The sequence below is a fragment of the Roseibium sp. genome (assembly GCF_965232425.1).
Taxonomy (GTDB): domain Bacteria; phylum Pseudomonadota; class Alphaproteobacteria; order Rhizobiales; family Stappiaceae; genus Roseibium.
Window position 1 is genome coordinate 1,433,451 of the sequence record NZ_OZ246971.1, and the last position, 461,373, is coordinate 1,894,823.

At 60.1% G+C, this 461,373-nt stretch carries 393 protein-coding genes, 4 tRNA genes and 1 other RNA gene (1 of these 398 cut by a window edge); 159 read left to right on the forward strand and 239 right to left on the reverse strand.

Annotation, left to right across the window (positions count from 1 at the left end):
- The 8 genes from ACO08A_RS06550 to ACO08A_RS06585 all read right to left on the reverse strand — a co-directional run.
- Positions 1 to 2,592 carry the 5' portion of a M10 family metallopeptidase C-terminal domain-containing protein gene (locus ACO08A_RS06550; RefSeq protein WP_422040367.1) on the reverse strand. It extends 1,959 nt beyond the left edge of the window, so only the first 2,592 of its 4,551 coding nucleotides appear in the window; it begins with the start codon at positions 2,590 to 2,592; its stop codon lies beyond the left edge, outside the window.
- A gap of 444 nt (positions 2,593 to 3,036) precedes the next feature.
- Positions 3,037 to 8,802 carry a M10 family metallopeptidase C-terminal domain-containing protein gene (locus tag ACO08A_RS06555; RefSeq protein WP_422040368.1) on the reverse strand — a complete coding sequence of 1,922 codons (5,766 nt, stop codon included), beginning with the start codon at positions 8,800 to 8,802 and terminating at the stop codon, positions 3,037 to 3,039.
- A 2,085-nt stretch (positions 8,803 to 10,887) separates the two neighbouring features.
- Positions 10,888 to 15,417 carry a M10 family metallopeptidase C-terminal domain-containing protein gene (locus tag ACO08A_RS06560; protein ID WP_422040369.1) on the reverse strand — a complete coding sequence of 1,510 codons (4,530 nt, stop codon included), beginning with the start codon at positions 15,415 to 15,417 and terminating at the stop codon, positions 10,888 to 10,890.
- Positions 15,418 to 15,905: 488 nt separating this feature from the next.
- A complete protein-coding gene (locus tag ACO08A_RS06565; protein ID WP_422040370.1) occupies positions 15,906 to 16,739 on the reverse strand; it encodes a hypothetical protein in 834 nt (277 codons plus the stop codon).
- A gap of 2 nt (positions 16,740 to 16,741) precedes the next feature.
- Complete coding sequence (locus ACO08A_RS06570) at positions 16,742 to 18,109, reverse strand: DNA methyltransferase (protein ID WP_422040371.1); 1,368 nt, start codon at positions 18,107 to 18,109, stop codon at positions 16,742 to 16,744.
- Between the two features lie 34 nt (positions 18,110 to 18,143).
- Positions 18,144 to 21,926, reverse strand: a complete 3,783-nt coding sequence (locus ACO08A_RS06575; RefSeq protein WP_422040372.1) for a DUF6079 family protein — start codon at positions 21,924 to 21,926, stop codon at positions 18,144 to 18,146.
- On the reverse strand, positions 21,859 to 22,344 hold the full coding sequence (brxF, locus tag ACO08A_RS06580) for a BREX-3 system P-loop-containing protein BrxF (RefSeq protein ID WP_422040373.1): 486 nt from the start codon (positions 22,342 to 22,344) through the stop codon (positions 21,859 to 21,861). The genes ACO08A_RS06575 and brxF overlap by 68 nt, the downstream gene beginning before the upstream one ends.
- A 406-nt stretch (positions 22,345 to 22,750) precedes the next feature.
- A tRNA-Leu gene (locus tag ACO08A_RS06585) sits at positions 22,751 to 22,837 on the reverse strand.
- 177 nt (positions 22,838 to 23,014) lie between these two features.
- On the opposite strand from ACO08A_RS06585, the gene ACO08A_RS06590 reads away from it, so the two are divergent.
- Together ACO08A_RS06590 and ACO08A_RS06595 are read left to right on the forward strand one after the other, a co-directional pair.
- On the forward strand, positions 23,015 to 23,989 hold the full coding sequence (locus ACO08A_RS06590; RefSeq protein WP_422040374.1) for a complex I NDUFA9 subunit family protein: 975 nt from the start codon (positions 23,015 to 23,017) through the stop codon (positions 23,987 to 23,989).
- A gap of 708 nt (positions 23,990 to 24,697) precedes the next feature.
- On the forward strand, positions 24,698 to 25,951 hold the full coding sequence (locus tag ACO08A_RS06595) for an MFS transporter (protein WP_422040375.1): 1,254 nt from the start codon (positions 24,698 to 24,700) through the stop codon (positions 25,949 to 25,951).
- A gap of 27 nt (positions 25,952 to 25,978) precedes the next feature.
- Here ACO08A_RS06595 and ACO08A_RS06600 read toward each other — a convergent pair whose 3' ends face one another.
- Positions 25,979 to 26,212: a DUF1127 domain-containing protein gene (locus tag ACO08A_RS06600; protein ID WP_422040376.1), complete on the reverse strand. Its 234-nt coding sequence runs from the start codon at positions 26,210 to 26,212 to the stop codon at positions 25,979 to 25,981.
- 147 nt (positions 26,213 to 26,359) lie between these two features.
- On the opposite strand from ACO08A_RS06600, the gene ACO08A_RS06605 reads away from it, so the two are divergent.
- Positions 26,360 to 27,379 (forward strand): helix-turn-helix transcriptional regulator, encoded by a 1,020-nt coding sequence (locus tag ACO08A_RS06605; RefSeq protein ID WP_422040377.1) that lies wholly within the window; start codon positions 26,360 to 26,362, stop codon positions 27,377 to 27,379.
- On the opposite strand, the gene ACO08A_RS06610 is transcribed toward ACO08A_RS06605, so the two are convergent.
- Positions 27,380 to 28,186: an undecaprenyl-diphosphate phosphatase gene (locus tag ACO08A_RS06610; RefSeq protein WP_422040378.1), complete on the reverse strand. Its 807-nt coding sequence runs from the start codon at positions 28,184 to 28,186 to the stop codon at positions 27,380 to 27,382.
- A gap of 189 nt (positions 28,187 to 28,375) precedes the next feature.
- Here ACO08A_RS06610 and ACO08A_RS06615 point away from each other — a divergent pair, with 189 nt between their 5' ends.
- From ACO08A_RS06615 to ACO08A_RS06625, 3 genes are all read left to right on the forward strand, one after another.
- Positions 28,376 to 29,068 (forward strand): glutathione S-transferase family protein, encoded by a 693-nt coding sequence (locus ACO08A_RS06615; protein ID WP_319385635.1) that lies wholly within the window; start codon positions 28,376 to 28,378, stop codon positions 29,066 to 29,068.
- Positions 29,069 to 29,151: 83 nt separating this feature from the next.
- The gene (gene queG / locus ACO08A_RS06620) at positions 29,152 to 30,285 is read left to right on the forward strand and encodes a tRNA epoxyqueuosine(34) reductase QueG (RefSeq protein ID WP_422040379.1); all 1,134 of its coding nucleotides are present in this window, start codon (positions 29,152 to 29,154) and stop codon (positions 30,283 to 30,285) included.
- Positions 30,286 to 30,424: 139 nt separating this feature from the next.
- Complete coding sequence (locus ACO08A_RS06625) at positions 30,425 to 32,590, forward strand: hypothetical protein (RefSeq protein ID WP_422040380.1); 2,166 nt, start codon at positions 30,425 to 30,427, stop codon at positions 32,588 to 32,590.
- A gap of 67 nt (positions 32,591 to 32,657) precedes the next feature.
- Here ACO08A_RS06625 and fdhF read toward each other — a convergent pair whose 3' ends face one another.
- The 18 genes from fdhF to ACO08A_RS06715 all read right to left on the reverse strand — a co-directional run bounded on the left by fdhF (position 32,658) and on the right by ACO08A_RS06715 (position 51,127).
- Entirely contained in the window at positions 32,658 to 35,426 is a 2,769-nt protein-coding gene (fdhF, locus tag ACO08A_RS06630; RefSeq protein ID WP_422040381.1) for a formate dehydrogenase subunit alpha, read from the reverse strand.
- Positions 35,423 to 37,099, reverse strand: coding sequence for an NAD(P)H-dependent oxidoreductase subunit E (locus ACO08A_RS06635; protein ID WP_422040382.1), 1,677 nt, complete (start codon positions 37,097 to 37,099; stop codon positions 35,423 to 35,425). Before ACO08A_RS06635 ends, fdhF begins: the two co-directional genes overlap by 4 nt.
- A 210-nt stretch (positions 37,100 to 37,309) precedes the next feature.
- On the reverse strand, positions 37,310 to 37,765 hold the full coding sequence (locus tag ACO08A_RS06640; RefSeq protein WP_422041721.1) for an RNA pyrophosphohydrolase: 456 nt from the start codon (positions 37,763 to 37,765) through the stop codon (positions 37,310 to 37,312).
- 116 nt (positions 37,766 to 37,881) lie between these two features.
- On the reverse strand, positions 37,882 to 39,027 hold the full coding sequence (locus tag ACO08A_RS06645) for a divergent polysaccharide deacetylase family protein (RefSeq protein WP_422040383.1): 1,146 nt from the start codon (positions 39,025 to 39,027) through the stop codon (positions 37,882 to 37,884).
- Positions 39,028 to 39,149: 122 nt separating this feature from the next.
- Entirely contained in the window at positions 39,150 to 40,478 is a 1,329-nt protein-coding gene (locus tag ACO08A_RS06650) for a S41 family peptidase (RefSeq protein ID WP_422040384.1), read from the reverse strand.
- Positions 40,475 to 41,866: a murein hydrolase activator EnvC family protein gene (locus ACO08A_RS06655; protein ID WP_422040385.1), complete on the reverse strand. Its 1,392-nt coding sequence runs from the start codon at positions 41,864 to 41,866 to the stop codon at positions 40,475 to 40,477. Before ACO08A_RS06655 ends, ACO08A_RS06650 begins: the two co-directional genes overlap by 4 nt.
- A 280-nt stretch (positions 41,867 to 42,146) precedes the next feature.
- Positions 42,147 to 42,644 carry a GNAT family N-acetyltransferase gene (locus tag ACO08A_RS06660; RefSeq protein WP_422040386.1) on the reverse strand — a complete coding sequence of 166 codons (498 nt, stop codon included), beginning with the start codon at positions 42,642 to 42,644 and terminating at the stop codon, positions 42,147 to 42,149.
- A gap of 187 nt (positions 42,645 to 42,831) precedes the next feature.
- Entirely contained in the window at positions 42,832 to 43,314 is a 483-nt protein-coding gene (gene rlmH, locus ACO08A_RS06665; protein WP_422040387.1) for a 23S rRNA (pseudouridine(1915)-N(3))-methyltransferase RlmH, read from the reverse strand.
- A gap of 123 nt (positions 43,315 to 43,437) precedes the next feature.
- Positions 43,438 to 43,848, reverse strand: a complete 411-nt coding sequence (gene rsfS / locus ACO08A_RS06670) for a ribosome silencing factor (protein WP_422040388.1) — start codon at positions 43,846 to 43,848, stop codon at positions 43,438 to 43,440.
- Between the two features lie 206 nt (positions 43,849 to 44,054).
- Positions 44,055 to 44,687, reverse strand: a complete 633-nt coding sequence (locus ACO08A_RS06675) for a nicotinate-nucleotide adenylyltransferase (protein ID WP_422040389.1) — start codon at positions 44,685 to 44,687, stop codon at positions 44,055 to 44,057.
- Positions 44,684 to 45,964 (reverse strand): glutamate-5-semialdehyde dehydrogenase, encoded by a 1,281-nt coding sequence (locus tag ACO08A_RS06680; protein ID WP_422040390.1) that lies wholly within the window; start codon positions 45,962 to 45,964, stop codon positions 44,684 to 44,686. Before ACO08A_RS06680 ends, ACO08A_RS06675 begins: the two co-directional genes overlap by 4 nt.
- Before the next feature lie 51 nt (positions 45,965 to 46,015).
- A complete protein-coding gene (gene proB, locus ACO08A_RS06685; RefSeq protein ID WP_422040391.1) occupies positions 46,016 to 47,161 on the reverse strand; it encodes a glutamate 5-kinase in 1,146 nt (381 codons plus the stop codon).
- Positions 47,161 to 48,207, reverse strand: coding sequence for a GTPase ObgE (obgE, locus tag ACO08A_RS06690; RefSeq protein ID WP_422040392.1), 1,047 nt, complete (start codon positions 48,205 to 48,207; stop codon positions 47,161 to 47,163). Before obgE ends, proB begins: the two co-directional genes overlap by 1 nt.
- 48 nt (positions 48,208 to 48,255) lie before the next feature.
- Positions 48,256 to 48,801, reverse strand: a complete 546-nt coding sequence (locus ACO08A_RS06695; protein ID WP_422040393.1) for a GNAT family N-acetyltransferase — start codon at positions 48,799 to 48,801, stop codon at positions 48,256 to 48,258.
- Positions 48,798 to 49,367, reverse strand: a complete 570-nt coding sequence (locus ACO08A_RS06700) for a GNAT family N-acetyltransferase (RefSeq protein ID WP_421981219.1) — start codon at positions 49,365 to 49,367, stop codon at positions 48,798 to 48,800. The genes ACO08A_RS06695 and ACO08A_RS06700 overlap by 4 nt, the downstream gene beginning before the upstream one ends.
- Positions 49,364 to 49,969, reverse strand: a complete 606-nt coding sequence (locus tag ACO08A_RS06705; RefSeq protein WP_422040394.1) for a GNAT family N-acetyltransferase — start codon at positions 49,967 to 49,969, stop codon at positions 49,364 to 49,366. The genes ACO08A_RS06700 and ACO08A_RS06705 overlap by 4 nt, the downstream gene beginning before the upstream one ends.
- Positions 49,970 to 50,110: 141 nt before the next feature.
- Positions 50,111 to 50,380 carry a 50S ribosomal protein L27 gene (gene rpmA, locus ACO08A_RS06710; protein WP_305984616.1) on the reverse strand — a complete coding sequence of 90 codons (270 nt, stop codon included), beginning with the start codon at positions 50,378 to 50,380 and terminating at the stop codon, positions 50,111 to 50,113.
- A 54-nt stretch (positions 50,381 to 50,434) separates the two neighbouring features.
- Entirely contained in the window at positions 50,435 to 51,127 is a 693-nt protein-coding gene (locus ACO08A_RS06715) for a 50S ribosomal protein L21 (protein WP_422040395.1), read from the reverse strand.
- A 479-nt stretch (positions 51,128 to 51,606) separates the two neighbouring features.
- Between ACO08A_RS06715 and ACO08A_RS06720 the strand changes: the two genes are divergently transcribed.
- A tRNA-Ser gene (locus ACO08A_RS06720) sits at positions 51,607 to 51,696 on the forward strand.
- 181 nt (positions 51,697 to 51,877) lie between these two features.
- Here ACO08A_RS06720 and ACO08A_RS06725 read toward each other — a convergent pair.
- From ACO08A_RS06725 to ACO08A_RS06760, 8 genes are all read right to left on the reverse strand, one after another.
- Positions 51,878 to 52,822 (reverse strand): aldo/keto reductase, encoded by a 945-nt coding sequence (locus ACO08A_RS06725; protein WP_422040396.1) that lies wholly within the window; start codon positions 52,820 to 52,822, stop codon positions 51,878 to 51,880.
- 94 nt (positions 52,823 to 52,916) lie between these two features.
- Entirely contained in the window at positions 52,917 to 53,546 is a 630-nt protein-coding gene (locus ACO08A_RS06730) for a glutathione S-transferase family protein (RefSeq protein WP_422040397.1), read from the reverse strand.
- A gap of 15 nt (positions 53,547 to 53,561) precedes the next feature.
- On the reverse strand, positions 53,562 to 53,912 hold the full coding sequence (locus tag ACO08A_RS06735; RefSeq protein ID WP_422040398.1) for an NIPSNAP family protein: 351 nt from the start codon (positions 53,910 to 53,912) through the stop codon (positions 53,562 to 53,564).
- A gap of 6 nt (positions 53,913 to 53,918) precedes the next feature.
- Positions 53,919 to 55,631, reverse strand: a complete 1,713-nt coding sequence (locus ACO08A_RS06740) for a thiamine pyrophosphate-binding protein (protein WP_422040399.1) — start codon at positions 55,629 to 55,631, stop codon at positions 53,919 to 53,921.
- 3 nt (positions 55,632 to 55,634) lie between these two features.
- A complete protein-coding gene (locus ACO08A_RS06745; RefSeq protein ID WP_422040400.1) occupies positions 55,635 to 56,420 on the reverse strand; it encodes an SDR family oxidoreductase in 786 nt (261 codons plus the stop codon).
- 7 nt (positions 56,421 to 56,427) lie between these two features.
- A complete protein-coding gene (locus ACO08A_RS06750; protein WP_422040401.1) occupies positions 56,428 to 58,080 on the reverse strand; it encodes a tripartite tricarboxylate transporter permease in 1,653 nt (550 codons plus the stop codon).
- A gap of 2 nt (positions 58,081 to 58,082) precedes the next feature.
- Positions 58,083 to 58,562, reverse strand: a complete 480-nt coding sequence (locus ACO08A_RS06755) for a tripartite tricarboxylate transporter TctB family protein (protein WP_422040402.1) — start codon at positions 58,560 to 58,562, stop codon at positions 58,083 to 58,085.
- A gap of 59 nt (positions 58,563 to 58,621) precedes the next feature.
- Entirely contained in the window at positions 58,622 to 59,602 is a 981-nt protein-coding gene (locus tag ACO08A_RS06760) for a Bug family tripartite tricarboxylate transporter substrate binding protein (protein ID WP_422040403.1), read from the reverse strand.
- A gap of 608 nt (positions 59,603 to 60,210) precedes the next feature.
- Between ACO08A_RS06760 and ACO08A_RS06765 the strand changes: the two genes are divergently transcribed.
- Complete coding sequence (locus tag ACO08A_RS06765) at positions 60,211 to 61,131, forward strand: OmpA family protein (RefSeq protein ID WP_422040404.1); 921 nt, start codon at positions 60,211 to 60,213, stop codon at positions 61,129 to 61,131.
- 40 nt (positions 61,132 to 61,171) lie between these two features.
- Here ACO08A_RS06765 and ACO08A_RS06770 read toward each other — a convergent pair whose 3' ends face one another.
- The 3 genes from ACO08A_RS06770 to ACO08A_RS06780 all read right to left on the reverse strand — a co-directional run bounded on the left by ACO08A_RS06770 (position 61,172) and on the right by ACO08A_RS06780 (position 63,441).
- Entirely contained in the window at positions 61,172 to 62,323 is a 1,152-nt protein-coding gene (locus ACO08A_RS06770; protein WP_422040405.1) for a pyridoxal phosphate-dependent decarboxylase family protein, read from the reverse strand.
- Positions 62,324 to 62,536: 213 nt separating this feature from the next.
- Positions 62,537 to 63,190, reverse strand: a complete 654-nt coding sequence (locus tag ACO08A_RS06775) for a hypothetical protein (protein WP_422040406.1) — start codon at positions 63,188 to 63,190, stop codon at positions 62,537 to 62,539.
- 2 nt (positions 63,191 to 63,192) lie between these two features.
- Complete coding sequence (locus tag ACO08A_RS06780) at positions 63,193 to 63,441, reverse strand: hypothetical protein (protein ID WP_422040407.1); 249 nt, start codon at positions 63,439 to 63,441, stop codon at positions 63,193 to 63,195.
- Between the two features lie 127 nt (positions 63,442 to 63,568).
- Between ACO08A_RS06780 and ACO08A_RS06785 the strand changes: the two genes are divergently transcribed.
- Complete coding sequence (locus ACO08A_RS06785; RefSeq protein ID WP_422040408.1) at positions 63,569 to 64,318, forward strand: response regulator transcription factor; 750 nt, start codon at positions 63,569 to 63,571, stop codon at positions 64,316 to 64,318.
- Between the two features lie 125 nt (positions 64,319 to 64,443).
- Here ACO08A_RS06785 and ACO08A_RS06790 read toward each other — a convergent pair whose 3' ends face one another.
- Positions 64,444 to 65,361: a LysR substrate-binding domain-containing protein gene (locus ACO08A_RS06790; RefSeq protein WP_422040409.1), complete on the reverse strand. Its 918-nt coding sequence runs from the start codon at positions 65,359 to 65,361 to the stop codon at positions 64,444 to 64,446.
- A gap of 95 nt (positions 65,362 to 65,456) precedes the next feature.
- Here ACO08A_RS06790 and ACO08A_RS06795 point away from each other — a divergent pair, with 95 nt between their 5' ends.
- Together ACO08A_RS06795 and ACO08A_RS06800 are read left to right on the forward strand one after the other, a co-directional pair.
- The gene (locus tag ACO08A_RS06795) at positions 65,457 to 66,971 is read left to right on the forward strand and encodes a trimethylamine methyltransferase family protein (RefSeq protein ID WP_422040410.1); all 1,515 of its coding nucleotides are present in this window, start codon (positions 65,457 to 65,459) and stop codon (positions 66,969 to 66,971) included.
- A complete protein-coding gene (locus tag ACO08A_RS06800) occupies positions 66,958 to 68,133 on the forward strand; it encodes a mandelate racemase/muconate lactonizing enzyme family protein (RefSeq protein WP_422040411.1) in 1,176 nt (391 codons plus the stop codon). The genes ACO08A_RS06795 and ACO08A_RS06800 overlap by 14 nt, the downstream gene beginning before the upstream one ends.
- Positions 68,134 to 68,169: 36 nt before the next feature.
- Here the strand turns inward: ACO08A_RS06800 and ACO08A_RS06805 are convergent, their stop codons facing one another.
- A complete protein-coding gene (locus ACO08A_RS06805; RefSeq protein WP_422040412.1) occupies positions 68,170 to 69,147 on the reverse strand; it encodes a GlxA family transcriptional regulator in 978 nt (325 codons plus the stop codon).
- Between the two features lie 137 nt (positions 69,148 to 69,284).
- On the opposite strand from ACO08A_RS06805, the gene ACO08A_RS06810 reads away from it, so the two are divergent.
- Genes ACO08A_RS06810 through ACO08A_RS06825 form a run of 4 tightly spaced genes read left to right on the forward strand, consistent with a single transcriptional unit; the run spans position 69,285 to position 73,753 of the window.
- The gene (locus ACO08A_RS06810) at positions 69,285 to 69,986 is read left to right on the forward strand and encodes a GntR family transcriptional regulator (RefSeq protein WP_422041722.1); all 702 of its coding nucleotides are present in this window, start codon (positions 69,285 to 69,287) and stop codon (positions 69,984 to 69,986) included.
- Between the two features lie 19 nt (positions 69,987 to 70,005).
- Positions 70,006 to 70,911, forward strand: a complete 906-nt coding sequence (locus ACO08A_RS06815) for a dihydrodipicolinate synthase family protein (protein WP_422041723.1) — start codon at positions 70,006 to 70,008, stop codon at positions 70,909 to 70,911.
- 2 nt (positions 70,912 to 70,913) lie between these two features.
- The gene (locus ACO08A_RS06820; protein ID WP_422040413.1) at positions 70,914 to 72,413 is read left to right on the forward strand and encodes an aldehyde dehydrogenase; all 1,500 of its coding nucleotides are present in this window, start codon (positions 70,914 to 70,916) and stop codon (positions 72,411 to 72,413) included.
- Positions 72,410 to 73,753 (forward strand): NAD(P)/FAD-dependent oxidoreductase, encoded by a 1,344-nt coding sequence (locus ACO08A_RS06825; RefSeq protein WP_422040414.1) that lies wholly within the window; start codon positions 72,410 to 72,412, stop codon positions 73,751 to 73,753. Before ACO08A_RS06820 ends, ACO08A_RS06825 begins: the two co-directional genes overlap by 4 nt.
- A gap of 649 nt (positions 73,754 to 74,402) precedes the next feature.
- Here ACO08A_RS06825 and ACO08A_RS06830 read toward each other — a convergent pair.
- On the reverse strand, positions 74,403 to 75,425 hold the full coding sequence (locus tag ACO08A_RS06830) for a permease (RefSeq protein ID WP_422040415.1): 1,023 nt from the start codon (positions 75,423 to 75,425) through the stop codon (positions 74,403 to 74,405).
- Positions 75,426 to 75,515: 90 nt separating this feature from the next.
- On the opposite strand from ACO08A_RS06830, the gene ACO08A_RS06835 reads away from it, so the two are divergent.
- Entirely contained in the window at positions 75,516 to 76,385 is an 870-nt protein-coding gene (locus tag ACO08A_RS06835) for a LysR family transcriptional regulator (RefSeq protein WP_422040416.1), read from the forward strand.
- A gap of 11 nt (positions 76,386 to 76,396) precedes the next feature.
- Here the strand turns inward: ACO08A_RS06835 and ACO08A_RS06840 are convergent, their stop codons facing one another.
- From ACO08A_RS06840 to ACO08A_RS06855, 4 genes are read right to left on the reverse strand one after another with little or no spacing between them, the layout of a single operon-like run.
- Complete coding sequence (locus ACO08A_RS06840) at positions 76,397 to 77,131, reverse strand: SDR family NAD(P)-dependent oxidoreductase (RefSeq protein ID WP_422040417.1); 735 nt, start codon at positions 77,129 to 77,131, stop codon at positions 76,397 to 76,399.
- Positions 77,128 to 77,859 carry an SDR family NAD(P)-dependent oxidoreductase gene (locus tag ACO08A_RS06845; RefSeq protein WP_422040418.1) on the reverse strand — a complete coding sequence of 244 codons (732 nt, stop codon included), beginning with the start codon at positions 77,857 to 77,859 and terminating at the stop codon, positions 77,128 to 77,130. The genes ACO08A_RS06840 and ACO08A_RS06845 overlap by 4 nt, the downstream gene beginning before the upstream one ends.
- 14 nt (positions 77,860 to 77,873) lie before the next feature.
- Positions 77,874 to 78,977, reverse strand: coding sequence for a mandelate racemase/muconate lactonizing enzyme family protein (locus tag ACO08A_RS06850; RefSeq protein ID WP_422040419.1), 1,104 nt, complete (start codon positions 78,975 to 78,977; stop codon positions 77,874 to 77,876).
- 59 nt (positions 78,978 to 79,036) lie between these two features.
- Positions 79,037 to 80,584: a trimethylamine methyltransferase family protein gene (locus tag ACO08A_RS06855; protein WP_422040420.1), complete on the reverse strand. Its 1,548-nt coding sequence runs from the start codon at positions 80,582 to 80,584 to the stop codon at positions 79,037 to 79,039.
- Between the two features lie 310 nt (positions 80,585 to 80,894).
- On the opposite strand from ACO08A_RS06855, the gene ACO08A_RS06860 reads away from it, so the two are divergent.
- The 5 genes from ACO08A_RS06860 (at position 80,895) to ACO08A_RS06880 (ending at position 89,341) form a co-directional block, all read left to right on the forward strand.
- A complete protein-coding gene (locus ACO08A_RS06860) occupies positions 80,895 to 83,372 on the forward strand; it encodes a CoA transferase (RefSeq protein ID WP_422040421.1) in 2,478 nt (825 codons plus the stop codon).
- A 492-nt stretch (positions 83,373 to 83,864) separates the two neighbouring features.
- Positions 83,865 to 85,475 carry an ABC transporter substrate-binding protein gene (locus tag ACO08A_RS06865; RefSeq protein WP_421981188.1) on the forward strand — a complete coding sequence of 537 codons (1,611 nt, stop codon included), beginning with the start codon at positions 83,865 to 83,867 and terminating at the stop codon, positions 85,473 to 85,475.
- A 179-nt stretch (positions 85,476 to 85,654) separates the two neighbouring features.
- On the forward strand, positions 85,655 to 86,611 hold the full coding sequence (locus ACO08A_RS06870) for an ABC transporter permease (protein WP_422040422.1): 957 nt from the start codon (positions 85,655 to 85,657) through the stop codon (positions 86,609 to 86,611).
- 10 nt (positions 86,612 to 86,621) lie between these two features.
- The gene (locus ACO08A_RS06875; RefSeq protein ID WP_421981186.1) at positions 86,622 to 87,686 is read left to right on the forward strand and encodes an ABC transporter permease; all 1,065 of its coding nucleotides are present in this window, start codon (positions 86,622 to 86,624) and stop codon (positions 87,684 to 87,686) included.
- A 2-nt stretch (positions 87,687 to 87,688) separates the two neighbouring features.
- Positions 87,689 to 89,341, forward strand: coding sequence for an ABC transporter ATP-binding protein (locus tag ACO08A_RS06880; protein ID WP_422040423.1), 1,653 nt, complete (start codon positions 87,689 to 87,691; stop codon positions 89,339 to 89,341).
- An 84-nt stretch (positions 89,342 to 89,425) separates the two neighbouring features.
- On the opposite strand, the gene ACO08A_RS06885 is transcribed toward ACO08A_RS06880, so the two are convergent.
- Positions 89,426 to 89,548, reverse strand: a complete 123-nt coding sequence (locus tag ACO08A_RS06885; protein ID WP_319385547.1) for a hypothetical protein — start codon at positions 89,546 to 89,548, stop codon at positions 89,426 to 89,428.
- 471 nt (positions 89,549 to 90,019) lie between these two features.
- Between ACO08A_RS06885 and ACO08A_RS06890 the strand changes: the two genes are divergently transcribed.
- On the forward strand, positions 90,020 to 91,213 hold the full coding sequence (locus ACO08A_RS06890) for a DegT/DnrJ/EryC1/StrS family aminotransferase (protein ID WP_422040424.1): 1,194 nt from the start codon (positions 90,020 to 90,022) through the stop codon (positions 91,211 to 91,213).
- Between the two features lie 45 nt (positions 91,214 to 91,258).
- On the opposite strand, the gene ACO08A_RS06895 is transcribed toward ACO08A_RS06890, so the two are convergent.
- The 4 genes from ACO08A_RS06895 to ACO08A_RS06910 form a co-directional block, all read right to left on the reverse strand.
- Positions 91,259 to 92,344, reverse strand: a complete 1,086-nt coding sequence (locus ACO08A_RS06895) for a bifunctional transcriptional activator/DNA repair enzyme AdaA (protein ID WP_422040425.1) — start codon at positions 92,342 to 92,344, stop codon at positions 91,259 to 91,261.
- 68 nt (positions 92,345 to 92,412) lie between these two features.
- Entirely contained in the window at positions 92,413 to 93,222 is an 810-nt protein-coding gene (gene panB / locus ACO08A_RS06900; protein WP_422040426.1) for a 3-methyl-2-oxobutanoate hydroxymethyltransferase, read from the reverse strand.
- Positions 93,223 to 93,238: 16 nt separating this feature from the next.
- Entirely contained in the window at positions 93,239 to 94,090 is an 852-nt protein-coding gene (panC, locus tag ACO08A_RS06905; RefSeq protein WP_422040427.1) for a pantoate--beta-alanine ligase, read from the reverse strand.
- A gap of 152 nt (positions 94,091 to 94,242) precedes the next feature.
- A complete protein-coding gene (locus ACO08A_RS06910; RefSeq protein WP_422040428.1) occupies positions 94,243 to 94,461 on the reverse strand; it encodes a hypothetical protein in 219 nt (72 codons plus the stop codon).
- Between the two features lie 422 nt (positions 94,462 to 94,883).
- Here ACO08A_RS06910 and ACO08A_RS06915 point away from each other — a divergent pair, with 422 nt between their 5' ends.
- Both ACO08A_RS06915 and ACO08A_RS06920 read left to right on the forward strand, forming a co-directional pair.
- A complete protein-coding gene (locus ACO08A_RS06915; RefSeq protein ID WP_422040429.1) occupies positions 94,884 to 95,834 on the forward strand; it encodes a TAXI family TRAP transporter solute-binding subunit in 951 nt (316 codons plus the stop codon).
- A gap of 87 nt (positions 95,835 to 95,921) precedes the next feature.
- Entirely contained in the window at positions 95,922 to 98,048 is a 2,127-nt protein-coding gene (locus ACO08A_RS06920; RefSeq protein WP_422040430.1) for a TRAP transporter permease, read from the forward strand.
- A gap of 92 nt (positions 98,049 to 98,140) precedes the next feature.
- On the opposite strand, the gene ACO08A_RS06925 is transcribed toward ACO08A_RS06920, so the two are convergent.
- Positions 98,141 to 98,875, reverse strand: a complete 735-nt coding sequence (locus ACO08A_RS06925) for a winged helix-turn-helix transcriptional regulator (protein WP_422040431.1) — start codon at positions 98,873 to 98,875, stop codon at positions 98,141 to 98,143.
- Between the two features lie 165 nt (positions 98,876 to 99,040).
- Here ACO08A_RS06925 and ACO08A_RS06930 point away from each other — a divergent pair, with 165 nt between their 5' ends.
- From ACO08A_RS06930 to ACO08A_RS06945, 4 genes are all read left to right on the forward strand, one after another.
- Positions 99,041 to 100,450 (forward strand): FAD-binding oxidoreductase, encoded by a 1,410-nt coding sequence (locus ACO08A_RS06930; RefSeq protein ID WP_422040432.1) that lies wholly within the window; start codon positions 99,041 to 99,043, stop codon positions 100,448 to 100,450.
- A 26-nt stretch (positions 100,451 to 100,476) separates the two neighbouring features.
- The gene (locus ACO08A_RS06935; protein WP_422040433.1) at positions 100,477 to 101,142 is read left to right on the forward strand and encodes a hypothetical protein; all 666 of its coding nucleotides are present in this window, start codon (positions 100,477 to 100,479) and stop codon (positions 101,140 to 101,142) included.
- Between the two features lie 29 nt (positions 101,143 to 101,171).
- Entirely contained in the window at positions 101,172 to 101,768 is a 597-nt protein-coding gene (locus ACO08A_RS06940; RefSeq protein WP_422040434.1) for a hypothetical protein, read from the forward strand.
- Between the two features lie 137 nt (positions 101,769 to 101,905).
- Positions 101,906 to 102,307 (forward strand): RidA family protein, encoded by a 402-nt coding sequence (locus tag ACO08A_RS06945; RefSeq protein WP_306144486.1) that lies wholly within the window; start codon positions 101,906 to 101,908, stop codon positions 102,305 to 102,307.
- Positions 102,308 to 102,367: 60 nt separating this feature from the next.
- Here ACO08A_RS06945 and ACO08A_RS06950 read toward each other — a convergent pair whose 3' ends face one another.
- The 4 genes from ACO08A_RS06950 to ACO08A_RS06965 form a co-directional block, all read right to left on the reverse strand.
- Positions 102,368 to 103,984 (reverse strand): thiamine pyrophosphate-binding protein, encoded by a 1,617-nt coding sequence (locus ACO08A_RS06950; RefSeq protein ID WP_422040435.1) that lies wholly within the window; start codon positions 103,982 to 103,984, stop codon positions 102,368 to 102,370.
- Positions 103,981 to 105,261, reverse strand: a complete 1,281-nt coding sequence (locus ACO08A_RS06955; protein WP_422040436.1) for a CaiB/BaiF CoA transferase family protein — start codon at positions 105,259 to 105,261, stop codon at positions 103,981 to 103,983. The genes ACO08A_RS06950 and ACO08A_RS06955 overlap by 4 nt, the downstream gene beginning before the upstream one ends.
- A 385-nt stretch (positions 105,262 to 105,646) precedes the next feature.
- Positions 105,647 to 106,498: an alpha/beta hydrolase family esterase gene (locus tag ACO08A_RS06960; protein WP_422040437.1), complete on the reverse strand. Its 852-nt coding sequence runs from the start codon at positions 106,496 to 106,498 to the stop codon at positions 105,647 to 105,649.
- A gap of 111 nt (positions 106,499 to 106,609) precedes the next feature.
- On the reverse strand, positions 106,610 to 107,395 hold the full coding sequence (locus ACO08A_RS06965) for an ion transporter (protein WP_422040438.1): 786 nt from the start codon (positions 107,393 to 107,395) through the stop codon (positions 106,610 to 106,612).
- 201 nt (positions 107,396 to 107,596) lie between these two features.
- Here ACO08A_RS06965 and ACO08A_RS06970 point away from each other — a divergent pair, with 201 nt between their 5' ends.
- Positions 107,597 to 108,358 carry an SDR family oxidoreductase gene (locus tag ACO08A_RS06970; RefSeq protein WP_422040439.1) on the forward strand — a complete coding sequence of 254 codons (762 nt, stop codon included), beginning with the start codon at positions 107,597 to 107,599 and terminating at the stop codon, positions 108,356 to 108,358.
- 304 nt (positions 108,359 to 108,662) lie between these two features.
- Here ACO08A_RS06970 and ACO08A_RS06975 read toward each other — a convergent pair whose 3' ends face one another.
- Both ACO08A_RS06975 and ACO08A_RS06980 read right to left on the reverse strand, forming a co-directional pair.
- Positions 108,663 to 109,142 (reverse strand): DUF302 domain-containing protein, encoded by a 480-nt coding sequence (locus tag ACO08A_RS06975; protein WP_422040440.1) that lies wholly within the window; start codon positions 109,140 to 109,142, stop codon positions 108,663 to 108,665.
- 82 nt (positions 109,143 to 109,224) lie between these two features.
- Positions 109,225 to 110,376 carry a YeeE/YedE family protein gene (locus tag ACO08A_RS06980; protein WP_422040441.1) on the reverse strand — a complete coding sequence of 384 codons (1,152 nt, stop codon included), beginning with the start codon at positions 110,374 to 110,376 and terminating at the stop codon, positions 109,225 to 109,227.
- Positions 110,377 to 110,648: 272 nt separating this feature from the next.
- Here ACO08A_RS06980 and ACO08A_RS06985 point away from each other — a divergent pair, with 272 nt between their 5' ends.
- Both ACO08A_RS06985 and ACO08A_RS06990 read left to right on the forward strand, forming a co-directional pair.
- Positions 110,649 to 112,034 carry a tetratricopeptide repeat protein gene (locus ACO08A_RS06985; RefSeq protein ID WP_422040442.1) on the forward strand — a complete coding sequence of 462 codons (1,386 nt, stop codon included), beginning with the start codon at positions 110,649 to 110,651 and terminating at the stop codon, positions 112,032 to 112,034.
- Between the two features lie 107 nt (positions 112,035 to 112,141).
- Positions 112,142 to 113,359, forward strand: coding sequence for an OpgC family protein (locus tag ACO08A_RS06990; RefSeq protein WP_422040443.1), 1,218 nt, complete (start codon positions 112,142 to 112,144; stop codon positions 113,357 to 113,359).
- A 226-nt stretch (positions 113,360 to 113,585) separates the two neighbouring features.
- Here the strand turns inward: ACO08A_RS06990 and nqrF are convergent, their stop codons facing one another.
- The 6 genes from nqrF to ACO08A_RS07020 are packed head-to-tail and all read right to left on the reverse strand — an operon-like array spanning position 113,586 to position 119,443.
- Positions 113,586 to 114,806, reverse strand: a complete 1,221-nt coding sequence (gene nqrF, locus ACO08A_RS06995; protein ID WP_422040444.1) for an NADH:ubiquinone reductase (Na(+)-transporting) subunit F — start codon at positions 114,804 to 114,806, stop codon at positions 113,586 to 113,588.
- 12 nt (positions 114,807 to 114,818) lie between these two features.
- Positions 114,819 to 115,427: an NADH:ubiquinone reductase (Na(+)-transporting) subunit E gene (gene nqrE / locus ACO08A_RS07000; RefSeq protein ID WP_319385527.1), complete on the reverse strand. Its 609-nt coding sequence runs from the start codon at positions 115,425 to 115,427 to the stop codon at positions 114,819 to 114,821.
- A complete protein-coding gene (locus ACO08A_RS07005) occupies positions 115,427 to 116,080 on the reverse strand; it encodes an NADH:ubiquinone reductase (Na(+)-transporting) subunit D (protein WP_421981167.1) in 654 nt (217 codons plus the stop codon). Before ACO08A_RS07005 ends, nqrE begins: the two co-directional genes overlap by 1 nt.
- On the reverse strand, positions 116,080 to 116,904 hold the full coding sequence (locus tag ACO08A_RS07010) for a Na(+)-translocating NADH-quinone reductase subunit C (RefSeq protein ID WP_422040445.1): 825 nt from the start codon (positions 116,902 to 116,904) through the stop codon (positions 116,080 to 116,082). The genes ACO08A_RS07005 and ACO08A_RS07010 overlap by 1 nt, the downstream gene beginning before the upstream one ends.
- The gene (locus ACO08A_RS07015) at positions 116,897 to 118,096 is read right to left on the reverse strand and encodes an NADH:ubiquinone reductase (Na(+)-transporting) subunit B (RefSeq protein WP_319385524.1); all 1,200 of its coding nucleotides are present in this window, start codon (positions 118,094 to 118,096) and stop codon (positions 116,897 to 116,899) included. The genes ACO08A_RS07010 and ACO08A_RS07015 overlap by 8 nt, the downstream gene beginning before the upstream one ends.
- 3 nt (positions 118,097 to 118,099) lie before the next feature.
- Positions 118,100 to 119,443, reverse strand: coding sequence for a Na(+)-translocating NADH-quinone reductase subunit A (locus tag ACO08A_RS07020; protein ID WP_422040446.1), 1,344 nt, complete (start codon positions 119,441 to 119,443; stop codon positions 118,100 to 118,102).
- Between the two features lie 172 nt (positions 119,444 to 119,615).
- Between ACO08A_RS07020 and ACO08A_RS07025 the strand changes: the two genes are divergently transcribed.
- The gene (locus ACO08A_RS07025; protein WP_422040447.1) at positions 119,616 to 120,650 is read left to right on the forward strand and encodes an FAD:protein FMN transferase; all 1,035 of its coding nucleotides are present in this window, start codon (positions 119,616 to 119,618) and stop codon (positions 120,648 to 120,650) included.
- A 24-nt stretch (positions 120,651 to 120,674) separates the two neighbouring features.
- Positions 120,675 to 120,905: a (Na+)-NQR maturation NqrM gene (nqrM, locus tag ACO08A_RS07030; protein ID WP_422040448.1), complete on the forward strand. Its 231-nt coding sequence runs from the start codon at positions 120,675 to 120,677 to the stop codon at positions 120,903 to 120,905.
- Positions 120,906 to 120,921: 16 nt separating this feature from the next.
- Here the strand turns inward: nqrM and ACO08A_RS07035 are convergent, their stop codons facing one another.
- Positions 120,922 to 121,107 (reverse strand): hypothetical protein, encoded by a 186-nt coding sequence (locus tag ACO08A_RS07035; protein WP_422040449.1) that lies wholly within the window; start codon positions 121,105 to 121,107, stop codon positions 120,922 to 120,924.
- 83 nt (positions 121,108 to 121,190) lie between these two features.
- On the opposite strand from ACO08A_RS07035, the gene ACO08A_RS07040 reads away from it, so the two are divergent.
- A complete protein-coding gene (locus ACO08A_RS07040; RefSeq protein ID WP_422040450.1) occupies positions 121,191 to 121,712 on the forward strand; it encodes a CBS domain-containing protein in 522 nt (173 codons plus the stop codon).
- Between the two features lie 91 nt (positions 121,713 to 121,803).
- Here the strand turns inward: ACO08A_RS07040 and ACO08A_RS07045 are convergent, their stop codons facing one another.
- The 5 genes from ACO08A_RS07045 to ACO08A_RS07065 form a co-directional block, all read right to left on the reverse strand.
- On the reverse strand, positions 121,804 to 122,088 hold the full coding sequence (locus tag ACO08A_RS07045; RefSeq protein ID WP_319385518.1) for a DUF1150 domain-containing protein: 285 nt from the start codon (positions 122,086 to 122,088) through the stop codon (positions 121,804 to 121,806).
- Positions 122,089 to 122,121: 33 nt separating this feature from the next.
- Complete coding sequence (locus ACO08A_RS07050) at positions 122,122 to 122,550, reverse strand: Hsp20 family protein (RefSeq protein WP_306144507.1); 429 nt, start codon at positions 122,548 to 122,550, stop codon at positions 122,122 to 122,124.
- A gap of 159 nt (positions 122,551 to 122,709) precedes the next feature.
- A complete protein-coding gene (locus ACO08A_RS07055) occupies positions 122,710 to 123,558 on the reverse strand; it encodes a LysR family transcriptional regulator (RefSeq protein ID WP_422040451.1) in 849 nt (282 codons plus the stop codon).
- Between the two features lie 496 nt (positions 123,559 to 124,054).
- Positions 124,055 to 124,540 (reverse strand): YybH family protein, encoded by a 486-nt coding sequence (locus tag ACO08A_RS07060; RefSeq protein WP_422040452.1) that lies wholly within the window; start codon positions 124,538 to 124,540, stop codon positions 124,055 to 124,057.
- A 114-nt stretch (positions 124,541 to 124,654) separates the two neighbouring features.
- Positions 124,655 to 125,473: an RNA polymerase sigma factor gene (locus tag ACO08A_RS07065; protein ID WP_422040453.1), complete on the reverse strand. Its 819-nt coding sequence runs from the start codon at positions 125,471 to 125,473 to the stop codon at positions 124,655 to 124,657.
- Positions 125,474 to 125,628: 155 nt separating this feature from the next.
- Here ACO08A_RS07065 and ACO08A_RS07070 point away from each other — a divergent pair, with 155 nt between their 5' ends.
- The 4 genes from ACO08A_RS07070 to ACO08A_RS07085 all read left to right on the forward strand — a co-directional run bounded on the left by ACO08A_RS07070 (position 125,629) and on the right by ACO08A_RS07085 (position 128,115).
- On the forward strand, positions 125,629 to 125,988 hold the full coding sequence (locus ACO08A_RS07070) for an MmcQ/YjbR family DNA-binding protein (RefSeq protein WP_422040454.1): 360 nt from the start codon (positions 125,629 to 125,631) through the stop codon (positions 125,986 to 125,988).
- The gene (locus ACO08A_RS07075) at positions 125,978 to 127,165 is read left to right on the forward strand and encodes an MFS transporter (protein WP_422040455.1); all 1,188 of its coding nucleotides are present in this window, start codon (positions 125,978 to 125,980) and stop codon (positions 127,163 to 127,165) included. The genes ACO08A_RS07070 and ACO08A_RS07075 overlap by 11 nt, the downstream gene beginning before the upstream one ends.
- A 1-nt stretch (position 127,166) precedes the next feature.
- Positions 127,167 to 127,538: a hypothetical protein gene (locus tag ACO08A_RS07080; protein WP_422040456.1), complete on the forward strand. Its 372-nt coding sequence runs from the start codon at positions 127,167 to 127,169 to the stop codon at positions 127,536 to 127,538.
- Between the two features lie 133 nt (positions 127,539 to 127,671).
- Positions 127,672 to 128,115 (forward strand): hypothetical protein, encoded by a 444-nt coding sequence (locus ACO08A_RS07085; RefSeq protein WP_422040457.1) that lies wholly within the window; start codon positions 127,672 to 127,674, stop codon positions 128,113 to 128,115.
- An 815-nt stretch (positions 128,116 to 128,930) separates the two neighbouring features.
- On the opposite strand, the gene ACO08A_RS07090 is transcribed toward ACO08A_RS07085, so the two are convergent.
- The 5 genes from ACO08A_RS07090 to ACO08A_RS07110 form a co-directional block, all read right to left on the reverse strand.
- A complete protein-coding gene (locus ACO08A_RS07090) occupies positions 128,931 to 130,061 on the reverse strand; it encodes a DNA alkylation repair protein (protein ID WP_422040458.1) in 1,131 nt (376 codons plus the stop codon).
- A 192-nt stretch (positions 130,062 to 130,253) separates the two neighbouring features.
- Complete coding sequence (locus ACO08A_RS07095; protein ID WP_422040459.1) at positions 130,254 to 131,330, reverse strand: sn-glycerol-3-phosphate import ATP-binding protein UgpC; 1,077 nt, start codon at positions 131,328 to 131,330, stop codon at positions 130,254 to 130,256.
- A gap of 17 nt (positions 131,331 to 131,347) precedes the next feature.
- Positions 131,348 to 132,190: a sn-glycerol-3-phosphate ABC transporter permease UgpE gene (gene ugpE, locus ACO08A_RS07100; protein ID WP_306142395.1), complete on the reverse strand. Its 843-nt coding sequence runs from the start codon at positions 132,188 to 132,190 to the stop codon at positions 131,348 to 131,350.
- A 10-nt stretch (positions 132,191 to 132,200) separates the two neighbouring features.
- Entirely contained in the window at positions 132,201 to 133,082 is an 882-nt protein-coding gene (locus tag ACO08A_RS07105; protein ID WP_421981151.1) for an ABC transporter permease subunit, read from the reverse strand.
- Between the two features lie 129 nt (positions 133,083 to 133,211).
- Positions 133,212 to 134,522, reverse strand: coding sequence for an extracellular solute-binding protein (locus ACO08A_RS07110; protein ID WP_422040460.1), 1,311 nt, complete (start codon positions 134,520 to 134,522; stop codon positions 133,212 to 133,214).
- A gap of 533 nt (positions 134,523 to 135,055) precedes the next feature.
- Between ACO08A_RS07110 and ACO08A_RS07115 the strand changes: the two genes are divergently transcribed.
- From ACO08A_RS07115 to ACO08A_RS07145, 7 genes are all read left to right on the forward strand, one after another.
- Positions 135,056 to 135,658: an ImuA family protein gene (locus ACO08A_RS07115; protein WP_422040461.1), complete on the forward strand. Its 603-nt coding sequence runs from the start codon at positions 135,056 to 135,058 to the stop codon at positions 135,656 to 135,658.
- A gap of 117 nt (positions 135,659 to 135,775) precedes the next feature.
- Positions 135,776 to 137,077 carry a Y-family DNA polymerase gene (locus tag ACO08A_RS07120; protein WP_422041724.1) on the forward strand — a complete coding sequence of 434 codons (1,302 nt, stop codon included), beginning with the start codon at positions 135,776 to 135,778 and terminating at the stop codon, positions 137,075 to 137,077.
- Positions 137,078 to 137,764: 687 nt separating this feature from the next.
- Positions 137,765 to 141,154 (forward strand): error-prone DNA polymerase, encoded by a 3,390-nt coding sequence (locus ACO08A_RS07125; protein ID WP_422040462.1) that lies wholly within the window; start codon positions 137,765 to 137,767, stop codon positions 141,152 to 141,154.
- A gap of 122 nt (positions 141,155 to 141,276) precedes the next feature.
- Positions 141,277 to 142,596: an ABC transporter substrate-binding protein gene (locus tag ACO08A_RS07130; protein ID WP_422040463.1), complete on the forward strand. Its 1,320-nt coding sequence runs from the start codon at positions 141,277 to 141,279 to the stop codon at positions 142,594 to 142,596.
- Between the two features lie 44 nt (positions 142,597 to 142,640).
- The gene (locus tag ACO08A_RS07135) at positions 142,641 to 143,513 is read left to right on the forward strand and encodes a carbohydrate ABC transporter permease (protein ID WP_421981144.1); all 873 of its coding nucleotides are present in this window, start codon (positions 142,641 to 142,643) and stop codon (positions 143,511 to 143,513) included.
- 1 nt (position 143,514) lies between these two features.
- Positions 143,515 to 144,342 (forward strand): carbohydrate ABC transporter permease, encoded by an 828-nt coding sequence (locus ACO08A_RS07140; protein ID WP_422040464.1) that lies wholly within the window; start codon positions 143,515 to 143,517, stop codon positions 144,340 to 144,342.
- Positions 144,343 to 145,401 (forward strand): ABC transporter ATP-binding protein, encoded by a 1,059-nt coding sequence (locus tag ACO08A_RS07145; protein ID WP_422040465.1) that lies wholly within the window; start codon positions 144,343 to 144,345, stop codon positions 145,399 to 145,401.
- Positions 145,402 to 145,448: 47 nt separating this feature from the next.
- Here ACO08A_RS07145 and ACO08A_RS07150 read toward each other — a convergent pair whose 3' ends face one another.
- Positions 145,449 to 146,207, reverse strand: coding sequence for a hypothetical protein (locus tag ACO08A_RS07150; protein WP_422040466.1), 759 nt, complete (start codon positions 146,205 to 146,207; stop codon positions 145,449 to 145,451).
- Between the two features lie 328 nt (positions 146,208 to 146,535).
- Here ACO08A_RS07150 and ACO08A_RS07155 point away from each other — a divergent pair, with 328 nt between their 5' ends.
- From ACO08A_RS07155 to ACO08A_RS07165, 3 genes are all read left to right on the forward strand, one after another.
- Positions 146,536 to 147,474 (forward strand): AraC family transcriptional regulator ligand-binding domain-containing protein, encoded by a 939-nt coding sequence (locus ACO08A_RS07155; protein WP_422040467.1) that lies wholly within the window; start codon positions 146,536 to 146,538, stop codon positions 147,472 to 147,474.
- Between the two features lie 143 nt (positions 147,475 to 147,617).
- The gene (locus ACO08A_RS07160) at positions 147,618 to 148,445 is read left to right on the forward strand and encodes an NAD(P)H-binding protein (RefSeq protein ID WP_422040468.1); all 828 of its coding nucleotides are present in this window, start codon (positions 147,618 to 147,620) and stop codon (positions 148,443 to 148,445) included.
- A 25-nt stretch (positions 148,446 to 148,470) separates the two neighbouring features.
- Positions 148,471 to 148,893: a DUF4345 domain-containing protein gene (locus tag ACO08A_RS07165; RefSeq protein ID WP_422040469.1), complete on the forward strand. Its 423-nt coding sequence runs from the start codon at positions 148,471 to 148,473 to the stop codon at positions 148,891 to 148,893.
- 93 nt (positions 148,894 to 148,986) lie between these two features.
- Here the strand turns inward: ACO08A_RS07165 and ACO08A_RS07170 are convergent, their stop codons facing one another.
- Positions 148,987 to 149,793 carry an alpha/beta hydrolase family esterase gene (locus ACO08A_RS07170; protein ID WP_422040470.1) on the reverse strand — a complete coding sequence of 269 codons (807 nt, stop codon included), beginning with the start codon at positions 149,791 to 149,793 and terminating at the stop codon, positions 148,987 to 148,989.
- 233 nt (positions 149,794 to 150,026) lie between these two features.
- Here ACO08A_RS07170 and ACO08A_RS07175 point away from each other — a divergent pair, with 233 nt between their 5' ends.
- Positions 150,027 to 150,287, forward strand: a complete 261-nt coding sequence (locus ACO08A_RS07175; protein ID WP_422040471.1) for a hypothetical protein — start codon at positions 150,027 to 150,029, stop codon at positions 150,285 to 150,287.
- A 157-nt stretch (positions 150,288 to 150,444) separates the two neighbouring features.
- On the opposite strand, the gene ACO08A_RS07180 is transcribed toward ACO08A_RS07175, so the two are convergent.
- Complete coding sequence (locus tag ACO08A_RS07180; protein WP_422040472.1) at positions 150,445 to 151,515, reverse strand: fatty acid desaturase family protein; 1,071 nt, start codon at positions 151,513 to 151,515, stop codon at positions 150,445 to 150,447.
- Positions 151,516 to 151,756: 241 nt separating this feature from the next.
- Between ACO08A_RS07180 and ACO08A_RS07185 the strand changes: the two genes are divergently transcribed.
- Both ACO08A_RS07185 and ACO08A_RS07190 read left to right on the forward strand, forming a co-directional pair.
- On the forward strand, positions 151,757 to 153,151 hold the full coding sequence (locus tag ACO08A_RS07185) for an adenylate/guanylate cyclase domain-containing protein (RefSeq protein ID WP_422040473.1): 1,395 nt from the start codon (positions 151,757 to 151,759) through the stop codon (positions 153,149 to 153,151).
- Positions 153,152 to 153,269: 118 nt separating this feature from the next.
- Positions 153,270 to 153,815 (forward strand): hypothetical protein, encoded by a 546-nt coding sequence (locus ACO08A_RS07190; RefSeq protein WP_422040474.1) that lies wholly within the window; start codon positions 153,270 to 153,272, stop codon positions 153,813 to 153,815.
- A gap of 27 nt (positions 153,816 to 153,842) precedes the next feature.
- Here the strand turns inward: ACO08A_RS07190 and ACO08A_RS07195 are convergent, their stop codons facing one another.
- From ACO08A_RS07195 to ACO08A_RS07205, 3 genes are all read right to left on the reverse strand, one after another.
- Positions 153,843 to 154,679 (reverse strand): c-type cytochrome, encoded by an 837-nt coding sequence (locus ACO08A_RS07195; RefSeq protein ID WP_422040475.1) that lies wholly within the window; start codon positions 154,677 to 154,679, stop codon positions 153,843 to 153,845.
- A gap of 299 nt (positions 154,680 to 154,978) precedes the next feature.
- Entirely contained in the window at positions 154,979 to 155,830 is an 852-nt protein-coding gene (locus tag ACO08A_RS07200; protein WP_422040476.1) for a hypothetical protein, read from the reverse strand.
- Between the two features lie 76 nt (positions 155,831 to 155,906).
- On the reverse strand, positions 155,907 to 156,929 hold the full coding sequence (locus ACO08A_RS07205) for a GlxA family transcriptional regulator (protein WP_422040477.1): 1,023 nt from the start codon (positions 156,927 to 156,929) through the stop codon (positions 155,907 to 155,909).
- Positions 156,930 to 157,008: 79 nt separating this feature from the next.
- On the opposite strand from ACO08A_RS07205, the gene ACO08A_RS07210 reads away from it, so the two are divergent.
- The 3 genes from ACO08A_RS07210 (at position 157,009) to ACO08A_RS07220 (ending at position 161,253) form a co-directional block, all read left to right on the forward strand.
- Positions 157,009 to 157,263, forward strand: a complete 255-nt coding sequence (locus ACO08A_RS07210) for a DUF1272 domain-containing protein (RefSeq protein ID WP_319385488.1) — start codon at positions 157,009 to 157,011, stop codon at positions 157,261 to 157,263.
- 14 nt (positions 157,264 to 157,277) lie between these two features.
- A complete protein-coding gene (locus ACO08A_RS07215) occupies positions 157,278 to 157,757 on the forward strand; it encodes a protein tyrosine phosphatase family protein (RefSeq protein ID WP_422040478.1) in 480 nt (159 codons plus the stop codon).
- 238 nt (positions 157,758 to 157,995) lie between these two features.
- Complete coding sequence (locus ACO08A_RS07220; protein WP_422040479.1) at positions 157,996 to 161,253, forward strand: EAL domain-containing protein; 3,258 nt, start codon at positions 157,996 to 157,998, stop codon at positions 161,251 to 161,253.
- Between the two features lie 49 nt (positions 161,254 to 161,302).
- Here ACO08A_RS07220 and ACO08A_RS07225 read toward each other — a convergent pair whose 3' ends face one another.
- From ACO08A_RS07225 to ACO08A_RS07235, 3 genes are all read right to left on the reverse strand, one after another.
- Positions 161,303 to 163,666 (reverse strand): GAF domain-containing protein, encoded by a 2,364-nt coding sequence (locus ACO08A_RS07225; protein ID WP_422040480.1) that lies wholly within the window; start codon positions 163,664 to 163,666, stop codon positions 161,303 to 161,305.
- A 128-nt stretch (positions 163,667 to 163,794) separates the two neighbouring features.
- Positions 163,795 to 164,730: a DMT family transporter gene (locus ACO08A_RS07230; protein ID WP_422040481.1), complete on the reverse strand. Its 936-nt coding sequence runs from the start codon at positions 164,728 to 164,730 to the stop codon at positions 163,795 to 163,797.
- An 80-nt stretch (positions 164,731 to 164,810) separates the two neighbouring features.
- Positions 164,811 to 165,269: a GFA family protein gene (locus tag ACO08A_RS07235; RefSeq protein ID WP_422040482.1), complete on the reverse strand. Its 459-nt coding sequence runs from the start codon at positions 165,267 to 165,269 to the stop codon at positions 164,811 to 164,813.
- A 50-nt stretch (positions 165,270 to 165,319) separates the two neighbouring features.
- Here ACO08A_RS07235 and ACO08A_RS07240 point away from each other — a divergent pair, with 50 nt between their 5' ends.
- Positions 165,320 to 166,060, forward strand: a complete 741-nt coding sequence (locus tag ACO08A_RS07240; RefSeq protein ID WP_422040483.1) for a helix-turn-helix transcriptional regulator — start codon at positions 165,320 to 165,322, stop codon at positions 166,058 to 166,060.
- A 63-nt stretch (positions 166,061 to 166,123) separates the two neighbouring features.
- Here ACO08A_RS07240 and ACO08A_RS07245 read toward each other — a convergent pair whose 3' ends face one another.
- Together ACO08A_RS07245 and ACO08A_RS07250 are read right to left on the reverse strand one after the other, a co-directional pair.
- A complete protein-coding gene (locus ACO08A_RS07245; RefSeq protein WP_422040484.1) occupies positions 166,124 to 166,690 on the reverse strand; it encodes a hemerythrin domain-containing protein in 567 nt (188 codons plus the stop codon).
- A gap of 116 nt (positions 166,691 to 166,806) precedes the next feature.
- Entirely contained in the window at positions 166,807 to 167,733 is a 927-nt protein-coding gene (locus tag ACO08A_RS07250) for a DMT family transporter (RefSeq protein ID WP_422040485.1), read from the reverse strand.
- A gap of 74 nt (positions 167,734 to 167,807) precedes the next feature.
- On the opposite strand from ACO08A_RS07250, the gene ACO08A_RS07255 reads away from it, so the two are divergent.
- On the forward strand, positions 167,808 to 168,155 hold the full coding sequence (locus ACO08A_RS07255) for a winged helix-turn-helix transcriptional regulator (RefSeq protein WP_422040486.1): 348 nt from the start codon (positions 167,808 to 167,810) through the stop codon (positions 168,153 to 168,155).
- 304 nt (positions 168,156 to 168,459) lie between these two features.
- Here ACO08A_RS07255 and ACO08A_RS07260 read toward each other — a convergent pair whose 3' ends face one another.
- On the reverse strand, positions 168,460 to 169,179 hold the full coding sequence (locus ACO08A_RS07260) for a carbonic anhydrase (protein WP_422040487.1): 720 nt from the start codon (positions 169,177 to 169,179) through the stop codon (positions 168,460 to 168,462).
- A gap of 150 nt (positions 169,180 to 169,329) precedes the next feature.
- Positions 169,330 to 170,229, reverse strand: a complete 900-nt coding sequence (locus tag ACO08A_RS07265) for a LysR family transcriptional regulator (protein ID WP_422040488.1) — start codon at positions 170,227 to 170,229, stop codon at positions 169,330 to 169,332.
- Between the two features lie 88 nt (positions 170,230 to 170,317).
- Here ACO08A_RS07265 and ACO08A_RS07270 point away from each other — a divergent pair, with 88 nt between their 5' ends.
- Positions 170,318 to 170,962: an NADPH-dependent F420 reductase gene (locus ACO08A_RS07270; RefSeq protein ID WP_422040489.1), complete on the forward strand. Its 645-nt coding sequence runs from the start codon at positions 170,318 to 170,320 to the stop codon at positions 170,960 to 170,962.
- A gap of 35 nt (positions 170,963 to 170,997) precedes the next feature.
- On the opposite strand, the gene ACO08A_RS07275 is transcribed toward ACO08A_RS07270, so the two are convergent.
- The 6 genes from ACO08A_RS07275 to ACO08A_RS07300 form a co-directional block, all read right to left on the reverse strand.
- Positions 170,998 to 172,029 (reverse strand): DUF4105 domain-containing protein, encoded by a 1,032-nt coding sequence (locus tag ACO08A_RS07275; RefSeq protein ID WP_422040490.1) that lies wholly within the window; start codon positions 172,027 to 172,029, stop codon positions 170,998 to 171,000.
- Between the two features lie 58 nt (positions 172,030 to 172,087).
- Positions 172,088 to 173,314 (reverse strand): sodium/glutamate symporter, encoded by a 1,227-nt coding sequence (gene gltS, locus ACO08A_RS07280; RefSeq protein WP_422040491.1) that lies wholly within the window; start codon positions 173,312 to 173,314, stop codon positions 172,088 to 172,090.
- Between the two features lie 140 nt (positions 173,315 to 173,454).
- Positions 173,455 to 174,516: a flavin monoamine oxidase family protein gene (locus ACO08A_RS07285; RefSeq protein WP_422040492.1), complete on the reverse strand. Its 1,062-nt coding sequence runs from the start codon at positions 174,514 to 174,516 to the stop codon at positions 173,455 to 173,457.
- 26 nt (positions 174,517 to 174,542) lie between these two features.
- A complete protein-coding gene (locus tag ACO08A_RS07290; RefSeq protein WP_422040493.1) occupies positions 174,543 to 175,232 on the reverse strand; it encodes a cupin domain-containing protein in 690 nt (229 codons plus the stop codon).
- 254 nt (positions 175,233 to 175,486) lie between these two features.
- On the reverse strand, positions 175,487 to 175,960 hold the full coding sequence (locus ACO08A_RS07295) for a DUF3429 domain-containing protein (protein ID WP_422040494.1): 474 nt from the start codon (positions 175,958 to 175,960) through the stop codon (positions 175,487 to 175,489).
- Positions 175,961 to 175,984: 24 nt separating this feature from the next.
- Complete coding sequence (locus ACO08A_RS07300) at positions 175,985 to 176,452, reverse strand: DUF4174 domain-containing protein (RefSeq protein WP_422040495.1); 468 nt, start codon at positions 176,450 to 176,452, stop codon at positions 175,985 to 175,987.
- A 209-nt stretch (positions 176,453 to 176,661) separates the two neighbouring features.
- Between ACO08A_RS07300 and ACO08A_RS07305 the strand changes: the two genes are divergently transcribed.
- On the forward strand, positions 176,662 to 177,123 hold the full coding sequence (locus tag ACO08A_RS07305) for a DUF302 domain-containing protein (protein ID WP_422040496.1): 462 nt from the start codon (positions 176,662 to 176,664) through the stop codon (positions 177,121 to 177,123).
- A 66-nt stretch (positions 177,124 to 177,189) separates the two neighbouring features.
- Here ACO08A_RS07305 and ACO08A_RS07310 read toward each other — a convergent pair whose 3' ends face one another.
- Positions 177,190 to 177,504 (reverse strand): antibiotic biosynthesis monooxygenase family protein, encoded by a 315-nt coding sequence (locus tag ACO08A_RS07310; RefSeq protein WP_422040497.1) that lies wholly within the window; start codon positions 177,502 to 177,504, stop codon positions 177,190 to 177,192.
- Between the two features lie 221 nt (positions 177,505 to 177,725).
- Here ACO08A_RS07310 and ACO08A_RS07315 point away from each other — a divergent pair, with 221 nt between their 5' ends.
- Positions 177,726 to 178,991 (forward strand): fasciclin domain-containing protein, encoded by a 1,266-nt coding sequence (locus ACO08A_RS07315; RefSeq protein WP_422040498.1) that lies wholly within the window; start codon positions 177,726 to 177,728, stop codon positions 178,989 to 178,991.
- A 65-nt stretch (positions 178,992 to 179,056) separates the two neighbouring features.
- On the opposite strand, the gene ACO08A_RS07320 is transcribed toward ACO08A_RS07315, so the two are convergent.
- Both ACO08A_RS07320 and ACO08A_RS07325 read right to left on the reverse strand, forming a co-directional pair.
- On the reverse strand, positions 179,057 to 179,596 hold the full coding sequence (locus ACO08A_RS07320) for an amino acid synthesis family protein (protein WP_422040499.1): 540 nt from the start codon (positions 179,594 to 179,596) through the stop codon (positions 179,057 to 179,059).
- Complete coding sequence (locus ACO08A_RS07325; protein WP_422040500.1) at positions 179,593 to 180,771, reverse strand: CynX/NimT family MFS transporter; 1,179 nt, start codon at positions 180,769 to 180,771, stop codon at positions 179,593 to 179,595. Before ACO08A_RS07325 ends, ACO08A_RS07320 begins: the two co-directional genes overlap by 4 nt.
- A gap of 265 nt (positions 180,772 to 181,036) precedes the next feature.
- Between ACO08A_RS07325 and ACO08A_RS07330 the strand changes: the two genes are divergently transcribed.
- A complete protein-coding gene (locus ACO08A_RS07330) occupies positions 181,037 to 181,852 on the forward strand; it encodes a LuxR C-terminal-related transcriptional regulator (RefSeq protein WP_422040501.1) in 816 nt (271 codons plus the stop codon).
- A 25-nt stretch (positions 181,853 to 181,877) separates the two neighbouring features.
- Here the strand turns inward: ACO08A_RS07330 and uxuA are convergent, their stop codons facing one another.
- Together uxuA and ACO08A_RS07340 are read right to left on the reverse strand one after the other, a co-directional pair.
- Positions 181,878 to 183,098, reverse strand: coding sequence for a mannonate dehydratase (gene uxuA, locus ACO08A_RS07335; protein WP_422040502.1), 1,221 nt, complete (start codon positions 183,096 to 183,098; stop codon positions 181,878 to 181,880).
- Between the two features lie 60 nt (positions 183,099 to 183,158).
- Positions 183,159 to 184,052, reverse strand: a complete 894-nt coding sequence (locus ACO08A_RS07340; RefSeq protein WP_422040503.1) for a helix-turn-helix domain-containing protein — start codon at positions 184,050 to 184,052, stop codon at positions 183,159 to 183,161.
- Positions 184,053 to 184,213: 161 nt separating this feature from the next.
- Between ACO08A_RS07340 and ACO08A_RS07345 the strand changes: the two genes are divergently transcribed.
- From ACO08A_RS07345 to ACO08A_RS07400, 12 genes are all read left to right on the forward strand, one after another.
- Positions 184,214 to 184,912 carry a hydrolase gene (locus tag ACO08A_RS07345; protein WP_422040504.1) on the forward strand — a complete coding sequence of 233 codons (699 nt, stop codon included), beginning with the start codon at positions 184,214 to 184,216 and terminating at the stop codon, positions 184,910 to 184,912.
- A gap of 108 nt (positions 184,913 to 185,020) precedes the next feature.
- Positions 185,021 to 186,817, forward strand: coding sequence for an amidohydrolase (locus ACO08A_RS07350; RefSeq protein ID WP_422040505.1), 1,797 nt, complete (start codon positions 185,021 to 185,023; stop codon positions 186,815 to 186,817).
- 71 nt (positions 186,818 to 186,888) lie between these two features.
- Positions 186,889 to 188,613, forward strand: coding sequence for an amidohydrolase (locus ACO08A_RS07355; protein ID WP_422040506.1), 1,725 nt, complete (start codon positions 186,889 to 186,891; stop codon positions 188,611 to 188,613).
- Positions 188,614 to 188,630: 17 nt separating this feature from the next.
- On the forward strand, positions 188,631 to 188,903 hold the full coding sequence (locus ACO08A_RS07360) for a DUF1427 family protein (RefSeq protein ID WP_422040507.1): 273 nt from the start codon (positions 188,631 to 188,633) through the stop codon (positions 188,901 to 188,903).
- 14 nt (positions 188,904 to 188,917) lie between these two features.
- The gene (locus ACO08A_RS07365) at positions 188,918 to 189,763 is read left to right on the forward strand and encodes an efflux RND transporter periplasmic adaptor subunit (protein WP_422040508.1); all 846 of its coding nucleotides are present in this window, start codon (positions 188,918 to 188,920) and stop codon (positions 189,761 to 189,763) included.
- Between the two features lie 68 nt (positions 189,764 to 189,831).
- Positions 189,832 to 191,445, forward strand: a complete 1,614-nt coding sequence (locus ACO08A_RS07370; RefSeq protein ID WP_422040509.1) for an MFS transporter — start codon at positions 189,832 to 189,834, stop codon at positions 191,443 to 191,445.
- A 105-nt stretch (positions 191,446 to 191,550) separates the two neighbouring features.
- A complete protein-coding gene (locus ACO08A_RS07375; RefSeq protein WP_422040510.1) occupies positions 191,551 to 191,847 on the forward strand; it encodes a hypothetical protein in 297 nt (98 codons plus the stop codon).
- Positions 191,848 to 192,127: 280 nt separating this feature from the next.
- Positions 192,128 to 192,520, forward strand: a complete 393-nt coding sequence (locus ACO08A_RS07380) for a hypothetical protein (protein WP_422040511.1) — start codon at positions 192,128 to 192,130, stop codon at positions 192,518 to 192,520.
- A gap of 52 nt (positions 192,521 to 192,572) precedes the next feature.
- Entirely contained in the window at positions 192,573 to 193,196 is a 624-nt protein-coding gene (locus tag ACO08A_RS07385) for a Spy/CpxP family protein refolding chaperone (protein ID WP_422040512.1), read from the forward strand.
- 22 nt (positions 193,197 to 193,218) lie between these two features.
- Positions 193,219 to 193,905 carry a response regulator gene (locus ACO08A_RS07390; protein ID WP_422040513.1) on the forward strand — a complete coding sequence of 229 codons (687 nt, stop codon included), beginning with the start codon at positions 193,219 to 193,221 and terminating at the stop codon, positions 193,903 to 193,905.
- A 4-nt stretch (positions 193,906 to 193,909) separates the two neighbouring features.
- The gene (locus ACO08A_RS07395) at positions 193,910 to 195,220 is read left to right on the forward strand and encodes a sensor histidine kinase (RefSeq protein WP_422040514.1); all 1,311 of its coding nucleotides are present in this window, start codon (positions 193,910 to 193,912) and stop codon (positions 195,218 to 195,220) included.
- Positions 195,221 to 195,295: 75 nt separating this feature from the next.
- A complete protein-coding gene (locus tag ACO08A_RS07400) occupies positions 195,296 to 196,687 on the forward strand; it encodes an amidase (protein WP_422040515.1) in 1,392 nt (463 codons plus the stop codon).
- Between the two features lie 194 nt (positions 196,688 to 196,881).
- On the opposite strand, the gene ACO08A_RS07405 is transcribed toward ACO08A_RS07400, so the two are convergent.
- Complete coding sequence (locus ACO08A_RS07405; RefSeq protein ID WP_422040516.1) at positions 196,882 to 198,306, reverse strand: hypothetical protein; 1,425 nt, start codon at positions 198,304 to 198,306, stop codon at positions 196,882 to 196,884.
- 264 nt (positions 198,307 to 198,570) lie between these two features.
- Between ACO08A_RS07405 and ACO08A_RS07410 the strand changes: the two genes are divergently transcribed.
- On the forward strand, positions 198,571 to 199,236 hold the full coding sequence (locus tag ACO08A_RS07410; protein WP_422040517.1) for a phytanoyl-CoA dioxygenase family protein: 666 nt from the start codon (positions 198,571 to 198,573) through the stop codon (positions 199,234 to 199,236).
- Between the two features lie 7 nt (positions 199,237 to 199,243).
- Entirely contained in the window at positions 199,244 to 200,035 is a 792-nt protein-coding gene (locus ACO08A_RS07415; protein ID WP_422040518.1) for a class I SAM-dependent methyltransferase, read from the forward strand.
- Here the strand turns inward: ACO08A_RS07415 and ACO08A_RS07420 are convergent.
- The 4 genes from ACO08A_RS07420 to ACO08A_RS07435 all read right to left on the reverse strand — a co-directional run bounded on the left by ACO08A_RS07420 (position 200,025) and on the right by ACO08A_RS07435 (position 203,388).
- The gene (locus ACO08A_RS07420; protein ID WP_422040519.1) at positions 200,025 to 201,104 is read right to left on the reverse strand and encodes a hypothetical protein; all 1,080 of its coding nucleotides are present in this window, start codon (positions 201,102 to 201,104) and stop codon (positions 200,025 to 200,027) included. The genes ACO08A_RS07415 and ACO08A_RS07420 overlap by 11 nt on opposite strands.
- Positions 201,105 to 201,129: 25 nt before the next feature.
- The gene (locus ACO08A_RS07425; RefSeq protein WP_422040520.1) at positions 201,130 to 202,446 is read right to left on the reverse strand and encodes a B12-binding domain-containing radical SAM protein; all 1,317 of its coding nucleotides are present in this window, start codon (positions 202,444 to 202,446) and stop codon (positions 201,130 to 201,132) included.
- Positions 202,447 to 202,770: 324 nt separating this feature from the next.
- Positions 202,771 to 202,846, reverse strand: a tRNA-Ala gene (locus tag ACO08A_RS07430).
- A 152-nt stretch (positions 202,847 to 202,998) separates the two neighbouring features.
- Complete coding sequence (locus tag ACO08A_RS07435) at positions 202,999 to 203,388, reverse strand: TIGR02300 family protein (RefSeq protein WP_421981082.1); 390 nt, start codon at positions 203,386 to 203,388, stop codon at positions 202,999 to 203,001.
- Between the two features lie 347 nt (positions 203,389 to 203,735).
- Between ACO08A_RS07435 and aroA the strand changes: the two genes are divergently transcribed.
- The 5 genes from aroA (at position 203,736) to ACO08A_RS07460 (ending at position 209,874) form a co-directional block, all read left to right on the forward strand.
- Complete coding sequence (gene aroA / locus ACO08A_RS07440; RefSeq protein WP_422040521.1) at positions 203,736 to 205,091, forward strand: 3-phosphoshikimate 1-carboxyvinyltransferase; 1,356 nt, start codon at positions 203,736 to 203,738, stop codon at positions 205,089 to 205,091.
- The gene (cmk, locus tag ACO08A_RS07445; protein ID WP_422040522.1) at positions 205,088 to 205,723 is read left to right on the forward strand and encodes a (d)CMP kinase; all 636 of its coding nucleotides are present in this window, start codon (positions 205,088 to 205,090) and stop codon (positions 205,721 to 205,723) included. Before aroA ends, cmk begins: the two co-directional genes overlap by 4 nt.
- A gap of 265 nt (positions 205,724 to 205,988) precedes the next feature.
- Positions 205,989 to 207,686 (forward strand): 30S ribosomal protein S1, encoded by a 1,698-nt coding sequence (gene rpsA / locus ACO08A_RS07450; protein ID WP_422040523.1) that lies wholly within the window; start codon positions 205,989 to 205,991, stop codon positions 207,684 to 207,686.
- A 169-nt stretch (positions 207,687 to 207,855) separates the two neighbouring features.
- Positions 207,856 to 208,908, forward strand: a complete 1,053-nt coding sequence (locus ACO08A_RS07455; protein ID WP_422040524.1) for a DUF3616 domain-containing protein — start codon at positions 207,856 to 207,858, stop codon at positions 208,906 to 208,908.
- Positions 208,909 to 209,019: 111 nt separating this feature from the next.
- Positions 209,020 to 209,874 carry a DMT family transporter gene (locus tag ACO08A_RS07460; RefSeq protein WP_422040525.1) on the forward strand — a complete coding sequence of 285 codons (855 nt, stop codon included), beginning with the start codon at positions 209,020 to 209,022 and terminating at the stop codon, positions 209,872 to 209,874.
- Positions 209,875 to 209,898: 24 nt separating this feature from the next.
- On the opposite strand, the gene ACO08A_RS07465 is transcribed toward ACO08A_RS07460, so the two are convergent.
- The 4 genes from ACO08A_RS07465 to mtnK are packed head-to-tail and all read right to left on the reverse strand — an operon-like array spanning position 209,899 to position 213,926.
- Positions 209,899 to 210,564 carry a class II aldolase/adducin family protein gene (locus tag ACO08A_RS07465; protein ID WP_422040526.1) on the reverse strand — a complete coding sequence of 222 codons (666 nt, stop codon included), beginning with the start codon at positions 210,562 to 210,564 and terminating at the stop codon, positions 209,899 to 209,901.
- Positions 210,557 to 211,561, reverse strand: a complete 1,005-nt coding sequence (locus ACO08A_RS07470; RefSeq protein WP_422040527.1) for a sugar-binding transcriptional regulator — start codon at positions 211,559 to 211,561, stop codon at positions 210,557 to 210,559. Before ACO08A_RS07470 ends, ACO08A_RS07465 begins: the two co-directional genes overlap by 8 nt.
- Positions 211,558 to 212,667 carry an S-methyl-5-thioribose-1-phosphate isomerase gene (gene mtnA / locus ACO08A_RS07475; protein ID WP_422040528.1) on the reverse strand — a complete coding sequence of 370 codons (1,110 nt, stop codon included), beginning with the start codon at positions 212,665 to 212,667 and terminating at the stop codon, positions 211,558 to 211,560. Before mtnA ends, ACO08A_RS07470 begins: the two co-directional genes overlap by 4 nt.
- A complete protein-coding gene (mtnK, locus tag ACO08A_RS07480; protein ID WP_422040529.1) occupies positions 212,664 to 213,926 on the reverse strand; it encodes an S-methyl-5-thioribose kinase in 1,263 nt (420 codons plus the stop codon). The genes mtnA and mtnK overlap by 4 nt, the downstream gene beginning before the upstream one ends.
- Before the next feature lie 134 nt (positions 213,927 to 214,060).
- Here mtnK and ACO08A_RS07485 point away from each other — a divergent pair, with 134 nt between their 5' ends.
- From ACO08A_RS07485 to ACO08A_RS07505, 5 genes are all read left to right on the forward strand, one after another.
- On the forward strand, positions 214,061 to 215,578 hold the full coding sequence (locus tag ACO08A_RS07485) for a sugar ABC transporter ATP-binding protein (protein WP_422040530.1): 1,518 nt from the start codon (positions 214,061 to 214,063) through the stop codon (positions 215,576 to 215,578).
- A 10-nt stretch (positions 215,579 to 215,588) separates the two neighbouring features.
- On the forward strand, positions 215,589 to 216,605 hold the full coding sequence (locus ACO08A_RS07490) for an ABC transporter permease (protein WP_319385436.1): 1,017 nt from the start codon (positions 215,589 to 215,591) through the stop codon (positions 216,603 to 216,605).
- Between the two features lie 55 nt (positions 216,606 to 216,660).
- The gene (locus tag ACO08A_RS07495; protein WP_422041725.1) at positions 216,661 to 217,683 is read left to right on the forward strand and encodes a substrate-binding domain-containing protein; all 1,023 of its coding nucleotides are present in this window, start codon (positions 216,661 to 216,663) and stop codon (positions 217,681 to 217,683) included.
- A 221-nt stretch (positions 217,684 to 217,904) separates the two neighbouring features.
- On the forward strand, positions 217,905 to 219,071 hold the full coding sequence (locus ACO08A_RS07500; protein WP_422040531.1) for a matrixin family metalloprotease: 1,167 nt from the start codon (positions 217,905 to 217,907) through the stop codon (positions 219,069 to 219,071).
- 175 nt (positions 219,072 to 219,246) lie between these two features.
- Positions 219,247 to 219,675, forward strand: a complete 429-nt coding sequence (locus tag ACO08A_RS07505; protein WP_422040532.1) for an FKBP-type peptidyl-prolyl cis-trans isomerase — start codon at positions 219,247 to 219,249, stop codon at positions 219,673 to 219,675.
- A 343-nt stretch (positions 219,676 to 220,018) separates the two neighbouring features.
- On the opposite strand, the gene ACO08A_RS07510 is transcribed toward ACO08A_RS07505, so the two are convergent.
- On the reverse strand, positions 220,019 to 221,245 hold the full coding sequence (locus tag ACO08A_RS07510) for an MFS transporter (protein ID WP_422040533.1): 1,227 nt from the start codon (positions 221,243 to 221,245) through the stop codon (positions 220,019 to 220,021).
- Positions 221,246 to 221,460: 215 nt separating this feature from the next.
- Between ACO08A_RS07510 and ACO08A_RS07515 the strand changes: the two genes are divergently transcribed.
- The 5 genes from ACO08A_RS07515 to ACO08A_RS07535 all read left to right on the forward strand — a co-directional run bounded on the left by ACO08A_RS07515 (position 221,461) and on the right by ACO08A_RS07535 (position 225,424).
- A complete protein-coding gene (locus tag ACO08A_RS07515; protein ID WP_422040534.1) occupies positions 221,461 to 222,624 on the forward strand; it encodes an SLC13 family permease in 1,164 nt (387 codons plus the stop codon).
- Between the two features lie 146 nt (positions 222,625 to 222,770).
- A complete protein-coding gene (gene sppA, locus ACO08A_RS07520) occupies positions 222,771 to 223,757 on the forward strand; it encodes a signal peptide peptidase SppA (RefSeq protein ID WP_422040535.1) in 987 nt (328 codons plus the stop codon).
- A 15-nt stretch (positions 223,758 to 223,772) separates the two neighbouring features.
- Complete coding sequence (gene ihfB, locus ACO08A_RS07525; protein WP_299476276.1) at positions 223,773 to 224,072, forward strand: integration host factor subunit beta; 300 nt, start codon at positions 223,773 to 223,775, stop codon at positions 224,070 to 224,072.
- 63 nt (positions 224,073 to 224,135) lie between these two features.
- Positions 224,136 to 224,501 carry a lipopolysaccharide assembly protein LapA domain-containing protein gene (locus ACO08A_RS07530; RefSeq protein WP_421981067.1) on the forward strand — a complete coding sequence of 122 codons (366 nt, stop codon included), beginning with the start codon at positions 224,136 to 224,138 and terminating at the stop codon, positions 224,499 to 224,501.
- Positions 224,502 to 224,515: 14 nt separating this feature from the next.
- Positions 224,516 to 225,424 carry an ornithine cyclodeaminase gene (locus tag ACO08A_RS07535; RefSeq protein WP_422040536.1) on the forward strand — a complete coding sequence of 303 codons (909 nt, stop codon included), beginning with the start codon at positions 224,516 to 224,518 and terminating at the stop codon, positions 225,422 to 225,424.
- Between the two features lie 672 nt (positions 225,425 to 226,096).
- Here ACO08A_RS07535 and ACO08A_RS07540 read toward each other — a convergent pair.
- From ACO08A_RS07540 to ACO08A_RS07620, 17 genes are all read right to left on the reverse strand, one after another.
- Positions 226,097 to 226,483 (reverse strand): VOC family protein, encoded by a 387-nt coding sequence (locus tag ACO08A_RS07540; protein WP_422040537.1) that lies wholly within the window; start codon positions 226,481 to 226,483, stop codon positions 226,097 to 226,099.
- A gap of 122 nt (positions 226,484 to 226,605) precedes the next feature.
- Positions 226,606 to 227,214: a trimeric intracellular cation channel family protein gene (locus tag ACO08A_RS07545; RefSeq protein ID WP_421981063.1), complete on the reverse strand. Its 609-nt coding sequence runs from the start codon at positions 227,212 to 227,214 to the stop codon at positions 226,606 to 226,608.
- A gap of 75 nt (positions 227,215 to 227,289) precedes the next feature.
- Positions 227,290 to 227,928 carry a nucleotide exchange factor GrpE gene (gene grpE, locus ACO08A_RS07550; protein ID WP_422040538.1) on the reverse strand — a complete coding sequence of 213 codons (639 nt, stop codon included), beginning with the start codon at positions 227,926 to 227,928 and terminating at the stop codon, positions 227,290 to 227,292.
- Positions 227,929 to 228,071: 143 nt separating this feature from the next.
- Positions 228,072 to 228,392 (reverse strand): thioredoxin, encoded by a 321-nt coding sequence (trxA, locus tag ACO08A_RS07555; RefSeq protein WP_306142470.1) that lies wholly within the window; start codon positions 228,390 to 228,392, stop codon positions 228,072 to 228,074.
- 85 nt (positions 228,393 to 228,477) lie between these two features.
- On the reverse strand, positions 228,478 to 231,987 hold the full coding sequence (gene addA / locus ACO08A_RS07560) for a double-strand break repair helicase AddA (protein ID WP_422040539.1): 3,510 nt from the start codon (positions 231,985 to 231,987) through the stop codon (positions 228,478 to 228,480).
- On the reverse strand, positions 231,984 to 235,130 hold the full coding sequence (addB, locus tag ACO08A_RS07565) for a double-strand break repair protein AddB (RefSeq protein ID WP_422040540.1): 3,147 nt from the start codon (positions 235,128 to 235,130) through the stop codon (positions 231,984 to 231,986). Before addB ends, addA begins: the two co-directional genes overlap by 4 nt.
- A gap of 7 nt (positions 235,131 to 235,137) precedes the next feature.
- A complete protein-coding gene (locus ACO08A_RS07570) occupies positions 235,138 to 235,872 on the reverse strand; it encodes a nucleotidyltransferase family protein (RefSeq protein ID WP_422040541.1) in 735 nt (244 codons plus the stop codon).
- A 40-nt stretch (positions 235,873 to 235,912) separates the two neighbouring features.
- On the reverse strand, positions 235,913 to 237,439 hold the full coding sequence (gene tsaE / locus ACO08A_RS07575) for a tRNA (adenosine(37)-N6)-threonylcarbamoyltransferase complex ATPase subunit type 1 TsaE (protein WP_422040542.1): 1,527 nt from the start codon (positions 237,437 to 237,439) through the stop codon (positions 235,913 to 235,915).
- A gap of 14 nt (positions 237,440 to 237,453) precedes the next feature.
- On the reverse strand, positions 237,454 to 239,964 hold the full coding sequence (locus tag ACO08A_RS07580) for an ATP-binding protein (protein ID WP_422040543.1): 2,511 nt from the start codon (positions 239,962 to 239,964) through the stop codon (positions 237,454 to 237,456).
- A gap of 243 nt (positions 239,965 to 240,207) precedes the next feature.
- Positions 240,208 to 241,596, reverse strand: coding sequence for an adenosylhomocysteinase (ahcY, locus tag ACO08A_RS07585; protein WP_422040544.1), 1,389 nt, complete (start codon positions 241,594 to 241,596; stop codon positions 240,208 to 240,210).
- Between the two features lie 212 nt (positions 241,597 to 241,808).
- Positions 241,809 to 243,119, reverse strand: coding sequence for a class I SAM-dependent methyltransferase (locus ACO08A_RS07590; RefSeq protein ID WP_422040545.1), 1,311 nt, complete (start codon positions 243,117 to 243,119; stop codon positions 241,809 to 241,811).
- A gap of 99 nt (positions 243,120 to 243,218) precedes the next feature.
- On the reverse strand, positions 243,219 to 243,488 hold the full coding sequence (locus ACO08A_RS07595; RefSeq protein WP_421981054.1) for an HPr family phosphocarrier protein: 270 nt from the start codon (positions 243,486 to 243,488) through the stop codon (positions 243,219 to 243,221).
- A 22-nt stretch (positions 243,489 to 243,510) separates the two neighbouring features.
- Positions 243,511 to 243,915, reverse strand: coding sequence for a PTS sugar transporter subunit IIA (locus ACO08A_RS07600; RefSeq protein WP_319385417.1), 405 nt, complete (start codon positions 243,913 to 243,915; stop codon positions 243,511 to 243,513).
- A 162-nt stretch (positions 243,916 to 244,077) separates the two neighbouring features.
- Positions 244,078 to 244,275, reverse strand: coding sequence for a hypothetical protein (locus ACO08A_RS07605; protein WP_422040546.1), 198 nt, complete (start codon positions 244,273 to 244,275; stop codon positions 244,078 to 244,080).
- 21 nt (positions 244,276 to 244,296) lie between these two features.
- Positions 244,297 to 244,764 carry an HPr kinase/phosphorylase gene (locus tag ACO08A_RS07610; protein WP_422040547.1) on the reverse strand — a complete coding sequence of 156 codons (468 nt, stop codon included), beginning with the start codon at positions 244,762 to 244,764 and terminating at the stop codon, positions 244,297 to 244,299.
- Positions 244,761 to 246,578, reverse strand: coding sequence for a stimulus-sensing domain-containing protein (locus ACO08A_RS07615; protein WP_422040548.1), 1,818 nt, complete (start codon positions 246,576 to 246,578; stop codon positions 244,761 to 244,763). Before ACO08A_RS07615 ends, ACO08A_RS07610 begins: the two co-directional genes overlap by 4 nt.
- 24 nt (positions 246,579 to 246,602) lie before the next feature.
- Positions 246,603 to 247,301 (reverse strand): response regulator transcription factor, encoded by a 699-nt coding sequence (locus tag ACO08A_RS07620; RefSeq protein WP_029064229.1) that lies wholly within the window; start codon positions 247,299 to 247,301, stop codon positions 246,603 to 246,605.
- 486 nt (positions 247,302 to 247,787) lie between these two features.
- Between ACO08A_RS07620 and ACO08A_RS07625 the strand changes: the two genes are divergently transcribed.
- From ACO08A_RS07625 to ACO08A_RS07660, 8 genes are all read left to right on the forward strand, one after another.
- On the forward strand, positions 247,788 to 249,398 hold the full coding sequence (locus ACO08A_RS07625; protein WP_422040549.1) for a phosphoenolpyruvate carboxykinase: 1,611 nt from the start codon (positions 247,788 to 247,790) through the stop codon (positions 249,396 to 249,398).
- Positions 249,399 to 249,534: 136 nt separating this feature from the next.
- Positions 249,535 to 249,867 carry an XdhC family protein gene (locus ACO08A_RS07630; protein WP_422040550.1) on the forward strand — a complete coding sequence of 111 codons (333 nt, stop codon included), beginning with the start codon at positions 249,535 to 249,537 and terminating at the stop codon, positions 249,865 to 249,867.
- 13 nt (positions 249,868 to 249,880) lie between these two features.
- Positions 249,881 to 250,510, forward strand: coding sequence for a LysE family translocator (locus tag ACO08A_RS07635; RefSeq protein WP_422040551.1), 630 nt, complete (start codon positions 249,881 to 249,883; stop codon positions 250,508 to 250,510).
- Between the two features lie 4 nt (positions 250,511 to 250,514).
- The gene (locus tag ACO08A_RS07640; protein WP_422040552.1) at positions 250,515 to 251,210 is read left to right on the forward strand and encodes an XdhC family protein; all 696 of its coding nucleotides are present in this window, start codon (positions 250,515 to 250,517) and stop codon (positions 251,208 to 251,210) included.
- Positions 251,207 to 252,817, forward strand: coding sequence for an NTP transferase domain-containing protein (locus tag ACO08A_RS07645; protein WP_422040553.1), 1,611 nt, complete (start codon positions 251,207 to 251,209; stop codon positions 252,815 to 252,817). Before ACO08A_RS07640 ends, ACO08A_RS07645 begins: the two co-directional genes overlap by 4 nt.
- A 266-nt stretch (positions 252,818 to 253,083) precedes the next feature.
- Entirely contained in the window at positions 253,084 to 253,293 is a 210-nt protein-coding gene (locus ACO08A_RS07650) for a hypothetical protein (RefSeq protein WP_306142487.1), read from the forward strand.
- Between the two features lie 393 nt (positions 253,294 to 253,686).
- Entirely contained in the window at positions 253,687 to 255,924 is a 2,238-nt protein-coding gene (locus tag ACO08A_RS07655) for a PAS-domain containing protein (RefSeq protein WP_422040554.1), read from the forward strand.
- A 196-nt stretch (positions 255,925 to 256,120) separates the two neighbouring features.
- The gene (locus tag ACO08A_RS07660) at positions 256,121 to 259,486 is read left to right on the forward strand and encodes a PAS-domain containing protein (RefSeq protein WP_422040555.1); all 3,366 of its coding nucleotides are present in this window, start codon (positions 256,121 to 256,123) and stop codon (positions 259,484 to 259,486) included.
- A 670-nt stretch (positions 259,487 to 260,156) separates the two neighbouring features.
- On the opposite strand, the gene ACO08A_RS07665 is transcribed toward ACO08A_RS07660, so the two are convergent.
- The 7 genes from ACO08A_RS07665 to ACO08A_RS07695 form a co-directional block, all read right to left on the reverse strand.
- On the reverse strand, positions 260,157 to 262,151 hold the full coding sequence (locus ACO08A_RS07665; protein WP_422040556.1) for a methyl-accepting chemotaxis protein: 1,995 nt from the start codon (positions 262,149 to 262,151) through the stop codon (positions 260,157 to 260,159).
- 299 nt (positions 262,152 to 262,450) lie between these two features.
- Positions 262,451 to 262,858 carry a F0F1 ATP synthase subunit epsilon gene (locus tag ACO08A_RS07670; RefSeq protein ID WP_422040557.1) on the reverse strand — a complete coding sequence of 136 codons (408 nt, stop codon included), beginning with the start codon at positions 262,856 to 262,858 and terminating at the stop codon, positions 262,451 to 262,453.
- Positions 262,859 to 262,955: 97 nt separating this feature from the next.
- On the reverse strand, positions 262,956 to 264,380 hold the full coding sequence (atpD, locus tag ACO08A_RS07675) for a F0F1 ATP synthase subunit beta (protein WP_421981040.1): 1,425 nt from the start codon (positions 264,378 to 264,380) through the stop codon (positions 262,956 to 262,958).
- Between the two features lie 123 nt (positions 264,381 to 264,503).
- Entirely contained in the window at positions 264,504 to 265,388 is an 885-nt protein-coding gene (locus ACO08A_RS07680; RefSeq protein WP_421981039.1) for a F0F1 ATP synthase subunit gamma, read from the reverse strand.
- Positions 265,389 to 265,421: 33 nt separating this feature from the next.
- A complete protein-coding gene (gene atpA / locus ACO08A_RS07685; protein WP_421981038.1) occupies positions 265,422 to 266,951 on the reverse strand; it encodes a F0F1 ATP synthase subunit alpha in 1,530 nt (509 codons plus the stop codon).
- Positions 266,951 to 267,511 (reverse strand): F0F1 ATP synthase subunit delta, encoded by a 561-nt coding sequence (locus ACO08A_RS07690; protein WP_421981037.1) that lies wholly within the window; start codon positions 267,509 to 267,511, stop codon positions 266,951 to 266,953. The genes atpA and ACO08A_RS07690 overlap by 1 nt, the downstream gene beginning before the upstream one ends.
- A 350-nt stretch (positions 267,512 to 267,861) precedes the next feature.
- The gene (locus ACO08A_RS07695; protein WP_422040558.1) at positions 267,862 to 270,057 is read right to left on the reverse strand and encodes a primosomal protein N'; all 2,196 of its coding nucleotides are present in this window, start codon (positions 270,055 to 270,057) and stop codon (positions 267,862 to 267,864) included.
- A gap of 277 nt (positions 270,058 to 270,334) precedes the next feature.
- Between ACO08A_RS07695 and fsa the strand changes: the two genes are divergently transcribed.
- Positions 270,335 to 270,988: a fructose-6-phosphate aldolase gene (gene fsa / locus ACO08A_RS07700; protein ID WP_422040559.1), complete on the forward strand. Its 654-nt coding sequence runs from the start codon at positions 270,335 to 270,337 to the stop codon at positions 270,986 to 270,988.
- Between the two features lie 169 nt (positions 270,989 to 271,157).
- Entirely contained in the window at positions 271,158 to 271,802 is a 645-nt protein-coding gene (locus ACO08A_RS07705; RefSeq protein WP_422040560.1) for a class I SAM-dependent DNA methyltransferase, read from the forward strand.
- 36 nt (positions 271,803 to 271,838) lie between these two features.
- On the opposite strand, the gene ACO08A_RS07710 is transcribed toward ACO08A_RS07705, so the two are convergent.
- Positions 271,839 to 272,744: a sterol desaturase family protein gene (locus ACO08A_RS07710; protein ID WP_422040561.1), complete on the reverse strand. Its 906-nt coding sequence runs from the start codon at positions 272,742 to 272,744 to the stop codon at positions 271,839 to 271,841.
- Between the two features lie 122 nt (positions 272,745 to 272,866).
- Here ACO08A_RS07710 and ACO08A_RS07715 point away from each other — a divergent pair, with 122 nt between their 5' ends.
- From ACO08A_RS07715 to ACO08A_RS07730, 4 genes are all read left to right on the forward strand, one after another.
- Positions 272,867 to 273,835 carry a tyrosine recombinase XerC gene (locus ACO08A_RS07715; protein WP_422040562.1) on the forward strand — a complete coding sequence of 323 codons (969 nt, stop codon included), beginning with the start codon at positions 272,867 to 272,869 and terminating at the stop codon, positions 273,833 to 273,835.
- A 93-nt stretch (positions 273,836 to 273,928) separates the two neighbouring features.
- On the forward strand, positions 273,929 to 274,336 hold the full coding sequence (locus ACO08A_RS07720; protein ID WP_422040563.1) for a serine/threonine protein kinase: 408 nt from the start codon (positions 273,929 to 273,931) through the stop codon (positions 274,334 to 274,336).
- A gap of 119 nt (positions 274,337 to 274,455) precedes the next feature.
- A complete protein-coding gene (locus ACO08A_RS07725; protein WP_422040564.1) occupies positions 274,456 to 274,692 on the forward strand; it encodes a hypothetical protein in 237 nt (78 codons plus the stop codon).
- A 169-nt stretch (positions 274,693 to 274,861) separates the two neighbouring features.
- Positions 274,862 to 275,827 (forward strand): metallophosphoesterase, encoded by a 966-nt coding sequence (locus ACO08A_RS07730; protein WP_422040565.1) that lies wholly within the window; start codon positions 274,862 to 274,864, stop codon positions 275,825 to 275,827.
- 18 nt (positions 275,828 to 275,845) lie between these two features.
- Here ACO08A_RS07730 and ACO08A_RS07735 read toward each other — a convergent pair whose 3' ends face one another.
- Positions 275,846 to 276,484, reverse strand: coding sequence for a cation transporter (locus tag ACO08A_RS07735; RefSeq protein ID WP_422040566.1), 639 nt, complete (start codon positions 276,482 to 276,484; stop codon positions 275,846 to 275,848).
- A gap of 83 nt (positions 276,485 to 276,567) precedes the next feature.
- Here ACO08A_RS07735 and ACO08A_RS07740 point away from each other — a divergent pair, with 83 nt between their 5' ends.
- Together ACO08A_RS07740 and ACO08A_RS07745 are read left to right on the forward strand one after the other, a co-directional pair.
- Entirely contained in the window at positions 276,568 to 276,987 is a 420-nt protein-coding gene (locus ACO08A_RS07740) for a MerR family transcriptional regulator (RefSeq protein WP_422040567.1), read from the forward strand.
- Positions 276,988 to 277,004: 17 nt separating this feature from the next.
- Positions 277,005 to 277,784 (forward strand): methyltransferase domain-containing protein, encoded by a 780-nt coding sequence (locus ACO08A_RS07745; protein WP_422040568.1) that lies wholly within the window; start codon positions 277,005 to 277,007, stop codon positions 277,782 to 277,784.
- A 6-nt stretch (positions 277,785 to 277,790) separates the two neighbouring features.
- Here ACO08A_RS07745 and ACO08A_RS07750 read toward each other — a convergent pair whose 3' ends face one another.
- The 13 genes from ACO08A_RS07750 to ACO08A_RS07810 form a co-directional block, all read right to left on the reverse strand.
- Complete coding sequence (locus ACO08A_RS07750) at positions 277,791 to 279,263, reverse strand: hypothetical protein (RefSeq protein WP_422040569.1); 1,473 nt, start codon at positions 279,261 to 279,263, stop codon at positions 277,791 to 277,793.
- Positions 279,264 to 279,431: 168 nt separating this feature from the next.
- Positions 279,432 to 280,835 (reverse strand): dihydrolipoyl dehydrogenase, encoded by a 1,404-nt coding sequence (gene lpdA / locus ACO08A_RS07755; protein ID WP_422040570.1) that lies wholly within the window; start codon positions 280,833 to 280,835, stop codon positions 279,432 to 279,434.
- Positions 280,836 to 280,877: 42 nt separating this feature from the next.
- The gene (locus ACO08A_RS07760) at positions 280,878 to 281,636 is read right to left on the reverse strand and encodes an SDR family oxidoreductase (protein ID WP_422040571.1); all 759 of its coding nucleotides are present in this window, start codon (positions 281,634 to 281,636) and stop codon (positions 280,878 to 280,880) included.
- A 48-nt stretch (positions 281,637 to 281,684) separates the two neighbouring features.
- Positions 281,685 to 282,299: a LysE family translocator gene (locus ACO08A_RS07765; protein WP_422040572.1), complete on the reverse strand. Its 615-nt coding sequence runs from the start codon at positions 282,297 to 282,299 to the stop codon at positions 281,685 to 281,687.
- 40 nt (positions 282,300 to 282,339) lie between these two features.
- Positions 282,340 to 283,854, reverse strand: a complete 1,515-nt coding sequence (gene odhB, locus ACO08A_RS07770) for a 2-oxoglutarate dehydrogenase complex dihydrolipoyllysine-residue succinyltransferase (RefSeq protein WP_422040573.1) — start codon at positions 283,852 to 283,854, stop codon at positions 282,340 to 282,342.
- A gap of 64 nt (positions 283,855 to 283,918) precedes the next feature.
- Complete coding sequence (locus tag ACO08A_RS07775; RefSeq protein WP_422040574.1) at positions 283,919 to 286,906, reverse strand: 2-oxoglutarate dehydrogenase E1 component; 2,988 nt, start codon at positions 286,904 to 286,906, stop codon at positions 283,919 to 283,921.
- Between the two features lie 199 nt (positions 286,907 to 287,105).
- The gene (sucD, locus tag ACO08A_RS07780; RefSeq protein WP_422040575.1) at positions 287,106 to 288,011 is read right to left on the reverse strand and encodes a succinate--CoA ligase subunit alpha; all 906 of its coding nucleotides are present in this window, start codon (positions 288,009 to 288,011) and stop codon (positions 287,106 to 287,108) included.
- A gap of 49 nt (positions 288,012 to 288,060) precedes the next feature.
- The gene (locus tag ACO08A_RS07785) at positions 288,061 to 288,537 is read right to left on the reverse strand and encodes a hypothetical protein (protein WP_422040576.1); all 477 of its coding nucleotides are present in this window, start codon (positions 288,535 to 288,537) and stop codon (positions 288,061 to 288,063) included.
- A 2-nt stretch (positions 288,538 to 288,539) separates the two neighbouring features.
- Positions 288,540 to 289,733, reverse strand: coding sequence for an ADP-forming succinate--CoA ligase subunit beta (gene sucC, locus ACO08A_RS07790; protein WP_422040577.1), 1,194 nt, complete (start codon positions 289,731 to 289,733; stop codon positions 288,540 to 288,542).
- A 77-nt stretch (positions 289,734 to 289,810) separates the two neighbouring features.
- Positions 289,811 to 290,773 (reverse strand): malate dehydrogenase, encoded by a 963-nt coding sequence (gene mdh / locus ACO08A_RS07795; protein ID WP_421981017.1) that lies wholly within the window; start codon positions 290,771 to 290,773, stop codon positions 289,811 to 289,813.
- 173 nt (positions 290,774 to 290,946) lie between these two features.
- Positions 290,947 to 292,128, reverse strand: coding sequence for a cell division protein ZapE (zapE, locus tag ACO08A_RS07800; RefSeq protein WP_422040578.1), 1,182 nt, complete (start codon positions 292,126 to 292,128; stop codon positions 290,947 to 290,949).
- 910 nt (positions 292,129 to 293,038) lie between these two features.
- Positions 293,039 to 293,824: a DUF7662 domain-containing protein gene (locus ACO08A_RS07805; protein ID WP_422040579.1), complete on the reverse strand. Its 786-nt coding sequence runs from the start codon at positions 293,822 to 293,824 to the stop codon at positions 293,039 to 293,041.
- A 73-nt stretch (positions 293,825 to 293,897) separates the two neighbouring features.
- Complete coding sequence (locus ACO08A_RS07810; RefSeq protein WP_422040580.1) at positions 293,898 to 294,425, reverse strand: protease inhibitor Inh/omp19 family protein; 528 nt, start codon at positions 294,423 to 294,425, stop codon at positions 293,898 to 293,900.
- A 239-nt stretch (positions 294,426 to 294,664) separates the two neighbouring features.
- Here ACO08A_RS07810 and ACO08A_RS07815 point away from each other — a divergent pair, with 239 nt between their 5' ends.
- The 3 genes from ACO08A_RS07815 (at position 294,665) to recQ (ending at position 298,203) form a co-directional block, all read left to right on the forward strand.
- Positions 294,665 to 295,213, forward strand: a complete 549-nt coding sequence (locus ACO08A_RS07815; protein ID WP_422040581.1) for an MAPEG family protein — start codon at positions 294,665 to 294,667, stop codon at positions 295,211 to 295,213.
- A 107-nt stretch (positions 295,214 to 295,320) separates the two neighbouring features.
- Positions 295,321 to 296,214 (forward strand): GNAT family N-acetyltransferase, encoded by an 894-nt coding sequence (locus tag ACO08A_RS07820; protein ID WP_422040582.1) that lies wholly within the window; start codon positions 295,321 to 295,323, stop codon positions 296,212 to 296,214.
- Between the two features lie 99 nt (positions 296,215 to 296,313).
- A complete protein-coding gene (gene recQ / locus ACO08A_RS07825; RefSeq protein ID WP_422040583.1) occupies positions 296,314 to 298,203 on the forward strand; it encodes a DNA helicase RecQ in 1,890 nt (629 codons plus the stop codon).
- A gap of 42 nt (positions 298,204 to 298,245) precedes the next feature.
- On the opposite strand, the gene msrA is transcribed toward recQ, so the two are convergent.
- From msrA to sdhC, 8 genes are all read right to left on the reverse strand, one after another.
- Positions 298,246 to 298,890 carry a peptide-methionine (S)-S-oxide reductase MsrA gene (msrA, locus tag ACO08A_RS07830; RefSeq protein WP_422040584.1) on the reverse strand — a complete coding sequence of 215 codons (645 nt, stop codon included), beginning with the start codon at positions 298,888 to 298,890 and terminating at the stop codon, positions 298,246 to 298,248.
- A gap of 114 nt (positions 298,891 to 299,004) precedes the next feature.
- Positions 299,005 to 299,382: a VOC family protein gene (locus ACO08A_RS07835; RefSeq protein ID WP_422040585.1), complete on the reverse strand. Its 378-nt coding sequence runs from the start codon at positions 299,380 to 299,382 to the stop codon at positions 299,005 to 299,007.
- 513 nt (positions 299,383 to 299,895) lie between these two features.
- A complete protein-coding gene (gene creD, locus ACO08A_RS07840) occupies positions 299,896 to 301,335 on the reverse strand; it encodes a cell envelope integrity protein CreD (protein WP_422040586.1) in 1,440 nt (479 codons plus the stop codon).
- Positions 301,336 to 301,563: 228 nt separating this feature from the next.
- Positions 301,564 to 302,346, reverse strand: a complete 783-nt coding sequence (locus ACO08A_RS07845) for a succinate dehydrogenase iron-sulfur subunit (protein ID WP_421981008.1) — start codon at positions 302,344 to 302,346, stop codon at positions 301,564 to 301,566.
- 69 nt (positions 302,347 to 302,415) lie between these two features.
- Positions 302,416 to 303,261, reverse strand: a complete 846-nt coding sequence (locus ACO08A_RS07850) for an FkbM family methyltransferase (protein WP_422040587.1) — start codon at positions 303,259 to 303,261, stop codon at positions 302,416 to 302,418.
- 12 nt (positions 303,262 to 303,273) lie between these two features.
- Positions 303,274 to 305,100: a succinate dehydrogenase flavoprotein subunit gene (gene sdhA / locus ACO08A_RS07855; RefSeq protein ID WP_422040588.1), complete on the reverse strand. Its 1,827-nt coding sequence runs from the start codon at positions 305,098 to 305,100 to the stop codon at positions 303,274 to 303,276.
- Between the two features lie 5 nt (positions 305,101 to 305,105).
- Positions 305,106 to 305,489, reverse strand: coding sequence for a succinate dehydrogenase, hydrophobic membrane anchor protein (sdhD, locus tag ACO08A_RS07860; RefSeq protein WP_421981005.1), 384 nt, complete (start codon positions 305,487 to 305,489; stop codon positions 305,106 to 305,108).
- 10 nt (positions 305,490 to 305,499) lie between these two features.
- Complete coding sequence (sdhC, locus tag ACO08A_RS07865; RefSeq protein ID WP_319385369.1) at positions 305,500 to 305,898, reverse strand: succinate dehydrogenase, cytochrome b556 subunit; 399 nt, start codon at positions 305,896 to 305,898, stop codon at positions 305,500 to 305,502.
- A 294-nt stretch (positions 305,899 to 306,192) separates the two neighbouring features.
- Here sdhC and ACO08A_RS07870 point away from each other — a divergent pair, with 294 nt between their 5' ends.
- On the forward strand, positions 306,193 to 306,900 hold the full coding sequence (locus ACO08A_RS07870; protein ID WP_422040589.1) for an MIP family channel protein: 708 nt from the start codon (positions 306,193 to 306,195) through the stop codon (positions 306,898 to 306,900).
- 52 nt (positions 306,901 to 306,952) lie between these two features.
- On the opposite strand, the gene ACO08A_RS07875 is transcribed toward ACO08A_RS07870, so the two are convergent.
- The 7 genes from ACO08A_RS07875 to ACO08A_RS07905 all read right to left on the reverse strand — a co-directional run bounded on the left by ACO08A_RS07875 (position 306,953) and on the right by ACO08A_RS07905 (position 312,850).
- A complete protein-coding gene (locus tag ACO08A_RS07875) occupies positions 306,953 to 307,858 on the reverse strand; it encodes a glutaminase (protein WP_422040590.1) in 906 nt (301 codons plus the stop codon).
- Between the two features lie 55 nt (positions 307,859 to 307,913).
- Positions 307,914 to 308,612, reverse strand: a complete 699-nt coding sequence (locus tag ACO08A_RS07880; RefSeq protein WP_422040591.1) for a sulfate transporter family protein — start codon at positions 308,610 to 308,612, stop codon at positions 307,914 to 307,916.
- 93 nt (positions 308,613 to 308,705) lie between these two features.
- Positions 308,706 to 309,314, reverse strand: coding sequence for a recombination mediator RecR (recR, locus tag ACO08A_RS07885; RefSeq protein ID WP_422040592.1), 609 nt, complete (start codon positions 309,312 to 309,314; stop codon positions 308,706 to 308,708).
- 213 nt (positions 309,315 to 309,527) lie between these two features.
- Positions 309,528 to 309,848, reverse strand: a complete 321-nt coding sequence (locus ACO08A_RS07890) for a YbaB/EbfC family nucleoid-associated protein (protein WP_306142536.1) — start codon at positions 309,846 to 309,848, stop codon at positions 309,528 to 309,530.
- Positions 309,849 to 309,933: 85 nt separating this feature from the next.
- Complete coding sequence (locus tag ACO08A_RS07895) at positions 309,934 to 311,871, reverse strand: DNA polymerase III subunit gamma/tau (protein ID WP_422040593.1); 1,938 nt, start codon at positions 311,869 to 311,871, stop codon at positions 309,934 to 309,936.
- Positions 311,872 to 312,036: 165 nt separating this feature from the next.
- Positions 312,037 to 312,134: signal recognition particle sRNA small type (gene ffs, locus ACO08A_RS07900), an RNA gene on the reverse strand.
- Between the two features lie 80 nt (positions 312,135 to 312,214).
- Positions 312,215 to 312,850 carry a LysE family translocator gene (locus ACO08A_RS07905; protein ID WP_422040594.1) on the reverse strand — a complete coding sequence of 212 codons (636 nt, stop codon included), beginning with the start codon at positions 312,848 to 312,850 and terminating at the stop codon, positions 312,215 to 312,217.
- 31 nt (positions 312,851 to 312,881) lie between these two features.
- On the opposite strand from ACO08A_RS07905, the gene ACO08A_RS07910 reads away from it, so the two are divergent.
- The 5 genes from ACO08A_RS07910 (at position 312,882) to ACO08A_RS07930 (ending at position 318,447) form a co-directional block, all read left to right on the forward strand.
- Complete coding sequence (locus ACO08A_RS07910) at positions 312,882 to 313,415, forward strand: HIT domain-containing protein (RefSeq protein ID WP_422040595.1); 534 nt, start codon at positions 312,882 to 312,884, stop codon at positions 313,413 to 313,415.
- A gap of 81 nt (positions 313,416 to 313,496) precedes the next feature.
- Positions 313,497 to 314,441: an NAD(+) diphosphatase gene (gene nudC, locus ACO08A_RS07915; RefSeq protein WP_422040596.1), complete on the forward strand. Its 945-nt coding sequence runs from the start codon at positions 313,497 to 313,499 to the stop codon at positions 314,439 to 314,441.
- On the forward strand, positions 314,441 to 315,019 hold the full coding sequence (locus ACO08A_RS07920; RefSeq protein ID WP_422040597.1) for a histidine phosphatase family protein: 579 nt from the start codon (positions 314,441 to 314,443) through the stop codon (positions 315,017 to 315,019). The genes nudC and ACO08A_RS07920 overlap by 1 nt, the downstream gene beginning before the upstream one ends.
- A gap of 66 nt (positions 315,020 to 315,085) precedes the next feature.
- Positions 315,086 to 316,300: a lytic murein transglycosylase gene (locus tag ACO08A_RS07925; protein ID WP_422040598.1), complete on the forward strand. Its 1,215-nt coding sequence runs from the start codon at positions 315,086 to 315,088 to the stop codon at positions 316,298 to 316,300.
- A 119-nt stretch (positions 316,301 to 316,419) separates the two neighbouring features.
- Positions 316,420 to 318,447, forward strand: a complete 2,028-nt coding sequence (locus tag ACO08A_RS07930) for a putative bifunctional diguanylate cyclase/phosphodiesterase (RefSeq protein ID WP_422040599.1) — start codon at positions 316,420 to 316,422, stop codon at positions 318,445 to 318,447.
- A gap of 39 nt (positions 318,448 to 318,486) precedes the next feature.
- Here the strand turns inward: ACO08A_RS07930 and ACO08A_RS07935 are convergent, their stop codons facing one another.
- The 8 genes from ACO08A_RS07935 to ACO08A_RS07970 form a co-directional block, all read right to left on the reverse strand.
- Positions 318,487 to 320,118, reverse strand: coding sequence for an ABC transporter ATP-binding protein (locus tag ACO08A_RS07935; protein WP_422040600.1), 1,632 nt, complete (start codon positions 320,116 to 320,118; stop codon positions 318,487 to 318,489).
- Positions 320,111 to 321,313 carry an ABC transporter permease gene (locus tag ACO08A_RS07940; protein WP_422040601.1) on the reverse strand — a complete coding sequence of 401 codons (1,203 nt, stop codon included), beginning with the start codon at positions 321,311 to 321,313 and terminating at the stop codon, positions 320,111 to 320,113. The genes ACO08A_RS07935 and ACO08A_RS07940 overlap by 8 nt, the downstream gene beginning before the upstream one ends.
- 3 nt (positions 321,314 to 321,316) lie before the next feature.
- Positions 321,317 to 322,438: a microcin C ABC transporter permease YejB gene (locus ACO08A_RS07945; protein ID WP_421980991.1), complete on the reverse strand. Its 1,122-nt coding sequence runs from the start codon at positions 322,436 to 322,438 to the stop codon at positions 321,317 to 321,319.
- A 64-nt stretch (positions 322,439 to 322,502) separates the two neighbouring features.
- Positions 322,503 to 324,392 carry an extracellular solute-binding protein gene (locus ACO08A_RS07950; RefSeq protein ID WP_422040602.1) on the reverse strand — a complete coding sequence of 630 codons (1,890 nt, stop codon included), beginning with the start codon at positions 324,390 to 324,392 and terminating at the stop codon, positions 322,503 to 322,505.
- Positions 324,389 to 326,269 carry an extracellular solute-binding protein gene (locus ACO08A_RS07955; RefSeq protein WP_422041726.1) on the reverse strand — a complete coding sequence of 627 codons (1,881 nt, stop codon included), beginning with the start codon at positions 326,267 to 326,269 and terminating at the stop codon, positions 324,389 to 324,391. Before ACO08A_RS07955 ends, ACO08A_RS07950 begins: the two co-directional genes overlap by 4 nt.
- Positions 326,270 to 326,383: 114 nt before the next feature.
- Positions 326,384 to 327,769, reverse strand: a complete 1,386-nt coding sequence (locus ACO08A_RS07960; RefSeq protein ID WP_422040603.1) for a diguanylate cyclase domain-containing protein — start codon at positions 327,767 to 327,769, stop codon at positions 326,384 to 326,386.
- A gap of 187 nt (positions 327,770 to 327,956) precedes the next feature.
- A complete protein-coding gene (locus tag ACO08A_RS07965) occupies positions 327,957 to 328,508 on the reverse strand; it encodes a c-type cytochrome (protein WP_422040604.1) in 552 nt (183 codons plus the stop codon).
- A gap of 60 nt (positions 328,509 to 328,568) precedes the next feature.
- On the reverse strand, positions 328,569 to 328,808 hold the full coding sequence (locus ACO08A_RS07970; protein WP_422041854.1) for a hypothetical protein: 240 nt from the start codon (positions 328,806 to 328,808) through the stop codon (positions 328,569 to 328,571).
- On the opposite strand from ACO08A_RS07970, the gene ACO08A_RS07975 reads away from it, so the two are divergent.
- Genes ACO08A_RS07975 through ACO08A_RS07985 form a run of 3 tightly spaced genes read left to right on the forward strand, consistent with a single transcriptional unit; the run spans position 328,693 to position 331,391 of the window.
- Complete coding sequence (locus ACO08A_RS07975; RefSeq protein ID WP_422040605.1) at positions 328,693 to 329,439, forward strand: 3-deoxy-manno-octulosonate cytidylyltransferase; 747 nt, start codon at positions 328,693 to 328,695, stop codon at positions 329,437 to 329,439. The genes ACO08A_RS07970 and ACO08A_RS07975 overlap by 116 nt on opposite strands.
- A 27-nt stretch (positions 329,440 to 329,466) precedes the next feature.
- Positions 329,467 to 330,357, forward strand: a complete 891-nt coding sequence (locus ACO08A_RS07980; RefSeq protein WP_319385350.1) for a prephenate dehydratase — start codon at positions 329,467 to 329,469, stop codon at positions 330,355 to 330,357.
- Between the two features lie 32 nt (positions 330,358 to 330,389).
- The gene (locus ACO08A_RS07985; protein WP_422040606.1) at positions 330,390 to 331,391 is read left to right on the forward strand and encodes an adenosine kinase; all 1,002 of its coding nucleotides are present in this window, start codon (positions 330,390 to 330,392) and stop codon (positions 331,389 to 331,391) included.
- A 57-nt stretch (positions 331,392 to 331,448) separates the two neighbouring features.
- Here ACO08A_RS07985 and ACO08A_RS07990 read toward each other — a convergent pair whose 3' ends face one another.
- The 8 genes from ACO08A_RS07990 to ACO08A_RS08025 form a co-directional block, all read right to left on the reverse strand.
- On the reverse strand, positions 331,449 to 332,069 hold the full coding sequence (locus ACO08A_RS07990) for a 2,3-bisphosphoglycerate-dependent phosphoglycerate mutase (RefSeq protein ID WP_421980985.1): 621 nt from the start codon (positions 332,067 to 332,069) through the stop codon (positions 331,449 to 331,451).
- A gap of 289 nt (positions 332,070 to 332,358) precedes the next feature.
- Positions 332,359 to 333,171 (reverse strand): 4-hydroxy-tetrahydrodipicolinate reductase, encoded by an 813-nt coding sequence (gene dapB / locus ACO08A_RS07995; protein WP_422040607.1) that lies wholly within the window; start codon positions 333,169 to 333,171, stop codon positions 332,359 to 332,361.
- 183 nt (positions 333,172 to 333,354) lie between these two features.
- On the reverse strand, positions 333,355 to 335,481 hold the full coding sequence (gene pnp, locus ACO08A_RS08000; protein WP_422040608.1) for a polyribonucleotide nucleotidyltransferase: 2,127 nt from the start codon (positions 335,479 to 335,481) through the stop codon (positions 333,355 to 333,357).
- 338 nt (positions 335,482 to 335,819) lie between these two features.
- On the reverse strand, positions 335,820 to 336,089 hold the full coding sequence (gene rpsO / locus ACO08A_RS08005; RefSeq protein WP_306142555.1) for a 30S ribosomal protein S15: 270 nt from the start codon (positions 336,087 to 336,089) through the stop codon (positions 335,820 to 335,822).
- A gap of 219 nt (positions 336,090 to 336,308) precedes the next feature.
- On the reverse strand, positions 336,309 to 337,103 hold the full coding sequence (locus ACO08A_RS08010; protein ID WP_422040609.1) for a hypothetical protein: 795 nt from the start codon (positions 337,101 to 337,103) through the stop codon (positions 336,309 to 336,311).
- Positions 337,104 to 337,342: 239 nt separating this feature from the next.
- A complete protein-coding gene (locus tag ACO08A_RS08015; protein WP_422040610.1) occupies positions 337,343 to 337,894 on the reverse strand; it encodes a hypothetical protein in 552 nt (183 codons plus the stop codon).
- Between the two features lie 137 nt (positions 337,895 to 338,031).
- Complete coding sequence (locus ACO08A_RS08020; protein ID WP_422040611.1) at positions 338,032 to 338,442, reverse strand: hypothetical protein; 411 nt, start codon at positions 338,440 to 338,442, stop codon at positions 338,032 to 338,034.
- A 450-nt stretch (positions 338,443 to 338,892) separates the two neighbouring features.
- Positions 338,893 to 339,246, reverse strand: coding sequence for a winged helix-turn-helix transcriptional regulator (locus ACO08A_RS08025; RefSeq protein ID WP_422040612.1), 354 nt, complete (start codon positions 339,244 to 339,246; stop codon positions 338,893 to 338,895).
- Positions 339,247 to 339,332: 86 nt separating this feature from the next.
- On the opposite strand from ACO08A_RS08025, the gene ACO08A_RS08030 reads away from it, so the two are divergent.
- The gene (locus ACO08A_RS08030) at positions 339,333 to 340,040 is read left to right on the forward strand and encodes a phosphatase PAP2 family protein (RefSeq protein ID WP_422040613.1); all 708 of its coding nucleotides are present in this window, start codon (positions 339,333 to 339,335) and stop codon (positions 340,038 to 340,040) included.
- Positions 340,041 to 340,077: 37 nt separating this feature from the next.
- Here ACO08A_RS08030 and ACO08A_RS08035 read toward each other — a convergent pair whose 3' ends face one another.
- The gene (locus ACO08A_RS08035) at positions 340,078 to 340,845 is read right to left on the reverse strand and encodes a sulfite exporter TauE/SafE family protein (RefSeq protein WP_422040614.1); all 768 of its coding nucleotides are present in this window, start codon (positions 340,843 to 340,845) and stop codon (positions 340,078 to 340,080) included.
- A gap of 97 nt (positions 340,846 to 340,942) precedes the next feature.
- On the opposite strand from ACO08A_RS08035, the gene ACO08A_RS08040 reads away from it, so the two are divergent.
- The gene (locus tag ACO08A_RS08040) at positions 340,943 to 341,791 is read left to right on the forward strand and encodes a LysR family transcriptional regulator (protein ID WP_422040615.1); all 849 of its coding nucleotides are present in this window, start codon (positions 340,943 to 340,945) and stop codon (positions 341,789 to 341,791) included.
- Between the two features lie 40 nt (positions 341,792 to 341,831).
- On the opposite strand, the gene truB is transcribed toward ACO08A_RS08040, so the two are convergent.
- From truB to dnaK, 28 genes are all read right to left on the reverse strand, one after another.
- Complete coding sequence (truB, locus tag ACO08A_RS08045) at positions 341,832 to 342,776, reverse strand: tRNA pseudouridine(55) synthase TruB (protein ID WP_422040616.1); 945 nt, start codon at positions 342,774 to 342,776, stop codon at positions 341,832 to 341,834.
- Positions 342,777 to 342,971: 195 nt separating this feature from the next.
- Complete coding sequence (gene rbfA / locus ACO08A_RS08050) at positions 342,972 to 343,385, reverse strand: 30S ribosome-binding factor RbfA (protein WP_422040617.1); 414 nt, start codon at positions 343,383 to 343,385, stop codon at positions 342,972 to 342,974.
- Positions 343,386 to 343,487: 102 nt separating this feature from the next.
- Positions 343,488 to 346,229 carry a translation initiation factor IF-2 gene (gene infB / locus ACO08A_RS08055; protein ID WP_422040618.1) on the reverse strand — a complete coding sequence of 914 codons (2,742 nt, stop codon included), beginning with the start codon at positions 346,227 to 346,229 and terminating at the stop codon, positions 343,488 to 343,490.
- 29 nt (positions 346,230 to 346,258) lie between these two features.
- Positions 346,259 to 346,894 carry an RNA-binding protein gene (locus tag ACO08A_RS08060; protein ID WP_422040619.1) on the reverse strand — a complete coding sequence of 212 codons (636 nt, stop codon included), beginning with the start codon at positions 346,892 to 346,894 and terminating at the stop codon, positions 346,259 to 346,261.
- Positions 346,895 to 346,985: 91 nt separating this feature from the next.
- Positions 346,986 to 348,641 carry a transcription termination factor NusA gene (nusA, locus tag ACO08A_RS08065; protein ID WP_422040620.1) on the reverse strand — a complete coding sequence of 552 codons (1,656 nt, stop codon included), beginning with the start codon at positions 348,639 to 348,641 and terminating at the stop codon, positions 346,986 to 346,988.
- A gap of 71 nt (positions 348,642 to 348,712) precedes the next feature.
- Positions 348,713 to 349,306, reverse strand: coding sequence for a ribosome maturation factor RimP (gene rimP, locus ACO08A_RS08070; protein ID WP_422040621.1), 594 nt, complete (start codon positions 349,304 to 349,306; stop codon positions 348,713 to 348,715).
- Between the two features lie 290 nt (positions 349,307 to 349,596).
- Positions 349,597 to 350,283, reverse strand: coding sequence for a tRNA (guanine(46)-N(7))-methyltransferase TrmB (trmB, locus tag ACO08A_RS08075; protein ID WP_422040622.1), 687 nt, complete (start codon positions 350,281 to 350,283; stop codon positions 349,597 to 349,599).
- Positions 350,284 to 350,370: 87 nt separating this feature from the next.
- Positions 350,371 to 351,543, reverse strand: a complete 1,173-nt coding sequence (gene metK / locus ACO08A_RS08080) for a methionine adenosyltransferase (protein WP_422040623.1) — start codon at positions 351,541 to 351,543, stop codon at positions 350,371 to 350,373.
- 112 nt (positions 351,544 to 351,655) lie between these two features.
- Positions 351,656 to 352,060 (reverse strand): helix-turn-helix domain-containing protein, encoded by a 405-nt coding sequence (locus ACO08A_RS08085; protein ID WP_306142566.1) that lies wholly within the window; start codon positions 352,058 to 352,060, stop codon positions 351,656 to 351,658.
- 190 nt (positions 352,061 to 352,250) lie between these two features.
- Complete coding sequence (gene lnt / locus ACO08A_RS08090) at positions 352,251 to 353,867, reverse strand: apolipoprotein N-acyltransferase (RefSeq protein WP_422040624.1); 1,617 nt, start codon at positions 353,865 to 353,867, stop codon at positions 352,251 to 352,253.
- Between the two features lie 79 nt (positions 353,868 to 353,946).
- Positions 353,947 to 355,146, reverse strand: a complete 1,200-nt coding sequence (locus ACO08A_RS08095) for a hemolysin family protein (protein WP_422040625.1) — start codon at positions 355,144 to 355,146, stop codon at positions 353,947 to 353,949.
- A gap of 36 nt (positions 355,147 to 355,182) precedes the next feature.
- Positions 355,183 to 355,698 carry an rRNA maturation RNase YbeY gene (gene ybeY / locus ACO08A_RS08100; RefSeq protein WP_422040626.1) on the reverse strand — a complete coding sequence of 172 codons (516 nt, stop codon included), beginning with the start codon at positions 355,696 to 355,698 and terminating at the stop codon, positions 355,183 to 355,185.
- An 11-nt stretch (positions 355,699 to 355,709) separates the two neighbouring features.
- The gene (locus tag ACO08A_RS08105; RefSeq protein WP_421980969.1) at positions 355,710 to 356,825 is read right to left on the reverse strand and encodes a PhoH family protein; all 1,116 of its coding nucleotides are present in this window, start codon (positions 356,823 to 356,825) and stop codon (positions 355,710 to 355,712) included.
- A gap of 12 nt (positions 356,826 to 356,837) precedes the next feature.
- Positions 356,838 to 358,310: a tRNA (N6-isopentenyl adenosine(37)-C2)-methylthiotransferase MiaB gene (gene miaB / locus ACO08A_RS08110; RefSeq protein WP_422040627.1), complete on the reverse strand. Its 1,473-nt coding sequence runs from the start codon at positions 358,308 to 358,310 to the stop codon at positions 356,838 to 356,840.
- A gap of 127 nt (positions 358,311 to 358,437) precedes the next feature.
- Positions 358,438 to 359,310, reverse strand: coding sequence for a lysophospholipid acyltransferase family protein (locus ACO08A_RS08115; RefSeq protein WP_422040628.1), 873 nt, complete (start codon positions 359,308 to 359,310; stop codon positions 358,438 to 358,440).
- Positions 359,303 to 359,752, reverse strand: a complete 450-nt coding sequence (locus ACO08A_RS08120) for a Fur family transcriptional regulator (protein WP_421980966.1) — start codon at positions 359,750 to 359,752, stop codon at positions 359,303 to 359,305. Before ACO08A_RS08120 ends, ACO08A_RS08115 begins: the two co-directional genes overlap by 8 nt.
- Before the next feature lie 45 nt (positions 359,753 to 359,797).
- A complete protein-coding gene (gene rimI, locus ACO08A_RS08125; RefSeq protein ID WP_421980965.1) occupies positions 359,798 to 360,286 on the reverse strand; it encodes a ribosomal protein S18-alanine N-acetyltransferase in 489 nt (162 codons plus the stop codon).
- Positions 360,283 to 360,960 (reverse strand): tRNA (adenosine(37)-N6)-threonylcarbamoyltransferase complex dimerization subunit type 1 TsaB, encoded by a 678-nt coding sequence (gene tsaB / locus ACO08A_RS08130; protein ID WP_422040629.1) that lies wholly within the window; start codon positions 360,958 to 360,960, stop codon positions 360,283 to 360,285. Before tsaB ends, rimI begins: the two co-directional genes overlap by 4 nt.
- 150 nt (positions 360,961 to 361,110) lie before the next feature.
- Positions 361,111 to 361,668, reverse strand: coding sequence for a NifU family protein (locus ACO08A_RS08135; RefSeq protein WP_306142577.1), 558 nt, complete (start codon positions 361,666 to 361,668; stop codon positions 361,111 to 361,113).
- A gap of 186 nt (positions 361,669 to 361,854) precedes the next feature.
- Complete coding sequence (locus ACO08A_RS08140; RefSeq protein WP_306142578.1) at positions 361,855 to 362,349, reverse strand: universal stress protein; 495 nt, start codon at positions 362,347 to 362,349, stop codon at positions 361,855 to 361,857.
- 68 nt (positions 362,350 to 362,417) lie between these two features.
- Positions 362,418 to 363,722: an ATP-dependent protease ATPase subunit HslU gene (gene hslU, locus ACO08A_RS08145; protein WP_421980963.1), complete on the reverse strand. Its 1,305-nt coding sequence runs from the start codon at positions 363,720 to 363,722 to the stop codon at positions 362,418 to 362,420.
- A 3-nt stretch (positions 363,723 to 363,725) separates the two neighbouring features.
- A complete protein-coding gene (locus ACO08A_RS08150; RefSeq protein WP_422040630.1) occupies positions 363,726 to 364,244 on the reverse strand; it encodes a GNAT family N-acetyltransferase in 519 nt (172 codons plus the stop codon).
- A gap of 6 nt (positions 364,245 to 364,250) precedes the next feature.
- Positions 364,251 to 364,811, reverse strand: a complete 561-nt coding sequence (gene hslV, locus ACO08A_RS08155) for an ATP-dependent protease subunit HslV (protein ID WP_422040631.1) — start codon at positions 364,809 to 364,811, stop codon at positions 364,251 to 364,253.
- 124 nt (positions 364,812 to 364,935) lie between these two features.
- Positions 364,936 to 365,517: an NADPH-dependent FMN reductase gene (locus ACO08A_RS08160; protein ID WP_421980960.1), complete on the reverse strand. Its 582-nt coding sequence runs from the start codon at positions 365,515 to 365,517 to the stop codon at positions 364,936 to 364,938.
- A 127-nt stretch (positions 365,518 to 365,644) separates the two neighbouring features.
- A complete protein-coding gene (locus tag ACO08A_RS08165) occupies positions 365,645 to 366,781 on the reverse strand; it encodes a peptidoglycan-binding domain-containing protein (RefSeq protein WP_422040632.1) in 1,137 nt (378 codons plus the stop codon).
- A gap of 311 nt (positions 366,782 to 367,092) precedes the next feature.
- Positions 367,093 to 367,755, reverse strand: a complete 663-nt coding sequence (locus tag ACO08A_RS08170; protein WP_422040633.1) for a class I SAM-dependent methyltransferase — start codon at positions 367,753 to 367,755, stop codon at positions 367,093 to 367,095.
- Positions 367,756 to 367,835: 80 nt separating this feature from the next.
- Complete coding sequence (gene dnaJ / locus ACO08A_RS08175) at positions 367,836 to 368,963, reverse strand: molecular chaperone DnaJ (protein ID WP_421980957.1); 1,128 nt, start codon at positions 368,961 to 368,963, stop codon at positions 367,836 to 367,838.
- A 164-nt stretch (positions 368,964 to 369,127) separates the two neighbouring features.
- Positions 369,128 to 371,050 carry a molecular chaperone DnaK gene (dnaK, locus tag ACO08A_RS08180; protein WP_422040634.1) on the reverse strand — a complete coding sequence of 641 codons (1,923 nt, stop codon included), beginning with the start codon at positions 371,048 to 371,050 and terminating at the stop codon, positions 369,128 to 369,130.
- Between the two features lie 338 nt (positions 371,051 to 371,388).
- Between dnaK and ACO08A_RS08185 the strand changes: the two genes are divergently transcribed.
- Both ACO08A_RS08185 and ACO08A_RS08190 read left to right on the forward strand, forming a co-directional pair.
- Positions 371,389 to 372,204, forward strand: coding sequence for a glycine-rich domain-containing protein (locus ACO08A_RS08185; RefSeq protein ID WP_422040635.1), 816 nt, complete (start codon positions 371,389 to 371,391; stop codon positions 372,202 to 372,204).
- Between the two features lie 22 nt (positions 372,205 to 372,226).
- Positions 372,227 to 372,853 carry an alpha-ketoglutarate-dependent dioxygenase AlkB family protein gene (locus ACO08A_RS08190; RefSeq protein ID WP_422040636.1) on the forward strand — a complete coding sequence of 209 codons (627 nt, stop codon included), beginning with the start codon at positions 372,227 to 372,229 and terminating at the stop codon, positions 372,851 to 372,853.
- A 32-nt stretch (positions 372,854 to 372,885) separates the two neighbouring features.
- Here ACO08A_RS08190 and ubiB read toward each other — a convergent pair whose 3' ends face one another.
- Both ubiB and ubiE read right to left on the reverse strand, forming a co-directional pair.
- Positions 372,886 to 374,460 (reverse strand): 2-polyprenylphenol 6-hydroxylase, encoded by a 1,575-nt coding sequence (gene ubiB / locus ACO08A_RS08195; protein ID WP_422040637.1) that lies wholly within the window; start codon positions 374,458 to 374,460, stop codon positions 372,886 to 372,888.
- Positions 374,461 to 374,465: 5 nt separating this feature from the next.
- On the reverse strand, positions 374,466 to 375,215 hold the full coding sequence (ubiE, locus tag ACO08A_RS08200; protein ID WP_422041727.1) for a bifunctional demethylmenaquinone methyltransferase/2-methoxy-6-polyprenyl-1,4-benzoquinol methylase UbiE: 750 nt from the start codon (positions 375,213 to 375,215) through the stop codon (positions 374,466 to 374,468).
- A 215-nt stretch (positions 375,216 to 375,430) separates the two neighbouring features.
- Here ubiE and mutM point away from each other — a divergent pair, with 215 nt between their 5' ends.
- From mutM to ACO08A_RS08250, 10 genes are all read left to right on the forward strand, one after another.
- On the forward strand, positions 375,431 to 376,324 hold the full coding sequence (gene mutM, locus ACO08A_RS08205) for a bifunctional DNA-formamidopyrimidine glycosylase/DNA-(apurinic or apyrimidinic site) lyase (protein ID WP_422040638.1): 894 nt from the start codon (positions 375,431 to 375,433) through the stop codon (positions 376,322 to 376,324).
- A gap of 114 nt (positions 376,325 to 376,438) precedes the next feature.
- Positions 376,439 to 377,212, forward strand: a complete 774-nt coding sequence (locus ACO08A_RS08210) for an enoyl-CoA hydratase (RefSeq protein WP_422040639.1) — start codon at positions 376,439 to 376,441, stop codon at positions 377,210 to 377,212.
- A gap of 176 nt (positions 377,213 to 377,388) precedes the next feature.
- Positions 377,389 to 377,655, forward strand: a complete 267-nt coding sequence (rpsT, locus tag ACO08A_RS08215; RefSeq protein ID WP_421980951.1) for a 30S ribosomal protein S20 — start codon at positions 377,389 to 377,391, stop codon at positions 377,653 to 377,655.
- 646 nt (positions 377,656 to 378,301) lie between these two features.
- Positions 378,302 to 378,742, forward strand: a complete 441-nt coding sequence (locus tag ACO08A_RS08220; protein WP_421980950.1) for a rhodanese-like domain-containing protein — start codon at positions 378,302 to 378,304, stop codon at positions 378,740 to 378,742.
- Positions 378,743 to 378,894: 152 nt separating this feature from the next.
- A complete protein-coding gene (gene dnaA, locus ACO08A_RS08225) occupies positions 378,895 to 380,370 on the forward strand; it encodes a chromosomal replication initiator protein DnaA (protein ID WP_422041728.1) in 1,476 nt (491 codons plus the stop codon).
- 170 nt (positions 380,371 to 380,540) lie between these two features.
- Complete coding sequence (gene dnaN / locus ACO08A_RS08230; RefSeq protein ID WP_422040640.1) at positions 380,541 to 381,659, forward strand: DNA polymerase III subunit beta; 1,119 nt, start codon at positions 380,541 to 380,543, stop codon at positions 381,657 to 381,659.
- A gap of 37 nt (positions 381,660 to 381,696) precedes the next feature.
- On the forward strand, positions 381,697 to 382,845 hold the full coding sequence (recF, locus tag ACO08A_RS08235) for a DNA replication/repair protein RecF (protein WP_422040641.1): 1,149 nt from the start codon (positions 381,697 to 381,699) through the stop codon (positions 382,843 to 382,845).
- A gap of 132 nt (positions 382,846 to 382,977) precedes the next feature.
- The gene (gyrB, locus tag ACO08A_RS08240) at positions 382,978 to 385,431 is read left to right on the forward strand and encodes a DNA topoisomerase (ATP-hydrolyzing) subunit B (RefSeq protein WP_422040642.1); all 2,454 of its coding nucleotides are present in this window, start codon (positions 382,978 to 382,980) and stop codon (positions 385,429 to 385,431) included.
- Between the two features lie 355 nt (positions 385,432 to 385,786).
- A complete protein-coding gene (locus tag ACO08A_RS08245; RefSeq protein WP_422040643.1) occupies positions 385,787 to 386,782 on the forward strand; it encodes a hypothetical protein in 996 nt (331 codons plus the stop codon).
- A gap of 1 nt (position 386,783) precedes the next feature.
- Positions 386,784 to 387,440 (forward strand): hypothetical protein, encoded by a 657-nt coding sequence (locus ACO08A_RS08250; RefSeq protein ID WP_422040644.1) that lies wholly within the window; start codon positions 386,784 to 386,786, stop codon positions 387,438 to 387,440.
- 32 nt (positions 387,441 to 387,472) lie between these two features.
- Here ACO08A_RS08250 and ACO08A_RS08255 read toward each other — a convergent pair whose 3' ends face one another.
- The gene (locus ACO08A_RS08255; protein WP_422040645.1) at positions 387,473 to 388,897 is read right to left on the reverse strand and encodes a DUF2779 domain-containing protein; all 1,425 of its coding nucleotides are present in this window, start codon (positions 388,895 to 388,897) and stop codon (positions 387,473 to 387,475) included.
- 691 nt (positions 388,898 to 389,588) lie between these two features.
- Between ACO08A_RS08255 and ACO08A_RS08260 the strand changes: the two genes are divergently transcribed.
- The 8 genes from ACO08A_RS08260 to ACO08A_RS08295 all read left to right on the forward strand — a co-directional run bounded on the left by ACO08A_RS08260 (position 389,589) and on the right by ACO08A_RS08295 (position 409,052).
- The gene (locus ACO08A_RS08260) at positions 389,589 to 390,716 is read left to right on the forward strand and encodes a hypothetical protein (protein ID WP_422040646.1); all 1,128 of its coding nucleotides are present in this window, start codon (positions 389,589 to 389,591) and stop codon (positions 390,714 to 390,716) included.
- 77 nt (positions 390,717 to 390,793) lie between these two features.
- Entirely contained in the window at positions 390,794 to 394,108 is a 3,315-nt protein-coding gene (locus ACO08A_RS08265) for a hypothetical protein (protein WP_422040647.1), read from the forward strand.
- A gap of 13 nt (positions 394,109 to 394,121) precedes the next feature.
- Complete coding sequence (locus ACO08A_RS08270; RefSeq protein WP_422040648.1) at positions 394,122 to 402,761, forward strand: RNaseH domain-containing protein; 8,640 nt, start codon at positions 394,122 to 394,124, stop codon at positions 402,759 to 402,761.
- Positions 402,758 to 404,410 carry an AAA family ATPase gene (locus tag ACO08A_RS08275; protein WP_422040649.1) on the forward strand — a complete coding sequence of 551 codons (1,653 nt, stop codon included), beginning with the start codon at positions 402,758 to 402,760 and terminating at the stop codon, positions 404,408 to 404,410. Before ACO08A_RS08270 ends, ACO08A_RS08275 begins: the two co-directional genes overlap by 4 nt.
- Before the next feature lie 480 nt (positions 404,411 to 404,890).
- Positions 404,891 to 406,513, forward strand: a complete 1,623-nt coding sequence (locus tag ACO08A_RS08280; protein WP_422040650.1) for a recombinase family protein — start codon at positions 404,891 to 404,893, stop codon at positions 406,511 to 406,513.
- Entirely contained in the window at positions 406,510 to 407,400 is an 891-nt protein-coding gene (locus tag ACO08A_RS08285) for a ParB/RepB/Spo0J family partition protein (protein WP_422040651.1), read from the forward strand. The genes ACO08A_RS08280 and ACO08A_RS08285 overlap by 4 nt, the downstream gene beginning before the upstream one ends.
- On the forward strand, positions 407,397 to 408,308 hold the full coding sequence (locus ACO08A_RS08290) for a plasmid partitioning protein RepB C-terminal domain-containing protein (protein WP_422040652.1): 912 nt from the start codon (positions 407,397 to 407,399) through the stop codon (positions 408,306 to 408,308). The genes ACO08A_RS08285 and ACO08A_RS08290 overlap by 4 nt, the downstream gene beginning before the upstream one ends.
- 117 nt (positions 408,309 to 408,425) lie before the next feature.
- Positions 408,426 to 409,052 carry a LysE family translocator gene (locus ACO08A_RS08295; protein WP_422040653.1) on the forward strand — a complete coding sequence of 209 codons (627 nt, stop codon included), beginning with the start codon at positions 408,426 to 408,428 and terminating at the stop codon, positions 409,050 to 409,052.
- Positions 409,053 to 409,109: 57 nt separating this feature from the next.
- On the opposite strand, the gene ACO08A_RS08300 is transcribed toward ACO08A_RS08295, so the two are convergent.
- Positions 409,110 to 409,676: a hypothetical protein gene (locus ACO08A_RS08300; protein WP_422040654.1), complete on the reverse strand. Its 567-nt coding sequence runs from the start codon at positions 409,674 to 409,676 to the stop codon at positions 409,110 to 409,112.
- A 547-nt stretch (positions 409,677 to 410,223) separates the two neighbouring features.
- Here ACO08A_RS08300 and ACO08A_RS08305 point away from each other — a divergent pair.
- Positions 410,224 to 412,017 (forward strand): AAA family ATPase, encoded by a 1,794-nt coding sequence (locus ACO08A_RS08305; RefSeq protein ID WP_422040655.1) that lies wholly within the window; start codon positions 410,224 to 410,226, stop codon positions 412,015 to 412,017.
- Positions 412,018 to 412,339: 322 nt separating this feature from the next.
- Here ACO08A_RS08305 and ACO08A_RS08310 read toward each other — a convergent pair whose 3' ends face one another.
- Positions 412,340 to 413,167 (reverse strand): hypothetical protein, encoded by an 828-nt coding sequence (locus ACO08A_RS08310; RefSeq protein WP_422040656.1) that lies wholly within the window; start codon positions 413,165 to 413,167, stop codon positions 412,340 to 412,342.
- A gap of 119 nt (positions 413,168 to 413,286) precedes the next feature.
- On the opposite strand from ACO08A_RS08310, the gene ACO08A_RS08315 reads away from it, so the two are divergent.
- The 7 genes from ACO08A_RS08315 to ACO08A_RS08345 all read left to right on the forward strand — a co-directional run bounded on the left by ACO08A_RS08315 (position 413,287) and on the right by ACO08A_RS08345 (position 422,376).
- Positions 413,287 to 413,991: a hypothetical protein gene (locus ACO08A_RS08315; protein WP_422040657.1), complete on the forward strand. Its 705-nt coding sequence runs from the start codon at positions 413,287 to 413,289 to the stop codon at positions 413,989 to 413,991.
- Positions 413,984 to 415,930, forward strand: coding sequence for a Mu transposase C-terminal domain-containing protein (locus tag ACO08A_RS08320; RefSeq protein WP_422040658.1), 1,947 nt, complete (start codon positions 413,984 to 413,986; stop codon positions 415,928 to 415,930). The genes ACO08A_RS08315 and ACO08A_RS08320 overlap by 8 nt, the downstream gene beginning before the upstream one ends.
- Before the next feature lies 1 nt (position 415,931).
- Positions 415,932 to 416,906, forward strand: coding sequence for a TniB family NTP-binding protein (locus tag ACO08A_RS08325; protein ID WP_422040659.1), 975 nt, complete (start codon positions 415,932 to 415,934; stop codon positions 416,904 to 416,906).
- Complete coding sequence (locus ACO08A_RS08330) at positions 416,903 to 418,693, forward strand: TniQ family protein (RefSeq protein ID WP_422040660.1); 1,791 nt, start codon at positions 416,903 to 416,905, stop codon at positions 418,691 to 418,693. The genes ACO08A_RS08325 and ACO08A_RS08330 overlap by 4 nt, the downstream gene beginning before the upstream one ends.
- Before the next feature lie 834 nt (positions 418,694 to 419,527).
- Positions 419,528 to 420,103 (forward strand): TetR/AcrR family transcriptional regulator, encoded by a 576-nt coding sequence (locus tag ACO08A_RS08335; protein ID WP_422040661.1) that lies wholly within the window; start codon positions 419,528 to 419,530, stop codon positions 420,101 to 420,103.
- 103 nt (positions 420,104 to 420,206) lie between these two features.
- On the forward strand, positions 420,207 to 421,433 hold the full coding sequence (gene gntH / locus ACO08A_RS08340; RefSeq protein WP_422040662.1) for a guanitoxin biosynthesis MBL fold metallo-hydrolase GntH: 1,227 nt from the start codon (positions 420,207 to 420,209) through the stop codon (positions 421,431 to 421,433).
- A 79-nt stretch (positions 421,434 to 421,512) separates the two neighbouring features.
- Positions 421,513 to 422,376, forward strand: a complete 864-nt coding sequence (locus ACO08A_RS08345; RefSeq protein ID WP_422040663.1) for an outer membrane protein — start codon at positions 421,513 to 421,515, stop codon at positions 422,374 to 422,376.
- Positions 422,377 to 422,756: 380 nt separating this feature from the next.
- Here ACO08A_RS08345 and ACO08A_RS08350 read toward each other — a convergent pair whose 3' ends face one another.
- Both ACO08A_RS08350 and ACO08A_RS08355 read right to left on the reverse strand, forming a co-directional pair.
- On the reverse strand, positions 422,757 to 423,011 hold the full coding sequence (locus ACO08A_RS08350; protein WP_422040664.1) for a hypothetical protein: 255 nt from the start codon (positions 423,009 to 423,011) through the stop codon (positions 422,757 to 422,759).
- 371 nt (positions 423,012 to 423,382) lie between these two features.
- Positions 423,383 to 423,649, reverse strand: a complete 267-nt coding sequence (locus ACO08A_RS08355; RefSeq protein WP_422040665.1) for a hypothetical protein — start codon at positions 423,647 to 423,649, stop codon at positions 423,383 to 423,385.
- A 311-nt stretch (positions 423,650 to 423,960) separates the two neighbouring features.
- On the opposite strand from ACO08A_RS08355, the gene ACO08A_RS08360 reads away from it, so the two are divergent.
- Positions 423,961 to 424,254 carry an ArsR/SmtB family transcription factor gene (locus ACO08A_RS08360; RefSeq protein ID WP_422040666.1) on the forward strand — a complete coding sequence of 98 codons (294 nt, stop codon included), beginning with the start codon at positions 423,961 to 423,963 and terminating at the stop codon, positions 424,252 to 424,254.
- Between the two features lie 4 nt (positions 424,255 to 424,258).
- Complete coding sequence (locus ACO08A_RS08365) at positions 424,259 to 424,723, forward strand: SRPBCC domain-containing protein (RefSeq protein ID WP_422040667.1); 465 nt, start codon at positions 424,259 to 424,261, stop codon at positions 424,721 to 424,723.
- Between the two features lie 130 nt (positions 424,724 to 424,853).
- Here the strand turns inward: ACO08A_RS08365 and ACO08A_RS08370 are convergent, their stop codons facing one another.
- From ACO08A_RS08370 to ACO08A_RS08405, 8 genes are all read right to left on the reverse strand, one after another.
- Positions 424,854 to 425,915, reverse strand: a complete 1,062-nt coding sequence (locus ACO08A_RS08370; protein WP_422040668.1) for an ABC transporter ATP-binding protein — start codon at positions 425,913 to 425,915, stop codon at positions 424,854 to 424,856.
- Between the two features lie 18 nt (positions 425,916 to 425,933).
- On the reverse strand, positions 425,934 to 426,776 hold the full coding sequence (locus tag ACO08A_RS08375; RefSeq protein ID WP_319385305.1) for a carbohydrate ABC transporter permease: 843 nt from the start codon (positions 426,774 to 426,776) through the stop codon (positions 425,934 to 425,936).
- Positions 426,777 to 426,784: 8 nt separating this feature from the next.
- Complete coding sequence (locus ACO08A_RS08380; protein WP_422040669.1) at positions 426,785 to 427,714, reverse strand: carbohydrate ABC transporter permease; 930 nt, start codon at positions 427,712 to 427,714, stop codon at positions 426,785 to 426,787.
- Positions 427,711 to 428,967: an ABC transporter substrate-binding protein gene (locus ACO08A_RS08385; RefSeq protein ID WP_422040670.1), complete on the reverse strand. Its 1,257-nt coding sequence runs from the start codon at positions 428,965 to 428,967 to the stop codon at positions 427,711 to 427,713. Before ACO08A_RS08385 ends, ACO08A_RS08380 begins: the two co-directional genes overlap by 4 nt.
- Before the next feature lie 37 nt (positions 428,968 to 429,004).
- Positions 429,005 to 430,174, reverse strand: a complete 1,170-nt coding sequence (locus ACO08A_RS08390; RefSeq protein ID WP_422040671.1) for an aminotransferase class I/II-fold pyridoxal phosphate-dependent enzyme — start codon at positions 430,172 to 430,174, stop codon at positions 429,005 to 429,007.
- A complete protein-coding gene (locus ACO08A_RS08395; RefSeq protein ID WP_422040672.1) occupies positions 430,167 to 430,895 on the reverse strand; it encodes a FadR/GntR family transcriptional regulator in 729 nt (242 codons plus the stop codon). The genes ACO08A_RS08390 and ACO08A_RS08395 overlap by 8 nt, the downstream gene beginning before the upstream one ends.
- A gap of 334 nt (positions 430,896 to 431,229) precedes the next feature.
- The gene (locus tag ACO08A_RS08400) at positions 431,230 to 432,024 is read right to left on the reverse strand and encodes an autoinducer binding domain-containing protein (protein ID WP_422040673.1); all 795 of its coding nucleotides are present in this window, start codon (positions 432,022 to 432,024) and stop codon (positions 431,230 to 431,232) included.
- Between the two features lie 241 nt (positions 432,025 to 432,265).
- Positions 432,266 to 434,314, reverse strand: a complete 2,049-nt coding sequence (locus ACO08A_RS08405; RefSeq protein WP_422040674.1) for an EAL domain-containing protein — start codon at positions 434,312 to 434,314, stop codon at positions 432,266 to 432,268.
- 453 nt (positions 434,315 to 434,767) lie between these two features.
- Between ACO08A_RS08405 and ACO08A_RS08410 the strand changes: the two genes are divergently transcribed.
- On the forward strand, positions 434,768 to 435,124 hold the full coding sequence (locus ACO08A_RS08410) for a septal ring lytic transglycosylase RlpA family protein (RefSeq protein WP_422041729.1): 357 nt from the start codon (positions 434,768 to 434,770) through the stop codon (positions 435,122 to 435,124).
- Between the two features lie 359 nt (positions 435,125 to 435,483).
- Here the strand turns inward: ACO08A_RS08410 and ACO08A_RS08415 are convergent, their stop codons facing one another.
- Positions 435,484 to 437,040 carry a cryptochrome/photolyase family protein gene (locus tag ACO08A_RS08415; protein WP_422040675.1) on the reverse strand — a complete coding sequence of 519 codons (1,557 nt, stop codon included), beginning with the start codon at positions 437,038 to 437,040 and terminating at the stop codon, positions 435,484 to 435,486.
- 401 nt (positions 437,041 to 437,441) lie between these two features.
- Here ACO08A_RS08415 and ACO08A_RS08420 point away from each other — a divergent pair.
- A tRNA-Arg gene (locus ACO08A_RS08420) sits at positions 437,442 to 437,518 on the forward strand.
- 73 nt (positions 437,519 to 437,591) lie between these two features.
- Here the strand turns inward: ACO08A_RS08420 and ACO08A_RS08425 are convergent.
- From ACO08A_RS08425 to ACO08A_RS08465, 9 genes are read right to left on the reverse strand one after another with little or no spacing between them, the layout of a single operon-like run.
- Positions 437,592 to 438,119, reverse strand: a complete 528-nt coding sequence (locus ACO08A_RS08425) for a 2,4'-dihydroxyacetophenone dioxygenase family protein (protein WP_422040676.1) — start codon at positions 438,117 to 438,119, stop codon at positions 437,592 to 437,594.
- A gap of 30 nt (positions 438,120 to 438,149) precedes the next feature.
- Positions 438,150 to 438,851 carry an SDR family NAD(P)-dependent oxidoreductase gene (locus ACO08A_RS08430; protein WP_422040677.1) on the reverse strand — a complete coding sequence of 234 codons (702 nt, stop codon included), beginning with the start codon at positions 438,849 to 438,851 and terminating at the stop codon, positions 438,150 to 438,152.
- Positions 438,848 to 439,771 carry a sugar kinase gene (locus ACO08A_RS08435; RefSeq protein ID WP_422040678.1) on the reverse strand — a complete coding sequence of 308 codons (924 nt, stop codon included), beginning with the start codon at positions 439,769 to 439,771 and terminating at the stop codon, positions 438,848 to 438,850. The genes ACO08A_RS08430 and ACO08A_RS08435 overlap by 4 nt, the downstream gene beginning before the upstream one ends.
- A gap of 58 nt (positions 439,772 to 439,829) precedes the next feature.
- Complete coding sequence (locus ACO08A_RS08440; protein ID WP_422040679.1) at positions 439,830 to 441,038, reverse strand: L-dopachrome tautomerase-related protein; 1,209 nt, start codon at positions 441,036 to 441,038, stop codon at positions 439,830 to 439,832.
- Between the two features lie 25 nt (positions 441,039 to 441,063).
- Positions 441,064 to 441,714, reverse strand: a complete 651-nt coding sequence (locus ACO08A_RS08445) for an RraA family protein (RefSeq protein WP_422040680.1) — start codon at positions 441,712 to 441,714, stop codon at positions 441,064 to 441,066.
- A gap of 59 nt (positions 441,715 to 441,773) precedes the next feature.
- Positions 441,774 to 442,766 carry a C-terminal binding protein gene (locus tag ACO08A_RS08450; RefSeq protein WP_422040681.1) on the reverse strand — a complete coding sequence of 331 codons (993 nt, stop codon included), beginning with the start codon at positions 442,764 to 442,766 and terminating at the stop codon, positions 441,774 to 441,776.
- 1 nt (position 442,767) lies between these two features.
- Entirely contained in the window at positions 442,768 to 443,781 is a 1,014-nt protein-coding gene (locus tag ACO08A_RS08455) for a DctP family TRAP transporter solute-binding subunit (RefSeq protein ID WP_422040682.1), read from the reverse strand.
- Between the two features lie 17 nt (positions 443,782 to 443,798).
- Positions 443,799 to 445,085 (reverse strand): TRAP transporter large permease, encoded by a 1,287-nt coding sequence (locus ACO08A_RS08460; RefSeq protein ID WP_422040683.1) that lies wholly within the window; start codon positions 445,083 to 445,085, stop codon positions 443,799 to 443,801.
- Complete coding sequence (locus tag ACO08A_RS08465) at positions 445,085 to 445,591, reverse strand: TRAP transporter small permease (protein ID WP_422040684.1); 507 nt, start codon at positions 445,589 to 445,591, stop codon at positions 445,085 to 445,087. Before ACO08A_RS08465 ends, ACO08A_RS08460 begins: the two co-directional genes overlap by 1 nt.
- 162 nt (positions 445,592 to 445,753) lie before the next feature.
- On the opposite strand from ACO08A_RS08465, the gene ACO08A_RS08470 reads away from it, so the two are divergent.
- From ACO08A_RS08470 to ACO08A_RS08480, 3 genes are all read left to right on the forward strand, one after another.
- Positions 445,754 to 446,398 (forward strand): GntR family transcriptional regulator, encoded by a 645-nt coding sequence (locus tag ACO08A_RS08470; protein ID WP_422040685.1) that lies wholly within the window; start codon positions 445,754 to 445,756, stop codon positions 446,396 to 446,398.
- Between the two features lie 8 nt (positions 446,399 to 446,406).
- A complete protein-coding gene (locus ACO08A_RS08475; RefSeq protein ID WP_422040686.1) occupies positions 446,407 to 446,553 on the forward strand; it encodes a hypothetical protein in 147 nt (48 codons plus the stop codon).
- Positions 446,554 to 446,652: 99 nt separating this feature from the next.
- A complete protein-coding gene (locus ACO08A_RS08480; protein WP_422040687.1) occupies positions 446,653 to 448,581 on the forward strand; it encodes an acyltransferase family protein in 1,929 nt (642 codons plus the stop codon).
- A gap of 50 nt (positions 448,582 to 448,631) precedes the next feature.
- Here the strand turns inward: ACO08A_RS08480 and ACO08A_RS08485 are convergent, their stop codons facing one another.
- From ACO08A_RS08485 to ACO08A_RS08510, 6 genes are all read right to left on the reverse strand, one after another.
- The gene (locus ACO08A_RS08485) at positions 448,632 to 449,120 is read right to left on the reverse strand and encodes a universal stress protein (RefSeq protein ID WP_422040688.1); all 489 of its coding nucleotides are present in this window, start codon (positions 449,118 to 449,120) and stop codon (positions 448,632 to 448,634) included.
- A gap of 425 nt (positions 449,121 to 449,545) precedes the next feature.
- The gene (locus tag ACO08A_RS08490) at positions 449,546 to 450,775 is read right to left on the reverse strand and encodes an aminopeptidase P family protein (protein ID WP_422040689.1); all 1,230 of its coding nucleotides are present in this window, start codon (positions 450,773 to 450,775) and stop codon (positions 449,546 to 449,548) included.
- A gap of 199 nt (positions 450,776 to 450,974) precedes the next feature.
- On the reverse strand, positions 450,975 to 451,829 hold the full coding sequence (locus ACO08A_RS08495) for an ABC transporter permease (protein WP_421980902.1): 855 nt from the start codon (positions 451,827 to 451,829) through the stop codon (positions 450,975 to 450,977).
- 9 nt (positions 451,830 to 451,838) lie between these two features.
- Positions 451,839 to 453,104: an ABC transporter permease gene (locus ACO08A_RS08500; RefSeq protein ID WP_422040690.1), complete on the reverse strand. Its 1,266-nt coding sequence runs from the start codon at positions 453,102 to 453,104 to the stop codon at positions 451,839 to 451,841.
- Between the two features lie 69 nt (positions 453,105 to 453,173).
- Positions 453,174 to 454,274, reverse strand: a complete 1,101-nt coding sequence (locus ACO08A_RS08505) for an extracellular solute-binding protein (protein ID WP_422040691.1) — start codon at positions 454,272 to 454,274, stop codon at positions 453,174 to 453,176.
- A gap of 80 nt (positions 454,275 to 454,354) precedes the next feature.
- On the reverse strand, positions 454,355 to 455,449 hold the full coding sequence (locus tag ACO08A_RS08510; RefSeq protein ID WP_422040692.1) for an ABC transporter ATP-binding protein: 1,095 nt from the start codon (positions 455,447 to 455,449) through the stop codon (positions 454,355 to 454,357).
- A 122-nt stretch (positions 455,450 to 455,571) separates the two neighbouring features.
- On the opposite strand from ACO08A_RS08510, the gene ACO08A_RS08515 reads away from it, so the two are divergent.
- From ACO08A_RS08515 to ACO08A_RS08535, 5 genes are all read left to right on the forward strand, one after another.
- On the forward strand, positions 455,572 to 455,892 hold the full coding sequence (locus tag ACO08A_RS08515; protein WP_422040693.1) for a hypothetical protein: 321 nt from the start codon (positions 455,572 to 455,574) through the stop codon (positions 455,890 to 455,892).
- A gap of 48 nt (positions 455,893 to 455,940) precedes the next feature.
- A complete protein-coding gene (locus ACO08A_RS08520) occupies positions 455,941 to 456,819 on the forward strand; it encodes a substrate-binding domain-containing protein (protein WP_422040694.1) in 879 nt (292 codons plus the stop codon).
- A gap of 22 nt (positions 456,820 to 456,841) precedes the next feature.
- On the forward strand, positions 456,842 to 457,306 hold the full coding sequence (tsaA, locus tag ACO08A_RS08525; protein WP_422040695.1) for a tRNA (N6-threonylcarbamoyladenosine(37)-N6)-methyltransferase TrmO: 465 nt from the start codon (positions 456,842 to 456,844) through the stop codon (positions 457,304 to 457,306).
- Positions 457,307 to 457,431: 125 nt separating this feature from the next.
- On the forward strand, positions 457,432 to 459,543 hold the full coding sequence (locus ACO08A_RS08530) for a 3-hydroxyacyl-CoA dehydrogenase NAD-binding domain-containing protein (protein WP_422040696.1): 2,112 nt from the start codon (positions 457,432 to 457,434) through the stop codon (positions 459,541 to 459,543).
- Between the two features lie 94 nt (positions 459,544 to 459,637).
- The gene (locus ACO08A_RS08535; protein ID WP_422040697.1) at positions 459,638 to 461,200 is read left to right on the forward strand and encodes a hypothetical protein; all 1,563 of its coding nucleotides are present in this window, start codon (positions 459,638 to 459,640) and stop codon (positions 461,198 to 461,200) included.
- Positions 461,201 to 461,373: the final 173 nt, after the last annotated feature.

Below are 461,373 nucleotides of genomic sequence, written 5' to 3' on the forward strand. Positions count from 1 at the left end.
GCCGCGCAGGATGTCGTTGCCGCCAAGGCCCGACAGCGTGTCGTTGACAAGACCGCCCTCCAGCGTGTTCGCAGTATCGTCCCCCGTCAGGGTGAGCGGCACCACCAGGGAACCGTCGGCAAAGTCGGTCTCGGAGAGGGTGATGTTGCCGGTGAGGTCAATGGCAAAGTCGGCGACGCCATCGCCATCGGTATCGCCTTCGATCGTGGTGACGTTGCGCCCGGCATCGTAACTGTAGCGCAGTGCTCCGGTAGCACCGTCGAAGTCTGCGGTGCCGAGGAAACGGAACGCCTGGGTACCGGCAGTGCCTTCATCGGCATCGATCGCGGACAGGTCCAGAAGATCGGTTCCGGCCACGAAGTCGGTGATCAGGTCCCGGTCATCGGCAGCAGGCCCGCTGTCACCGCCGGTGAAGACAAACGTGTCGCTGCCAAGGCCACCGGTGAGCGTGTCCGCACCCAGCCCTCCGGTCAGGACGTTGGCTCCGGAATTGCCGGTGAGAATGTTGTCCAACTCGTTGCCGGTGCCGTCGATGTCGTCCGTGCCGGTCAGCGTCAGGTTCTCGACACCCGAGGTCAGCGCGTAGCTGATTGAGGACCGGACAAGGTCGGTACCGGCATCGCCGGACGGAAGATCCGCAGAGACGACATCCGTCCGGGTCGTGTAGCCGCCGCCGATACGGGTCGTGCCGTCGAAGTGGTGCGCGTAGTAGGTGGACGTGCCCTCCTTGTTGTAGAGAACGTCCATCCGGCCGTCCCCGTTTGCATCCACCAGACCCACCACAGGCCAGGCCGCGTTGAAGGGAAGGTCCACCGTGGAGGCAACCTGCCAGTTCTCGTCCAGCAGCCAGAACTGAACCTGGCTCCCGTCGGTCATCAGCAGATCCGGCTGGCCGTCGCCGTCGATGTCGTGCACGCCTTTCACTTCCCAGCCGGCCGGAACGGTAAAGGCCGCCCCGCCTTCCTCCACGACAACATCGCCCACGTTGTCGACCACATAGGTGTCGTCACCCTCGCCGCCCTCCATCGTGTCCGCGCCGGTGCCGCCGTCGAGATAATCATTGCCACCGTAGCCGCGCAGGATGTCGTTGCCGCCAAGGCCCGACAGCGTGTCGTTGACAAGACCGCCCTCCAGCGTGTTCGCAGTATCGTCCCCCGTCAGGGTGAGCGGATCGGGCGACAAGATGCTGTCTTCCGTAAAATCGGTGTAGCTCAGATCGATGTCGCCAATGAGCGCGATGCCGAAGTCGGCCGAGCCGTCACCGTCGGTATCGCCCTCGACAACGGTGAGGTTTCTGATCGAGTCGTAGGAATAGCGAAGCGTCGCCAGGCCGTAAAAGTCGTCTTGTCCGATGAATGTGAACTTGTCGATGATGCCGAAAAGCCCATCTGCATCAATGCCGGAAAGATCGATGAGATCGAGCCCGGCGACGAAGTCGGTGATGATGTCCCAGGTGCTGAACGAATTGCCCGTATCGCCGTCTTCGAAGACGAAGGTGTCGCGGCCTTCGCCACCCTCCATGGTGTCGACTCCGGTACCGCCGATGAGGATGTCGTCACCTTCCCGGCCGACAAGGCTGTCGTTCCCGCCGAGCCCGCGCAGCTCGTTCGCAAGCTCGTTCCCGTAAATGATATCGTTGCCAGATCCGCCGATGGCATTTTCAATCCAGGTATCGAACGCAATCCCGATATTGAAGGTCATCGTGCTGCTTGTGCCGCCGGCTGACGAATAGGTTCCCGGTTCAAGGTCAATGATCGCCCGCAGCGAAAAGCCCGAGAGGTCAAGCGTATCGATGCCGCCAGCGTCATAAATCGTCAGAACCGGATATTGGTTCAAGGTGAAATCGAACAGGTCATTTCCGGCGTTGGAGTTGAAGCCGTAGACCGTATCACCAGTCCGGGTCGTGGTATCGGCTCCGTAGATGGACTGGATGGTCAGGACATCATGGACCATCGGTGTTTGCGCATACTGCCAGCCACCGCCACCGTCCCAGTCCGCACCCGTATACGTGGCGTCGAAATAAGACATGACCGACCACTGGTGGGTGTCCTGCGCATACTCGGCATGGGTCTCATAGGTGATATCTTCATCATCGCCCGCGTTGTAGGCACCGGGATGACTGAGGCCGAGCGCGTGACCGATCTCATGCGCGATGGTCAGCCAATAGTAGTCACCCGGATCGGGGTAATAGAGCCCATTGTAAGTCTCCGCGTTCAGCCAGACTTCTCCGCCATAAGGGATCGTGTCGTGCGGATAATAGGCATGGGCGTAGTCAATTTCCGTGGTGGTGTTGCCGAACTTGATTTGGGAGTATTGCTGGTTGACCGTTTCCTCGACCAGGGCCGGGGCAATCAGGTCATCCCAAAGGTCAACGATCAAACGCGTGGCGGCTTGCTGGTAAGCCGTGAACTGCGAAAAACCCTCCGCTTCAAAGCCGATATCCCAGACGGGTGCAAATTGCAGGAACCCGTATGTGATGACATTCGTGTTCCACCGATAGCCGGAGTCGATCTGGTCAATGACCTGATCCTCGTCAAAGACCGGGTGGTTGGCCTGCGCAGCGGTGTTGTCGGGATCCACCGCCTCAGCCACGAATTCCCCGGTGCAAACAGGGCAGGCGCAAAATCCGAAGTCGCTGTGTCGAATGTCCATCTACTCGCCAGTGTCCATGCATGCGCCGTTGCTTGAACGGCAAATCGAACCTGGCTTTGTCTGACACAACCCATAGGGCTGTGTTATGCCGGTAGCGCAATAACTGATTGCATCGGCACGGCGCACTTGGCGCTTGTAGGTTGCAGGCAGGTGACGGAGAGAGAAGGCTTTGCACTTGACAGCAACTGCTCAGGCTCCGGAGCGCACGCACCAGATGCCGGGGCAGATTACTACCGTCGGTCTTCCGCCGAACGCGGCATCATTTCAGTGGTCTGGGTATCGCAACAATCCTGGCAATGCCGTTATCGGGAAGCTCTTACAAACGCCTCCGCTTCCACTCTGGCGGCTCCGGAACGCGGTCACACACGCCCCGCAAACAGACAGCTAAACGAACTGGAAATCATCACTATGGAGGTCTGCGACAAGAATTCCCTGAAGCAGTATCGAGGTGTCTGCATCAATCGTAATCGTGGTGTCCGCGCCGTCATCGGCCGCGGCAGCCAGCACGCTCGCAAAGTCTGCGAACACCGAGCTGCCGAACTCGATCACATCTTCGGACAGGGCTCCTGCCGCAAAGTCCGCAACGGTGTCGTGCCCGCCGTCGCTGGTGGTGAAGACAAACGTATCGCTGCCGTCGCCGCCGGTCAGGACATTGTAACCGGAATTGCCGGTGACAATGTTGTCCAACTCGTTGCCGGTGCCGTCGATGTCGTCCGTGCCAGTCAGCGTCAGATTTTCAACGCCCGAGGTCAGCGTGTAGCTGATCGAGGCCTGCACGAGATCCGTTCCGGCGTTGCCCGAGGGCAGATCGGAAGAAAAAACCGTGGTGTCGTTGGTGTAGCCGCCGCCGATCCGCGCCGTGCCGTTGAAGTAATGCGCGTAGTAGGTCGAGGTGCCGGCCTTGTTGTAGAGCACGTCCATGTGGCCGTCGCCATTGGTGTCCACCAGTCCGACAACCGGCCATGCAGCGTTGTAAGGAAGGTTGACGGTGGACGAGACCGACCAATTCTCATCGAGCAGCCAGAACTGGACCTGCGTGCCGCTGGACATCAAGACATCCAGATTGCCGTCACCATTGACGTCGTGAACGCCCTTCAGCTCCCAGCCGGCGGGAACCGTGAACGAGACAGCTCCCTCTTCGGTGACAACATCACCGGCGTTGTCGACAACATAGGTGTCGTCGCCTTCGCCGCCTTCCAGCGTGTCCGCACCGGTGCCGCCGTCAAGCAGATCATTACCGGCAAAGCCGCGCAGGATGTCGTTGCCGCCGAGACCGGACAGCGTGTCGCCGAGTTGCCCGCCTTCCAGCGTATTGGCGGATCCGTCGCCCGTCAGGGTGATGGCCGCCAACAGCGAACCCGACGTGAAGTCCCCATCGGACAAGGTGACGTTGCCGCTGAGGTCGATGGCAAAGTCGGCCGTGCCATCCCCGTCCGTGTCGCCCTCAAGCGTGGTGACTCCGCGACCGGCATCATAGCTGTAGCGCAGCGCGCCCGCGTCCCCGTCGAGGGCAGCTGTGCCCAGGAAACGGAAGGCCTGATTGCCGGACGTGCCTTCGTCGGCATCGATTGCCGACAAATCCAGTTGGTCGGTCCCGGAGGCAAAATCCGTGATCAGGTCGCGGTCATCTATCGCAGGGCCGCTGTCACCTGCCGCAAACGCAAACGTATCGGCTGAACCGCCGCCGGTCAGGGTGTCGGCACCTGCCTCGCCGGAAAGCACGTTGCTCCCCGAATTGCCGATGACGATGTTGTCGAGGTCATTGCCTGTGCCGTCTATGTTGCCGGACCCGGTCAGGGTCAGGTTTTCAACGCCCGAGGTCAGGGTGTAGCTGATCCAGGCCTGCACAAGATCCGTGCCGGCATTGCCGGACGGCAGGTCGGAGGACGCAACGGCGGTGTTGTTGGTGAAGCCGCCACCGATCCGCGCCGTGCCATTGAAGTAATGCGCGTAGTAGGTCGAGGTGCCCGACTGGTTATAGAGCACGTCCATCTGGCCGTCGCCATTGGCGTCCACCAGTCCGACAACCGGCCAGGCGGCATTGAACGGCAGGTTGACCGTGGACGAGACCGTCCAGCTCTCATCCAGAAGCCAGAACTGCACCTGCGTTCCGCTGGACACCAGCACATCCAGATTGCCGTCGCCATTGACGTCATGAACGCCCTTCAGCTGCCAGCCGGCGGGAACCGTGAAGGAGACGGCGCCTTCCTCGGTGACGACGTCGCCCACGTTGTCGACCACATAAGTGTCGTCGCCCTCGCCGCCTTCCATCGTGTCCGCACCGGTGCCGCCGTCAAGCAGATCATTGCCGGCAAAGCCGCGCAGAGTGTCATTGCCGCCGAGACCGGACAGCGTGTCGTTGAGCTGATCTCCTTCGAGCGTGTTGGCGGTTCCGCCACCTGTCAGGGTGAGCGGAAGAAGAAGCGATTTGGTGACGAAGTCCGATTCTGAAAGGGTGATGTTGCCACTCAGATCGATGGCAAAGTCGGCCGTGCCGTCGCCATCGGTATCGCCTTCCAAAGTCGTGATATTGCGCACGGCATCATAGGCAAAGCGCAGGGCCCCGGCGTCCCCGTCCAGGGCAGCGGTTCCCAAAAAACGGAACGCCTGGTTGCCGGACGTCCCGTCTTCCGCGTCCATTGCCGTGAGGTCCAGAAGGTCGGTCCCGGAAACGAAATCGGTGATCAGGTCGCGATCATCGACGGCGGTGCCGCTGTCGCCGTCAGCGAAGGCGAACGTATCGGTAGAACCGCCGCCCGTCATTGTGTCGGCGCCTGCTTTACCGGAAAGTACGTTGGCACCGGAATTGCCGAGGAGGATATTGTCCAGCTCGTTGCCTGTGCCGTCGATGGCACTTGACCCGGTCAGGGTCAGGTTCTCCACGCCCGAGGTCAGCGTGTAACTGATCGACGCCTGCACGAGATCCGTACCCGCATTGCCCGGCGGCAGCGCGGCAGCGAGAACCGATGTGTTGGTCGTGAAGCCGCCGCCGATCCGCGCCGTGCCGTTGAAGTAGTGCGCGTAGTAGCTGGAGGTGCCCGCCTTGTTATAAAGGACGTCCATCTGACCGTCGCCGTTCGCGTCGATCAGCCCGACAACCGGCCAGGCGGCGGCGTAAGGTGCATCGACAGTCGAGGAGACCGACCAGGTCTCATCGAGCAGCCAGAACTGGACCTTAGTGCCGCTGGACATCAAGACATCCAGATTGCCGTCACCGTTGACGTCATGAACGCCTTTCAGCTGCCAGCCGGCAGGAACCGTGAAGGCGACGGCGCCTTCCTCGGTGACGACGTCGCCAGCATTGTCGACCACATAGGTGTCGTCGCCCTCGCCGCCTTCCATCGTGTCCGCGCCGGTGCCACCGTCAAGCAGATCATTGCCGGCGAAGCCCCGCAGGATGTCATTGCCGCCAAGACCGGACAGCGTGTCGTTCAGCCGCTCGCCCTCAAGCGTGTTGGCGAAGCCATCGCCCGTCAGGGTGAGTGGCTTCAGCAGCGATCCTGACGTGAAGTCCGTATCTGAAAGCGTGACGTTGCCGCTGAAGTCTATGGCGAAGTCGGCACTGCCATCGCCATCCGTGTCGCCTTCGAGCGTGGTGACATTGCGCCCTGCATCATAGCTATAGCGCAGAGCCCCTTCGCCTCCATCGAACGCTCCGGTTCCAAGGAAGCTGAAGGCCTGGTTGCCGGACGTCCCGTCTTCCGCGTCCATTGCCGTGAGGTCCAGAAGGTCGGTTCCGGAAACGAAATCGGTGATCAGGTCGCGGTCATCGATGGCCGTGCCGCTGTCGCCGTCTGCGAACGCGAACGTGTCAGCAGAACCGCCGCCCGTCAGCGAGTCGGCGCCCGCTTTACCGGAAAGTACGTTGGCACCGGAATTGCCGAGGAGGATATTGTCCAGCTCGTTGCCTGTGCCGTCGATGGCACTTGACCCGGTCAGGGTCAGGTTCTCCACGCCCGAGGTCAGCGTGTAACTGATCGACGACTGCACGAGATCCGTACCCGCATTGCCCGGCGGCAGCGCGGCAGCGAGAACCGATGTGTTGGTCGTGAAGCCGCCGCCGATCCGGGTCGTGCCGTTGAAGTAATGCGCGTAGAAGCTGGACGTGCCGGCCTTGTTATAGAGGACGTCCATCTGGCCGTCGCCATTGGCGTCGATCAGCCCGACAACCGGCCATGCGGCATCGAAAGGAGCATCAACCATCGAGGAGACCGACCAACTCTCATCCAGCAGCCAGAACTGCACCTTCGTGCCGCTGGACATCAGCACATCCAGATTGCCGTCACCGTTGAAATCGTGAACACCCAACTGGGTCCAGCCGGACGGAGCCGTGAAGGACGCGCCACCTTCCTCGGTGACAACGTCGCCAACGTTGTCGACAACATAGGTGTCGTCGCCCTCGCCGCCTTCCATCGTGTCCGCGCCGGTGCCGCCGTCAAGCAGGTCATCACCGGCAAAGCCGCGCAGTGTGTCGTTGCCGCCGAGGCCGGATAGGGTGTCGCCGGCGAAGCCGCCTTCCAGCGTGTTCGCAAGCCCGTCCCCCGACAATGAAACCGGAAGCCCGCTCCTGGCACTGTCCGGCGCAAAGTCGCCGAGGCCAAGGGCAATGTTGCCGGTCAGGTCAATGGCAAAATCGGCAGCACCGTCGCCGTCGGTATCGCCTTCAAGCGTCGTGACATCGCGGCCCGCATCATAGCCATGGCGCAGAGCACCAGCCGCCCCGTCAAAGGCATCGGTCCCCAGGAAGCGGAATTCCTGATTGCCGCCGGTCTGCGTGTCGGCGTCCATTTCCGACAGGTCCAACAGGTCGGTTCCCGCCACGAAATCGGTGACGAGGTCCCGGTCGGCAACGGGTGCTCCGCTGTCACCGTCCGCAAATGCAAACGTGTCGCCGGCTGCACCGCCTGTCAGCGTATCCGCGCCTGCTCCGCCCGTGAGCACGTTCGCCGCCGCGTTGCCGATGATCGTATCGTCTCCACTGCCGCCAATCGCGTTCTCGATGACGGTGCCGCGCGCAATGATAAAGTTGCCGGTGAGGCCACCTAAATCCGAGGGTGTCTCCTCACGAAGATCCAAGGTCTGATCGGAGAAGAAGCCACTGAAGTCCAGCGTGTCGATGCCCGAGTTGTCGACGATGGTCCCCGCTATCGGGTTGGACGAATTCACGAAACTGTCGAGATAACCGCCGGCCGTCGAATTGAAGCCGTAGGTCGTGTTTCCCAGATGGATATCTGTCGCCGTGCCATACAGCTGTTGTATGGCAAGAATATCGGCAACCATCGGGGTCAGCAGGAAAGCGAAACTGGCGTCGATGAACGTGTTTTCGACTTGGTCGAAATACGACATGATCGATGCCTGCCACGAGTCGCTGGCAAAAATATTGTCAACGCCATACGTGGCGACAATATCGTACGGCCCCGGATGCCCGAGACCGAGTGCATGGCCGATTTCGTGTATGTAGGTCTGGAAGGAATAGCTGTCGAGCGACGTTCCGTAGGTGGCCAGCCAGTTTGTCGAGATGTTGATGTTCGCGAAGTCGATCGTCGATCCCGTGTAGTAGAACTCGGCATGCGCGCCGCTTTCGTTGTCGTCGAACGTGATCTGGGCGTTGTTCGAGACGAAGCTGAAATCGATTCCACTGACAATGGTCCAGGCTTCGAGCGCAGTAGTGGCCAGATATTTGCCAGCTGCGGTCAAGCCGGTGATGTCGACCGTCAGAAACCCACCGGGGGTCACATTGAACGCGTATTGCGCTCCCCAGTATCCCGAAACCAGATAGTCCGCAATCAGGTCGTAAGTGCTTGCGAACGGCGACGCCTCCGTTACCTTTAACTGGTAGTCAAAAGAACCATCGACCTGCGACCCACCGACATCGACATAGACTTCAACGGCTTCTGATGATTTGTTTTGATAAATCATACCGTTCTTGTCGTTCGAATAAGCGTATGCAGGTTTGATTACATCATGGTTCGCGTCGCGGAGAACTGTCTCCACTCTCTCTGTCGCCCCCACGACATCGGCATCCACCGTGATTTCGACAGCCTGGCCGGCTTCCACGATGACACGTATCCAGTCGCGGTCGCTGTCATCGGCGATCGTTCCCGCAAACGTCTCACCTTCGACAATTTGATAAGGCGTTTCGCTACTCACCTGTGCGTCCACCACTTCATCGAAAAGGTGATGAGAGGCTTCCTTGACAGCGACAGTGTATTTTGAAGGAAAGTAATTGTTTGGGTCTAGTCCTTCGAACGCTCTTGCCGACACATAATAATCGACAACTTCGTCTGAGTAGTTTCGAAAAACTGCTGTTTTACTATTCTCTCCTATTAAAAAATCTTCTGGAAGGGCATTCCCATCCTTGTCGTAAAGCCTGACACTTACGCTGTTAAGCTCGGATGCCACCTCCACTTCGACCGCAGTATTTGGATCAACGGAGATACGAATCCGATCAAAATCTGAGTAACCTAAAGACGTTCCAGTAAACATTTCCCCGGCAACGAGCGCATAAGGCGTCGACGAATCGTCGGGTGAATCCAGTCCCTCGACATAAATATTACGTGACACTTCCTCCACGACAATTGTGTAGTCTGCGGGATAAGACTGACCGGAACTTGGATAAAGGCGAGCCGAAACATATACATCAACAGCTTCATCCAAATAATTCCAAATAATAGTTTTTGCGCTGTCTGGCCCCAATACGTCCGGTCGTTTGAGTAAAGTCCCAGCTTCATCATAAAGCCTACTCCCAACCCCATAGGCATCGGATGAGACATCAATCTCGATCGTGGTATCGGGATCTATCGTGACGCGGATCCAATCGTCATCGAAGGTGCCGGAAGTTGTGCCTGTGAATGTGTCGCCGGCGACCAGCGTATAGGGCGTCGACACGTCTGCAGGCGCGTTCGGTCCCTCCTCGAACACGTAGTGCGGAACGTTTTGAACAGCTAACGTGTAATCGTATTTTTGAAGCGGATCAGAATCATCAAGTGGATTCACTCTTGCTGCCAAGAATAAATCAACCGGTTCATCCAAAAAATTCCGATATATTGTTGTTGTTACTCCGTTCTCAGGATCTCTCCTATCCGCTTCCTTCAGATATCTACCGTCCTGATCGTAAAGAATACTCCTAACGTAGTATAATTCTGTCGATAGTGCGATTTCTATTGTCGTGTCAGGATCAACCGTGACACGAACCCAGTCATAATCGGAGGAAATTGGAGACGTGCCTGCGAATGTGTCCCCTGCAACGAGCGCGTAGGGCGTTGAAACATTTGCCGGCGCGTCGACTGTTTCCACGTAGGCAGCGCCAATCGGCCCGCTTGACGAGGAGGCCTGGGCCGCAGTGGCTCTTCCCGAAATGCCATCAAACTGGATGGGCGCAAGCGGCTGCGAACCATCCGCTGCCGCCCGCATGTAGCCAAGATCCAGGGGAACCCCGGAAATGTTTCTGCTCGTCTTGTCCAACACACTCATGCTTCATTTTTTCGCGCAAGAATGCTTTGACCGAGCGCAACCCGCTTGAGAAATCCAGCGTTCCTCAATCCAGTTCTGTTACGGTTCGTCGGCAAAATTCTTGAACGGTTGCACTTTAAGGTAGTGATATCATTTAGCTCTTAGGTTGCAAAATCTGCCAAGGCAATGTCAAGAACAAATCGTTAAAATTGATTAACTTTCAAGAGGGCGACGCCTCTGGGTTGCGCCGCTCGCACACCTGGTAGCGAGCCGGGAACGATGGCGTTCACCAACCAGAGATCGTATCGGAATTGCGCGCTCCGAAGTCGCGGATACGGACCCATAAATGAAGCCGATTTGGCGGCAGAAATGGCAAAATCTCGCGAGGAAGCGTGCGCAGAGCGGGCTTTTTGCCCGGTCAAGCGCGGTGACGCTGCGAGGTGAAGCCATTTCTGCCGTCCTTCAGATTTGGCCGTTTTGGCCATCTGCTGCGTCGCGAAAGGCTGAAAATGAAACACATTTCCTGCGCTTTCGCTCCTCGCAGCTGGTCAAAACGATCCAAACCAAATTGACTTCATTTATGGGTCCGTACCCTAGGTGCGCAGAGGCAAATTGGCGGAAATCGGCGGCATTTCGGGGCAGCCGCGAGGCCTGAACCGGATTGCTGCCCACAGGCCGCTTAGCCGCGCCCGGGACCCGCGCATGTGACCGGAAATCGGCGGCAACCGCGTTTCCGGTCACGTGCGACACACAACAGCAATCGTGCTTTGGTGAAACGCGTTCTCACACGAACGCGAAATCATCCTGGTGGAGGTCGGCGACACCAACGCCCTGCAGCAGCACCGAGGTGTTTGCATCGATCGTGATCCGGGCGTCTGCACCCTCGTCGGCTGCCGCGGCGAGCACGGCTGCAAAATCCGAAAACACGGACGTTTCGAACTCGATGATGTCGTCAGTGAGCGCCCCGGCGGCAAAGTCCGTGATCGTGTCATGCCCCCTGTCGCCATTCGCGAACGCAAACGTGTCGCTGGCCCCGCCGCCCGTCAGCGTATCGTCGCCCGTGCCACCGGCGAGGACATTGGCGCCGGAATTACCGACGAGGATATTGTCCAGCTCGTTGCCGGTACCGTCGATGGCACCTGACCCGGTCAGGGTCAGGTTTTCAACGCCCGAGGTCAGCGTGTAGCTGATTGACGACTGCACAAGGTCCGTGCCGGCATTGCCGGACGGCAGGTCGGAGGACGCAACGGAGGTGTTGTTGGTGAAGCCGCCGCCGATCCGGGTCGTGCCGTTAAAATAATGCGCGTAATAGGTGGACGTGCCGACCTTGTTGTAGAGGACGTCCATCTGGCCGTCGCCATTGGCGTCCACCAGTCCGACAACCGGCCAGGCCGAATTGTAAGGCAGGTTGACCGTGGACGAGACCGACCAGCTCTCATCCAGAAGCCAGAACTGCACCTGCGTGCCGCTGGACATCAGAACATCCTGGTTGCCGTCGCCATTGACGTCGTGAACGCCCTTCAGCTCCCAGCCGGCGGGAACCGTGAAGGAAACGGCGCCTTCTTCTGTGACGACGTCGCCGATGTTGTCGACCACATAGGTATCGTCGCCTTCGCCGCCTTCCATCGTGTCGGCGCCGGTGCCGCCGTCCAGGACATCGTTGCCGGCAAAGCCGCGCAGAATGTCGTTGCCGCCAAGGCCGGACAATGTGTCACCGAGTTGCCCGCCTTCCAGCGTGTTGGCGGATCCGTCACCTGTCAGGGTGAGCGGGGTCAGCAGCGATCCAGACGTGAAGTCCCCATCGGAGAGCGTGACGTTGCCGCTGAGGTCGATGGCAAAGTCGGCACTGCCATCCCCGTCAGTGTCGCCTTCGAGCGTGGTGACATTGCGCCCGGCATCATAGCTGTAGCGCAGCGCCCCGGAGTCTCCGTCCAAAGCAGCCGTGCCCAAAAACCGGAACGCCTGACTGCCGGACGTGCCTTCGTCGGCATCGATTGCCGACAGATCCAGTTGGTCGGTCCCGGACGCGAAATCGGTGACCAGGTCGCGGTCGTCGATGGCCGTGCCGCTGTCGCCTGCCGCAAACGCAAACGTATCGGCAGAACCGCCGCCCGTCATTGTGTCGGCGCCCGCTTCACCGGAAAGCACGTTGGCACCGGAATTTCCGATGAGGATATTGTCCAGCTCGTTGCCTGTGCCGTCGATATTGCCGGACCCGGTCAGGGTCAGGTTCTCCACGCCCGAGGTCAGCGTGTAACTTATCGACGACTGCACGAGATCCGTACCGGCATTGCCCGACGGCAGGGCGGAAGAGAGAACCGTGGTGTCGTTGGTGTAGCCGCCACCGATCCGGGTCGTACCGTTGAAATAGTGCGCGTAATAGGTGGACGTGCCCGCCTTGTTGTAAAGGACATCCATCTGGCCGTCGCCGTTCGCGTCCACCAGCCCGACAACCGGCCAGGCGGCGTCGTAAGGTGCATCGACAGTCGAGGAGACCGACCAGCTCTCATCCAGCAGCCAGAACTGCACCTTCGTGCCACTAGACATCAAGACATCCAGATTGCCGTCGCCATTGACGTCGTGAATGCCCAACTGCGTCCAGCCGGACGGAGCCGTAAAGGAAATGGAGCCCTCTTCGGTGACAACATCGCCAATGTTGTCGACCACATAGGTGTCGTCGCCCTCGCCGCCTTCCATCGTGTCGGCGCCGGTGCCGCCGTCAAGCAGATCATTACCGGCAAAGCCGCGCAGAGTGTCATTGCCGCCGAGACCGGACAGCGTGTCGCCGAGTTGACCGCCTTCCAGCGTATTGGCGGATCCGTCGCCCGTCAGGGTGATGGCCGCCAACAGCGAACCCGACGTGAAGTCCCCATCGGACAAGGTGACGTTGCCGCTGAGGTCGATGGCAAAGTCGGCACTGCCGTCCCCGTCGGTGTCGCCTTCCAGCGTCGTGACTCCTCGACCGGCATCATAGCTATAGCGCAGCGCGCCCGCGTCCCCGTCGAGGGCAGCTGTGCCCAGGAAACGGAAGGCCTGATTGCCGGACGTGCCTTCGTCGGCATCGATTGCCGAAAGGTCCAGTTGGTCGGTCCCGGAGACAAAATCCGTGATCAGGTCCCGGTCATCTATCGCAGGGCCGCTGTCACCTGCCGCAAACGCAAACGTATCGGCTGAACCGCCGCCGGTCAGGGTGTCGGCACCTGCCTCGCCGGAAAGCACGTTGCTCCCCGAATTGCCGATGACGATGTTGTCGAGGTCATTGCCTGTGCCGTCTATGTTGCCGGACCCGGTCAGGGTCAGGTTTTCAACGCCCGAGGTCAGGGTGTAGCTGATCGAGGCCTGCACAAGGTCCGTGCCGGCATTGCCGGACGGCAGGTCGGAGGACGCAACGGAGGTGTTGTTGGTGAAGCCGCCGCCGATCCGGGTCGTGCCGTTGAAGTAATGCGCGTAATAGGTGGACGTGCCGGCCTTGTTGTAGAGGACGTCCATCTGGCCGTCGCCATTGGCGTCCACCAGTCCGACAACCGGCCAGGCGGCATTGTAAGGCAGGTTGACCGTGGACGAGACCGACCAGGTCTCATCCAGAAGCCAGAGCTGCACCTGCGTGCCGCTGGACATCAGAACATCCTGGTTGCCGTCGCCATTGACGTCGTGAACGCCCTTCAGTTCCCAGCCGGCGGGAACCGTGAAGGAAACGGCGCCTTCTTCTGTGACGACGTCGCCGATGTTGTCGACCACATAAGTGTCGTCGCCTTCGCCGCCTTCCATCGTGTCCGCACCGGTGCCGCCGTCCAGGACATCGTCGCCGGCAAAACCGCGCAGGATGTCGTTGCCGCCGAGACCGGACAGCGTGTCACCGACAAGGCCGCCTTCCAGCGTATTGGCGGATCCGTCGCCCGTAAGCGAGAGCGGAACGCCGAGCGTGGCGCTGCCTGCCGTGAAATCGTCGATGGTCAGGGAAATATTGCCCCAGAGGGCAATGCCGAAGTCGGCGATGCCATCGCCGTCGGTATCGCCTTCGACCCGCGTGTGATTGTGGCTTGAATCATAGGCGTAACGCAGCGCGCCCACGCCGTAGAACGCGCTTTGCCCGATGAAGGTGAACTGGTCGACCGATCCTGAAATTCCGTCCGCGTCGATGGCGGACAGGTCGAGCAGATCGAGCCCGGCGACAAAGTCGGTGATCTGGTCCCAGGTGCTGAAGGAATTGCCCGTGTCGCCCTCTTCGAAGACGAACGTGTCACTGCCGGCGCCGCCGGTCAGCGTGTCCCTGCCGGCGCCGCCGTGAAGGACATCGTTGCCGTCCTTGCCGTCAAGGCTGTCATTGCCGCCAAGCCCCTGGAGATCGTTGGCAAGAACGTTGCCGGAAATGGTGTCGTTGCCGGACCCGCCAATGGCGTTTTCGATCCAGGTGCCGTTGGCGATGCCGATGTTGTAGGTCATCGTGCTGGACGTACCGCCGGCCGAAGAATAGGTCCCCGGTTCGAGATCGATGATTGCCCGCAGCGAGAAACCGGACAGATCGAGCGTGTCGGTTCCGCCGGCGTCGTAGATCGTCAGGACGGGCGCGCTGTTCTGGCTGAAATCGAAGAGATCATTGCCGGCGTTGGAATTGAAGCCGTAGACCGTGTCCCCGGACCGGGTCGTGGTATCCGCGCCGTATTTTGACTGAATGGTGAGGACATCGTGCACCATCGGCGTTTGCGCGTATTGCCAGCCGAACCCGCCGTTCCAGTCCGCGCCCGTGTTCGAGGCACTGAAATAGGACATGACCGACCACTGGTGGGTGTCCTGCGCATATTCGGCGTTGTTGGCGTAGGTCGGCGAGCCGCCATTATAGGAACCCGGATGACTGAGACCGACGGCATGGCCGATCTCGTGCATGATGGTCATCCAGTAATAATCCCCCGGGTCGGGGTAATAGAGCGCCGTGTAGGTCGCCGAATTCAGCCAGACTTCACCGGCCCATTGATAGTTGCCCGGGTAATAGGCGTGGGCGTAGGCGATGTTTGTCGTGGTGTTGCCGAAATTGATGGCGGCGTTCTGCTGATTGCTCGTCTGTTCGACAAAGGAGGGCGCGATCAGGTCATCCCAGAGGTCGACGATCAGCCGCGTGGAAGCTTGCTGGTAGGCGGTGAACTTCGAAAATCCGTTGCCCTCGTATCCGATACCCCAGGACGGGGAGGATTGCAGGAAACCATAGGTAATGGTGTTCGAATTCCACTCGCGGCCGGAATCGATCTGACCGACGACCTGGTTGTTGTCGTAGGTCGGGGCCTGCTGCGGCTGACGGACGGCGTTGTCGGCCTCCACCGCTTCTGCAACGAAATCACCGGTGCAGTTGGGGCAGCCACAAAGTCCAAAATCGCTGTGTCTAAGATCGATATATGTCAAACCGCTTCAACCAACTTTTCAATTCACCCGGACGGTCGAAAACGGACCGCCCACCCAAGCACGTCTTGCGGGAACCGTTTCCTCGCCGGTGCCGGCGAATCCGGGTGCCCGGGGCTTGCGTTACGGTAATTCAGCGGCAAAAAGTTAAGAAACCATAGGATCAATCGGCGAGTTTTTGGGGTTTCCGGGCATGATGCACCGTTTTTTGTTCACTTTTTCCGTGTTCCCCATTGCGCGCGGCGAACACCCGGACAACCTGTCCTGCAACCGCGACAGGCACTTACGGCAGCCGCTTGCCACCAAAGCTTAAGATCTGCGCACACACGCGATTTTGGTAAAGCCCGGATTTACCATTTTCAAACGATCCTCCCCGCTCCAGCCGAATGCGGATGACGCACCGGGCCGGCTCAAAGCCGTCCGCACACCGGTCGTGCACACGATGGTGCTCGTGGCGGACGTTTGGGGCGCCAGGCAAGCGTTTCGAAATTATCAACCGTCTGTAGGACGATCGGACCGCCTGGCGATTTGTCTGCATCTTCACCGTCTGGTTCTGTTGGCCCCTCCCTGTTGGTGTCCTCGTAGCTTTCAATGCCCTTTTTAATCGCCCCAAGGGTGTCAACAAGCGTCTGGGTTACCGGTACGGTCTCATCCCCGATCTGAATCGTCGGCTCGCCTTGTTCGAGCGCTTGAGCGGTTCGGTCCTGAAGTTCGTCCAGTTCTGGTTTTGAAAGCTTCTCAATCGTTTCTTTGACAGCGCTGGAGTACATCTCGGGAAGCCATGTCGTGCCAGACCCTTCCACGAGTTGCAGGTCTGGTTTTTCATAGCGCGCCAAACCGATCACGCGCTCGGAGAACTCCCGGGTTTCAATGAACAAAGGCTCAGCGACAAGGTCGATCGTTTCCTGCGCACTGGCATCACTAATGTCTTCAAGCTGGCCGCGCGCTTCCAGGTTCTCGGCAACGACCCTGGATATTTCTTCACGCGGGTTGTTGAGAAATTCTCTCTTCTCGTCTGCCGATGCCCGCTGTTTCTCTGCTACCAGTTCCAGAATGGGTTGCACACCGGCATCGACAACGAGGTATTTATTTCCAGAGAGCTTATAAGCTGGCAGAGCACCTCGCTTTGTCAGCCGTTGATTGAAGCCACTCAGCTCATGAAGATTGAGCAAGCTATCCCGCTCTGAGATATTGCCATCTCGAAGTGCGATGGGATCGAGATCCTTGCCCGTAAACGGAAACACCTCTAAACATGAAATCCGTGCTGCATGAGCATTGACATCAAATGGTCCACGAATCCGGTATCGCACCACTCGGATACCTGATGCGCGACGCCGCGTTTTCCCGAAAGAAGGAAAAGGGCAGTTCTTCCTGCCCGTGTGGCTGAATTGGTAGATGCTACTCTCCAAGCATCAGAGATAAACTGCAGAGCTCGGCGAGTGAACATCTGGTGGACTTTTTCGATACCAGACCCGGTCTTCACTTTCCTAGTTTGGCGGCCGTGGGGAAAGGTTGCATCCGGCACGCCATCTAACGGGTTGTTATCGAACGATGATGCAAGCTCTAAGTCATATTCTGTTGGCTCAAACCTTGTGTTTCGACCAGCGATTTTAGCCACGATTTCAACTGGTACTGCTTTAGCCTCCTTAAGGAAAGATCTTCCGTCAATATCGAGGGTCGATATCCAAACGCGCTCTAAATCCCCTTTCTTCAGAGCCTTTCCACAAGAAGGGCACAAGAACTCGTCAAGCATTTGTCCTGTCGCTCTATCGACGGATAAATCAAATAGGGGGTCTTCATGCTGACAGCTGGGGCAAGAAAACACCTCCGACCAAATTATGTAATCGATTGGTCGTTCTGTGTCGTTTTTTGGCCCGTTTGTGGTGTAAAAATCTCGGTGCGTAGTATCTGATCCCAGAAGTGAATCTAACAATGGGTTCGATTGATAGTCGATTGTCTTGAAATCGTTATAACGTGATGAAATAAAGGAGGCGAATGGAGAGAGGTCGTTAAGTATCGCGCGCCTTTCGCCCCACTTCGATACTGCTTTCCAAGCGTTTCGCCCGTTCTCTTGAATTTGTTCGAGTACGTTACCCTCGCTATCAACGCGAAATCCGAGTGACTCAATTGCTTTCTTGTTGCCGCAGAGCTGGGCGGCCACCCCTGTCATTCCGGTTCCGCAGAACCCGTCAAATACAACATCGCCAGGCTGAGTATAATGCAGAATGTAACGCATAATCGCCTTGTGCGGCACTTTGGTATGGTAGCTATGCGCATTATAGACGGGATCATTTTTGCCCTCGCTCACATCCGCAGCGAAGGGTTCCTTGCTGTACAGAACCTCTGGTACGTAAGGCTTTCCGTAGTATTGGACGAAATCTTCGATGAAAGGATTGGGGCAAGCAGTGTAGTAGGGCGGATCGGATAGCGCCAGGATGTCTTCATCAGAACCAACTGGAAAGCCCTCAATGTTTCGGAAGTCAGGATCCTTGAGCTTTTCTGCAAGCAGCTTCAGAAAGTGCTCTCGCCTCGCCCTTTCATTGGGGAACATCATGCCGAAGCATTCCACTGGAGAGACGCTCTTGCCGGCCTCGAAGTTCAGTTGATCGTTCATCAGTTCGTCTCACTTCAACACAGGATTCAGGCAGTTACTCCACCACGAAGCGCAGCTTGGTGGTGTCCTTGCCCTTGCAGCGGTCGTTCAGGAATCCCTCGAACCGCTTGCGCAAATCCTCCGGCGTTGCCGGAGACCCGCCCTGGAGCAGCGCCTGCTTGATGTCTTCGCCGGTCACGGTGATCTTCTCGAGCTCCGAGAGCGCTTCCTGAACCGCGGCGATGAACTCGGGTGTGACCATGTCCGGCAGCGTCCGTGTATTGGCGAAGCCGCTCACGATCGCGCGGGACGAGCGTTTCAACAGGTCGAAATTGGACTGGATGATCGGGTCCCCCAGGTTCTCGACCAGCGTCTGGACCCAATTTTCAAGCAACTGGTCCAGCTCGCCGTCGAGCTGCTTCAGAACGCTGACGGCGGGGAGCATGTCACCCTGCGCGTCCACCGGCCGGTAGTTGCAATGCGGGCAGATAGGGCTGGCCGCGAGATCGGAGTCGACAAGCGATGCGCAACTCCTCAGCCTGTCGAGGCTGTCTTCGAAATTCGTGAGCTGGCTGGTCGGCAACAAAGAAATGCCGGCAAGAGCACGCATCGAAACGAGCCGGTGGTCCTTTTTGAGATTGGACTTCGTTTTGTCTTCCGCCACGCCCAACCGGGCCTTGCTGTGCTGCGCTGCGTAGGCGGCGATATAGTCCGTCTTCAGCTGGCCGAGCGTCTGCCGGTACTCGGCGGCGTGCTGGGCCATCCGATCGGCTGCCAGCTTGTCGAGCACCTGCTTTCGCGTCTCCTGCGCCTTCTTCACCCAGTCGTGGTCGGACGACAGGACCATTTCGGCCTGGGACAGGTAGCTCGCCGTACTTCCGAGTTCGCCGACCAGCTCCAGCATCCGCTCGACGACGCCCAGAACCTCCAAATTTTTCTTGTGCGCCGCGATATCGTCGGATCCAATGCGCAGATTCTTCAGCTTGCCGACGGTGTTGTAGGGTGCGAGGCGCTCGGAGAAGTCCTTCAGCGCGTCAAGCTTGGTGCGACAGTCGGCGATTTCCTCCTCGCGCAGAAACGGCTGGCCCCAGAAGCTTAGGCGACCTTGCATATCCGTCGTGGCGTTCAACACACGCCGCGTGAGCTTGCTCGCTTCCTCCTGGATCCGTTTGACCGGCTCGTCGAAGCCTTGGGTCGCCTGTTGAGCGAGACCGGGTGGCAGATCGAGCATCTCAAACAGCGATCGAAGGACCGCGACGTTGATTTCCTTCGGCGCCTCGACGTGCTTGAAGTGCTTCAGGTCATCCAGCGACCGATCAGCAAGAAGGATGAGCTTGCTGGAGTCAATCTTGTCACCTGTAATGGCCAACACGATGTCACCCGCATAGACCAGCCCACCCAGGACGGTGATGAGCAGATCCGGCTCCAGGCGGAATTTGACTGGCGCGAAGTGCTCGACGTCCGTATCTCCGCTGAGCAGTTCCCCACGGTTCAACACCTGACCGTGCCCCTTGGCCTTCAGCCGCGACAGCACCTCCTGCGAATAGCGCGAGCGGGTTGGGTCGATGCGATCGCCGTCAAGCATCTCTAGGCCGTCGAGGATGACCACAGCATCCTTGGTCCGGTTTCCGCCGGCTAGCGCACGAAGCGCGTTCCCGACGAGCTGCTTCCGGTTAGATTCCGTCACCAGCGCCGAGAATGTGGGATACTCGGGCGCCGCGTCGGCGAAATGGGTGTTCAGCGCGAGGCCCGAAATTACGTTCACTGCGTCCCGGAAGTTGATGCGTTCTTCGGGACCGAGACGAGCCTTGTCACGAAGCGAGATCCCCTTGGTCCACTCCTGCAGGGTCTTCGCTTTACCCTGGAAGGTGACCTCGTAGGCCTTCATCTGCTTTTCCTGCAGCCACCTGCTCATGTCGCGTAGGGCGTCTCGCGCCTTGTCGTTGTAGACCGCCTTCGCGCCGCCGCTGGCAGTAGACGACAAGTCCTGCGCGGCGGCATAGAAGGACAGGTGACGGCGGATCGCGTCGTCGAGCCCCTTCAGCCGGAAGAAGACCTCGTCCGGCTTGTGGTCGTCACGGAAGCGCGGCGGCTCGAACGGCTGGATGAAGTAGATGTAGAAGTCCCGTTCGGGCTGGGCGGTCGGCCGGTCGTTCGGGGCGCCGAAGAAGAGATAACCGTCTCGCTCGACTCGGCGGTCCTGCCATTCGACCTGGTACTGCCAAATCTGGTGGCCGGTGACGTAGCTCGCCTCGTCGGTGCGCTCCATGAGTTGGCGGATCGCGCTGTAGTAGGCGCGGTCGAGCGCGTCGTCTGAGAGGGTTTCGGCGCGCTTCTCGATCTGTGTGTCGTAGTCGACGTCCTTCTTGAGATCGAGATAGTACTGTTCGGTGTCCGGTGCTTTGGAAATGAATTGGCCGTTTACAGTCTTCAGCGTCTCGCGCAGGACGGTCTGGACTTGAGAGAGCAGATCGGCTTCAGGATCGCCGCCCATGTCCTCGATACCCGGTTGATAGAGGCACAGCGTATCGCGCAGTTCTTCGGCGGTCGGGCCGACTGGCACATAGATGTCGCCGCCAGTCGTTAGACGGTGCACCGATAGACCATCAATGATCCGCAACGCCATCGGCCTGTAAGCCGGGCGCGTGAACGCCTTGGTGACGCGCTCCGTCAGCACTTCCGAAACCTTGAGCACCGGGCCGATGTTCGGGTCGGCGCGCAATACCTGGTTCGACTTCACCGTGTCCCAGAACTTGTCGTAGCCGATCAGGCCCGGCCGATCCTCCGGCACATCATCGTTCAGAATCGCCTGGATCTGATCGCGGAGCGTGACAAGGGCACCGCGTTTTTCCGTGAACACCAGCCGGTCGAACGTGCCGATGTAGTCGGGGTGGACAGGGAACAGCCGGACGTACTCGTCCATGCGCTCATTCATGGAGCCGTAGAATTTGGCGAAAGGCGTAAGGTGGGCCCGGATCTTGTACTGCTGATCGGACGACTTATTCAGCAGTCGCTCTGCAACCACGAAGCTTACGTCCTGGCGCGCGAGCAAAACCTGCGTGAAGCGGTCCTTAACGCGGCGAAGACTATCAGCAACATGCTGGAAACGGCTGCTGTCGAAGATTGCCTCCTGCACGCCAGCTACGAAGCGGAAGCGCAGATGTTTCGTAACTTCACCGAGTTCGCGCAAGAAGGACAGGTCGAAGACGAGATCGTGATCGCGACGGGAACGGAGATAGTCGAGGAATTCGTCGACCACGAGCAGAACGCCGTGGTTCGGATGAACCTCGGCGAACGCCGCCATCATTTCCTCGAAGGCCGCCTTGTTGTTGGTGACCTTGTCGGCGGGCGGGAAGGTGTAGCTGACGCCGTGCTTTTCGAGGAAGAGTTCGAGCTGCTGCGTGATAATATCCCGGAGGGACATTTGGCTGGAGATCTCGATGCGGTGGACTTTGAATTTTCCGGCAATCGACGCGGCTGCTTTGGCCACTTCGGGGTTCTGGATTAGCGGAACGTAACTGACGTCTTCGGCGACCAGCGAAAGCATCGACATCAGGTGCGACTTACCAGTCCCGTAGTTGCCGACAACGAGGACGCCCATGTGGTCGACCGCATTGTCGAATGATAGCTGAGGGATTAATTTCTGCGCGATACGCGCGGCCATGTCTTCGGAAATGACATAGGTTGACACCAGCTTCTTTGCTTCATCCGGGCGGTCGGCGTCCCGAAGCTGGATAACAGACTCAATGTTCTCGAATTGAATGAGATCCCTATAGCGCATCGCCACTGCACTTTCTGGATCGATGAACCACGAAATAGATAAACCCATCAGCGGCATATTCTTGATGTTCTGGATGCCCTTTCACCGCATATGAAAGCCTGTTTCCGCGTAGCTCCCCAGGCCACACGGCAACGACTTGACGGGCGTAGGCTTGCTGCTTCAACAAGCTAAGCGGATCGAGCTGCAGGGTGCGGTCGAACAGAAGCTCGATATTGTCAAGCAGCAGACATGGGTTCTCTTTCTCTTCAGTGAGGTCGTTTAGAAAGTTTGCGGCTAGAAGCTGACGACGTTTGCTCGGTTCTGCCAGAAGCTTTCGCCCAAGGTCGGCTCCTACATTCAAGACAAGGGAAGCGCGGCGCTTGGAAAGCTCGGTAAGAAGGGTCGTTCTTCCAGAATGAAGCTGACCGATTAGAAGGACCAGCTTGCTGTGCCGATTGGCACTGTCGTCGACCAGCTGCTCAAGCTTGCCGATCATTCTTCAACCGTCCAGTAGTGTCGCTTTGGTAACTGGCGGTGATACCGAAACTGTAAGGGTCCGCTGCTGACCTTTGCGATTTCAGAGTGTCCGCGAACTATTTGAGTACCGGTCTTAGCGGCGTCCTCCGCAATCTCACTGGCAAACGATAGAGACGCTAAGGCTACAATGCGCTGTTCGGCGGAAATGAATGTCAGCAAAGGCTGACAAGACCAGGATTTCATATCGGACGTCTTTCAAACCGAGACGTCCCCCACACACGCAATGGTTTACAATGTCATTTCCCACAAGGAAACAGAAAATTTGACGTCCAACGACAAATTGCGCCCCAAAACAAAAAAAGCCCCGGAAAACCGGAGCTTTTTGGAGGATATCAGACCGTATCGGACTGTCTGAAATCTGAATTTGGTGCCCAGGAGAGGACTCGAACCTCCACGCCCGTAAGGGCACTAGCACCTGAAGCTAGCGCGTCTACCAGTTCCGCCACCTGGGCTGTGAGGGGGGCTTGTAAGCGGCGGGCTGGCCCTTGTCAATCGCAAGGTGCGACTTTTTTTGATCAAACGCAGGCAGCCCTTCACACCCGGCTCACAAAGGTCTAAGAAACAAGCTGACGGGCGCGGCGCTGGCGCTTCGGCCCCTTCTGTTCGGACGCGAAAAAAGGCATTTCCAGATGTCCACACCTCTCAACGGCAAACTCGTCACAATCTTCGGCGGGTCGGGCTTCCTCGGCCGGCACATCGTGCAGTCGCTGGCGCGGCGCGGCTACCGGATCCGGGCCGCCGTCCGGCGGCCGGACTTGGCGACGCACCTGCAGCCGCTCGGCGCTCCCGGACAGATCATGGCGGTGCAGGCGAACCTGCGCTACCGCTGGTCGATCGACCGCGCCGTGATCGGCTCGGACGCCGTCATCAACGCGGTCGGCATTCTCGCCCCGACCGGCAACCAGACCTTCGATGCCGTGCAGGCCTTCGGACCCCGCGCGATCGCCGAGGCGGCCCGCGGCGCCGGGCTTTCCGCGATCACGCATATCTCGGCCATCGGTGCCGACGCGGACAGCACGTCCCAGTACGCGCGCACAAAGGCCGCCGGTGAAGCCGGTGTCCTGGAGACCCTGCCGGACAGCGTCATCCTGCGCCCGTCGATCGTGTTCGGGCCCGAAGACGATTTCTTCAACCAGTTCGCCGAGATGGCACGCTTTGCGCCGGCCCTGCCGCTGATCGGCGGCGGTGAGACCAAGTTCCAGCCGGTCTATGTCTGCGATGTCGCCGAGGCCGTCGCAAGGTCCGTGGATGGTGACCTGACACCCGGTGCGACCTACGAGCTCGGCGGGCCGGAGCACAAGAGCTTCCGCGACTGCCTGGAAGAGATGCTGGAGATCACACGCCGGTCGCGTTTCCTGCTGCCGATCCCGTTCCCTGTCGCCTCCGCAATGGGCAAGGTCATGCAGCTCCTTCCCGGCGCGCCGCTCACGGCCGATCAGGTGGAACTCCTGAAAACGGACAACGTGGTCTCCGACGCCGCGATCAAGGACGGGCGGACGTTGGAAGGGATCGGCATCAAGCCGGCCACGCTGGCCAGCATCCTGCCGACCTACCTGGAACGCTTCCGGCAACACGGGCAATACGACGCGCACAAGCCCGTCTGAACGGTGACGAAGACCGGGTAGCAGTCTGAGCTGAGACGCAGCTCGGGCGCTCGCCGGAGACGATCAAGGCAAGGCCGAAAGCCTGAAAACAGTAAGCTCGTGCCTCCTTTATATTGCTGGCGGCACGGAACACTGGTTCCCGGTCTTGCCGCTTCCGCGGCAAACCGGGATAACACCCCCTGGATGGCCAATCAAACGCCACACCGCCACCACGGCCCGGATAGAGCTCTTATACCCTCATCCTGAGGACGCGCATCGGCGCTGTCTCGAAGCAACCGTGTTCAAGACGCGACACCTTGCGGCGTTTTCCCCTCTCCCAATGGGAGCGGGGGGGTATGTTTCGGAATGATCCGTCAACACCTGTCCCCTCACCCGGCCTTTCAGGCCGACCTCTCCCCGCGGGAGAGGTGACAGCCGCGGCAGGAACGTTTTCCCGCCACCACCCGCCTTTCCGAGCTCAAACATCTCCTGGCGTCGCGGCATCGATTGCCAGATCAACTGCGCTGCTATCCTGTTCAGGCCGACTTGGATCTCGTGTGGCGGTCCGCAGACAATGAACTTGTCATTCAGAGGGTCCGGCCGCCTCCGGAAGTGGTGTCGCGGGCGAAAGCAGCGCTGGCTTCCGCGGGAACGCGCCAGGCCCGGTTCTCCTGAACGCTTCAGTTTTGTTGAAAATGGTTCTAGGCTTTCTCCCGACAGGAGGGGCCCATGTCACCCATTGCCAAGATAACCATGGTTTTTGTCGTTTTTGTCGACCTTCTGGGTCAGGGGCTGGTCTTCCCGATCATCAACGGCCTGATCATGGAACCGAGCACGTCGATCCTGGCCAAGGACACGTCGACCGCGGCCCGCCACTTCAACTACGGGCTCATCATCGGCATCTTTTTCATCTGCTGGTTCTTCGGCGCGCCCTATATCTCGAAACTGTCGGATCAGATCGGGCGCAAGAACGCCATCCTGATCTGCCTGTTCGGCGCGTTCGCCGGCTATGCGCTGACCATCATCGCGCTTTACGCCAACAGCTTCCTTCTGCTCATTCTCGGGCGCGCGATTACAGGGCTGACCGCCGGCAACCAGCCGATTGCCCAGGCCGCCATGGTGGACGGCAGCACCGATGACGAAGACCTGTCTAGAAACATGGGGTACATCATGCTCGGCATCAGTTTCGGTCTCGTCGGCGGACCGCTGATCGGCGGGTTCCTGTCCGACCCGATCCTGATCGGCAGCATCGCCAGCATAAAGCTGCCCTTCTTTGCCAGCCTCGTCCTCGTGGCGATCGCCGTCTTTCTGGTTGTCTTCTTCTACAAGGAGGATCCGGCAGAGCGGGAGGACTTCGCGCTGCGCCCGGCGGAAATCATCGAAACGCTTTGGCGGATCAAGGACTTTCCGCTCGTCATCCGGCTGACGATCGTGCTGTTCTTCTTTCACCTGGCAAACGTGACGTTCTACGTCTTCGTCGACAATTACCTGACCAGCCGGTTCGGCTACGGCGTTCTCGGCAGCAGCTTCGCCATGATGACCATCGGCGCGGCCATCGCGATTTCGAGCACGTTCTTCGTCGTGCCCGTGCAGAAGAGGTTCACCAAGGAGCGCATCCTCGCGGTGAATTTCATCGTCTGGATCCTGGCGACGTGCCTGTTCATCCTGTCACCGGACGGCCCGCTGACCTATGTGCCGATCTTCTGCTTCTTCTTCATTTTCGGCATTGCCTACCCGACGCTCCTGTCAATCTTCTCGGCCTCTGTCGGACCGGAAGAACAGGGATGGGTGATGGGCATGACGATCGCGGTTTTCACCTTCAATGCCGGCGCCATGTCGCTGATCGGCGGCGAGCTGATCGGGATCAATCTCGACCTGCCGTTCTACATCGTGATCGCATGCGCCCTGACCGCGCTGGTGGTGATGTTCCTGTTGTGGAACAAGCCGGAGGTGAAGGCCCTCCTGCGGAAGACCGGCGGCTGACTGTCTCAAGCCAGCCGCCGGCCGGTCTTATCTCCAGAAATCCGCGCCGTAACGGTCCTGGTGCAGTTCGCTGTATCCGCGTTCGGTGCGCCTGAGGCCAATGTCCTTCAACTCCTGCTCATTCAGATGAGAAAGGGCACGGGCAGTTGTCCGGCGGCGAAAATACCGGCGGAGCTCGTCGGCACATACACGAAGAACGGTGAACACAATGCTGCGACTGTGCGCACGGCTGCGGAAAACGGTGTCAATTTCATAGCTCATCTCTCAACTCCTCGGGGATCATCACCGCCGTTTTGCGGCGACAACACCAAGATGGCAGGTCAATCCTGACAGCAGTGAGTCAGGTTTGATCTCGTTCTGTTCCCGAGATATGATTTTTTTCGAAACAACCGTCCAAGGTCGCTTTTCATGAACCCGATTGAACGCGCGCTCGGCATCCTGCTGCTGCTGACCGGCGGCAAACTCGTCCCGGCGACCGTGCTCGCCGAACGCTTCCAGGTGTCCCTCCGGACCATCTACAGGGACATCGACAGGCTGATCGCACTCGGCGTTCCCGTCGATGCGGAACGCGGAGCGGAAGGCGGATACCGGCTCGCCAGCGGCTATCTTCAGCCGCCCGTCGCCCTGTCGCGCGATGAGACGGCCGCGCTCCTTGCCGCCATGGCGCTGGTGCGCAGCAGCCGTACAGTGCCGCTGGCAAACGATCTGGCGTCTGCGGAAAAGAAACTGCTGGCAACGCTTCCGAAAACGGTCCACGGCCTGCTCAAGGAGGCGGACAAGATCGTCGGCATCGAACCGATCCCGCCGGACATCTTTCATGCCGGCACGAAGGCCGAACCGACAGAAGACTGGCAGCGGGCGCTGGACGGTTTCATGGCCGGGATCCTGGACGGAAAGCGCGTGCGGTTCGACCACGTCAACCCGTCGCGCAACAGCGCCAAGGCGCATGATGTCGAGCCCTACGGCGTCATGTTCGACCGTGACCTCTGGTATCTTGCAGGACGCTGCGTCGACACGCAGACGGTGAAGGTCTACCGCGCCGACCGTGTGCGCGACCTCGAGATCAGCGGCATGTTCTTCCGGCCCGACAAGACGTTTTCCATCAAGACGCTGCTGGGCGGCGCCTGGCTTTCACAGGCCATGCGCAGGTGGGAGCAGGAAGAGGAAATCGCCAAGATCCTGATCACCGCGCAACAGGCGAAGAAACTGAGTGCGGACTGGTACTACCGGCACGCGGTGTTTACCCCCGCCGGGGACGGCAGGATCCTGCTGAGCATCCCCAGCACCGACCGGGCCCGCATTCTTCCGCTTGTCAGGTGGCTTGGGCCCGGAGCCGAACTGCTGTCGCCGGAAAGCCTGCGCGCGGAATTCGCCGCCGAGCTTGCCGCGCTGACGGCGCTTTACGGCCGTGACACGGCCGCCGGATAGTCAACCGAGGAAATAAAGACCGGCGAACCCGGCAAGGCCGACGAAGATGCGCCACCAGGCAAATGGCGCGAAGCCGTGCCGGGAGACGAAATCCAGAAGGCCCTTCACGACGAAGACGCCGGAAATGAACGACGCCACGAAGCCGATGGTGATGAGCATGGCATCGTCGGCGGACAGGACATTGCGATTCTTGTAGAGATCATAGGCAAACGCGCCGGCCATGGTCGGCATGGCCAGGAAAAACGAAAACTCGGCGGCGGAGCGCTTGTCCGTCCCCATGAGCAAAGCCCCGGCGATCGTCGCCCCGGATCTCGAAACGCCGGGAACCATGGCAAGGCACTGGCAGAAACCGATCTTCAGGCACAGCGACAGGGGATAGTCCATCACGCTGGTGTAGCGCGGCTTCAGCGGCAACCGGTCGATCCAGAGCAGGATGACGCCGCCCACCAGCAAGGTGGTGCAGATGAGCGCCGGTGTCTCGAACAGCACCTCCTTGATGAAACTGTGCAGCATGACACCGATCACGGCGGCCGGAAGGAAGGCGATCAGAATACCGGCCACAAACCGGCGGCTCGCCGGATCACTCGGCAGCGAGATCGCCAGGGTCCACAACCTGGCGAAATAGACAGAGAGAATCGCCAGGATCGCGCCCAGCTGGATCAGCACCTCGAATGTCTTGCCGGTGCTTTCAAATCCGAGAAAATGACCAAGCAGGAGCAGGTGTCCTGTTGAAGATACGGGTATGAATTCCGTCAGTCCTTCGACAATTCCCAAAATAAGCGCATTTACAATCGTTTGGCCGTCCATTGGATGTTTTTCTCCAGCAGGCGTGATGATTTTTGAACCGGACCGGCAATCATTCGCGTCTTCTCGTTTGCGCGGCGGCTGCCTATTTGCAGGACCAATTTCCCCACGTCAAACCCTTGATAACCATATGTGAGGCAAACTGGTTCAAGAATTCTTAGTCTTGCCACAGTTCGGGCTCTAAACCCTTTCATGCTCACGCTTTACCATCACCCTTTCTCGCCGTCGTCCCGATTCATTCGCCTTGTCCTGAGCGAATACGGCGCCGCCTTCGAGGAACGTCACGTCGAGCCGTGGGACCGGCCGCAGGAGCTCCTGGTGCTCAATGCCGCCGGAACCGTTCCGGTGCTCGTGGAAAATGACGGTCCGGCCATCTGCGGCCCGGGGCCCATCATGGAATATCTCGACGAGACACGCGGCTATGCGCTTACCGACCGGCGGCTGATGCCCGACCATCCCGAAGCGCGGGCCGAAACGCGGCGTCTCGTCGAGTGGAGCCTGGTGAAATTCGACCAGGAAGTGGTCGGACACCTGGTGCGCGAGCGTATCTACAAGCAGATCATGCCCAAATCGGCCGGGGGCGGCGAACCGGATTCCGCGGCGCTGCGCGTTGCCCGGGCCAACATCCATCATCATCTGAAGTATTTCGGTTACCTGGTCGCCTCGCGCCGTTGGCTGGCAGGCGACCGGCTGTCCTTTGCCGATTTCGCGCTCGCGGCAGGCCTGTCCTGTGCCGACTATCTGGGCGAAGTCCCCTGGAGCAATGAAACGGACGTCAAAAGCTGGTACGCCCGGGTGAAGTCGCGTCCGTGCATGCGCCCCCTCCTCGGCGAGAAGGTGCTGGGCATGCCCCCGGCCGCGTCTTACGCGGACCTTGATTTCTAGAACTTGCCTGCAACAATGGGCACGCGCTCCGGGCCAGGCGTTTCGTGACTTCAAACCGGTCCCAACCCGTGCTGCCGACACCATTGGACAAAAAAACCCGCAAACTGCTGACCGCACTTGAACAAAAAGCCGAAAGCCTCGGCTTTTCGGGATTGCGGGTGACGGACGCCGACAGCATCCCTGCGGCAGGCGGGCAACTGCGCGCGTTCCTGGAGCGCGGATATCACGGCACAATGGACTGGATGCAGGAGACGGAGAGCCGCCGCGCAACTCCCCGCGCGCTTTGGCCGGAGGTGCGGTCGGTTGTCATGCTTGCCATGAACTACGGCCCCGATGATGCCCCGGAAAACCACCCGCTGGCGCATCTGAAAGATCCCGGATCAGCCGGGATCTCCGTCTATGCGCGGCACCGCGACTACCACGATGTGATCAAGGGACGGTTGAAGGAGCTGGCTTCCTTCCTGGTTTCGAGAGCCGGTGGCGACGTCAAGGTTTTTGTCGACACCGCACCCGTCATGGAAAAGCCGCTCGCCCAGGCTGCCGGGCTCGGCTGGCAGGGAAAGCACACCAACCTGGTTTCGCGCGAACTGGGGTCTTGGTTCTTTCTGGGGTCGATCTTCACAACGCTGCAACTGCCGCCAAGCGCTCCCGAACAGGATCATTGCGGCAGTTGCAGGGCCTGCCTCGACAGTTGTCCGACGGACGCCTTTCCGGCGCCCTATCAGCTCGATGCAAGGCGCTGCATCTCGTATCTGACGATCGAACATCACGGTCCCATCCCGCATGCGTTCCGCAAGCCGATCGGAAACCGGATCTATGGCTGCGACGATTGCCTTGCCGCCTGCCCGTGGAACAAGTTCGCGCAAGCGGCAAGCGAGGCCAAGCTCATCGCGCGTGACGACCTGACCAATCCGGACCTCGCCGAGTTGCTCGATCTGGATGATGCCGCCTTCCGCAAGCTCTTTGCCGGATCTCCGATCAAGCGGATCGGCCGCAACCGTTTTCTGCGCAATGTGCTGATTGCCGCCGGCAATTCCGGCCTGTCTCACCTTCTGGCCAAGGTCGAGGCGCTTCTCGGCGATCCGGATCCGACGGTCCGGGGCGCAGCCGTGTGGGCCTACCGACAGCTTGCTCCTGAAGACGCGTGGACGGCGCGAAGAGATCTTGCACAGGGTCTTGAAACCGACAGCCGGGTCAGCGACGAATGGGCGTCCTAGATCCGCACTATTACGCAGCACGATTCGACGTCACCAAAAGAATGGGTCATAGTCATGGTATGGCCAATGACAGCCCCCTATATCGTAATCGACCGTCGTCCGACGGTTCAGTCCGATGATCCGATTTGGAGCCAAAACATTGATTTTAAAAGCCGCCTCCGCCGAGATTTCAAGATCCCACAAAACAGGTGCACGGGTCCTGTCCTTCAGTACCGCCCTTGTGCTGATGTCCGGAACCGCCCTTGCACAGGATACCGGACAGGCCGCGTTCGAGGCTTATTCCGAAGGTTTGAAGAAGCTGGGGCTGGAGTTTGAAAACGGATCTGTCGATTACGACGCGGGCAGCGATACGCTGACGCTGACGGACAGCAAACTCACCTTCAGCGGCGTGCTCAAGGATTTTCCCGTCGAGGAGACCAACGTCACGGGCAACGACGGGGCGACCGCGATCGATCCATCCAAGCTGGAGGACATAACCTATTCGCTGTCGTTCAGCTCACCGTCGGTCACGATCACCGGGTTGACGCATGACAACAACAGTTTCACGTCGGAGAGCTGGATCTACGCCGACGATTCCCAGCTCCTGATCGAGGGCGCGAGAGAGAGCAAGGGCCGCCTCAAGGTCGATGGCCGCATGTCCGGCATTTCGGCGACCAACTATGACTTCGTCCTCCCCGAGATCCCGGCCGATGATCCGGCCAAACGGGCCAGCAGCTGGCTCCCGTTCGTCAAGGCCACGCTTCTAACGTCCTACGACGAGGTGAAGGTGGACAGCACCGGCGTTACCATCGAGGCCTATGCGACGGAGGACGGCAAAGAGGTCGCGGTGCTTACAGGCACTATCCAGATGGATGGCTATCTGATGTCCGGTGCCCGGGACGGGCGCATCGCGGAATACTCGATCGACCGGATGACGCAGAACCTCAGTACGCTCGAACCGGCTTCGGGGCAGATGCTTGCACAGACAACGAGCCAGGGCAAAACCATCTACAGCGACATCGACATCAAGAGCATGATCGATCTCTTCGATCCCGCCGTTGCCGAAACCGGCGAGGAAAAGACCTTGATCGGGTCGGGATCGGCTGTCGACTACAAGTCCAGCCAGGAAATCGCGGAGGGCGTCGCCCTGACGATCGAGGCCGAAAAGGCAACGCTCGACAAGGCAACCATCGTCAAGCGCGACAACAATGTCCTGCAGCTCATGGACCAGGTCTTCAACAAGCAGGCACCGGGGCCGGAAGAGCTGATCACCAATGTGTTCCAGTTCTACCGGTCCTTCGGCTTTGCCGATGCGCGTATCAGCGGCGTGTCCGTGATCTTTCCGCTTGGCCCGGGTCTTGATTCGGCGATCAAGATCAAGGAAATGGCAATGACCGACATCAGTTCCAACGGCATCGGTGAAATGATGCTGGTCGGTCTGGATGCCCCCAACTTGCCGGAAGGCGTCTCGGCCAAACTGGACTGGGCCGCCATCGGCGACATCGAATTTGCCGACTATGCCCCCATGGAAGAGGTCATCGGCAAGCTGATGTCCGATCCGACCTACGGCGAAAACAACCCGCTGGAAGTCGCCCGGGCCTTCATGCCGAGGTCGCTGGGGTATGAGCTCGAAGGCCTTGAGGTCAACATTCCGCAAATCGGCCAGACCGCACTCGGCAAGCTCGAAACAACCGTGTCGACCACGGTCCCGCCAATTCCGACCAGTCTTTTTTCCAAGACCGACGGCCTGCGCATTCCGGTCAAGGCGGTGCAGGATCCACAGGCACAGGCCCTGTTCCAGGGTCTTGGCCTGGAAACGATCGTCTGGTCCGACGAAGCGCGTCTTTACTGGGATGAGGCGACACAGGACCTGCGCCTGGAACGCCTGATGATCGACATTGAAGGTGTCGGCCGGGCCGAGGCCTCCCTCCGCTTTGCCAACGTTCCCAAGGCGCTGTTCGAAGATCCGGAGGGGCAAGGCCAGCTCGCGGCGATCTCGGCCCAGTTCGTCGATGCCTCCATCACATTCAACGATGCCGGGTTGACCGGGAACGGCCTCAAGTTCATCTCCGAAGCCCAGGGCATTCCGCAGGAAGCGCTGAAACAAGCGCTGATCGCCCAGGCAGCGGGAGCCACCGCACCGATCCAGAACGAAGCCTTCACGAAGATGGTAAGCGACGCTGCATCAAAATTCCTCAATGACCCGAAGGACCTGAAGATCACGCTGACACCGCCGAACCCGGTGCCATTGGCTCAGATCCTCGGCAGCATGGCAGCACCGCAAACCCTGCCCGACCTTCTCAACGTGCAGATCGAGGCGAACTGAGACGGACGCGATTCCGTTCGATCGATGAAAATGAAAAAGGCGGCCAATGGCCGCCTTTTCCGGTTTGTCACTCCGCCGCCTGACGGTGCTCGGCCGGTCCTATCTTCGCGGCGCAGAACTTGAACTCCGGTATCTTGCCGAACGGATCAAGCTGCGGGTTGGTGAGGAAGTTGGCGGGCGCTTCGAAGAAGCAGAACGGAATGAACAGCATGCCACTGGACACGTCGCGGTCGGCACGCAGGGTCAGCGTGATCGCCCCGCGCCGGGTTTCCACGGTCACCTGCTGGCCGATTTCGAGGCCTGCAAGCTTGATGTCGCGCGGGTTCATGGACACCACCGGCTCCGGCTCGATAGCGTCGAGCACAGCGGCACGGCGCGTCATCGCACCGGTGTGCCAGTGCTCCAACATCCGGCCCGTGGTGAGCACGAGCGGGAAGTCTTCGTCCGGCAACTCGTCCGGCGGCACCAGGTCCGTCGGCACGATCTTGCCGCGACCGTCCGCTGTCGGGAAAGACTGGCCGAACAGGATCTCGTTTCCGGGCTTGTCCGGCGCGTCGGCCGGATAGGTCACCGTTCCCTCGTTCTCGAGCCGGTCCCAGGAAATGTTGTTCAGCGACGCCATGTGCGAACGCATTTCCTCATAGATTGCAGGAACGCCGTCATAGGTCCAGTCGAGGCCCAGGCGGTTGGCGATCTCGATCAGGATCTGCCAGTCGGCGCGCGCCTCTCCGGGCATGGGAACGCAGGGACGGCCGATCTGCACCTGGCGGTTTGTGTTGGTGTAGGTGCCGAGTTTTTCCGCATGTGCGGATGCGGGCAGAATGACATCGGCATGCCACGCGGTTTCGGTCAGGAAAATGTCCTGAACGACGAGATGCTTCAGCGAAGACAGCGCCTTGCGGGCATGGGTCTGGTCCGGATCCGACATGGCCGGGTTTTCACCCTGTACGAACATCGCCTCGATGCCGCCGGCCAGGATGTCATTCATGATCTCGACGACGGTAAGCCCGCGCACCGGATCGAGCGTCCGGCCCCAGGCATCTTCGTATTCGCCCCGGATGTCCGCATTTTCGACGGACCGGTAGTCGGGGAAGACCATCGGGATGAGACCCGCGTCGGAAGCGCCCTGAACGTTGTTCTGACCGCGCAAGGGATGCAGCCCGGTGCCGGGCCGACCTATCTGGCCGGTCGTCAGGGCCATCGCGATCAGGCAGCGGACGTTGTCGGTGCCGTGAACATGCTGCGAAACACCCATGCCCCAGAAAATGATGGACCTTGCGCTGGTCGCGTAAAGGCGGGCGACCTCCCGCAGGGTCTGCGCGTCGATGCCGCAGACCGGTTCCATCGCCTCGGGGGTGAATTCGCGGATCTTCTCGGCGAGCGCTTCGAAGCCGTCGACATGCGCCGCGATGTACTGGCTGTCATAGAGACCCTCGGTGATGATCACATTGAGGATCGCATTCAGCATGGCGACATCGGTGCCGGGCTTGAACTTCAGCCCGTAATCCGCATGCCGCATCAGGTCCTGGCCGCGCGGATCCATCACGATCAGCTTGGTGCCCTTTTTTGCGGCCTGCTTGATATAGGTCGCCGCGACGGGGTGGTTCTGTGCCGGGCGGGCGCCGATGACAATCATGCAGTCGGCATCTTCGGCCGCGTTGAACGGTGCCGTGACCGCACCGGAACCGATCCCTTCCATCAGCGCCGCCACGGAAGATGCATGGCAAAGCCGTGTGCAATGGTCGACATTGTTGGTCTGGAAACCCTGACGGATCAGTTTCTGGAAGAGATAGGCTTCCTCGTTGGAGCCCTTTGCCGAGCCGAAGCCTGCCACGCCTGCACCGCCCTTGGCATCGAAGGCGGCCTTCAGACCGCCGGCGGCGCGGTCCAGTGCCTCTTCCCAGGAAGCTTCCCGGAAATAGTCGAGATGGTTCTCCAGCGTCATGGAGATGTCGCCGCGCTTGGGTGCGTCGTCGCGGCGGATCAGGGGCCTGGTCAACCGCTCCGGGCTCGCAACATAATCGAACCCGAAACGGCCCTTGACGCACAGCCGGTTTTCATTGGCAGGACCGTCGCGGCCCTCGACCTTGACGATTTCGCCGTCCTTGACCGAAACGGACGTGAGACAGCCGACGCCGCAGAACGGGCAGACGCTGTCGACGGTTTCCTCGGCGAAGACTTCGCGCACCTTGCCGGCGTCATCCAGAAGGCTCTTTTCCATCAGGGCACCGGTGGGGCAGGCCGAAACGCATTCGCCACAGGCCACGCAGGTGGAAATGCCCATCGGGTCGGCAAGGTCGAAGACCGGGACCGTGTGGGATCCGCGATCCGCCATGCCGATCACGTCATTCACCTGCACTTCCCGGCAGGCGCGTTCACACAGATTGCAGGCGATGCAGGCATCGAGATTGACGGCGATCGCCGGGTGGGAAATGTCCTGCGCCGGTTTTTCGCCCGGTGCAAACCGGCTGTCCGTGACGCCAATCGCGTCGGACCATTTCCAGAAATCGCTCTCCGGATCAGGGTGGGAGTCCCGGTCCGGCTGATCGGCTGCCAACAGCTCGAACACCATCTCGCGGGCCTTGGACGCGCGTTCCGTTTCCGTCTTGACGACCATGCCTTCCGACGGGGTGCGAATACACGACGCGGCGAGCACCCGCTCACCTTCGATATCGACCATGCAGGCGCGGCAATTGCCGTCGGACCGGTATCCGGCGGAATCCTTGTGGCACAGGTGCGGGATCGCAACGCCTTCGCGCTTGGCCACCTGCCAGATGGTTTCCCCTTCCTGGGCGGTGACGTCCTTGCCGTCGAGGGAGAAAGTGATTTGGCTCATCTTTCGAATTCCTCCGGGAAAAACTTGAGCACGGAAGCGACGGGGTTGGGAGCTGCCTGGCCTAGGCCGCAGATGGAGGCAGAGCGCATGACCGCATCGAGGTCCGCGATCTTCGCTTCGTTCCACTCACCGGCTGCAAGCAGGTGTTCCATCTTCTCCGTTCCCGACCGGCACGGCGTGCATTGGCCGCAGCTTTCGTGCTTGAAGAACCGCATCAGGTTCAGCGCAACATCGCGCATGTCATCCTGATCGGAAAAGACGACAATGGCGTGGCTGCCGATGAAGCAGCCATGCTTGTCGAGCGTGCCGAAATCCAGCGGCTCGTCGGCAAGCGAGGCCGGCAGGATGCCGCCCGACGCACCACCGGGAAGGTAGCCCTTGAAGGTGTGGCCGTCTTCCATGCCACCGCAGAACTCTTCCAGAAGCTCATTCATGGTGATCCCGGCCGGCGCCAGCTTGACACCGGGTTCCTTGACCCGGCCCGATATCGAGAAGGACCGGAAGCCCTTGTGGTCCCGCCGTCCCTGGGATGCGAACCACTCCGGTCCCTTTTCGACAATGTCACGGATCCAGTAGAGCGTTTCGACATTGTGGTTGAGGGTCGGGCGGCCGAACAGGCCAACCTGGGCGATGAAAGGCGGGCGATGCCGGGGCAGACCGCGCTTGCCCTCGATCGATTCGATCATGGCGCTCTCTTCACCGCAGATATAGGCACCGGCGCCGCGGCGCAGCTCGATATCGATACCCGTGATGATGCCGGCAGCGCGCAGGGCGTCGATCTCGGTGGCCAAAATCTCAAGGACCGCCGGATATTCGTCGCGCATGTAGAGATAGACCCGGTCCGCCGAGATCGCATGCGCGGCAATCAGCGCTCCCTCCAGCAGCCGGTGGGGATCGCGTTCCAGATGGAACCGGTCCTTGAAGGTACCCGGCTCGCCCTCGTCGCCATTGATCGTCAGGTATTTCGGTCCCGGAAGATCGTTGACGATCTTCCATTTGGTCCCAGTCGGAAACCCGGCGCCGCCAAGCCCGCGAAGACCGGCCTCCAGAGCCATGTCGGCAAGGGCAGCCGCATCGAATTCACCTGCGCGCACGCGCTCCAGCAGGGTGTAGCCGCCATCCGACTGATACTGTTCCAGATTTATGTAGTCCGGCACGTCCGCCGCCGTCTTCCCCTCGAACAGGGTCGCGCGGACGGAAAGTTCGGTGGCATTGTCGACGGCGCGTTTGCCAACCTGCACGGCCGGCGCACCCGCACAACGGCCGATACAGGGGACCTTCTGTATCCGGACCCTGGACGGGTCGACGCCGCTTTCAAGTGCCGCCGCCAACGCGTCAGCGCCCTTGATGGAACAGGTCACGCTGTCACAGACGCGGATCGTGAGCGGAGCGGGCTTCTGATCTCCCTCGCGTACGATGTCGAAGTGGTGGTAGAAACTGGCGACTTCGTAGACTTCCGCCTGCGCCATCTTCATCTCGACCGACAGCGCTTTCAGGTGCCGTGCCTCGAGGCAACCATAGGCATCCTGTATCTTGTGCAGATGTTCGATCAACAGATCGGCGCGGCGCGGTTCGTCGCCCAAGAGCGCCTGAACTTCACTCAGGGCCGCATCTTCCAACTGACGCCCTTTTGGCTGGGACGGCTTTCGTGAAAGCCCCTTGCCGAAAGACATTGGCGTTCCTCCTAAACGTGCAAGGCACGCGGCCTGTTACGCGTGCCCCTGCTCTTGCCCAAGTCCTGGAAAGACACGGAAACCGCATGCGACTGCCGTGCTGAAAATCCATTTGAGCCGGATGCTAGCGGTGGAACTTTGCCTTGTCTGTTTGAAAAGCGACAACGAAACTTCAAAACTTGACGCTTTGACGATGACCGTCGCGGCCGATCAGGATGTCAGGTGGGAAAATGCTGAAACAACCCGCAGATAGACCGGCCGCTTGAACGGCACGATCAGGTCCGGAAGGCGTTCCGCGTTCTCCCAGCGCCACTCGGCGAACTCTGCCGAATGGCCGTCCGGCGGGGCCAGGATATTGATCTCGTCATCCTGTCCGTCAAAGCGGTAGGCAATCCATTTCTGCGCCTGGCCGCGATACTTGCCCTTGCGCGTCGATCTCACCACTTCCGGCGGATAGTCATAGGCAAACCAGTCCGGGGCCTCTTCCAGAAGCGTCACGGACCGGATCGAGGTTTCCTCGTAAAGTTCCCGCCGCGCGGCCTCGAGCGGCGTCTCGCCCTTGTCGATGCCGCCCTGCGGCATCTGCCAGGCGAATTCGTAGTTGGCCGTGCTGCCGCCGTCGTCGCGGCTGCCGATCCAGACCTTGCCTCGCCCGTTGATCAGCATGATCCCGACACAGGGACGGTAGGGCAGGCCTTCGGACGGCTTCGGAAACCCCGGACCAAGCGCACGCTTATTCACTACACCACCTATCAGAAATTCTGTCTGCCCTAGCTCCGGGCCTATCCGTCGATTGTCGCACTTACGGGCACGAGCTGGAGACCCCGTTGTTCCAGATCCCGCACCCATTTTTCAAGCTGGCGAACCGTCACGGGCAAAGCGGAGCCTGCTGCAACGGCGACGCCCCGGGATCGTGCGATGCTCTCCAGCTGGAGCAGCTTCGCGTCGATATTGTCCTCGCGCGGAACCTCGTCCAGAACCACGTCGACACCGGAATAAGGTATCCGCAACTCGCTCGCCGTTTCCGCGGACAGACTGCGCGACGACGTGCCGTTGTCCACGAACATCAGTCCCCGGGATTTCAGCTTTTCAAGCAGATACTGGATCGACGGCTTCGTCGATGTGAAGCGCGCGCCCATGTCGGGGATCGTACCGACATAGTTTGTCGCCCGCGTCAGCAGGTATGCGAGCCTGTCGAGCATTTCCGCCGGCTGCAGGCTGACCAGGAGCGTATGCGGGCCCGGGTCATTGTCGGGAAAATCGAAGGGTTCCAGCGGCAGCTGCAAGAGCAGCTCGTGGCCCTTGGTGCGTGCCTGCTGCATCCACAGGTCAAGGTCGTCGCCATAAGGCGCAAGGGCGAGCGTGACATCCGCCGGTAACCGGTCGATCGCGTTCTGCGTCCCCGTCTCGCTGAGGCCCATCCCGTTCAGGATCACGGCAATCTTCGGAATGGACGTGAATTCGCGGACGACCGGGCGGGAATAGGCATCCAGCGGGCGGACGCCTGCGTCGCTGACTTTCGGAAGGAAGCCGTAATCGGAGCGCTCGCTGACCCGCGTGTCAGGATTGGCCGACAGGCTTTCAACAGGTGCTTCCGGTCCCTTGCCGTCCGGACGCTGCACCATGTTGTAGCGCGGTCCGAGCAGATCCTGGCCGGCGTCGGGTCTCAGGTTCGGACCGAGGTCCTCGTTCAGCCCCGGCCGGATTTCGACGACCTCGATGTCCTGGGAGGTCACGCCTTCAACTGTGGCCTCAAGCGGGATCAGCGCCACCGGTTCACCGCCCAGGGGATCGTCCACGACCGCGACCCAGATGAGTGTCGTTGTCACGAAGACGCTCAAGAGGCCGACGCCAATAAGGCCGAACGGCAGCCTGACCAGCCGCCGCTTGCCCATCCCTAGGGGAGCTGTGAGATCTTCGCTCGACATGTCGTTCTGAGCCTTTGTCCCGGCATGGTGCCGGCGAGGTTTCTTGTTTTCGGGATACGCAGAACGAGAATGGAAGGGCTGCGCGCCGACGAGCGGCGCGCAGCGGATCGTTTAAGACGCGGTCAGTTCTTGACCGCAGCGCTGTCGGACACCGGCGGGAAGGCGCTGTTCACCTGTTCGCCGCGCAGAAGATCAAGCGCGAGGTTGAGCTGGGTGTCGTCCTCCGGATCCGGCGGGACATAGGCCTGGCTGCCGGACTGCTCTTCGCCTTCCGCTTCCAGGTGTCCGCGCAAGCCGGCTTCACCACGGGTCTCCACGCGGCCGACAAGTTCTTCCGGAAGCTCCTGCAGGGCTTCGATATCGGGCACGATGCCTTTGGCCTGGATGGAGTTACCGGACGGTGTGTAGTAGCGCGCCGTTGTCAGACGGATCGCTCCGTTGGCACCGAGCGGGATGATTGTCTGTACCGAACCCTTGCCGAAGGACCGCGTGCCGAGGATCGTGGCGCGGCGGTGGTCCTGAAGGGCACCGGCAACGATTTCGGACGCGGAGGCCGAGCCGCCGTTGACGAGCACGATGACCGGCTTGCCATCGGTCAGATCGCCGGCGCGGGCGTTGTAGCGCTGGGTCTCATCGGCTTCCCTGCCGCGTGTCGAGACAATCTCACCACGGTCGAGGAACGCATCGGACACGGCAATGGCCTGGTCAAGAAGACCACCCGGATTGTTGCGCAGATCGATGACGTAGCCCTTGACCTTGTCTTCACCGATTGCGGCCGTGGTTTCCTCGATGCCCTTCTTCAGGCCATCGAACGTCTGTTCGTTGAACTGGGTCACGCGGACGTAGCCAACATCTTCCTCTTCACGCCAGCGGACCGAACGGATGCGGATGATGTCGCGCGTTATCGTGATATCCAGGGGTTCGGCGCGGCCTTCACGACGGATCGTCACGATGATGTCGGTGTTGACCGGTCCGCGCATCTTTTCCACGGCCTCGTTCAGGGTCAGGCCCTGAACCTGCTCACCGTCGATATAGGTGATCAGATCACCGGCGAGCACGCCGGCTTTCGCGGCGGGCGTTTCGTCGATCGGGGAAACGACCTTGACCAGGCCTTCCTCCATCGTGACCTCAATTCCAAGGCCGCCGAACTCGCCGCGGGTCTGCACCTGCATGTCGCGGAAGCTCTTGGGTGACATGTAGCTGGAATGCGGGTCGAGCGACGTCAGCATGCCGTTGATGGCGCTCTCGATGAGCTGTGCATCATCGGGGACTTCCACATAATCCGAACGCACACGCTCGAAAACGTCGCCGAACAGGTTCAGTTGCCGATACGTATCGGTTGCGGCAGCGTTTGCAGCCGCCGATACCTTGAACGGCATCTGGGACATTGTCGTAACTGCCGCAGCCCCCATCAGGGCACCCACCAGCAGCAAGGAAGCTTTCCGTATCATCCGCGAGCCTTTTCTTCTTCTGTGCGTGCCCACCAGGGAGTGGGATCGACCGCACGGCCGTCCTTCCGAAATTCAACATATAGGATCGGCTGGGTGGAACCCAAGCCGAACGTCGACGCGCTTGCCCACTGGGTAGCGCCCATAACACCAACCGGTTCCCCGGTAAGAACAAACTGCCCCAATTCCGCGTCTATCCGATTCAGGCCGGCGAGGAGCACATGGTATCCGTCACCGGTGTTCAGGATCAAGAGCTGACCGAAAGAACGGAAGGGACCTGAATAAACCACCCATCCGTCCGCCGGCGAGGTCACATTAGACCCCGGCCTTGTGGCAATAGATTGACCTTCCGTCACACCACCGAAATCATCTTCCTGTCCGAAATCCTTCAGCAAGGTGCCCGCCACCGGCTGCGGCAATCGGCCCTTAGCCTCTTCGAACGATATCTGCGGCGCAAGCCGTCCAGGATCGGCAAAGGGATCAAAATTGCGCGAGGCGTTCCGCTTGGCGTCCAGCGCTGCCTGCCGCGATTTCTCGGCCGCCTCGCGGGCGCTTTCGATTTCGACCTCCAGGTTGGCGATCAGCTCTTCCAGCGATCCAGCCTGTTCGGCAAGCTGCGCTGCGCGCTTCTTCTCCTCCTCGAGAACCTTGACCGACTTCAGATGTTCCTGCCTTTTCGCGCTCAAGAGAAGTTCAAGGCGGGACTTTTCCTCAGCCAATCGCATCGCATCGCCGCCCAGCCGGTTCTTCTCCTCCGCGATGACCGATTTCAGACGCTGCAATTCGGCAAGGTCAGCGGCAAGCGCTTCGGTTTCCACTTTCAGCTCCGGCATGACCGCGTTCAGAAGAATCGCGCTCCGGACTGCCGACAGGGCGTCGCTCGGACGTACGGCGAGCGCCGGGGGCGGCCGTTTGCCGATGCGCTGCAGGGCGGCCAGGACTTCGGCCAGAACGTCGCGGCGCGCAATCAGCGACAGGCGCACCGCGTCTTCATTCTCGCCAAGGCTCATCAACCTGCGTTCGGTGTCCGTCAACTCCGTCTCGAGCACCTTGATCGTGTCGGAGGTGCTAATGATCTTCGCGTTCAAGGTTTCCCGGTCACGGTCCAGTGCGCGGATCTCGCGGGCGATCGCAGCCTGCCGATCGGAAGACACCTCGATATCGCGCGACAGCGCGGCGAGTTCCTCCTCGCGCTCTTTCTTGCGCTCCAGGAACGCATCGATTTCAGAGACCTCGGCACTTTCGGCCTGCCCCTCTTCATCGAGACTTTCACTTGCTTGCAACGGTGCGGGGGCGAGCATGAGGCAAAGCAGGAGCCCGCTCAAAAACGAGCCCGATGTCCGCCAGTTCCGAAATCCAGGACGCACAGCCTTGATGCGATCCGGTCTCAATTCTCGTCAGCTCCCAAAGGTTACCCTTCCCGCGATACACTGACTGCGTTAACGAACCGTTTACTCAGGTAACCAGCGTCTTAATCCGGTGACCGTCACGGTTCTTCGACTGCCTGTGTCTGTTCCACCTTTTTCTTCTCTTATCCGTTACGTTCGGAATACGGCGAGATACGGGCAAAAACGTGTTTTCAGATCACTTCGGGCATTAACAAAAGTTAACGATCCTGTTTCTCGCAACAGGCGAATGGGCCGGCAAGCGCCCCGATCGGCGACCACGCGCCTAGAAATGCCTGTAAACCAGGTCTTCGGGATCGGGCCGTTCAGCTTCGGCATCCAGAACACCCCCCAGTCGCTCCGCAAGCTGCCGGGACCGTAAATTGTCCGCATCAACATAGCTGACGAGGCCCGGCAGCCTGCGCTCGCTCCCTGCCCAGGCCAGCAACGCCCGTGCCGCTTCGAATGCAATGCCCTTGCCTTCCGCGCCGGGATAGACAAACCAGCCCAGTTCGTGTTCCGGAAACAGGGGACCGTGATTGATACCGACCTGACCGAGGCACGTTCCCGATGCGCCGTCGTCGATCATCAGGCCTCCATTGCCCATCAGCGGCCATTGGGCCATATCGTGACAAAACAGGGCCCAGGACATCTTCTTGTCGAACGGGCCGCCCATGCCGGCGGACCTGCCGCTCTGCATGAAGGCGAAATACGCAGGCCAGTCGTCCATCGTCATCGGCCTCAGGATCAGGCGTTCGGTGCGAAGGGTGGGAATGTCTGCCATGTCGGTGTCCAGGTAAGCAGCGCGGTTTTGCAGGGAGATTAGGTGATGGACCCATAAATCAGACTGAAATGGCTTCACCCCGTGGCGTCAGCGTGCTTGACCGGGCAGGAAGCCCGCTCTGCACACCCTTTCTAACGGGGTCTCGCCATTTCGCATGCTATTTCAGTCTCAATTATGGGTCCATCACCTAGACCCGGTGGTAGGGATGGCCGGACTGAATGGTCATGGCGCGATAGATCTGTTCGGCCAGAAGGATGCGCGCGATCTGGTGCGGCCAGGTCATGGCTCCGAGCGCGAGCTTCAGGTCTGCCCGGGCGATGAGTTCCTGCCCGTGACCGTCGGCGCCGCCGATCGCAAACATGACGTCGGAAATGCCCTGATCCTTCCAGCTTTCCAGTTTACGGCTGAAATCCGTGCTGGTCAGGTTCTTGCCATTCTCGTCAAGCGCCACGATCCTTGCTGCTCCCGTGACAGTCCCCAGAAGGGCCTGCGCTTCTTCCGCCTTGCGGTCTTCCGGCCGCTGCGCCCTGCTTTCGGCCAGTTCGACAACGCGGACATCCGAGATCCCGAGCCCGCGGCCGGTCTTGCGCGCGCGATCGAGATAGCGCTCGAGCAAGTCCTTTTCCGCACCCGCTTTCATCTTGCCGACGCAGGTGACTATGAAGCGCATGAGATCCCTGCCGGAGGAAATCCGGTCTTCAAATTCGCGGCAACCCGGCCTGCTCCCGCGGGAGCACACCGGCTCATCCAGCTTTCGGACCCACAGGCCTGAAAGCTGGAAACATCAGCCCGTTCAGCCGATATATTGCGGTGCTTCGTCCGTGTCCGGTGCCCACATCTTTTCGAGATTGTAGAAGCCGCGAACTTCGGGACGGAAAATATGTACAATCACATCGCCCGCATCGATCAGCACCCAGTCACAGGTGCTCAGACCTTCCACCGTTGCCGATTTGACCCCGGCGGATTTCAGGTTCTTGAGCAGATGATCGGCGATCGCGCCGACATGACGATGCGACCGGCCGGACACAATCACCATGTGATCTGCCAGAGAACTCTTACCAGCGATGTCGAGAGTTATCAGGTCCTCAGCTTTGGAATCGTCAAGACTGCTAAGAACCGTATCGAGGAGACTTGCCGCAAGATCAGCGCTTACGGAAGCCTGCAGAGGAGAGGACAATTCTGTCCGCCCACTTTCAAAGGTCATGGTCAGGTGTAGTGCCTTTCGCCGTTTGTGCCGTCCTGAAACCAACGTCGTCACGAACCAGATCGTTCGGTTTCACGTCACCCGTTTTGGATGCAGGACCGGTTGACCGTACCTCGGCCGCGCTCGCCGCGACCGTCCCTATAATACCGCTTCCCGTTTGGCATTTTCAAGACAGGGGTTTTTTCTCGGTAAAAATGACAATTCTTCTACTCAGGGAGATTTCTCAGTCCGGTTGATGATGTCCGGTCAAGCGGTGCGTGCAGGAAGGTCCAGACCGGGGGGTCCAGATCAGGAAGCCGTGTCGCTTCTTCTTCCGGAAGTCTATATTTTTCAAACGCTTTCGCCATTGGTGACGACAGTACCGAAAGGGACGCACCCGGCCTGTCGACAATCGCGATGGGCACGGAGCCGACGATGTGCCGCCAGTCCTGCCAGCGATGGAAACTGCCAAGATTGTCAGCACCCATGACCCAAACGAATCGGACAGAAGGACGCATGGCGCGCAGCGCGACGATCGTTCTGGCGGTGTAGGGCGTGCCGAGCACGGTCTCGTATGCCGTCACTTTCATGCGCGGGTGGTCGGCAAGCGCAGCCGTGAGGTCAAGCCGCGTCTCAAGCGGCGCAAGGTTCGCATGATCCTTGAGCGGATTGCCGGGTGTCACGAACCACCAGATCTGATCCAGGCCAAGCCGCTTGAGAACGGTGCTCGCGACAAGGCGGTGGCCGGAATGCGGGGGATTGAAAGACCCGCCGAACAGTCCGATCCGGTTTCCCGGTTCAACATGCGGAAGCCTGAGCCAGTCCTGGTGCAGACCGGCCCGGATGTTCGATGGGTTCATGGACGCGTCTGACCCGACCCGTGAACCTTGTACTTGAAGCTGGTGAGCTGCTCGACGCCGACCGGTCCGCGTGCATGCATGCGGCCGGTCGCAATGCCGATCTCCGCTCCCATGCCGAATTCGCCGCCATCGGCGAACTGGGTGGATGCATTGTGCAGGACAATGGCCGAGTCCACTTCCGCCTGGAAGCGGTCAGCGGCTGACTGGTTCTCGGTCAGGATGCAATCGGTATGGTTGGAGCCGTAGGTCGCAATGTGCTCCATCGCGGCTTCAAGGCCGGGCACGATCCTGACGGCCAGTACCTTGTCGAGATACTCGGTCGACCAGTCTTCCTCGCTTGCGGCCAGCACGTCGACGCAGATCTCCCGCACCCGGTCGCATCCCCTGATTTCGCAGCCCTTTTCCTGCAAGGCCGCAACGACGGCCGGCAGGTGCGCGCGTGCAATATCCTCGTGAACCAGGAGGGTTTCGAGCGCACCGCAAATTCCCGTGCGGCGCAGCTTGGAATTCACGATGATATCGACGGATTTCGCGATATCCGCGTCCTTGTCGAGGAAGATGTGCACGAGGCCTTCCAGATGGGCGAAGACCGGCACACGGGCTTCGGTCTGGACCCGCCCGACGAGGCTTCGGCCGCCGCGCGGGACAATCACGTCCAGGTTTCCTGCAAGACCCTTGAGCATTTCGCCGACCGCGGCCCTGTCGGTGACGGGCACGATCTGAATGGCGTCTTCGGGCAATCCGGCGGCCGTGAGGCCAACCTGCAGCGCTGCGTGGATTGCCTTGTTGGAGTGGATCGTGTCGGAGCCGCCGCGCAGCACGACGGCATTCGCGGCCTTCAGGCACAATGCGCCGGCATCCGCCGTCACGTTGGGGCGGCTTTCATAGATCACGCCGATCACGCCGAGAGGTGTCCGGACGCGCTCGATCCTGAGACCGTTCGGCCGGTCCCACGCGGCGATCACGCCACCGACCGGATCGTCAAGCGCCACGATATCCTCAAGCGCCCGGGCAATTGCCTCGATGCGCTCCCCGGTCAGGGTGCCGCGATCCAGGAACGCAGCCGTCTGGCCGTTCACCTTCATTGCCTCGACGTCCAGCTTGTTGCCGGCGAGGATGTCCGGCGTCGCGGCGCGAACGGCTTTCGCCATTTCGCTCAAGGCCCTGTTCTTCACCTCTGCTGGTGCAGTTGCAAGAACCCGTCCGGCAGCACGGGCCCTTTGCCCAATCTCTGCCATGAGATCTTCGGTCGTCCTTGCCTCAACCACGTCCAGCATTTCCTTCACTCCTCACAAGCAGGTCCGAGCACCCGCACATTCGTCCGCTTTTTAACGCGTTCCGTTCAAAAACGCATCCTCAAGCACGAGATCGTCCCGGTGCACCATCTCTGCACGGCCCGGATATCCGACGATCGCTTCGATTTCCCGGCTGTTGCGGCCGGCGATCAGGCGCGCTTCAACAATGTCATAGGCGATGAGGCCGCGCCCGATCGTGCGCCCATCCGGGCTCAGGAGCGTCACGGCATCGCCGCGCGAAAAACTTCCCGAGACCGAGACGACGCCTGCCGGAAGCAGGCTCTTGCCAGCCTTCATGGCCCTCAATGCGCCTTCGTCGAGCGTAATCTGGCCGCGCGGTTCCAGGTGGCCGCCGATCCAGGCCTTGCGCGCGCTGGCCGGTGTTGCGGCTGCCGGAAACCACGTCGCCCGTCCGCGGTCACCGAGCCGCGCCAGCGGGTTCAGTTCCTTGCCCGAGGTGATGACCATCGATGTTCCGGCCGCGGTCGCAATCTTGCCCGCATCTATCTTCGTCTTCATGCCACCACGCGAAAGCTCTGATCCGGCGCTGCCGGCCATTGCCTCGATCTCGGCGGTAATGCGCGGCACCTCGGGGAGGAACACCGCATCGGGGTCTTCTAAAGGCGGCGCGGTGTAGAGACCGTCAATGTCGGACAGCAGGACAAGGCAGTCCGCGCTCGCCATCGTCGCCACGCGCGCCGCCAGGCGGTCATTGTCGCCATAGCGGATTTCGGACGTGGCAACGGAATCGTTCTCGTTGATGATCGGCACCGCCCCCATCTTCAACAGCGTGCCGATCGTCGCCCGTGCGTTGAGATAACGGCGCCGTTCTTCCGTGTCGCCCAGCGTCAGCAGAATCTGGCCCGCCTTCTTTCCATGCGTTTCAAGTGCGCCTGCATAGGCCTGTGCCAGCGCAATCTGGCCCGCAGCGGCCGCCGCCTGGCTTTCTTCCAGCTTGAGAGGCCCCTTCGGCAATCCGAGTTCGCCGCGTCCCAGCGCAATCGACCCGGAGGACACGATCAGGACTTCGGCGCCCGAATTCATCAGGCGCACGATGTCGGAGACCAGCGCTTCCAGCCAGTCGCGCTTCAATTCGCCGTTTTCAACCAGCAGGGCGGAGCCGATCTTGACGACGATCCGTTTGAAGGCCGCAAGACTGTGATGTGCTTTCGCCGACATCAGGGGTGCCACCCCTCCTGTTCAGGCGCCGGCACCTGGTTGGCTGCGTCTTCCTTGTCCCTGTCGATACCGCGCACGATCATGCGCAGCGCGCGGTCGACATTGAGCCTGCTCGCCGAGGACAGGATCAGCGGCTTCTGGCCGCAGGCCGCCTCGAGGCTTGCCGACTGTTCGGCAATCAGATCATCGGTGAGCGCATCGCATTTCGACAAAGCAACGATTTCCGGCTTGTCGGTGAGGCCGCCTCCGTAGGCTTCCAGTTCGCCGCGAACGACCCTGTAGGCCTCGCCCGGATCTTCCTCGCCGGACCCGTCAACCAGATGCAGCAGAACCCGTGTGCGCTCGACATGGCCGAGGAAACGGTCACCGAGACCGGTGCCCTCGTGTGCGCCTTCGATCAGCCCGGGGATATCCGCCATCGCGAAGCTGTTGCCGTCGATCTGGACGATGCCGAGATTGGGGTGGAGTGTCGTGAAGGGATAGTCGGCGATTTTCGGCTTGGCGGCCGACACTGTTGCCAGGAAAGTCGACTTGCCGGCGTTCGGCAGACCGACGAGGCCGGCATCGGCGATAAGCTTCAGGCGGAGCCAGATCCATTTCTCCTCGCCCTCGAGGCCCGGATTGGCCCGGCGCGGCGCCTGGTTGACCGAAGACTTGAAATGGGCGTTGCCGAAGCCGCCGTTGCCACCTTTCATCAATACAACGCGCTGCCCGAGTTCCGTTAGGTCGGCAATGAGCGTTTCGTTGTCTTCTTCCAGGATCTGGGTGCCGACCGGCACCTTGAGGACGACATCCTTGCCGTGCGCGCCGGTCCGGTTCCGGCCCATGCCGTGAATGCCGGTCTCGGCCTTGAAGTGCTGCTTATAGCGATAGTCGATCAACGTATTGAGGCCGTCGACGCATTCAACGATGACATCGCCGCCCTTGCCGCCGTCACCGCCGTCTGGACCGCCATATTCGATGTATTTTTCGCGCCGGAACGACACGCAACCCGCTCCGCCATTGCCCGAACGGACATACACCTTGGCCTGATCTAGGAATTTCATTTTTCTTCTCTTTTTTTCGTCCAGCTGTCAGGCCATGACCGGGAAGGGTCAAAAGCCGCGCATGAAATCCGTTCGTGTCAATTCGCTTCTGATGGCGGGCAAGGTCTCGCCGCGCGACACGCTTGCGCAACCGACTTTGCCGACCGGCCGGAATCCGGCCTTTTCCATCACCTTGATCGAGGCCGGGTTCTCCGTCATCGCTTCGCAAGCCAGAAGGTCATGCGCCGTGTTGTCGAACATCCAGGCAACCGCGGCCGTCAAGGCCTCGCTCATGAATCCCTTGCCCCAAAAGGGCCGCCCCAGCCAATAGCCGATCTCCGGGGTCTCCTGCAACTTTTTGAAGCCGAGGCCGCCGATCATTTCGCCTTCATGGTCAACGTGAAAGCCGAGTTCGTCCGCCGTTTCGACAGTCTCCCAGCGCGCCGCCGATCTTTCCAGGTACTGCCGCCCCTGTTCGAGGTCATACGGATAGGGCACGCGCGACAGCATCTTGGCGACCTCATAGTCGCCAAGCAGTTCGGCACACCGGTCGAGATCGTCCGGGCAGGGAGCCCGGAGGATCAGCCGGCCGGTCCGGATAATCGGCGTGGTCATGCCGCAGCCTTCCGGGCCTCGAAGTCGGAGCGCGCGAGCCGGACAACAACATTGGAGACCTTGCGGTCAAGCGCCCGGGAGAAGCGCTCGGTCATGCTGTATGGCTTGAAACCGAATTTGCGCAGCAGTCCCCGGGAGCGGAAGTTCTCCTCGTAGGCACGCGCTGCGATCGCGTCGGTCCCATAGGCCGCGAACGCCCATTCGATGACCGCTTCAACCGCCTCGCTGGCATAGCCGTGGCCCTGGAACGGCCGGCCGATCCAGTAGCCGAGCGTCGGATGATCGGCGAGATTGTCAAGATCGCCGGGCGCTTCGACGGCGGCGATCCCGATGAAGACGCCGCCCAGCGTGATCGCGAACACCGCTTCGGTTTCCAGCGGGTCCTTGCCGACGACCGTCTTCAGAAACGCTTCGGCCGAGCCTTCTTCATAGGGCCAGGCGAAGGATGTCATCCAGCGGGCGACCTCGAAATCCTTGCCGCCCAGTTCGATCATCGCCTCGGCGTCCGCCATGGCGATCGGCCGCAAGATCAATCGTCGCGTTCTCAGGTCCTGCAATCCGGTCATTGTCCCTGCCCCCATCCTTTCAAAGACTTCCAAACGGTTCTGTCCAAAACATATCTTTCAATCGGCACGGACCCGCCCGCGCCGATGGACCGGATCATCGCCTGATCCCGGTACTGGAACCCGGATTTCACCAGCACCCGGCGCGAGGCGGGATTGGTAACCCGGCAGGAGCCCTGAAGCTCGTCCATGTCATGGTGAGTAAAGGCGTGGTCGACCAGCGCATGCACCGCTTCGGTCGCATAGCCACGTCCCCAGAAAGGCTCGCCCAGCCAGTAGCCGACATGCACGGTTCCGTCCTCTTCCAGCGCCGCGTATTTCGCAACGCCGATCAGGCGGCCGGTGCTTTTCAACCTTATGGCAAAAAGGCCGGTGTTCTTCCTCACCTGTGCCGCCCGCGCAATCAGCGCGCGGCCGTTTTCCAGGGTGAAGGGATGTGGCATCATGGCGAGGTTCGCCGCCACGGTCTTGTTGTTGGCCAGAAACACAAGATCGGCCAGATCGTCCTTGCGCGGCATGTCGAGCCGCACATGAACCGCTTCCTGCGGCAACGGGGCCGCGACCAGACTGCTCTCGTCTAACAATCCATCACTTTCAACAACCATCATTTCCTCCAGCACAAACAAATCAAGGGAGAGATGGCGTCCCATCTCCCCCTTGGATCTTCGACTGGTCTCTGGTTGCTGACCTGTCTCGAATTGCCGGGGTCTTAAGGGACGCCGGCGTTTCGAAACTTCACGTCGGCTTTACTCCGCAGCTTCCGCCACCGGGACCACATTGATAAGTGTTCGTTTGTTGGCTGCCGCCTTAAACTGAACCTTGCCTTCCACGGTCGCGAAAATGGTGTGATCCTTGCCCATGCCCACGCCGGTGCCCGGGTGCCACGTCGTGCCACGCTGACGAGCAATGATGTTGCCGGGAATCACGGATTCCCCGCCGTATTTCTTGATGCCGAGACGGCGGCCAGCTGAGTCGCGGCCGTTGCGGGATGAACCGCCTGCCTTCTTGTGTGCCATCGTTAGAACTCCTCGTTCTTCGAATTCTTAAATCAACAGTCCTGAAACGGCGGCTTACTTGCCTGCCAGTTCCTTGGCCTGTTCAACCCAGTTGTCGCGCTCGATACGGCCCTTGAAGTTCAGGACCTCATCAACGCGGGCGATATCGTCCGCAGAGAAGTTGACGATCTGCTCATAGGTGGTGATGCCCAGAGCGTTCAGTTTCTTCTCAAGGACCGGGCCGACGCCTGAGATCTTCTTCAGATCGTCCTTGCCGTCCGGTGCGGTGAAGAGCGGCTCGACAGCTGCGTCTTCCTTCTTGGTTTCCTTTGCCGCGGCAGCCTTCGGAGCTTCCTCGGTTTTCGGAGCCGCTTCAGCAGCAGGCGCTGCTTCGGCTTCCGGTTCGGCCTTCGGCGCAGCCTTTTTCGGCGCGGCCTTCTTGGCCGGTTTTGCGCCACCGGTCAGGATGTCGGTCACCTTGACGAGGGTGAAGGACTGACGGTGGCCGTTGCGGCGGCGTGAATTCTGGCGCCGGCGCTTCTTGAATACGATGATCTTGCGGCCACGGCCCTGATCGACCACTTCCGCAACAACGCTGGCACCTTCCACGGTCGGAGCGCCAACAGTCGTGTCCGTGCCGTTGCCAACCATGAGCACTTCGTCAAACGTGACGGTGCTGCCGGCTTCGGCGTCGAGTTTTTCGACCTTCACGAGGTCGTCTGCGGCAACAGTATACTGTTTGCCACCGGTTTTGATTACAGCGAACATGTCGCGCACGTCCTTCTTTTCGTTTTTGACACCGGCGCGGCCTTGTGGCTCATGAAGCACCGGTTGCGTTCAGGTCGAACTCAGGCGCCTGCCCCAGCGGATTGCCATCCGTCGGGCAGATCTTTGTGTCGGGTTGCGTGAAGCGAAAAGCCCGCCAGGCCTTGATCGACAAAGAAAACCCGAAAAAGCTGAACCTTTTCGAGCCCGCGCAATATAACTCTCCGGCGCGCGGAGTCAAACGGAAATATGCATCGGGCCTAAGGCCGCCCTTGCCTGCCGCGGCCCCACCGAAGCAATTGCCCCGCCTGCGTCACCGAGCCGGTCCGGCTTTGCCGGGCACCCGCCCCGGCAGGGCCGATTTCGCCCGCGGCACCGCACACCCGACAAGCCTGTTCAAAGAATGCAAATCGGGTCTTGCGGATAAAAAGGAGCTTGTCTATGTTCCGCGCCACTTGAGACCCGTTTGTCGCAAGTACCGCGGAGAGGTGCCGGAGTGGTTGAACGGGGCGGTCTCGAAAACCGTTGAGCGCGCAAGCGTTCCGAGGGTTCGAATCCCTCTCTCTCCGCCATATTTATTTTTAGTTCGCTGATTTTGTTGAATATTTAAGGACTGGCAGTTTGCCGGTCGCTTTTGCGCCCACTCTGCGCAGGAACTCCCTCGAATACAGGACCAGACTCTAGTGCAAGCACGTCCCCCGCGAAGCTGATCGCAGGTGCTGTGAGCGGGACGCTTTAATCCCATGCCGCCGCCTAGTTTCCCGAAATGCTGTCGACGTTTCCGAAAATGCCCTCAAGTCGCTCGAGCACATCGGGGGGCAGAGCGGGCAGCGCTAGTGCCTCAAGATTTTCACGGAGATGGTCCCGGGAGCCCGTTCCGGTCAGGACCACGTCCAAGCCGGGCTCGTGGCGGCAGAACCGGTAAGCGGCCTCGATGATGGTTGAAGCAACGGCAGGGTCCAGCAGAAACCCCAGCGGGTTTTCGGGATCCACGGTGTCCGGATCAAGTTCACCGGCCGAAATCAGATCGCGCATGATCTCCTCCGCAGCGTCCCGGCTGCCGAGCGCGCGACGGACCGCGAACATGACCAGGGTACCGACCCCTTTTTCGCAGGTCAGCGGCAGAACCGATTTCCGGGCGGAGGGATTGAGGAAGTTGAAGCCCGTCATCACGACGTCCCAGTGATCGTCCCGAAGGGCGGCCTGCAGCATCTCGTGGCGCGTGTCGTGAATGAAGCGTTCCGTCAGGCCCAGATACCGTATCTTGCCCTGTTCCCGGAGCTTGAGAAGAGCGGGCACCAATTCCGACCTGCAATAATCGTATTGCCCAGGCATGACGCCGTGCAGGTGCAGGATATCGATGTGGTCTGTCCTCAGACGCTTCAAACTGTCTTCCGCCAGCCGGACAAGGTCTTCGCCCGCGATATAGTTCGTTCCCAAAGGAGACGTGCCCGCTGTCACGATGCCGAGCTTGGTCGACAGGACGACTTCATCGCGGCAGTTCCGAACGGCCTCGCCGACGATCTCCTCCGTGCCATAGGCCGCCGCCGTGTCGATCAGGGTCACACCGGCTTCGATCGCGGCCCTGACAAGGGCGACCGACTGATCTGAACTGCGGCCGTAGGACTGGCCCAGGCGGGAGTGCCCGCCGCAGCCAAGCCCCGCCACGCCGACTTCAAGCCCGGTTCGGCCCAACACCACCTTTTCCAGTTTGCTTTCCTCCGATCAAGATGACGGCAATGCGCGAGAGGTGCCCGGTCAACGATCCGGAAGCGGGCACCGCCATGAAGGCTCACCCTGCCGGAATCTCGCCCATGACCTTGGGCACATGATAGCCCTTTTGCACGGCGTCGCGCGCAAGCAGGCGCTGGTACCAGGCTCTGACGTTCGGATATTTCGTCAGGTCGACCTGCTGCCATTCATAGCGGGAAACCCAGGGCCAGCACGCCATGTCCGCGATCGAATAGTCGCCGACAATGTAGTCCTGACCGGCCAGCTGATTGTCGAGCACGCCGTAGAGCCGCTGAACTTCGGCCTCGTAGCGCTCTTCGGCATATTCCGCCTTGCCCCGATTGAAATGAAGGAAGTGGTGGGCCTGACCGGCCATCGGTCCGAGGCCGCCCATCTGCCACATCAGCCATTCCATGACCTTGATCTTGTCCAGAGGGTCATTCGGCAAAAATTTTCCATATTTCTCGGCGAGATACCACATGATTGCGCCCGACTCCATGAGGGTCAGGCCGTTGTCGCGATCCACGATCGCGGGGATCTTGTTGTTCGGGCTGATCTTCAGGAACTCGGGTGATTTCTGGTCACCCTGTCCGATGTTGATCGGGTGAACTTCATAGTCGACACCCAGTTCTTCCAGGAGAATGGAAACCTTGCGCCCGTTGGGCGTTGTCCATGTGTAAAGGTCTATCATGATTTCAAGGGTCCGTTATGTTTGTGCGGCAAGGTCAAGCGACGGGTCGTCCGTCGCCCAGGGGCTGAAGGGAGCAGGGATCAGGATCTTGTTTTCCTGGCTGATCTGAAGCGGCCGCGTCTTCTTGACGTATTCCTTCCAGCGCGGATCGGCCGTCAGGCGTGCGCGGCGCTCCGTGCGCTCGTTCATGTCCTTGTAGGCCCACATGTGGACGATCTGGTGAAGGGCGCCGATCTCGGTCGAGAAATAGCCGACCATGCGCCCGAGTATCGGACGCTGGATCGCGAGCCCTTCTTCTTCATAGAGCCTCAGATACTCGGGCACGGCACCGATCTGCAGTGAATAGGTGCGTTGTTCAATGATCATGGCATGTCACCCTTTGTGGGTTGCTTCGCCCTGTTTGCGGGCTGCAGACAGGGACTGGGTGGGAGTCAGGGCTTCCGGGTCGACCCTGAGCTCGATCAGATAGCCGGTTTCGGACTGACGGGCGCGGTCGAGCGCGTCGGCAAACTGATCCGTTCGGCTGATCGCCTCGCCGGGAACACCGAAGGCCTTGGCATAGGTCACGAAATCGGGGTTGGTCAGATCGGTCGACATCACCCGCCCTGGATGGTGCCGTTCCTGGTGCATGCGGATCGTGCCATACATGCCGTTGTTGACCACCAGATAGATGATCGGCAGGCCGTAACGGGCCGCCGTTGCCATTTCCTGTGCGGTCATCAGGAAACAGCCGTCGCCGGCGAGACAAACGACAGTCCGGTCCCGGTGCTGCAGCTTGGCGGCGATCGCCGCGGGCACCGCGTAGCCCATGGAACCGCTCGTCGGTGCCAGCTGGGTGCGGTACTTCAGATGATTGTGGAACCGGTGAAGCCAGACCGTGTAGTTGCCCGCCCCGTTGGTGTAGATCGTATCCGACGGCAAGGACGTCGAGGCGTGGCGGATGACGTCCGCCATGTTGAGCTCGCCCGGTACATCCGTCGGAACAAGAAAGGCGTCGTAGTCGGCCCGGAATCCGGCTGTCCAGTCCGACCAACCGCCCGTCCCGGCAGGCAGGTCAAGCATGGCCTGCAAAAACGTGTCCGGTGCCGATACGATCGGCAGATCCGGCGCATAGACGTGGCCCAGATCGTCCGGACCGGGATGGACATGAACAAAACGCATTTGCGGAACGGGGGTGTCGATCAGCGAATAGCCCTGTGTTGTCATCTCCCCGAACCGGCTGCCGATCGTGATCAGGAGATCGACTTCCTCGCGGATTTTCTTGCGCAAGGCGGGGTTGGGCGCAATGCCGATGACGCCGCCATAATTCGGATGTGCGTTGTCGATGTAGTCCTGGCAGCGGAAGGACGTGATCACCGGCAGGTCCAGGTGCCGCGACACCCTCCCGGCCAGGTCGGCCGCCTCCGCACTCCAGCCCGGGCCGCCCAGTACCAGAAGCGGACGCTTCGCTTCGCTGAGCAGCTCGCCGAAACGCTTCATTTCCGCAGCATCGGGAGCGCTGCGAACCGGTTGCGCCGGCCGCGCATCCCGAACGCCGGCACGATCGGAAAGCACATCTTCGGGAAGGGCGAGCACCACGGGACCGGGCCGTCCTGACGTCGCCAGGTGCCAGGCGCGGGAGAGGTATTCCGGTATCCGGGAAACATCGTCGATCTGGGCAACCCATTTTGCCATTTCCCCGAACATGCGCCGGTAGTCCATTTCCTGAAAGGCTTCCCGGTCCATCATCGTCCGGGCAACCTGTCCGATCAGCACAATCATCGGAGAGCTGTCCTGAAATGCCGTGTGCACCCCGTTGCAGGCATTGGTCGCGCCCGGGCCGCGCGTGACCGCGCAGATGCCGGGTTTGCCGGTCAGTTTCGCGTAGGCATCGGCCATGTTGGACGCGCCGCTTTCGTGCCGGCACGTAATCACCTCGATCTGGTCCCGATGGTCATACAATCCATCCAGCAGTTCCAGAAAGCTTTCGCCCGGAACGCAAAAGAGCTTTTCCGCCCCCAGGACGGCAAGCTGGTCCGCCAGGATGCGGCCGCCATGCCGCTCCCGGGTCGACGCGGCACCTGATTTCGGATCGTGGTTCGGCATGTTTCAGAGGCTCCGGATCATTCCGCCGTCAACGCGGGTCATCTGGCCGGTCACGTATCCGGCCGGCTCGGAAAGAAGAAAAGCGGCGACCGAAGCGAATTCTTCCGGTTTTCCGTAGCGCTTGATCGGCAGCGATGCCGCGATCTCCGTGCGAACCTGTTCCAGCGTCTTGCCTTCGCGCCCGGCGCGCGCCGTGTCCAGTTGGCCAACGCGCGCGGTGTCGATTTTGCCCGGCAGGATCATGTTGACCGTGATGCCGCTGCCCGCGACCTCGGCCGACAGAGTCTTGCAGAAACCTGCGACCGCTCCACGGATGGTGTTCGACACCGCCAGATTCGGGATCGGCTGGATCACGCCGCTCGACCCGATTGCAAGGATCCTGCCCCATTCCTTCGCCTTCATGGGCTCCACGGCCGCCTCGATCACCTGAATGATCGAAAAGAGGAGCATCTGCGCCGAGCCTTGCCACACTTCAGGTGCGACGCCGGTCGACACGGATGGGGGCGGCCCGCCGGCGTTGGCGACCAGCATGTCCGGCTGGAATTCCTCGCGTATGCGCGCGGCAAACGCCGCGACCGCGGCAGGATCGGACAGATCGACGGGAACGGCAGTGGCTCTTGTTCCGAACTCGCGCGTCAGCTGCTGGGCGTTGGCGTGGAGCGCCTCGCCGTTTCTGGCTGCCAGAATGAGATCTGCGCCCTCTTCAGCCAGTTTGCGCGCAATCGCTTCCCCCAGTCCCTGGGAAGCGCCCAGCACAAGGGCTGTCCTGCCTTTGATACCAAGATCCATTGAAGTCCTATTTGGTTGTTTGCGGCGCACGGCTGCGACGCAGTTGAAGAACGGCCAGTCCAATTCCGGCCACGACCATCCCGGCGGCAAGCACCGGCCTGATCGTGCCCGGCATCAGAAAGACCGGGTAGGCCATCACCACGAGCAGCACGGACGGGTAAAACCGGGTCCATGCCGCCTTGCCGCGATGCTTCTGATAGAGCGGAAAGAAAATCGAGAAACAGGCGAGCAACAGGAAAAACAGCGACCACGGCCGGCTCAGGAACACCATGACATCGTCGGAGCGCGCAAAGACCTGTGACAGCCTGGCCTCTGCAATGCCTCCGAGCACGACCCCAAGCACCAGCGGAACGATCGGAAATCCGAGCGCGCGCATCAGGAAGCCGACAATGCCGAAGAAGAACAGCGTCCACATGTCCCAGGTGACGTTGTTCAGGGCGAACATGCCGAGGGCGCAGTAGAACAGGATCACCGCCGCCAGCATGTAAAGCTTGACCTTGGTGATCAGGACGAAGCCGCGCACGGTGACCGATTGCAGCGCGAGCATCATGAAATTGGCAACGAAAAAGGCCAGGAAAATCGCATATGCGATCGTCGGTTCGTCGGAGATGAAGGACGGGCTGGGGATGACATCATGGATCAGCAGGGCGCCCAGCATGATCGCCGTCATGATATCGCCCGGCAGGCCGAGCGCCATCATCACGATCAGAGCGCCGCCCGCGGTCGAGTTGTTCGCCGCTTCCGGTGCGATGATCCCGTCGATTGCCCCCTTGCCGAACTGGTCGTGTTCCCTGGAGGTCTTCTTGGCCTGGTCGTAGGCAAGGACGTTCGAGATCGTGCTCCCGGCGGCGGGAAGGACGCCGACGAAGACACCAATTGCAGACGAGCGGAGCACGTTGCCCCATCGGCGCAGGACCTCGCGCGCCGCGCCCAGGTAATCGATATGAACCGCATGGGCTTCACCGCCAAGCGGCTGGTGCGCCTTTTCGCGGCTCTTCACGTCCCCCAGAAGGCGTCCGAACGCAAAGATCCCGACCAGCACCGGCAGGAAGGCAAATCCCTGTTCGGCGACGTCAATGCCGAAGGTGAACCGGGGCTGACCGAAAACCACATCCGAGCCGACGGTGGCGACAAGCAGACCCAGGAGACCGGACATCAGTCCCTTGACCATCTGGTCGCCGGCCAGGCTTGCCGTCACGGTCAGGGCGAAAATGATCAGCGAAAAGTAGTCGACCGGTTGAAACTCAAGTCCGATGAGCGCCAGCTGCGGGGCTACCAGCATCAGAACGATGGCCGCGAACACGCCACCGAAAAAGCTGGACCAGATGCCGATGCCGAGAGCCAGTCCCGGTTTTCCGGACCGCGCGAGCGGGTAGCCGTCAAAGGTCGTGGCAACGGAAGACGGCGTGCCGGGTATGCCCGTCAGGATCCCGGACATCAGACCGCCCGACAGACCGCCGACATAGACGGCTATCATGGTCGCCAGGCCCTGCACGGGCGTCATGGAAAACGTGAAGGGCAGCACCAGGACGACCGCCATTGCAATCGTGAAACCGGGAACAGCACCGGCAAGGAGACCGGCGAAGGTGCCCGCCAGCATCAGCATCATCGTTGTCAGCGTGAACAGCTCGGGAGCCGCGAGTGCAATATTCTCGAACATGATCAGTAGACCCTGAGAATGGTGCCCTCGGGCAGAACAACGCCCAGCGCAAGTGAGAATATCGACCACATGCCAATGACGAATACGGCCGAGATCGCGATGTGCACCACCATCTGGCGCGGCTGCCAGCCTCCAAGGACACACAGCGTCAGGAACACATAAAGCAACCCGCCCAAAAGCATGCCGAGAAGAGGCATCAGGTAGAGGAAACCGAAGAAAAGCGCGAAGCACAGAAAGGGGTTGGTATTGTCCTTGAACCAGCCCTTGAGGTCCGAAACCGTCGCGGCTTCAAGACCGGAGGTCTGGGACTGAACCAGCAGCACGATGGACAGGGCTCCGAGCGGTATCAGGATGATCCTCGGCCAGGTCCACGAGGCCAGCTGATTGAACATCGGCTCGGGCAGCGAGTAGGTCGCCGCGTACATCACCGCGACAAGCACGAGGAAGAAAACCGCAACGAAGAAATCGCGATTCAAGGTCATGAAAACCCCCAACGGCGTGAAGAATGCCCGCGCCGTGACGGCGCGGGCGTCGACCGGTTCTACTGAAAGCGTCCGACTTTCAGCTCTTTTGCCGCGTCAAGAAACTCGCCTTCCGTGTCTTTCCACCAGGCGGCGTATTCTTCCGGGCCGAGATAAAGAACCTCTGTTCCTTTCGCGGCCTGCTCCGCAACGAAATCCGCGTCTTCCGTCGGACCCTTGAACACGCCGGCCCAGTAATCGACGAACTCCTGCGGCGTGCCTTTCGGAAGCATGATACCGCGCGTCAGGGAGTAGGTCATGTCAACGCCCAGTTCCTTGAGCGTCGGCACGTCCGGGATCAGGTCGCTGCGTTCGTCGGCGGCAATGGCGAAGGCTTTCAGCGCGCCGTCGTCGCGCTGGGTCCGCGCAGCCGCCATGTTGATGCCGCCCAGATCGATCGACCCGTTCAAGAGACCGGTGATGCGGCCGGCCGTGCCGCCCTGGAACGGAACGTACTGATAGTCCGTGCCGGTTTTCGAACCGAGCATGATCCAGAGGAAGTGGCTTGTCGCGCCCATGGAGACACCTGTCGGAATGCCGCCCGGGTTTGCCTTGGCCGCAGCCAGCATGTCTTCAAGGCTGTCATACTCAACGTGCCCGCCGGCGCCGATGATTTCCGGCGTATCGGTCAGCATGGCGACCGGTTCGAACCCGTCCCAGCTGAAATCGGTCACGCCGTTGATGTAGTTGACCACCAGGTGCTGGTGGATCGCGAACAGGGTGCAGCCGTCCGGCTTGGCCGCGTGCGCTTCCTTGGCGCCGGCACCGCCACCCTGGCCCGGAATGGTGACAACCTTGATCTTGACGGGTGCATCGGAGGCCTCGATCGCCTTCTCGAAAATGCCGAAAATCACGGCCGTGCCGCCACCCGGGCCCCAGGGCACGATCAGCTTGGCTGTCGAACAAGGCAGATCTGCCGCCTGCACAGGCGAGGCCGCAACCGCAAATGTCGCAGCAAATGCAACAGCGGTCGCCCTCAGATAAGTCAGATTTAACTTCATGGTGAACCTCCCATTTTGCCCTATCATAAATAACGGACATTTGAGCAAATGGAAGCTTTTATCGATTTTTTTTGATTGTCGTCCGTTTTATCGCTTTCACGCCCGCGCGGTTCGCGGCTGAAAACAGTGGCAACGGCATCAGGATATTCGAGAGAATTCCGGCTGCCCTATGCTCGATAAGCCGGGTCCGGCAAAGCGATCATCAGCCAAGGAGCTTGTCATTCCGGCTGAAGCGCATCGGAAGGCCGGGAACCAGTAAACACCTGATCATCCTTCTTTTTTGATCTCCTACTGCAAGGGGTACTGGTTCCCGCCTTGCCGCTTTCACGGCAAACCGGGACGACAAATCCGGGAAACGATCCCTTTTCCGGACTTGGCACCGAACGGAATTATGCCGCCTTCTCAGTGGCACATGTTCGAAAATGTTCTCCGAACCGGACAGCGATGCGCGCGCACACCATCCCGACAAGCTGCCACATCATTTCACCAAGATACAAGCAACTGATTTTACACCGTCTTTCCGGGCACGCCCCTCCCCAACTCTTGAAATGACGCACACGTAACCCCATCTGCGCGGCATTACGTTTGTTTATTTTTGGATTGTTTAAATGGATTGGAAAACAGAGCCATCTTCGCGCTGGGCGATTGCGCCCGTGCGTTCGTTTTCGGGCGGTGAGATCATCACTGCCGGATTTTATCACTACAAGCTGCGGAACAGGGACACCAACGATGTCTGCACGATCGCGTTTTACGGGATCGGCGGGGGCCTGTCCGTCGTTCCGGCGGCCTACAGCGAGAACCTCAGATACTATTACAAGAACCTGCGGTCGAAGCGTCCGACCAGTTTCCAGGACTTGAACCTGCGCCGGGCACAGCTGGTCATCGGATCCATCCAGGCCCTCAGCGGGCAGAATGCATCCGGTTTCGTCCTGAACATCCTCGACGGGTATTCCAGCTATTCCAAACCGCTCATGGTCTACAAGTCGATCAGCGGTTCGGGTGATTTCGGCTACGAAGACAGCATCGGCACGCCGACCGCCGGCATCGATATTCATGACGGGCTGATCCACGTGAAGTGGGACGAGGTCGAACGCGGCCTGCCCGATCACGATGACCCGATCGCACCCGAATGGAATCACCCGGTCATCCCATACGAAGACCCGCCGGCACCGCCGCCCCGCGGCAAGAAGAAGGTGCGTCTGGAGGCGGACGTTCTGTTCGGCTTCGACCGCCACGATCTGCGTCCCGAAGCGATTTCGCGGCTTGGTGCGGTCGCCTACGAGATCAACAAGCGCACGGCTCCCAGCGTCACCATCGAAGGGCATGCGGATTCCACCGGGCGTGACGGCTACAACCAGTCACTGTCGCTTCGGCGCGCCGAAGCGGTGAAGAACTGGTTTGTCAGCAAGGGCGTCTACCGTGCGCCGGACTTCTCGGTCGTCGGCAAGGGTGAAAGCGAACCGATCGCCGACAACGGGACTCCGGCCGGACGGGCGCAGAACCGGCGGGTCGAGATCACGATCGAATAGCGGCACCGGTCGATGCAAGACGTTTGTTCTCCCGGTCCGGTCATCCGCCGTGACCGGAGAGAACGTCGTCGATGCGCGACCATACGGCGTCCAGGTCCACATGCATGTTCGCGGCCACCTGGCGGACCCAGGGCTCTCCGGCAATATCCGTGCGCGAGGCAACGGGGCCGAGAGCGGCGATGATTTCCTCGGCGGTGCCATTTACCGGGCGCCAGTTGACCACACCGGTTTCCGGCATCTGTTTCAGTTCCGTGCGCGGGTCTGCGGCCAGCCTCTCCGCCAGGTCTTCCGACAGGGTCATCAGGTGTTCGATGCGCTCGGCAAGACCTTCCAGCCCCCAGGCGAGCAGCGTGCCGAGAAGCGCGACGCCGGCTGCCCCGCGTGACCCCTGAACGCCCACATTGGGTGTTGCCAGATAGGAGCTGCCGAAACTGATCGCCTGCTGCGCCTGCGGGTTCTTGAACAGAACGAGGCCTGAATCCTTTGGCTGGAACAGCCATTTATGCGCCGATACCGAAACACTGTCGGCGTGTCTGGTTCCTGCCAGGCGGCCCGCATATTTCGTCAGGAGCAACGGACCGGCCCAGGCGGCATCAACATGCACCCAGGCCGGACCACCATCCTGCCGCCGTTGCCTGCCCGCAAGCCCCAGGTCGTCAATCACACCCCGGCCCGTTGTGCCTGCGGTCAAAACAAGGACCGCGTCCTTCAGGTCCGGCAGGAGACCGGTATCCATGCGGCCTGTGCCTGTGACCGCGATACTTTCGAACGGAAGACCGAGAATGCGTGCGCTCTTGGGCACGGACACATGTGCGTCAGCCGAGGCGACCACCCGCGTTGCCCCGTGCTCGCGCGCGCACCATAGCGCGGCAAGATTGGCGATGGTGGAACCGGCGCACATGTGTCCCGCGTTCATTCCGAAAAACGGCGCAAGCCACTTGACCACCAGACGCTCCGCCTCGCCCGCGAACGGGCTCAGATCCGGATGAAGCAGGTTCTGGTTGAACTCGGCGTTCAGTCCGGCAAGGCGCGCGGCGACGATGGATGGTGCCGGATCCATGTGAGCAAAGGCTTCCGGCCGGCCCAGTTGAGCCGAGCGCTCATGCACCCAGCCGCCGACCAGGTCGAATGCGGCCGCGTCGCCCATGCCGTGCACGGGGATCTTGTCGGCGAGGTCGGACAGGTCTGTCATCTGGCGTGTGCTGTTTTCACTAAGGGAGCTTTCATCGAACACGCGCCTTCATAGCATGAACGGTGCAACCTCGCCGCATGTGCTCGCAGCAGCCGATGCGTGATGATCAGCCGTTCGGATGGCGGCCGGTCGGGGCGCGGGCCCAACGGGGCATTCACGAGATAGGCAGCGGCACCCGAGTTGCCCGAAACGTGTGGAAATGGTCCCGTCTCCTCAGGCCGGGCCGTGGATCGATTCCAGAAACTTCAAGGTTGCCTCTGCCTTGGCGCGGATCTGGGCATTGGAACTCTGCTCAACGACAACATTGACCTTCGACATCCTGTGCGCCTTGTAGTGACGGTTGCCGATCTGGACCGGTTTTCCCTGGGGCACGTTGACGGTGAAATTGAGGGGACTGCCCCGCCCACCCGGTGCCCTCGTGGCAGCGGCCGGGCCCGACGGGCGTTGCGGCGCAGGCCCGTTCGGTCGGTTGACCCGCGTCATCCGGCTCGCGTTCATGGGCGAAGGCATAACCGGCTGCGGTGTGAAGGATGCCCCCCTTGCCGCCGCCACGCCCTGGAACAGGGCGAATGCGGCCTGGGCGGCCTTGGCGTCACGCAGGATCTCGGCACCGCTCTTGCCCTGGCTGATGGCAATGCAGGCCGCGGTCGCCCCGGCAATATCAACGGTCGCGATCTGCAAAGCTTCCAGCTTCGCCTTGAAGTCCAGATCCTTCACCTGCTTCTGCGTCCGGACCGCACCGTCTTTTTGAATGTATTCGATTTTCTTGTCGTAGCGCGGCCGGACTTCCAGGTCGTGACGCACCATGAGCGGCTGCAGCAGATCCCAGCTGCCGTTGGGAAAATGCAGATGGATGTCCGTGTTCACATTCAGATCCTGCCGGCCGCGCCGGTGACGCGCAGACAGTCACCCGCCGTCGTGTTGGCGAAGTCGCCGTGGATGAGACCGAAATGCCCGTCCTCACCCAGGAAGAACGACAGGTATTCCTTGCTTGGCGGGCAATAGAGAAACCGGCCGCCCGTAAACACGACCGCAATTGTGTCGGTCCCCACAATCAGATCGGTGACGACCGGGCTTATCTTTTTGTAGTCGGAAATAAAGGCACTCTGGACGCTCATATTGATCCGCTTTTCCCATGAACAAAAGTAAGGACAGACATAGTCTTTGCATTCAAAACGTGGTCCGCATTACGCTGCAAACCGGGGGGCGGTCTCAAGCCGTCAGAATCGATATATCGAAAGTGATATGGACCGCGTTTTTCTGGAAGCTGCTCGAGAGATCGAAACCACGGCCCGTGTCGACCAGGTCTGGCACCTCTTCTGCGAAGCGATCGGTTCGGTTGGCCTCACGCATGCGATTTACCTGACGGATACCGACAGCCGGCCTGCCGACCTGCGGATCCTATCGACGCTTCCCGGCAACTGGCCGCAGAGACGCCTGCAGCAGGGCCAGTTCAACGAACCGTTCCTGTATCATTGCTGCGCGACCTTCGAGATCACGAAAGTCGGCGTGGAGTTTCTGGGCGATCACGAAGATTATCTCGATGACGAACACCGCAGTTACGTTACGCAAATGACCAGTTACGGCTGGCGTGCGGGTCTTGGAATTCCCTGTCGGCTCCTGGGAACCGGGCGGCATGGCGGCTTCATCATCGGCAACGCGCTGACTGCGTTTGCGTTCGAGCGCAAGATCCTGCCGCTTGCCAGTCAGTTGCAGTCTTTCTGCCTGATCGCGCACCGCCGCCTGGAGCTGCTGCAGAGCCTTGAAACGGACGCGCAAAACAGAAAACCTCTCAGCCCACGCGAGTATCAGACGCTTGAGCTGATCTCGACCGGGATCCGCCCGAAGCAGATTGCCCACGAATTGCAGGTCAGCGAAGCCAGTGTCCGGCTGTATCTGAAAAACGCGCGACAGAAGCTGGGCGCGGAAACGCGGGACGAAGCCGTCGCCCTGTTTCTGCAAACCGAAAAACGCGCGCCTGACCGGAGCGCGTAGTCTCACCGGTGCCCGAGGAGCCGGTGTCATGATCGAGCCTCACGTGCCGATTCCGATTTTCCATTTCATCGAGCCATTGGGATAACTGGTTCCGCCCTGTCGGAACAGGCCGTCCGGCATGGTGCTCAACCGGCGGTCTGCCCGCTGCCGGCGGCCGAGATGAGCCAGTCCCTGACCCGCTCTGCATTTTCGCTGAGCGTGCGGGCCTTCGACCACACAAGGTAGAACCCCATCCCGGTGTGCCAGCTCCACTCCCGGCGGGCGGCGAGCAGGTTGTTGGCGACAAGATCCGCGGCAAGATGGTTCCAGCCGAAGGCAAAACCCTCGCCCGAGATCGCGGCGTTCAGAACAAGCGCATAGTCATTCAGCCTGAGACCCGATGGCGGTATCGTCACGGTGCAGTTCTGCGCCGCGAACCAGTCTTTCCAGCCCGGCCGCTCACGCACCGGCTCCTCGAGATGGATCAGCGTCGCGGCGAGAATGTCCTCCCTGCGGCGGACAGCCGTTTGCGCCATCAATCCCGGGCTGGCAATCGGATAGATGACTTCGGGTGCAATCAGGAAAGCATGGCACCCCGGCCAGTCTCCGTTTCCCCGCCGAACGGCGAGAGAAATACCCTCATCATCGATATCCGGTTCCCGGTCGCTCGACTGCAGGCGCAGGTCGATCTCCGGATGCAGGTCGCGCAGGGTCCGGAGGCGCGGCATCATCCAATAGGTGTTGAATGCTGTCGAGGCACACAGGGTGACAATGGCACTTCTGGCTTCCGACTGGACGGTGCGGGTTGCCTCCAGAATCTGGTGCAGGGCCTTCGATACTTCGGCATAATATGCCGCCCCCACGGGTGTCAGTTCCACCTTCTTGTGCGACCGGAGGAAGAGGGGTGCGCCGAGGGCCTGTTCGAGCTGCTTGATTGCCGCGCTGACGGCCGGCTGCTGAACATTGAGTTCCGATGCCGCCCGGGTGAAGGATCCATGCCGTGCCGCCGCCTCAAAAATAAGGATGTAGCGCGGAGATCCAACAATTTTCCAGAGGCCTTGCATAATTTGAGTTTATGCAAAGTGCGATATTTTTCAATCGTCACAAGATCCCCAGCACGTACTAGATTTGCCTTGTCGGTTCCGTGAAAGGCAAACCCATGGCGAGACGTGCACGCGCAGCGCGCGGACGCAGCGCAGCAAGCAAACCGGACGCCCCGTTCATCAGGCGCGTCCTGCCTGACATCAACATCCTCGATGAAGAGCAGATCGTGGCGCTCGAGGCCCAGGTTGACTGGATTTTCGAAGAGGTCGGGATCGCCTTCCGTGATGACCCGGAGGCGCTGCGTATCTGGCGCGAGGCCGGCGCGCGCCTGGAAGGCGATCTGGTACGCGCGGATGCCGCCTTAGTCCGCGCGCTTTGCAGCAAGGCACCGCGGGAATTCAAACAGCTCGCGCGCAATCCGCAAAAAACCGTGACGATCGGAGGCGCCAACCAGGTGTTTGCGCCGGTTTACGGATCCCCTTTCGTGCGCGACCTGGAGGGCGGACGCCGCTACGGCGACATGACGAGTTTCGAGAAACTTGTCCGGCTCACCTACATGCACCCCTACCTGCATCACGGCGGCTTCGTGACCTGCGAACCCTGTGACGTTCCGGTTTCGAAGCGCCATCTCGACATGCTGTTCGCGCACATGACACTGAGCGACAAGCCGCACTTGGGTGCGATCACCGAAATGAGCCGGGCGGAAGACAGCGTCGCCATGGCCGAAATCGTCTTCGGGCGCGAGGTGATGGAACGCGATTGCGTGATCATGGGCAATGTCAACACCAACTCGCCGCTCCTGGTGGACAAGGTGGTGAGCGAGGCCGTGCGCGTCTATTGCAGTCGCGGACAGGGGATCGTCGTCGCGCCGTTTATTCTCTCCGGCGCCATGGGCCCCGTCTCGACGGCCGCCTCGATCTGTCAGGCCATGGCCGAGGCGATGATGGTCTGCGCGTTCTCTCAGCTTGTCCGGCCGGGCGCGCCTTTCGTGCTCGGGAATTTTCTCAGTTCCATGAGCCTGAAAAGCGGTGCCCCGACCTTCGGCATGCCCGAACCGGTGGTGTCCAACTATGCCATCGGACAGCTGGCGCGCCGTGCGGGCTTGCCGCTTCGATGCGGCGGCTCGCTGACCGCCTCCAAAATCGAGGACGCCCAGGCCGCCTATGAAAGCGCGGACAGCATGCATTCGACCATGCTGGCCGGTGCGAACTTCGTCCTGCATGCGGCAGGCTGGCTGGAGGGCGGCCTGTGCACCGGCTTCGAAAAACTGATCATGGATGCCGACCGGCTCGGTTCCTACCAGAAGGTGCTCGGCGGCGGCCTCGACACCACGGACGAGTCTTTCGCGCGGGACGCCTATGGCGAAGTCGGGCCCGGAGGGCACTTTCTGGGGTCGGCGCACACGATGCGGAACTACCAGACGGCCTTCTACGAACCCAGGCTGTCGGACAGCGAGAATGTGGAAAGCTGGGAGGAAGGCGGATCGAAGGACATGCGCCGGCGCGCGTTCGACCGCTGGCAGACGATGCTTGCAGACTACCAGCCGCCGTCAATGGACGAAGCAACGCGCGAGGAGCTTGAAGCCTTCGTTGCACGCCGCAAGGAAGAGCTGCCCGATGCCTGGTATTAAGATCACCGGCCTCAAGGCAACGCCGGTCAACATTCCCCTTGAAAAACCGATGTGGTGGACCGGCGGTCACTACCCCGGCACATCAAAGACCATCATCGAGGTGGAGACCGATCAGGGGCTGACCGGCCTCGGCGAAGCCCCGTCGGTCGACGTACTGGGTACGATCAGGGATATGGGCGAGCGGCTGATCGGCGCGGACCCGCTGGACATTGCCGTATGCGAAAGCCTTTGTGTTCCTCCCTGGCAGATCGTGCAGAACACCGATGACAGTTCCGTTGTGAAGGCCTTCGGGGCGATCGAGATTGCCTTGTGGGATCTGCGCGGAAAGGTGTCGGGAGAGCCGCTCTACCGGCTGCTCGGCGGGGCTGTGCGCAAGGACATCCCCTTTACCGAATATTTCGCCTTCCGCACGGGCGGTGAAACGAGCCCCGGCGAGGTTGCCGACTATTGCCTGCGCATGCGCGAGGAGCACGGCGCAACCCTGTTCGAAGGCAAGCTGATCCTGGGAGATCCGAAGCTTGAGATCGATACGGTCAAGGCCCTGCGTGCGGCGCTCGGGCCGGACGCCATGCTGCGGCTGGACAGCAACATGCAATGGTCACTGCCGAGCGCGATCCGGATCTTCCGGGAGATCGAGCCCTTTGACATCCGCAACTATGAAGACCCGGTCGCGACCTTCGAGGAGATGGCGGAGCTGCGCAGGCATTCCTCGATCCGCCTGTCGACCCATGTTCCGGATATCCGCCGTGCCGTCAGCCTGGGTGCGCCGGACTACATCGTGACCAATTTCGCCGTTCTGGGCGGCATTGCCCGGACCGTGCGCTTCATCGGCGCCTGCGAGGCCATGGGTGTCGGCTTCTGGTGCTATTCCGGAGACGCGGGAATTGCGACCGCCGGATACCTGCATATGTCGGCGGCGATGCCGTGGATAACCGAACCGAGCCAGTCCCTGTTCCGCTGGCAGGTCGGCGATGTCATCGAGGGCGGCCCCTTTCGCCAGACCGACAACGTGATTGCCGTACCCGAAGGCCCGGGCCTCGGTGTCACCCTCGACCGCAGCGCCCTCGCCCACTGGCACCGGCACTTCGCCGACAACGGGCCGCTGGATCACTTCCATGACCCGGCCATGCCGGGCCGCTTCCGGCGGCTGCCGCTGAACTGAAGTTTCCTTGCAGGCTGCGCCTGCCACCGTTTCCGATCACGCGATCTGGTGCACAGACAGGGTATCCTGAGCAAAGACGCGCTGATTGTGCGGCGTCACGCCAAACCGGTTCTGATAGGTCCGGATGAAATGGGACGGCGATTCGTATCCGCAGGCGAGCGCGATTTCCGAAATCGATTGCTCGGTCTGCAGCAGAAGGTTCCGCGCCTTGGTCAGCTTCTGATTGATGGCATATTTCTTCGGCGACATTTTCAGGTGTTTCTGGAACAACCTTTCCAGCTGACGGGTGGAAATGCCGATGCGCCGCGCGATCTCCGAAGTCGGCATGTAGAACGGGGCGCTCTCGTTCAGGAGACGGATGGCCTCGGCGATGTGCGGATTGCGGATACCGTAGCGCGCCTGGACCGAAATCTGCTGCATTGCATGCGCCGGACGCACGCCCGAATAAACCATCTGGTCAGCGATCGCCATGGCAAGGTCGAGGCCGTGCGTTTCCCCGATCAGGTGCAGCATCAGGTCCGTCGCCGCGGTTCCGCCCGATGCGGTCACGAAGGCCTCGTCGGCCACGAAGACATTGCGCACCAGTTCCACCTCGGGAAAATTCTCCTGGAAACTGTCGTGAAAGGCCCAGTGCATGGCCGCGCGCCGGTTGTCCAGAAGGCCGGCCTTGGCCAGCACAAAGGCGCCTGAGCAGAGCGCACCGATCCGGGTGCCCCGCGCCCTCTCGCGGCGAATGAAGGAGAGCACGTCGGGCGACGCGCGTTCGCCGACATTCAGGCCGGAAATCAGGAACAGGCTTCCTCTGGGAGGGAGCGGATCAAGACCCTGATCCACGAGCGTGACGGTGCGGTTCGAACAAACCGCGCTTTCCCCCGACGGCGAGACCAGACGCCATCGATAGAGTTCCTTGCCCGAAAGCAGATTGGCAATGCGCAACGGTTCGACAGCGCAAGAAAACGCAATGTGGGAAAAATCGTCCAGCAAAAGAAAGCTGACGTCGGTTGTGCGGGACATGTCGCTTTTCTCCGGCCTCTGTCGCCTCCGGTTCATGAGCCTCGACGACGCCTTTGTATAATTCTTGTGTTGCTATTGTATTCATTATGTATACAAACAGGTCAACAAAAATCGGTTGGGGAATTGTCATGCCCAATATGCGCGGCAGCGCGAAATCGCTCGCCTATGAAGATCTGAAACGCGCCATCCTGACGCTCGACCGGGTGCCGGGAAGTTCTCTCGAAGAGGGTGAGCTGTGCGACCGCTACGGTCTGTCACGCACGCCCTTGCGCGAGGTGCTTCAGCAGCTGGCCGGTGAGGGCTTCGTGGTCCTGCAGCAGAACCGCGGCGCGCGGGTATCCGACATGACGCATTACACGCTCCGCGACTTCTTCCTGGCCGCACCGCTCATCTACAGCTCGATCCTCCGTCTTGCCGTCCAGAATGCCAGACCGTCCCAGATCGAGGACCTGAAGCAGGCGCAGGAAGCCTTCCGCGAAGCGCTGCGATCAGGCGACACCACCGAGCGCGCGCTCACCAATGACCAGTTTCACCGCATCACCGGGCAGATGGCCGGAAACAGCTACCTGCTCGCCAGCCTCGACAGGCTGCTGATCGATCACACGCGGATTGCGATGACGTTTTTCAAGCCGAAGTCCGGCGCAAAGGAAGACCGGCTGGCACTGGCGTGTGCACAGCACGATGAAATGATCGCCTGCATCGAAAACGGCGATGAGGAGCGCGCCGCCGAGCTGGCGCTGGAGCATTGGGCGCTGTCGCGTGACCAGATTGAATTGTTCGTGATGCCGGACGGGCTGGAAGCGCCGCTTGGTGTCCCGCCGAAACAGAAATCCGCATGAGGACCCTATGACACCCATCATGGCTTTCGAGGGCATCTATACGCCCGTGGTCACTCCCTATGACGATGACGGTAGCGTCGTCTGGGACGCGCTTGAAAAGGTGATCGACCACCTGGTGGACAGCGGCGTCCACGGGCTGATTTCCGGCGGATCGACCGGTGAGAACTACACCCAGACCGTCGAGGAGCGGCTTGAACTCGCCCGTTTCACGCAGGAGAAACTGGCCGGGCGGCTGCCCCTGATCGTCGGTACGGGAACCATGCGAACGCCGGACTCCGTTGCGCTTGCCGAAGGCGGCGCAAAGCTGGGTGCGGCTGCGCTGCTGGTGGCGACACCGCCCTACGCTGTGCCGACGGAACGCGAAAATGCGCTCAATGTGCTGACCATCGACCGGGCCGCAGATCTGCCGATCATGCTCTACAACTACCCGGGTCGCATGGGCGTGAACATGGGCGAGGAATTTCTCGACCGGGTCGGACGCTCACGCAACGTGTGTGCAATCAAGGAAAGCTCCGGGGACATCAACCGCGTTCACCTTCTCGCACGCGACTATCCCCATATCCAGATGTCCTGCGGCATGGACGACCAGGCGCTGGAGTTCTTCGCCTGGGGCGCGCGCAGCTGGGTCTGTGCCGGATCCAATTTCCTTCCGCACGAGCATGTCGCGCTCTACCGGGCCTGCGCCGTGGAGGGCGATTTCACCAAGGGCCGCCGGATCATGTCCGCGATGATGCCGCTGATGCGCGTTCTGGAACAGGGCGGCAAGTTCATCCAGTGCGTCAAGCACGGGGTTGAAATGACCGGCCTTCGCGCCGGTCCGCCACGGCCGCCGCTGAAAGCACTGAACAAGGACGACAAGCGGCAGCTGGAACAGGTCATCCGCGTGCTGAAATCCACCATCCAAGACATCTCGGCGGGAGCGTGAGCATGACTGATCTTCTGACACACGAAGAATACCGGGCTCTTGCCGCAAAACTCACCCTGCCGACGAATGCCTTCATCGACGGGGGCTACCGTCCCGCATCATCGGGAAAGACATTTACAAGCGTCAACCCGGCGACGGGTGAGACCCTCGCTGAGATCGCGGCCTGCGGCGCAGAGGATATCGACTTTGCGGTTCTGAAGGCGCGCGAAGCGTTCGAGGACGGACGCTGGTCCAGACTGCACCCGTCGGAGCGCAAGGATATCCTGATCCGTTTCGCCAAGCTGCTGACACGCAACCGGCGCGAGCTTGCGGTCATGGAGAGCGTCGACAGCGGCAAGACGATCCTCGATTGCGAGACCGTGGACATTCCCGAGACGATCCATTGCCTGAAGTGGCACGCCGAAGCGATCGACAAGATCTATGACCAGGTGTCCCCGGCATCCGATGATCATATCGCGATGATCGTGCGCGAGCCCATCGGGGTGGTCGGGCTCGTCCTGCCCTGGAACTTTCCGCTGCTGATGCTGGCGTGGAAAATCGGCCCGGCGCTTGCCGCCGGGTGTTCGGTGATCGTGAAACCGGCGGAAGAAACCTCCCTCACCGCCTTGCGGGTCGCGGAACTTGCCATGGAGGCCGGCATCCCGCGCGGTGTCTTCAACGTCGTTCCGGGCACCGGACCCGATGTCGGCGAACCGCTCGGCCGGCACATGGATGTCGACATGGTCTCCTTCACCGGATCGACGGAGACCGGACGCCGGTTCCTGCGCTATGCCGCCGACAGCAATCTGAAGGAAGTCGTTCTGGAAATGGGCGGCAAGAACCCCAGCGTCGTTCTGAAGGATGCGGAAAACCTCGACCGCGTCGCGGCGCATGTCGTCAACGGCGCCTTCTGGAACATGGGCGAAAACTGCTCGGCCAGTTCGCGGCTGATCGTCGAGGAGGAGATCAAGGACGCCCTGCTGGAACGGATTTTTGCCCATGCGCGCGAGTGGACCATGGGCGACCCGCTCAATCCGGAGCATCGTGTCGGTGCGCTTGTGTCTTCGGCGCATTTCGGCAAGGTGAGTTCCTACCTGGATACGGGTGCGACCGTGCTGATGGGCGGCAAGACGCAGGACAATGCGTTCGTCGAACCGACAATCCTGGAGGCACCGGCTGGGTCAGACGTGGCACGCGAAGAGATTTTCGGTCCGGTCCTGAATGTCATGACGATATCCGGGTTCGACGAGGCGATCGAGCTGGCCAATTCAACCGAATACGGGCTGGCGGCCTCGATCTTCACGGCCAACACGAAAAAGGCCCTGCGCGGCGCGCGGGCCATCCGCGCCGGGACGGTGACGGTCAACTGTTTCGGCGAAGGCGATATCGCAACGCCTTTCGGCGGCTACAAGCAGTCCGGTTTCGGTGGCCGCGACAACAGCCTTGCCGCTCATGACCAGTACACGCAGCTCAAGACGATCTGGCTCGACCTGTCCGACGACGAGGACGAGGCCGTGGGATGACAGCGCCTAGGTCCGCGATGAGACTTCCGGATCTGGCCGGCCCGGCCGCCTGGAACCGGATACTGGCGGACCAGCCGGAGGCGGACACATTGTCCGGTTCCACGACAGCCGATATCGTCATCGTCGGCGCCGGTTTCGCCGGTCTGTCTGCGGCCCGGCGTCTCACCCAGATCGATCCGGGCCTGCGCATCGTGGTTCTGGACGCGTGCCGGATCGCGGAGAGCTCCGCCGGACGCAATTCCGGGTTCATGATCGACCTGCCGCACGAACTCAATTCCGAGGATTACGCCGGCGCAGGTGACGACCGGGCGATCACCCGCCTCAACCGCGAGGCCATCGACTTCGCCGGCAAGGCAGTGGAAGCGTTCGGGATCGATCCGAATTTCTTCGACCGGGCGGGCAAGATCAACGGTGCGGCGAGCGCCAAGGCGGTCCGGCACAACGAAAGCTATGCACAGCACCTTGGCGGTCTCGGCGAAGCCTTCGAGATGCTGGACGAAAGGCAGATGTCGGAAATCACCGGCAGCCGCCATTACCTGTCCGGCCTCCATACGCCCGGGACGGTCATGCTGCAGCCTGCCGGTTATATCCGCGGTCTGGCGCGCGGATTGCGGCAGGCGGGTGTCCGGATCTTCGAAAACAGCCCCGTCACGCAGTTTCAGCGGGACGGAACAGGCTGGAAAGTCGTTACGCCCAAGGGACACGTCAGGGCGGACAAGATCATTCTCACCGTCAACGGGCATCTGGAAAGTTTCGGCTACGAGCAGGACCGCCTGATGCAATTGTTCCTGTTCGCGGTCATGACGCCTGAACTGGATGCCGATCAGCTCGCTCAACTCGGCGGCGCGCCGCGCTGGGGCGTGACACCGTCGGACCCGATGGGGACCACCATGCGCCGGATCGACACCGCGCAGGGCGGCAACCGGATCATCACGCGCACCTGCGCACTTTTAAAACCCGACATGCGGCCGCCCGCAAGGAGCCTCGAGCGGGCGGCCTGTGTCATGCAGCGCAAGTTCGATCAGCGGTTTCCGCAATTGGCCGGACTGACCATGGAATACCGGTGGGCCGGGCATCTTTGCCTCAGCCTGAACTCGGTCGCGGTGATGCGGGAGCTGGAGGACGGTGTCTATTCGGGCTGCGTGCAGAATGGTCTCGGGACCGCGCGCGGCACGCTCACTGGCATGGGCGCCGCCGATCTTGCCTGCGGCATCTCAAGCGAGATCACCCGCCACTTCGGTGCGGAAGCGCGCCCGAAGAAACTGCCGCCCCAGCCCTTCCGCGAACTCGGCGCCAACCTGGTTCTGCGCTGGAAAGAATGGCGTGCGGCGGAAGAATAGCCAGATCAGTTTTGATCCAGCGATGCTGAATTCGCCGATCTCCTGCAGGGTCATCCCCGATCAAGTCGGGGATGACAATCGAGAATGAAAATCCTCATCCTGAGGAAGCGCGCAGCGCTGTCTCGAAGGATGGGTGGCGGGGACCGTGTGGCCATCCTTCGAGACGGACCTCTAGGTCCTCCTCAGGATGAGGGGTCGGGGACGAAGGTGGCAGCATCTGGGACAGGTTTCCCCGCTGCCGTCCTGGCCAAACACAGCGCGCGCCGAGGCCGGGGAGGCACGGGTCCAGCGGCTTTTCCTGTTGCCTTACCAGCGTTCCCGGGTTCCCCGATCCCGGATCTCCGCTTCGCTGCGTCCGGGATGACGATGGAGAAATAGGGGTGGTCCGGATGATGTCTGCCCGGACAATTTGCCCGTCCCGAAACCCGAGCCACAAAATCCTCCTCATTCTGAGGAAGCGCGAGTGCGCTGTCTCGAAGCAGCGATGCTCAAGCAGTTACAACTTGCGGAGTTTTACCCTCTCCCAATGGGAGTGGGCCAGGGTGAGGGCATATGTCTGAAAGATACGTCAGCACCTGTCCCCTCACCCGGCCTTTCAGACCGACCTCTCCCCGCGGGAGAGATAACTGCGGCTCCGGCCATCCGACGTTCAAACCACCCAGCCAAACAGGTAGCCGGCCATCATCGACCCTGTCACCGCGAGGACGAGATAGAGCAGAAAGGGACGCAGTTTCAGAACCGGGAAGATCGCCAGGGCACCCCAGATGCTGACCACGCCGCCGGATACCAGAAAGGCCATGGCCGCACCCGGCGACATGCCGTTGTCGACAAGGGCACGGGTCAGCGGCAGGGCCGCGTAGCCGTCGATATAGGCGGGGGCTCCGACGAAGACAGCGGCCGGAATGGCCCACCACTTGTCTTCACCGACATACTGCGCGAGTGATCCGGGAGTCAGCACGGCATTGAGGGCGTATTCGGCGAAGAAGGCCGGGATCAAACAAATCAGGATCAGGCGTGTCGTCGCCACCCCCTGCCGGTAAAAGGCGGCGCGTCTTCCCGCTTCGCGCCAGACGCGCGGCTCGAACGAATTGGCACTGCAACATGTTCCGGCCGCAAGGCCGGAGGCAAGTCCGCCCTTGCGCAGGATTTCTCCGACTTCGTTCTGCCCGCTGAGAGCTGCCGTGACGGCTCCGCCGAACAGACCCAGGCCGAAGGCTGCAACCGTCTTGCCGACAGCGAAAGCAATGCCGAGCGTTGCTGCCGTGGTCGCCAGCATGGCCGGGTCGGTCACCGGAGAGGACAGCCAGAACGCCATGACGGGCGCGAGCGGCACGCCGGCCGCCAGAAGCCCGACCATCAGCGGCAGGATCGTGACGCCGCAGACGGGCGTGATCGCACCGATCAGGGAGGCGGCAATAATCGCACGCAGCATCCGGCCCTCGAATGCGCGGCTGATGATCCTGTCGGCGCCGCTCGCCATGATCCAAGCCGTCAGCAGAATACCCGGCACGACAAGCGGAGAAACGGACACAAGACCCATAGCCGAGAATGTCAGACCGTCGACGACGAAATCCGGCCAGACCATCACAGGAATGATGAGCAAGGCGGCGAGAGCCGCATGACGCCAGACGCGGGCCCTGCCGCTGGCCGAGGTCGTTTGCTGAACATTCATGGGCGGCTCTCCTGATTGACGTCGGCAGGATAACCGTGTCTTCTTCATATAAAAAATGAATATCTTAAAACTCAGATATTGAGAAAACAGATGGCCAACCTTGATAGCGATCTTCTGCGCACCTTTCTAGCTGTTGCCGAAACCGGCAGCATCACCGAGGGCGGAACACGGATCGGACGCTCCCAGTCCGCGATCAGCCTGCAGATCGCGCGGCTGGAACAGACCATCGGCCAGAGCGTCTTTCATAGGAACGGACGCGGCGTGGTCCTGACCGATGCCGGCAAGCAGTTGTTCCCTGTCGCCAGAGACGTCACGGCGAGACTGGACGCGACCCTGCGCGACCTGACGACGGCGCCTTTGAGCGGATCGCTGCGGCTTGGCATTCCCGATGACCACGGCCGGGCGAAACTGACACGGATCGTCGGCAATTTCGCCCAGTGCCACCCTCAGGTTCAGCTGGACGTGACCTGTTCCCTCAGCCCCGACTTCCCCGGCATGCTGTCAAAGGGTCAGCTGGACCTTGCCGTTTACGAGGTGCAGAATCCTGCCTCAGACGAAGAGGTCATCTACGAAGACACCACGCACTGGGTCATGAACAGACACAGAAATCTCCTGGACCAGGACCCCTTGCCGGTCGCGCTGTTCGACCGTGCCTGCTGGTGGCGCGAAGCTGCGATCGCCTCCCTCACCGCGGCGGGCAAACCGTTCCGTCTGGTCTATTCCAGCCAGAGTGTTGCGGGCGTTAAAGCGGCCGTCGAAGCGGGGGTTGCCATCGGCGTTCTCGCACAGTCCTCCATTGACCGCTCCATGACGATCCTCGGCGAGGATCAGGGTTTCGTGCCGACGCCGTCCTCCAAGCTGGTGATCGGGATGGGGGCACATCAGGATGCGGACCTGATCAACTCCATGGCAAACGAGATCCGCGCCGCGTTCCAGCATCGCCCGGCCGTTCTCGCCTGAGCCCGTCCGGGTCACGGAAGACTCAGCCGCGTCATCCGCCCCCCGTCAACCACATAGGTTTGGCCCGTGATGAAACCGCTTTCCTCCGCGGCGAGGAACGCGACAAGCGCGGCCACTTCCTGCGGGTCTCCCGTGCGTCCGACGGGATGGAGGGAGCCGACATCGCGCCTGAACGCCTCCGGGTCGGGCATGGCATTGACAAAATCGAGATTGAGATCGGTGTCGATCCAGCCAGGGGCAACCGCATTGCAGCGGACACCGTCCTGGCCATGGTCGACAGCGACCGCACGCGTCAGGCCGTGGAGCCCGGCCTTGGAGGCCGAATAGGCGGCGTGATGGCCATTGCAGCCGATACCTTCGATGGATCCGACATTGACGATTGCACCACGGCTGCGTTTCAGATGCGGCAAAGCGTGTTTGATGAGCAGGAACGGTGCCGTCAGGTTTACGGCGAGCGCGCGCTGCCAGTCCGCAAGGGCCATATCCTCGACCGACGCTTCCTGCATGACCCCGGCATTGTTGATCAGAACATCGAGCCCGCCGGTGCGGGAGGCAACATCCTCGACAATGCGCGCTGGCACCTGCGGATCGGAAAGATCTGCGGAGATGCTTTCAAAGCCGGGATCGTCGCCGCGCTGGACGGTGAAGACGCGCGCGCCTTCGCTGCGCAGGCGGATCGCAATCGCCCGTCCGATGCCGCTGCGCCCGCCGGTAACGAGTGCCACTTTTCCTTCAAAACGTGTCATGACACGGATTTTCCGCCATTGACCTCGACCAGCGATCCGCACATGTAACGGGCGGCATCGGAGGCAAGAAAGAGGACGACCTCGGCAATGTCATCGGGTTTCGCGACCCTGCCGAGCGGCACGGTCTTCCCGAGCTCTTCGATCGCCGATTGCGGATCGAAACCGCGCCTCTCAAACCCGGTCCTGAGCATAGGCGTGTCAACTTCGTTCGGGCAGACCGCGTTGATCCTGATGCCCTGATGGGCATGATCGCGGCCCATGCACTGGGTCAGCGAGGCGACCGCCGCCTTGGTCATGCAATAGACGGCGTGGTTCGGACCCGGATGCACGCCCCAGCACGACGCCGTGTTGACGATGGCACCGCCTCCATTTGCGGTGAGGATCGGGATGGCCGCCCGGCAGATCCGGAAAGGCGCTTCGACATTCACGCCGACCGAGAGCGCATAGTCCGCATCCGTCGTTTCCGTTACCGGTCCGCGGCTGATGACGCCAGCGTTGTTGACGATGATATCGAGCCCGCCGAGCGCCTCGGCAGCGGCTGACGGCAGGCCATCGCAGTAGGCCGCGTCCAGAAGATCTCCCTCCAGCAAGGCCTCGGCGTCAACAGGTGAGCAATTCCGGTCCGCGGCGGCAACAGCGGCGCCCTCGGCGCGCAGCATTTCCGAGATGACCCGGCCGATGCCGCCTGCCGCCCCCGTCACCAGCGCCTTCCTGCCTGAAAATCGCATGATCAGTCTCCCGCTCAGTAGGCCGCAATCGGGGGTCCGAACAACGGCTCGTTCACATCGATACCCAGACCCGGGCCGGAGGGAAGATCGATATGGCCCTGGCGAATCTCAACGCCGCCGTTTTCAGAATACGGCGTTTCGATCATTGGCTGCGCCAGCCAGACACCCTCGAGCAACGTGGGCTTGACCGTCGCTGCAACATGCGTGCACGCAGCCGCGATGATGTCGCCGCCCCAGGCATCGTCGCATGTGTGCGGCAGGTTCAGCGCCTCGCACATATCCCGGAAGGCCGCCATCTGCTGCAGGCCACCGATTCGGGTGACCTTCATGCCGAAGCCGTCGACGATGCCGAGCGCGGCCGCGCGAATGGCCGCCGCAAGATCCACGCCGCTCTCGTCCATGTAGATCGCATGGCTCACCTGCGGCCGGATCTTTTCAAGATCCTCAATCCGGTTGCAGGGCTGTTCCAATATGAAGGGGATGTCCGGGCATTCCCGGCTGACACGCAAGGCATCACGCGTCGTCCACCCCCTGTTGCCGTCGACGGCGAGGCGCATGCCGGAAGCCGACACCGTTTCCCAGACCTTGCGGATGGTTTCGATATCGATCTCAACGGGACGCCCGCCAACCTTGATCTGAAGGCGCGGATAGCCCTCGTCCCGCTTGTCGGCTGCGATCCGGGCAATCTCGTCGGGAGCCCCGACACCGGTCGCATAGTAGGACGGAACCCTGTCACGTGCGGCACCGCCGATCAGATCGGCAACACGCACACCATGGTGCTTCCCGAGGAGATCATGCGCGGCGATGTCGATGGCCGCCTTGGCATAATTATGCCCGTTGAGCGCACCGTGCATGGCCCGGTTCAGGAGAAGCGGCCGGATCTCCTTGCCGATCAGGGTCGGCGCTATCTGCTTCAGTGCGGCCTGGGCGCCCAGCGCATGGGCTTCGGCATAGGTCGGGCCAACGGGACAGGTCTCGCCCCAGCCGACAAGACCATTGTCGGCGACAAGCTTGAGCAGTGTCGTCTCAAGGGCCCAGACCTCGGCATTGGCCATCGTGTAGGGCCCGTTCTTCACGGGGAGATCGTGGCGGAAAATCTCGACCGACTTGATTTTCATGCTTCAATCCGGAATTCGCAATCGCAAGGGCACAGACGACGAACGTCGCCTGTCCGTTTTCAATAATCCTGGTTCAGGGCATCTTCCGCTGGGATTTCCCGCTCGCGGCGGGCGATGTAATCCAGCAGGGCCTCATTGCGCGCTTCATCCAGCTTCGGTTCCTGGTACTCGGACAGGAGTTTCCTGGCCTGTTTCAGGGCGCGTTCGGTGATCTCCACCTCGCCTTCGGCTTTCCACTGCTCGATCGAGTTGTTGTCGAACATCTCCGGCATGAAGAACGCACGCTGGAAATTCTCCTGCGTGTGCGGATGGCCCAGATAATGGCCTCCCGGACCGACGTCGCGCACGGCGGCAAGCGCCTCGTCAAAGTCGTCCCAGCGCGGGCCCTCGGCCATGCGGTAGACCATTGCCGACTGCTCTGCATCGACAATGAACTTGGCAACGGAACAATGCATACCTGCCTCGTTCCAGCCGGCCGTGTGCCAGACATAGTTGGCACCTGCGTGGATGACCGCGTTCAGCGTGGTCGCGCTTTCGTAGCCTGCCTGGGCATCGAACGTCTTGGCACCGCCAAGCGACCCGGATGTCCGCCACGGCACGTCGTAGTACCTGGCAAGCTGGCCGATCAGGAAATTCATCAGGCTGATCTCCGGCGTGCCAGCCATCGGCGCGCCGGACTTCATGGAGACCGTGGAAAGATAGTGGCCGTAGATTGCGGGCGCACCCTTGCGGATCACCTGCGTGTAGGCGAGCGCGCTGAGCGCTTCCGCGTTCAGCTGGGCGACGGCGGGAACGACAGATGCGGGCGTGTTCGCGCCGCCGAGCACGAAGGGCGAGCACAGCACCGGCTGGTTTCTTCTCGAAAAGGCCCGCATCGCTCCGAGCATGGTCTCGTCCCAGACCAGCGGCGAGTTGCCATTGCAGTTTCCGGTCGTGACCGGATGGTCTTCCAGGTAGTCTTCGCCGAAGAGGATCGCGCACATCTCGATGACATCCTCGGCATTCTTCGGGCTGGTGGTCATGCCCATGAACGTCTTGTCGGAATGTTTCATCGACGAATAGGTGATGCGCAGATGGCGGTGGCTGATGGGGTGATCGTAGGGTTCGACGATGTGGTGCGCGCTGGAGTGGATCGCCGGCAGCATGTGGCTCAGCTTGTGGAACATGGCAAGATCGTCGAGCGTCGGATTGCGCCGGACATCATCCAGGTCGCGCAGGAACGGCGCACCGGTCATAGGCACGAACATGGTGCGGTTGCCGCCGAGCGGGATGTTCTTTTTCGGATTGCGCGCGTGATAGGTGAAGCTCGACGGAATGGTCCTGATCAGTTCGCGCACATGGCCGCGATCAAGATAAACCCGTTCGCCGTCAACCTTTGCACCCGCCTTCTTCCAGTCCTCCAGCGCGATCGGATCGCGGAAAATGATGCCGACTTCCTCGAGGATCGACATGGAAGCATCGTCGAGCTTGCGGATCTGGTCGTCATCGAGCGGTTCGCAAAGCGGCAGGTTCCGGGTCAGGCCGGGAAGCATTTCGTGGTCGGGCGCGGTACGTAGGGCTCGGCGGCCTGCACGGCCGCCACTGCGGCTGCGAACTGCGACACTCATGAACATCTCCGAAGTCTGTGTGTTGTGACTTCAGACTGCGCGCTGTGTCCGTGCTTTTCCTGCCCGAAACCGAACGGGGCATGCGTTTTCCGACATTCCGCTGCTATTTGGTCTGCCGGACGACGGGTGCCGGCACCGCGGTGGTTGCGAACACATCTGAGCGCGCGAGAGACTTGTGCTCGTGGCAGCAGGTCGCGCGGGCCTGGCAGGGTTGACCGTTTGGAAATGATTTTTGGCTGAATGAGACCAATTTTTTCTGACGGCTCACTTAGTCTGATCCGTCAGGGAACCAAGCTCGGAGTGTGCATCCGTGAACGAACGGCCGCTTTCGCACATCAGGGTGCTCGATTTCGGGCACTATCTGGCCGGCCCGCTTGTCGGGATGATGCTTGCCGATCTTGGCGCCGAGGTCATCCGCATCGATCCGCCCGGCGGCCCGCGCTGGCAGGATCCGGCCTTCGACATGCTGTCACGCGGCAAGCGCGCCCTCTCACTCGATCTCAAGACCGACGGCGGCAGACAAACCGCGCTGAACCTTGCGGCCCGGTCCGATGTCGTCATCGACAATTTCCGGCCCGGCGTCATGACACGGCTGGGCCTTGGACCGCAGACCCTGCAGGACATCAACCCGGCGCTTGTCAGCCTGTCCCTGCCCGGCTTTGCGTCGACGGATCCCGAACTGCGCGACATTCCCGCGTGGGAAGCGGTGATCGCCGCTCGGACGGGGCAGTTCACGGATATGGGCCTCAATCGCCGCCTGATGGGGATCAATCCGTCTTTCACACCCCTTGGCCTTGCCTCGGCCTATGGTGCGGCCTTTGGCGCCATGTCGGTTCTGTTCGCTCTGCAGGCGCGGACGCGCATGGGCGGTGATCACATCGAGGTGCCACTTGCGTCCGCGCTGTTCGAGGGCCTTGCCTATAACAGCGAACAGATCGAAGACTATCCGGACCGCTACAAGTCGCCGCGCGAACATGAGCTTGAGCGCCGCGCCCGGCTCGGGCTGCCGAACAATCTGAGCTTCGCTGCGCTTTCGGAATTCCTGGATCCGTTTTACCGCACCTATACATGCGCCGACGGCAGGGGTTTTTACGTGGTCGCCTGTTCGATCGTCAGCCATCCGCGCCGGGTGCTGGAAGTTCTCGGTCTCAAGGATCTTCTTGACGATCTGCCGGATTTCGACGTCTACCGCGATCAATGCGACTGGCCCTCCGACTGGGCCCTGAGAAGCTATCCCGTCGGGCGGCAAGACCGCGTGCGGATTTCCGAAGCCATGAAGGCCGCGTTCCTGACCCGGCCCGCACATGAGTGGGAAGCACTGTTCGGGGCGGCAAAAGCGCCCGCAACCGCGCAGCGCAGCACCCGGGAGTGGTTGTCCGATCCGCATGCGCTGCAGTCCGGCCTGGTGCTTGACGTCGATGATCCGCGTCATGGACACATGCGGCAGATGGGAAATGTCGCCTGGCTGTCAGATGACGATCTTGCCGCTTCAAAGAACCCCGGCCCCTTGCCCGACGACCTGGCACCGTCCCTTGCCGATATCCTTCAGGAAGCCCCCCGGCAACGGCATGACCGGCAGGACGGCACATGGCTCGATGGCCTGAAAGTGCTGGACCTGACCAATGTGATCGCCGGCCCGACGGTCGGAGCAACAATCGCCCGGTTCGGCGCGGATGTCACGCTGGTTCAACCGGTGTCTCCATCGGTCGACCCCTGGAACGCGGTGGTGTTCGGTCTGCAGGCCCAGCGCGGCAAGAAAAGCATTCTTCTGGACCTGAAGTCCGACGGCGGGCAGCAGGCGCTCCGCCAGCTCCTGTCGCAGGCCGATGTCGTCACCCTAAACGGAACGGACGAACAATGCCGGGCGCTCGGCCTGACCGGAGAGCGTCTCGCGGACCTCAATCCGAGGCTCATTCTCGTTCAGCTCGACGCGTTCGGAGCGCCGCGGCGCGGACCCAAGTCGGATCATCTGGGATATGACGATCTGGCCCAGGCGGCGACGGGCGTCATGACGCGGTTCGGAGGCGGGGCTGGAACACCGGAAGAGCACGCGCATTTCGGCACCATTGACGTCCTTGCCGGGTTTTGCGCCTGTGTCGCGCTTGGCGCCGCGCTCGAGCGGTTGAGGAAGACCGGCAAGGGAGGTGTCGCCCGGGCTTCGCTTGCCTCGGCCGGTGAACTCATCCAGGCGCAGTTCATGTATGACTTCGAAGGTCGCGGGCCGTTCGACGAACCAAGCGGCCGCGAAGCCCGGGGCTGGGGGCCTTTCTATCGGTGCTATGAAGCTGCGGACGGCTGGATGTTCTTCGCGGCCCCGACGCTGGGACAGACCGTGCTGCGGCATGTTCCAGAACTCGCCGATCTCGCCGGTTCGGATGAAGCCGGCCTGGAAACGGCGCTTGCGGAGAGGTTTGCCGTTCAGCCGTCAAGCCATTGGGCTCAGCGGATTTCCGGGACGTCGGCGGCAGTCGTGCCGCTCGGTTCGCTGCATGCGACGCGGGATGTAAATCTCTACCTGGAAAGCAAGGGAGCCCCGGACATTCGCGTGAACACGTTCAGCGCCGTCCGGCATGATCTTCATCCCATGGGCCGTTGGGTCGATCTGGTTGCACCGAATGCCGTGCGCCCCGAACGTGCCGGGATCACGATACCGGGGCCTGCTCCCAAGTATGGCGCCCACACGCGCGAAATCCTCGCCGGACTCGGTTTCGATGACCAAGAGATCGATGCCCTGATCGCCACCGGACATGCCGGAGAATTCTGGTCGGAAAGGTATCTGCCGGAATGACGGGAGCACGGAGCATCAACCCTTTCACGACAACTTTACGAAAGAGGTCCAACCGACCAGTCAACACGATTTCGGGAAAGACCCCGGGGAAGCGAAAGCCTTGTAAACGCTCCGGATTTATTTGGTTTTGCACCCAAGAACTTGGCGCACCTGCGACTCAAACGTTAAAAAAAGTTAATTTCTATCGCGTTGCCAGATGTTGCCCAAGTATTCAATAATATATCCAGCTCAAGACCCGATCATCCGCCGTCTCGCGGCCCGAAAATGAAGCAACTGGTCAAATTCTGTGCGCCCATGCAAAAAAATGGTGTTCAACAAATTCCAAAATGTGGAAGCAAGAATTTTATCAAAAGGGTAGCGGAATCGGCGGTGTTCGTGTTTTGCTGATTAAATGTCGCATATGAGCTTTGCAAATACCGGAAAAACGAAGAAGCTATATGTGGGAATTTCGCCGGACCCCGGGTCCGGCACCGGTCCTGAAGGGGAGTAAGTATGACACAATCAAAAAATCCAGAGCTGATGAACAATCTCGAGAAAGCGGCCCGCTCGGGCGGCATCTCGAAACGTGAATTCCTGCAATATTCGATGCTTGCCGGTGTGACGGCATCAACGGCCACCGGTCTGTGGACGTCCCAGGCAAAAGCGCAGCCGAAGCGCGGCGGAACGTTCCGTTACGGCGTCCATGACGGCAACACCAGCGACAACCACGATCCCGGCACCTATCAGAGTGTCTATTCCATTCAGCTGGCGCATACACACCGTAGCTATCTGACCGAGATCACGGAAGAAAACGGACTTGGTCCGGACATGGCCGTCGGTTGGGAAGCCAGCCCGGACGCCAAGACCTGGACGTTCGAACTCAACACCGACGCCACGTTCCACGACGGACGCAAGTTCACGGCCAATGACGCGGTCGCGTCGCTCAATCACCACCGTGGTGAAAAGTCGACTTCTGCGGCCAAGGCCCTCCTCGACAGTGTCGTCGACATCAAGGTTGATGGCGACAAGCACATCGTGATCGAACTCAGCCAGGGCTTCGCTGATCTGCCGTGGATCATGACCGACTATCACCTGGTCATGCTGCCGGCGAATGACGACGGCACGGTCGACTGGGAGAGCGGCGTCGGCGCCGGTCCCTACAAGATCGAGAAGAACGAATTCGGCATCGGCACGTCGCTTGTCCGCCATGACGGCTGGCACCGCGAAGGCGCCTGGTTCGACCGCATCGACATGACCGTTCTGAACGACCCGAACGCACGTCAGACCGCTCTTGTCACCGGCGATGTCGACGCAATTTCGTCCGTCGACCTGAAAACCATGGCCCTGTTGCAGCGTCATCCGGACGTTGAGGTCGACAACATTCCGTCCGGCTCGGCAATCACCCTGCCGATGTTCTGCGACGTCGCACCGTTCGACAATGTCGATGTGCGCATGGCCCTCAAGCTTGCGATCGACCGCGAAGAGATCGTCGAGAAGATCGTGTTCGGCACCGGTATCCCGGGCAACGACTTCCACGTGTCACCGAACATGCCGTATTTCCCGGCCGACATTCCGCAGCGGACATACGATCCGGAAAAGGCGAAGTGGCATCTGAAACAAGCCGGCATGGAAAACCTCTCGGTGAGCCTGTCCGCCGCGGACAGCGTGCTGCCGGGTGCGGTCGACATGATCGTGCTCTATTCCGAGCAGGCCAAGAAAGCCGGCATCGACATCAAGCCGGTGCGCGAGGCCAATGACGGCTACTGGTCGGATGTCTGGCTCAAGAAGCCATGGGTGTTCGTGAAGTGGGGAGCACGCCCGACCCCGGACAACATGTTCACGCTCGCCTACAAGGACGATGCGGCCTGGAACGAAGCGCACTGGAAAAATCCGCGTTTCAACGAGCTGCTGCTCCAGGCGAAAGCGGAGCTGGACGAAACCCGGCGTGCCGAAATGTACCACGAGATGTGCATGCTGGCCCGCGACGACGGCGGCACGGTCATTCCGATGTTCGTCAACTTCGTTTACGCGCGCCGGAAAAACGTCAAGCACGGCCCGAGCGTTTCCGCCTCCTGGGAAACCGACGGCGGAAGGGGAACCCACCGCTGGTGGTTCGAAGGCTGATTTCAGCTGTTGCGGCGGACACTGTCCGCCGCAATTCACTTGGAACTGCCTTCAACCGGGCGGCTCCATCCTAGACTGTCGGGCATCTTACAAAGATAAATTCAGGGCCCATTCGGGATCCGCGCCTGACACAAATCCGGTCAATTGGGGTACCGGGCGTCTTTATTCTGGAGGGACAAATGGGGGACATCCTACAGCTGGTCCTTAAGAGACTTGGCTTAGGTGTGGTCACGCTTCTCGTGATCTCAATCCTGATTTTCTTCGCGGTCGAGCTGCTGCCGGGCGACATTGCCCAGGCCGTTCTCGGGCAGGCCGCGACACCTGAAACCGTTGCCGCCTTGCGCGAAAAGATGGGCCTCGATCAGCCCGCGATCCTTCGCTATTTCCAATGGCTCGGCGGTGCCGTTACCGGCGACTTCGGCGTTTCGCTCATATCCGGCGAACGCGTGAGCACAGCGATCAGCGACCGCTTCGTCAACACGCTGTTCCTGGCGTGCTACGCGGCTGTCATCGCGGTTCCGATCTCGATCATTCTCGGCGTGATCGTCGCGCTCCTGCGCAACACGCTGTTCGACCGGGTCGCCAACGTCGTCACGCTGACCTCGATCAGTTCCCCGGAATTCTTTCTCGGCTACATCCTGATCCTGTATCTGGCCGTGAAAACCAACTACTTCCCGGCAATCGCGAGCTTGAGCAGCGACATGAGCTTCGGCGAACTGCTGCACAGGACCTTCCTGCCGGCGCTGACGCTGGTGCTGGTCGTGACCGCACACATGATGCGCATGACGCGGGCCGCGATCATCAACCTGCTGGCATCGCCATACATTGAAATGGCCCGCCTGAAAGGCGTGCCGGCGTGGAAAGTCATCGTCAAGCACGCCCTGCCCAACGCCTGGGCGCCGATCATCAACGTTGTCGCCCTAAACCTGGCCTACCTGATCACCGGTGTTGTCCTGGTCGAGGTGGTGTTCGTCTATCCGGGCATCGGACAGTTGCTGGTCGACGCGGTGTCGAAACGCGATTTCCCGATCGTTCAGGCGTGCTGTCTCATCTTCGCTGCGACCTTCATTCTGCTCAACCTTGCAGCAGATGTCGGATCGATCTTGACCAACCCGCGTTTGCGGCATCCGAAGTGAGGGCAGCGACATGAATTCATTCGTTATCGGATATTATGCGCTGCTGATCGGGGCCTCGTGCCTGGCAGCGTATTTCAAGCAACGGCAGATCTTCCTGCTGGTCTTCTCGCTGACGCTGATCTCCTTCGTCACCGGGATCATCGGCGGCGTCCCTGCGCTGCGCTTCATCACGATCGCGGCGGGCCTGCTCGCGCTCGCGGCAGGTGTCTCCTACGCGTTTCGCGAGTTCCTGATCATCATCGCTCCAGATGGTGTCGCCAAGGAACTCAGGACCGCGCCGCTGACAGCCGCCTTCGGCATGTTCGTGATCTTCACCTACGCAATTGCAGGGATCTTCGCACCCGTGATCGCCCCCTTCGGCGAAGCGGAAGTGATTTCCTCGGCCTTTGCGCCTGCGGACGAGAACATGCTGCTCGGTGCCGACCAGCTCGGGCGTGACATGTTCAGCCGGATCATCTACGGCGCGCGCAACACGGTCGGCCTTGCCCTCCTGGCCACGGCACTTGCGTTCATCGCCGGCGCACTGGCCGGGTTGCTCGCCGCCACGAAAGGCGGCTGGTTCGACCAGTTCATGGGCCGCGCGGCGGACGTGATCATGTCGATTCCGTCCCTGATCTTCGCACTGCTGATGCTGAGTATCTTCGGAACCAGCCTCGTCGTGATCGTCGTGGTGATCGCGCTGATCTATTCGCCGCGGGTTTTCCGCCTGACCCGTGCCGTCGCCGGCAACGTGGTGGTGATGGACTATATCGAGGCTGCCAAGCTTCGCGGGGAAGGAACCTGGTACCTGATCCGCAAGGAGATCCTGCCGAACTCGACCGCACCACTGATCGCGGAATTCGGTCTCGAGTTCTGCTTCGTGTTCCTGCTCATCGCCGGTCTTTCATTCCTGGGTCTCGGCATCCAGCCGCCGACCGCAGACTGGGGATCGATGGTGCGCGAGAACGCAACGCTGATTTCGTTTGGTGAACTCACACCGCTGATCCCGGCAGCAGCCATCGCGCTTCTGACGGTTGCGGTCAACTTCGTCGTCGACTGGATGCTGTTCCGGTCCTCCGGCCTGAAGGAGGTTTGATCATGGTCCCAAAGAAAGATGTCCTTCTTGAAGTCAAGGACCTTCGGATCGAGGGCTATTCCGACGAGCAATGGGTCGAAATCGTTCATGGAGTCGACCTGACCCTGCACAAGGGGGAAGTCCTCGGCCTGATCGGGGAATCGGGTGCCGGCAAGTCCACCATCGGGCTTGCGTCCATGGGGTTCGCGAGAGACGGCTGCCGGATTTCCGGCGGCTCGATCGAGTTCGACGGCATGGAGCTGACCACGACACCGGAAAGCGATCTCAGGGCCTTGCGCGGATCGCGCATCGCCTATGTTGCGCAATCCGCGGCGGCCTCGTTCAACCCGGCGCACCGGATCATCGACCAGCATACGGAAGCTCCGATCCAGTACCGCATCCAGAAGCGTGTCGAAGCGCAGGAAGATGCAATGGAGCTCTATCACCGCCTGCGTCTGCCCAATCCGAATGAAATCGGCTTCCGTTACCCGCACCAGGTTTCGGGCGGGCAGCTGCAACGTGCGATGACCGCCATGGCGATGGCCTGCCGTCCCGACCTCATCATCTTCGATGAGCCGACGACCGCGCTGGACGTCACCACCCAGATCGAGGTTCTGGCCGCGATCCGGGACATTGTCGACCAGTTCAACACCGCCGCGATCTATATCACGCACGACCTCGCCGTGGTTGCCCAGATGGCAGACACGATCAAGGTTCTGCTGAAGGGCGAGGAAGTCGAGGAAGCGCCCACGGAGCAGATGCTGGACAGCCCAAGCGAGGACTACACGAAGAGCCTCTGGGCGGTGCGCAGCTTCAAGAGGCCGCAGAAGGACCGGCCGGCGGAAGCCGATGCCGTGCCGATCGTCTCGGTCAAGAACGTGGATGCTGCCTATGGCAAGATCCAGGTTCTCGATGATGTCTCGTTCGACATCTACGCAGGCATGACGGTGGCCGTTGTCGGCGAATCGGGCTCGGGCAAATCCACAACCGCGCGCTGTATTACAGGACTACTGCCGCCGACCAAGGGCGAGATCCTGTTCAACGGGGAATCTTTGCCGCCAAGGTATCAGGACAGAACCAAGGATCAGCTGCGCCAGGCGCAGATGATCTACCAGATGGCGGATACCGCGCTGAACCCCAAGATCCGGATCAGCGAGATCATCGGCCGTCCGGCGCAGTTCTACGGCAACCTTCACGGGGCCGAACTGAAAAACCGCGTCGATGAACTGCTCGACCTGATCGAACTGGATCCGGCGAAGTTCTACAACCGGTTCCCGCCGGAGCTGTCAGGCGGACAGAAGCAGCGCATCGGCATTGCCCGCGCGCTTGCGGCCGAGCCTTCCTTCATCATCTGCGACGAGGTGACGAGTGCGCTCGATCAGCTTGTCGCCGAGGGCATCCTGAAGCTGCTGGACAAGCTGCAGGAAGACCTGAACCTCGCCTACATGTTCATCACCCACGATCTGGCGACAGTTCGCTCGATTGCCGACGAGGTGGTGGTGATGCAGAAGGGCAAGGTTGTCGAGCAGGGGCCGAAGGACAAGATGTTCACCCCGCCGCATCATCCGTATACGGACCTCCTGCTGTCGTCGGTTCCGGAAATGGATCCGAACTGGCTGACGACGCTGCTAGAGGAACGCGGCACGGATTCGATCGGCGAAGCGGCCAACGTCTGATTGAGACCGCAGAAAGAACCATGCAAGAGAAAACCCCGGGATTTGCATCCCGGGGTTTTTCTTTGCGCACACTTTCAGGTGCGGTCAGCCGACCATCAGATAGCCGGACAGAGCCATAACGCCAACAATCACGGCGTAGACACCGACGAGACCCTGCCAGGATCCGCTGTGCTCTCTGTACTCGCGAATTAGATCATCACGGGTCATGGCGACCTCCTTCTGCCTGGGCAGCGCCCAGAATGATGGCGTTTCAACTTAACCGGACACTTAATCGACAGAAGTTAAGAATTCAATGCATCGATACTGAGAATCGCACGTCTATTTCTGCATATCTGACCTGCGACTTATTCAAAAAACGCTTAGCTCGTACCTCTGATGTGACCGACGCGCCCAAATCCGCGGTTTCCCGAAGATCTTCAGGGGTTTACCGATCGATAACACTGCCGCAAAAAGGAGACAAAGACGCCTTCCTCCGGTCACGGTTCATCCGGCGAAAGCCGTGCGCAGGAGGATCCGGCATGCGGTTCCTTACCGGACATTCCGAGCGTGACCGCAATGCCGCCGAACAGTGCGAATCCTTTGCAAGACAATCTGTCAAAAGCCTGCCAAAGTGCGGGCTTAAGAACACATGCGGTTGCCGTCCCCAGCGGGACGCAGCGCCTCCGGAGACCCGTTGCCATGTCCGTACTGGTTTTCAACAAGCCGTTCACGCAGCAAGAACCGATATCGCCCGAGGCGATCGCGGAAGCGGCGCGCGTTCTGGAGAGCGGGCGGCTGCACCGCTACAACACCGTTGACGGTGAAGACGGGGACACGGCGCTCTGGGAAAGCGAATATGCCGCCTATCAGGGCGCGAAATACTGCCTGGCGACCACGTCCGGCGGAACCGCGATGCAGATCGCGCTGCGCGCCGCAGGCGTGCAGTCCGGCGATGCCGTCCTGACGAACGCGTTCACGCTCGCGCCCGTGCCCGGAGCGATCGCCGCCGTCGGTGCGGTCCCCGTCTTCGTCGAGACGACGGCCGACCTCACCATCGACCTTGCCGATCTCGAAGCCAAGATCAAGTCCAGCACCGCCAGGGTTCTGCTGCTGTCGCATATGCGCGGCCACCTCGCCGACATGGATGCGCTTTGCGCGCTTCTGGAGGAGCGCAGCGTGGTGCTGATAGAAGATTGCGCCCACACGATGGGCGCGGAGTGGAACGGCATCAAGAGCGGCAACTACGGCAAAGTCGCCTGTTTCAGCACGCAGACCTACAAGCATCTCAACAGCGGGGAAGGTGGCCTGCTGACGACGGATGATCCTGATATCATGGCGAATGCGGTCATCCTGTCCGGGTCCTACATGCTGTTCGAGAAACATCTCGCGCGCCCCGATATGGCTGCCTTCGAAGCCCCGAGATTCGAAAACCCCAACTGTTCCTCGCGCATGGACAACCTGCGCGCTGCGATCCTGAGGCCACAGTTGCCCCATCTTGACCGGAACATCGGCCGCTGGAACCGGCGTTACCAGATCCTTGAAGCGAAGCTTCGGAGTGCTGCGAACGCGGCGGTCCCGCACCGGCCCCAGCAGGAGCTTTATGTCGGCTCGTCGTTCCAGTTTCTTGTCCCGGACTGGACGGACGAGATCTGCAGGTCTTTCGTGGAGGCCTGCAAGAAGCGCGGCGTGGAACTTAAATGGTTCGGCGACGCCAATCCGGTCGGCTTCACCAGCCGGTTCGACAGCTGGAAATACGCGCCTGAACAGTCACTGCCCGGAACCATCGCGATCCTCAGACGGATCATGGACCTGCGCGTCCCGCTGAGCTTCACCGAAGAGGATTGCGACACAATCGGAACCATCATCGTTGAAGAACTCGGCCGCATTGCGTGACGCTGATGCAACCCGTTGCGGGAACGCAAGAAAGGCGCTGCCCCGTTACGCACGCAGCCTGTCCGCCGACACCTGACCGGCTTCAGCGTAGCTCCGTTCCAGCTCGATCAGGCGCTGCTTGCGCCAGAGCCCGCCGCCGTATCCGGTCAGCGATCCGTCAGCCCCGAGGACTCGGTGACAGGGAACGACAATCGCGATCTGGTTTGCGCCGTTGGCGCGCGCCACAGCCCGGACAGCCGTCGGCCGCCCCAGTTCACTGGCAAGATCGGAGTAACTTCTGGTGCGGCCCGCCGGGATCTTCAGCAATTCCCGCCAGACGTCCCGGGTGAAGGCAGAGCCGTGCAGCGCAAGCGGTGTTTCGAAGACACCTGATTTGCCGGCAAAGAAACGATCCAGTTCCTCCTGGATCTGGTCGGTGACCCCGGTCCGCCCGAAGCCGATCCTGCCTTTCGCAAATGTCTGCAGCTTCCTGAATTCGGCCGGCAGGGCCTTGCGGTCCAGAAACTCGAGCAGATGCAGTTGAGTCCTGTCGGCAACGGCGATCAGCGGGCCAAGCGGCGATGACACCCAGTCGGCCATGAGCAGAGGGTCATCTGAAAAGGTTCCAGGAGCCTGCCCCAGGATTTTCGCAAAGGCTTCGCGGAACGCACTCGGGGATTCAAAGCCTGCCGTGATCTGGGCGTCGATCACCTTGCCCCCTTCGGCGAGCGTCGAGAACCCCTCCTGCAGCCGGCGCTGGCGCGCCATTTCCAGAAAGGTCATGCCGAAATGCCGCTTGAAGGCCCGCCGCACCGTCGACGGGTCGAGCCCCATACTGACGATGTCCGGCTCGCCCCATCGATAGCCTGGCCGTTTTTCAAGCGCCTCGATCAGTGGTTTGACGACAGAGTCCGCGCTCGCTTCCGGTGTCGTCGGCTTGCAGCGCTTGCACGGGCGGAAACCGGCATCGATACATTCACCGACAGTTTCAAGGAAGGTGCAGTTCTCCCGCTTCGGCTTGCGCGCCGGACAGGTCAGCCGGCAGAAGATGCCGGTGGAGGCCACACAGACGAAGACGCGTCCGTCATAGGACGGATCGCGGTTGAGCAGCGCTTCATAGAGCGTATCGAAATCAGGTCGGGTCATCAGCATGGCCTGACCATAAGCCGTTCGGAAATGCGATGCAGCCGGAAATCGGGCGTTTATTAAATTCTGCCCGCTCAGCGGTAAACCTGGTCCTCAGCCGGAAAACTCCGCTCCTTGACCTCGTCCGCGTAGGCCTTGACCGCGGCCTCGATCTGCCCGCCGAGATTGCCGTAGACCTTGACGAATTTCGGCGGCGCCGGGTTGAGCCCGAGCATGTCTTCCAGCACCAGGATCTGGCCGTCGCACTCGGCGGATGCCCCGATGCCGATGGTGGGTATCGGGATCTCCCGGGTGATCTGCGCGGCGAGCGGTTCCACCATGCCTTCCAGGACAACAGCGAAGGCGCCAGCTTCCGTTACCGCGCGTGCATCCTCGAAATGCTGATCCCAGTCGTCCTGTTGCCGTCCCTGGGTCTTGAAGCCGCCCATGACGTGGACGGACTGGGGCGTCAGGCCGATATGGGCCATCACCGGGACGCCGCGCTCGGTCAGGAAGCGGATGGTTTCGGCCATGCGGACGCCGCCTTCCAACTTGACTGCCCCGCACTGGGTCTCCTTCATCACACGTGCCGCGTTGCGAAAGGCCTCGGCCGGGCTTTCCTCATAACTGCCGAAGGGCATGTCGACGACAACGAGGGCTTTCCTTGTGCCCCTGACGACCGCCTTGCCATGCATGATCATCAGGTCGAGCGAGACACCGACCGTCGATTCCATGCCGTGCATGACCATGCCGAGACTGTCACCGACGAGGATGAAGTCGGCGTATTGGTCGACGATGGACGCGGTGTGCGCGTGGTAGGAGGTCAGCGAGACGATCGGCTCGCCGCCCTTGCGCTTCGCAATCTGGGGGGCCGTCAGGCGGCGGACGGGTTTCTGGGCGCTCATCTGGTGTCCTTGTTGTTCAAAAATCCGGCGCGACGACACGCTGGTCGATCAGCAGAATGGTGGCATAGCGAACCGCGAGCAGGACGACGGCACGGCTGTCCAGCGTGCCTGTCAGCTCTTCGAGCGTGTCGGCATCGCGGATGTCGATGCTTTCCACGGTTGCCGACGGCGAGCCCTCCAGACGTGACTTGACCACCGTTTCCAGGTCCTCAATCGTGGGACGCGCCTTCGCCGCAAGCACCGCCTTGTCCAGCGCTTCGTTCAACGCAACCGCTTCCTGCCGGTGAGCGGGCTGCAGGCGGACATTTCTGGATGACATGGCCAGACCATCGGCCTCGCGAACCGTCGGATGGCCGAGGATTTCCAGTGGCATGTCCAGGTCGCGCACCATTTGCCGGATCAGCGTGAGCTGCTGATAGTCTTTCTCGCCGAACACGGCGAGATCGGGCGTGACGATGTTGAACAGTTTCGTCACGACCGTGGATACGCCGCGGAAATGACCCGGCCGCAGTGCCCCCTGCAGAATTCCGGAAAGCTCGGGAACATCGACATAGGCGGGCTTACCCGGCCGGTACATTTCCTCGACCCCTGGAAGGAAGACGGCATCAACACCTTCCTGTTCCAGAAGCTTCAGGTCTCGTGCTTCGTCGCGCGGATAGGTGTCGAGGTCTTCATTCGCGCCGAACTGGGTTGGATTGACGAAAATGCTGGCAACGGTCCTGTCCGCATTCTCGCGTGCCATCCGAACGAGACCGAGGTGCCCTTCGTGCAGATAGCCCATGGTCGGCACCAGTCCGACGGTCTCCCGCTGCGCCCGCCAGTCCCGCACGGTGTCGCGCATCTCCGCCTTTGTCCGGCAGATTTTCATCGTCATCCTCCCACCCCCGGTTCCGGCCGGAGTGCGTCTTCTTCGCAGGTGCAACATAATCGCACGAAAGTCAGAGGTCCAGTAACCACGGAAGGGAACGCAAACCACCCGCAGGCAACCTGCAAAAACGAACGACCTGCCGGCGGTTCGAATCAAGTCTGTTCTTCATGAAAACCGAACGGATGCTTGATTTGCACCCGCAGTTTCAAACGCCCTTTGAAAAGCACACTAGGTGATGGACTCATAAATGAGGCGAAAATGGTTTGAGGCGACTTGCTTCTCGTCAAGGCGCGGAAGCGCAGGAAATGCGGCGCATTTTCAAGCCTTTCGCAACGCGGAGGAGGAGCAAGCCGGTCAAATCCGAAGGACATGGAAATGGCTTCACCCCGTGGCGTCAGCGTGCTTGACCGGGCAACAAGCCCGCTCCGCACACCCTTCCTATCGGAATTTCGCCATTTCGCATGCCATTTTGGTCTCATTTTTGAGTCCATCACCTAGGCGGCTCAAGATCTCCTTTCCGCGCGCTCTTAATCCAGGCTCGTTGTTGCACGCGGTTGCTTTGATGTACAAAAAAGCAAGTCCTGTCTAAAATGTTATCGCACTGGATATTGATTAATCGAACTTCTGCTCAATCTGATTTTCCAAAGACTCCAAGCATCGCTGGACATGCAACCGGGACTCTTTGAACGAACAAGATTTAGGTCGTCTTGATCTGAGGAGGAATTCGATGGTTTCAAATGGCGTGACAGGTTTATTGAGCCTTTTTTCAAAACGAGTGCCAGCGACACTGGCCGTGGCACTCACCGCGAGTTTTCTCGCCCCGGCAGCACTGGCGCAAGACCGCAGTGACTGGCCGACCAGCTTTTCCGTAGGCACTGCAAGCCAGGGCGGAACCTATTTCGTCTACGGGTCGGGCTGGACCAACATGGTTGCCGACGCACTCGGCATTCCTGGCGGCGCTGAAGTAACGGCAGGACCGGTACAGAACGCGGCGCTGGTGCAAACCGGCGATCTCGATTTCGGTATGGTCACAATGGGACCCGCCTTTGATGCGATCAATGGTGAAAGTGCGCTCGCCCCCGGTCTGAAGCACGATAACATCAGAGCGATTTTCCCGATGTACAAGACCGCGTTCCATGTCATGACGCTGAAAAGCTCCGGCATCGATAGTCTTGAGGCGATACCTGACGGAGCGACAGTGGGTTTCGGCCCGGTTGGCGGCACGCCAGGCACATACTGGCCGCGTTTCTTTGAAACGCTCGGCAAGAATGTCGACGCCCAACATGGTGGTGCTGCCGATCTGGCCGGTCAGCTTCAGGACGGCTTGATTGACGTTTATACCTGGGCAGCAGGCATTCCCTTCCCGGCTTTCTCGCAGGTGGAAGCCCAGGCGGATGTGATCTTTTTCGGCATGACCGAAGAGCAGGCGAAAAAGATCGCCGAGGACCATCCGGTTTCACTCTTCACCATCCCGGCAGACACCTATCCGTCGCAAGGGGAAGACCATGCAAGCGTTTCCATGTGGAACTTTGCAATTGCCCGCGCCGACCTGCCGGATGATTTCGTTTACGCAGTTGTCGACACCGTGATGAGCAACAATCCGAAGATGCTCGACATTCACAAGGCTGCCATCGAAACGCTTCCTGAAAACTACGACAAGAACGCGTTCATTCCCTGGCATCCAGGCGCTGTACGCTGGTTCAAGGAAAACGGTTTCGAGATCGATCCAGCCCTGGGCGGCTGATTTCCGCTTTCCTTTCGCTGATTGGAAAATGCCCGAGCCGCAATCGCGGCTCGGGTCCCATGCGCGAAGCTTTGAGACCCTGCCGCCATGTCAGAACCATCCGAGCCCATTTCCGCCAGCGTCGATCGCGACGCTCATACCGGCCTTGAAGGCTGGCAAGGAAAAGTGTTCGGCCTTCTGTGCGTGCTCTACGCCGCCTGGCACCTCTACAGCCTGAACATTGCACCGCTCGAAACCTGGCTCTTCCGCATTCTCCACATCTTAGGTGCGCTCGTCCTGGGATTCGCTCTGACAGGTGTGCTGCTTGTGGGCAACGACAAGCGCTTGCGCAACGACAAGCTTGAGTGGATCATCGCGGTTCTCGCCGGACTACCCGTTCTCTATGCGCTCGCCCTCACTGCTCATGGCGTAAGCCAGTACTGGAGCAGCGGCACGGTTCAAACTCCCGACACGACTTTCGCTTTTTTCGGGATCGCGCTCGGCTCCGGAACACTGCTTGCCATTTTTGCCGGCTGGTTTTTGCGCGGCAGGGATGGATCCGTTTCACCGATCGACTGGGTGCTCATATTGGCCAGCATTGCGTCGACCGGCTTCATCGCGCTCAGTCTTGATGCGCTTAATCTGAGACTTCGGGCAGGCACTCCCTTCGCCGACCCGCAAAATGCCTGGGCGGCCTTTGCTGCCATGGCACTCATGCTGGAACTCACACGGCGTGTCGCCGGCATGGCGCTCGTCGTCATCGCCACTGTGTTTGTCACCTACTCCTTTGTCGGCCCCTGGCTTCCCGGCTTCCTGGAACATCGTGGCTACGATGCAAAACGTTTCTTCAGTTACGTCTTCACGGATAACGGCATTCTCGGCCCGACGACGGCGGTGTCGTCGACCTACATTATCCTCTTCATCATTTTCGCGGCCTTCCTGCAAAGCTCCAAGGTCGGCGACTATTTCGTGAACCTCGCCTTTGCCACGGCAGGCCGTGCGCGCGGTGGTCCCGCCAAGGTCGCGGTGTTCGCGTCAGGTCTGATGGGCATGATCAACGGCACCTCTGCGGGCAACGTTGTGTCGACCGGCTCGCTGACGATCCCGCTGATGAAACGTGTCGGCTACCGGTCGCAATCGGCCGGCGCGATTGAAGCCGCCGCCTCGACCGGCGGCCAGATCATGCCGCCTATCATGGGTGCCGGTGCGTTCATCATGGCCGAGATCACAGGCATTCCCTACACCGAGCTCGTGATCGCCGCGCTCATTCCAGCCGTGCTGTATTTCGTGTCGATTTACTTCATGGTCGATTTCGAGGCGCGCAGGCTTGGCATGCGCGGCATGACAAATGAAGAGGTGCCGAAGTTCCGGAACCTGGCGAAGCAGGCCTTCCTGTTCCTGCCGATCATCATTCTCGTGGGCTCCCTGTTCCTCGGTTATTCGGTGATCCGCGCCGGGACGCTCGCGATTGCCTCCGCCGCTGTCGTGAGCTGGCTGACACCTTTCAAGATGGGGCCCCGTGAGATCATCGAGGCGCTGCGCAATGCCTCGCAAATGTCAATCCAGATCATTTCGGTGTGCGCGACCGCAGGCATCATCGTCGGCGTGATCTCCCTGACCGGCGTTGGTGCGCGGTTTTCATCACTTCTTTTCGAACTGGCCGAAACAAGCAAGCTGCTTGCGCTGATTTTCGCGATGATCATCTCGATCATTCTAGGCATGGGAATGCCAACCACAGCGGCCTATGCAGTCGCCGCTTCCGTCGTGGCCCCCGGCTTGATCGAACTCGGGATCGAACCGTTGATCGCGCATTTCTTCGTCTTCTATTTCGCGGTCGTCTCGGCGATCACACCGCCGGTGGCCCTCGCCGCCTACGCGGGCGCGGCGATTGCCGGGGCCGAACCGATGCGCACCTCGGTGACCGCATTCCGTGTCGGTCTTGCCGCTTTCATCGTGCCTTACATGTTCTTCTATAGCCCCGGTCTTCTGATGGAGGCGGGCTGGCTCGAGATCATCCGCAACGCCGCAACCGCGATCATTGGCGTTTACTTCCTGTCGGGCGCTGTGCAGGGTTACCTGATGGGTCCGCTTGGACCTGTCTGGCGCGTTCTGTTGCTTGGCGCAGCACTGTGCATGATTTCGGGGGACTGGCGGACCGATGTGATCGGCGTTCTGCTGGGAGCGGGTCTCTGGCTGAAGTCGCGGCGCGAGACACCGCTTTCGTCTGCAGCATGACTGAATTGGGGAACGGGTTGCAGCGCCGGCGTCATAGGTCCGGTGCCGTCACAAAGCGCATTTGCGCGAGCAGGACTTTGGCGGCAGCCCCGCTAGCCCGTCTGTGCGACCGGGGCGTCTCCAGCCAGGTCCGCCTCGGTTCCGGTTTGCCGGGGGAAGCGGGCAAGCGCGCTAAGCATCAGCCAGTCCGGCAGGGCGCGCCGGTATTTCTCCTGTCCGACGACGGTGATGTGTCCGTTGGCGATTTCACTGCGCAGATCGCGCATGCCGCGCCAGGCTTCGATGAACCGCCTGATGTCTGACGAGATCGACAGGTCCTCTTCAAAGCCCGGATATTTCAGGCACATGTCGACCTCGCCGTCCTCCACCACCAGCCAGAAGCGGCTGAAGCCCTTGTGGGTGCCGGAAAACGCGAACTCCATCACGATCCGATTCTCGGGCATCGCGTCCACGTTCAGCCTGGTGTGCATGCTCCACGCGAGGAAGGCGGGATCGAGATCTTCCGTTTCCATGTCGCGCGACCACTTCTGGCCCCAGACCGCCAGGCTCATGATGATCGGGTCGAGATCCCGGCCGGCGTCGGTGAGTTCGTAGGAAAAGCCGCGGCCATTGTCGAGCGCGCGGCGCGTGATCAGGCCGGCATGTTCCAGGCTCGACAGGCGCTGGCTCAGCAACGTCGCGGAGATCTTGGGCACGCCGCGGTGAATTTCGTTGAACCGCGTGCAGCCATCAATCACCCGGCTGATGACGAGCAAGGTCCAGCGCTCACAGAGAACTTCCGCGGCCAAGGCAAGCGGGCAGTACTGTCCATAACCCTTATACGGCATCCGGCACTCCTCACATCTGGCGTCTTGTTTCAAAAAGACTACGGCGGTGCCTGTAGCCGGACAACTCCAGAATCTGGAGTTACTGCACATTCATGAGTTTTTCGCGGCCGCAGTTCCCGGCACGCTGTCCTGACGGTCAACAGACAACGGACAGTGGACGACGATATGGAAGACCTTCTCACTTCGCAGCTGGCGGAACGTCTCGGTCCTGTTGCCGTCTTTCCTGACGACGCGGGCTACGACGAGCGAAGACAGGTCTGGAACGCGCTGATCGACCGGTTCCCGGCCGCCATCGTGATTGCCAGGGATCCCGGCGACGTCCGCCGCGCGGTCACCGCCGCGGCCGCCTGCGGACTTCATGTCTGCATCAAGGGCGGCGGCCACAACATCGCCGGTTCGGCGGTTGCCGACGGTGCGCTTATGATCGACATGTCGGATCTGAAGCATATCGAGATCGATGCCGATCATCGCGTGGCGCGGGTCGGCGGCGGGGCGACCTGGGCCGATCTCGATGCAGCCGCGCAAGCCTTTGGCCTGGCAGTGCCCGGCGGTGTGGTCTCCTCGACCGGGGTCGCGGGCCTGACGCTCGGGGGCGGCTTCGGATGGCTGGCGCGCCTTCACGGCCTTGCGGTCGACAACCTGCTCTCGGCGGAAATCGTGCTGGCGGACGGCACGATCGCGGTCTGTTCGCAGAGCGAACACCCCGATCTCTTCTGGGCGATACGCGGCGGCAGCGGCAATTTCGGTGTCGTGACCGAATTCACTTTCAGGCTGCATCCGATCGGTCCGCAGGTTCTTTTCGGCCCGACCTTCTTTGCCCTGGAGGACGCGCGGAACGTCCTTTCCGCTTACGCTACGCAGGCCCCTTCCCTGCCACGCAAAGCCTGCGTGTGGGCAAACCTCATGACTGCGCCGCCCGTGCCGGTTCTGCCCGAGAGCGTTCACAGAACCAAGGTTCTGACGCTGATGCAGTTCCACGCAGGCCCGGCCGAAGAAGCACAGGCCGACCTTAAATGCCTTTACGCCGGTGTCGAACCGCTCGGCAGCGCGTTTGCGGCCAGGCCTTTTACGGAAGCGCAGAGCTTTCTCGATGGCGCCTATGATTTCGGCGCTCGCAACTACTGGCGGGCACACAATCATCACGCCGTGACGCCTCAGCTGATCGATCTGCTGGTGGACCTGGCGCCGGGCATGCCGAGTGCGGATTCGGAACTTCTGATCTGTCTTCTCGGCGGTGCCGTCGCGGATGTCGGCGAGGCTGCCACGGCCTTCCCGCACCGGCAGGTCCCGTTCATGACGACGCCGGGTGCGCGCTGGCGCGACGAAAGCGACGACGCTGACATGATCGGCTGGCTGAAGCGCGTCTCGGAAAAGATCGCCGCGCACGCCGTGCCCGGATCCTACGTCAATTTCATCGCCGAGTCCGACGGCAAGGCACCGAACGCCTATCGCGGCAACCTCGACCGGTTGACCGAGGTCAAGCAGAGGTATGACCCGGCCAACCTCTTCAGATTCAACCAGAACATCGCGCCCGAGACGCATTCCGCAGGTCAGCGTACGCCTCTTACCCGTTGAAGCCCCAAGCTTGAAAGGACAAAACCATGTTGAATGCTTCCAGAATTCTCCGGCAGGTCTTCCTCGCCGCAACCGGCCTGGCCGTCCTCGCTGCTGGGGCGCATGCGGGTGACGGCCCGATGGTCTCCCGGACCGTCGAACACATGGCAACGGCGAAAAAACCGGCAATGCCGATCAGCGGGTCGCAGGCCAGGCTGTCGAGAACGCCCGACGGCGCAACGATGACGCTGCGCACGTCCGAACTCGTTCCCGGCAACGTCACGACGGCCTGGTGGGTGATCATGACCCGGCCTGAAAACTGCTCGGCGACACCATGCACCGCCGAGGACGTCATTGGCAGGGCCGCGGAGGTCGGTACGCAGATCGTTTATGCCGATGGAGTGGTCAACACACCCGACGGGCGCGCGGAGTTCACCGCGTATCTTCCCGCGGGCGGCGTCGCCGGCGGATGGTACGAGCAGCGCTTCGATACACCTCACCAGAGCGAGATCCACCTGGTGCTGAACGACCATGGTCCGCTGATCCCCAACATCGCCGCCTCAATGCTCACGAGCTACCGCGGGGGCTGCCGGGACGACAGCCTGCCGCCCCCATTTCCCGATACGGCGAAGGCCGACGGAACGGCCGGGCCCAACGCCTGCCGTCTGATCCAGGACGCCATTTTCACGGTGCTGGCGTCCGAGGGGAATTAGAGCCGGTTTTCACAAAAGGAGTATTTCAGATGTTAAGGACTTTTTTCACGACCACCGCAATTTGGGCGTTCCTGTCGAGCGCCGCTGTCGCCGTCCCTGTTGCCGCAGGTGACACGATCCGGGGCAGCTACGCTTTTTCGACATTCGGCGCCCAGGAACTTGAACCGAACTCGCTCCTTTTGAGATTGTCATCGGCCGATCTGTTCGGTGGCAGCGATGCCGTCGGTGTCCGTATTCTGGATTCCAGCCTGACCTCGCTGCTGTTCAGCCGGGTTGACGCCATTACTTCGGCGCTGGATGCAACGGTCGGAATTCCAACGGAGCGTTCGGATTTCCTGCCGGGTGTTCTCGGTCCCTCCGATCCGCCCCGGATCCCGCGCACGGGATTTGTCGAAATCACCGGTCTTGCCGGATCCTTCGACGTCGCTTCGCTCACGGTCTTCGGGATCGAGGTTACGGGGGCGATCGGCATCACGCGGCAGGCGCAGGTGAGCGCATTCGAAACTGTCGAGACGCCGGCAACACCGGTTCCCCTGCCCGCACCCGGCCTGCTGCTTGCCGGGGTCCTCGGCGGGTTTCTCGGCCTCTGGAAACGCAGCCGCGAAGGCCGACCCGGCACCGCCTGATAGACCGGGCGCGGCCTGGCTCCCTTCTGCCGCGCCCGTCAACATAGCCGGGTAACGGAAACGTATCGCACAAGGGGTGGCCAATATCGGGCACTCGGCTAAAGTGAAGGCCTACCGTGTCTTGCGAAGAGGGTCTCATGTCCGATCGTATCAACCCCGAAACACTCTACAACAGCGTCCAGTGGGGCTTCTCACACGCAGCCGTGTCCGAGCCGGGCAGGCTGCTGCATCTTGCCGGGCAGGTTGCATGGGACAAGGATTGCCAACTGGTCGGCGGAGATGATCTGAACGCACAGGCGCGGCAGTGCCTTGCCAATCTCAAGGCCGTGCTTGCGGACCAGGGTCTCGGCCCGCAGCATCTCATCCGGCTCAGAACCTATGTCGTCAACCACACGCCGGAAAAACTCGAGCCGGTCGGCATGGCGCTCGGTGAATTCTGGGGCGACGTCACGCCGGCACCCAACACCTGGCTCGGTGTGCAGTCGCTCGCCCTGCCGGAGTTTCTGGTCGAGATCGAGGGAACGGCCGTGCTGCCCTGAGACAGGACTGCACGTTCTGTTCAACGCCCGCGACTTTGACGGCGCGTGGAAAAAGTGCTCTCAGAACGCCCCGTCATAGGCACGCCGCTCTATGCGGCAGGCGAGAATGGTGAAGCCGTCGCGCTGCAGTGCGTCAGTTGCCTCCTGCCTGAGATCACCCGCGTTGTCGATCCAGACGCCGTGCCCGCCGTAAGCGCGCGCGACGGCCGGGAAATCCGTCTCGCCGAAGTCGACACCGACATTCGGTCTCTGGCTGCCGCGCTGCTTCAATTCGATCAGCGCCAGGCTGGTGTCGACGAGGACGCAGATGATCACCGGAATGTTCAGATCCCTGAGGGTCGACAACTCCCCGAGGCACATCTCAAGACCCGCATCGCCCACGAATGCGATCACCGGTGACGTGCCTTCAACCAATCTGTGGCCCATGGCCAGCGGCACGGCGCAGCCCATGGTGCAGAGCGCAGAGGATTGCAGCATCTGCCGCGGTTGCGGGCATTTCCAGATCTGGCTGACGAGGATCCGGTGAGCACCGCTGTCAGCGGTCGCAACGGTTTCGGCAGGCATTACCTCCCGCAAGGTGTGGAACGCCGTTGCCGGGCCCCAGCCGTCCTTCTCCGGCCCGAAGCCCTCGGCGAGTTCCGCCGCGACTTTTTCCGGTTCCCCGCCGGGCCAGGAAGGCCGGTCCGGTTTGCGTGCCGCGCCCAGCAGTTCCAGCGCGGGCACAACAGCGCTGCGCAAGGTGGCCGAAACGTTGTGCATGCCGTGGGTTCTGAGCACCGGGGTCACGTCAATGACCGATGCATTCGTGTCCCAGGGATTGCGCCAGTTGATCCGCATTTCAATCGGGTCATAGCCGAGCAGGAGGATGCAGTCGCTCTGATTGATCAGCGGCAGAAGATGTCCGTCCGCCTTGGGCGACAGGCCCGCGCCGCCGAGGGCCAGCGGATCGTTCTCGTCAAGAAGCCCCTTGCCTTTGTAGCTCGTAACCAGCGGGATCCCGAACTCCCTGCAGAAATCGCTGATCGCCGCCGAGGCGCCCTCATTCACCGCATCGACACCGGCGATGGCGATCGGACGCTCCGCTTCTGCAAAAAGCGCCATCGCGGTGTCCAGATCGGTGCCGGTCGCGGCCCTGGTTGCGACCGGAGCAGACAGGAAGGAGCGCGACCACGGTTCTTCCGTCTCCGTTTCCGCGACCTTGATCGGCACATCGATATGAACCGGGCCGGGCTGGCCGTCGAGCGCGATCGCCAGCGCCTTTTCCATCATCACGTCGAGCGCGCCGAGACGGGCGGAAAAGCTTGCCTTGACGATCGGGCGCAGCAGTTGCTGATGATCGAAGACCTGGTGCGTGTAGCTCTCCGCTTCACCCTGGTCGACGCATCCCGTCAGGAAGATCAGCGGGACCCGGTCCTGCCACGCGTTCGCGACCACATTGACCGCGTTCGCCACCCCGGGACCGATCGTTGCCAGAAGCACACCTGGGGCGCCGTCCGCATGCCAGCCGCCTTCCGCCATGAAGCCGCCGGCGTTCTCGTGCTTGACCAGAATGAAATTCATGCCGGCCTGATCGAGCGATTGCATCAGGGCAAGAACCTCTCCCCCGGGGATTCCGAAAGCGTGTCGGCAACCGGCAGCGTGAAGCTTGCCGGCAATGATGTCTGCGCCGGTAGTCATTTGGCGGATTTTTCCTTGTCTTCTGGTGCGGTTCGGAGGCCGACAATGCCCTTCTCGGACAGGCCATGCAATGTTTCGTCGGACAAGCCGAGGTGTCGCTGCAAGATGTCGCCCGTGTCGGCTCCGAGCATCGGCGGAGCCTTGGCGTAGGTGACGGGCGTCTTTTCCAGGTTGATCGGAGACCCGATCAGGTCCACCGTCCCGCTGACCGGGTGCGGCAGGGTGATGCGCATTGCCCGTTCAAGGATCTGCGGATCGGAAAACACCTGCTGCAGATCGTTGACCGGACCGCAGGGAACACCCGCGTTCTCAAGCTCCGAGATCCACTCGGCAGCGGTTTTTTCAATGGTCAGGCGGCGGATCAGGGGGATCAGCTGTTTGCGGTTGCGGACCCGGTCGGCATTTTTCGCATAGAGCGGATCGGCTGCCAGTTCGGGTGCGCCCGCCACCTCGCAGAACTTCTGAAACTGCGTGTCGTTGCCGACAGCGATGACGAACGACCGGTCCGCGGCCGGGAAGGTTTCATAGGGCACGATGGTCGGGTGACCGTTGCCCAGCCGGCCGGGCACATCGCCCGAGACGAGATAGGCGACGCCCTGGTTGATCAGCCACGACACCTGGGCATCGAGCAGGGAGATGTCGACGTGCTGGCCCTCACCGGTTGCATGCCGGTGGTTGAGTGCCGCCAGGATCGAAACGCTGGCGTACATGCCGCACATGACATCGGCAATGCCGACACCGCACTTGGTCTCCGTGCCGCCTTCGTCATCCGGGAACCCGGTGAGCGACATGATCCCGCCCATACCCTGGATCAGGAAGTCGTATCCGGCGCGATGCGCATAGGGACCCGTCTGCCCGAAACCGGAGATCGAACAATAGATCAGACCCGGGTTGCGCGCTTTCAGCGTCTCGTAGTCGAGGCCCCGCCGCTTGAGATCGCCCACCTTGAAATTTTCAACCAGAATGTCGGCCTTGACCGCAAGGTCGGCAATCAGCTTCTGGCCCTCCGGCGTTGCCAGATCGATGGCGACGGAGGCCTTGTTCCGGTTCGAAGATAGGTAATAGGCACTTTCGGCGGTCTCGTTGCCGGCAGCATCCTTCAGGAAGGGAGGTCCCCACCCGCGCGTGTCGTCGCCGCGGCCCGGACGTTCGATCTTGATGACTTCCGCTCCCAGGTCACCAAGCACCTGGGTACAGGTCGGCCCGGCCAGGATACGCGAGAGATCAAGAACAACAAGACCGGACAAGGCGCCGGGATTGGAGGCGGACTGGGACACGCAACACCTTTCGACTGACATTCAGACGGGACATGGACACATCCCCCCTGTCCCGTCAACTCTAGGGTACGGACTCATAATTGAAGTCAATTTGGTTTGGATCGTTTTGACCGGCTGCAATGAGCGAAAGCGCAGGAAATGTGGTTCATTTTCAAGCCTTTCGCGACGATGCAGATGGCCGAAACCGCCAAATCCGAAGGACGGCAAAATGGCTTTACCTCGCAGTATCACCGCGCTTGACCGGGCAAAGGCCCGCTCTGCGCACGCTTCCTCGCGAGATTTTGCCATTTCTGCCGCCAAATCGGCTTCATTTATGGGTCCGTACCCTAGTCGGATTGCGCGTGCAACACCTTGCCTCACATTCCCGCTAATCCCGTGTGAGCCTTCAGCTTTTCCGGTCCCAGCCCCTGATCTCACCCAGTTCGTTCCAGGCCCGTTCGATCCATTTGGCTTCGACGCTGTGACCACCATCGTGAAGGCAAAGTTCGAACAGGCCGCCTTCGGGCGCCCAGCGCTCGCATTGCAAATTGCCGTCGGTCAGTTTTTCGGAATTTGCCTCGGAAAGGCCATTCTGCCGCCGCCAAACATCGAAGCTTTCAAAGACGTCGCCCTGCTTCCACTGGCCGCCGCCCAGCCAGCGCCCGGCCAGCGGAACAACGGTGTCGCTGGTCCCGTGGACATGAAACAGGTACGGATTGTCGGTCGGGCAGGTCTCGGGCAGAGGTTCCCAGAACGCCCCTGCAATCGGTGCATATCCGGAAAAGCGGCCGGCATTCTCGCAGGCCAGATACCAGGTCATGAAACCGCCGGATGAAAACCCGGACAGCATCGTCCTGTCCCGTTCGACACCGAAGCGGCCCTGAAGATCGTCCAGGACGTTGTCGAAAAAGACCGACTCGTCGCGCAGGTTTCTTGGCGCGGTCGGAAACGACCACGTGCCGTTGACGCCTTGCACGGCCACGAAGGCAACGCCAAGCTTGTCCGCCATGCGCTGGAAACCCTGATTGCGGATGGCATTGACCGCCTTGCCGCGATGTCCGTGGAGATACAGGATCGCTCCGATTGGCTCGTCCGAGACGCTCGTTTGCGGCAGGTGGATGTAGTATTCGCCACCATCAAGCGCGCACGCGGTCTCTCCACCGCAGCCCGCGGTGTCGTCAGCATGGGCAAGAGCGGCCAGAAAGGTAGATGCCAGCAAGATGGCGCAGGCGGCAGAGGACAACGTGTCTGAATTCAAGATCGGCTCCTGTAGCGCTCGTCCCGCTCCAAACGACGAGCGGCCGACCCGAAGAGAAGGGCGTCGAGGCCTGTTTGTCCAGCGCCGCATCATCACAAGTCGGCGAGATCTTCAGTCCCACGCGCCCTCGGTCGGGATATTGAGCATACGTCCGCAATGCTTGCAGTGGATCGCATCAGTGTCATGGCGGTTCAGACCGCAATCGGGACAACTGACCCGCGCCTTTGACGGCCGGAAGATGGTCTGCACCAGACGCAGGAACAGCGCGACGCCGAATATCATGATGAGCACCGTCATCAGCCGGCCGATGCTGTCGGTCATCGTGATGTCGCCAAATCCGGTGGTCGTCAGGGTCGTCACGGTGAAATAAAGCGCGTCGAGATAGTTGTTGATGTTCGGATTGCGGTCATCCTCGATGACGAAGACGATCGCGGTCACGACAAAAATGAAGACGACAAGGTTGACGGCTGACTGGAGAATGTCCTCGTTTCTGCGGAACCAGCTCGAAGCTTCGCGCAGTTCCTTCAGCAAGTGATAGGAGCGCAACAGCCGCAGCATCCTGACGACCCGCAGAAACGCGAAGTTCTCGAGGAAAACCGGGGCCAGCAGCGACGCGATCACAACGACGTCGGTGAGCGAGGTGAAACTGAACAGGTACCGGGCCGGTGCCGCCGAGGCGATCAGGCGCGCGATGTAATCCAGTGACAGGACGCCCGCGAGAATGAAGTCGAGCGTGTGAAAGTGGCGTTCCGGATCCATGACGGACGAAACGATGAAATATCCGATCGTGACGACATCGAACGCAAGAAGCGTGAACCTGAAGACCCGCGCCCGCGTTGAGTGACCGAAATAGAGCTGACGGAGCCCCGTCTGCAGCACGGACTTTTCTGCAGCCATCCAAAAAGCCTTGTCATTGTCCGGCCCCGAGGCAGGTTCATCGGGCAGGATCAGGAACCCTCAAAATACATTGTTCAGGCATTCGTGTAATTCCTGCACGATGTTACTGCAAACGAACTGTTTATTCTGCGGCTTTCTCACACTAAGTTTGCGCCAAGTTCAACGCGGGCCGCACGGGGCCGCAAAGTTCAGGGACGTTTTATGTTTGATTTGTCTGGAAAAGTTGCCCTGGTGACGGGCGCAAGCCGCGGTATCGGCGAAGCCGCTGCGCGCAGTCTCGCGAAATACGGCGCGAAGGTCGTGCTCGCGGCACGCTCCGCCGGTGACATTGACCGGATCGCGGCCGAGATCAACGCCGGCGGAGGCGTGGCAGCCGCTGTCACGTGTGATGTCGCAGACTATGCCGACGTCGAAAAGGCGGTCCGGTTCTGCACCGATACATTCGGAACACTCGACATCCTGGTAAACAATGCCGGGGTCATCGAACCCATCAGCAGGATCGAAGCGTCCGATCCCGAAGCCTGGGCGAACGTCATCGATGTGAATGTCAAAGGCGTCTACCACGGGATCCGCGCAGCCGTCCCGCAGATGCTGGAAAACGGGTCTGGGACGATCATCAACATCAGTTCGGGGGCGGCCTCCGGAGCGCTGGAGGGCTGGAGCCACTACTGCTCCTCCAAGGCCGCAGCCCTGTCGCTGACGCGATGCGGCGAAAAGGAATTCGGCGACAAGGGCATCCGTGTCATCGGCCTGAGCCCGGGAACGGTCGCGACCCAGATGCAGGTCGACATCAAGGCGTCCGGCATCAATCCGGTCAGTCAGCTGGACCCGTCCGTGCACATCCCGGCCGAATGGGTCGGCGAGGCCATCTGCTGGCTGAGTACCGATGCGGGTGATCCCTATCGCGGCATCGACTGCTCACTGCGGGACGAGGACGTGCGCAAGGCCGTCGGCCTCATCTGACCCCGAAAGCTGGATTCCCCTAAGGGAACCGCAAAAACAAAAGAGGGCCGCGGTGCGGCCCTCCCATGAGATCGACGTAGACCCAAGGTCCGGATCAGATCCCGGTGAAACTTTTCAATACCAGAGGCTGCTCCAGCACCGATCCACTCCACCCAGACTTCCGGGCCACGTTCCGATACTCACTAGACATGGGCACACCTCCTTTCAATAGTTGACGACGCCTTGAGTGTGACCTTGCAAGTGAGTCACGACAAGCCCAAATTTTCCTCATCCCCAATCGACAAAGCACAATGAAAGCCGCGTGTTACCGGGATGCAACAGCCTTGGTGGCAATGGTCTGAAACACATCGTCCAGTTCGGCTGCCAGCTCGGCAAGCGCATCGCCGCCCTCTTCCATGTAGGGTGCGAACACGAAACTCGGCGTTTTCCAGGACAGGGTCGCGGTGCCGCCGGGGTCTTCGGTGACATAAAACCGGATCGGTGCCTCGATGCCGGCGGCAACCGATGCCTCCAGCATCCTGATCGCGTAATCATTGCGGTAGACCCCCATGACGCGGTTGCCCGGGATCTTCAGCCCGCGCCCCTTGGCGCCGGCGGAGGCGCTCGCCTGTGTCACCAGCAACATCTTTTCCGCCTTGATGGCGGCCTTGAGATCATCGACGAGCGCCTGGTATGGCTTGTCCGTTGCGATGACCTGCCACCCTTCGCGTTCCGCGACACTGTCTGCCATTGCGGGAGAAAAGGAGACGAAAACCAGCAAAAACAAGCTGAGCAGGGTGCGCATAGGCCCGTCCTTCAGAAAAAAATGTTGTTTGTCGAGAGCCTAGCGTGCGCGCGTTCACGCACGCTTCACAATCGGGTGTGACCTAACCCATCCCCAGCTTCAGCCGGAGACGCGTGCCCAGCAGGCTTCCCAGAAAGCCGAACAGCAGCCACAGCCAGCCGTGCAGCGATCCGGACACCAGGCCGCCGAGATAGGCGCCGATGTTGCAGCCATAGGCAAGCCGTGCTCCATAGCCCATCAGCAGACCACCCGCGATCGCCGTCAGCAGATCCCTGCGGCTGAGCTGCCAGACCGGCGCGAACCTGCCGGCAAGGGCCGCCGCCGCCATCGCTCCCAGGATAACACCGAAATCCATCACCGACGTCGTGTCCCTCAGAACGGAGTTTTCCAAGGCGCCGCGCTGCCACGTCCAGTACGGCCAGGTGTCGACCGGAATGCCGACAGCATGAAAGATCTTGCCGCCCCAAAGTGCAAAGGCGGACGTGATGCCCCAGGGCCGGCCGACAACGACAAAGGTCGCGATGCCGACGATGGCCAGCATGATGGCACCCGTCATGGGCGACCACGGCCCGGTCAGGAACGACTCTGTCTTGCGGGAGGTGGCCAGTTCGCCGTGCGCGCCACGTTCAATGCGAACAGTCGCGAAGGCCAGCGCGCCCAAGACGGCAGCCGTGATCAGGAAGGCCCCGTGAGGTCCGAACTCGCGGATAAGCGATGTTGCCGGCAGTTTCGGCAACTGTCCCCAGAGGTGAAGATGGGCGGTTGCCAGCACCGAGCCCAGGATGAAGGCAGCAAGCGTGATCATCATGCGCGTCGATCCGCCGCCGGCCGTGAACAGCGTTCCGGAGCCGCAGCCACCGCCAAGCTGCATCCCGACACCGAACATGAAGGCACCAATGGCCGCGGCAACGCCGAACGGGAAGACGAAGCCTCCGGTCGGCCATCCAAGCTGGGCGCCCCAGGCGATCAGGGGAAAGGAGACGGCGCTTGTGAGCAGGATCAGCACGAACTGTGCGCGCAGACCCGCACCGCGCCGTTCCGTCACGATCCGCCGCCAGGCGGCGGTGAAACCGAAACTGGCATGATAGAGGGAAAGTCCGGCAACGCCGCCTATCAGGACTGCGACAGCCTGACGCAGACCGGCCTCGGCATAGGCACCGAGCGAAATCAGCGCGAGCAGGCCGGCCGCGACGGCGACGACGGTGCCCTGTGACTTCCCAATCGTGACAGCCATAGAATCACTACCCTTTTCCTGCTGCCGATCCTTGCAGCCCGTCCCAAGCAGAGTGCCGAAAAATTGGGCTTTACCCTTGCATCACCCGCCATATCTTCACAATCCAAAGCTCAACGTCTGCACTACACATTGCCAACACCTTTTTGTGTTTTGCAGTTCATGAGAAGGCTGCGGATTTTTAGCGGTGAGAATTCATTCGGCTGCCTGCTGCCGTTCGCGGTGTCCCTGAGACCGCACGGTAGCCGCCAGCATGGGAAACGAGAAGGCCACACATGCGTCTCAGCGATCAATTTGGATATGATCTCACTCTCGCGGACAAGGACGCCGTAGCGGCCTGGGATGCGACCGTGCTGGCCTTTCTGGCGCATGGAAAGACCACACCGGTCCATCTGGAAACCTGTCTCGGCCTGAGCCCGGATTTCGCACTCGGCCACGCTGCGCGGGGAATGTTCTGCCTTCTGCTCGGACGCAAGGAGCTCATTGCGACTGCCGGTGAGTGTCTGAAGATTGCAAAAGCATCCGCCCAGAACACGCCGATCACCGATCGTGAGGCGGCCTTTGTCCAGGCGCTCGATGTCTGGCTGGGCGGTTTCCCCTCCAGATCGGCGGACATTCTGGATGCCATGCTGGTGCGTGTGCCCGAAGATGCCTTCATGATGAAGCTCATCCATGCGATCCGTTTCGTCCTCGGCGATGCCGTCGGCATGCGCCAGTCCATCGACCGGGTCTATTCCGCCTACGACGAAAAGCATCCCGCCTATGGCTACCTGCTCGGCTGCCGGGCGTTCTCACTCGAGGAAACCGGCGACTACCGGCTTGCCGAGGCGTCGGGGCGCCGGGGTCTGGAGTTTGCCCGGGATGACGCCTGGGGCCTGCATGCGGTCGCGCATGTGCATGACATGACGGGCCGGTCCGAAGAAGGTGTCGGCTGGCTGGAAAACCATCCAGACGGATGGGCCCACTGCAACAATTTCGGCTATCATGTGTGGTGGCACCTCGCGCTGATGTATCTCGACCAGGGACAGGCCGACAAGGCGCTCGCGCTCTACGATGCCGATATCCGCAAGGACAAGACGGACGATTACCGCGACATTTCCAACGCGGCCTCGCTTCTCGTCCGGCTCGAGCTGGAAGGCGTCGACGTCGGGTCCCGATGGGAGGAGATCGCGCAGCTGTCCGACAAGCGCGCCGAGGACGGGTGCAACGTCTTCGCCGATCTTCATTACCTGCTGGCACTTTTGAACGGCGGCCGGCGCATGGGCGCGGACCGGCTGCTCACCGGCCTGAAGGAACGCTCGAAGACCGAAACCGATCTCGGACGCATCTCGGCGGAAGCCGGTCTGCCGACAGGGCTCGGACTGGAGCAATACCGGAAGGGCAACTACGCCTCCGCGTTTTCGCTGCTGACCTCTGCCCGCGACAATCTGTACACGATCGGCGGGTCCCATGCGCAGCGCGATGTTTTTGAACGCATCACAATCGACGCGGCCCTGCGCGCGGGCTTTTCGAGCGAGGCCGAAACCATTATCAAGAGCCGCAGCGACAAGCGCGGTGCGCTCGATCGCTTTGCCGAGCAGCGGCTGGAGATCTGCGGCAAGATGCAGAAGGCCGAGCAGGTCATGGAAGACGAGAACCTCAGGGCTGCCAATTCCTACTGAAGGACCTGGCGCCCGAGTGACTGCAATTTTCTGGATTTGACGTGAACGCACACACACAAACGAAACGTCCTCGCGACCCGCGGCTCGATTTCTTTCGCGGGATCGGGATGTTCATCATCTTCATTGCCCATGTGCCGTGGAACTGGTGGACCTTGTGGATCCCTGCGCGTTTCGGCTTTTCGGATGCGACTGAAATTTTCGTTTTCTGCTCCGGCATGGCGTCCGCCCTCGCATTCGGCAAGACGTTCGACGTCTATGGATGGGGCATTGGCGCCGCGCGTGTCGTGCAGCGCATGTGGCAGGTGTACTGGGCCTTTATCGGCCAGTTCCTGGTGATCGCGGTCGGCCTGGTGATGGTGCACGAAAGCGGCTTCCTGAACGATTGCTGCGGACTGACCCAGGACTACGTCAATTCGCTGAACCTCTGGCATCTCTACAACAAGACGGAGATTGCCCTGCCCGGCCTCATGACGATGACCTGGGTGCCCAACTATTTCGACATCCTGCCGATGTATGTGGTGATCCTGGCCCTGATGCCGGCCATCATGCTGATTGCCCGCTATTCCGTGCCCGGTGCCTTCGCATTCTCATTCGGCCTGTGGCTTGCCTCGCAGTTCGGCCTGCTCGACCTGCCGGCGGAGCCCTGGTCGGAGCGCAAGTGGTTCTTCAACCCGTTCGCCTGGCAAATGCTGTTCTTCACCGGGTTCGCCTTCATGCGCGGCTGGATCCCGGCGCCGCCGGTGAACCGGAACCTGATCCTGACCGCCCTCGCGGTCATCCTGATCACGGTTCCCTTCGCCTATTTCCGCATCCATAGCGAGAACCACCTGGACGTCGTCTGGGCGCGCGAGGTGCGCGAGGCGATCAGGCCGCTCTGGGTCAAGACCGAGTTCGGCATCCTGCGCTACGTGCACTTCCTGGCGCTGGCCTATGTTGCCTGGGTGGCCGCCGGCGAACACGGCAAGTACCTTCTCGGCCACGGAGCTCTCTGGGGCGGTTTCGTGCGCGTGGTCCAGAAAGTGGGCCAGCAGTCCCTGGCCGTCTTCATGGCCAGCCTTGTCATCGCCCAGACGGTCGCCATCCTTCGGGACATGGCCTGGGCACGCGGCGAGTGGACAGCGCAGATCTACACCAATTTCGGCGGCTTCCTGGCGCTGATCGCGGTTGCCTACGTGGTTGCCTGGTTCAAGGGCACGCCCTGGCGCAAACCGCCTGCGGTCTCGGGTACTTCGTCCGGAAAGGCGCAGGGTTCTTCCCCGCAGGCGAGCGGCTCGGCGAGCGCCGAAGACGCGTCTCAGAAGACGAAAGACCCGGCGCTCGTTTAGCTCCGGGTTTCTTCCCGAAAACCTGAGTGAGCTTGAAATGTCTGCGTCCGCCGGATCGCTTGCCAGCAAAGCAAGCAAGTAGGCAAATCCCGAACCAGTGCTCAAAAGGCAGCCAGCCGTTTGAGGCAGACAAATCAGGTCATCGAGCCGAAAAAGAAACTGCCCTGACCGTTTGGCGATCAGGGCAGCACGTCGCAGTTCCTGCTGAAAATCCGGTTTTCTGACCTCAGCCGCCGAAGTCGTCGAGCATGATGTCTTCCCGGTCGACACCAAGCTCAAGCAGCATGTTGATGACCGAAGAGTTCATGATGGGCGGTCCGCACATGTAGAACTCGCAGTCCTCCGGTGCCGGGTGGTTCTTCAAATACTCGTCAAAGAGCACGTTGTGGATGAACCCGGTGTAGCCGGACCAGTCGTCCTCCGGCAACGCATCGGACAGCGCGACGTGCCATTCGAAATTCTCGTTTTCGGCAGCGAGCTGATCGAAGTCCTCGACAAAGAACATTTCGCGCTTGGAGCGCGCGCCATACCAGAAGCTGATCTTGCGCTTGGATTTCAGACGCTTGAGCTGATCGAAGATGTGGCTGCGCATCGGCGCCATGCCGGCACCGCCGCCGATGAACACCATTTCCTTTTCGGTCTCGCGTGCGAAGAACTCGCCGAAGGGACCGGAAATGGTAACCTTGTCGCCCGGTTTCAGGTTGAAGATGTAGCTCGACATCTTGCCCGGAGGAATGCCGGACGAGCCGGGAGGCGGAGACGCCACGCGCACGTTCAGCATGATCATCCCCTTTTCCTCGGGGTAGTTTGCCATGGAATAGGCGCGTTCCAGCGGTTCGGAAACGACGGATTCGTATTGCCAGAGATTGAAGCGGTCCCAATCTTCGCGATATTCCTCCTCGACATCGAAGTCGGTGTATTTGAGAGCGTGCTGCGGTGCCTCGATCTGGATATAGCCGCCGGCACGGAAGTTGACGTCTTCGCCTTCCGGCAGCTCCAGAACCAGCGCCTTGATGAAGGTCGCGACGTTCTCGTTGGAGCGGACGGTGCATTCCCATTTCTTGACGCCGAAGACTTCCTCGGGAACCTCGATCTCCATGTCCTGCTTGACGGCAACCTGGCAAGACAGGCGATCGCCACAGGCCGCCTCACGCTTGGTGATGTGGCTTTCCTCCGTCGGCAGGATCGAGCCGCCGCCGGAAAAGATCTTGACCCGGCACTGGGCGCAGGTTCCACCGCCGCCGCAGGCGGACGGCACAAACAGCTTCTGTTCGGCGAGGGTCTGCAGCAGCTTTCCGCCAGCCGGGACGGAGATCGTCTTCTCACCGTTGATGCTGATATTGACATTGCCTGTCGACACGAGCTTGGAGCGCGCGCCGAGAATGATCATGACGAGCGCCAGCACGATCAGGGTAAAGAGCAGAATGCCGAGTCCGAATGTGGCCACAAGGCTCTCCCGTTACAGTTTGACGCCGCTGAAGGACATGAAGGCGAGTGCCATCAGTCCGGCAGTGATAAAGGTGATGCCCAGACCCTGAAGGCCTTCAGGAATGTCGGAGTATTTCAGTTTTTCCCGAACGCCGGCCATGGCCGTGATTGCCAGAGCCCAGCCGAAACCGGAGGAAAGCCCGTACGTGACCGACTCGGTGAAATCGTAGTCGCGTTCCACCATGAACAGCGACCCGCCGAGAATGGCGCAGTTCACCGTGATCAGGGGCAGGAACACGCCGAGCGCGTTGTAGAGCGGCGGGAAGTACTTATCGAGAACCATCTCGAGGATCTGCACCAGCGCCGCAATCACGCCGATATAAGAGATCAGGCCGAGGAAGGTCAGGTCGACATCGCTGAATCCGGCCCAGGCGAGCGCGCCGGGTGCAAGCAGATAGTTGAGGATGATGTTGTTGGCCGGAACCGTGATCGCCTGGACGATCATGACCGAAATGCCGAGACCGATCGCGGTCGAGATCTTCTTCGACACGGCGATGAAGGTGCACATGCCCAGGAAGAAGGACAGCGCGAGGTTCTCGACGAAGATCGCCTTGACGGCTAGGGAGACCAGATGTTCCATCAGTGCGCGTCCACCACCTGGATCTTGTATTCGGGTTCCTCGACCTGTTCAGGCTTCCAGGTCCGGAACGCCCAGATCAGCAGCCCGATGATGAAGAAGGCCGACGGCGGCAGCAGCAGCATGCCGTTGGGAACATACCAGCCGCCGTTGTTCACGGTCTGCAGGATGTTGAAGCCGAAAAGGCTGCCCGCCCCGAAGAGCTCACGGATGAAGCCGACCAGCATAAGGATCAGGCCGTATCCCAGACCGTTGCCGACACCATCAATGAAGGAGGCGACCGGCGGGTTCTTCATGGCGAAGGCTTCCGCCCGGCCCATGACGATGCAGTTGGTGATGATCAGGCCGACAAAGACCGACAAGGTCTTCGAAATCTCGTAGGCATAGGCTTTCAGGACCTGGTCCACGATGATCACGAGAGACGCGATGATCACCATTTGCACGATGATCCGGATCGAGCCCGGGATGTGGTTGCGCAACATCGAGATGAACATCGATGCGAAGCCCGTCACCAGGGTCACGGCGATCGCCATCACCAGCGAGACCTGCAGCGACGAGGTCACGGCCAGGGCAGAACAGATCCCGAGAACCTGCAGCGTTATGGGATTGTTGTCGACCAGTGGATCGATCAGCATCTGTCTTCTGGTCTGCGCCATCAGATCTCTCCTGCTTGCAGTTTGGCCAGGAAGGGCGCATAGCCCGCCTCGCCCATCCAGAAACGCACGAGGTTATCAACGCCGACCGAGGTTAGCGTTGCACCCGCCAGCGCGTCCACATGATATTCTTCCCCCTGCGGCGGGGCGGTCTTGGCAACGGTGATCAGCAGATTGCCGCCATCGTCGGCAAGTTTCTTGCCATTCCACAGCGCCTTCCAGCGCGGATTGTCGACTTCCGCACCCAGCCCCGGTGTTTCCGCGTGCTGGTAGAACTGCAATCCGTAGATGTCGTTGCCGTTCGCCTCGAGCGAAATGAACCCGTAAAGCGTCGACCAGAGGCCATAGCCGTGCAGCGGCAGGATCACCTTGTCCAGGCTGCCGTCGTCCTTGCGCAGGAGATAAACCGTGACGTACCTGGATTGGCGGCCGATCGACGCCGGATCGTTCTCCAGGGCGATGGAGGTTTCCGGATTGCTGGCAGCGGCAAGGTCGTCGAAGGTCGCCGGGTCGAATTTGTCCGTGAACTCGCCGGTCGCCAGTTCAAGGACATGCGGTTCGAAGACCTTGAACGCTTCTGCAACATCGGTGCCGGGTTCATAGCGGCCGGCGACCTGCAGAATGTTGATCTGCTTGTCCTTCAGCGCATTCACGGCCTGGAGCGGGCGCAGGGAAACGGCGGCCGCCGACACGATCATGGACGCGACCAGGCACAACGACACGGCCACGAACACCGTCTTGGGAACGGAGTCGGCCGGCATGTCGAGAAACCGCCGCACGAAGCCCTTGTTCTGGCTGTTTTCGTTCTGTCCGGTGTCTTCAGGCATTTCGCTTCGCCCTGCGTTTGATGTTGGCCTGCACGACGAAATAGTCGATCAGCGGTGCGAACACGTTGCCGAACAGGATCGCCAGCATCATGCCCTCCGGGAAGGCCGGGTTGATCACCCGGATCATGACGACCATGAAACCGATCAAGGCGCCGTAAATGTACCGCCCCATGTTGGTGTGGGACGCGGAGACCGGTTCGGTGACCATGAACGCGAGGCCGAAGGCATATCCGCCGACAACCAGATGCCAGTACCAGGGCATGGCGAACATCGGGTTCGTATCCGAGCCGATCAGGTTGAGCAGGGTGGAAAATGCGATCATGCCCGCAAGACAACCGACGACGAGGCGCCAGTTGGCGATCTTGGTCACAAGCAGGAAGGCGAGACCAATCAGGCAGGCAAGGGTCGAGGTTTCGCCGATGCTTCCCTGGATGATGCCGAGGAAGGAATCCATCCATGTCATGCCATGGGCTGCGAGTTGGGCGTAGCCGTCCGATGCGGAGACGGACAGCGCCGTTGCGCCGGAAAAGCCGTCAACCGGTGTCCAGATGGTGTCGCCCGACATCTGCGCGGGATAGGCGAAATAGAGGAACGCACGGCCGGTGAGCGCCGGGTTGAGGAAGTTCTTGCCGGTTCCGCCGAAGACTTCCTTGCCGATGACGACGCCGAACACGATGCCGAGGGCAACCTGCCAGAGCGGCGCAGTCGGCGGCAGGATCAGTGCATACAGCATCGAGGTCACGAGGAAACCTTCGTTGACCTCATGGCCGCGCACGGTCGCGAAAACCACTTCGCAAATGCCGCCTGCGACCAGCGTGGTGATGTAAATGGGCAGGAAATAGAGCAGACCGTGCACGAAATTCGCAAACGGATTGGCCGGATTGAACCCGATCCCCAGAGCCTCAATGATCCAGGCACGCCATCCGGACGCGCCATAGGTCGCAATCGCGTGGTTCGCCTGGAAGCCGATATTGTAGAGCCCCACCAGAATGCACGGGATCGTCGCGATAACCACGTAGGTCATGATGCGTTTCATGTCGATGTAGGATCGCGCGTGCGGCGCTGCGGTCGTGACGGTCCGCGGGGTATAAAGGAAGCTCTCCACCATCTCGTAGACAGGGAAGAGTTTCTCGTATTTTCCGCCCTTTACGAAAAGCGGCTCAATGCGGTCAAAGAAGCTGCGCAGACCCAAAACCTAGCCCTCTTTTTCGATCTTCGACAGGCAATCACGGAGCGCAATGCCATATTCATATTTCGCGGGGCAGGCAAAGCCTACCAGTCCGAGATCTTCCTCGTCCAGTTCCAGTGCGCCAAGCGCCTGCGCCTGGTCGGTGTCCATGACCAGGAGCGCGCGCAGGAGCTGGGTCGGCAGGTAATCCTGCGGCATCAGTTCCTCGAACGTGCCGAGCGGAACCATCGCCCGGCGGCCGCCGTTCAGGTTCGACGTCAGCGCGTAGAGTTTCTTTGAAAACGCGGAGCCCAACACGGGCTGAAAGGCGTATTTGGACGGCATCGGCAAGATCCAGCCCATCGGGATCTGCTTGCGATCTTCCTCGATCACGGTCATTTGCCGCGCATAACGTCCAAGATAGGCGCTCGGTCCCTCGCCCAGACGTCCGCTCAGCACCGATCCGGAGATGAGCCGCACGGGTTCGTCGCCGGTGATCTCGCCGTCTGCCAATTCTTCCATCGATGCACCGGCAATCGTCCGCACCAGTCTCGGCTTGGCGCAGCGCGGGCCGGACAGGGCAATCACGCGGTTCGGATCGAAATGCCCCGTCTCGAGCAGCTTCCCGATCGCGATGACGTCCTGATAGCCGATGCTCCAGATCGTTTTTTCCGCGCTCGGCGCATCCAGGAAATGGATGTGCGTTCCGGCGAGCCCCGCCGGATGCGGTCCGGAAAATCCGGCGACTTCGACACCGGACATGGTCAAACCGGGGATCTCGGCCCCCGTTTCGCAGCAAAGATAGGTCTTTCCGTCACTCAGGGACCTGATTGCCTCGAGCCCCTTTTCGAACGCGGCCCCGTTTTCGCCGATGATGATCGCCGGGTCGGCGGCAAGCGGTTCGGTGTCGGTCGCGGTTACGAACAACGCCGCCGGCCGTGTTGCCGGATCCGGAACCTTCGAATAGGGACGGGTGCGGAAAGAGGTCCAGAGGCCGGAGGCACAGAGCCGTTCCACGAGACCGGAAGCTTCGCCCAGATCGCCGACACCGGAGAAATCGACCGGTTCGGCCGCATTGTCGTCGATGTCGATCACCACGCTGATCAAGACACGCCGCGCGCCGCGATTGATCGCTCTGACGCGGCCGGCCACGGGTGACACGATCATCACCTCGGGCGTATCCTTATGGAAGAACAAAGGCGTGCCGACACCGACGGTGTCGCCTTCGCCGACAAGCAGACGCGGCTTCAGGCCGATATAGTCTGCCGCCAGAACCGCAGCGGAGTTTGTCTTGAGCTCGTCGCTGATCTCTTGAACGGGCGCGCCCGTTATCGGCAGATCCAGACCTTTTTTGAGCTTGAAGCTTTGCACGCACCCGGCCTCCAGAAAATTCTAGCCCCGCATATGCTATGTTTTTGGCTCGGTCAAAAGCACTAATTTGCCTGTGGACAAAATTTTTTGGTTGAATTGGCCGGCAAAACCAATGAAAAGCGCGAGTGGACATGCGACACATGTCGCTCATGATCTACCGGAGACTGGTACCGTGCCCACTGATATCTTATTTTCCCGGCGCAGCTTCATCCTGATGTCGCTGTCCTTGGCCGCCTGCAAGGGCGGAGCGGATATTCTGGAACTTTCCGGCTCCACGATGGGTACAGGATATTCGGTAACGGCCGTCGACCATGACGGGCAGGTTGACAAGGCCGCGCTGCAAAAGGCGATTGGTAAGAGCCTTGCAAGCGTCAATGCGCAGCTGTCCAACTGGGACCCGGCTTCGGAGGTTTCCCGTTTCAACGCGTCGAATTCGACCGGCCCGGTGCAGGTATCCGAAGGCCTCGCCAAGGTGGTTCTGGCGTCCAAGGACGTCAATCATGCCAGCGACGGGCAATTCGACATTACGCTTGGTCCGGTGATCGAGGCCTGGGGCTTCGGCGCCAGCAAGCCGGGCGTCCACGCCGAACCCGACACGCTTGTTCTTGCAGCCGCCAAGGGCTCGGCAGGCCAGACGGATGGCTTGGACGTCCAGGGCACGAGCCTGCGCAAGACACGTCCGGACACGCAGATCTACGTGCCCTCGGTCGGCAAGGGCTACGGCGTTGACCAGATCGCAGAGGTGGTGAGATCTTTCGGTCTTGAGGATTTCATGGTCGAGATCGGCGGCGACATCTACGTCTCCGGGCGCAATGCGGACGGCATGGAGTGGCAGATCGGCATTGAATCGCCAAATGCGCTGTCGCGCCAGACCTTCCAGGTTGCCAGCGTGTCCAATCTCGGCATGGCCACGTCCGGCGACTACCGGAACTATTTCGAACAGGACGGTAAACGCTATTCGCATATCATCGATGCCCATACCGGCCGGCCGATCACGCACAGGACGGCGTCCGTGACCGTTCTGGCGGAAAACACGATGATGGCGGATGCCTGGTCGACCGCTCTCCTTGCCGCAGGTACCGACCGCGGGCTTGAGATTGCCAACCAGCGCGATCTGGCGGTAATGTTCATCGATCGGAAATCAGACGCGCCGAACAGCGGCTTCGTGACGGCGACAAGCAATCGCTTCAAGGCGCTGCAGGCCTGACAAAACAACCGGATTGAGATCCTGATGACCTTCGTTCTGGCATTTGCGCTTCTGCTTGTCGTCGTTGTCGGCATGGCGATCGGCGTGATCTTTTCCGGACGGACCATCAAGGGAAGCTGCGGTGGCCTGAACGCGATCGCGGATGCGGACCATTGCCTGGTCTGCAAAAAGGAAATCGATCCGGACAGCCCGTTGCGCGACCGCCTTGCGTCCTGCCCGCGGAAGCGGAAAATGAACGCACAGTTGGAAGGCTGAGACCCGGCCTCCCGGATCAGCTGTTCGCCGCAACCGGTATGAACGCCACGATGGCCAGGCAAACGCCCGCCAGAATCCCGAAAAGCCAGAGTTTCCATCTCGGTCCCTCGTTGACCCAGACACGCCGGTACTGAAAGCCGGCGAAACAGGCCAGAACGAACAGGCTTGTGGCAACAAACGGGGAGAGTATCAAATCTTGCAATTTGAAGAGTTCCTTAAACAGGCATGTTTCGGCTAAGCTGATCGTCAAGTCCGCAGAGGGACAGACAGAAGGGAGCCAAAATCATGCCAAGCTCTTATCAGGCCCCGAGCCGTAAAGACAAGATGCAAGCAACCACCCACAGCCAGTCCTCGCAAACCAACACGACGAACGAGGCGGCTTCCGTGCGCAAGATCCTCGCCTCGAAGGGGCAGGAGGTTTTCGCCCTCCGTCCCCAGAACACGCTTCTGGAAGCCGCTGAAATGCTGCGGGACAAGAGGATCGGTGCGCTGATCGTCAAGGATGCCGCCGGTGAGCTTCAGGGTATCCTGTCGGAGAGGGACATCGTGCGCAGGCTCGCGGAGACCCCGGGGGAAACGCTCAAGCAGACGGTCGGGGACATCATGACACGCAACGTGGAGGTCTGCGGACCGGATGATCCGCTGATATCGCTGTTGCGCAAGATGACAGAAGGACGGTTCCGGCACATGCCCGTCGTCGAAAACGGCGCTGTCGTCGGCATGGTTACCATCGGCGACGTCGTGAACTACCGTCTGACCGAACTGGAATACGAGTCGCTGCAGCTGAAACAGCTGATCGTCGGCTGAAAATGAAAACGCGGCCTCAAGAAGGCCGCGTCCAAATCCTCGGTCCCGCTGCGCGCTGCGTGCCGGATTCTCCGGCGCTCGAGGGCACCGATCAGTGCAGTGAAGCCATTTCAAGTTCCGCCTCGAAGGCATTTGCCACGGCGGCCTCGCGGCTGTCCGCAAGCAGGATCGGCGTGCCGTCCGCATTTTGCAGCGCGTAGAGCGTCACGTTGTCGTGCAATGGCGGGACGTCCGGAAACATCTCCTTCAGGTCTCCGGCCTTGATCGGCTTGATGTAGGCAACATCGCCGGTACCAAGTTCGGTCAGCTCGTCCGCAGACATGAATTCGGACAAAATGGTCTGGTCAGCCCAGTCCGGGCTATTGGGATCGTGCATCAGTCTTTCTCCGTTCTTCTTGCCGACGAGGGTCTATTCGCCGCTGGAGATTTCTATTTTTCTTATAACGCGTTCCGGTTCGGGACGCGCGAGGTCGATGGACAAAAGGCCATCTTTCAGGTCAGCGCCGAGGATCTCGATGCCTTCGGCCAAAACGAACGCCCGCTGAAACTGCCGAGCGGCAATGCCCCGATGCAGATATTCGCGCGACTTGTCGTCGACCTGCCTGCCGCGAATGACCAACTGGCTTTCTTCCACCGAAACATCAAGCTGTTCCCGGGTAAAGCCGGCGACCGCAAGCGTGATGCGAATGACGTCGCCCCTGCCCTCGACCTTGGGAAGCCGTTCAATGTTATAGGGCGGATAGCCGTCATTGGCGGCTTTTGAAACGCGATCGAGCACACGTTCGATATCGTCGAACCCGAGCATAAACGGGCTGGAAAACGCTGACATGCGTGACATCCTCAAAGTCCTTGTCGAAGCGACCTTGCACCCGGACCCAATCAGGCATCCGGGCAGGAACCAACCGGCTCCATTCATCAGTAAATATGGAGCCTAGTTAAAATTGATTCAAGGCGAGCGGTCATTTCCGCCGATTTCGCGGGCTTGCCGGGCAGGTTTTCACAATTCGGATCGCAGAACCGGGTCTGTTTTCAACAGCTTTCCCAAGGCGGACAAGGCCTGACGGACCGCAGGTTCATGCCGTTCGTCCTGGTGCATGACCAGCCATCTTTCCGTTTGAAGGGACGCGATCGGATCGCCCAGGCGCACAAGGTCGGAAAAAGCCTCGCCGACGAACATCGGCAACAGCATGCGCCCCGCACCCTGCCGGACCAGCGGCAGGGCATGCATGGCCCGGTTCACCGTTATCGTGACCTCCTCGCCGTGATTGTCGCGTATCCAGCTGCCGGTCGGAAAATGGGCCTCATCCTCGACAACACCGATCCAGCCGATCGTGGACGCTTCCCCGACCGACGCCGCCTGGTAGACGGCATATCGGACGGTTCCGATCTTCCTGCCGGCAAGCCATTCCTGTTTCGGCCGCCGGCTCCTGACGCCAATGTCGATCTGCCGCCGGGCAACGTCGCGGCTGCGCGGATCGGCCAGGAACTCGGGAACCCAGGGATCGTCCTGCGACCAGAAGGCGCCGATATTGTCCATGAGCAGCCGCGCGGTCCAGTCGCCCGCGGAGATGCGAACGCGCCTCCTGGTGTTGCCGCTTTCCCGCCATGCCGAAATCGCGCGGGCGGCGTCATCCATATCCTCCAGACGAACCAGAAGGTCGCCGCCGGCGGATGTCAGCTGATAGCCGCGCGCCTCGCGTTCCACCAGCCTCACGTTCAGGCTTCTTTCAAGAGACGCGACACGCCTGCCAAGTGTCGCCGCGCTCACTCCCGTCTGTTCGGCGGCACCGGCAAGCCCGCCGGCCCGGGCGACCGCGAGAAAGAGCCTTAGATCTTCCCAATCCATGTTTTGTTTCATTTTTGAAATCTCGATTTCAATTCAAAAACATGCAGATAGGTGTGTTTCGTGGGAGATTATGCATCACACACCCCTTCAAAATCAAATATGAGAGGAATTTCAGATGACAATTCCAAGTACGGTCTTGCCCACCGGGACGGCCGGTTGCAAAGGGTGCCACGCCTGGAACGACCCGCGCAGAAGCCTCTATCCGCATCATGCGGAACTCTGGCCGGAAGACCTTCCGGAGCATGTTTCTTTCGAAAGGCAGGCCATAAAACTCAGACAGGAGAAACAGCGCGCCTGGGTGCGTGCCTTTTTCCGGTTTCAATGGCTCGGTGCGGTCGCTGCCTTTGTGCGGGCGCTGCGCCTGCCGGGGCTCGTGCCGGAAGACCCGATGGAGGGTCGGACAATTTGCAAAGCGCCGGGACGTAATCGGACCGGGGACCACCGCGACAGTCGATAAGGAGGCTGCACCCATAAAGGCGCAGCCCGTCGCCGAAGGTCAGTCGGCCGAACCGGTCAGCAGGTGGCTGCCATGCGGGTTGTCGATGACCATTTTCCAGGACCCGTCCGGCTGCCTGCGCAAAACGGCTATCGAGAGCCCCGCCGCCTCGACCGGTTTGCCGTCCGGACCGGTTCCGGTCATCTGCCAGGGCGCGATATGAACCGCAATGTCGCCCTCCACGATGACTTCGTGACCGGAATAGGAAAACTTCGGCGAGACGGCCAGGAACTGTTCAAAGGCCAGTCTCGCGCCATTCGGATCCGAAACGGGCTTGCCCGGCTCGAACATGATGGTCTGATCGGCCTCGTAGGTCTGCATGACCGTGTCGAGGTCCCCTGCCTCGAACGAACCGGTCATTTTTCCGATAAGGGCCAGAACGTCCTCCTGATCCTGTGTCATCTTTTCAGTTCCTTGTGCATTTGCCGGGAAGGCAAGGGTTGAAAGTGCGATCACGGCCACGGCCGCGAGAATGCGATGTGTCATGGGGGGCTTCCCTTCATGGATAAGGCAAAGCGGTGCCAGTCCCGCCTGTTGCCAAGCCGGTTGGGTGTTCTGTTCAGGGTTTCAGTTTCTGGCGGTTCTGTGCCGGGAGCGGCGCTAGCGCCCCGGCGACAGAATTCTGGTGAGCTCGCTACGGATAACTTCAGGGCAGTCCCGATGCGGCACTGCCTGCTGGAGCTTGAAGGTCTTCAGGTCTTCGACCACGGCGCCGATCTCGTCCCTAGCATCGAAATAAGAGAGACGTGAACCGGCCGAATTCGGGTAGGAACCGGGCTGCACCCGACCGGCCTCAAGGGCGGCCGGCAACCGTTTGCGGCAACTGCATTTCGTGTTCTCTCCGACCAGCCCGCAATGGCGGGAGGTGAAGGCGATCACCTCGGCACGGGCACGCGAAAGCCGCTTGCGGTAGGTCGCCGGCGCCAGCTCCAGGATCTGCGAAGCCTCGGACTGGTCCAGTTCGAAGACATCGCCGAGCACGTAGGCAAGCCGGAGATCCATCGACAGGCACAGGAGCATCGCCATGGTGCAGGAAACCCGCAACTCGTTCAGAAGCAGCACCTGATCGGGGGCGTCCGGCGGGTCTGCAACAAGGCCTGTTTCCAGATCGGCGGCAAACATCTCGAATGTCAGGCCGGGGTCGCGGTCACGCAGTTTTTTCGCGCCGAGGATATGACGGATGGCGATCCGGTGGGCCCAGGTGGAAAACGCGCTCTCTCCCCGGAACGTGGACAGTTTCGTCAGGATCCGGATCAGGATTTCCTGTGTCGCCTCACCGGCATCTTCCGGATTGACCAGCACCCTGCGCGCAAGGTTGTAGATCCGGTCCTGAACGCTCAGCAGAACCGCTTCCACGGCTTGCCTGTCGCCATCCTGTGCGGCCCTGATCACTGCCGGTGATACATCTGCAATTGTCATCTCGCGATCCTGTTTTGCGGTCGTTCACAGAGTTAGAGGGCAGGGCACCGGAATGTGTGACATATTTTTTTGATCAGCGCGCGGCTTGCACGAACGGACGTGAAACGTCACTCTGCGCTCCCGTTCCCAGCGTGCTGTTCAGACACGAGTTTCCGATGACCCGCGACGAATTCGATGCCTTCTGCAAAAGCCTGCCCGCAACGACCCATGTGATCCAGTGGGGCAATGCCTCCGTCTGGAAGGTCGGCGGCAAGATCTTCGCGATCTGCTCGCGCTGGGGCGACGGTGATCACCAGCGGATCGGCTTCAAGTGTTCCGACATGTCCTACGCGCTGCTCATCCAGCAGGAAGGCCTGATCCCCGCCCCCTATCTTGCCCGGGCAAAGTGGGTGCAGATGGAAAAGAAAGGCGCGCTTTCCGAAGAGGATCTGAAGGCCTATATCACCGCCGCCCACAAGATCATTGCAGGCAAGCTCACCAAAAAGGTCCGGAAAGAGCTCGGCCTTGGAGACTGACTTCACCGGAAAATGGCGCTCGCTGTCGCTTCTGATGGTGGCGGAAGTCGCCGGGATGGGCCTGTGGTTCATGTCCGCCGCGATCCTGCCGGATCTCACCCGCGAGTATCCGATTTCCGAGATGCGGCAGGCGGCGCTTTCCAGCGCCGTTCAGATCGGGTTCGTCGTCGGTGCACTTGCCTCCGCGCTCCTTGGGCTGGCCGACCGGATCGATCCACGCCGGCTGTTTGCCTTTTGCGCGATCACGGCCGCGCTGTTCAATGCCAGTCTTCTGGTCGCGGAACCCGGGGGCACCATCTCGATCCTGGCAAGGTTTGCAACGGGCGCGCTGCTTGCCGGGGTCTATCCTGTAGGCATGAAGATCGCCGTCGGCTGGGGCCAGAAGGACCGGGGGTTTCTGGTCGGCGCGCTTGTCGGTGCGCTGACGCTCGGGTCGGCTGCGCCGCACCTCCTGGCGCTTCTGGGCGGCGCCGACTGGCGCTGGAGCCTGACCGTCGCCTCGCTCGCTTCCGCCATCGGTGGTGTGCTCTGCCTGTTCGCAGGTCTCGGACCGTTTCATGCCAGAGCTCCGCGCATGAAGATCGACGCGATTTTCACCGCCTGGACCAACGCCCGAATACGCTTTGCCTATGCCGGCTATCTCGGTCATATGTGGGAGCTTTATGCCATGTGGGCCTGGATCGGTGTCGCGCTCACGCTCTCCTTCTCTACGCACATGGCGGAAGGCGAAGCCGTTTCCCTGTCCCGCCTGATCGCCTTTCTGACGATCGCCGCAGGCGGCGTAGCCAGCGTCCTTGCCGGCATTGTCGCCGACCGTGTCGGCAAGGCCAATATCGCGATCCTGGCCATGGCCGTCAGCGGCACCGCCGCGGTCGCCTCCGCCCTCACCTTCGGCGGCCCCGTCTGGCTGACGATCCTGTGCGTGCTTGTCTGGGGCGCGGCGATCCTGCCGGATTCCGCGCAGTTCTCCGCCCTCGTCGCCGACTACGCCCCGCCCGAACAGGCCGGCAGCCTGATGAGCTTCCAGACCGCCCTCGGCTTTGCGCTGACCTTCTTCACCGTCCAGCTGACGCCGCTCGGTGCGGACCTGATCGGCTGGCCGGGCATGTTCGCCCTGATGGCCATCGGCCCGGCGCTCGGGATCCTGGGCATGTTGCGGCTGAAGCGGATCGGGTGAAATGAAAACGCTGAATGCCAAGCTGGAAGTCGCGCTGACCGTCTTATTTGGTGTTTTGTATTTTCTGCTTTCGGAAACCGAGCTCAATCCAAGGAGCTTAGGCAAACTGGGAGGCTGTTTTATCTTTCTGTGCCTCTACCTGTTTTTTTCCTATTTTCGCAGAAAGCGGGAAGCTGGCGACCTTTCCTACGTGCTGGAAGTGGCTTCCTGTGCATTTGGATGGTTCGTTTACTACCTGCTCTTGCATCTGTTTCCGGGACAATATTTCGTTAGTTTCGCTTACGGGTTTATGATTTTCTTTTCCGTTTATCTGGGACTGGTTTATCTCGCCAAGTTCATGCTGAAGATTACGGGTGAAGAAGACAGATACTAGGTCAGCCTCTTCAGGAATGCCTGTCTGGCAACGCTTCCCCAGCATGGTTCTACCAACAAAGATGTCAGGGTTGACACCGCCGAAGCGAATTTAGAATTCTGCCTGTCATAGAAACTCCGATCGGAGATCCATCGTGCTGAGACTCATTGCAACCTACATAACCTTCTCTGTTTTCGCATCGCTCGTTTTTGTTACTAGCGTTCAGGCAGAAAAACGCTGTGCGAAGACAAATCAGCCCGTCGATCGAATTACAACGCAGCTCGTGAATGATCTTTTGTCCGGCGACTATGACAGTTTTATTCGTGAAATAGGCAAAAGTATTCCGATGAATGATTCGAATTCGGGCTTTATCAATCCGTTGCGGGAACATTTTCCGAACGGGTTCTCGCAGTGCCGATATGTCGGAAAAAAGAAACTGTCCGAAAACCTATCAACATACTTTGTAGAACTGTCCACACATGAAGGGAGCGTATTCGTTTATATGCTTTCACTGAAAGAAAATTCCGGCTTCGCGGGTGGGATAATGCAAATTCAAATCTCCACCGATTTTGTGGAGATATTCGAGTACTGGTCCTGAACACAGGGATTGCCTGCTCGCGCAGTGTCATCCCAGCCTATGAATTCGCTTTCTCTGTTTTTGAGTTGGGTGTCAGAGGTCGCGAGCGGAGTCTGCGACCGTCATCCCGGACGCAGCGGAGCGAAGATCCGGGACCCAATCGTTTTCAGAGTGCTCTGTAGGGACGCAGAAAAGCGGACACAATCGCCCGAAATGGCAAGCCAACAGGCGAGTAGGCCCCGGATCTCACTTGCGTTCGTCCGGGGTGACGGTTGAAGGCATGGAGATACCGCATAATGTCTGCACCGACACCGTGCCGGGACGGGAGACGGCCTGCAGAATCCCCCTCATCCTGAGGAAGCGCGTGAGCGCTGTCTCGAAGGATGGGCGGCAAATTCTGTGCCCTGCGGCCCATCCTTCGAGACAGGCCTATTGCCTTCCTCAGGATGAGGTCTTGCCGATGTGAGGCGGAAACGTCTGTGGCACCGTCTTCCGTTGTCATCCCTGCGAAGGCAGGGATCCAGTAAACTCTTGTCTGACCGTTCTTACCAATTGCGAACCTTACGGACTACTGGGTCCCGGTCTTGCCGCTTGCGCGGCAAACCGGGACGACAACGTGTGAGTGACCCGGCCTGCGGGACAGGTTGCCGGGCCTCTTCAAGACTCGATTTTCCTTTGCTCACTTGATCCTGCCTCACCATCGTCATCCCGGCCAAGCGGAGCGCGAGCAGGGACCGGGGAGGCAGAAGCTTCTCGGAAAACGGATGCAGTCGTCCCGGCTTTCCGGTCCCGGATCTGCGCTGGCGCTTGTCCGGGACGGCGATTGGGTTCGCAGTTCAGTCCCTATCCATCACCAGCTCAAACTCCGCATGGCCGAAATCCCTGCCGTTGATCCGGAGGCTGACGGCCTGGGTTCCGCCGTAGTAGACCCGTGTGGTGATCGGACGGATGGCATGATTGCGGGACAGGGACACCGTCTCTCCCGGTTCCAGTTTCACCTTCGTCCATTTGAAGACTTTCGGCGCGCGCGTTCCGTTGGCTTTCTTGAAATGAACCAGATAGTCGATCACGAGGTCCTGCGGCTTCCGGGCCGTGGAGGTCAGCCCGACTTCGAAGGACAGCGCGTTGCCGTAAGTTACGGCCGGTGTCCTGACCAGCGGGCCGTCAACACGGATCTCCGGCGGATTCAATCCGAAGGCCGTCAGCGTTCCGGCATGGCCCTGCTTGATGAGGGAACGGCAGGCGTGGCGCACCAGCTGCTGCCGGTTTTTGCCGGCACCTTTCAGCCAACGCTTGGCAATCTCGGCGACAAGGTCCGGATGGTCCTTGGCAATGTCATTGAGGTGATTGGCGACGGAGCGGCGGACATAGTCTTCCGGATCGTCCCTGAGCGCTTCCAGAAGCGGCAGGGTCGGTGTCGGGTCGTCGACGAGCTTCTTCAGCCGCATGCCCCAGGGCAGGCGCGGGCGGGTGCCTTCGGAGACGAGCCGGCGGACATGGACGCTGTCGTCCTTCACCCAGGGCGTCATGATGGCGAGCGCCCGCTCCTGATCCCTGTCGAGAAACGGACGCACTTCGAACTCGGCCGTCGCGCGCTTGGTCATTTCCTTCAGGAGCGCAAAGGACTTGTCGAAGTCCTCCAGGCCAAAATCGGTGACGACCATGCCGAGCGGCATCATGCCCCAGCCCCTGATGCCCTTGTCATCGCTTGCCCGGTCGACGCCTTCGTTTTCCAGCGGGTGCAGGATCGATCTCAGAATGTGGAACTTTGCGTCCAGGGTTTCGGGGAGGATCTTGCCGGTCTGGTCGGCGATCAGCCGCGCGCGCTGTTTCAGTTCGAGCTTTTCCAGTTTGCCCAGGATCGCGGCTTCGTAGGACGCGCGGTCGAACCCTTCCAGATGCCGTTCGATATGCAGCCCGAGGCACGTTACGAGATCCGGCGAGATCTTGTTCTTGAATGGTTCCATCGTCGGTCCTTGCGTGTGACGGTTTGTTTCCCCAGTCTTTGCCAGAAGCTGACGTTCTGTCCCAGCCTCTTCCTGCCACTCTCCTGACAAGGACCGTCAGGATGAAACCAAAAGGCCACCCCGGTTTCCCGGAGTGGCCTTTTCGAAACGGACAGCACCCTCGTTCGCTACCCGTCCGAAGTCTGACGACCTTCAGTCGATCCGGCGTCCTGTGTCCACGTCGAAGAAATGCACGTTTTCGGCGGCGGCATGAAGGAACAGTTTTTCGCCCGGCTCATGTTTGGCGTGGCTGGAGACGCGCACGACGATTTCCGGTCCGTCATCCACGAGGCTGCAATAAAGGAAGCTCTCCGCACCGATCGGCTCCAGAACATTCACGGTCACTTCCAGCGAAACGCCGTCGCCGGTGCCCGGCGCATCTGTGACTTCCAGATGTTCCGGCCGGATGCCGATCGTGTAGCGGTCCCGTCCCTTGGTGTTCTGACCGGACAGACCGCCGCCTTCTTCCCCGGCAAGACCGTTTTCCCCTGCCTTGACCTTCAGGAGGTTCATGGCCGGCGAACCGATGAAACTGGCAACGAAAGTCGAGGCCGGCTTGTCGTAGACTTCGATCGGGGCACCGATCTGTTCGATGTTGCCGCCATTCAGGACGATCAGGCGGTCGGCCAGGGTCATGGCTTCCAGCTGGTCGTGGGTGACATAGACGCTGGTGGTGCCGAGCGAGCGCTGCAGGCGCTTGATCTCGACACGCATCTGGACGCGCAGCTTGGCGTCCAGGTTGGACAGCGGTTCGTCGAACAGGAACGCGGCGGGTTCGCGCACGATGGCGCGGCCCATGGCAACGCGCTGGCGCTGACCACCGGACAGCTGCCGCGGCCTGCGGTCGAGAAAGTCGCCGATTTCGAGAATGCGGGCAGCTTCCTTCACGCGGCGGTCGATCTCGTCCTTGGCCATGCCGCGGTTCTTCAGACCATAGGCCAGGTTGTTGTAGACCGACATGTGCGGATAGAGCGCGTAGTTCTGGAACACCATGGCAATGTCGCGATCGGCCGGGTCGACATCATTGACGAGCCGGTCGCCGATCTTGCATTCGCCCGTCGTGATGTCTTCCAGGCCGGCGATCATGCGCAGCAGGGTCGACTTGCCGCAGCCGGACGGCCCGACAAGCACGATGAACTCGCCGTCGGCAATATCGATGGAGACGCCTTTGACGGCTTCCACATTGCCCGCATACACCTTCCGGACGGCGTCGAGAGTAATCGTTGACATAAGTTACCTCTAGTTTCTCACTTGTCGCTCTCGACGAGCCCCTTGACGAACCAGCTCTGGAAAATGACCACGATGAGCACGGGCGGAACGATCGCGAGGATCGCCAGCGCCATTGCCTCGTTGAAGGCCGGAATCTGGGCACCAACCCAGACCTGCAGGATCTGCTTGATGCCGCGCACCAGCGTGAACAGGCTCTCATCCGTCGTCATCAGGGTCGGCCACAGATACTGGTTCCAGCCAAAGACGAACATGATGATGAAGATTGCGGCGATCATGGTCTGTGACAGCGGCACCAGGATATCCTTGAAGAACTTCCACGGACCGGCACCGTCGATACGCGCCGCTTCCAGGAGTTCATCGGGAACCGACAGGAAGAACTGACGGAAGAAGAAGGTCCCTGTCGCCGACGCGATCAGCGGGACGATCAGTCCCGAATAGGTGTTCACCATGCCGAGCTGCTGGACGATCTCGTAGGACGGCAGGATGCGGACTTCCAGGGGAAGCAGCAGGGTCGCGAAGATGATCCAGAAGCAGAGCGAGGCCATCGGGAAACGGAAATAGACGATCGCGTAGGCCGCGAGCATCGAAATGATGATCTTGCCGATGGCAAAGCCGAGGCCGAGGATCATCGAGTTTTTGAGCATCACGAAGCCGTCGACTTCCTTGGTGAAGCCGCCGGCCTGGAACAGGACCGTTTCGTAGTTTTCGAGGAACTTGCCGCCGGGAAGGAACTGAACGCCTTCCTTGTAGACCGTGATGGCATCGTGCGTGCTCGTCATGAGGGTCAGAACGACCGGCGAGACCATGAAGAAGACGCCGACAAGCAGAATGACGTGGTCCCAGATCTGGTTCTTTTTCATTTCCGGCTCCTCACGTGTAATGCACACGCCGCTCGATCAGGCGGAACTGTATGATTGTCAGGATGAACACCAGGGCCATCAGGATGACGGACTGTGCCGACGAGCCGCCCAGGTCATTGCCCCGGAACCCGTCGAGATAGACCTTGTAGACAAGGGTCACCGGGTTGTTGCCCGGCTCGCCCTTCACCATCACGTCGATGATGCCGAACGTGTCGAAGAAGGCATAGGTGATGTTGATGATCAGAAGGAAGAACCCGGTCGGTGCCAGAAGCGGGAAGGTGACGGTCCAGAACCTGCGCATGCCGGAGCGGCAGTCGATGCTGGCCGCTTCCTGAACGGATTTGGAAATGCCCTGCAAGCCGGACAGGAAGAAGATGAAATTGACCGGGATCTGCTTCCAGACCGAGGTGACGATCATGGCGAAACTGGTGTCGAAATAGTTGACGCCGATCTGCATCTTCCAGCCGAACATGGCGAAGAAATCGACGATCGGCCCGACGTGCTGGTCGAACAGGAGCACACCGATCAGGCCGGCCACCGGAGGCGCAACCGCGTAGACCCACATCAGCAGCGTCTTGTAGCTGGACGCGCCGCGGATGACCTTGTCCGCCTTGACCGCCAAGAGAAGGGCAATGCCAAGTGACAGGAAGGTCACGAAAAACGTGAAGACGGCGGTGAAGCGCGCGACCCGGCCATAGTCGGACGACGTCAGCGTGTCCGTGAAGTTGTCGATGCCGACAAAGGTCGACCCGAAGCCGAAGGGATCTTCAAGATAGAAGGACGAGCGCACCGCCTCGGCCGCCGGCCACAGGAAGAAGATCGTCACGATGGCCAGCTGCGGCAGAAGCAGCAGATAAGGCAGCAACGGGGACTTGAACTGGACTTTTTTCATATGGCCGCGACCTGATTGTTGCTCGACCGCCGGGGGCGGGAAAACGGGCTGTCACCAGGCCGGCCCGCTTCATGAGCATGGAAATGGGGGCGCAGGTGATGCGCCCCCAGGACAAGTGGTCCGTCCGGCTCAGTTGCCGGTGGTCTTGGAGAAACGCTCAAGAAGCTTGTTGCCTTCGTCTTCGATGGCAGCAAATGCGTCTTCAACAGAGGTTTCACCGGACAGGATCTTGCCGTACTCGCGGTTCATGACGTCGCGGATCTGGACGTAGAAACCCATGCGGTAGCCCTTGGTCCAGTCGCCGCCCGGCAGGGTCAGCTGCTTGATGCCGATTTCAGCGGCCGGGGTGCTCTCGTAGTAGCCGTCCTTCTTGGCAAGTTCGTAAGCGGCATTCGTGATCGGCACATAGCCGGTTTCCTTGTGCCACATGTACTGGACTTCCGGGGAGGTCAGGTACTCGAAGAAGGATGCAACGCACTTGTTTTCATCGTCCGGCTTGCCGGCCATGGAAAACAGGGCCGCGCCACCGATGAATGTGCCGGTGCCGGCGCCGTCAACTGCATCCCAGTAAGGCAGGTAGGTTGCGGAGAACGGGAACTCGACGGTTTTCTGGATGCCGCCGAAGGAACCCGAAGAACCGAGCCACATGGCAACCTTGCCTTCGTTGAACGGGGTCTGGTTGTCGCCCCAGCCGGTACCGTAGTAACCGAACATGCCGTCGTCCAGCCAGCCTTTGACGGCGGTGAAGTGGTTCTTGATCGGCTCACCGAATACCAGCTTGGTGTCCTTGGAACCGTCGTAACCGTTGTTGTTGGTCGCGAACTGAAGGTTATGACGGGACTTGAAGTTCTCGGTGAAGATCCACGGCAGGTGGGACTGGGCAAGCGGCACATAGCCGGCTTCTTTCAGCTTGGGAGCAATCTCCTGGAATTCTTCCCAAGTTTTCGGAGCTTCAACGCCTGCTTTTTCCAGAGCTTCCTCGTTGTAGTAGAGGATAGGCGTAGACGAGTTGAACGGCATGCCGATCATCTTGCCGTCGCTGTCGGCGTAGAAGTTGCGGACACCTTCGATGTAGTCTTCGATGTTGAAGCCAACGCCGGCGTTTTCAAGAATGTCCTGAGCCGGGATGACCGCACCCTTGGCGCCGATGATGGTCGCTGCGCCCGCATCGAAGACCTGCAGGATGTTCGGCTGTTCGCCTGCACGGAACGCGGCGATACCGGACGTCAGGGTCTCTTCGTAGGTGCCCTTGTAGACCGGGGTGATCTTGCAGGCACTCTGGTCGGCGTTGAAGCCGTTTGCGATGTCGACAACGACTTCACCGAGACGGCCGCCCATTGCGTGCCACCAGGCAATGTCTGTTGCCGCATAAGAAGCGGAGGATGTTCCCAGAAGGGCAGCCGCAGCAACGAGGCTGGCGACGGTCTTACGATAAGCCATGTTTATTTGCTCCCACATTGGAGGGCGATATGCCCCGGTCAGCAGTTTGTTCTCTCGGTGCCGCAACGGCTTTTCCGGCACCTGAAACGATAACGCCTGCGTTTCGTATTGTTTTCATATGAACGTTGTATGACGCTCATATGAACATTTAAACACGCCTTAACCGCGTCCGCAATCGAGAACGGGCTTTACTTTGCACCTATCTTGCCGCGGTCCGGAAATCGAAGGTTTTCTCAATCGCATTTTCAGGAAAACTGACCAAGCGGCCGCCTTGGCATGCGCCCTTTGCAACACTCTTTTGCCGCTGCCTGCCACGGCCCGATTGAAAGCTTAGTCGGCTTACTGGAAGCTTCGGCGCCACCCGTCCGAAGAAACAATGACAGTGTATTTTGCCGTGAAACGACGGATTTCCGGTGAGACGCGCCCGCTGTGACCGGGTGCGATTCGCGCGGCACAAAATCCGGCTTTGACGGGAACGCGGTTGGCCTTATGTTCAACAGGGACTGTCAACCCGATGCCATTGCCACCAGATCATGTCCCTGCCGTTTTCCTCCGCCTATCCGCTGAAACGCGCCCGCGCCCATGAAGTGTGCGGAGAAGGCGGACTGGTCTTTGCGGCGATCACGGCCGGCCAGGCAAGCGGTCCGGTGGTCTGGGTGTCGGAACGCTGGCGCCCTGTGGTCAACCCGGAAGGGCTTGCGCCCTATTGCGATCCGGGCAAGCTTTTGATCACCCGCGCCGATACGCCGCTGAATGTCCTTGCCAGTGCGGAAACCGCGCTCCGGTCCGGTGCGGTGGGGCTTGTGGTCGCCGAGATCACCGATCCGATCGGGCTGACGGAGGGCCGCAGGCTGCAGCTGGCCGCCGAAACCGGCGGTACGACGGCGCTTCTTCTGGTGCCGGAAGGCGGTGGCAGCAACGCGGCGGAGACAAGATGGCGCTGCAGCGGCCTGCCCGCGCCCGGTGCGCATGGCAGGGACACGCCCCCATCAACCGGCCCTTGGCAAAATGACCACGACTCGACTCCCTGGCTGTGGTCGATTATAAAGAACAAAACAGGAACATTGTCAGAGTGGGTAGTGCGTTGGGATGCAGCGGCGCATCGTGTCATTGTGGTTTCCGAGGCTGGCAGCTGAGCGTTCGCTCCGCGCCAATCCCGTTGACGCGCCTTTGCCCTGACCCTTTACGACCGCAATTCCGAACGCGTCTACGACCTGTGCCCGCGCGCGGAAGGTGCCGGTCTCAACAGGGGCATCACGCTTGTCCATGCCAGAAGCTTCTGCCCCGGGCTGCTGACCCGGCCCGCCGACCCGAAGGCCGACCAGCGTTTTCTACGCCTGCTGGCCCGGTGGGCGACCCGCTACTGTCCCTGGGTCGGTCTCGACGGGCTGAACGGCCTGTTCCTGGACATCACCGGGTCGGCGCATCTGATGGGGGGCGAAGCTCCCCTTCTTGACGATATCCGCGCCCGCCTCGCGCGGGCCGGTCTCACCGCAAGGCTTGGCCTTGCCTCCACGCCGGGCACGGCCTGGGCACTGGCCCGCTTTGCCGAAGGCATCGCCGGACCGGGTGAAACGCTTGCCCGTATCGGCCCGCTGCCGCTGGCGGCCCTGCGCCTTGCCGACCAGACCTGCACCAGCCTGGAGCGGCTCGGCATTGCCACCGTCTCCGATCTTTACAACCTGCCGCGGGCGAGCGTGGCGCGGCGCTACGATCCGGAGGTGCTGCGCCGCCTCGACCAGGCGCTCGGCACTCTCCCCGAACAGATCTCTCCCTTGAAGGAAGATATCAGCTTCGCCGTGCGCATGACCCTGCCCGAGCCGATCGGCCTTGTGGACGACGTCATGGCCGGGGCGGAACGGCTGATCGGCCATTTGTGCGAACAGCTGGACACGGCCCAAAAAGGCGCCCGCAGCCTGAAACTGACCTTCCGCAGGGTGGACCAGGAAAACCAGTCGGTCGAACTGCGCCTGGCCCGGCCGATGCGCGACGGCGACCGGATGCTGGCCCTGTTCGAACGCGGGGTCAGCGCGGTCGATGCCGGCTACGGCATCGACATGATCCGCCTGGAAGCCACCCGGGTGGAAGAGCTCGGTCCCCGTCAGCTGACCCCGTCGCAGACCCTGGAAAAGGACAGCCTCGCCGATCTGATCACCCAGCTCGGCAACCGCATCGGGCTGGAAAATATCCAGCGCTTCACCCCGGTCGACAGCCATATTCCGGAACGCAGCTTCAAGCTGGTGCCTGCGGCCTACAGCACGCCGGTCCGCTCATGGCCCTACCGGCGTCCGCGTCCGTTGCGTCTTTTCCCTCCCGAACCGATCACCGGGGCCGGCACCACACCGCCGCCCCGCTTCCGCTGGCGCGGCCGCGCCCTGACGACGCTTCAGGCCGAAGGCCCGGAACGGATCACGCCGGCCTGGTGGGAAGGCGACGACGACTGGACACGGGGCCTGCGCGACTACTGGCGCATCGCCACGGGCCAGGGCCAGCGCCTGTGGCTGTTCCACACGCCGCAGAACCCCGGCTGGTATGTGCAGGGGGAGTTCGGCTGATGTTTCTTTCTGCCCTCTCCTTTTCTTCCCGCCGTCCCGGCCCTGAGCCGGGACCTCTGTGCGAGACACCCTGGAGATGTCCCCGGCTCAAGGCCGGGGCGGCGCATCGGGTGTACTCCCGTTCCATGAAACTCATCCCGGCCAAACACAGCGCGGGCCGGGACCGGGGAGACCCAGGTCCAGCGGCTTTTCCCGTTGCCTTACCGGCGTTCCCGGGTTCCCCGATCCCGGATCTCCGCTTCACTGCGTCCGGGATGACGATGGAAAGGTGGGAGTGCTCCGGATGATGTCTGCCCGGACAATTCGGCCGCCCCAAAAGCCGTGCCGCAAAATCCTCCTCATCCTGCGGAAGCGCGCAGCGCTGTCTCGAAGGATGGGCGGCAGGGTCAGGGCCGTGTGGCCCATCCTTCGAGACGAACCTCCAGGTCCTCCTCAGGATGAGGGTTTTCTGTTCGGTGACGCGAAAAAAGACTTTCGACCGATACATTCTGCCCGGTCTCAACCTTCGACGATCCTCACCGGCCTGATCGGGGATGACATCAAAAAATCCTGCCGTCCCGGCCTTGAGCCGGGACCAACACACCACCTGTGTTCTAAAGGCCCCGGCTCAGGGCCGGGGCAGCACGGAGACAACAGGGCTGTCCGGCTCCTGGGGCAAGCCCCGGCAAGAAAGCAGGAGGTCCGCCGATGACCTCTCACGTCTCACCGGAGAGCCTGCACTGGGATGTTCCCCGGCATGCGGAGTTGACGGTTACGTCCAATTTCACCTTCCTGCGCGGAGCCTCCCACCCGGAAGAGCTTGTCACGCGGGCGGCGGAACTCGGGCTTGAGGCGATTGCGATCACCGACTGGAATTCCCTGGCCGGTGTTGTCCGGGCCTATTCGGCGCTCAAGGAAATCAGGCGCGCGGCAAGCGAAGGCGGCGTGCCCGTACGCTCCCATTCGCAGATCGACGCCTCCTCCCGGCAGCAGACAAACGAGATCCCGCCCCTGCCCGTGCCGGAGGTGCTGAAACTGCCGCGGCTGATCGTCGGCGCCCGGCTGGTGCTCACCGACAGCCCGGTCGATTTCGTCGCCCTGCCGACCGGCCGGGCCGCCTATGAACGGCTCAGCCAGTTGCTGACCCTCGGCAAGCGGCGGGCGGAAAAGGGGGACTGCCACCTGGACTTCGAGGATGTGGTCAAGTTCTCCGAGGGTCTCATCTTCATCGCCCTGCCCCAGGGCGGCCACACGCAGGAGGCCTTTTCGAAAACCGCCCGGGATCATATCCGCACGCTGCGCCAGGAAGTTCCGGGCCACGTGTTCCTGGGGGCAGCGCCCCGGTATGACGGCACCGACCAGGCCTGGTTCCGCGCCTGCGCGAAAGTGGCCCATTCTCTCGCAACCCCCATGGTCGCGGTCGGCGATGTCATGATGCATCATGCCGGACGGCGGCGGCTTGCCGACGTGCTGACCTGCCTGCGCGAAGGCTGCACCATCGACGAGATCGGCACGCGGGCGCTGCCCAATGGCGAGCGGCGGCTGAAGTCGGCCGCCGACATGACCCGCCTCTACCGCCACCACCCGGCAGCCCTCCGGCGCACGGTCGAAATCGCCACGCGCTGCAGCTTCGACCTGTCGGAACTCTCCTATGAATATCCGGACGAGATCACCGACGGGCAAGAACCGCAGGAGCGGCTGGAGCGGCTGACCTTCGAAGGCCTGGAGATGCGCTATCCCGCCGGTGTACCGGAGCATGCGCAAAACCTGGCGCACAAGGAATTGCGGCTGATCCGCAAACTCAAGTTCGCCGCCTATTTCCTGACGGTGCATGACATCATCCGCTTCGCCCGCAGCCGGCATATCCTGTGCCAGGGGCGCGGCTCGGCGGCCAATTCGATCATCTGCTACGCGCTCGGCATCACCGATGTCGGGCCGGAAACCATCACCATGGTCTCGGAACGCTTCATTTCCGAGCACAGGGGCGAACCGCCGGATATCGACGTCGATTTCGAACACGAGCGGCGCGAGGAGGTGATTCAGTATGTCTACGAGAAATACGGCCGCCACCGGGCCGGGCTCTGCGCCACGGTGATCCATTTCCGCACCCGTGCGGCCATCCGCGAGGTCGGCAAGGTGATGGGGCTGAACGCGGATGTGACCGCGGCGCTCTCCGGCCAGATCTGGGGCAGTTCCAACAGCGGGCCGGACGATGCGCGGATGAAGGAGCTCGGACTGGATCTGGAGAACCGGCGCATTGCCCAGACGATCGAGCTCATCCGGGAAATCATCGGCTTTCCGCGCCATCTCAGCCAGCATGTCGGCGGCTTCGTGATCACGCAAGGCAGGCTCGACGCGCTCTGCCCGATCGAGAACGCGGCGATGGAAAACCGCACGGTGATCGAATGGGACAAGGACGATATCGACGCGCTCGGCATCCTCAAGGTCGACATGCTCAGCCTCGGCATGCTGACCTGCATCCGCAAGTGTTTCGACCTGATCGACAGCCATCATGACCGGGCGTTTACCCTGGGCACCGTGCCCCAGGCCGACACGGCCACCTATGACATGCTGTGCAAGGCCGATGCGATCGGCGTGTTCCAGGTGGAAAGCCGGGCGCAGATGAATTTCCTGCCGCGTATGCGCCCGCGCGAATTCTACGATCTCGTCATCGAGGTGGCGATCGTGCGCCCCGGCCCGATCCAGGGCGGCATGGTGCATCCCTACATCAACCGCCGCCAGGGCAAGGAGCCGGTCCGGTTTCCGTCGAAGGAACTGGAGGAGGTGCTCGGCAAGACACTCGGCGTGCCGCTGTTCCAGGAACAGGCCATGCAGATCGCCGTCGTCGCCGCCGGTTTCACTCCCTCGGAAGCCGACAAGCTGCGCCGCTCCATGGCGACCTTCCGGCGCATGGGCACGATCGGCCAGCTGCGCGAGAAGTTCATCGCCGGCATGATCCGGCGCTGTTATGACCGGGAGTTCGCCGAAAGCTGCTTCGGCCAGATCGAGGGGTTCGGCGAATACGGCTTTCCCGAAAGCCATGCGGCCGCCTTTGCCATGCTCGCCTATGTCTCGGCCTATCTCAAATGCCATTACCCGGCCGAGTTCGCCTGCGCGCTCCTGAACTCGCAGCCGATGGGCTTCTATGCCCCGGCGCAGATCGTGCGCGATGCCCGCGAACACCAGGTCGAGGTGCGGCCGATCTGCGTCAACACGAGCCTTTGGGACAACACGCTGGAGCGGCGCAGCGACGGCGCGCTGGCGCTCAGGCTCGGCTTCCGCCAGATCAAGGGCATGCGCGAGGAGGATGCCGACTGGATCGTGGCGGCGCGCGGCAACGGCTATCCGGATACCGAGACGCTCTGGCTCAGGACCGGCGTGCCACCGGCAACGCTGGAACGCCTCGCGGAGGCCGACGCCTTTGCCGGCATGGGCCTCAGCCGCAGGGATGCGCTGTGGCAGGTGAAAACCATCCGCAGCCCGAAGCCGCTGCCGCTGTTCAACGACCCGATCGACGGCGAGGCGATCTTCGAGCCGGATGTGCTCCTGCCCGCCATGCATCTCGGCCAGGAGGTGGTGGAGGATTATCTTTCCACCCGCCTGACCCTGCGCGCCCACCCGATGGAATTGCTGCGCCCGCATATCCCGCAGCTGACGCCCCATGACCGGCTTGCGCGGCTCACGCCTTACGAGGCCCGGCGCGTTTCCGTCGCCGGTCTTGTCATCACCCGCCAGCGCCCCGGCACGGCCTCGGGCGTCATCTTCATCACGCTGGAGGACGAGACCGGGGTTTCCAACGTGGTCGTCTGGCCGAAGATGTACGAGAAGTTCCGCGCCGCCGTCATCGGCGGACGGCTCCTGAAAGTGACCGGACGGCTGGAGCGCGAAGGCATCGTCGTCCACCTGATCGCCGATCACATCGAGGACTGCTCGCACAAGCTCGCCCTGCTCGGCCATCCCAATGACGAGGTCCTAGGCCAGATGACCGGCAAGACAGACGAGGTGCCGGTGCATCTCAAGTCAGCCGCTCCCAAGCCCCGCGCCATGCACCCGCGCGACCAGGCGAAGAAACTGTTCCCGAGCCGGGATTTTCATTGAGCGCCACCACGCAATGCACAATGGATTACCTAGAGTAAATCTTTTTTGCATTCGTATGCAAACGTGCTACCCTGCCTTTGGAAATTGCGGTCAACCGCACGATCCTGGGAGGAAACTGAACAATGAACAGACGGACACTTCTTGCGGCAGTGACGGCCGCGGGACTGGCATGGAGTGTGCCTCAGGCCACTGCCGAAGACCTGCCCCACGGCCTGACGGCCGGCAAACCATTCGATGGTACCAAGCTGAACATCCTGAGCGTCGTCACGCCCCAATTCGACGGGCTGATGCTGCGCGACGGCGAGTTCACCGAACTGACCGGTATCGAAACCGAGTGGACCTTCATTCCCTTCGGCAGCCTTCAGGAGAAAATCAACGCCGAGGGCATCGCCGCGAACGGCACCTTCGACGTGGTCAACTATCTCGACAGCTGGGGACCGCCCAACGCGCACTGGCTGATGCCGATCGATGAGCTGATGGCGCGCGACGGCATCTCGATGGACCGCTACCCGGCCGCGTTTGCGAGGTCGGCCCAATTCGAGGGCAAGACCCTCGGGTTTCCGCTGCGCGCCCATCCCCAGCTCATGTTCTACCGCGCGGACCTCATTTCCGAACCGCCCAAGACCTGGGAGGACGTGGTTCGCATCGGCAAGGAGCTGAAGGAAAGCAATCCGGACATCGCGCCGCTCGCGCTCTATTTCAACAATGACGGCAACAGGCAGAACCTGTTCATCTGGCTGAACTTCCTATGGGCCGCCGGCGGCGATGTCTTCAATGACAATTGCACACCGGCCTGGACCACGGAGGAAGCCCTGAAGGCAACGGAAGACTACATCGCCCTGCACACGGTGCATGAAGTCACCAATCCGAATTCCGTGGCCTTTGTCGAACAGGACGCACGCCAGTCGTTCATGCAGGGCAAATCGGCAATGATCCCCGTCTGGTGGTGGGCATATTCCGGTTTCCACAATCCGGATTCCAGCACGCTGACCAAGGACCAGGTCGCGTTCAGCGGCATGCCTGCCTATCAGGGTGCCACGAAAACCTACGCCATCTCCATGCCGTTCTCGATCTCCGAGTATTCCAAGAACAAGGATGCGGCCTGGGAGTTCATGAAGTGGCTCTCCAACCCGGAGATGGACAAGGCCAACGCGGTTGAGCGAGAAGTTGCCGGCAAGCCGATCGTCAACAACGTGGTCACGCACATCTCCTCGCTGCAGGATCCGGACGTGAACGCCGCCAATGACGGCATCCAGGCGGCTGCCTGGGATTCCCTGAAGGAATCCGACATCATGCCGCAAATCGCCGAATGGCCCGAGGTCGGCGATCTGTTGTCCGCAGCCATCGCGGAAGCTGCGGCAGGCGGAGACGTCCGCGAACTCATGACCGGCGCCGCCGAGCAGGCGACCCGCGTTCTTCGCCGCTCCGGCTGCATCCAGTAAGGTCCGAAAGCCCCTCTCCGCCCAGGAGGGGGGCACGCAATCCCATGCGCGACAACACACTCAAATACGTGCTGGTGCTTCCGGCAGTGATGGTGGTTTTTGCGACCGCGATCTGGCCGCTGATGGAGAGCGCACGCCTGTCGGCAACCGTCGGGCGGCTGAACCGGCCCGGCTCGCTCGACCAGTATATCGGCCTGGAAAACTACACCTGGGCCTTCTTCGAAGAGCCCGCCTTCTGGAATTCGGTCTGGGTCACCGGCATCTACACCCTCCTCACGGTGGGTCTGACGACACTGCTGGCGCTGGGGCTGGCCCTTCTGCTGGCGCCAGGCGGGCGGCTGCGCTCGGGCGTTCAGACGCTTCTGATCCTGCCTTTCGCCATGTCGCCGGCGCTGATCGGGGTCTCGTTCCGCTTCATGTTCAATCCCGAATTCGGGCTGTTCGACGCCTTTTTCGGCGCGGTGATGCCGCCGCTCGCCGATGTCAGCTGGCTCGCCGACCCGACGCTTGCCTTCGCGGTGTGCGTCATGGCCGATGTCTGGGGCTGGATCCCGTTCCTGACACTGGTCCTGATCGGCGGGCTGGCTTCCGTCCCGCAGGACACGATCGAGGCTGCCCAGGTCGACGGCGCATCCGGGTGGCGGGTCTTCAGGGACATCACGCTGCCGCAGCTCGCCCCGGTGCTCGCGGTCGTGATCATCCTGAAATCGATCTTCTCGCTCAAGACCTTCGACCAGATCTTCATGCTGACCAATGGCGGACCGGGAACGGCCACCCAGACGCTCAGCCACTACATCTATTTCAACGGGATGAAATACGGCCAGATCGGATACGCGGCCTCCGTCGCCTGGCTGATGGTCATTCCGATGATCCTCCTGACATATCTCTACGCGAGATACGTTTTCCGGAAGGACTGACATGACCGGCAGGCAACGCAAACAGTTCTGGAACGCGGTTCAGCTGACCCTGATCCTGATCGCCACCTTCATCATGCTGGTTCCGATCGTCTGGATCTTCCTGGCGGCGTTCAAGACGCACGTGGATGTCTACCAGCTCAAACTGTTCTTCCGGCCGACGCTGGAGAATTTCGGCACCGTTTTCGACGACCCCTACCGGCTCGGCGAAAAGCTCTACAACTCCACCGTGGTCGCCTTCGTCACGGTGGTCTTCGCCATCCCGATCGCCACCTGCGCCGCCTATTCCTTCAGCCGGTTCCGCCTGCGCGGCGAGACGACGATGCTGGTGATGATCCTGGCGACCCAGTTCGTCCCGGCAGTCGTGATCATCCTGCCGTTCTTCGTCATGTTCCGCGATGTCGGGCTCCTGGACACCCGCCTCGGCCTGATCCTGGTGAATCTCGCCATCGTGATGCCCTTCGCGATCTGGATGATCAAGGGGTTCATCGACGGGATCCCGATGGATACCGAAGAGGCCGCCATGGTGGACGGCTCCTCGCGGCTCCAGGTGATCCGCAACATCGTTCTGCCCATGGCGGCGCCGGGGCTGCTCACGGCTGCGATCTTCTGCTTCATCATCGCGTGGAACGAGTTCCTGTTCGCGCTCATTCTCACCAACAAGGACGCGGTGACGCTGCCGATCGGGCTGGCCCTGTTCAAGGGGGAAGAAGGCGACCTCTGGAACCTCCTGTCCGCGGCCGGGATCATCATCATGGCGCCGATGTTCGTTCTGGCGCTTATCATCCGGAAATATTTCGTACAGGGCATGACCATGGGAGCGGTGCGGTAAATGGCCGAGGTGATCCTCAAGAACCTGACCAAGCGCTGGGGCGATTTTGTCGGCGTCGACAACCAGTCCCTCGACATCCACGACAAGGAATTCCTGGTGCTGCTCGGGCCGTCGGGCTGCGGCAAGACGACGACCATGCGGATGATCGCCGGGCTGGAGGAGCCGACCTCGGGCGAGATCCGGATCGGGGACCGGGTCGTCAATGACGACCTGCCGAAGGACCGGGACGTTGCCATGGTCTTTCAAAACTACGGCCTTTATCCGCACATGACGATCTTCGACAACATCGCCTACCCGCTGAAGGTGCGCGGCACGCCGAAGGCCGAAATCCGCCCCCGGGTGGAGCGCGCGGCGGAGCAAGTGGAACTGACCCAGTTTCTCGACCGCAAGCCCAAGGCGTTATCGGGCGGGCAGCGTCAGCGCGTCGCGCTTGCCCGCGCGATCGTGCGCACGCCGAAAGTGTTCCTGATGGACGAGCCACTGTCGAATCTCGACGCCAAGCTGCGGGTGACCATGCGCGCCGAACTGAAACATCTCAGCCGGGAACTGAAAGTGACGACCGTCTATGTCACGCATGACCAGATCGAGGCGATGACGCTGGCCGACCGGGTTGCCGTGATGAAGCACGGGGTCATCCAGCAGCTCGGAACGCCGGACGAGATCTACAACGACCCGGCCAATCTCTTCGTTGCCGGGTTCATCGGATCTCCGGCTATGAACCTCGTACGTGGCAGTGTCAGGGACGGTCACTTCCTCACCGAAAACGGCCTGCGCCTCGCACCGATCGCCACCGGAGACAGGGACGATGTCGTCCTGGGCGTGCGCGCGGACGACATCAACGTGCACGAGGCGGGCGCCGGGGATATCGACGCACCGATCTATGCCTTCGAAAACACCGGAGAGGCTTCTTTCCTGACCGTCGAGTGGGGCCAACAGCGGGTGATCGCCCGTGGCGACCGGCACCTGCGCAAGGACCAGGACGACGTCGTCGGCCTCAGCCTCAACCCGGATCATCTCTATCTCTTCGATCCTGAGAGTGAGAAGCGGATACGGCTTTGACACAAGGCGGGCGTGCTGAACGTGAACAGCCTTCTTGAGCTCCACACCTAGGGTGTTTGCTCAAGCCCCAGCGGATTGCCGAACCCGATCCTTGAACTCACGTACCAACGCTCCGGGCTGAATTGGTAAAGGGTCGAGATCCGGCACCATGCGCCGCCACAGGGAGCCATCACCGTGATCGCATCGCCGGGACCGGGCGGGTGGACACCGGCCATGACCGGCTCGGTGATGATCCCGAAAAAAATCTGAGGCATGCCCACATAGAGAAAGCGGACAGCGGCATCGTAGTCCGGGTCTTGCCCGGCAGCGTCCGCTTCTTGCGTCACCGAGACAAGCTTCACGCCACAGGATTCGAGACGGCCCGCATCATCGTAACGTACGCTCCAGAACGGATGACCGCCGGCGGCGTCCCGTTCGCTGTCTCCGGTTCTGGTGACGGCAAAGGATTCTCCCTTCCATCCCGGTCTTTCAAAACCCAGGCCGTGAATGTCGTCTCGGGCGATGACGAACCCCTTCGGCGCCGCTTCAACAAGGTTCTTCTCGCCCCGGTAAAGCGCGCGGCACATGACCTGGGTCACGCGAAAAACCGTCCAGAGACCGGACAGGTCCCTTTCCGGGGTCACCAGCGAAAACGAACTCAGATACAGCGAATAATCGCCCTGACCTTCTGCGCCGAGAACGTCCGGACCCGGCTGCCTCGCATTGGACAGGGCGCCAAATCCATGCGGCTCGAAGGGGAGCCCGCCGTTGTCGGCCTTGAAAATGAACTTGTCCTGGCCCGCGGCGTCCGAATACGCGGCGAACATAAGCAGCGCAAATACTCCCACAAGGCACACCAAATGCCGATTCAAGCGGAAAACCCGCTGCGCTGCACCGCCTGGTTTCGCAACTGACACTTCAGATCCCCCTTTTCAACGAAGCATACCTGAAGGACTCGACATGCGACATGTGTCGAGGCCGCGGGTGATTTTTCTCATTTTGCCGTGTCACCCAAACCAACAACTTGACGCCCATCTCGAACTTTCCTTCCCCTCCGCTATACTTTCCGCCATGGGACAGATATCGGCGTTGTTCGCGCAAAAGGTGATTGATGCGGTGACCGCGGCGGACCCTAGCGGGGGCGCGCGCAGGCGCGTGCTTTTTCAGTCCGTCGGCGTTGATCCGGATGCCCCCGTCGATCCGAAGCAGATGGTGCCGGACACGGACTACTACGCGCTGTGCGAGCGGGTTGCCCGGGAGGATCCGCACGGCGCGTCCGTGCCGATCCGCGTCGGCTCTACCATGCGCTGCGACGACTACGGCGCGTTCGGGCTGGCGTGGAAATCGGCGATCGATCTGCACGGTTCCTACCAGCGGTCGGAACGCTATGCGCGGGTGCTGACCAGCGTTTCCACCTATGAATGCGTCGAGGAAGGCGGCCGGTTCTTCATGACCCTCAACCGCGCCGGCGCGCGCCATCTCGGCATGCGCCTGTCGAACGAACAGACCATCGTCGCGGTCACGCAGATCAGCCGGGAAGTGGCGCAGGGGCCGTTTTCGCCGGACGCCGTCTACTTCAAGCATTCCGCCCCGGACGATCTCTCCGCGCATGAGAGCTATTTCGGCTGCCCGGTCCACTACGGGGCCGATCGCGATGCCATCGAGGTGTCGAGGGATCATCTTTTCGCGCCGAACAAGCTGGGCGACCCGAGCATCTCCGCGTTCTTCGATTCCCACATGGAAAAGGAAATCGCGGAGCTGCCGGAAACACAGGAACTCGATGGCCGTGTGCGCAGCCTCGTGTCCCGGGCCTTGAGCGAAGGCGTGCCGAATGTTGCCGATGTCGCCGGCCGCCTGGGCCTGAGCGCCCGGACGCTGCAGCGTCGGTTGGCGGCACAGGGCCACGCCTTCCAGGATCTCGTCGACGAGGCCCGCCAGGACCTGGCCGTCCGGCTGCTCCGGCGCACGGACTATGCTCTTGCCGAAATCGCGTTTCTGACCGGCTTTGCCGAACAGAGCGCCTTCACGCGCGCCTTCAAGCGCTGGCGCGGCGAAACGCCGGCCAACTTCCGGCGCGCCGTCCAGCACGGCTGACGCCAGCCGCGACAGGGAGCCATGCGTTTGACCTGGCACGCGGGATTGGCGCGGCGGATCAAAACTGTGGCACACGCGGTCAATTCCCCGGGCATCCGGTTTTCTATCTCTAGGGTCGTCGTTTCAACCAAGAGAGAGACCCAATGCAGACCAGACCCACCCTCGTTATCGGCGCGACCGGCAAGACCGGTTCGCGCGTCGCCAGCACCCTCGATCAGAAGGGTATCCCCGTCCGGCGCGGTTCACGCAGTGCCGCCATTCCGTTCGACTGGGACAGGCCGGAAACCTGGAACGCCGCCCTCGATGGCGCCGCCAGTGCCTATGTCACCTATTTTCCGGACATCGCCATTCCGGGCGCCGTGGAAAAAGTCGAGGCCCTTGCCGCAGCCGCCAAGGCAGCCGGTGTCGAACACCTTGTGATGCTGACCGGGCGCGGCGAACACCACGCTCGGCTCGGCGAGGACGTGATCCGCGCCTCCGGTGTCGACTACACGATCGTTCGTGCCGCCTGGTTCGCGCAGAATTTTTCGGAAGGCTATCTGCGTGATCCGGTGCTGGACGGCGTCCTGCCGATGCCGGGCGGCGACATTCTGGAGCCGATCATCGATATCGACGACATCGCCGATGTTGCGGTGGCGGCGCTGACGGAAGACGGGCACCGGGGAGAGCTCTATGAAGTGACCGGCCCGAGGCTCCTGTCCTTCGCGCAAATGGCTGCTGAACTCGGCGCAGCGACCGGGCATCCGGTCAGGCACATCCCGATCAGCTTCGAAGAGTTCCGGGCCGGGGTCGCAGAGGCCGCCGGGCCGTTCATCGCGGATGTTTTCGAAGCGATTGCGCGCGAAACGCTCGACGGACGCAACGCCCACGTGACGGACGGCGTCGAACGCGCCCTCGGCCGCAAGCCTCGCGATTTCGCCGAATTCGCCGCAAAGGCCGCGCGGGCCGGTGCCTGGTCCACTGCAGCCTGAGCCCGAGGCCTGAAGGGAGATCGACATGAACGCATACGTCACGCGATTGACGCTTGCTGTTGCAGGCGTGCTCGCCCTCGGGATCGGCGCGGCCATCACGTTCGCACCCGGTGCCTTTTATGCCTCCTACGGGATCGTGCTTCCGGCCGGCGCTGACTTTTACAGCGAAGTCAGGGCACCCGGCACCAACCTCGCCATCCTTGGAGCCTTGATATTCGTCGGGGCTTTCAAGGCGGACTGGGCACGATTTTCGGCAACGCTCGGAACCGCTGTTTTTCTTGCCTACGCGGCAGGCCGGATCGTGAGCATCATGCTTGATGGCATACCATCGGACGCCATCCTGCTTGCCCTCATGATCGAGCTCGTCGTCGGCGGTCTGTGCGCACTCTCGCTGAAACGCGCAAGGCGCCCCTCGATTTTGGAGGAAAAAAACCGGCCGGCGGTGTGACCCGCCCACCAAACATGCACAGCCTCGAAGCGGATCGCGCGCCACGCGAGCCGCTTCGGCTCTTCTGGTCCGATTTGCCGTCGCGCCGCGTTGCTACCCGCCCGGCAGGGCATCCAGCCAGTCCAGGCCATGGGCGACCCATTCAGCCGGAATGGAATGCCCGCCCTGGTGCAGGCAGAGTTCGATAACACGCCGGCTCCGGCTCTTGTCCCAGCGCTCGCAGTCAAGACGCCGGTCGCCGCTTTCGACCGGCCGGCTCTCGCCCGACACCCCGTTCAACCCGGCAAGAATGTCAATTCCGTCCGTGATCGCCATGGAATTGTAGATACCGACCTCGTCAAACGCGACGACACCGTCGGCAAGACCGTGAATGTGCCGCAGATTGACCGGCCCGCCCGGGCAGGTCTCCGGGTTCGACCGCCAGAACCCGCCTGCGATGGGTGCATAACCGCGGAACGCGCCACTCATGTAGCAGGCGACGTTCCACACCGTGGAAGCCCCGCGCGAGAAACCCGACGCCAGCGTCCTTTTCTCATCGACCGGCCAGTTGTTGTGCACGTCTTTCAGGACAGCGCGAATGAAGGCTGCCTCGTCGCGGCCGGGTTCCGCCCGGCCTTCCCCGATCTGACGCCAATAGCCCCGCTCGGCAAAGGGCGCAACGAAGAGGGCATTCCGGCTGGTCACGCCGTTGACCATCGCCCTGTTGCGGAAGGTTGCCTCCGGCGAGCTGTTCCAGCCATGGAAGTAGACGACAAGCGCCAGCGGCGTCTTGCCGTCCCAGTCATCGGGTGCGGCGGCAAGGTAATACCCGCCCGGAACCGCGCAACGGCTTTTCGGATCGCAGGCAAGTGCGGACAGCGGAAAAACAAGCAGGAAGACCGACACAAGAAACGCACGCATCCAGAATTGCCCTGATTGAAACCGGGACGATCCTTTGCCGAGGAGCGGACACCTTCAAGGCAAAACTCCGTGAAGGGTCCTTTGTCTTCCCGAGAGCGGTTCCGAGCGGTGCGCAACGTCGACCCGTCAAAACCCCGCTGCTGATCCGCGAAACGTCACTCTGTAATTTGGGTCACAGATCAAGACGGCACTCCAACATACCGTAACGTCATCAACACGCGAAGGAGAACACCATGCCTGAAGTCTCTCTCAACTACCAAAAGATCGAATGGACCTACGAAGAACTGGATCGCAACCAAAGCAACGACACGTTCAACTTCAATTTCAAGAGCGCGGACAACAGCGACACGGAAGAAGAGTTCGATCCGGAGTTTTCCGCCGGCGACGCATCCAAGGAGACGGATATCGCGGTCGAAGAACTGACCATTGCTCATGAGCATATCGAACGCCCCCATGATACCGACGTTCCAGTTTTCGATGACTTTTTTGCGTAAGCAGAGTCTTCCGGCCTCCAGGAGAGATTGATGCCTGGAGTTGAATTCGTTTCTTAAGACATTTGCCCGCAGTCCCTGAAGACTTCGCCCCGATCAGACATCTTTCGGGACTGCAATCGGAACAACTGCAGATCATCGCGATTGGCCGGAAAAAACGCTAGGCAGCGTGCGGCCGAAGCCGGTCCACCTCGGGTCCATAGGGCGTCGCGCCATCCGGCAGTACCGGAATGATCACCGCGTCGGCGTATCGAAGCTGTTTGACAAGAACCGGCATCAGCCTGCGGAAGGCAGCCAGGATCGACGGATCGGGCGCCGGAACGTCATGCCTGATCAGCTCATGCAGTTTCGGAAGGTGATAGTAGGGCACCATCGTGAACATGTGGTGTTCCAGATGGTAATTCATGTTGAGGTAGATGAACCGGCTGACCGGATTCATGAGGACCGTGCGCGTGTTCAGGCGATGATCGGCAACATTTTCCGCCAGCCCCAGGTGCTGCAGAATGCCGGTCATCACGTGATGCCAGGCGCCATAAAGTCTCGGCAAGCCGATCACCATCAATGGCAGGATTGATCCGAGCCAGATGCTCAGGCCGATCGTCGCGACATAGATCGCAAGCCAGATCCGCGCGATCAGGAACACCTTGCCCCGGTCGCTTTCGCGCACGTATGTACTCTCCTCCGGGTGAAGTCGCCCGCCGGCATGCAGGAACATGCGTCTTACCAGGTGAATGGTGTCGACGATCCCGAACAGATTGAGCAGCAGCCTGATGAGATCGGGCGGCCGCATTGCCACGATTTCGGGGTCTCTGCCGACGATGATCGTATCCGTGTGGTGCCGGACATGGCTTGCACGCCAGACAACGGGGTTGCGGATGAGCATGAAGCTGGCGATCTGATAGACGACGGCATTCATCCAGGCCGTCTTGAAGGCCGTCCTGTGTCCGCATTCATGCCAGCGCGAATCCGACGCCGAGCCATACAAGACGCCATAGACAAACCAGAACGGTGCAGACCACCAGGACGGCCAGAGCCAGAGCGCCAGACCGCAGGACAGAACCATGAGGCCAAGCCAGAGCGCCGTGTCCCGCAGCGCGATCGCATCCGACTTTTCGCGCAGAGCCCGGATGCTGTCCGGATCGACCCTGGGGCGGTACCAGGCCGGTCCGGCCCTGCCCTCACTGACGGCCAGGCGCGCCGCCTCTCCATCAAGTGCATAATCCCTGTTCATTCAGGAACGCTAGATTAAGTCACCCGGCGCGTCCACTCCATGACACGGCGGATGCAAGAGCCGACAGCCCGGTGTGGGGCGTTTCCCGACGGTCTTCGATGTCTGCGCGCGCCGGTTGCCATCCACACACCGGCGGAACGGACGAAAATCCAGTGCGATTTCGACCGCTGAAATCGTTTCAATCCGGCTTCGATTGAGTGATAACCTTCGCCCACCGAACCGACCGTGAAACGGAGCGAGCATGCCGGCTCTCAGACTACCACCGCCACTCAGGTTCCTCGAACGCCTGCGCCGGATGCAGGAAGAAGAAAAGCAGCAGGCCCTTTCAAATCCATTCCTCGCGCAAGCGCTGGAAAAGGAAAAAATGGAGGGACACCGGCTGGCGATCATCGCCCGGACGGTCGCGCTCATCCTGATCGGAATATTGCTGCCGTTTCTGAATTTCAGCCCGAGCGTACTCTTCTATGAAGCGACGCTTCTGATGTTCATTGCGCTCGGCTGGCTGCAGCTGCGCCTTGCAAGTGTCGGCTATTCAAAGTCCGAGCTTCTCCTGATCTTTGCCGATGTGAGCCTGCTGACGCTGCTGTTCGTGACGCCGAACCCATTCCTGAGCGAGGATGTGCCGACCGCCTTCATGTACCGGTTCGACAATTTTATCTACTTCTTCATATTCCTCGCCCTGGGCACCCTGGCCTATTCCTACCGGACGGTCTGGGCCATGGGCACCTGGATCGCCCTGTTATGGCTGATCGGTTCGGTCGGCGTGGCGTGGTTCGGACACATGGTGCCGGAGTTGAGCGCCGCCGCCGCGAGTGCCTTTGCAGGGTATCCGCTGGTCGAAAGCGAACTGGATCCGAACAGCGTTCAACCCGGTGTGCGCGTGCAGGAACTGGTCGTCATGCTGATCGTCGCCGCGATCCTGGCCATCAAGGGATGGCGCTCGAACCAGCTTCTGATGCGCCAGGCGAACATCGCCGCCGAGCGCGCAAACCTGTCGCGATACTTCCCGTCGAGCCTCGTCGATGTCCTGGCGTCCACGGACCGGGACATCGGTGCAGTGCGCACGCAGGACGTCGCCGTTCTTTTCACCGATATCGTCGGCTTTACCAAATATGCGGAAGAACACTCGCCGGAAGACGTGATGGAGCTGCTCCGTCACTACCACGCATTCGTCGAACGTTCGATTTTCCAGAACGGCGGCACCCTGGACAAGTATCTGGGTGACGGTGTCATGGCGACGTTCGGCACGCCGGAGACCGGCCCGGGTGACGCGGCCAACGCGCTGAAGGCGGCCCTGCAGCTGATCGAGGAAACCGAGAGATTCAACACGGAACGGGAGGCACAGGGACAGATCCCGATCAACGTCTCGATCGGCGTTCATTTCGGACCGGTCATCCTGGGCGACATCGGCCCATCGCGCAGGCTGGAATTTGCCGTTGTCGGCGACACGGTCAACGTCGCCAGCAGACTGGAAGCCTCCACCCGCGAACTCGGATGCAAATGCGTTGTCAGCGAGGAGCTGATGCGCCGGGCGGGCTTGTCCGACGACGCGGTCGAACCGGCGACAAGGTTCTCGCACCGCAAACCCATCAAACTGCGCGGACGGCAGAACGAAATCGACGTCTGGACGGTTTGACGCAAACCATATGTGTGCCCCTACTCCTCAATGCTCACCTGCGCTCTAGGTAACAAGACATGACTGAGCGTTGCTGTTCCTGCACCCGTTGGAACACGCTTCGGAACGGATGTGCGCGTTGAACATTTTCGATCAGACCGAGCCATTGAAGCTGGGGCCGTATCTCCACATCGCCGATACGGATCTCAAGCTTCTGTCGGTCTTCGACGACCTGAAATACGACCGTTCGGACGCGGACATGCTGTCGCCGGCGATGCGCCGCCACGTGGTGCAGCGGCTCGAAAAGCTCGGCTACAGACAGACCTCGGGCACGGTTGTCAAACACGGGCAATCGGGCATTTGCGGGCTGATGCCCAAGTTTCACGCCCTCGGCGCATCGCCGTTCGACATCACGCGCTACGCGCCGAAGCAGGCGCAGGATTTCTATATCCTGACGCCGACACAAACGGCCTGTCAGTTCATAGACAATTATCCGCTGGACGAGGCCGTCGAGCGCGTGAAGGCGCTGATCAAGAAGCAACCGATCAACCTGCTGCGACTGCAGGACTTCCTGGAACACAAACCCGCGCACCAGGATTTCCTGCCTGCCGTCGGCCACCTGAAATATGTTCAGCGGGTGGCGGTTCAATCCGATCCGCTACGCAGCATGCGCGCGCTCAAGTGATCAGGGTGCCGCTTCGCCGCGGCCGGATCAACCCGGGCTCGGCAGCGGCGGTATCTGGCGCAGGTAAAGCAGGATTGCTGCCAGATCGTCCGGCGTCATCGTGTTGTAGTAGCCGTAGCCCATCGGCGGCAGCATCGGCTTGCCGCCGGGCCGTTGGCCTTGCGTGATCATCTGTGCGAGCTCTTCGTCCGAATAGCCGGGTATTCCGTCTTCGTGCGGCGTTATGTTCGGAGCGACCGAAACACCCCAGGGCCCGTGAAACTCAAAGCCGCCCGCGCCGAGATGGGTCTCGAACATCGGCCCCTTTTCGCCGAAGGTGGTGTGACATTCCATGCAGTGCGCGACCGGACCGGCCAGGTATTCTCCGTATTCGACCGTCACCCCCTGAGGGATCGACGCCACCGTGTCGATCGGAGGCCCGTAGGCCGGTGGAAGCGGGAAGTTGTAGGTCGACTGGGGCGTCTGGTTGTCGCTGGCCGGAACCGTCCTCAAGAACTTCACGATCGACATCAGGTCGTCATCGCTGAGCCCCCTGTAGAGACCGATCGGCATCGGCGGGCCGATGACACTGCCATCGGGCCTGATGCCCTCACGGATTGCGCGGGCAAGCTCTTCATCGCTCCACCCGGCCACCCGGCTTCCCGGTGTGATGTTGACAGCCCAGGCCTCCATCGCGTCGTTCTTTTCGACCAGAAACCCGCCAAGCTCGTTGGCCATGTCAGGCCCGTTCGGCCCCTGGGGCGTGTGGCAATTGCCGCAGGCGGCGGGGCCTCGCACAAGGTATTCGCCGCGTTCCAGGCTCGGTTCGGCATAAGCAGTCGCCGGCAGCAGAATGGCCGCCGTCAAAAGTATTCGTTTAAACATTTTTCCCCCTCGATTATTTCTTCGCTTCTTTCCGGCGACTTCCGCTTTTGAAATCTCTTTCAGATCTGACCACGAACCATGTTGTCACACTTGATTTCAAATGTATCTATAGGCAAATCTGTCGATGTGCTTTGATGTCGTATGTTTGCAGCGAAAAATCCTGATTGAACACTCGGAAGAACCCAGATCTGCGCACCAATGCATCGCAAATCAACGCCGCCGAAGAGCAAGGATGGATCCCGGGCGCGGCGTGGAGCAGATACCCTGTCCGCTTCGAAGAGATGCAGAAGTTTGCCGCGTCAATCCGCTTTCGAGGGAAGATTGAACCGGGTGGTTGATTGCACATACCAGTTCCCCTCGCTGAAGTCGAAGCTCGTCGTGGTGCTGCACCAGGATGCACCGCAGGGGGTCAGCATGATGAGAAGGTCGTGCTGCTGAAGCCCATATGCTCCGGCATTTTGCGGTTCGACCAGGATTGCAGAGTAGAAATGCGGCACGGTGACATACATGAACGGCACGGCCGATTTGCGTGCATCCTCAGTTGCCGTACTCTTGTTCCTGTTTGACCCAACGGCGGATCCGAAAGTGACCCCGCATTCGCGCAGACGGCCGTCCTCAGAAAAATCCACTTCCCAGGCCGGATGACCTTCGGCTACATCACGTTCGCTATCTCCCGTTTTTGTAACGGCAAACCTGGTTCCGTCCCAGTTCTCGCTCTTCCAGCCAAGCGCGAAGACATCTCCGCGTTCAATGAAGAATCCTTCCGGTGCGGCCTCGACGAGGCTCTTTTCTCCCCGGTACAAGGCCCCGCACATTTCGCGCGTCACTTTGAAGATCCCCCAAAGTCCGGAGATGTCCTGTTCCGGATACACAATTGAGAACAATCCGAGATAACGGGCGTAATCTCCCGTCGCCTGCGCACCGAGTTCGACGCGGTTATCTGCCGGCAACTGTCCTGGCTCTCCAAATCCAGGCACATCCACAGGCGCGCCCTCAATATCAGCACCCAACACGAAACCGGACTGTGCCTGCGCCGCGAACGGTGATGCCGTGAGGACCGCGGCGAGCAGAACTGTCGCCGCGAAACGTCCGATTGGCCCGCTGGCCCGGCTAGACCCCGCAGTTTGCAACGCTTTGGAGCTGATCGGCATTTCCGTCTCCTTTCGTTACGGAAACCATAGCGCAACCGTCGGCCTCGCATCAATTCGCGCAGCGGACCGACCGCTTTCAATGAGGCTTTGGGATCCCCTGAGCGCGAAAGCCGCGCCGGTAATCCGTTGGAGAGACGCTTAGCGTGCGCATGAAGGCCCGGCGCATGCGCTCTTCGTCGTTGAAACCGCACTGCGCGGCGATCTGCTTGACGGTCTTCCCGCTTGTTTCCAGAAGGTCCTGGGCCACCTCTATTCGAATGGCCTCGACCGCTTTCGCCGGCGTCAAACCCATTTGCCCGGTATACAGCCTGGCGAAATTCCGGGCGCTCATGTTCATCTTGGCGGCAAGTTCCTCAACCCTCAGATCCTGGCAGAGATTGTCTGCAACCCAATGATGAAGCTCCTCGAAACGACCGGTCGAGTCCAACAGCTGCCGGCGCAACACGGGACTGAATTGCGACTGTCCCCCGGCGCGCGCCATGTGCGTGACCATGGACCTTGCGACGCGCAGCGCCGAGCGGCGGCCGAGATCTTCCGCGACAACGGCGAGCGCCATATCGATGCCGGCCGTTATGCCGGCAGAGGTCCAGACGTTGCCGTCCTTGATGTAGATGGGGTCAATTTCGACTTTCACTTCGGGAAACCCGGTTTCCAGCGTCGCACAGTCGTCCCAATGCGTCACTGCTCTTCGCCCGTTCAAGAGACCTGCTGCCGCAAGAACCAGCGCGCCGGAACAGACCGAACAGACCCGCTGCGCCCGTTCCGCCAGGGCGTTGACCATGTCGAGGACGTGTGTGTCGTGCATGGCCGTGTTGGCGCCGTCCCCACCCACGACGACCAGCGTATGGATCTCGGCGTCCAGGTACCGGGAAACAGGTTCGCTCGGGATCGGGACCACCGTGTTCGTCGTCACCATGCCGCCATTCAGCGAGACAACGGCACACGCGTAGCCGTTGGTTTTCGTTTGCGGGTCCGGCGCATGGCTGAAGACCTGCAACGGTCCGACCAGGTCGAGCAGGACGATGTCCGGGTAGACGACGAACACCACTGGTCTGGCCCCTGCGCGGGTCTCGGCGATTTTGGCAGAAAACGAGGTCATCTTGTCATTCATGCCACGGAACAAATCACTAGTCTAGGGCTGCACGAACCGGTTACCGGTCGACAAAAGGAGACGTCCCATGCTTTTGCTCAAACCGAACTGCGAGTGTTGCGACAAGGATCTTCCCCCCTCGGCAACCGACGCCCGCATCTGCACTTTCGAATGCACCTTCTGCGCCGACTGCGCCGAAAACCGCTTCGGTGACACCTGCCCCAACTGCGGCGGCAACTTTGTCGAACGGCCGGTGCGGCCCGAGAAACACCTTGTCAAAAATCCGGCCTCCACAAAACGGTTCACCAAGGCGCATCCGCAATGCGCGGACCTTCAGGTCTGACGGGAGCCCGTGCCATGCGCGACCTCCCCCACATCCTGAACTGGCGGCGGATATCCGGCAGGATCACGACGTCCGGACAGCCGAGCGAGGCGGAACTGGCCGAGATCAAATCTCTGGGCGTCACTCATGTCGTCAATCTCGGTCCTCATCACAACAAGGGCGCGCTGGAAGACGAGCCGGGAACCGTCTCCGGCCTCGGAATGACCTATGTCTACATTCCGGTCGAATTCGACCATCCCACCGACGCCGACTTTGACGCGTTCCGCCGCGCGCTCGAAGATCTGAAGGACACATTGATCCACGTGCATTGCATCTACAATGCACGGGTCAGCGCATTCTTCTATCGCTATGCCAGAACGGGTCATCTCCTCGCAGAGGCCAAGGCCTTTGAAAACATGGACAGCATCTGGAAACCCGGTGCCGACTGGGCGGATTTCATCGGTGATCCGAAGGCATTGGATCAACCGAACCGATATGCAGGCGAAGACTACTGAGTTGAAGATTACGCCGCTGCAATTCAAGATTTATAATAAATCCATGAATTTTTCGCCGCGACCAGGCAATACATCTAGCTTAAATCGACAATATTGACAGAAATTACAATATATTGAATTTGAATTCCCTTTAAGCACCTGCAACATCACAAATTTATGTTTATCTAACTTCGTTCCTTTACACTCAAATACTGAGTTGTGAGGCGGAATGGAATTTGCGGCGTTAAAAACCAATTTTATGGATTTGATGAGTGACGCGGTCGCCGTCGGGCATCTTCTGCCCAGCGCGCCGTCGGCACCCCTGATTCATGTCAATACTGCCTTTTCGGACCTCTTCGGGTACCGGCCGGAGGAGATTGTCGGCCGCGACATAGCCTGTCTTTTCAGCCCGTCCGGCCCGCGTAGTTTCAGCGCCGCCTTTCTGGAAGACCTCGCAAAGCGCGGCAAGGCGCAGATCACGAAAGACACCTGCCATCGTTCCGACGGTTCGGACTTACAGGTGAGTGTGTCTTTCGTTGCCGTCGAGAACACGGAAGACGGCGGCCATTTCATCTGCGCAACCTTCCGCGCCGCCAGCGAACACCCTGCCAATGACGGGCCCGCGCAAGCCGGAGAGACGCACCTCGAAGACGACCGTCTCAAGGCGGCGCTGCAGGCCTTTCCCGATCCGGTGGCCTTGTACGACAAGGACAAAAGGCTTCGTTTTTGGAACAGGGCCTTCAGCGCGTCCCTGACGGAGACCCCCAGCGACATCAAAGCAGGCCTGAGCCTTGAGACGCTGTTGCGGATCGGGCTTGAAAACGGCCGATTTGCGGAGGCGCACGGCCAGGAAGAGGCCTGGCTGAAAAAACAGATCCAACTGGCCGAAACATCCGAACCCACGTCCGACCTGGAGCTTGCAGGCGATGTCTACCAGCGCGTCCTGCGCAGCCGGGCCGCGAATGGCGACCTCCTTGCCATCCGGTTCGACACGACCGAGATCACGCGCGAGCGCCAGGCGTCGGACCGCACCCATGCGCGGCTCGTCGCGGCCCTGAATGCCTATCCGGACCCGATCGTCATATACGACAAGAACCTCAATCTCGTCTGCTGGAACGACGGCTATGCCGCGTCCGTCACCGACACCCCGGAAGATCTGACCGAAGGCATGCATCTGCGCGACGTCCTGGGCCTTGCGATCGAACACGGGCGGTATCCCGATGCCGTCGGGCAGGAAGACGCCTGGGTGGAGAGCGTGATGACGCCTGAGAACCTGGGCAGCGGCTGGGAAGACGTCGAACTGGACGGCGACATTCATCACCGGCTGTTGCGCTCCAGGTCCTCGAATGGCGACTACGTGGTCATCCGGCTGAATTCCACCGAACTTGTCAGGCAGAAGCGTACCGCCGAAGCGGCGCAGGCTCGCCTGCTGGCAGCGCTGAACGCCTATCCGGCGCCCTTCGTGATCTATGATTCCGACGATTGTCTCGTCGTGTGCAACGACGCCTATCGGGCTTCGATGACGAACGACCCGGATGAGCTGAAAGCCGGCATGCACCGGACACTGGTCGCACGTATCGCCATAAGCGCGGGCAAGATCGCCAACGCGATCGGCCGGGAAGAAGAGTGGATGTCCGACGACCACCAGGAGGTCGATGTCGCCAAGCCCGTTCAGGACCTGGAACTTCCCGGGGATGTGCATCACCGGCTGCTTCGGACACGCGTCGAAAACGGCGACCTGGTCATGCTCCGCATCGACACGACCGAACTGGTGCGCCAGCGCCGGGCCCTGGAGGCCACGCAGGACCGCCTGTTCTCGGCAATCAATGCCTATCCCGATCCGTTCGCGATCTACGATGAAAACCACAACCTGGTGATCTGGAACCCGGCCTACGCGATATCCATGACGGACAATCCGGACGAGATCAAAGCAGGCATCAGTTTAAAAGACCTTCTCGGCACAGCGGCGAAATGCGGACGTATCCCGGCGGCCATCGGGCGCGAAGAGGAATGGGTCGAGGCGTATTGCACACCCGATGTCCTGGAGCCGGGTGTCGAGGATTTCGAGTTTTCAAACGATCAGCATCACCGCATGGTTCGCTCGCGCACGGAAAAGGGCGAATATGTCGTCCTCCGTCTGAACATCACGGAGGTCGTTCGCCAGCAACGTGCGTTGGAGCAGTATTCCGCAAGGCTGGAGAAGGCGAACCAGGAAATCACCTACAAGGCGCTTCACGACGACCTGACAGGTCTCGGCAACCGGCGCTATCTCACCCAGAAATTCGAGGACTTTGTCCGGCGGCGCTCCGGCCACGGCGGCGAGATCGCGGCCCTGCATATCGACCTGGACCGTTTCAAACAGATCAATGACACGATGGGTCATGCCGCCGGCGACGAGGTACTGCTGGACATCTCCAGGCGCATTCTCGCCAGAGTGAACGCGGAAGACGTCGTCGCCCGCATTGGCGGGGATGAATTCGTGGTGTTGCTCTATGTGCCCGACGACGACGTCGACCGGCCCGAGGACCTTGCCAATGTGCTGCTTGAGGACCTGTCGCGCCCGATGCGCTACGAGGGAAAGATCTGCCGCTTCGGCGCCTCGATCGGCCTGGCACGCACGCCGCTTGCCGATATCGATCAGCTTCTGACCAATTCCGACGTCGCGCTCTACAAGGCCAAGCGGCGTGGACGCGGGCAACTCGGCGTCTTCGACCGGTCCGACCTTGAAGAGGTGCAGCGCACGAAGGATGTCGCCGACGACCTGCTGCGTGCGATCGAAACCGATGAATTCGTCCCTTTCTACCAGCCGCAGGTGGATGCCGTGACCCGGCAGGTTGTCGGGATCGAGGCGCTGGCGCGCTGGCATCACCCTGAAAAAGGGATCCTGACGCCGGCTGCCTTTCTGTCGGTTGCAACAGATCTGCATGTGGCCGCAGATATTGACCGCATGATCTTCGAACGGGCGGTCCGGGAGTGCCAGCGGGCCTTCGGCGCCTATCGCGAACCGTTGTCCCTGTCGTTCAATGTCAGTGAAAACCGGATCAACGACAGCGAAATCAAGACGATCCGCGACTGCGTGGACACATATGCCGGCCAGATCAGTTTCGAGCTCCTGGAAACCATCTTCCTGGAAGAGCAGGACGATGATTTCCTGGCCCGTCTTCGCCAACTGCGGGAGCTGGGGATCGGCATCGAAGTCGATGATTTCGGCAGCGGGCGCGCGTCGGTCGTAGCGCTGCAGCGGATCAACCCGGACCGGCTCAAAATCGACCGGCGGCTTGTTTCGCTGGTTGCCGAAGGCAGCGGCGGGCTGCGCCTGCTGCGTTCGATCATCGAAATCGGCCAGGCCCTCGAACTGGGCGTCACCGCGGAAGGCGTGGAAACGCGTGAGCAGGCCGAGATCCTGACCCGGCTCGGCTGCGACCGGCTGCAAGGGTTCTACTTCGCCAGACCCATGGCGTTTTCAGATCTGCTGAGTTACCTGGAAACGCCCGACAGCCTGGTTCGCGGCGCTTAAGCGCGGGGCCGGATGCCCGGCGCGGAGCGCGCTGCCGCAATCAACCGGCTCAGTTCTCCTTCTTGCCGATTACCCGGAAAACCTCCACCGGTGCCTTGATCCCCTTGAACGCGATCTCGCCTCGCGCTTCGGCGGCGAAGTCGTCTTCAACCGCGGTATGGGCGCGCGGTGACAACAGGATCTCACCGTCGTCAGCCTCATCACACAGCCGGGCCGCGAGATTCACGGCCGTGCCGCTGGCCGTGTATTCGTACCGGCCCGCGGACCCCACCATGCCGACGGTCGCATAACCGAGCGAAATGCCGACGCCAAACCCCAGTCTGTGACCAAGACGTTTCCACTTCTTGCTGAGCTCGGCCATCTTTTCGCGCATGGCCAGTGCCATGCGAAGCGCATCGCCTGCCGGATCGTCGCAGGGCAGCGGATCATTGAAGACCACCATGACGCCGTCGCCCATGCGTTTGTCGACACCGCCATTATGGACCGAAATCAGGTGCCCCATCTCTTCGTGGTAGGTCTGCAGCACCTCGATGGTTTCCTCCGGTTCCGCCGTTTCGCAAAAGGCGGTAAAGCCGCGTATGTCGCAGAACAAGGTCGCGATCAACGCACGATGGGAGGACAGCATCTCCTCGCCTAGCGTCACCACCGCTTCGGCAACAGCTGGAGAAAGGAACCGTTTCAGCCGACCCATCCGCTCGATTTCACCGACCTGTTCGTCGACCCTGATCTCCAGCGATTCATTCAGGGCCTGCACTTCTTCCGTGCGCTCCTGCAGCGCCTTGAACTGGCGCACGTTCTCGATGGCAATCACGGCCTGGTCGGCGAAAGTCTGGACGAGGTCAATCTCGTCGGACGTGAACCGGCGCTTCTCGCGTCTGAAAAGGCCTATCGAACCGATCCCGACGCCGTTCGAAACGAGCGGAACGGTGAGCACTGAACGCACACCCGCATTCACCACCGTCACACGATCCGTGTCACCCTTCGCGTAAAGCGGGTCGGTCGCCGCATCCTCCAGCTGGAGCACGGCGCCTTCCCGTACGGAGCGCGCAACCAGCAGACCGCTCTCGACCGGCCAGCTCCAACCCGGACGAAACGGCTCGAAGACCTCGATCCCGTCGGCCACGATTTCCAGGCGGGTTCCATCATCAGACACCATGTTGAGATTGCCGAAGGGAGCGCCGCACAGGCGCTGTGCATTTTCAAGTATCGACTTGAACACCGGCGCTTCATCGTCGCGGGACCGGCTGATGACCTGCAGGATTTCGCGCGTCGCCGCTTCCCGTTCCAGCCGCTGCTGCACCTTACCGAAGAGGTTTGCATTGTTGATCGCGATGACAGCCTGGTCCGCGAAGATCTCCACCAGTTCAATCTGCCGCCGGCTGAACGGGCCGACCTCGGGCCGCGACAGGGCAAGCACCGCGATCACTTCACCATCGCGAAACAGCGGAACTGCAATGATCGAGCGCCATCCCCCGAGCTCGAAGGATTTTGTCAGCTTGTAGTCCGGATCCTGCGTGACATCCGCCAGATGGATGGTCTGTTTGTCCAGGACCGCCCGCCCGGCAACGTTCGTGCGATTGATCGGATTTGGATTGCCGGTGTGAAACGCGACCATTTCCGGCGAGCAGCCGACATTTGCATCCATGTGCATTCCGTCTTCCTTGCGGTTGAACAGAATGCAGATGGATGCGCCGCAAAGCCGCGCGGCCGTTTCAATCACTTCCTGAAGAACGGTCGGCAGATCGAAAGCCGACTTGCTGATGGCCTTCAGGAGGTCTGCCGTCGCCGTCTGCTGTTCAAGCGCCTCCGCGATTTCCGCGTTGCGCGCCTGGAGATCCCTGAACTGCCGCACGTTGTCGAGGGCGATTACCGCCTGGGCGGCGAAGGTTTCAAGCAACGAGATTTCTTCTTCGGTGAACGCCACCGCTTCGCCCCGCCCGATACTGATCATTCCGATGCAGCGTCCCTCACGGGCAAGCGGCACCTGGAGCATGGCCCGAAGCCCCATCTCGTCCACGGCCTTGCGGCGATACGTGCTTCCCTGCCTGTAACGCTCCGTGGCGCGCAGATCGGGAATCTGGACCGGCGCCAGCGTGTCGACCATCTGTCTGAGGGAGCTTTCAGGATCTGACAAGGACACCGGATTGTCGCGCATCCAGTCCAGGAAGCTCTTGGTTTTCCCCTGACCTGCCACAAACCTCAATACACTGCCGTCATCGGACATGACACCGAGGACCGCGTCGGTCGCCCCGCAGAGCCGAAGCGTGTTTTCAAGGATGACCTCGAAGACGGGCTGTTCGTCATCGCGGTGCCGGCTTATGACGAGCAGAATCTCGCGCATGGCTGTTTCACGGTCGGCGGCCCTGACGTCCTTCGACGGTTTCTGCTTTTGAAAGTCATCCGCGGTGCTCAAACGCCCGCCCCCCGGTTGCGCGTTTCGATGACCCTACGGGAGTATATGCCGCATTTCCAGTCTGCTCAGCCCATCAAGGGGTTGAGGTCCGAGGACAGTTCCGTCTTTCCCGGCGCGGTTATCCGGTTTCAGCGCTTCCTGCGCAGCGCCAGGCGCTCCCGGTTGAGCGTATAGATGCCGGTGGCAACGATGATGAGGGCACCGAACCAGGTCCAGCCGTCGGGAAACTGCCCGAAAACGACGAAGCCGTAGAACGTGCCCCAGATCAACAGCGTGTACTGCAGCGGTGCAACCACCACAGCCTGTGCGGCGTCCAGCGCCAGGATCACGAGCGTTTCCCCGGCTGCCGCAAGAACGGCCATGGTGACAAGCAGCAGGATTTCGGTTGCCGATCCCGGCGTCTCCCAGACAAAGAGCATCGGTCCGGTCAACAGGATGCAAGAGACGATCGCGGTGTAGGCCACCGTCGTTCCAGCGCTGTCACCGCCGGCGAGAATACGTGACAGGATCTGGCGGAGCGCGAAGGCCCCGGCGGCAATCACCAGCAGACCCGCCGCCGGGTGCAGAGCACCCAGTCCCGGGCGGATCACGATCAGCGTGCCGATGAAGCCGATGATGACGGCGGTCCAGCGGCGGATGCCAACCGGCTCGCGCAGGATGAGCGCGCCCATCACGGTGACCATGAAGGGCGCGACAAAGGTTATCGCGACCGCGTCCGCCAGCGGAACGAACTTGACACCAATTATGAAAAGCGTTGCGGAGACCGCAGCAAGCGCACCCCGCCCGATCTGCAAAACGGGATTGGCCGAGACGAGCACGGAGCGGCCCTTGAGGCCGATGAGAACAAATACACCGAGCAGCAGGCCCAGCTGGCGGCACCAGACGATCTGAAACGGATGGATCGTGTCGGTCAGGAATTTCGCCATGGTGTCGACGGCGGAAAACATGAACATGCCGAGCGCCATCAGCGCGATCCCGCGCATGGTGTTGAAGTGCCCGGAGCCGGACGGATCTGTGTTGGGTGGGCGGGCGATCTTTGCATCTCCATTGACCGGTCCGATCAATGGGGCCGTGCAGAAGTGTTATCCGGCGACGCGTCCCGCGTCCACGACAACTTCACAAAATCGCCGCATATCCATCGACCTCAGGTCTCCGGATGACCCGGAAATTGCCGTGCACTGTCGCAGACTTCATACCAGGCCGGCTTTTCGGCAACGAATTCGTGAAAGGTGTTGCGGACACCCGGATCATCGTCGAAACAATGCGCGTTGAGGGGAAAGGAGGTTTCCTCCGACAGTGGCTCTCCGAGCGCCGTCCCGCAGCGACGGCAAAAGGAGCGCACATAGGTATAGGGCGCTTCGGGCTGGTAGCAGGCAATTTCCGCTTCCCCGCTTACGAGTTCAAACTGCTCCCGCTTGACGAACACGAACGGCGTTGCGCCCAGTTTCCGGCAGCGCGAGCAGTGACAGGTTCCCATCATGCCCGGCGTGCCCTTGACGGTGAACCGCACGACGCCGCAACAGCAGCTTCCCGAAATTTTCCTGTCCGAGTTTTCCAGCGTGTCTCCTTTCCCGTTCCACTGAGCTTGATTTAGCAGCGCCATGCTGACAGCGTATTGTCAGCATGGTGTCAGCATTCAAAAAGGGAGATGGCATGCGGCGCGGCGACCGGCTGTTCGAACTGATCGAGATCCTGAGACGTGCGCGCGGCCCTGTTGCCGCCACGGCGATTGCGGCGGAACTGGAAGTGTGCAAACGCACGGTCTACCGGGACATCGCAGCGCTGATGGCGCAACGGGTTCCGATCCGCGGCGAAGCCGGGGTCGGGTATGTGCTGGAGGCGGGATTTCACATGCCGCCGCTGATGCTCACGCCGGATGAAATCGAAGCGGCGGTTCTCGGGGCACAGTGGGTGCAGACACGCGGCGAACCGGACATGCGGCGTGCCGCGGCCAGCCTCGTTGCCAAGATCGAGGCCATCGCCCCGAACGATCTGCACAGTTTCTTCGCGGAGCCGGTGACCGGCGTCGCACCTGTGGAGACGCCGCCTGAGGTGCTCGCCTCCTCCGATATCCGGGCCGCGATCCGGCGGCAGAAAAAAATCAGGCTGGAATACCGGGACGACAGGGGAACGCTGACGGACAGGATTGTCTGGCCTGTTCTGCTGGGATACAGGGACGAGGGCCGGATCCTGGCCGCGTGGTGCGAATTACGGAGCGGCTTCCGGTATTTCCGGACCGAGCGGATCACGAAGGCAGATATTCTGGAAGACCGCGTTCCCAAACGCCTGGCTCAGCTCCGTGCCGACTGGGAGCGCGCAATGGCGGCGGAGCGTGAGCGGTATTACGGACCCGGCGCGGGTAACGCGCGCGAGCCGGCTTCAGACAAGACCTGATGGAAAACGGACGCTGTGCCGCACACGGTATCCTTCGTGTGCGGCCAGGTTTGTGTCAGGCGGTTATCCGCGCAAGCGGTGATGCAGGATGATCGGAACGGCAAGTTCCTCCTCGTCGGCGAGGTGCCGGTCGAGAAAGGCCTCGATCGTTCCGGCCAGACCGTGCAGCCGGCCTGCTTCCTCCCGCGCCTGGGGCTCGTCGAGATGGATCAGCTTGATCGACCGGTTCGCGGTTTCCGTGAACTCGTCAAGAACACGGTCCAGTTCCTGGTGATCCTTTTCGAGGATCTCCAGACCTCTTTCAAATCGCGGGTCGGCTGCAGACAGTTCCGGGAAGTAACTCTTGTCTTCCCAGTTGTGATGTCCGTGCAGATTTGCCACCAGCGCGTTGCCGTAATAGGACAGCCGTCCGGCAAAATCGTCCGGCTCCCTGGACCTGTCCAGGTAGAGTTCGGTTTCGGACCGCACGAGTTCTCCGAGCTTTCGGAACATCTGATGTGCGCCGAGCCAGTGTTTCGTCTTCTCCTTGAAGCCGGGATGCGCGTCCCAACTGTCGCGGGGGTATTCGTCCAGCAGGACGCGCATGGCTGCGGGCATGTCTTCGGTGCGGATGTCGAATGCGTGTGTCATCGCCATCTCCTTTCGTGCCCTATATCGGGACGACGTCAGGAGAGTTCCATGTCTGCATCTGCATTGCCGTTATGCATCAACCGGTTAGCGCCGATCTACTTACCAGAAACCGGTTCCTATTCGGCTGCACCTGGCTTGATCGATACAGTGTCCTGGCCTATCGGGCGGCGCTTTTTCGTCACGAGGAAAATCGCGACCATGATGACCCCGAGCGCCGCGACCTGGTGAAGCGCGAGGGTTTCTGAGAGCACGGTCGCGCCGATGAGCGCGCCTCCGACCGGCACGGCGAAATTGACCTGCGACATCCTCGTGGCGCCAAGCCTCGGCACGAGCTGGAAATAGATCAATGTTGCCAGAGCCGTCGAAAACAGACCCAGATAAACAACAATTCCGAGCGATGCGGCACTCGTGTCGACAGCACCGATCGCGCCTGACAGGACTGCCATAACCCCCATTGCAAGGGCAGCAAAGATCGTCGACCCGGCCGCCATTTCAAGCGGCGACCGCTTGACGAAACGCCTGACGTAAATCGTCGTGACGCCATAACACAGGGCGGCGGCAAGGATCGACAATTGCGCCGTCAGATCGCCGCCAAGATCCTTCAGTGCTTCCGGGCCGACGAGAAGCGTCACTCCCGCGATGCCGAAGACGAGACCGAGCACGATCCGGGGCGTCAGATACTCGTCGGAAAAAACAAAGGACGCCATGAAGACCGTGGTCACGGGCGCAATGCCCATCAGGATGGATGCCAGGGCGCTGTCGACCGTCCGCTCTCCGTAGGAGATCAGCAAAAACGGGATCGCGCTGCCGAGCAGTCCACTGACTGCATAGTGTTTCCAGTCTTCCAGACGGCCGGACAGTGCCATCCGGCGCAGCTTCAGGACAGCGAACAGCGCCAGGGCGCCGATCACGAGCCTTCCGGCAACAAGAACAAGCGGATCGAGCGTCTGAACGCCGACCTTGATGGCCGTGTAGGAGGTGCTCCACAGCAAGGCGAGGACCAACCACAGGGCGATATCGGCAGGGCTTGCAGCGTCTTTCATGTCGATCATTCCTTTGCTACTATATTCGTAGCATACATTGCTACTATTTTCGTAGCAAGCAGAATGAGGATCAGATGACCGGAAAGAAAGCGCCGCCGAAACTGCCAAAACCGGGCGCGCCCGTGCGCGGGTCGACCTCAGGTCAGCCGATCATGGTGCTTTTCGACCTGATCGGCCGCCGATGGTCCATGGGTGTTCTGTGGAACCTCAGTGACGGGAACCGGACCTTCCGCGACCTCCAGGACCGCTGCGGGTCGGCATCACCCAGCGTTCTCAACACCCGTTTGAAGGAACTGCGCGCGGCCGGTCTGATCTACAACGCAGAGGATGGCTATGCGCTGACCGACGACGGACGGCAGCTCTTCGAAAGGCTGGAACCGCTCGGCGACTGGGCCATGGACTGGGTGGAAAAACTGCGCTGACCAAAGCGCAGCCGATTGCGGAATGCGTGCTACGAGGTCCAGGGTACGGACTCATAAATGAAGTCAATTTGGTTTGGATCGTTTTGACCAGCTGCGAGGAGCGAAAGCGCAGGAAATGTGGTTCATTTTCAAGCCTTTCGCGACGATGCAGATGGCCGAAACGGCCAAATTCGGAGGACGGCAAAATGGTTTTACCTCGCAGCGTCACCGCGCTTGACCGGGCAAAAAGCCCGCTCTGCACACGCTTCCTCGAGAGATTTTACCATTTCTGCCGCCAAATCGGCTTCGTTTATGTGTCCGCACCCTAGAGGAACTCGACCTTGCCCGTCGCGATGTCGTAAACCCCGGCAACCGACATCAGCTTTCCGGCTTCCTTCAGCTCCGCAAGAACCGGCCCGGACCGGGACGCCTTTTCGGCGTTCAGGCGCGCATTCTGGGCGATCGCTGCTGAAAGAAGATCGGCGGGCTCTTCGGGCATGACGTCATATACCGCCGGCCGGATCGCCTCGACAAGGCTGGGCAGGTGTCCGGGTGGCAGCGTCCTGTCTTCAATGGACTGGATCGTGGCATCCACCGCACCGCAGGCCGTGTGCCCGAGAACGACGATCACCTGGACACCCAGGGCAGCGGCTCCGAATTCAAGACTGGCAAGACCGTCTTCATTGATGAAGTTGCCGGCGACCCGGACGACAAAAACGTCTCCGAGCCCCTGGTCGAAAACAATCTCGGGCGCGACACGGGAGTCGGAACAGGCGACAACGGCCGCGAATGGTTTTTGCCTCTGGGCGCGCTTGGCCCGGTCCAGGGAATGATCCGTGTTGATCGGCGCATTGGCAACATAGCGGGCGTTGCCTTCCTTCAGGAGTTGAAGTGCCTCCTCCGGAGAGGATGGTCTTGAGGTGGTCACGGAACCGGATGCCTCCTGAGCCAAAGCCGCCGGGGCCGCCAGTACGCCTGCACCCGCCAGTCCGCCCGCAATCAGGTTCCGCCGGCTGATACCGTCATTCTCATGGATCAAACACATAAAAAACTCCCTTCAACGATAACTCTCGGTCCTTCGATCATTCCTATCTATCGTCCTTGATGTTGTGTCGAACCCACACATAAACAAATGAATTCCCTGTAAGAAACGGGCTCACAATCTGTCGTTCCGGCAGCGCGAGCGCCGTTTGCCTCAAATTGCCCTTGCCAGTCTGGCGGCCTCACCCCGGAACCAGATGTGCGCCGGATCGTTCTGGCGGCGGGGATGCCACAGCATGTTGACATCGAAACCGCTCACGTCGAACGGCAAGTTCCGGCAAACAACACTGTCCCGATAAAGGACGGCTAGTCTGCGGGGCACGACGCAAAGCGCGTCCGAAGCGGCAACCAGACCGGGTGCGAGCAGAAAACTCGGCAGCGAGACCGCGACATGCCGTTTCATCCCGAGGCCTGCGAGCGCGCGGTCGGTCGCCCCGACGAAACCGCCACCTTCCGGCGATATCAGGATGTGCCGCTGCGCGCAGAAGGCAGCGCATGTCAGCTCTCCATCTTCCAGCAGATGACCGCGGCGCATGATCACGCAGAATGTCTCCGTCATCGCGGGCCGGCTGATCGCGTCCGGGAGATCCATTCCCGTGACCAGCGCGAGATCGGCTGCATCTGCCTCCAGGCTCTCCCACATCGACCTTGGCTCGAATGGCAGGAAAGCAAGACGCGCATCCGGGGCAACGGCACCGATCCGGTCCTCCAGCCGCGCGGCGAGGATCAGGTGCACGTAGTCCGTTGCGATCATCCTGAAGGTCTTTCGCGTTACCGCGGGGTCGAAGGTTTCGTTTTCGCGCACAAGCGCGTCGAGGTTCTGCAAGTGACGGCGCAGATCCTGCTGCAACGCCCGGGCACGGCTTGTCGCGACCAGCCTCCGGCCGGACGGGGTCAGGAGCGGATCGTTGAAAAGGCTCCGCAGCCGTTTCAGCTGCGCCGACATGGCCGGCTGGCTGATACCGAGCTGGTCAGCCGCCCTTGAGACGCTCTCGTGCTCGAGAAGGGCATCCAGGGCCAGAAGCAGCCCGATATCTCCCTGCTTAATATCCATGCAGATTATAGAAGCCATACAAATTCATAATTTTAATTATGCGTGATGGTTCGCCAAATACAAGCCATCACGAATGAAGGATTAAGTCATGAAAATCGGCATCATCGGATCAGGCGGCATGGCGAAAGCACTCGCGGGCAAGTGGTCGGGAAAGCATGAGGTCATGCTTTCGGGTCGCGACCTGGACAAGGCAAACGCCGTCGCCACGGAGATCGGAGCGCGTGCGGGATCTGCGGAAGAAGCGGCAGCCTTTGGCGATGTCGTCGTTCTCGCGACCCGTTGGGAGGACACTTTCAGCGGCATTGACAGCGCCGGCGGCCCGTCGGCATTTGCAGGCAAAATCGTCATCGACATCAACAATCCGGTCAGTATCGAGACGTTTCTGACGACGCGCGAGGATGGACGGTCGCTGACCCAGGCTATTTCGGATCATCTGCCGGATGCTCACGTCGGCAAGGCCTTCAACATGGCGCAGGTGGCGGTCTGGGAAGACGCCGACATGACCTATGACGGCCGCCAGATGGTGACGCTCTATACGGCGGATGCCGGGGCGGATGACACGATAGCCCAACTGATCAGGGATGTCGGTGCGGACCCGCTGCGCCTCGGCGGCAACGAACACGCCTACCAGCTCGAAGCGGCCGCGGCGATCGTCATCAAGTTCCTGTTCGCAGGTCGCAACCCCCAGACCATCTTCAACTTCATCCAGCCCGAAGTCAGGGCCGTGCGCTGAGCTGTCCGTGCCGGACGGTCTTTGCGCCAAATCCTCTACTGTCCCGTCGAAGCGGTCTGCGTAACCCCGATCCGCGACCGCAGATGGCGGCTCCAGTCGTTGGCAGTCTCGAACTTCCAGGGGGGCTTCACGCCGGGGCCAAGCTTCTGCCTCCTGGTCAGCTCTTCCTCGGTGACATCGTTTTCGATGACACCGAGTTCCTGCAGCAGTCCGACCGAGGCCCCCGGGACCCAGCGCCGCAAGTCGTACCAGGGCACCGCGTCCCGAACCTGCGGGCTCAGCTTGATGAGTGTGGTGAAGCAGCTTTCGGAGACCGTCGAATAGAACTGCGGCCTGTCGTGCAGTTCGGCGACAAACTCCAGAAGCCGCGTGAGATAGGCCCTGATCTCGGCGTTGGATCCCTGAATGTCGAAGAAGTAAAGCTCGTTGGGCGGCACGTGCGCGAGGCGCTTCCAGAGCAGGTCGCGTTCGGTCCCCAGAACCGGATAGAGCTGGTCATGCCTGAAGAAGCCTGCCAGCGCATCGAATTTGTCCCAGCTCGTCCGGCGCGCTTCGAAGGAGACGGCCAGGTGATCGCCGTTCCGAAATGCAAAGGTCATCATCACGTGCACCGTCGCGGCGGAGTTGCCGAAGGGCTGGTAGACAAGCTGCGCGCCCGCGAGTTCGCTCAGATCGAAGGAACGGGTCGTCCATCTGGGTTGCGCAGGCGCTCCGACCGGGTGGATCGCATCCCGGAAATTGACGATCTCGACGATGTTTCCGGAAAAATTCGCATCGATAACGCGCTCATGCAGCGGAACGAATGTCCGGGGCAGAACCTCCTTCTGCGAATAGGCGGCGAAAAAGACCGCGATCAATGCGAGTGCGGCGCCGCGGCGCATCCATCGTCCGTCACCGGGGAAGAACCACAGGACCGCCACGGCGGGGATTATCGCTATGGCAAGTGTCAGGCGCAGCCAGTCCGGCCAGCCCAGCCAGTAGTAGCTGGCCAGCGCCATGAAGGCGGCGATCAGAAGGACAAGGACCCCGGCACCGATCCTCATCACGGCAAGCAGGAGACGTCTCATCTGTGGCGGCTCTGCTTGCCGTCCTTCGCGCTGCGCATGACAGAGCGGCCGAAGGTCATCACAGGCTCAGGAACCACTGGATGATGAACGCGTTGGCAAGGTCGACAAAGAAAGCGGAAATCAGCGGCAGCACGATGAAGGCGAGCGGCGACGGTCCGTAGCGCTGTGTCACGGCTTTCATGTTGGCGATCGCCGTCGGTGTCGCACCGAGAGCGAAGCCCGCAAATCCGGCAGACAGCACCGCGGCAAAATAGTTCCGCCCCATCACCCGGAAGACGATGAACACGATGAAGACCGCCGCCGCCACCGCCTGCAGCACCATGGTCACGGCAAGCACGCCCGCGCTGCCGGCCAGGGTCCAGAGCTCCATGCTCATCAACGACATGGACAGGAAGACGGACAGGCTGAACTCGTTGATCAGATCCAGCGACTGGGTGCCTGCCGGCGATTTCGACTTTCTGAAAACCATCGGCACGACGTTGGACAACACGATGCCGGAGATCAGGCACGGAACGAAAAGCGGCAGTTTCAGCCCCGCCGTCAGCAGGCTCTCATGTGCGGAATAGCCGATCACGATCGCAACATGGATCCACAGGATGCAGCGCATGATCTCCACGTGGTTGATCGGTGCGCGGGTCTCATCGGTTGCCGCGGCCTCATGGGTTTCGACGGCATCCGTCTCGTCCGTCGCCGTCAGGCTGTTCTTCGAAATCAGGTACTTGGCGATCGGACCGCCGAGGACACTTGCAAGGATCAGCCCGACCGTGGCCGAGGCGATGCCGAGTTCAGCGGCACCGGTGACGCCGTACTGGGAGGCAATTGTCGGGCCCCACGCAATGGCCGTTCCGTGACCGCCGATCAGGGACGCGGTGCCAAGCAGAACGCCGGCCTGCGACGGCAGACCGAAAAGCAGCGCGCCAAGAGCACCGACACCGTTCTGCACAATCATGAAAACCAGGGTGAGGCCGAGCATGATCGCGAGAACCGGCCCGCCGCGCGTCAGGTCGGACACACGCGCGTTCAGACCCACCGTGGTGAAAAAGTAGACCAGCAGGAAATCGCGCACGGAAAGATCGTATTCGATCGTCCGGCCTGTCGCCACGACGACCAGAAGCGCACAGAAAGCGGCGGCGAGGCCCCCACTGACGGGTTCCGGAATGCTGTATGCCGACAGGATCGAAAACCGTTTCGTGAGCCGTGCTCCCACGAAATACACGACGATACCGAGCGTGAAGGCGGCGAAGCTGTCAATCGTTATCGGATCGGCGACCGCTGCAGGCTCCATGATATTCCCCACTTCTGACACTCAACGCAGCCAGATGTGCATCCGGTCCTGCTTTTGCTTTGGGGGAAGCTTATCTCAAATCCTCTCGCGCTTGCACGGTCGTAAAATTCATTATGTCCGTTCAGACACATGCCGCAGGCTCAAATCGATCCCGCGGCTTCCAGGGCGCCTTCCAGAAAACCTCCGTTTTCGGGCGCCGTCTCCGTGCCGGCGAAGAGAACGCGCCCTGACCAGGGCGCCTCCGCGAAGGAAAGCCTGCGATACCGGGGGTGTCCGGAAAGATCCGGGCGATCAAGCTTTGTTGCCGTGAACGGGTCCTTTGCCCAATTCTCCAAAAGCACCTGTGTCGGTGCGCCGAGGATCGGTCCAAACAGTGCCGAAAGTTGACGGGTCGCATCCTCGACCAGCCGGGCCTCGTCGCAATCTCTGCCCGCACGGTCCGGTGCGACGAAGCCGAACAGTGCGGCCCCGCCCGATGCATCCGGGTCAGGCGACGCGTCGTGGATTTCGAATAGCGGTCCAATGTGGCTGATTGCATCTCCGGACAGACCGGCCTCGCGCCAGAAGGCGCGTTCGAAAACGGCGACGAGCTTGGCATGTCCTGCCATCCAGGTCGGCACGGATGTCATGCTTTGAACCTGTGCTTCCGGGAGCGCGGGCAGAAAACCGAGCGTGCTGGCGGCAAGACGCGGCGGCAAGGCCAGGATGACCCTATCCGCCTCGACCGTAAATGGGCCTTCCCTCCTCACCCCCGTCAGGCGAACCCCCGTGTCACTGGCTTCGACTTCTTTGACTGCATGGCCGAGGCGCAGAACACCTTCCGGCAAGGCGCGCGCAAGGCTGTCAGTGACCCGCGCAAGACCGCCTTCGACGCGCAAGGCTTCGCCCATGGTGGCGAAGTCGAGATCGCGGCGGATCGCGCCGTTCTGATCCTGAAACACCAGGTTGCCCGCCGAGTGCTGACGCATCAGCGGCAGACCGAGTTCCGAGACGAGGGTCAGCATCCGGGTGTTGTGGGGCCAGATCCAGGCCGGGCCGAGGTCATATCGCGGCCCCGCCGCAGAAACGGGACGTGACAGGATGCGCCCGCCTGCCCTGTCCCTTGCTTCGAGAAGCGCGACAGACTCGCCCCTTGCCAGCAGAACCCTGGCGACGGCGAGACCGCTCAGGCCCGCGCCGATCACAACGCTGTCGAACCGCATGCCGGTCACCTTTAAGGATCCGCCGCTTACCGGTTTTCAGGGGCGGAGACGTGGCGAAGATGTCCGCGCTTGACCCACAGACGGGCACCGTCGGCACCGGCCTTCAGCACCACGTCGTGGCCGTCCGACCGGCGCAGCCAGGACCAGGGTTCGAGCGCCGCGCCGCCGGCGCTGACACTTCCGGACAGAACGAAGATCTCCGCACCACCCGGCGCTTCCACGATTGCCTCGGTTCCGGCTGCCCATGTTTCCATGCTCACCGCTTCATAGGGGTCCTCGAAGAGCGGCGATACGCTCACACCCGGCCGGTTTGCGTCGGCAACCGCGCCAAGCTTGCCCGTATCGATCCGGACATGACTGCGGTCCTCGGGATCGAACTGCCAGAGCTTGACGAAGATGACGGCTCCTTGCGGCGCACTCGGCGTGTGGCTCGATCCCGGCGGATTGCGGATATAGGATCCGACAGGAAACGCGCCGTGCTCGTCTTCGAACACGCCTTCCAGCACGATGAATTCCTCACCGCCGTCATGGGTATGGGCAGAAAAGGCGCTGCCCGGTGCGTAGCGCACGATCGTCGTTGCACGGGCCACCTCGGCGCCGAGGCGGTCAAGCATCATGCGCTCGACGCCCGGCATCGGAGACGATACCCAGTCGTGCTCGGCAGGTGTTATCTGGACACTCTCGTCAAAATCCGCATTCAGTTCCATCGTCGTCATCTCCGTGTCACCCGCCCTCGTCGCTTGCGGTTCGGATCGCAGGCAGACAAGGGCGTGCCAAACCTAGTTCATGAGGTCATTCGCCAACAATCTATCTACTGATAGGTAGATTGTAAACACATGCAGGAATCACAAATCACGAACGCGTGAACTGCGGTCGGGTTGCCGTGGCAGGTAGGGCACGTTGTTTCCCCCAGAGGCCCGGATGCACGCGCTCAAGAAGGCCGGAATTCAAGCTGCTGGAAGGGCGCCCTTCATGCAGCGCCGATCAGTCCCAGGGGAAGAGAGGCGATCACGGCAATCGACAGAGCCGTTCGGAGGTCGGGAAACCACGAGGGAACGACCGCGCGCGTACCGGCTCTCGTGTCGATGAACAGAGCAAGCCCGAATGCCGCTGTCAGAACCATCAATCCATAAAACAGCGGCATCAGCAGAGCACCCCAAGCAATCAGCGACGGGACAACACTCCAGCACAGCCTCGCCGCCGATATCTTCGCGGCCCCATTATCGGAGATCGCCAAACCCCAATGGATACCGCCGAGAAACGACAGGATCACCGCGCCATAGTAGGCCAGGGCGTGCGCGGCCCATGCCGACCAGTTTTCCGGACCAAACGCAGCAACAATCGCGGTGGTAACGAAAGGGATTGCACCGGTCGCACCAAGCCACTTTGCCGGCAAAGGCATGGCCTCCGCCTTCTCAGATGCAATGTTATCCGTTCCGGTCATTTGCGTTTCCATGCGCGACTCCCCTCACGAACCTTTTGCGCCGCTGCCGGCCGTCATTTCCCGTTGCCGCATCGGCATGGTGTCTATCAGGGAAAACAGGTCATCACCGGTCACGGGCGTTGTGGAACGCAATTTCACGCCGGTATCCTTGCCCAACAGGAAAACCTCGAACCTGTCATCGTTCTTGCGCAGGAATTTCTTCATCCCTGAAGCCGAGACATCGAGCCGGGCCCCCATGACAGTTTTCGCCTCGCTGTTCACTATTTCGATGACGGCCATGTGCCGGTCCGCGATATGGGCATCCGTGCCTGCGAGAGCGGTGCGCTGCGCGATCAACGAAGCATCCCGTTTGTGCGGCGCGAACATCACGACAACGCGATGCTTCCACGCCCACGCGTCGGAGGGACTTGCCATGAGCGGTGCGCTCGCGGCAAACGACACAGATGCGCAAACAACAGCCAATCCCGACCTGATCGCAGCAGTGAAAGTCACGAGCCCCTCCTGAAAGACCGCCCTCTTTACGCATGCCTTTCGTTACCGGATCTCGACGGAACTGAAACGGTGCGAACAGGTTCAGGCGACCGCATAGCGTCGGCCTCGTTTTCGGTTGCCATGCTCTGCTCATAAAAGTGTGATTGGCCTGTTGGACAATCAACAAGTGAAACTGCGCGCCGTTCAGATCACCAACTCCGGAGTCCACCATGCTGACCACTGCTTTCAAATCCCTTCTCTCCGCCCTCGCCCTGTCGCTGCTCGTCCCTGCCGCCCAAGCAGCCGATTCCTCGCTTGTTCATGTTCCGAGTGCGCATTCGGTCGCCCAGACCGCCGACAATCTGGTCGCCGCCGTCGAAAAGGCGGGCGCGAAGGTGTTCGCGCGGGTGGATCATGCCGCTGGCGGCAAAAGCGTCGACATGGAAATTCCGGCCAATCAGGTCGTGATTTTCGGCAATCCAAAGCTAGGCACGCCGGTCATCAAGGATGCGCCGGAAGCCGGACTGGACCTGCCGATCCGGGTTGCAATCATCGAAACGAGCGACGGCACCATCCTGGTCTATCGGGCACCGGCAGCCCTCGCGGCGGAACACGGTCTTCCCGCCGACCATCCGAGCATCGGCAAGATGACAGGCGCGCTGAAAAACCTGACGGCAAAAGCCGCCGAGTAACAACGAACGTGCCGCCTCGCGCGGATGCGGGGCGGCACGTCAAAGTCCAAGCGTCGTTCAGCGATATCACTCGCTCAGAACAGCCTCGAAACCTTCGAATTGCGGGTGGCCGGCATACAGATGCTTGTTGTCGCCGGCATTTCTGTGCGCCGCGCGGAAGTGCTCCGACTTCGTCCAATTCAGGAAGTCCTCGCGATCCGCCCAGATTGTGTGGGTCGCGTAGAGTGTCGTTCCTGTGTTTTCGTCGAACGCGCCTTTCAGCAAATGAAACGTCTTGAAACCGGGAACATCCGAAAGTCTGGATTCCCGTTCGCGCCAAACGGTTTCGAACGCCTCTTCCTGGCCTTCAAGAATTGAAAACCTGTTCATTGCCAGATACATGCGTCTCTCCTTATGTGGGGGCCAGACCTGCGGCAGGCCGACGTCCGGGATAACCTGACTGTAAAAGTCGTATTTTTCAATCCGTCCGTCCGGGCCAAGACCAATGCGATCGGCACCCCGTCTTCACGAGACTGTGAACAGCATTTCGTCTTCTTTTTCAAACCGATCGTCCGACCAACCGTAAACAGCCGCGATGGGGCGCAAGTAGGGAGCGCAAAAAAATGCCTACAAACACGATCCTCGATATCGCGAGCGGAAGTAATGATTTTCAGATTCTCACGGCAGCCCTCGGAGCCTTTCCGGACCTTGCCACCGCTGCCGGTGATCCAACCGCGACGCTGACCGTTTTCGCACCAACAGACCAGGCATTCCTCAACCTCGCAAATGCGCTCGACCCAAGCATCGGTTCGGACGAGACCCAGGTCGTTCCGGCCCTGATCGCCGCCTCCGAACTTCTGTCTCCCTCCGACGACCCGACCGCCTTCCTGAAGTCGGTGCTGACGTATCACATTGCCGGCGGCGCGCTTGACGGCGCAGCGGTTGCCGGGAGCAGCAGCATCACGACCCTTTCCGGCGAAACGATCGAGCCGGACACGTCTTCCGGGCTTTCGCTCGGTGACAAGGACGACGGTTTCGCCGATCCCAATGTTGCCAACCCGGCCGGCTCCGAAAACGGCATCGTTGCCGACAATGGCATCGTTCACGTGATCGACAACGTGTTGCTACCCTACGACATCACGTTTGCAAAAGGCGGGTTCCTGTTCACCGGCAACGGCCCGGATGCGGTGATCGGCTCCGATCATTTCGATTTCATTTCGCTCGGCAAAGGCGATGACATTGCCAACGGTCTTGGCGGCCATGATATCATTTTCGGTGGCAGAGGCGACGATCTCATCAAGGGTGGTGACGGCAACGATTACCTCTTCGGAGGCCGGAACAACGACACGATCGAAGGCGGCGCCGACAACGACTACCTGAACGGCGGCCGCGGACACGACGTCCTCGATGGCGGCGACGGCCACGACAATCTGATCGGCGGACGCGGCAAGGACATGCTCGAAGGCGGTGCCGACGACGATTACCTCAACGGCGGACGCGGAAAAGACAGTCTGGAAGGTGAAGAAGGCAACGACTTCCTGGTCGGCGGTCGGTCCGCCGACAGCTTCATCTTCAACCCGTTCCGTGACGGCGAAGGCGACGACGTGATCGCCGATTTCAACGTCAAGAGGGACAAGCTGGTGCTGGACCTCCGGGACGGCGATCCGGACCTTTTGGCCGCCATCGTCGCCAACAACGATCCGAACGAACTGGAACTGTTCGACCTCGTTGACGCCGGCGCCGTTTCGCTCGGTGCCTCCCATGACGGCGATCTTTTGATCACCCATCTGACCGGCACGATCGAATTCAACGGCATTTCCTCAGATGTCAATCCGGCCGCCCTGCTTCCGGCCGTCGAGTTCCTCGTGAACGACGACCCGATCAGCTAACCACGGTCCTGGCTGCGCATGTGCGCGGCGGAAACGGCATCGGCCACTTGGCCGGTGCCGTTTTTCTATCGAGGTCCGTCGCCGACGCGGGCGCGCGGGCGGGTGCCGCTCGCTATGCCGACACACAAGACAATCTCGTTCGCGCGGGGGGCGTCGGCGATGCCCACCGACAGCGTATCGATGAAGTTGAACGCCCAGGCTTCGTCCTTGTGTCCAAGCGGCAGGTCTATTGTGTCACCAAGTGCGGCCACCTTCACGTTGGACGGCATCAGGGCCTTGCCACCGCCGATGGCTGCGCGCACCGGCTTGCCGAGCATCGGGTGCAGGAGCGCCGCACCATGTTCGGCAGCCCCCTCGGAGCCCACGATCGCCGCCTTGCCATAGCCGGTCGGCGCACCGTCCAGGCGGTGCATGATCTTCCCTGCCAGCCGGTCTCCGAGCCGTGCTCCCATTTCAAACAGTTCGGAAAGGTCATCGGCGTCAATTCCGGCAAACGGATTTTCCAGGACCGCAAGTGCTGCCATCCGGATCAGCGGATCGCAGGCCGCGCCGAATTCATCGGTCTCGACGGTTTCCTCGATCAGAAGTGTCTTTCGTAATTTCATTGACCATCCTCCCTCGATGTGACGGCGCGTTCTCCTGTTTTCACAAACCGGAACGCCAGAGCGGCCGGAACGACACATGCAAACAGGATCATGCCGAACACAAGCGGTGCACCGGCGGTGCCGGATCGCTCAAAGATCCACCCGGCCAGCGGTGGCGCAGCCGCCATGATTGCATAATAGACCGTGAAAAAGATGCCCATGCCGAAGGCGCGCCTTGCCGGGGCAACAGCCTCGCCTGCCAGGGCCATGATGACACCGGCAGGCGCCATGCCGACGAGCCCGAACAGCAGGCTGGCGGCGACACCTGCGCCGGATATCCCCATCAGCCAGAGCGAGACAACCGCCGCCGTCATGCAAACAATCAGCACGAGATTGCGGTGATTGAACCTGTCGACGATCTGGCCGCACACCGCGCCCGAGGCAATCATGATCCAACTGGCAACGCTTACGACCGCGGCGGCCTGAAGCGCGGGATGTCCGAGTTCCTCCAGCCTGTGCGGCGCAAAGGAGAGATAGGCAACATAGCCTGCGTTGAAGACGCCCCAAGCCGTTCCCGCAAGAAGGATCAGGTGCAGCTCGCGGCGGCTCAGCCGGGTCGAATTGGCGCCCTGTACGGCTTTCCTCCCCGCAGGCGCGCGGTAGAAGAGAAGCACACCGGCTGCCGCGGCCGCGCAATACAGCGACGCGACCACGAAGGGCAGGCGCCAGTCCTGCAGGTCGGCCAGGTAGGCATGTCCCACCTGTCCCATCGCAATGCCGAAAGGCCAGCTCATGACGAGAATGCTCATCGCCGTCGATATCTCGCGTCCTTCGAACCAGTCGGCAATCATCTTGGTGAAATAAAGCGTGGAGAGAAGAAAGCCCGCACCGGCGACGAGCCTGCCGAGGCCGATCGTGACGGGGCCGGATCCGAACCCGCTCACAAGCCCGCCCAGCGCCAGCGCACTCAATCCGGCAAAGGCAAGACCGCGATCGGAGACGTACCGGCCCATGGCCCCGGCGGGCAAGGCCAGAAACAGGCCTGGAACCATGAACAGGCCGATGAGGAAACCGACGTCGGAATAGTCGATGCCGAAGACAGTGACGAGGTCGCCGCCGACGGACGCCGCAGTCTGGAACTGGAAGCCAAGCGCAATCCTTGCAAAGAAAAGCAGGGCAAGCATCCACCAGCGCATCACGCCCACCGGATCTGTTGCTTGCGACCCACGCGCTTACCGGTCAGGACCGGGCTGTCTGCTGCGTAGAAGTCTGGTGACTGCCTGGTTTTGCTCATCTTGTCCCCCATATCGGCCAAGGATAGGAACGGCATTCGTGGACCGGTATCGGGCAGATGCTGTAATTTCTTCGTGCCGGTGCAGTATTTCGGGGAGGTCCATGCAGGATTGCACGTTGCCGTTAGACATCGCAGGATGCGTCAGGACAGCCGGGGGGCGGAAGCAGGTGCAGCCAGATACGATACTCAGTCCGCGCGAACTGGAAATTGCGCAAAGCTATGCGCGCGGGCGAACCTATCACGCGATTGCCGAGCGCCTGCACATCGCACCTTCGACGGTGCGGACGCATCTCGCCGCGATCTACCGAAAGCTGGAAGTGTCCTCGAAGTTGGAACTTCATGCCCGCCTGGACGGCGCCAGCCCGCCCGCCGAGACCCAAACCGACCATGGCGCCGTCATTTCAGAACTGGCTCTGAGCCTGGAGGAGGCCATCGGGCGCGAGCGGGCGCTCAGCGAGGTTTTGCGGATCATCAGCCGCTCGCGCGGCGACACCGAAGCCGTGATGGCGGCGATCCTGGGCCATGCGCTGGAGCTGTGCGACGCGGAATTCGGCATCCTGTTCGAGTATCACGGCGACCGGCGGTTCTCGGCACGCTTCACGCGCGGCATCCCGCAGGGCTTTCGGGACTGGCTCGACCGACAGGGCGTTTTCACGGCCGGCAAGGCGACCGGTCTCGGAAGGATGGAAACGGTGCGTGACGTCGTCAACATCGTCGATGTCCGGTCAGAGGAACTTTACAGAACGGATGATCCGCTGCGCCTTGCGACGGCCGATCTGGGCGGGGCGCGCTCTTTCGTGGCAATCCCGATGCTGTCGGGTGACGGCCTGGTCGGTGCCTTCACCATTTACCGGCAGCAGGTACGGCCGTTCAATGCGCAGGTGACAGCGCTGGCCCATACCTTTGCGGACCAAAGTGTCATTGCGCTCGACAATGCCCGCATGATCAGCGAACTGCGCGCGCTCGGCGCCAGGACCGGCTGAGCGAATTGGCCGGAGACGACGGGCGTCACCCGGCAGCTTGTCTGCGCGATGCATAGTCCAGTCCGGCAATGACACCGCGCAGTTCGGCAAGACCCTTCAGCCGTCCTATCGCGGGATAGCCGGGCTGCGCCCGGCGGGAAAGATCGTCCAGAATGTCCTGCCCGTGATCCGGTCGGAAAGGGATGGAATGATCCGCACGGCCGCTCTGGCGGCGGTTTTCCTCCTCGGCAAGAACCGCCGCAATCAAGGCCGGAATGTCGACGTCGCCGCCGAGATGTTCCGATTCATGGAAAGACCCGAACATTGTTTCATGTTCCCGCTTAACGTTGCGCAGATGCAGGAAATGAACATGCGCGCCGAGGCGCCGCATCATGCCGGGAAGATCGTTGTCGGCCCGGGCACCGAGCGATCCGGAGCACAGGGTGATACCGTTTGCCGGCAAATCAACCGACCTCACCAGACGCTCATAGTTCTCTTCCGTTGACATGATCCGAGGCAGTCCCAGGAGACTATAGGGCGGATCGTCCGGATGGCAGCAGAGACGCAAGCCAAGCGCTTCTGCATGCGGCACGACAAGTTCGAGAAACGCCGCCTGGTGCGCGTAGAGCGCCGCGTGATCAAACGGTTCATAGGCCGCAAGATGGGCGCGGATATCATCGAGCGTCAGCTGGTCGTTTCCGCCCGGCAACCCGCAGATGACATTGCCGACAAGCGCGGCCTTGAAGGTGTCGTCCGTATCCGCGAACCGCTTGCGCGCGGCCTCTGCCACCTCCTCCGGAAAGTCGGATGCCGCACCTTGCCGCTTCAAGAGAAAGAGGTCGAACATGACAAAGTCGACCAGATCGAAACGCATGCATGTCGCCCGGTTGGAGACCTGATGGGCCAGGTCGGTCCGGGTCCAGTCAAGCAGCGGCATGAAATTGTAGCAGATTACCTTGAGACCGGCCTCTGCGAGATTGGTCAGGCTGGTCTTGTAGGCCGCGACATGTTCCCGCCAATCGCCCGTCTGCCTCTTGATGTCCTCGGAGACCGGCAGGCTTTCAACGACGTCCCATTCCAGTGGCTCGGGCAAATGCGCCGTCCGGCTCTGGATCGCGGCCTGACGCCTGGAAATCTCGTCCGGCGACCAGACGTCTCCCGGTGAAACATGATGCAATGCCGTCACGATCCCGCGGGCCCCTGCCTGGGCGACATCATCCAGCGAGACCTGATCTGCCGGTCCGAACCATCTCCATGTTTCGCGCAAGCCGGTTCCCTCCTATACCGTCGGATCAACGTGTAACCCATTTCTTGAATGCTTGGCAGTTCACCCCTTGCGCAATTCACCCGGCGTTGAGCCGAGTTCCGCCTTCATGCGGTTCGTCATGTGCGCCTGGCTCGAAAAGCCTGTCCGGAACGCGACCTCAGCCAGTGGCAGGCTCGATTCCTGAATGAGGTCCCGCGCCCGTTCCACCCGCCGCCTTGCAAGATATTTCGAGGGTGAGAGGCCGATTTCTGTCTTGAAAACCCGTGTGAAATGGAACGGGCTCATGTCGATCGTCCGCGCCAGATCGGTCAAGCGCAACGGGTCGCTGATGTGGTCTTCGATGAATTCGAGCACGGGCCGCATCGCGCAGCCGGGTTTGACCCGGCTAAGACTGGCCACATGCCCGGAACGAGAGCGCACAGCGCGAAGCAGACCAAGGCCGAGCAGATAGGCGCGGCTGTCCATCTCGATGGATGTCGGCGGATCCTCGGGATTGGCGGCACGTTGCACATAGGCCGCCGCATCACTTGCAGCAGCCGCATCAAAGAGGGCGAAAAAGTCTTCCGGTTCGGCGACCTGCGCGCCTTCCAACTCGTCCGCTATCTCGCACAGAAGACCCTGGTTGAAATAGAAATGGGCGTAGTCGACGACACCACTCGACGAGAAGATCCCGGAACTGTCCGGTTTCTGCAGTGAAAGCGCCCCCTGGCTCGCGATCGACAACCCGTCATTCAAATCGAGGCGGCGCGCATTCGCACCGCCGATATGATAGGTCAGGATATAGTGTCCCACACCTTCGAAGCGGGTTCCCCGACCAAGGCTTGCCCGGTGGCGAACGACGGGCATGTTCCAGCGATCCTCAATACCGAACAGTTCCGGAATGGCGTCTTCATCACGAATTTGCCTGTAAATCCGGCAGTGTTCAGGCTCTTTCTCAAAGGCGTGACGACCCATTCTTCAGTCCATATAGACGCGCTGCAAGCGCACCGATTTCCAATCCGCAATATCCTGTAAAACATATGCACGAAAGATGAAATAATTCCAGATGGAAGCACTTATCTCCCTTCTCGACCGAACCAAAAACCCAGTTCGACCCGGAAGTTATGGAGATTGGAATGTCTGACAAACTCGAATTGCTGACGCCACAAAACGCCCAGCTGATCTTTATCGATCACCAACCGCAGATGGCCTTCGGCGTTCAGTCCATCGACCGCCAGACCCTGAAGAACAATGCCGTGGCGCTTGCCAAGTCCGCCAGGGTTTTCAATTTGCCCGTTACGATCACCACCGTTGAGACCGACGGCTTTTCCGGCCACACCTATCCGGAGCTTCTGGCTGTCTTCCCCGATGCACCGCTGCTTGAGCGCACCTCGATGAACTCCTGGGACGACCAGAAAGTCCGTGACGCGCTGGCTAAAAACGGCCGCAAGAAGGTGATCGTGTCGGGTCTTTGGACCGAAGTCTGTAACCTCATGTTCTCACTCGATGCGATCCGCGAGGGTGGCTACGAGATCTACATGGTCGAAGACGCCTCCGGCGGCACCTCCCAGAACGCCCATGACATGGCCATGCAGCGCATGATCCAGGCGGGTGTCGTGCCGGTGACCTGGCAGCAGGTCCTCCTCGAACTTCAGCGCGACTGGGCCCGCAAGGAGACCTACGATCCGGTTCTTGATGTCGTCAAGGAGCACTCCGGTGCCTACGGCATGGGCGTCGACTACGCCTACACCATGGTGCACAAGGCGCCCGAGCGTGTCGCTCATGGCGATCGCCTCGATCCGGTGCCGGCGGCACCCGCCGTCGCAGCTGAATAACTTACGAACCCGCGACCGATTGCCAGCGCCAGGCCGACCGGCGCTGGCAGGGTTCATCCCATCGACCGCACAAATACATGGCCGCTGCAAAGCGGCAGGAGACACGTCATGCCTCTACACCGCCGTCAGTTTCTCCAGGGCGCGTCCGCGCTTCTGGCCTCCAGTTCCCTGTTCCCGGCCTTCGCGCAGACCTCGGACACATTCGCGGACCTGGTCGTTCTCGACGGACGCATTACCACCATGGATCCGGCACGTCCGGAAGCCACAGCGCTTGCTTCGCGCAACGGCCGGTTCATCGCGATCGGCGACGAAGCCGACGTTGCACCGCTGATCGGGCCGTTCACGCAGGTTATCCGCGCCAACAAGAAACGCATCATCCCCGGCCTGATCGACAGTCACACGCACTCGATCCGCGGTGGCGTGAACTACAATCTCGAGGTTCGCTGGGATGCGGCGGACAGCCTCGAAGAAGCGCTTCACCTTCTGCGCCTGCAGGCGGACCGGACGCCGGAAGGCCAGTTCATCCGCGTCGCGGGCGGCTTTTCGGAATTCCAGTTCAAGGAAAAGCGCCTGCCGACCATCGAAGAGCTCGACAGCGTTGCGCCAAACCACCCGGTCCTGATCCACTACCTTTACAAGATGACGCTGCTCAACAGCCGCGCGATCTCGTATTTCAACTACGATCAGGCCGATCATCCGACCTATCCGGGCGGCATTATCGAAAAGGACGAGACCGGTGCCTCCACGGGACGGCTGCTCGCCGCACCGTCCGGGCTCTTGATGTACAAGACCCTCAGCCAGGCCCCGAAACTGTCGATCCGTGACCAGATCAACTCCTCCATGCAGTACATGGACGAGCTGAATTCGCTCGGGATCACGTCCGTCTCGGATGCCGGCGGCGGCGGCATGGAATTCCCGGATGCCGACCCCTACAAGGTCATCAACCACATGCACCGTGAAGGCCTGCTGACCACGCGTATCGGCTATCACACCTTCCCGCAGGTCAAGGGGCGCGAGTTCGACGACTACACGGACTGGACCTCCCGCTTCACTCCGGGAACCGGCGACGACACGCTGAAACTCGTGGGTGCGGGTGAAAACCTGACCTGGGCCTCCTACGACTACGAGATCTTTGGGGATCCGCGTCCGGAAATCGACCGGGATGCGGAGGAAATCCAGCACAAGATCATGACCCTGCTGGGAGAAAAAGGCTGGGCGTTCCGTCAGCACATCACCTATGACGAGACTGGCGACCGCCTGCTCAAGGTCTATGAAGACGTGGCTAGGGGTGCCGGGCTTGTCGACGGCTGGTTCATCGACCATGTCGAGACGTTCTCGGAAAGGAACCTTGAAAGGATCGCGGAACTCGGCGGCGGGATCGCGCTGCAGAACCGTCTCCAGTTCCAGGCCGAGGATTTCGTGCGCAACTACGGTCCGGAGAAACTGAAGAAGACACCCAACTTCCGGTTCATCATGGATCTGGGCGTGCCGATGGGCGGTGGCACCGACGCGACCCGGGTGACCTCGTATAACCCCTGGTACTCGATCCAGTGGATGGCGACGGGTCTGTCGCGCGGCGGCATGCGGATGTATGACGACGCCAACCTGCTCACACGCGAGGAAGCACTGCGTGTCTGGACCGTCGGCTCTTCCTGGTTCACCGGGGACGGCGGCCGCAAGGGCGCGATCACCGAGGGCCAGCTGGCAGATTTTGCGATCCTCGACCGCGACTATTTCGCCGTGACCGACGCGGAGATCGCGCGCATCACCTCGGCCCTGACTGCCGTCGACGGCAAGGTCGTGTTCGCCAAGGACGATCTGGCGCATCACGACCTGCGGCACGTGCCGCCGGTCAGCCCGGACTGGTCGCCGGTAATCACCTTCGGCGACACCCGCTCGCTTTAAGGATCCATCGGGAGACCCGGTCAAGACTCCGGTCTCCCGAAGACCCCTGTTCCCTTTTCCAGAGAGTTCTCATGACCGAAGCAGACCTGATCCTGATCAATGGAAAAATCACGACCTTCGACGCGCAGGACCGGGTCGCCGAGGCTGTTGCCGTCGCAGGCGAAACGGTTCTGGACGTTGGTTCCGAGCACGACATCATGCGGCTCAAGGGCAGCGACACGACCGTGATCGATATTGAGGGCAAGAGGGTCATTCCCGGCCTGATCGACAGCCATACCCACATCATCCGGCAGGGCAACAATTTTGCCATGGAACTCAGATGGGACAGCGTCGCTTCGCTTTCCGACGGTCTTGCGATGCTGAAAGCCCAGGCTCAGCGGACACCGGCCGGGCAATGGATCCGCGTCGTCGGCGGCTGGTCCGCCGACCAGTTCGCCGAGCGGCGTTTGCCGACCATCGGCGAGATCAATGCGGTGGCTCCCGATGTGCCCGTCTATGTGCTGCATCTCTATGACCGCGCCTGGCTCAACAAGGCGGCTCTGCGCGCGCTCGGCATCGACAGTCATTATTACGAGCCGTTCGTCTCGGGCCGGCTTGAGCGCGACGACAACGGCAACCCGACCGGACTTGCCCTCGCGCGACCAAACGCACAGCCGCTTTACGCGCTTCTCGATATGGCCCCGAAGCTCGATTTCGAGCAACAGATCCTGTCGACGAAACACTATTTCAGAGCCTTGAACGGGCTTGGCCTGACCTCGGCGCTCGATTGTGCCGGCGGTTTCCTGAACTACCCGGACGACTACGGTGTCATCACCGAGTTGAACCGGCGGGGCGAACAGACCGTGCGCATCGGCTATCAACTGTTCGCACAGCGGCCGCATTTCGAACTCGACGACTTCAAGCGCTGGCATGACATGGTGAAGCCGGATCAGGGCAACTCCTATCTCAAGTGTGTCGGCGCCGGTGAGATGCTGGTCGCATCGGCCTATGATTTCGAGGACTTCTCCTATCCGCGCCCCGAATTGCCAAAGCGCATGGAGGGTGATCTCAGGCCGGTTCTGGAGTTCCTCCTGGAGAACCGGTGGCCGATCCGCTTCCACTGCACCTATGAAGAAAGCGCGCATCGTCTGCTCACGGTTCTCGAGGAAGTTGGCCGCGACAGGGGGCTAGAGGAACTCAACTGGATCTTCGACCACGGTGAGACAATCTCGGAAAAAACCATGGAGTGGGTCGCCCGCCTGGGCGGTGGTATCTCCTACCAGAACCGCATTGCCTTCCAGGCGACGGCCTATCGCGAGCGCTACGGCGCGCAGGCATTGAGGGACGTCATGCCGGTCCGCAAGATGATGGCCTCAGGCGTACCACTTGCCGCAGGAACCGACGCCACGCGCGTGTCGTCCTACAACCCCTGGCTCGCCATTCACTGGGCGGTCTCGGGCAAGGGACGCGGTGGCGACATCATCTGGGCGGCAGAAAACCGGTTGAGCCGCGAGGACGCCTTGCGCCACTGGACCGCAGCCGGTGCCTGGTTCAGCCGCGAAGACGGAATCAAGGGTCAGATCACGGCCGGTCAGCTTGCCGATCTTGCCGTGCTCGACCGGGATTACTTTGCCGTAGAGGAAAGTGATATTGCCGAGATCACCTCAGATCTGACACTGTCGGGTGGAAAGATTGTCCACGCCAAGGGCACGCTATCCGAGTATGCACCACCGCCGCTGGCTGAATTGCCGGACTGGTCGCCCGTACCGTTCTTCGGTGCCCCCGGCGCTCCGGCAAACACCCTGAGCTTCGCTTGAGCCTTCACGAGACAAACATGAACTACACACCCTATCTTGTTTCCCTGGGCATCGGCCTCGGTGTTGGCGTGCTCTACGCACTTCTTGGAACCCGTTCGCCCGCACCGCCGGTGATCGCGCTGCTCGGTCTTCTTGGCATGCTGGTCGGGGAAACCGCTGTCTCCTGGGCGAAATCGAAAGTCACGGTTCAGGAAGCTGCCGCGCACTGCCTTAACGGCAAGTCCTTCGCGACGGCAGAGTCCGGGACCGCGGGCGACACGCGCGACATGCCCGCGCGCGAGCGCAGCTGAGCAAGGCAAGAGACATGACCAACAAACCTTTGCACCACAAAACCAGACCCTTCGGCGTTCTGGCTTTCCTTTGCGTTCTCCTTTCGGCGTCTCCTTCGCTGGCTGGAGATCTTGTGTTCGAGGGGACCGTCGAGGTGCGTGAAACCGCCGTTCTGTCCGCAGGAACCGATGGTCAACTCACCGAAATCCTGTTTCAGGGAGGCGAACTGGTCAGCGAAGGACAGGCATTGATGCGGCAGGACACGCGCGCACTCGACATCGATGTGCAGATGGCCGAAGCGCAGTTGAAAGCCGCAGATGCGCAGCTGGCAGCGGCGCGGCAACGGGCCTCCCGGTTGACAACCCTTTCGGAGCGCAATGTCGCATCCGAAGCGAGCCTGGACGATGCGACCGCGCTGCTCGCGGCAGCCGAGGCGCGTCGCCTGATTGCAACGGCGCAATTGAACCAGGCGGAACTGGAACTCGAGAAAGCGACCCTGCGCGCGCCGATCGCCGGCATCATCAGTCGGCCAACTGCCGCTCTCGGCGCTTTCCTGGAAGCGGAGGCCGGTCCTCCGCTTGCCCGGATCGTGAAACTGGATCCGGTGCTCGTGGCGTACAAGGTTCCGTATGAGACGCGTCTCGCAACGCTTCGTGCAACGGGTACGAAGACACTTGAGGACCTGTTCCCGAAGCTGTCCCTCTCCATCAAGCTGAAAAGCGGCGAAATGGTCGCGCAAGGGCTGACGCCCGCGTTTGCAAGCGCAACCGTCGAAGAGGCGGCCGGTGCGCTGACCGTCTTTACCCTGGTCCCGAACCCGGAGCGGACCCTGCGCCCCGGCATGGCCGTGACCGTCACCGCCGACCTTCAACAAGACTAAGCGCGCCGGCCTGTCGCCGCCGTTGCCCGACCAAAACTGCAAGAACCTAGCGAGCCCGGAGCGTTTCCATGTCTACCAACGTTGAACAGAAACCGGTGACCGCCCGGGAAGGTGGGGCGTGGGCCCCGTTTCAGTCGCTCCCCTTTGCCATGTTGTGGACAGCGACCGTCGTCTCCAATGTGGGAACGTGGATGCACGATGTCGGGGCGGGCTGGCTCATGACGACGTTGTCTCCCAGCCCGGTGATGGTCTCGCTCGTGCAGGCCGCGACAACCCTGCCCGTATTCCTGTTCGCCCTGGTGGCCGGTGCTGTCGCCGACATCGTCGACCGGCGGCGGCTCTTGCTGGTCGTCAATTTGCTGATGGGCGTTGTCGCCAGTCTTTTCGCCATCGTCGTTGCCAGCGGCCACGCAACCGTCGAACTTCTGTTGCTCTTCACCTTCCTGCTCGGAACCGGGGCCGCCTTTGTCGCGCCTGCGTGGCAGGCGATTGTGCCAAGTCTTGTTCCCAGGAAGGACCTGTCGTCGGCCGTCGCCCTCAATTCGATGGGGATCAATATCAGCCGCGCAATCGGCCCGGCGCTCGCCGGCGTTCTGATAACGGCCGTTGGCCTGGCGTCTCCCTTCGCCCTGAACGCGCTCAGTTTCGTCGGCATTCTTGCGGCTCTGGTCTTTTGGAAACCGGAACCGAAAACCGAAAAACAGCTTCCGCCCGAGCCTGTTTTCAGCGCCATTCAGACAGGCGTACGTTACGCGCTGCACAGTCCCGCGCTCAAATCGACGCTCCTGCGCGCCGTCGCTTTCTTCCTGTTCGCAAGCGCGTACTGGGCCATGCTGCCGCTGATCGCAAAAGACCTGCTCGCAGGTGGCCCGGGTCTTTATGGCATGCTGCTCGGCTGTGTCGGCAGCGGTGCGGTGCTCGGTGCCCTGTTTCTGCCGAAGATCCGCAAGCGCCTGGGAGCCGACAACACGGTCGCGGCGGGAACGATCGGAACGGCGCTCGTGCTGGCGGTTTTTGCCCTGGTCCCATCGGCCTTCGCCGCCTATGCAGTCTCGCTGCTTGCCGGTTTCTCCTGGATTGCCGTGCTTTCCAGCCTGAATGTCTCGGCCCAGGCGTCCTTGCCCGAATGGGTACGCGCGCGGGGGTTGTCGATCTACCTGACGGTGTTCTTCGGTTCCATGAGCCTTGGCAGCGTCATCTGGGGCCAGGTGGCCGCGATCGCGGGGATCCCGGCGGCGCTTCTGGCTGCGGGCACCTTCCTGCTCGCAATGCTGGCGCTCGTGCGCCAGGTGCCGCTGACATCGGTCGGCTCGCTTGACCTGACGCCCTCGGCACATTGGCCGGCGCCGATTGTTTCAGACGAACTTGCCACGGACAGAGGGCCAGTGATGATCCTGATCGACTATCACGTGAAAGCGGCCGACACCGATGCCTTCGTGACCGTGTTGCGCAGGTTTTCCGCGCAGCGCCGGCGTGACGGAGCTGTCGACTGGAATTTGTTTCAGGACGCGGAAAATGCGGAGCACTGGACGGAGAGCTTCATCGTTTCAAGCTGGCTGGATCATATGCGCCAGCATGACCGCGTAACCCGGACAGATGCGGACATGCAGGATGAGGTGCGTAAATTCCATCAAGGCCCCGACGCCCCGAAGGTCAGACATCTGCTTGCACCCGCGCCATGACGGGCCCGTTTGCGGAGATGACTTCAGCGATGCGTTGCCTATACTTGCCCCGGGACTGCAAAGACGCCGAAAAAACAGCAGACATTTTTTTGCGGGGGGACGAAAATGGCCAGGGACATCACGACACGGCAGGACTTTCTGGAACACGTGGCCGGCAGGCGGCTGGTCCTGGGAGACAGCTGGGTCATCATCACGCCCCAGGGCGGCGTTGAAGGCATCGGCCCCGACCGGAAAGCCATCACCGGGACCTGGTCCTGGAGCGACACCTACTATTGCCGGTCCATCTTCTTCGACGGCAAGGACCTTCCAGAGGATTTGCAGACGGTCACCGTCGACGGGGACAAGGTGTCCTTCGTGCACGATCGGGGGGACGGCGAGACCGTCACCTGGACGATCACCTGACGCTCGCCGCCGAGGACGCTTCGGACGCGGTCGCACGCTGTTGAAGCGAGACGCCGCGGTTTCAAGCTGCGGCGCCGGTGCCGGATTCCGGCTGGCCGGGGCGTCGCGCCCATCGGCGTTTTTCCAGCTTTACATTTCTTTACACTCGCGAAGAACGCGAGAAACCGAGGCGGTCTATTTCCTACGGTATCGGGACGCTGCAATCGCCCGCTGACTGCCGGAAAACACCCAGTCCCCACTCTTGGGGTTTTCCGGCAGTGCCAACAAGGAAAACGACCCCATGACCGAGACCCTCAGGCTACGCCTTCACCGTGCCGGCATAGCGACCGCCGCACTCATACTGGCTTTGGCCCTGACGGCCGGACAAAGTCATGCGCAGCAAGTGCCGGCGCCGCCAAGACCGGCTGATCTTGCTGCGAAGCTCAGCCTGTCACCCGAACAGACCCCCGTCTTCATCTCCATCATGGACAGCCACTTCGCCGAGACGAAAGCGCTCCTGGCAAGACACGGTGTCGACCCTTCAAAGGGACGGCCGCCGTTTCAGGTCATGCGCAAACTGCGCGCTGAAATGATGCAGAATCAGCGCGCGCTTAAGACCGAACTTTCAGCGGTGCTGACACCTCAGCAGATGCAGACACTCAAGGAAATCGCGCCTCGTGGAAGGCGCAAGTAGACACGCGCAAGCGACCCCTTTTACCCCCCGACCAACCCGAAAGGACCCTGACATGCTTCGGAAACTGGAAAACCTGCGCCTGAAGACGGCAACCCCGCGCACAAGCCGGCTCATCGCGGCCTGCCTGATCAGCACCGGAATCCTGACGGGGTCGGCAATCAGCGTCAACAGCGCCCCTCAGGCGGCTGCCGCTCCCGCCCTGTACAGCCAAATTGCCGGTTCCGTTCAAGCTGGCGGCATACCGGGCATTCACGATATCGGCTGGCGCAAGGCCCGTGGCGGACCCGGCATGCTGCTCAGGCTGAGCGATGAGGAGATCAAGGAACGCGTCACGCGGGTCGTCCGTCATGTCGCGATCGAGATCGACGCGACACAGGAGCAGGTGGATGAAATCGTCGACATCGTGACCCCGGTCGCACTTGACCTGAAGGCGATGCGCAAGGACATGTCCGGCGTTGGGGAAGAGCTTCGCGAGTTGCTGCTGGCCCAAGAGGTCGACCGTTTCGCGGTCGAGGCTCTCCGCGCCGAGAAACTCGCGCTTGCCGACGAAGTGAGCAAGACGCTGACCGGCATGATGATCGAGGTCGCGGATGTTCTGTCACCGGAACAGCGCAGCCAACTTGACGAGCGCATCAAGGAGTTCCGTGCTATGCGTCCGGGGTTCCGTCACCACTAACGAGGACCTGGCCCGCCGAAAGATGACGCAGCACATCCTTCTCATTGAAGACGATGCCCGGCTTGCCGAGATGGTCCAGGACTATCTCGGCGCGTCGGGTTTCAGCGTGTCGATCGCGCCGACAGGTCAGCAGGGCCTCGACCTGCAGAAACGGAACCGCTTCGACGCAATCCTCCTCGACATCATGCTGCCCGATATCGACGGGCTGGAGGTATGCCGGGTCCTGCGGGCGACCGACCAGACACCGATCCTGATGCTGACGGCGAAGGGAGAACCCATGGATCGCATCATCGGGCTGGAACTCGGCGCAGACGATTACCTGCCCAAGCCCTTCGAGCCAAGGGAATTGCTGGCCCGCCTCAAGGCGATCCTGAGGCGTGGGCCGGTCGAGCCGGACCGGCAGATCCTCCGGTTCGGACGGCTCGAAATCGACGGGTCGGCGATGGAGGCGCGGATCGACGGCAGGGCCTGCAACCTCACAGCCCACCAGTTCCAGCTGCTGGAGATCCTTGCCAGCAGGGCCGGCCGCGTTCTTTCAAGGGAGATGATCATGGACCTCCTGAAGGGCGAAAGCCTCGCGGCCTTCGACCGGTCGATCGACGTTCACGTCTCACGGATACGGGCCGAAATCGAAGACGATCCGAACAAACCGCGCCGGCTGATCACCGTGCGCGGCGCCGGCTATGTCTTCGCCCGGGCACAGGACTGACGCGATGGCAAAAAAACCGCGCCGTTTCTTTGCTTCGGGTCTGATGCGCAGGCTCTACCTTCAGATTTATGCCACGCTGATCGCAAGCCTCGTGCTGGTGGTCATCATTTCCGGCGTGTTGTGGGAGGCCGTGGGCCGTGACCGCCTGAACCGGAACATCCTGGATACGGTCAGCCGCTTCGTCGCCCTGACGCTTCCGCCTGACGATGCAAGCCGCGCCGATCAGCAGCGCACGATTGCGGGCCTCGGCGCCGAACTCGACATCGCGCTTGCCCTGTTCGACGAGGAAGGCCGTTCCATCGCGGTCTACGGCGAACCGGACATGCCACCGGACCGTCACGCCGGTGAAACCGGCTGGTTTCGGGCGCGTGGCGGACCGGTCCTTTCGCTTGCCCTGCCGGATGGCCGCTGGCTGGTTGCCGACGCGCATGACGCACCTCCGTTCGAACCTCTCCTGAACCTGTTGTTCCTGCTGGCCGTTGTCGCCGTCTGCGTCGGGATCGCCGTCTATCCGGTGTCCCGCCGCCTCACCAAGCGCCTGGAAACCCTGAGCCACGGCGTCGACCGGATCGGCTCCGGAGACCTCAATGCCCGCGTCGACGTCCAGGGGCAGGACGAGGTTGCGCAGCTTGCCCGCAAGTTCAATTCGGCGGCGGACAAAATCGAGCAGCTTGTCAGCGCACACAAGCTTCTGCTCGCCAATGCCTCGCATGAATTGCGCACGCCACTTGCGCGCATCAAGCTTGCGCTTGAGATGGATCAGGCGGAGGCCTCCGAAAGACACCGAAGCGCCCTGAAGCGCGATATCGAGGAACTCGACGCCCTGATCGACGAGATCCTGGTCATGAGCCGCCTCGATGGCGACATGCCGACGGGCACACCCGAACCCGTCGATCTCCTCGCGCTCGTTGCCGAGGAATGTGCCCGCTACGACAACTGCCAGTATTCGGGACGCGTTCCGGAGATCGCCGGAGATCCGCGTCTCCTGCACCGCATGCTGGGGAACCTGCTCGAAAATGCCTTCAAACACGGCGCGCCACCAGTGACCGTTGCCCTGTCCGTTTACGGAAACACCGCACGGATTGACGTCCATGACAGCGGTGACGGAATTTCCGAGGCCGACCGGGAAAACGTGTTCCAGCCGTTTTACCGTGCACCGGGCAAGCAGAACGTCGACGGCTACGGACTGGGCCTGCCGCTGGTGCGCAAGATCGCGGAAGTCCATGGCGGAACCGCTTTCGTCGCTGCCGGATCGAACGGGACTTCGAGCATCCGGGTCAGCCTGCCCCTGACACCACCGCCCCGCGACACCTGAGCCGCGAATTTAGGCTTTCCAGAGCCCTGAAAAGGACTACCATCGTCGTGAATCGAACAGCGAAGGTGATGGCGGATGAGCGACGGGTTTCACAGTTTGGATCAGGCGGACCCGCTTTGCCGGATGAGCGCAGACGAACTCGCGAGCGGCTATCGCGCGGGCACGTTTTCTCCCTTTGACGTGACAAAGGCGTGCCTTGCGCAGGCCGAAGAGATCGATCCGGTTTTCAACGCCTTCACGTTCCTGGATCACGAGGGTGCGCTAGAGGCCGCGAGGGCATCAGAGGCCCGATGGGTTGAGGGAGCTCCCTTGTCTGCGGTCGACGGCATCCCGGCGACCCTCAAGGATATCGTCTGGGTGAAAGGCTGGCCCACCCGCTTCGGCAGTCTTGTCACCAGCGATGCGCCCCAGTCGGAAGATGCGCCGAGCGTACAGCTGATGCGCGCGGCCGGCGTCGTCTTTCTCGGGCAGACAACGACGCCCGAATTCGGCTGGAAGGCGGTCACGGACAGCAAGGCCTTCGGGATCACACGCAATCCGCACAATCCGGCCATGACCCCCGGCGGCTCTTCCGGAGGCGCCGCCATTGCCGCAGCGCTCGGCGCCGGCGTCTTTCACCTGGGCACGGATGGTGGCGGATCGATCCGCATCCCGTCCTCCTTCTGCGGCATCACCGGTCTCAAGCCGACTTTCTCGCGCGTGCCCGCCTATCCGGCGAGCCCCTTCGGAACCGTAGCCCATATCGGTCCGATGTGCCGCAATGCGCGCGATACGGCCGCCATGCTGAAAGCGATGAGCGGACGGGACCGGCGCGACTGGAACCAGGGTGAAGGTCAACTCGCCCCGCTTGAGGATCCGGCCACTGCCATCACGGGCAGCCGCATTGGCTACTGGACGGTTCCACCAGCCGGCAAGGTTGACGCCGAAGTCGCCGCGCTTGTCGATGCCCAGATGCGACGGCTGGAGGCGGCAGGCGCTGTCATTGAGACTTTCGACCTTCCCGCAGACGACCTGCTCGAAACGTTCCACAAACACTGGTTTTCGGGCGCTGCCGCGCGTCTGGCCCCGTACGGACCCGCAGAGCGCGAAAAGATCGATCCGGGTCTTCGGGAGATTGCCGGAACGGGCGCCGCCTATGACGCAAAGACCCTGGTCGCCGCGCAGGTCGAGCGTGCCGAGTTCGGTGCACGGATGGACATGGCGCTTGCAGATCTTGACTTCATCCTGTCGCCCGCCGTCACGGTTCCGGCTTTCGAGGCCGGACTGGAAGTCCCGGCCGGGTCCGGCCTGCAGCGCTGGACGGAATGGGCGAGCTTCAGCTTCCCGATCAACCTGACGCAGCAGCCCGCAGGTGTTGTTCCTTGCGGCAAGACCGAAGCCGGTCTGCCCGTCGGCCTGCAAATCATCGGCGCGCGCGGTCAGGACGCAAAAGTGCTGTCGTTCATGGCGGCGATTGAGGGGATGTAACACATTTAAATTGTCGTTTCAGCACCCGGAAGAGCAATGCACGTTGCTGCGCGCAACGCTGCATGTCGCGTCGAATGGCACTCGATCAAACAGAGTTTCGAAAACCACGAGAAACCTTGGCTACTCATGCGCTTATCGTGTCGCACCAGGAGCGTTCAGAAGCCTGCAGATTAAGCCAAGGAAACGGCAAAGGACTATTGCGGCTCATCTATTTTTTCATCGGTTGACTTGTGATTACTCACTGTTTCATTCGGTGGAATGTCCGTGAAAAGCTGGCGAACTGGAACCTCTAACCATATGCTCAGGGTCTCTTGCATATGGGGTGGGACCGGCTTTTTCTCCGCAATCCAGCTTTGAACACTCGCGAGCGGAACACCGGTCAGTTCAGCAAGTTGTGACGCTTCTTTGCCTTTTTCTTTCAAGATTGAGCTTAATCCTACACCCCAACGGTCATCAGCCAGTTCCTGTTGCTTAAACCAATTGTTGGCTGCTGACTTTATCGCTTGTATCGCTTGCTCTGAAAACAGCCCCGATATGATCGCTATGAAAGAAATAAAGAACGGGCTTAACGTGGCTCTGCCCGATTGCGCGGAAGGATCTGTTAAAAATAGAACACCTGCATTTGCCAAAACATAGATCGACAGCGCGGTGATTGCCCCGAACCATGGTCTGGAGAAAAAGAAAGCTACGTTCAAGTTCTCATGATACCGAACTTCATATTTTTCTTTCTGAAAATAGAGTTGCGTTATGAAGATCGTGCTCCCCAAAACTCCCATGGCAAGAACCAAAAAAAGCACAAGTATTTCACTCGGCATTATCGAAAGCCTGTAAGGCAACCTCCACAAAATATCCTTCAATGAAGAAAATTCAGATACTGCATCTTGAAGCAGAACTTTTTCGTTTTCATCTAATTTATTGTATGGGTGTATCAGGCTTATTGTTGTGAAAACACCGTCTCTTATTTTATTCGCGTATTCCTTGTTTTTTTCCCTGAATTTTTTAACACCAGCTTCAGTTTTGAACTCATTTTTCTTGGCACTGACGAGATTTCTAAAAACATCATCACCACGTTTCTGACGTTTTTCCAGTTCCTGCAATTCAGACTTATGGACTTCGGAAAGCTCGAGATCTCTTAGCTGATTGGACAGATCAGTATAAATCACCTTAACGCTATTTTTATGCTTTTCCAGATCCCTGAAGACAAACCCTTGATAACTTGTTTCAATATCTGTCTTAAAATCCCTAACATCAACGTAAAACGGGTCGAATATTTCGGTATACTCTTGATCAAATTGTTTTCTTCTTGCGACTATCCCATCAAGTTTACTTTGCATTTGATCAAGTTCAAACAATCTGCTTTCTAGTATACTTTTATCTACTGAATACACGTTAGATAATTCAATCAGGCGCCAGATTGACAATCGCGTATCACTAATATTTACATACTGCATTCGCGATTGTATTTGATAACTACTTAACATTAATATCGAAACAGCTATTGTCACGACATAAAGCAACACCAGCCAAAGGCCTATTATGAGATTTGAAATCGGGCCTGCATTCGGCGTCTTCCTTCGCGGACCTTGCTCCTCGACGTCTTCGACAACTGTCTCAGTCATTGCGCTCCCCCATTGATCGTTAAGTCACAATCACGCAATGCAATTAAGAGGGATAGGGAGAGATTTTTCAAGTTTGCCGCGAGTGTTAACTCAAAATAACATCAGGTTTAACCTTTTCGATTCCCTTCTCGATCAGAAAGGATAGTTTGTTTGCTGATTGGAAACGCGCGATAATTGTTGGATCCGCATTGATCGCCTGAAAAGGCAACACGACGTTATTGTCGACCTCGGAAGACACCGCGACTAGTCTGAACAGGTGAACAGATGACCCTGGCACGGACAATCGAAACAGACCCCGGAGCGGATCGCAAACGCCCGCGCCTGTTGCGGCGTGTGCTTGACCGGGATCTTGTAAGGTCGCTTGCGGCGCGGGTGCGGGACGCGGCACGGGCTCGCGGCTGGCTCGACGCGGATGGGCAGGCCGCACCGCGCATGCGTGGCAGGAGGCTGGAGATCGACGATCCCGACTATGTCGCCTTTCTCGCCGATGTGCTGGCGCTTCGGGACGTCGCTGACCTGCGCTCGGACCCGGACCTGCAAGACGCGCTCGATCGTACCTGCGGCCAGCGTCTGAAGCCGCTGCAGGCCGATGTCTGCCGGATAACCTTTCCCGGTGAACCGTGTGGCACGGCAGCGCACCAGGATGCCTGGTACTGCCAAGCGCCAGGTTTGTGGATTGCCTGGGTCCCGCTCGTCAATTGCCCGCGGCGGCTTGGGGCCCTTCAGGTCGCCGAGCGGGAAACCAAACTCCAGCCTCACGACGAAACCGGACTGAGCGGAGACATTCCGTTTAAATGGCGTAGCGTTCCCTGCGCCCCGGGCGATGTTCTGCTGTTTTCGGGCCTGACCCCTCACAGGAGCCTGCCCAATCGCAGCGCCGACCTGCCGCGGTTGTCGATAGACCTTCGCTTTGCCCCGGATCGACGGTGACACCCGGATGAGCCTTTTCCTCTGGAACCATGCTGTGACCGCGGAACGCTACCGGCTTTTCACCGACCGTCATGACCGCTACCGGCTTGCTGCAAGGGCGCTGGTCGAGGCCGCGGCAATCGGGCCCGGGCACCGGGTTCTGGATGTCGCCGCGGGGATCGGCTGCACCGCTCTGGCCTGCCTGGAACGGCTGGGAGAAACCGACGTGGTCGTGTCCGTAGAGGCATCCGGTGCCATGCGGCAGGAAGGCGAACGCCGCACACGGGGCCTACGGATCGCCTGGCGCTCCGCGCCGCCTGAAGGGCAGCAGTTCGACCGGGTGATCTGCGGCGCCGCAATCTGGGCGCTCGGCCCGGTCAGCGAGGTGATCGGCGGGATGTCGAACCTTGTGGCGCCAGGAGGCATCCTCGCCGTCTCGCTTCCCGCCGCCTATCTGGGCGAAGCCGATGAACCGGGTGGCGGCATCGACCCTCATCTCACCGCCCTGCCTTCCGCGCTGGCTGCGCTTAACCTCGGCAAGCCGCCCGACGCCGCGCTGCCACCCCTCAGCAACACGCGCCTGACGCAGGCATTCCGGGAAAACGGCTTCTCCATGGCGCGGTCGGATACGAGGCTCAGACTGACGCAGCAGGCCTATCTCGACTGGATGGCACTGCCCCCGGTGAACGAAACGCTGCTTGGGCAGACCCGGCCGGAAGACCGGCCGGCGCTTCTTGCCCGGATAGCGGAGGATCTGGACATGGCTTCCTGGCGCTGGGAGCGGTGGGCGCTTTGCGTCGGCACCGAAGCTACACGATGATCGGGTTCAATGACGGAGCCGCCATCAAGTGTCCCGGCGCGGGAACATTCGTGCCCCCGACCACCGGACCAACCGGTACGTAGGGAGGCGCAAAGGTGGGCACCGGACCGTAGCCGAGGACGTTCATGACCTGCGCGGCGCCGAGCCAGGTCGAGGCTCCGAGCGCCAGTCCGGTGGCTACGCGGTTGATGAAGGCCGTTTCCCCGCTCAAGGGAGCAGGGAGTGCCTGGGTAATCGCATCGGCGATTTCCGAGTGCACGATGATCTTTGAGGCCCGGGCGGATACGCAACTGATAAGTGGCATTGGAACATTCGGCGTCGGGGGCGCATTGGGTCCCGGCCAAGCGGCAAAGGCCGGATACCACGGCAAGCCGGGGACGGTGACCCTGTTTTGCCACAGGAAAAAATTGTCGGAGAAGCCTTCGGCGATCCCGTTGGCCATGTCCCGTGCCAGACCGGACAGCGACTGGACCTTCGGATGGATGCGGATATGGGATTCAAGTTCCGGACCGTCGAGGCAGCCCGGTGCGCCGATCGCGCTGACCGCCATGATGTTCAGGCCGGAGAAATGCGCGCTGAGCTTCCACATGTCGACAGCCTGCTTGACCGCTGGCTTGATCGCGTCGATCACGGCCGCCTGATCGGCGGAGGTGAAGGATGCGGTCGGCGCCGCGCCACTGCCTCCCGATGAGCCGGATGCGATGGAATACATCTGTTCGACCATCATCGTGGCCTGTGCCTGGGCCGTGCTCGCGCCGGCGTTGCCGATTTTCGCAAGATTGCCGGCGGCATTGCCGACGCCTTCGTTCAGCACCTTTGCAGTATGCGTGGCGCTCTGCCCTACCGTTTTCGCTGCTTTCGCCCCGACCCCGGCAGCATGGTTCGCGGTTTTTTGTGCGGCACCGGATGTCTTCTGGGCAACACCCGTTGCTATATCGGATACTTTCCTTGCGGCATTCGAAACATTGTCGGCTTGCCGGGTGGCGTGTTTGGCCACCGATTTCGCGGTCTGACCCGCAAATTCCGCGGCGTGTTTTGAAATTCTGGTATGACGCAAACTGGGAATCATTGTTCAAGTCTCCTTAAAAAAATCTCTAACCGCTTTTGACGTTCCGGCTCTCCCAGGTGGCATTGTGCCGGGCCTTCCAGCGAACCAGATCGGCGATCTCGGCCTTCAGCTGCGGCGCATAATTGAAGAAGTTCCTTTCGAGCGCAGGATCACATCCAAGATCGGTTCCCGGCGCGGCCGGGATCCGGGAAGGATCAAGCCACCAGTCCGTAAATCCGTACTCGAGGTGGTACCGGTCGTAGATCGCCGTACCGGGAAACGGCACAAGCACACCGAAATTGTTGAAGAAATCGGTCATGGGCGCCAGCTGCGCCATCAGGGCGCGGGTATTGGCGAGTTCCTCCGGTCCCTCGTCCGGAAAGCCGAACATGAAGTTCACGATCGTGGTCATTCCCGCCGCCTTGGCGGCCTGAACCGCCGCGATGACGCGTTCGGGCGTCTGCCCCTTCCTGATGGCGCGCAAAATACCCCTGTCGCCGCTTTCAATGCCGAAATTGATCGCCACGCATCCCGCGCGGCGCATGCGCTCCAGATCCTTTGGAAGCACCATGTTTCCCGGCGTGATGCAGGTCCAGGTCATGCCCGCCAGGTCCGGCTCCGCCAGGATGGCGTCACACAGGGCCTCGAGCCGCGGGCGGCGGGCGGTGAAGGCATCGTCCCAGAAGGGCACGTGCGTGAGACCGAACTTGCGGCGCAGCGTCAGCAATTCGGCGACAACGTTTTCCGGGCTGCGCCAGCGATAAGCCCGGCCCGTGACATAGTTAGCGCAGAAGGTGCAGCGCGCAGGGCATCCCCGGCTGGTAACGACACCGCCTGCGACGGCGTCCTCGCCTGTGGCCTTGGCGGCAACGTGGGGAAAGGGCAATGCGTCGAGATCCTCGATCGTACCGTGGGGCGGACCGTGCCCGGTCCGTGCGTGAAGGCCCGGAATGGCGTCGAAGCTGCCACCGGTTTCAAGCGCCTCGGCCACAGCCAGGATTGCATGCTCGCCCTCACCGCTGAGAGACAGATCGAAGCCGTGTGACAAGGGCTCCTCCGGCAACACGGTCGGGTGCGGTCCCCCCGCGATCAGAATGGTATCGCCATCCGGCAGCATTTCGGCGAGCCGGTATCCGGCCAGGGCGTTGTAGGTGAAGAGCGTCATGCCGATGAGATCGGGACGAAAACGCCGGACTTCCTCAGCAAGCCGCGTCCGGGCCACCGGTGCCCGGGCATTGGCAAGGTCCAGGCAGCGCACCGCATGCCCGGCTGAAAGCAGCGCCGCAGCGACATACTGCTGGCCGAGATAGGGCGCGTTCATCGGTTGCGGCAGCGGAGGCAGAACCAACAATGCTCGAACCATGCCAAAGACCTCCAGAAGCAGACACGGATGTCTGGAACCCAGGGTGCGGACCCATAAATGAAGCCCATTTGGCGCTACAGCCTTACGCTAAGTCAAGTGAATTGCCGCCTCAGACTCCGCACGGAAAAACCAATGAGCGCAGAACGCTTACCGTGGATTGCAAATCGCAGTCACGGCAAGCCCTGCCTGCTTTTCCGGACGTGTCGCCGGACTGGAAAAATGCCGGCATCCGCCTCATTCGGTCGTCCGAGGCGATTTTCCCTGCGTGAGGGCCGCGCGAAAGGCTCGCGCCGGAACAGATCACATTGTCGGTGAGAAGAAAGATGGTGGAGCCAAGGGGGCTCGAACCCCTGACCTCTTCGCTGCCAGCGAAGCGCTCTCCCAGCTGAGCTATGGCCCCGTATCGCATCTTGGTGCCGGTCTAGGTCCCCGGCGTCGATGGAGGCGGAACATAGTCACACCGCCCCCCAAGATCAAGCAGAAATTTCGAAGATTTTTCCTGCCGTGAACAACCGTGGAAAGGCCGCCTGGATGGGCGGCCCGGCAAGAGGATTACTGGTCGGTATCGTCTTCGATCTCGACGCGGATACCGGGAACGGAATCCTCGTCTTCGTCTTCGTCTTCCAGGAAAACGTCGTCGTCGGATTCGTCGTTGTCGATCTCGACATCGTCGTCGCCATCGATATCCGGCACATCATCGGAGCCTTCCGCTTCCGCGTCAGCTTCCTCGAGGCTCACGACTTCCGGAGCTGCCGCGTCCTCTTCTTCTTCTTCCTCTTCCGGCTTTTCTTCGACCTTGGCCGCCTTGGCCGCGCGTGCCGTCATCACGGTCTCGAAGATCGTGCCGCATTTCGGGCACGTTATCGGATCCCGATTCAGATCGTAGTATTTGGCGCCGCAGCTCGGGCAAAGCCGTTTTGTACCAAGTTCAGGTTTTGCCACTGTGCTCACCCTTCGTTTGTTATCTGGCTGACTTGTCGGTGGGCCGCCCCATAGCGTCAAGCTCAGCTGCTGTCAAAGACAAATCGGACAAAAAAACCGTTCGCCCCATTCTTCTGCATGTTGCGAACCAAATTTCAAGCGCGCCGGAAAGTTCTCGCCAACAAATCGCATTATATGGACCCCGGACGCTTTACGATTTCCTAAGACCGGGCGGACGCAAACGCCCGGCTTGAGTGGCAAGCCGGTGCCTTACGGAGCCGTGCGGAAAAACCGGGTGATGACGGGGCCGCATCCGCATGATAGGACGTGACACCTTTTCGAAAACTCTCAAGTTCCGGACATTGAAAATGTCACATGATACCGCGCCCACGCCTCTCACCGCGAGCAAGGGCAGCCCGCTGACCGGCACGATCCGCGTGCCCGGCGACAAGTCCATTTCTCACAGGTCCATGATGTTCGGTGCACTCGCCGTCGGGCGCACCACCGTGAAAGGCCTGCTGGAGTCCGAGGACGTTCTGGCGACAGCCGACGCGATGCGCGCGGTCGGCGCGACCATCACGAAACAGGATGACGGCTCCTACACGGTCGACGGGATCGGTCTCGGCAGCCTGCTGGAGCCGGAAGGCGTGATCGATTTCGGCAATGCCGGCACCGGCGTCCGCCTGACCATGGGCATCTTCGGCAGTCACAATATCGCGGCGACCTTTGTCGGCGATGCGTCGCTTTCCAAACGCCCGATGGGCCGCGTGCTCGATCCCCTGCGTGAAATGGGGACCAACGTGATTGCCCGCGACGGCGACCGCCTGCCCGCGTCCATCCGGGGCGCGGAAACCGCCCTGCCGATCACCTACCGGGTGCCGATGCCGTCCGCGCAGGTCAAATCGGCCGTGCTTCTGGCTGGTCTCAACGCCCCCGGCGAAACAACCGTGATCGAACCGATCCCGACGCGCGATCACACCGAGAAAATGCTCAAGGGCTTTGGCGCAGAGATTTCCGTCACGCTCAACGAAAACGGCGAGCGGGTCATCAAGCTGACGGGACAGCCCGAACTGAAACCGCAGGACATCGACGTGCCGGGCGATCCGTCCTCGGCGGGTTTTCCGCTCGTTGCCGCGCTGATCGTCCCGGGGTCCGACATCACCATCGAGAATGTGCTTTTGAACGAGCACCGGACCGGCCTGATCACGACGCTGATCGAAATGGGCGGCGACATCGAGATCGTCAACCGGCGGGAGACGGGTGGTGAAGAAGTCGGCGATCTGCGGGTGAAGGCAAGCCAGTTGAAAGGCATCACCGTACCGGCGGAGCGCGCACCGTCCATGATCGACGAGTATCCGGTGCTGGCAATCGCCGCCGCCTTTGCCTCCGGCGATACCTTCATGCCGGGGCTCGAAGAACTCCGTGTGAAAGAGTCCGACCGGCTTGCCGCCGTTGCGCGCGGCCTTGAAGCCAACGGCATTGCCTGCGTGGAGACGGAAGACACGCTGATGGTGACCGGTAGCGCCAACACGATCGGTGGCGGCACCGTCACCACCCATCTCGATCATCGCATCGCCATGGCCTTTCTCGTGCTGGGCATGGCGTCGGACAAGGCGGTCACCGTCGACGACGGCGCGGTGATCGCGACCAGCTTCCCGACTTTCACGTCCCTCTTCGAAACCCTCGGGGCCAAGTTCTCCGAGAAAGCCAGCGAGGCGGCATGATTATCGCGATTGACGGTCCTGCGGCCTCCGGAAAGGGAACGCTTGCGCGCAGGCTCGCCGATCACTTCGGCCTGAGGCATCTCGATACCGGCCTGACCTACCGGGCGGTGTCGGCCGCGCTTCTTGCCAAGGGGCTGCCGCTCGGAGACGAAGGCGTTGCCATCGAGATCGCGCAGAACCTCGACCTGGCGCAGATGGACAAGACCGTTCTGTCCGCGCATGAAATCGGCGAGGCGGCCTCGCGCATCGCGGTTCTGGGCGGGCTCCGCAAGGAGCTTGTCGAACTGCAGCGCCGGTTCGCCGAAACACCTCCCGGTGCCGTCCTGGACGGGCGCGACATCGGCACGGTGGTCTGCCCGGATGCCACGGTCAAGCTGTTCGTCACCGCGTCTCCCGAAGCGCGCGCCCGGCGGCGTACAGATGAAATGATCTCCAAGGGAAAGGACGCAAACTACGCGTCCGTTCTCGAAGATCTCAAGCGCCGGGACGAGCGCGACAGCCAGAGAACCGTCGCCCCGATGAAACAAGCTGAAGATGCGGTCTTGCTTGATACGACAGAAATGGATATAGAAACCGCGTTCCAGGCGGCTGTGGATATCATTTCGAGCGCCAAGGATGGTCCAAGGACCTAGGGGTTCACTTCAGGTGCGCCCCTCTCCGCGCATCCGGAACACATCCGGCCTTGAAGGCCGCAGGTTCTTATGAACGACAATTGAATTTCGGCAGGACGCGTCTCAGGTCGTGTCCTGTGGCGAGACCGGATTTTCCGTCTGCCGCCTCCGCCGGCCCGCTTTTCGAAGCGGAAGGATCAGCGAAGATCGCGATCCCGGGAGACAGGCAATCCGGAGTGCAACACCAACCCGCCGGCGGTGCGCCAACAGGCGCTCAGGAGTATAAATGACCGATTTCAATCCCTCTACCGAGGATTTTGCAGCTCTTCTCGAAGAGTCCTTCGTCCAGAACGACCTCTATGAAGGTGCCGTCGTCAAAGGCACCGTCGTTGCAATCGAAAAAGACCTTGCCGTCATCGACGTCGGCCTGAAGGTCGAAGGCCGCGTGCCGCTGAAGGAATTCGGCGCCAAGGGCCGCGACGGCGAAATGGGTGTCGGCGACGAAGTTGAAGTTTACCTCGAGCGTGTTGAAAACGCTCTCGGCGAAGCTGTTCTGTCGCGCGAAAAAGCACGCCGCGAAGAAAGCTGGGTTCGCCTGGAAGTCGCGTTCGAAGCAAACGAGAAAGTCAACGGCCAGATCTTCAACCAGGTCAAGGGCGGCTTCACCGTCGATCTGGACGGCGCCGTTGCCTTCCTGCCGCGTTCGCAGGTCGATATCCGTCCGGTTCGCGACGTGACCCCGCTGATGCACACGCCTCAGCCGTTCCAGATCCTGAAAATGGACAAGCGCCGCGGCAACATCGTCGTGTCCCGCCGTGTCGTTCTGGAAGAGACCCGTGCCGAACAGCGTTCGGAACTGGTTCAGAGCCTGGAAGAAGGACATACCGTGGAAGGCGTCGTCAAGAACATCACCGACTACGGTGCGTTCGTCGACCTCGGCGGTATCGATGGCCTGCTGCACGTCACCGACATCGCGTGGCGCCGCATCAACCACCCGTCGGAAGTTCTCACCATCGGCCAGACGGTCAAGGTGCAGATCATCCGTGTCAACCAGGAAACGCACCGCATCAGCCTTGGCATGAAGCAGCTTGAAACCGATCCGTGGGACGGTATCGAAGCCAAGTACCCGCTGGAAGCCAAGTTCAACGGCCGCGTGACCAACATCACCGACTACGGTGCATTCGTCGAGCTGGAGCCGGGCATCGAAGGCCTGATCCACGTTTCGGAAATGTCCTGGACCAAGAAGAACGTCCATCCGGGCAAGATCGTTTCCACTTCCCAGGAAGTCGAAGTGATGATCCTGGAAGTCGACCCGGTCAAGCGCCGCATTTCTCTCGGCCTGAAGCAGACCCTGCAGAACCCGTGGGATGCGTTCGCGGAACAGTTCCCGATCGGTGCCAACGTCGAAGGCGAAGTCAAGAACAAGACCGAGTTCGGCCTGTTCATCGGCCTCGACGGCGACGTGGACGGCATGGTGCACCTGTCCGACCTCGACTGGAACCGTCCGGGCGAGCAGGTCATCGAGGAGTACAAGAAGGGCGACATGGTCAAGGCCATCGTCCTCGACGTGGACGTCGAGAAAGAGCGCATCTCTCTCGGCATCAAGCAGCTCACCGGCGATCCGATGGAATCGGGCGCAGCCGGCGAACTGCGCAAGAACTCCGTCGTCACCTGTGAAGTCACCGAGATCAAGGACAGCGGCCTGGACGTCAAGATCGCAGACAGCGACCTGACAGCGTTCATCCGTCGCGCGGACCTTTCCCGTGACCGCGAAGAGCAGCGCCCGGAGAAATACTCCGTTGGCGACAAGTTCGACGCGCGCATCACCCAGTTCGACAAGAAGACCCGCCGGGTCACCGTGTCGATCAAGGCGCTCGAGATCGCCGAAGAAAAGGAAGCTGTCGCACAGTACGGCTCTTCCGACAGCGGTGCGTCGCTCGGCGACATCCTGGGTGCTGCCCTCAAGCAGCAGTCCGACGACTAAGGTTTTCGCGTCCCGAAGCTTCGGGAGCGGAAATGAAAAGCCCGGCAGCGATGCCGGGCTTTTTTGTTGTCCGGCACAAGAGGACAGTAAGCCACCTCCTTTCGTGGACACGGACACGCGAATGTGCCCTGATAGCCGGACCGAAGATGGTTCTGCACGGGGGTCACCGATGCGCTTGTTTCTCGTCCTTCTCCTCGCGCCCATGATGGGCACATCCGCCCTGGCGGAGATTGACCGGCTGAAGACCAAATGGAAGGTCAAAACCGATTTCGAGAAGAGTGCGGCCGCGCGCGAGTCGATCAGCGGGGCGGATTGCGCTCCGGACGGCGGATGGTGCCTGGCGGCGAATGACGAGAAGAATTACGCGCAGTTTTTCAAGATCAGGAAAAACAGGCTTGATCCGGACAAGAAAGGCGTGATCCGGCTGCTGCCGAAAAAAGTCGATGGCAGGAAGATGGACGAGATCGATGCCGAAGGCGTGGTGTTCGTGCCATCCGGGAAAGAAGATGCGCCCTCCCATTTTTATGTCACCGGTTCGCACGGGCTGTCCAGGAGCGGTGACTTCCAGCCGTCCCGGTATACGCTCTTCCGATTTCCGGTCGAGACAGGTTCCGGCAAACCGGCCTTCAAGTTCAACGACAAGAAGGTCTCACCGGAAGTCGAGCGCACCATGCTGCTCACCGAGACGATCAAGTCCAATCCGGATCTCGCGCCGTTTGCCGATCAGACGCTGGACCGGAACGGTGTCACCATCGAGGGGATCGCCGAGATGAACGGCGACATGCTGTTCGGCCTCAGAAGTCCCTGCCTTGCCGGTCATGCGCTCCTCCTGCGGGTGCCCACGGAAGCCCTTTTCCAGGCAACACCGCCTCCTTCCACGACAGACAAGGTCGCGCTTGGCGACAATGTCGGCATTCGCGACCTGACACGCGTGAAGAACGGCCTTCTCATTCTGGCAGGCCGGAGCGACGACCGGCGCGGCTCCGAGGATTTCACCTGTGGCGAGAAGCGCAAACCACCCTCGCCGGCGCCGTCGCTCTGGTTCTGGAGCGGCGTGTCGGGCGACGCTGCAAAGCCGCTCGGGGCGCTGCCCGGGGTCGATCTGAATGCGAGCGCCGAAACGTTGCTGGTTCTGGAGGAAACCGATACGGCCTACAGGGTGCTGGTCCTGTTCGACGGCGAGAAGAACGGAGCACCGGTGGCGTTTCTGGTCGGCAAGTAAGACCGCACCCGGCCGCAAGCGAACCGAAGTCAGGTTTACAAGGCTTGCGTCCGATGCAGTAGTCCTGAATGATCGTGGGACATTCACGTCTGCCGCTTCTGGATTTCCAACATGTCAGCCCTCGATCTGTGCCGCCTCGCCGGCACCGTCTTTCTTGCCGTCACGCTGGTGGTGACCGGCGATACCTGCGGCAAGCTGCTCACGCAGAGCGGTGTGGATCCCTTCATTGTCGCCTGGACGCGCTTTTTGATCGCGGCGCTTGTCCTGTGGCCGCTTGCCCGGATGCAGTGGCGGGAGCTTGGCCCGATGAAGGATTGGCGGGTGATCCTGAGGGCCGTGTTCATCGCGGGCGGGATCAGCTCCATCCTGACGGCGCTGGAAACCGAGCCGATCGCCAACGTGTTCGGTGCCTTTTTCATCGGACCGATCATTTCCTATATCCTTGCCGTCGTCTTCCTGAAGGAACGGCCTTCGGCCGCGCATACAGTCCTCCTGGCGATCGGGTTTCTGGGCGTTCTGCTGGTGGTCAAACCCGGATTCGGCATGACTGCGGGCACGCTGTTCGCCCTGCTCGCCGGAACGTTCTACGGCTGCTACCTGTTCATGACCAAGCTGCTTGCCGGGGCCATGCGGCCCACCCGGCTGCTCATGTCGCAGCTCCTGATCGGCACGGTGCTGCTGACGCCCTTCGGCCTGTCTTCGCCTCTTCCCGCCAATGAAGCCGGCGTCTGGATCCTGATCATCGCGAGTGCGCTGACGTCAGCAGCAGGCAATTATCTACTGGTGATCGCCAACCGGACGGCAGATGCCAGTCTCGTCGCCCCGCTGGTCTATACGCAGCTCATTTCCGCGACCGTGCTTGGCGTTGTCGTATTCGGCGACTGGCCCGATACGACAGCCTTTGCCGGCCTGTTTCTGATTGCCGCCACGGGTCTGGGATCTCTGGCGCTCCGGCGTTCAGCGTGAACATGCAGCGGCTGGCACTGAAGATCAGGACGACTTGATGCCGTAATTGGCGACAGCGCCGAGGACTTCGTCGATTTCGCCCTTCGACAGGATATGCGGTTTGCCGACCGTCTGGCTGACGATGTAGGCGCGCGCCAGAACCTCGAGTTCCTCCATACGCCAGAGCGCCTTTTCAAGCGTTTCGCCGGTAACGACAGCGCCGTGATTGGCCATCAGGCAACCGGACCGTTCTGCCATCGCCCCGGTGACGTGATCCGCCAGATCCTGGCTGCCGAACAGCGCATAATCCGCGAGCGGCACGGTGTTTCCCCCGAAGATCGCGACCATGTAGTGACAGGCGGGAATTTCGACGCGGTTGATCGAGAGCGCCGTAGAGTGCACAGGGTGGGCATGGACGACGGCATGCATGTCTTCCTTTTCCCGAAGCAGCGCCTGGTGAAACTGCCACTCGGTCGAGGGGGGATAATCACCCTTCTGCTTGCCCTTTCCCTTCAGGGGAACGGAGACCAGCATGTCGGGTGTCATCCGATCGTAAGGGACGCCGGAGGGCGTGATGATCATCCTCTTGCCGGCCCTTGCCGAGACGTTCCCGGACGTTCCCTGGTTGATCCCGCGACGGTTCATTTCGCGGCAGATGTCGATGATCGCCAGACGGAGTTTGGCGGTGTCCTTGTAAGGTGGCTTAAGCATGGTCTTCCGATAATTTGAGAAGGTTGGCAGCAGTTTCGGAACAGGTCGCGACATGGGTGGCATATCCGCCGCGAATGGCCGCCAGCATCGGGGCGGCCCGATCGGGGCCCGAGCCCACCAGCAGTCCCATGTCCTTGTTGCGCATCTGCTCCAGCGTCACCGCGATCATGCGGTCTTCTATGTCCCTGTCGAGGCCCCGGCCGTCCTGATCGATCAGCCGGCCGCAAATGACCCCAATGGCCCCCTTGGCGGCGCAGGCGTCGATATCCGTCTTTTCCAGGAGACCGGTGTGCACCACGTGGCTGTCCTCGCCGCAGGTGCCGCAGGCAAAGATCGTCTTGTTGCAATTGGCAACGGCCTGCAGCTGCGCCTCGATGACCGGCTCCTGTTTGAGACGTTCAACCAGATCCCTGTCGGACAGGACCAGCGGGACATGAAGGTTCACACAATGCGCGCCATAGCGCCTTGCCAGCGTCGCCGAACAGGTTTCGGCGGCAAAGCCGAGTGCGGCGGGGCGCGATCCCACCAGTTGAACGACAGTGAGATCTTGGAGATCGACCCTCGGCGCGGCTTCCGCGACGCGGTAGACGGTCTCCCCCCAGGCGACACCAAGCCGGTCGCCCGGTTCCAGCAAGCCGGGCAGCCAGTCGGCAACCACGCGGGTCACCCTGTCCAGGGAGCGTTCGGGTCCGTCGGGAGAAGACGGGATGACCACGGCATCGCGCAAGCCGAAACGGTCGACGATCCGGCGGGCAAGCTCCTGGTTCCGGAAGACATCGCTGTCGAGCGAGATGCGGACATAGTCCCGCTTTCTGGCTTCGGCCAGGTAATTGACCACGGTCGCACGGGAGATCCCGAGCCGTTCGGCGATCTCGTTCTGGTTCATCCCGTCCTGGTAATAGCACCAGGTGACCTCGACGATCGCGTCCTCCTGGGTGCGCGGGCGCGCGCCGCTTCTGGGCTCCGCTGTCCGGGACCTGGACGAAGCGGGTCTCATGCGCTCTTGGCAACCGCCGCCAGATCCGGGAACAGGCCCGCGAGCCCTTCCGCGCTCGCCTCGCAGACGCCGCGCTCGGTGATCAGGCCGGTGACCAGATGGTTCGGGGTCACGTCGAAGGCCGGGTTGCCGCCGGGCGTGCCGTGCGGGGTCACCTGGACCTGCGCGATCTGACCTGCGTCGCTCAAGCCCTGAACATGGGTCACTTCGCGTTCAAGGCGCTCCTCGATCGGGATTTCGGCAACGCCGTCATCGACGCTCCAGTCGATGGTCGGCGACGGCAGCGCGACGTAGAAGGGAACATTGTTCGCCCTGGCGGCGAGTGCCTTCAGATAGGTCCCGATCTTGTTGCAGACATCGCCCCGGCGGGTCGTGCGGTCGGTGCCGGTGATGACGAGATCGACCATGCCGTGCTGCATCAGGTGGCCGCCGGCATTGTCGGTGATGTAGGTATGCGGAATGCCGTGGCTGCCAAGCTCCCAGGACGTCAAGGCGCCCTGGTTGCGCGGACGGGTCTCGTCGACCCAGATATGGATCGGGATGTTCTCGTTGAAGGCCTGATACATCGGACTGGTGGCAGTGCCCCAGTCTACCGTGGCAATCCACCCGGCATTGCAATGGGTGAGGATGTTGACCGGTTCGCCATCCTTCTTGCCGGCCGCGATCCTGCGAATGATCTCCAGCCCGTTCTGTCCGATGCGGTGGTTTATGTCGACATCCTCATCGGATATCTCATGCGCGAGTTTCAGCGCGGCCGCCGCCCGCTCCGCCTCCGGCAGGGGCTTCAGATGCGCACGGCACCGGTTGAGCGCCCAGCGCAGGTTGATTGCGGTCGGACGCGTCTTGTCCAGGAACGCCCAGGCCGTGTCGAGATTTGCGTCGGAAGGGTCAAGTCTGGCCGCGAGCGCCATGCCGTAGGCGGCCGTTGCTCCGATCAGAGGTGCGCCGCGAACCCGCATTTCAACGATCGCGTCGGCAAAATCCTGCAGCGTGTCGACCTGCTGGATTCGAAACTCATGCGGCAGCCAGCGCTGGTCGATGATCTGAAGCGCGTCCTTGCCCTCGTCCCACCAGAGCGACCGGTAATGGGTTCCGTCGACCTTCATAGGATGTCCCTTCCGTTGTAGTTGCGCGCCAGCGACAAGAGGTCTTCCATCGTGCCGATCATCCCGGCATTCAGGATCAGCTCGGCACCCATGCGGAGATTGCGTGCTTCCAGCGCAGCCTTCAGCGCCTTGTCTTCGATCTCCTCGAAATCGGCGTTATGTGCCAGCGAGAGCGTGCGGCGGTGCATTTCAATGCCGCAGAATCCGAGCGCGTCGACACGGATTTCTTCGAGCAATTCCGCGCAAACCGCATCTGACGCATGTCCCTGCCCCTCGAACAGCGCCTGCGGATAAAGCATGCCCGTGCGCTCCGTCGCCCAGAGATGCATGAACTCGTCCTCGAAAGCGGCGACCGTCTCCGCGATCACCGAAAGAAGCCATTCCTGATAGGTCTCCAGATCAGCATCCTGCCGATGGGCCGGCTGGCTGAAATAGGCCATGAGGAAATTCGCGAGCAGCATGCCGAGATCGAAACCCATGGGTCCGTACTGGACGAATTCGGGATCGATCACGCGGCTTTCGTCTTCCGTGGACATGATCGATCCGCTGTGCAGATCGCCATGCACCATCGTTTCGGTGTTGGAGGCGAATTTCATCATGAGGCGCTGGACCCTGGCCTTCAGGCGCGCGTCGGAACGCAGGTTCCTGACGACCGGGTCCAGATCGTCCGTGTGGTGGTTCATCTCCGCTTCATAGTAGGGATCGGTGAAGACCAGCGCCTCGGTAATCGCAGGGATCTCGATATTGCCCGCGAACAGGCCGACATCGTTTTTCTTGTCGGCGCTTTTCATGGAGAGTTCGGAGCCACGGAACGCGGTACGCGCGCAGAACCGGCCGAGGAAGTCGCCGAGCCCCTCGACCCTTTCACCATCGATCAGCTTCCGGCGCAAGATCTTGTGCGGCGCCAGGAACTCCATGACGATCAGCGCCTGCGTCTCATCGAAATGGAAAACCTCCGGCACCGAGCCCGGATCTCTTGTTGCCTGCCTGACCAGTGCGTGGTTCTCGAAAAAGGCGCGATAAAGCGGCAAGGGCCAGCTGTCCCCGACGAGGCGGACATAGGGCAACGCCTGCTTGACGACAACGGCGCCGGCCGGTCCTTCGACAATGAAGACAAGGTTCAGATTGCCGTCGCCGACTTCCTTCACATCCCAGGCGGCCGGATCGCTTCCGACCCTTTCTGCCACCGCCCCGATCGAGGCAAGGCGCGTTCCGAGGTCCTCCGGCGTCAACGGCCGATACTGCTCAGGCGTATCCATGACTGCGCTTCTTCCTCCCTATTTCGCCCTGATAATGATCAAGATTGTTCAAAAGTCAACTTGGTTGACAAATGACTATATTGCGTGCTGTAACTTTGCGCAGCGGGAGAGGAGCTCGTCAAAAATTGGGAGGAATGGTGAGAAACGTCACCCTGAAACTCCGCGGTCTGGAAAAGTCCTTCGGACAGAACCACGTTCTCAAGGGCATTGATCTGGAGCTGCGATCCGGGGAAGTCACGGCCCTGATGGGCGCCAACGGCGCCGGCAAGTCAACGCTTGTGAAGGTGCTGTGCGGCTATCACTTCGCCGATGCCGGCGAGATAGAACTGGCCGGCGCTGCCTATTCCCCTCTGGATGCGGCCGACGCCATAGCCAAGGGTGTCGTGACGGTGCACCAGTCCATCGACGATGGCGTGATCCCGGACCTGGATGTCGCCACGAACCTCACCCTTGACCGGCTCACCGAGCCCGGCGTCGGATTTTTCGTCAATGACGCAAAACTGCGCCGGCAGGCTCGCGCCGTGGCAGAAAGCATGGGCCTGACCATGGACGTGCGCATGCGCGTCGCCGATCTGGATGTCGCCGACCGGCAGATGATCGCGATTGCGCGCGCCATGGCACGTTCGCCCAAACTGCTGATCCTGGATGAGCCCACCTCTTCCCTGTCGTCGTCGGAAGCCGAACGGTTGTTCGCGCTGATTGACAGGCTGCGCGACGAAGGGGTCGCGATCCTCTATATTTCCCACCGCATGTCGGACATCCGGCGCGTCGCCGACCGGATCGTTTCCATGCGCGACGGTGCGATCTCGGGCCTCTTCGAGACCGAACCGCTCGACTATGTCGGCGCGGTCAACGCCATGCTCGGTCACCAGATGACGGAGGTCGACATCGACCCGGTCGCAGGCGGCGAACCCGTGCTGCGCGTCGAGGGCCTGAAGCTGTTCGAAGACAGCAAGGACATCGGCTTCGAGGCCCGGGAAGGCGAGGTCGTCGCCTTTACCGGCCTGCTCGGGTCCGGCAAGACACGGCTCGCGGAGATCATCTACGGGCTTGCCGAACCGTACGCGGGGCGGCTTCTTCTGGACGGTGAAGACTATCGTCCCAAGGGGGCCGGCGACGCTGTCCAAAAGGGCGTCTTCATGTCGCCCAAGGACCGGAGCGTGAACGCGGTTGTGCCGGATTTCGACATAGCCAACAACATGACGCTGCCCTTTCTCGGCGCGTTCAGCGGGTTTTCCTTCCTGAACGACCGGATGCAGCGCAGCGCCTCGGACGAGATGATCAACAAGATCGGCGTCGTCTGCCAGTCCAATTCCGATGACATCAACACGCTGTCCGGCGGCAATCAGCAGAAGGTCATGATCGGCCGCTGGCTGCTCAAGGCCTCGCGGATCCTTCTGCTCGACGAGCCCTTCCAGGGTGTCGACATCGGCGCGCGCCGCGACATCGGCCATTACATCCGTCAGACGGCGAAGGGCCGCACCACGCTGGTGTTCGTGGCGGAGATCGACGAAGCCCTTGAAATTGCGGACCGCATCATCGTGCTGAACGAGGCGGCGATCGCCGGAGAATACGTGAACAGGGACATTGATTTAAACAGCCTGGTTGCGGATGTGTCCGGCCCCGGTGAACGACTGGCCCTTGCAGGATGACACTCGACAGATGAACAACAACGACGCACTCGACTTTGCAATCCGATACGGCTTCCTGATCCTTCTGGGCGGGCTCGCGGTATTCTTTTCCCTTTATGCCAGCGGCTTCGCCAGCCCCCGCTCAGCCGTCTTCATCCTGCAGTCCGTCGCCATTACCGGTATTCTCGCTCTCGGCGTCACCTGTACCCTCGTCGTCGGCGGTTTCGATCTTTCCATCGGGTCGGTCGCGACCTCGGCGCTGATGCTGTCGGCCTACACGATGGTCATCCTCGAACAGTCCGCCTTTGTCGCCGTCGCGCTTTGCCTGCTCATGGGCGCCCTGGTCGGCCTCGTCAACGGGTTGCTGATCGTCAAGATGCGCGTCCCGGACCTCCTGGCGACGCTCGGCATGATGTTTCTCCTGATCGGCCTGCAGCGCATCCCGACGCAGGGCAATTCCATCGCAACCGGCATGAGCCTCGCCGACGGGTCGGTTGCCGAAGGCACCTTTTCGGCCGCGTTCCTGTGGCTCGGCCGCCACCGCTTCGACCTCTTTCTCGACCGGCTTGTACCCGTCCCCGTTGTCGTGTTCCTCCTGATCGCCGTGCTGATCTGGTTGTTCCTCGGATATACACGGCACGGGAGACTGATGTACGCGATCGGCTCCAACGAGCGTGCTGCCGGACTGGTCGGAACCAACGTGCACCGTTACAAGGTCGTTGCCTACATGATTTCCGGCATGCTCGCCTCGGTCGGCGGCATCCTGCTTGCCGCGCGGCTCGGGCGCGGCGACATCGCCTCGGGAAACAATCTCCTGCTCGACAGCGTCGCCGCGGCGCTGATCGGGTTCGCCGTATTGGGCGCCGCGCGGCCGAATGCATTCGGCACCGCGGCCGGCGCCCTGTTTGTCGGGATCCTGCTTCAGGGCCTGACGATGATGAACGCTCCCTACTACATGCAGGATTTCGTCAAGGGAGCCGTTCTGGTCGCAGCCCTCGTTTTTACATTCTACCTGTCGTCACGGCGTGGCGGCAGGAGAACAGCGTGACGCCAGCAAGGCGCCGTTCATATTGGGAGGAAACAATATGCTCAGACGTGAATTCATGAAACTGACCCTCGCGGCCGGCATCAGCCTCAGCGGAGGCACTGCCTTTGCCGCGGACATGCCTGCGCCGTTCGACAAGCCGGAAGAGGTCAAGATCGCGCTCGTCCGCTACCTGTCGACCGGCGACTTCTTCCAGTCCTATCTGGCCGGTGTCGAAAGCCAGGCGGAAGCGCTCGGTGTCGATCTTCGCGTTTTCGACAGCCGGCAGGACGCGGCCCTGCAGGCCGACATGGTCGACCAGGCAATCGCGCTCGGCGTTGACGGCATCGTCATCCAGCACGGACTGACCGAGTCGATGAAGCCGGCGGCGCAGCGCGCTGTCGACGCGGGCATCAAGGTCGTTGCCTTTGACGTGAACGTTGAAAACGACGCAATCCCACAGGTCGAACAATCGGACTACCTGCTCGGAAAAATGGCGCTCGACCAGGCGATCAAGGACAACGGCAATTCCTTTACAGCCGGATATGTCTACGTTCCCGGGATCGCTCCGCTGGACCGCCGGGACAAGGCCTGGAAGGAAGTGAAGGAAGCCAATCCGGGTATCAAGGAAGCGGCGATGTTCGGTACGCTGGACAACCCGATTGCCAACTCGGTGGCCAACCAGGCACGCTCCGTTCTTCAGGCCAACCCGACCATCAACGTGGTGTTCGCGCCCTATGACGAATTCGCCAAGGGGGTGAAGATTGCCGTCGACGAGGCCGGTCTGAACCAGGACATCAAGATCTATTCGGCAGACGTTTCGACGGCGGACATCTCCGCCATGCGCGAACCGGATTCCGCCTGGGCCGCGACGGTTGCAACGAACCCGGCCGTTGTCGGCGAAGTCAGCGTCCGTACGCTTGCCCTGATGCTTGCAGGCGAGGACCCCGGCAAACAGGTCATCGTCCCGCCGACGCTGATCACCCAGTCCTTCCTCAATGAGCAGGATGTGCGCAACATGGAGGATCTCGGCGAGAAAATGCCGCAGTTCCAGCATGCCGACGTTTCCGTCGCAGAGTGGATCCCGCTGCCGAAGCGCTAAGCATTGAACCGTCCTACGAAATAAACCCGGCCGAACGGCCGGGTTTTGCTTTTTCTGAACTCTAATTTTCTTGGGATTCGAATACAACCTACCCACGCGTAGTGCGTGTTTTACGAAATTGATTTCTTGCGCTATCTTAAATTTATTTCAAGAACTGATTTATTTTACTACAAAACTGCAAGTCAACAGTTTCGTAGTCCCTGGAAACAAGGAGACTCGGAATGGCAACGCGCAAGACATCCAAATCCCGGATTGCCGACCTCGAAGACCGCATCGAGGAACTGGAAGACCGCCTGGATATGACCTCCTACGGACTGGAGCAGGACGCAGGTGATGGAGCAGGCACTGCCCTGGCATGTTCGCTCCCCGTCCTTCCGAAGCGGGAGTTCGCTGCCGGAATCTCGCCCGAACGGGAAAACGCAATCTTGTCGACCGGCGACAAATGGGTGAACGGAACCAGCATTCACTACTACCTTTTCAAGGACGGACAGTTCGGCGGCCCTCGTGACGAGCAGGACGTCGTCAGGCAAGCCTTCCAGGTCTGGAAGGATGTCGGGATCGGTCTCACATTCACGGAAGTGAGCGACATCGAAGACGCGGAACTCAGGATCGGTTTTCTGCGCAACAACGGTTCCTGGTCCTATGTCGGCACGGTGGCCCTGCGAGTCGGTCAGACGGAGAGGACCATGAACTTCGGCTGGGACATTACCCAGTCCGGCCCAAACGGGCTCGACACCGCCATCCATGAAATCGGCCATGCACTGGGGTTCAAGCACGAACACCAAAACCCCAATACCGGTCTCGTGTGGAACAGGGAGGCCGTTTATGAGCATTTCCGCAGGACGCAGAACCCGCCCTGGGACAGGGCCAGAACCGACCACAATATTCTGAACACGCTGGATCCCTCATCCGTCGACGGTTCGGACTGGGACCCGGATTCGATCATGCATTATTCGTTTTCGGCCGGACTGATCGATCAGCCGGCGCGGTTCCGGGCCGGGCTCAGACCGGCCCCCGGCCTCTCTGAAAAAGACAAGGACGTTGCCCGGCGGTTCTATCCTTCCCTGGGCGGTTCGACGGTTCTGCCGCAGCTCAAGCCGTTCCAGTCCGAGCGGCTCGCGCTGGCACCCGGCGACCAAAAGGACTTCGTCGTCATCCCCGGCCATTCCAGGGAATACACTTTCTCGACATTCGGGCGATCCGACACGGTCATGGTGCTGTTCGAAGACATTGACGGCGAACCCGTCTTCGTCGAAGGCGACGATGACAGCGGCTTCAACCGCAATGCGCGCTTCACGGTCCGCCTCGTCAAGAACCGCAAGTACAAGCTCCGGATCAGGCTCTATTACAACTGGGCCGAAGGCGAGACCGCTGTCATGATGTGGTGAGCGAAGCCCGTCTCCTGCCGCGTCGCCAGGCGCGACAGGCCGAGGACACCGGTTTTACGTAAATCTTGCGAGCTTTACATTTCACCGCCTTGCTTTACGCTTCAGTTCTCAACGAGCAGCTGCGCATTTCGCGCGGCCTCCAGATTCACCTCCAGACAGAATTGCGACAGGCAACATGAGCGAAGCCAAGGCCGGTGACACGGTTCAACTTCACTACAAGGGCACACTGGATGACGGTTCCGTGTTCGACAGTTCCGAAGGCCGCGAACCGCTCGAATTCACCGTTGGCTCCGGACAGATCATCCCCGGTCTCGACAAGGCGATCCCGGGCATGAAGATCGGTGACGAAAAGACCGTGCGGGTCGAGGCCGAAGAGGCTTACGGAGCGGTGAACCCGGAGGCCCGGCAAACCGTGCCGCGTGCCCATATCCCGCCCAACGTGCCGCTCGAAACAGGTCTGCAGCTGCAGGCCCAGACCGAGACCGGACAAACCATGGCGGTCACGGTCGTCGAGTTTTCCGATGAGGAAGTCGTGCTCGACGCCAACCATCCGCTCGCGGGCAAGGCGCTGACATTTGCAATCACGCTGGCCGGGATCAAATAGCGGCCGCCGCTGACCGCAGACGTCGAGATGCCCGCCGCGAGGCGGGCTTTTTCGTGCACGCCTTAGGGTACGGACCCATAAATGAAGCCGATTTGGCGGCAGAAATGGCAAAACCTCGCGAGGAAGCGTGTGCAGAGCGGGCTTTATGCCCGGTCAAGCGCGGTGACGCTGCGAGGTGAAGCCATTTTGCCGTCCTTCGGATTTGGCCGTTTTGACCATCTGCCACGTCGCGAAAGGCTTGAAAATGAACCACATTTCCTGCGCTTTCGCTCCTCGCAGTTGGTCAAAACGATCCAAACCAAATTGACTTCATTTATGGGTCCGTACCCTAGGGTCGCAGATCTCAGGCGGCACCCGGTTCCGGCCCGGGTTCCGATTTTTTCTCCAGGGTTTCTTCCATGAAGAGCGCATAGATGACCAGACCGACGGTCGCCGTCGCCGCCAGGCTCAGGAAACCAGTGGTATAGCTGGTGAACTGGACGATGTACTCCGCGACGATGTTGCTCAGCGACGCGCCGATCCCGATCAGCATCGCCAGCACGCCTTGCGCAAAATTGAAGCGGCCGGTCCCGGCGGTGATATCGGCGAGAACCAGAAGAAACACCATCGCAAAGATGCCGTTCGCAACCCCGTCCAGCGCCTGGATGGCGACGAGCGCATAGGTGTTGTCAAACAGGCTGAACAGGATTCCCCTCACCGGGAGCACGAGAAACGCGATGAGCAGCAGCGGTTTGCGGCCCCAGACGTCGGCTTTCTTGCCGCAGAAGATCGCCATCACGATCATGACCAGCTGGGCGGCGATGACACAGGCCGCCGTGAACGCCACGCCGTGCTCCGCGTCGCTGTTGGATGACAGTTTCTGGCTGACAAGCGGCAGCATCGACGCATTGGCCGAGTGAAACAGGAAGATGCAGATGGCAAAGACCAGCAGGCGCCTGTCTTCGAACAGGCTCAGGATGCCCTCCGGCGCTTTCATGCCCGTGTTTTCCTGCGCGACGCCGCCGCGGGCCATTTCGTGGTCGATGTCGTCCTTGTTGATCAGGAGAGCGCAGACGATCATGCCGCACGCCATTGCCGCCACCAGCCAGAAAACACCGAGCGCCGACCAGGTCAGCGCGAGGATAGCCGCCAGCATGGCCGCAATCATGTTGCCCGCGTGGTTCCAGGCCTGATTGGCACTGGTCTGTTTTGTGAAATAGGCATGTCCGACGAGACCGAGTGTCACCGCGGCAATCAGCGGGCCCATGAAGGCGGAGGACGAGCCGATCAGGATCTGTGCCGTATAGACCGCGACGGCATCATTGAAGACGAGGATCCCGATGGTGCTCGTGGCAATCGCAACGGCGCACACGATCAGCAGTGCGCGCTTCCACTTGACCGCATCGACAATGGCGCCGGCCGGTGACTGCATGACGACCGTCGCGATGCTCCCGGCGGCAAGCGCGATGCCGATCGAACCGGGAGACCAATGCTGCAACGACAGGAGGTAGATCGCGAGATAGGGCCCGATCCCTCCGACAACGTCTCCGGCGAAAAAGTTCACGCCCAGCAATGGTTTGTTCAACTGCATGTTCCGCGCCTCGGTTTCCGGGTCTCCTTACGTCCTATACGAGGACCACAAACAAAAATTTAAACATTCATGGGACTACACTCAAAAATCGAATTTCAGTACGCTGCGTCAAAAGCACGAGAACCGGTTAGATGCCTTTAAGTTTAATTGTCTCAATTCTGGTTTTCTTCTTCATTGCGATCCGGCAATGGCTTCCAGATTGGTTGAAAATCTGGATGATCATGACAGCCGGCGCGTTTTTTCTGCTCGTGACTGGCAATATTTCTCCCACTGAAGCCCTGAAGGCGATCGACTGGAACGTTATCGCTTACCTGTTCGGCGTCTTTGCTATCTCGCATGCGCTTTTTGCTTCGGGCATATCTGAAAGGGTGAGCGGCTGGATTTGCGCCGACGACCGGTCCATCCCGCAGATCCTGCTTTATTTCATCGTGTTCGTGACCCTCGTCTCCGCGGTCCTGACGAATGATGCCGCGGCCGCGATCGGAACGCCGATCGCGATCGCGATTGCCGCGAGCCTGCGCATCGCAGCAGCCCTGCCGCTGATTGCGCTTTGCGTGTCGGTCACGGTCGGCAGTATGTTTTCCCCTGTCGGCAACCCCCAGAACCTGCTCATCGTCGCCGACGGTCACTTCCAGAACCCGGTCGGTGTCTTTCTGGAGTGGCTCGCGGTTCCCGCACTGGTTTCCCTGGTCTTCACGCTGGTCTGGTTCTGGATCTGTTTCGCAAAAGCACCGAAGGGTAATGCACCCGAGCATGTCGCACCCGACGAACAGTCCGCACGCAGCTGGCCCGCGCTCGTCTCCACTGCCCTGTTGTGCGTCCTTGTCATCGCGGACAGCATCGCGCACGAAAGCGACGTCCTGCCGGACCTGCCGCTCGGGGTTCTCAGTCTGGTCGCGGCGATCCCGCTGTTCGTGTTCAGCGACCAGCGCATCAGGCTCGTGAAGGAAGTCGACTGGCACACGCTGATCTTCTTCGTCTCCATGTTCATCGTGACGGGAGCGGTCCTGAAATCCGGTGCCCTGCAGCACTGGCTGAGCCCCTGGCACGACCAGCTCGGCGACCCGCTTATGGTGACCTCGATCGCCTTTTTCGGCAGCCAGGTGTTTTCGAACGTGCCGCTTGTCGAGATCTACCTGAACCTCCTGAGCGGGCACGACACGCCGACGCTCATGCTGCTGTCGGGGATTTCGACCCTTGCCGGCAACCTCTTCATCCTCAGCGCGGCCAGCAACGTGATCATTGTCCAGCAGGCCGAAAAACACGGCGTGACACCGTTCCAGTTCTGGCAGTTCACGCGCTTCGTCCTGCCGGTGACGGTGGTGTCGCTGCTGGTCTGCTATTTCTGGATCGCGTTCCTGGTTTCGCTTTCCCAATAGAGCCGCGCGCCGTAATTTTTTCCGGCTCCCTGCCCCAAACTGCCTCATTCTGGTGCCAGAGTCCGATAAGCGATTGCAATTCGCAGGACACTCACCCTATTTAGGTGCTTGGTTTTCAAAAGATCTTGTTCGGAGAGGCCCGGTACATGGCTGTTGATGTTGATGCGCTCGTGGACAGAAGACGGTTGCGGCGCAAGGTGACGTTCTGGCGCGCGGCGACGTTCATCATTATTGCAGGGGCGCTCATTGCCGGCCTGGCGTTCGTGTCGGGCGTGTCAGGTCTTTCCAAGCGGTCCGCCCACATTGCCCGCATCCCGATCGAAGGCGTCATCGTCGAAAACCGGAAAACGCTGAAGATGATCGAGAAGATCGGAAAAGCGGATGCGGTAAAAGGCGTTGTCATCTCCATCAATTCCCCGGGCGGCAGCACCACCGGCGGCGAAGCGCTTTATCAGGCCTTGCGCGAACTGGCGGAAAAGAAGCCGGTGGTTGCCGAAATCCGGACAATCGGCACGTCGGCCGGCTACATGGTGGCGCTTGCGTCCGACCATATCGTGGCGCGCTACAATACCATAACCGGTTCGATCGGCGTCCTGTTCCAGTTCGGCAATTTCGAAAAGCTGCTGGACACGGTCGGCGTGGAAATGGAAGCCGTCAAAAGCGCACCGCTGAAGGCTGAGCCGGATTTCTATTCGGCGACGACACCGCTGGCGCGCGCGATGCTCCAGTCGCTGGTCAACGACTCCTACACCTGGTTTGTCGGGCTTGTTGCCGAGCGCCGGCAGCTTGACGAGACGACCGCCAAGGATCTCGCCAACGGGCGCATCCTGACGGGACACAGCGCACTGGAAAACAAGCTCGTGGATGCCATCGGGGGCGAGGACAAGGCAGTCGAATGGCTTGAGACGGAAAAAGGGGTTTCCAAGGATCTGCCGGTGCTGACATGGACGACAAACGAAAACCTTGAAGAGCTGCCATTCTCCTCTCGAATCTCGCGAGAATTCGGAAAAGGCATCGGATCTGCCATCTTAAACCCGTTAAATGACGCTAAGGGGCTGATTCCACGGGGCCTTACGCTTGACGGGCTCGTATCCGTTTGGCAGGCTTCAGACGCGGCAGAACAAAAACCGTAAGCGAGGGGGCTCTCAATGATCAAATCTGAGCTGGTTCAGCATATCGCAGAACAGAATCCGCATCTCTACCAGCGTGATGTCGAGAATATCGTGAATGCAATTCTCGATGAGATCACCGAGGCCCTCATGCGTGGAGACAGGGTTGAATTGCGCGGATTTGGCGCCTTCTCCGTAAAAAACCGGCCCGCCCGTGTCGGACGCAATCCGCGAACCGGACAAAAAGTGGAAGTGGACGAGAAACACGTTCCCTTCTTCAAAACCGGCAAGGAAATGCGTATACGTTTGAATGACGGTGTCGACCACGGCGACGATTGAGCAGCACTCGCCGGTCCACCATCCGAAATTGAGCATTGACCTGACACTTCCGGGGAGACCGACTTGACCCGCTTCATCAAGAACCTGATCCTTCTGGCGATCGCGGTGGTTCTCGTACCCTTGTCCGTTGCAAACAGGCACACCGTCAATCTGTCTCTCAATCCGTTCGACCCGCAGGACCCGCGGCTGACGATTCCCGACATCCCGCTTTTCTGGGTGATTTTCGCAAGTCTCGGTGTCGGCATCGTTGTCGGCGGCTTGGGTGCCTGGGCGAAACAGGGACGCTGGCGGAAAGAAGCGCGGCTCAAGCGGCGCGAGGCCGACAAGTGGCACAAGGAAGCCGATCAGCTTCGTGAAATGACAGGCGCCACACAGCCTTCGGCAAATACAAAAGGTCTGCTTGCGCCGGACAAGCGCTCGGCTGCCTAGGACCGGACGGATGAATGCGGATTATCTCAAGCGACGAGATTGACGCCTGCCTGGAAGACAGAGACGTAATCGAAACACTGCGCCGTGCCTTCCGGTCCAATACAATTGCGCCGACCATCCCCGAACAGCAGGTGGAGCGTCTCGACGAGACGGCGGGACGCCTCAACGTCCAGCCGGCCTGGACGAATTTCGCGGCGCAGAGGGACGTCACCCGCGGCTATGTTGGCTGCAGTCTTTCCCTCGAACTGCCAGAACAAAAGACGAGTTCGTCGAGCCTCTACATTCTGTTCTCGGGGACCGGTGCCCAGCCCATCGCCCTCATCGACGGCATGCGACTGAGCGCGTGGCGAACCGCCGCCCTGCATGCATTGGCTGCCTCCTATCTATCGCGCGAAGATACGGCACGGCTTCTGGTCATCGGTGACAACCCGCTGCTGCCGCGCGTCCTGTCGGCCTTTGCCACGACCCGGAACCTGACATCGGTCCTGTTTGCCGGGACCTCGGCGGAGACACGCAGGAAGGCCGCGAACCAGCCGTCCCTTGCCAAGGTCAGCCTCGGCGAAACGACGGAAATTCATGCCGCCCAGGAAGGCGCTGACATGATCTGCATTGCCGGCCCCGACAGTGAAAGCGGGACATATCACGCGCTCACCTATCTCGACCCGCCCGTCGGCTGCCATGTCGACGTCCTGGACACAGGGGCAACCGTGCCGTCGGCTTTCCTTGAGGAAGCACGGCTGTTTTCCTCCGATAAATCCGCTCCGGCGAATGCCGATCTGGAGTGTGCCGCCGACCTCTTCGAACTCGCCCAGGGCAGCAAGGCCGGGAGGCGTTACTACGGCCAGAGAACGCTGTTTCTTCCAAGCACCAAGACCGGTCTCGAGGACTACGCACTTGCCGCACACGTTTTTTTGAGATCCTGAGATCTGGAACTCGGCACACGAGACACCACATTAGTACGCAGCAGAGGGGGAGACTTTAGAAGCGTTTGACAGGTTATGTGCCGGATAAGGCAGAGCGTTCAACGCTTCCCCATAGCGTTTTGCAAAGGAGCAGAACAATGCTGACGACACTTGCCTATTCGGCAAGCCTACCAGCAATATCGATTGGCCTGATTTTCTATGTTTCAGCCACGTCGGGGCTTGTCTTCTAGGAAAAACAAAAAGCCGGTTCCTCAGGAACCGGCTTTGTTTTTTTGCAGGACATTCAGACCGAAGCCCGGGTTTAGAACATCGGGCGACAAGTCTGCAGCTGTCCGGTTTAGCCCGGTCGTGATTTATCGAGGCGATCCCCCGTCAATGAACTTGTCATTCCGGCCGAAGTGCAGCGGAAGGCCGGATCAAGTCCGGCAATGACAACCGACAGGATTGTTCCTCGCATTTCCACTCTCGATCGTCATCCCGGCCAAGCGCAGCGCGAGCCGGGATCGGGGAGCCACCATGTCCTGTTTTTAGGCAACGCGGTGGCCCTGCGGTCCCGTATCCCGGCGGCACTCTGCCCAACCCAGTTCAGCACACATTAAACACACGGGTACCCGGTCTTGCCGCTTTCACGGCAAACCGGGACAACAAATCCGGGACAGGGCAGAAGCGGCTCTAGTCCGCCATTTCCGCAGGTGTCATCCAGCCCTGGACGGCACCACCGACATCCTTCAGGATCGCAATCCTGCCGATACCCGCGACGTCATAGGGCGGCCTGATGACTTCGCCTCCATGGGCGAGCGCGAGTTCAAGCCGCTCGTCGATATTGTCGACCGCAATATAGGACATCCAGTGTTCCGGAACGCCCTCGAAATGAGCGCCATTCATCTGGAACATGCCGCCGACCGGCTTGTCGCCGAGGTTCGCAACAACGTAGACCGCGCCGTCGTCCATCGGCATCTCGGCAAAGGTCCAACCGAGAGACTTGCCGTAAAACTCCCTGGCCTTTCCGGTGTCGCGCGTCATCAGTTCGTTCCAGTAGAATGTGCCATGCTCAACCATTGCAACCTCGACCTGCTTTGTTCCGCGAGAAGCACAACCTAGGGCACGGCTTCCTTTATGGGTCCGTACCCTAGTGCACTTTCCGATCATCTTGAAGCGCTGTGCCGAAACAAAGCCGAGCCTCACGGCCGCGATCGCCCGTAACCCGGCAGGGTCCAGCCTTTCTGGATGGCGCCACCGCGAAGAACGAGTGCGACGAGTGCCGCCAGACCGGCTGCGGCAAGTTGCGGAACCCCGAGCACGGCGAGCAGAACAAAGCTTCCGGCGCCCGCGAAGGCGGCGCTGACATAGATCTCCGGCTTGACGATCGAAGACGCTTCGCCCGCGATCGTGTCGCGGATGACACCTCCGAAAGTGGCCGTGGCAACACCCATCAGGACGGCGACCAGCACGGTGTCGCCGACCGACATGGCCTTTGCCGCACCCATCACGGAGTATGCCGATACGCCGACCGCATCCGCCCATCTGAGCGGCTTGTTCAACCGTTCGATCAGATGTGCAAAGAACCAGACGAGAATGCTGACGAAAAGACAAACCAGAAGATAGGCTTCGTTCTCGACCCAGAAGACGGGCACCCCGAGCAGCAGGTCGCGCAAAGTGCCCCCGCCGATGCCGGTCACGGTTGCGAAGAAGAGGAGCGCGATGAAATCGAGCTGCTTTCGAGACGCAACGATGCCGCCCGTGACCGCGAACACGGCAACGCCCAGATAATCGAGCAGCTGAAGCAGCATCGCAGTCTCCAACAAAAAACCGCTCCTGGTTCCGTCAGGAGCGGCTTTCAGGAAAAGAGTTCAATGAGGCCCGCGTCAAGCGTTCTTGTCGACGGTCTGTCCCGCTTCGCTGCCGCCTCCGGCCTGAGGCTGCGGTGCGTCCTTCGGACCGCCCTTTGAAACGCCGACCATCGCCGGGCGCAGCACGCGCTCGCCAATGACGTAGCCCGCCTGCACGACCTGAACAACCGTGTTGTTCGGGACTTCGGTGTTCGGGACCTCGAACATCGCCTGATGGAAATTCGGGTCGAATTTCTGGCCTTCCGGCTCCAGTTTGCGGACGCCGTTCTTCTCGAGTTGGTTGAGCAGGTCGCGCTCGATCATTTCGACACCGTCGATCAGCGCCGCGACACCCGCATCGGCATTCTTGCGGTCGTCTTCCGGCAGAGCCTCAAGCGCGCGGCGCAGATTATCCGACACTGTCAGCATGTCGCGTGCAAAGCCGGACACGGCATATTGTCTTGCGTCCTTGACTTCCTTTTCGGTGCGCCGGCGCAGGTTTTCCATTTCCGCCATGGCGCGCAGGGCCCGATCCTTGAGCTCCGCGTTCTCGCCTTTCAGCACGTCGACCGGATCGGCTGCTGCCTCGGGCGCGTCCGTCTGTGCTGCGGCGGCGTCAGTGTCCCGGGCCGGGTCGGACGGCTGTTCTTCCGGGGATTTGTTCTCGTCACTCATTGATGTTCCGTTCGGCTCGATCTGTATGCGGATGCTTATACGTCCGGTCGCGGAGATTTCAAAGCAAATCGGCGGACAAGCCATCGCCTATCCGCCGGATGCGTCCTTATGATCCGCAGCCGGGCAGCCGCCAGAAGATTGGGTTAGATGGCGCTCTTGATCCAGTCCGCGAGCTTGCCTTTCGGCGCTGCACCCACCTGGGTCGCCATGGGCTCACCGTCCTTGAACAGGATCAGCATCGGAATGGAACGGACGCCGTATTTCATGGCCATGTCCTGGTTCTCGTCGATGTTGAGCTTGGTGATCTTCACCGCACCGTCCATCTCGTCGGAGATTTCCTCGAGAGCGGGCGCGATCATTTTGCACGGACCGCACCATTCGGCCCAGAAGTCGACGACGACGGGGCCATCGGATTTCAGAACTTCGGCTTCGAAGGAAGCATCGGTAACTTGGGTGGTTGCCATATCTAGATCTCGTGGTTCGCTGTGTCACGCCTACCCGATGTAAGCGTGTCTGTTGGCCCGAACGTAGGTACCGGCAAGCCGGTCGTCAAGCCGAAGTGCCATCGGGCTTGAGCGCGTTGAGGGTTGCATCGAGAATCTCGGACGGAATTTCCATCACTGACGGTACGGAGGTCCACAAGAGGCAGGCCGAAACGTGCCGGTCCGGATAGATCCGGCGCAGCAATTCCCTGTAAACACTGAGCTGCGCACGGTATTCGAGCGGTACGGCGTCGACGGTTTCAGGCGGGTTGAGGTTCGTCTTGTAATCCACAATCACAACCCGGTTATCCTCAACCAGGAGCCGGTCGATTTGTCCGGAGATGTCGACTTCGGTGCCGTCACTGGCCCGAATCGAGCCGACGACCGGAACTTCCGCCTGTGTGGCGCCCCCGAACAGCGGCGCAAAATCGTCCGATTGCAGGATCGTTGCGACTTCGTTCAGCAGCCGGTCCGCATATCCGGCAAATTCGGCTTTTAGTTCCTGCTTCAAAAACCGGTCCGCCGACGCAAGGCGTTCTTCTTCGGGCAGCGCAGGCAAAAGTTCCAGAAGCCGGTGAACCAGACGGCCGCGCTCCAGGGGCCACGACGCGGGCTGGGTGTTGCCCAGCAGACGGGCCGGTGCAGGAACCGGTTCGATCCCGTCCTTGGTTTCGAGCTCCTCGAAAACCCGTGACGGCTGCAGACGTTTCTTTCTGGGCAGCGGTGCAACGGGCGTCAGCAGCCAGTCCGGCAACTCCTCAGGCGCCTCTTCACCCGGCATTTGCGATGGTTTCCCGGTCCCGGACGGCGCGCGGGCGTCAGCGGCGGTCATCTGCCAGCGCCAGCCGATGACTTCGCCCCGGTCGTTCGTCAGCTCTTTCGCTCCGGGTTTCAGCGCCCGCTCCACAAGCGCATACCAGCACTCCTCGTGCTGCCCGCGCTTCGGTTCCCACCCGCACACGACCAGGCGATCTTCCGCGCGCGTCAGAGCCACATAGAGAAGCCGTCTGTACTCTTCGGCCTGGACTGCGCGAAGGTCCTCAACCGCGGCTTCGTGCCACGGTGTCCGGTCAATCTTCGGCGGCAACCACACAAGCGCAGGCGGAAGCAGGTCGTTGTTCAATCGCTTGTGCGGCAGGAAGGATGGGTCGTGAATGGCGCTCACAGGCGCGGCTCCCGGGTCGACGAGCACCACGATCCGGGCCTCCAGACCCTTGGATCCGTGCACGGTCATGATCCTGACCATACCCTTGGTGTTGGTCAGTTCCCTCTTGATTTCCGTCGGCGCGGCGGCCAGCCAGGCCAGGAACCCTTCCAGTCCCGGAGTGCCGGACTGTTCATACGCGGTTGTCAGTGCCAGAAACTCGTCCAGGACATCGTCAACCTCGACACCGAGACGCGCCCGGAAGGCCTTGCGCCCGCCGTCCGGCCCGAGCAGCCGTGCAAAGAACTCGTACGGCGGAACGAAATCGGCGCGCGCGCGCCAGTCTTCCAGGCGCGCCCGGACCGACTGCCACTTTTCCTCGGTTTCCGATCGTTTCACGAGCATTTGCCACAGCGTTCCGGGACGCGCCTTGTCGCCCGTTTCGCGTGCGATCGCGACCAGATCGTCGTCCAGGAGGCCAAAGATCGGGCTCTTCAGAACGGATGCGAGCGACAGATCGTCTTCGGGCAGCAGCATGAAACGGCCGAGCGCGGTCAGATCCTGAACGGCGATATGCTCGGTCAGGACAAGCCGGTCACTGCCTGCCGTCGGAATATCGAGCGCCTTGAGTTCCCGGTTGAGGGCATCAACGAAGGGACCGCGCTTGCGCACAAGGATCATGACGTCGCCCGGATCGGCCTCACCACGACGGACCCAGCCGGCGATCTCGGCGGCGATCCTCCGTGCGGTCTTGAGCATCGGACTGCCGGAGCCGATGTGGTCGATGGGCAAGCGCCAGTCCTCTGGCTCTTCCGTTTCCGCATCGGCCTCCAGCGGCCACAGATCGACGATGCCGGGGTCGCGCCGGATCGCCTCGTGCACCGGAGCACTCACGTCCTGGGACAACCCGCGATGTGCGCTCTCGTCCTGAAAGACCTTGTCGACCGCTGCCAGAACGTCCGGTGTGGAGCGGAAGGAGAGTTGAAGATTGACCGAGTGAAACTCCTGTTCCGCGGCCTCCGCCTTGCTTGAGAAGGCGCGCCGCATCGCATCGAAATAGGCGGGGACCGCACCCTGGAAGGAGTAGATGGATTGTTTCTCGTCACCAACGGCAAAGAGCGTCCTGGTGCGCTGGTGGGCCCCCGCTCCGGAAAAGAATTCCGAGGCGAGCGATGTCACCACGTCCCACTGGCGCGGGCTCGTGTCCTGGGCCTCATCGACAAGGATGTGGTCCAGTCCCTGATCCAGCTTGTATTGCACCCAAAGTGCCGCATCCGATTTCTGCAGCAACGTGGCGGATTTCACGACGAGATCTTCGAAATCCAGAAACCCGCGCCCGGTCTTGGCGCGCTCGTATCGGGTAATGACCGCTTCAGCGAGACGCAAAAGCGCGGCGGTTCCCTGGAAGGTCACGATTTTCCGGCGCTCGTCCAGCTGCGCCAGAATCCTCTCCTGTTCGGCCACCAGCCTGTCGACCATCTCCGGGAAGTCCGCCGCGACCTTCTTGGTCGCCAGGGACTTTCGCGGCTCCAGTTTCGAGGTCAGGAAGATCGATTGCCACGCCTCCCGGAACAGGGCCGGGTCTTTCAGGCGGCGCGCATTGGCAAGATCCTCTGCCCGTTTCTGATCCGTCTTGCCTCCCGTCAGCAAGGCCTCGCCAAAGCTCAGGCAGATGTTCAGATCCAGCGGACAGGTCTGCATGAAGCGTGTCTCGAAATCGGCAAGCCGGTCCGAGGGAGACACGTCCAGCAAACCGGCGAGTTCCGCGAGCGCTGCTTCGAAACCGCCGGCATCGACCGTCCAGCGGCGGAAGGAATCCCGGTCCCGGATCACGTCCTCCAGCGCTTTCTGGACCCCGCCGTCACTCATGAGATCGATCACCGATGCAAGTGCATGGCCGAGAGGGCTTTCCGGCTGCATCTCTGCAGTGTGCAGCACACCCCCAAGTGCTTCCGCCATCAATTCGGCGGCGACACGGTCGTCGAGCACGGAGAAGTGCCCGGCCACGTTCGCCTCGAGCGGAAACTGATGCAGCAGCGCTTCGCAGAAACCGTGGATGGTCTGGATCTTGAGGCCGCCGGGCGTTTCGAGCGCGCGGGCGAACTGCCGCCGGGCCATGGCAAGCCTGGAGGCATCGGGCCTCCGGCCCTCAATCGCCTGAAGCTCTGCCGACAGCACATCATCGGACATCGTCACCCAGTCGCCCAAGATCCGGAAGACGCGGGTCGCCATTTCCGCGGCCGCGGCCTTGGTGAAGGTCAGCGCCAGGATGCGGCCGGGATCGGTGCCGTCCAGGAGCAACCGAACGACGCGGCGCGACAGAACGAATGTTTTGCCGGAGCCGGCATTGGCGCTCACCCAGGCCGATGCGCGCGGCCGGGACGCAAGATCCTGACGCTGCCGCGTCAGTACCGGGATCTGGAAACCGCTCATGGCGTGTCCTCGCCGCCGAGCGCCCATTCCTGCGCCCGGGCTAGGTGGTCATAATCGCCATCCAGCGCCCGTCCCCGCATCACGCGGGCGCGGGAAAGATAACCGGTCCCGGGATCGCAATAATGGGCGATCAGCTGCTCGAGACGGGTCCAGGCATCCTCGATCAGATCCTCCAGGTCCCGCTCCTTCGGGTTCCGCAGAAGCGGGACGACCGCCTCATCGCCGCCTTTCAGCTGCAGATAGAGCAATTCCGATACGGGACGATCGGACGGCACGCCCTTGAATCCGGCCCGGCGCACCATGGCGGCTTCAAGCGACAGCTGCGGCGACAGCAGCGCGTCCACCTGTTTCTGAGAGGGCACCTGTCCGGTCTTGTAGTCGATCACCGAAAGACCGCCGGATTTCAGAATGTCTATCCGGTCCGCCCGCCCGCGCAGGCGGAACTCGAAACCCGGGAGCCGGAGCTCGACGCCGCCGCCGATTTCAAGGAACCGGTTGTCGATTTCCTGTTCGCGCCGGTTTTCGAAGGCGACGAAACCCGCGGCAATCTTCTGGAACCTCGGCCACCACATGGCCCGGATGGCCGGAAAGGCATCCAGCGGTTCGAACAGCTCTTCGCCGATTAACGTCAGCGCCGCCAGGGCGCTGTCGTCCAACGGGCCGGACCAGGCCGACAGGAACCGGGCAAGCGCATCATGGATCAGGTTGCCCTTGTCGGCCGCCCCGGGTTCGCCGCCGATCGGGTCGACCGGCTGAAGCTCCAGGACGTGGCGCGCGAAGATCGCGTAAGGGTCCCGGATCAATCGCTCGATTTCCGTTATCGACAGCGAATGCGGCCGCGCGGCAAGCGGGGGCGAGGGACCCGGACGCATCGCCGGCCTGACCGGCCCTGCCGGCCGGTCGATGAGATCGGCGAGACGCGGATAGAGCCTGCCGCGCTGCTCCATGGCACCGGTAACATCCGGCCCGGCCAGCGTGGTCAGGCGCTGCAGCCACCTCGATGCGACGGTCGGCGCCCCGTCGGTTCTTGCGCTGCGAGACAGCAAAACGCGGGCAGCGCCCATGCCTTGCGCGAAGTCATGTGCAGAGGCGCCCAGGCGGCGTTCCGGCGGTTCCAGGCCGATATCCCGTTTCATCGGACGGTTGAGCCAGGGATCGTTGCGTGTCCGCTGAGGCCACACACCCTCGTTCAGACCGCCCAGAACGACAAAGTCGAAACTTTGCAGCCTGGCTTCCATCGGCCCCAGGATCTGAACCCGCTGATCTCCGGGCAGTCGCCGCCGAACGGCCTGACCGGCCATGAACGCGGGCAGGACGGACGGCCATTCCGGTGGCGCAATCGCCAATCCACTTGCTTCGGCCTCCAGAAAGCCGTTCAGGAACAGCGCAAGCGCATCGCCGGCTTCACCGGCATAGAGTTCATCGCAGGAGCCGGTCTCATCGGTCGCGATTGACTGGACGACATCCACCTGCAGGCGCGCCAACTCCGTGACCGGTACCAGCCCGGCGCTCTCTGCCAGGGCTTCGAGCGGGGCGAGCGCAGCGGCCAGTCTTTCAACCAGATCAGCGACGACATCCCAGTCGCCGTCATGCACCTTCTTCCAGCGCGGAATGTGCGCGGTGTCCGCCGCGTTGCGGCTCGCCTCCACCGCGGCGCGCAAACCGCCCGTTCCTGGCCTCGCTCTCGGGCCGCGAAGCACACCGCGTTCAAGTGCGCGCGCCGCGGACCGGATATCCTTGAAAGGCAGACCGAGGCGCGCGAGCGGATGTTTCAGAAGCGCGAGAAGATCGATCGGCTCGCAGCCGTTCAGCGCCAGTTTTGCAGACAGCAACAGCAGGACGGCAGGGGCTGTCTGGTCGAGCGGGCGGCCTGCGCTGTCGTCGACCTGGATGTTCCAGCGGGTCAGCTCCGCCGCGACCCGGCGGGTTAGCATCCTGTCAGGCGAGACGAGGGCGGCGGTCTCGCCCCGTTCAATGGCTTCACGCAGGGCGATGGCAAGGCTGAGGGCCTCGTCCGCCTCGTTGCGCGCAACAAGCAGCGAAACGCCGTCAAGGGCGGCGGTGCGGTCCGCGACGCCGGTTTCGGCCAGATACGCGGTCCACTGATCGGACGTGTCGGCGGGACGCAACGCTTCGGAAACCAGCTTTTCCCGGAGCGCTTGCCCGGAACTCGCCCGGTCCCCGAGCGGAACAACATCCGACCGCGTGGCCCCGAGCCTGTCCAGGAGCTGCTTGAAGGAAAACTGCGGATGCGACGGCAAGGTCGACAAACGCGGCCCACCTGCAAATCCGCCGGGTCTGCCGGACCCGCCATCGGTCCTCAGGAGAGACCAGGACCGGTCGTCGAGATGCGGGTCCAGCCCGGGCAAGACAATGGCGCCGCGCTCGAGCCCGGCAACGACTTTCAACAGTTCTGCTGTTGCCGGAACCGACCCGGTCACGCCGGCCACGACAACAGGGGTGTCAGAAGCTTCTCCGGCAAGCCGTTTCGCTTCGCGCCGGATCAAGGCGGACCTCCTCGCCTTGGGATCCATCTGCCCCCGCTCGGCCAGATGCGCGGGCCAGGCCTCCTGCACGATCTTGAGGAAATCGAGCGTGATCTGCCAATAGCGGGCAAAGTCCTCGGGAACGAGGGTCCCGATTTCCGACCAGTCGGCTTCCTCCGTCTCGATCTCGTCCATGAGGGCCAGGAGGTCGGCCGCGAGCCAGGCGGCATCGGCAGTCGAGGCCGGAACGCCAAGGGGCTCATCGAGGCGCAGGTTCAGAACTTCGCGCCGCAGCGCGCCCTTCCACGCCATGACGAGCCGTGTCATCGTCAGATGCCGCTCCGTCAGCTGTATCGCAGGTGGCAGGGGAGCAAGATCTGCCGACGCGTCGAGGCTCAAGAGGTCTTCGTCCGCGTCTCCGACAGGTCTGATCTTCGGGAGCAGCACCGGCCGTGTGCCGAACTTCTTCTGAAAGATCGCGGGCAGCAGCCGCGCCGAGCGCCGTGTGGGAAGATAGATGGTCGCAGACGCGAGCAGGTGCGGATCGTCCAGCGGGCGGAAGCCCGGAACAAGGGTACCGTCGACAAGGGTATCGACCAGCGTCTCTAGAAACGGAACGGACGGCGGAACGGAATAAAGGCGCGGTCGCTCGGACATCCGTACCCTAGGCCGCGCTCTCTCGAACCGCATATTCCGCCGCGCGGATCGCATCCGGCGTGCCGATGTGAAGCCAGAGGCCTTCCATCTGAACACCGAAGAGACGGCCAGCCTCGATCGCCCGGTCGAACAGGATATTCATCGAGAACGGCCCGTCCGGCGCCCCTTCGAAGACCCTCGGATGAAGAATCGCCGCGCCGGCGTAGGCAAAGGGTGTGACGCCCTTTTCCAGCCGCCTCGTCAAACTGCCGTCCCTGGCAAGTTCAAAGTCGCCGCGCCCCGAATAGCCGACCGATTTCACGGTTTCTGCAACCAGCAGCAGGGCGTCCATGCGGTCTCCGTCCCATGCATCGATCATGTGTTCCAGGTTCGGCTTGACACCTTCGATCCAGTAACAGGTGTCCGCGTTCAACTGCAGGAACGGGTCATCCCCCAGTAGCGGCAGCGCTTTCTTGATGCCGCCGCCGGTTTCAAGAAGTTCCTCGCGCTCGTCGGAGATCAGAATTTCCATGTCCTGGCGGCGGCGTACATGCACCTCGACCAGGTCGGCCAGATAATGAACGTTGACGACACAGGTCTTCACACCGGCGGCCGCGAGACGGTCCATGCCATGGTCGACCAGCGCCTGCCCGTTGACCTCGATCAGCGGCTTCGGCGTTGTCGCCGTCAGGGGCCGCATTCTCTTGCCGAGACCGGCCGCAAGAATCATGGCCGTTGTTGGTCGAAACCGCGGTTGTGTCATCTTGTCTCTCAAACGATTGCTCCGGCCATTCTGCGATCCCTCAGTGCCGGAATTGCCCATACCAGTCTTTCAGTTCCGACATGCCCGGACGCTCGAACACCCGGTCCAGATAGCCTAGCATACGCGGCAGATGGCTCAAATATGATGGCTTGCCATCCCGCCGTGCCAACCTCACGAAGATCCCGAGGATCTTGGTGATGCGTTGTGCAGCCATCACTGAATATGCCCGAGAAAAGCCTTGCCTGTCGAAGCCTGGCAAAAGCGTTTCCATCTGCCTGACATAGGCATCGTAAAGACGCGTTTCCAGTTCGACGCCGATGTCGGTGCGTGCATCGAGCAGGAGCGAGGCAACATCGTAGGCGACCGGTCCGATCACCGTATCCTGCAGGTCGATCAGCCCGATGCGGTCCGTTCCCTCTGCGCCTTGCTGCCAGAGCAGGTTCGGAGAATGGAAGTCGCGCAGCACCCAACCTCTTTGCGCATCGGCAATGCCATTCAGGGCCTCCTGCCAGAGCGCTTCGAAATCTTTCCGCAACGCTGCATCGACGGAAACCTTGCCTGTTTCCGGGACGTACCAGTCGAGAAAAAGCGAAGCCTCGGCAATCAGCGCACCGTCCGAATAGGGTTGCAGCGCGTACCTGCCGCCCTCCGGTAAATCCACGGCATCGGGCCAAGTCTGGCTGTGCATGGTCGCGAGAACATCGACGGCAACCTCGTAGCGCTCAGGATCGGGCTTTCCGTCGGCGACAATCGTCTCCCGTCCGAGGTCTTCCAGGAGGACAAGCCCTTTTTCCGGATCGGCGGCAATCGTCGCCGGCGCTCTGAGGCCCCGTTCGCGCAACTCCATGCCGATCGCCAGGACCGAACGGCAGTCTTCAGCCAGATGAACGGCCTTCATGTAGGCGCGCACGTTTTCCGGAACGCCGCCCTCGCGAAACGGCCATTGCATCAGAACCCGTTTCCCATCCGCGTCCGCAATGCTTTCAAACGTCCGCAAGGAGGCATCGCCTGCCAGGAACCGGCGCCCGGCATTGCCGAAACCCGCCATCCGGAGAAAGCTGCGCGTGTCCCGCGTCCGCGCGATCCGATCCCGCCAGACCTCGCGAGAGGAATAAAAATCGAACTGCCGCCGCCCGGCGTCCGCGTCCGGCTGGCTGATCTGAACCCACAAAGCGTCCTGCGGCAGGAATTCAGACGCCATTTCCGGCCATTCTATCAGCGCCGCACCCGTCTGAAGCAGATCGGCAAGTCCGAGTTCTTCGATCTCCTCCGGCTCCTCGAGGCGGTAGAGATCAAGATGTGCAAGGTCGAACCTCGGCAACTCATAGGACTGGACGAGCGTGAATGTCGGGCTGGGCACTTCCAGGAGTTCGTCATCGGCAAGCGCCCTGATCAAGGCTCGGGCAAACGTGGACTTTCCCGCTCCCAGATCACCGGAGAGGCAGACGACGTCGCCTGCCTTCAGGATCATGGCGACATCTTCGGCAAGCAGGCGCGTTTCGGCCTCGTCCTTCGTCTCCAGTCTGAGAATTGACGCAGGAAGCTCCCGCAGCCGATGCTCTGCCATTGGCCGTCCTGTTGCTATTCGGCGGCGACCTGGTCTGCCAGTTCGGGCTGGGACGGAAACACGCAGGTGACCGTCGTTCCCTTGCCTTCCGCCGACTGAATGTCAACGCTGCCGCCATGCAATTCGACAAAGCTCTTCACGATCGCAAGGCCAAGCCCCGCGCCCTGCCGGCGGCTGCCCGTGTCGTGGCCGACAAACCGGTTGAACACCTGTGTCAGCACCTCGGCCGGAATGCCGTAGCCATGGTCCTGCACCACGAAGGTGACCGATTCCTCGTCGCGGTTGCAGCTGACATCGACCACCCCGTTTTCTTCCGAATACCGGACCGCGTTGGCGATCAGGTTGAACAGGACCTGGCGGAGGCGTTTCTCGTCGGCAACGATCACACCGATGTTTTCCGGCACGTCCATCCGCAAGGTGATCTGCGCTTCCGCGATCCTGTCCTTGAGCCCCTCGACGGCGGCCGACACGGTGGAGGCGACATCGACCTCGCCGAGATCGAGTTCCATGATGCCCGCGTCAAGCGTTGCCAGATCGAGAATGTCGTTGATGATCGCCAGCAGGGCGGACGAGGACGACTGGATGTATTCGGCATATTCGCCCTGCTTCTCGCTCAGGTCGCCGAATTTCGGATCGGAGAGAAGCTGCGCAAAGCCGATGATGTTGGTCAGCGGCGAGCGGAGTTCGTAGGAAACGTGCTGGATGAAGGCGTTCTTGATCTGGTCGGCCTGCTGCAGGGCCTCGTTCTTCTCCAGAAGCGCGCGCTCGACATTCACACTGTCGGTGACATCCACAAAGGTGACGAGCGTGCCTCCATCCGGCAGGGGGACGGTGGCATAGTCGAGAACGTCGCCGTTGTGACGCTCCAGGCGGCTGACCTTGTGGGTCCGGTTGTCCAGCAGGCCGGTGACGTTTCCGGCAAGCTGCTGCCAGGCCTGCTCTTCCGGTTCGCTGAGCGTGCAGGCGGAGACGACTTCGTTGACATGGGGCAATTCGGCGAGCCGGTTTTCATCGATCTGCCAGATCCGCCCGAATGCGGGATTCCAGAGCCTCAACTTGCCGTCGGAGCCGAACACGGCGACGGCCTCGGACAAGTTGTCCAGTGTTTCACCCTGCACACGCGTCAACGCGTTGTACTTGCTTTCCAGGTCGAGCCGTTCGGTAAAGTTCTCGTAGATATAGGTCACGCCGCCTTGCGGGTGCGGGTTGGCGATGACGCGCAACGTGCGCCCGTCGGGCAGGTGCCACCAGCTTTCGCGCGCCTCGAGCGACTGATAGCTCTCGAGCATCTTGGTGCGCCAGACGCGGTAATCGGCCTGCTCCGGCAGCTTGCGTGACGCGCGCAGCGAATCGAGCACGGTGCCGTCCTCGGGCTTGCTTTCCAGAAAGGCGTCGTCCAGGTCCCACAACTGACGGAAGGCGGCGTTGTAAAACTGCAGCTTGCGATCGCTGCCGAAAATCGCGACCGCGGCGGCAAGCTGATCCAGGGTTCGGCCGTGATAGTCTTCGGCGCGGCCCAGCTCCTTGCGCGCCTGTTCAAGTTCGCTGATGTCCACGGCAATGCCGGCGCCGCCGACACTCGCATTGACATCCGTGACCTCGAACACCCGCCGCGCGCCCGAGGCAACGATCGGGATACGCGCGCTGAAACAACCGTCTTCCGTACGCTGGACCGCCATCGCGGTCCGGGCTGCGGCATCCAGGAACGTGACGCCGTCCTTCACCGCCCTTTCGGCATCCGGCATTTCAACCGCTTCCGCATAGGCCGCGTTCGCCCAGCTCAGTTTGCCTTCCGAATCCCGTTGCCAGGCCGGTGCTGGCATGGCATCCAGCAAAGCGTGCAGCATGTGCAACTCGCCGGAAATCTTGGCATTGCGCGCGGCCAGTTCAGCCTGCATCTGCCGTTCGCCGGTCAGGTCACGCAGTCTGAGAACCACGGCGCCTCCGGTCGTGCGCCCCAGCGCCTCAACATACGTGCCGGTGCGGGTCTTCAACGTGGCGGTGAAGGCCTCGCCTGCGCGAAACAGCATGTCGAGATGGCGCTCAAGGTCGCCCGCGCATTTCGCAGTGAGCCAGCTGCCGAAGGCCAGAAGCTGTGCCGGCGGCCGCGGGACACCGGATTTTTCGGGAAGCACACCCCAGATCTGCGGAACGGCCCCGTTGCCCGTCCAGACGATCACGCGCTGCTCGTCCGTGTTCAGCATGGCCTCCAGACGGTCGACACGGAACTTGAGATCCGCTTTTTCCTTCTCGAGCGCTGCGGTGATTTGAGCAGATTGCTTGCGATGCCGGATGAGAGAGATTGCCGCCGTTACGGCAAAGGCGCACATGCCGCCGACGGCGCCGACAAGGATCATGGCGCCCGGATTGATGGCGGCGGAGGTGTTGGCGAGCATGTCAGCGGAAACCGGCGCCGTCATGAGGCCGTAGCCGGCAAGCGCCGTGCTGCCGAGCTTAACAGATTTCAGACTCCGATCTCGCCACGGCGTGCCCCTGTGCACGTCGTCCCTGCTGCCTTTCGGCATTTCCTGATCCCCTTACGCCGCCTTTCCCGCTGTGCGGGTGCAGCCCCCGGTTTATGGGAGCAAATCAGAGACATTTGCCTCCTGGCCTCTGATTCGTTTCAACCATAACCTTTTTGAGAATCACGCAGAAGAGTCCGTAACCGAAAAGTTAACAGAACCCTTCAATTTGAAGGGTTCTGCATTTTTTTGTTCACATGGTCGAATCGCGGCGATTACCACATGTAGTAGCCGTGATTTCGCAAATCAGTATTTGTAGTGCTCTGACTTGAACGGACCGGCCTTATTAATCCCCAGATAATCGGATTGGTTGTCAGTCAATTCAGTTAACGTGACGCCGAGTTTCTCGAGGTGAAGGCGCGCGACTTTTTCGTCGAGATGCTTCGGAAGAACATAGACCTCGTTCTGGTACTGATCGCCCTTGGTGTAGAGCTCGATCTGGGCCAGAACCTGGTTCGTGAAGCTTGCAGACATGACGAAGCTCGGGTGGCCGGTGGCGTTGCCGAGGTTCACAAGACGGCCCTGCGACAGCAGGATCATGCGCTTGCCATCCGGGAACTCGACCATGTCGACCTGATCCTTCACCGGACGCCACTTGAAGTTCTTCAAAGCGGCAACCTGGATCTCGTTGTCGAAGTGGCCGATGTTGCAAACGATCGCCATGTCCTTCATGCCACGCATGTGGTCAAGGGTGATGATGTCCTTGTTGCCTGTCGCGGTCACATAGATGTCGCCTTCGGGCAGTGCCTGCTCGATGGTCTTCACCTCGTAACCGTCCATGGACGCCTGGAGCGCACAGATCGGATCGATTTCCGTCACGATCACGCGGGCGCCGGAACCGGCCAGCGACTGTGCGGAGCCCTTGCCGACATCACCATACCCGCAGACAACAGCGACCTTGCCGGACATCATGACATCCGTGCCGCGGCGGATGCCGTCGACGAGGGACTCGCGGCAGCCGTAGCGGTTGTCGAACTTGGACTTGGTGACGCTGTCATTGACGTTGATGGCCGGGAACGGCAGCTGACCGCTCTTCTGCATTTCGTAAAGACGCAGAACACCGGTCGTGGTTTCTTCGGAAACGCCCTGGATGAGGTCACGCTGTTTGGTGAACCAGCCCGGATGCGATGCCATGCGTTTCTTGATCTGGGCGAAGAGGCATTCCTCTTCCTCGGACTGCGGGTTTTCGATCAGGCCGGTTTCGCCTGCCTCGACCCGTGCTCCCATGAGGATATAGAGCGTGGCATCGCCGCCATCGTCGAGGATCATGTTGGCGCCGTCGGCGAAATCGAAGATCTTGTCGGCGTAGTCCCAGTATTCCTCCAGCGTCTCGCCCTTGACGGCGAACACCGGGATGCCGGCAGCGGCGATCGCGGCGGCAGCCTGGTCCTGCGTGGAGAAGATGTTGCAGGAGGCCCAACGGACCTCCGCGCCCAGCGTCACCAGCGTTTCGATCAGAACAGCCGTCTGAATGGTCATGTGAAGAGACCCTGCAATACGGGCGCCCTTCAGGGGCTTGGCATCGCCGAATTCCTCGCGGCAGGCCATGAGGCCCGGCATTTCGTGTTCGGCGATCTCGATTTCGGTGCGGCCCCAGTCTGCGAGCCCGATGTCTTTGACGATGTAGTCGGTCATGAATATGTCCTGCAATTGAATCCAGCTGATTGCGCCGGCCTGGTGAACGCAGCCCGTTTTCCCGTCAATCGCGAGGATCGATCGAAACGGCAGCCGCAAGCCGGTTTCCGGAGCGCGCCGGAAGCCGTTGGAGGCGGTTATAGCGCCCGGAAGGACTTCATGCAATAAAGATATAAAGAATTCTTTATATCATTTGTCAGAAAGGTGAACGGCTATCTGTAGAGGTCTTCGCGGGACGGCGGCAGGCCGGACGGCCCCTTGGTTCTGCGCGACGCCACCGTCTGGAAAATGCCGATCGAGCCGCGTTCGAAACCGAGCGAAACCCCGCACAGATAGGCCAGCCAGAGCCGGTATTTCTGTTCGCCGATATCCGCGATCGCGGCCTCCCTGACCGCCATCAGGTTTTCCGCCCACAGCCGGGTCGTGCGCGCGTAATGTTCGCGCCAGGCTTCGACATCGTGCACTTCGAAGCCGTGCGCCTCCAGATTGGTGAGGGTCCAGCCGATATGGTCGACCTCGCCTCCCGGGAATATGTAGCGGACGAGCGCCTGGTATTCGGGTTTCTTGCGGCGAAACTTCCTGAGATCCTTCTTGCCGCGCCGGGTAATGGCGTGATGCAGATAGATCCCGCGCGGCTTCAACAGACGGTGGACGCTCTGGAAGTAGTTGTCGTAATTGTCCAGGCCGACGGCCTCGAACATGCCGATCGAGGAGATCTTGTCGAACTGCTGGCCCTTCATGTCCCGGTAATCGATCAGTTCCACGGACACCTTGTCCTGCAGCCCGCGTGCCTCGATCCGTTCGCGCGCAAGCTTGAGCTGTTCCTCGGCCAGGGTCACACCGACAGCCGTGACGCCATAGTGCTGGGCGGCATGACAGATGAGCGCCCCCCAGCCGCAGCCGATGTCGAGCATGCGGTCACCGGGCTTCAGGCGCAGCTTGCGGCAGATCATGTCCAGCTTGTCTTTCTGGGCGGTTGCCAGATCGTTCGACCAGTCCCTGAAATAGGCGCAGGTATAGACCATCTCCGGGTCGAGGAAGAGCCTGTAGAACTCGTTAGAGACGTCGTAGTGGAACGCGATGTCGTCCTTGCGGCTGCCCGTTCCCCGGTCCGCAGCCGCTCCCGCGTCCAGGCCGTCTTCCTGTTCCTGCGCCGCAGACTTGCCCGCTCCCAGGAACAGCGATGCCGCGTTTTTCATGAGCAGAAACTTGTTCAGCCGTTTGCGCAGCTCCCGGCTTTTCAGCTTCGGGCGCTTTTCCGCGAACTCGAAGATCGTTCCGCCGCGCGGGTCGATTTCGCCCGTCGAATAAAGATCGACGACGGTCTTGATGCGCGGGCTGCGCAGCAGCTTAGTCAGCGCTGCCGGTGCCACGGCGATCCGCAGACCCTCCGCTTCCATGTTTTCCGGGATCCGGCTGCCGTCCCAGAGCTCGAAGCCGAATTCCAGGTCCAGCGCCTCGTGTATATGGCTGAGCGCAGCTCGGGCTGCGGCAAGGGTACGGTCACCGGATTGGCTTGCCATGATAGTCCTTCAAAGATGCGGTGCGCCGTTCTGGTCCGAAACGCCGGACCGCATCTGGCGGAACCGGACGGACCGATACAACGGCACGAGCTTCCAATATCAGTCCGTCTCGCCAAATCCGCTTTCGACAAGTTCGGAAATCGCGGCGAGAGCGACCTCGGCATCGCTGCCGCTGACGCACACCCTTATGCAGCACCCCGGGCTGGCAGCGAGCATCATCAGCCCCATGATCGAAGTGCCGCCGACGGTCTGGCCGTCCTTCGATACATGCACGTCGGCTTCGAATGTTTCGACAAGTTTGACCAGTTTGGCTGAGGCGCGCGCGTGGAGGCCGCGGCGGTTGACGATGGTCAGATCTTTTTCAATCAAGTCCAATGCTGTCCTATTCGCTTCAGTTCTGTCCCGACAGCACCTGGCTCGCTACTGAAATGTACTTTTGACCGGCCTGGCGGGCCTCGTCGACGGCATCGGCCAATTCCCTGTCCGCACGCACGCTGGCCAGCTTGATCAGCATGGGCAGATTGACCCCGGCGACCACCTCGACAGACTTGCTGTCCATGACGGAAATCGCGAGGTTCGACGGCGTTCCGCCGAACATGTCCGTGAGAAGCACAACACCGTCCCCGGAATTGGCGGCCTCGACGGCCGACAGGATATCCTGCCGCCTCTGCTCCATGTCGTCATCCGGGCCTATGGAAATGGTCTCGACCTGTTCCTGGGGACCGACAACATGCTCCAGCGCCGCCTTGAATTCTTCAGCGAGACGTCCGTGCGTAACAAGTACTAGTCCGATCATTCGGTCTTCAGCCTGACTATCGTTTGCATATGCCCTGGGCGGACCACGGCTCTATCAGTCTGATGCACTCTCTTCAACCGGTTAACCAGTTGCAAGCAAAAAACGCGAGCCTAGGGTGCGGACCCATAAATGAAGCCAATTTGGTTTGGATCGTTTTGGCCATCAGTGAGGAGCGGAAGCGCAGGAAATGTGTTCATTTTCAAGCCTTTCGCGACGCGGCAGATGGCCAAAACGGCCAAATCCGAAGGACGGCAAAATGGCTTTACCTCGCAGCGTCACCGCGCTTGAACGGGCAAAAAGCCCGCTCTGCGCACGCTTCCTCGCGAGATTTTGCCATTTCTGTCGCCAGATCTGCTTCATTTATGGGTCCGTACCATAACGTTAAATGTAATCCGGCGATGCCGGGAAAAGCTCCCTCAGGCTCCAGCGGATCAGCCGCGTGCTTTCCAGAGGCCGGTTCTCCTGACAGATGCAAACCGGGACCGGGACGCCGTCCATTTTTTCACACCCGAGAGCGCTGTCCGGATGCCGCTCGATCGCGCCCTCCGGCTTCAGGTCGACCAGCAGATCGATCTTCGCCGCAGCCATGGAGAGCATTTTCACCACTCCCCTGCCGCGGACTTCCATGAGGCCCGAGATCGTTTCCGGAGCACGGGCCACAAGCTGTCCGTCAAGGGAAGACAGGTACACACGGTCATCGGCAACCAGGACGCCCAGATTGCCCTTGACACCGGCCGCTTCGATGAGAAGGTCGGTCAGTTCCGACTTGCCGCTGCCGGACCGGCCTCGAACCAGGATCCCGCGCGTGCCGACAACAAGGCAATTGGCGTGGACCGTTTGTGCGCTCACTTACCCGACCCGGCAGGCAGGTAGATCGTGAACCGGGCTCCGACGATCTCCGCTTCGCCGTCGCCGTCCATCTCCTTGCGGTTGGTTGCGGAGATCGATCCGCCATGTGCCTCGATGATCTGTCTCGAGATCGACAGGCCAAGGCCGGAGTTGTTGCCGAAGCCTTCGCCGTCTGGCCGGTCCGTGTAGAACCGTTCGAAAATGCGCTCCGTGTTTTCCGCCCGGATACCCGGTCCGTCATCGTCAACCGTGATCCGGATACTGCGCCCTTCGCGCGCAAGGTCGATGCGGACCGTTCCGTCTTCCGGCGAGAACGAGCGCGCGTTGTCGAGAAGATTGCTGATCACCTGGCCGAGCCGGATATCGTGCCCCTGCACCTGATAGGGTTTCTGGCCGGGTGCATCGGCGACGGTCAACTTGACCTTTGTTTCCTCCGGTCCCGTCCGCTGGTTCACCGCATCGGCCATGTTGCGCAGCAACTCGGCAATGTCGATGGTTTCGGACTGAATGCGTGCGAGTTCGGCGTCCAGGCGGGATGCATCCGAAATGTCGCTGATCAGGCGATCGAGGCGGCGCACGTCGTGCTGGATCACTTCCATGAGCCGGTCCTGCGAGGCCTTGGTCTTTGCGAGCGGCAGTGTCTCCACCGCGCTTCGGAGCGACGTCAGGGGGTTCTTGAGCTCGTGCGCCACGTCGGCCGCAAATTTCTCGATCGCGTCGATCTTGTTGTAGAGCGCGTTGGTCATTTCCCTGAACGCGCGCGCCAGGTGGCCGATCTCGTCCTGCCGGTCGGAAAAGTCCGGGATCTCTTCGCGCGAATTGGATCCGCGGCGCACCCGATCGGCGGCGGCGGCCAGACGCCGCACGGGTCCGGCGATGGCACCGGCAAGCAGGATCGACAGCAGGATCGTCACGGTCGCCGCAAACAGGAAGACGCGGATGATCGCTATTCTTTCGGCCCGCACGATGGCGTCGATGTCGCCACCCTGTGTCGACAGAAGCAGCGCCCCGAGCACCGCCCTGAAGCGCTGGATCGGCACGGCGACGGACACGATCAGTTCACCGCGCGGGGAGATCCGGGTCACACTGGCGGGTGAGCCGGCAAGCGCAGCTTCCACTTCCGGATAAGCACGGCCGTCGCCGCCCCCGACTTCCTGGTAAAGAGGCAGATCGCCCTGGCTGAGCCAGCGCTTGGTCCATTGCCAGGCGGAGTCCCAGAACCCCGTCTCCTCGGCGGTCGGCGGCGGCAGATCGAAGCGGAGGATCTGGGCACTCGAATACAGATGCCGCGAATCGAGAATGAGAATGCCCTCGGGATCGTAGATGCGCGCCCGCGTCTTGGTGGGCGAGATCAGACGCCGCAGGACCGGGCCGACCCGTTCCGGATTTATCGGAAAATCAAGGCTGTCCAGATCGTCGACCGTCGGGGTTATGCTTTCGCCCGCCTGCAGTTGCAGCAAGCGCTCCGGATCAACGGTGATGGCGCCGGTGTCCACCGTCGCGGAGGCGGCGATCGCTCCCGCGATGATCTCCCCCTGGGTCAGGAGGCTCTGCACCCGTGCATCGATCAGGCCAGCACGGAACTGGTTCAGATAGAGGATGCCGATCACGAGCGCGAGCAAGCCGACAAGATTGATCGCGATGATCCTGCGCGTCAGCGAGGACAGGACATAGGTGCCGAAGATACGGCCTATCTGGCTGAACAGCCGCCGGCGGATGCGCTTGTTGCCGAGACGGCGCAAGCGCGAGCGATCCGATCCGCTGGACGGATCAGGCTGGACAATATTCTCAGCACTCTCGCTTTCAACCGCCATCCACGCCTTGTCTCAATGGCTGTTTCAGACTTCCCGGAAACGGTACCCTACGCCATAGAGTGTTTCGATCATGTCGAAGTCGTCGTCAACCACCTTGAACTTTTTCCGAAGGCGCTTGATGTGACTGTCGATCGTCCTGTCGTCAACATAAACCTGGTCGTCGTATGCCGCATCCATCAGCGCGTTCCGGCTCTTGACGACACCCGGACGCTGCGCAAGCGCCGACAGGATCAAAAACTCGGTGACCGTCAGCGTTACAGGCTTGTTGTTCCAGGTGCAGGTGTGGCGCTCCTGGTCCATGACCAGTTGGCCGCGTTCGAGCAGCTTGTCGGCATCTTCCCTCGGCGCGCTTGCGTCCTTGGGCTGCGCGCGGCGCAGGACCGCGCGGACACGCTCGACCAGAAGTCGCTGCGAAAACGGCTTCCGGATGAAATCGTCCGCACCCATTTTGAGCCCGAATAGTTCGTCGATCTCGTCATCCTTGGATGTCAGAAAAATAACCGGCAGGTCCGAGTTCTGGCGCAGCCGGCGCAGGAGCTCCATCCCGTCCATACGCGGCATCTTGATATCGAAAATTGCCAACTGCGGCGGGTCGCTCTGCAAGCCGTCCAGGGCAGATGTCCCGTCCGTGTAGGTCTGGACGCGATATCCTTCCGTTTCCAGAGCAATTGACACCGAAGTCAAGATGTTGCGGTCGTCATCGACCAGAGCAATCGTCGGCATGCTTCAATTTTCCAATCCGGTCAGCACAAAAGGCGCTTCGCTTTTACTGTAACATACAGCCTTTGGCCTGCTAAATGCGCATAAATTAAGGCAAACAATATTTTCCGGCGGACCGAAGACTTGCCGGGCAACCCAGGCATTCCCGGGATTTCACCGAATTATACAGGTCATGCGCCCCAAAGGGTCACCAAACCAAAATCATTGCTGCCGGGTGCGCGCAAGGTTAACAGATACGCGCGATTCCGGCGCGAAAATTTTCGCTTCGCGATATAAAACGAATATTCCGAAGGTTTCGTTTATTACTTCGCCCATCAAATTAATCATCGTTTTTTTTGTGCAGTATTTTAATCGATTAAACAAAGACATAGCACCTTTAGTAGTCTTGCTGCTCAAATATCCTTCCACTAGTTTCGCAGCCCTCATGGCCGGTCACAGCGTTTTCATTTGTCCCGGCAGATAGAATGACCTCACGAGGACGGCGGTAAAATGCAGGAAACAGGCGTCAGGAATCCTTCCAATGGCAGCGAAACGTTCGGATTCAAAGGTCTGAACGCGGTCTATTGGAACCAGAGCGAACCTGCCCTTTACGAGCATTCCCTCAAGCGCGGCGAAACCCGGCTTGCAGCCGGAGGCGCTCTCGTAGCCGAAACCGGGGTCCATACCGGCCGCTCCCCGAAGGACAAGTTCGTGGTGCTCGACGACGAAACGCGGGACACGGTCTGGTGGGACAACAACGCGCAAATGTCGAAAGCGCAATTCGACACGCTGATGTCGGATTTCCTCGCACATGCGGAGGGACTGGACCTCTACGCGCAGGACCTGTTCGGCGGTGCCGACAAGGCGCATCGGCTGCCCGTGCGGGTCTACACCGAATATGCTTGGCATTCCCTGTTCATCCGCAATCTGCTGTTGCGCCCCGAGACGGCGGAACTGGCGAGCTTCGTTCCCGAGATGACGATCGTCGATTTGCCGAGCTTCAAGGCGGATCCGGACCGTCACGGTTGCAGGACCGAAACGGTGATCGCCTGTGACCTGACACGCAAAATCGTCCTGATCGGCGGCACGTCCTATGCGGGCGAGATGAAGAAATCCGTCTTCACGATGCTGAACCACCTGCTGCCGGCCAAGGGGCTCATGTCGATGCACTGTTCCGCCAATGTCGGCGACAAGGGCGATACCGCGGTGTTTTTCGGATTGTCCGGCACCGGCAAGACCACGCTTTCCGCGGATCCGGCACGTACGCTGATCGGCGACGACGAGCATGGCTGGAGCGAAAACGGCGTCTTCAATTTCGAAGGCGGCTGCTATGCCAAAACCATCAAACTGTCCGCCGAAGCAGAGCCGGAAATCTACTCCACGACGCAGCGGTTCGGAACGGTTCTGGAAAATGTCGTTCTGAATGACAACCGGGTTCCGGATTTCGACGACGGGTCGAAGACGGAAAACACCCGCGCGGCCTATCCGATCCATTTCATCTCCAACGCGAGCGAAACCGGCTGCGCCCCAGTGCCGCGCACGATCATCATGCTGACGGCCGACGCGTTCGGCGTCATGCCACCGCTGGCCCGCCTGACGCCCGCACAGGCCATGTACCACTTCCTGTCCGGTTACACCGCCAAGGTGGCCGGTACCGAGAAGGGCGTCACCGAACCCCAGGCCACCTTCTCGACGTGCTTCGGCGCCCCGTTCCTGCCGCGCCACCCGTCCGAATACGGCAACCTTCTGAAAAAGCTGATCGCCGAGCACAACGTGGATTGCTGGCTGGTGAATACCGGCTGGACCGGCGGCGCTTACGGCACCGGACACCGCATGCCGATCAAGGCGACACGCGCATTGCTGCAAGCCGCGCTTTCCGGCGAACTGAAAGGCGCCGAGTTCCGGACGGACCCGAATTTCGGCTTCGAGGTCCCGGTCGCGGTGGAGGGTGTCGATGCCAGCATCCTGACCCCCCGCGAGACCTGGGACGACACGGCGGCCTACGATGTCCAGGCGGCCAAGCTGGTGCAGATGTTCGTCGACAATTTCGAATCCTTCGAAGGTCATGTCGACGGAACCGTGCTGAACGCAGCCCCGGCGCTCCGGTCGGCAGCCGAATAGACGTTCCAATCCATGAGGACAACCGAGCGGCACCCGTCATCCGGGTGCCGCTTGTGCTTTAGGACGGCTTTCATCTGCATTGGAAAGGTCTATATTCAGGGAACCGACCCGGGCATTTTCCAACAGCGGAAGACTCATGACCAACGACAACCTGCCTATCGCGGATGTGCTTCAAACGGCTGAAGACTGGAGCAAGTCCGGCCGCCAGGTCGCGCTTGCGACCGTCATCGAGACCTGGGGGTCGGCGCCCCGGCCGACCGGCTCACATCTGGTGATCGACGCGGACGGCAATTTCGAAGGCTCGGTCTCCGGCGGCTGCGTCGAGGGAGCCGTTGTGGCCGAAGCGGTCGACGTGATCGAAACCGGGCGGCCGACCACTCTGGAATTCGGTGTTGCCGATGAGACCGCGTGGCGCGTCGGGCTGTCCTGCGGCGGCCGCATTCGCGTTTATGTCGAACCCGTCAACTGATTGAGACGAACCCTTGCCGACGATCGAAACCTTCCTTGCCTTTCTCGCTGCCACGGCTCTTTTCGCCTACATGCCCGGCCCCGCCGTGCTCTATACCGCGGCACAGACGATCTCACGCGGCCGGCACGCCGGTTTCATGGCGGCCGCCGGCATCCATGTCGGGTGTTATGCGCACGTCTTCGCAGCCGCTTTCGGCCTGTCGGCCATCTTTACCGTTGTGCCGACGCTCTATTTCGCGCTCAAGGTGGCCGGCGGCCTTTACCTGATTTTTCTCGGTATCCAGATGATCCGCACCCCCATGAACAGCGGGCCGGTGCCGGATCTGCCGCAGAAATCGGTCCGCAGGGCGTTCCTGGACAGCATTCTTGTCGAAGTGCTCAACCCGAAGGCCGCCATTTTCTTCATTGCCTTCCTGCCGCAATTCGTCAGTCCCGAGGCCAGCCTGCCGATCTGGATTCAGTTCCTGGTCCTGGGAACCATCGTCAACTTCGCTTTCGCGTCGGCCGATGTCATGACGGTGCTCTTTGCCTCCGAAGTCAAAAAACGCCTGGGCCGGACCTCCAGGTTCCAGAAATTCACGCGCTGGATCGGCGGATCGCTCCTGGTGGGCCTCGGCGTCAGGCTGGCAACGGACCGGGCCTAGCATCATGGACCGCCTGCTGCTTGAAGACCTGAACACGGAACGGTCCGCGCGCCGCGCGGCCATTCTCGTCACGCACCTGAAGGACGGATCGCAAGCGCTGGTCCGAAAGACCGATGACTATGCGTCAGAACCGCTGGCGCCGGAATTCGACAAGCGGTTCCGCTCCGGAAAATCCGGAACGGTCGAGACCGAAACCGGCGATGTCTTTCTGACCGTCTCGGTTCCCGCACCCAGGCTTGTCCTCATCGGGGCCGTTCACATCAGCCAGGCGCTTGTGCCCATGGCCGAACGTGCGGGGCTTGACGTAACGGTGATCGATCCGCGCACGGCCTTTGCCACGGAAGACCGGTTTCCGGGCAGCACGCTCAAGGCCGAATGGCCGCAGGATGTGCTGGAGGAGACGCCTCTGGACGCTTTCACGGCTGTTGCCGCGGTTACCCACGACCCGAAGATCGACGACTTCCCCCTCATCGAGGCACTGCGCTCGGATTGCTTCTACGTGGGTGCGCTCGGCAGCCGCAAAACCCACGGCAAGCGGCTGGAACGGTTCACCGATGCCGGCGTCGATCCGGACCTGTTCAGCCGGATCGATGCTCCGATCGGACTGGACATCGGCGCGGCGTCTCCCGAAGAAATCGCGGTCGCGGTGCTCGGGTCGATCATCAAGGCCCTGCGCAAGCCGCCGGAGCCCGGCACATGAAGTTCGGTCCCGTGCCGCTGGACCAGGCTGCCGGCTGCATTCTCGCGCACAAGACAAACCTTCCGGACCGCGTCCTGAAGAAAGGGCATGTGCTGACCGCCGAGGATTGCCGCGATCTTCTGCGTCACGGCCTCACAGCTCTTGTCGCAGCACGCCTTGAGCCCGGTGATGTCGAAGAGGACGAAGCCGCCCGGCGCCTTGGACACGCAGCCAGGGGAACGGCCGTCGGCGAAGACACCGCCTTCACCGGCCGCATGAACCTTTACGCCGACACGGCCGGTATCCTCGTTGTCGACACGGATGCGGTGAAAGCGGCGAACCGGATCGACCCTGCCATCACCTTCGCGACCCTGCCGAACCATTCCAAGGTGATGGCGGACCGCATGATCGCAACGGCGAAGATCATCTCGTTCGCCGTTTCTCACTCAGACCTGCAGCGCGCGCAGGACGCGGTTCGAGGGGCCGTTCGGGTCGCCGCGTTCAGGCCGCGCAAAGTCGGACTTGTCGCAACGTGCCTGCCGCATCTCAAGACCAAGACGATGGACAAGACGCGCCGTGTTCTGGAAGACCGGCTGCGCGTGAGCGGAAGCACCATCCTGGCGGAAGCCCGCGTGCCGCACGATGAAGCGTCCGTCGCCGAAGCGATGGCATCACATGTGTCGGCAGGTGCCGATTTCCTCATTCTGTTCGGCGCGTCCGCAGTGGTCGACCGGCTCGACGTTCTCCCGGCGGCGGTCGACCTGGCCGGCGGTACCGTCTCTCATCTGGGCATGCCGGTCGATCCGGGCAATCTGCTCATGCTCGCGGACCTTGAGGGGGTGCCCGTATTGGGCGCTCCGGGATGTGCCCGCAGCCCGAAGGAGAACGGTTTCGATTGGGTTCTCGACCGTTTGCTTGCAGATGTGGAGACAGGGCCTGACGACATTACCGCCATGGGCGTCGGAGGCCTGCTGATGGAAATCGGAACCAGACCGCAGCCGCGTGAAGTGAAACGGCCGACACCGGCTTCCAGGATCACGGTCATGATCCTCGGTGCAGGCAAGTCCACCCGGATGGGCGGTCCGAACAAGCTCCTTGCAAAGCTGAACGGCAAATCGCTTGTCAGGCACGCCGGTGAAGCCGCGATCGGGGCGGCCCCATCGCAGACATTGCTGGTGACCGGCCACCTTGGCGAACAAGTCAGCGCAGAAGTCGCGGATCTCGGCATCACGACGGTATTCAATCCGGATTTCGAAGACGGCATGGCCAGCTCGATCAGAACGGGGATGAAGGCACTCGACCCTGACACCGATGCGGTGGTCATTCTGCTCGGCGACATGCCGATGATCACCAGCGCCGATATACAGACCATGATCGAGACCTACCGCAACAATGCCGACGGCCTCATTGTCGCTGCGACCGCAGACGGCAAGCGCGGCAATCCGGTCCTCTGGGACAAGCGCTTCTTCCATGACCTGGCGACCTTGCGCGGCGATATCGGCGCAAGACACATCATCGCGGAGAACCCGGGTTTCGTCGCCGAAGTGGAGTTGGGACCGGCCGCGCGGCTGGATCTGGATACACCCGAGGCCCTGAAAGACGCGGGCGGATCGTTCGAGGGTCAGTGAGGCGTGCGCGACCGCCAAATACCGGTAACCGGGCGTTAACCCGCTATGCGCTGGATGCAAGCCGGAATTGCCTGTTGCACTATTGCATTTTCATGACATGCCGCTTATGTAATGCCTGCGCTTGCTGAAGGGCACCTGTGATGGGTTGGACGGCAGTTATCGTCCCGGGCGCTGGCAATATCCGAGATCTATCGAAAGCTGTTCGGATCCTCACCTCCCGAGGATGCTCGAGCGCTTTTGTCGCTTGAACGAAAAGGAAAATAAAAATGGCTGACTTGTCTCTTCCGCGTCCGGGCTGCTGCAAATGGGCAGAAGGCGATGCAGGCAACTACACGTTCCCGTGCAACAACCGCGTCGAAGCAGGCGTTTCCTATTGCACCGAGCATAGCGCAATCGTCTACATTCCGCCGGAAGAGCGCCGCCGCAACCGGTCTTCGGGTGGTGGCATGAGCCTGTCCTTCCGCCGCGCGGCGTAACACTGCCAGCGCACCACGGACACATCGTTCGTGGCAAAATTCACGCTTTCAGAACCCGGCCTTAACGCCGGGTTTTTTGTTGCCGTTTCCAACGCCCCGTCCCTGCCGCTTCCTGGCGGGCCGATCAATGCACCGTACAGTTCGTACCCCCGGGCGCCAACAATTCGGGCTTTGTCGCAAGTCCGCATCGAAACAGGGTGGCAAGCCACAAGCAAAGCCCCTTGTCATAATTAATTATGTTCCGACCGTTTCTTGATAGGCCAATGCAACTATTTGGTTTTTTTGCCGGGCGACATTTCAATTTTGGGTTTATTGCGTATATGTTGACTATAAATCGATACTATTTCCCGGGCAGTGGCCAGTACAACTTCAGATTTGGAGTCCTTGCCGAATATGGCGCTTGCGCAGGCTCAAATTGAGACGGAAAGACTTGACGCCCTTCGCCGGCTTTCGATCTTTCGTTCCGAACGACAGCCGGAATTCGATGCCGTCGTATCGAATGTCGCTCACCTGCTCGACTGCCCCATCTCCGTCGTATCGATCGTTCACGAAGAAGACATCTGGTTCAAGGCAGCCTTCGGCCTCGGCGCCACGGAGGTCCCGCGCGAAAACTCGTTCTGCGGACACACCATACTGTCCGATGACGTCGTGATCGTGCCGGATGCGACCAAGGACGCGCGGTTCAAGGACATTCCGCTCGTAACTGGCGATTTCGGTGCCCGCTTCTATCTCGGTTGCCCCGTCAAGGTCGACGGCAAGCACCGCATCGCAACCATCTGCGTCATGGACACGAAACCACATGCGGTCAGTGACGCCGATGTCGAGCACATCAAGAATGCAGCACGGGTTGTTGAGGGTCTGGTCAAGGCGCGGAAAACGGAAATCGAGCTCCGCGAGGCGCTGACGCGCGCTCAGAGCGATCACCACCGAGGCACCCCGGCTGACATTCACCGGCCGGAATTCCTGGCCCGGACAACATTCGAGGCGTCCCGGGACGGCATCCTGTTCCTGGATCAGTCCGGGCGCATCAGGTCCTTCAACCCGGCCGCGGCGGCGTTGCTCGGATGCTCAGAAGTGGCGCTGGCACAGACCCGTATCCAGGACCTTGCGCACGGTCTTCACGACATCGCGTCCCCCGACGGCTCGATGGCAAACCCGCTTTCGCTGGCGGTCAGCCATCCGGAGAGCCTGCAGGACCGGGAAGTGCGGCTGACGAGTTCGGTCAACGGAAAGGACAAGTGGCTTCGGCTTGGCGTCAAGCCCGTGACGCAAGGCACTGACAGCCCGCATGATGGCGTGGTTCTGTCCCTAACGGACATCACGAGCGACAAGCAGCAGGCCGATACGTTGCAGGCCTTTTTCGACAATTTCCCGGGCGGTCTCGTTCACTACAACAGCCAGCTTCAGCTGACCTACTGGAACGAGGAATTCGAGCGGCTTCTGGACATGCCGCGCAGCTTCCTGGAGCAACGCCCCAACCTGCAGCAGGTGATCCGGTTTCTGGCCGACCGCGGCGACTACGGGCCGGGTGATCCGGGCGAGATCGCAGCAGACCGCCTGGAAAGGTACGGCGCAGGCAGCCAGCACGCCTATGAACGCCGGACGCGCGAAGGCAAGGTTCTGGAAATCCGCGGCACCCCGCTTCCCGGAGGCGGCAATGTCTCCAGCTTCCTGGACATCACCGCCAGGAAGGAAATGGAGGGGATGCTCGTCGACAAGGAAAAGTTTGTCAGAAGCCGGCTCGACGAACTTGAAGCCATCATCGCCAATATGCGCCAGGGCGTCAGCGTGTTCGACGACAAGGGACGGATCAAGCTCTGGAACCGCCATTTTCTCGAGCTGTTCGGAAAGTCGGATGGTGAAATCAAGAGGGGCATGAGCCTGGTCGAGGTTCTGCAACTCGAAAAGCAACGTGGCGAATTCAACGAAGACCCGGTCGCGTTCGATGCAACGCTGCGCCGGCAGCTGGACGCCGGCGAGGTGGTCAAGGCCAAGTTCAAGCACATCAACGGCAAGATCATCGGCATTGTTCGCACACCCCTGCCCGATGGCGGCTGGGTCGGGACGTATGAAGACATCACCTCACGGGAAATGGCGACAGAGAAGATAACCTATGCCGCCCATCACGATACGCTGACCGGACTGGCCAACCGGACACTTTTCAATCTCAAGCTTGAAGACGCGATCACGCGGGCGGTTCATTTCGGTGAAACCAGCGATCTCCTGATGATCGACCTGGATCACTTCAAGCCGGTCAACGACACCCATGGCCACGATGCCGGCGACACCCTGCTGCGCCTGGCTGCGACACGCCTCAAGGAATGCGTGCGCTCCAAGGATACGGTCGCCCGTCTTGGCGGCGACGAGTTCGCCATCATCGCGCGGAACCTGCCGGAAGAGCAGGAACGGGTCTGCGCGATTGCGAAACGGATCGTCGAAGCGCTCATGAAGCCCTACGAGATCAACGGCAACACGATCGAGGTCAGTGCAAGTGTCGGCATCACCGCAATTGCAACCACCGACAAAAGCGCCAACGCGATCCTCAAGAAAGCGGATATCGCGCTTTATGCGGTGAAAAACGAAGGCCGTAACGGTTTCAGGCATTTCGACGATCTGCCGCCGGAGACCTGATTGATCCCGGAAAAGCGGCCGGATGCGGCATGATCTTCGGCCGCCGGCGCGCCGGTGAACCGTTGTCAACCAGATTGCCCTAACGTTAAATTTACCTCGCCACGCCGTCGACTTAATCATTTGTTGCATTTGTTGCCCCACTCTTGAAAGCGACCCGGCGATCGGTCCGGGTGTTGCCCCACAAGCGAAGCACGGCATGAGCACAACACTGGAAACGGCGGAAACGGAGCGCTTGAAAGCTCTGGACGAGCTGCAGATCGTCGGATCTGAACGGCTGCCGGAGTTCGACGCCGTCGTCGATGCGATCGCCGCCATTTTCGGTTGCCCGATCGCCCTTGTCTCCCTGGTCGGCGAAGACGAGCAATGGTTCAAGGCCCGCTGCGGACTTGACGTTGACGGCACGGCCCGCGACGTGTCGTTCTGCCAGCATGCGATCCTGTCCGACGAATTGTTTGTCGTCCCAGATGCGCTTGAAGACCCAAGGTTCAGGGACAACCCTCTGGTCACGGGCGCTCCCCATATCCGCTTCTATGCCGGTTATCCGCTCTCGATCGACGGGACGAACCGGCTGGGCACACTCTGCGTCATTGATCGCGAGCCAAGACAACCCAGCGCACAGCAACTGGACCAGTTGCGCCGGCTCGGAAAGGTGGTCGAGGGATTGATATCGGCACATCGGTTGCGCCACGAGAAAGAGGCTGCCCTCAGCGAGGCGTCCCGCGAACATGAGCGGGCGATCCTGGAAAGCGACCTTCTGGAAGAAGTGACGGCTGTCTCGGGCGTCGGCGGATGGGAACTCTGCCTGCGCACCAACATCCTGACCTGGACAGAGAAGACAAAGGAGATCCACGAAGTTCCGGCTGACTTCACGCCGACTGTGGACTTCGCGCTGTCCTTCTACCCGCCCGACAGCCGCGCAAAGGTTTCCTCCGCGGTGCAGGACGCAATTGAAAACGGCGTCTCCTGGGACGTGGAGGTGCCGTTTGTCACCGCCAAGGGCCGCGACATCTGGGTGCGCGCCGTCGGCCGGCCGATACTGGAGGACGGCGAGGTCGTCCGGCTGGTCGGGGCATTTCAGGACATCACCGCACGGAAAGAAAACGAGCAGACAGTCCTTTATTCCGAAGCCCTGAAGCGGGCGACGCTGCAGACGCTGTCCGAGGGTGTCGTGGTGGTCGGCAGGTCCGGGCGCATTCAGACAATCAATGCTGCCGGGGCCAACCTTCTCGGATTTGAGGTCGAGCAGATCAAAGGCGCGCGGTTTCAGGATCTCGGCCTGGATTTCATCGGTGAAGACAACCAGCACCTCGAACCCGAAGCCCTTGTCCGGACCGTTCTCGACACGATGACCAGGGTCGACGCCATGGTTGTTCACGTCAAGCGGCGGAACGAGCCGGCCGGTATCTGGCTCAGCATCAATGTTTCTTCCATCGACGACGCCAATGAATTCGGCCTCGATGGCGCTGTTCTGTCGCTGACGGACATCACGGAAAAGAAACGCCAGGGAGACACGCTCAAGGCGGTCTTCGACAATTTTCCGGGCGGCATGGTTCACTTTGACGAGACGATGCGCCTTGCCAACTACAACGATGCCTTCCAGAACGCGTTCAAGCTTCCGGGGGATTTTCTTGCGCAACGCCCGCATCTGAAGGAAACGATGATGTACGCCGCGCGGCAGGAACATCAGGAAGACGACAACCACGAAGAAATCGTCGAGGGCAGGTTCAATCCCTTCATGAGCGGCAAGCCCGAGCAGATTGAGCGGGTGACGGCGGACGGCACCGTTCTGGACGTGCGGTCGATGCCGCTGCCGAATGGCGGGATCGTTTTCAGCCTCATGGACATCTCGGAACGCAAACAGCGCGAACTCATCATTCGCCAGGCCGAAGCGGTGCAGAGGACGACGCTCGATGCGGTAAGCGAAGGCATCCTGCTGCTGTCGCATGACGGAACAATCGAGACGGCGAACCCGATGGCCGAAAGGCTGCTGGGATATCAAGGCAGACGCCTCGTCGGTTTGCAGATCGAAGAACTCGACCACACGCTGACCTGCGCCGAACTCGGCGCCATCAGTGACGACAATCCGCTTGCCCTTGCCATCAGGGATCCCGATTCCGTCACCGATCTCGTTGCAAGTCTGAGGACCGCAACGTCGGGCCGGGCGACATGGCTTCGCGTGAATGCAAAACCGATCGACAGCCAGGGCGAACATGGCCTGGACGGTATTGTCGTTTCGCTTGCGGATATCACTGAAACCAAGGAACAGGCCGACACGCTGCAGGCCATTTTCGACAATTTTCCCGGTGGCTTCGCCTATTACGACGAGAATTTCCAGCTCGGCTCGGCGAACACGGGATTTGCAAGGCTGCTCGGATATCCGCAGGACTTCGTCGATCAGAAACTGCACCTGCTCGACTACCTGAAATACAACGCGGAACGCGGAGACTACGGCGAAGGCGATCCCGAGCAGCTCGCTCTGGATATTTTCCAATCCTACGATCGCAGCAAACCGCACAGCTACGTTCGCGGCGCAGCCGACGGGACCTTTCTGGAGATCCGGGGAACACCGCTTCCCTCGGGAGGCTTCGTCTACAATTTCTTCGATGTCACGGACCGGAAGAAGCTGGAAGAGCAACTGGCGGAAAACGAACGGGGCGCGCGCCTGAGATCGCAGGAGCTGGAGGCCATCCTTGCCAACATGCGCCAGGGCGTGAGCGTCTTCGACGCAAATGGCCGGCTCAAGCTCTGGAACAAGCAATATGTCGACATCTTCGACAAGCCCGAAGGCGATGTGCGCGAAGGCGTTACGCTTGTCGAATTGATCGAAGCGGAAAAACGCCGCGGCGAATTCGACGGCGACGTGCTCGAGCATGTCAGGGACCTGCTGATCCGCCTTTCGTCCGGGGAAGTCGTGCGATCAAAGTTCAAGCATCCCGGTGGCAAGTTCATCAGCGCGGTCCACGCACCACTGCCGGGCGGCGGATGGATCGGCACCCATGAAGACGTGACCATCAGCGAGCTTGCCGTCCAGAAGATCGAATACGCCGCGCATCACGACACCCTGACCGGACTGGCCAACCGGACGCTGTTCAATGCGACGCTGGACGAAGCCCTGCGCGCACTGGATGACGACACGCAAAGCATTCTGATGCTTCTCGACCTCGACAAGTTCAAGCCGGTCAACGACACCTACGGCCACGACGCCGGAGACTCGCTCCTGAAACAGGTCGGTGAACGGCTGAAATCCTGCGTGCGGTCCACCGACCTCGTCGCCCGCCTCGGCGGTGACGAATTCGGCATTATTCTCAACCGCTCGGACCGGAAGGTCGCCGAAATCATCGCGAGCCGCATCGTGCACAAGCTCCAGGTGCCGTTCAATATCAACGATCTGTCCATCAGGATTGGTGTGAGCGTCGGGCTTTCGCCGATCTATGCCGGCTGCGACGATGTGAGTGCGATCATAAAGAACGCGGATATCGCGCTCTACGACGTGAAGAACAGCGGCAGAAACGCCTTCAAGTATCTGGAGCCGGGTCCGGCCGAGAGCGCAGCCGCCGGCTGATCCGGTGAAGGCGTACTCCCAGGCAGCAAGCGAGCGACGAGGGGACCACGCCTCCCCAACCCGCGTCATTGCAGGGCCTGACCCTGCAATCCATGCCGTGATCTTTCCGCCGCCTCAGGCTTCAGCAACGAAATGGCATGGATGCCATGGTCAAGCTATGGCATGACGGAGGACGGGTGGCAGAACGCGGGGGGCGGCAAGGTCTGCCGGTGTGCTCGCTGATCCGGTGAAGGCGTACTCCCAGGCAGCAAGCGAGCGACGAGGGGACAACGCCTCCCCAACCATCGTCATTGCAGGGCTTGACCCTGCAATCCATGCCGTGACCTCTCCACCGTCTCAGGTTTCAGAAACGAAACGGCATGGATGCCATGGTCAAGCCATGGCATGACCGCCGAGATGTGTCAGTGTCGTTGAGAGAGCGTCTTTGTACCGTCAAACGCCGAAGCGGGATACAGAATAGCCTCCCCGATGTGTCATCCCGGTTTGCCGTGTAAGCGGCAAGACCGGGACCAAGTACGCCATGTGGCCGAAGGTTGAAAGAAGACGGAGAAACAGGTGGTTACCGGGTTCCGGCCTTCTGCTGCGCTTCTGCCGGAATAACAAGATCAATGACTGGTGATCGCCTCACGAGATCCATTTCAAGTCTAAACCGGACAACAGCACAACGAACCTACGCCGCTTTCACCGTCGAGAGGAACTTCTCGATGACGATGTGCATCTCTTCGGATTGCTTCGAGAGCGTTTCCGCCGCCTCGACCACCGTCCCGGCGGCCCTGTCCGTTTCCGCAGCCGCCTCGGAGACCTGAACGATGCTCTGGCTGACTTCGGCAGTGCCCTGGGAGGCCTGATCGACGCTTTGGGATATCTCCGCCGTCGCGTCGGTCTGCTGCTCGACGGCCGTCGCAATCGAATTCGCGACCGTGTTTATCTCCTGGATGGTGGTGGCGATGTTCTGAATACCGTCAACGGCCTCCCGGGTTTCAGACTGGATCGCCGAGATCTTGGAAGAAATTTCCTCGGTGGCCTTGCCGGTCTGGCTGGCCAGTTCCTTGACCTCGGCCGCAACCACGGCAAATCCCTTGCCGGCTTCACCGGCCCGTGCCGCCTCGATGGTTGCATTGAGCGCAAGCAGATTGGTCTGTTCCGCGATCGTGGAAATCAGCGAGATCACTTCGCCGATGTCTTCGGCAACAGTGGCGAGCCCGGCAATCTGCCGGTTGGTGCGCTCGGCGTCATCGGTGGCCTTTTGCGCGATATCGGCGGAATGCCCGACCTGACTGGTTACACCGTTGAGCGACACCGACAATTCCTCTGCGGCCGCGGCAACGGTCTGCACATTCGTCGTTGCTTCCTCCGCCGCGCTGGCAACCATGGTCGCCTGACCATTTGTCCCACGGGCGGTTTCGGTCATGGCCGACGCGGTATTCTGAAGGTTTTCTGTGGCCGCGGTGATCGTGTCCAGCATCTGCTTGGCCGACTGCTCGAATTCGACGACTGCCTCGGAGACACGGGTATTGCGCGCCTCGCGCTCCGCCATCTCCTGCTGCTGTTCCTCTTCGAGCCGCAACCGCTCGACGACGCCGTCGCGGAAACCGGCAATGGACTTGGCGACCACCCCGATCTCGTCCTTTCGGCGCGCCTCGGCAAAGGCGACCTCGGTGTTGCCGGAAGCAAGCTGCTGCGCGTCCTCGACGAGCATGGTCAGCGGTTTCGTGATCGCTCGGGCAATGACGAATGCCAGAGCGATGGCAAGGAGAAACGTGATGGCACATGCGATCCCGACCTGCCACATGACACTGCTCAGATAGGACTGGGTTTCAGAGGCGATGAGCTCGGCGTCCACGCCGGCGCTTTCCTTCATGAGCGTTGCCTGGCGGCTGATCTCCGCACCCTTGGCAAGCAGCGTGTCGTCCCTTATCGCATTGCGTTCCCAGATTACGTCCCTGACGCGTCGCGCCGCCTCGAGATAGGTGCCGATCATCGGCTCGATCTCAGCCAGGATTTCCCGGCGCCGGGGGTTTTCGACACTTTCGTCGAGAGCCTTGAACCGGTCCGCGAAGTCCGCGAAGCTCTTTTCCAGACGCTCGAAATCCGCCGCGTCGTTGGAAGCCAGGAACTTCATCATGTAGAGACGGCCGAGCAGGAGGTTCTCCTGCGCCTGCGCAGCGAAGTTCGCCGTCACCGGATCGTTGTCCTCGGTTGCCGTGCGATTGATCTCCGTGATCCGCTTGCGCACCTCCGGCCCGAGAACATCCAGCTTGTTCGTGACGAGATCGTCGCGCTCTGCATAGAGGGTCGATACGGCTGCCAATGCGGTTTCAAACGATCCGATCTCGGCAATTATGATGTCCCTGTTGCGGACGCGCTCGGGTTTGGCGATTTCCTGCTTCGCGATTTCTCCGCCAGCCTTGACCTGATTGATGAAATCCAGCGCTTCAGCGTTGTCCTCGGGCGAACGCGAGGCAATGTAGCGCAGCGTGGCGCGCACCGCCTTGGCCATGTCCGCGTTGAGTTCGGATGCCAGCAGAGCGTCCTCGCTCATATCGGCAAGATCTGCGACCGCCCGGGAAGACGCGTTGAATTGATACAGGGAAAATGTACCGAAAAAAGCCAGGAAACAGGCGACGATGCCGAACCCCAGCAGCACTCTCATCTTGACGCTCATGAACCGCTCCAGCTAAATACCGTAGCGGAATATTTGTTTTCTCATATTAATTGCAGGTAAAAATTCCAAAAAAGAAAAAGTGTTTTTATAAAATGGAAAAAAGTTTTTAGTTATTTCTAACAGAATATACAATCGCAGAAATATAGAACACTCAAGCAACACTTTATTGTTGCGCATTATGCAAGTTTTACTTCAGAATTTCAGATAACACCATTTTACGCTCGAAACCCGGGATCGGATCACAAAAAAAAACGGCTCCCGGGGAGCCGTTTGAAATTCGTGACGCTGTGCGACCGGTATCAGACCTGCTTCAACGCCTCGGCGACGTCCTTGAGCCGGCGAAGCGTGCGGTCGGCTTTCTGTTGCGTCGCGTCATCCTTCGCGTCCGCGACGTCTTCCTCGGCGTTCTGGATCGCCTGGTCGAGCTGCTCACGGCTGATTTCCGCAACCGGCACCGCCTGTTCGGCAAGAACGGTCAATCCGCCTGCAGACACGTCCGCAAATCCGCCGCGCACGAAGTACTCATCCCAGGAATCGCCTTCGCCGCGAACCTTCAGGATGCCGGGTGCGATGCTGGACATGAAAGGACTGTGGTCTTTCAGAACACCGAATTCACCTTCGGCACCGGGAACGACGACTTCCGAGACCTGTTCGGACAGGAGCTGGCGTTCCGGCGAGACCAACTCGAACTGGAAAAGTTCAGCCATGTGGCGTCTTCCTTGTCAGTCTTCTTCTCAGATGGCGAGGCCATCATGCTTGAACAAAGCCGGACGTCCCGACGGACGTCCGGGGTCAATCTTGAAATCAGGCGGCTTCCGCTGCCAGTTTCTGTGCCTTCTCGACGGCTTCCTCGATGGAGCCAACCATGTAGAAGGCAGCTTCCGGCAGGTGGTCGTACTCGCCGTCGACAAGGCCCTTGAAGCCCTTGATCGTGTCTTCGAGAGCAACCAGCTTGCCCGGAGAACCGGTGAAGACCTCGGCCACGAAGAACGGCTGCGACAGGAAGCGCTCGATCTTGCGGGCACGTGCCACGGTCAGCTTGTCTTCTTCGGAAAGCTCGTCCATGCCGAGGATGGCAATGATGTCCTGCAGGGCCTTGTAGCGCTGCAGCGTCCCCTGAACGGCACGCGCGGTGTTGTAGTGCTCTTCACCGATGATGCGAGCGTCAAGCATGCGCGACGTGGAGTCGAGCGGATCCACGGCCGGGTAGATGCCCTTTTCCGCGATCGCGCGGTTCAGAACGGTCGTCGCGTCCAGGTGGGCGAAGGTCGAAGCCGGCGCCGGGTCGGTCAAGTCATCGGCAGGAACGTAAACGGCCTGCACGGACGTGATCGAGCCCTTGTTGGTCGTGGTGATGCGCTCCTGCATCGAGCCCATGTCGGTCGCAAGCGTCGGCTGATATCCCACAGCAGACGGGATACGGCCGAGAAGCGCGGACACTTCCGAACCGGCCTGCGTGAAGCGGAAGATGTTGTCGACGAAGAACAGAACGTCCTGGCCTGCGTCACGGAAATGCTCGGCAACCGTCAGACCGGTCAGGGCAACACGTGCACGCGCTCCGGGAGGCTCGTTCATCTGGCCGTAAACGAGGGCCGCCTTGGAGCCTTCTCCGCCGCCTTCCTTGTTCACGCCGGATTCGATCATTTCCCAGTAAAGGTCGTTGCCTTCACGGGTCCGCTCGCCGACACCGGCGAACACGGAGTAACCGCCGTGCGCCTTAGCGACGTTGTTGATCAGTTCCATGATGAGAACGGTCTTGCCGACGCCCGCGCCGCCGAACAGGCCGATCTTGCCGCCCTTCGCGTAAGGTGCGAGCAGATCCACGACCTTGATGCCGGTGACCAGGATTTCAGCTTCCGTGGACTGTTCGATGAACGTCGGAGCTTCCTGGTGGATGCCGCGCTTGTCCGTGTGCGGAATTTCGCCGGCTTCATCGACCGGCTCGCCGATCACGTTCATGATGCGGCCCAGCGTGCCGTCGCCGACCGGCACGGCAATCGGTGCGCCGGTGTCGACAACTTCCTGTCCGCGCACCAGACCCTCGGTGGAGTCCATCGCGATGGTGCGAACCGTGTTCTCGCCGAGGTGCTGTGCAACCTCGAGAACCAGTCGTACACCCTGGTTGTCAGCTTCCAGAGCGTTCAGGATCAACGGCAGGTGGTCATCGAACTTGACGTCGACAACGGCGCCGATGACCTGGGTGATCCGTCCGACCTGTTTGTCAGCCATATCCCTAATCCTCGTCTTGATCCCGTTTGATCGACCTGCTTCCCGTGTCTTTCACATCGCGCGGAAGAGTCGATCGACAATGTTAGTATTCCGGCACTCTGCGCCCGGTGGGCGCAAAGCGCTCTAGAGCGCCTCGGCGCCCGAGATGATTTCAATCAGTTCCGTCGTGATCTGCGCCTGACGCTGGCGGTTGTAGTTGATCGTCAGCTTGTCGATCATCTCACCGGCGTTGCGGGTCGCGTTATCCATCGCGGACATGCGCGCGCCCTGCTCGGATGCAGCATTTTCCAGGAGCGCCCGAAAAATCTGTACGGAAATGTTGCGCGGCAGAAGATCCTCGAGGATCTCCGTTTCGTCCGGCTCGTATTCGTAAACCGGATGGGCACCGTCGCTCTCGCCATCGCCCTTGGCCTCGAAGCTGGCCGGGATGAGCTGCTGAGCCGTCGGCTCCTGCGCGATCACCGAGACGAATGTCGAGTAGAACAGCGTGCAGACGTCGAACTCGCCGTCGGCGAACATGGCCAGGACCTTCTTGCCGATCTCATCGGCATTGGCATAGCCAACGTTCTTGACGCTACGCAGATCGACGGTCTCGATCACATGCTGGCCGAGCTCGCGCTTCAGGGCGTCGAAGCCCTTCTTGCCGACACAGATGATCTTGACGGTCTTGCCGTCGGCGATCAGGCTGCGCGCCTTTTCACGGGCCAGCTTGGCGATGTTGGTGTTGAAGCCCCCGCACAGTCCGCGTTCGGCAGTCGCAACGAGCAGGAGATGCACCTGATCGTTGCCCGTGCCGGACATCAGCTTCGGAGCGTCGTCGCGACCCTCGAATGCTTCCGCGAGGTTGGCCAGCACCGCACCCATGCGCTCTGCATAGGGGCGTGCAGCCTCCGCAGCTTCCTGGGCACGACGCAGTTTCGCCGCGGCCACCATTTGCATGGCCTTGGTGATTTTCTGCGTCGCCTTAACGGAAGCGATGCGGTTTCGTAAGTCCTTCAGGCTCGGCATGGCCGCCCCTGCTCCTTATCCCGGCGTGTCGTCTTAAGCGAAGTTCTTGGCGAACGCGTCGATGGCAGCCTTCAGCTTGCCGGTCAGTTCGTCGTCAAGGGCCTTCTTTTCCCAGATGGCATCCAGAAGATCCGCATGCTCACCACGGAGGAACAGCAACAGGCCTTCTTCGAAGTCCTTCACCCGGTCGACACCGAAGCCGTCCAGATAACCGTTCACGCCGGCATAGATGACCGCGACCTGCTCCTGCGTTTTCAGCGGAGAGAACTGCGGCTGCTTGAGGAGTTCGGTCAGACGGGCGCCACGGTTCAGCAGACGCTGCGTCGTGGCATCGAGGTCGGAGCCGAACTGCGCGAAGGCAGCCATTTCGCGATACTGCGCAAGCTCACCCTTAATCGGGCCGGCAACCTGCTTCATGGCCTTGATCTGGGCGGAGGACCCCACGCGGGACACCGACAGACCGACGTTCACCGCCGGACGGATACCCTGATAGAAGAGATCCGTTTCAAGGAAGATCTGACCGTCGGTGATCGAGATCACGTTGGTCGGAATAAACGCGGACACGTCGTTGCCCTGGGTCTCAATGACCGGCAGTGCCGTCAGAGAACCGCTGCCGTGCTCTTCGTTAAGCTTCGCAGCGCGCTCCAGAAGACGGGAGTGCAGGTAGAAGACGTCGCCCGGGAACGCTTCACGTCCCGGCGGGCGGCGCAGAAGCAGGGACATCTGACGATAGGCAACGGCCTGCTTGGTCAGATCGTCGTAGCCGATCACGGCGTGCATGGAATTGTCGCGGAAGTACTCGCCCATCGCGCAGCCGGCAAACGGTGCCAGGAACTGCAGCGGTGCGGCATCGGATGCCGTCGCAGCGATGACGATGGAGTATTCCAGGGCGCCGTTGTCTTCCAGGACCTTGACGAACTGGGCAACGGTGGACCGCTTCTGACCGACGGCGACGTAGATGCAGTACAGTTTGGCATCTTCGTCATCACCGGAATGCAGAGGCTTCTGGTTCAGGAACGTGTCGAGGATGATGGCGGTCTTGCCGGTCTGGCGGTCGCCGATCACAAGCTCGCGCTGGCCACGGCCGACCGGGATCAGGGCGTCGATCGCCTTGAGGCCGGTGGACATCGGCTCGTGCACGGATTTGCGCGGCAGGATGCCCGGCGCCTTCACGTCCACGCGGCGCTTTTCGGTCGCGTCGATCGGGCCCTTGCCGTCGATCGGGTTGCCGAGCGGGTCGACAACGCGGCCGAGCAGGCCCTTGCCGACCGGGACTTCCACGATGGCGCCGGTCCGCTTGACGGTGTCGCCTTCCTTGATGTCGCGGTCAGAACCGAAGAGAACGACACCGACATTGTCTGATTCCAGGTTCAGGGCCATGCCCTTGATGCCACCTGGAAACTCGACCATTTCACCAGCCTGAACCTTGTCCAGACCATAAACACGGGCGATACCGTCACCGACGGAGAGCACCTGACCAACTTCAGAGACTTCGGCTTCCTGGCCAAAGCTCTTGATCTGATCCTTGAGGATTGCGGAAATTTCCGCGGCCCGAATATCCATCAGCCGACCTCTTTCATCGCGAACTTGAGTGAATTGAGCTTGGTACGCAGGGAGGTGTCGATCATGCGGGATCCGACCTTGACCACGAGGCCACCAATCAGAGCAGGATCAACTTTCGCTGCGAGATTTACGGTTTTGCCCGTTGAAGCCGACAAGGCCTCTTTCAGGGCAGCGACATGTTCGTCGGACAGGGCTGCTGCAGATGTGACTTCAGCAGTCTCTTCGCCGCGCATTTCCGCAAGCAGGGCGCGGAAAGACTTGATCATGTCGGGAAGAACGAAGAGGCGCCTGTTGCGGGCGGCCAGCTTCACGAAATTTGCGGCAAGGCCGGAGATGCCCGCCTTGTCGAGAAGTGCCGTGAGCGCCGCAAGCTGCTCCTCAGCACTGAATGCCGGGCTCTTCACGAGACGGTCGAGATCTTCGCTTTCGGCAAGCATGCCTTCGAAAGCGCCCAGATCCCGTTCCACGTCAGCCGTAACGCCGTCACCCTCCGCGAGGTCGAGAAGGGCGGACGCATAACGCTGTGCCACGCCGGATACGAGAGATACGTTGTCAGTCACCAGGTCCGTGCTCTCTGACGTTTTTCAAGCCCGCAAAACGGCTAGCGCTCGCAAGGCATTGAAAATAATGAATGATTTCGAGGTCAGAAGGTGTGACGGTTAAACCGTTCCCCCAAAGCCGCGCCTCAATTAGCACAGGGTTTGTCAGTGTGCAACTTCGCCAAAAGACTGTTTTTACCGAATCTTCGGTGTTTTTTACCGCAGGGCGGGAAAAAGTGCTCCGCGCCGCCCCCCGGGGTCATCGAACTTTGGTTGAATGCGGGCCAAATCCACCGCGTGCAGACGACGCATGGCACCACCTTGCCGGCCTGCCTCAACGACCTGCCTGTACCGGCCCGATATCGCGCCGGTCAAAGGAAATGCTGCGGATCGATATCCACCTGGACACGCAGTCCCTTTGTCGGCTTCGGCCCCGCGGCGAGCCATCGCCGCAGGTAGGATTGCAGGTCGAACTGGCGCGGCGCCATGGTCAGCAGACGGTAGCGGTGGCGGCCGCGTACCATCGCCAGGGCGGCTTCCGCAGGACCCAGAATGCTGACGGCCTCATCCAGTGGAGCCGAGCGCGCGAGCGCGCGCGCAAAGCCTTCCGCGAACCCCTTGTCCGGCCCCGAGACGACAATGGCCGCCAGCCGGCCGAACGGAGGCAGGCCGGAGACGCGCCGGGATTCGATTTCCGCCTTGTAGAAGGCCGCCGTGTCGCCGCCGTAGAGTGCCCTGATGACCGGGTGCTCCGCATTATAGGTCTGCAGCAGCCCGACGCCGCCGCCGGTCATGCGGCCCGCCCGGCCGGTGACCTGTGCCAGCAGCTGGAACGTCTTTTCGGCGGCACGCGGGTCTCCATGCGCCAGACCCAGATCGGCATCAATGACCCCGACGAGCTTCATCTTGGGGAAATTGTGGCCCTTGGCGACGAGCTGGGTGCCGATGACAATGTCGGCCTCGCCCTCTTCCACCAGCTTCATCTCCCGCTTCAGCCGCTCCGGGCCGCCGGCAAGGTCCGAAGACAGGACCAGCGTGCGCGCCTGAGGGAAAAGATCCGATACCTCTTCCGCGATGCGCTCGACACCCGGGCCGCAGGCAACGAGGCTGTCCGTCTGGCCACAGGAGGGACAGCTTTGCGGCACCGGCTCGGTGTGGCCGCAATGATGGCAGACAAGTTTCTTCTGAAACCGGTGCTCGACCAGCCAGGCGCTGCAATGAGCACACTGAAAGCGATGGCCGCAGGTGCGGCATAACGTCAGGGGCGCGTATCCCCGCCTGTTGAGAAACAGAAGCGATTGGTCACCGGCGGCAAACGTGTCCTTGATCGCATGAACCAGCTGCGGCGCCAGCCACCTGCCGCGCTCGGGACCGTCAATCCGCATGTCGATGGCCTTCAGGTCCGGAAGCGCCGCCCCGGACGCCCGCTCGGGAAGTTCATAAAGCGTGTAGCGGCCCGAATCGGCGTTGACGCGGCTTTCCACCGAAGGCGTTGCGGAGGCGAGCACAACAGGAAATCCGGATATGTGGCCGCGCACGACGGCCATGTCCCTGGCGCTGTAAGGCACCCTGTCATCCTGCTTGAAGGCGGCATCGTGTTCCTCGTCCACGATAATGAGGCCCAGCTCGCGAAACGGCAGAAACAGCGACGAACGCGCACCGATCACCACCCGGATGTCGCCGGACGCAACGCCGCGCCAGACCCGTGCACGGTTTTTCGGCGTGATCTCCGAATGCCACTCGGCGGGGTAGACACCGAAGCGCTGTTCGAACCGGCGCAGGAACTGTTCCGTCAAGGCGATTTCCGGCAGGAGCACGAGCGCCTGCCGTTCACGGCGCATCGCCTCCGCGATCGCCTCGAAATAGACCTCCGTCTTGCCGGAGCCGGTGACGCCGTCGATCAGCGACACGCCCGCGCCCTTGTCGAAGCTTGCGATCAGGCCCTCGGCTGCGGCCGTCTGAGCCTGTGTCAGTTGCTTCTGGGCGAAGTCGAGCTGCGGTCTGGGCGGCGGTGGCGCGGCCGGCATGGAGACGACTTCGAGCACCTCCTGGTGGATCAGGCCATCGATCACGGAAGGCGACACGCCGGCAGCATGGGCAAGGCCGCTCTTTGTCCAGGCAAAGCCGTCTTCCATCGTGCCCAGCACCCGCCGACGGGCGGAGGTCTGCCGGTCCGGTTCGGCGCCGTCGATCCGGCGCACGCCCGGCACCGGCGCTTCCGGTTCCAGCGCTTCTTCGGAGCGCAGCACCATGCGCAGAACCATGCCGGGCGCTCCGAGCGTCCAGTTCGCTACCCAGTCGACGAACCGGCGCAGGTCCTCGTCGAGAGGCGGCGTGGTGTCATAGACGCGGGTGATGCTTTTCAGCTTCTTCGGATTGATCGCCGCGTCCGGCTCCCCGTCCCAGACAGCGCCGATGACTTCGCGTGGCCCGAGCGGGACCCTGACGATCGTTCCGGGAACAACCGACTTTCCGGGCGGCACCTTGTAGGTATAGGCCGTTGGGACCGCGACCGGCACCAGGACGCTGGCAATCGTCTCCTCAAATTCTGGATCGTCAAACAGCACGAGAATTCAGGTCCGCAACTTGTCGGGTCGGGCTGACACCCGCAGGCGCCTCACCCCCGGGGGCAGTCGCAAACGTTTGCGCCAGAACGGGCCGGGATCAAGGGCTGACTTTTTTGAGGTACGTACCACAAAAATTTCTTCCACCGGAGAATCAGGGGTTCTTCTTGTCATCATCCTAGGGTAAAGAGAGCGCGACTGATTACGCAAATCGCTTTGCGGGATCCGCAGGCGAGCCACTCCGGCGACCGAACCGGCGCTTCACAGGGAGCTACCAGACATGAAATTTTTCGTCGACACGGCCGACACCGCCGTCATCAAGGAACTTGAATCCACGGGCCTTCTCGACGGCGTGACGACCAATCCCTCGCTCATTGCCAAGTCGGGCCGCGACTTCAAGGAAGTGATTGCCGAGATCTGCGGAATCACGGGCGGCGATGTCTCCGCGGAGGTTGCCGCGACCGAGTTCGACCAGATGATCAAGGAAGCGCATGTCCTGCGCGCAATCGCCGACAATGTCGTCATCAAGCTGCCGCTGACCTTCGACGGGCTGAAGGCCTGCAAGCAGCTGACCGAGGAAGGCACCAAGACCAACGTCACGCTGTGTTTTTCGGCGAACCAGGCCCTGCTCGCCGCCAAGGCCGGTGCAACCTACATCTCGCCGTTCATCGGCCGTCTGGATGACATGAACATCGACGGACTGGAGCTGATCCGCGAGATCCGCGTGATCTACGACAATTACGGCTTCGATACGGAAATCCTGGCCGCCTCGATCCGCACACCCAACCACGTCAAGGAATGCGCGATCATCGGTGCGGACGTCGCCACCGTTCCGCCCGCAACGCTGAAGGGCCTGGTCAAGCATCCGCTGACGGACAAGGGCCTCGATGCGTTCCTGGCCGACTGGGCCAAGACGGGCCAGAGCATCCTCTGACGGCTGACAAAACGAGCATTTGCAAACGGCCCGGGTTTCCGGGCCGTTTTTTGTTGGCTTCTATAGCGAGATGACCCCGCCCGCCACGCCGCGCACCTTGATCGCATCATCCGCCGGACATACGCTTTCACCGGATTTCCCGGACAGACGGTTGAAACGGAGCAGCCACGTGGCGGACGACGACAAGGGCAAGGCGCTTCTGGAAAACGCCTACAAGCTTTCCACGCCGGAAGACAACAAGGCCTATTACCGCGAATTCGCGGACACCTATGACGGTGACTTCGCCGAAGCTCTCGGGTTTGTCTATCCGGAGACAATCGCACGGATCTATGCGGAACAGGCCGGACCTGACGATGTTCCCGTCGCGGACATAGGCTGCGGCACAGGTCTGGTTGCCGAAGCGCTTGGCCTGCCGGCTGCCCAGGTCGACGGAATGGATATATCCGCGGAGATGCTGCAACGCGCAGCTGCGAAGGCGCTCTACGGCCGGACCTTCGAAATCGACCTGACCGGCGACCTCGCACCGATCAGCAATGCGTATGGCGCGGTCCTTTCGTCCGGCGCCTTCACACACGGACATCTCGGCCCCGATGTTCTGGTCAGCCTGCTTTCGATCGCGCGAAGCGGCGCACTCTTCGTGATCGGCGTCAACCGGGCGCATTACGGCGATCACGGTTTCGATGCCGCGCTCACCGGACTGGCGGATGAGAGACGGATCACGGACCCCGAGGTCCGGGAAATCCGCATGTATTCAAAGGAAGGCCACGATCATTCGGCGGATATCGCCTTCGCGGTGAGCTTTCGGACGCTGTGAGGCGCACGGATCCGACGCGCATGACACGTTGCTTGCCTATTTGAAGGCTTCCCGTTCCTGCGGGGAGATCTCATCGCCGCGCGTTTGGGCGGGCCTGATCGCGCGGATTGCCGATTTCGCCTGCCGCGTCCATTCCACGAAAGGATAGAACACCAGCTTCACGACGTCGTTCTGAGGAACATCCTGGACGCCGAAGGGCTCCTTGCACGGTCCTGGAACGTAATAGGTGCCGAAGAGGAGGTCGAAGACCGGAAAGACGTTTGCCAGGTTCTTGCCGTAGGCCTCGGGGAGGTCGGCATGGTGCCACTGGTGCATGCGCGGCGAAGCCAGCACGTATCTGAACGGGCCGTGGCCCCAGTCCACGTTGATGTGGACATACATGTTGTGCAGCGTCAGCAGGATCGCGCCGTATCCCATCACGTCGGTCGGGAACCCGAGCCAGCTCAGGAGCAGGATGTAGGACGTGGTCATGACCAGCGATTCCAGAAAGTGGATCCGGTAGCTCGTCAGCACGTTCAGGTCCGGGTCGGAATGATGGATCGCATGGATCGGCCAGAGCCAGCGGTGATGCAGGATGCGATGGTTCCAGTAGTCGGCGAAATCGTAGCAAAGCGCGGCGAAAGGAACCAGCACCCACCAGGGCACCCCGGACCAGAAGGTCTCGTCGACGCTCGGGATGCCGAGCGTGTCATAGCCCTGCTTGATGTGTTCGGATGTCAGGAAGACGACCGGTGCGAACAGGAGGTTGACCCACCAGAAACCGATATTTGCCGCCACGCTGCGGATCAGCCTGACGGGCCAGTCGAACCGGTATCCGCGGCGATGGAGATCGAACAGAAGCACGGCGAGCGCAAATCCGGCGGTGGCCAGAAACGAGATGCTGTAGACCCGATTGGTCACCAGCAGCTGAAGAAGCTCGTAAATCCGTCCGGCGAAGTCCACGGTCCGCTCACCTGCGCGCTAAAAACTCAATTCGGCCTATCTAAGGGGCGCGGGCTTAATCGCGGGTAAATTCAATGCTGCGCATTAACCAATCCGAACGCAAACGGGCCTAAAATCGGCCAATGAGCACGACCGCACCCGACCTGTCCGACCTTCTGGTCACCGCGAAGCCGGATCTCAACAACCGAATCGGGCTCTGGCTCGATCATCTGTCCGATGAACGCCGGCTTTCCGACAAGACGCTGGTCGCCTATGAACGCGATCTGCGGCAGTTCCTCCGCTTCCTGACAGAACATCTCGGGGGAGCGCCGTCATTGAAGGATATCGCCGCGCTGAGGCCTGCCGACTTCAGGGGGTTTTTGGCGTCCCGGCGCAGGCAGGGAGTCAAGAGCCGGTCATTGGCCAGGGGCCTTGCCGGGATACGGTCCTTCCTGAAACACCTGGAACGGCGCGGAGACGTGAACGCGGCAGCGTCCGACGCCGTCCGGCCACCGCGGCAGGCACGGTCCCTGCCCAAACCGGTTTCCTCGCGCGATGCCATCGATGTCACCAGCGGCGAACTCGCCCTCGAGACGGCGCCCTGGATAGAGGCACGCAATGCCGCCGTGCTGACGCTTCTTTACGGCTGCGGCCTCCGGATATCCGAGGCGCTGTCCCTGACGGGCAAGATGGCGCCCGTGCCGGGAACTAAGACCATGCGCATCGTGGGCAAGGGCCGCAAGGAACGTATCGTGCCGATCCTTCCGGCCGTCTGCGATGCGGTCGCGCATTACGTCAAGCTGTGCCCCTTCGCCATCGAGGCGGACGGCCCGCTTTTCCTCGGCGCACGCGGCGGCCCTCTCAATCCACGCATGATCCAGCTGGCCATGGCAAAGCTGCGCGGGGCGCTCGGATTGCCGGAGACCGCGACGCCGCACGCCCTCAGGCATTCCTTCGCCACGCACCTGCTCGCCGGCGGCGGCGATCTCAGGACAATCCAGGAGCTTCTCGGACACGCCAGCCTCGCGTCCACGCAGATCTACACCGAGATAGACAGTGCGCATCTGCTGGCTGCCTATGACCGGGCGCATCCGCGCAACGGCACGAAGTGAGCTAGAGCATTTGCGAAAATGGGCCTCGGTCAAATGAACCAAGTTGGTCGGAAAATGCTCTATCATGAGGCTGAAACAAAAGGTGGACTGATCATGTCTCGTCTCTTGCTTTTCCTTGCCGGACTTCTCGTCCTGTCGACGGTGCCGGCACAGGCGCAACGGATCTACTGCCCGCTGCCGGAGGACGGTGTCTGGATCAACCCCGATGCGGAACCGAAGGAAATCAGCCGCATCGAGGTGGAAAGCACGTGCGAAAACGAGCAGGTGCTGGTGCGCGTGAGAGCCTTCACGTCCTGCATTCCGCGCGATTGCAAGTGGGGTTGGACAAAGGCCGAGCTGCGATCGGACGGCGCAATACAGGTTCTTTTGATCGGATTCCTGAGCAGCAAGAAGATCACGCTCAAGGCCTTCGGAGATCTTCTCGACGCGCGTGTTGTCAACGTTGTCAACGACTTGTCAGAGCCCAAGACCCAGAAGACCTACAACCTTAACAGAAAGTAAATGCGCCAATCTTAACCTTGGTATCAATCTCTACCCGGTTTTTCCTTGTCCGATTTCATTTTTGCTTTACCTTAGACGTTACTGCGCCAGTCCCGCGCAGCAACAGACGGAGGCTCATCATGCGTCTGATCAGCACGGCCATCGCAGGGTTCGCCATCGCGGCATTCGCGGTCGCACCGGCACATGCCTGTTCTTGGGGAAAAACTGCCAAAGCCGACGAGAAAATGACTGTCGCGGATACGTCCATCGTTCCGGAAGTCGACACCGACGTTGCCATCGCGACGAATGATCTCAGCGTGGAGATCACGCAGGAAGACGTCATCGTGCCGGTCCCTGAAGAGGCACCGACCGAGTAATTCAAGTTTCTTTTGCTCCAATCTATCTTACCGCTGCTTCGGCAGCGGTTTTTTTTTGAAAAAACGCTCCCTGCACAGTTTCTGCTGAAAGTCTCCTTCTTTGCGCCAACCAGGGCACGAATAATCCGGCTCACACAAAGACTTGCAAGCTGCAACAAGCGGGAGTTTCATGATTTCCAGACGCGTGTTTCTGAAGGGGTTGGGTCTCGTGGCCTTGAGTTCGATATCAACGGCTGCCTATGCAGTCGGCATCGAACCTTTCCGTCTGCGGATCAAACGGTATCATCTGACGCCGGGACGCTGGCCAAAGGACCTGCAGCTCACCGCTGCGCTCATCGCCGATCCGCATATTTGTGATCCCTGGATGGGGCTTGAACGGGTCCGCTTTATCGTCGAACGTACAAACGCCCTGAAGCCCGACATCATCCTGATGCTTGGCGACTACGTTGCAGATCACAAGATGCAATATGACGCGATCCCGCCGCAGGCCTGGGCAGACCAGTTCGCAAACCTCTCCGCTCCTCTCGGGACGCATGCGATCCTGGGCAACCATGACTGGTGGGATGATCAGGAGGCCCAGAAAACCGGAAGCGGTCCGACGAAATATGGCCAGGCGCTTCTCAACGCCGGCATTCCGCTTTACCAGAACCGGGCAATACGTCTCGAAAAGGACGGAAGACCCTTCTGGCTGGCTGGCATCGACGACCAGTTGGCGCTCGGACCAAGCCCGAAATTCAAGCGCAGGAATTGGCAGGGTCTCGATGATCTGACCGGAACACTTGCGCAGGTAACCGACGACGCACCGATCATTCTGATGGCGCATGAGCCTGATATTTTCAACGAGGTTCCCGGCCGTGTCAGCCTGACCGTGAGCGGGCATACCCATGGTGGCCAGATCAATTGTTTCGGATACCGCCCAGGCTATCCCGCCAAGCATGGCAACCGTTTTCCCTATGGCCACTATGTCGACACCTTGGGTACGACGGTCAATCGGCATCTCGGGCTGTCGGCAGACCCGAGGCACCTGATCGTGTCCGGTGGACTTGGATGTTCCCTGCTGCCATTGAGAATAGGTGTCCCGCCGGAAATTACGCTTGTCCATCTGGGTGGCAGCACGGCGGCAGTCTCCGCCTGATCCGCATGCCGGAGTTGTTCAGATGCTTCCGGCCGGAACCGGGGCTTTTTGCCGGAATTCGCGAATGCCCTGGGAGAGGATCTGAACGGCGGAACTCACGAACAAGGCCGCCATCAATCCGGCGACCAGCAGGTCCGGCCAAGCCGCCGTTGTTCCCCACACACCCAGGGCGGCCATCATGACGGCGAGATTTCCGATGGCGTCATTGCGCGAACACAGCCAGACGGAACGCACATTGGCATCGCCGTCCTTGTAGCGCACCAGCAGCATCACGCTCGCAAGGTTGACGGCAAGGGCGAGAAATCCGACGGATCCCATGACGGCGGCCTGGGGCACGCCGAGCACAAACACCTGATGCAGGGTCGACCCGGCGACCCAGAGCCCCATCAGAAGCAGGCTCACGCCCTTGCCCAGTGCCGCAAGCGCCCGCGTCTTCAGGGATGCTCCGATCACCGCCAGCGAAATCCCGTAGGTGATGGCGTCGCCGAAAAAATCGAGCGCATCGGCCTGCAACGCCTTCGAACCGGCGGCCTGGCCGGCCGCCATTTCAACGACGAACATGCCGGCGTTCAACCCGATCACCAGCCAGAGACGGCGCCGATAGTCTCTTGACATGCCGTCAAACGGGGTCTGCGTCTTCGCGCAGCATGCGCCCATGTCGTGCTCCTCAAAGCCTCTTGATTTATTCGAGCGCGAGCAGTCTAATTCCTATAGCGACTAGAGGTTCAAGGGGTAAATTGATGGATTTTTCGATCGGGGAACTGTCGAAGCAGACCGGCGTGAAGGTTCCGACGATCCGGTACTACGAAAAGGAGGGCCTGATCGACGCGCCCTTTCGGACCGAAGGCAATCAGCGGCGCTACAACGAGACGGATCGCGACCGCCTCCGCTTCATCAAGCACAGCCGGGATCTCGGCCTGCCGATGCCTGCCATCCGTGACCTGATCGAGCTCAGTCAGCACCCCGACAGGCCCTGCCACGCTGCAGACCGGATCGCAAAGAACCAGCTCGCATCGATCCGTGAGCGCATTGCGCATCTGAAAAAACTGGAAGCGGAACTCGTCCGGATCGCCTCGAGCTGCGAAGGCGATCACACGGTGACGGAATGCAACGTGCTCAAGGCCTTTGGCGATCATGGCCAATGCCTCGACGTGCATTGAAGCAAGGGGACGTTGCAATGCTGCAGTTCGACGAGCGTACCACCAGACTGTTGGAGGAAGCTTATCTCGGCGCCGACTTTTCCCGGCGAAGACGCGCCTCCTTCGACGCGCTCAACCCGTCGCCCGGCGACGTCATCGCCGACATCGGCTGCGGCAATGGATTGCTGACGCTTGAATTGTCCCGAACCCTCGGCGACAGGGGCAAGGTCATCGGGATCGACCCGAGCGACGACATGCGCGGCGCGGCAGTCAACCGTTGCGCCGGCCACGCGAATGTCGAAATCCTCAGCGGGACCGTCACGGACCTGCCGCTTGACACGGCGTCCGCCGACAAGGCGGTCTCCCTTCAGGTGTTTGAATATCTGGACGATCTTCCAGGCGCCGTCGCCGAGATCAAGCGCATCCTCAAACCCGGAGGACGGCTCGTCGTCGGGGACATGCACTGGGACACAATCACCTGGTTCAGCGATGCGCCGAACCGGATGAAGACGATGCTGGACACGTGGGACGGACACCTCGTCGAACGTTGCGTTCCCGCCATTCTGCCGCCGATCCTGCGCGAAGCGGGCTACCGGGTGGACGGCGTGAGGGCCGTCCCGTTCACCAGCACCAGTCTCCATCCCGACGGCCTGGCGAACATGATGATCCATCTGATGAAACCCTATGCCGTCGCCAAGGGCCCTTTTTCGAATGAGGAGGCAGACGCCTGGGCGGAAGAACAGGTCCGGCTTGCGGGCGCCGGCCGGTTCTTTTTCTCCATCACCCATTTCGTGATTACGGCAACGCTGCCCGGGTAAGCCGGATCAATCCGGGACGACGAATTGGCGGTCATCGGCGTAGTCCGTCACCCGCACATTGTCCCCGTCGCGCTCCAGGCGCAGCATTGTCCAGCCATCTGCCGGCAGGCGGCAGGAATGACGGCCCATCACGCACGGCAGCTGAGGCGTGCGCCTGTAGGTGACGTCATTCGACAGCGCCCGTGCAATGGCCGTATGGCCCTTGAGATAGGCGAACAGCGTGTAGGGGCTCAGGTACCAGACCTCACCGTCGCGCAGTTCCTCGAGTTTCTCGGCACGGGCAAGCGGAAACTTCCGTCCCCACGTCCAGGAAATCGCGTCACGTGTCTGATGATCGAGATAATGGTGCGCCATGGTCTCGTCGATGAAGACCTGTTTTTGCGCAGCGACATCCTCCAGATAGTCACGGGCAGCGGCCTCCCGGCCCGGTGCGCGATCCGACAGGACGTAGAAGATCAGGAAGTTGGCAGAGACGACCAGGAACACCAGCGTGTAAAAAACATATGCCACTCTCCGGAAGCGCTTCTGCGTGACGGCATCAATCGCGACAAGAAACACCATGGTCGCAGCCAGGTTCCGGACCAGAACCTTGTCATGCAGGAAAGCTGCAAGCCCCTGCCCGAGGGCCAGCATCAGACAGACGAGCGCCGCAGGCCGCGAGAACCGCGTCAGCACAAGCCCGGTGACCGCGAAGATCGCCGCCCGGCCAAGTGCTTCGTCGTTGATCCCGTGTCCGGTGGACCTTTGCGCGTGAAAGACGATCTGATCGATGAACTCGCGAAACTGAAAGTCGATGCTGAGCGAAAAGATCAGCAGCGCCACCAAAAGCGCCACGGCATTTTCAATCGCCAGCGTCACGATTTTCAGATCGCGAAAGGCGACCCGCCAGAGGTCATGGACGATGATCGCACCAAGGCTCCAGGCGAACACCGCCGGCGAGGCGAGCGGCGCAAAGGCGAGTGCGAGTTTGCCGAAGGTCCGGATCGCCGAAACTTGCGCGGCAGCGTCTCCCCCATTCCGCTCCCTTGCAGGCCAGAACAGCAGAAAGAACCCCAAAGCCCAGAAGACACAGGCGGTGATCTCGAGCCGGAACCCGGTCACGACATACATCGGCGCGAACAGGAGCGGTGCCATCAGCGCTGCCTTCGGCAACCGGATAGCCAGGCACAGGGCGGAAAAGGCAAGCGCTGTCAGCAGGTAACACAGATACTCATAGCCGACGACGCTCAGGCGGCTGACGCCGAACAGGTCCAGGTAGATGCCTGACAGGATCAGGTGGAAGCGCGTGTAGAGATGGTAGTTTTCCAGACCGGGAAATTGCACAGACAGGAGCGGATTGACGTGGTTCCCGGTCGCCGCGACCTCGGCCGCCCAGGGTATGAAGAACAGATCATCGACATGCGCGATCGTTCGTTCAGGCCAGAAGAACACGAGCGCGGCCGCGGCTGCCAGCAACAGCCAGAGCCCTGACTGCAGCATCGTAAATCGGCTGGTTTCCGCGCCCTGCACAAATGATCTCCCGTGTTCAGCGTTCGAAGCCGATCCCTGTTTGAACGGTACGACCGGTCTCACGCGATGCCGCTAACATGCAAAGAGCGCCGCAGGCAAGGTTTCCCGCAGCGCTCCGATGATATGCGAACCGCAACTTTAAGAATGGATCGGTTTGGCGAACGCACCCATCGCTGCTTCCTTGACGGCTTCCGACATGGTCGGATGCGCGTGACAGGTGCGGCCGAGATCTTCCGAAGATCCGCCGAATTCCATCAGAACCGCCGCTTCGTGGATCATTTCGCCGGCCCCGAAGCCGATGATGTGAACGCCGAGGACCCGGTCGGTCTTGGCATCGGCCAGGACCTTCACGAATCCGTCGGTGTGGTTCATGGCGCGCGCACGGCCATTGGCGGAGAAATTGAACTTGCCCGCCTTGTAGTCGATCCCGTCGGCTTTCAGTTCCTCTTCGGTCTTGCCGACAGAGGCGACCTCGGGCTGCGTATAGACCACGCCGGGGATGACGTCGTAGTTCACATGACCGGCCTGACCCGACAGGATTTCGGCGATCGCAACGCCTTCATCCTCGGCCTTGTGCGCCAGCATGGGGCCGGCAACGACGTCGCCGATCGCGTAGATGCCGTCGACATTGGTCTTGTAATGCGCATCGATCTGAACACGGCCGCGTTCATCCAGGGCGACACCGGCCGCATCAAGGCCAAGGCCCTCCGTATAGGGACGGCGGCCGATCGCAACCAGAACGATGTCGGCCTCGATCTCCTGCGCGTCTCCGCCCTTTGCGGGTTCGATCGTGACGGCCAGTCCCTTGCTTTTCTTGGCCACGCCCGTGACCTTGGACGACAGCTTGAAGGTCATGCCCTGTTTCTTCAGCATGCGCTGGAAGTTCTTGGAGACATCGCCGTCCATCGGGCCAAGGATCTTGTCCATGAATTCGACAACGGTCACTTCGGAGCCGAGGCGGTTCCAGACAGACCCGAGTTCAAGGCCGATGACACCGCCGCCGACGACAACCATCTTGCCGGGGATCTTGTCCAGCTCAAGCGCGCCGGTCGAAGATACGATCTGCTTTTCGTCAATCTCCACGCCGGGCAGCGGCATGACATCGGACCCGGTCGCAATGACGATGTTCTTGGTCTCGACCACGGAGACGCTGCCGTCATCCGCGGTGACCTCCACCTTGCCCGTTCCCAGAACCTTGCCCGTGCCGGTGTGCACGTCGATCTTGTTCTTCTTCATCAGGAAGGCGACGCCGTTGACGTTGGCATCCACCACGTCGGTCTTGTGCTTCATCATCTCCGGCAGGTCGACCTTCGGCTTGGAGACTTTAATGCCCAGTTTCTCAAATCCGTGGCCGGCTTCCTCGAACATTTCCGACGCATAAAGGAGCGCCTTGGAGGGAATGCAGCCGATATTGAGGCAGGTCCCGCCAAGCGTCGCCCGTTTTTCGACAACCGCGGTTTTCAGACCGAGCTGCGCCGCCTTGATCGCGCAAACGTACCCCCCCGGGCCGGTTCCGATGACGACAAGATCATATTGGGACATTTTGGTCGCCTTTGCCTTTTCAGTTTCAAGTCCATTGACGGATTACGGTAGGATTGACCGGCCCCCGGACACGTCCAGAATGGCGCCGGTCGTGTAGCTGGACTGGTCGGACATGAGCCAGACGATTGCGTCCGCGACTTCGTCCGCGCTGCCCGCACGCTTCATCGGCAGTTTGGATTCAAGCTGCGCCACGCGGTCGGGAAGCCCGCCGGAGGCATGCAGTTCCGTGTCGATGATGCCCGGGCGGACGGCATTGACCCGGATGCCTTCGTCAGCAACCTCGAGTGCGAGACCGACCGTCATCGTGTCGATCGCGCCCTTGGAGGCCGCATAGTCGACATATTGCGCCGGCGATCCGAGCTTGGACCCGGCCGACGCCAGATTGACGATGCCGCCGCCTGTGCCGCCATGTTTGGTCGACATGCGCTTCACGGCTTCCCGCGCGCACAGGAAGGAGCCGACGACGTTGATGGTGAAGATCCGGTTCAGACGCTCGACGCTCATTTCGTCGACGCGCTGGGACATGTCGACGACGCCGGCATTGTTGACCAGCCCGGCAAGGCGGCCAAGCTTGTCGGCCTCCTGAAACAGGGTCAGGATATCGCTTTCACTGCCGACATCGCCCTTCACGGCAACAGCCTTGCCACCCTCGGCCTCGATCTCGGCGACAACCTTGTCGGCGGCCGCCTGATTGGCCGTGTAGTTGACAACGATCGTATGCCCGAGACGTCCCAGTTTGCGGCAGACGCTCGCGCCGATGCCGCGGCTTCCGCCTGTTACGATGACAACAGTGTCAGACATCAATACTCCAGAACCTGTTTGAGCGGACCCGGTCCGCCCTGTTTGTTGTTACTGCTCCGCAATCGCCAGCCGAAGCCCGAAACCGGCAAAGGCCGCCGCGATGGTGCGCCTCATCCAGACCATGACCCGGTCGCTCCTGAGCACCTTTTCGCCGACCATGGAGGCAAACAGACCGTAGACGAGAAAAACGACGAAGGTCATCGCCATGAAGACCCCGCCGAGTCCAAGCATCTCGAGCGTCGGATGCGCCGAGGACGCGCTGACGAATTGCGGCAGGAACGCGAGGAAGAACACGGTCAGTTTCGGATTGAGAATGTTGATCAGGAAGCCGGTGCGCGCCGTTGCCAGGAAGCTCTTGCGCACGGCCCTGTCGGCCTTCAGTTCCACCGGGCCGCTGTCCTTCAAGGTCTGCCATGCGAGATAAAGCAGATACGCGACACCGGCATATTTGACCGCCTGGAAGACGATCGCGCTGGTGTGCATGAGCGCCGCCAGCCCGACCACGGATGCCAGGATCGCCGGAACGATCCCGAGCGTGCAGCCGATCGTGGCCGCAAGGGCGGCGCGCCGCCCCTTGCCGAGGCCGACCGCCACCGTGTAGACCACCCCGGTCCCGGGAACCAGGACGACGATCAGCGCGGTTATCAGAAACTCCAGGCTCATGAGGCCGCCTCCATAGCCCTCGGAACGATCAGGACCCGGATCAGAGATCCAGGACCAGACGCTGCGGATCTTCCAGGCTTTCCTTGACCCGGACGAGGAAGGTCACGGCTTCCTTGCCGTCGACGATGCGGTGGTCATAAGAAAGCGCCAGATACATCATCGGACGGATCACGACCTGCCCGTTCACGGCCATGGGCCGCTCCTGGATCTTGTGCATGCCGAGAATGCCCGACTGGGGCGCGTTCAGGATCGGCGAGGACATCAGCGAGCCGTAGACACCGCCGTTGGAGATGGTGAAGGTGCCGCCGGTCATGTCGGCCATGCCGAGCTTGCCGTCGCGCGCCTTGCGGCCGAGGTTGCCGATCTCCTTCTCGACTTCGGCAATCGACATCTGGTCAGCATCGCGCACGACCGGAACCACGAGACCCTTGTCCGTGCCCACGGCCACGCCGATGTGGCAGAAGTTCTTGTAGATGATGTCGGTGCCGTCGATCTCGGCGTTGACCGCCGGAATTTCCTTCAGCGCATGGGTGACCGCCTTGGTGAAGAAGCCCATGAAGCCGAGCTTGACGCCGTGTTTCTTTTCAAAGAGGTCTTTGTACTGCTTACGCAGTTCCATGACCGGGCCCATGTCCACCTCGTTGTAGGTGGTGAGCATGGCGGCCGTGTTCTGGGCGTCCTTCAGGCGGCGCGCGATGGTCTGGCGCAGCTTGGTCATGCGCACGCGCTCTTCGCGCGCCTCGTCCTGCGCCACGACAGGACCACGGGCGACAGGCGCTGCTGCCGGGGCAGAGGTCGCCGCCGTCGCGCCAGAGGCAATCGCCCCGATCACGTCTTCCTTCAGAACCTGGCCGCGCTTGCCGGAGCCTGCGACCTGATCCGCGGAGAGGTTGTTTTCCGCCATCATCTTCTGCGCGGACGGTGCCGGCGGCATCGACGTGCCGGAGGCCGCCGCGGGTGCGGGTGCCGGAGCTGCAGCTGCAGGAGCAGCGGCAACGGCTGCGCCCGACGGATCGATCTGGCAGAGCAGAACACCCGGTTCCACGGTGGCACCGGTTTCGGCGGCAATCTTCACGACCGTTCCGCCGACAGGTGCAGGCACTTCCTGAGCCGCCTTATCCGTTTCCAATTCGACAAGCGTGTCATCCGCCTTGACGACATCGCCGACCTTGACGCTCCACTCGCCGACCTCGGCTTCGGTCACCGATTCACCGGCGCTCGGTGTGACCACGTCGACCAGGGCCGCACCGGCTGACGGCGCGGCTTCTTCGGCGGCCGGAGCAGGCGCTGCGGCAGCCGGGGCTGCAGCGGCGGCGGCGCCTTCGGCGATCTGGCCAAGCAGAGCGCCGACTTCAACCGTGTCGCCTTCCTTTACGACGATGCTCTCCAGCGTGCCTGCAGCCGGGGCGGGCACCTCGACCGTCACCTTGTCGGTTTCGAGTTCGACGAGCGGTTCGTCCTGATTGACGGCGTCACCCGGCTTCTTGAACCATTGTGCGATAGTTGCTTCGGAAACGGATTCACCCAGAGTGGGCACGCGAATTTCGGTTGCCATGGTCGCCTTCTCTTAAAATTACCCGGCCAATTTGTTGAAAGAGGGCGATGCCGCCCTCTCAAGATCAGTTTCCAAGCGCCTCTTCGAGGAATGCCTGCATTTGCGCGAGATGGACCGACATCAGGCCGGTCGCAGTGGATGCCATTGCCGAACGGCCGGCGTAGCGCGGCCGGCGATACTTGGCATCGATCTGTTCCAGCACCCACTCGATATAGGGCTCGACGAAGAACCAGCTGCCCATGTTCTTCGGCTCTTCCTGGCACCAGACCATCTCCGCGTGCGGGAAGCGGGCCAGTTCGAGCATCAGCGCCTTCTTTGGGAAGGGATAGAGCTGTTCGACGCGCATCAGGTAGACATCGTCGATGCCGCGTTTCTCGCGTTCCTCGAACAGGTCGAAATAGACCTTGCCCGAGCACATCACGACCCTGCGGATCTTGTCGTCGGAGACCAGCTTGCCTTCGGAACTTAGGTTCGCGCCCCAGTCATCCCAAAGCACGCGGTGGAACGTCGTGTCGGGGCCGAGTTCGTCGATCCGGGAGACCGCCTTCTTGTGGCGCAGAAGCGACTTCGGCGTCATCAGGACCAGCGGTTTGCGGATATCGCGGCGCAGCTGGCGGCGCAGGATGTGGAAGTAGTTCGACGGCGTCGAACAGTTCGCAACCTGCATGTTGTCCTCGGCGCAAAGCTGAAGAAAACGCTCGAGCCGCGCGGAGGAGTGTTCCGGTCCCTGGCCTTCATAGCCGTGCGGCAGCAGGCAGACGAGACCGGACATGCGCAGCCACTTGCGTTCACCCGACGAGATGAACTGGTCGAACAGCACCTGCGCCCCGTTGGCGAAGTCGCCGAACTGGGCTTCCCACATGGTGAGCGCGCGCGGTTCCGCCAGCGAGTAGCCGTATTCGAACCCGAGCACGGCCTCTTCGGAGAGCATCGAGTTGATGACCTCATAGCGCTGCTGGTCGGGGGACACGTGGTTGAGCGGAATGTAGCGGCTTTCGTTCTCCTGGTCGTAAAGCACCGAGTGGCGCTGCGAGAACGTGCCGCGTTCACAGTCCTGACCGGACAGGCGCACGGGGTGGCCTTCAGCCAGGAGCGATCCGAAGGCGAGCGCTTCGGCCGTTGCCCAGTCGATCCCCTCACCGGTTTCGATCATGCGCTCACGGTGGTTCATGAAACGCGCGATGGTGCGGTGAATGTTGAAGCCTTCCGGCACATGGGTCAGCGCCCGGCCGATTTCCTTCAGCTCACCCATCGGGATACCGGTTTCGCCTCGGCGCGGATCTTCCTCGTCGTCGGCGCGGCGCATGCCGGCCCACTTGCCGTCAAGCCAGTCGGCCTTGTTCGGTTTGAACGCCTGGCCGGCATCGAACTCGCCGTCCAGATGCTTGCGCCAGTCGGCCTTCATCCGGTCGACATCTTCCTGGCTGAGCACGCCTTCCTTGATGAGGCGTTCCGAATAGCGCTGCAGCGTGGTCGCGTGCTTGCGGATCTTGCGGTACATGATCGGCTGCGTGAACGCCGGTTCGTCGCCCTCGTTGTGGCCGAAACGGCGATAGCAGATCATGTCGATGACCACCGGACGCTGGAACGTCTGGCGGTATTCGATCGCAATCTTGGCAGCGAAGACGACCGCTTCCGGATCATCCGCATTGACATGGAGGATCGGTGCTTCGATCACCTTGGCCATGTCGGACGGATACGGCGAGGACCGCGAGAAACGCGGGTTCGTCGTGAAGCCGATCTGGTTGTTGATGATGACGTGCACCGAGCCGCCGGTGCGGTGGCCGCGCAGGGCGGACAGACCGAAACACTCGGCAACGACGCCCTGGCCGGCAAAGGCCGCATCACCGTGGAGCAGAAGCGGGAGAACAGTGTTGCGTTCCACTTCCGTCGTTTCAATGAAGTTGCCGTTCTTGTCGGCGGCAAGCTGATCCTGTTTCGCCCGCGCCTTGCCGAGCACGACCGGATTGACGATTTCCAGGTGCGACGGGTTGGCGGTCAGCGACAGGTGCACGTTGTTGCCGTCGAAGGTCCGGTCGGAGGACGCGCCGAGGTGATATTTCACGTCGCCCGAACCTTCGACTTCGTCGGGCGCGTAGGAGCCGCCCTTGAATTCGTGGAAGATCGCGCGGTGCGGTTTGTTCATCACCTGGGAGAGCACGTTCAGGCGGCCGCGGTGGGCCATGCCGAGAACGATGTCCTTGAGGCCCATCTGGCCGCCGCGCTTGATGATCTGCTCCAGCGCCGGGATCAGCGCCTCGCCGCCATCAAGGCCGAAGCGCTTGGTGCCGGTGTATTTCACGTCGAGAAACTTTTCGAAGCCTTCCGCCTCGACAAGCTTGTTGAGGATCGCCTTCTTGCCTTCGGAGGTGAACGCGACCTGTTTGTCCGGCCCCTCGATGCGTTCCTGGATCCAGGCCTTCGCGGCCGGATCGGAGATATGCATGAACTCGACACCGAGCGTCGAGCAGTAGGTGCGCTTCAGGATGTCCATCATCTCGCGGATGGTGGCGTATTCCAGGCCGAGAACATGGTCGATGAAGATCTTGCGATCCCAGTCGGCTTCCGTGAAGCCGTAGGACGAGGGATGCAGTTCCTCGTGATCGCCCTTGCCGGCAAGACCGAGCGGATCGAGATCGGCATGCAGGTGACCGCGCATCCGGTAAGCGCGGATCATCATCAGCGCCCGCACGGAGTCGCGGGTTGACTGATGCACTTCCGCATCGGACACCGGCGCGCCCGTTGCTTCCGCCTTCTTCTTGATCTTCTCGCCAAGCTTCTGCTCGATCGGACCCCAGTTGCCGTCAAAGGCGTTGACGAGGTCGCCATTGGCTTCGATCGGCCAGTCCTTGCGCTTCCAGGGAGCCCCGCGCGCTTCCTTCAGCACGGCTTCCTTCTCGTCCTGGAAGGCCGCAAAGAAGTCCCGCCATTCGGCATCGACCGAATTCGGATCCGTCTTGTACTGGGCGTAGAGGTCTTCGATATAGGCTGCGTTGGCGCCGTAAAGCAACGACGTCAGTGCGAATACGTTGTTCGCTTCCTGCCGTGCCATGTCCTTTAGCGGAGGGCTGCTCCGCCCTTTTTGTTATGGCGGGCCGAAAAAGACCCGCGGCCGGTTCCCTACAAAGACCGATGAAACACCGGCCCCTCGAAAATTGATCGCGGCACACTTGGCGCCGCAACCCATCCTTTCATCATGCAGACGGAAAGGTAAACAGTTTCCGTTGCTGTCAGCACAATTTCCTGCGTTTTTAGCCCTTCAAGACTTCGAGAAGCGTCTCGCCGAGCTTGGCCGGTGACGGCGAAACCTTGATACCCGCCGCTTCCATTGCCGCTATCTTGTCTTCCGCGCCGCCCTTGCCGCCGGAAATCACGGCACCCGCGTGGCCCATGGTGCGGCCCGGAGGCGCGGTGCGGCCCGCGATGAAGCCGGCTGTCGGCTTCTTGCGGCCCTTCTTCGCCTCGTCGATCAGGAACTGCGCGGCTTCTTCTTCCGCGGAGCCGCCGATCTCGCCGATCATGATGATGGATTCCGTATCGTCATCGGACAGGAACATTTCCAGGACGTCGATGAACTCGGTTCCCTTGACCGGGTCACCGCCGATGCCGACCGCCGTCGTCTGGCCGAGGCCGGCGTTGGTGGTCTGGAAGACGGCTTCATAGGTGAGCGTGCCGGAGCGCGACACGACGCCGACGGAGCCCTTCTTGAAAATGGAGCCCGGCATGATGCCGATCTTGCATTCTTCCGGCGTCAGGATGCCGGGGCAGTTCGGGCCGAGCAGGCGGGAGTTGGACTTGTCCAGCTTCGCCTTGACCTTGACCATGTCGGCAACCGGGATGCCCTCGGTGATGCAGACGATGAACGGGATCTCGGCGTCGATCGCCTCGATGATCGCGGCGCCCGCGCCTGCCGGCGGGACGTAGATCACGGAGGCATCCGCGCCGGTCGCTTCCCTGGCTTCGCCGACGGAGGCAAAGATCGGCAGCTGCGCCGCGCTTTCCACGGAGCCCCAGGTCTCGCCGCCCTTTTTCGGGTGGACACCGGCAACCATCTTGGTGCCGTAATATTCAAGTGCCTGTTCGGTATGGAACGTGCCGGTCTTGCCGGTCAGGCCCTGAACGATGATTTTCGTGTCTTTATTTACGAGAATTGCCATCTTGGCTTTCTCCTTGACTGCTCACCAAGCCGGTGAATGAACTTTGGAACTAGTTCGGGAACGATTGAACCGTCAATGCAATACCGCGCTTCACTGGTGTGATCGAAGCAACCGCAGGACCGAATTTGGAAGTGAATTGCAGAACATTTTCGCCGTTCACAACAGTATTTTCGTATCCACGGTACCGCGTCGCCAAGATTTCTTTCAGTAACTCTTCAACGATATCCTCATCACCATCTTTCAGGACCGATGTACACGCTTGCGAGTCATCAGAAACCTTCACAGCGACAACCATGATATCGTAGTCGAGAAACCAAAAACCATCGCGATTTTCGGCGCGCTTGTCTTTGACCTTTCGCTTCACATCCTTAAAGTCGGGAAGCGAGTCTATGCAAATCCCATCAAAGACATCGACTCCCAGCCCGTTACGAATCTCGGCAATTGGATCAGCGGCCGCTCCCGCGCACATCGCGCACATCAGGAGCAACGCACCGAGAAGCGTATTTGGTCGCGGCATCGGTCTCACGGTCAGCCCTTAACCGCCTTCACGATTTTCTGGGCAGCGTCGTCGAGATCATCGGCAGCGATCACGTTGAGACCGCTTTCGTTGATGATTTTCTTGCCGAGTTCCACGTTGGTGCCTTCCAGGCGGACAACGAGCGGAACCTGCAGGCCGACTTCCTTGACGGCCGCAACCACACCTTCCGCGATCACGTCGCAGCGCATGATACCGCCGAAGATGTTGACCAGGATGCCCTTCACGTTCGGATCCGAGGTGATGATCTTGAAAGCAGCCGCCACCTTTTCCTTGGAGGCGCCGCCGCCGACATCGAGGAAGTTGGCCGGCTCGGCGCCGTAGAGCTTGATGATGTCCATGGTTGCCATGGCAAGACCGGCGCCGTTGACCATGCAACCGATATCACCGTCGAGCGCGACATAGGCGAGATCGTATTTGGAGGCCTCGATCTCTTTCTCGTCCTCTTCGGTGACGTCGCGCAGCTCCATGATGTCCGGGTGGCGGAACATGGCGTTGCCGTCGAAGGAAACCTTGGCGTCGAGGACGCGCAGGTGACCGTCCTTCATGACGATCAGCGGGTTCACTTCCAGAAGGCTCATGTCTTTTTCGACGAAGGCCTTGTGCAGGATCGGGAACAGCGTCATGCCGTCTTCGCATGCCGCACCATCCAGCGCCAGCGCATCGCAGAGCTTTGCGGCATCGGCTTCGGTGACGCCCGTGTCCGGGTCGATCGGCAGGGTGATGATCTTTTCGGGGGTTTCCTCGGCAACCGCCTCGATGTCCATGCCGCCTTCGGTCGAAACGACAAAGGCAGGACGTCCGACGGTCCGGTCCACCAGGATGGAGAGGTAAAGCTCACGCTCGATGTCGGCACCGTCCTCGATATAGAGACGGTTGACGACCTTGCCTGCCGCGCCGGTCTGCTTGGTGACCAGCGTGTTGCCGAGCATCTCCCTGGCATGCGCCGTGACTTCATCCAGCGAGAAGGCGAGACGGACACCGCCCTTGGCGTCCTCGGGAAGTTCCTTGAACTTGCCCTTGCCGCGTCCGCCGGCGTGGATCTGCGTCTTGACGACCCAGAGCGGACCGGGAAGCTGTTTGGCTGCCGCTTCCGCCTCGTCGGCAGAAAAGATGGCCACGCCGTCTGCAACCGGAGCGCCGAACCCCTTCAGCACCTGCTTGGCCTGGTATTCATGAATGTTCATGTGTTTCCCCCGTTGTCGGAGGACCGTTCCCTCAATCGCGGAAGGAACGGCCGCTGCTTAGCCGAGACAGTCGACGCTCAAGCGAGCGCCGGCTGGATTTTCTTGCAGGCTTCCACCAGACCGTCGACCGCGCCGACGGACTTTTCGAAGTTGGCCTTTTCCTCGCCCTGAAGGTCGATCTCGATGATGCGCTCGACACCATCGGAACCGATCACGACCGGGACACCGACATAGGTGTCCTTGAGGCCATACTGGCCATCGAGAGCGGCCGCGCAGGGCAGCACGCGCTTCTTGTCCTTCAGGTAGCTTTCCGCCATCGCGATCGCGGAGGATGCGGGTGCGTAGAAAGCGGAACCGGTTTTCAGGAGGCCGACGATCTCCGCGCCGCCGTCGCGCGTGCGCTGAACGATTTCCTCAAGACGCTCCGCCGTGCACCAACCCATCTTGACGAGGTCGGGAAGCGGAATGCCGGCAATCGTGGAATAGCGCGTCAGCGGCACCATGGTGTCGCCGTGGCCGCCGAGAACGAAGGCGGTGACGTCTTCGACCGAGACATTGAATTCGTCGGCAAGGAAGTAGCGGAAGCGGGCGCTGTCGAGCACGCCGGCCATGCCGACAACCTTGTTCTTCGGCAGACCGGAGAATTTCTGAAGCGCCCAGACCATGGCATCCAGCGGGTTGGTGATGCAGATGACGAAGGCATCGGGCGCATGCTTGGCAATGCCCGCGCCGACCTGTTCCATGACCTTGAGATTGATTTCCAGGAGATCGTCGCGGCTCATGCCGGGCTTGCGAGGAACACCGGCGGTCACGATGACCACGTCCGACCCTGCGATCGCTTCGTAGCTGTTGGCACCGGCCAGCTTGGCATCGAACCCGTCTACCGGGGAAGATTCAGCGAGGTCCAGCGCCTTGCCTTGCGGAACACCTTCCGCGATGTCGAAGAGAACGATATCTCCCAGTTCCTTCAAACCTGCCAGATGAGCGAGCGTGCCACCGATCTGACCAGAGCCGATCAAGGCAATTTTGTTCCGCGCCATATCGAAAGTTTCCCTTTACGTAAGATGGAACTATGTGCCATCCGCTGATGACTGCAGATGGCACTACCCCCTTTGCCGTCCCTGCGCAAGTTCGCCAAAAGAATATTGCGGTTAAGGCGGCAAAATTTTTCAATTCTTCCCGTCTGCATAATTCCCCTATACGGAATGCAGACTTATACGTGCATGTCCCGTCTGTCACCCGCAAGGTATGCTTCCGAGCGCATTTCGATCAGCCGGGAACTCGTCCGGTCGAATTCGAATGCCTCGGTGCCGCCTTCGGAGACGTAAAGATCGGGCGGTTCGGCTTCGGCCGACACCACCAGCTTGATGCCGTTGTCGTAAAGCGTGTCGATGAGATTGATGAAGCGCTTGGCCTCGTTGCGGCGCGCCTTCGAAAGGACCGGCACGTTGTCGACAAAGACGGTGCTGAAGGCGTTTGCGATCCTCAGGTAGTCGCTGGCGCCGAGCGGCTGCATGCACAGATCATCGAAGGAGAACCGGGCAACGCCGGAAGCGACCTTCGGGATCGGGATCGTCCGGCCCTTGTTTTCCAGTTCCTCCGGATGCGCCGCCATGCCGTGCGTCAGCTTGGTCCAGAGACGATCCATCTCCACGTCCGCTGCTTCCCCGAGCGGGGTTACGTAGACCGGCGCGCCCGCGAGCTTTTCGAGCCTGTAGTCGGTCGGTGAATCCAGATGCAGGACCTCGACCTGCGACTTCAGCATGGTGATGAAGGGTATGAAGAGCTGGCGATTAAGGCCGTCCTTGTAGAGATTGGACGGATTGACGTTCGAGGTGGCAACCACGATTACGCCGCGTTCGAAGAGCTGCGTGAACAGCCGTCCCAGGATCATCGCGTCGGCAATGTCGGTCACCGAAAACTCGTCAAAGAGCAAGAGGCGCGTTTCCACCGCAATCTGCCTTGCGACCGGTGGGATGGGATCATCGCCCTTCACCTCGCCGCGCTTGTGCGCCTGCCGGTGCTCATGGATACGCTCGTGCACGTCGTTCATGAATTCATGAAAATGAACCCGGCGCTTGCGCTGGATGACCGTCACTTCATAGAAGAGGTCCATCAGCATCGTCTTGCCCCGCCCGACACCGCCCCACATGTAGAGGCCCTTCACGGAGGCCCAGAGCTGGTTCTTCTTCTTGGCAAAGAGCCAGCCGAGCGAACTTTTCTTGGAGGCGAGCCGTGTCTCGGCAAGGCGGGTGTTGAGCAGATCGAGATGTCTGACGGCTTCCCGCTGGACAGGATCCTCGGTGATCTCGCCCGATGCGATCAGGGCATCGTAGCGGGCGCTGAGCGCGCGATTGACCGGCAGTTCCATCTTCAAAGGTGCTGCTCCCTCCATGAGGACTCATGGGGCCTTGGACGTGACTGTTGGCTCGGCGGAATAAGGTCAATGCGCCTTGGATGCAAGTCAAGTTATGGTTTGAATCTGTTACACTTCTTCACGTCAACAACTTTCAAACGATTGAATGGCCATCATCTGAAAAACAGGTGAAAAGTCGGTCGGCTTCGATGACGCCGCGAGGAGCACGGGCCGTGGTGGATCGTTGGATGCAGAACCGAAGATGTCGTTGAGGAAGACTGCAGTGAGCTTTTGCCGTTACTGGGTCAACAATCGGCTTTTCGATCGACTCGAATTCCGCTTTCAAAATCACTGCTGCCCGGATTAATCCGGTCATGATCGGTTGAGGCGATCCCCAGTTTATGAACTTGTCATTCCGGCTGAAGCGCAGCGGAAGGCCGGAACCCAGTAACCACCCGATTTTCCGGCTTGTCTCAGTCTCCGGCCACAGCGGGTACTCGTTCCCGGTCTTGCCGCTTATGCGGCAAACCGGGAAGACAATTCCGGGAGGAAACACCGTATCCCGACTTGATACCGATCGGAATTATGTAGCTTTTTCTATGGCGAAAATTCGAATGTATTTCCCAATCCGGACAGCATTGGTTCCAAATGAAGACGCAACCAAAGTTGTGTCGTCCAATAATCAACTCCGAACAAATTGCAGCGCAGGTTACTTTCGAAAAGTGCGGGCGGCACCGTTGATGTAACGAAGAACATTCCTGTAGAAGCCGAAAACAAAAGCAGCCCATGGGAATGAGAAAATAAAACAGGAAACCACAACGGAGAAATATGACGAAAAATCGCCCGCAGCCGGCAAGCCGGATGCGGGCGGGACGCACAGGGAGGGGGGAACGCTGTGCGGGAGGAGACCAGAACCCGTTTGAGCAACAAGGGCTCCAGGGTCAGAACCCTAGCGCAGAAGCAGCGTCGCCTTGCGGCCGCTTTGCAGTTCCTGGAGGTAAAGGAGCTGCGCGACGAGGTAGCATTCGGAGCGGTCGTCGAGGTCCGCCTTGCGGCCGCGCCCATCGGTCAGAAGCCAGGCGTTGCCGGCCTTGACGACATCGCACTCGACCGGCTCGCCCGCATCGAGACCCGCTTTCTCGATCAGCTCGGAGCCGACACGGGACTCGTCTTCCGCGTCCAGCCCTTTCATCTGGGCTCTCAAGCCGCGGTAAACCTGTTGAACACCGAGCGTTGCCACAATGGCCGTGATGATGCTTTCGCCTTCCATCGCGGCAAAGCGCAGCACGCCGCCCTGTTGCGGGATCGAATTGCTGGAACAGGGCGTGTGGTGCACGTCGCCAAGCGCGGTCCACTCGGAGCGCAACGTTACTGTTGCCGGCTGACGCAACGCCGGCATTTCCCTGGCGAGCCGCTTTTCAGCCGCACGCTTCGGGTTCTTGGCGGCGCGGTCGGCGGTCTGGGATTTACCGACGGCAATGGTGCCGCCGATCCGCAGGCGCCTGAAGACGATCACGTCCCGCATCAGGTCGGTGCGCTCGACACGCCAGCCAGCATCCAGCCAGGAGTTCTGATGAACCAGGCTGCCGCCTGAATTCGCCCACCAGGTGCGGTGCTCGCGTGCACTTTTCGGAAGGTTGGTTCCCAGAATGTCCTCGAGTTCGTCGAGCTTTGCTGCCCAGACGACATCCTCAAGACGAGCAAGGTGTTCGCGTAAAGGTTCGTATTTCGACATTGCACAGCCTTTCCGGTAGCAATGTGAATATACACTTATTACGCGCAGTGTCTAGCAGAATTACTGAGGCCGTTTAACGGAACAGGGAAATCGGCGATCCGGTCGACGTCTGACCGTTGAACTTCCCGGGTTCGCTGGAATAAAGCTGTGCGACGATCACGCCGGAACCATCCTTCAGAACGACCTGATTGCCGTTCAGGTCCCATGCCGAGATTCCGGACAGTGTCGGGGTGGTACAACCTCTGGTATTTGCCCGGTAGCCGCCTGACCAGGTCGTCAGGGTCATGAATGCCTGGCAGTTGTCGCCCGAAGATGCCAGTTTCCAGCCACCCAGAAGGTCCGTCCGTCCCACCTGCTGGGCGTTGCCCGGTGCTGCAACCGGGTTGCTTGCAAGATCGGTCGCAGCCCCCGTTCCGTCCGTCGTCGTGCCGACAGGCGGAGCGGCATTGGGATCCAGCGGATCGAGCGATGCCGAGCCGACAGGCGTCGTCGGTGTCGCGGGCAGCGGTGCGGCATAGTTGGGGCCCCCAGAGAGCCTCTGGCACCCGGCGGCCAGAACCACCATTCCCAAAACCAAAACCAGCTTACCCGAGCGTTTCATGACGAATCAGTCCCTTAATCTCCGCCTCACCATCGTGGCATCTCTTAACTTACTATTTACTGAAAATCCAAAACACAGCGCAGTTGTCCGCAATTTCAGTGTGAAACACCGTCCTCGGGTGCCTTATTTCCGCCTGTCCGAGCCCGCTCACCCGGCATCCCTGTCCCGGACCGGGCCGGCGTCACGGATGTGTTCGCTGTTCAGAGACCGCCTTCCGTCAGCGGTGTTAGAGTTTCAAAATGGCGGCAACGTGGCGCTCAGCGCCACAAGACGTACCGGACCGCACCGGCACCCTGGGCATGCCGTTCCGGGGGCCTGGCGCTGCAAGGGACCGGCCCAGCGCATTCTTTTTGCGCATTGCCGGCCAGGTGCCCTATGTCATCGGTGACCGGGACAACAAGGAACTCTCCATGCCAATCGCAATCTGGTGCATTCTCGCCGCTGCAATCCTGCCCATCCTGTCGGCCTTTCCGGCCAAGCTCAACAGGGATTTCGACAATTCAAACCCACGAGATCCGGACTACTGGCGCGACGGGTTCCGGGCGCGGGCGCAGGCCGCGCAGGCAAACGGCTTCGAAGCCTTTCCGTTCTTTGCCGTCTCCGTTTTCGTCGCGATGAGCCAGGGCGCCTCGCCTTACTGGATCGACCAACTGGCGGTGCTGTTCATCCTCCTGCGGCTGATTTACGTGTTCTGCTACTGGACCGACAGGTCCAACCCGAGGTCGCTGGCCTGGGCGGCGTCTTTCATCACAATTGTGGCGCTTTTCACGAGTTCACTATGGAGCTGAGCTTCCCGCCGGCCGAAAATTAATTGCAGGGAGCATTTGCACCACGCGGCCGATTTCGCTAACGATGCAAGTGAATAGTACAGGTTACCGACGGGCAGAGGTGCATTGTGCGCACGACAGATCAGACGACAGACACCTTGCCGGCGCGCCGTCAGGAGACGCTGCAGCGTCAGCTTGCGGACCCGCACATCGTCGACGCACTCATCGCCGAACGCGGCAAACTTGTCATGGCGAGCCCCTGGTGGCCGTTCATAAAGCCGTTTGCCTACAAGATTCTCAGATACCGGTCCGCCGTCGAAATGGCAGATACGATTGCCCAGATGGAAGCGGTCGATGTCTTCGCGCATCTGAGCGAAATTCTGACACTCAACGTGACCACGCTCGGCCTGGAGCGCGTGCCGACAAGCGGCCCGGTGGTGCTTGTTTCCAACCATCCCACCGGCATCGCCGACGGCATAGTCCTTTACGACGCCATCAAGTCCCGGCGCACGGACCTCGCGATCTTCGCCAACAGGGACGCGATCCGGATCAACCCGCGCCTGGCTGAAATGATCATTCCGGTCGAGTGGCGCGCGGATTTCAAGAGCCGGGCCAAGTCGAAAGAGACGATCAAGATCGCCTCATCCGCCTTTGCGACGGAACGGGTCGTGGTGCTGTTTCCCTCCGGCCGCCTCGCCTACTGGCACGACGGCAAGCTGACCGAACGGCCGTGGATGACCTCCGCCCTCGCCCTGGCGCGCAAGAACAAGGCACCGATCATTCCGATGCATATGGGCGGGAGAAACTCCGGCCTATTCTATTTCCTGGCGCGCGTGTCGACCGAACTGCGCGACATGACGGTCTTCAACGAGTTGCTCAACAAGAAGGACGCCGCCTTCAACGTGCATTTCGGCAAGCCGATCCGTCCCGAGAAACTGCAGGGCGACCTCACCGAACTCACCGAGCAGATGCGCATTCACTGTGCGGAAACACTCGCGACGGATCCGGACGCGGAATTCTGACCGCCAATCCGCATTTGATGTGAAATCATCCACAGGCCGGTTTGCCCTTCATTGGCGAATAAGACATGGTGCGGGAGACTTTAGGGAATCAGCCGCCTCATGCCAGTCTCGCCCGCCCTCCTCGCGGATGACGCACCACATCTTCACCTCAATGACCCGCCATCGGTGCGCCCGGAGGCGAAACCGCTGCCGGTTTTGCAGACCGTTTTCGGCTATGACGCGTTTCGCGGCCGGCAAAAAGAGGTGATCGACACGCTGATCGACGGCAGAGACGCCGTCGTGCTGTTTCCAACGGGCGCCGGCAAGTCGCTGTGCTTCCAGATACCGGCCCTGTGCCGGCGCGGCGTCGGTGTCGTGGTCTCGCCCCTGATCGCCCTGATGAAGGACCAGGTCGGCGCACTGACGGCCGCCGGTGTCCGGGCCGCGGCGCTCAACTCGACCCTGCTCCCAGAAGAACAGGACCGCCTTCGCGACGCACTGCGCAGCGGTGACATCGACCTTCTCTACGTGACCCCGGAGCGCCTTGGAAACGAGAGCTTCCGGCGGTTTCTGGATACGCTCGAGATTGCGCTCTTCGCGATTGACGAGGCGCATTGCGTCAGCCAGTGGGGCCATGACTTCCGGCCGGAATACATGTCGCTGTCCTGTCTCGCCGAACGCTATCCGGGTGTGCCGAGGGTCGCCCTGACGGCAACAGCGGACCCGCATACGCAAAAGGACATTCTCGCGCGTCTGAAACTGGAGGACGCCCAGGTCTTCGCGACCAGTTTCGACAGACCGAATATCCGCTACGAAATCGTCGAAAGATCGAACCAGCGCCAGCAGCTGCTGGACTTCCTGGGAAAGCACAAGGGTGCAAGCGGCATCGTCTACTGCCTGTCGCGCGCGAAGGTGGAAGAGATCGCGGACTGGCTGACGGCAAAGGGAATCCGGGCCCTGCCCTATCACGCCGGATTGCCCTCTGATCAGCGCGCCGTCAACCAGGACGCCTTTCTCCTTGAGGAAGGGCTCTGCCTTGTCGCCACCGTTGCCTTCGGCATGGGAATCGACAAGCCGGACGTGCGCTATGTCGCGCATCTCGACCTCCCGTCATCGGTCGAAGCCTACTACCAGGAAACGGGCCGTGCCGGCCGCGACGGGGCGCCCTCCGAAGCCTTCATGGCCTACGGCATGGCCGATCTCGTGCAGCGGCGCCGCATGATTGCCGAAGGCGACGCGCCGGACGACATCAAACGTGCGGAAAACACCAAGCTCAACGCGCTTCTCGGCATCTGCGAGACCTCAGGCTGCCGGCGGCAGGCGTTGCTGGCGCATTTCGGGGAAACCTATCCCCAACCCTGCGGCAACTGCGACACGTGCCTGTCACCGGTGGAAACCTGGGACGGAACCGAATCCGCACGCAAACTGATGTCCGCGATCTACCGGACCGGGCAGCGCTTCGGAACCGGCCACGTGATCGATGTGCTGCTTGGCAAGACCAGCGAGAAGGTGACCCGGTTTGCGCACGACAAACTGTCGGTTTTCGGCATCGGACAGGAGCATTCCCAGAAAACCTGGCAGTCGATTGCGCGCCAGCTGGTCGCCACGGGTTTCATTGATGTGGACCATGCACAGTTCGGAGCGCTCGTGCTGAGCGAAGCCGCGCGTCCGGTTCTGCGCGGCGACGAGACGATTTCACTGCGAAAGGACCGGAACGCCGCCGGTCTGAAACAGACGCGCTCCTCGCGAACGGCCTCGGTCGCCGACGAACTGGACCAGGAAGACAAGCTGCTGTTCCAGCGCCTGCGGCGTCTCAGAACCCAGATTGCGCGGGATCAAAATGTCCCGCCTTACGTGGTCTTTCCCGATGCCACGCTGGCCGGCATCGCGTCGGCACGGCCCGTCACGCCCGATGCGCTGCTGAGCGTATCCGGTGTCGGCCAGTCCAAGCTGGAAAAATACGGCGAGACGTTTCTGGAGCTTGTCGAAGCGTTTGAAGCCGGCGTTTGAGGGCAACCCGGCGCTGGTCCGGGTTGCACGTCAGGTCACCGGTCAGGAACCGGCCTTGGGCAATCCCTTGTAGGCCTCGGCACCCCATACGGATTTGACCCTGGCATCGCGGCCGCAGGCTTTCCGGTAGCCCTTGTAGGCTTCGGCGCGTGTCACATAGCCGAAACGGGTCAGCGTGCGCGCATTGCTCTTGTAGTAGGCCTGGTGATAATCCTCAGCAGGCCAGAAGACTGCTGCGCCTTCGACAGGTGTCACCACCCGGCCGCCCAGGACCTTGTTCGCCTTGGCGATTTCCGCCTTCGCGGCCTTGGCCTGCTTGTCGTTCAGCGGATGGATCGCGGTCGAATAGCCGTAGCCGCGATCGCAGAACTGACCGCCCGGATCGGTCACATCGACCGTGCGCAGGAAGATCCGGACCAAATCCTGATAGCTGATCTGGTTTTCATCGAAATCCACCTGAACCACTTCGCGGTGTCCGCCGCGTTCGTAGTTCTTGTAGGTGGGGTTCTGGCTCTTGCCGCCCGCATAGCCGGACTTGACGTCCCGGACACCCGGCAGCTTTTCAAGGTCCGATTCCACGCACCAGAAACAGCCGCCGGCGAAGATGGCCGTTTCGGCCTGTGCCGTGGCAAAGGGGGCGACGCCGACAAGTACAGCAAGGAAAGTCTGCCGCAACAAACGCTTCATGTTGGATCCTCCATCGATTGCAGATAGAGGTAACGCATTCTCTTGCCGAGGCAACTCAACTCCGTTCGCACCCCCGCACAACGCCGTGAGATGACCGTGACCGGGTGACCCGGATCAGCTCTCCCAGAGCGTTGCACTTTCTTCAAAGCCCGGCAGTTGCGGGTTGACCACGCAGAACCTGTGGCCGCTGGTTGCTTCCATCACCACCCAGCTGTCGAAGCGCCTGACGATCTTCGCCCCGAGTTTTTCCAGACGGGCAACCTCGGCTTCCGGATTGTCGGTCTCGATGTCCAGATGAACGCGCGCGGGATGCTCGACAGCCTGTAGCAGAATGCCGATTTCTCCGTCCTTGCCGAACAGCCTCCTGTAACGCGGGTTTTTCGGCGCGTCTTCGAGCGTGCGCCCGAGCGCCTGCGCCCAGAACGCGGCGTGCTCGTCGATATCACCGCCTTCGCAATCAATCACGAGATCTCCCAATCGGCTCTTGTGCATACGCGCCTCCAACTCTTTACCCAAATTAGAACAAAGATAGAACAAATGAAATGCAAGAGCAAGGGACGGGTGAGTTTCGCGTTCCTGAAACGGGCAAAGTCAACTTCTTCAAGCGAAGTGGGTCCCATAGGGCGGGCACGCATATACAAACGTGTCATCCCTGCTGAAGCGCAGCGGAAGGCAGGGAACCAGTAACCGCTAGTTTCGCCCCTTTCCTGCAACTTCAGCCACACGGGGTACTGGGTCCCGGTCTTGGAAACAAGTCCGTATCCCGACTTGGCATTAGACGGAAGCTTGGGGAAGGGCAAAGCCCCATCCTGGACAGGCGCGCAGAGCTGGCATGCAAGCAACGAAGCGAAAGTTCCCTCTCCCGGTGGGAGAGGGTCAGGGTGAGGGATCAGGCGTTCGCATATCTTACCGTGGTTCGTCCCCTCTCCCGGCGCCTCCGCGCCGACCTCTCCCGATGAGAGAGGTTAACGACGCCCGGCGGCCGAATGGCCCGTTCGACGCCGATCAAACCGCTTCTGCAGCAGGCTCCAAATCCGGCCTGTTCTGCCCCGACCAGTCAATCCTCTGGGTCACGAACATCGTGATGGACAGGGCGACAAAGGCGATGACGGAGCCGATCAGAAGCGCATAGTCCTGTTCCTGCATCAGGGCGAACAGAACAGCGAAGATACTGCCGAGCACCGCCAGCATCACCAGACCGGCCAGCCTGCTTTTGAGCGACGTCCCGACATAGACCGCGTTCAGCAGGGTCGCCGCGCCGGCTGCAATCAGGTAGGCCGGCGCATAGCCAACATGTTCAGCGAAGGCCAGCAGCATCACGTAGAAGACGATCAGGGCAAGGCCGACAAGAGCGTACTGGATCCAGTGGAACCGCCAGCCGGAGCGCATCTCCAGGACGAAGACCGCCAGAAAGGTCAGACTAATGAAGCCGATCGCGTATTTCAGGGATCTCGAGATTGTCTGATAGAAATTCACCGGCTCGACGAACTTCACACCCAAGAGCTTGTCCTGAAGCGGCAGATGGCTCGTTTCCATGACCTTCGGGATACCGCGCGCAAGATAGGGAATCGTCCAGGCGGCGTCGAAACCCGAGCTGGTGATGGTCCGCGTTTCCGGCAGGAAGGCACCGGTGAACCCGGGATGGGCCCAATCCGACTGAACGGCGACTTTCGTGGTCTGGCCGGCAGGTGCGACATAGATCGCCGTCGAGCCGTTGAGTTGCAGCTTCACGTCGAAGGAAAAACCGTTCTGCCAGGCCTGGGGAGACACGGATGCATTGATCCCGGATGGGCCGGATGACCGGCGGGGTTCGCGGTCCGTGCGCGCCAGGGGCCCGAGACCTGGTTCGAAGGGGACGGCTCCCGTTCCGGCCAGGGCGAGCGCGACCTCGCTCTTGAGTGCCCGGACATCCCGGATGCCGATAACGACAACGGCCTTGTCGGCCGCGACATCGATCGTGCCGCCGTGCTTCGGTTCGAACATGTCTTCAGGAGTTGCGGCAAACGTGCCGTCAAGGTCGAGCCGTGCATTGTAGACGGGAAGCGTATAGATGGACTTCTTCCTTTCCTCGACCGCGATATCACCGCCCACCGTCAGCCGCTCGGGAAACAGCACCGCAGTTCTGCGGATGGTCATGGTCTCGAAATCCTCACCGGAACCCGTCGTGTAGGTTTCCGTAAAGGGGATCACCAGATAGGGGCCGTTGATTTCCTGTGTTCCGCCCCAGGAGCGGGCAATCTCGCGCGCGACGTCCTTTGCCCGATGCGCGCGTTCCTCCACGAGAACCCAGACAAAGACGCTGGGAACCAGCAGCAGGAAGGAGAGCAGTCCTATCAGGACGAACTTGACGGCCGGCGAGCCCAGGAAGGTCAAGACCCTTGTCGTTGAAGGCTGCGATGGCGGCACCGGGCCGTAAGTGGTGCCGTGGTCTGTGTTGTCGGTCATTCAAAGTCCCTCTGACAGGCGGGCGCAACCGGGACAGCGCACCCAATGCGAAGAGCAGTCTCGCCTGACGGCGGGGAGAACCCATGGTGAAACCGGGCAGGGATTTCAGGGAATTTGTGCAGATCCGGTGCAGGAAGACGGTAAGGAACGGTCAAGGACCTGGGCCATCGCTCACAAAAAAGCCGCCCCGAAGGACGGCTTTTCGCAACTCGCTCTGAAATCGGGGGGTCAGACCCGCCGTTCGACCATCATCTTCTTGATCTCGGCAATCGCCTTGGCCGGGTTCAGGCCTTTCGGACAGGCCTGCGAGCAGTTCATGATCGTGTGGCAGCGATAGAGGCGGAAGGGGTCTTCCAGATTGTCCAGGCGTTCGCCGGTCGCCTCGTCGCGGCTGTCGATCAGCCAGCGGTAGGCCTGCAGCAGGATCGCAGGGCCGAGATAGCGGTCGCCATTCCACCAGTAGCTCGGGCAGGAGGTGGAGCAGCAGGCGCACAGGATGCATTCATACAGCCCGTCCAGCTTGACCCGGTCCTCATGGGACTGGAGCCATTCCTTTTCCGGGGCGGGAGAGACCGTCTGCAGCCAGGGCTCGATCGAGCGGTGCTGGGCGTAGAAGCGCGTCAGGTCGGGCACCAGATCCTTGACCACCGCCATGTGCGGCAGCGGGTAGATCTTGACCACGTCGCCGGCAATCTCGTCCATGCCCTTGGTGCAGGCAAGGGTGTTGGTGCCGTCGATATTCATGGCGCACGAGCCGCAGATACCTTCGCGGCAGGAGCGGCGGAAGGTCAGCGTCGGGTCGATCTTGTTCTTGATGTAGATCAGGCCGTCGAGCACCATCGGACCGCAGTCATCGGCATTGATGAAATAGGTATCAACCCTCGGGTTGCGGCCGTCGTCCGGGTTCCAGCGGTAGATGCGATATTCGCGCAGGTTGGTGGCGCCTTCCGGCTTGTCCCAGACCTTGCCTTCCGTCACCGTGGAGTTCCGGGGTAGCGTCAGCTGAACCATCTCGTTACTGCTCCGCGTTGGGCTCGTGCCATGCCTTTCAGGGGCATAAGGGCCAAAACGTCCTCTCGCTCAGGTCGTGAGCTCAAGGACCATGTTGTCATTCGTCCGGCCTGTCACCTCATAGCCCCGGTTTGCCAGTTCGCTCAGGCAATCCTCGGACCAGTATGGCCGGCAATTTGTTTCGAGAAGAATCACGCGGGGCCACATGGCCTTGTCCGCGTGGCGGAGGAACGGCAGGACGACCCTGTCCTCGTATCCCTCCACATCCACCTTGAGTATGTCGATCCGTTCCAGGCCCTGCTGGTCCGCAATGTCGGTCAGCGGGCGAACGGTCACGTAGGTCTGGGTCCAGTTGCCGGCCCACTCGCCCCGGGTCAGGTCGGTCACGAAAGTGGCGAAACCGCAATTGCTGGGTTCGTGCCACAGCGGCAACGTGTCGTCCTTCGACCCGACCGCGGTATTGACGACGGTCACGTTTTCCAGGTCGTTGGCGCGGACGTTGAAACTCAGCTTGTGCGCGGTCTGCGGGTTCGCCTCGATAGCGACCACCCTTGCGCCGTGCCGGGCGGCGAATACGGCATAGGAGCCGATATTCGCACCGACGTCGACAAAGACCGCGCCTTCGTGCAGGTGCGGTTCCAGCAGACCGTGTTCGGCGCGCTCCGGCAGCCGTCCCTTGGCGAGGATCTTGCGATCGTCGTAGTTCTCGCCGGGGTAGATCCGGAATTTCAGGCCATCCGCCTCAAGATCGTAGGGGCCCTTGAAGACCCGCGCGACAAGCGCGCGGATGCGCTTGCGCAGGCCCCGTGAGAGATCATGCCGGTCGGCCAGGCGCCAGGCAGCCCGGACCAGCCGTTCGGCCGGGTAGGTTCCGAACGGGCTTCTTGTGTCCAGAAGTGTTGCCGACTGGCTCACGCAGCGCGCTCCCTAGTAGACACGCGCTTTCGGCGCGATCTTTTTCGGGTCGATGCCGCCTTCCTCGAAGGTGGTCAGCGGATCGAGGACGACGGGACGGTAGTCGAGCTTCACGTCGCCTTCCTCGTTGACCCAGGCCAGCGTGTGCTTGCGCCAGTTTTCGTCGTCACGGCCCGAGAACGGTCCGTCCTTGAAATCTTCGCGCGCATGGGCACCGCGGCTTTCCTTGCGGGCCTCGGCGCCATAGACGGTGGTGATCGCATTCGCCATCAGGTTTTCCAGTTCCAGTGTTTCCACCAGATCGGAATTCCAGATCAGCGAGCGGTCGGAGACCTTGAGGTCCTTCATGTCGCTCCAGATATCGCTCAGTCGCTTGCAGCCGGCTTCCAGGCTTTCCTGCGTGCGGAACACCGCCGCATCTTCCTGCATCGCGTGCTGCATCTTGTCACGCAGGTCCGCGGTCGGGATCGAGCCGCTGGCGTTACGGAGCTTGTCGAAGTGATCCATGATCTTGTCGCAAGAAGCTTCGTTCGGCGCCGGCGTCGCTTCCTTGGGGTCGACGACTTCACCGGCCTTGATCGCCGCAGCACGTCCGAACACGACAAGGTCGATCAGGGAATTCGAGCCAAGACGGTTGGCGCCGTGCACCGACGCGCAGCCGGCCTCGCCCACCGCCATCAGGCCTTCCTGGATGCGGTTGGGGTTCTTGCCGTCCGCGTTCAGGACTTCACCCCAGTAGTTGGTCGGGATGCCGCCCATGTTGTAGTGCACCGTCGGCAGGACCGGGATCGGATCCTTGGTCACATCGACGCCGGCAAAGATGCGCGCGCTTTCCGAAATGCCCGGGAGGCGTTCAGCCAGCAGTGCCGGGTCGAGGTGATCGAGATGAAGGAAGATGTGATCGCCCTTCTTACCGACGCCGCGTCCTTCGCGAATTTCCATGGTCATGCAGCGCGAGACCACGTCGCGCGAGGCCAGATCCTTGGCCGAAGGGGCGTAGCGCTCCATGAAACGCTCGCCCTCGGAGTTGACGAGATAACCGCCCTCGCCGCGGGCACCCTCGGTGATCAGGCAGCCGGAGCCGTAGATGCCGGTCGGGTGGAACTGGACGAACTCCATGTCCTGGAGCGGCAGTCCGGCCCGGGCGACCATGCCGCCGCCGTCGCCGGTGCAGGTATGCGCGGAGGTCGCGGAGAAATAGGCCCGGCCGTAGCCGCCGGTTGCCAGCACCACCATCTTGGCGGCGAAGCGGTGCATCGTGCCGTCATCGAGGTTCCAGGCGATCACGCCCTGGCAGACGCCGTCCTCGGACATGATCAGGTCGAGCGCGAAATACTCGATGTAGAATTCGGCATTGTGGCGCAGGGACTGGCCATAGAGCGTGTGCAGGATGGCGTGGCCCGTCCGGTCGGCCGCCGCGCAGGTGCGCTGCACGGGAGGGCCTTCGCCATAGTTCTGCATGTGTCCGCCGAAGGGGCGCTGATAGATCTTGCCCTCTTCTGTGCGCGAGAACGGCACGCCGTAGTGCTCAAGCTCGTAGACCGCCTTGGGGGCCTCGCGGGCCAGGTATTCCATGGCGTCGGTGTCACCGAGCCAGTCGGATCCCTTGACCGTGTCGTACATGTGCCATTCCCAGCAGTCCGGCGTCATGTTGGTCAGGGATGCGGCGATGCCGCCCTGGGCCGCCACCGTGTGGGAGCGCGTCGGAAAGACCTTGGTGATGCAGGCGGTGCGCAGGCCCTGTTCGGCCATGCCGAGCGTTGCGCGCAGACCCGCGCCACCGGCGCCGACAACAACCACGTCATAGGTATGGTCGACGAATTCGTAGGATTTGGCCATCCGGGTCAGCCTCCAAAGCCAATCTTGAGAACTGCGAAAATGCAGCCGAAGCCGATAAAGGCGCAGAAAAAGGTGTTTGCCATCAGCGTGAGGAATTTCAGACCCTCACCGTGGATGTAGTCCTCGATGATCACCTGCATGCCCAGCTTCATGTGATAGACGCCGGAAAGGATCACCAGCAGGAACAGGATCGAGACCAGGGGGTTCTTGAGGGTTTCGATCACGTCGCCGTGGCTCGAACCCTGGATCGAGATCACGAGGATCACGAAGAAACTGATCAGGACAACGTTGGCCACGGCCGTCAGGCGCTGCTTCCAGAAATGGTCGGTTCCTTCCTTGGCAGAGCCCAGTCCGCGAACCTTGTTGAGAGGGGTGCGCATATCGCTCATGACACTCTCCTTAGCGAACCATGTAGCCGATGATCCAGAGGATCAGCGTGAGTGAGACGGAGCCGATGATCGTGGCCTTGGCAAGCCATTCACGGGCCTCCTTGCCGAAGCCGGCCCCCATGTCCCAGATGAAGTGGCGCAGGCCACCAAGCATGTGGTGCACAAGTGCCCAGGTGAAGCCGAACAGGATCAGTCGTCCGATGAAGGAGCCGTAAATGCCGTTCACGAAGTCGAAGTAGGTCGGGCCGGCGGCGGCGGCGATCAGCCACCACGCCAGCAGGATTGTCCCGAAATAGAGCGCCGCACCGGTGATGCGGTGCAGAATGGACATGACCATCGTCAGAATCGGCTTGTAGATCTGAAGATGGGGTGACAGCGGACGGTTGCCCCGCATATCGGCGTTCGACATGGAATTCCTCTCCCGTACGACGCTACCTTACGCTTACGCAAACGTAAGGAAATCAGTGCGTTGTCTAGAAAGGTTCTAGCGCCAAGATGGCGTCGCGTCAAAACATCAAAAAGGAGAATCTGGAAAGTTACTTTGCCCGTTGTGGACTTAAATCGATGAGATCCCGGAAATTACGTTCTGCGGCGCACAAAACTCTGCTCTTCCCAACGGATCAAAATTGCGTAACTCTCCCCTGCGTCATCTTATTTCCGGTGACGCGGGGCCGCTGACCGGCGGTAACAGGAGGCGCATTTCATGAAGAAAGCAATCGCAGAATTTGTTGGAACATTCACCCTCGTGCTGTTCGGGTGCGGCGCAGCCGTCATAGCCGGAATGGGAACCGGCCCGACCGCCATCGATGTCCTGGGAATCGCCTTCGCGTTCGGCCTGTCCATCGTGGCGATGGCCTACGGCATCGGCATGATTTCCGGATGTCATATCAATCCAGCCGTCAGTCTCGGCGTCTACCTGGCCGGCAGGATGCCCGCGAACGAGCTCATCACTTACTGGATCGCGCAGGTGCTCGGTGCCCTGGCAGGCGCAGCGGTTCTTGCGATCATCCTGAGCGGCAAGGCCGACGGGTGGGATGGCGGTCTCGGACAGAACGGCTGGGGCGCAGGCAATTTCGGCGAATACAACATGTTGTCGGCGCTCATATTCGAGGTCGTCGCGACCTTCCTGTTTCTCGTCTGCATTCTCGGCGTCACGCAAAAGGGTGCGCCTGCGCATCTCGCCGGTCTGGCGATCGGTCTAACGCTGGTCGTCATCCACATCGTCGGCATCAACGTCACTGGCGTTTCCGTCAATCCGGCGAGATCTCTCGGACCGGCGATCATCGGCGTTGCCAGCAACCCCGGCGCATTGGGCCAGGTCTGGCTGTTCATTGTCGCGCCGCTGATCGGCGGAGCCGCCGCCGGTCTCCTGTTCAAGTCTGGCATGCTTGCAGCGGAAGAAGAAAGCTAGGATACAGGACGGCGGCCGGAGCTTTTCCGGCTGCCGGATTGCGCTCTTGCACTCAGCCGAACACGGACCAGCCGGTCCGTTTTGCGAAGGTCTCCATGGCTTCCGTGCCGAGCTTGGAATTGCCGTAGCGGTTCAGACCCGGCGACCAGACGGCGATCGAAGCCCGGCCCGGCGAAATCACCAGGATGCCGCCACCGACGCCGCTCTTTCCGGGGAGACCGACGCGAAAGGCGAAGTCGCCGGAGCCGTCATAGTGCCCGCAAGTCATCATCAGGGCATTGATGCGGCGGCGGCGCTGGACGGCGACAAGCGCCGGCACGGTTTCCGCTTCGATCAGGAACCGCCCGGCGAGCGCAAGCTGGCGGCAACTCATCTCGATCGCGCACTGGTGACAGTAGGTGCCGAGCACCTTGTCGACATCGGACCGCATGTTGCCATGCGAGGCCAGATAATGCGCCAGCGAAAAATTGCGGTGCCCGGTCGCCAGCTCGGATTGTGCCACCTTTTCGTTGATGTGAATGCTGTCGTCGTCCGCGGCAGCCCGTATGAAACGGATCAGTTCCCCCAGCGCCTCGCGCGGGTTGGATCCGGCGAGGTAGGTATCGGTCGTGACCAGGGCGCCCGCATTGATGAACGGATTGCGGGGGATCCCGTCTTCCCGCTCCAGAAGCAGGATGGAATCGAAGGACAGCCCGGAGGGCTCGCGCCCGACGCGGTACCAGAGCTGATCGCCGACGCGCCCAAGGGCCAGCGCAAGGGCGAACACCTTGGAAACGGACTGGATGGAAAACGGGACATCGGCGTCACCGGCGGTCATGAGGCGCCCGTCCTCGAGCGCAACGGCGATGCCGAACTGATCCGGGTCGATGCCGGCAAGCTCGGGAATATAGGTCGCCACCTTGCCCTTGTCGGCACTGTTTGCGGCCGCCTCGGCGATTTCCAGCATCAATTCCTGCATCGTCATCCTCCGGCCTGCATGCGCGCGGATCCATTGACCCAGCGGCAGCAGTTCGTCAGATCGCCGCGCCGGATGCAAGTCTCTTGTAGAGATGCAGCATGAAGATGGTCGCGAAAATCGGCGTCACCAGATTGAGGATCGGGACGGCCAGCAGGCAGGCGATGATCAGTCCTGCAAGAAAAACCGTGCCGCCGCGGGCGCGGCGGAATGCCTTCGCCTCTGCAGGCGGCATGTAACGCATGGCCGCGAATTCGAAGAATTCACGCCCCAGCAGGTAGCCGTTGACGGCAAAGAAAGCGACGAGATTGACGCCAGGCACCAACAACAGCAACAGCGCGAACAGGTTGCCGACAATCACCACACCAGTGAACTTGATGGTCTGGACCAGGGACTTGGAAAGCGGCAGGGCGCTGCCGGGACGGTCGGCGGGATAGTCCCGGGCATCGACGATATCGGCGATATCATCCTGAAAGAGGCCGGCAAGCAGTGCCGATATCGGGGCAATCAGAAATCCGAGAACGAAGACCGCACCAATGCCGGTCAGGATCGAGATCGACCATTCCGTCCAGCTGATCCAGGCGCTGCCGTCGCCCCACTCGGTCGCCGCGACGCCCAGAAGATGGCTGACGATTCCCTGCAGGGCCAACCAGATCACGATCAGGATCGCGAGCGTGAACCCCAGCATTTTCCAGAAAATCTTGCGAAACGGCTGCTCGAATACCTGCGACATGGCGCGGGAAGCTGCTTGGAACATGAAACCTTCAAGTCTTTGTGAGCGACAGCACCGACATAGGTGCGGCGACAGAAAGGTGCAAGAGACCAGGAGGCGCGCGAGCCGGACAGCGTTCTAGAACTGCGTGCGCGCTTTGAGTGCCTGGGCCAGCGTTCCCTCGTCGAGATAATCCAGTTCACCGCCAACCGGCACGCCGTGGGCCAGCTTGGTGACGTTGACACCAAGCGGCGCAAGCTGATCCATGATGTAGTGGGCCGTGGTCTGTCCCTCGACCGTCGCACTGATGGCCAGGATGACTTCGTTGAACTTTTCGGAGCCGCAGCGATCAATCAGGGACGCCAGGTTCAGGTCTTCCGGGCCGACACCATCAAGCGGCGACAGGGTGCCGCCGAGAACATGGTAATGCGCCTTGACGGCACCGGCCCGTTCAAGCGCCCACAGATCGGCGACATCCTCGACAACGACGAGAACCGTTTCATCGCGTTTGGGATCGGAGCAGATGGTGCAGGGATCCGATGTGTCAACGGTGCCGCAGACCGAACAGATGCCTATTTCACTGACCGCGACACCCATTGCCTCGGAGAGTGGCACCAGAAGCTGGTCCTTCTTCTTGATGAGATGCAGAGCGGCCCGGCGCGCGGACCGTGGCCCGAGACCGGGCAGCTTCGCGAGAAGCTGGATCAGCCGCTCGATTTCCGGTCCCGCTACGCTCTTTTGTGCCATGTTCTCATCTTCTTTGACGGGCTGGAGGCTCGAAGAGGGTTGCCCCTTCCCCCGGGTCTTCGACCCGGCCTCTCCCGGCGGGAGAGACTATCCTTCTGTTTTCGCCAATTCTAAGTGCGGAATTTTCTCCAATGGGGAGAATAGGCCTGAATGGTCGAATGCGGGGCAGGTACCCAAGTTATTTTGCCCACCCCCGCCACTGCAGCGTGACCCTCAAAACGGCAGTTTCATACCGGCCGGAAGTCCGAGACCGCCCATGAGTTCCTGGGTCTTTTCCTGGATGGCCATTTCCACCTTGGCGCGGGCATCGGTATGCGCGGCCATGATCAGGTCTTCCAGAATCTCGCCTTCGTCCTCTTTCAGAAGCGAAGGGTCGACCTTGAGACCTTTCAGGTCGCTCTTGCCGTTCAGCGTCACCTTCACGAGACCGGCGCCCGCGACACCCTCGACCTCGATATCGATGATCTGTTCCTGCAGCGAGCCCATCTGCTCCTGCATCTCCTTGGCCTGCTTCATCATCTTGAGGAAGTCCATGGGATCTCTCCTTGCAATTTCTCAGGCGCGATGCGCCACGTGTCCATTATCTGGGGTCAGCATTTAGAAGAACAACGGCGTCCGATCAATCGTCTTCATCATCACCGAGGGCCTCGTTGAGCAACGGATCGCTCACCATCGGATCGGCCAGGGCCACCTCGTCTTCCTCGGTGACCTGCACCTTCACGTCGACGACCCTCGCCCCCGGGAACTGGCTGAGCAGGGCGGCGACGGTCGGGTGCGACTTGGCGTCGGAAAGAAGTTGCTGCTGATTGGCTTCCTGTTCTTCGTGAATGGTCGGCCGGCCATGCTCGCGCGACACGACAACGAACCAGCGCTGGCCGGTCCATTCGGTCAGCTTGCGGCCGAACTCACCCGCGATGTCGGCGGGCGCGTCTTCCGTCGGCTGGATTTCGATCTTGCCGGGCTCGAACTTCACCAGGCGCATCTGCCGCTGAATGGCGACCTTCATCGGAATATCGCGCTTTTCCGAGGCAAGGGCGGCGCAATCGTAAAGGTTCTTCAGCGCGGATAGCATTGTTTCCGACATATGCTGCGGCTGCGTTTCAGCCTTGCCGGTGACCGGGGCCTGGTCCGGCAAACCGCCGCTTATCGCCGCAAGCTGCGGCCTGCCGGCCGCCTGCATTGACGGTGCACCTCCGCCGTCACCCGGACCGTGATTTCCGGGCGGCGGCGGCATGCCGACCGCCATTGCCTGGGCGCCGCCGCCGGACGGGCCGGCCCCGTGACCGCCCTGCCCGGCAGAGCCTGACGCCGCGGCCAGCGGGTTCTGGCCGTTTTTCACCTGGGTCAGCAACTCGCCCGGATCAGGAAGATCGATCGCGTAGGCAAGGCGGACCAGCACCATGTCGGCCGCCTGCAGGGGTTTCGACGCGGTCTGAACCTCCTGGACACCCTTCAGCAGGATCTGCCAGGCGCGCGAGAGCAGGCGCACGGAAATCTTCTCGGCGAAGTCCTTGCCGCGCGCGCGTTCGGCTTCCGTGACCGTGGCCTCGTCCGCCGATTTGGGTGCCACCTTCATGCGGGTGACCAGATGGGTGAAATCGGCAAGATCCGTCAGCACGATCGCAGGATCCGCGCCGACATCATATTGGGCCTGAAGTTCTGAAAGTGCGTCTTCGATGTGCCCCGACATCAGGTGCCCGAACAGATCGATGACGCGTGCCCTGTCGGCAAGCCCGAGCATCTGGCGCAGATCGTCCGCTTCGATCGCGCCGGTTTCATGCGCCATGGCCTGATCGAGCAGGGACAGGGAATCGCGCGCGGACCCCTCGCCGGCCCGGGCAATCAGCAAAAGCGCCTCATCTGAAATCCGGATGTTTTCCGCGTCGGCGATCCGGCGCAACAGACCGATCATCTTGGACTGGTCGATCCGTCTCAGATCAAAGCGCTGGCAGCGCGACAGCACCGTGATCGGCACCTTGCGGATCTCGGTCGTCGCAAAGATGAATTTCACATGCTCGGGCGGTTCCTCGAGCGTCTTGAGCAAGCCGTTGAAGGCCGCGTTGGACAGCATGTGTACTTCGTCGATGATGTAGACCTTGTAGCGCGCCGTCGCCGGGCGGTAGCGCGCCGCGTCGATGATCTCGCGTATGTCGTTGATGCCCGTGTGGGAGGCCGCATCCATTTCGATCACGTCGACATGACGGCCTTCCATGATCGCCTTGCAATGGGTGCCTTCGCGTTCGAGCTTGACGGTCGGTTTTTCCGCTTCTCCGGGAATCTCGTAATTCAGGCCACGCGCCAGAATCCTTGCGGTGGTTGTCTTGCCGACACCGCGCACCCCGGTGAGCATCCAGGCCTGGGCAATCCGCCCGGTCTCAAACGCGTTTTCCAGCGTCTGCACCATGGGCTCCTGGCCGACCAGATCCTCAAAATTCTTCGGCCGGTATTTGCGCGCCAGGACACGGTACGCACCGTCCTGGCGGTGATCGCCGGAATCGGAATTGTTGTTCGTCGCCGGTGCGGGCGCACCTTCCTGCGGAAAACCTGACTCGTCCATGAGCGGCACCATACCGTCTTTTTCGAAAATGGGGACGGCAAGATTGCGTTTTTCTGTGAAATGCGGATCGCACATGACGGGACCTGTCAAAGGTGACCCTGGCGCCTGCACAAACAAAAATGCCGCCCGGAGGCGGCCGCCGCAAATCGTGCGGGTTTCATGAGGGTGGGAGGCTGGCACGGCGACCCGTGCCGAGGCTCGTTAGGGCTGCTTCCTTCCGGACCTGACCCGGTTGGCGAGTGGCTCGTCCACCACCAACCTCCCGAGCGCTTTATATCAGATGCCCCCTGGGGTTTGGCAAGGGGCTGCCAGAGGTTTTTTGTTTGCCGGGGAAACGGCCGCGTCAGGGCCGCAAGGTCGCCAGTTTCAGACCGAATCCCATGAACACGAGACCGGTAATGCCTTTCAGCCAGCGCTGGAAGGCCGGGCTCCCGGCAGCTTTCGTGACCCGGGAGAGCAGAAGCACCATCGCCCCGAACCAGATGACGTTGATCAGCGCATGCACGGCAACCAGAGAGAAGGCCGCCGCCACAGCGCCCGCCCCCTCGGGAATGAACTGCGGAAAGGCGGCGAGGTAGAACATGGAGACCTTCGGGTTCAGCGCATTGGTCAGAAACCCCTCGCCGCAAGCCCGGATCATGGTGCGCCGGCGCCGGGCCGGGGCAACGGGGCCGGACGCAAGCACGCGTCCGGTGAGGGCATCGCGGAGCGCTTTCAGGCCGATCCAGACCAAGTAAGCCGCTCCCAGCATCTTAACGACGAAAAACGCCTCTGCCGAATGCACGAGGATCACGGAGATGCCCAGGATCGAGAGCGTTCCATGCAGGAAGAACGCAACGACGAAGCCTGCGATGTTGAAGGCCGCCGCTGCCTTTCCGGATGTCGGCACGGTCTTCGCGATGAGGACACCATTCGGTCCGGGTGACATGACAAGAAGCGCGGCGACAAGTGCAAAACTGAGGATTGTCTCAAGGGGCATGGCGTCGTCCGGAAATGTCGAGGTGGCGGGAATGTTCACGAAAACAGCTTCGCTTCGCGCGCAATCTACCCATATGCTGGACAAATGCAATTTTCGCGGGCTCCTCGACTTCGGGCGTCCGCTGACCGAAGCAACCGGACACCCGACCATGACTTCCTTTGCCCTCAACCCACGCCTTGAAGGTGACAGCCTTTTTGTCGCCGATCTGCCGCTGTCCTCGGTGCGGCTGATGAAGGATGCCAATTATCCCTGGCTGTTGCTCGTGCCACGCAAATCCGACCTCGTCGAGATCATCGATCTCGATGACGGCGACCAGATGCAGCTGATGCGGGAAATTGCGCTGTCCAGCAGTGCGCTCAGAACGGTCACGGAGTGCGAGAAACTGAATGTCGGCGCGCTTGGCAACCAGGTGCCGCAGCTTCATGTGCATGTGATCGCACGGTTCCGCAATGACAGCGCATGGCCCGGTCCCGTCTGGGGCGTCGTTCCGCCGGCAGATTATGAGACCGACCACGCCGACCGGCTGATCGGGGATCTCAGGGACGCGCTCGCCGACGCGCAATAGGCCGCGCTGGACACACCATCCGTGCGGCCCTAAAGTCCGCGCAAATGTTTTCCTTCCCAAAAAATTTTCAGGGACACGACCATGCGACCAGCCGCCGCCAGTCTCCAGGCAATGGAGATGAGCTTTATCGACAACACCCTCGACAGGCAGTCGGAACGGCGCAGTGAAATCAGCTACCTGAAAGGCCTGCTCGACCTTGCCGAGACGCGGGTCGTGCTGTCCACGGACAAGACGCTGGTCTTTCGGAAGGAAGCCGAGAAAGCCATCGGACACGATCTTGAATCGGCACTGAGGCTCGGCGCAAGCGCCGACGAAATGGTGTTCCTGGGACTGCGCCCGGACAGCGGCCAGGCCCTGTTCGCGACGACATTGCCCTGCAGCGACGAGGATCTGGAAGCAAACGAGAACCTGCTCGTTCAGGACCTGCGCAACCTTGCGCTCCAGAACGCCTTTTCGACCGAAGATCTCAGCGTCCTTGCCCAGGCGCGCGCGCTGATCCACTGGCACCGGACCCACCAGCACTGCTCCAGGTGCGGCGCGAAAACCCACATGGCCGAAGGAGGATACCGGCGCGACTGCCCATCCTGCGGCGCCCCCCATTTCCCGCGCACCGATCCTTGCGTGATCATGCTGATCACACACGAAGACCGCGCCCTGCTCGGACGGCCCGCACGTTTGCCGGAAGGCGTCTACACCACGCTGGCGGGCTTCATGGAACCCGGGGAAACAATCGAGGCGGCGGTCAGACGCGAGGTCTTCGAGGAAAGCCGGATCCGGGTCGGCGAGGTCGCCCTGGTTTCCAACCAGCCCTGGCCGTTTCCCGCCAATCTCATGCTTGGCTGCATCGGCACGGCAACGTCCCTCGACATCGAGATCGCCGATGACGAACTGGAGGCGTGCAAATGGTGCGACCGGGCGGAGGTGCGCCAGATGATCGACGGCACCCATCCGGAGGAACACCGGATACCGCCATCCATCTCCATCGCCTACGAGCTGATCGTCGGCTGGCTTGAAGAGCGTCTGTGATGACCTGGTGCGTTTATCTGACCCATCCCGAGGTCGCGATTGACCCGAATGTCCCCGTCCCGCAATGGGGCCTTTCGGAGGTTGGCCGCGCGCGCGCGCAACAGGCGACCGGGCTCCCGTTCGCTTCCGGGATCGGCGCAGTCGTCTCCAGCGGGGAAACGAAAGCAATCGAGACCGCGGCGTATTTCGCCGCAAAACAGGAACTCACACCGCTCGTGCGCGCGGATCTTCACGAGAACGACAGATCGGCGACCGGCTTCCTGCCCCCTGCCGAATTCGAGGCGGTCGCGGACCAATTCTTCGCCGATCCCGCAATTTCCGTGCGAGGCTGGGAACGGGCGGTCGACGCACAGGCACGCATCCTGAACGGCGTGAGGGACGTCATTGCGGGCATCGCGCCGGAGACGCCCGTTCTCTTTGCCGGTCACGGGGCGGCAGGCACACTGCTGATGTGCCACCTGATGGGAACGGCGATATCCAGGTCGCATGACCAGAAGCGCGGCGGCAGCTGGTACCGGTTCGAAAAAGACTGGCTGACGACACAGGCGGCGGGTGATCTAAGCTGGATCGAGGTCTGATGCCGGTCGGACTTCGCCGCACGCCGTGCTAAGCTTGCCGCCGAGATTCAATTGCTGGAGCCTGCCGTGATCCGAGGTCTGACATTTACCCTTGCCGCGCTTCTGATACCGCTCGTTGCCCTTGCCGGCAGTGCAAATGCGGGAAAATACGATGCCCAGTTCCGTCAGTTTCTGAACGAGACCGTCGTCCCCGAAGCAAAACGGGCCGGTGTGTCACAGGCAACACTGGACAGGGAACTGGCAGGGCTGACGCCGGATACGTCGCTGCCGGGCCTTGTCGAACCGGGCGGCAAGGGCGCTCCGCCAAAAATCAATTTCCAGGCCGAATTCCGGTCGCCGCAACGCTACTTCCGGGACAGCCAGTTCAATTCGCTGGTCCCCGGTGGCCGCCGCCTCATGCAGAAACATGCTGCAACGCTTCAGAGAATCGAGGCGAAATACGGTGTTCCCAAGCGGATCATCCTGGCGATCTGGGCGCGCGAATCCGGCTATGGCGGCGCCAAGATCCCGCATGACGCCCTTCGGGTGCTGGCGACGCAGGCCTTCATGGGCCAGCGCGCCGACTTCTTCAAAGGAGAGCTGATCGCCGCGCTGAAAATCCTTCAGAAAGGCGACGTCTCCCGCAGGGCCATGCGCAGCTCCTGGGGCGGGGCCATGGGGCAACCGCAATTCCTGCCGTCTTCCTACCTGAAATATGCCGTCGACTTCGACGGCGACGGCAAACGCAACATCTGGACGTCCCAGGTCGATACGATGGCCTCGATCGCCAATTACCTTGCCGCACATGGTTGGCAGAAAGGCCGCGACTGGGGATATGAGGTCCATCTTCCGGAAACGGTCTCCTGCACCCGCGAGGGCCCGGACAACCGGCAGAAAATATCCCGGTTTGTCGGTGAAGGCGTCAAGCGTGTCAGCGGCAAACCCTTCCCGGACAATGAGATCAACCGTCCAGGCAACATTCTGCTGCCCGCAGGCCGCTACGGTCCGGCTTTCATAGCCACCGAAAATTTCTACGTCCTCAAGGAATACAACGAGAGCGACACCTACGCGCTTTTCGTCGGCCACCTTGCTGACCGTTACGGCAGCAACAAGCCCTTCGTCGCGAGCTGGAAACCGATGAAGGACACGACCCGCGGAGCCGTGCGCAATCTCCAGGTTCGTCTTGAAGGTCTCGGCCATGATGTCGGCGGCGCCGACGGGCTGATCGGCTTCAAGACACGCCGGTCCATCGGCAAGGACCAGGAAAAGAATGGTTTCTTCGCGACTTGCTGGGTTGGATAAAATACCCTTAATAAATCTTTCAGGAAACAAAGCAAAATCTGATCGATGCGCAATGGTTCGGTAATCAGGCTCATGTAATATTAGCCGAAATACTGATACTATTAGCGAAACTGGCTCGTATGGGACCCTTTCGGCACCAGTCTCTTGGATCTGCGTCTCTGGTTTTCACCGGCGCGCTGGTGCTCGCGCTTTCCTTCTTTTCGGTTTCCCTTTGGGAATTCAGCCGCACCGAAGCGGATGACAGGGCCCGAATTGTCCAACTCGCCGAGGCTTTCGTCGGACAGTATGCGGAAGAACATTCCGAAGGCATGCCACTACCGGCGGCATTCAGGCGCATGGGTCTGGAAACCTTTCTCCAGGCCCGGCTCGGCAATACCAGCCATGCACCCGTAACGGTAAGGGTCCCGGGCCGCCCGGGAGCTGAGCTCGGCCTGACGGAACATCTTCCGCATGTCGCCGATGAAATTGATCGCATTGCCGGAACCAGGGACGCAAGCATTCATGAAGAGCTGCGCGTTGAAGACTGGCGCGTGATCGGGCGCTCGATCTTTCCGACATTTGCCCGATCGCAAGTCTGCGTTTCCTGTCACAACCGGGAGCTGGGCACCAACCGTTACGCCGTTGGAGACGTGATGGGTGCCTTCGTCGTGGAATCGGATCTGACAGCCTACGTCGTGCGGGGCCTTGGCTACGCCGGGGTTGCCTTTGGGCTCCTGCTTTTCGGCTACCAACTGCTGGCAACCCGGGAACACCGCCGGACACGAGCGATTGTCGAACTCGAAGGTCAGGTCAAACTGGAGCGGCAGCAAAGAGAAGCGGAAGCCCACTCCAACTTCGTCCTGTCGCACGACTCCCTGACGGGACTGGCCAGGCGCTCCGTTTTCATGGACAGGCTGAAGGAACTGTGTGCCGGGGATCTTGAAACGGCCTTCTTTGTCGCCCTGATCGATCTCGATGAGTTCAAGGCGGTCAACGACACGATGGGCCACGATGCCGGGGATGCGTTGCTGGTCGCGGTTGGAACGAGGCTCAAACAGATTTCCGTCGAAGGCGGCGGGCTGGCCGCCCGGCTGGGCGGCGATGAATTCGCCATGATCATTCCGCTGTCAGCGACATACCCGTCGATGCATGCACTCGGATCGCGACTCGTTGAATTCATCGGTTGCCAGGTAACGCACAACGGCTGCGCGATTCGACCAAGCTCGTCTGTTGGTCTTTGCATCTGTGCGCCAGGACGTCACCATGACATTTCGGGGCTGCTGAAACACACCGATGCAGCGCTCTACGCCGCAAAAAATGGCGGCAAGAACCAGTTCTGCCAATTCAACGAAAGCATCCTTCAGGACCTGAAACGCCGATCGCTCATAACCTCGGCGCTCCCCCAGGCCATCAAGCGTGACGAGCTGAATGTCGTCTTTCAGCCCAAAGTCTGTCTTTCAACCGGAAGACCCGTCGAGTTCGAGACCCTGGCGCGCTGGAACCTGGATTCGAAATCCGTCTGCCCGAGCGAATTTGTCAGGATCGCAGAAGAAACCGGCACCATTCTCGACCTGGATCTCGCGACGCTCATGAACGGTGCGCGCTTCGCCGTCGCGGCATCGTCCCGGACCGGCGCGCCCGTGAGGATCAGTTCGAACATTTCCGCTCTCGGTTTCCGGACACCCAATATTGCTGACAAGATCGTCAGCTGCCTGAACCAGACCAACCTGTCTCCCGCCTGTCTCACGATCGAGGTGACGGAAAGCGTGCTTGTCGAAAATGTTACTTCGGCAAACGAGAGCCTGAGCAGCCTGCGCGCGAACGGCATCCGGGTTGCCCTGGACGATTTCGGAACCGGATATTCGTCTCTGCGCTACCTGCAGCAACTGGTCTTCGACGAAATCAAGATCGACCGCTCTTTCCTGCAGGACATCGCGAAAGACAGTGAAAAACACTTCCTGTTCGTCAAAATCGTGGAAATGGCGAAGGGCCTGAACAAGGACGTGGTCGTCGAAGGGATTGAAAACCAGGCCCAGCTGGACCTCGCGATGTCAACCGGCGCAGATCTCGGCCAGGGATATTTCTTCTCCGAACCGCTGGACGAGAACGCGGCGCTTGCCTATGCCCTGCGTCTTGCGGGCAAGCGCACAGGGTCGCGTGCGGGCTGAGTGCCCGCTGATTTCCCAAAGCAAGCCCGATGCTCTAGATCAGGCGTTCACAACGCCTTCCGGTGCCGTTTCCAGGCGGAACGCGGCGGCCATGAGCGCGCGGGTGTAGTCGGTCTCCGGTGCATCGAATATCTGCTCGGACGGCCCGGCCTCCACGACCTTGCCCTGCCGCATCACGATCACCTCGTTCGCAAGCGCCCGCACGACCTTGAGATCATGGGAGATGAACAGGTACGCGAGGCCATGCGCCTTTTGCAGATCGCGCAGCAGATCGACCACCTGGGCCTGCACGCTCATGTCGAGTGCGGAGGTCGGTTCGTCGAGCATGACGAACTTGGGTTCCAGAACCATTGCGCGCGCAATCGAGATCCGCTGCCGCTGACCGCCCGAAAATTCGTGCGGGTAGCGATGCCGCATACCAGCCTCCAGCCCGACTTCGACCAGGGCCTGGGCAACTTTCCGGTCCCTGTCCTCATAGGACATTTCCGGGAAATGAACCTGCAGTCCCTCGCCGACGATATCGGCGACAGACATGCGCGGCGACAAGGCGCCGAAGGGATCCTGGAAGACGATCTGCATATCCCGGCGCAGAGGCTTCATCTGCTTCCACGAGTTCTGCTGTATCTCGTTGCCGTCGAATGAAATCCGTCCGGTCGACGAGATCATACGCAGGATCGCCAGACCGAGGGTCGTCTTGCCGGACCCGCTCTCGCCGACGATCCCCAGTGTCTGTCCCTGCCTGACCTCGATATCGATGCCGTCGACGGCCTTGATGTGATCGACGGTCTTGCGCAGCAGGCCACGCTTGACCGGGAACCAGACTTTCAGATCCTCCGCCTGCACCACGACCGGCTTGGACTTGTCCGTCTCGGGCGGTTCTCCCTTCGGCTCGGCGGCCAGAAGATGCTTGGTGTAGTCGTGCTGCGGATTGTCGAAGATATCCGCGACCGGGCCCTGTTCCACGATCTTGCCATCCGTCATCACGCAGACGCGGTCCGCGAATTTGCGCACGATGCCGAGATCGTGGGTGATGAACAGCATGGCCATGCCCTGCCGACGCTGCAGTTTCTTCAGGAGCTCCAGGATCTGTGCCTGCACGGTCACGTCGAGCGCGGTCGTCGGTTCATCGGCAATCAGCAGGTCGGGTTCGTTGGCGAGCGCCATGGCGATCATGACACGCTGACGCTGTCCGCCCGACAACTGGTGCGGATAGGATTTCAGCCTGGTCTCCGCCTCGCGGATGCCGACCTGGTCGAGCAACTCCAGCACCCGCTTGCGCGCCTGCGCTTCGCCCATGCCCCGGTGGATACGCAACACTTCCGAAATCTGCTTTTCGACCGTGTGCAACGGATTGAGCGAGGTCATCGGTTCCTGGAAGATCATTGACACCGCATTGCCGCGAATCTTGCGCAACTCGTTGTCGCTCGCCTTCAGAAGGTCCTGACCGTTCATCAGGATCTCGCCGGATGGGTGGGACGCCGCCGGATAGGGCAGCAGCTTCAGGATCGAAAGCGCGGACACGGACTTGCCGGAGCCGCTTTCACCGACCAGCGCGATCGTCTCGCCCTTGTCGATGTCGAAGGAAATCCTGTCGACGGCGAGCGACTGGCCGTTGCCCTGGGCAAAGGCGACCGAGAGGTCCTTGACTGAGATGAGCGTGCGGCTAGCCATTGGCACCTCCCTGCGCCAGGCTCTTGCGCGGGTCGAAGGCGTCGCGCACGGCTTCGCCGATAAAGATCAACAGGCTCAGCATGATCGACAGAACGAAGAAACCGGTAAGGCCGAGCCAGGGCGCATTGAGGTTGTTCTTTCCCTGGCGCAGAAGCTCGCCGAGTGACGGTGATCCGGGCGGCAGACCCAGCCCGAGAAAATCCAGCGCCGTGAGCGTCGAGATGGATCCGTTCAGGATGAACGGCATGAACGTGAGGGTCGCGACCATGGCGTTGGGAAGCAGGTGCCGCCACATGATCACCGGATTGGAGACCCCGAGCGCCCGCGCGGCGGAGATATATTCAAAGTTCCGCCCCCTCAGGAACTCCGCGCGGACCACGCCGACGAGAGCAATCCAGGAAAAGGCGAGCAGGATCGAGAATAGCACCCAGAAGCCGGGTGTGAGCACCGATGAAATGATCAGGATGAGATAGAGGGTCGGCATCGCAGACCAGATCTCGGTGAAGCGCTGGAAGCCCAGATCGACCCATCCGCCGTAATAACCTTGCGTCGCCCCCGCCGCGATGCCGATGACCGACGAGGCAAGCGTCAGTGCAAGTCCGAACAGGACGGACAGTCTGAAGCCGTAAAACAACCTGCCGACGACGTCCCTGCCCTGATCGTCCGTCCCGAGCCAGTTCCAATTCCCAAGGGTGCAGTTCGGGTCCTCGTCTCCCAACGGGTACTGAACGCAGCGCTCCGCCTTGGGAATCATCCAGGTTGGCGGAGACGGGGCAGCAACCGGTATCTCGTTGTTGACCGTGTTGTAGGAGTAGCGCACCGGCGGCCAGATCATCCAGCCGTTGGCGTTGATTTCCTCCTGGATAAACGGATCGCGGAAGTCCGTGGTCGCCAGAAATCCGCCGAACTTCTCTTCCGGATACTCGGTGAAGACCGGCGTCAGGAACTCGCCCTTGTACATGGCCACGATCGGCCGGTCGTTGACCAGAAACTCGGAAAACAGGGTCATGAAGAACAGGACGAGAAAGATCCACAAGGACCAGTACCCGCGCCGGTTCGCCTTGAAATTCTCGAGCCTGCGCCGGTTGATCGGCGAAAGGCCCCGCTTGACAGGCGGCGGTGCCGTTTCTTCCGGCAGCGGGTTCAGGACATCGTATCCTGCCCCCTCGAGATCCTTGTTAAGGCGTGTATCCATGGATCACACCTCCCGGCTTTCAAAGTCGATCCGGGGATCGATCCAGGTGTAGGTCAGGTCCGAGATCAGGTTCACGATGAGACCCATCAGGGCAAAGATGTAAAGGGTTGCGAAGACGACGGCATAGTCCCTGTTGATCACCGATTCGAAGCTGAGAAGCCCCAGTCCGTCGAGCGAGAAGATCTGCTCGATCAGGAGTGACCCGGCGAAGAAGGCCGAGATGAAGGCACCCGGGAACCCGGCCACCACGATCAGCATCGCGTTCCGGAAAACGTGGCCGTAGAGAACCTGGCTTTCCCCAAGCCCCTTCGCCCGCGCGGTGATGACATACTGTTTTCGAATTTCATCGAGGAACGAGTTTTTGGTCAGCAGCGTCAGGGTCGCGAAAGCCGAGAGAGACAGGGCGATCAGCGGCAGGACCAGGTGCCAGAAGTAATCGATGATCTTTGCGTACCAGGACAGCTCCGCCCAGTTGTCCGAGGTCAGCCCGCGCAAGGGGAAGAAATCCCAGAACGACCCGCCGGCGAACAGGACAATGAGAAGCACCGCAAACAGGAACCCGGGGATCGCGTAGGCGATGATGATGATCCCGGATGTCCAGATGTCGAAGCGGCTGCCGTCCTTGACCGCCTTGCGGATGCCGAGCGGGATCGAGATCATGTAGGAAATCAGGGTCATCCAGAGCCCGAGCGAGATGGAGACCGGCAGTTTTTCCTTGATGAGATCGATGATGCGGATGTCCCGGAAATAGCTCTCGCCAAAATCGAACCGGGCGTAGTTCCAGAGCATCGTCAGGAATCTTTCGAGCGGCGGCTTGTCGAAACCGAACTGCGCTTCCAGTTCCTTGATGAATTCCGGGTCGAGGCCCTGGGCACCGCGATACTTGGACGTGACCGCATCGCCCGCAGTCCCGCTCCCTCCCGAGGCCTCGTTGCCGGTCGCTGAAAAGTCGCTGCCCCCGCCGCTGATCCTGGCGGTCGCCGACACATCCGTTCCCTGGAGCTGCGCAATCACCCGTTCCACCGGCCCGCCGGGCGCGAACTGGATGATGATGAAGTTGATGGCCATGATCCCGACGAGGGTCGGTATCATCAATAGGACACGGCGTAGGATATAGGCGCCCATGGGGTTATTTCGTTCCCTTTTTCCTTGGACTTATGAAGCGCACTGACACTGCCACATTCAGGTTTTACCCGGCTTTGCCGATCTTTTCCGCTTTTTCCTGGTCTATCCACCAGAGATCTTCCACCGGAAAGAAATAGCGTGGCGTGACGTCCGGGTGTCCGAACATGTCCCATACCGCAACGTTATGCACAGGTTTGAACCATTGCGGCACCCAGTAGTGGCCGGATCTGAGGACCCGGTCGAGCGCGCGCGCCGCCACGACCATCTCCTCGCGCGTGTCGGCTTCCAGGGCCTTGTCGATCAGAGCATCGACAACGGGGTCGGAAATACCGGCGATGTTGTAGGTTCCCGGTGTTGCCGCGGCCTTGGACCCCCAGGACGTGCGGATCGCCTCGGAAAGCGTTGCGTTCAGGGAATAGCGCCGCGAGCAAATGTCGAAATCATAGTCGTTCAGTCGCGACTGATATTGCGCCGGGTCCACAAGCCGGAACGTGGCGTTCACCCCGAGACGTTCCAGGTTCTTGATGAACGGATTGATGATGCGCTCGAAAGCGGGCGAATTGTTCAGGAACTCGATCGTCAACTGCTGTCCGTCCGGACCGACCAGGCTGGTGCCCTGACGTTCGTAGCCGGCTTCCTTGAGGAGGTCGTTGGCCTGCCTGAGCAGTTTCCGGTCAAATCCGGACCCGTCGCTGACAGGCTGAATATATGCGGTTTCAAAGACGCTCTCGGGGAGCTTGTCGCGGTAGGGCTCCAACAGCGCCAGTTCGTCCGGCGCGGGCAGTCCTTCCGCCTTCATGTCCGAGTTCTCGAAAAAGGACTCGGTCCGCTGATAAAGATCGTAGAACAGGTTCTTGTTCGACCACTCAAAATCAAACGCGTAGCTGAGCGCGCGGCGGACACGCGGGTCCTTGAACTTCTCCCGGCGCGTGTTGATGAACCAGCCCTGCGCACCGGAGGGGCGTCCGTCCGGAAACTCCTTCTTGACCACGCGCTTTTCGACAACGGCCGGGAAAGTGTACTCCGTCGCCCAGAATTTGGACCGGAACTCCTCGCGATAGGTCATTTCGCCTTTCTTGAAGGCCTCGAACGACACCTGCAGATCGCGGTAGAAATCAACGCGGATCACGTCGAAGTTCTTCTGTCCCTTCAGGACTGCCAGATCATTTCCCCAATAGTTCTCGACCCGGTGGTATTCGACATAGCGCCCGACCGCGTGTTTGCCGACCTTGTAGGGGCCCGACGACAAAGGCGATGTCAGCGTGCTCTGCTTGAAATCATAGGCGGTGTAGTAGCGCTTGGAAAAAATCGGCAGACCGGCAACGAGCAACGGCAGTTGCCGCGACTGATTGCCGGAAAAATGCAGCGCAACCCGGTATTCGTCCAGGATCTCGGCATCCAGCAATTCCTGGATGTTCTGGCTGATCTGCGGATGCCCGTCTCCCTTGAGCAGCATCAGCGAAAAGGCGACGTCCTCGGCCGTCAGTTTCGAACCGTCGTGGAAACGCGCTTCCGGCCGCAGGTTGAACGTGTAGGTGTTGCCGTCTTCGGAGACCTCCACCGTCTCGGCAAGAAGGCCGTACATGGCGTCAGGTTCGTCGTAGGCCCGCACCATCAGCGTGTCGAAGCACAGTTCCATGCGCGGCGGTGCATCACCCTTCAAGATGAAGGAATTGAACGTGTTGTAGGTCAGGGTGTTCTGATTGTAGTACCAGTAGGGAGCCTGGAAGATGAAGGTTCCGCCCTTTGGCGCGTCGGGGTTCGCGTATTCGAAATGCGTGAAATCGGGACCGTATTTGAGATCGCCGAACACCGACAAACCATGCTGGGGCTTGCCTGCGGACGTTCCGGCGGCCCAGCCGGACGTGGTCCCGATGGGCAAGGATCCGGCGAGCGCCGCAGCACCCGACAGCTTGAGCAATTGCCTCCGGGTCGGGGTCGAGACAGCGCTCATTTCGCCACCCCCGTCTTTTCAGCCTTCGCTTCGTCATACCACCAGATCGTCGGGAAGCCATGCGTGAACTCCGGAATGTTGTCCGGGTGTCCGAAACGGTCCCACCGCGCGGTCCTGTAGGTGTCGATATACCACTGCGGGATGACGTAATTGCCGTGCATCAGGACCCGGTCGAGCGCCCGGGTCGCGGCCACCAGCGTTTCCCGGTCCTTGGCGAAGATCACCTTCTCGATGAGCGCGTCGATGCCCGGATCCTTGATCCCCGCGTAATTGTAGGACTGCTGCTTGTCGGCGGCTTCCGACCCCCAGAAATCCCGCTGCTCGTTGCCCGGAGACAGGGACTGGGCCATTCCGAGTGTCGTCATGTCGAAATCGCGGCTGCGGATCCGATTGATGTATTGCGGCGTGTCCAGTACCCGGTAGGACATGTCGATCCCGAGGCGCTTCAGGTTCGCCGCGAAGGGCAGCACGTACCGTTCGGAGTTGGGATCGTTGGACACGAACTCGATGGTGAAAGGTTCGCCGGTCTGGCTGCTGACAAGCTTCCCGTTTTTCAGCTCGTAGCCGGCTTCCTTCAGGAGATTGAAGGCCTCGCGCAGATTGCCGCGCATCGTCTGCGGATCGCCGCCGACGGGGTTTTCGTAAGCTTCGGTGAAGACATCGGCCGGCAACAGGTCGCGGACGCTTTCCAGAATTTCCAGTTCCTTGCCTTCCGGAAGACCGGAATGGGCAAGTTCGGTTCCGGCAAAGTAGGAATCGATGCGCTTGTACTGATCGAAGAACGCGGTCCGGTTGGTCGATTCAAAATCGAAGGCATAGTTCATGGCACGGCGAACGCGTTCGTCCTGGAACTTTTCGCGCCGCAGATTCGGAACGAAGGCCTGCATCAGCCCGCTGCCCTTGTCCGGGAAGGTTTCCAGCAGAATTCTGCCCTGATCGACTGCCGGTGTCCGGTAGCCCGTCGACCAGTTTTTCGCCACGTTTTCAGACCGCCAGTCGAACTGGTCGCCCTTGAAGGCTTCGAGCTGGACGGTGCTGTCCAGATAGGAATCGTAGCGTATCTCGCCGAAATTGTTCGTGCCGACCCGGATCGGAAGGTCTTCGCCCCAATAATCGTCGACCCGCTCGTAAACAACCTGGCGGTTCGGTTCAAAGCTCTTGATCGCGTAAGGCCCCGACCCCAGCGGCGGCTCCAGGGTGCTGGCGCCGATATCCCTCGTTTCACCCTTGTCATTGGTGCCGGTCCACCAGTGCTTCGGCATCACGAGCACCTGTCCGACAATGTGCGGCAATTCGCGGTTGTTCGCCGTATCGAATTCGAACCTGACCACGCCTCCGGGCAGTTCCTCTGCCGATGTCACATTCTGGTAGTAGAACCGCTGGCGCGGATTGAGTTCGGTCGCCTTCTCGAACGACCAGATGACATCTTCCGGCGTGATCGGCTTGCCGTCATGCCACCTGGCGGCCGGGTTGAGCCGGTATTCGACCCAGGAATAATCTTCCGGGTAGCGCATCGCCTCGGCAATGACCCCGTATTGGGCGCTGATGTCGGCTTCGTCGAGCGCCTGTTCCATCAGGCTGTCGTAGATGAGATTGATGCCCGGCGCGACGTTGCCCTTGGGCAGGATCGGATTGAATGTGTCGAAACCGCCGCTCGTCGACAAGCGCAGCAGACCGCCTTTCGGAGCGTCCGGATTGACATAGTCGAAATGGGCGGCGTCCGCGCTGTAACCGGGTGTTCCGGTCAATGCCGTTGCGTGTTGCCATTCAGGCTCGGCCGTATTGGCCAGTCCGGCCGGCACCGCCGCGAAAGAAACTACACTGAAAAACCCGACCGCCGCGGCCGCGTTGTTAAATAGACGCCGTGAAAACACTATCGGTTTCTCCGTCCCGTTTCCGTTCCTCAGACCCAGATTTATAGGGTTACTTGTGAAACAGTGTAGGGATCAGCCGAACAAACGTCACCTGCTGGATGCCATTATGACAGAAATTTAACCAGCTTGGGGAACGCCGCCCTCGGGAACATTCGACGTTGAAGGCTTCGACCTGGCCTTCTGCGCATACATGCGCGCGTCGGCGACGCGCAGGAGGTCGCTGATGGTGGCGGCATCCATCGGGTAGCCTGCGCTGCCAATGCTCGCCCTTATGTCGATTTGCGCACCGGAGAACTGGAACGCGGCATTCACCCGCTCCGACAGGCGGGCAACGAAGGTTTCCTTTTCCGCCTGCCGCATGTTGCCGGGGGTGAGCACGATGAATTCATCGCCGCCCACGCGCGCCACCGTGTCATATTCGCGCGTCTGGTTCTGCAGGCGCCGTCCGATCTCGATCAGGAGCTGGTCGCCGACGGAGTGCCCGTAGTGATCGTTGACCGGTTTGAAAGCGTCCAGGTCCACGTAGAAGATCTCGAAGCCCACGCCGGACCTGTCGCACATGGCCACCAGCTGGTTCATGCGCTCTTCCAGAAGGCGCCTGTTGGCGAGCCCGGTCAGCGGATCGTGCAATGCAATCGATCTCGCCCGGTAGATTTCGCTGATGAGCAGGAACGCCATGACGCTGAAAACCAGGGCCAGGACGCTGCCGACAAACTGCGTGATCCACACTTCCCTGCCGGTGCTCCGCCAGCCTTCGACAGGGTAGCCCAGAAGCTGCCACTCGACATTGCCGGGCAAGAGCAGCGGTGCGCCGACCGGCTCCACGCCGGCGGGGATCGCGTCGCCGAACAGCCGTTCCGGTGCGCCGCCGTCTTCCGGTTTCGACATCACCGAGATCCGGATGCCTTCGGGAACGGACAGGGCGCCGGCGGACGCCAGCAGCTTCACCTCGTCCAGGACCAGCGTGGCAACGCCCCAGTATGTGCGCTCGGCAAGCGGCTGGCTGGTGTAGCGTGCCGGATAAACGGGGATGCGGACCAGTAGCGCGCGTCCACCCTGAACAAGATCGACCGGACCCGATACAACGATTTCCCTGGAACGCATTGCCTGTTCGACCGCCGGCCACTGGGCCGCATTCGAGCGGTAGTCAAGTCCAACGGCACCTTCATTCGGTGCAAGCGGATAAACGGCCTGCAGAATGTTTCCAGGCGCGATGCCGATCGAGCGGATGCCGGGGTTTGCGTTGATCAGTTCCGTGGCGATATTTCGGAAGGTGTCCGGTTCGAATGCGCGGCCCTCGAACTCGGCGAGATAGTCCCGAAGGCCGAGGCCGTGGGCCACGGCGCGCCCGATCTCGAGCTCAAGGCGTGCTCGAACGCCGTTCACCTCGCTCAGAACATCGCTCTTGTGATGGTAGACAAGCTCACTGCGCACGATCAGTCCGACGTAGCCCGTCAGTGCGATTCCCACCAGGAAACAAAACGCGGCCGCAATGGAAGCCACCCAGGTCCCACTTGGCTTTAGAACATGTTTTAGTTTCGCGCGTCTGCCCATGTGGACCCTGCCAGACGTCAACCCAACGCCGTCCTACAACGGACCCCACCTTCGTTAATTTTTCATTTAGCAACAAAAAAGCCGGACTACACACCCGGCTTTTTTAACAACAATGCTCTGTTTCGGATCGCTGCGTTCACTCCGCGGGTAACGGTTTCGGAGCACCGGACTGTTCGCGCATATACGCGATCATGTTGGCGCGCTCCTCCGGCCGGCGCAGACCGGCGAAGCCCATGGAGGTCCCGTCGATGTACTTCTTGGGACCGGCAAGGAAATTGTCGAGCGACTCGTATGTCCATTCCGGATTGGCTTCGCCGTAGGTCGTCATCGCGGAAGAATAACGGAAGCCATCGTGTCCGCCCGGCTTGCGGCCGACGATGTCCCAGAGGGCCGGACCGGACTTGTTTTCACCACCTTCGTTGAAGGTGTGGCAGGCCGCACACTTCTTCGCGACGTTGGCGCCGTCGGAAGCGGACGCAGCGAGAAGGCGCTCGGAAATTGGCACGACATCAGGCTCCGCCTGCACAGTCGAGGTTGCATCCGGGGACGATTCCACCACGATTTCGTATCCCGGCTTCCCGGGGATCGTCGGATGGAAAATGACGTCGGAAACAATTCCAACACCCATCGTCAGAATCAGAACCATCAGAACCGCACCGGCGGCCTTGTTCAGTGTGAAGGAATCCATTCTCTCCGGCTCCAAGCTCATACGCGCCCGGGCTCCCGAAAAACGGGACCCCTATCAGCTTTATGTAATTTCGCCGGAACCTACAAATTTTTTGACCTTGCTGTCCATAGCTTTAAAAGGGCAATTGATATGACAAACGGACGCGGCAGGCTTTTTTTTCACGAAAATTGCGCGCACCGCCCGAATGGAGACCGGATTGACAGCAGCACTGGTGATAATTCCCGCCCGCCTGGCCGCAACGCGGCTGCCAAACAAGGCGCTTGCGGACATATGTGGAAAGCCGATGATCGTCCGGGTCATGGAGCAGGCCCAGCACGCCGATATCGGCCCGGTCGCCGTTGCCTGCGACGATGCCTCCATTGCCGAGGCGATCAGGGACCATGGCGGTCAGGCGGTCCTGACCAGCAAGGACCACGTTTCCGGCTCCGACCGCATCCATGAAGCCGCCCGCAGTCTCGACCCGGACGGCCGCTATGACGTGGTGCTCAACGTGCAGGGCGACGTGCCCCAGATCGAGCCGGAGGCGATCCGTGCGGCCTTTTCACCGCTCCGGATCCCGGATGTCTCGATCGGCACGATTATGACGGAAATCACGCTTCCGGAGTTTCGCGATGATCCGAGCTTCGTGAAGGCGGTGACGACGCCCAACGGCCAGGGCCATCATCGGGCTCTCTATTTCACGCGGGCAACCGCTCCCACCGGCGACGGGCCGCTTTACCAGCATATCGGCATCTATGCCTATCGCAGGGAAGCGCTTCAGCGTTTCGTTCAGATGCCGCCTTCGCCTCTGGAGCTGCGCGAGAAGCTGGAACAGCTGCGTGCGCTGGAGGCAGGCATGCGAATCGACATTTCAATCATTGACAGCGCCCCCTTGGACGTGAACACACCACAAGACCTGGAGCGGGCGCGCGCCGCGCTCCAGACCCAGTGACCCCAACCGCCAGAACGCGAAAGATCCATGACCGACAGAAAGAGAATTGTATTCCAGGGTGAAAACGGGGCGAATTCCCACATGGCCTGCAGGAGTGTCTACCCGGATTACGAGGCCATCCCCTGCGCGACTTTCGAGGATTGCTTTTCCGCAATGGCGGACGGATCGGCAGACCTTGCCATGATCCCGATCGAAAATTCCGTCGCCGGACGCGTTGCCGACATTCATCACCTGCTGCCCAAGTCGGACCTGCACATCATCGGTGAATATTTCATGCCGATCCGGTTTCAGCTGATGGCGCCCCGGGGTGCTTCCATCGACAAGCTGGAGAAAGTGCAGAGCCACATCCATGCGCTCGGGCAATGCCGCAACATCATCCGCGAACTCGGGCTAACGGCCGTTGTCGGCGGAGATACCGCGGGATCGGCACGCCAGGTTGCCGACCTGAACGACCCGACGGTGGCCGCTTTCGCCCCGGAAATGGCGGCTGAAATCTACGGTCTCGATATCCTGCGAAGAGATGTTGAAGACGCCGCGCACAACACGACGCGGTTTGTCATCCTCTCCCGGGAGAAGATGGAAGCGGCCCATAACGGCCAGCCCGTCATCTCGACCTTCATCTTCCGCGTCCGGAACGTGCCGGCGGCTCTCTACAAGGCGCTCGGTGGCTTCGCCACCAACGGCGTCAACATGACCAAACTGGAATCCTATCAGCTGGAAGGCCAGTTCTTCGCCTCGATGTTCTATGCCGATGTCGAAGGCCACCCGGACGACCCGGCCGTCGGCCTCGCGCTTGAAGAGCTCGCCTTCTTTTGCGCGGAACTGAATATCCTGGGCGTCTACCGGGCCAGCCCGTTCCGCGACAAGATCAAGGAACCGGAAGCCAACCGCGCGCTGCGCCCAAATCCGCATTCCTGACACGACAACTGATTTCATATTCAGAGGAATTCATGACTGAAACGAGATTTGATGCGCTTTGCATCGGCAACGCGATCTGCGACGTGTTTGCGCATGTCGAAGAAGATTTCCTGGTGCGCGAGAGCCTCGTCAAGGGCTCCATGCGGCTGATCGATACCGACGAGGCCGTGAGGCTGTTCGACAAGATGGGGCAGACCGTGCGTATTTCGGGCGGCAGCGCCGGAAACACGGCGGCGGGTATCGCCTCGCTTGGCGGCAACCCCGCCTATTTCGGCAAGGTGGCCGAAGACGAACTCGGCGACAGCTACTACCACGACATGAACGGCACGGGCGTCTATTTCAACACGCCGCGCCTCGTCGACGGCAACCCGACGGCGCGTTCGATGATCCTGATCACGCCCGACGGCGAAAGGACCATGAATACCTATCTCGGTGCCTGTGTCGAATTCGGCACGAGCGACGTTGACGAGGACGTCGTGGCGGCCTCCGCAGTCACCTACATGGAAGGCTATCTGTGGGATCCGGAAGAGGCGAAGAAAGCGTTCCTGAAGGCCGCCGAAGTCGCACACGCCAACGGACGCAAAGTGGCGATCACCCTGTCGGATTCCTTCTGCGTCGACCGGTACCGGAGCGAGTTCCAGGGGCTGTTGAAGGACAAGGTCGTCGACCTGATGTTCGCCAACGAACACGAGTTGAAAGCGCTCTACGAAACGGCGGATCTCGACACCGCTATTTCGGCGGCGCGGGACTCCGGCGCCCTGACAGCGCTCACGCTCGGCGAGAACGGAGCCATGGCCTTCGACAGCACCGAAACGGTGAAAGTGTCCGCACAGGCCGTCAGCAATGTCGTGGACCTGACCGGTGCAGGCGATCTTTTCGCGTCCGGTTTCCTGTTCGGCCTGGCGCGCGACTACAAGCTCGGCGACGCGGCCGAGCTTGGTTGCCTGTGTGCGGCGAACGTGATCAGCCATGTCGGCGCAAGGCCGGAACGACCGCTCAAGAACATCGCCGCACAAGGCGGCTTTGAAATCTGACCCGACACAAAAAAGGCGGTCCTCGCGACCGCCTTTTTCCTTCAAACTTTCGTCTGCCTAGTCCGCAAGATCCTGAACGCTGACGACGCCGCCATTCTCATCCAGACGGTAGACGATCGGCGTTCCGGTCCCCAGTTCCCGCTTCAGGATTTCTTCCGGGGTCAGGTCTTCCAGTTCCATGATCAGCGACCTGAGCGAGTTTCCGTGCGCGGAAACGAGCGTGCGCTTGCCTTCCAGAACCCGGGGCAGGATCTCTTCCCTGTAGTAGGGCAGAACACGTTCCGCCGTCATCTTCAGGCTTTCGCCACCGGGCGGCGGCACGTCGTAGGAACGACGCCAGATGTGGACCTGTTCCTCGCCGAACTCCTGGCGCGCCTGGTCCTTGTTCATGCCGGTCAGATCGCCATAGTCACGCTCGTTCAGCGCCTGATCCTGAAGGGTTTCCAGGCCGGACTGCCCAAGTTCGTCCAGGATGATGCCGAGGGTCTTCTGCGCACGCGACAGATCGGATGTGAACGCGATGTCGAACTCGAGCTTGAGGTCCCGCAACTGCTGACCGGCTCGGTGTGCTTCCGCGACGCCCTGTTCGGTCAGACCCGGATCCTTCCAGCCCGTGAACAGGTTCTTCAAATTCCACTCGCTCTGTCCATGCCGGACAAGCACAAGAAGGCGTTCCATGCCTTTCTCCTTAAACTAGAGCCCTTTTGAGTGATTCGGGGCCATTTGACCCGTTTTTCGGGTTTGTCGGCCAGGCGCGCTCTGTGTGGCGGTCTGGTTGACCGGAAGCAGAGCGCAACGACGTCCGGCGAGCCCGAAAACCGGGCCTTCGGTGGGCCAATTCAGCCCATCTACAGCGTTGCAGAGCTTACTCGATACTCCGCATCGCGCTTCGCTCCGCGCCTTGGATATGAGCTGAATTGGTTCCATCAAATGACTCCGTATCACTCAAAAGGGCTCGAGGCGATCGTTATGCGTTGAGGCCGAGGACATCGGCCATCGAATAAAGTCCCGGTTTCTGGTCGTATCCCCAGAGTGCTGCCTTGACGGCGCCGCGCGCGAAAAGCTGACGGTCTTCCGCGCGGTGGGTCAGCTCAATGCGTTCCCCCTCGCCGGCGAAGACCACCGAATGCTCGCCGATCACCGAGCCGCCCCGGAGCGTGGCGAAGCCGATATCCCCGGTCTTCCGGGGATCCATGATGCCGTCGCGCGCGCGCACCGCGTGCGAACCGAGATCGATCCCACGACCTTCCGCGGCGGCCTGCCCGAGCAGAAGCGCCGTTCCGGACGGTGCATCGACCTTGTGTTTGTGATGCATTTCAACAACTTCGATATCGAAGTCCGTGTCCAGGGCGGCAGCGGCGACACGCACGAGGCTCGCCAGCAGATTGACACCGAGGCTCATGTTGCCGGACTTCACGATCCTCGCGTGGCGTGCTGCCGCCTTCAGCGGCTCGTCCTCGCCTTCGGCCCATCCGGTCGTTCCGATCACGTGGACGATGCGCGCCTGTGCGGCCAGTTCCGCGAACCAGAGGCTCGCCGCGGGAGCGGTGAAATCCAGGACGCCGTCGGCATTGGCAAAAGCGGTCAGGGGATCGTCGCTCACGGCAACGCCGAGAGGGCCGACACCGGCAAGCTCACCAGCGTCGTTGCCGAGAAACTCGGACCCTTCGCGTTCGATCGCGGCGGCAACGGTGGCGCCGTCAATCTCTGTCACGGCCCTGGTCAGCGCCCGGCCCATACGGCCGCCGGCCCCAACGACAACCAAGCGCATTTGCCCCATGTCGATCCTCTCTTGCGATATTCGACCGCGGGTATAGCAGCTTCCGCACCGGAGGCAAATCCGCGTTCCCGAATGCGCCGGTGGACGCACGGTGATTGTCAGGCCGTGTACCGGTGCCGCCAAAACAAAACGCGCGAAAGACGGGGTCCTTCGCGCGTTTTCCGTTTCGAGATCGGGCCGAGATTACTCGGCGTTTTCCCTCTCGATTTCCTTGCCGGTTTCCTGATCGACCACTTTCATGGACAGGCGGACCTTGCCGCGCTCGTCGAAGCCCATGAGCTTGACCCAGACCTTGTCGCCTTCCTTGACGACGTCGGTCACCTTGCCGACCTTGCGCGGAGCCAGCTGCGAGATGTGCACCAGGCCGTCTTTCGCGCCGAAGAAGTTGACGAATGCACCGAAGTCGACGCACTTGACGACCGTGCCTTCATAGATGACGCCGACTTCCGGCTCCGCCGCGATGGAGTTGATCCAGTTGACCGCCGCCTTGATCGCCTTGCCGTCGGAAGAGGCGATCTTGACTGTGCCGTCGTCCTCGATGTTGACCTTGGCACCGGTCTTTTCCACGATTTCGCGGATGACCTTGCCGCCCGAACCGATGACTTCACGGATCTTGTCGACCGGGATCTTCATCATTTCGATGCGCGGTGCGTGTTCGCCAAGCTCGGAACGTGCTTCGGTGATCGCTTTCGCCATTTCGCCGAGAATGTGGATCCGGCCACCTTTGGCCTGCTCCAGAGCGACCTTCATGATCTCTTCGGTGATACCGTCGATCTTGATGTCCATCTGCAGCGAGGTGATGCCGCCTTCGGTACCGGCGACCTTGAAGTCCATGTCGCCAAGGTGATCTTCGTCGCCAAGGATGTCGGAGAGAACCGCGAAGCGCTCGCCGTCCTTGATCAGACCCATCGCGATACCCGCAACCGGAGCCTTCAGCGGCACGCCGGCATCCATCAGTGCCAGAGAGGTGCCGCAGACGGTCGCCATGGAGGACGATCCGTTGGATTCGGTGATTTCGGAAACAACGCGGAGCGTGTACGGGAAATCATGGTGCTGCGGCAGCATCGGGTTGATCGCACGCCAGGCCAGCTTGCCGTGGCCGATCTCACGCCGTCCGGGAGAGCCCATGCGGCCGGTTTCACCGACGGAGTAAGGCGGGAAGTTGTAGTGCAGCATGAAGTGTGACTTCACGGTGCCTTCCAGCAGGTCGATGAACTGTTCGTCTTCACCCGTGCCGAGCGTCGCAACGACGAGACCCTGGGTCTCGCCACGCGTGAACAGGGAGGAGCCGTGGGCGCGCGGCAGGATGCCGACTTCCGAGGAAATCGCGCGGACGGTGGAAAGATCACGTCCGTCGATGCGCGTGCCGGTGTCGAGAATGGCGCCGCGAACGATCTCGGCTTCCAGTTTCTTGAACTGCTCGCCGAGGACGTTGGCTTCCGGTGCCTCGCCTTCCGCGCCGTTGGTGATCAGCGCCTCGACAACCTTTGCCTTGGCGGCATCCACCGCGTTCTTGCGGTCGGTCTTGGAGGTGATCTTGTAGGCTGCTGTCAGCTCTTCGCCTGCAAGGGACTTGACCTGGTCGAAGAGAGCGGAATGGTCCGGGATGGACAGTTCGCGCGGTTCTTTCGCAGCAGTCTCGGCCAGCTTGATGATCGCGTCGATCACGGTCTGGAAACCCGTGTGACCGAACATCACCGCGCCGAGCATGGTCGCTTCGTCCAGTTCCTTGGCTTCCGATTCCACCATCAAAACGGCGTCGTTCGTCCCGGCAACCACCAGGTCGAGCGCGCTTTCCGGCATGTCGTCGACTGCCGGGTTCAGAACGTATTCACCGTTGATGTAACCGACGCGTGCGCCGCCGATCGGCCCCATGAAGGGAACGCCGGACAGCGTCAGCGCAGCAGAGGCAGCAACCATCGCCAGGATGTCTGGTGCGTTTTCCATGTCATGGGACAGGACGGTGATCACGACCTGGGTGTCGTTCTTGTAGCCATCGGCAAACAGCGGGCGGATCGGCCGGTCGATCAGACGGGAGGTGAGCGTCTCGTGCTCCGACGGGCGGCCTTCGCGCTTGAAATAACCGCCCGGGATCTTACCGGCGGCAAAGGCCTTTTCCTGGTAGTTCACGGTGAGCGGGAAAAAATCCTGTCCGGGACGCGGCTCCTTTGCGGAGACAACGGTCGCCAGAACCTTGGTTTCGCCATAGGTCGCCATCACGGCACCATCGGCTTGGCGGGCAACCTTGCCCGTCTCGAGCACGAGCGGCCGTCCGCCCCACTCGACTTCTACACGATGAATATCAAACATCATCTGTCCTTACGTAGTCGCCCGCCCACCGTTGCACTCCTTGCAACGCCATCGGGCAGGCACATTCCCGGTCGGCCCCGGATGGGCCGGTTACCGGCGGACAGGTCACGGGCAAGACAACGGGCTGCTTTCCGTAAATCGAAACCGAAAGAAGCCGGCAATCCTGCCCCATGACTTGTCACGAGGTTTCTATAGAGTGTTTGCCATCAAATGGGAACGCACTCTATCAATGCGCGTTTCCGGGCCGTCAAACCGTCCATTTTCAGGCATACGGCCGAAGACGCCTTTAAGCAAAACGCGGCGGGAACCAGCCCACCGCGTTTCGTTTGTTCAAGACCTTAGCGGCGGATGCCCAGACGCTCGATCAGCGTCTTGTAGCGCTCTTCGCTCTTGCCGCGCGTGTAGTCCAGCAGGGACCGGCGCTGCGCAACCATTTTCAGAAGACCGCGGCGGGAGTGATTGTCCTTGCCATGGCCCTTGAAATGTTCGGTCAGGTTGTTGATGCGCTCGGTGAGGATCGCCACCTGGACTTCCGGAGAGCCGGTGTCGCCTTCCTTGGTCGCAAATTCCTTGATGAGCTCAGCTTTACGCTCTGCAGTAATCGACATCGCTCTTTCCTTTCAAAGAGGGGGGTCCGTTGACCGGACGCGTTGATGTGCCGGAGACCGGCCTGATCCGGATGTTTCCAGAGCCGAGATGTCGTTCAGCAAAGGATCCGTCCGGACGAATTGGGCCTCAGTGCCCAATGGCGGCGGTATATGGCAGAAAACAGCGGGAAAAGCCAGAGCCAAAACAATGCCAGAGAACGAAAACTGAATTGATCCGCTCTAAAACTTACGAAAATCGCTATCGGAGTCTAAAAACGCAGAGTTCTCGCTTAAAAAATTTTTCAATTCGCTGATCTTATCCCCTTCAGGTAGATCTCGGTTGCGTGACAGGAGCCCGGCCGCGAAATGCTCAATAACAGGCGATGAATAAGGGTTACGCTCGAATGCCCGTTTAAAGTCATGCATACCGCTTTCTCCAGAAAGTTCTTTCGCTCTTCCCCTCAGAAGTAACAGGTCAATTTCGCTGGTAGCGCTCAAATCATTTGTTTGTTCGAGTAGCTGCGAAAAAAATGACTCTGCTCCGTCATAGTCGCCTCGTATTAGTCTCACAATACCGCCAGCTAGTAGAACAACCCCTGGCTTTTCGAAGTTGTCAAGTGCCGGGAATCTGATCCAACCTTCGACCCCACGATCAGAAATTTTTGCTGCCCCCGGGACAAATCTAGTCGCGACTACGTAGGGAGACATTTGACCCACGACTGTTTCTGAATCTCGAGCAGCATAAATCGGCATTCCAAACGGCATAGAAAGTTGCGATACCACTTTTTTCGACAAAACAATGTTAGGCCAATTAAATTGCCGGTTAGGAAAATCGACTCTAAATGTCTGATCAGCATAGACTACTTGCCAACTAGCCTTTCTAAAGCTACCGCGAGGACTTTTGTACTCAGGAACAGTGATTTTACTTTCGATCAATAGCCCGCCCGCATACTCGTGAGCTCGCCCCCAGATCGCTAAATGAGCACCCCACTCTTTCGCCATTTCCGAAGCGCGCTCATGTGTGTATGGTTCCACGACTTCTGAATTCCAGAGGGTAATCGAATTTCCAAAGTCTATCCTATCCGGATTTGGCCAAGGACTTCTCCGCATCGTAGACCAAGTATTCAAGTAAATTGTACTTGACGCATTTCTACCAATTCCGCCCTCTCCTTGAAACCCAAGAATTACAGGTGCTGTTTGGCCATCGGCCGCTCTCGGTAGACTGCCAGGAAAGCAAAGCAACAAGAAAAAGCATATTGTTTGAACAAATTTTTTCATTTGCAATTTTGCCCAAACAGTTTCGCAACCTCATCTATCGCCTTTTCAACTTCCTTGAGCTTTTGTTGATTTTTTGCTGCATCCAATGCGTAGTTCTTAGCTAGACTTATCAACTCTCTGCTCACTTGTGGTTCGCTGCAGTCGACAGCCGACTGGTCGTTTAACAACCCGAGCTGGAAAAGCGACAACGCATACATTATCACTGCAGAATGACTATCTCTGGTAGTATCATACTGATCTTGAGTTAACGGAATCTCCATTCGATACCCATTTTGGGGTAAGCCATGTGAAAGCCCGCCGAAATGTACAGAAGTGCGAGCAACTACGGTACTGTCCTTCTCGAACACCCTGCCAAAAAAAAGCTGCAACGCGTCCTCTGATCGCCAAAACTCCATCAACTCGTTAGGCGAATACCCTCTGTTGGAAACCCAGATACCGTCGTCGCTTTTCACTAACTCAAGGTCAACACTCGAAATAATGTCTTTTGTTTCCTTTGATATCCCAGACACCTCCGAGAGATTGAATAACTTGTGAGTAAGTATATCCACGAATTCATCTACTTTCCCGGAGTATTTTTGGTCAGATGTGTACTTAAAAACGTATATATTCCTACGATCGCTTGCCTCCACATCTTCAAAAATCGAATTTACGAAGTAAAATAAACATGCAAATAAAACAGATATACTTAATCGCAACTGCATGTGACGCGCCTCTTTGATGTCGTCTCACTAAACTCAACAACCTCGATTTCTACTTCCAAACTACACTTGCTGTCGTTTTTATCATATCCTTGAAACTGTGTTTGTAGCCCATCTTCAGTGACCGGGTAAAATTCAAACAGAGAACCTGCACCTGCCTGCAAAAAGAAAGAATCTGTTTTTATTTCCTTGTCCTTTTGAAGCCTTCCTTTGTACTCAGCACCTCTGGAATCAGTAATCCTGTAGTTAGGACTGTCTGCAATCACTCCGGGCCTATTTCCGACATTTCTAGCGAAAAACCTAATTCGATTTTGGCTGCAACCAGTTGCCGCAATTTCTATCTTTGACGACTTTTTCTCTGTCTTTTCTTGTACGTATGCAAAAAAAACGACAAGCATCGGAATTACAGTTAAGATTGAGGAAACGCCTATTAGAGAATAAAGACGAACCCACCTGTTTTGATAATTTTCACATTTTGTACAATATTTCGCATCTTTCGAGTTTAGCGGCGCCGAACATACGCAACATAGTTTTGTCAATTCATTCCCACACACTCTGCAGATACCGTCTATCCGGTAACCACTACTACGCCCGCAAACTATACATCGTTCTTGCATTACCGTTTAGAACAACCGCCGTCAGTTCCGTGACGTAACTCTAGCACGAACTTTTGAGACTTTTCAATCAAGCAATCAGTGAGCATCAAGGGTAGACTGGTACATCTTAAAGATGAAACACCCGCGCCGGCTGGAAGCGGCCCTTGTCGATCGATCCGATTGCGACGGGCACGTTCGCATAGCTGGCAAAGGCGACCGGCCCGTCCGGCTCCGCTCATACAGCATTACAGATCAGGATCCACCCGTGTTGCCCGGTGCGGACATATTCGCCTCGCCCCATGCCTTCATCGCCTCGATCACGGGCAACACCGAACGTCCCCTGTCGGTGAGTGCGTAGTCGACACGCGGCGGGACTTCCGGGTAGACGGTCCGCGTCACAAGTCCGTCGGCTTCCAGCTCGCGCAATTGCTTGGTCAGCATTTGCTTGGTGATCTTCGGAATCGCCCGCTGAAGCGCACCAAACCGGTCGACCCCGTTCACGATGCAGAAAATGATCACGGGCTTCCATTTCCCGCCAATCACCGAAAGACATCGGGTAACCGGACATCGCGTTTCCGGATCAGGCGCCGATGGTATGATTTTCATGACTATCTCTTATTTTTGTGACTAGTTGCCACATCAAAACTTATGATCATACTGCGGAACCATCGTCAACCGATGGAGCGATTTCCATGTCTGCCCGACCTGCAGCAATCGCGCGCGCGTGTCCAGCCGGAGCGCCCGACAGCAGCAATGTGTCGTCCCTCGCACGGCTTCTTCAAAAAGGGCTGCTCAATCCCTGGCTTGTGACGAGTGTTGTCGTATCCATCGGACTGACGGTCCTGTTGTTACGAACCGGCATCGATGCCGCCGTCAACCAGTTTGCCCGGCTTCAAGACCCGACGCTCTCGGTCACCTGGTCGGCATTCCCGATGCTGGCGGGTTTCGCTGTCCCGGTGCTGATCCCCCTTATCTGCGCTGTACGCGGCCGGAAAGAGACCGCCATGGCGACGCTCGCCGCCTTCCTGGTCGCGCTCATCGTGGTCTCGGCCCTGAAAGCAGTGACGTCGAGACTGCATCCGGAAGCCCTTGTTCCGATATCCGTTCTGGCCAAGTCACAAACTTTCAGCTTCGGCTTCCTGCAGGCCGGGCTCATGAGTGTCGTCGAGGGCTGGCCGTCCGGTCACGTGGCCACGAACGCGGCGGTGTCGATCGTCCTGGCGCGGCGCACGAAACATGCCTGGATCGCGATTTCCTGCTGGATCTGGCTTGCCTGGGTCATGCTGGCGACCACGTTCGGTATCAATGGCGATGTCCATTGGCTTTCGGATTCGCTCGCGGGACTGCTGATCGCCGTTGCCGTCGCCTTCCGGATCGACAAAACCGATGACCGCCACTGACAGCCCGAACCCGCTGACCGGATGCAGGCCTTCCGGATCAGCTTTGCTGGGCAAGAACAGCGATCACACTGTCGGACAGCAGTTTTGCCCCCGCCAGCGTCAAGAAGCCATAGACAAGCGCGGTGAAGAAGCGCTGATCGACACGCTTGTGCAGGTAGGTGCCGGCAAGGACGCCCACGAGCAGCACCGGCGATACCGAAAGGCTGACCATCAGGCTTTCGAATGAAAGCAGCCCCATGAACGTGTACGAAACTGTCTTCAGCGCGTTCATCGAGAAGAAAAACACCGTGTTCGTACCGACGAAGGTGGACTTGTCCATCCGCTGCCGCAGCAGATAGCCCTTCACCGGAGGACCGCCGGCATGGGCGACATAACTGGCAAACCCGGAGATGGCCGCGAAGACGAATGCGCCGCGCCGACCATCCGCCCCATGCTCGGCAGCGCGCGCGCATTCAAGAACATGCTGGGCGACAAACGCAAGTGCCAACAGCCCAACGACAAACCTGATCAGGTCCACATTCATCCACTGAAACGTTGCTAGGCCCACGGCCAGTCCGAACAGGGCGCCCGGGATCATCGCGGACACCACCTCCCGCCGCCAGCTGTTGCGGTATTGCCAGACAACGATGACATCGATCCCGATCAGGATGGGCATCAGGACGGCAACGGCGAATTGCGGCTCAACGAAAAGGCTCAACGCCGGTACTGAGACAACGCCCAATCCGCCGCCGAAACCGCTCTTCGACAAGCCCGTCAGAAAAATCGCGGCTGCCGATACCAGATAGAAGGAAAGTGGAAGTGTCATGTGCAGCTCCCCATTGGTCGAAGCCGACTTCTAGTGCTTGCCTTAAAATCTGGAAAACGGTTTATTTTTACTCAATAAATCATTTTTGGAGATTTCAATGCCTGATCTCAACAGTCTTGAAAGTCTGGTCGTCGCGTCGGTAACGTTGAGTTTCACGGAAACGGCCGAGCGCAGAAACACCGTTCAGTCCGCCGTCAGTGCGCATATCCGGAAACTCGAGGCTGAAATCGGCAAACCCCTGTTCGAGCGCGGGCGCGGACAACAAATGAGCCTGACACCCGACGGCCAGGTACTTGCCGCCTATGCCAGGCGCATCCTCTCGTTGACCGATGAAGCCTTCACCACGGTCAGGAACGCACGTTTCAGGAGCACGATCAAACTCGGCACGACGGTTTCGCTGGCCCAGTCTGTGCTTCCGCGCGTGCTGCCCCGATTCTGCGAGCGGGAACCGGAGGTGCAAATCCATATTGCCTGCGACCGCAGCAACGCGCTGCTGCAGCGCCTCGACTCGGGCGAGGCCGACATTGTCCTGATGCATGACCAGGGCAAGACCCCCGGCCGTCTCTTTGCGGAAAGCACACCCCTCGTCTGGGCGGGCGCAACCAGTTTCGTTCCCGAAGCATGGCCGCACGTTCCCCTCGGTTTTCTGACCGACGGGCGGGATCTCAGGCGCCAGGCGTTCGATGCGCTCGACCGTGCGGGACGCACCGGTTTCATCGCACACCAAAGTCCGGATCCCACGGGGCTTCGCGCGTTCGTCGTCGCCGGTCTTGCGCTCACCGTAATGGCGGCACCCGCCGTGACGCCGCCCTTGCAGATTTTCGGCCCGGAGCACGGTCTTCCGGCGCTCGCCTCAAGCGTGCTTTCGCTCTACCGGTCTTCGAGAATTCCGGAGACTGGAACAGACACGCTGGTGCAGCTTCTGAACGAGGAAATCAGACAGTAGTTTCGCGGCAGAACGTGGCGGGTCGGACGGAGCTTCCCGACTACAGATTGAAGACCCGCGTCGGCTGGAAGCGGCCCTTGTCGATCGATCCGATTGCAACGGGCACGTTCGCGTGGCTGGCAAAGGCGACATCCGTGTTCAGCGGAGCCTCGCGGCCACGCAGAAGGATCGCCATGCCCTTTCGGATTCTGGCTGCGTCATCCAGCGAGACCGGCACTTCGACCAGCGCGTCCATCGCCTTGCGTACGGGCAGGACAAATTCCTCGACAAGCGCTTCGATGCCCTCGTCTTCGCCCCGTTCCTGCGATGCTTCCAGGATGTCGTCAAAGTCGACAAGGTCATCTTCCCCGAACGGGCCGACCAGAAGGCGGCGCAGGGACGTCACGTGGCCGCACGTGCCGAGGCGGCGTCCAAGGTCCCTTGCCAGCGCGCGCACATAAGTGCCCTTGCCGCACTCCGCCTCGAAGACGGCGCGGTCCGCGTCCGGGCAGTCCACCAGATCCAGACGGTGCACGTCGATCGGGCGCGCTTCGAGTTCCACCTCTTCGCCGTCCCGTGCCAGGTCGTAGGCGCGTTCGCCCGCCACCTTGATCGCAGAAAACTTCGGCGGTACCTGCATGATGGTGCCGGTGAAGTCGGCCAGGACGGCCGCGATCGTCTCCGCTTCCGGCCTTTTGTCCGACGTCGCGATCACCTCGCCCTCGGTGTCGTCCGTATTGGTCTCCGTCCCCCAGGTGACTTCGAACCGGTAGACCTTGCGCCCGTCCATCACGAAGGGCACCGTCTTGGTGGCTTCACCGAAGGCGACGGGCAACAGCCCGGACGCGCGCGGGTCGAGCGTGCCGGCGTGACCGACTTTCTGCGGCGAGAAGATCCGCTTGATCTTGCCGAGCGCCTCGTTGGAGGTGATGCCGTAGGGCTTGTCGAGCACAAGCCAGCCATTGATGGCGTTCTTCTTTCGCTTGATCTGTTTCTGGCGTGCCATGTCGGATTCGTTTGTAGAAAAGTAAACTTGGTGGACTTGCAGCCACCCGCTTGTCACCCCGGTTCGAGCAGCGCGAGAGACCGGGGTCCAGTATTCCCTGTGTACGCGCTCTGCCACTCAATCGAACAGTTGAGTAATGGATCCCTGCCTGCGCAGGGACGACAAACTGAAAGGATCAGAGCGTCCCCGCCGAACTCAGTCCTCGCGGTTGTCGTCGTTGCCCAGATCCCGCGATACGCCGGGCGAATGAAGTAGCGTGCCGATGCGGTCGTCGTCATCGAAACGGGTGTCCAGCACGAAGCGCAGATCCGGCATGTATTTCATGGTCAGGCGCCGGGACACCTGGCCGCGCAGATACTTGGCACTGCGGTTGAGCGCCTTTTCGACCCGCTCCGCGTTCTTGCCGCCGAGCGGCATCACGAGACACGTCGCGAGCCTCAGGTCCGGCGTCATCCGGACTTCCGGGATGGTCACGATCGCGCCGTCCAGATCGGGGTCCGAAAATTCGCCGCGTGTAAAGATATCGGACAGTTCCTTGCGCACCGTCTCGCCGACCTTCAACTGGCGCTGCGACGGTCCACCGCTGTCCTGAGCATTCTGTCTAGCCATATGTGTTCCTGACCAGGGCCATCGTTGGCCCTGAAAGTGGCAGCGCCGACGCGATCCATCTGAATCCCGCCGGCGCTTCTGCCTGTATTTCCGTTCCGGCGGTTAGAGCGACCTTGCGATCTGCTCGACGCGGAAGCATTCGATGATGTCCCCGGGACGCATGTCCTGGTACTTGACGAAGTTCATGCCGCACTCCTGGCCGGACTCCACGGTCTTGACCTCGTCCTTGAAGCGCTTGAGCGTTCCGAGCTCGCCCTCGTGGATCACGACATCGTCGCGGATCAGGCGCACATTGGCACCGCGTTCCACGACCCCTTCCGTGACCAGACAGCCTGCGACCTTGCCGACTTTCGAGATGTGGAAGATCTCCTTGATCTCCGCATTTCCGAGGAACGTCTCGCGGCGTTCCGGCGAGAGCAGGCCGGACATGGCCGCCTTGATGTCGTCGACGAGATCGTAGATCACGTTGTAGTAGCGGATCTCGATACCGTCGCGAGACGCAGCTTCACGGGCCTGTTTGTTGGCACGCACGTTGAAGCCCAGGATCGGGGCGTTGGAGGCCGCCGCGAGCGTGATGTCGCTCTCGGTAATGCCGCCGACACCCGACAGCAGGATGCGTGCACCGACCTCGTCGGTTCCCAGCTCGTTCAGTGCATGCGCAATCGCTTCCGCAGAGCCCTGTACGTCCGCCTTCAGAACCAGCGGGAATTCCTTGCGGCCGGTTTCCTGCAAGCGATTCATCATCTGCTCGAGCGACCCGCGCGCACCGGATGCGACCACGGAGGCCTTTTCGCGAATCTGACGCTGACGATAGTCCGTGATCTCGCGGGCGCGCGCCTCGTTGTCGACGACCGCGACGAGATCGCCGGCTGCAGGCGTGCCCTGGAACCCGAGAACCTCGACCGGTTTGGCCGGCCCGGCTTCCTTCACCTGCTTGCCGTTTTCGTCGAGCATTGCACGGACACGGCCCCACTCGGACCCGGCGACCAGAATGTCGCCCGGCTTGAGCGTACCTTTCTGGACGAGGACGGTCGCGACCGGCCCGCGTCCGCGGTCGAGCTGCGCCTCGATGACGATGCCTTCCGCAGTCCGGTCCGGGTTGGCCTTGAGCTCGAGAACCTCGGCCTGCAGCAGGATCATTTCCAGCAGCTTGTCGAGATTGGTGCCGTTGAGCGCGGAGACTTCCACGTCGATGACATCACCGCCCATGGATTCGGTCACCAGTTCTTCGCTCAGAAGCTCCGTGCGAACCCGGTTCGGGTCGGCGCCCGGCTTATCGGTCTTGTTGATCGCGACGATGATCGGGGCATCGGCTGCCTTGGCGTGCGCGATTGCCTCTTTCGTCTGCGGCATGACGCCGTCATCCGCGGCGACAACCAGGATCACGATGTCCGTCGACTTGGCGCCGCGTGCCCGCATCTGCGAGAACGCCGCGTGGCCGGGCGTATCGATGAAGGTGATCTTCTGACCGTCCTGGTCGATCTGGTAGGCGCCGATATGCTGGGTGATCCCCCCGGCTTCACCGGACACCACCTTGGATTTGCGGATCGCATCCAGAAGGGAGGTCTTGCCGTGATCGACGTGACCCATGATCGTCACCACCGGCGGACGCGGCTGCATCGTTGCAGCGTCATCTTCCTTGGTGAACAGACCTTCTTCAACGTCGGCCTCGGAGACACGCTTCACGGTGTGTCCCATTTCCTCGGCAATCAGTTCCGCGGTGTCGGCATCGATTACGTCGTTGATCTTGAGCATCTGCCCCTGCTTCATAAGCAGCTTGATCACATCGACCGCACGCTCCGCCATACGGTTGGCGAGTTCCTGGATCGTGATCGCCTCAGGAAGCGTGACCTCGCGCGAAATCTTTTCACGCACGACCTGCTGCTGACCGCGCTTGGCCTTTTCCTGACGGCGGCGCATGGAGGCAAGCGACCGTGCCCGCTGTCCGTCATCCCCACCGGTTGCTGCGGAAATGGTCAACTTGGACCGGCGACGGTCTTCTCCGCTGCGCGGACGCGTCGTCGGTGCAGGCGCCTGTTTCGGACGCTTGACAGCGCGCAGACCCTTGCTCGCCCGGTCATCCTCGGCAGCCGGCTGCTGTTCCGTCTTGGCACGGGGCGCTGCGGGGGCAGCACGTCTTCCCATGTCGTCGAGATTGCGCGGTTTGCCGGCATTCGGCGCTGCAGGCCTGCGGGCGGGCTGCCTGCCGGCGTCGGCGGCAGCGGGCTGACGGTCCTGGGCAGGCGCAACGTCAGCGCCTGCGTCCTGTCCGGCAGCAGCCGTGCTCTCCGCGGCCTGTGCCTGTTCTTCCGCCTGGCGTGCCTCTTCGGCTTCGCGCTTGGCGCGCTCCTCGGCTTCAACCTTTGCACGCGCCTCTTCATCCGCCTGACGCTGAGCGGCTTCGGCGGCCATGCGCTTTTCGTCTTCGGCGCGCTGCTTGCGTTCCTCGACTTCCCGCTCCTTGGCCATCTGAAGCGCCGCGGCCCTTGCCGCTGCCTCTTCCTTGGTCAGGGTGCGCAGGACGTTGCCGTTGCCCTTCTGGCGTTGTCCGGATGCGGACCGGCGCGCCTGTTTCGCCGCTTGCGCGTCAGGCTGCTGCGGCTTGCGCGGAGCTTCCGCAGGACGCTCAAGGCGCTGCGTGGTCGGCGCCGGAGCCTCGGCCTTCGGTTCCTGCCCCGGGATGACAACACGGCGCTTCTTCTTCTCCACGACAACGGCCTTCGACCGGCCGTGCGAGAAGGACTGCCGAACAGTTCCCTGATCGCCACCGCCCCGCTTTAGGCCAAGCGTCTTGCCACGCTCAACGCTGATTGTCTTGTCGCCCGGATTTTTCGTATCGCTCATATTGCCTTCAGTCCTGCGCAACCGCCCTGCTATGCGTTGCTCTTTTCGTCACTTGCAGCGGAATAACCGCGAAAACGCTCCATGTCACGCACTCGTGCAAGAAAGTTTTCGCTCGCATGCCCCGCAAGCAGTGCAGCATGTATCACATTTGACCGGCCCAATGCCAAATCCAATTGGGTCGAATCGAACAAACGGACGATTTGGCACCCGTTTGCCAGTTCTTCGTTACCGGCTGCCACGGCCGCCAGTTTTCGCACACCGTCCCCGGCCGCGTCCGAGGCATGGATCAGCCCGACGACAGAATCCCGCCGCAGGGCCGCTTCAACTTTTGCGTAGCCGGTGACCAGTTCACCGGCCTTGCGCGTCAAGGAAAGCGCTTGAAGCGCCGACCTTTCGAGGAGCGCTCCGACGCGTTCCGCAAGGCCCGGTTCCACAAGGGCCTCACATTTGAACCCCCGGCCGAACACCTTCTTCCTGTTCTTTTCGGCAGCGGCAACACTTTCTTCCGTTGCCGTCACCCAGACGCCGCGTCCCGGCAGCGCCCGTTTCAGATCCGGCACCACCTGTCCATCGGGATCAAGCACGAACCGGATCAGCGAGCTTACGGGCCGAACCTCCCTGGTCACGGCACATTGCCGTTCGGTTGGTTCATTCTTCCTTGGCACGCCGCCACTCCTTCAGATCAACCGAAAGTCACCCCATCGCGGCAGGTGAGCTTTCGCTCGATCCATTTCCTTCAGCCGGCTACCGCCGTCCTCAGCCGTTCAGAATGGCGCCGGCAGGCACGTCCTGTTCGGCCACTTCCTCAATTGCCTCGACGTCTTCCTCGACCTCTTCGGCCTCGGCAGACATCGCCGCAAGCTCTTCTTCGGTGATCCAGCCGGCCGCGAGACGCGCCGCCATCACCATGTTCTCAGCTTCCGCGCGGGAAAGATCAAAACCGGTCAGCGCGCCATCGAAACGCTTGGTCTCGCCATCTTTCCGCTCGGTCCAGCCGACAAGGTCGTCAGCCGCACATCCGGCAAGATCTTCCATCGACTTGATGTCGTCCTTGCCCAGCGCAACAAGCATTGCGGTGGTCAGGCCGTCAATGGTCCGCAGATCGTCGGACACACCGAGTTCGAGGCGTTCCTCGTCAAGCTTGGCCTCCAGCTCGCCCAGGTAATCCCGGGCGCGCGCCTGGATTTCAACCGCGGTGTCGTCATCGAAGCCCTCGATCATGGAGATTTCCTCGAGCTCCACGTAGGCGACTTCCTCGACAGAAGTGAAACCTTCGGTCGCCAGCAGCTGGCCGACCATCTCGTCCACGTTGAGCGCCTCCATGAACAGCTGGGACCGTTCCATGAATTCCTTCTGGCGGCGATCCGATTCTTCCTGCTCGGTCATGATGTCGATGGCCCAGCCGGTCAGTTGTGACGCCAGGCGCACATTCTGACCACGGCGGCCGATCGCAAGTGACAGTTGGTCATCGGGAACGACAACTTCAATACGTTCCGCATCCTCGTCGAGAACAACCTTGGCAACTTCTGCCGGCTGCAACGCATTGACGATGAACGTTGCGGCTTCTTCATTCCACGGAATGATGTCGATCTTCTCGCCCTGGAGCTCGCCAACCACGGCCTGAACGCGGCTGCCGCGCATACCGACGCAGGCGCCGACCGGGTCGATGGAGGTGTCTTTCGAGATCACCGCGATCTTCGCACGCGAACCGGGATCCCGCGCGACCGACTTGATTTCAATCACGCCGTCGTAGATCTCGGGCACTTCCTGTGCAAACAGCTTGGCCATGAACTGCGGATGCGTCCTGGAAAGAAAGATCTGCGGACCGCGCTGTTCACGGCGCACGTCGTAGATGAAGGCGCGGATGCGGTCGCCGGTCCGGAAAATCTCGCGCGGGATCAGTTCGTCCCGACGCACGATGCCCTCACCGCGCCCGAGGTCGACGATCACGTTGCCGTATTCCGCCCGCTTGACGACGCCGTTGATCACTTCGCCGACGCGGTCCTTGTACTCTTCGTACTGACGGTCGCGCTCGGCCTCGCGCACCTTCTGCACAATCACCTGTTTCGCGGATTGCGCGGCAATGCGTCCGAAATCGAGCGGCGGCAGAGGTTCGGCGATGAAGTCGCCGAGGCTTGCTTCCGGGTTGCGCGCCTGGGCATCTTCAAGCGAAATTTCGGTGGAGACGTTCTCAACGACTTCGACGACCTGAAGCAGCCGCTGCAAGCGGATCTCGCCGGTCTTCGGATTGATCTCGGCACGGACTTCGGTTTCGGTGCCGTATCTGGAGCGGGCAGCCTTCTGAATTGCGTCTTCCATCGCATTGATCACGATCATCCGGTCAATGGATTTTTCCCGGGCGACCGCATCAGCAATTTGCAGCAGTTCCAGCCGGTTTGCGCTGATTGCCATATTCCACTCCTCTTGCGCCAGGTTCTCGTCCTGGTTTTTGGCGCGTGTCCTTTCGCCGCCGAGCCAAAGGCTCAGTTGGGCGCGTTGTCCTGTGTCAGGTCTTCTTCCTGGCTTCTTGCCGCGAGAGCAGCTTTTTCCGCCTGAAGAGCCGCGGTTATCAAATCATCCGTGAGAACGAGCTTGGCTTCGCCGATATTGTCCAGCGGCAACGACACCGTGTCGTTTTCGCCTGCCGGCATATCGGGAAGCCGCAATTTCGCATGTCCGTTGTCGGTCCCGAGCAGTGTTCCCCTGAACCGTTTGCGCCCCTCGAGCATCACGGTCATGTCCACCTTGAGCTCGTGGCCGGCCCAGCGGTCGAAATCGCCGGCGCGAACCAGAGGGCGGTCGATACCGGGCGACGACACTTCCAGATGGTAGGCCCGGTTGATCGGGTCCTCCACATCCAGTGCCGGAGAGACGGTGCGGCTGATCGTTTCACAATCTTCGACGGTCATCGTGCCGTCGGGGCGCTCGGCCATGATCTGCAGCGTGCAGCCGTTTGCAGCGCTGATCTTGGTGCGCACAAGACGATAGCCGAGATCCTCGATCACCGGCTCAACAATCGCGGCAACACGGGCATCAAGGCCCTGTTCCGTAACTATTCTTGGTTCGTGTGCGCTCACACTTGGCTCCTGCTAAACCGTTGCCGGTCTTTCATGTCGGATGCGCCCGATTGTCGGTCTACATTAAGGCTATCCTGCTTGGGTCGATTGCCTCCGGCCCGGCACCTAAACAAAAAAGAGCGGGTCCCCGTCGGGCCCACTCTCAAATGCTCTGATGAAGCCGTTTGAGGTGAAACACCGGCTGTATAACGCCAAAGGCAGTGCCAGCGCAAGTGTCCGATCTGAAATCGTCCAAAGAACTTGAATGCTGCAGACCGACTTGAGCGGTGACGGCATGCCGCCAAGCGCACTCAAATCCGGCGAAACGAAAGATACCGGCCCGTGCGGCCTTCGCGGATCGCCTTGGCCTCGTAGCGCGTGCCTGGCCAGCCTTGCCAGGGCGTTTTCCAGTCGGCCGCCGTTTCGGCCAGCCACTCGAATTGCGCATGGTCCCGGCAGTGGCGCAGCGTCCAATCGATATAGGTATCGATGTCACTGGCAAACCGGAACACGCTTCCCGGCTTAAGGACCCTGGCATAGCGGTCAAGATTCTGTTCGTTGATGAAGCGCCGTTTCCAATGCCGTTTCTTCGGCCAGGGGTCCGGGTAGAGCTGATAGGCCAGATCCAGCGATGCGTCGGGAAGCCAGTCGAGGACATTGACCGCATCGTCGTCGTAAAGGCGGATATTGTGGAGATCTTCCGAGACGATCGCGGCAACCGTTTTGGCCATGCTGCCGACAAACGGTTCGATGCCGATAAATCCGGTTTGCGGTTCGGTGCGGGCGCGGTGCAACAGGTGCTCACCGCCGCCGAACCCGACCTCCAGGCAGACGGTCGTCACATCCGCTTCGAACAAGTCGCCAAGCAAGCAGGGTGCGGGGACACTCAGGTCAAGCGCCAGGCGCGGCAGTTCGTTTTCCATGAGCGCTTCGCGGCGCGGGCTCAAAGGCTTGCCCTTGCGGCGGCCGAAGAAGGACCCTTCGTATCGATCAGACATGGTTTGCCGGTGCGGTCTTTACATGCGGCAGACCGCCGGTACAGGACCGGCGGTCTGAATTTTCAAAAGCCTGCGAACGGCGCGATGCTACCCGGCAAGCGGGCGCAAGGCGTCGACGAGATCCGTCTTTTCCCAGGTGAAGCCGCCGTCGGCGTCCGGCTGACGGCCGAAGTGACCATAAGCAGCGGTGCGTTCGTAGATCGGATTGTTCAGCTTCAGATGCTCGCGAATGCCGCGCGGGCTCAGGCCCATGACTTCGCGGAGCGTGGTTTCAAGCCTGGCTTCATCGCAGCGCCCGGTGCCGTGCAGATCGACATAGACCGAAAGCGGTTCGGAAACGCCGATCGCGTAGGACAGCTGGATCGTGCACCGGTCCGCGAGGTCCGCCGCCACCACGTTTTTCGCCAGATAGCGCGCAGCATATGCAGCAGACCGGTCAACCTTGGTCGGGTCCTTGCCGGAGAATGCCCCGCCACCATGCGGAGCAGCGCCGCCATAGGTATCGACGATGATCTTCCGGCCGGTCAGGCCTGCGTCACCATCCGGTCCGCCGATCACGAAAGCGCCGGTGGGATTTACGTGCCATTCGGTTTCACCGGTGATCCAGCCGTCGGGAAGAGCCGTGCGGATATAGGGGTCGACAATCCGGCGCACGTCCTCGGACGTCAGTGCCGGATCCAGGTGCTGTGTCGACAGAACGATCGATGTCGCCGCGACGGGCACGCCGTTCTCGTAGCGAACGGTCACCTGGCTTTTCGCATCCGGGCCCAGCGCCGGCTCCTTGCCGGACTTGCGGGCGTCGGCCAGGAGGCTGAGAATCTTGTGCGAGTAGAGTATGGGAGCCGGCATCAGTTCTTCGGTTTCGCGGCAGGCATACCCGAACATGATCCCCTGGTCGCCCGCGCCTTCGTCCTTGTTGCCGCCCGCATCAACGCCCTGGGCGATATGCGCCGACTGGCCGTGAAGATGAACGGCGACGTCGCAGTTCTCCCAATGGAAGCCATCCTGCTCGTAGCCGATGTCCTTGATGGCCATGCGCGCAAGATGCGCAATATACTCGTTGGTGATGCCTGCCGGGCCCCGCGTTTCGCCGGCAATCACGACACGATTCGTGGTGGCAAGCGTTTCGCACGCGACACGTGCTTCCGGCATTTCACGAAGATAGGCGTCGACGACAGCATCGGAGATTCGGTCGCAAACCTTGTCCGGATGTCCTTCCGAAACGGACTCGGACGTGAAAAGATAATTCTGACGTGCCATTGGCGATCGTCCTTCTGGGAATGAATATGAATGAAGCGGCGAATAATTTCGCCGCTTCGGGTGCATCAATCTTTGAAGTTTTTCGCCGCGTCAAGCGCGTTTTGAAAATTTGTTACTCGTCACCGGACAGTGAACGAACCAGATCGACGATCCGGCGCCTCACCTTCGGATCCTCGATCCGCACGAAAGCCTTGTTCAATGACAGACCTTCGGAAGAGGAGAGGAAGTCGACGACATAGGACGTCGGCTGTGTTTCGCCAAACCCTTCAGCCTCCTCCGGAGTGCCCGGAGCGTCCTCGAAAAAGAACGACACCGGCACCTTCAGGATCGTTGCAATATGCTGAAGGCGGCTGGCGCCGATCCGGTTTGTGCCCTTTTCGTATTTCTGAATTTGCTGAAAGGTGATGCCGAGGCTTTCACCCAGTTTTTCCTGACTCATTCCAAGCATCATCCGCCTCAGGCGAACACGGCTACCTACGTGTATGTCGATCGGATTTGGAGACTTTTTACTGGGCATGTACGTCGCTCTTTCTTCTTTTTGCGGCGAATGTCCGCTCATATCAGATCGTACAAGCTCTCCTGGGTCCTCCCACAAGACCGAAGAGACTGAAGCAAGCCCGCAACCCCTAGCTTGTACATGAATCAGCCTTCAATCGGCTGTTTCACGGTTGTATCACACTTCGATCACTCAACTCAAACAAAAATTATCAATTATAACGCGAGTGGCGGTTGTATTTTGTGAAAATTGCAAATCCGACAAGTGTTATTGAAATAATCAGTGCCGGTACATCGCCAAAAATCTCATAGATAGTTGTGCCCAATTGCTTTGGAAGACCGGCATCTACGATACCTCGTTCAAAAACTGTCAATTCATCGACAACGGCTCCATATCCATCTACGACAGCAGAAATGCCCGTATTTGCTGCCCTCACGAGCGGCAAACCCGTCTCGATCGAGCGCATGCGCGCCTGTGCGAAGTGCTGGTAGGGACCGGGCGTGCGCCCGAACCACGCGTCATTCGTCACGTTCAAGAGGAAAGACGGCTCATCGGGCGTTGCAGAGACAACGCCCGGAAAAATCGCTTCATAGCAAATCAGTGGTAGAAAACTGAAATCTTCGGTGGTGGAGAGCACACGCTGATGGTAGCCGGCCTCGAACCCCTCGATCGGCCCGGCAATATTCGTGAAACCGATATCTTCAAGCAGCGTCTTGAACGGAACGTATTCGCCAAAGGGAACCAGCCGGACCTTGTCGTAGATGCCTTTGACGGTGCCATCGCCACCCACGACGTAGACACTGTTGAAATACACGGGTCCGTTAGTTCCGGCTTCAATTCTCACCGCCCCGGTGACAAGCTCCGTGTTGTCTCCCAGCGCCTGTCCGATGCGGAACAGGGCGCCCGGTTCCTGCGTCAGAAGAAACGGTAGTGCCGATTCGGGCCAGACGACCAGCCTGGGCTGCCCGACGCGTGCAGCACCGCCCAGAGGAGCCTCCGTCATGTCGAGATAGGTCTGAAAAATCTCGTCCCTGAGTTCCGGCCGCCACTTGTCCTTCTGATCGATCGAGGGCTGCACGATCCTGACATCCAGGGAGGTGTATTCCACGTCCGCCGTCCAGGTCCGGACAAACCCGAAGGTTAGCGCAGCGACAAAGGCAACGGCTGCGAGCGACACGGCCCGCAGCCGCTGCCCTGCAGGCCTGGCGTCGGCAAGTACTGCAGGCGCGGCGCTGATCGCGACGACGAGAAAGGTCATTCCGTAGACACCGAAGAGGCTTGCGGTTTGCGCCAGGGCCAGGTTGCCGGAAACGCCATACCCGAACGCATTCCAGGGAAATCCGGTCAAGACATGCCCCCGCACCCAGTCCGAAAGCGTCAAACAGGCTGCAAGCAGCAAGATCCTGCGGAACTGGTCACTCCAGAGCAGAGCTGCAAGCGCGACACCCAGCGCGGTAAAAAACGCCAGACCGGCCGGCATTGCCAACACTGCGAACGGCAACAACCAGGCAAAACGATCGGCCTCGACAAGGAATGCGGCACCGATCCACCACAGGCCGGCGAGAAAGTACCCGAATCCGAACAGCCAGCCGAGAAAGAAACCTGTGCGAAAGCGCGCGCCGTTCTGCTGTCCGTCAACTTCCAAGGCGCCGTCCAGAAGCCATACGAAACACGGAAATGTCAGCAACAGAACCGGCGACCATCCGAACGGAGGGAGTGCGAGGGCGGTCAACGCTCCGCAAAGGATTGCGAGAAACCGGCGCTGCCATCCCCAGGCCAACAGAAACGTGTTTGGCAGAATAGTCAGTCGTTGTGTGAGCCAGTGCATCAGATCCGAATCCCCAGGTAAGGACTGGAGAGTCGTCGGCTGACAGCAGGCCGGTCAAGTCCAATTGTGAAGACTTGACCTAACCTTCCAGCGGTTCCTGCGGATCCGCCAGGGTGTCACCGGACCTTGCCTGACTGTTTTCAGGTTGTCCCGATACGGGTTTCTTGGTCCGTCGGCGCAACTCCTGTGGCCGGGTTTCGGCCCGTTTGCGGCGGATCTTGAGACGCTTGATCCGTCTCGGATCGGCATCCATGACTTCAAATTCGAAACCCGGCACTTCGTCCGGGACATACAAAAGTTCGCCGCGAACCGGCACGCGTCCGACCGACACGTAAAGAAGTCCACCGAGCGTATCGACGTCTTCGGAGATTTCGCCACCCGACAATTTTGTTCCGAGAACTTCGTCGAGGTCTTCCAGCGGCAACCGCGGATCCGCTATCCAGACCCCCTCACCCGCGGAGGCGAGCATGGCCTCTTCATCTTCATCGTGCTCGTCCTCGATGTCGCCGACAACCTCTTCAACCAGATCCTCGAGCGAAACGAGGCCGTCGGTTCCGCCATACTCGTCAATCACGACAGCCATCTGGATACGGCCGGCCTGCATCTTTGCCATGAGATCCGTTGCCGGCATGGATGGCGGCACGAAAAGCAGGTTCCGCAACAGATCCGTTTCCTTCAACGTGACCGAAAGATCCACGCTGGAGAGGTCCAGATCGGGTGTGTTGTGTCCCTTGCGGGCTGTTGCGGCGTGCAGGGTGTCATTTTTCTCGTCTGCGGTATCAGCATTTTCCACAGTGGTTGTATTTTCGCGTTTTGCACCTCGCTCCGCGATGAAGGCCATGAGATCCTTGATGTGGACCATGCCGCGCGGGTCGTCGAGCGTATCGTCGTAGACGGGCATGCGGGAATGACCGCTCTTCTGGAACAATTCCATCAAACGGCTCAGGCTGGTGTCCAGGTCAACCGCATCAATATCGGCACGCGGGATCATCACGTCATCCACACGCAACTCGCGCAGGCGCAGGATGTTGCCAAGGAGCAAACGTTCCTCTGGAGAAAAAGCCGTATCGCCGCTGCCGTCGCGCGCGAGTTCGTCTTCCAGATTTTCACGCAGGCTCGATGACTGACGCCCCAAGCGCAAGATGCGTTTGAGATTTTCGAGAAAGGCCGCAGTGCGCTGCGGCTTCGTCTGTTGCGGATCTTCTCCGTCGGAAGATTGCCCGGAATTCGCGGTCGTGGACTCGCCCTCCGGACTTTGCGGTTCAACTGCGCTCATCATTTATCAATACAAGAACTTTGTGCCCCATGATGCCACCTAATTGCCGTCGACCACAAGAGGACTGCCAGCGTAAGGATCATCAATGCCTAACGATGCAAGTATGGTTTTCTCAAGACCTTCCATCAACTCGGCCTCTTCATCTGTCTGATGATCATAGTTGAAAAGGTGTAGCAAACCATGAACAGTGAGATGGGAAAGATGATCGGAGAAATCAACTCCCATATCGCGCGCCTCGCGCTCTATCGTTTCGAAGCCGAAGACGATATCGCCCAGAAGCGGACCATAGACGTCATCGACCGGATCGCTTCCGGGAAAAGACAGAACGTTGGTCGGTTTGTCCTTGTCTCTCCATTGGCCGTTCAGTTTGCGGATGGCGTCATCGTCCGTGAACAGCAGCGACACCTCACTGTTGTCCGCGACCTGCAATTCGCCCGTCGACAAAGTTGCCCGAATTGCCGCATCGGCAACACGGACAAGATCCTTCTCACCCGGCCAGCTCCCGGCTTCCAGGTTGACGTCGATCACGAATCCGTCCGGGAGAGCAGAGGTCATTTGCTGCCGTTTCAGGACGTTGCCGCCTTGCGGGGACCTGCGGCAGGTTCCTCGCGCTGCCGCTCGGCATAACGCCGTTCACGTGCTTCGGATTCCTCACGTGACGCGTTGTCGTAGGCGGTCACGATCCGTCCGACGAGTTCGTGACGCACAACATCGGTCTCGTTGAAGCGAACATGGGCGACGGCCGGAATGTCGGTCAGCAGGCCCAGCGCTTCACGCAAACCGGACTTCTGCCCTGCGGGAAGATCGATCTGGCTCGGGTCGCCGGTGACGATCATCTTCGACCCCTCGCCGAGGCGGGTCAGAAACATCTTCATCTGCATCGACGTGGTGTTTTGCGCTTCGTCGAGGAGAACGACCGCGTTCGACAATGTCCGCCCGCGCATGAACGCCAGCGGCGCGACTTCGATCATCCCCGACTGGAGCCCGCGGTCCACCTTCTCCGCGGGCATCATTTCGTAAAGCGCATCGTAGATCGGTCGCAGGTAGGGATCGACCTTGTCCTTCATTTCGCCGGGCAGGAACCCGAGACGTTCGCCGGCTTCGACCGCGGGGCGGGACAGGATCAGGCGTGCGACGTCACCGCGCTCCAGCAGAGCGGCGGCATAGGCGACGGCCAGAAAGGTCTTGCCCGTACCGGCCGGACCGGTGCCGAAAATCAAGTCTGCCCGGTCCATCGAACGAATATAGGCGTCCTGTGTCGGCGTACGCGCGACGATCGTCTTGCGGCGCGTGGCGATCTGCGCAAAGGCCAGCCGGGACTTCGGCTCAAGGGTCGGCAAGGGCAACTGCGCTTCGGCAGCAGCAGCCATGCGCAGCGCGCCGTCCACGTCGCCCGGGTGAACTTCCTGTCCCTGCAACAGCCGCTGATACAGCGCTTCCAGCGCATTTCTTGCCTGCGAACACCCGGCCTGCGAGCCTTTCAGGGTCACCTGATTGCCCCTGGCAATGGCGTCGACCCCGAGCCGCTGCTCGATCAAGGCGAGGTTCTGGTCGAACTGGCCGAAGAGATCACCGATCAAACGGTTGTCTTCAAACGCAAGGACGACATGGGTTGCATCGGATGCCGAGGCAGCTGCTTGATCAGACTGTTTGCGTGAGGAAGAAGAACTCTCGCGCGTCAAATGACGTCTCCTTTAAGCCGTAGCGGCCGTGACCGTCTCTGCATTTTCACGACCATTGTGCCCGTCAATCAGTTGCCCGAACAGCGAATTAGAGCCGATCTTGACGATTTCCACCGCTTGTATGCTGCCGATGAGAGCTTCGGGCGCGTCCAGTTGCACCGGCTGCAGCCAGGGCGACTTGCCCACAAGCTGGCCCTCATTGCGGCCCGTTTTCTCCAGAAGAACGTCGCAGACCATTCCGAGCCTGGATTCGTTGAAGGCTTTCTGCTGGGCGCTCACCAGCGTCTGAAGCTCGGCAAGCCGTGCGGACTTGACCTCCTCCGGAACCTGGTTCTCCATCGTCGCGCCCGGGGTGCCCGGGCGCTGACTGTACTTGAAGGAGAATGCCGACCCGTATCCGACACGCCGGATCAGGTCCATGGTGTCCTCGAAATCCCGATCGGTCTCGTCCGGGAAGCCGACGATGAAGTCTCCCGACAGGGCAATCTCCGGAGACGCGTCGCGGATCCTGTCGATCAGGCGGAAATACTCGTCCCTGGTGTGACGGCGGTTCATGGATTTCAGGATCTTGTCGGATCCCGATTGCACCGGAAGATGCAGGTACGGCATCAGGCTCTTCAGGTCCCGGTGCGCCCCGATCAGGTCGTCATCCATGTCGCGCGGGTGGCTGGTGGTGTACCGGAGCCGGTCCAATCCGTCGATTTCCGAGAGCCGGCGCAAGAGACGGCCAAGACCCCAGCTCGCCCCGTTCGGTGCCTCGCCGTGATAGGCGTTGACATTCTGTCCCAGCAGCGTGACTTCGCGTACGCCCGCCGCGGCCATGCGCTTGGCCTCCGACACGATCTGCTCGACCGGGCGCGAAACCTCCGCTCCCCGGGTATAGGGCACCACACAGAAAGTGCAGAACTTGTCGCAACCTTCCTGAACCGTCAGGAAGGCCGACGGCGCACGTTGGAGTACCCGGGTTTGCGCGCGTTCGGACAGGTGGCCGAATTTCGCATCAATGTCGAATTCCGTTTCGACGACCTTCGCACCCTTCCGGGCCTTGTCCAGAAGACCGGGAAGCTGGTGATAGCTCTGCGGGCCAACCACCAGATCGACGATCGGAGCGCGCCGGGAAATCTCCTCGCCTTCCGCCTGTGCGACACAGCCGGCAACCCCGACCATCATGTCCTTGCCGGACTTTGCGCGCGCTTCCTTGACCTTTCGGATACGACCGAGTTCGGAATAGACCTTTTCGGCTGCCTTTTCGCGAATGTGGCAGGTGTTGAGGATTACCAGATCGGCATCCTCGAGCGTGGTGGTCGCCTCGTATCCCTCAGGGCCCAGCACATCGGTCATGCGCTCGCTGTCATAGACATTCATCTGGCAGCCATAGGTACGCACGAACACCTTGCGGGCGGCAGCGCCTGCAGATGGTCCGGCATCCTTGTCGGAAACGGCAGTTCCGGTCGTTTCCTGATCTTGTTCAGGGCGGCTTGTCATTCGCTTCTCGTTGCCTCGTTCACGCGGCAGATATGTCCAGGTGGTCTTTTGTCCGGGTCTGTTACCCAGCCGCGCGCCAGCTTAACGGAGCTCACGCGGCCATTACAGGACCGCCGTATACCGGCATTCAATTTCCGGCGCCAGCTTTATCGGGTTTTTCGTCGTTTGAGAAGGATGCAGGCTCGGCGACATCTACCTGATCCGGCCGCTCGACCGGCTTCTGCAGCAGCGAGGCGATCGTGAGCGCGCGCACCTCATGCTCCAGATCCCTGGTCAGGGCCTTGCGATCCGTCGTCCTGTCAACGAGCACGGGCTCGCCCCACGTCACAATGACGTCCAGTGCACCTCGGGTAAAAATACCCCACAAATGGCCGGGCAACTCCATGTCGCCATACCAGGCGACATGCGGGCGATGGGCGCGTCCCATGGGAAGACCGTAGAACCCTTGATAGGCGACGCTCAGCGGCTGGACCCAGACGGTTGCTCCGTCTTCATCGCCAATCGCGCGCGTTGCCGCACCCAGCAGCGCGGATCGGAACGGCAAGACACAGTTGCCGTCGTTCGACGTGCCTTCCGCAAACAGCACCATCACATCACCCGCGGCCATGCGTTCGGCAATCTCGTCCGCGGCCTGGCCCGTCTCCGTTCGCCGGGTCCGGTTCACGAACACGGTGCGCTGCAGCCTGGCCAGCAGGCCGAAGACCGGCCAGCCGGACACCTCGGACTTGGCGATGAAGGAAAGCGGAATAAGTGACCCCAGCACGGTGATATCGACCCAGGATGCGTGATTTGCCGCGATGAGCAGCGGCCTGTCCCGGGCCGGGTGCCCGATCTGGACGATCTTGATGCCGACGAGACGCGTCGCGACCCTGTGCCAGAGCTTCGGCAGGATCTCCCGGCTGCGGAGACCGAATTTCATCGACAGCCACTGAAGCGGTATCAGGACAAGCGAGACAAGCGTGAGAACAGCAATGATGCAGACGGCCTTGACCTCAGCCATCGCCGGTTTCATCCCGGGATCGCTCCAGGGGAACGCCGTAAAGCTCAAGACGATGATCGACCAGCTTGTATCCGAGCTTCCTGGCGATGAATTCCTGCAAGGCTTCTATTTCCTCGTTGCGGAACTCGATAACCTGTCCACTGCGGAGATCGATCAGGTGGTCATGATGCTCGTCGGGGACCGTTTCATAGCGTGAACGGCCGTCCCTGAAATCGTGACGCTCGATCATGCCGGCGTCCTCGAACAGCTTGACGGTGCGATACACGGTGGAAATGGAAATGCCGGGGTCAATCGCGACAGAGCGGCGGTAAAGTTCCTCGACGTCGGGATGTTCCTCGGACGCTGCCTCGATCACCGTTGCGATCACGCGGCGCTGTTCGGTCATGCGCATGCCCTTTGCAACACACATTTCCGCCAGCGTTGTTTGCCGCTCGTCCGTCATTTGGTCGCCGCCTGATGATTGCTCGGAATTTTCGTAGCACAGCGCTTAACGAAGATCGATCCGCATGACAAGCGCTGTCCCGTCGCCTTCGCTGTCGCCGTAGTATCCCTTTCGCCGGGCCACCTCCCGGAATCCCAGGCCCTTGTAGAGCAGAAGTGCGGACTCGTTGGAGGCATCGACTTCCAGAAACAGGTGACTGCACCTGTCCGCATAGAGACGGAACAGACCGGCTTCCATCAGCTTCTTGCCGATCCCCCGGCCGCGTTGCCGCGGATGAACGGCAACCGTGATCACTTCCGCCTCGTCCGCCGCCGTGCGCAAGATAAGAAAACCGAGCGGCGCGCGTGTCCCATAGGGGCTGGCACGACGGGCGACGAGCATGGTGACACCGGCCTGCGCCTTCATCCGGGCAAGTTCCTCGGCATTCCATTTGTTCGGAAATGAGGCTGCGTGGATTTCGGCAATCTTCGGCAGATCTTCGTCCAGCGCCACTTCCACGACCGGCGGCTGGGTCCAGAACCACCAGAAACTCATTGCCGTTCAATCCTTCCCCTTGTCTGCGGTGTCGCGTCCGGCGGCCGCAGGTAGAGCGGTGATGGTGAAGCCGTGACCGGATCGGCGAGAAGCCCCAGTTCCGCGACATCGCGAATGCCCGGAAATCCGGCCCGGGAGATAATCTGTTCGCGAGGCAGGTCCAGCTCCGCGGCAACCTTGTCGGCAGCAGATCCAGCCAACCTTATGCATTTCGGCATGGAGGCCGCAAGATCGGAGATCGTGCGAACCGACGCCTCGCCGGTTTTCGCACCGGATGCATCGAATTCCTGGCAATAGACTTCGTCAGCCTTTCCGGTGAGTGCGACCAGAAGCGGGGCGCCTCCATCCATCGGAGCGGATGCGCGGGCTATCGCAGCCAGCGTCGTGATTCCCACGACCGGCTTGCCCAGAACGAGACCGAAACCGCGCGCCACGGCGAGGCCGACACGAAGACCCGTGAAGCTTCCCGGGCCGATTGTCACGACGACCCGGTCGAGATCGGAAAAAGCGGTGGATGTCTCCGCCATGACTTCGCCGATCATGTCCATCAGCCGCTCCGCGTGGCCCCGGCCTATTTCCTCGCCAAAGGCCTCGAAGCAGCCGCTCTCGGTGCCGTCGTCGAGAACCGCGGCAGCGCAATTGGCCAGAGCTGTGTCGATCGCAAGTACACGCATGTCAATGCACCTACCCCGCCCCACCGCCGGTGTCGAGCCGAGCTTTGGACCTAATCCCAATTGCGGGCTTGCGTTGCGCAGGGAATGCTGAAACACAAACAAAAAACCCGGCTGACAAGCCGGGCCTTTGAAAACATGGGGAAAATCGGATCAGATCGGCCGAACTTCCTCAACTTCCGGCACAAAATGGCGAAGCAGGTTCTGAATCCCGTGCTGAAGTGTTGCGGTCGAGGACGGGCAACCGGCGCACGCGCCGCGCATCGACAGATAGACGATGCCTTCCTTGAAGCCCTTGAAGGTGATGTCGCCACCATCCTGCGCCACCGCCGGACGGACACGCGTTTCCAGCAGTTCCTTGATCGTTTTCACCGTATCCTCGGTGCCTTCATCAAAGAACTCGCCTTCCTCGATGTCCTCGACCTGACCTGCCGCCATGACCGGCTGACCCGACATGAACTGCTCCATGATGACCCCGAGAATCGCGGGTTTCATGTGTTGCCAGTCCGTGTCGTCCTTGGTCACGGTCACGAAGTCGTGGCCGAAGAAGACCGCGGCCACGCCGGGTACATCGAACAGCCTTTCGGCAAGCGGGGATGCACCGGCATCCGCCTTGGACCTGAAATCGTAGGTTCCTTCCTGCAGGACAACGCGGCCCGGAAGGAATTTGAGCGTGGCCGGATTCGGCGTCGCTTCGGTTTGAATGAACATTTTTCTTGTCCTTGCGTTTGAACAACGCGTCCGTTTCGACAGGTGCCCTGCGCCTCAACCTCATCGCAAAACACCGATGGATTCTTTTAACCCATCCCGCAGCAGTTTGGAATAGTTAAAAACTAGATAGGTCTTCAACGCGCGTGATCAAGGTCCAGCGGCCCTTTTGCCGCCGGCCGGCTCCGGTCAGGCGAGTGCCGCGATCGAGTCGTCGTCCAAGTTCCCCGGAACGATCGTCACCGGGATCGGAAAGGTGCCCGCCGACTTGCCCGCAATGGAAGAGACCAGCGGTCCCGGTCCTTCCGAACCCGTGCTCGCCGCCAGCACAAGAATTGCGATATCCGCATCGGCTTCAATCAATTCCAGGATCTCTTCGGACTTCGAGCCCTCCCGAACGACCGTCTCCGGTTCCGTTCTTGCGACCGACCGCACCCGCTCCGCCGTTTTCGCAAGCGTCGCTTCGGCTTCTTCCAGCGCTTCGGCGCGCATGATGTCCTCAACGCCGAGCCAGTGCTGGAAGTCACCGGGCGCAATCACGAAGCAAAGCGTCACGACCCCGCCGGTGCGCGCCGCCCGTTTCGCCGCATAGACAATTGCCCTGTCGCACTCGGGCGTTTCGTCGACCACGACCAGAAATTTCCGGCGGTGGCCTTCCTCGTTGCTTTTGCGAATAGCTACCATGGCTGCATGCTGCCATTCGCGCGCGCGCATCGCAAGCGGCGAAATGGCCGCCTGCGAGCGCTGCCCGGTTAAAGGATGAACTTCGAGAGGTCGACGTTCTTGGCAAGGTCGCCGATATTCTCCTTCACGAAATCAGCGCTGATCTCAACGACTTCGCCCGAGCGATCCGGTGCGGTGAAGGAGATCTCGTCAAGAATGCGCTCCATGACGGTCTGGAGGCGCCTCGCACCGATGTTTTCAACAGACGCATTGAGATCAACCGCAACGGATGCAATTTCGTCAATGGCGTCCTCTGTGAAGGCGAGCGTGACCTCTTCGGTCTCCATGAGGGCGACATACTGCTTGATCAGGCTGGCCTCGGGCTCCGTCAGGATCGCCTTGAAGTCATCCTTGTTCAGCGCCCTGAGTTCGACGCGGATCGGAAGACGCCCCTGCAATTCGGGCAGCAGGTCGGACGGCTTTGCAACATGGAACGCGCCGGAGGCGATAAAGAGGATATGATCCGTCTTGACCGGGCCGTGTTTCGTGGACACCACGGTGCCCTCGATCAGCGGCAACAGGTCCCGCTGCACGCCCTCGCGCGAAACGTCCGCTCCGGCCCTGCCTTCGCGTGCGCAGATCTTGTCGATCTCGTCCAGGAAAACGATGCCCGAGTTTTCGACCAGCGCAATCGCTTCCTCGACGACCTTGTCCTCATCAAGAAGCTTGTCCGATTCCTCGTTGATCAGCAGCTGATAGCTGTCGCTCACGGTCGTCCGCTTGGTCTTCGTCTGGCCGCCGAAGGCCTTGCCGAGAAGATCGGACATGTTCATGACACCGACACTGGCGCCCGGCATGCCCGGCAGATCGAAGCTCGGCATCTGCGCCTGAGCGCGGACCTCAACCTCGATCTCCTTTTCATCCATCTCGCCGTCACGCAATTTCGTGCGGAAGCTCTCGCGGGTCGCCGGGCTCGCATTCGCTCCGACGAGTGCATCGAGAACGCGCTCTTCGGCCAGAACATGGGCCTTTGCCTTGACTTCCTCGCGCTTCTTGTCGCGGATCAGGGTAATGCCGGCTTCGACGAGATCGCGAACAATCTGCTCGACGTCGCGGCCGACATAGCCGACCTCGGTGAACTTGGTTGCCTCGACCTTGGTAAAAGGCGCGTTCGCCAGCTTGGCAAGACGGCGGGATATTTCCGTTTTGCCGACGCCGGTCGGGCCGATCATGAGGATGTTCTTGGGCAGGACCTCCTCGCGCATCTGTCCTTGCAGCTGCTGACGGCGCCAGCGGTTGCGCAGGGCAATCGCCACGGCGCGCTTGGCGTCCTTCTGGCCAACAATATAGCGATCGAGTTCCGAAACGATCTCACGTGGGGAAAAATCCGTCATGCCTTATGACTTGCCTTCCGTGTTCTTGAATTCCATTAGCAAGCAGTCGTCCGTCTTTCCGACAAGTTCGGGGATCACCTCAAACCCGGCCTTGCGGTAACACCTGACTGCACGTTCGTTCTGCGGGTCCGGATCGATCAGGATCCGGCCGTAGCCTTCCTCAAGGAGCATCCGGACAAAGGCCCGGAGCGCCTCCGTTCCCAGTCCGGCCGACAGATCCTCCTGCAATCCGATCGACAGGTCCACACCGACGGCCTCTTCAGGCAGCAGCGACAACCAGGGATAATCAGCGGCGTAGTCCGTTTTCTGCTGGTCTCCTATGAACCAGACCTGAATGTAGCCCTTGTCGTCGCCGTCTTTCTGAAAGATGAAGGGGCGTGTCGTGTCGCGTCCCAGCACCATGTCCTCGATGTAGCCGAGCTCCGTTTGCGGATCACCCCACCACTTGCGCCAATGCGGCTTTTCGAGCCAGCGCGCCAGCAGGGCAAGATCTTCTTCCAGGACGGGGCGGAACGAGATCACGGCGATTTACCCGGCCGTGTCGAGCGTCTCTACCGTGACACTTTCGTTCGTGTAGACGCAGATCTCGGCGGCCACCGCCATCGCCTTGCGAGCGATCGTCTCCGCATCGTAGTCGGTGTCGACCAGGGCCCGGCCCGCGGCCAGGGCATAATTGCCGCCGGACCCGATGCCCATGATGCCACCTTCCGGCTCCAGGACGTCGCCGGTCCCGGTCAGGACCAGGGACACGTTCTTGTCGGCAACCAGCATCATCGCTTCAAGACGGCGCAGGTACCGGTCCGTGCGCCAGTCCTTGGCGAGTTCGACACAGGCCCGCATCAGCTGGCCCGGGTACTGTTCCAGTTTCGCTTCAAGGCGCTCGAAAAGGGTGAAGGCATCCGCGGTCGCACCTGCAAATCCGGCAATCACCTCGCCCTTTGCGAGCAGCCGTACCTTGCGGGCGGAATGCTTGATCACCGTCTGACCGAGGGAGACCTGGCCATCACCGGCAATAACCACCTTGCCGTCCTTGCGCACCATCATGATCGTCGTCCCGTGCCATTGGGCCGGTTCGCGCGTTTCGCTCATTCATTCCTCTTGGGTTCATTAAGCTTCTTGGTATTTCAATGCTGCCGCCCTATGTAGGCGGCCTTCGCGGCTTTTCCAAGAAATCAATTCGGTTCGCCGGAGCGAGGCGCCCGTCCGGACGGCTTCAATGCGAATGCGAGATCTCGATTTTCGTCATTCTCAAGAGAGCTTCGACAAGCTTGTCGAGCTGGCCGCTTATCCGATCCTCGATCAGGTCGTCCTTGTCGTCAAAGGCCGCAGTCACCTTGGGCACGGATACCATCTGCGGAAGCACCAGAGCCCCGAGACCCACTTCCAGGATGGTCCGCATCGCGATGAGGCCACGCAGACCTCCGAACCCTCCGGGGGATGCGGCACCGAGGGCGAATACCTTGTTCCGGTACGCCTCGCCCGGTTCCTTGACACGGCTGATCCAGTCAAGCGTGTTCTTCAGGAGCGGCGTGATACCGGCATTGTATTCCGGGCAGGCCAGGAACACGCCGTCATGACCGGCGAAAAGCCGATGCAGACGCCTGGCGTTTTCAGGCACGCCGTTTTCCGCTTCATGATCGCCATCATAGATCGGCAGCGGGTAATCCTTCAGCGAAAGATGTGTCACATCCGCGTCGAGGATCGACAGCCGCTTGGCCACAAGGGCCGCAAGTTTTGCATTGTGTGACCCGCCCCGCACCGAACCTGAACAGACAATAATCTTCGGATTGCGCATCAAGAGACCCTTTCAAACAAGAGTGGCCAAGGAGATCACCTTGATATGGCAAACCGGGAGAGCTTATCCAGTCCTTCCGTCCGGAAACGGCAGGCGCAGTCCGCGCCGCGCCCGTCCAGAATTCCGTTCAGAACAGGCTCGCGATGAAGCCCGGGATCGATTTGACGGCGTAGGACCAGTCGTCCTTGCGCCATTTGGACATCTCGTAGACCGAATCGCCAAGATCCTCGCCCATTTCGGCAAACAGCTTCGTTGGCCCCTGTTTCATGCGGTCGACGAGACGGCTCAGGCGCGCCATGTCGATGTTCCCGGTCTGGATGAGGTGGACGGTCCCGAGGACCAGCGTCGTCATGCTGTCGACACCCGACGCACCCAGACCAATCGGATCGCAGGCGCGAATGACCTGGAAGACCTTGCTGTTCTTGGCGGCTCCGGGGGCGATCGCCTCGACGAGGCTCTGCAGCCCTTCGACCATGCCGGCCCAGGGAATCGCCTTGCCCATGTAATACTTGTAGAGTTCGGAGGTGCCATAGAGGTAATCCCCCTGCTCGAACTTGTCGGCAACCTCGATCATCGTGATGACGTGTCCGGCAGCACCGGCTTTCCCGCCGAGCGTTCCAAGAAAACGGCCGAATTTGGAGGTGGGTTTGCCGATGACATCGAGGGCGCCGAATTGCCGCCCCCTCATTCCCGCGATGGTTTTCATCACGTCGCGGGCCTCGTCGACGGAGAACCCCCATTTGCGCAACTGGGCCCAGGCGGCAATCACCTTTCGCGCATCGTCGGCCCGTCCGATCGTGCCGAGGAACTTCTTCATGTTGGGAATGCTCTTGTCGATGAGTTCCCTGCGGAACTCGTCGAACGCGGTGCTTTCGCCGAGGTTGGCCGCTTCCTTCGCCAGCAGCTTCTCGCCGGGAGACATCCGGTCATCCTTTGCCGTATCGTTCGACACCGTTGCAGGGCTGGCTTCCGGCGGGATGCACATCCGCTGCCAGACCGATGCGGAGTTCGGATCGTTCATCGCCGTTATGGTCCGCTTGCCGGGGTCGACACGGCCATCGGGCCGACGCAGCCTCACGACACTCGCCTGAAAATCCTTGATCATGCCGATCGTTTTCGAACCGACCTTGCCATCGACAGCCAGTGCCTTGCGCGACGTGCCCATGAGCGCATTGAGCCGGGTCTGAACCGTCGTGACGTCCAGGTATTCATTTTTTCCGAACCGGCCCACGGAGCCGGTGATACCAATACTGGAATTGATCATCTTGAAGACACCCAATCATCTAATTCAAATATCTGCGAAGCCGCAAAAGCTAACGTGCTTTGCGCAATAATTCTGTGATCAGAGTCACCCGGAAGCCGGCGAAATGCTGAATTCTTCAATTCAAAATCCGGGAATGCGATAGGACCAGACGACCTCTACGTGTCACCGCTGCCAGGCATGCAGTCGTGATCGTGCGGGACAGTCTCCGGTCACTACCAGCCACACGGCGCATTTTCTCGCGGTCATGCCGCTCTTGCGGCAAACCTGAACGGCAACTCCAAAAGATTGCGCGAAGGTGGGCCCGGCGCGGCTTAATGCCCTTTTCTGTAAACCCAGACCCGCGCGGGCGGCAGGTTTTTCCAGACCCATTCCGAGGTATGCACGGAGACCGCACGGCCGCCAGGCGTCACGGGCATGACCAGGCCGTAGGAAAACTGAATGAAGGGTGCACCGGGTTTCAGCAGGGTGAGCGCCTCGTTCAGCAGTTTCTTTCGCACAGCCTCCGGGCGGGTTAGCAAGGGAAGCGAGGAGACGATGCCGTCGAGGGTGTGAGCCGTCTGCTTTTCGCCTGACAGGAACCCTCCGGCGGACCGGAGCGTTTGCTCGAGCGCATAGGCGTCGCCCTGCAAAACGGGAAGGCCCGGATATCTGAGACTCAGCATCTCACAGAAGTCGGCGCTGTATTCGATGAGGTTCAGCTGGCCATGGGAAAACCCGCGTTCGAACAGCGCCCTGGTCACCGCCCCGGTTCCAGGGCCGAGTTCGACGACGCGCGAATGCGGACGGGGCGTCAGATAGGACGCCATTTTGGCGGCAAGGTCGGGACCCGAGGGGGCAACGGCCCCGGTTCTCAGCGGATTTTGGGCCCAGGACCGTATGAATTTCATTTCATCGAGAACCTTGGCCCGGACGGCTGCGGCCTTGTCCAGCTTCTCGCGAAGACGCTCAACATGAATACTGTTGCGTTTCAGCATGTTACCTCACCTGTCCCCAGAATCGGAATATAGAGCCGCCGTTGGGGAATTGCCATAGACAGGTGCACCGAATGCGTCGATTACGTCCCCAGATTATCGATGAAGTCTTTCACTTTGGAGAAAAAACCGGCTGATTCCGGGTGGTTTTCGCCGGACGATTCCTTTTCAAATTCCGCGAGAAGTTCCCTTTGCCGGCGGGTCAGGTTGGTCGGCGTCTCGACCGTCACCTGAATATACATGTCGCCGTGCTGGCTGGACCGCATCACCGGCATGCCCTTGCCGCGCAGGCGGAACTGTTTTCCGGTTTGCGTGCCTTCCGGAACCTTCACCCGGCTCGTGCTGCCCTGCACGGTGGGCACATCGAACTGGCCGCCGAGCGTTGCCGTCGACATGGAGATCGGGACACGGCAATAAAGATCCGCCCCGTCGCGCTGGAACAGGTCGTGCGGCCTGATCGACAGGAAGATGTAGAGATCGCCGGCGGGACCGCCGCGCACGCCGGCTTCACCTTCGCCGGCGAGACGGATGCGGGTGCCGTCCTCGATGCCGGCGGGAATGTTCACCGACAGGGTCCGTTCCTGGGTTTTCCGGCCGCTACCGCCGCAGCTTTCGCAAGGGTCGGTGATGACCTGTCCCTTGCCCTGACAGCTCGGACAGGTGCGCTCCAGCGTGAAGAACCCCTGCGCCGCGCGCACACGGCCGGAACCTCCGCAGGTCCGGCAGGTCGTCGGGCTCGTGCCCGGCTTGGCGCCGGAACCAGTGCAGGTGTCGCAGGTGACGCTCGTCGGCACCTCGATCTCGACCGTCTTTCCGGTAAAGGCGTCTTCCAGGGTGATGTCCAGATTGTACCGAAGGTCGGCACCGCGTTCGCGTCCACCCGACCGGCGGCCGCCCCCCATACCGAAAAATTCCTCGAAGATATCGGACATGGTGGAGGAGAAATCATGAGCGCCGGCACCGCCACCGCCGCCAAATCCGCCATTTTCGAAGGCGGCATGACCGAACCGGTCGTATGCGGCGCGCTTCTGACCGTCCTTCAGGGTGTCATAAGCTTCGTTGACTTCCTTGAACCTGGCTTCTGCCTCGCCATCACCGGGGTTCCTGTCGGGGTGATACTGCATTGCCATCTTGCGGTAAGCGCTCTTCAGCGCCTTTTCGTCCGCGTCGCGTGATACGCCCAGCACCTCATAGAAATCACGTTTGGACATCAAGATCTCTCGGTCTTGTTGTTGCGCCGACGGCAGCCAGGATCATTCCGGCGCCAATCACGGCGAAAGCGCCGGACACGAGCGTCCGTCATATCGGACAGACCTGCGGCCGGCGCCAAAATTGAACAGCCAGCCGGATGACCGGCTGGCTGCAGTTTCGTGGTTTAGGCGGATTTCTTGTCGTCTTCGTCTTTGACTTCTTCGAAATCCGCGTCGACAACATCGTCTTCGGCTTCGGAGGCTGCTTCCTCGTTGCCGCCTTCTTCCGCCTCGGCGTCCGCCTGAGCGGCCTGATACATGGCCTCGCCCAGCTTCATCGACGCTTCGGCAAGCGCCTGCGTCTTGGCCTTGATGTCTTCAAGGTCTTCGCCTTCAAGCGCGGACTTCAGGGCCGCCAGAGCGCTTTCGATCGCAGACTTGTCGTCTTCGGAAACCTTGTCACCGTAGTCCGAAAGCGATTTCTCGGTGGAGTGCACGAGAGACTCGCCCTGGTTCTTGGCTTCAACCAGTTCCTTGCGCTTCTTGTCCTCGTCCGCGTGCGATTCAGCGTCCTTGATCATCTGATCGATATCGCTGTCGCTCAGACCACCGGAGGCCTGGATGCGGATCTGCTGTTCCTTGCCGGTGCCCTTGTCCTTGGCGGACACGTTGACGATACCGTTGGCATCGATGTCGAAGGTGACCTCGATCTGCGGTACGCCGCGTGGCGCCGGGGGAAGACCGACAAGGTCGAACTGACCGAGGACCTTGTTGTCCGCCGCCATTTCACGCTCGCCCTGGAAGACCCGGATCGTCACGGCGGTCTGATTGTCTTCGGCCGTGGAGAAGACCTGGCTCTTCTTGGTAGGGATCGTCGTGTTGCGGTCGATCAGGCGGGTGAAGACACCGCCCAGCGTCTCGATACCCAGCGACAGCGGGGTCACGTCGAGGAGCAGAACGTCCTTAACGTCGCCCTGCAGAACGCCGGCCTGGATCGCCGCGCCCATGGCGACGACTTCGTCCGGGTTGACGCCCTTGTGCGGGTCCTTGCCGAAGAAGGTCTTCACGGTTTCCTGGATCTTCGGCATGCGGGTCATGCCGCCGACCAGAACCACTTCGTCGATTTCACCGGCTGCCAGGCCCGCGTCCTTCAGGGCCGCTTTCATCGGAGCGATGGTCCGCTTGACCAGATCTTCGACGAGCGACTCGAATTTCGCGCGGGTCAGCTTGAGCGTCAGGTGTTTCGGACCGGATGCATCGGCCGTGATGAACGGCAGGTTGATTTCGGTCTGGGACGAAGAGGACAGTTCGATCTTGGCTTTTTCGGCAGCTTCCTTCAGACGCTGCAGAGCCAGCTTGTCGTTTTTCAGATCGATGCCCTGGTCCTTCTTGAATTCGGCCGCGAGATAGTCGACCAGAACCATGTCGAAGTCTTCACCGCCGAGGAAGGTGTCGCCGTTGGTGGACTTCACTTCGAAGACACCGTCGCCGATCTCCAGGATGGAAACGTCGAAGGTACCACCGCCAAGGTCGTAAACCGCGATGGTCTTGCCGTCGTTCTTCTCCAGACCGTAGGCAAGTGCTGCCGCAGTCGGCTCGTTGATGATGCGCAGGACTTCAAGACCGGCGATCTTGCCGGCATCCTTGGTGGCCTGGCGCTGGGCATCGTTGAAGTATGCCGGAACGGTGATGACCGCCTGGGTCACCGTTTCACCGAGATAGCTCTCGGCCGTTTCCTTCATCTTCTGAAGAATGAAGGCGGAGACCTGGGACGGGGAGTACTTGTCGCCGTTGGCTTCCACCCACGCGTCGCCGTTGTCGGCCTTGACGATTTCGAACGGGACGAGCTTCTTGTCCTTGTCGACCGTCGGGTCGTCGTAGCGGCGCCCGATCAGGCGCTTGACCGCGAACAGGGTGTTGGTTGGGTTCGTGACCGCCTGGCGTTTTGCCGGCTGGCCTACCAGCCGCTCACCGTCATCGGAGAACGCAACCATCGAAGGTGTGGTGCGCGCGCCTTCAGCGTTTTCGATTACTTTGGAATCCTTGCCGTCCATGACGGCGACGCACGAGTTGGTCGTGCCGAGGTCGATACCAATGACCTTTGCCATATGTGCCTCTCTTTCTAGCAAACCGGATAGACCCATGAAGGCGTCAGTCCGGCTCCTCTCACTTGGGTTCCGGGAGGTCCCGGACGATGCGCCAGAGCGGATGCTCGGGATTTGGCGCAAAGCTTGATCGCTATATAGGTGGATGAAACATTACCTGCAAGACATGTGAGCGATGACAATGTCCTGTGCTGGTGGATAAATCTTCCAGATGGTTACTCCAGTGCGGCCAATAGCAAATCGGCAACCATATGCAAAGGTTTCCGGCCGGTTTCGGAATTGGTTCAGGCTTTGGATGTAGGCTCCGCCCCGTTCCTTTTCGTCGGGCGCCGGAGGCTTGAATGAACGACCCTGATCTGTGGACACGCATAAGCACCTGCCACCCGGATGACGTGGAGGCCGATTTTCCGTTTTCAAAGCGGCTGGCCCGCGACAACGGCTGGACGCATAACTATGCCCTGCGCGTCATTACCGAATACCAGCGCTTTGCCTATCTCAGCCGGATGAAAGCCGGAATGGTGACCCCGAGCGACGAAGTCGACCAGGCCTGGCACCTGCATCTGACCTACACGCGCCACTATTGGGGGGCGTTCAAGGACGCGCTCGGCGGTGCCCTGCATCACATGCCGACCAAGGGCGGGGCAAATCAGGCGGTGCTCTTCCGGGAGGCCTACGAAAAAACTCTGGATCTCTACCGGACCGAGTTCGGCATGGCGCCTCCGGCCGATATCTGGCCGTCCGCTGCCATCCGCTTCGGCAAGGCGCCGCACTTTCAGCGGGTCAACACGAAAGACGTCTGGATCATCCAAAAACCGGCCACACCCGGTTGGGTCTTGCACGCATGGCGGCATCTGAGATCCGTCCCCGCACGCGCCTATGCCGCGCTGGTCTCCCTCTTTGCGCTTCTTTTCGGCACCGGGCTCGCCTTTGCCCATGGACAGCCGGCCGGGGACACTTTCCTGGAAAAGATGCGCAACATGGTCTGGCACTGGGCGAGCGAGCACACGGCCTTTTTCGTGATCGGTGTTGTCGTCCTGATCATCGCGGTGCGCGCAATCCTCAGCAAGGCATCGGGAAATGCATCCGGATGCGGCGCAGGCTGCGGTGCTGGTGACGGTGGCGGTGGCGGCTCCGGCTGCGGAGGCTGCGGCGACTGAGGAACTCCTGTATGAAGACAGCATGCAGGACGTTTCAATCAATGGCCTCAAGGGCCTTTCCTATCTCCCGGGCTATTTCGACCGCGCGGCGCAGGAAGCACTGCTGAGAGAGATCCGCACGGCTGTCGCTGACGCCCCACTCTTTCAGCCGGTGATGCCGAAAACCGGCAAACCGTTCTCGGTCAAGATGAGCAACTGCGGCCCGCTCGGCTGGGTGTCGGATATCAATGGCTACCGCTATCAGCCCAGCCACCCCGCGACCGGCCGGCCATGGCCGGACATTCCCGGCCGGCTCAAGATGCTCTGGCAGGAGGTTGCCTCAGCAGCCCCTGCCCCGGAAGCCTGCCTGATCAACTTCTACGAAACGGGCGCGAAAATGGGCCTGCACCAGGACCGGGACGAACAGACCTTCGACGCCCCCGTGGTGTCCGTCTCGCTTGGCGACACGGCAACCTTCCGGGTCGGCGGGCTCAAGCGCAACGACCCGACGAAGTCGTTCCGCCTGCAGTCAGGTGATGTCGTGGTCCTGGGCGGCGAGGCCCGCCTCGCCTTTCATGGCATCGACCGGGTGCTGAAGGGAACGTCCACGCTTTTGAAAAACGGCGGCCGGATCAACCTGACCTTGAGGCGGGTAACGCCGCCGGATTGATTGGCGCGGCGTTTCTGGTGTTCAGGTGATGCTCAGATCGCCAGGTAGGTCAGGACCAGCGCGCAGGCGGCAATCACCCAGAGCGCGGCCCGTCCGGAGCGCGTGTGCCGGGCTTCCGCCCTGCCGATGGCCTCGGCGGTCTCGGCGTCGAACCTGAGCCCGTCCCTTGTCATGTTTTCCAGCGCCTCGGACATGTGTCCGATCCGGTCGGCGAAAATCGGCAGGTCGTTGGCAGCCCGCGTCAACGCGGAGATCACGTCGCCCGCATCACGCAGCTTGCCGACCGGGCCCAGATGTTCCTTGATCCAGCTGCCGACGACCGGTTCGGCGGTCCGCCACATGTCGAGATTCGGATTGAGCGAGCGGGCAACACCTTCAACCACGACCATGGTCTTCTGCAGCATGATCAACTGGGTCTGAGTGCGCATCTCGAAAAGTTCGGTCACCTCGAACAGCTGCGTGAGCAGCCGCGCCATGGAAATCTCGCTGGCATCGTGGCCGTGGATGGGCTCGCCAATCGCCCGGATCGCCTGGGCGAACATGTCGACATCCTGGTTGGCCGGGACGTAACCGGCCTCGAAGTGCACTTCCGCAACGCGCCTGTAGTCGCGGGTGATGAAGCCGAACAGGATTTCGGCGAGGAACCTGCGTTCGCGCTTGTTCAACCGGCCGGTGATGCCGAAATCGACGGCGACCAGCGTGCCGTCCTCCTGAACGAACAGGTTGCCCTGGTGCATGTCCGCGTGGAAAAACCCGTCACGCAAGGTATGGCGGAGAAAGCTCTGGATGACGGCCGCACCCAGTGCCTCAAGGTCGTGGCCGTCCTCGATCAGGCCTTCGACGTCCGACATCTTGCGGCCGTCGACCCATTCCATGGTCAGGACGCCCTTGGCCGTGTGAAGCCATTCGACGGCGGGAACGCGAAAGCCCGGGTCGTTCGCGGTGTTTTCCGCCATTTCGGAAAGTGCGGCGGCCTCAAGGCGAAAATCCATCTCGATCGCAACCGACTGGGCGAGCGTGTCGACGATCGCAACCGGGCGCAGGCGGCGCGAGGGCCTGTGGAACCTCTCGGCAAGCCGCGCAACCAGATAGTAGCTTTCAAGGTCACGCTGGAACCGGCGTGCAACACCGGGGCGCAGGATCTTGACCGCCACCTTCTGATCGGTGCCGTCCGAGCGGCGGATGACCGCGGGATGCACCTGGGCAATGGACGCGGCAGCGACCGCTTCCCCGAACTCGGCAAAGATCTCGTCGACCGGACGCCCGAGCTGTTCGGCAACAGCGGCCCTGGCGGCCTCGTGATCGAAGGGCGGCAACCGGTCCTGAAGCGCTGACAGCTCCCGCGCGGCGTCCTTGCCGACAACGTCCGCGCGCGTCGCCAGGAACTGACCCAGTTTCACATAGGACGGACCCAGCTTGTTGAGCGCATCCGACAGACGCAGTTCGGCACTCTTGTCCTTGACCGCGCGCCGTTCAAGCAGGCGCGCCAATGCAATACCGAGACGCGGTCCCGCCGGCAGATCCGGCAGGGAGACCAGGCCGAACACACCTTCGCGCGCCATGACGAACCCGGCCCGCACGAGACGGAAGAAAGGCATCAACGGCATCGTGTCTAAAACTTCCAGCCGTGGTGCAGGGCCGCGATACCGCCCGAGTAGTTGCGGAAACCGACGCGTTCGAAACCGGCGTCGCGGATCATGTCCGCAAACCGTTCCTGGCTCGGAAACTTGCGGATCGATTCGACAAGGTACTGATAGGGGTCGGCATCGCCGGTCACCCATCTGCCGATCGGCGGGATCGCGTTGAAGGAGAACGCGTCATAGACCTTGTCGAGAACGGGCACGTCCACCTCGGAAAACTCAAGGCAGAGGAACCGTCCGCCGCGCTTCAGAACCCGGTGCGCCTCGCGCAGGGCCTTCGGAATGTCAGGCACGTTCCGGATCCCGAACGCGATCGTGTAGGCATCGAAGCTCCGGTCGGGAAAGGGAAGCTCCTCGGCATTGCCCTGGGAAAAGGTGATCAGGTCTCCGAGACCCGCCTTCGCGGCCCGGTCACGGCCGACGGAGAGCATGCTGTCGTTGATGTCGCAGACAACGGCCGTCACGGCCTCGTCAGACTTGCGCACGACACGGGTGGCAATGTCGCCGGTACCGCCGGCCACGTCCAGAAGCCGCCAGCCGGCGCGTGCCGTCTTCGGAGGCGCGAGGCAGGACACCATCGCGTCCTTCCAGACCCTGTGAAATCCGCCGGACATCAAATCGTTCATCAGGTCGTAGCGTTCCGCGACCTTGTGAAAGACGTCGTCGACCAACAGCTGCTTCTGACCTTCGGCGACCTTGGAAAAACCGAAACTGGTCGGCATGTCTTCCGGCGACCGGCCGGAGCCTCCCGCTTGCCTGTGAGCCTGTTGCGTCATGAATGCGCCTCCTGGCGGATGCTGTCGTAAATTTGCTTCAAATCGCGCCGGACAATAGTACAAGCACTTCACAAGCGCTATCTTTCCCGGCCACGAAAAGCCATTTGCCGCAGGGCTATAGCGCGCCACAGACGCCGACACCAGTGGGGAGACAATCGGAAATGCCCGAATTGCCGGAAGTCGAAACGGTCAAACGTGGCCTGGCGCCCACATTCGAAGGGGCCCGGATCGTGTCGGTCGACCAGAATCGGCCGGATCTCAGATTTGCGTTTCCGGACGGGTTCGCGTCCCGCCTCACCGGGCAAACCGTCTCAGCGTTGTCCCGCCGCTCGAAATACCTGCTTGCGGATATCGGCAGCGGCGATGTCCTGGTGATGCACCTTGGCATGTCGGGCTCGTTCCGGATCGAAAACGATGCATCGAGCGACACACCCGGGGCCTTCGAGCACCCGAGGAACAAGGACCCCAAACACGATCATGTGGTCTTTCACCTGCAGACCGGAGCCCGTGCAGGCGCGCGCATCATTTATAATGACCCGCGCCGGTTCGGCTTCATGGACCTGATCCCGCGCGCGCAGCTGGGCGATCATCCCCTGTTCAGGGACCTCGGCCTCGAGCCGCTCGGCAACGATCTGAGCGGTGATGCGCTGGCGCGTCTGTTCAGGGACCGAAAGATGCCGTTGAAGGCAGCCCTGCTCAATCAGAAACTGATCGCCGGTCTCGGCAATATATATGTGTGCGAGGCACTGTGGCGCAGCGGCCTCAGCCCGCTGCGGCCTGCCGGATCGCTTGTGACCAAGACCGGCAAGCCAACCAAGAAAGCCGTCCTCCTGGCACAAAACATCCGGGAAACGCTGCACGACGCCATCAAGGCGGGCGGGTCCTCGCTGCGCGATCATGCGCAGACGGACGGCACACTCGGATATTTCCAGCACTCCTTTGCCGTTTACGGCCGCGAGGGCGAGCCCTGCCGGACGCCGGGCTGCAAAGGCACCGTCGACCGCATCGTCCAGTCCAACCGCTCGACGTTTCATTGCCCGTCCTGCCAGAGCTGAAGCCGGGAAACCCGGCTGCGGCGTTCCACCTTTTGCCAACCTTGCCAGACCGGCCCCGGGTCGGTTAGGCATGTCGCGTAACACTGACAGGTGCTGGCACTGGGAGCAGGCGAAATGGGATACACGAACATCCGTGTCGAGAAACGTGGCAAGGTCGGCCTGATCACGCTCGACAGGCCGAAAGCGCTGAACGCGCTGAATTCGGAACTGATTGCCGAACTCGGAACCGCGCTCGACGGCTTCGACGAGGACGAGCGCATCGGCTGCGTTGTCATCACCGGGTCGGAAAAAGCCTTTGCCGCCGGCGCAGACATCAAGGAGATGCTGCCGCACGACTTTTCATCCGCATATCAGACAGACCTGATTACGCCGTTCGACCGGGTCTCACGGAACCGCAAACCGATCATTGCCGCGGTTGCCGGATATGCCCTGGGTGGCGGCTGCGAACTGGCGATGCTTTGCGATTTCATCATCGCAGCGGACACGGCCAAGTTCGGTCAGCCGGAGATCACGCTGGGCGTGATCCCCGGTGCTGGCGGCACGCAGCGGCTGACGCGTTTCGTCGGCAAGTCGAAAGCCATGGAAATGGTGCTGACAGGACGGATGATGGATGCCGAAGAAGCCGAGCGAAGCGGCCTCGTCAGCCGGATCGTGCCGGCAGACGATCTCCTGGAAGAGGTCCTGAAAGTTGCCGAGAAGATCGCAGAGTTCTCGCTTCCCGTGGTCATGATGGCGAAGGAAAGCGTCGACCGGGCCTACGAAACGACGCTTTCGGAAGGCGTGCGCTTCGAGCGCCGCGTCTTCCAGGCGATGTTCGCGCTGGAGGATCAGAAAGAAGGAATGACCGCGTTTTCAGAAAAGCGCGCACCCCAGTTCCGCAACAAATAATCTTGGCATTGCCCCTGACAAAGCCGTTGACGGCGGCTCAAAGCGCGATTATAAGCAGCGCCCAATCGGTGGCGGTCTTCCGCCGCCTTTGTTTTTTGATCGGGTCCTAACGCCGATGCGCTTCGATCCCGATCGCCACCGGACACTTGTCCCAATTACCGATCAGGATTGAGCCCATGGCCAACACACCATCGGCCAAGAAGGCGGCCCGCAAGATTGCCCGCCGGACGGCCACGAACAAAGCACGCCGCAGCCGTGTGCGCACCTACCTGCGCCAGGTTGAAGAAGCAATCGCTTCCGGCGACCAGGCAGCGGCAACCGAAGCCTTCAAGGCAGCCCAGCCGGAAATCATGCGCGCGGCTTCGAAAGGCGTCATGCACGCCAACACGGCCTCCAGGAAAGTTTCGCGGCTCAACGCACGCATCAAGGCGCTCAGCGCCTGAATCGCAGCGTCATCAGACCGTTAAAAAGACCCGGCATCACTGCCGGGTTTTTTTTAGCCGTGCAATTTTGTGGATGACATCTTTTTGCAATCTTCGCGTTCCATATCGTAAATTTTAACAGCCAGCATGCTGACACAGAAAAATGTTTTTAATCAATATCTTACAGATATGTAGGAATCAGGAAACTCAATCGAACCGGATTCGATACGAGTCAATAGATCCTGTTTGAAAATTTTTTTGAAACGGTCGTTTTTGTATTGTGACAGCGGCCGCGAGGGCGAAAAGTTATTGCGGCAAAAAGCATTTGCCTCTTCGCCCACAACAGGCAAAAAATCTTTGACGTTGGGGCAAAATCGAGGCTTTTCCGGAAATCGTCAAAAGTCGCTGTTGCCCCCTCTGAATCCGTCTGTATATTAGGCTCACGGCTGGCGACGAAGACCAGCACAAAACGTAAAAACGGTGCTTGGGACAACCATGAACAAGTCTAAACGATGTATAGCTGAGCACGCGGTTTCCAGATCGTGGATTGGATACATGAATGTATTCGATACGCAGGGTTCTTAGTTCATTCCCGAACTAATTCTCCACTCCGAAATTCTTGGTAATACTTTAGCTCGATAGCATTTCGCTATCGGAGGGGGCAACTGTGCATAGCGTGGGTGGTTACGCTGGAAACGTGACGTCGCAAGAGGCGTTTGACGCACTTTCCGAGCAGGCTGATGCGGTGCTCGTCGATGTGCGCACGCAGGCCGAATGGTCCTTTGTCGGCGTGCCGGATCTTCGCCCCATCGGCAAGGAACCCATGCTCATCGAGTGGCAGAGCTTTCCCTCGTCCGGCCCCAATCCCGAGTTCGCAAATGCCGTGTCGAGCCACCTTTCGAAAAAAGGGCTTGACCTGGACGCTCCAATCTATTTCTTGTGCCGCTCCGGTGCCCGGAGCCAGGCAGCAGCAACAGTGCTGACACAGGCCGGGCACACGCGTTGTTTCAACATCTCGGACGGGTTCGAGGGACCGCTGGACGCGGATCGTCATCGCGGAACACAGTCCGGCTGGAAGGCCGCCGGACTGCCCTGGATTCAAAGTTAGTTTCCCTTCGTATAACGGGGAACGGCGGCAGGCGTAAAACTGCCGCCAACGGAATAACCGTCCCAAAAGGGACAAAATAACGCTGCAAAAGCAGCAAGGCGTCGAAGATCGGCTGTGGCGGACCGGTCTTCATGAAACAGGAGGCAAATGATATGCAGGTTCAGGAGGCCGGTGGCTCCGAACATTGGAAACGGGTAAAGAAGCAGCTTCGTGCCGAATTGGGCGATGATGTGTTTACCAGCTGGTTTGCGCGCGTAGACCTTGAGGAACACCAGGACGGCACGGTGCGGCTGTCGGTTCCGACCCGTTTCCTGAAGCAATGGATTCAGAACAATTACAATGACCAGCTGATGGGTCTTTGGCAGCGTGAATGCGACAATGTTCATCGCATCGAGCTGACCGTGCGCGGCGCGATACGCCCGCGGCAGACCCCGGTTGCGCAGCCCGGGCTGGCGGCTCCGAGCGGCGTCAAGGCAATCAGTGCCGATGGTCGCGCAGATACGCTTGCAGACGCGTCGCAGGTGACGCGCGCACAGGCGGCGACAGCGGCTCTCGGACGCGGTGACAGCAATGCCGACAGCGCCCGCGATGTGCTGCAGGGCGCCGCGCTCGATCCGAAATACACGTTCGAAACCTTCGTCGAAGGCGAGTCGAACAATCTGGCGCTGGCCGCGGCACGGCAGGTCGCCGCCGGAGGCACCGTCACCTTCAACCCGCTCTATCTCCATGCGTCGGTCGGGCTCGGCAAAACCCACCTGATGCAGGCGGTCGCCGCAAAGGCGCGCGCGAACGGTCACAAGGTGCTCTACCTCACAGCCGAGCACTTCATGTACAAGTTCGTCGCCGCCCTGAAGTCCCAGTCCGCGCTGGCGTTCAAGGACACATTGCGCACGATCGATCTGCTGCTGATCGACGACATGCAGTTCCTGCACGGCAAACAGGTTCAGCAGGAATTCTGCCACACCCTGAACGCGCTCATCGACGGGGCCCGCCAGGTGATCGTGGCCGCCGACCGGGCGCCTTCCGAACTCGACACCCTGGACGACCGTGTGCGCTCTCGCCTGTCCGGCGGGCTCGTTGTCGGTATCCAGGAGCCGGATTTCACGCTTCGCCGCAACATCCTCCTTTCCCGCGTCGAGACCGCGCAGAAGTCCTACCCGCAGTTTGCGGTGCCTGACAGCGTACTGGACTACGTTGCCCGTCATGTTGCGTCTTCCGGCCGGGATCTTGAAGGGGCCCTCAACCGCCTGATCGCGCACAATCAGCTGACCAACCAGCCGATCACGCAGGAAATGGCCGAAATGACCCTGCGCGACCTGGTGCGCTCCAGCGAACCGCGCCGCGTCAAGATCGAGGACATTCAGCGCGTCGTCTCCAAGCATTACAACGTCACCAAGGCGGATCTGTTGTCCGCGCGCCGTACCCGGACGATCGTACGCCCCCGGCAGATCGCCATGTATCTTGCCAAAGTGATGACCCCCCGTTCGCTGCCTGAAATCGGGCGCCGGTTCGGGAACAGGGATCACACGACGGTTCTTCATGCGGTGCGCAAAATCGAGGAATTGTCGCGGGCTGACTACGCGCTCGCGCAAGAGCTCGAACTGCTGAAGCGCATGCTTGACGCCTGACCGCGTCACTGCACGATTTTCAATCGAAATTGGGGGCGTTCCGCGCGGACGCCCCCTTGCTTTTGGCGACGGTTAAGGGCAGTGTCTTCCCCCCCGCTCCCGATAGGAGCCCACATGTCCAGATTGCCCGGGCCCCTGCGCCCGACATTTCACGAGTACGGAAGAAGCGTATGAAAGCGACCCTCGAGCGGACCGATCTCCTCAAGTCCTTGACCCACGTTCACCGGGTGGTCGAGCGGCGGAACACCATTCCCATTCTTTCCAACGTCCTCCTGCGCGCCGACGGCAACGCGATCAACCTCAAGGCAACCGACCTGGACCTTGAAATCGTCGAATCCGTTCCGGCCATGGTTGAAATGCCCGGCGCGACGACGGTCCCCGCGCACATGTTTTACGACATCGTGCGCAAGCTCCCGGAAGGATCGCAGGTCGTTCTGGAAACCACGGGCGACAACGCCACTCTTGAAATCCGGGCAGGCCGGTCGAAGTTCACGCTCCAGATGCTGCCGGAAACCGACTTTCCGGATCTCACCGCCGGCGACTTCAGCCACGGCTTCGCACTGAGCGCAGCCGACATCCGGAAACTCATCGACACGACGCAGTTCGCGATCTCGACCGAGGAAACCCGCTACTATCTCAACGGGATCTACCTCCACACCGTCGACGCCGCCAACGGTCAACAGTTCCGCGCCGTTGCCACCGACGGACACCGGCTGGCCCAGGCCGAAGTGATCGCACCGCAGGGTGCCTCCGGCATGCCCGGCATCATCGTGCCCCGAAAAACGGTCGGTGAAATCCAGAAACTGCTTGAAGACCCTGAAGCCAACGTTCAGATCGAGCTGTCGGAAACCAAGATCCGCATCACCACCGGGTCCATCATTTTGACCTCCAAGCTGATCGACGGCACGTTTCCCGACTACGGGCGGGTCATCCCGCAGAACAACGACAAGGAAATGCGGGTCGACCGGGACGAGTTCAAGGAAGCCGTCGACCGTGTCTCGACGATATCCTCCGAGCGCGGGCGCGCGGTCAAACTGTCGCTCGACGAGGGCCGGATGGTCCTGACCGTCAACAATCCGGATTCAGGCAGTGCGACCGAAGAGCTGGCCGTCGAATATGATGCCGAGCCGCTCGAAATCGGCTTCAATTCCCGCTATCTGCTCGACATCGCCAATCAGCTCGGCAGCGACACGGCCCTGTTCCGTCTCGCCGATTCCGGTTCGCCGACGCTGATCCAGGACAACACGGTCGAGGATTGCCTGTTCGTCCTCATGCCCATGCGGGTCTGACCTCGGGTCGGCCTGAACTGAAGCGGACCCGAGGTCAATGAGCCAATTCAGGACGGCGAAAGTGACGCGCCTGTCCCTGACCGACTTCCGCAACCATGAAAGACTGTCGTTTCCCGTCGGGTCCGGCATGGTTGCCCTTGTCGGCGCCAACGGTGCCGGGAAGACCAACATTCTCGAAGCGATTTCCTTCCTGACGGCAGGCCGCGGCCTGCGCCGCGCCGCGCTTGCGGATATTGCGCGCAGCTCGGGTCCGGGCAGCTGGAGCGTCGCCGCGACGGTGGACCTCGACGGGCTGGAAACGAAACTCGGCACAGGGCTCGTGGAGGGCGCGAGCGGGCGGAAAGTCCGCATCGACGGGGAAGATGTGCGCGGCTCGGAAACGCTTCTGGATTACGTGCGCGTGCTCTGGCTGGTGCCGGCGATGGACGGCCTGTTCACCGGCCCGGGTTCGGACAGGCGCCGGTTCCTCGACCGGCTCACGCTGTCGGTTGACCCGGGCCACGGCCGGCGCGTCGGCAATTTTGAAACCGCCCTGCGCCAACGGAACAAATTGCTGGAACAGGGCGGCACGGACAATTATCTCACGGCCCTGGAGCAGCAGGTTGCGGAGCTTGGAACGGCCGTTTCTCTCGCGCGGCAGGAAACGGTTGATCTTCTTGCGCAGACGATTGCCGAGCAGCAAACCCAGAGCCAGCCGTTTCCGAGCGCCGCGCTGGACCTGGAGGGCGCGTTCGAGCGCGACACCGCCGGAATGAACGCCGCCGACCGCGAAGAGCATTACCGCGCTGCGCTGTCCAGCGGCCGGGGCCGGGACCGTGCGGCCGGACGAACGCTCACCGGCCCGCACCTGAGCGACCTCAAGGTCCGCCACGCGGCCAAGGACATGCCGGCCGCGCTCGCTTCGACGGGTGAACAGAAGGCGCTCCTGATCGGGTTGATCCTGGCCCATTGCGAACTCACCGCCAAGGTCAGCGGCATGACGCCCCTCCTGCTGCTTGACGAGGTCGCGGCACATCTCGATCCCGACCGGCGGGCAGCCCTCTTCGCCAAGCTCGCCCTGCTTGGCGGACAGGTCTTCATGACGGGCACCGACCAGGCGCTGTTCGAGGCCCTGCCGGCAGAGGCCGAGATCCTTGAAATCGGCAGCGGCGAAGTCAGGCGGATCGCACCCGGCCCAACCTCATAAAACCGCCTGAATCTTGTGGTTTTCCACCATAATCGTTTCGCTGGCTTCACGAGCGCCCGCGTGCGGTTGAACACCCCGGGGAACCCCGTATAACGGGGTGATAACAGACAAACCGATTGGTGATTGATTCGCATGAGCGACACGTCCACGTCAGAGCCCATTCCGACCCCTGAAGCTGACAACGGAGGCGACTATGGAGCGGACTCCATCAAAGTCCTCAAGGGGCTTGATGCGGTGCGCAAACGCCCCGGCATGTATATCGGCGACACGGATGACGGCAGCGGCCTGCACCACATGGTCTACGAGGTGGTCGACAATGCCATCGACGAAGCACTGGCCGGACATGCCGACCACGTGACGGTGACGCTCAACCCGGACGGTTCGGTGACGGTCTCGGACAACGGGCGCGGCATCCCCACCGACCTGCACCCCGAAGAAGGGGTCTCTGCGGCCGAGGTCATCATGACCCAGCTGCATGCCGGCGGAAAATTCGACCAGAACTCCTACAAGGTCTCCGGCGGTCTGCACGGCGTCGGCGTCTCGGTGGTCAACGCGCTTTCGACAAGGCTCGACTTGAGGATCTGGCGCAACGACCAGGAGCATTTCATGAGCTTCGCCCACGGCGAGGCACAGGGCTCCCTTGAGGTCGTCGGACCGGCCAATGGCAAGAAGGGAACGGAAGTCACGTTCCTGCCGTCTCCGGAAACCTTCAGCAAGACGGAGTTCGACTTCAACACGCTCGAACACCGTCTGCGCGAGCTGGCCTTCCTGAACTCTGGCGCCCGGATCATCCTGACGGATAAGCGCGGCGTTGAAGATGTCGTGGAGGAGCTCTTCTACGAGGGCGGCCTGGAAGCTTTCGTGCGCTATCTCGACCGGGCCAAGCACCCGCTGATCGAAGACCCGATCACGATGAAGGCCGAGAAGGACGGCATCACCGTAGAAGCGGCCATGTGGTGGAACGACAGCTACCATGAGCAGGTGCTGTGCTTTACCAACAACATTCCGCAGCGCGACGGTGGCACGCACCTTGCCGGGTTCCGCGCGGCGCTGACACGCCAGGTGACCGGCTATGCGGAAGCGACCGGGCTGATGAAAAAGGAAAAGGTCTCGCTGTCCGGCGATGACTGCCGGGAAGGGCTGACCTGCGTTCTCTCCGTAAAGGTTCCCGATCCGAAATTCTCCTCGCAGACCAAGGACAAGCTGGTGTCTTCAGAAGTCCGGCCGGTGGTTGAGAACCTCATTGCCCAGAAGCTCAATGAATGGCTGGAAGAAAATCCGGCACCGGCTAGGTCGATCGTCTCCAAGGTGGTCGAGGCGGCCTCGGCCCGCGAAGCGGCCCGGAAAGCACGTGAACTGACCCGGCGCAAGGGCGCACTCGACGTCGCTTCCCTGCCCGGCAAGCTCGCGGACTGCCAGGAACGGGACGCGTCCAAGGCCGAACTCTTCCTGGTGGAGGGTGATTCCGCGGGCGGCTCGGCCAAGCAGGGCCGGCACAGGGAAAACCAGGCGGTGCTGCCGCTGCGCGGCAAGATCCTCAACGTGGAACGTGCACGCTTCGACAAGATGCTGTCCTCCAACGAAATCGGCACGCTGATCACAGCGCTCGGCACCGGTATCGGCAAGGAAGAGTTCAACATCGAGAAGCTGCGCTACCACAAGATCATCATCATGACGGATGCGGATGTCGACGGCGCCCATATCCGGACGCTGCTGCTGACCTTCTTCTTCCGTCAGATGCCCGAACTGATCGATAACGGCTATGTCTATATCGCGCAGCCGCCGCTCTACAAGGTAAAGCGCGGCCAGTCCGAGCAGTACCTCAAGGACCAGCCCGCCCTTGAAGACTACCTGATCGCACAGGGTCTCGACGAGACCACGCTGACGCTCGCGAACGGCGAAGTCCGGATGGGGCAGGATCTTCACAACGTCGTCGAGAACGCGCGCAAGCTCGCTGAAATCTTCGACGGGCTGCATTCGCGCTACAATCGCGATGTGGTCGAACAGGCCGCGATCGCCGGCGCCCTGAACACCGAGATCCTTGAGGACCGCACCAAGGCCGAAGAGGCCGCCGCCTATATCGCCCGCCGCATGGATATCCTGGCCGATGAATTCGAACGCGGCTGGACGGGTGTTGCCCAGGACGACGGCAGCCTGGTCTTCCGGCGCACGGTGCGCGGCGTCGAAGAGGCCGCGACGATTGATGCGGCGCTTCTCGACAGCGCCGATGCGCGCCGACTCGCGGCCTATGCGGACCATCTCAACGAGGTCTACGGCAAGGCAGCTGTGCTACGGCGCAAGGACGTGCCGACGGAAATCCGCGGTCCGAGAGCGCTGCTCGACCATGTCTACAGCTTCGGCCAGAAGGGCATCTCCCTTCAGCGCTACAAGGGTCTGGGCGAAATGAACCCGGAACAGCTCTGGGAAACGACGCTCGACCCGAATGTCCGCTCCCTGCTTCAGGTCAAGATCAAGGAGGCGGACGACGCCGACGACATCTTCACCAAGCTGATGGGCGACGAAGTGGAGCCACGCCGGGAATTCATCCAGGACAACGCGCTGTCCGTGGCGAACCTAGATATCTGATCGTTTGTAGGGAAGCGTATAACATTTCGCCGAGCGCATAAAATTTCGCGAAGCGACAACTTGGCACCCCACTGTCTTTATAAATTACAACGACTTAGACGGATGCCCGCATACCGTCTAAGTCGCAGGGAAGAAGCCTTTTGCTCGGTTTGGACCAGGCTCTTCTGAATTTATATTCATTACTAAGGTCCTAAACCTTCCATTGCCCATCAGCCGTTGTGTCCTGCCCCCGTAGCGTCCTTGGCCTTAAGTTCGTGTAGTGCCACGGATCCAATTGGTTGCAGACATCGCCATTAGCGTGCATAAACACGAGCTTACTTACTTATGATCGCAATCAGAGTCTTTGGATGATGGAATGAGACAACACGTTGCTACTTTTGCAAATTTTGTATGTAGGTTTGGGGAAAAAAAGGTTCTTTTGGATTATGCGAAAGAATTTGTTATTTCCGCATTTACCGACGACACTCTCATTCGAGAATACGGACACACTCAATTCTTTTTTTACGAGACGAAGCTCGTCAAGCTAAGCGGTGATCCTGAAAACCCTATTCTCGGGATTTCAGGTCGATTTATCAAGAATACCGTCCTAACCAGGGAGCAACTATTTGATCCGAAACGCGGTCTGGTCCAGGATGAAGCGTCTCTATCGACGGCACCATCTGCGCATTTCGTTCTGGTTCTGAACAATCATCGGCTGATCTACTTTCCCGAAACTGCTCACGCCCCAGATCTCAACGCATTCAGGTCGACGGCCTTTCACTTCATACAAAGAAAGCGAACAAATTTCATTGACGCCCGCTATAAAGAGGCGCGCGATGCTGATGAAAAGGTAACAAAAAAGTCTCTTAATGAAATTCACCCATCACCAACTTTGGAAATTGTTCCAATTTCCGGTGATGATGAGATCGCTGATTTTCTTGAGCGTTATGAAATACTAAAAAAGATCGAATTCCGTTTGGTCAAACCCAACGATGAAATTGACGGTGAGGAGCTGTTTCAGGATATTCGTGAGTATTTGAACCCCTTACAGCCCGAAAATACGAAAATTGAGATCCGTAATTCTGATGGGCTGGATATTGATCACGCGCTTCCAAGAATTCAAGCCGCGACAACTACCGACAACCAAATTGTCAAACTCGCGGGCAAAGATCACGACGGAAACGATCTGCGGGGAGACAATCATAAATTTCAGATTAGTGCGCCTGTGGATCCAATTCCGGCGACCAGAAGCGCTTTGACAAGAAAATTGTTTAGTATTTTTTCTGATCTGGCAAATTCAGAGACAATCAAGGTTCCTCAAGAATCGCAGGCTGTGACGGAAAAAATCAGAAGTCTGCTTGGTCTGCTCTAAAATGACTGATGATTGGAAAAAGCAGGTTTTCAGACAAAAGAGCCTTTGGGAGGTCTACACGCTTTCCCGGGCAGAACTGCCAAAACCTATTTTCAATTCTGCGGTATTCTGGATTTCTGCATTCGTTCTTTCTGTCGTGTTTGTATGGAGCATTGGCATCGGTCACGAGGTCTATTCCCTTAGCGAAGCACTTACGTTAACGCAGACCGTTGCCAACAGTGGCTTTGTCCTCGCCGTCGGAATTCTTGGATTCCTGATCGCCGGATTTTCAATTTTCGCCAGTGTTACAAAAGATGAGCTGTTTATAACGTTGGCCAAAATTCCCTACCGAAAGAGTAGTATCAACAGACTGCAATTTGTGTTTTTTAATTTCCTCAACGTGTTCACCGTCTATGTCGGCCTTCTTGCGATCTGTCTGTTTTCAATAATCCTTTTTTCTGAACAGTCTCCACTCATCCGGCTGATTACATTTGCGGCCCCTGATTATCAGCAGTTTGCCGTTCCCATACTATTCCTGGTCGTATGCTCAATAATGCAATGGATACTTAGTGCCATATTGAAGTTGAAGTCATTTATTTGGAACCTGTATCAAACAGTGCTTGTCACCATAGCCACTGAATCTGAGTTGCAGGATCAGAAAGAGAGGAAGCACTCCTAAAGAACTCGCCTCAGAATCCTAATGTCGAGTACTCAGCGCGGTTCCACTAAATCCTCAACAAACTGAAAAATCCGGACCATCGCAAGCGTATCGAGCTTGCAGTATTCCAGAAGGGCCTGTCGTAGTCGCGCATGCTTCTCCGGATCGGTTTCGTTGATCATCTTGTGCCAGCCGTCCATTGCGGCTGTCCCGTCACCGATCTCCATCCCCTCGTAGCTGAGTTCAGGCACGACAACAGGGAGAACCTTCTTGATGGATGTCGATCCGTTGAAACGGATATCGACATATCCCGTCTTGAAGACATCCATTAGGTCGACTGTTCGATCGACCAGGCCTCGAAGAAAGTCCCGTTTGTCCGGGAACGTCTGACCCATCTCGTTGTTTCGAGCGTTTTCGAAGGTCTTGTTCCAGGTGACCACGGATCCGTAAGCACCGACGGCGCCTTCCAGGGCTTCCACCAATGGACGGGGGAGTTCCGGCCGATCCGCTAGATATTCGACATGATCGACCCGACCATCTTCATGGAGGACATGGAGGGAAAACTGAAACGGCAACTGCTGTTGCGGCCCTGTCCCATCAACGACCGGGATTGCGGAAAGGTACGTTTCATAATCCAGAAAACAGAGCGGATACGCCAAGACGCCGATGAAGTTCTCGATGTCCGCTAGATTGACACAAGGGTTCTCGATGTTGTGTGCCCGGACAATCGGCTGCTGGAGGCGCGAAACTTCATCGAGTTCGATTTGATCCAGTCCAAACCGCCCTTCTGCGACGAAGTTCTCCAGCTTCCTGCCAAACAACCGCGGCAGTGAATAAATCGAGTATTTTGGAATGCCCGGGTTGAAATAGTCGAAGCTGTCGCAATGATGCAGTCGACTGAGGTTCAGGCAGGTACACGACTTCTCGTCAATCGCCTCCTCATTGAGGAGTGACAGCGCCTCGGCAATTTCCCGCTCTGTTTCGTCCAGCAGGTCTCTCACCCGAATGGTTTCGTCAGCGAAGGTAAGAAGTCCCTCGGGATCGATCTCGCCATCACGGACGTAGTCCTTGTTCAAGTGAACGATGAAGATGTTCCGGACGTTGTGACCTGCCCTTGTGGCTGCGATCGTCTGAAACGCCGCATCCTTCAGCTGGTTGTGTGGTTTCCCGTCCTTCACACTGGTCGAGGACTTGATCTCGAATATGTCGATCGTGCCGTCCCCGTTTTCCCGGAGCATATCGGCACGGGCACGGAGCCCCTCATTCGTCTCGAATACATCCTGGAAAGAACAGGAATCGGCATCCGGCCATCCCTGGACCAATTGGCGTACATATCCTTCGACCTGATAGCCTTCCGCCGCCAATTTCTGGGCGAAATCGGAGAACTCACCCTCTGGGTAGACGTCCGGCTTGTGCCGTTTCAGCCAGAGCGATTTGGGACAATTGAGATGCTGGATAAATTCAGTTTTCGATAACATGTCATCGCACTCAAGACTTAAGATACAACGGTGTTAAACATCATTGATAACTGGCCGAACCACAATGTTAACCCGTCAAAGAATGAGAGATCCGCCGCCTTTTAAACCAGTTCCCGTCCAACCTACTCTAGGGCGACCTGAAACCATCTGGCGAAAAGACTAACCGCTTTGCCAGCACAATCAAAACTTGCAACAAGAAAGACGCACCAATCGCATACTTTGCCTCGAAATACTTTTGGGAAGACAACGATGTAATGTTTGCTGGTCATCTGAACGAAATCGATCAATTCGACGCAGAACTCTGGACGATAACCGACAGTCTGCGAGCCAATTCCGGCCTTGCTTCGCTCGAGTATTTCATACCGTTAATCGGCCTGCTGTTACTCCGTCAGGCCACCTACCGCTAAGACGAAGCGCTTGCAGCGATCAAAGTCAATAAGGCGGTCACAAGGAGATGGCGTTCTGGCACCGATGGTCGCATCCATCTTCGCACGATCAACACCAAAACTCTTGGTTTAGATCTTAGAAGCCAGCCGTAAAAGCGTTTTCCCATTTTTTGTGACTTAACAAAGGCTTAAATATGCACTTTTTAACAGAAGTAGTCACAACCCCTCATTGAGAACCGTTAAATGAATCATTACTTTTGAAATAATTCTGCGGCTGAAATCATACGCACTCCACACGAGAACCAATGCACAAACCAGATCCAGAGTTTACACTCAAACTGCTAGCGGCGGGTCTTGCTCGATTGAGGACCAGAAAAAATCCGACTGCACGCGTTCGACAGGATGATATGCCTCCCGAAATGCGCCGAGGCCTTGTTCTTTTGTCAGCAACGTGCCTTTACGACGGTTTAGATGATCTGGGTTCATGCATTCATGAGTTCATGGAACTGGCAACCATACCCATTCGAGATTGGGGGCTTTCAACTTTTCATCCCCCATTCCGATTTGCGGACATTACCCTGATCGACGGACAAGCAGGAGTTCCTACGCAGGAATGCATGGATATTGCCGAAGAGGAGGGAATCTCAAATATCGCCGAAGGTCTCCACTTCGACCAGTTTTACCAAGCAGTATCAAATCTCAGAAGTAGACAACAGGCTCCTGCCTACACCCAGATCAGGGAATTTATTGTTCGCAATCCGGTCGCCCCGGTCAATGCCATAAAAAAACTCGCCTCCGATCCCGTACTGATGCGGATTGCGGACCTTTTCGAAGCGTTTTACGAACCAATCCCGATCGGTGCCATCCGGAACGGTGGTTCAATTCTAACCTGCAATCGCTGCGGTTCGATCCTGTGGCCGGACACTGACGCAAAAACATTTCCGGAGGGTCGTTGCCGACTGTCTCACTGCAACGAGAAGGGTGCATCGAAATGTGGGAAGGTCATTCACGATCCGCGTGACCACCGAACGATCAAAAAAGAGATCCTTGCTTACTGGGTGGGCCCGGGCCTCGACGAGATTCTCATCTACGACTGCCTGAACGCAAAAAACGTATCGGCAACCCTTTACCCGGATCGAGACGCGGTCGACGTCGGAGCCAAAAACCTCTCCTTCGGAATCGACGCAAAATCTTACGCGTGTCCGTCTCTTCTTGGAAGAAAACTGTCATCAGGCATTGGCAGATTGGCCAAATACGCCGAGCGATATATCGCCGTCCCGGATGCAAAGCTGACCTTCAATCCCAACTACCTGTCTGAGCTGAAAGCCGCGTACACCGGGAAAACCCCAATCAGCTTCATGACGGTGAGCGACACGATCAAAACCGTCTCAGCCAAGTACGGAAAACCCTCGACTTCAGGAGCAGAACCCTGAGAGAGCAGCACGACATTCCAGCCGTCAGTCCAAAGGCCGTTCGCGTTCAATGGCTTTGCCTTATTGCAGAGCAATTATTGGAAGCACAGGACCTGTCCAACATGGATCTCCTTACATCTGGGTTCAGGTCATCCGAACGTCACCCCGATGTTCTCGGTGCTCTCGCGGCTCTGAAGAACGCCCGACTCGTGGGGCTTGATCTTTCCTCATCAAGACGTCTCGCCGCCGCGGTGGCTGATTGCCTTGACTATGAGATCGAAAACAAGGGGGCGAACGGATACCTCGAGCCACCTTATGAGATCAGCTCCAATCCGCCCTACAGGTTTAGGCGCAGAGTGAGCGCATCGGATCCTGTTATCAAAGCAATGCGGGATTATCTCGATCGCGCCATCCCGTTTCGACGGCAACAACGCGAAACGGCAGACCCCACCCGGCCCAGCAGGATAATTACGGATCTCGATCGCGCCCAATCGATCGACATCGACACGTCAGGCATCAGTCACAACCTACCCGTCAGGCCAACTCATGACCTCGCGCGCAGCCCACGTGGAACCATCTCCCTTTCTTATCAGGATCTGATCGCCCTTGCCCGGGACCTGGACAAACAGGACAATAAGAAAAGCGAGAACCATCCAGGAAACTGGGAGGCTCGACTTCTCCAGGTCTCAAGCGGGAAGCGTAAGTTTGATATTCTGAAACCGGGCGCAAAGGGCCTCGAGGCGACAGATCAGATATCATTGTCCGGCCTTCAACACATGATCGGCCTGCCGGGTGCAGGCAAGACAACGCTCGTTCAGCTGATTCTGATCTGGCTTGATCGCAACGACTACAGGGCGGCAGTCATGCTTCCCTCCATCGAAGCATCCTTGAACATGATATCGGTGCTTGAGAGATACAGTGCCAGCGTCGGTCTTCTCGTAGGCCAGTCGAGCGACACCAAACGTGGCCATGCAAACAAACTCGCAGAGCGTATTGCATCCATGGACGACCGGGCCGGGTTTGGAACCAGCGGCCCCGGCGCTGGTCTGATGGCCTATAACTGTGTTCTTGATGGATTTCGTGACGGTACGCATCAGGACCACATCGAATTCAATCACAACCGTCCGCCTTGCTCGGATCTGAAACAACGCAAGACCCGCAAGAACGGCACCCCGCATCAGAACGAAACCGACATGTTGTGCCCAGTCTCCGGTTGGTGCGGCCGCATGAAGGCACCCCGCGAACTAACCGAAAAGCGGATATGGATTGGTCACATATTGTCAGCCATGCCGCGGGTCATGCCACATTTTGTTCAGGATGGAGAGCTTCTTCGTTATGTCGACCTCATCTCTCGAACCATGGATCTCGTAGTCATTGACGAGGCGGACGGAGCGCAGAACACCCTGGACAGTCAGTCCGTCACGGCACTCAAACTGACAGGAGACGAAGGCAGCCTTGAAGACCAACTCAACCGTGATGTCCTTCTCCCGTTTGCCCGCGGCCAAAACTCCACCATCGCCTCGAACTTCGCGAATTATCACGGCGCAATTGGTCGCTTCAGCCAGTTCAACCTGAACCTTGTCCGGCTATTGCAAACAGATCGCCGTGAAGGCACTCACGACAATGTTCTGACGCAAACCTATCCCGGTCGGTTCGTTACCGGGGCCACCGTCATTGGAGAACTCTACAATCCAGAGAACCTGAGCAAACTTAGCGATGCCCAGCGCTCCAATCTCGAACGCAGGCTCGATGCAATCGGACGCTGGTGGGACGACATCTGTGAAGCAGCCAACCGTGACGAAAGTGGCGCAGAACGTTCTTTTGAGCACGATCTCACTGCAATCGCAAACGCTAGTGGCAAGACGCAGGATGTCGCTCGTGAGACATCTTACAAACTGAAAGACCTGCTACGATATTGGACAGCAACAAGCCGCGTGCCCGAAAAGCAGGCTCATATCGACCATATCCGGGAAACACTTTTTAACTTTCTACCCTACGCAGCACATTTGCCAGCCGCCCATGCAAGAGCACATCTGGAGATGCTCGTCGGCATCACGACTGTGATCATGCAGTACAATGTGATCACGCTCGCCCAACAGGCCATGGTTGCCGAGGGAGTTCACGAACGCCCTCTTGATGGGGGACGCCCACCACTCGATATTGCTAGGCTATTGCCGGAGTCGCTCGTCGGACGTCTTGCTGGCGTGAAAATTTCATTCTCGACAAAAGACGAGCGCACCGATGCGCTCACGCTGGAGTACATGAACTTCCGGTCGGTACCCCGGCTACTTCTTTACCACTGGCACCATCTGAACGCTCACGAAAACACCGCTGGCCCGAATGTTCTTCTGACGAGCGCAACATCCTTCCTTGAAGAAAGTCCAAGCTATCACATTCCGATCGGTCCGGACTACGTTCTGAAGCGGACGGATACACAGACCGAGTGGAAAGACTCAATCTTCAAATTCATGCCGATCAATCACCCGATCGAACCTGGCAAGCACCTGCGATTTTCCGGCGCCAAAGGCGGCCCGGAAGCCCGACAAGAAATTATCGAAAACATGATCGACCACTACTACTCGGGTGACTATCCCAGAGTCACGGAAATGACGCAGGACTTTGCTCCGAGCAGACGGGTCGCCTTCGTCGTCAACTCCTATGAACAAGTTCGCTGGATCAAGGACCACCTTTACGCCCGCTATCCGCACATCGCAAAACGCACAATCGGAGTAACCAATCAAATCCCCAATGGTAATTCAGGAGACTGGGTTGTCGCATCTCAGGTGGAAACGATCGGCCGACGCGATGACTGGGATGCCATCGTCTTCCCCATGCGCGCGCTTTCGCGAGGCGTGAACATCGTTTTTCCGGCGGGGCCGAACAAGAATGATGCCGTTCTGGGGACGGTGATCTTTTTGACCCGACCCCATCCGTCTTCCGACAGTTTCGAATTCGTCACCGGAATGATCGGACGAAAGTCGATGGAATTTGATCTCGATACAAATCTGGCCAGCTTGCCGTCGATTAATGACGTCGCCGCACGCTGGCGCGAAGAGAGAGTCGAAGCCAGCCACCTCACGTCTAGACTCTTGAGAACATCCGTCACGATGAGCCGCCTCGGCAATCTCTCCGAACCATTCGTTGCCGACATCATGGTGGAAATCCTGCAAACCATTGGCAGGGCCATGCGAAACGGCGTTAAGTGTCGGGCGATTTTCGTTGATGCAGCTTGGGCACCGAACTCTGCGGCGGGTGGAACTGACACCAGAACGACATCAATGTTGGTGTCCATCATGAAAATTCTCGAACACCGCCTCACCACCGGATCAGCCGTCGAGCAAGAGGTTTACCGAGCCATGTATGAGCCCTTCCTTTTGCCTCTAAAAAAATGCGCCGGGCTGAATTTAAAGTAAGAAGGGGACAATCGTGACTAACAAAAAAGCCGTCTCCATAGAAACCTTTCCGGCAATGCTCACAATGGAGAAGGTGTCGGCACCTGCCAGATTGATGTCCGTTCATTGGTCCGAGCGCGCCAAGGCGGCAATTGCCGACCTCAGAAAGAAAGCTGCTGAGACCGACAGAAAAGAGGGTAAACACCTCCCCACGAATTCGCTCCGCGCATTGCTCGAGGGAACGGTTTCCGGGATTTGGTTTGTCGATCCGAGCGTCGGCGTTTTTGGATCCGACAAACCTTTCCTCAAGGTGTCTGGCCAGCAACCCGAGTGCATTCGGAAGCAGGTCCATCGCGCCGTCGACATCTGGGTGAACCACCAACTCGCAGACTGGTTCGATTACCTCGAACCAGCCGAAAGCGACGAAGACAAGGAATTCCTGCAACAAGAGGTCGACAATTTCCAGACGCTTCTTGCTGGAACGGACGCTCTTGAAATTGTTGAAGCAGAACAGTCTAACCTCGTAACGTCAACCGATTTTGAAAGTGCGCGTGATGCTGTTGTTTCTGCTTTGTCCGAAACCCTTTCCGGCATCGAACTCTTCGACGGACTCGGGCCAGTTCGAAGAGTAATTCAGGCAGGGCGAACTCCGCTCAACAGCATAGAATTCGAAACCTGGCCGATCCGCCACAAAAAAGCCTGCTACTCTATGGTCTGCCGGATTGCGGTCGAGACTTTGCCCGGATCTACAAAAATTGCGCTTATCCCTCGCGTGCGCAGACGCCTCTGGATGTCAAATCTGCCAAGTGGATACGCCCTTTCCAGACAGCGTGCAATCACCACGCGCATCATGTCAAAAGAGAACGACAAATCGGCAATCACAAGCCGCCTGACCATCAAGAACGGAGAAATCTCAAGCGACTTCAATCCCTTGCATACGCTTTTGCGTCTTGAAACCGACGGCGACCTATCCGGCAATATAGGTGAGCAGCTCAAGGCGACGGAGCATGCGAACGGGAATTTCTTCGTGGGCATCCCTCATTCGCCGCGGTACGGAAAACATGCCATCGGATACGGAGCGTCAACGCGAGATCATATCGACATCGTCGAACGTCTTGAGAACCTCCTAGTTCCCCTCGGAGCTGTCAGGTGTGAGGCGGATGTACGCAGCAAGAGGCTGTTCAACATAAAGGGTCAGTGGAAAGACAGCCAGCTGTCAGTGGAAGAGCTATTCATTCCTTTTGCCGAAGATCTCGACAGTATGGACGATCCTGCAACAGCCCTATCCGTCTTCACCGAAGAATACGATCTCGCAACGAACATCCTGGATGCCGACAAACTCTCCAAGCTTGAGGGGAAACGCAAGTCACAGCAACAAAAAGCTGCTCGAAACTCAGAGCGTATTGAAAAGGTATACGGAAATCGGGGGCCCAAGCTCGGCATCATCGCCGCGCAAGAAAGTGAGCGGGTCCTTATTCGCCTTGGCGTTAGGGTCCTCTTTGGCGATGGGGTTAACCTGTCCGAAGCAGACTATTCCCTTCCTCCCAAAACACACGGCCCGGCCGCCGAACTTCACGAGGGCAAACTCAAATCAACCGAAAGGTATAAAACCCAGTGTGAACGCTGGCGAGAGCTCGCTCAATCCTTAAAAGAGGATAACGTCACCCACGTTCTTGTGCAGGCCCCGCAACATTACGGAAACAAGGCGGACGACGACGTAAACAAAGAGGCGGCCAGAGCCAGTCTCGCACAATATGCAGATGTGAATGTCCAATACTTGCGACCTGTCAACGACCTCGACCCCTGGCAGAAAGCCAGGACCTTGCGAACAAAAGAACCGGAACCTGGGTTCTCGGACTACCTCTACAGGCTTCAATCAGCGGTCTACGACCTTTTTCTCGGTCACTCCGCAGCGGTTGACCCTTTCAAGGAAACCCTCGACAAAGCCTTCCCTAACAAAGAGACAAAGCCGGACACCCTTCTAGCTTACGCGGTCGTCAGCAAGCGCAAAGCAAGAGGGGGCCGTAAAAGAAGCGATCTTGCAATTTGCCTGCGGATCAAGGAACACGAACGTCGTGCTGATGCCTGTATAGCGACATTTGATCCTCAGAACGGCCGCCCGATCATCGGCGCATGGACGCCCTTTTCAGAGCTCCTGAAAAGCCTTCCCGGACTTGGCCGTCCGGAACTCGGCAATATGGAAGAGCGCAAGACGGTGTTCCAGGAGCTTATCCGGCATACAGTCGACAGCACTCTTGAAACGCATGTAAGACCCCTCCTTATTTTTGACGCATCACAAACTCGTTCTCTCTGGCCCGCTCTTCGAAACTACCCAGAAATGCCTCCGTTCTTTTCCACGGACGGGATAGAGCAGGATGTTCTGATCGGAAGCGGCAAGTACAAAAACATCCGTGTTGTGCGGTTAGATCGCGATATGGCAGGACATATGCCAACGAAGAAAAGCCAAATCGATCCCGAGACTGGAGCCGCATTCCGTCAAGACACCATGGTGCCCGCACTAGCCCAGGTCACATCTTGGAAAAACGGCGGTCTTTTCTGGGATACGCCAGGCTACTCCGTCACCAATTTGAAGCGCGGACAAAGCGTTTATCGGGATTCCACGTTCAAGAGGGAAAAACCAGACAAGGACGGCAACACGACAGAAACAAGAGCGGCCATGGTCAAGGACCCTTATCTCCTGCCTAGCGTTCTTGAAATATCGATCATAAAAGCCCTGAGTGGCGACGACCTTTTTGAGGTCTGCGCAGCCCTTCACAAATTGCGGCTTCTCGCCTCACACCACACTTCGACATCGGCGATGCCCGCCCCCTTGTCCTTTGTCAAAAAAATCGAAGACTACCTGCCCCGCTTTGATATCGATGAAACTGAGCATATCGACAAGCGGGACCTTACGGACGCGAGCATCGAGGAGCTCGAGCCGAACGAGGAAGAATTGGCTGAGGCAATTACCGACCTCGAAGACACCTTGGATTCCGAAACGAAAATTTGTGGCGATCCGCCCGAAGACGATCCGGATGGCGACCCGGAGAAAGATACATCGTTCGACGAACCAACCGATGACAACGAATCCGAAAGCGTAACGACAATGACAGTCGACACCGCCGAAACCCAGACTTCCCAGGTCCAGCCGAAAGTCAACGCAGTACGTAAGCGTTGGAAGATTGCGGCCGACTGGCAGGAAAACACACGCCTTTTGGCGCAAGAGGCCTTCAAACTGGCTGAGGCGGATCCAAGCTTTTCGGATGCAGAACGTCTCAAGCAGATCGCCTCGAAAATCCTCGATCTATCTGTCGAGTACGAAAACACTCCGGACCCGAGACGCGAACTCAAACCGCTTGTCGCCGAGCTAAAGGCCATTCTAGAAGACATGCCAGATGCTTTCGGCATGGACGACGACGTCATTCAATATCGTGACCAGGCATCGGCCAAAATCAAATTGCTTCCCAATACCGTTTCTCCTGAGATGTATGAAGCCGCCGCAGACGAGACACGAACCGTCCGGCACCGCACCGATATCGCTGCGGAAAAGAAAATGGAGATGCAATCATTCATGGCCAAAGGCCGAATGAATGAAGTCGGACAAATCTTCGCGGCAATCTCTGATCTCAAAGCCGAAACACTGTCCTCTTTGTCGAAAATCATCGAACTCCTGTCTGATGAAGAAGGAGACGTTGACGATCAGGAAGCGAACGGGCTTGCTTCGAGATCCCCGAGCCGCGAAATGGAGGAGGGAACTGCTTTTTTTCCAAATATCGAGACAGCTGAAACGTTCCCGACTCCCGAAGAAGACGGTGCCACCGCCCCTTTACCGCAGGCGGAAACAACGACTATCACCAAACTCCTGGATGACGATTCCAAAACGACTGCGCAGCAAGTTGAATTCGCAGGCTCTGACCTCGACACGGACGATACCGACGAAGATCCCTTCAATGAAGTTGAAGAGGATTTGGGCGAAGAGGATAACGGAATTCCCGAATCCGATGCCTTAAGCGAAATCATCAAGGGTTTCCCCAATCTTGGGACAGAGACGGAAATGGACCTCGATCGTGATATCGAGGCTATCGACGCAATCAAGGAGAACCTAGAACGACTGGTCATCGCGGGAGAAGTTGGTCAAGCTTATCATTTGCGAAAATCCGCCGACCTCCAATACGGCCCCGAAAACTTCCCGGATACCTTCACGACGGCTGAACTCTTTCTGATCTCCGGTGGTGGCTACGTCGACGAACGCGTTTATACGGGATCCACATCACCGGATAAGGGCTCTCGAAAATCTCCGTTCGCCCAAACCGTGGAGACAGCGCACAATCTTCGAGTGAATGCGGCAACAGTCGGATTGAATGCCGCCCGACGGTACTTCCTATTCGCTTCGACAATCGAGACGGCCCTATTCGACAAGACCTACGAAAGCAGCGCCGTCTCGATTGTCTCCGAACTCATCAAGAACGGAGCCGGGCGCACCTTCTACGACCTTGCGAACATCGCGATCGAATCGAAGAACAGCTATCGCACTCCTTCCCGCTCGGATATCTATGGAGTTCGGGCAAATATCGATGAAAACGCATCGGAAACCTCCAGAAACAATGCGGCGAAGCGCCTGGAGGTCCTTCGAAGAAGCCGATATAGCTTCAAACCCGCGCAGCAAGTAAGGGATCATCTTCATCTCCGCAGAGACGGCCTCCTGTACCGCCTTGAAGGAGCTGTCAAAAACAATGATCACAAAACAGCCATGGAATGCGTGAGGAAATTCGCAAGCCATGACCTGATCGAAACGCTCATTGAATCTACACGAAAAGAGCTGAAAATCCGTCCGATCAAATACGGATCGCTAGCTAATATTCAGTCCGCCTTATCGGCAATTCACTCCGAAGTTTCCAACTGGTTCGAAACCAAGAGCGCGATCGAGGAAGCCACTACGAATGGCGATTATCTAGGCACGCTTTCCAATCAACTCGAAACGGCGATCAACAAGACTCTGGCCAATCTCAAGACCCGGAGAGAATCCGCCACGACCGACATCGAACGCGCGGCCATCTCTTTCGGACTCGAAACGGTTAAACGCATCGGCGACATCGTTACGGGCAAAACAAAGCCTGAATTGAAAAGCGACTGTCACAAGATCGACCTTCACCTTCCGTTACTGTTTATTGCGGACCTAGCTTATGCAGGCGGAAGCGAGCCAACCCCATACCGACCCGACAGGATCGCAGAAGCAATCCTCAGAAACGAAATTCCTCCCATGGCGGAGCGCATTGATCTCGAGCGCCTTTTGGAGACAGTTTCCTTGCGGGCGAAAGAAGGCTCTTACAACGCCGCAAAACTTCTGCTGGAAGCCGCAAGATTGCTCGGACTGGATGATCAGACCTTCCAAGACCAGAGAACGCGCCTCGAAAGCGGCTTTGCGAATGACTGGCAAAACGTCAAAACAAGAGCCGAGAAGTTGAAATACCACGTTGTCCTCATGCAACGTTTCGCGCCGGATGACAATACGAAGTTCAATGACAATGAAATTGCAGACATTGACGACAGTATCGATGATCTCCTGAAAACCGCCTCCGATAACATTTCGACCATGTTGTTTGACAATCAGCCAACATCGAACGAAGTCGACACGGTCGAGCGCCTGAACGATATTTTTGCCTTCAAGGCGAGATTGAGTGAATACGATGCCCGCATGGATGCGATCATTACGGAACCGCGCGAAAACCTCCGGGACCGCGCCCAAGATGCTTTCGGCAAGCCAGACTCAAGCACTGAAGACAGACAACGTCTGGAAGATATCGAAAGGCTGCTGGATCAAGGCGACCTTTCAACTGCACAGGAGCGATTTGAAGTCAGCGATGGTGACGGCAAAGGGATTATCAAGCCGACGGCTTTTGCAGAGTACTTCCCTGATTGTCAAAACGCCATCAACGCATCCAGGCACGATCTTCCCGAAATCAAAAAGGCGATCCAGACCGGAATAGACCTCGGCCCGATGCCTTTTTCTCAAGTCGAGGACCGTACGCTTGCCGAGGGTGTCTGGGACGCTTGGGTTCAATTACGCCAGACGTTTAAGCGCAACAAAGAAACGGAGACCCAGAGCCGAACGAAAGCCCTCTTCCGCGCGGCGATCATGGAGTACAAGGAGCCGAAGGAACAAGGTCAGACGAAACAGCTGTCCCACCTGCACAGCTCGAGGCGCCGACATGCATTTGATGCGAACATTCCTGGGCTGGCTGGAGGCGACAACAGTATCCTCCTCCCGGACTTCGGCAGTATCCTGAAAGGCAACTGGCGGATTTGCGTCTGTGCAAAGACCCCCAATGAAGACGAGCTCAGTACTCTGACAAAGGGCAATCTGGAAACCATGGGCGTCATAGTTCTCGTCATGGGGCGCACCACAGTGGAAGAGCGGAACGCCGTCTACCACTACAGCTTGAAGGAAAAGCGCCGGGTAATAGTGATCGATGAGACCCTGATGCTGTATGCCCTTTGTCAGAAACGGTTCCGCTTCATGACAACGATGGAAGTCGCTCAGGCGTTCTCTTTTGCCAATCCCTTTCTTGATCATGGCAACCAGGGTGTTCCGGTTGAAATGTTCGTGGGACGGCGGGAAGAACGACAACAGATACTGTCGCCTCACGGCTCTTTCTTAATGTATGGCGGACGACGGCTTGGAAAGACCGCTTTGCTTCAATTCATGTCACAGCAACAGAATCTGGAACAGGACACCGTTGCAGCATACATCAGCATGCACCACACCGAGTCGCAAAACCTTTGGGAGAAAGCCTCCAAGGAAATGCCGCGAGAAATATTCCCGGAGCCCGTCACGACATCGGACAAGTTCGAACGCAAGGTTCGAAACTGGCTCGATAAGGACGGACGTCGGCGAATCCTGCTCCTCGTAGATGAAAGCAACGATTTCATCAAGGACGACCAGAAAGAAGGCAACTTCAAAACCCTGATGGCCATTATAGGCCTTATGAACACAACAGGACGGCGATTCAAAACCGTCTTTGCTGGATTGCAAAACATCGCCCGGGCGGTTCAAGAAGTTGAAAATTCACCCATCAGCCACCTGGAACAAAACGTTCTGGCCATCGGCCCGCTGACGGGGAAAGAACGTGGTGACGCGGAGAAACTGGTTACAAAGGCCCTTGCCGGAATGGGATACCACTTCGCCCATCGCCACGATATTTGGCGGATCTTGAATTTCTGCCTGTACTATCCGGTCCTAATTCAACTGTTCTGTAGCGTTCTAGTCGAGCGTCTGATCGTACGAGGCGCAGAAGCTGATCCAGACACTACGGTAGATCGCGAGATTGGAACGCAGCTAGTTGAAGATCTTCTGAGCGATCCGAAAACTCTCGAACGCATCCGAGATGCTTTCGATAAGACCCTGGCACTGGATGGCGAGAGATATCTACTGATCGCACTCATCGTGGCATATCAGGCAATCGAAAACAGTTCGTCAAATCGCCCGAACGTCGGCATGACCCCACGCGAAATTCTAATGGCTGCTGGAGAATACTGGCCGCAAACATTCGGTGGAGACCAGTTTACGGTCTCGGACATGAGCGCCATGGCCACCGAGATGCAAAATCTGGGCGTTCTCAAACCGACGGGCTCGAACAGGTGGACGCTTCGCTCCCGTTCCCTGCAAACCATGCTGGGCGACCAAGATAAGATCACTGACGATCTTGCGAGCTTCGCTGAAAAACCTCGCCCTGTAACCTTTGACGTCAAGTTGCGGCGGCGAACCTTCGACACCCCTCCTCCGAATGCCCGGAAGGTCAGGTCCCCACTCACAACCGGGGATATGAACCGCATCCTCAAAACTGGACCCAAAATTAGCGTTATCACGGGCCTCGACATCGCCGGTATCCAGATTGTCGAAAAAGCCATTGAAGACATGATCACCACGGAATATGCGGCCACTGATCAAAGACTGACCCACTTCAAGGGGCGCAGTGCCGACGACCTTTACACTCGATTGAGAGATATGCGCAAGACACGCAGTTTCATGATCGTAACACATGAAAACTGGGGGCCGGACTGGGTCCGTGCCGCATACGGCCGAAAGGCCGTCGTGGTTGGCGACATGCGGGTGATTTTCATCGGCGGAAAGAAACAGTCCAGAATGTGGGCAGCCAATGAACGCGCGATGTCCGAAGACAGCGTCATCGGGCACTATCCGCTTTTTCCATGGCGACGTCTTGAGACGGACACCTTCCTTCAGCAGGCGCACAACACCCAGATCAATGTTGACCAGATTTACGTCGAATGCGGGGGTTGGAACTTGCCCATGTCGACACTGTTTCCGGACAGCTCGGTAAACACCTTGACGATCACCGCGGCCCTCAAGAAAGCTAGAAAGGAAGTGGCCGCCCTTTCAATGGCAGATTTCGGCATTAACGAATCGGCGGAAGAACTCCTAAAGGCCGTATTGAAGGAATCTGGCTGCACGGCAACCAATGCTATTTTCGATGAAGATGATCTTGAAATTGTCAAAATGGAGCTGCCGGACAATCCAACAGAATGCCGTTTCTTGATCGCCTACTTAAAGACACTCGGGGTCGCAGAACCAGTGTTTGGTGGAGGCGACAGAGAGAAATATCGGCTCAACCCGGTCGTTGCGGACCGAATATTGAGCTCAGGTGACCAAAGGTGATCGACATCTGGTCGCTTCTTGGGCCGGAGTGCTTTCTTGAAAGCTTGGCAGACAACGCACTGCTCAGGCCTGTCACGCTCATTCGAACGCCAAAAACGATTACGAGTGAAATCGTCTCTCCCCTAAGACGGAGACTACAAAAGAAGACCGACATAAACCCTTTGACGCCCAAAGTTCCTCAAGACTCCAAAAGGCCGCCGCTGCGCCAGCTCGTCGCTGCCACACCGGAACTTCCGTTGGACGATGTCTCCATGGAGCGCTTCTTAACCGAACAGGCAGTGCCCGGTCGAGTTTACATCATTCGAGACATTCCGGCCGCCTATTGGAGGGACTGGAAAGTGTTTCTGACGGACTACACCACGGCATGCTCCAACGCACCTGATCATCCGCATCTCATCGTCATTGTGCCTCACGGGCTTTCGCATTCAGATATTTACGGTGTGAGCGACAGAGATGGAATCTTTGTCTGGACGGATATTCTCTCAAGATCAGATATGTCGCAGCTTGCCGAACAGCTGGATGGGCGTCCTCGCGGAATCCTGGAAAAGTTTGCCCGCGCAACATCCGTTGAACTCGCCGGGCCGGATACAGGTCTTTTACGGCTTCTTTTGAAACTTCCTTTGAGCGAGCAAATCAAACCCAACACTGCCCTGCGCCGCCTTATCACAAGCGTCGCCGACAAGCTTCCGGAAAACCAACCCATCACCTGGGAGGAAGGCGTTGTCTACGAGTGGTCCGGAGAAGTCGAGGTCAACACCATTCGTTTGGGAATGGACCGCAGGTGGGATGGCATCAATCACCGGATCTGGAAAGCTCATCTACCGATCGCCATGGAAACAACAGACCTTATACGAGAGTCCCTCATTCGCCGACATTTCTCAACACTCAACTATTACGCATCGCCAACAAATCCCTTTGAAGCCAGACGCGGTCAAAAAACCTTTCTGAAGAAATCTCCACATGAGCTTGAGGTTACGGATATCATCAAACTCCACCAAGACTTGTTGGACGACAACAAGGGCTTCCTTTGGGGAGATGACTGGAATCTCGCGCGCTTCGCCAGAAACATGCGGCACGCCGTTGCCCACATGGAACCCGTCGATGAACGCTGCATTTTGTCCGTCACTGAGCTTTGGAAAAGAAGCGCAGCCTCCAGATACTCACAAGGCGAAATCGGCTGGGACTGGGCAAGGTGCGAACAAAAAGCCACAGTTCTGATCGGCCCGGCGGGGGCCGGAAAATCATCTTGGGCGCAAAAGCAAAAGTGCACCGTCATTTCGAGAGATGATGTCCGTCACAGAATTAAGCTGAAGCAGCCGAATATCCCAGAAGGCATTATTTTGGATGCCTACCTTTCCGAGGCGATCGAAGTCCTAAAATCAGGACGAGATGTCATCATGGACGCGACTCACATTGACCAGCACGTACGATATCGAATTCTAGCAATGGTCCCCGCGGACATCCCAATTGACTACGTTGTGATAGATCGCCCTATTGACGAAAAAATTCGAGACGGTGGGTGGCGGAATGCACCAGGGAAGCAAGGAATGATCAAGGAGCATCACGATCGTTTTCTTGAAGAAATTGATGCGATACTATCGGGCGATGGCGACAAAAGGGTCACAGTGATTGATCAGCGAAAGAGTTAAAGTGTGAAGTCGAGCAAGTGAGCATCGGGTAATAACACACGAACACACCAACGGATCATACTCGGTCGTTGCCTACTCATTTGCCTCCTCCAGTCGCTCCAGGGTGTCCAAAAGAACTTTTCTGAACCGAGATGCCTCAAGACCTATAACGGCTCGCTCTCTTCCAGCCATGATCAAAAATGCCTCCAGTACTGCGTCCGAATGATGAGAGAGCATCGTTAGGTAAGGCCCACTCGGCCCATGCTCCGCAGCAAGCCAATTTGTCACTGTGCGTTCGCCCGCTCCGGTCCACCGACGCACTGTCTTTACGGCTCTATGGGTCCCCCCAAGTTCTCTACGTAAAGCGGTTGCAATGATAGCGGCATAAGCCTCTGAGCTCATTTGTTCGATTGAACCAGCATGCAAGTTGTTGCGCATTTTCGGCGACATATTGCATCCCCTCTCCAGATATAATTTTCGCGGAGTTTTCGCTGTTGCGGATTGAGCAGCAAAAACCCGACCTTTTTATCTGCGCTTAACGGCTGGAAGATGGGTTCGAGAGAGAACATCGATCAGGGCAAAAATGGTGGGCGTGACGAGCTGAAAGCGCGTGCTGCCGAGTATGTTCGCATGTCGACTGAGCATCAGAGGTATTCGACGGAAAACCAAGCCGAAGCAATCCGTCGTTATGCAAACAAGCGTGGTCTCAAGATCGTTCGCACGTACGCCGACTCCGGACGAAGTGGCTTAAACATCGAAGGTCGCGACGGACTCAGCCAGTTGATCTTGGATATCGAAAGCGGCAAGGCAAATTTCTCGGTGATCCTAGTCTACGACATCAGCCGTTGGGGGCGGTTTCAAGATGCAGACGAGAGTGCTTTCTACGAATATCGGTGTCGTCGCGCGGGTGTGCAGGTGGAGTACTGCGCAGAGCAATTCGAAAATGACGGCAGTATTGGATCCGACGTGCAAAAGGTCGTCAAACGACGAATGGCGGCGGAGTATAGCCGAGAACTCTCTGTCAAGGTATTTGCTGGGCAGTGTCGCCTCATTGAAATGGGTTATCGACAAGGAGGAATGGCTGGATTTGGTCTACGTCGCGAGCTCAGAGACGAGCATGGCCGACCAAAAGGCCTCCTGACGCGCGGTGAAAGGAAAAGCCTCCAAACTGACCGTGTAGTGCTCGTCCCAGGGCCTTCAGAGGAGGTCGCAATTGTCAGATGGATCTATCAACGGTTCGTGGAAGACGGTTTGGATGAAACAGCGATCGCCCAAGAATTGAACCAACGAGGTATTGTCACTGACCTTGACCGCCCGTGGACGAGGGGCACGGTGCACCAAATCCTCATCAACGAAAAATACATCGGTAACAATGTTTGGAACCACGTTTCGTTCAAACTCAAGCAGCATCGACTGAAAAATGATGCGTCGATGCTGGTTCGCGCTGACCATGCTTTTGAGGCAATCGTTGACCCGCGAGCTTTCGATGCTGCCCGAGAAATAATAGAATCCCGCTCACATCATCTTACCAATGACGAGATGCTTGATCATTTGAGATCCGTCTATGAACGCGCAGGTGTACTTTCTGGATTGATAATCGACGAAACGCTGGACTGCCCTTCGAGCAAAGCCTTTAGCCATCGGTTTGGCGGGCTACTGAAAGCGTACAAGCTGATCGGATACACTCCGGAAAGAGACTATCGCTACATCGAAGTAAACAGGGCTCTGCGACGGCGCTACCCTGATACGGTTGACGAGACGATTTCAGGGATCGAGAAGGCTGGAGGGGCTGTCTCCAGAGACGAGATTACCGATCTTCTGACGATAAATCAGGAATTTACAGCTTCGCTTACGATCAGTCGTTGCTTTCAAACGAATGCAGGTTCTTTACGTTGGAAAGTGCGGCTTGATCGAAGCCTGTCTCCGGACCTTACAATTGCGGTGCGGATGAATACGGAAAACACCAGTGCAAAGGATTATCTCATCCTTCCAACGCTAGATGTTGAGGCGGAAACTCTGAGGCTTTCTGAAGACAATGGGATTTGGATCGACGCCTATCGATTTGAAACGCTGAGGCCGTTGTTTGCTTTGGCGGAGCGTCTCTCAATTCACGAGACCGCATGATGCCCGACCAAAAAGCACTTCACATCGAGCTGGTTCCCATTCACAGGATTTCTGTCCTGAATCCTCGGGTGCGTAACAATAAAATTTTTAAAGAAATCGTCTCGAGTATTCGCGACGTGGGTTTAAAGCGGCCCATCACCGTTTCTAAGACGAAAGAGGCAACAGAAGAGCGTTACCAACTGGTGTGCGGGCAGGGCAGGCTTGAGGCCTTCAAACAGTTAGGGCAGGTGGAAATACCCGCGATCGTCATTCGAGCAGATACTCAAACAAGCTTGGTGAAGAGCTTGGTTGAAAACTGCGCACGTAGGCAGCACCAAGCTATCGACTTGGTTCGTGACATAGAAGGTATGAAAGAAAGGGGCTACAGCGAGCCAGAAATTGCCAGAAAGACAGGGCTTTCAACCGAGTATGTAAAAGGCATCGGCAAACTCATTCGCCAAGGTGAACAGCGCTTGCTTCGTTCCGTTGAGGCTGGGCACATTCCGATCAGTGTTGCTGTTGAGATTGTTGATGCGGATGACGACGGAGTTCAGGACGCGCTTCAGAATGCTTATGAAAATAACATTCTTAGAGGACGTAAGCTTCTTATTGCTAAGAAAGTTGTCGAGAGCCGGACCCGTCGGGGCAAGGCTCTCCTAAGCAGCGTGAAGCGGAAGAGAAGAATTTCGTCTGAGGCGTTGGTCCGTGCCTATAAGGAAGACACTGACCGCAAAAAACTCCTCATTCGAAAAGCGGATGCAACGCGCAATCGGCTGATTTTCATCGCACACGCGTTGAAGGAACTTCTGACGAACGAAGGGTTCCTTGACCTGCTCAAATCCGAGCAATTAGACACAATACCTAAGAAGCTTGCTGATCGGATGGAGCGTCAGGAGCTGACGCGATGAGCCCAAAAGAAGCTCCTTTGGTCAAACTGGCGTTTCATCGTGAGCCGATAAGGCTATCCATCTCCAGTATCACACCTCTAAGAATTGTGTCGGAGAGGATAAAGAAGTCCAAGAAATACGGCCAGATACGTTCCTCGATCTTCTATTCCGGTTTGGCTGAGCCTCCGGTTGTCGTTCCGGATCGCGATGAAAAAGGGAAATACCTCCTGTTGGACGGACACATGAGAGTGTCGGTCTTGACGGAACTCGGACATGAGGAAGTCGACTGTTTGATCGCAACGGATGATGAAGCTTACACGTACAACAAGCGGGTCAATCGCCTCGCGACCATCCAAGAACATCAAATGATCCTGAAAGCCATCGAAAAGGGTGTGTCTGAAGAAGTGCTCGCGCGTGTCTTGAACGTCAATATTCAGAACATCAGAACGAAACGTGGACTGCTTGATGGAATATGTGCCGAAGTAGTTGAACTTCTAAAGGACAAGCACGTCCCGATAAACACCTTCAGGGAATTGCGGAAAATGAAACCTCTGAGGCAGATTGAAGCCGCCCAGCTTATGATCGCGATGAACAAATTTTCTTGTCCATACGCACGTTCGCTCGTCGGGGCTACACCTGTCCCTCAGCTAGTTGAAACTGCAAAACCGAAGAAAATAAATGGGCTTACCGACGAACAAATTGCGCGTATGGAGCAAGAGTCTGCCCAATTAGATCGTGAGTTTCATTTGCTTGAAGAAACCTATGGCCAGGATCATCTCGATTTGGTGATTGCAACTGGATACGTGAAGCGCTTGATCGAGAATGCACGTGTAGTTCGCTATCTCGCCCAACATTTCCCCGAGTTGTTGACCGAATTTCAAAAAATCTCCGAAATCGACGAAACTGCAAAATTGAATTCACCAACCTAGGCAAACGCTCACTTAAACGAACGTGGCGAGGAGTGCTAACTGAAGGTTAATGATTCGTCGTTTGCCGCCGAAGTGACGTGCAACTAGGATTTATTTGCGCGTCAATTGGAGACCTTTATGATCGATACAACCACCCTGATCGCCTATGTCACCATCGTTCTTGGGTTCGTGTTTATACCCGGACCCGCAACACTACTAACTGTGGCGCGGGCGACGAGTTCGGGGACAAAGGTTGGAATTGCAACCGGAGCAGGGATCGCTGCCGGGGATGTTGTGCACACTTTCATGGCGATCATCGGTGTATCGGCGATTATTGCGACGTCAGCGCTGCTTTTCAGCATTATAAAATACGCGGGGGCCGCGTATCTCGTTTACCTCGGCATAGTCGCAATCTTTGACAAGACACCTCTAGATCTTGCTCGCGGGAGCACGCCGATAACGGCAAAACAGGCGTTCAACCAGGCCATCATCGCGGAGGTTCTGAATCCAAAAACAGCGTTGTTCTTCTTGGCTTTTCTGCCGCAATTCGTGAAACCGGAAAACGGTTCGGTCATGCTTCAGCTAACTGTACTCGGTACGATCTTCGTGCTGCTTGGCCTATTCAGTACCGTGATCTTCGCTGTCGGGGCTGGCAAGCTCGGTAGTTTCCTTAAGAAACACCCGGCCGTAGTGAAATGGCAAGGCAAAGTCGTCGGTGGAATTTATTGCGCGCTCGGTGCCCGCTTAGCATTGCAGGAGCGGTGACGTGTCAAATGCGTTGAATGATAAACGGTCCTGCCAAGTCGAACTGAGCAGTCTTCGTCAAAGCGTATCTGTCGCCGTATCAAGAAGTATATAGATCCCGGCAGCGATCATCACGAAAGGTGAGAGGTTTTCGAAAAACCGTTGGATCTTTCTGTTGCTACCAAGGCTTCTGGTTAACAAGGTACCAGCAACGATAAGCCCAGCGACTGCGATGAAGGCACCTAGTAGGACGTGCTGGTCGAGCACTGCGGCAGTATCAGCGAAAAAAGCGGCGATCAAGATGAACGTGTCAGCGCTTAGCGCAAGGAAGATCACTGCTGCGCTGAAGATGGAGTGCGCTGCTTTTATTGTGTCAGGGTCGTCTCCTGACCGGGACATGTTTTTCCAAAGTTCCCAAACCCCGAGGGATAGCGGGACAAGGCCAAGATAACCAAGAGCGTGCGGTGTTAAAAAAGTCACGCCAGCGCCAGCAACATATGCTCCCGTGACGACCAGCAGCTGCGCCAACAAAAAACCGATCAGTGCCTGTCTATACCTTCCTGATGTCGCGATCGCGAAGAAAGCAAAGAGGCCATCAATATTGGTTAGCGCATATGCGAGCGCGATCGAAAGTGCAAAGAACATTGATGTCTGCTTTAGGACGAGACAATCACAAAGACAATCTGAATCCCACAGGTTATCTGATCGTCGCGCATTGACCTCAACTCCGTCACCATTTTCTTAGGAACCTTCATTGAACGAAAATGAACCTAATGCATTGGGTTGACGTCGCTTTTTTTGTTCGCTATTTGTTCTCTCGTTATGACACAGGTAAGTCTCATAGTAACTCGCAGTTTTCTGCATGCGGCCTAATCGCCGGATGCAGGCACGCGTACCGTATCAAGAGAAAGCCAATGTCACTCATCACTCGAAGTTTTGAAATCCGAATACGCAAACCAAACGTGTCGACGCGCACGTATTGAATCTCGTTTTTCGCTTCTCAATTATTCGCGGCAACTACTATGCCGCATGCCGTGGTGACGTCATGCCAAAGAACAGAGAAACTAATTCATCCTCAACAACGGACCAGGGTCTCTCGCCCGGTCTCTTCCTTGCTAGTTGTGCGGTCTCAAAAGCAGCGAGAACGTGCCACTCCCTTCATCGTCCAAGGCCGACGATCACTGGTTTCATCGTGCCCAAAGATGCAGAACTCAAACTCTATCAACGCGCAATCGAGTCGATCGCTTTCAGGCATTCCAAAACAGACCGTTTTGGCAACAGTGATACCGCGATTGTCCTCATTCCAGATGATCCGGTGAAACGTCGTCGCGAGCCCCCGTTCGACGAGGTCGTTCATGACTATGAACGCATTGTCGTCGTGGCAGAACGACGGGAGACGTTGCCTGAAAGTTTCAATCTTGTTGCAGATGCTGTGGTCGAAATCGCAGCTATCGAGCCTCGGCATGTGAAGGCAGCTGCCAAGGTCTGCCTAAATAGAGAGATCACTGACAAGCAGGCCGAGTTCGTTGCGTCCAAAACTCTCGAGACAATTTCGCTTATCTTCCGAAAGGGATGTAACGTCGATGCCGTTGTCGAAAAACTCGCTCAGCACACAGATCAACCAGCGAAAAACGCGACTACGGGCCCAATGCTCCAAGACCTCTATGGCTTGGGAGATGCTGGAGACTGGGGAACGGAACTTTCTATTGATCTAGCCGACTGGCAAGCAGGCCGTATTGCTTGGAGTGACGTTGATCGGGGGATCTTGCTGAGCGGTCAGGCAGGAACAGGGAAAACTACGTTTGCAAAAGCGCTCGCTAATTCTTGCGGTGCTCATCTTGTGCTCGGTTCGATTGCAAGATGGCAAGCCATGGGACATCTTGGCGATATGTTGAAAGCGATGAGGAAAGCTTTCGACAAAGCGCGACAGAATGTGCCTGCGATTCTGTTTCTCGATGAAATCGATGCGGTCGGAAGCAGGCAAGAGTTCTCTGGTGACAATGCACACTACGCCAATCAGGTTGTTGCGGCGCTTCTCGAATGCATCGACGGCGTAGAAGGGCGCGAAGGGGTCATCATTGTTGGTGCCTGCAACTACCCCGAACTTCTCGATCCAGCCCTAGTTCGCGCTGGACGGTTGGACCGACATATTCGAATTCCCTACCCCGATGCCGCCGCTCGGCAGGGTATCTTACGATTTCATCTTCAGGAGAAACTAAAAGACACGGATCTGACGGGAATTGTAGAGCGAACTTCTGGAAAGACAGGTGCGGACCTCGAACAGATCGTGCGCGCTGCCCGCCGCCGTGCCAGGCGGGAACGTAGGCAACTGGAACTCTCGGACCTCAGAAAGTCGTTGCCTTTGCAGCTTCCCATACCTGCCCCGGTTATTCGCAGATCTGCGGTTCACGAGGCAGGACACGCGATCGTTGGTCTCGAACTCGGCTTTGCTCTTGCCGGATTGTCCGTGGCAGATGTTTTTGATGCCGATGGCTCTTTGTCTTTGTCTGCGGGTGGAGCCACGTTCCATATTGAGGTTCTGACGGAGCGCATCAAGTCACAGTTCATGGACAGTATTTGTCTCAGCCTCGCAGGCCTTGCCGCCGAAGAGCTTGCCTTCGGACAAAGGGGGGCAGGCGGTGGAGGCGAACCCGGATCAGATCTCTACCGTGCAACAGTCGAGGCAATTTCGGTTGAAGCCACTTATGGACTAGGTAGCGAACTTGCTTATCTCTCGTCTGCAAGTGAAGAGGAGCTTTTTACGGCGCAGCAGTTCAATTCCGACCTTAGAAAAAGAGTAAACAAGACTCTTCAAGATGAGTACCATCGCGCGACAAGGATCCTGTCGGCAAAACACAATCAACTGAACCTGCTCGCCAGAGAACTCTTTGAAAAGCGGGATCTCTCGCCAGATACCGTTCAGGAAATCGTCTCCGATCAACTTCATTTAGAGCTGGAACCTGCCATAAGCGGGAGCAGGTTTTGAAATCGTGCAGAGAAGCTAACCTTCGGCGACAGCCCCCGCGAGAAAAAAGTCTACGCATCTGGGGAAGCAAAGAAGTACAATGGGGCATTATTCGGGCACACGGAGGTTTCACCCATGCCTCGATCTAATGATCATTCAGACAGGGACACAGACGCCTGGCTTGACGACTTTGTCGAGAAAATGAGTAAACCGGGGCCACGCGAAGAGGACTATTTTAAAGAGCGGCGGCAACAAGGACTGGGTGTTGGCCTGGATGCTAAGGGTAATCTCGTGCGAGCATCTCGATTGTCCGGTAATTTTTAGTAACGTTTACCGAGCAAATTCAGAAGCTTCGTTCCGAAAGCCACAACCGCTCTCGAGGATGCACATCGGGCTCATCGCGAAAAACACCTAAGACTACCCTGCTGAGCCCGAGCCTAGAAATCATTTCTTTCATTTCTGAAATTGAGTTCCCCCAACTGCTGGGCACAATCAGAACTGATTGGTGATATTCTTTTCCGAGCAGGGATGCCATCGCAAGAGTTTCGACAAGAAATCTCCGGTGTCTCTTATGACGATGGCTTTTGATTTCGATAGCTGCAACGGGCTTACCTTTGAACAAAATAGTCAAGTCGGAAGGCACCATGGCGTCTTTGTTGCTTGGAGTTATTTTGACCTCCGGCCCCATCCCAAAAACATCGACATATTCTGCTAAGTAGTCACGAACTAGCTGCTCAAACTCGGCGGCATTTTTGTATCGTTCATGCCCTCGAACACCCCGCCCACCCTTTTGTTGTTGAAGATCCTTCAGAATGGTCTTCAGGTCTTTGCGCGTCAGCACGCCCTTAAAGAATTTCGGCGCGGTGTTTGAGCCTACCTCCTGCGACAATTCCCAAATCTGCGAAAGTGTGAGCACTCCGGTCATCGGTAGCTTTTGTCCAGTCAACTTCAACGCATCCTGTGCGTTTCGCTCCAGCCACGAATATGCTTTCAGAGGATTTCGAAGACTCGATGGATCTGAGCCTTTCATTTCAGCGACGCGTGCAAGCAAGCGCTCGCTATCCGTGAATCCATATTCTCCTGGGTTTCGCAGCGCAGACGACAAGGATTCGGCAAACGATAGCCAATCCGGATCTTGAGCTATGTTCTGGAGGAAATCTGTCTTTTCCATAGTCAGACATTAACCACGAACCAAGCCAATTCATCAATCGCATTGTTTAGTACTACTAACCCTGGTACAGCTTCGGCGAATGCCTATGTTTAGTCATACTAAATTATTGCGGAACTTGAATGCGGATCAATCGAACCAAAAATCCCCCGGCGCGACGCGTACAAAAACGCGGTCAACGCAAGAAGGCACATTATGTATCCCTCGACAGCACGCGCGATCTTTCTCAGCTTGAAAGTCGCCTGGAAGCAAGCGCAGCAATTGTGATGAGCCTGGATCCGAGGGTTCAATCGATGCGCTCCCAACCTATTTGTTTCGACCTGACAACAGGGCGCACATACGCACTGAGAGAAGAGTTGAAACAAGCGACCGCAAGACATGCGGTAAAGCCAGTTGCTTACACACCTGATTTCGAAGTCGGCCTTGGAAAAGACCCAGCATTCGTCGAAGTGAAACACTCCAAACTTATCGCGCTCCTCCCGGAGTTCGCGGAATACCCCACCATTCTGGCGCGATTTGGGCACCGCTTGCTCATCCTGGACGAGGAAGACCTGCCGGAGGAACTACACCGGAATGCTCGTCTTCTCCAGATCGCTTTAAGACAGCCTGTTCCTGAGGCCGACCTTCACGCGGTCGCCAGCGCATGCATCGAACCAACATCGTTCACCGCCCTTAAGGCACAGGGCCATTCAGAGAGAACGATCCTGGTAGCCATCGGCACGGGTGTTTTGTCGTGCGATCTGCGATACCGCCGTTTATCCGGCGACACCGTTGTTTCCGATACCACGGGCTCTCCCGTACACCTGATGGAGTTGCCCTTTGACTGATCAAGCAATCGCGAAATTCTTGCCCGTGACCGACCAGCGCAACCCACTTGAGTTTGTTGCTCGTCGCGGCGCGGTCGTGCTTCTCAAGGATAGCGACGACGAAATCGTCGAGATCACCAACGATGTCTATCGCTCGCTTATCTCTGAGGGCTTGGCAAGAACACCCGATAAATCAGAAGGGCTGAGTTTTGCCCCGGACGATGTTGATCGTCTGAAAAGGGAAATGATCCTGCATGCGATCAAGCGAGAAAAAGAACTTCGCGCCAACGGACACACGGCGGCGAATGCACTTGAAATTCTGCGGTTGGAGCTCCTGTCGCACGAACGTTTCCAAAGGCTGGTCCCAGCGAAACTGTCCGCCAGGACACTGCAACTCTGGAAATCAAGGCTTAAGAGTTCCGGAAAGGCAGGCCTTATTCCCCGAACACAAGAACGCGGAAACCGGACCGTGCGGTACGACGAGCTTTTCGAAGACATTGCCTGGAGTGTCCTGGAAGAGCTTTACCTGCGATCTGACAGAGTCTCGGTTGGACGATTGGCGGAATTGGTTGAGATCCGTTACCGAGATGCCTGTGAAGAGAGGGGTATTTCGCCGGGTCCTTGCGGCAAACGATGCCTGGAATCCGTCATCGACGCCCTGCGAACGGACGACGTCATCAAGGCGCGACACGACACCGAGACGTCAAGAAAACTGAGGCTTCAAGCTCAGTTTTATCATCGCGTCGAGCTTCCCTTCGACCTCGTCGAGATCGACAGCACCACCGCGGATATTTTCATTATCGGTGCCGATGGCGGGTGTGCAGGTCGTCCGACAGTCTCGATTGCCATTGATTGCGCGACGGGGTGGCCGCTGGCCCTCAGGCTCACACTTCAAAATGCAAACGAGGCGCTCACCGTCCAGACGCTGAAAGACTTAATGACAGATCGGGGCGACGCGTTTTTCGACTACTACGAAATTGAAAACCGAACCGAGGTCACCGGAACCCCTCAAATTGTTAGCGTCGACCAGGGTTCTGAAAACTCCGGCCCGCACCTGGCCAGCATCGTCGGCAATACGGGCATGGAATGGGCGAGTAATATTCCTGGAGCTCCGGAGAAGAAGCCGCATGTCGAACGGTTCATTCGGGAGTTGAACGGATTTCTGCACACTCTACCGGGCGCGACAACCTCAAAGGATCTTCCTGACAGGAAGCGGATCGACAAAGGTATGCTGGAAGCGTCGCTGACACTTCAGGAGCTTCAGGCTGCTGTCTACAAGTGGGTGTACGATTGCTACGCCTTGAAGCTTCGTCGGCTTATCCACTCCCCATTGCGTCAATCAGAGAGCCCAACGGAAAGCTGGAACCGTCTCAAGCAGAATGCGGTTCTACCGCCCGCTCCCGACGACATCCGCGATGTCTTCAACGTTCGAAAGAAGGGCTGCAAGCTTCAACACTACGGGATCGAAGTCGAAGGTATCCAGTACCATTCTGACGAGCTTCGTGAACTCATCAGTGAGGTCGGAAGAGGCGAGTCCGTCGACGTTACATATGACCCGCTCGACGTTCGCGAAGTCAGGGTGGCCCACCCCAGACTGCCCCGACCGATTAGCGTACCCGCCAAAACAGAAGGCGTTGCTGCTGTCAGTTTCGCCGATGTGAAACGCGCCAAAAAACCGGGTCGCGAAGCAAAACGCGTCGACAAAGGAGCAAGGGCGACCGCGACCGAGCTTGCCTTGTCGGCTCAGGCAACGGCCGAAAAACTTGGTCGTGGCAAAGTCACCTCCCTGAAGAGCGCGAGGGCGAGAGAAACACTACGACAGAAGCGAGAAGAGATCATCGAGAAGTCCAAACAGCCCGTGGGGCAGGTCTCTGATTTACCAGACACAAACACGCCTTCCCCGAAACTCTCGGTTCCCAAAAGAGGGAACCGGGCGGCGATCGTTTCGAAGGAGAATTGAGATGTCAGCGCCCAATATTCCGCTATTTTCTCAAACCATCATCCATGATGCATACGGCGCTGTTTTGTCCGACGTGGAAACGGCTATGCGCGGCAAGGACCCATATCACGGGAATATCATTCCCGTTCTCGGTCCAACGCGCGTTGGAAAATCCGCGATCATGAGCACGCTCGTCGATAGATCGGATCAAGCCAATTCGCTGGTACCGATGAAAAACACCGTTTGGGCGACGCTCCCACCGCAAACAAACGGCAAAGAAATTTACAGATCCATCCTGCTTGCACTCGGCTTGAGAACAGCTCCGAAAGAAAATACGGCAACGTCCCGCGAGAGGCTCTATCGAGCAATCGAATCGCTCGAAATCAAGACGATCATTATTGATGAGGTTCATCATCTCATTGAACGCGGATCGCACATGCCTTCGCGCATGGCAGGGGATCATCTGAAAACCCTCGCGGATACGACAAGGATCAATCTCGTTCTGAGTGGATTGCCCCGATTCCAAAACATCATCGATGATAACGAGCAACTGCGGGACCGGGCACAACAAACCATTCTGTTCAAACCGTATGATTGGCAAATTGAAAGCGAACGCGCGTCCTTCGCTTCGGCCGTCGATTCCGCAATCGGGAGCCTGGAAGAGACCGGGTTCAAGCTCCACATCGAATACGAAGATCTCGTACGCAGACTTTATGGAGCGTCTGGGGGCAGGATCCCAATGGTCACACGACTGCTCAAATCGGTGGCTGTTGCGACGGAGCAAACGCGCCAAATCGGCTTGTCAGATCTGCGACGGGCCGCGAAGTCCATGCAACAATCCGGCATTCCGATTTCCAAGTTCTTTTCTGATGAAGAACCCGACGAAATTGAGCTCATGCGCTCTTTCGCCGGAACGATGAGCGAGGCCGGATTGGAGTTCAATGTCGAGACCCTTACTGGTCTCGGAGCCGCCTGGGACGTGAGGGAAGCATCATGACGGCCTCCACACTACCGATGGCTCAGGAAAGCCTGGACGGCTATCTTCGTCGTCTCGCTGAGTCTGAGTTTTGGGCTGATGTCTCTGACTTCTTGAAGAGCCACGACTTGCAATACGGACGTCAGCTCGTTGAGAACTGCGACACGGCTGAGCAGGTCTTGGGGCTTCATGCTGGAACCCTGGCCTCAATTGCACCAGCACTGGCACCCGAGACCCCGCGCTTGAAATGGCGATTCGAGAGGCATCACAGCGCGCCCGTATGTCCGGCGTGTATTTCTGAAGGCCGACCACACCACCAAAGTTGGCGGCATTCCTTTGTCACTTGTTGCATCGAACATAAGACCCGTCTGGTCGACACATGCCCGGTGTGTTGGGAGGTGTTTCGGCCAGGTCGCGGTGGATATCAAAGTTGCGAATGCGGATTCCAGTTTGACCGTCTAGAATGTGTCCCCGCAACTCAGGAAGAGCTCTCGGTCGCCGCGCTGATCGGCGAGCAAAAACACCCAACGCGTTCGTTGTTGCCCCCGAAGCTAAAATCTGAAACACCGCCGGATATTGGAGATTTTCTGTTTTTCATTGCCAGCGAGCACCTGGATACCAAGACTGGAAAACACGGGAAGTCCGGGTTGCCGAGAACCATCAAGGAAAGTCGCGCATTCCTTGAAAGCGCACTCGCAGTTCTTTGTGACTGGCCAAATGCATTTCGCGTTGAAGTGGCTAGGCGTCTTGCTAGCGACGTGAACGCCAGCTCGTCCGCACCAGCCAGGCTAGGCCGTTGGTACCAACGCCTCATGGAGTTTAATGGCGACGAATACTCTGATTTCAGGACTGAACTGACACACCTCGTGAAGAACGAGTTCGATGGGATCTATTTCGGCAACATCGAAGCAAGCACACAAGACCGCTCATGGATGAGCGCTGCCCATGCAGCCCGGGACATCGGCATACGGGCAGAGCGTCTTGTAGACGCGGTCTCAAGTGGCGCGGTTCCCGGCACTCAGCATCACTCCGGCATGGGCCATCGACACACTGTCATTCACGAGTCAACACTCGATGAAATCAAACGCAATAGGCAGCGATTCATCGACAAAAAGTCCCTCCGCGAGGATCTTGGGATATCCAGAAAACAGTGCGAATTCCTGATATCAAGCGGCTTCCTGAAACCATACCCATCGGAGGAACTACCGCCTCTCGTGGATGGGCTATTTGAGCGGGGCCTAGCTGGAGATCTTGTCGCGAAGATCGCCAAAGCGGCGCGCGCTATTGATTGCCAGACAATCGCGTTTAAGGACCTCAATCTGCGCTTCACAACAGATCGATCCGGCCTGAAAAACGTCTTCGATGAAATCGCCAGCCAGCGCTTGAGACCCAAATCAGGTACCACGAACGGGAAGCTTGCTGACTTCCACTTTGCAAGTGCCGAGGTCGATGCGGTTCTCGCGGAAGCAAAACGCGGTTCAGGATGGACGATGCAGGAAGTCGCTCAGCTCACCGGATGGAAGGGGCACTGTATTTCAGAATGGTGCCGCCAAGGCCTCTTAAAGCATGAGGCTTTTGACCATGCCGGAGGTGTTGGACGGGTTATCGAACCCGAGGCTCTTGCCCGCTTCCAAATGCAATATGTCCCACTTTCGGAACTCGCAAAGCAACTGGGAACATCGTCGCGTTCGTTGTTGAAGCGCTTCAACGATCGCGGAATTCAAACGGTCGGTTCGTTTCAAGACGGGCCTGCAATACGCGGGCACTTGGTTCCGATTGCAACGGTTTGGGCCGGGACGACTCCTTAGTCATCGTTCGCCCATTTGGTTCCTGGCCTTCCGGCTGAACATGTGTTGTGTTTCAGCGGCAGCGACCCATCGATCCCGTTTGCAACAACATCTGCTGTGCGGCATTCGCAGTGACAATTGACTGCGCAGGCCGATCATTCTATCGTCTTCTCAATGCAACTTCGGACTTATTGCTTAAAGCGCAATAGTCTAGATGGGCGATTTCAGCCTGTTTGACGACATATGTCCTGAAACGAAATTATATGCGCTAAGTTCGCGAAACTTAATGCGAACAAACCCACACCTAATTACTTGTTTTTCCTAAAGGGCAAGCGAAGCATTACGCGCTTCCCTACATCGTTTTGTCGGGGAACGAATAAGGTTTGGCGGCGCGGATGTAATGTCGCAAAGCGGCGGGCTGATAGTCACCTGTCTTCAAAATTTTTAATGACTTAGACGGAAACCAATATTCTGTCTGAGTTGTTGGGACATGAGCTCTCCCTCATCCCGAAGTGGGTTTTGAGATTTCGAATAGATCCGAAAAATCAGACCGCTGCCATAGCCCATCATTCGCGGAGCAAGGGCTATTTGCGGCCCTGAGCCGCCGTAAGCAGTGGCCTCAATTAATGGCAGCTTTGCGCCCCCAAGTCGGACATTCAATAACCTGCACGTCTTTCCCCAAAACGGACTTTCAGTTCGGGCAAGCACCATATGCCCGCAAATCTATTTATCGCGAACTACTCCCAATGCGGCCACATACTGTTGCGCACATCCCCACAACACTTAAACCAACAAGAGTTGCTGGTTAACTGCTACAAATCGGCAGAACTTGGGTTGCAATCAGGAAATTGCCTCTTGTCACAGGAAACAAAGTCCAATCGAGGACGCCCCGGTGTAAGCCGAGAAGCTTGGCTTCGAGCTGCACTAGATGTCTTTGAGAACGAAGGCATAGAAGCTATCAGGATTGAAAGCCTAGCAAAACGAATAGGTATCAGTAAGAGCGGGTTCTATTGGCACTTTGAAAACCGCGACGACCTCCTCCGTGCGATGCTGATTTTTTGGGAGGAAATCGAAAACCGTCCGATAACCGCTTTGGTTGGCGAACAAACAGTGCAAGCTGGTGAAATGTTGACTGCGATTGCTGATTTCGTAGACCAAGAAGCTCTAGCTCCTTTGGACGCTGCAATTCGGCAGTGGGGACGAAAGAGTGAAGAAGTTGCGAACGCATATGCAGCCAAGTTAAATCGGCGGCTCCATGTTATTCGCGCGCTGTTTTCTGAACTTGGATTTGAAGGCAAGGAACTGGAAATGCGCGTTCGCACGTTTGTTTGTTATGTGTCATGCGAACGAGAGATCTTTGCGGATTCAACCGTTGAAGAGCGCAAAGAACTTTCCAGACTGCGTGTGAAGCTTTTGACGGAAAAGCGGTAGGTGTGAAGTTTCACTAGACGAAGCTGTACAGTGATTGATAATGTGTCACTGGCGATTGAACGACTGCGCTTTGCAAGTCTGATCAGTTGCGCAGGAGGCCCTTATGACTAAGACATTTTTTGGTTTCGCTGCCCTTGCGACGGCCATTCTTTCAATTGCATCCGGACCGGTACAAGCGCAACCCTCATCAACCGGAGTGATTGCAGAACGAGGTGTCTATTATCCGGGCACGGAAGCGCTTGCAGAAGACGAGATGCGGGTAACGGCTTGTGGTACTGGAATGCCCACTGTTCGTCCAAAACAGGCTGCGGCTTGTTGGTTGGTTGAACTTGGAAATGGCGACAAGTTCCTGTTTGACATTGGAGCCCAGTCCATGAGCCGCATTGCGGCAATGAAGATCCCGTTCGACTATCTCGATAAGGTATTTATTGGGCACCTCCACCTCGACCATATGGCTGATCTGGCGACACTTTGGATTGGCGGTCTCAAGGCGAACCGGACATTTCCTCTCAGAGTTTGGGGACCTAGCGGGCCAAAACCAGAACTCGGCACGATCGCGTCGATGGAGCATATGCAGAAGATGTATGCCTGGGAAATCGCCTCGATTGTCGGAAAACTTGATGACCGTGGTATCAAGATCGAAGTGAATGAGTTTGATTACACAGCAGTTAATGAGGTGATTTACGACGAAAACGGCGTGGTTATCAGATCCATCCCAGCAGTGCATGCAATCGACGGCGCTGTCAGTTTCATACTCGAATGGAATGGATTGAAATTCGCCTATTCCAGCGACACCTCGCCAACGACCTGGTGGGTTAAGTATACAAAAGGCGTCGATATCTCGGTCCACGAGAGTTTCGCACCTCCGTCAACTTTGATCGAGAAGCAAAACTACTCACCACAGTTCGCGCTTTTGCTCAGCACGTTGCTACATACTTCACCCGTACAGTTTGGAAAGCTAATGGCGCTTACCGAACCGCGTCTCGCGGTTGCCTATCATTTCTTCAACGACCACGACACTCTGCCTGAGCAATTAGAAGAAATACGCAAGGTATATGATGGACCGCTCGCAATGGCTCAGGATTACATGGTCTTTAATATCACCAAAGACGACATCCGTGTGCGAATGGCAGTGATTGATGAGGACATTTGGCCCTCGGCACCAACGCGCCAAAAAGTCGCCGAGGAGAAGGGCTCTGAGACACTTTCCAAATTTGTACTATCCGGGGACTTCTTCATGGAAGAGTTGCTGACTGATATTTGGAACGAGGCGAACAAAGCCTATGGAAGCGATGCCAAACTTCCACCAGGAGGCCTGGGAGCGCAGTAGCGCACAGATAGGCATCTCGTTAGCAGAGATGCTTAGGAAACAAGCGGTAGTTGGGTTTTAGGACCATGGGTGAACCACAATGACAGCTTTCAAAGCTACATACATAAGCGTTGCACTCGCAGCGATTTCTGTGATCAGTCCGGCATTCGCAGCGGATCCCGCGCTTAATGGTGTGCCGTTTGTGAAGCAGAGTGAGGCTCCATCCCCTTGGACTTTTGAGCTAGGTGCCTACGGCTTTGTGCCTCTATCAGTGAAGGGAACGTCTGTAGTTGACGGAGGAGCCGTTGATCTTGACATGGGCCCTGAGGAAATCTTCGATCTTCTGCAATTTGCAATTTCGGGGCGCGGTGAAGGCTGGCGGATGCGCGACGCAGCTGATGGGAGCGCGTTCGGCCTTGTAATTGATGCACAGTACGTAAATCTTGGTCTTTCCCAACAAAACATCGGGCCAGCGGCTGGTGGAACTGTCAAAGCAGATATCCGGCAAGGGATTATTGACGCTATGGTCGGATATCGATTTGCGCCGCTCGCCACAGGTTCTGGCCCGGGTCAGCGGATCGAATTCGATGTTATGGCTGGTGCGCGTTACAACTATTTGCGTCAGAAAATCCAAGTCGTTCCCGGCCTCCCCGCACCCTTTGTGGCTGATCTTGGCGAAGACAAACATTGGGTATCCCCTGTCATAGGAGCACGTGCCAACTTCATCTTCAACGATCGATGGAACCTCGTTGTACGAGGGGATATGTCAGGCTTTGGCGTGTCGGGCGAAAGCCTTTCTTGGTCCCTCAACGGCATTGCTGGTTATCGTTTTACAGAGAAGGCAACAGTTCGATTTGGCTACCGAATTTATGACATCGACTATTCAAGTGGAACAGGTGCGAACGAATTTGGCTATGATGTCACGCAGCACGGTCCGTTTGTTGGACTGAGCTACAGGTTCTAGATATTGCCTGTTACATGCTTCGAGAATTCATCCTTACCGATCTCGAAAAACAAAAAACTGCTGCTTCTCAGACGGGGGCAACGCGTGGATCCGCCGGATTAATTGTCGTGAGCGAAACTACAGCAGAGGGTGCTTCAGTATTGCTGTTGGCTGAAAGTGGCTACGTGCCAGCGCTACAACAGCGTCCGCTTTCCCGCGATTTGTTTGCAAACCTGTCAGTACGGTTCCGGCCCCAATTCGGTCATTCGTTCAACCCGCAGCAAAGGTCCGCTCCCCGCCCGAAACCGACATCGAAGCTCCGCGCAGAGAAGGTTTGAAGCGAGCCCAGACCAACTCATCGCTCTTGCACTCAATGTTGAGCGAGCGAGTAAATGCCTTGCTCAAAAATGCAGAAACCTTTGTATGCTGTGAGTCCATGCAGGCTCGGGATCGCCCGCACCAGCGTGAAGTTCGATAAGCTCGTGGACTATGCGATTTGAACGGTCGCGTTCGATAACCGGGCGATCATAGAACTCTTCCCAAATCTTTGTAAGTTCAGGGTACTTTTCAGGTGCCTGATATGCCGCTTGCAGAATGTACTCTTCAGAGTGACTGATGCTCAGGCGCAATTCGCCTGCGCGCAGTTCGAATGCCATAGCGTTCCAGTCTTGGTTCGGGCCGAAAACTGAGCGGCCACAGGTCGGGTTCTGGGTGATGTGGGAATCATAGAGGACAACGTCTGCTTGGTCCGCTTGGCAGATCTTCAGTCCTCGCTTTTTGCCGTTGAAAGCGACGGCAATGCAGCGTGGGTCAGCCTTGAGACCAAAGTGGATTACTTTAGGACGAGTTCTGCGCTGATATTCAATCTTGTGTTTCCGCGAATGTCGGTAATCCCATCAGGTTCACTCGTATCAATCACAACGGTATCCCGTACCCCTGATGCTACTACGCGCTTCCCTACAGCGTTTCGCAGGACAACACACAACCCGCCGGTCCGCGCGGGGAGACGTACAGTCCCGATGTTCGGTCAGAACAGGAAATCGTCGGCGCTGTTCGGTGAAAAGTCGCCATCGCCCGTCAAGGCAAAGTCGAGAACGGCGGCGTCATCATAGGTGACCTTGATTTCCTCGTAGTTCAACGAAATCGTTTCCGTGGGGATAGGGTCATCCGACGCAGCGGACGGCTCCCTGTCATCTCCAAGATCGGACACGAACTGAAAGGTGTCCTCTTCCGTGGAGTTAGCATTGTCGACGTATTTCACTATCGAAATCCCTTCCATGCGAACCTTGCCCATATCCAAAATCCTTCATTTAAATCGGGTTTGTCTCTATGGGCCTGACCGTAACCAGCGGGCTTTCGACTTGCTGTGACAACGGTCACGCAAATGCTCTTGAGGCCGGGCAGCGGATGGTCTTGCCGCGAAGAGCGGAGCACCGCGGTTCGCCAAGCCCAAGTCTCTGTTTCCTGAAAAGGCGCGAGGAAGCTCGGCTTCGAGACCTGCGCGCGTGAGGCTGCGCGTGGCTCAAGGGCCTGCTTTTTGAATGCGCGATGGCTTCCGCGCAAATTCGGCTTGCCATCTTCATAAGAATGTTCTTATCATTAGAAATGCCTTATGAAGATGAACTCAAGTCTCTCTCGAACCCGATCCGCCAGAGCGTGATCGATGAGCTGGCGCGGCAGCCGATGTCGGTAAGCGAACTGACGTCGAGAATTGACGTTTCGCAACCTGTCATGTCGCAGCATCTGAAAGTCCTGAAAGACACGGGCCTTGTCCACGCCCGCGCGGAAGGAACCCGGAACATCTACTGCATCAACAAGAACAAGCTAGCCGAAATGCGCGCGTTCTGGACGGCCCACTGGTCAGATCTGCTGGCTTCAATCGACGAACAGGAGGCGTAGTCCGATGTCTCTCGATCCGGTCAAGGTCGTGACCAAAGTCAACCGGGGCCCCAGCGAAACCTTCGATGCGTTCATGTCCAGGGTTTCGCACTGGTGGCCGCTGGAGACGCATTCGGTCAGCCCCTATCTTGGCGAGCCCGCGCCGGAGAGTGTCGTGATCGAGCGGCATGAGGGCGGAAAGATCTTCGAGGTTTCGACGAAGGGAGAGCACAGGATCTGGGGCACCATCCTGGACTACCAGGAAGGCAGGCGCGTCGCGTTCAGCTGGCATCCCGGTTCGCCGGAAAATGAAGCAACGACGGTCACTGTCGACTTCGAGCTTGCAGACGACGGCAAGACCATCGTCACGCTGGTTCACGATGGCTGGGAAGCGCGGGGCGATAAGGCAACCGAGATCGGAGGGAACTATCTGACCGGCTGGGCCGACATCATTCAGAACCGATTCACGGACTTCGCAAACGTAGTTTGACGTCGGCGGTCAAGGCATGATCAGGGTCTTCCGCCTGGCCAAGGTTCGACCCGACCAAAACAAGAGGCCGGCGAGGCGGCGGTCCATCAATTGGACACGGGCCCTTCTTCCTTCGCCGATTTTCCGGTGTTCACGTGTGCAAGCGCATCCCGTCGGCCCCGAAGAGGTGCGCCTTTTCCAGGTCGAGCGCGATGTTGACGGCCTCTCCGGCCTTTAAAGGGAAATGCCCGTGACGGCGCACGAGAACCGGGCCGACACCTGGCACACTGACATGGATGTTGGTGTCCGATCCCAGATACTCGACAAGTTCGGCAACACCTTTCATGTGGGCGGCCTCGTCGGCGACCACATCCATATGCTCCGGCCGCACGCCGAGTTCACGTGCCTGGCCCTGTGCGTTCCCGGATCCGATCTGAAGAACGGTTCCGTCCTTCAGCGTCACACCATCATCCGCCTGCTCGACACTCAGAATGTTCATTGTCGGCGAGCCGATGAACTGCGCCACGAACCTGTTCCTCGGCCGTTCATAGAGATCCAGCGGCGTTCCCACCTGCTGGATATCGCCGGCATTGAGCACAACGATCCGGTCCGCCAGTGTGAGGGCTTCGACCTGGTCGTGGGTGACGTAGATCATGGTTGCATTCAGCCGCTGGTGAAGACGTGCGATTTCCAGGCGCATTTCCACGCGCAAGGCCGCGTCGAGGTTGGAGAGCGGTTCATCGAACAGGAAAGCGCTCGGATCCCGGACGATTGCCCGTCCCATCGCGACCCGCTGGCGCTGGCCGCCAGACAGCGCCCGGGGAAGGCGTTCGGTCAGCGACGTCAGGCCGAGCGTCCTTGCCGCATCGGCGATCTTCCGGCTGCGCTCGTCCTTCTGTGCTTTCCGGATCTCGAGCGAAAAGCCCATGTTGCGTGCAACATCCATGTGCGGATAAAGCGCATAGGACTGGAACACCATCGCCATGTCCCGGTCGCGCGGCGGCACGTCGTTCATGCGCCGGCCGTCGACCTGAAATTCGCCGCCCGTGATCGGTTCCAGCCCTGCAATCATGCGCAGCAGGGTCGACTTGCCGCAGCCGGACGGTCCGACCAGAACGATGAATTCCCCGTCGTCGATCGTCAGGTTGACGTCCCTGAGAACCTCAACGGCCCCGTAGGACTTGGCGATATTGTTCAACTCGATGCGTGCCACATCGTCCTCCCTGGGGCCTCAGCCCTTCACGGCTCCGGTTGTCAGGCCCTGGACCAGGTACCGCTGGATAAAGATGAAGAAGAGACAGGACGGCACCAGCGCGAGCACGCCCGCCGCCATCATCTGCCCCCAGTCCACGGAGAACTTGGACACGAAGGTCAAGAGCCCCACGGGGAATGTCATTGCGTCGTTGGAATTGATCAGCATCAGGGCGAACAGGAGTTCGCTCCACGCCGCGGTAAAGATGAAGCCGAGGGTTGCCCCCAGCCCGGGCAGCGTCAGCGGCAGGACGATCTTGCGCAAGGCTTCGAACCGCGTGCAGCCATCGATCATGCCCGCCTCTTCCAGATCCTTCGGAATGCCGTCAAAGAAGGACTGCATCAGGAATGTGGCAAACGGGATATTGAATGCGGTGTAGACGATGATCAGGCTGGTCAGGGAATTGAGCAGACCGAGCGTTGCGACGATCTTGTAGATCGGAGCGATGATCATCAGGAGGGGAAACATCTGCGTGATCAGCATGAGCGCGATGATCAGCCGCTTGCCGCGAAAGTCGAACCTGGAAAAAGCATAGCCCGCGGCGGCGGCGATCATCGTCGTGATCGCGGCGGTTCCAAGCGACACGATCAGGCTGTTGCGGAAATAGGCGACAAAATCCGTCTGCAACAGAACCGTCTGGAAATTCTCGAATGTGAACCGGCTCGGGACGAGGGCCGTGCCTTCGCTGAAGATCAGCTTGTCCGGTGTCACCGCGATCTTGGCAAGCCAGTAGAGCGGAAACAGCGCGAAGGCCACATACCCCGCCAGGGCAAGGTATTTTCCGGCAACCGCCCAGGGCGGCGTCTGACGCAGGGCAGTCATGGTGACCCTCATATCTTGACGAGCTTGCGGCGCAGAACGAGCAGGACGGCTGCGTAGATCAGAAGCAGACCGAGCAGCGCAACGGCGATGGCGGAGGCGTAGCCGAAATCGAGTTTCCTGAACGCGGTCGTGAAGATGTAGGTAGACAGGATCTGCGTCGAGTTGGCGGGGCCACCGCCCGTCATGACGAAGATCAGATCCGCGAAATTCGCAATCCAGATCGTGCGCAGCATCACGGTGATGGCAATCATCGGCGCAAGAAACGGCAGTGTGATCTTGGTGAACATCTGCCAGGAAGACGCGCCGTCAATCTCGGCCGCTTCGTAAAGTTCGCCGGGTATTGACTGCAGCGCCGCCAGAAGCGTGATGGCAAAAAACGGAATGCCGAACCAGACGTTGGCGGTAATCGGACCCCACATGGCCAGATTGGGGTCACCGAGAATGTTGTAGGGTTCGGACAGGATGCCGAGCGCCGCCAGCCAGTGCGGCAGGGGACCGATCGTCGGGTTGAACAGCCACGCCCACGTCAGGGCGGACAGGAATGTCGGCACGGCCCAGGGCAGAAACACCAGCGCCTGGACAAGCCGCTTGCCGTGGAACCGGGTGTTCAGCAAGAGCGCCAGCCCGAGCCCCAGGAAGAACTGGAAGGTGATCGACCCAAGCGTCCACCAGAATGTGTTCGTCAGGGCGAGCCAGAACTTCCTGTCGCTCCACAGCGCCTGGAAATTCTCGAACCCGACCCAGCCGGTCTGAAACGGCCGGAGCAGATTGACCGCCTGAAAGGCATAGGAAATGCCGATGACCAGCGGAACCAGCATCACCAGTGCGATCACGATGACTGCCGGCGACAGGTAAAGATAGGGCTCCACCATGTAACGCAGATAAAAGGAACCCCGCGCCCGGTCTTTCCCGGGCGCGTTGTCAGCCTGAACTGTCATTGAGCTGCTTTCCAGCGGCCGTATTCCTCCGTCAGGAATTCAGCCCACTGATCGGCAACCTCCTGGGCGCTGAGCTGGCCAAGCAGGGCCTCCTGGCTGGTCTCCAACGCAATGGAGTCCGCGAAATAGCCGAACTGCTCCAGATAGGTCGGCATGACAGTCGGAATGTACTGCTCGCCATTGAGCGTTTCGAACCAGCCGGCGAACTGCTCCGTCTTGAAGTGCGGGTCCTGTTCCGCACCTTCGTGGATCGGAATGACGCCCACACGCTTCGCCCAGGTCTTGTTGGCTTCCGGATCGGACAGGTGCGCGATCAGTTTCCAGGAAAGATCTTCGTCCTTCGTGGTATCGAACATCGCCCATCCGGCAAAGCCGATGGTCGGGAAGGCCTTGCCGCCGGGACCGACAGGCATCGGAACGACCGCAAAGTCTTCCGCATCCATGCGCTCGGCCACCGCAATCAGCGCGTCGGGATCCTGATCGAGGAACGCACAGGTGCCGGAATAGAAGCCCGCCACGATCTCGTTGAATCCCCAGCTCACCGCATCCTTCGGTGCGTAGCCGTTCTGATAGAGGTCGATCAGGAACTGGATGCCCTCGACAGACCCCGGCTGGTTGAGCGTGCTCTTGCCTTCCTCGTCGAAGAAGGTGTTGTCGCCGTTCATGGTCGCCGCCATCATGATCCAGCCGTTCAGACCACCCGGGCCACCGCGCAGGCAATAGCCGTATTTGCCGTCGAGCTCGGAGACTGCCTTGGACGCCGCCATGAACTCTTCCATGGTCTTCGGCGGCCCCGCCACACCCGCTTCCTCAAGCAGCTTCTTGTTGTAGAAGAGGGCGCGCAGATAGAAGCCGTAGGGGATCATGCGCACCGTCTTGCCGTCGGTCTGCCGGCCCATGTCGATGGTTTTGCCTGTCAGCGTCTTGCCGTGCTCCCAACCGGCAATCCTGTCGTTCAGATTGACCAGCCTGTCCTTGTAGATGCCGGCCCAGCGATCCGGCATTTCAACGACATCGGGAATGTCGCCGCCGGCAACCATGGTCGCGAACTTCTCGAAAGCCTGGCCCCAGGGCAGCGACACGATTTCGACTTCCGTACCGGGGTTTGCCGCCTCGAATTCATCGACCAGTCCCTGCAGGACTTCGGTACGTTCCGGGCTGGTGATCACTTCCACCAGCTTCAATGTTTCCGCTTGCGCCGACGTTGCCGCCAGAACAGCTAACGCACTGAGGGCGCTGAACAGTCTATTCATATCTCCACCTCTTTTGAGTTCAGTTGGTTGGCACGCCTTATTTTCGTTTGGCGCTTAGGTTGAGAGCCGCATCAAAGTCAGCCCAAAGGTCGATGGGATCCTCCAGTCCGAGACTCAGACGGACGATCCGGCCCGAAACGCCGAACCGCTGCAGCGAGTTCTCTTCCCCGGATTGGTTGAGAGCGATTTGGGTCGGCAGCAGCAGGCTCTCAAACCCGCCCCAGCTCACCCCGAGCCGGAACAGCTTCAAGGCGTCAGCGAAGTCCGGGATGCTGACGCTGTCGTCGAGCTCCACCGAGAGCAGACCCGAGCGGCCGGTCAGCCCCGGCACCTGATTGGGACCCGGTGACCGCACCGCCTTGACCAATGGATGCCGGGAGAGACTGTCGACAAACCGGTCCGCCGTTGACTGATGCTGCCGCATACGGGCGCCAAGGGTCCTGAGGCCCCGGGTCAGCAGGAAAGCCTCGAACGGCGCGAGCTTGCCACCGAGCAGTGAGAGTGACAGATCACGGATCCGCCCGACCAGTTCCGCGCTGGAAATGACGACCCCGGCCACCGTGTCGGAATGGCCCGACAAATACTTCGACGCGGAGTGAAGCACGATATCGACGCCAAGCGTCAGCGGACGCTGAAAGACAGGGGTCGCCCAGGAATTGTCGATCACCGTGAGCGCGCCGTGCCGCCTGGCGTGGGCTGCAACCCTTGGCAGATCCATTGCCTCAAACACGACCGTGTTCGGGCTTTCGAGATAGGCAAGCCTGACCCCGGCCAGCAGATCCGGATCCGTCTCGAAATCCGCGACCGGATGATAGGTAATCTCGACCCCGAACGGTCTGAGCAGGCGCTCAAAGAACCTGTAGGCGTCCGGATAGACGTGCTCGACACAGGCAATGCGGTCGCCCGGCCTGACCAGCGCCAGCACGGTGGAGGAAATCGCCGCCATCCCGGATGCGAAACCGACGGCCGCCTCGCCTTCCTCGGCGGTGGCGATCAGGCCCTCGAACGCGGCAACCGTCGGGTTCTGGACCCGGCTGTAGAGCGGATCATCCGAGCGTCCGGCCATCCGGTCCTCGAAGGCCTGGTAGCTGTCGAACGTGAACAGCGACGTCTGCACGATTGGCGGAACCACCGCACCGCCCGCGCCTTCGGCGACGGTCGCAAGCAGGGTTTCGATCGAATAGTCGCCGGGGCGCCGTTCAGTCATTGCATGCCTCGGCAATCTTCAGGGTTTCAGCGCACACCATGTCGATGATCTGTTCCGTGAACTCGACCGCCCTGTCCTCGTCCCCGGCAATGACGGCGTCGGCCAGGGGCCTGTGCAGCGGGATGGAATCCTGGCCCAGATGCGGCTTTCCGAAGGGCGTTTCGTAGATGTCGTGAAAGCACTTCAGGATCTGGTCGATGATCTGTTCGAAGAGCGGGTTTCCGGTCGCGGCGTGGATCGCCTTGTGAAAGCGATGGTCGGCGGGGCGCCAGTCTTCGCCGGCCTCGTAAACGGCGATGAGTTCGGCCGCGCGCGCATTGATGACCCGGCGCTGGTCCGGCGTTGCAAGCCGCGTTGCCAGGCGAACGGCCTCGATTTCCAGCGGACGGCGGACCTGCTGCATCCGGATCAGGCTCTCAGCCTCATGCTTGATCGTCAGCGCCACCCGCAGGGTGTTCCGGGACATTTCGCCGATCAGCCTGGTCCCGGCTCCCTTGTTCCGGCTGACGACGCCCATGCTTTCCCAGGTTTTCAGGGTTTCGCGAATGGTCGACCTGCCAAAGCCGAGACGCCGCACCAGCTCCAGCTCGGGCGGCAGCCGGTCTCCGACCTGGAGACCCTCATCCTCGATCAGCCTGATGAGCGCGTGGGGCACGTCACGCGGCTCTTCAGCTGCCTGCTCTTCGGGAGTGCGTTTTTTGACCGGAGTTTTTTCCGCCATGGACCGATGTCGACCTTTCCTTTGACCGGTCGAACCATATCACTTTGTCTGACATTGTAAACATTATGTCTGACAAAGTTGGAAACCCGAATCGACGCCCCTGTCGAGCGCAAGGACATGCGCGCATGTTCGCGAGTCTCTTGCCGCGAACAAATCAGCGTTTAAGTGATTGACTTACCTGCTTGAACAAGGATCGGCTGGGCGGGCGGCACTCGATTGGCGCTGCTCCGGGGCATGGCTGGCCGATGCACTGCCCCAGGGCTCGAGTGCGGCCTGCGATCCGCCGCGCCGCTGTTTGAGACCTGGATGGCCCCGCCTCAAGACCTGTGACCGATCAGGTCAGGTTGCCCTCGGGAAGGTGCGCCTTGAGACGGGCTTTCGCTTCCTTTCCCTTTGGCGCGATCAGCCCGCGTTCATAGGCGAGCGCGACGATGTGGGTCTTGTTGGCGGCGTTCAGTTTTCTCGAAACGGAAGAAAAATACCCGGCGATCGTGGTTTCGGAGACGCCCAGGATCAGCCCGCATTCGAGATTGGTCTTGCCGAGAGCAGCGAGCTCCACGCATTCGATTTCGCGGGGTGTCAGCTCCTTCGTGCGCTGCGAGGCCGAAAGAAGCAGGTGGAGATGTCCGAATGCATAGTGGCACAGGAGATGCAGCATCGCCGTTTCCCCGCTTGTCGGCAGCGGCCGTTCGCCCATGAAGGCGATTGCCCCTTTCCTGCCGACATGGTCGTAGCACGGCAGAAAGACCCCGCGCGGCACCTTGTGCCTGATGAAGAGCTCCCGGATGACGGCTGTCTGTTCCTCCGAGCGCTGCAGCGGCAGATGCTCAACGTCGTATTCGACCGGCTTCCTGTCCGTGCGCAAAGCCGACATGACCGGGCTGTTTTCCAGCAACCTGTGCCGGTCATACTCCGCAACGAGATCGGAAGACACGTTTGTTGCAACGAATGCGGACCGGATCTGACGGTCCTGCCGATCCGGCAGAAAAACCACGGCGTAGTTGGTGAAGCCGAGCGCAGTCGCCGTTTCCTTCAACAGGGAAAACAGCTCACCCGGCGTTTCCAGACGGGTCACCCTCTCATAGCAGGAAACGATAAACTCCGAGTGTTTGCACAGGTTTTCCGGCATGCCTGCCCTTGCTCACGACACAACCCAGGCGCAACCACTACATGTGTTTGCCGGCGATTGAAATCTGCACAAATGCTGTCAGTATTCTTACCGAGGCTCGGCGGTTTTTTCACCTGACGCTGTGCCACACCCGATTGTTCATAAGAAAGAACGCGTTACGGAAAGTCGGACAGGGGCGCGCATGCTCAAGGCAGTGGCACGCGGCAAGAAAGCCGCAGCGCTTGTGCCGCGGCAGCACAAATCAGGAGCGGATCTCGATCCAGGGTGCAGGACGCCCGAAGTGGAAACCCTGTGCCGCCTCGATGTCCAGCGTGCGAAGCAGATCGGCCTGGGCGGGCGTTTCGATGTGTTTGGCGATTACCTTCATCCCCAGATTGCGCGCCGCACCGATCAGGCCGCGCAGGATTTCCGCCCTTGCGGGCTCCCGCAGCACCTGCCGTGTCAGGCCCGCCTCCAGCTTCAGCCACTCCACCCGCATGCCCGGCAGGCGTGACAGAACCGGCCAGTGACCGGCGAAGTCGTCGATCGCCGTCTGACATCCGAACTCGGAGACGAAACCGAAGAAGGATTCGACTGTCGAGGGTTCACGCAGGAAATCCTTTTCCGCAATTTCGAGGCACAGGCGCGAGGCCAGCAGCGGATTAACCGACAGCCGATTGTGCAGGCTGTCGCGGAAGCCCGGGTCGCGCGCCGATTCCGCCGAGACATTCATCGTCAGCAGGGATCTGGTCGCATTGCGCTCTGCCGCGTCCAGCACCCTGTCGAGGGTCCAGGCATCGACCTGGGCAATGAAGCCCGAGCGTTCAGCCGCCGAAATCCAGGCGCGTGAGGAAAGTCCCTTCGCGCGGTCACCCTGGAGCCGCAACAGCACCTCGTGACCACAGGTTTCATTGTTCCTGAGCGAGACGATCGGCATGGCATAGAGCGTCAGTTCCTTGCCGCAGAAACTTTCCGCTTCGGGCAAGTTGTCGTTCTCTTCAAGGTTTGCCGGCGTGTCTTCCGCGCCCACCCCGTGCAACTGAACCGATCGCCCGCCGCCCCGCTTGCCGCGCAGGCAGGCCGTGTCTGCGAGCCCCAGCAGGGTATTTGCATCGGTGCTCTTGCGATGCGTCGCCGCGTCGGCATAGGCGACGCCAACGGAACCCGAAATGGTGAAAACGCGCTCCTTGATTTCGAGCCTTATCCGGCCGAAGCCTTCGAGGATCTTCTCCGCATATTCATGCGCGGTTTCCCGGCTTGTGACCGGAAGCATCGCTGCGAATTCGTCCCCGCCGATCCTTGCGACCGTTCCGAACTCGCCGAGTGCCAGTTTCAGACAGGAGGCGACGCGCAACAGCATGTCGTCGCCGGCATCATGCCCCCCCAGGTCATTGACCTTCTTGAATTCGTCAAGGTCGATGTAATAGACCGCGAGCCCGGTTTCCCCGTCGGATGGCATGCGCTCCAATTCGCGTTTCAAGGCCCTCGTGAAGGCCCGCCGGTTTTCCAGCCCCGTCAGCGGGTCTTCGTATGCAAGACGTTTGTTCTCTGCAATCTCCGCCGGATTGTCGACGTTCCGCCTGACAATGGCCATGCATGGATATCCGTCCGCGCTCCCCCCGCAGTCGCGCGGCAACGCAACCAGCCTGACTTCGCTGACACGCGATCCGCCGGTTCCGGGCTCGCGTGCCGGGGCACCGTCTTCGGGAATGTGCAAGGTCTGCGGCAGGGCCTGCCGTGCCTCTTCAAGCGTGCGCGTCAGTCCGTCCAGATCTTTTACGCCACCTGTCTTTTCGAGCAGCGTCAGCGCCATGTCCGCATGGCTCTCGGAGCCGTCAAAATAGAGTATTTCATCGGGGAAGTGTTCAAGAACCCGGCTGTCGGAGATCTGCTGTGCGAACGTGTTCCCGTGTTCCGCGGCGACCCGGCTTTGCATCGCTCCGGCCTCATTTGGCTGATCCGGTGCGCTGTTTTCCGCCCCGAACTGCACGAGAACTGCCTCGCAGCCTTTCTGCAGCAGAACGCGGGAGGTGCACATGAAGTGACGGCAAAACGCGTCACCCGACATCAGACGTATCTCACCGCTCACCTCCGCGGGAACACCGCCGAAGGCAGCCGACAGAACACGCTCGAACCGCTTCCAGCTTTCGCCGGACAAGACGTCCTGAAACCGGGCGGGAACGCGCGCAAGACCCCGCACTTGGAGACCGTTTTCAAACACCCTGTTACAGGCCAGGATGCCGCCGTCCCTGGCGACATAGGCAGCAGCGAAGGGCAGCACTTCCAGAAGGGAAGTGTGAAAGGCAGACAATATATTGCTCTGCGTCAGACCGGAGAGATCTCCCCGATCAGCCGCCAACCGATGGCTGATTTGCACCAGACAACCCTTTCGACAAAGTCTTCTTAACTGACGCCGTTTGAAATACTCATGCGTCACCCCTGAAAATTGTTACCACAGTTTAACTGTAAAAATCGGACAAGCAAAACAACTCACAGGTCTTAAAAATTTTATGGTTAATATTAATTTTACCAATAACTTTCAAATTTATTTCAAATTTATATTTCTCTCTACTCTTATTATCCTAAATTGCTGAATTTGCCTTATTTTGATCATGCCTGTGCCGTAAGGGCACCCGGCTATTGGCCAGAAACGCCGATTTACCAATTCGTATAAAAACTTGCCGGCCACAGGATGAGGTTTGTCATGTTAACCATTTTTGCAAGGGTGCTCCGCCCGGTTTTCGCGCTGAGCGTCTGCCTTCCGATGCTTCTTGTTCCGGCCATTGCGCAGGCCGAAAGCGGCTTTCAGCAATGCGGGAAAGCGTCCTGGTACAAGCTCGGCGGAACCACGGCCAGCGGCGAGCGGGCCAATCCTCAGGGCCTCACCGCTGCGCACAGGACGTTGCCGTTCGGGACCCTCGTCGACGTGACCAACCTGTCGAACGGCAAGACCGTTACGGTCCGGATCAATGACCGGGGGCCGTTTGCAAAGGGCCGCGTCATCGACGTCACGCTGGCAGCCGCCAGGCAGCTCGGGTTCGTCAACAAGGGCATCACGAAGGTGCGTGTGACCAATGCCGACGCGCCACGTAGCGCAAACCATAAGCAGAAATGCCAATAATTTTTGAAGACCTCTTGGCTCCACCGCTCCCGGACACCGGCGGTTTTTCCCTCGGGACACCGCTATCGTCATGAAAAGCTGCGTGTTTTTCCCGAACCACGCGTCTCGCGGCGTGACTCAGTATGAATAACGATCAGTCGCATTAGAGTGAATCAAAAAATAAAATATTTTACGGTAATGACATTACATGGAGATATCGCTAGAGTTGCCGCCGTGGTCGATGGGGCCACGTGCACAGTAACTTTATTCGCGCAGTCTCTTGGCTGCGCGTTTTTTTTGTCAGCCGTTAACACCGGCCGGTCAACCGCCGTTTTCCCGCCTTTCCGGAGCCTGACCGGACAAGTCCATGACGGGCGTGTTCAGACGCGCTCCTGCCGGTCGAGCTTTTCCAGAAACCTTGCCGCGCTCTCGCGATACGCCTGTTGCTTGTCGGGTGCCATGCGGTTCCAGGTGGCATAGGGCTGGCCCAGTCTCGGATTGCCCGAGAGGACATCCCGGTTCCGTTCCAGAAACGCCCAGTAGAGCGCGTTGAAAGGACATGCCTTCTCGCCCGTTTTCAGGCGGACATCGTAGGAGCAGGTGCCGCAGTAATCCGACATCTTGTTGATGTAGTTGCCGCTGGACGCATAGGGCTTGGAGGCAAGCAGGCCGCCATCGGCGAACTGGCTCATGCCGATGGTGTTCGGAAGTTCGACCCACTCATAGGCATCGGCATAGACGGCGAGATACCATTCATGAACCTGGTGCGGATCCACACCGGCCAGCAGGGCGAAATTGCCCGTGATCATGAGGCGCTGAATGTGATGCGCATAGGCCTCCCCGATCGTTTGCCCGACCGCCTCCGACAGGCAGTGCATGCCGGTGTCGCCGGTCCAATAGAAAGCGGGCAGCGGCCGGGAAGCGGCAAGGGCGTTGGAGCCGGCATAGTCCGGCATCTTCAGCCAGTAGATGCCGCGCACATATTCCCGCCATCCGACGACCTGACGGATGTAGCCTTCCGCCGCATTGAGCGGTGCGCGACCCTGCCGCCACGCCGCCTCGACCTTGTGGCAGAGATCGAGCGGGTCCAGGAGACCGGCGTTGAGGTAGGCGGATATGACCGAGTGATAGAGGAATTTCTCCCCGGTCAGCATGGCGTCTTGGTAGGTACCGAAACCGGCGAGCGCCTCCTCCAGGAAGGCATCGAAGGCCGCCTCCGCGTCGCGTCGCGTGACAGCGAACCAGAACGGTTCGAGCGTGCCAATGTGATCGCCGAAACACGCATCGACCAACTCCAGAACCGCGCGGGTGATGTCGTCCGGTGCGAAGCGGGCCGGCTGCGGCATGAACAAATCCCCGCGCGCGGGTTTGCGGTTGTCGGCGTCATAGTTCCATTTGCCGCCGGCCGGCTTGCCGCCCTCCATCAGGAGCCCGGTCTTCTGGCGCATCTCCCGGTAGAAATGTTCCATGCGCAATTGTTTGCGGCCGGTCGCCCAGGCCCGGAAACCGGCCTCGGAAATGAGGAAACGCGTGTCCTCGCGCAAATCCAGAGGGACACCGGTCATGGCCTGCCAGGTCGCCATGTCCGCGCGCACCCGCCACTCGCCCGGCTCGGTGACGACAAGGGTGTCGGGTGCCCACGCGGCGCAGGCCCGCGCAACCTCGCCGCGGAAACTGCCCGTGTTGGCGCCATCGTCCAGCTGGACATAGTCGACCTGCCAGCCGTCCTCGCGCAGGTCCTGCGCGAAATGGCGCATGGCCGACAGAAGAAACGCGATCTTCTTCTTGTGGTGGCGCACATAGGTCGCCTCTTCGTGCACCTCGACCATCAGGATCCGGTCCAGATCCCTGTCGGCGCTGGCGAGGCTCGAGATGGCGGGCGTCAGCTGGTCGCCGAGGATCAGGATGAGATGTCGGCAGCTGGTCTTTCGGGTCATGGGTATCCGGTGTCTGAAGCGGTCATGCTCCCTATACGCACCGGTGCACCGTTCCTATCACCTGCACCATGCTGCGGACGCATTTTCCGCGCGCGCTGGCGCGAGTCAGCGCAGTTTCGGGCAAACCTGGGCAATAACTCTACGCTGCGGAGCGCCCAATCTACCCTGCGCATATCCGGGCAAACCCGCGAAAAGCTGTGCGCCGGGACCAATCAGGGCAGGTCTGGGTCAATCTGGGCGAAATCCGGTCAACCAGGGCAGAGCCGCATGCCGCTGCGCACCCGGGCCACCGTGCGCCAGATGATATCTTGTCGGAATCCCCAAAAAGCCGTTGCCCGCGCGAAGCGGATCTTGTATCAGAACGCTCTATCCACCGCGCACCTTTCTCGCGCGCATGGCACGCACCCGTAGCTCAGCTGGATAGAGCGCTGCCCTCCGAAGGCAGAGGCCAGAGGTTCGAATCCTCTCGGGTGCGCCAGACTTCTCCTCGACAACATCCCGCGCACGACCATTCACCACACGGCGTCGCGTCCGCTATGCAACCCCACCCCTCAGCGCAGAAACTGCTCCACGTAATCCTCCCCGAGGCCGACGTCGGCGTAGTGCTGGCGGCACATGTCGATCTTGGTGAAGACGTCCTCATAGCCGAGCGGTTTGCCGTAGGGGTCGACGTAGTACATGATGCCGTTGACCTGAAAGAGGGTGATCATCTCCTCGACATCGTCCGGAACAACCAGCGTGTGGGTTTCGCCCGGGGGCTCGTAGACATAGCCGCCGGCCTCCGCAACCCAGTCATGCTCCAGATAGTGCCAGCGGCCCTTGATGACATAGCCATGCACGGGGTTGGGATGGCGGTGACGCGAGAGGACGCCGGACTTGCGCACCCGCAAGAGATTGACCCAGTAGCCCTGGCTCCTGTTGAGGCAGAGCGGGCGGAACCAGACATTCTCCGTCTGCGGCACCCAGACACGCTCGTCCTCCGGGATTGCCGACGGCACCACGATCTCCGCCTGCGCGTCCTTCGGAAACGGCAGCTGATAGGGGATCCGCGGGTTCTCGTCTTTTCCTTCTAGGGGCATTTGAGTTCCTCTCCTCTTTCCCTGTTCTTGTCAGACGGCGGAATAGCCGCCATCCACCGGGTAGACCGCACCCGTCACGAATTCTGCCCTGTCACTGAGCAGCCACGCGGCCAGCGCACCCACTTCCCGCGGCTGGCCCCAGCGCCCCATGGGCGTGCGGCCGAGTATGGTGCGCTCGCGCTCGGACTGCTCCCGCAGGCCGGCGGTCATTTCCGTCTCGATCCATCCGGGCGCAACCGCGTTGACCCTTATCCCGTCTTGCGCCCATTTCGCGGCGAGCGCCTTGGTCAGCTGGGCAACGCCGCCCTTGGAGGCGGAATAGGCAGGCACCAGCGGGCCGCCGAAATAGCTGAGCATCGAGGCCGTGTTGACGATGGCCCCACCTGAGCGTTCCAGCAGCGGCCTTGCAGCCAGACACATGCGCATCGTGCCGGTCAGGTTGACGTCGATCACCTTTGAGAAGGTCTCGATCTCGTATTCGGCCTCGCGCATCAGGATGCCGGCACAATTGACCAGGCCGTCAAGTCTTTCGTGGGTGCCGACAAGCTCCGCGATTGCGCCGTCATCGGTGACATCGAGGGTGACGGTGGTCAGGTTCTCAAGCACCGGGCACGCAGCGACCTCGGCCTCAGAGACGCCGGTCGCCGTGACCGCCCAGCCGTCGTCCAGCAGCGTCTGTACAACTCCGAAGCCGATGCCGCGTGTTCCACCTGTCACCAAGGCCTGTTTCATGCCGCCTGCCCCTCCCTCATGAACCGCAGCACGTCCCGGCGCCTTGGCATCGGAGCGACGGCTCCGTAGCCTTGCGTCGACAGCGCCGCGGCCGCGTTCGCATAGCTGGCCGCCTCGTAAGGATCGCGGCCGGCCGCCATTTCGGCAAGAAAGGCGCCGTCGAACGTATCGCCGGCGGCGGTCGCATCGACCGGCGACACCGGTTGCCCCGGAACGCGCCGGCGCTCGTCTCTGAGCGCGATCAACGTGCCGTCCCTGCCAAGTGTGAGCGCCACGATCTCACAGCCCAGATCAAGATAAAAGTCCGCAATCGCGTCGGGGTCGGTGAAGCCCGTCAGCTGGACGGCATCCTCCAAACCGGGCAGGGCGATGTGGGCCTTGGCCATGGCGGCATGGGTCACGGCCCGGGCCCGCTCCAGTGGCCAGAGATTGAGGCGCAGATTGGTGTCATAGGACACCCAGCCGCCAGCGTTCCGGCACAGGTCCATCGCGGCAAAGACGGCATCGGCGGCATTGGCGGAGATCGCCTGGCTGATGCCGGAGACATGCAGGATGCGGGCGCCGGAAATATAGTCTCCGGGCAGGTCCGCAGGTGTCATCAGGCTCGCAGCGGACCCCTTGCGCCGATAGGTGAAGGCATGGCCATTGTCGTTGTGGCTGACAAAATAGATGCCGGTCGGCGCGTCCGGGTCCTGCACCACCCTTGACGTATCGACACCTTCCGACTGCCAGAGCTGCAGGAATTCATCGGCAAATGCGTCCTTGCCGACCCGGGTCAGGTAGCCAACCGATGCACCCTGGCGTGCGGCGGCAATCGCGGCGTTGGAGGTGTCGCCGCCATGTCCTTTCAAAAAGCGCCCGTCCGCCTGTTCGTTGAACTCCAGCATCGGCTCGCCGAGACAAATAATGTCGGGTTGCATGTTCCTTGCCTTTTCGGTTGGGGCACCGGCCACGCCCGTCGGAACGTGGCCGGGCCGCTTATTGGGCTGTGTAGCTTTGTCCGACGCCGGGTATGCGCCAGATCCTGAAATTCGGGATCTCGGGATCTTCGAAATTCATCTCGCCATCCACCCAGACGTGCAGGTGGTTCGAGACGACATAGAGCGATCCGTCAGGCCCCCACGCGAGCGTATCCGGCCAGTTCATTTCCGGGTGATGCACGAAACGGCTTACCTGACCGGTCGATTCATCGAATTTCATGAGACCGTCGAGCGACAGGGCCGTCATGTAAATGTTGCCGGCGTTGTCCGCGGTCATGCCGTCCGTGTTCGACGGAAGAGACGTTTCCACGCGCACGGCGTTTTCGATCACCGTCTCGTTTGTTTCGAAGTCACGCAGGATTTCCGTGGGCAGGGAGTAGAGCCTGTTGCCCGTAAGATTGGTCCAGTAGACCGTCTTCTTGTCACCGGAAAGCGCAATTCCATCGGCACCGGTCTGCATGCCGCCGTTCTTCAGAACGGGCCGGTCATCTATGTTGAAGAAGAAATTGGGCTCGTTGTTGGTAAATTTGTGCTGGTCGAGAATACGGCGCACCGAGTTGGTGTTGCTGCCATAGACAATCAGCCCGCCGTGAAGAGGATCACAAAAGATACCGCTGTCGGCGATGTAGGCGACTCCCGTATCATTGTCCACGGCCAGATCATTCAGGAAGGAGCACTGCCTGTCCGCTTCGTCAGCGGTAAAGAGGTATCGCTGGATTTCCTTGCCTGCCTTGATGTCCCAGAGGACAAGCTTGGCGTCACCGTCTTCAAACGGAGGGCCGGCGACGTGACCCTGGTCCAGGATCCACATGACGTCATTGCGATCGATCTCAAAGCCAAGAACCGCCTTGAGACCGGCCGCGTTGGCAATGTCGTTCATGTCCTCGTTCGGATAGGGCTCCAACTCCCATGTGTCGCCGTTCCAGACGAGTTTCGATAGCGTTGACGGGATCTCCTTTCCCGCCCATCGCGCCGTTGAAACGTAGATGTTGCCCTTGCTGTCGACCTTGACGCCCTGAACGAGCGCCTGTCCGAAAATTGCGCTGTCTTCCCAGGCCGACCTGATGTCGTCCGAAACGACCCTGTAGGGCAGACTGTTCCATTCGGCGACGATTTCCGGCCGGGGCATGTCCTTGGCGAACGCGCCACCGAGCCCCAGGAAGACGGCCACGATCGCCGGCAGCGCTGCAAGTCTTGTCTGTGTCATTTGAAGTGTCCCCACTCTTTCAGCGTCAGATCCGGCCGTATTTGGCAAGGCCTTCGCGCAGCGACCCCGCCTGCATGATCAGCTTTGCCTGCTCGGCCTCGCGAATGTCGATTTCGCGCGCCATTTCGAGAATTTCCTCCGCCTGCCCGATGGGGACGACCACGACACCGTCGATATCGCCGACAACGATGTCGCCCGGATGCACGATCACGTCACCAAGGGGGACAGCGACATTGGCAGCCAGCGTCTTGTGGCGGCCAAGGGTGGTTCCGGGAGACGAAGACCGGGCGAATATCTGGAAATCGTAGTCGCGGCGGATCTCCGTGATGTCGCGCACGGCGCCATCCAGAACCGCACCCTCATGTTTGTTGGCGACGGCCCCGGCGGTCATCAGCCCGCCCCAGACCGCCACGTTGGCATCGCCGGCAATCGAGATCACGATGACGGAGCCGGGTTCGGATTCATCGATGGCATCCAGGGCGTGCTGCGGCGGCACGAATTCGTCGGTCGGGCCCTCAAGCACCGTAACGGCCGGACCGACAATCTTGTCCTCGTTGATACGCGGCTTGATGGCCTGATCGAGATAGCCCTTACGGCCGGTGATCTTGTCGACCGCATCGGCGACCGACGCCGTCGCTGTTTCGCGGAAACCCGCGACCAGTTCCTTTAGTTCCATTTCCGGTACTCCTGATTGAAACCGTCCTTGAACGGCGTTTGCGTTTTTCATGTCCCGGTTCACCACCGATTGACCCAGTTGGCCGGTGGCGAGCCTTCCAGGACGCGCACCAGTTCGGCCCCGGCGCGTCTTTGCAACTCGCCGACGGATGCTTCCGAATACCAGCCGCAATGATCGCTCAGCACCGTATTGGGTGCCGTGAGAAGTGGGCTGCCGGGTGCAGGCGGCTCGGTTTCGAAGACATCGATGCCTGCGCCGAACAGCCGGCCTTTGTGCAAGGCATCTGCGAGGGCCCGCTCATCGATCAGGCCGCCGCGCGAGGCGTTCAGAACAACCGCGTTCTCTTTCATGAGACCGATGCGGCGGGCATCGAGGATGTTGCGTGTCGCCTCGGTCAACGGGGTGTGCAGGCTGACGACGTCGGCCTGTCGGCACAGGCTGTCCAGGTCGGTTGCCTCCACTTCCCAGGTAGCCCGCGTTTCGGCATCCAGATAGGGATCGCTCACCAGCACGCGGGAAAAGCCGAGTGCGCGGAACCGGTTGCAGGCCGCGCGCGCGATCCGGCCGAAGCCGATCAGACCCAGCGTTGCGTTGCGATGCCCCGGAACCGGGCTTTCCTGCCCGACGCCCCACAGGCCCGCCCGCACTTCGGCGTCCCGGGTCACGATCCGTCTTGCGACTGCCAGGTAAAGGGCAATGACATGGTCGCTGACTTCATTCTCCGCGCCATAGTCGGGAATGTTGGCAACGTGGATACGGCGCTCCGTCGCCGTCTTCAGATCGACATTATCGACACCGACGCCGTATCTCAGGATGAGCTTCAGGCCCGGAAAATCGGAATAGAGCGCAGGGTCGATGCGGCGCTCACGCGTGAGCACCGCAAAGACGTTCTTGTCGGCAAGGGCGGAGAGCGCATCCTGCCCGGCCGGAACCGGCAGAACCCGCGCGCCAAAGGGCTGGATAGCCGCCTGCTCCAGCGCATAGTCCGCATAGCCGGGCTCCAGCACGGCGGCAAGCGGCGTCTCGGGTGTGGTTACGGTCTCCGCCCGCATGTCACCGGTTCCGGTACTGCGCCACGGCGGCGTCGAGCTTGCCAGGCCATTCCTCGCCGATTTCACCGACGATGTATTCACGCACGGCCGGCTGTGCCAGTTCGCGGAACTTGGCTTTCTGCTCCGGGCTGACAGGCACCACTTCCAGGCCCTTCTCGCCGAGGATCGTCGCGGCATTGGCGTCCTGGGCCGCTGTCATGCCGCGATGAATGATCTTGGAGATTTCGACGCACTGGCCGACGGCGGCTTTTTCGGCGTCGGTGAGGCTCTCATAGAAATCGTCGTTGATCATGTAGGCGTGCCAGGAGAAGACGTGCCCGTCCAGGGAGACGTATTTCTGGTGCTGATAGAGCGACGCGTTGACAATATTCGTCACGCCGTTTTCCTGACCGTCGACAACGCCCTGCTGCAAGGCCCCGGGAAGTTCCGGCCAAGGCACAGGAGTTGCCGAAGCGCCCAGGGACTCCACCAGACGGGTCCAGACCGGCGCCGTCATCACGCGCATCTTCAGACCCTTCATGTCCTCAGGTTCGGCAACCGGAACCTTGGAATTGGTGAAGTTGCGCACGCCATTGTCGGCAAGACCCAGGACACGGATGCCCGTCTTTGCGCGCATGTCCTCGAACATTTCCGCACCGAACGCGCCGTCAACCACGGACCAGGCCATGGCCTGATCATCGAAGAGATACGGCATGGCGAAGACGGCGAAGGGTTTGTAGACGCCGGATATCGGCCCATCATGCACAACGCCGAGCTGGATGGTGCCCAGCTGAAGTCCTTCGATGACCTGCCCGCCGTCACCGAGCTGCGAGGCCGGATAGACCTGGACGTCGATGGAACCGGCGGTTTTGCCTTCCACGCAGGTTTCAAACGCGAGCGCGGCCGCATGTTTGGGCGACGACATGTCAGCTGCCTGGAAATGAGCGTATTTCAGCTCTTTCGCAGAGGCCGCGCCGGCTGCGGAAGCGATGGCCAAAGCGGCCGTTGCGCCCAGAAGTCGAGATGTCAGTTTCATGGTATTCCTCCCGTTTGCTAACTGGATAGTCCGAAGAAGCGAGGTAGCGCGGTGCTGAGTGCCGGTACGAGAATGACCAGCAGCAGAACCGCCATTTCCGCCGCGAGAAGCGGAAGAACGGCGCGGGACAGGCCTTCGATCCTGAGACGGCCAACCGTCGCGATGACAAAGAGCACAGGGCCGACCGGCGGGGTGATCATGCCAATCGTGAGATTGAGAACGAGCATCATGGCAAACTGCAGCGGGTCGATGCCGAACTGTGCCGCGATCGGACCGAGCACCGGTGTCAGAATGATCAGGGCCGGAAGCGTGTCGATGAACAGACCGCAGATCAGTGCAAAACCGGCGAGCAGGAAGAGGACGGTCAGGCGGTCCGAGGTCAGGCCGGCGATCGCCGACGCCAGGCTTTGCGGAATTTGCAGATAGGTCAGCAGCCAGCCGAACACGGATGCCATCGCCACGATAAGCAGCACCGATGATGTCGTGACACTTGCCCTAACCAGAACGGTGTAGAGTTTCTGCATGTCGAGCGAACGCATGACGAGACCGAGAAGAAGCGCATAGGCCGTGGCGACCGCGCCGGCCTCGGTCGGCGTAAAGACGCCGCCCAGAATTCCACCCAGGATGATCAGCGGCATGAGGAGCGCGGGCCCGGCGGAGAACGCACTTCGCGCGACTTCCGGAACGGCGGCCCGGCTTTCACGTCCCCGGTAGCCTTTCTTGATCGAGACAAGGTGATTGGCCACGGCAAGAGCCAAGCCGAGCATGAGGCCGGGAACGATCCCCGCCAGAAACAGCCCGGCCACAGTCACGCGATTGTCGGAAATCGCAAAGATGACCATGAGGATGGACGGGGGAATAATCGGCCCGATCGTTGCCGTGGCAGCCGACAGGGCGCCGGCATAATTCGCGTCGTATCCGGCCTTGCGCATCATGCGCATGACGATGGCAGATGGTCCTGCCGCGTCCGCGAGCGCTGATCCGGAGATGCCCGCAAACAGCATGGAGACCAGAACGTTCACGTGCCCCAAGCCGCCGCGGATATGCCCGACCAGATCGTTGGCGAAGCGCAGCAGAGCCGCCGTCAGGCCGCAGGCGGTCATCAGCTCCGACGCCAGGATGAAAAAGGGGACGGCCATCAGCGGGAAGGAATTGATCCCGCCGAACATGCGCTGCGGGATCAGCAGGGGATTGAGGCCGCCGTCAATCAGGATCGCCGCCGTTGAGGCGACGCCCATGGTGAACACGACCGGCAATCCAAGGGCCAGCGTCAGGAAAAACAGGATGATCAGTGTCTTGGCCATCAGGACGCTTCCTCCTGATCGTCAGGACCGGCATCCGTCTCAAATGCACAGGCGACAAAGCGCCTGCACACGAAGGCGAGATGACACAAAAACAGGAAGCAGCCGAAGGGAATGGCCATGTAGGGAATGCCGCGGGAAATGCCGGTGGCCATGGTCTCCTTGTTCCAGCCGAACGCGACGAACTGGACGCCAAACCAGAAGATCAGCCCCATGAAGACCGCCATCACCACGACGGCGCCCCAGCGGATGGCGGTTTTGAGACCGCGCGGCAGAAGCGCGACAAAGAGATCGATCTCGACAAGGCGGCCGCTTCTGAGCGCCAGGCCCGCACCCGCGAACACGCCGAAGATCATCAGGAACCGGGCAACCTCCTCGCCCCAGGCGAGAGAACTCCCGAACAGATAGCGGCCGACGACATTGGTGATCACAATGAGGAACACTGCGGCAAGCGCCGCCGCAACGAGAAAGCGGTTCACGGCAATCAGCATGCGCTCGACTCGCGCCATCGGCTCTCTCCCCATCATCGAACGGCACGTCTCACGGCGCGCCTTGTCTTTCCTCTTTTTCAGAACTGGCATACTGGCATACCGTATGTCAATAGCTAAAATACTGTACACCAGATATTGGTGCAGGCTATAAGCCTTGTGAACCGGAGGAATCGAGGCGTCATGCTGAAAATCGAGCGACCCAAACCATTGGCGGAACAGGTGTCAGACGTGTTGCGCGCGCAGATCATCAGCGGAGAGCGCGACATGGGCGAAGCGCTGTCGGAAACGAGGATCGCCAAAGAGCTTGGCGTCAGCCGGACACCCGTTCGGGAGGCATTTGCGCGACTTGAACTGGAGGGGCTGGTTCACACCGAGCCACAACGGGGAACATTCGTGTTCACGCTTGACCGCTGCGCCCTCATGGATATCTGCGACGTCCGCGAGTGTCTTGAAACGGCCGCCTTGCGCAAGGCCATGGAGCGGGACCCTGACGGCCTGGTCAAGAGCCTGGGCGACATTACGAAGAAAATGACAAAGGCCCGGAAAAAGGCCGATGACCGGCAGTATCTGAGCCTTGATACCGAGTTTCACCAGAAGCTGTTCGATCACGCACACAACATGTTCCTGAACGACGCCTACCAGACCATCGCTGCCAAAATGGCGTGTCTCCGAAACAAGCTGGGCAACCACCCGGACCACATGGAGAAGTCCTACGCGGAGCACATCCGGATCTGCGAGCTTCTCGACGCGCGCAAAACGGAAGACGCCTGCGACGTGATGATCAGTCACATCGGCCGCAAGGAAGGTTCCTACTGGAACAATTGAGGGCTTAATTGTCCGCCTGGGGCATCCAGGCACGCTCATCTGCCAGTATCGCTGACGGCACCACGATCTCCGCCTGGGCAACCCTCAATCAACCGCGCCACGATCTCGCAGCCGGGTTCAAGATGAAAGGCCGCGATTGCGCGGGTGCCGGATAGGCCCTAGCGTGCCCGCAGACGGCCATCCATCGCTTGACGGCATGTTTGAACGCGGCTAGAGGCTCAGGGAACGACAATACCCGGTGGCCGGATCAAATCTTGAACTATCGTGCGGATATTGACGGGCTCCGCGCCGTCGCAGTGCTGAGCGTTGTCGTTTACCACCTCGGCAACAGCGTCGGCTTCAACGGCTATCTCGGTGTCGACATCTTCTTCGTCATTTCCGGATACCTGATCACCGCGATCATAAAACAGGAAGTCGCCGACGGCACCTTCACCTTCGGCGGATTTTACATGCGCCGCATCCGGCGGATCATCCCCATTCTGCTGGTTGTCCTGACCGTCTCCACCGTGGCCGCGCTGCTGCTGTTTCTGCCGAGCGAGCTGAAGCTTTACGCAAGGAGCGTGATCGCGACGCTGTTTTTCGTGTCGAACATCCTTTTCTACAGTGAATCGGGGTATTTCGATGCGGACGCGGAACTGAAACCGCTCCTGCACACGTGGTCCCTTTCGGTTGAAGAACAGTTCTATATCGTCCTCCCTTTACTGCTCCTCTTTGCCCTCAGACGCGGGCCGACCGTGGCCAGGGCCATCATCGCGCTTCTTTTCCTGATGTCGCTCACGTGGAACCTGCTTTTTCCGGGCGTTTTCACCGATACCAGTTTCGCCTTCTTCATGTTTCCGGTGCGCGCCTGGGAGCTTCTCGCAGGCTCCGCGCTCGCGCTTGGCCTGTTCCCGAAGCTGCCGGACAGGCGCAGATTGAGCGAAGGGCTTGGCGTCCTGGCGGTCCTGCTGATCCTCACGGGGTTCCTGCCGCGCTATCCGGAAGAGGTGCCTTACGTCTTCCAGACACTGCCGACGGTCCTTGGTGCCGGGCTCATCATCGCGCTCGGCGCGCAGGCACACAAACCGCTCCTCAGCCGGGTTCTGAGTCTCAGATACGTGACGTTCATCGGGAAGATTTCCTATTCGCTCTACCTGTGGCACTGGCCGATTTTCGTCTTCGCCGCCTATTACGGCTTCGGCAGACTGTCGGACCCGGTCAGGGTCGGGCTGATCCTATTATCGCTGCTGCTGTCGGCGCTTTCCTGGAAATACATCGAAGAGCCGTTCCGGCGCTCGCGGTCCAGAAGACTGCTGAGATGGAGCGCCGCCGGGGCCTGCGCACTGCCGCTGGTCCTGTTGATCTGCAGCGCGTCGATCCTGCGGACCAACGGCGTCCTGCCATGGATGCCGGAGAATATCGCCACCCTGGCCGTCGCCGAGCGGCTGCAGAATTTCAAGACGGTCACCGACGAGGCCGGGCAGACCGTGATCACGCTTGACGGGTCCGATGGCAGCGGCAGCGCGTCCGTGTTGCTGGTGGGCGACTCGCATGCGGAAGCCGTTCACCGGGCGGTCGCCGCCGCCGCGGAGACGAAGAACCGGAGCGTCATCCGGCTCGGCAATTCCTGTTTCGCCACTTTCGAGGAACTGAAAACCGACAGGGAGCTGAGCGATTGCGTCGATGCCACGCGGGCGCAGCTTCGCTACATTCTCGAGCGTCCCGAGCTCAAGACGATCGTGATCGCGCAGCGCTGGCAGGCGCGCACAACGGGCTGGCACACGAAGTCCGGTGTGGCCGCCGGTGATATCTGGACACTTCGCCTGGAAACCCTGCTGGACTACGTGGAGCAGCTGACCGATGCCGGGCGCGAGGTGATCGTGCTGGCGCAAGTCCCGTTAATCGAAACCAGGCTGCAGAACGTGCCGTCCATCATTGCCCGCATGGAAATGTGGGGCTCCGACGAACTGGACAGCTTCGGACCGACGGAGGACCGATACCTGTCTTACAACGCGAACATGCTGGATGTTCTGAAAACGGTTGAGAACAGGAGCAGCGCGACGGTCATCTACCCGCATCAGGTCTTCTGCTCCGACGGCACGTGCCAGGTCTATGATGCGAATGGCGCCTTCTACTACGATGACGACCACTTGTCCGCCTATGGCGCCAACAAGTTGATCGGTGAATTCGCGCCGCTGTTCTAGGGTCAGGCCCCGGTTTCCTGAGTTGCAGTCAAGTGCGCCGCGCCGACGGCCTATTTCACCGAAATGCAGGTACAGCCGGCGCGGCTGAACACCTCCTGGGACACGCTGCCGAAGGTGGAGCTGTCCGACGGTGTGACGCCGCGGGCGCCCATGACGATCGTGGCGGCCTCAAGCTCCTTCTGCGCCCTGACGATCGCGTCCGCCGGCTTGCCGGTCAGGATCGGCAGGGTTTCGAAGCCGACCCCATGGCTCCGGGCCTTGTCGGCGGCGTGATCCAGGATGATCTGGCCGATCTTGTGGAGGATCTTGTCGGGCGCCGGGCCGAGATTGGCCGAGACCGCCTTGTTCAGGATCTTGTGCAGCGGCGCGTCGAACTGGCCGGAAATGTCCAGCGCCATCAGGTCGCTGGCATCCTTGCCCCTGAGCAGAACGTGGCAAATCAGCAGCCGCCCCTGATATTTCGCCGCCAGATCCGAGGCAATTCGCAGCGCCTTTATCGAGTGGACGGAGCCGTCCACCGGGATCAGGATCTTGTGCATGTCATCTCCACCCTCGCCTTGCCCGACAGCTTAGGCAAATCAGGGAGAGATATGAAGTGTTGGCGAAGGACGGAGTTTGGGGAGATGGCTTTGACCACGGACGAATGGACCGGAGCACCTGCGTAGCCGGTTCTTACGCCCCTGCGGTGCGGGTCAACCCGATATGGATCTCGTGAGGCGATCCCTTGTCAATGAGTTTGTCATTCCGGCTGCCGCGCAGCGGAAGGCCGGACCCCAGTACCCACCTGCTTCTCCGTTTTCCTTAAAACGCTGGCCACACGGAGTACTGGCTCCCGGTCTTGCCGCTGACGCGGCAAACCGGGATGACAATCGTTCATCCCGATATGACTAGAGATGACCTGCTGCCGCTTTAAGGACCGGACCACCCCGGTCTTTCATTCTCGTTGCCTGCCCTCACCCCTACCTCAACGCGCCGGGATGATGTTGTGCTCGGGCCCGAAGGGAAAGCCGGTGATGTTGTCGGCGCTGTCTTCACCAATGATGAGAATATCGTGCTCGCGGTAGCCGCCGGCGCCGGGGAGGCCTTCCGGGATCATGATCATCGGTTCCATGGAGACCACCATGCCCGGCTCTAGCACCGTTTCGACATCTTCGCGCAATTCCACCGATGCCTCGCGGCCGTAATAGTGGCTGAGCACGCCGAAGGAGTGGCCATAGCCGAAACTGCGATATTTCAGAAGATCATGGCTGCGGTAGATGTCGTTGAGCGCGGCAGCTATGTCGCAGCAGCGCGCGCCCGGCCGGATCAGTTTCAGGCCCTCGCGGTGGACATGGCAGTTGATTTCCCAAAGCCGCAGGTGCTCGTCGGAGGCGTGTTCGCAAAAAAGCGTGCGTTCCAGCGCGGTGTAGTAGCCGAAGATCATCGGGAAACAGTTGAGGCTGAGGATATCGCCGGCCTCGACCGCCTTGTTGGTCACCGGGTTGTGGGCACCATCGGTGTTGATGCCGGACTGGAACCAGGTCCAGGTGTCCATCAGTTCGACGAAGGGAAACGACTTGCCGATTTCCCGAATCATGGCGTTGGTCGAGGCGATCGCGACCTCGTGCTCGGTGACGCCTGCCTGGACGGCCCCGGCGACGGCGGCACCACCTATGTCGCAAATGCGCGCGCCCTCGCGAATGAGGTCGTGTTCTTCCGCGCTCTTGATCGTGCGCTGGCTCATGGCATCGGCGGCGACATCGACGAAGCCCACGCCCGGGAACGCGGCTTCCAAGGCTTTCAGAAAATCAAGCGGGACATGGTCGAACTCGATGCCGATGCGCCGGACCGACGCGTTCGGCCAGCCGATCAGCGATTGCAGGGCGTGGAGATAGTTGTCGCGGCGCCAATCCGTGTAGATCAGCGTATCGCCGTGGGTGCGCCGCCAGGGCTGACCGCCATCGATGCCTGCGGCAACCGTCGTCGCCTTTTCCTGGGTGACGACAAGACCGTATTTGCGGCCGAACTGGCAGTAGAGAAAGCCGGAGTAGTAGCAGATGTTGTGATAGGAGGTCAGGATGACGGCATCGACGCCGCGATCCGCCATCAGCCTGCGCAGATTGGCCTGCCGCCGGTCCATCTCTCCCGCCGAAAAAGGCAAAAAGCTCTTCTCGCCATTGTTCATTTCGTAAATGCGGATCATGTCGTCGCTCATGGAAGATCTCCTTTCCCGAAGTGAGCCGGTTCCGTGTTCTGTTCATTTCCGGGGCCTGAAACGCAAAACGGGCCGGCTTCTGAAAAGAAGCCGGCCCGCCAGGCCCAAATCCAAATTGTCTTGCAACCGGGAAACTTTCGTCTCCACCCGGTGGCTGGCGTTCCGCCACCGGCACGTATGGTGAGCTGCGGGGCTGGTCTTAGCCCGGTGTCAAACCTCTAAGCCTTTCCGAACGGCGGCGCAACAGTTCAAGCACGGTCAGCAGCGCGATCGAGATCGCGACCATCAGCGAGGCGACCGCCAGGATGGTCGGCGAGATCTGTTCGCGCAGGCCGGTGAACATCTGCCAGGGCAGCGTCTTCTGCCCGGCGGAGCCGAGGAACAGGACGACAACCACTTCGTCAAACGAGGTGATGAAGGCGAACAGGGCACCGGATACGACACCTGGAATGATCAACGGCATCTGCACCTTGAAGAAGGTGGTGACCGGGTTGGCGCCCAGGCTTGCAGACGCCCGCACGAGAGAGCGGTCGAAACCGACCAGGGTCGCCGTCACCGTGATGATCACGAACGGCGTGCCGAGCGCGGCATGGGCCAGAACGACGCCCCAGTAGGTGCCCTGCAAGCCGATACGGGAATAGAAGAAATACATGCCCGCCGCGGAAATGATCAGCGGCACGATCATCGGCGAGATCAGGATCGCCATGATCGCGGGCTTGTAGGGCACATGCGACTGGGACAGGCCAACCGCGGCAATGGTTCCGAACGCCGTTGCCAGCAGCGTTGCGACCGGCGCGATCAGCACCGAGTTCACCAGCGCCTGCTGCCAGTCCGGGTTGGTGAAGAAGTCGTTGTAGTGCTTGAACGAATAGCCCGCCGGGTCGAAGGACAGCATCTCCTTGGTGAAGGTGAAGAAGTCCTGCGCGTTGAAGCTCAGCGGCAGGATCACCAGGATCGGGAAGATCAGGAAGAAGAAGATCAGCCCGCAAAGGATCCGGAACGTGTAGAACCACGTTCTCTGCAAGGGGGACGCATAGGGTGGTAGTGCGCTCATGTCGTCCTCCTATCCGAGCTTCACGTTGTCGATGCCGACGATCTTGTCGTAGACGACGAAGAGAATGAGCACCGCGACCAGGAGCAGGGTTCCGAGCGATGCCGCCAGGCCCCAGTTGAGTGACGACGAGATGTGATAGGCGATCCGGTTGGAGATGAAGATCCCCGACGTGCCACCGACAAGCTCCGGCGTGATGTAGTAGCCGATCGACAGGATGAAGACGAGAATGGCGCCGGCGCCGATCCCCGGCACGGATTGCGGGAAATAGACCCGCCAGAAGGCCGTCCAGTCATTGGCGCCGAGGCTCTTGGCCGCGCGCACATAGCTCGGCGAAATCGTCTTCATCACCGAATAGAGCGGCAGGATCATGAAGGGCAGCAGAATGTGCGTCATGGCGATGATCGTGCCGGTCTGGTTGTTGATCATCACGAGACGGCCCGCATCGTCGATAAGCCTCGTCCAGACCAGAAAGTCGTTGATGACGCCCTGTTGCTGCAAAAGCACCTTCCAGGCCGATGTCCGCACGAGCAGACTGGTCCAGAACGGCAGCAGAACGAGGATCATCAAAAGATTGGACGTTCGCAGCGGCAGGGACGCAAGCAGGAAGGCGATGGGATATCCCAGAAGCAGGCACGACAGGGTGATCACGATCGACAGGAACAGCGTCCGGCCGAACAGGAACATGTAGATCTGCTGGTCTTCCGGCTTCATTTCGATGCCTTCCGGACCGCGCTTGGCGTCAAAGGCATTCAGGAAATAACCGTCGGTGTAGCGCGGCGAAAACTGCTTGAGGACCTGCCAGGTGGCGACGTCGCCCCATTTCTTGTCGGCGCTGATGAACTGGTCCTTGAACGGACCGTCTTCGTCCATGCGCTTGATACGGCGGCCGGTCTTGCGGAACAGGCTGGAAATGCCGCTCTGCTCGTAGTTCAGGCGGGAGCCGAGACGGGTGTGCGTCTTCTGGTCCACGGCGATGACCATGTCGTCATAGAGCGCAGCGAAAACCTCTTCGTCCGGAGCCTGTCCGGACCCCGGGTCCCACGCGCTGAGTTCAATGACGGTCTTGGGGAGCGTGTCCGCGACGATGCCGTTCTCAACAGAGCGGAACAGCATATCGACGATCGGCGCGACAAAGGTGATCAGCACGAAAATCAGCAAGGGTGCGATCAGCAGGAAGGCGCGCAGCTTTTCGCGGCGCAAGGCGCGCCTGAGCGCGGCTTTCAGCGGCTTTCCGTCCTGTGTCGTCAGAACCTGACCGTCGGTGGTATCGCTCATGAAACAGTCTTCCGGGAAATGTCAGGGATGGCCCGGGCGGATGATCCGCCCGGGCCGGAGCCGAATGGCTTACTGTGCGAGCCAGGCCTGGAACTTGGCGTCGATGTCGTCGCGATAGTCCGCCCACCACTCGTAGTTATAGAGGAAGGTGTTCTTCGCGTTGTTCGGATCGGTCGGCATGTGCGGAGCCATGTCGATACCGAGCGTCGCATGCTGACCGACGAGCGGTGCAGAGGACTTGCGGGCCGGGCCGTAGGAGATGAACTTCGCCTGGTCGGCCAGACGCTGCGTGTCTGTCGCGTACTTGACGAGTTTCTTCACCTCGGCGAGGCGGTCTTCAGGCAGACCGGTCGGAATGATCCAGCCGTCAAGGTCGAAGACCTGCGCGTCCCAGAGCATCTTGACCGGCTGCTTCTGCTCTTCGATCAGGGCAAACAGGCGGCCGTTATAGGTGGAGCCGATCACGACTTCCTTGTCGGCGAGAAGCTGCGGTGTTTCAGCACCGGCAGACCACCAGACAACGTTGTCCTTGATGGTGTCGAGCTTGGCGAATGCCTGGTTCTGACCTTCTTCGGTCTCCAGCACGTTGTAGACTTCTTCCTTCGGAACGCCGTCACACAGAAGAGCCCATTCCATGTTGTTGATCGGACGCTTTTCCAGGGACCGCTTGCCCGGGAACGTTTCCAGATCGAACACGTCGCAGATTTCGGTCGGCTCCTTGCCGCCCCACTCGTCGACGTCGGACCGGAAGCCGAAGGTGGTGGAATAAACGATCTGCGGGATGAAGCACTCGGAAACCAGGAGGTCGCCGAAGTCTTCGGAAGCAGGGGTTCCGTCAGGTGCGGCTGCAAGATCGACGTCCGGGTCGATTTCCATCGCCAGACCTTCGTCGCAGAGGCGGATAGCGTCGGACGCAACCACGTCCACGAGATCCCACGTGACGTTGCCGGCTTCGTTCATGGCGCGCAGCTTGGCAACGGCTTCAGCCGAGGATTCGTCCCAGATCACGGTGATGTCGGGATTTTCCGCGGTGTAGGGATCTGTGTAAGCGTTCTTCTGAGACGCCTGGTAAGCGCCGCCCCAGGAGACGAGCGTGAGATCCGTGGCAAGCGCCGAGCTGCCGGCAAATGCCAGTGCGGTTCCCGCCAGAATTACAGTCTTGAGCTTCATTTGAGCTAGCTCCCTCTTTTAGGATTGAACGGATTTTTCCGTCGTTGTCGCGGGCGGACTGCAGCATCCACCTCGCGAATTTAGGCAACCGCGTCGAGCGCCTTGCAGTCGTTAAGTGCCCATCCGACCTGGACGGTTTCACCGACATGCAGCGTGCGCCGCTCTCCCCGGTTGCGAACTTTGACGATGAACTCGTCATTGCCAGCCACGTTCATGCGAACGCGGATATGGTCTCCCAAATAGATCAGTTCCTCGATCCGGCCATCGACCAGATTGTCCATGGAGTCGTTGGTGTCGAATTCGACGCGTTCCGGGCGCAGCGACAGGGTCGTCCTGTCGCCCACCGCAGACACGTTGACCTTGTCGGCCTTCAGCTGCGTGCCGTCATCGAGTTCGACAAGGCATTCCTCACCGTTGATGCCGACAACCTTGCCGCTCAGCTTGTTGTTCTCGCCGATGAACTGCGCCACGAACGAGTTCTGGGGATCCTCGTACAGATCGTCCGGCGTCGAAAGCTGCTGGATGACACCGTCATTGAACACCGCGACCCGGTCGGACATGGTCAGCGCCTCGGTCTGATCGTGGGTCACGTACACGACCGTCACGCCCAGGTTTTCGTGAATGTGCTTGATTTCATACTGCATCTGCTCACGCAGCTGCTTGTCGAGCGCGCCGAGCGGCTCGTCCATCAGGACGAGTTCGGGATCGAACACAAGGGCGCGGGCAACGGCAACGCGCTGCTGCTGGCCGCCGGACAGTTGCGCCGGACGCCGGTTTCCAAAGGCACCAAGCTCGACCATGTCGAGCGCCCGCTGCACCTTCTGTTCCTGTTCGGACTTCGGCACGTTCCTGACCTGGAGTGGAAACGCGAGGTTCTCGGCCACCGACATGTGCGGAAACAGGGCATAGTTCTGAAACACCATGCCGATGCCCCGCTTGTGCGGCGGCACATTGTTGATCGGCCGGTCATTCAGATAGATTTCACCGTGCGTGGCAGGTTCGAAGCCGGCCAGCATCATCAGGCAGGTGGTCTTGCCGGAACCGGAAGGCCCGAGCATTGTCAGAAACTCGCCGGGCGGAATATCGAGATTGAGGTTTTTTACGACCAGGGATTCCCCGTCATAGCTCTTCTGAACGCTGTCATACTTAACAGCAGCGCCCCTTGCATTCGCCATATTGTCCCCAAATCCGGTTCTATCGTTATTGTGGATCGCCCGGCGAATTCTTGCGGTAAAGATCGTTACCACTCGCGAATGCACCAAACCATCGGCGCTAGAAAAACAAAAAAGAAGCTTCTTTGAAAGGGGCTTGTGAAAAAAAATGGATATTTTTTATTCATGTTCCGGCTGAATATTTTGCAGCGCGGAGGAATGCGGGAAATTCCACCCAAAACAACAGGTTCAGCGGAAAGAAAATCTTCTTTCCGGTCTGTTTCGACGCATTGCGGCGGCCTGCTGGCTTGCTGCCGTTACCGGACTATCGTCTTTATCTTCAAGCGGCGAAACCCTACAAACGTCGCAGAATGCCACTGAAACGACCGGTCAGCCCGCCAATTGTCTCTTTGACGCGCGCCGGAACACCGTATAACCCGGAGATTGCCATCGTCCGGCTCTCTTGAACCGAGCAATGCCTCTCGTTTACGCTTTCCGAAAATGCAGGATTTGCCTTGTCCGAAGCCGAGAAAAACGATCCGCTTTTCCTGACCACGAAGGAGGTTGCCGATCTCCTGCGCGTGAAGGAGCGCAAGGTGTACGATCTGGCCGCGGCCAACGAGATTCCGCACCGCCGGATCACAGGCAAACTTCTTTTCCCCGCGCAGGCCTTGCGCAACTGGATAGACGGCGAGGACGGGGTGGCCACCCAGAACAGGCCCAATGTTCTGGCAGGGTCCCACGATCCGCTTCTGGACTGGGCCATCCGGGCCTCCGGATGCGGCCTCGCGACGCTGTGCAATGGCAGCCGGGACGGTCTGGACCAGTTCAATGCCGGCAGCGCACTCGCCGCCGGACTGCACCTGCCCGGCGAAGACGGCTGGAACGTTGCCGCCGTGGCGGACAGCGGCAGCACGAATTGCGTCCTGATCGGCTGGGCGGTGCGCAAGCGCGGCCTGCTCCTGCCGAACAGTGCCGCAAATGACATCCGCTCGATTTCGGATCTGAAGGGACGACGCGTCGTTCAGCGTCAGGCCGGTGCCGGCGCTGCCCTGCTCTTCGAAGCGCTGCTGAAAGACGCCGGTCTTTCGGAAAGCGACATGATCCTTTGCAAGGACAGGGCCCACACGGAAAGCGACGCCGCGGCTGCAGTCGCATCGGGCGAAGCGGAAGCGTCCCTCGGCATCGAGGCAATGGCCAGACGGTTCAAACTGTCGTTCCTGCCGCTTGCGGACGAAAAATTCGATCTCCTGATCGACCGGAAGTCCTATTTCACGGAGCCGGTGCAGCAGTTGCTTTCTTTCGCCCGGACACCCGAGTTTTTTCAAAAAGCGGCCGCGCTCGGCGGTTATGATCTGGCGGACTTCGGGTCGGTCCGCTGGCTGTCCGCCTGAACCTCCTCAAAGGGACTTATCGATGAGCGACATTCGCCCCCACGAAATCATGGTGCCGACATCCGAGCCCGACGACGCGCGGCTCCATTTCATCGGGCGCATCCACACACCCTGGACGGACCGAAAGGACTGTCCGCGCCAGGGCAAGCAGGACGGGCCGGAATGCCGGATCGAGGTGTTCGAACCCTGGGTGCCGGCGCTGAAAGGCATCGAGGACTACGACCAGATCGAAGTGCTTTACTGGCTCGACAAATCCCGGCGCGACCTCGTGGTCCAGAACCCGGGACACAGCGACCGGACTTTCGGCACGTTCGCGCTGCGCTCGCCGGTTCGTCCGAATCCGATCGGAACGGTCGGCGCGAAACTGATCCGTGTCGACGGGCCGAACCTGATCGTTCGCGGGCTCGACTGCCTGAGTGGAACGCCACTGGTCGACCTGAAACCCGACCGCTGTGCCTTCACGCCAAAGGCAGCTCCGAAGAATTAGAACGTCCACCAAGCCATTCCATTCCGGCACCTTCCCATTCTGTTTCGTCGGCTTGACAAGCCCTTCCCGGAATTGAACATTCCAGCGCAGTTCCGCCCGCTCCGGGCGGCTTTCTGGAGGAACCCATGCAAGCAGGATCTCAAACCGGCATCACCGGTATCAACGACGTCGTGTCGATTGAACGGCAAGGTCCGATCGCGCTTGTCGGTCTGAACAACCCGCCGGTGAACGCGGCTTCCCATGCGGTGCGGTCGGGTATCTGGAAAGCCATCGAAACGCTGCAGGACGACCCGGACGTCAAGGTCATCGCCCTTTATGGCGAAGGCCGGACATTCATCGCCGGCGCGGATATCCGCGAGTTCGGCAAACCGCCCAAAGATCCCTGGCTGCCGGATCTGTGCAACTTCATCGAGGACAGCAAGACGCCGGTTGTCTGTGTCCTTCACGGGACGACGCTCGGCGGCGGACTGGAAGTCGCGCTCGCCAGTCACGTTCGTGTTGCGCTCTCCGGCACAAGGGTCGGCCTGCCCGAAGTCACCTTGGGCATTTTACCGGGTGCGGGTGGCACCCAGCGCGCCCCGCGTCTTGCCGGCATTCGGGCTTCCCTTGACCTCATCACGAGCGGCAAGCCCATCCTGGCCGAGACGGCGCTTGAGCACGGTCTTGTCGACCGGATCGATGCCGGAGACCCGCGCGACGTCGCCATCGCAGCTGCCGGAGACTTTCTGGAAGGCAAACTGGTGGCAAGACGCACATGCGATCTGCCCGTTGAAGACGACGCGAACGCCATTTCGTCCATGCGCGCAAAACTCGCCAAAACCCAACCGCTTCTTTTCTCGCCGCACAAATGCGTCGATGCCGTCGAGGCGAGCCGGCTGCCGCGGGACGAAGGCCTGAAGGAAGAGCGCCGCCTCTTCAACGAATGCATGGACAGCCCGCAACGGGCCGGTCTCATTCATGCGTTCTTCGCCGAGCGCGCGGTCGCCAAAGTCCCCGAAGCCACTGCCACGCCGCGGGACGTCCGGAAAATCGGTGTCATCGGCGGTGGAACGATGGGCTCGGGCATCGCGACCGCTGCGCTTCTGGCCGACTTTGACGTCACGATGACGGAGAGGGATCAGGCCGGTCTCGACCGGGGGAAAGCGACGATCACGTCCAATCTCGACGGTGCCGTGAAGCGCGGCAAGTTGACCGGCGAGGCCCGTGAGACAATCCTGTCGCAGAAACTGTCGACGGCCACGGAGCTCGACGCCCTTGGCGATGCCGACCTCATCATCGAGGCGGTGTTCGAGGACATGGGTGTCAAACGCGAGATCTTCGAAACGCTGGACAAGGTGGCAAAACCCGGAGCCGTGCTGGCTTCCAACACGTCCTATCTCGACGTCAACGAAATTGCCGCGGCGACCAGCCGGCCCCACGACGTTGTCGGACTGCACTTCTTCTCGCCGGCGCACATCATGCGGCTCATGGAAGTCGTCGTTGCGGACAAGACGGGAGCGGACGCCGTTGCCACCGGGTTTGCCCTTGCCAAGAAACTGAAGAAGATCGCGGTTCGCTCCGGCGTCTGCGACGGTTTCATCGGCAACCGCATCATGACCTTCTACAAGAAGGCGGCCGACTACATGATGATGGACGGCGCATCCCCGGAGGAAATCGACAAGGCGGTCACCGGGTTCGGTTTCGCCATGGGTCCCTACCAGGTAGCGGACCTTGCCGGTCTCGACATCAGCTGGGCAGCGAACAAGCGCCGCGCGGCAACGCGCCCCGCAGAGGAACGCTATATCCCGATCGCGGACGAGATCTGCGAAAAGGGCTGGTTCGGCCGCAAGACCGGACAGGGGTTTTATATCTATGATGCAGACGGCACGCGTGCCAACCCGGAGGCGCTTGCAATCATTGACGCGGAGCGCACCAAGGCGGGTGTCACACCGCGCGCGTTTTCCGAAGATGAGATCGTCAGCCGCTTCGTGACAGCGATGATCCTGGAGGCAACGCGTGTCCTGGAAGAAGGCATCGCGCTGCGGCCCGTCGATATCGACGCGGTGTTCCTGTTCGGCTACGGCTTCCCCCGCTTCCGCGGCGGGCCCATGCACACGGCCGACCAGATCGGTGCAGCGGAACTGGTGCGCCGGATCGAGACCTATGCGCAGGAAGACAGTTTCTACTGGCAGGTTCCGGTCCTGCTTCGGAAGCTCGCCGAAGGCGGCGGCACGTTTGCGGCGATGAACGAGCGCTGAGCCGTCATCAGGCACGGTACTTCTGAGGCCGGGCTTTGCTTACGTAGCGTTTTGCAGGCATGATGGACCTATTCATAGAATTTCGAGGTGCATCATGGCCAAGTATCTGCGTCTGCGCAGCGGCGTCGCGCCGCTTGTTTTGTTCGTTACTTTTGCGCTTTCATTGCCCGCCTGGGCACAATCCACCTATCTCAACGACAAGAAATCATTCGACATCGCATGGACGACGCTGACCACAGAGATCGGCGACAGCGACCTTCTGTGGCTGAGGATCGAGCCTGACAGTTTCTCGGTGATTGCCGCGACAGGGCGGGACGGCGAAGAATTCAACCTCTGGTCCGTGAGACGCAACCTGGGCGATCCGGGCTCCGTGGATGAACTCCACGGTCCGATGCATATGGCCGATGGTCCGAAGTTCATCGTCTCGCCGGAGCGTTTCAGCCAGGCGGAGCTGCAGATTTCGAAGGTGTGGTCCATCTTGAGCGATGCACCGATCAACCTGCCGACCAAAAAACCGGGGACGGTGACCGCGGCAGCGGCCTCGCTCGGCCCGGTCCTCGGTCAGGCACACTGGTCCCTGAAGTGGAACATCTCGGTCCGAAGCGAGCGCGAGCACGGCCAGGTTTACGCGCTGGCCGATGGCCGGTTCGACGGCGCCGATATCAGTCATACCGAGCGTGGCCGGTCAATGAACCTTCGGACCCAGTCCGACTGGCCTTTCGATGCGGCTGAAAACCGCTTTGCAGACGTCATCGGCACCGGTGAACACGTCTACGAAATCAAGGTTCTGACCCATGGTGTCGAAATCGATGCCGTGTCGCCGGCCGACCCGGGAGCGATCCAGGACTATCGCTGGAACGGCGGCAGCTACCGGCGGGGCATCGGCGGCAGGCCGGTTTCGATGTACACGCTGACGGGCCGCAGCCAGCCATTTTCCATCACGAAGAGCGGCCTGGCTCGCCTGCCACAGATCCTGGACGCGGCGCGCGCGGAAGCGCCGGCGGGCTGGAGCCATATCGATGACGTCGTGGCAACCCGGCCGCCCCCGGCAGGCAAGGAAGCGGGTGTCCTCTGGGAAATCCGGTTCCAGAATGCCTCCGGCGGGCGCGAAAAGGTCGTGGTGCGCGTCCGTCCCGATGCCAGCATCTATTCTGTCGCGCTGCCGGAAAGCCTGCGCGCGTTCGACAGTTACCTGTCGATCAAGGGCATGTCGGAGGCCTTCGTGCAATTTCAGGGGACTCTCGGCACGGACGTCAAGTTCTTTGAAATGACGTTTCGGGAAGATCGGGCCAGCATCGTGCTGCCCGATCCCGAGGCCAGCGGCAACGTGGTCGAATACACGCTCGGCAGCAGCGGTGTGTCACGCGGTTTTTCGCGGCCACGGATCATGGAAAACGACGCGGACCTGATTACCTTCACGCAGGCCGCCGGATTTCACCCGCAGCTGGTCACAGATGTTCCCGAGATGCTGATCAAGGCCTTCAAGGTCGAGAATGCCGAAGTGTTCATGATCAAGCTGTGGAACGGCGCGCCGTTCTACAAGGACCCGAACGGCGCTCTGTTCCTGCAAATGCGTGTCGGCGTTCCGCCGCAACACAGCAACAGCGGACACGCGGTGTTCCGATATGACGGCGAATATGTGGACGGCGGGCGTTAGCGATCTGCGATGCCTTTGCAGGTCGTGGCGGACAGCCTCGCAGCGGACACATGGAGCATGGCTTTCGACTTCCGGGTTCGCTGCGCTCACGCTGACAGCTGGATTCCGGATCAGCGTTCGGCACGGCCTCACTTGTCCGGAATGACCCCGTTTTGCAGGCAGTTTACCGGGTC

Excerpts from the sequence above, each read along its gene's own strand:
- ACO08A_RS07180 (WP_422040472.1), bottom strand. The coding sequence starts at position 151,515 with ATGAACAGGGATTATGCACTTGATGGAGAGGCGGCGCGCCTGGCCGTC.
- ACO08A_RS07325 (WP_422040500.1), bottom strand. The coding sequence starts at position 180,771 with ATGCGCTGGTGGATGCTTGCCCTGCTTTTCTTTGCAAGGATTGCGCTT.
- ACO08A_RS06730 (WP_422040397.1), bottom strand. The coding sequence starts at position 53,546 with ATGATAGACCTTTACACATGGACAACGCCCAACGGGCGCAAGGTTTCC.
- ACO08A_RS06940 (WP_422040434.1), top strand. The coding sequence starts at position 101,172 with ATGTTAAGGACTTTTTTCACGACCACCGCAATTTGGGCGTTCCTGTCG.
- ACO08A_RS08510 (WP_422040692.1), bottom strand. The coding sequence starts at position 455,449 with ATGGCGAATGCAAGGGGCGCTGCTGTTAAGTATGACAGCGTTCAGAAG.
- ACO08A_RS06715 (WP_422040395.1), bottom strand. The coding sequence starts at position 51,127 with ATGTTCGCTGTAATCAAAACCGGTGGCAAACAGTATACTGTTGCCGCA.
- ACO08A_RS07185 (WP_422040473.1), top strand. The coding sequence starts at position 151,757 with ATGCCGGCTCTCAGACTACCACCGCCACTCAGGTTCCTCGAACGCCTG.
- sdhC (WP_319385369.1), bottom strand. The coding sequence starts at position 305,898 with ATGTCGAACGCCGATATGCGGGGCAACCGTCCGCTGTCACCCCATCTT.
- ACO08A_RS07455 (WP_422040524.1), top strand. The coding sequence starts at position 207,856 with ATGCGCTTGTTTCTCGTCCTTCTCCTCGCGCCCATGATGGGCACATCC.
- ACO08A_RS07985 (WP_422040606.1), top strand. The coding sequence starts at position 330,390 with ATGACTGAAACGAGATTTGATGCGCTTTGCATCGGCAACGCGATCTGC.
- ACO08A_RS08360 (WP_422040666.1), top strand. The coding sequence starts at position 423,961 with ATGCCTTATGAAGATGAACTCAAGTCTCTCTCGAACCCGATCCGCCAG.
- ACO08A_RS07220 (WP_422040479.1), top strand. The coding sequence starts at position 157,996 with ATGGATTTGATGAGTGACGCGGTCGCCGTCGGGCATCTTCTGCCCAGC.
- miaB (WP_422040627.1), bottom strand. The coding sequence starts at position 358,310 with ATGACAAGCCGCCCTGAACAAGATCAGGAAACGACCGGAACTGCCGTT.
- ACO08A_RS06570 (WP_422040371.1), bottom strand. The coding sequence starts at position 18,109 with ATGAACGATCAACTGAACTTCGAGGCCGGCAAGAGCGTCTCTCCAGTG.
- ACO08A_RS07410 (WP_422040517.1), top strand. The coding sequence starts at position 198,571 with ATGACCCTGGCACGGACAATCGAAACAGACCCCGGAGCGGATCGCAAA.
- ACO08A_RS07670 (WP_422040557.1), bottom strand. The coding sequence starts at position 262,858 with ATGGCTGAACTTTTCCAGTTCGAGTTGGTCTCGCCGGAACGCCAGCTC.
- nqrE (WP_319385527.1), bottom strand. The coding sequence starts at position 115,427 with ATGGAACATCTGGTCTCCCTAGCCGTCAAGGCGATCTTCGTCGAGAAC.
- ACO08A_RS07545 (WP_421981063.1), bottom strand. The coding sequence starts at position 227,214 with ATGCTGCTTCAGCTGCTCGATTATCTGGGCGTTGCCGTGTTCGCGGTC.
- ACO08A_RS08250 (WP_422040644.1), top strand. The coding sequence starts at position 386,784 with ATGACTGATGATTGGAAAAAGCAGGTTTTCAGACAAAAGAGCCTTTGG.
- grpE (WP_422040538.1), bottom strand. The coding sequence starts at position 227,928 with ATGAGTGACGAGAACAAATCCCCGGAAGAACAGCCGTCCGACCCGGCC.
- obgE (WP_422040392.1), bottom strand. The coding sequence starts at position 48,207 with ATGAAATTCCTAGATCAGGCCAAGGTGTATGTCCGTTCGGGCAATGGC.
- dnaA (WP_422041728.1), top strand. The coding sequence starts at position 378,895 with ATGCAGGTTCAGGAGGCCGGTGGCTCCGAACATTGGAAACGGGTAAAG.
- ihfB (WP_299476276.1), top strand. The coding sequence starts at position 223,773 with ATGATCAAATCTGAGCTGGTTCAGCATATCGCAGAACAGAATCCGCAT.
- ACO08A_RS07250 (WP_422040485.1), bottom strand. The coding sequence starts at position 167,733 with ATGAAAGACGCTGCAAGCCCTGCCGATATCGCCCTGTGGTTGGTCCTC.
- ACO08A_RS07255 (WP_422040486.1), top strand. The coding sequence starts at position 167,808 with ATGACCGGAAAGAAAGCGCCGCCGAAACTGCCAAAACCGGGCGCGCCC.
- ACO08A_RS07235 (WP_422040482.1), bottom strand. The coding sequence starts at position 165,269 with ATGGCGCTGCTAAATCAAGCTCAGTGGAACGGGAAAGGAGACACGCTG.
- ACO08A_RS07040 (WP_422040450.1), top strand. The coding sequence starts at position 121,191 with ATGCCAAGCTCTTATCAGGCCCCGAGCCGTAAAGACAAGATGCAAGCA.
- gltS (WP_422040491.1), bottom strand. The coding sequence starts at position 173,314 with ATGGAGCCTGCAGCGGTCGCCGATCCGATAACGATTGACAGCTTCGCC.
- ACO08A_RS06925 (WP_422040431.1), bottom strand. The coding sequence starts at position 98,875 with ATGCCGTATAAGGGTTATGGACAGTACTGCCCGCTTGCCTTGGCCGCG.
- ACO08A_RS07315 (WP_422040498.1), top strand. The coding sequence starts at position 177,726 with ATGCCTACAAACACGATCCTCGATATCGCGAGCGGAAGTAATGATTTT.
- fsa (WP_422040559.1), top strand. The coding sequence starts at position 270,335 with ATGAAATTTTTCGTCGACACGGCCGACACCGCCGTCATCAAGGAACTT.
- ACO08A_RS08500 (WP_422040690.1), bottom strand. The coding sequence starts at position 453,104 with ATGAGCGATACCACCGACGGTCAGGTTCTGACGACACAGGACGGAAAG.
- ACO08A_RS08300 (WP_422040654.1), bottom strand. The coding sequence starts at position 409,676 with ATGTTCTTTGCACTTTCGATCGCGCTCGCATATGCGCTAACCAATATT.
- ACO08A_RS07765 (WP_422040572.1), bottom strand. The coding sequence starts at position 282,299 with ATGAGCCTGGAGTTTCTGATAACCGCGCTGATCGTCGTCCTGGTTCCC.
- ACO08A_RS06700 (WP_421981219.1), bottom strand. The coding sequence starts at position 49,367 with ATGACCGGATTGCAGGACCTGAGAACGCGACGATTGATCTTGCGGCCG.
- ACO08A_RS07115 (WP_422040461.1), top strand. The coding sequence starts at position 135,056 with ATGTCCCTGCCGTTTTCCTCCGCCTATCCGCTGAAACGCGCCCGCGCC.
- ACO08A_RS07835 (WP_422040585.1), bottom strand. The coding sequence starts at position 299,382 with ATGCACAAGAGCCGATTGGGAGATCTCGTGATTGATTGCGAAGGCGGT.
- sppA (WP_422040535.1), top strand. The coding sequence starts at position 222,771 with ATGGCTGTTGATGTTGATGCGCTCGTGGACAGAAGACGGTTGCGGCGC.
- ACO08A_RS07760 (WP_422040571.1), bottom strand. The coding sequence starts at position 281,636 with ATGTCTGACACTGTTGTCATCGTAACAGGCGGAAGCCGCGGCATCGGC.
- rimI (WP_421980965.1), bottom strand. The coding sequence starts at position 360,286 with ATGAGTTTCTGGTGGTTCTGGACCCAGCCGCCGGTCGTGGAAGTGGCG.
- ACO08A_RS06990 (WP_422040443.1), top strand. The coding sequence starts at position 112,142 with ATGTTCATCATCTTCATTGCCCATGTGCCGTGGAACTGGTGGACCTTG.
- ACO08A_RS07625 (WP_422040549.1), top strand. The coding sequence starts at position 247,788 with ATGCAGGAAACAGGCGTCAGGAATCCTTCCAATGGCAGCGAAACGTTC.
- ACO08A_RS07170 (WP_422040470.1), bottom strand. The coding sequence starts at position 149,793 with ATGCGTGCGTTTCTTGTGTCGGTCTTCCTGCTTGTTTTTCCGCTGTCC.
- ACO08A_RS07130 (WP_422040463.1), top strand. The coding sequence starts at position 141,277 with ATGAACAGACGGACACTTCTTGCGGCAGTGACGGCCGCGGGACTGGCA.
- ACO08A_RS08415 (WP_422040675.1), bottom strand. The coding sequence starts at position 437,040 with ATGACCCGAAAGACCAGCTGCCGACATCTCATCCTGATCCTCGGCGAC.
- ACO08A_RS06755 (WP_422040402.1), bottom strand. The coding sequence starts at position 58,562 with ATGACCTTGAATCGCGATTTCTTCGTTGCGGTTTTCTTCCTCGTGCTT.
- ACO08A_RS06765 (WP_422040404.1), top strand. The coding sequence starts at position 60,211 with ATGGATTGGAAAACAGAGCCATCTTCGCGCTGGGCGATTGCGCCCGTG.
- ACO08A_RS07935 (WP_422040600.1), bottom strand. The coding sequence starts at position 320,118 with ATGGCTAGCCGCACGCTCATCTCAGTCAAGGACCTCTCGGTCGCCTTT.
- ACO08A_RS06845 (WP_422040418.1), bottom strand. The coding sequence starts at position 77,859 with ATGCGATTTTCAGGCAGGAAGGCGCTGGTGACGGGGGCGGCAGGCGGC.
- mutM (WP_422040638.1), top strand. The coding sequence starts at position 375,431 with ATGCCCGAATTGCCGGAAGTCGAAACGGTCAAACGTGGCCTGGCGCCC.
- ACO08A_RS06680 (WP_422040390.1), bottom strand. The coding sequence starts at position 45,964 with ATGCTGGACGTGGTTGAGGCAAGGACGACCGAAGATCTCATGGCAGAG.
- rlmH (WP_422040387.1), bottom strand. The coding sequence starts at position 43,314 with ATGCGCTTCATAGTCACCTGCGTCGGCAAGATGAAAGCGGGTGCGGAA.
- nqrM (WP_422040448.1), top strand. The coding sequence starts at position 120,675 with ATGACCTTCGTTCTGGCATTTGCGCTTCTGCTTGTCGTCGTTGTCGGC.
- atpD (WP_421981040.1), bottom strand. The coding sequence starts at position 264,380 with ATGGCTGACAAACAGGTCGGACGGATCACCCAGGTCATCGGCGCCGTT.
- ACO08A_RS07055 (WP_422040451.1), bottom strand. The coding sequence starts at position 123,558 with ATGGATTGGGAAGATCTAAGGCTCTTTCTCGCGGTCGCCCGGGCCGGC.
- ACO08A_RS08085 (WP_306142566.1), bottom strand. The coding sequence starts at position 352,060 with ATGCCCAGTAAAAAGTCTCCAAATCCGATCGACATACACGTAGGTAGC.
- ACO08A_RS07380 (WP_422040511.1), top strand. The coding sequence starts at position 192,128 with ATGACCGAGACCCTCAGGCTACGCCTTCACCGTGCCGGCATAGCGACC.
- nusA (WP_422040620.1), bottom strand. The coding sequence starts at position 348,641 with ATGGCAATCAGCGCAAACCGGCTGGAACTGCTGCAAATTGCTGATGCG.
- panB (WP_422040426.1), bottom strand. The coding sequence starts at position 93,222 with ATGAGCGCCCAGAAACCCGTCCGCCGCCTGACGGCCCCCCAGATTGCG.
- ACO08A_RS08165 (WP_422040632.1), bottom strand. The coding sequence starts at position 366,781 with ATGATCAATTCCAGTATTGGTATCACCGGCTCCGTGGGCCGGTTCGGA.
- ACO08A_RS08025 (WP_422040612.1), bottom strand. The coding sequence starts at position 339,246 with ATGAAAATCATACCATCGGCGCCTGATCCGGAAACGCGATGTCCGGTT.
- ACO08A_RS07750 (WP_422040569.1), bottom strand. The coding sequence starts at position 279,263 with ATGCTGCAGTCAGGGCTCTGGCTGTTGCTGGCAGCCGCGGCCGCGCTC.
- ACO08A_RS08470 (WP_422040685.1), top strand. The coding sequence starts at position 445,754 with ATGCTGAAAATCGAGCGACCCAAACCATTGGCGGAACAGGTGTCAGAC.
- ACO08A_RS07395 (WP_422040514.1), top strand. The coding sequence starts at position 193,910 with ATGGCAAAAAAACCGCGCCGTTTCTTTGCTTCGGGTCTGATGCGCAGG.
- ACO08A_RS07080 (WP_422040456.1), top strand. The coding sequence starts at position 127,167 with ATGAAAACGCTGAATGCCAAGCTGGAAGTCGCGCTGACCGTCTTATTT.
- ACO08A_RS07970 (WP_422041854.1), bottom strand. The coding sequence starts at position 328,808 with ATGACCCGGACGATCATCGGCTTTCCACATATGTCCGCAAGCGCCTTG.
- tsaB (WP_422040629.1), bottom strand. The coding sequence starts at position 360,960 with ATGCGTGTACTTGCGATCGACACAGCTCTGGCCAATTGCGCTGCCGCG.
- ACO08A_RS06840 (WP_422040417.1), bottom strand. The coding sequence starts at position 77,131 with ATGACACGTTTTGAAGGAAAAGTGGCACTCGTTACCGGCGGGCGCAGC.
- dnaK (WP_422040634.1), bottom strand. The coding sequence starts at position 371,050 with ATGGCAAAGGTCATTGGTATCGACCTCGGCACGACCAACTCGTGCGTC.
- ACO08A_RS08535 (WP_422040697.1), top strand. The coding sequence starts at position 459,638 with ATGGCCAAGTATCTGCGTCTGCGCAGCGGCGTCGCGCCGCTTGTTTTG.
- ACO08A_RS06870 (WP_422040422.1), top strand. The coding sequence starts at position 85,655 with ATGGGGGACATCCTACAGCTGGTCCTTAAGAGACTTGGCTTAGGTGTG.
- ACO08A_RS06895 (WP_422040425.1), bottom strand. The coding sequence starts at position 92,344 with ATGCTGATGACCCGACCTGATTTCGATACGCTCTATGAAGCGCTGCTC.
- ACO08A_RS06910 (WP_422040428.1), bottom strand. The coding sequence starts at position 94,461 with ATGTCCTTCGGATTTGACCGGCTTGCTCCTCCTCCGCGTTGCGAAAGG.
- ACO08A_RS07305 (WP_422040496.1), top strand. The coding sequence starts at position 176,662 with ATGCTGACCACTGCTTTCAAATCCCTTCTCTCCGCCCTCGCCCTGTCG.
- ACO08A_RS07370 (WP_422040509.1), top strand. The coding sequence starts at position 189,832 with ATGTCTACCAACGTTGAACAGAAACCGGTGACCGCCCGGGAAGGTGGG.
- ACO08A_RS08185 (WP_422040635.1), top strand. The coding sequence starts at position 371,389 with ATGAACGACCCTGATCTGTGGACACGCATAAGCACCTGCCACCCGGAT.
- ACO08A_RS07405 (WP_422040516.1), bottom strand. The coding sequence starts at position 198,306 with ATGACTGAGACAGTTGTCGAAGACGTCGAGGAGCAAGGTCCGCGAAGG.
- ACO08A_RS08245 (WP_422040643.1), top strand. The coding sequence starts at position 385,787 with ATGAGACAACACGTTGCTACTTTTGCAAATTTTGTATGTAGGTTTGGG.
- ACO08A_RS07640 (WP_422040552.1), top strand. The coding sequence starts at position 250,515 with ATGGACCGCCTGCTGCTTGAAGACCTGAACACGGAACGGTCCGCGCGC.
- ACO08A_RS08140 (WP_306142578.1), bottom strand. The coding sequence starts at position 362,349 with ATGGTAGCTATTCGCAAAAGCAACGAGGAAGGCCACCGCCGGAAATTT.
- ACO08A_RS06640 (WP_422041721.1), bottom strand. The coding sequence starts at position 37,765 with ATGCTGATCAACGGGCGAGGCAAGGTCTGGATCGGCAGCCGCGACGAC.
- ACO08A_RS07905 (WP_422040594.1), bottom strand. The coding sequence starts at position 312,850 with ATGCCCCTTGAGACAATCCTCAGTTTTGCACTTGTCGCCGCGCTTCTT.
- lnt (WP_422040624.1), bottom strand. The coding sequence starts at position 353,867 with ATGCACTGGCTCACACAACGACTGACTATTCTGCCAAACACGTTTCTG.
- ACO08A_RS06705 (WP_422040394.1), bottom strand. The coding sequence starts at position 49,969 with ATGGTTGTTGAAAGTGATGGATTGTTAGACGAGAGCAGTCTGGTCGCG.
- rpsT (WP_421980951.1), top strand. The coding sequence starts at position 377,389 with ATGGCCAACACACCATCGGCCAAGAAGGCGGCCCGCAAGATTGCCCGC.
- addB (WP_422040540.1), bottom strand. The coding sequence starts at position 235,130 with ATGTCCGAGCGACCGCGCCTTTATTCCGTTCCGCCGTCCGTTCCGTTT.
- ACO08A_RS07615 (WP_422040548.1), bottom strand. The coding sequence starts at position 246,578 with ATGGCGGTTGAAAGCGAGAGTGCTGAGAATATTGTCCAGCCTGATCCG.
- ACO08A_RS06830 (WP_422040415.1), bottom strand. The coding sequence starts at position 75,425 with ATGAATGTTCAGCAAACGACCTCGGCCAGCGGCAGGGCCCGCGTCTGG.
- ACO08A_RS06745 (WP_422040400.1), bottom strand. The coding sequence starts at position 56,420 with ATGGATCTTGGTATCAAAGGCAGGACAGCCCTTGTGCTGGGCGCTTCC.
- ACO08A_RS07270 (WP_422040489.1), top strand. The coding sequence starts at position 170,318 with ATGAAAATCGGCATCATCGGATCAGGCGGCATGGCGAAAGCACTCGCG.
- rpmA (WP_305984616.1), bottom strand. The coding sequence starts at position 50,380 with ATGGCACACAAGAAGGCAGGCGGTTCATCCCGCAACGGCCGCGACTCA.
- ACO08A_RS07090 (WP_422040458.1), bottom strand. The coding sequence starts at position 130,061 with ATGGAACCATTCAAGAACAAGATCTCGCCGGATCTCGTAACGTGCCTC.
- ACO08A_RS07810 (WP_422040580.1), bottom strand. The coding sequence starts at position 294,425 with ATGAAACGCTCGGGTAAGCTGGTTTTGGTTTTGGGAATGGTGGTTCTG.
- lpdA (WP_422040570.1), bottom strand. The coding sequence starts at position 280,835 with ATGTCCCAATATGATCTTGTCGTCATCGGAACCGGCCCGGGGGGGTAC.
- ACO08A_RS07175 (WP_422040471.1), top strand. The coding sequence starts at position 150,027 with ATGCCTGAAGTCTCTCTCAACTACCAAAAGATCGAATGGACCTACGAA.
- ACO08A_RS07465 (WP_422040526.1), bottom strand. The coding sequence starts at position 210,564 with ATGCTTAAGCCACCTTACAAGGACACCGCCAAACTCCGTCTGGCGATC.
- ACO08A_RS08390 (WP_422040671.1), bottom strand. The coding sequence starts at position 430,174 with ATGACTGAACGGCGCCCCGGCGACTATTCGATCGAAACCCTGCTTGCG.
- ACO08A_RS07420 (WP_422040519.1), bottom strand. The coding sequence starts at position 201,104 with ATGATTCCCAGTTTGCGTCATACCAGAATTTCAAAACACGCCGCGGAA.
- tsaE (WP_422040542.1), bottom strand. The coding sequence starts at position 237,439 with ATGGCAGAGCATCGGCTGCGGGAGCTTCCTGCGTCAATTCTCAGACTG.
- ACO08A_RS08395 (WP_422040672.1), bottom strand. The coding sequence starts at position 430,895 with ATGGCGGAAAAAACTCCGGTCAAAAAACGCACTCCCGAAGAGCAGGCA.
- sucC (WP_422040577.1), bottom strand. The coding sequence starts at position 289,733 with ATGAACATTCATGAATACCAGGCCAAGCAGGTGCTGAAGGGGTTCGGC.
- ACO08A_RS07630 (WP_422040550.1), top strand. The coding sequence starts at position 249,535 with ATGACCAACGACAACCTGCCTATCGCGGATGTGCTTCAAACGGCTGAA.
- ACO08A_RS06850 (WP_422040419.1), bottom strand. The coding sequence starts at position 78,977 with ATGAAAATCAAGTCGGTCGAGATTTTCCGCCACGATCTCCCCGTGAAG.
- ACO08A_RS07195 (WP_422040475.1), bottom strand. The coding sequence starts at position 154,679 with ATGTTTAAACGAATACTTTTGACGGCGGCCATTCTGCTGCCGGCGACT.
- odhB (WP_422040573.1), bottom strand. The coding sequence starts at position 283,854 with ATGGCAACCGAAATTCGCGTGCCCACTCTGGGTGAATCCGTTTCCGAA.
- ACO08A_RS08190 (WP_422040636.1), top strand. The coding sequence starts at position 372,227 with ATGCAGGACGTTTCAATCAATGGCCTCAAGGGCCTTTCCTATCTCCCG.
- ACO08A_RS06945 (WP_306144486.1), top strand. The coding sequence starts at position 101,906 with ATGTCCGATCGTATCAACCCCGAAACACTCTACAACAGCGTCCAGTGG.
- ACO08A_RS08315 (WP_422040657.1), top strand. The coding sequence starts at position 413,287 with ATGCGGATCAATCGAACCAAAAATCCCCCGGCGCGACGCGTACAAAAA.
- ACO08A_RS07110 (WP_422040460.1), bottom strand. The coding sequence starts at position 134,522 with ATGGCTTATCGTAAGACCGTCGCCAGCCTCGTTGCTGCGGCTGCCCTT.
- ACO08A_RS06575 (WP_422040372.1), bottom strand. The coding sequence starts at position 21,926 with ATGCCGCTGATGGGTTTATCTATTTCGTGGTTCATCGATCCAGAAAGT.
- ACO08A_RS06600 (WP_422040376.1), bottom strand. The coding sequence starts at position 26,212 with ATGAGCTATGAAATTGACACCGTTTTCCGCAGCCGTGCGCACAGTCGC.
- zapE (WP_422040578.1), bottom strand. The coding sequence starts at position 292,128 with ATGGAGGGAGCAGCACCTTTGAAGATGGAACTGCCGGTCAATCGCGCG.
- ACO08A_RS08115 (WP_422040628.1), bottom strand. The coding sequence starts at position 359,310 with ATGGCTGAGGTCAAGGCCGTCTGCATCATTGCTGTTCTCACGCTTGTC.
- ACO08A_RS08290 (WP_422040652.1), top strand. The coding sequence starts at position 407,397 with ATGAGCCCAAAAGAAGCTCCTTTGGTCAAACTGGCGTTTCATCGTGAG.
- ACO08A_RS06795 (WP_422040410.1), top strand. The coding sequence starts at position 65,457 with ATGGCGAGACGTGCACGCGCAGCGCGCGGACGCAGCGCAGCAAGCAAA.
- ACO08A_RS07215 (WP_422040478.1), top strand. The coding sequence starts at position 157,278 with ATGCGCGACCTCCCCCACATCCTGAACTGGCGGCGGATATCCGGCAGG.
- ACO08A_RS07095 (WP_422040459.1), bottom strand. The coding sequence starts at position 131,330 with ATGTCAACGATTACTCTCGACGCCGTCCGGAAGGTGTATGCGGGCAAT.
- ACO08A_RS06605 (WP_422040377.1), top strand. The coding sequence starts at position 26,360 with ATGAACCCGATTGAACGCGCGCTCGGCATCCTGCTGCTGCTGACCGGC.
- ACO08A_RS08455 (WP_422040682.1), bottom strand. The coding sequence starts at position 443,781 with ATGAAACTGACATCTCGACTTCTGGGCGCAACGGCCGCTTTGGCCATC.
- ACO08A_RS08445 (WP_422040680.1), bottom strand. The coding sequence starts at position 441,714 with ATGGAACTAAAGGAACTGGTCGCGGGTTTCCGCGAAACAGCGACGGCG.
- ACO08A_RS07285 (WP_422040492.1), bottom strand. The coding sequence starts at position 174,516 with ATGCGGTTCGACAGCGTTGTGATCGGCGCGGGCCTGAGCGGTCTCGCC.
- ACO08A_RS07505 (WP_422040532.1), top strand. The coding sequence starts at position 219,247 with ATGAGCGAAGCCAAGGCCGGTGACACGGTTCAACTTCACTACAAGGGC.
- ACO08A_RS07210 (WP_319385488.1), top strand. The coding sequence starts at position 157,009 with ATGCTTTTGCTCAAACCGAACTGCGAGTGTTGCGACAAGGATCTTCCC.
- ACO08A_RS07920 (WP_422040597.1), top strand. The coding sequence starts at position 314,441 with ATGACCTGGTGCGTTTATCTGACCCATCCCGAGGTCGCGATTGACCCG.
- ACO08A_RS08170 (WP_422040633.1), bottom strand. The coding sequence starts at position 367,755 with ATGCTGAAACGCAACAGTATTCATGTTGAGCGTCTTCGCGAGAAGCTG.
- ACO08A_RS06780 (WP_422040407.1), bottom strand. The coding sequence starts at position 63,441 with ATGAGCGTCCAGAGTGCCTTTATTTCCGACTACAAAAAGATAAGCCCG.
- ahcY (WP_422040544.1), bottom strand. The coding sequence starts at position 241,596 with ATGACCGACTACATCGTCAAAGACATCGGGCTCGCAGACTGGGGCCGC.
- ACO08A_RS08385 (WP_422040670.1), bottom strand. The coding sequence starts at position 428,967 with ATGAATAGACTGTTCAGCGCCCTCAGTGCGTTAGCTGTTCTGGCGGCA.
- ACO08A_RS07570 (WP_422040541.1), bottom strand. The coding sequence starts at position 235,872 with ATGACACAACCGCGGTTTCGACCAACAACGGCCATGATTCTTGCGGCC.
- ACO08A_RS07965 (WP_422040604.1), bottom strand. The coding sequence starts at position 328,508 with ATGGATTCCTTCACACTGAACAAGGCCGCCGGTGCGGTTCTGATGGTT.
- ACO08A_RS06855 (WP_422040420.1), bottom strand. The coding sequence starts at position 80,584 with ATGAGTGTCGCAGTTCGCAGCCGCAGTGGCGGCCGTGCAGGCCGCCGA.
- ubiB (WP_422040637.1), bottom strand. The coding sequence starts at position 374,460 with ATGCCGTTGATGCCTTTCTTCCGTCTCGTGCGGGCCGGGTTCGTCATG.
- gyrB (WP_422040642.1), top strand. The coding sequence starts at position 382,978 with ATGAGCGACACGTCCACGTCAGAGCCCATTCCGACCCCTGAAGCTGAC.
- ACO08A_RS08330 (WP_422040660.1), top strand. The coding sequence starts at position 416,903 with ATGACGGCCTCCACACTACCGATGGCTCAGGAAAGCCTGGACGGCTAT.
- ACO08A_RS07725 (WP_422040564.1), top strand. The coding sequence starts at position 274,456 with ATGCGTCTGATCAGCACGGCCATCGCAGGGTTCGCCATCGCGGCATTC.
- ACO08A_RS08210 (WP_422040639.1), top strand. The coding sequence starts at position 376,439 with ATGGGATACACGAACATCCGTGTCGAGAAACGTGGCAAGGTCGGCCTG.
- ACO08A_RS07140 (WP_422040464.1), top strand. The coding sequence starts at position 143,515 with ATGACCGGCAGGCAACGCAAACAGTTCTGGAACGCGGTTCAGCTGACC.
- ACO08A_RS07845 (WP_421981008.1), bottom strand. The coding sequence starts at position 302,346 with ATGGTTCAGCTGACGCTACCCCGGAACTCCACGGTGACGGAAGGCAAG.
- ACO08A_RS07200 (WP_422040476.1), bottom strand. The coding sequence starts at position 155,830 with ATGCCGATCAGCTCCAAAGCGTTGCAAACTGCGGGGTCTAGCCGGGCC.
- ACO08A_RS06595 (WP_422040375.1), top strand. The coding sequence starts at position 24,698 with ATGTCACCCATTGCCAAGATAACCATGGTTTTTGTCGTTTTTGTCGAC.
- ACO08A_RS06740 (WP_422040399.1), bottom strand. The coding sequence starts at position 55,631 with ATGCCGAACCACGATCCGAAATCAGGTGCCGCGTCGACCCGGGAGCGG.
- ACO08A_RS08460 (WP_422040683.1), bottom strand. The coding sequence starts at position 445,085 with ATGGCCAAGACACTGATCATCCTGTTTTTCCTGACGCTGGCCCTTGGA.
- ACO08A_RS07950 (WP_422040602.1), bottom strand. The coding sequence starts at position 324,392 with ATGAGCGCTGTCTCGACCCCGACCCGGAGGCAATTGCTCAAGCTGTCG.
- proB (WP_422040391.1), bottom strand. The coding sequence starts at position 47,161 with ATGTCGGCGAAAGCACATCACAGTCTTGCGGCCTTCAAACGGATCGTC.
- ACO08A_RS08135 (WP_306142577.1), bottom strand. The coding sequence starts at position 361,668 with ATGTTCATTCAAACCGAAGCGACGCCGAATCCGGCCACGCTCAAATTC.
- ACO08A_RS06660 (WP_422040386.1), bottom strand. The coding sequence starts at position 42,644 with ATGGCAGACATTCCCACCCTTCGCACCGAACGCCTGATCCTGAGGCCG.
- ACO08A_RS06865 (WP_421981188.1), top strand. The coding sequence starts at position 83,865 with ATGACACAATCAAAAAATCCAGAGCTGATGAACAATCTCGAGAAAGCG.
- msrA (WP_422040584.1), bottom strand. The coding sequence starts at position 298,890 with ATGAAGCGTTTGTTGCGGCAGACTTTCCTTGCTGTACTTGTCGGCGTC.
- ACO08A_RS06890 (WP_422040424.1), top strand. The coding sequence starts at position 90,020 with ATGTCCGTACTGGTTTTCAACAAGCCGTTCACGCAGCAAGAACCGATA.
- ACO08A_RS08375 (WP_319385305.1), bottom strand. The coding sequence starts at position 426,776 with ATGACTGCCCTGCGTCAGACGCCGCCCTGGGCGGTTGCCGGAAAATAC.
- ACO08A_RS06975 (WP_422040440.1), bottom strand. The coding sequence starts at position 109,142 with ATGCGCACCCTGCTCAGCTTGTTTTTGCTGGTTTTCGTCTCCTTTTCT.
- mtnA (WP_422040528.1), bottom strand. The coding sequence starts at position 212,667 with ATGAAGGTCGACGGAACCCATTACCGGTCGCTCTGGTGGGACGAGGGC.
- ACO08A_RS07745 (WP_422040568.1), top strand. The coding sequence starts at position 277,005 with ATGCTGCAGTTCGACGAGCGTACCACCAGACTGTTGGAGGAAGCTTAT.
- ACO08A_RS06985 (WP_422040442.1), top strand. The coding sequence starts at position 110,649 with ATGCGTCTCAGCGATCAATTTGGATATGATCTCACTCTCGCGGACAAG.
- ACO08A_RS08410 (WP_422041729.1), top strand. The coding sequence starts at position 434,768 with ATGCTTCTTGTTCCGGCCATTGCGCAGGCCGAAAGCGGCTTTCAGCAA.
- ACO08A_RS08505 (WP_422040691.1), bottom strand. The coding sequence starts at position 454,274 with ATGAAGCTCAAGACTGTAATTCTGGCGGGAACCGCACTGGCATTTGCC.
- dnaJ (WP_421980957.1), bottom strand. The coding sequence starts at position 368,963 with ATGTCCAAACGTGATTTCTATGAGGTGCTGGGCGTATCACGCGACGCG.
- ACO08A_RS06880 (WP_422040423.1), top strand. The coding sequence starts at position 87,689 with ATGGTCCCAAAGAAAGATGTCCTTCTTGAAGTCAAGGACCTTCGGATC.
- ACO08A_RS06820 (WP_422040413.1), top strand. The coding sequence starts at position 70,914 with ATGACTGATCTTCTGACACACGAAGAATACCGGGCTCTTGCCGCAAAA.
- ACO08A_RS08465 (WP_422040684.1), bottom strand. The coding sequence starts at position 445,591 with ATGGCGCGAGTCGAGCGCATGCTGATTGCCGTGAACCGCTTTCTCGTT.
- ACO08A_RS06950 (WP_422040435.1), bottom strand. The coding sequence starts at position 103,984 with ATGACTACCGGCGCAGACATCATTGCCGGCAAGCTTCACGCTGCCGGT.
- ACO08A_RS07150 (WP_422040466.1), bottom strand. The coding sequence starts at position 146,207 with ATGTTCGCCGCGTATTCGGACGCCGCGGGCCAGGACAAGTTCATTTTC.
- ACO08A_RS08040 (WP_422040615.1), top strand. The coding sequence starts at position 340,943 with ATGCCTGATCTCAACAGTCTTGAAAGTCTGGTCGTCGCGTCGGTAACG.
- ACO08A_RS07205 (WP_422040477.1), bottom strand. The coding sequence starts at position 156,929 with ATGACCTCGTTTTCTGCCAAAATCGCCGAGACCCGCGCAGGGGCCAGA.
- ACO08A_RS07775 (WP_422040574.1), bottom strand. The coding sequence starts at position 286,906 with ATGGCACGGCAGGAAGCGAACAACGTATTCGCACTGACGTCGTTGCTT.
- ACO08A_RS07660 (WP_422040555.1), top strand. The coding sequence starts at position 256,121 with ATGAGCACAACACTGGAAACGGCGGAAACGGAGCGCTTGAAAGCTCTG.
- addA (WP_422040539.1), bottom strand. The coding sequence starts at position 231,987 with ATGAGCGGTTTCCAGATCCCGGTACTGACGCGGCAGCGTCAGGATCTT.
- ACO08A_RS07805 (WP_422040579.1), bottom strand. The coding sequence starts at position 293,824 with ATGTCGAAATACGAACCTTTACGCGAACACCTTGCTCGTCTTGAGGAT.
- ACO08A_RS06935 (WP_422040433.1), top strand. The coding sequence starts at position 100,477 with ATGTTGAATGCTTCCAGAATTCTCCGGCAGGTCTTCCTCGCCGCAACC.
- ACO08A_RS06825 (WP_422040414.1), top strand. The coding sequence starts at position 72,410 with ATGACAGCGCCTAGGTCCGCGATGAGACTTCCGGATCTGGCCGGCCCG.
- ACO08A_RS07390 (WP_422040513.1), top strand. The coding sequence starts at position 193,219 with ATGACGCAGCACATCCTTCTCATTGAAGACGATGCCCGGCTTGCCGAG.
- fdhF (WP_422040381.1), bottom strand. The coding sequence starts at position 35,426 with ATGAGCCAAATCACTTTCTCCCTCGACGGCAAGGACGTCACCGCCCAG.
- ACO08A_RS07065 (WP_422040453.1), bottom strand. The coding sequence starts at position 125,473 with ATGACAATTGCAGATGTATCACCGGCAGTGATCAGGGCCGCACAGGAT.
- ACO08A_RS08160 (WP_421980960.1), bottom strand. The coding sequence starts at position 365,517 with ATGCGCAATCCGAAGATTATTGTCTGTTCAGGTTCGGTGCGGGGCGGG.
- ACO08A_RS07160 (WP_422040468.1), top strand. The coding sequence starts at position 147,618 with ATGCAGACCAGACCCACCCTCGTTATCGGCGCGACCGGCAAGACCGGT.
- ACO08A_RS08490 (WP_422040689.1), bottom strand. The coding sequence starts at position 450,775 with ATGAGCGACGACATGATCCGCATTTACGAAATGAACAATGGCGAGAAG.
- ACO08A_RS07650 (WP_306142487.1), top strand. The coding sequence starts at position 253,084 with ATGGCTGACTTGTCTCTTCCGCGTCCGGGCTGCTGCAAATGGGCAGAA.
- ACO08A_RS07815 (WP_422040581.1), top strand. The coding sequence starts at position 294,665 with ATGGCGGCAACGTGGCGCTCAGCGCCACAAGACGTACCGGACCGCACC.
- ACO08A_RS07320 (WP_422040499.1), bottom strand. The coding sequence starts at position 179,596 with ATGAAATTACGAAAGACACTTCTGATCGAGGAAACCGTCGAGACCGAT.
- rpsO (WP_306142555.1), bottom strand. The coding sequence starts at position 336,089 with ATGTCGATTACTGCAGAGCGTAAAGCTGAGCTCATCAAGGAATTTGCG.
- ACO08A_RS06650 (WP_422040384.1), bottom strand. The coding sequence starts at position 40,478 with ATGATACGGAAAGCTTCCTTGCTGCTGGTGGGTGCCCTGATGGGGGCT.
- ACO08A_RS08030 (WP_422040613.1), top strand. The coding sequence starts at position 339,333 with ATGTCTGCCCGACCTGCAGCAATCGCGCGCGCGTGTCCAGCCGGAGCG.
- ACO08A_RS07890 (WP_306142536.1), bottom strand. The coding sequence starts at position 309,848 with ATGGACTTCCTCAAGATGATGAAGCAGGCCAAGGAGATGCAGGAGCAG.
- pnp (WP_422040608.1), bottom strand. The coding sequence starts at position 335,481 with ATGTTTGATATTCATCGTGTAGAAGTCGAGTGGGGCGGACGGCCGCTC.
- ACO08A_RS07460 (WP_422040525.1), top strand. The coding sequence starts at position 209,020 with ATGTCAGCCCTCGATCTGTGCCGCCTCGCCGGCACCGTCTTTCTTGCC.
- ACO08A_RS07875 (WP_422040590.1), bottom strand. The coding sequence starts at position 307,858 with ATGCAGGAATTGATGCTGGAAATCGCCGAGGCGGCCGCAAACAGTGCC.
- ACO08A_RS07050 (WP_306144507.1), bottom strand. The coding sequence starts at position 122,550 with ATGTCACGCATGTCAGCGTTTTCCAGCCCGTTTATGCTCGGGTTCGAC.
- gntH (WP_422040662.1), top strand. The coding sequence starts at position 420,207 with ATGACTAAGACATTTTTTGGTTTCGCTGCCCTTGCGACGGCCATTCTT.
- rbfA (WP_422040617.1), bottom strand. The coding sequence starts at position 343,385 with ATGGCTAGACAGAATGCTCAGGACAGCGGTGGACCGTCGCAGCGCCAG.
- ACO08A_RS07495 (WP_422041725.1), top strand. The coding sequence starts at position 216,661 with ATGAAACTGACCCTCGCGGCCGGCATCAGCCTCAGCGGAGGCACTGCC.
- ACO08A_RS08285 (WP_422040651.1), top strand. The coding sequence starts at position 406,510 with ATGATGCCCGACCAAAAAGCACTTCACATCGAGCTGGTTCCCATTCAC.
- ACO08A_RS07005 (WP_421981167.1), bottom strand. The coding sequence starts at position 116,080 with ATGGCGCAGACCAGAAGACAGATGCTGATCGATCCACTGGTCGACAAC.
- ACO08A_RS07735 (WP_422040566.1), bottom strand. The coding sequence starts at position 276,484 with ATGGGCGCATGCTGCGCGAAGACGCAGACCCCGTTTGACGGCATGTCA.
- ACO08A_RS07275 (WP_422040490.1), bottom strand. The coding sequence starts at position 172,029 with ATGAGACGTCTCCTGCTTGCCGTGATGAGGATCGGTGCCGGGGTCCTT.
- recR (WP_422040592.1), bottom strand. The coding sequence starts at position 309,314 with ATGGCACAAAAGAGCGTAGCGGGACCGGAAATCGAGCGGCTGATCCAG.
- ACO08A_RS07145 (WP_422040465.1), top strand. The coding sequence starts at position 144,343 with ATGGCCGAGGTGATCCTCAAGAACCTGACCAAGCGCTGGGGCGATTTT.
- ACO08A_RS07945 (WP_421980991.1), bottom strand. The coding sequence starts at position 322,438 with ATGGGCGCCTATATCCTACGCCGTGTCCTATTGATGATACCGACCCTC.
- brxF (WP_422040373.1), bottom strand. The coding sequence starts at position 22,344 with ATGATCGGCAAGCTTGAGCAGCTGGTCGACGACAGTGCCAATCGGCAC.
- hslU (WP_421980963.1), bottom strand. The coding sequence starts at position 363,722 with ATGACGGATTTTTCCCCACGTGAGATCGTTTCGGAACTCGATCGCTAT.
- ACO08A_RS07515 (WP_422040534.1), top strand. The coding sequence starts at position 221,461 with ATGATCATGACAGCCGGCGCGTTTTTTCTGCTCGTGACTGGCAATATT.
- ACO08A_RS07125 (WP_422040462.1), top strand. The coding sequence starts at position 137,765 with ATGACCTCTCACGTCTCACCGGAGAGCCTGCACTGGGATGTTCCCCGG.
- ACO08A_RS07600 (WP_319385417.1), bottom strand. The coding sequence starts at position 243,915 with ATGATCGGACTAGTACTTGTTACGCACGGACGTCTCGCTGAAGAATTC.
- ACO08A_RS06615 (WP_319385635.1), top strand. The coding sequence starts at position 28,376 with ATGCTCACGCTTTACCATCACCCTTTCTCGCCGTCGTCCCGATTCATT.
- ACO08A_RS06930 (WP_422040432.1), top strand. The coding sequence starts at position 99,041 with ATGGAAGACCTTCTCACTTCGCAGCTGGCGGAACGTCTCGGTCCTGTT.
- ACO08A_RS07910 (WP_422040595.1), top strand. The coding sequence starts at position 312,882 with ATGTTCACGAAAACAGCTTCGCTTCGCGCGCAATCTACCCATATGCTG.
- trmB (WP_422040622.1), bottom strand. The coding sequence starts at position 350,283 with ATGTCTGATCGATACGAAGGGTCCTTCTTCGGCCGCCGCAAGGGCAAG.
- ACO08A_RS07620 (WP_029064229.1), bottom strand. The coding sequence starts at position 247,301 with ATGCCGACGATTGCTCTGGTCGATGACGACCGCAACATCTTGACTTCG.
- ACO08A_RS06675 (WP_422040389.1), bottom strand. The coding sequence starts at position 44,687 with ATGAACCCATCGAACATCCGGGCCGGTCTGCACCAGGACTGGCTCAGG.
- ACO08A_RS07060 (WP_422040452.1), bottom strand. The coding sequence starts at position 124,540 with ATGACACATCGCATTCTCGCGGCCGTGGCCGTGATCGCACTTTCAACC.
- ACO08A_RS06785 (WP_422040408.1), top strand. The coding sequence starts at position 63,569 with ATGGACCGCGTTTTTCTGGAAGCTGCTCGAGAGATCGAAACCACGGCC.
- ACO08A_RS08495 (WP_421980902.1), bottom strand. The coding sequence starts at position 451,829 with ATGAGCGCACTACCACCCTATGCGTCCCCCTTGCAGAGAACGTGGTTC.
- ACO08A_RS07730 (WP_422040565.1), top strand. The coding sequence starts at position 274,862 with ATGATTTCCAGACGCGTGTTTCTGAAGGGGTTGGGTCTCGTGGCCTTG.
- ACO08A_RS08120 (WP_421980966.1), bottom strand. The coding sequence starts at position 359,752 with ATGACGGACGAGCGGCAAACAACGCTGGCGGAAATGTGTGTTGCAAAG.
- creD (WP_422040586.1), bottom strand. The coding sequence starts at position 301,335 with ATGACCGACAACACAGACCACGGCACCACTTACGGCCCGGTGCCGCCA.
- ACO08A_RS08255 (WP_422040645.1), bottom strand. The coding sequence starts at position 388,897 with ATGTTATCGAAAACTGAATTTATCCAGCATCTCAATTGTCCCAAATCG.
- ACO08A_RS06695 (WP_422040393.1), bottom strand. The coding sequence starts at position 48,801 with ATGACCACGCCGATTATCCGGACCGGCCGGCTGATCCTCCGGGCTCCC.
- ACO08A_RS07340 (WP_422040503.1), bottom strand. The coding sequence starts at position 184,052 with ATGGGTCGTCACGCCTTTGAGAAAGAGCCTGAACACTGCCGGATTTAC.
- ACO08A_RS06805 (WP_422040412.1), bottom strand. The coding sequence starts at position 69,147 with ATGTCCCGCACAACCGACGTCAGCTTTCTTTTGCTGGACGATTTTTCC.
- ACO08A_RS06635 (WP_422040382.1), bottom strand. The coding sequence starts at position 37,099 with ATGTCTTTCGGCAAGGGGCTTTCACGAAAGCCGTCCCAGCCAAAAGGG.
- ACO08A_RS07400 (WP_422040515.1), top strand. The coding sequence starts at position 195,296 with ATGAGCGACGGGTTTCACAGTTTGGATCAGGCGGACCCGCTTTGCCGG.
- ACO08A_RS08440 (WP_422040679.1), bottom strand. The coding sequence starts at position 441,038 with ATGACACAGACAAGACTTGCAGCGCTGCCGGCGATCGTGGCCGTCTTC.
- ACO08A_RS08380 (WP_422040669.1), bottom strand. The coding sequence starts at position 427,714 with ATGACAGTTCAGGCTGACAACGCGCCCGGGAAAGACCGGGCGCGGGGT.
- cmk (WP_422040522.1), top strand. The coding sequence starts at position 205,088 with ATGATTATCGCGATTGACGGTCCTGCGGCCTCCGGAAAGGGAACGCTT.
- ACO08A_RS07645 (WP_422040553.1), top strand. The coding sequence starts at position 251,207 with ATGAAGTTCGGTCCCGTGCCGCTGGACCAGGCTGCCGGCTGCATTCTC.
- ACO08A_RS07665 (WP_422040556.1), bottom strand. The coding sequence starts at position 262,151 with ATGAGCGTCAAGATGAGAGTGCTGCTGGGGTTCGGCATCGTCGCCTGT.
- ACO08A_RS08310 (WP_422040656.1), bottom strand. The coding sequence starts at position 413,167 with ATGGAAAAGACAGATTTCCTCCAGAACATAGCTCAAGATCCGGATTGG.
- ACO08A_RS07940 (WP_422040601.1), bottom strand. The coding sequence starts at position 321,313 with ATGGATACACGCCTTAACAAGGATCTCGAGGGGGCAGGATACGATGTC.
- ACO08A_RS08035 (WP_422040614.1), bottom strand. The coding sequence starts at position 340,845 with ATGACACTTCCACTTTCCTTCTATCTGGTATCGGCAGCCGCGATTTTT.
- ACO08A_RS06590 (WP_422040374.1), top strand. The coding sequence starts at position 23,015 with ATGTCCACACCTCTCAACGGCAAACTCGTCACAATCTTCGGCGGGTCG.
- ACO08A_RS06810 (WP_422041722.1), top strand. The coding sequence starts at position 69,285 with ATGCGCGGCAGCGCGAAATCGCTCGCCTATGAAGATCTGAAACGCGCC.
- ACO08A_RS07720 (WP_422040563.1), top strand. The coding sequence starts at position 273,929 with ATGTCTCGTCTCTTGCTTTTCCTTGCCGGACTTCTCGTCCTGTCGACG.
- ACO08A_RS07265 (WP_422040488.1), bottom strand. The coding sequence starts at position 170,229 with ATGGATATTAAGCAGGGAGATATCGGGCTGCTTCTGGCCCTGGATGCC.
- ACO08A_RS06965 (WP_422040438.1), bottom strand. The coding sequence starts at position 107,395 with ATGGCTGCAGAAAAGTCCGTGCTGCAGACGGGGCTCCGTCAGCTCTAT.
- ACO08A_RS08400 (WP_422040673.1), bottom strand. The coding sequence starts at position 432,024 with ATGCCGGAAAACCTGTGCAAACACTCGGAGTTTATCGTTTCCTGCTAT.
- ACO08A_RS08485 (WP_422040688.1), bottom strand. The coding sequence starts at position 449,120 with ATGCACAAGATCCTGATCCCGGTGGACGGCTCCGTCCACTCGATAAAG.
- ACO08A_RS07975 (WP_422040605.1), top strand. The coding sequence starts at position 328,693 with ATGGAGACCGGATTGACAGCAGCACTGGTGATAATTCCCGCCCGCCTG.
- mdh (WP_421981017.1), bottom strand. The coding sequence starts at position 290,773 with ATGGCGCGGAACAAAATTGCCTTGATCGGCTCTGGTCAGATCGGTGGC.
- ACO08A_RS08355 (WP_422040665.1), bottom strand. The coding sequence starts at position 423,649 with ATGGGCAAGGTTCGCATGGAAGGGATTTCGATAGTGAAATACGTCGAC.
- ACO08A_RS07895 (WP_422040593.1), bottom strand. The coding sequence starts at position 311,871 with ATGGACGAGTCAGGTTTTCCGCAGGAAGGTGCGCCCGCACCGGCGACG.
- ACO08A_RS08425 (WP_422040676.1), bottom strand. The coding sequence starts at position 438,119 with ATGCCCCTAGAAGGAAAAGACGAGAACCCGCGGATCCCCTATCAGCTG.
- ACO08A_RS07240 (WP_422040483.1), top strand. The coding sequence starts at position 165,320 with ATGCGGCGCGGCGACCGGCTGTTCGAACTGATCGAGATCCTGAGACGT.
- ACO08A_RS08295 (WP_422040653.1), top strand. The coding sequence starts at position 408,426 with ATGATCGATACAACCACCCTGATCGCCTATGTCACCATCGTTCTTGGG.
- rpsA (WP_422040523.1), top strand. The coding sequence starts at position 205,989 with ATGACCGATTTCAATCCCTCTACCGAGGATTTTGCAGCTCTTCTCGAA.
- rsfS (WP_422040388.1), bottom strand. The coding sequence starts at position 43,848 with ATGACCTTTGAAAGTGGGCGGACAGAATTGTCCTCTCCTCTGCAGGCT.
- sdhD (WP_421981005.1), bottom strand. The coding sequence starts at position 305,489 with ATGAGCGATATGCGCACCCCTCTCAACAAGGTTCGCGGACTGGGCTCT.
- ACO08A_RS06800 (WP_422040411.1), top strand. The coding sequence starts at position 66,958 with ATGCCTGGTATTAAGATCACCGGCCTCAAGGCAACGCCGGTCAACATT.
- ACO08A_RS07355 (WP_422040506.1), top strand. The coding sequence starts at position 186,889 with ATGACCGAAGCAGACCTGATCCTGATCAATGGAAAAATCACGACCTTC.
- ACO08A_RS08365 (WP_422040667.1), top strand. The coding sequence starts at position 424,259 with ATGTCTCTCGATCCGGTCAAGGTCGTGACCAAAGTCAACCGGGGCCCC.
- metK (WP_422040623.1), bottom strand. The coding sequence starts at position 351,543 with ATGGCACGTCAGAATTATCTTTTCACGTCCGAGTCCGTTTCGGAAGGA.
- ACO08A_RS07345 (WP_422040504.1), top strand. The coding sequence starts at position 184,214 with ATGTCTGACAAACTCGAATTGCTGACGCCACAAAACGCCCAGCTGATC.
- trxA (WP_306142470.1), bottom strand. The coding sequence starts at position 228,392 with ATGGCAACCACCCAAGTTACCGATGCTTCCTTCGAAGCCGAAGTTCTG.
- ACO08A_RS08095 (WP_422040625.1), bottom strand. The coding sequence starts at position 355,146 with ATGATGAGCGCAGTTGAACCGCAAAGTCCGGAGGGCGAGTCCACGACC.
- ACO08A_RS06885 (WP_319385547.1), bottom strand. The coding sequence starts at position 89,548 with ATGACCCGTGATGATCTAATTCGCGAGTACAGAGAGCACAGCGGATCC.
- nudC (WP_422040596.1), top strand. The coding sequence starts at position 313,497 with ATGCGACCAGCCGCCGCCAGTCTCCAGGCAATGGAGATGAGCTTTATC.
- ACO08A_RS07605 (WP_422040546.1), bottom strand. The coding sequence starts at position 244,275 with ATGAAGCAGATCTGGCGACAGAAATGGCAAAATCTCGCGAGGAAGCGT.
- ACO08A_RS08345 (WP_422040663.1), top strand. The coding sequence starts at position 421,513 with ATGACAGCTTTCAAAGCTACATACATAAGCGTTGCACTCGCAGCGATT.
- ACO08A_RS08430 (WP_422040677.1), bottom strand. The coding sequence starts at position 438,851 with ATGAAACAGGCCTTGGTGACAGGTGGAACACGCGGCATCGGCTTCGGA.
- ACO08A_RS07655 (WP_422040554.1), top strand. The coding sequence starts at position 253,687 with ATGGCGCTTGCGCAGGCTCAAATTGAGACGGAAAGACTTGACGCCCTT.
- ybeY (WP_422040626.1), bottom strand. The coding sequence starts at position 355,698 with ATGACCTCTGCTCTCCCGGACGGATTCGTGATCGACGTCAACCTGGAA.
- ACO08A_RS07135 (WP_421981144.1), top strand. The coding sequence starts at position 142,641 with ATGCGCGACAACACACTCAAATACGTGCTGGTGCTTCCGGCAGTGATG.
- ACO08A_RS07245 (WP_422040484.1), bottom strand. The coding sequence starts at position 166,690 with ATGACACACGCATTCGACATCCGCACCGAAGACATGCCCGCAGCCATG.
- mtnK (WP_422040529.1), bottom strand. The coding sequence starts at position 213,926 with ATGGATACGCCTGAGCAGTATCGGCCGTTGACGCCGGAGGACCTCGGA.
- ACO08A_RS06980 (WP_422040441.1), bottom strand. The coding sequence starts at position 110,376 with ATGGCTGTCACGATTGGGAAGTCACAGGGCACCGTCGTCGCCGTCGCG.
- ACO08A_RS07870 (WP_422040589.1), top strand. The coding sequence starts at position 306,193 with ATGAAGAAAGCAATCGCAGAATTTGTTGGAACATTCACCCTCGTGCTG.
- ACO08A_RS08350 (WP_422040664.1), bottom strand. The coding sequence starts at position 423,011 with ATGGCATTCGAACTGCGCGCAGGCGAATTGCGCCTGAGCATCAGTCAC.
- ACO08A_RS06790 (WP_422040409.1), bottom strand. The coding sequence starts at position 65,361 with ATGCAAGGCCTCTGGAAAATTGTTGGATCTCCGCGCTACATCCTTATT.
- ACO08A_RS07510 (WP_422040533.1), bottom strand. The coding sequence starts at position 221,245 with ATGCAGTTGAACAAACCATTGCTGGGCGTGAACTTTTTCGCCGGAGAC.
- ACO08A_RS07070 (WP_422040454.1), top strand. The coding sequence starts at position 125,629 with ATGACCCGCGACGAATTCGATGCCTTCTGCAAAAGCCTGCCCGCAACG.
- ACO08A_RS07490 (WP_319385436.1), top strand. The coding sequence starts at position 215,589 with ATGAACAACAACGACGCACTCGACTTTGCAATCCGATACGGCTTCCTG.
- ACO08A_RS07290 (WP_422040493.1), bottom strand. The coding sequence starts at position 175,232 with ATGACGACGATGGAACTGAATGCGGATTTTGACGAGAGTGTCCAGATA.
- ACO08A_RS07590 (WP_422040545.1), bottom strand. The coding sequence starts at position 243,119 with ATGGCAAGCCAATCCGGTGACCGTACCCTTGCCGCAGCCCGAGCTGCG.
- ACO08A_RS07425 (WP_422040520.1), bottom strand. The coding sequence starts at position 202,446 with ATGGTTCGAGCATTGTTGGTTCTGCCTCCGCTGCCGCAACCGATGAAC.
- ACO08A_RS07880 (WP_422040591.1), bottom strand. The coding sequence starts at position 308,612 with ATGTTCCAAGCAGCTTCCCGCGCCATGTCGCAGGTATTCGAGCAGCCG.
- ACO08A_RS07980 (WP_319385350.1), top strand. The coding sequence starts at position 329,467 with ATGACCGACAGAAAGAGAATTGTATTCCAGGGTGAAAACGGGGCGAAT.
- ACO08A_RS07375 (WP_422040510.1), top strand. The coding sequence starts at position 191,551 with ATGGCCAGGGACATCACGACACGGCAGGACTTTCTGGAACACGTGGCC.
- ACO08A_RS06920 (WP_422040430.1), top strand. The coding sequence starts at position 95,922 with ATGTCAGAACCATCCGAGCCCATTTCCGCCAGCGTCGATCGCGACGCT.
- ACO08A_RS07310 (WP_422040497.1), bottom strand. The coding sequence starts at position 177,504 with ATGTATCTGGCAATGAACAGGTTTTCAATTCTTGAAGGCCAGGAAGAG.
- hslV (WP_422040631.1), bottom strand. The coding sequence starts at position 364,811 with ATGAGCGAAACGCGCGAACCGGCCCAATGGCACGGGACGACGATCATG.
- ACO08A_RS06835 (WP_422040416.1), top strand. The coding sequence starts at position 75,516 with ATGGCCAACCTTGATAGCGATCTTCTGCGCACCTTTCTAGCTGTTGCC.
- ACO08A_RS08325 (WP_422040659.1), top strand. The coding sequence starts at position 415,932 with ATGTCAGCGCCCAATATTCCGCTATTTTCTCAAACCATCATCCATGAT.
- ACO08A_RS07485 (WP_422040530.1), top strand. The coding sequence starts at position 214,061 with ATGGTGAGAAACGTCACCCTGAAACTCCGCGGTCTGGAAAAGTCCTTC.
- recF (WP_422040641.1), top strand. The coding sequence starts at position 381,697 with ATGAGCCAATTCAGGACGGCGAAAGTGACGCGCCTGTCCCTGACCGAC.
- ACO08A_RS07580 (WP_422040543.1), bottom strand. The coding sequence starts at position 239,964 with ATGCCGAAAGGCAGCAGGGACGACGTGCACAGGGGCACGCCGTGGCGA.
- ACO08A_RS06815 (WP_422041723.1), top strand. The coding sequence starts at position 70,006 with ATGGCTTTCGAGGGCATCTATACGCCCGTGGTCACTCCCTATGACGAT.
- ACO08A_RS07540 (WP_422040537.1), bottom strand. The coding sequence starts at position 226,483 with ATGGTTGAGCATGGCACATTCTACTGGAACGAACTGATGACGCGCGAC.
- ACO08A_RS07045 (WP_319385518.1), bottom strand. The coding sequence starts at position 122,088 with ATGCACGATCCCAATAGCCCGGACTGGGCTGACCAGACCATTTTGTCC.
- ACO08A_RS07415 (WP_422040518.1), top strand. The coding sequence starts at position 199,244 with ATGAGCCTTTTCCTCTGGAACCATGCTGTGACCGCGGAACGCTACCGG.
- ACO08A_RS07295 (WP_422040494.1), bottom strand. The coding sequence starts at position 175,960 with ATGACCGGAACGGATAACATTGCATCTGAGAAGGCGGAGGCCATGCCT.
- ACO08A_RS07350 (WP_422040505.1), top strand. The coding sequence starts at position 185,021 with ATGCCTCTACACCGCCGTCAGTTTCTCCAGGGCGCGTCCGCGCTTCTG.
- infB (WP_422040618.1), bottom strand. The coding sequence starts at position 346,229 with ATGAGCGATACGAAAAATCCGGGCGACAAGACAATCAGCGTTGAGCGT.
- ACO08A_RS07470 (WP_422040527.1), bottom strand. The coding sequence starts at position 211,561 with ATGAGACCCGCTTCGTCCAGGTCCCGGACAGCGGAGCCCAGAAGCGGC.
- atpA (WP_421981038.1), bottom strand. The coding sequence starts at position 266,951 with ATGGATATTCGGGCCGCGGAAATTTCCGCAATCCTCAAGGATCAGATC.
- ACO08A_RS07365 (WP_422040508.1), top strand. The coding sequence starts at position 188,918 with ATGACCAACAAACCTTTGCACCACAAAACCAGACCCTTCGGCGTTCTG.
- ACO08A_RS06750 (WP_422040401.1), bottom strand. The coding sequence starts at position 58,080 with ATGTTCGAGAATATTGCACTCGCGGCTCCCGAGCTGTTCACGCTGACA.
- ACO08A_RS07500 (WP_422040531.1), top strand. The coding sequence starts at position 217,905 with ATGGCAACGCGCAAGACATCCAAATCCCGGATTGCCGACCTCGAAGAC.
- ACO08A_RS06970 (WP_422040439.1), top strand. The coding sequence starts at position 107,597 with ATGTTTGATTTGTCTGGAAAAGTTGCCCTGGTGACGGGCGCAAGCCGC.
- ACO08A_RS07105 (WP_421981151.1), bottom strand. The coding sequence starts at position 133,082 with ATGAAAAAAGTCCAGTTCAAGTCCCCGTTGCTGCCTTATCTGCTGCTT.
- ACO08A_RS08260 (WP_422040646.1), top strand. The coding sequence starts at position 389,589 with ATGCACAAACCAGATCCAGAGTTTACACTCAAACTGCTAGCGGCGGGT.
- ACO08A_RS08530 (WP_422040696.1), top strand. The coding sequence starts at position 457,432 with ATGCAAGCAGGATCTCAAACCGGCATCACCGGTATCAACGACGTCGTG.
- ACO08A_RS06735 (WP_422040398.1), bottom strand. The coding sequence starts at position 53,912 with ATGATCATTGAACAACGCACCTATTCACTGCAGATCGGTGCCGTGCCC.
- ACO08A_RS07535 (WP_422040536.1), top strand. The coding sequence starts at position 224,516 with ATGCGGATTATCTCAAGCGACGAGATTGACGCCTGCCTGGAAGACAGA.
- sucD (WP_422040575.1), bottom strand. The coding sequence starts at position 288,011 with ATGGCAATTCTCGTAAATAAAGACACGAAAATCATCGTTCAGGGCCTG.
- ACO08A_RS08435 (WP_422040678.1), bottom strand. The coding sequence starts at position 439,771 with ATGCAACCCGACATTATTTGTCTCGGCGAGCCGATGCTGGAGTTCAAC.
- ACO08A_RS06645 (WP_422040383.1), bottom strand. The coding sequence starts at position 39,027 with ATGTCGAGCGAAGATCTCACAGCTCCCCTAGGGATGGGCAAGCGGCGG.
- recQ (WP_422040583.1), top strand. The coding sequence starts at position 296,314 with ATGCCAGTCTCGCCCGCCCTCCTCGCGGATGACGCACCACATCTTCAC.
- ugpE (WP_306142395.1), bottom strand. The coding sequence starts at position 132,190 with ATGAAAAAGAACCAGATCTGGGACCACGTCATTCTGCTTGTCGGCGTC.
- ACO08A_RS07930 (WP_422040599.1), top strand. The coding sequence starts at position 316,420 with ATGGGACCCTTTCGGCACCAGTCTCTTGGATCTGCGTCTCTGGTTTTC.
- ACO08A_RS07360 (WP_422040507.1), top strand. The coding sequence starts at position 188,631 with ATGAACTACACACCCTATCTTGTTTCCCTGGGCATCGGCCTCGGTGTT.
- tsaA (WP_422040695.1), top strand. The coding sequence starts at position 456,842 with ATGAGCGACATTCGCCCCCACGAAATCATGGTGCCGACATCCGAGCCC.
- ACO08A_RS08020 (WP_422040611.1), bottom strand. The coding sequence starts at position 338,442 with ATGCTTGTCGTTTTTTTTGCATACGTACAAGAAAAGACAGAGAAAAAG.
- ACO08A_RS07680 (WP_421981039.1), bottom strand. The coding sequence starts at position 265,388 with ATGCCGAGCCTGAAGGACTTACGAAACCGCATCGCTTCCGTTAAGGCG.
- ACO08A_RS06760 (WP_422040403.1), bottom strand. The coding sequence starts at position 59,602 with ATGAAGTTAAATCTGACTTATCTGAGGGCGACCGCTGTTGCATTTGCT.
- ACO08A_RS07715 (WP_422040562.1), top strand. The coding sequence starts at position 272,867 with ATGAGCACGACCGCACCCGACCTGTCCGACCTTCTGGTCACCGCGAAG.
- ACO08A_RS06610 (WP_422040378.1), bottom strand. The coding sequence starts at position 28,186 with ATGGACGGCCAAACGATTGTAAATGCGCTTATTTTGGGAATTGTCGAA.
- ACO08A_RS07990 (WP_421980985.1), bottom strand. The coding sequence starts at position 332,069 with ATGGAACGCCTTCTTGTGCTTGTCCGGCATGGACAGAGCGAGTGGAAT.
- aroA (WP_422040521.1), top strand. The coding sequence starts at position 203,736 with ATGTCACATGATACCGCGCCCACGCCTCTCACCGCGAGCAAGGGCAGC.
- ACO08A_RS07740 (WP_422040567.1), top strand. The coding sequence starts at position 276,568 with ATGGATTTTTCGATCGGGGAACTGTCGAAGCAGACCGGCGTGAAGGTT.
- dnaN (WP_422040640.1), top strand. The coding sequence starts at position 380,541 with ATGAAAGCGACCCTCGAGCGGACCGATCTCCTCAAGTCCTTGACCCAC.
- dapB (WP_422040607.1), bottom strand. The coding sequence starts at position 333,171 with ATGGGGCAAATGCGCTTGGTTGTCGTTGGGGCCGGCGGCCGTATGGGC.
- sdhA (WP_422040588.1), bottom strand. The coding sequence starts at position 305,100 with ATGGCCAAATCCTACGAATTCGTCGACCATACCTATGACGTGGTTGTT.
- ACO08A_RS08450 (WP_422040681.1), bottom strand. The coding sequence starts at position 442,766 with ATGCGGGCGGAGACCGTAACCACACCCGAGACGCCGCTTGCCGCCGTG.
- ACO08A_RS06875 (WP_421981186.1), top strand. The coding sequence starts at position 86,622 with ATGAATTCATTCGTTATCGGATATTATGCGCTGCTGATCGGGGCCTCG.
- ubiE (WP_422041727.1), bottom strand. The coding sequence starts at position 375,215 with ATGCCGACCAGTTTCGGTTTTTCCAAGGTCGCCGAAGGTCAGAAGCAG.
- ACO08A_RS06770 (WP_422040405.1), bottom strand. The coding sequence starts at position 62,323 with ATGACAGACCTGTCCGACCTCGCCGACAAGATCCCCGTGCACGGCATG.
- panC (WP_422040427.1), bottom strand. The coding sequence starts at position 94,090 with ATGAAAATCTGCCGGACAAAGGCGGAGATGCGCGACACCGTGCGGGAC.
- ACO08A_RS07010 (WP_422040445.1), bottom strand. The coding sequence starts at position 116,904 with ATGCCTGAAGACACCGGACAGAACGAAAACAGCCAGAACAAGGGCTTC.
- ACO08A_RS07385 (WP_422040512.1), top strand. The coding sequence starts at position 192,573 with ATGCTTCGGAAACTGGAAAACCTGCGCCTGAAGACGGCAACCCCGCGC.
- ACO08A_RS07165 (WP_422040469.1), top strand. The coding sequence starts at position 148,471 with ATGAACGCATACGTCACGCGATTGACGCTTGCTGTTGCAGGCGTGCTC.
- ACO08A_RS07260 (WP_422040487.1), bottom strand. The coding sequence starts at position 169,179 with ATGTGTTTGATCCATGAGAATGACGGTATCAGCCGGCGGAACCTGATT.
- truB (WP_422040616.1), bottom strand. The coding sequence starts at position 342,776 with ATGGCACGCCAGAAACAGATCAAGCGAAAGAAGAACGCCATCAATGGC.